The organism is Streptomyces flaveolus (assembly GCF_000716535.1).
In the GTDB taxonomy this organism is placed as follows: domain Bacteria; phylum Actinomycetota; class Actinomycetes; order Streptomycetales; family Streptomycetaceae; genus Streptomyces; species Streptomyces flaveolus_A.
Genome location: NZ_JNWV01000004.1, coordinates 55,249 through 409,792, shown reverse-complemented (window position 1 = coordinate 409,792; position 354,544 = coordinate 55,249). Strand labels below are relative to the sequence as shown.

The following is a 354,544-nucleotide window of genomic DNA, read 5'->3' as shown; positions in this document are numbered from 1 at the left end:
CGCCGTCGAGGAGGGCCAGGAGGTCAAGGAAGGCGACCTGGTCGTCGTCCTGGAAGCCATGAAGATGGAACAGCCCCTCAACGCCCACAAAGCCGGCACGATCAAGGGCCTGACCGCCGAGGTCGGCGCGTCCATCACGTCGGGCGCGGCGATCTGCGAGATCAAGGACTGACCCGCCCCGAGTCCCGTCCCCACGCCCGGCGAACCGCCCCGGTCCGCCGGGCGTGGCGTTTCCGCCCGCCCGTTAGGAGTAAGGGCGGGCCACGCACGGCCGCATGCTCCGGGCGGATGAACCAGCCGCCCGGCTGGTACGGGGCGGGTGATCGAGGGAACGATTCCCCGTCGGTTCGGTGAGGCTGTGGACCGGCTGCGGTCGCCGGTTACCGGTTGCCAGGGGCCGGCCGGGTCCCGGGGCCCCGTCAGCACTACCGGCGGCGCAGGTCGGCGACGCGGCCTCGGTCTGTGGTTGCCGGTTCGCCCAGGCCTGTGGTGGAGCGGAGGGCGGAAGAGCCCGGTACGTGGCCCCTGCGCGGTCCCGGCAGGGGAGCGCGGCGGCCCGCCGGGACCTGGTCACCCCCCGGGTTCCCGCTCGCCCCCGTGACGGCGATCTGCACGCCCTGGTCGGCGAGCGCCTGCAACTCCGTGGCGGCGCGGTCGTCGTGGGGCGGGGGTTCGTCGGTGACCAGCCGGGTGATGAGGTCCGTCGGCACGGTCTGGAACATGGTGTCCGTGCCGAGCTTGGTGTGGTCGGCGAGGACCACGACCTCCGCGGCGGCCTGGACGAGGGCGCGGTCGACGGATGCCGAGAGCATGTTGGAGGTGGACAGGCCGCGCTCGGCCGTCAGCCCGCTCCCGGAGAGGAAGGCCTTCGACACGCGCAGACCCTGGAGGGACTGCTCCGCGCCGGAGCCGACGAGGGCGTAGTTGGAGCCGCGCAGGGTGCCTCCGGTCATCACGACCTCCACCCGGTTGGCGTGGGCCAGCGCCTGGGCCACCAGGAGGGAGTTGGTGACGACCGTCAGGCCCGGCACGCGCGCGAGCCGGCGGGCCAGCTCCTGTGTGGTCGTACCGGCCCCGACCACGATGGCCTCGCCTTCTTCGACGAGGCCTGCGGCGAGGTCGGCGATGGCCGTCTTCTCGGCGGTCGCGAGGTGGGATTTCTGCGGAAAGCCGGACTCTCGCGTGAACCCGCCCGGCAGTACCGCACCGCCGTGCCGGCGGTCGAGGAGTCCTTCTGCCTCCAGTGCCCGCACGTCCCGCCGTACGGTCACTTCGGAGGTCTGGACGACGCGGGCGAGCTCACGGAGCGACACGGCACCGTTCGCTCGCACCATTTCAAGGATCAATTGGCGACGTTCAGCAGCGAACACGAAACTGACAGTAACCCCAGCGACCGTCTGCTTTCAGCAGTTTGCGCCGAATAACAGAAGTTGTTCGCATGGCAGGGCGGGAAGTGGTATAGCACCCTCCCGCCCCGACTATGCCGACCGCATGCGCCACAACACCCCCTGAACAGGGGGAAGTCGACACCGGCCGTCAGGCCTCCGCGCTCGCCTTGCGGGTGTGGAGCTGCCGGGCGACCTCCGCGATCGACCCCGAAAGGGAGGGGTACACCGTGAACGCGTTCGCGATCTGTTCGACCGTCAGATTGTTGTCGACGGCGATCGAGATGGGGTGGATCAGTTCCGAGGCGCGGGGCGCCACCACCACGCCGCCGACGACGATCCCGGTACCCGGCCGGCAGAAGATCTTCACGAAGCCGTCCCGGATGCCCTGCATCTTGGCGCGCGGGTTGCGCAGGAGCGGGAGCTTGACGACCCTCGCGTCGATCTTGCCCGCGTCCACGTCCGCCTGGGTGTAGCCGACGGTGGCGATCTCGGGGTCGGTGAAGACGTTGGACGACACCGTCTTCAGGTTCAGCGGGGCCACCGCGTCGCCCAGGAAGTGGTACATGGCGATACGTCCCTGCATGGCGGCGACCGACGCGAGAGCGAAGACCCCGGTCACGTCACCGGCCGCGTAGACGCCGGGAGCGGTCGTCCGGGACACCTTGTCCGTCCAGATGTGACCCGACTCGCGCAGCTTGACGCCGGCCTCCTCCAGACCGAGGCCCGCGCTGTTCGGGATGGCACCGACGGCCATCAGGCAGTGCGTGCCGCTGATGACCCGGCCGTCGGCCAGCGTCACCTCGACCCGGTCGCCGACGCGCTTGGCGGACTGCGCGCGGGAACGGGCCATGACGTTCATGCCACGGCGCCGGAAGACGTCCTCCAGGACGGCGGCGGCGTCCGGGTCCTCACCCGGCAGCACGCGGTCGCGGGACGACACGAGCGTGACCTTCGACCCCAGGGCCTGGTACGCGCCGGCGAACTCGGCACCGGTCACGCCCGACCCGACCACGATCAGCTCTTCCGGCAGCTCGGTGAGGTCGTAGACCTGGGTCCAGTTGAGGATGCGCTCGCCGTCGGGCCGGGCGTCGGGCAGCTCGCGCGGGTGGCCGCCGGTGGCGATGAGGACCGCGTCGGCGGTGAGGGTCTCCTCCGTGCCGTCGGCGGCGGTGACGACGACCTTCCGGGACCCGTCCAGGGCCTGCATGCCGTCCAGCCGTCCGCGCCCGCGCATGACCCGGGCGCCGGCGCGGGTGACGGAGGCGGTGATGTCGTGGGACTGGGCGAGGGCCAGCCGCTTCACCCGGCGGTTGACCTTCCCTAGGTCCACGCCGACCACCCGGGCCGCCTGCTCCAGCGGCGGGGTGTCGTCGGCGACGATGATGCCCAGCTCCTCGTAGGAGGAGTCGAAGGTGGTCATCACCTCGGCCGTAGCGATAAGGGTCTTCGACGGCACGCAGTCGGTCAGCACCGACGCTCCGCCCAGACCGTCGCAGTCGACGACGGTCACCTCCGCGCCGAGCTGAGCGGCCACCAGCGCCGCTTCGTATCCGCCGGGTCCGCCACCGATGATCACGATCCGAGTCACGTACTCCATTGTCCCGCACGCTTCAAGGTGCTACTGCCCGGGGGCGCCACCGGCTCGCTCGCGGGACGCCCGGGGCGCGCGGTGCGCCTGCCGTACCCTCTCCCCATGTCGCTCTATGCCGCGTACGCCGGCAACCTCGACGCGCGCCTGATGTCCCGCCGCGCCCCGCACTCGCCGCTGCGCGCCACCGGCTGGCTGAACGGCTGGCGGCTGACCTTCGGCGGCGAGCAGCTCGGCTGGGAGGGTGCGCTGGCGACGATCGTCGAGGACCCGCTGGCCGAGGTCTTCGTGGGGCTGTACGACATCGCACCCATGGACGAGGAGTCGCTCGACCGGTGGGAGGGCGTGGGCCTCGACATCTACCGCCGGGTGCGCGTGCGCGTGCACACCCTGGACGGGGAGGAGCCGGCCTGGGCGTACGTCCTCAACGCCTACGAGGGCGGCCTGCCGTCGGCGCGCTACCTGGGCGAGATCGCCGACGCGGCGGAGTCCGCGGGGGCCCCGCACGACTACGTGATGGAGCTGCGCAAGCGCCCCTGCTGATCCTTCGCGGAACGTTTTACCCCTGTTTTTCCTGGCGTTTGTGGAAAACGACAAGACAACGAAGGCAAACCCGTGGGCTCTGTCATCTACGCGCGTAGGCGAAGACCGGTTACCCTCATCGGCGTGAACGCATCTCTTCTTCCGGACGACATCCAGGGCGACCCCTACGCCGCCGCCGACGCCGCCGCCGCGCGCCTGCGCGCGCTCACGGGCGCCGAGACCCACGACGTCGCCCTCGTGATGGGCTCCGGCTGGGCTCCGGCCGTCGACGCCCTGGGGGCACCCGACGCCGAGTTCCAGGTCACCGAGCTGCCCGGCTTCCCGCCGCCGGCCGTCGAGGGCCACGGTGGAAAGATCCGCTCGTACTCCTTCGGTGACAAGCGCGCCCTGGTCTTCCTGGGCCGCACCCACTACTACGAGGGCCGCGGGGTGGCCGCGGTCGCGCACGGCGTCCGTACGGCCGTCGCCGCCGGATGCAAGACGATCGTGCTGACCAACGGCTGCGGCGGTCTGCGCGAGGGCATGCGGCCCGGCCAGCCGGTGCTGATCAGCGACCACATCAACCTGACGGCGACGTCCCCGATCGTCGGCGCGAACTTCGTCGACCTGACGGACCTGTACTCGCCGCGCCTGCGCGCCCTGTGCAAGGAGATCGACCCCACGCTGGAGGAGGGCGTCTACGCCCAGTTCCCCGGCCCGCACTACGAGACCCCGGCCGAGATCCGCATGGCCCGCGTCATCGGTGCGGACCTGGTGGGCATGTCCACGGTCCTGGAGGCCATCGCCGCCCGCGAGGCCGGCGCCGAGGTGCTCGGCATCTCGCTGGTCACCAACCTGGCCGCGGGCATGACCGGCGAACCCCTCAACCACGAGGAGGTCCTCCAGGCCGGCCGCGACTCGGCAGCCCGCATGGGCGAACTGCTGGCGCGGGTACTCGGCAGGATCTGACGCGGGTACCGGGCAGACTCCGAGAAGGCACCGCGCTCGGCTTCGTTCGGCCGGGGCGGTGTCGCTGCTGCGGCTTCGGCCGGGGCGGTGTCGCTGCTGCGGCTTCGGCCGGGGCGGTGCCGCTGCCGCGGCTTCGGCTGAGACGCTGTCGGGGCCGCGGCTTCGGGGCTGGCTTCGCCCGGGGCCGCTTCGGGGCCGGCTTGGGGTGGGGCGCTGCGCTCGGCTTCGAGCGGCGGCGGTGCTTGCGGCGTGGCTTCGAGGGGCGGTACTGCTGGCGGCTTCGCGCGGCCAGAGTGCTGCGGGTGGCTTCGAGCGGCGGCGGTACTGCTGGCGGCTTCAAGCGGCCAGAGTGCTCTGGGCGGCTTCAAGCGGCCAAAGTGCTCTGGGTGGCTTCAAGCGGCCAAGTGCTGCTGGCGGCTTCAAGGGCGCAGAGTGCTGCGGGTGGCTTCGAGCGGCGGCGGTACTGCCGGCGGCTTCAAGCGGCCAGAGTGCTGTGGCATGGCCGTGAGCGCGTGGTGCTGCCGGCGGCCGAACGCGGTGCCGGCCGTGGCTGTGCGCGGTGCTGCCGCGGCTGTGCGCGGTGCGCGGGCCCGAGTGGCGCGCGATGCCGCAAGCGCCCTACCCGGGGGCGGGCCGTTCGTCCGCTTTCCAGCCGACCGAGTCGGGTGGCGGGTAGGGCGGAGGACGGGGGCTGGGGGCGGACCCCCAGTTGGACCAGGCAAACACAGGAGAGGTTGATCCCAAGGTGCACGACGATCTCATCGCCCGGGCCAAGGCCTGGCTCGCCGAGGACCCGGACCAGGAGACCCGCGACGAACTGGCCGAACTGATCGACGCCGGTGCCGTCAAGGAGCTGTCGGCCCGCTTCTCCGGCACACTCCAGTTCGGCACCGCCGGCCTGCGGGGCGAGCTGGGCGCCGGCCCGATGCGCATGAACCGCAGCGTCGTCATCCGCGCCGCCGCCGGCCTCGCCGCGTACCTGAAGAAGAACGGCCACCCCGGCGGGCTCGTCGTCATCGGCTACGACGCCCGCCACAAGTCCGCCGACTTCGCCCGGGACACCGCCGCCGTGATGACCGGCGCCGGCCTGCGCGCCGCCGTACTCCCCCGCCCGCTGCCCACCCCCGTGCTGGCCTTCGCGATAAGGCACCTCGGCGCGGTCGCGGGCGTCGAGGTCACCGCCAGCCACAACCCGCCCCGGGACAACGGCTACAAGGTCTACCTCGGCGACGGCTCCCAGATCGTCCCGCCCGCCGACGCGGAGATCGCCGCCGAGATCGACGCGATCGCCTCCCTGCACGACGTACCCCGTCCGGAGAGCGGCTGGGAGACCCTGGACGAGTCGGTCCTGGACGCCTACCTCGCCCGCACGGACGCCGTACTGGACCCCGCCTCCCCCCGCACCGCCCGCACGGTCTACACGGCGATGCACGGCGTCGGCCGGGACGTCCTGCTGGCCGCGTTCGCCCGCGCCGGCTTCCCCGAGCCGGTGCTGGTCGCCGAGCAGGCCGACCCGGACCCTGACTTCCCGACGGTCGCCTTCCCGAACCCGGAGGAGCCGGGCGCGATGGACCTGGCGTTCGCGCGGGCCCGCGCCACCGACCCGGACCTGGTTATCGCCAACGACCCCGACGCGGACCGCTGCGCGGTGGCCGTGAAGGACGCCGGCGACTGGCGGATGCTGCGCGGCGACGAGGTCGGCGCCCTGCTCGCCGCCCACCTGGTCCGCCGTGGCGCCCAGGGCACCTTCGCCGAGTCGATCGTCTCCTCCTCCCTGCTCGGACGCATCGCCGAGAAGGCGGGGCTGCCGTACGAGGAGACCCTGACCGGCTTCAAGTGGATCGCCCGCGTCGACGGCCTGCGCTACGGCTACGAGGAGGCCCTCGGCTACTGCGTGGACCCGGAGGGCGTGCGCGACAAGGACGGCATCACCGCCGCGCTGCTGATCACCGAGCTGGCGTCCGTGCTGAAGGAGGAGGGCCGTACCCTCCTCGACCTGCTCGACGACCTCGCCGTGGAGCACGGCCTGCACGCCACCGACCAGCTCTCGGTGCGCGTCCAGGACCTGTCGCTGATCGCGGACGCGATGCGCCGCCTACGGGAGCAGCCGCCGACCGAGCTGGCGGGCCTGCCCGTCGTCCGCGCCGAGGACCTGACCCGGGGCACGGAGAAGCTGCCGCCCACGGACGGCCTGCGCTACACCCTCGACGGCGCCCGGGTCATCGTCCGCCCCAGCGGCACCGAGCCGAAGCTGAAGTGCTACCTGGAGGTCGTCGTACCGGTCTCCGCGCACGCCGACCTGCCGGCCGCCCGCGCCCGCGCGACCGAGCTGCTGACGGCCGTCAAGCGCGACCTGTCGGCGGCCGCCGGCATCTGATCCCCGGGGGCCCTGTTGTCCCTGCTGTCACCACAGGAACAGCAGGGCCGCCGTCCAGCCGGCCGCGAGCACCAGCGCCAGGGGCCACAGCGGCCGGCCCCGCCGGCCCGCGTCGGCGGGTACGGACGGGCGCAGCGAAGGGTCGCGCCACAGGGCGGTGATCTCGCTCGCGGCCCGCTCGTGCGGATGCAGAAGCCCGAACCGGCGCTCCAGCCAGGGCCAGCGGGGAGCGGTCGCCGACCAGGGTGTGAAGGAGGCCCGCCGGCTGTCCACCTTCAGCTCGCCGCCCGCGCACTCGACGGTCCTGATCTCGTCCCACGGGATGTGCCGGGGGCGGCGCAGCCCGTTGAACCACAGCCCCTCGCTGTCGGCCGTGATCCGCCAGGCGAGCCAGTGGGGCAGCCACAGCGCCCCGACGAGACCGGCGAGGGCACCGAGCACCAGACGCCACCCACCGGCCTCGCCCCAGAAGAAGCCGGTGCCCCACAGCACCAGCAGCAGCGCGCACAGCCGGTGCAGCAGCCCCGCCCCCCACTGCCGTGCGTCCGCCGGCCCCGAGCCGCCCGCCTGACCCGCGACCGCCTCTTCGGCCGACCGGCGCAGCTCCGCGTACGCCGCCTGCCGGGCCGCCCGGCGCTTCTCCTCGGACGTCAGCCGCCGTACCGACGCCTCGGACAGCGGCCGCACGGGCCCCGACGACCGTTCCGGCACCGGCGGCGTCCCCGCCTTCTCGGCGGCCGCGACCAGCAGGATCTCGGCACCGTCGCAGGGCACGCCGTACAGCAAGGCCTCCCGCAGCGGCCCCGGCCCCGCCCGCTCGACCCGCGCCAGCATTTCCCGCCACTCCTCCCGCTGCTCCTCGGCCTCCTCGCCATCCCCGTCGTCCCCGTCGTCCGCCCCGGTGTCCTGGACCTCCGTGACGGCGGCGCAGAACAGGGGACGGACCCCGGCAGTGTCGTCGGCGGCGAAGACCTCGGTGTCGCCGTCGGCGCCCTCCCGCACCAGCACCCGCAGCACGGGCGCCGCCGCCGCGCGCAGGACGGTGGCGCGGCGGCGGCCCAGCAGCCCGGAGACGAGCGCGGTCAGTCCGTGGCCCGCCACCAGCCAGGCGAGCGCCGGCAGCGCCCGCGCCCCCTCGCCCGTCTGCGGGCCGTGGGCGGGCAGGACGGCGACGGCACCGAGCCCGAGCGCGAGCAGGATCCCTCCGCACCCGATGAGGAACAGGCCACGGGGCAGGGACCGGCCGGCGTCCGGCAGCGGCGCGGTCACCCCACCGGCCGCTTCCCGGGCCCGCTCCCGCTGCCGGCGCCGTGCCACCAGCCGCAGTACGGCCACCGCCCAGACCGACGCCAGGACGACCACGGCGACCGGCCACAGCCTCCCGGGCCGCAGCACCGCCAGCAGCACCGCGAGGACGGGCGCCGACACCGGCACGATCTCCGGGCGCACGCACAGCCACAGCATGTGCAGCGCGAGCAGGGCCGCCGCCCACGGGCGCCATCCGGCGGGCAGCGCCAGCAGCAGCGTGGTCCCCGTGGCGACGGCGGACGCGATCATCAGGTGCCCGGTCAGGGAGGGCAGCGGCACCCAGCGCGGCGGCAGCGCGTCGAGCCAGCGGCGGGTGTGTGCACCGCTCCAGGAGGGGCAGCCGGCGGGCAGGGCGGAAGCGGGCAAGGGCAACGGCCGTCCAGGGGGCGCGCTCATTACATTCCAGACACTCGACAGCGGCGAACGGTTGGGGTCCCACGACTGCCGGCCGCCACGACGGCCACCCGCGCCGAACCTCCCGGTCCCGGCTATGAGCGAGCAGCGCGCCACCGTGGAAAACCCGAGCCACCCGGCCGGCAGATCACGCAGAGAGCACGCCCCTCAGCCCTAGGAACACCGAGCCCCCGCTGCTCCCCCACGAGCAGACGCCCCGGCACCGGGCAGCACCCGTCAGCCCGCCCTAGCCCTGACCCTGGCTGTGGCCCTGGCCCCTGATCTGGCCCTGACCGTGCCTGGCCTGGCGCTTACTCCGACCCTGGCCCGGCTCCGACCCCCGGCCCCTGGCCCCGCCCCCGGAACCAACCGCAAACGCCCCCGGCCCCCCGTACCCCTCAGCCCACCGCCAGCAGGATCGCCAGCAGCACCGCTCCGGCGACCGCGGGCGCGGCCACCTCGTAGGCCCAGCGCACGGTGATCTCGCCCTGCGCCGACTCGGTCTGCCCGCGCCGCTCCAGGATCTCGCCCAGGTCGGCCATGATCTGGTCGCTCTCCGCCCGGGCCGGCCCCGCCTCCGGGCCGCGCACGCTGAACCCGCCGAAGCCGAGGCCGCTCGGTGCGAGCGCCCCGCCCCGGCCGCCCCGGGCCGTGCCGCGGGCCGCGTCCGCCGCCGCCCGCTGCTGCCGGCGCACCGCCTTCTTGCGGGCCCGCAGCGAGACGGGGACCGCCCACAGCTGGTACTTGGCGCCGGACTTGGCGAGGACCTCGTTGGAGTAGCCGGAGCGCAGGCCGGCGATCTCGCCCCAGGGCAGGGTGATCACCCGGAACGGGTTGCGGACGCGCAGCCGGTCCTCGCCCGCGAACACCGCCGGGCGGAGCGTGAAGGCGAGGACCAGCGGCACGATGAGGATCATCCCGGCCAGCGCCAGCCACGGGGTGCGGCCGTGGCCCTTGAACAGGGCGTCGAAGCCCAGCCACAGGACGAGCAGGAGCAGCAGCGAGCCGCCCACCAGCCCCAGGGGCGAGCGGTAGACGCGGTCCTTGACGGCGGGTGCCGGAGGCGGTGACGCGGGTGACGGGTGGTCCGGGGTGGTCATGGCCCCGATTCTGCACGACGCCGTCCGTGGTGCGGCCACGCGCCCGTGAACCGGCGCTCATCCGTGATCTCGGCCTCGGGGCGAGCACCGGGGGTGTACAGCCGCTACGCGCGTAGATATGCTCGTCTGGTGACCATGCCCACTACCGCACCCACAGCTCACGCTCTGGCTGACGTCACCGCGTCCGACAGCACGCTGCGCCGCTTCCTCCACGGGCTGCCCGGCGTCGACGCGGTCGGCCTGGAGGCGCGCGCCGCGTCCCTCGGCACCCGATCCATCAAGACCACCGCGAAGGCGTACGCCATCGACCTCGCCATCTCGATGGTCGACCTGACGACGCTGGAAGGCGCGGACACCCCGGGCAAGGTCCGGGCGCTCGGCGCCAAGGCGGTCCGTCCCGACCCCACGGACCGCACGACCCCGGCGACGGCCGCGGTCTGCGTCTATCCCGACATGGTGGCCGTCGCCAAGGAGGCCGTCGCCGGCTCCGGCGTGAAGGTCGCCTCGGTGGCCACCGCCTTCCCGGCCGGCCGTGCCGCGCTCGACGTGAAGCTGGCCGACGTCCGTGACGCCGTCGCCGCCGGCGCCGACGAGATCGACATGGTCATCGACCGGGGCGCGTTCCTCGCCGGCAAGTTCCTGAAGGTGTACGACGAGATCGTCGCCGTGAAGGAGGCCTGCGGGACGAGCGCCCGCCTCAAGGTCATCTTCGAGACCGGCGAGCTGTCGACGTACGACAACATCCGCCGCGCCTCCTGGCTCGGCATGCTGGCCGGCGCCGACTTCATCAAGACGTCGACGGGCAAGGTCGCCGTCAACGCCACGCCCGCGAACACCCTCCTGATGCTGGAGGCGGTCCGCGACTTCCGGGCCCAGACCGGCGTCCAGGTCGGCGTGAAGCCGGCGGGCGGCATCCGCACCAGCAAGGACGCGATCAAGTTCCTGGTCCTGGTCAACGAGACCGTCGGCGAGGACTGGCTGGACAACCACTGGTTCCGCTTCGGCGCCTCCTCGCTCCTGAACGACCTGCTGATGCAGCGCCAGAAGCTGGCGACCGGCCGCTACTCCGGCCCCGACTACGTGACGGTGGACTGATCCCCATGGCATCCGCATTCGAGTACGCACCCGCGCCCGAGTCCCGCTCGGTCGTCGACATCGCCGCCTCGTACGGCCTGTTCATCGACGGCGAGTTCACCGAGGCCGCCGACGGCAAGGTCTTCAAGACGGTCTCCCCGTCGACCGAGGAGGTCCTCGCCGAGGTCGCCCAGGCCGGCGCCGAGGACGTCGACCGTGCCGTCAAGGCCGCCCGCAAGGCGTTCGAGAAGTGGTCCGCGCTGCCCGGCTCCGAGCGCGCCAAGTACCTGTTCCGCATCGCCCGGATCATCCAGGAGCGCAGCCGTGAGCTGGCGGTCCTGGAGACGCTGGACAACGGCAAGCCGATCAAGGAGACCCGCGACGCGGACCTCCCGCTGGTCGCCGCGCACTTCTTCTACTACGCGGGCTGGGCCGACAAGCTCGGCCACGCCGGCTTCGGCCCGGACCCGAGGCCGCTGGGCGTGGCCGGCCAGGTCATCCCGTGGAACTTCCCGCTGCTGATGCTGGCGTGGAAGATCGCCCCGGCCCTCGCGACCGGCAACACGGTCGTCCTGAAGCCCGCCGAGACCACCCCGCTGTCCGCCCTGTTCTTCGCGGACATCTGCCGCCAGGCGGGCCTGCCCAAGGGTGTCGTCAACATCCTCCCGGGCTACGGCGACACGGGCGCCGCGCTGGTCGCGCACCCGGACGTGAACAAGGTCGCCTTCACCGGTTCCACGGCCGTCGGCAAGGAGATCGCCCGCACGGTCGCCGGCACCCGCAAGAAGCTCACCCTCGAACTGGGCGGCAAGGGCGCCAACATCGTCTTCGACGACGCGCCGATCGACCAGGCCGTCGAGGGCATCGTCACCGGCATCTTCTTCAACCAGGGCCAGGTCTGCTGCGCGGGCTCCCGCCTCCTGGTGCAGGAGTCGATCCAGGACGAGCTGCTGGACTCCCTCAAGCGCCGCCTGTCCATGCTCCGCCTCGGCGACCCGCTGGACAAGAACACCGACATCGGCGCGATCAACTCCGCCGAACAGCTCGCGCGGATCACCGCGCTGGCCGAGCGGGGCGAGGCGGAGGGCGCCGAGCGCTGGTCCCCGGCCTGTGAACTGCCCTCCTCCGGTTACTGGTTCGCCCCGACGCTGTTCACGAACGTCACCCAGGCGCACACCATCGCCCGCGACGAGATCTTCGGCCCGGTGCTGTCGGTCCTCACCTTCCGCACGCCCGACGAGGCCGTCGCCAAGGCGAACAACACCCAGTACGGCCTCTCGGCCGGCATCTGGACCGAGAAGGGCTCGCGCATCCTGGCCGTCGCGAACAAGCTGCGCGCCGGTGTCGTCTGGTCCAACACGTTCAACAAGTTCGACCCGACCTCGCCGTTCGGCGGCTACAAGGAGTCGGGCTTCGGCCGCGAGGGCGGCCGCCACGGCCTGGAGGCGTACCTCGATGTCTGACCGACTCAGTGTGTTCAAGACCTACAAGCTGTACGTCGGCGGGAAGTTCCCGCGTTCCGAGAGCGGCCGGGTGTACGAGGTGCAGGACTCGAAGGGCAACTGGCTGGCCAACGCTCCGCTGTCCTCCCGCAAGGACGCCCGTGACGCGGTGGTCGCCGCGCGCAAGGCGTTCGGCGGCTGGTCCGGCGCGACCGCCTACAACCGCGGCCAGGTCCTCTACCGCGTCGCGGAGATGCTGGAGGGCCGCAGGGAGCAGTTCGTCCGGGAGGTCGCGGACGCGGAGGGCCTGTCGAAGTCGAAGGCGGCGGCCGTCGTGGAGGCGACGATCGACCGCTGGGTCTGGTACGCGGGCTGGACGGACAAGATCGCCCAGGTGATCGGCGGCGCCAACCCGGTCGCGGGCCCGTACTTCAACCTCTCCTCCCCGGAGCCGACCGGCGTCGTCGCCGTCCTGGCCCCGCAGGAGTCGTCCTTCCTCGGCCTGGTGTCCGTCGTGGCCCCGGTCATCGCCACCGGCAACACGGCGGTCGTGATCGCCTCCGAGAAGGCCCCGCTGCCGGCCCTGTCCCTGGGCGAGGTGCTGGCCACCTCCGACGTCCCCGGCGGTGTCGTCAACGTCCTGTCCGGCCGTACGGCGGAGATCGCGGCGCCGCTGGCCGCGCACCAGGACGTCAACGCGATCGACCTCGCGGGCGCGGACGGGGAACTGGCGAAGGAGCTGGAGATCGCCGCGGCCGACAACCTGAAGCGCGTACTCCGTCCACAGGCTGTGGATTACTTCGAGACGCCCGGCATCGATCACATGACGGCGTTCCTGGAGACGAAGACCGTGTGGCACCCGACGGGGTCGCTGGGCGCGGCGGGTTCTTCCTACTGACGGGGTCCCCGGTGGGGAACTGCGGCTGCCGGCCGGCCGCGGGCGCGTGGTGGCTCGTCGCGCAGTTCCCCCACCCCGTCCGGGGTGCCCTCAGCGGCCCGGGGCTCCGAGGACCTGCCCCAGCACCGGGACGCTGCCGAGCGAGGGCGCCTGGGCCAGCGGGCGCGTCAGCGCCTGGGAGCCGACCGGCTTGAAGTCGGCCACCTGCGTGCCCACGCCGTTGTCGAGCGGGTCCACGCCCGTGCCCGCGAGCGGGTTCGGCTTGAGGCCCGCGACCGGGCCGGTCACGTAACCCGCCATGCCGGTCAGGGCGCGTGCGCCCGCCTGGGGGTCGACGTTGCCGAGGTTCGCCGGGCGGTGGTTGAGGCCCACTCCGGGGATCGAGTCGGCGGACGCCGTCGCCGCCCCCGCGCCCAGGGCCGCTCCGGCGGTCGCGAGGACGATCAGGGCGCGCTGCGCGGTGGAGTGCAGGGGGGAGGTGTGTCGGGCCATCGCTGGTGCCACCTTCTGGTGCGCAGGGTAAGGGTGTCGACACGTAGGGTAGTTGAGGCGAGACTCACGCTCAAAAGCCGACCCGCGGGGTCGGCAGGGCGCCCCCCATGCGTCAAACTGGTGTTCCGTGAGCATTCATCCCCCGGCCCCCGCCCGTGTCGTGCTGCTGTGCGGCCCCTCGGGCTCGGGCAAGTCACTCGTCGCCGCCCGTTCCGGGCTCCCCGTGCTGCGCCTGGACGACTTCTACAAGGAGGGTGACGATCCGACTCTGCCCCTGGTGGAGGGGAGTTCGGACATCGACTGGGACCACCCGGAGTCGTGGGACGCGGACGTCGCCGTCGAGGCCATCGCCCGGCTGTGCGCCACGGGGTCGACGCCGGTGCCGGTGTACGACATCTCGCTGAGCGCCCGTACCGGCGAGGAGACGCTGCACATCGGCCGTACCCCGCTGTTCATCGCGGAGGGCATCTTCGCCGCGGAGATCGTCGAGCGCTGCCGGGAACTGGGCCTGCTCGCGGACGCGCTGTGCCTGTCCCGGGGCCCGGTCACCACCTTCCGGCGGCGCTTCCTGCGCGATCTGAAGGAGGGCCGCAAGTCGGTGCCGTTCCTGCTGCGCCGCGGCTGGCGGCTGATGCGCGCGGAGCGGTCGATCGTCACCCGCCAGGTGTCGCTCGGCGCGCATCCCTGCGACCGGGACGAGGCCCTGGGCCGGCTCGAGGCAGCGGCGGCGGGCCGTCAGGCACGGCAGCGGACGGCGGCGTAACGCTCGTACGCGCCTCGACCGCGCCTCGTGGCACAGAGAAAGGGGCTGGTAGGCCCCCCCGGCCCACCAGCCCCGCTCTCGTTGCTCCCCCGCTTTCCCCCGTGTTCCCCCGCAGGTCCACCCCCCAGTGGCCCCCCGGTTCTCCCCCGTTGTCCCCCCGGACCTCAGGCGACCAGTTCGCCGAAGGTGTCCTCCTCGTCACGGCCGAAGCTGAGGACCTCGTCCTCGCGCAGCCGGCGCAGCGAGCGCCAGATGCTGGACTTCACCGTGCCGACACTGATGCCGAGGATGTCCGCGATCTCCGGGTCCGTGCGGCCCTCGTAGTAGCGCAGGACCAGCATGGTGCGCTGGAGTTCGGGCAGCCGGGCCAGCGCCTGCCACAGGACCGCGCGCAGCTCGGTGCCGCGCATCGCGTCCGTCTCGCCGGGCGTCTCCGGCAGTTCCTCGGTCGGGTACTCGTTCAGCTTGCGGCGCCGCCAGGCGCTGATGTGCAGGTTGGTCATGGTGCGGCGGAGGTATCCGCCGACCGCGGCCTTGTCGCTGATCCGGTCCCACGCCTTGTACGTCGAGAACAGCGCGCTCTGCAGCAGGTCCTCGGCCTCGAAGCGGTCGCCGGTCAGGTGGTAGGCGGTGGCGTACAGGGAGGCGCGGCGCTCCTGGACGTAGGCGGTGAACGCCGCTTCGGCATCCACAGCCTCGGCCGGAGAACGACGCTCCCCCGAGTCCTCCCTGTACGCGGCTCCCCCGTGAGCCTCCCCCCGTGCGTCAACCACCGCCATGTACGCGGTGTGCTGACGCCCGGTGCCGCGAGCGCACCCCCGCCCGCTCACAGCACCGGACTTCTCGTTGCCCCGGTGCACGTCGTGCAGACGCGTGACCACTGCGCTGGTGCTGATGCTGTGCAGCGTGTTCATCTCGCGCTCCCCGTCGTGGACTTCCGGTGACTCTGTCCTGCCCCGGGCTGGTTCCGGCCGGCGGCCTTGCCCGTGCCCAAAAGACTGCCGGGGTGACTTCATGGCCATGTCTGCCGACTGTCACAGACCTGTCACAGGGGTCCCGCCCAGGGAGGTCACACACCGCGCACAGGTGGTGGCGCTATGGATGGCCTGGTACCGGCAGGTCGTACGGCGACCCCTCCATGGGCCAGAATGAGCCCGTGCCTTCCCTGTTGCTGATCGAGGACGACGACGCCATCCGTACGGCCCTGGAGCTCTCCCTGACGCGCCAGGGACACCGGGTGGCCACCGCTGCCAGCGGCGAGGACGGTCTGAAGCTGCTGCGCGAGCAGCGGCCGGACCTCATCGTGCTGGACGTGATGCTGCCCGGCATCGACGGGTTCGAGGTGTGCCGGCGCATCCGGCGCACGGACCAGCTGCCGATCATCCTGCTGACCGCGCGCAGCGACGACATCGACGTCGTGGTCGGACTGGAGTCCGGCGCCGACGACTATGTCGTCAAGCCGGTGCAGGGGCGGGTGCTGGACGCCCGGATCCGGGCCGTGCTGCGGCGCGGGGAGCGGGAGTCCAGCGACTCGGCGACCTTCGGCAGCCTCGTCATCGACCGGTCGGCGATGACCGTCACGAAGAACGGCGAGGACCTCCAGCTGACCCCGACCGAGCTGCGGCTGCTGCTGGAGCTGAGCCGGCGGCCCGGTCAGGCGCTGTCCCGGCAGCAGCTGCTGCGGCTGGTGTGGGAGCACGACTACCTCGGTGACTCGCGCCTGGTCGACGCGTGTGTGCAGCGGCTGCGCGCGAAGGTGGAGGACGTGCCGTCGTCGCCGACGCTCATCCGTACCGTCCGTGGTGTCGGCTACCGCCTGGACGCCCCTCAGTGACCGATACGCAAGGGGGGCTGCGCGGCTGGGCCGCGGGGCGCAAGGGAAGTCTGTCGCGGCTCAGGTTCACCAGCCTCAGGCTGCGACTGGTCGTCGTCTTCGGGCTGGTGGCCCTCACGGCCGCCGTGTCGGCGTCCGGCATCGCCTACTGGCTCAACCGGGAGGCCGTGCTCACCCGCGCCCAGGACGCGGTGCTGCGCGACTTCCGGCAGGAGATGCAGAACCGCGCGGGCGCGCTGCCGGAACACCCGACGCAGGACCAGTTGCAGCGCGCGGCCGGCCAGATGGCCGCCAGCAGCCAGCACTTCAGCGTGCTCCTGGTCGCCCGGGACGCCGACGGCAAGACCGTGTACGGCAACTCGGGCGGCATCAACGGCTTCTCGCTGGAGGACGTGCCCCGGTCGCTGCGGGCCGCCGTGACCAAGCGGCAGAAGGTGACCGACTCCAACAAGGAGCCGTACCACCTGTACTGGCAGCGGGTCGTGGACCACGGCACGCCCTACCTGGTGGCCGGTACGCGCGTGATCGGCGGCGGTCCGACCGGCTACATGGCGAAGTCCCTGGAGCCGGAGGCCAAGGACCTGAACTCGCTGGCCTGGTCGCTGGGCATCGCCACCGGGCTCGCGCTGATCGGCGCCGCGCTGCTCGCGCAGGCCGCCGCCACGACCGTGCTGAAGCCCGTGCACCGGCTCGGCGTGGCCGCGCGACGGCTCGGCGAGGGCAGGCTGGACACCCGGCTGCGGGTGTCCGGCACCGACGAACTCGCCGACCTGTCACGGACGTTCAACCTCGCGGCCGAGGCGCTGGAGCAGCGGGTCGCGGAGATGGCCGCGCGGGACGATGCCTCGCGCCGCTTCGTGGCCGACATGAGCCATGAGCTGCGGACGCCGCTCACCGCCATCACCGCCGTCACGGAGGTGCTGGAGGAGGAGCTGGAGGCGGAGACCGGCAGCATGGACCCGATGATCGAGCCCGCCGTCCGGCTGGTGGTCAGCGAGACCCGGCGGCTGAACGACCTCGTCGAGAACCTGATGGAGGTCACCCGCTTCGACGCGGGCACCGCCCGGCTGGTCCTGGACGACGTCGACATCGCCGACCAGATCACCGCGTGCATCGACGCCCGCGCCTGGCTGGACGCCGTCGAGCTGGACGCCGAGCGCGGCATCCACGCCCAGCTGGACCCGCGCCGGCTGGACGTCATCCTCGCCAACCTGATCGGCAACGCGCTCAAGCACGGCGGGTCGCCGGTGCGGGTGTCGGTCCGGGAGGCGGACGACTCGATCGAGATCCAGGTCCGCGACCACGGGCCCGGCATCCCGGAGGACGTCCTCCCGCACGTCTTCGACCGCTTCTACAAGGCGAGCGCCTCCCGGCCGCGCTCCGAGGGCAGCGGGCTAGGCCTGTCCATCGCCCTGGAGAACGCCCACATCCACGGCGGCGAGATCACCGCGGCCAACTCCCCGGAGGGCGGGGCGGTGTTCACGCTCCGGCTGCCACGGGACGCCTCCCGGCTGACCGAGGAGGACGGCGGGGACACCGAGGGCGGCGAGACCGGCCACGACGGTTCGGGGAAGGAGGGGTCATGACCGTACGACGCCTGCTGGCGCTGCCCCTCCTGGGCGTGCTGCTCACCGGCTGCGGCATCCGGGCCACCGAGGTGCCGACCGACTTCGGGCCGGCGCCGTCCCGGGTGCCGTGCTCGCTGGCCGGGCCCGATGTGTCCGCGCAGTCCTCGCGCGGGGTCCCGGTGCAGGTGTTCCTGCTGTGCGGGGCGTCCCTGGTGGCCGTCGACCGGACCGTGCGGGTCCCTGAGGGAACCCCGGACGCCCGGCGGCGGGTGATCGTGGCGCAGGGGCTGCTGGACCAGCTCGCCACGTCGCCGTCCGCCGCGGAGCGCTCCGCGGGCTATACGACGCACGTGCCGGGCGGCCTCCGGGTGAGCGGGCCCGGCCCGAAGGACCCCGAGGACACGCTCCGGCTGAGCACGGCTCCGTCGGGGCTCACCTCCTACGCACTGGCCCAGCTGGTGTGCACCCTGTCCGACTCGGCGGCGACGGAGGACGACGGCTCGGTCATCCTGGCCGGCCCCGCCCCGGACCCCCTGCGCCGCTACGCGTGCACGGACCAGGTCCGCGACCACCCGGGCACCACACAGCCGCCGTCCAGCGGGGTGCCGGGCGCCTAGCGCTGCGCTTGGCTGGGGCGGCGTAACGGTCGGCCTTCGCCGGGGGGCGTCGTGGCGACCTTGGCGGGGGCGTCGTGGCGGGGGCCCTTGGCGAGGCGGCGTGACAGTTGCCCTGCGCCGTGGCGAGGGGAGCGGGTTCCCGCCGTGGGGCCCGCGTCCGTCGCCCGGCTGCGGATCCGTGGTGGCCGCTCGCGCGGTTCCCCGCGCCCCTTCGGGGCGCTTCCCGGCTGCGGAGTGCCGTGCGGCCGCAGCTGCGGGCAGTCGTGCCGCCGGGGCGGCACGGGTGGGCGCAGCGGCACCTTGCCGGCGCCGGTGAGCGCCCCACCCCCGGCCCGCGGGAGCACCCCGCAGGTACCGGTACCGGGCAGGTGAGCCGAGCCCGCCGCCCAGCCGCCGCACACGGCACACAAGCCAAAACGTTTCCACGGCGGAACCAATCGGCCCCGCCCCCGCGTCTAGGGGGTCGTGCAGCGTCAAGGCTCCATCGGCGGCAGCGCCGCGATCCGCATCCGTGTGACAGGAGGTGTCCTCCTCGTCGCACATCTCGCCCTCGTCGCCTGGCTGATGCTGCGCCCCCTGGACGTCCCCTGGGTGATGCCCCCGAACCTGCGCCCACTGGCCGGCATCCGGGCCGACCTGGCGCTGGGCTGGCCCCAGGCGGTCAGACCCCTCGGTGAGGGTCTCGCGCTGCTCGCCCCGCTGGGCGTGCTGCTGCCGATGGCGCACGGCAGGCTCACCGTCTCCCCGGTCGCGTCCCTGATCCGTACGGCCGCGGCCGGCGCCCTCGTCTCCCTCGGCATCGCCCTGTTGCAGACCGGCGTGCCGGGCAGGGTCGTGGACGTCGACTCGCTGCTGCTGAACACGGCGGGAGTCGTCCTGGCCCACCTGGCCGTCGTACCGGCGGCCCGCGCCCGGCTGCGACGCCGGGACGTGCGGGAGTCCGGCGCGCCCGAGCCGGCGGTCACCGTCCAGGAGGAGCTGTCTCAGGGCCGTACCCCGACGATTCCCAGGGTCGGGATCGCCCCTTAGAGTGATGCTTCGTCCCCTTCGTCTCCGTACCGTAGAAGGCAGTTGAGGGGTCCCACACGGGGCCCGCCACCGGCTCGTGAGCGAGCCGACGACCACGGAGGAGCCGACATGACCGCCCTTGCCCGCCCCACCCACGGCCGCATGATCGGCGGAGTCTGCGCCGGACTGGCCCGGCGCTTCGGCACCTCGGCGACGACGATGCGGGTGATCTTCCTGGTGTCCTGCCTGCTGCCGGGCCCGCAGTTCCTGCTCTACATAGCGCTGTGGCTGCTGCTGCCGTCCGAGGACAAGGCCCGCACCGCCTGGTGAGCCCGGGCACCCGCGCGGGCGCGGGCACGCCACAGGGGCGCGTCCGGACCTACCGGAGCGCCCCCGCACGCGTCGGACAGGAGCCGGGCTCAGCCGACCGGGATCCCGTTGATCGGCACTCCGTGCGTGGGCAGACCCCGCACCGGCAGTCCGCCGAGCAGGCCGGCGGCCGGCTTGGTCGGCCCCCCGGCGCGGACGCCCTTGGCGACAGGCCGCCCGGCGGCCGCACCCTTGCCGACGGCCGGCAGAGCCGCGGCGACACCCCGCTTGGCCACGGGCTTCACCGTCTTCACGGCACCGCTGTCCGGCAGCGCCTCGACGATCTGCTCGGGCGGCAGGGCCCTGGTGACGGTGTTCAGCGCCTGGCCGGCGTCGGGGCTGGCCGGGGCCGCGTCGGCCGCGCCCGCACCGGCGGCGGCGAAAGCGGCGCCGAGGGCGGCGACACCGAGGGTCTTGGCAGCAGACTGCTTCATGGTGAATGCGTCCTTGCATGCGGAGACGGGAGATCACGAACGATCTGAGCGGTCCACGACCGTAAACATCCGCGGCCACCCGCCGCAAACACCGAAATGCGGACGCCTTGTGAAAGCGCGCCCGCATTCCGTTCCGGCGAGAACCCGGCCGCTACCCGTCAGAGCCGGAAGAACCGCTGGTGGACGCGGTCTGCCGGAACAGCCATTCGGATTTCAGCTCCGCGTATCCAGGCTTGATGACGTCATTGATCATCGCGAGTCGTTCATCGAAAGGAATGAACGCTGATTTCATCGCATTGACGGAGAACCACTGGAGATCGTCGAGCGTGTAACCGAACGCCTCGACGAGGTGCTCGAATTCCCGGCTCATCGTGGTGTGCGACATCAGCCGGTTGTCGGTGTTCACGGTGGCCCGGAAGTGCAGCCGGCGCAGCAGCCCGATGGGGTGCTCGGCGTAGGAGGGCGCGGCCCCGGTCTGGAGGTTGGAGCTGGGGCACAGCTCCAACGGGATCCGCTTGTCCCGCACGTAGGAGGCGAGCCGGCCCAGCTTCACCGAGCCGTCGTCGCGGACCTCGATGTCGTCGATGATCCGCACGCCGTGCCCGAGCCGGTCGGCACCGCACCACTGGAGCGCCTGCCAGATGGACGGCAGCCCGAAGGCCTCACCCGCGTGGATGGTGAAGTGGTTGTTCTCGCGCTTGAGGTATTCGAAGGCGTCCAGGTGCCGGGTGGGCGGGTAGCCGGCCTCGGCACCGGCGATGTCGAAGCCGACCACGCCCGAGTCCCGGTAGCGGTTGGCGAGTTCGGCGATCTCCAGGGAGCGGGCGGCGTGCCGCATGGCGGTCAGCAGGGCGCCGACCCGGATGCGGTGGCCGTTCTCGCGGGCGAGCCGCTCCCCCTGCCGGAACCCCTCGTTGACGGCTTCGACGACCTCCTCCAGGGACAGCCCCCCGTCGAGGTGCTGCTCGGGCGCGTAGCGCACCTCGGCGTAGACGACCCCGTCCTCGGCGAGGTCCTCGGCGCACTCCCGGGCGACCCGGACCAGTGCCTCCTTGGTCTGGAGCACGCCGACGGTGTGCCGGAAGGTCTCCAGATACCGTTCCAGCGAGCCGGAGTCGGCGGCCTCCTGGAACCAGATGCCCAGCTTGTCCGGGTCGGTCTCGGGAAGGTCGGCGTACCCGGTCTCCCGGGCGAGGTCGACGACGGTGCCCGGGCGGAGCCCGCCGTCGAGATGATCGTGCAGCAGTACCTTGGGCGCCCGGCGGACCTGGTCCGCCGTGGGGGCGTTCCCGGTCGGTGCGGTCTGGCTCGTCATTTCCGCACTCTAACTCCTACGCGCGTAGAGCGCCCGGTGCGTGACAGCGGTTTCCCGGCGCTTTTCCGTCGATACGCAACGGTGACCGGGCGCACGGGTTTAGTACACCGCCCCTTCTGACACTGTTCTGCCATGGGACAGCAAGCGACGCCGGTCCGAACGGCCGGGCTGGGGAAGGCAGTCGGCGCGGAGCCGACGTCGGTGAGCGGAGCGGTGCTGCTGCTCCCGGGCGGGGAGGAGGTCTCCGTCCGCCGGCCGTCCCCTGTCCGGGCGATGACCCTCGTCCGCTCCCTGGGCCGCGCGCTCGCCCGCGCGGGCCGGAGCGAGGGACTGGCCGTCCATGCCGTGCAGTACCGCTACCGGGGCTGGAACGGCAGCGAGGCCCATCTGGCGGCGGACGCCGAGTGGGCCGCCGACGAGGTCGTACGACGGTACGGGGACGTTCCCGTGTGCCTGGTCGGCGTGGACATGGGCGGACGCGCTGCGCTCCGGGCCGGCGGGCACGAGGCGGTCAACTCCGTGGTGGCGCTCGCCCCCTGGCTGCCGGAGGAGGACGTCGCCGCGCCGGCCGAGCCGGTGAAGCAGCTGGTCGGGCGGCGGGTGCTGATCGCCCACGGCACGAACGACGAACGGACCGATCCCGAGCTGTCGTTCCGGTTCGCGGCGCGGGCGAAGAAGGCGAACCGGGAGGTGTGCCGGTTCGAAGTGCACTCCGACGGGCACGGGTTGCACGGGCATCGGAACGAAGTGCTCTGTCTGGCGGTGGACTTCGTGATGGGCGCGTTGTTCGGGCACTCGGTGTCCCGCCCTGTGGAGGACGCGTTGGCCGCGCCGCCGCCGATCGGGCTTCGGATGCCGTTGGCCGCGGGGTTCGGCAAGTCGTTGAAGCGGTAGGGGCCGGGGGTCGGCTGTCTCCGGAACAGCCCGAACCCCTGGGCCGGCGGCCCTCAGGTGGGCAGCAGGTTGCCCCTCCGTGACAGCAGGAACTTCTTGAAGGCAGCCACCGGTGGGGTGTCCGGGCGGTCGGCCAGCCAGGCCACGCCGATTTCGCGGGCCGCCTTCGGGGCCGTGACCGTCAGTTCGACCACGCCCGGGCGCGGGACCGTCGGCGGGGGCAGGAGGGCGACACCCAGGCCCGCCGCGACCAGGCCCCGCAGCGTCTCCGCCTCCTCGCCCTCGAAGGCGACGCGGGGCTTGAAGCCGGCCTCGCGGCAGAGGTCGTCCGTGATGCGGCGGAGGCCGTAACCCGGTTCCAGGGTGACGAAGGTTTCCTCGGCCGCCTCTGCCAGGCGGATGCGGCGGCGGGCGACCAGGCGGTGGTCCGCGGGGACGACCAGGCGGAGTTTCTGCTCGTCCAGGCGGCGGGCGACCAGGTCGGGGGCGTCGGGGACGGGTGAGGTGAGGCAGAGGTCGAGTTCGCCGGCGCGGAGCCCCTCCAGCATGGCCTCGCCGTAGTTCTGGACGAGGCTGAAGCGGACGCGCGGGTGGTCGGCGCGGAAGGCGTGCAGCAGGCCGGGTACGGTCTCGGCACCCATGGTGTGCAGGAAGCCGAAGGCGACCTTGCCGGTGGCCGGGTCGGCGTCCGCGCGGACCTCCTCGGCGGCGCGCTCGATCTCGGCGAGGGCCCGCTCGACGGAGGCGAGGAAGGTGCGGCCTGCGGGGGTCAGGGAGACCGTGCGGCCGTGACGGGCGAAGAGGTCGACGCCCAGGTCCTGCTCCAGGCGGACCATCGCCCGGGACAGGGTGGACTGGGGGACGTTCAGCTCCCGCGCGGCCCGGGTGACGTGCTCGGTGCGGGCCACGCCGGCGAAGTACGCGAGGCGGGGCGCGAGCAACAGCGCCATGTCTTCTGTGTCACTGGACGGTGACAGTCGCGCCTGTGAGCTCTGCTGATGCACCATGGGAACGATTATGGCTTTTCCATGCATTGGACGCATGAGTTGGGCCGTATCTACGGTCGAGGCATGTCTCCCGCCAGTACCGGGGCGTCCACCAGCGTGGGCGCCGTTCCGCCCGTCCGTACCTCCGACTCCGACTCCCGGCTGACCCCGGGCGGCCCCGGCTACCGCCGGATGAGCCTCGCCCTGTTCCTCGCCGGAGTCGCGACCTTCGCCCTCCTCTACTCCACCCAGGCCCTGCTGCCGCTGATCTCCGGGGAGTTCGGGGTCGCCGCGAGCGAGGCGAGCTGGACCGTGGCCGCCGCGACCGGCGGGCTGGCGCTGTTCGTCCTGCCGATGAGCGCGCTGTCGGAGCGGTTCGGGCGCCGTACGGTGATGACCGCCTCGCTGGCCGTCGCCGTCACGGTCGGCATGCTGGTGCCCTTCGCGCCGTCGCTCGGCGCGCTGGTGGTGCTGCGCGCGGTGCAGGGCGCGGCGCTGGCCGGGCTGCCGGCCTCGGCGCAGGCGTACCTGGCGGAGGAGGTGCAGCCGAAGGCGCTGGTCACGGCGATCGGGCTGTTCGTCGCGGGCAACAGCGTGGGCGGCATGAGCGGCCGGGTGATCACCGGCTGGGTCGCGCAGGAGTGGGGCTGGCGGGTGTCGGTCGGGGTGATCGGCGCACTCGCGGTCGCGTGCGCGGTGGCGTTCCGGCTGCTGCTGCCGGCCCCGAAGCACTTCGCGGCAGGTTCGCTGCGCCCGCGGATCCTGCTCGGCACCGTCCGCGGCCACCTCTCCGACCCGCTGCTGCGCCGCCTGTACGCGATCGGCGCGCTGTTCATGACGGTGTTCGGCGGTGTGTACACGGTGATCGGCTACCGGCTGACGGCGGCGCCGTTCGGGCTGCCGCAGGGCATCGTGGGTTCGATCTTCCTGGTCTACCTCGTGGGCACGGTTTCCGCGTCGGCCGCGGGCCGGCTGGTGGGCCGGTTCGGCCGCCGGGGCGCGCTGTACCTGGCGGGCGGTACGACGGCGGCGGGGCTGCTGCTGTCCCTGACCGCCTCCCTGCTGCTGGTCCTGGCGGGCCTGGTGCTGATCACGGCCGGCTTCTTCGCCGGGCACGCGGTGGCCTCCTCGGCGGTCAGCAAGACGGCCACGCGGGGCCGGGCGCAGGCGTCGGCGCTGTACCAGTCCGCGTACTACATCGGCTCCAGCGTCGGCAGCACGGTCGGTGCGCTGGCCTTCCACGCGAACGGCTGGACGGGCACGGTCGGCGTCGGCCTCCTCGCGGTCCTCGGCGTCGTCTCGATCACCGTCCTCGGCTCGCGGGCGGCCCGGGCGACGGCCCGACGGGAGCCGGTGGGCGCGCACTGAGGCGGCGCACGCCGCCCAGCTCCCTTGAGCAACCACTTTGAGCTGGGCCTTTTCCCACTCCGGGGGCCATTGTCAGTGGGCTGCGGTAGCTTCCCAAGTGCTGGGGCGCGAAGGCGCGCTACAGGGACGGCCACAGGGGTGGGTGGACGATGGGCAACAGCACGGCGACGGTGGATCTGGACGTCGCACTGGAGAAGCACCGGACCGAGCTGACCGGGTACTGCTACCGGATGCTCGGTTCCTCCTTCGAGGCCGAGGACGCGGTGCAGGACACCCTGGTGCGGGCCTGGCGGAGCTACGACAAGTTCGAGGGCCGTTCCAGCCTGCGCTCGTGGCTGTACCGGATCGCGACGAACGTGTGCCTGGACATGCTGGCGGCGGGCAGCAAGCGGGCCCGGCCGATGGACCTGTCGGAGGCGACCCCGCTCGCGCAGGCGGCGCTCTCCCCGCGCCCGGACAACACCTGGCTGGAGCCGATGCCTGACGCGCGTGTGCTGCCGACCGTGGAGGACCCGGCGGAGGCGGCGGTCGCCAAGGAGTCGATCCGGCTCGCCTTCATGGCGGCCCTGCAGCAGTTGCCGCCCAAGCAGCGGGCGGTGCTGATCCTGCGCGAGGTGCTGGCCTGGCGGGCGAGCGAGGTGGCCGAGCTGCTGGACACCACGGTCGCCTCGGTGAACAGCGCCTTGCAGCGGGCCCGGGCCACGCTCGCGGAGCGCGGGCAGGCGGGTGCCGAGGGGGCGGTGTCCGATCCGCTGGACGAGGAGCAGCAGAAGCTGCTGGAGCGGTACGTCAAGGCGTTCGAGGGCTATGACATGACGGCGCTGACGGCGCTGCTGCACGAGGACGCCATCATGACGATGCCGCCGTTCGACCTGTGGCTGCGCGGCACCGCGGACATCACCGGTTTCATGACCACCCTGGGCGCCTCCTGCGCCGGTTCCCGGCTCCTGCCGGTCCAGGCCAACGGCCTGCCGGGCTTCGCGCACTACAAGCCGGACCCGGAGAACGGCGGGTTCAGCCCGTGGGCGGTGCAGGTGCTGGAGATCTCAGACGGCCGGATCACCGGATTCCACTGCTTCCTCGACACCCAGCGCTGGTTCCCGCTCTTCGGCCTGCCCCTCCACCTGGAAGCGGAGTCCGACGAGGCCGAGAAGGGCGCGTAGCGCGGGGTCGGGGTCCCGCAGCCGTATCCGCCCGCCGGCCCGGCGGGCGGTCAGCTCCAGCCGGGCCAGCAGGTCGACGACCGCCAGCCCCGGCGGCCCGAGCCCGCCCACGTCGCACACGACCACCCCGGTCCCGCCGGCCTCCAGCAGCGCCCGCACATCGGCACACAGCCCCGGCACGTCGTCCCGACGGACGGGCCCGGGCAGCACCAGCACGGCGGGAGTCTCGGCATCCACGTGCGGTAGACCGCCGGGCCGGGCGGAACTCATCGGGGGCGCGGGCTCACGCTGTGTCCCGGCCGGCGGAGATCACATTGACCCGTGCCCCCTCTTCCTCGCAGGGTTGGCCCTGTGGCGGGGGTGCTGAGCGGGTTCGCGGTGATCGCGGTCGTCATCGGGGTGGGCTACGTGCTCGGGCGGCGCGGGACGCTCGGCGGGCAGGGCGGCGAGGTGCTGACCCGGCTGGCCTTCACGGTGGCCGGTCCGGCGCTCCTCTTCACGACCCTCGCGCGGGCCGACCTGTCGGTCCTGTTCTCCGGCCGTCTGCTGGTGACGGCGCTCAGCACGGCCGTGGTCGCGGGGGTCTTCGTCGCGGTCGGTGCGGTACGCCGCTGGGGCGTGGGCCGCACCACGATCGGCGCGCTGTGCTCCGGTTACGTCAACTCGGGCAACCTCGGCATTCCGATCGCCGCGTACGTGCTGGGCGACGCGTCGCTGGTGGCGCCGGTGCTGCTGTTCCAGGTCGTCCTGGTCACCCCGGTCGCGCTCACGGTCCTGGACCTGTCGGGCGGCGGCGAGAAGGGCACGGTATGGCGGCGTCTGCTGACCCCGCTGCGCAATCCGGTCGCGGTGGGCTCGCTGTCGGGGGTGGTGGTGTCGGCGGCGGGCTGGCACCTGCCCGGTCCGCTGCTGAACCCCCTGACCCTGCTCGGCGACATGTCCGTCCCGGCGGCCCTGCTGGTCTTCGGCATGTCCCTGCACGGCAGCCCGGCGCCCGGCCGGGGACGGGACAGCCACCTGGTCCTGCTGTCCGTCGCGCTGAAGTCACTGGGCCAGCCGCTGGTGGCGTGGGTGCTGGCGCGGGGCGTCTTCGGCCTGCACGGCGCCCCTCTGCTGGACGTGGTGGTGACCGCGGCCCTCCCGGGCGCCCAGAACCTCTTCACCTACGCCGGCCGCTACCGGGTGGCCGAATCCCTGGCCCGCGAGTCGATCCTGCTGTCGACGGTGGTGTCCGTGCCGGTGCTGGTGGGGGTGGCGGCGGTGTTGGGGTGACGCCGGATCAGTCGACCGGGAACTCGCTCGTGTCGATGGTGAGGCCGAACGGCTCCGGCAACTCGATGAGGTCGCCGAACTTGACCGCCTTGAGGACCCGGTAGACGTCGCCTTTCGGTTCGCCGTAGAGCGTCGCGGTGGGGCCTCCGGGGGCCCAGCGGTCGACCAGGAGGTACAGCGGGATACCGGCGGTGGCGTAGGCGGCGGGCTTGCCGACGCGGTCGTGGCCGGCGTTGGACCTGGAGGTGACCTCGACGACGAGTTCGGCGAGGGCGGCGGGGATGTGGGAGTCCGACTCCGTATGTTCCGGCACCGGAGCCACCACCAGGTCCGGGATGAGCATGCCCAGTCGGGACGGCACGGCGATGGCCAGTGTCTGGAAGATTTCCCAGTCCTCGGGGATCACTGAGTAGAGGCGACGCTGGATGCGGGCCGCGATCACATTGTGGCGGAACGCGGGAGCAGGTGACACGGTGATGATCCCCTCGATGATCTCCACCTTGCTGCCCTCGGGCCATTCCATCTCCTCCCAGTACCGGACGAGGTCGTCCCAGTTCTGGTCGGAGTCCTGGCTGACGGTGAGTGCGCTCATGGCGGTCTCCTATCGGTGCGTCACCGATCCCAGCATGCCGAACGGGACCGGCGGAGGTCCACCGGTCCCGTTCACCCGAAAGGGGCGGGACATCAACTGCCTACGGCCGCTTGGCGCAGGTCAGGCGATACGTTCCCGCACCACCGGCGTGGCCTGGAAGGCCGTGCCCGGGGCCGCGATGTCGTAGGAGCCCGCCACCGCCTGGAGCGCGTACTCGAAGCGCTCGGGGGTGTCGGTGTGCAGGGTCAGCAGGGGCTGGCCCTCGGTCACCGTGTCGCCCGGCTTGGCGTGCAGCTCGATGCCCGCGCCCGCCTGCACCGGGTCCTCCTTGCGGGCCCGGCCGGCGCCGAGCCGCCAGGCGCCGACCCCGATGTCGTACGCGTCGAGGCGGGTCAGGACGCCGGAGGACGGGGCCTTCACGACGTGCCGCTCCTTCGCGGTGGGCAGCGGGGCGTCCGGGTCGCCGCCCTGGGCCGCGATCATGCGGCGCCAGACGTCCATCGCCGAGCCGTCGGCCAGGGCCTTCGCCGGGTCGGCGTCCTTGATGCCCGCCGCGTCCAGCATCTCCCGGGCCAGCGCCAGGGTCAGTTCCACCACGTCCGCCGGGCCGCCGCCCGCCAGGACCTCCACCGACTCGCGGACCTCCAGGGCGTTGCCCGCCGTGAGGCCGAGCGGAGTGGACATGTCGGTCAGGAGCGCGACCGTCTTCACGCCGTGGTCGGTGCCGAGGCCGACCATCGTGGAGGCCAGCTCGCGGGCGTCCTCGATCGTCTTCATGAAGGCGCCCGTGCCCACCTTCACGTCCAGGACCAGGGAGCCGGTGCCCTCGGCGATCTTCTTCGACATGATCGAGGAGGCGATCAGGGGGATCGCCTCGACCGTGCCGGTGACGTCGCGCAGGGCGTAGAGCTTCTTGTCGGCGGGGGCCAGGCCGTCGCCCGCCGCGCAGATCACCGCGCCCGTGGTGTCCAGGACGTTCAGCATCTCCTCGTTGGAGAGCAGCGCGCGCCAGCCGGGGATCGACTCCAGCTTGTCCAGGGTGCCGCCGGTGTGGCCGAGGCCCCGGCCGGAGAGCTGCGGGACGGCCGCGCCGCAGGCCGCGACGAGCGGGGCCAGCGGGAGGGTGATCTTGTCGCCGACGCCGCCCGTGGAGTGCTTGTCGGCCGTCGGGCGGGACAGCGAGGAGAAGTCCATGCGCTCGCCGGAGGCGATCATGGCAGCGGTCCAGCGGGCGATCTCGCGGCGGTTCATGCCGTTCAGCAGGATCGCCATGGCGAGCGCGGACATCTGCTCGTCGGCGACCTCGCCCCGGGTGTACGCGTCGATGACCCAGTCGATCTGCTCGTCGGTCAGCTCACCGCGGTCCCGCTTGGTGCGGATGACGGAGATGGCGTCCATGGCCATGGCGGGTGGGGTTCCTTCCGGGAGGTGCGAAGTGCGCGGCCCCCCTGCGAGCGGGGCAGGGGGGCCGTACGGCCTTACTGGGTGAGATGGTCCGGGCCGAAGGCCTGGGGCAGCATCTCGGAGAGCGGGAGGACGCCCGCCGGGGTGTCCAGCAGCAGGTCGGGGCCGCCGAACTCGTAGAGCAGCTGGCGGCAGCGGCCGCACGGGACCAGCAGCGCGCCGGTGCCGTCGACGCACGTGAAATGCGTCAGCCGGCCGCCGCCCGTGCGCTGGAGCTGGGAGACCAGGCCGCACTCGGCGCACAGCCCGAGGCCGTAGGAGGCGTTCTCGACGTTGCAGCCGGTGACCGTGCGGCCGTCGTCGACCAGGGCCGCCACACCGACCGGGTAGCCGGAGTAGGGGGCGTAGGCGTGGGTCATGGCCTCCCGCGCCTCCGCGCGCAGGGCCTCCCAGTCGAAGTCGGCGGCTCGCCCGGTCACTTGCCCTGGCCCTTCCGGTAGCGCATGCCGTCCGCCTTCGGCATCCGCAGGCGCTGCGCGGACAGCGACAGCACCAGCAGCGTGACGACGTACGGGGTGGCGCCGACGAAGTCGCTCGGGACCTCGTCGGTGAGCAGGTACCAGACCAGGACCAGCGCGGCCATGACGGCGCTGACCACACCCTGCACCAGGGCCTTCTTGTAGAGCTTCCAGCCGGCCAGCAGCGCGAGCAGGACGACCAGCAGCAGGAGCAGCGCGTGGACGGTCACACCGCCGTTGCGCAGCTGGAGCGCGTCGGAGTAGCCGAACAGGCCCGCGCCCATGGCGAGGCCGCCGGGGCGCCAGTTGCCGAAGATCATGGCGGCGAGACCGATGTAGCCGCGGCCGCCGGTCTGGCCCTCCAGGTAGGTGTGCGAGGTCACCAGCGCCAGGAAGGCGCCGCCGAGGCCGGCGAGACCGCCGGAGACGGCCACGGCCGCGTACTTGTACTGGTAGACGTTGACGCCGAGGGACTCGGCGGCGACCGGGTTCTCACCGCAGGAGCGCAGCCGCAGCCCGAACGGGGTGCGCCACAGCAGCCACCAGCTTCCGACGAACAGCAGCACGGCGATGATCGTCACCACGGACAGGTTGGTGATCAGACCGCCGATGATGCCGGCGAGGTCGGAGACCAGGAACCAGTGGTGCTTCTCGATCGACGCGAGGCCGTCCGAGAGGCCGGGGACGGTGACGTCGGGCAGCGTGTCCGCGGGCGGGGACTGCTTGGGGTTGCCGCCCGCCTCTGCCGCCTTGCCGTCGGCGAAGAACAGCTTGGCCAGGTACTGGGTGGCGCCGAGCGCGAGCAGGTTGACGGCGACACCGGAGACGATGTGGTCGACGCCGAAGGTGATGGTGGCGACGGCGTGCACCAGGCCGCCGAGGACGCCGAAGGCGATGCCGCAGAGCAGGCCGAGCCAGGGGCTGGACTGCCAGCCGATCCAGCCGGCGCCGAAGGTGCCGAGGATCATCATGCCCTCGAGGCCGATGTTGACCACGCCGGCCCGCTCCGACCACAGGCCGGCGAGTCCGGCGAGTCCGATGGGTACGGCGAGGCCGAGGGCGGCGGCGACCTGTCCGGCGGAGTCGAGCTGGTTGGCGCCGGTGATCACGCGGACGGCGGCCAGGAGCAGCAGCGCGCCCGCGACGATCATGAGGGTCAGGCCGAGGGAGCGGCCGGAGCGCTGGGGGGCGCCCGCCGCCTTGGGAGCCGCCGGCGGCGGCGCGTCGGTCATCGTGGCAGTCATCACGCCACCTCCTGCTTCTTCGTCGGGGCGGCGGCCTGGGCGGCGAGTTCGGCGCCGACGCGCTGCTGCTGGCGCTTCAGCCCGTAGCGGCGTACGACCTCGTAGGCGATGACGACGCACAGCACGATGACGCCCTGGATGACGCCGAGGATTTCCTTGTCGTAGCCCTGGAATTCCAGGTGGTTGGTGGTGCGCTCCAGGAAGCCCCAGAGCAGCGCGCCGAGCGCGATGCCGATCGGGTGGTTGCGGCCGAGCAGGGCGATGGCGATGCCGGTGAAGCCGATGCCGGCCGGGAAGTCGTTGCTGAACTGGTGGCTGTCGTTCAGCAGGGTCGGCATGCCGATCAGACCGGCCACCGCACCAGAGATGATCATGCTCGTGGCGACCATCTTCTTCACCCCGACGCCGCTCGCGGCGGCGGCGGTCTCGGACTGGCCGACGGTGCGCAGGTCGAAGCCGAACCGGGTGCGGCCGAGCACGAACCAGTACGCGACGCCGACGAGCACGGCGACGACGATGAAGCCCCACAGCTCACCGGCCGGGCCGGCGTCGAAGCTGAAGAAGTACGACGACGACGGCAGCGGCTTGGTGGAGACGAGGGTGCCGGCCTGGTCGAGCTGGCCGAGCTTGCCGGGCTGGAGCAGGTAGGCGATGACCGCGGTGGCGATCGAGTTCAGCATGATGGTCGCGATGACCTCGCTGACGCCCCGGGTCACCTTGAGGATGCCGGCGATGGCCGCCCACAGGGCGCCGGTCGCCATGGCGCAGATGATGATCAGCGGGATGGCGAGCCAGCCGGGCACGGTGAGCGCCCCGCCGAGGACGGCGGCGATGAACGCGGCGAGCCGGTACTGGCCGTCGACACCGATGTTGAACAGGTTCATGCGGAAGCCGATGGCCACCGCGACACCCGCGAGGTAGTACGTCGTCGCCTTGTTCAGGATGTAGACCTGGCTGTCGCTGGCGAAGCCGTAGGTCACCATGTCGCTGAAGGCGTCCCCGGGGTTCTTGCCGGTCGCGAGGATCACCACGGTGGTGACGACGAGCGCGGCGACGACCGCCAGCAGGGGCGCGGCGACGCCCAGGAGCAGCCGCTCCTTGTCGATCCGTGAGGTCAGCTTGTTCATCGCGCGTCGTCCTCTGTGTGCTCCAGGTGGCCGGTGGCCGCACCCGTCATGGCGGAGCCCAGCTCTTCGGGGGTGATCGTGGCGGGGTCGGCGTCGGCGACCAGACGGCCGCGGTACATCACCCGCAGGGTGTCGGAGAGCCCGATCAGCTCGTCCAGGTCCGCGGAGATCAGCAGCACGGCCAGGCCCTCGCGGCGGGCCTCGCGGATGTAGTCCCAGATGGCCGCCTGCGCGCCGACGTCCACACCGCGGGTGGGGTGGGCGGCGATGAGCAGCTTGGGGTTGTGGCTCATCTCCCGGCCGACGATCAGCTTCTGCTGGTTGCCGCCGGACAGGGACGCCGCGGTGACGTCGATACCGGGGGTGCGGACGTCGTAGGCCTCGACGATGCGCTGGGTGTCGGCGCGGGCCGCCTTGGGGTCGAGCAGTCCGCCGCGCGAGTTGGGCCGCTCGGTGACGTGGCCGAGGATGCGGTTCTCCCACAGCGGTGCTTCCAGCAGCAGGCCGTGGCGGTGGCGGTCCTCGGGGATGTAGCCGATGCCGGACTCGCGGCGCTCGCGGGTCGGGGCGTGGGAGATGTCGGTGCCGTCGAGGGTGACGACGCCGGCGTCGGGCCGGCGCATGCCCATGATCGCCTCGACCAGTTCGGACTGGCCGTTGCCCTCCACGCCGGCGATGCCGAGGACCTCGCCCTTGTGGATGGTGAAGGAGATCTCGTCCAGGATGACCCGCTCGATGCCGTCGAGGTCGGTCTGCGCGAGGTGCAGGCCGTCCACCGTGAGCAGCGGGACGTTGGTGACCGTGGACTCCTGGGTCTCCGGGGTGGGCAGCTCGCTGCCGACCATCAGCTCGGCGAGCTGCTTGGGAGTGGTGCCGCGCGGGTCGACGGTGCCGACGGTGGTGCCGCGCCGGATGACGGTGATCTCGTCGGCGACGGAGAGCACCTCGCCCAGCTTGTGCGAGATGAAGATGACGGTGAGGCCCTCGGCCTTGAGTTCGCGCAGGTTGTCGAAGAGCGCGTCGACCTCCTGCGGCACGAGGACGGCGGTGGGCTCGTCCAGGATGAGGGTCTTGGCGCCGCGGTAGAGGACCTTGAGGATCTCCACGCGCTGACGGTCGGCGACGCCGAGTTCCTCGACCAGGGCGTCGGGCCGGACGCCCAGGCCGTAGGCGTCGGAGATCTCCTTGATCCGGGCGCGGGCCTTGCCCCCGATGCCGTGCAGCTTCTCCGCGCCGAGGACGACGTTCTCCAGGACGGTGAGGTTGTCGGCGAGCATGAAGTGCTGGTGCACCATGCCGATGCCGCGGGCGATGGCGTCGCCGGGGTTGTGGAAGACGACCTGTTCGCCGTTCACGGTGATGGTGCCCTCGTCCGGCTGCTGCATGCCGTAGAGGATCTTCATCAGGGTGGACTTGCCGGCGCCGTTCTCACCGCACAGGGCGTGGACGGTGGGCGGGGGCTGCGAAAAAAGCCCCCGCCGAGCCGGGGTCCGACGGGACCCGTCAGGTCACGGGGTGGTCTTGACCTTGATCGAGCCGTCGACGATCTTCTTCTGCGCCGCGTCCAGCTTGGCCTTGATGTCGTCGATGAAGCCACCGCTGGTGGCCAGCGAGACGCCGTCCTTGGCGAGCGAGTAGGTGTTGGTGCCGTTCAGCGGCTTGCCGTCGTGGACCGACTTGACCAGGTCGTAGACGCCGACGTCGACGTTCTTGACGACCGAGGTCAGGATCGAGTTCTTGTACTTGGCCAGACCCGGGATGCTGTACTGGTCCGAGTCCACGCCGATCGCCCAGGCGCCCTTCTTGCCGGCCACGGCCTCGATGGCGCCGTTGCCGGAGGAGCCGGCCGCCGAGTAGACGACGTCCGCGCCGTTGTCGAGCATGCCCTGCGCGGCCTCCTTGCCCTTGTCGGGGCTGGCGAAGCCGGAGGTGTCCGAGCCGTGGGACAGGTACTGCGTGTCGACCTTGATCTTCGGGTTGGTGTCCTTGACGCCCTGGACGTAACCCGCCTCGAACTTCTTGATCAGCGGGACGTCCACACCACCGATGAAGCCGACGTGCTTCGTCTTGGTCTTCAGCGCGGCGGCGACACCGGCCAGGTAGGAGCCCTGCTCCTCGGTGAAGGTGATGCTGTCGACGTTGTTGCCCTGCACCACCGAGTCGACGATGCCGAACGTGGTCTTCGGGTACTTCTTGGCGACCTTGTCCATCGAGGCGGCGTAGGCGTAGCCGACACCGATGACGGGGTTGTAGCCGGCGTCGGCCAGGTCGGACAGGCGCTGCTCGCGGTCGGCCTCGGTGTCCGAGGTCTTCGCGGTCAGCTCCTTGACGTCGCCGCCGAACTCCTTCTCGGCCTTGTCGACACCGCGCGCGGCGGAGTCGTTGAACGAGCGGTCACCACGGCCGCCGACGTCGAAGGCGAGACCGACCTTGACGCCCTTGCCGCCGCCCGAGGCGGACGAGCCGGACGTGCCGGACTCCTTCTCGGAGGAGGTGCTGCCACAGGCAGTGGCAGTCAGTGCGAGAGCTGCGGACGCGATACACGCAGCGGAAAGCTTGGCTACCCGGCGCACGGGAAGGCTCCTTCACCTGACCTGAGCGCCTTGGCGGCGCTTGATGTGAGCACCATGGCAGTGCTCCGGCCGAGACGCCCCGGCGGCGTCGGCTTCGCGGCATCGTAACGCGCGTAGATGTCGCAAAAAACCCTCTCGCGAAGCCGTTATCGATTCGAGGCAAACACTGCCTGAACTCGGTGTCTTGGTCTTCTCACACCCTTGTTGCGGACAGTGCACGATTGGCTTGCATCCGTGTTGCGCCGGGCACGGCAGCGGCCCCCGGGCGGCCCGCGAAGGGGCCCCGAGGGGGCCGCCCGCTCAGCTCTTCGACCCGTTGACGTCGAGGAATGCGGCGGCCGTGAACATCTCCACACCCACCGTGATCGCGTGCTCGTCGGCGTCGAAGTCACCCTGGTGGAGATCGCGCACCGTGCGCTCGCCGGGCGGGCGCACCCCGAGCCGGGCCATCGCGCCCGGCACGTGCTCCAGGTACCAGGAGAAGTCCTCGCCGCCGAGGCTCTGCTCGGTGCTCTCCACGGACTTCATGCCGCGCCGGGCGACCATGGCCCGGCGCAGCAGCTCGGTCGACTCCCGGTCGTTGACGACCGGCGGCACCCCGCGCACATAGGTGATCTCGGACTTGGCCCGGTGCAGGGTGGCGACCTCGTCGATCGCCGCGTGCACGATGTCGGGGGCCTCCCGCCAGGCCTCCAGGTCCAGCAAGCGCACGGTCCCGGACAGCTCCGCGTGCTGCGGGATCACGTTCGGGGCGTGGCCGGACTCGATGCGGCCCCAGGTGAGGGCGAGACCGGCGCGGGTGTCGAGCCGGCGGGCGACCAGCGCGGGGACGTCGACGGCGACCCGGGCCACGGCGGTGACCAGGTCGGTGGTCAGGTGCGGGCGGGCGGTGTGCCCGCCGGGGCCGTCGAGCGCGACCTCCAGGCGGTCGCAGGCGCTGGTGATCGGCCCGTGCCGCAGCCCGACCTTCCCGACCTCCACCTTGGGGTCGCAGTGCACGGCGAGGATGCGGCCCACGCCGGTGAGCGCGCCGTCCTCGATGGCGCCCAGGGCGCCGCCGGGCAGCACCTCCTCGGCGGGCTGGAAGAGCAGCCGCACCGGCCGGGGCAGCAGGCCCTTGGCGTGCAGGTCGGCGAGGACCAGCCCGGTGCCGAGGACGACGGTGGTGTGCACGTCGTGACCGCAGGCGTGCGCCCGGTCCGGCACGGTCGACCGGTACGCGCAGTCACTCTTCGTGTCCGGGATGGGCAGGGCGTCGATGTCGGCGCGCAGGGCCAGAAGGGGTACGGACGGGTGCTCACCCTCCGCGAGGCCGATGTCACAGACGAGTCCCGTGCCCGTGCTCAGGACGCGGGGCTTCAGCCCGGCCTCCTCCAGCCGCTCCTTGATCGCGGCGGTCGTACGGAACTCCTGGTTGCCCAGCTCGGGGTGCATGTGCAAGTCGCGCCGGAAGGCGACGAGTTCGGCGTGCAGGGACTCGCTCAGCACGCCGGGGAGCACATCCCCCGGGAGGCCGGCCTCGGACTCTAGGGACATCAATTGCTTCACCCTCTGAAGGGTAGGACGCCCAGCCGGTCAACTACCCCACGATCAACAAAAGTTCAGTCCGTTAGGGGAATAAAATCTGACCGGCGGACGCATGGCGGCGAACTCTGATGGGTAAGACCTCTGTTTCCTCTTCCACGCATACCACGCCTCACCGGGGTCACGCGCGCCATGTCCACGAACCGGACCCCGCCGCGGCCCCCTCGCCGGTAGGGTCCGCCGACGTGAGCGACTCGACCGCGGACTTCCTCCGGACGACCCGTACCTCCTACGACACGATCGCCAAGGACTACGGCGCCTGCTTCCCTCCCGGGGACATCCACCCGCTGGACCGCACCCTGATCAGGACGTTCGCCGAGCTGGTCACGGCGAACGGCTCCGCCCCCGTCGCCGACCTGGGCAGCGGGCCCGGGCACGTCACCGCGCTGCTGCACGAGCAGGGGGTGCCGGTGTTCGGGGTGGACCTCTCCCCCTCGATGGTGTCGCTGGCCCGTGCGGCGTACCCCGCCCTGCGCTTCCACGTCGGTTCGATGACCGCACTGGACCTGCCCGACGCCACGCTGGGCGGTGTCCTCGCCCTGTACTCGATCATCCACCTGCCGGACGAGGAGCTGCCGACGGCCTTCGCGGAGTTCCACCGCACCCTGGTCCCCGGCGGGCACGCCCTGCTCGGCTTCCAGTCCGGCCCCGAGCCCGGCCGGCTGCACCTGACCGAGCGGTTCGGCCACGAGATCGACCTCGACTACTACTGGCGCACGCCGGAACAGGTCGCCGAGGCCCTGACGGGTGCCGGCCTCGAACTGGTCGCGACGGTGCTCCGGGAGCCGTCCGCGGAGGAGAGACGCCCACGGGGGTTCGTACTGGCCCGCCGGGGGTGAGGCGGGGCGGGCGCTAGAAGTGTTCGACCTCCTGGCCGTCGGGGACCTGGTAGCAACCGGAGACGACCATCAGGCTGAGCTTGGGCGGGTTCCTCTTCTTCATCTGGGTGATGTGCACGCCGGCCTTCTGCTCGTCGTTGTCGGCGATCAGGGTGAGGTTCTTGTTCCGGCTGGTGTCGGGGCCGTACTCGACGATCTTCCAGCCCTGCTTCGGCAGCCCTTCCCTGAGGTGCTCCATGGCGGCGTCGAGATCTGCCGCCGAAGCGGGGTAGAAGCTCCACGGGTGGAAGATCTGGAAGTACTTGTCCCTGTCCTTGCCCGGGCACTGCTGCACGCCCGGGCGGCTGTCGGACGCCTTCCCCTTGACCTTGATCAGGTCGTAGATGCCACTGGACACCGTCTCCATCGCATCCGACGCGTCCCGTGAGGTGCTCATACCGGCGGAGCGAATACCGCCGGAAGTGTTGCCGGAGCTGGTGGCAGAACTGTTGTCCGAGCCGCTGACAGCGCTGTTGTCGGTCATACCGCATCCAGTGAAGGTGGTGAGTACGAGGGGTACGGCGAGCACGAGTGCACTCATGGTCATCTTCATGGGCTTGAAGGCCTTCAGCGTCGCCAGATCCATGACCGCCGGTCACCGACCCTTCGCGGTGCCGCCGACCGCCTCGGTGTCCTTGTACTCGGCGCTGATCCTGTTCAACTCCGACTCGACGTCCGCGTCGGTCATCGCCAGGTCGAGGCCCGTACGCTCCAGCAATCCCCCCACTTTGTCGCATCGGCCGCTGACATCGGCGACGTACTTCTTCCAGGAGGCGAACAACTCCGCCTGCGCCGCCGCCGACTGGCATCCTGCGGTGTCGCCCAGCCCCGACTGCCCGTCGTCCAGCTTCCCCAGCGCCTTGGCGATGTCGTCCTTCAGGCCCGAGACGCCTTCACCGGCCGTCGACCAGGCCTTCTTGTCCGACTTCAGACGGTCGTAGCCCACCCCCACCGGGTCCGGGACGTGATTCAGCTGCATGCGAGCGGAACCACGCGCTGCCGCGTCCTCCTTCAGCTGCTCCCACTCGTCCCAAGCCATGCGTGAACGACCTCCCCGTTTCCCCGTTCCCCGTCTACCCGATGCCGGCAACCGGCCGCTGCCGCGCGCACGGTTCGTACATCGGGTGAACGACGGTATCGCTGTGTGATCACGCGGCGCCTGAGTACTCGTACTCATGTCCACGGTCAAGGAGTCCCGCGAACCACGGCTACGCCGGGCTCACCGCCGCCAACCGGTGGACGTCCCGTGCCGTGCCGGTCACGCCGGAGAGGAAGCCCTGGGCGCGGGGGGAGGCGGTGTCGGTGAGCCAGGTCGGGTCGATGTCGCAGACCGCCACGCGCACGCCCGTGCCGGCCAAGGCCAGCGGCAGGGTGTGGACGACCGTGGAGGGGAAGCTGAGGATCGTCCGGCCGATGGGGCCGCGGCGGGCGATCAGTTCCAGCGGGAGGTCCGGGCGGACTATCTCCAGGCCCGTCTCGACGGCCAGGCGGTGCAGTTTCTCGGCGCTCTCACGGCGGTGGGCGAAGTAGCGGGTGGCGCCGTGGGCCTTGGCCAGGCTCCGGACGGCCTCCAGGTAGCGGTCGCCGTCCACGACCCCCGTCTCCACCAGGGAGGTGCCGACCAGGTCGGCGCTCTGGGTGATGCGCGGCGGGCCGAAGCGGGCGCGGGTCCAGGCGAAGTCGTTGGCGGTGACGGTCACGCCGTCCGGGATCTCGGTCACCGGCATGGAGGAGAAGACCTCGACGCGCCTGCGGTCGCTCGGGGTGAGCCGGCGCCGGGCGGAGGAGGAGACCGGCGCGAAGAGCAGGTCGCGGGCGCCGGGCCGGCCGCCCTTGCGGTGCCAGCGGACCAGACGCTCGCCGCGGGCGAGCTGGGCGACGAACTCCATCGTCGCCGTGCCGTCGTCCACGACCACGAGGTCGCGGGCGCGGGTGATGGTCAGCAGCAGCTGTACGTAGCGGGAGAAGGGGTCTCCCATGACGATCCGGTCGGCCCTGCGGAGGGAACCGGCCAGGCCGCCGATGGTGTGGAAGGGCGCGGTCGTACCGCCCCGCGCCTCCTCCCAGCGCACCCGGTACCCCTCGTCCCGGGCCAGGTCCGCCATGCGGCGAAGCTGGCCCCGGGTCATGGGGTCGGTCGGGGACAGCACGACGACGGTGAGCTCCGCGCCTGCCGCCCCCGTCCCGCCCGCCGTCGCCCCCACCGCCGGGAGCCGCCTGGCCTGCGCGGGCACGGCCGCGGCGAGACCGGCGTGCGCGGGACCGGCGTGCGCCGCCCCGGGCTGCGTGGGCAGGGCCGGCGTGGGCACGGAGGCCGTGGCCGGCCCCGCGCCGCCGGCACCGGACGGCGCACCCGGGTCCCCGCGGTCGGAGCCGGACGGCGTGTCGGGGCGTGCGGTGCCGGAGCCCCACGGCCGGGCCGGGTCGGCCCCGCTCGGCGGGACGGTCGGGCCTCGGCCGTGCGGGGGCGGCGGCACGGCCGCGCCGGGAGGCCCGGCGTCGTGCAGGCCGTGCAGGTGTGCCCACTCCAGTACGTTCAGCAGCTGTACCGGGCTCTCCACGAAGGCGAGCGTGCGGGCGGGGTGGCCGGCCTGACCGGCGCGGGGGCTCATCGGCGTACGACCGTCCCGTCGTAAGTGACCTGGATTCACACCGAGACCGGCTCGCCCGCCGCCGCGGCGATCTCCGCCTCGGCGACGACACCGGTGACGCGGCGCAGCTTCTTCATCGGGCCCAGCTCGGAGTCGTAGACCTTCTTGACGCCGTCGCCGAGGGAGGCCTCGATGGTGCGGATGTCACGGACGAGGCGCTGGAGGCCCTGCGGCTCGACCGAGGCGGCCTGGTCGGAGCCCCACATCGCGCGGTCCAGGGTGATGTGGCGCTCGACGAACGTGGCGCCCAGCGCGACCGCCGCCAGCGTGGTCTGCAGGCCGGTCTCGTGGCCGGAGTAGCCGATCGGGACGTTCGGGTACTCCTTCTCCAGCGTGTTGATCACGCGGAGGTTCAGCTCCTCGGCCTTGGCCGGGTAGGTGGAGGTGGCGTGGCAGAGGAGGATGTTGTCCGAGCCCAGGACCTCCACCGCGTGGCGGATCTGGCGCGGGGTGGACATGCCCGTCGACAGGATGACGGAGCGGCCCGTGGCGCGCAGGGCGCGCAGCAGCTCGTCGTCCGTCAGGGAGGCGGAGGCCACCTTGTGGGCGGGCACGTCGAACTTCTCCAGGAAGGCGACGGCCTCGGTGTCCCACGGGGAGGCGAACCAGTCGATCCCCTTCTCCTTGCAGTACTCGTCGATCTGCCGGTACTCGTCCTCGCCGAACTCCACGCGGTGGCGGTAGTCGATGTAGGTCATCCGGCCCCAGGGGGTGTCGCGCTCGATGTCCCACTGATCGCGCGGGGTGCAGATCTCGGGGGTGCGCTTCTGGAACTTCACGGCGTCGCAGCCGGCCTCGGCGGCAACGTCGATCAGCTTGAAGGCGTTCTCCAGCTCACCGTTGTGGTTGATGCCGATCTCGCCGCAGATGTAGACGGGCTTGCCGGGGCCGACCTCGCGCGAACCGAAGGTGCGCAGACGGGAGTTGGTGCTCATCAGGGGGTGTCCTTACTTGGGGAGGGAATCGAGAGAGGGGCCGAGGATCCAGCTGGCGATCTCTCGGATCGCGCCGTCACCGCCGGGGACGGTGGTGACCGCGCGTGCGGCGCCGCGTACGACGTCGTGAGCGCTCGCGACCGCCACGGGCCAGCCCACGAGGGCGAAGCACGGCAGGTCGTTGACGTCGTTGCCGACGTAGAGCACGCGCTCCGGCGCGATGCCCTGCTCCTCGCACCACTGCTTCAGCGCGAGGTCTTTCCGGTCGATGCCGTGCAGCACGGGGATCCGCAGCTTCCGTGCGCGGGCGGCGACGACCGGGTTCTGTTCCGTGGACAGGATCAGCAGCTTCAGGCCGCTCCTGCGGAGGGCCGCGATGCCGAGGCCGTCGCCGCGGTGCACGGCGACGAACTCCCGTCCGTCGGAGTCGATCAGCACCCGGTCGTCGGTCTGGGTGCCGTCGAAGTCGAGTACGACCGCGTCCACGTCGTCGGCGGTCGGCAGCGAACCGGGCCGGTCCGCGTCGAAGAGGGGCGCGAGGGCGCGGGCGCGGGCCAGGTCGTGCGGGTCGTCGACCTCCAGCACCCGGGCCGGGTCGGTGCGGACCAGCTCGGTGTGGCCGAAGAAGCGGTGGTGGTGCTCGCGGAAGCCGGCCGCGTCCATCGCGTAGGCGGCGCCGGTCTCCAGGAAGTCCTGGGGGCGGTCCTGGCGGCGCGGGCGGTAGGACTTGTCGTGGTTGACGCCACGGCCGCCCTCGGTGGGCTCGTCGGCCTCGCGCCAGACGAAGCCGTGGAAGGGCGCCACGGTGACGGCGGTGTCGGCGCCGTTCTCGGCGACCGCGGCGGCGACCCCGTCGATGTCCTCGCGGACGAGGAACGGGCTGGTGCACTGCACGAGCAGGACCACGTCCACGGGGGCGCCGTGCAGCGTCTCGTGGGTGTCCATGGCGTGCAGGACCGCGGCCTCGGAGGTGGCGGTGTCCCCGGCGATGGCGGCGGGCCGCAGCACGACCTCGGCGCCGGCCTCCCGGGCGGCGGCGGCGATGGCCTGGTCGTCGGTGGAGACGACGACGTCGGTCACCAGCCGGCTCGCCCGGCACTCGCGCACCGCGCGGGCCACCAGCGGGACACCGCCCACCGGGGCGAGGTTCTTCGCGGGCACGCCCTTGGAGCCGCCGCGCGCGGGGATCACCGCGAGCACCCGGCGGATCGAAGCGCCTTGGCCCGCTGCCGAGTTGGACATGGGGTCTACTCCTTGGGGTGAGGTCACAGCTCGCCCATCCGCCGGATCACGGGGGCGACCCGCTGGACGCCGTGCCGGTAGGCGCCGCGCGCGGCCCGGCGCACGATCTGCCGGACGGGGCCGGGTGCCTTGTCGGCGGCGGGCGCTCCGGGCAGCGGTACGCCGTCGGGGCCGAGGTGGTGGCGGGCGAGGATGCCGGGCAGGTAGCCGGGCGCGGTCTCGGGGGTGTAGTAGGGCGTGAGGGGCGGCAGCCCGCCCGGCCGGTCCAGCAGCTCGGCGATGCGCTCGCGGGCGCCGTCGAACGCGGTGGCGTACGAGCCGTCGGCCGCGACGCCCTGGCGGGCCACCCACTCCTCGTCCGGCACCGGCCGGTGCCCGGCGTCGAGCTGGTCCCAGGAGGCCAGGCAGCCGGAGCCGGTGAAGTGGTGGTTGCCGAGCACCTCACGGACCCCGAGGTCGGTGAGGACGGCCGTCGGGATACGGCGGTGCAGGGCCTCCAGGGCGGCCGTGGAGCTGACCGTGACCAGCAGGTCGGTGCGGTCCAGCACCTCGCCCATGTGCCCGTACACCAGACGGAAGTTGGCCGGCAGGTCCTGGCCCTGGGCCAGCTTCTGGTACGGCAGCTCCTCGATGTGGGTGGTGTGCTCGCCGGGCTTGGAGCGCAGCTTGAGCAGCACCTCACGCTCGGGGTGCTTCCGGGCGTGCTCGACGAGGCGGTTCAGCAGGTAGGTGCGGTCCCGGCGGTTGTCCGGGACGGACGGCTGGACCGCGAACACCACGGTGTAGGGCTCGTGTTCGCCGGCGTACGGCTCACCGCCGAGGAAGGGCAGCGCGACCTCGGTGACCGAGGAGGCGTCGGCGCCCACGCCCTCGTACACGGCCCGGAACCGGTCCGCGTCGTGGCGGGAGTTGGCGAGGACGAGGTCCGCGCCGTGCCGCAGCAGCAGCCCGTCGGTGAGCTTCTCGTAGACGACGCCGACATAGCCGGTGACGACCACGGGACGCTTCCCGGAGCCCCAGGCGGCGCGCAGCCCGTGCAGCATCGCCTGCACTCCGCCGCCGACCAGCGCGAGCACGAGGACGTCGTACCGGTTGTCGGGGTCCTCGCTCATCGCGCGCAGGAACTCGACGCCGGTGACCTCGCGCAGGGAGTCGGCCTGGACGCCGACTTCCTTCAGCTGGCGGGCGGTGGGGGTGGCGCGTCCGCGCAGGAGGTAGCCGTCGAGCCGGACCTCGGCAGCCGCGGGAGTGAGGCGCTGCGCGGTGAGCGCGCCCCACTTCCACCGGGTGTCGGAGTCCGCGAGGACGGCGACCCGCAGGGACTTCGTTGCACTTGCTGGCACGTCGAAGACGCTAGGAAGCGATTCCGAGGTTCCGCCCAACCCGAATGCAACAAACGGTTAACAGCACATCGCCGAATGGCGAATCGGGCCGCGACGGGCGCTGGAAACAGCCTGGTTCACAGCTTCGCCACGTGCCGTTCACCCGGTATCAAGCAGGCCGTCAAGACGAATGACGGGCCGCGCCCTAACGTCCCTGACGTGGTCAAGCTCTCCGTCATCGTGCCGTTCTACAACGTGCAGCAATACGCGCCAGACACGCTCAGGAGTCTGAAGTCGAATGCGCGTGAGGACTTCGAATTCATTCTCGTCGACGACTGCTCCCGCGACGGGACACCAGAGATTCTCGCGCGTGCGGAGCGCGAGCTGCCGGGCGCCGTCCTGGTCCGGCACGAGCAGAACGGAGGGCTGGCGACCGCGCGCAACACCGGGATCGACCGGGCGCGCGGCGAGTACCTGACCTTCCTGGACGGCGACGACTGGCTCGCCCCCGGCTACTACCCCAGGCTGCTCGCCGCCGTCGAGGAGCTGGGCTGCGACTTCCTGCGCACCGATCATGTGCAGTGCACCGCCCGGGCGCGCAGCGTGCACCGGGTGCCGGTGGGCCGGCGGAACACGGTGATCAGCCCGCGGGAGGCGATCCTGCCCGCCGACCGGTCCACCTCGGTGGACTACGCGTACGCGTGGGCGGGCATCTACCACCGCCGGCTGGTGGACAAGGGGCTGCTGCACTTCACCGACGGGCTGCGCACGGCCGAGGACCGGCCGTGGATCTGGAAGCTGCACCGGGAGGCGGAGTCCTTCGCCGCGGTGAGCCTGCTCGGCGTGTTCTACCGGCGCGGGGTCGCCTCGTCGCTCACCCAGATCGGCGATGTGCGGCAGCTCGACTTCATCCGGGCGTTCGACCAGGTCATCGCGGAGACGGCGGCGGACCGGGAGGCCGACGTCCTGCTGCCGAAGGCCGTCCGTACCTATTGCGCGATCATCTCCCATCACCTGGGATCCATCGAAAGGTTCGAGCCGGCGGTGGCGAAGAAACTGAAATCCCTGAGTGCCGCCGCACTGCGGCGCATGCCGCAGGACGTCCTGGACGAGGCGCTGGACTCCATGGACCTCCAGCGCGCCACCCGGCTGCGCCGGCTGCGCCGCCGTCCCGCCCCCGCGGGGGCCGCCGCGTGACCACCCAGATCTTCCAGGCGTCGACGCTGTACGGCACGGCCACGCTCGCCGCCGCCCTGGACTCCGGCTGCTTCCGCCCGGCCGACCGGCGGATCCTGCTGGTCTGCAACAACGCGGCCACGCCCGAGACCTCGCCGGCGCTGGACGAGATGCCGGGCTTCGAGCGGCTGCGGGACCGGTTCGACGACGTGGTGTCGTACAACGAGGCGATCTTCCCGTTCCACCCGGGCGGCTGGGCGCCCCGCGGCGACGACCTGCCGCTCTGGGAGCGGTACTTGCGCCACGAGTGGCAGCTCGGCACCGACGACGTCGAGCTGGCCGTCGAGTCGATCCAGGTGAACCCGTCGCTGGCGCTCGCGCAGATCTTCACCGGCGCTCCGGTCACCGTGTACGCCGACGGCCTGATGAGCTACGGCCCCACCCGCAACAAGATCGACCCGCTGGTCGGCACCCGCGTGGACCGGGTCCTCCACCTGGACCTGGTGCCGGGTCTGAAGCCTTTGCTGCTCACCGAGTTCGGGGTGCCCGGCGAGGTCCTGCCGACGGCCGCCTTCACCAAGGTCCTCGCCGGACTCGCGTCGCTCGGCGACGAGTTGCCGGACATCCAGGAGCCCGCGCTGCTGCTGGGCCAGTACCTGTCCGCGCTGGACATCCTCACCGCCGAGCAGGAGGAGAACCTGCATGTGCGGATGCTGAAGGGCGCCGCCGCGCTCGGTCACACCACGGTGGTGTTCAAGCCGCACCCGTCGGCCCCGGCCCGCTTCACCCGCTCCCTGGAGCAGGAGGCGGAGAAGCTGAAGGTCGAACTGACCGTGCTGGACTCGCCGGTGCTCGCGGAGGTGCTGTACCAGCGGATGCGGCCGGCGCTGGTCGTCGGCTGCTTCTCCACCGCCCTGCTCACCGCGTCCGCGCTGTACGGCCTCCCGGTCGCCCGGGTCGGCACCGACCTGCTGCTGGAACGGCTGACGCCGTACGAGAACAGCAACCGCGTGCCGGTCACCCTCGTGGACGCGCTGCTGCCCGAGCTGACCGACAAGGCGGCCGTCACCGGGCAGCGGCAGGGCATGGACGTGGAGACGCTGGGCGCGCTGGTGCGCGCGGTGGGCTTCGCGATGCAGCCGAAGATCCTTCCGAGGCTGCGCGCGGAGACCGAGAGCTGGCTGGCGGGGAACCTGAACGAGCGGACCCTGCGCTACTTCAAGCGCAAGCGGCTGACCTCGCTGGCCCTGCCGGGCGGGGTGCCGTCCCAGCTGTCGTTCCTCCCGCGCAACGCGACGGTCCGCCGGGTGGCGCGCAAGGCGCGCGGTCTGCGCAAGGCCGTACGGCGCTGAGCGACCCGTGGGACAGGGCGGGCCCGGACCGGGCCCGCCCTGTCCGCTACCGGCGGAGGATGCCGCGGATGCGGGCCGCGTTCTCCTCGGTGACCTTCCACAGCAGCTCCTGCCGGTCGTGCACGTCGGCGACGGTCCGGCTGTGGTGGTCGAGGATGTGCAGGGCCCGCTCGGTGAGGACCGCGCCCAGCTCTCGCTCGTGCACCGACACGCCCCACTCGGGGCGCTCGATGTCGCTCAGGAAGTACGCCATCTTCGGGTGCGAGATCAGGCTGACGATGGGCGTGCCGACGCCGAAGGGGATCATCCCCGCGTGTCCGCGCATGCCGATGACCAGCCGGGTCCTGGCGTACGTCTCGCGGATCGCGTCGTTGTCGAAGTCGTACATCGGGATGACCGGCAGCGAGATGCCGTGCTCGCGGCGCAGGTCGAAGGCGATCCGCTCGTCGTCCAGGGAGTGGGCGACGCACCGCACCTCGGTGTGGGCGCCGATCGCGCGGACGGCCTTCGCGATCTCGGCGAGGAAGTGGCCGTAGTCGTGGCCGAAGCGCAGGCCCGCGCGGTCGTAGGCCGCGTTGAGCAGGACGGTGTCCTCGCGGTGTGACGGGTCGGTCCAGCCGGGCAGCAGCTGCCGCATGACCGTGGTCGGGCAGGGCTGGAAGACGACCTTGTCGTGCAGGTCGGCCGGGAGCAGCGAGCGGACCCTGGCGATGGAGCCGTGGTTGCGCAGGCCGAAGAACGCCGACTTCTCCACCAGCAGCCGGAGGCTCTCGTTGAACCGCCGGGCCCGGTAGGACTGTCCGTCGAAGGCGTTGAAACCGACCGCGAACACCATGATCGGCACGTCGATGGCGTCGAGGTGCGCGTCGGGGACGTTCCACTGCCAGGCGCTGTTGCCGTTGGGCATGGTGTCCGGGATGAACAGTCCGCCACCGCCGATGACCAGGCCGCGCCGGGCGTTGACCCGTTCCAGGGCGGCCTGGTCGAACAGTCGGTGGGCGTGGACGGAGTGCCAGCGCCGGGAGGTGGTGTCGGCGCCGAAGGCGAGCCGGACGCTCTCGGGCAGCAGCTTGTCGCCGGCGTTGCCCTGCCGGTCCATGTAGAAGGCGACGTGCGCGAGCTGGTCCTCGGCGCTGCCCTGCTCCTGGGAGGGCACGGCGGCGGCGCGCTGGGCCCACAGCCGGCTGGAGCGATGGGTGGGGTCGACGGTGAGGCCGGCGGTGGCGTACCGCAGTGCCTCGGTGTTGTCGCCGTGCACCCAGGCGATCTGCGCGAGGCGGGCGTAGGCGGTGGCGGCCCGGTTGGGGGCGGCGGTGGCCATGAGGAGCTGGGTCTTCGCCTCCTCGTAGCGGGAGACGCTCATCAGGGCGTGCCCGAGGATCTCGTGCGGCCAGGCCTCGTCCAGCGGGATGCGGACGCCGGACAGGATGTCGACGGCGTCCTGGTACTCGCCGGCCGCGATGTGCGCGGCGGCGACCTTGCGGGCGGCCTCGACGTCCCCGGTGCGCCGCACGTGCGGGGTGCCGTAGTGCACCAGCAGGTCGTGGTGGAGGCCGCCCTTGGCCACGCAGGCCGCCTGGAACTCGGCGTCGCCCAGGTCGAACTCGCGCCAGCGCTCCTCGGCCTGCGCGTACCCGGCCTCGCCGCCCTGCCAGGGCTTGTGCCGTCCGGTGAAGTGCAGGATCGCGGTGTCGTCCGGGACCGGCAGGTCGCCGGAGAGGCGCCGCTTGACGAAGTTGTAGCGGGCGTCGAGGCGCACGAAGTCGCCGTCCAGGACCGCGTTGAGGATGCCCTGGTCGTGCTTGTCGAGTTCGTAGGCGCCGCTGCGCCCGACCTGGTCCAGCCTGGCGCAGAACGCGTCGGACAGGTACTCGCGCTGGATGACCAGCAGCCCGGAGTTGAGCTTGTGCTGCCCGTAGAAGAACTGCGGCACGGCGGCCAGTCCCTCGCGCAGCTTCAGCAGTTCGCCCAGGTCGCCCAGGACGACCATGTCGGTGTCCAGGGTGATGACGGTGTCGTAGTCGCGGATCCTGAAGACGTCGAGGATGAAGTACGCCTTGCGGACCAGGTAGTTGTCCTGGTCGCCCTTGGCGTAGGAGTCGTAGCGGGCGGCGTCGACGCGGCGCAGCACGATCCGGGGGTGCAGGGCGCGGATGCGGCGATCGAGGCTGGTTTCAGGTCGTCGTGGAGGACGATGAAGTCCTCGCAGACGCCGGGGTTGGACAGGGCGAGGCTGCGCAGCAGGGCGAGGAAGCCGGGCAGGTAGTTCTCGTCCACGAAGCTCGCGAACGCGATGCGGCGCTTGCCGGTCAGGGCCTGCGCGGAGGTGTCCGGTACGACCGGGCTGGCGGTGGTGGTCATCGCAGGGAGATCCTCATGTCGGTGACGCTCTGGGCCCGGTCCATGACCCATGCCTTCTCGCTGGTGTATTCGTGCACGGAGGTGATGGCGAGCTTCATCGCCTCGGGCACCCGGTAGGCGCCGGACTCGTAGAAGTCGAAGCCGATCAGGTCGAGCCTGGGGCTGACGTCGAGGAAGTCCAGCAGCCAGAGCATGTTGAAGCCGGTGGTCGGGATGGCGGGCCAGGCGTCGGTGCCGAGGCGGCCGATGGTGCGGACGGGCCAGCGCAGCGACTCGTCGCCGAGGTTCTGCTGGGCGCCGGGCACCAGGCGGTTGCGCAGGCTGTGCTTCCAGTCGCCGGAGACCCCGCCGAAGACGAGCCGGGTGGTCACCGGCTTGTCCCAGTTGAAGCCGTGCTTGTGGATGGTGGCGTGGATGTCGGTACGGCCGCCGGTGTGCTTCGGGTCGATCCGGTACGAGTTGAAGCGCACGACGAGGTCGTAGCCGTCGATCTCGGCGCCCATGCCGCTCTCGCCGACGCGGCCGGAGTTCGCGACGAGGCAGATCGACTTGCCGGCGATCTGGTTGCGGAACTCGCCGAGGCTGATCCAGCGGACCCCGCCGATCGTGGGGTCGGCGACGGGGCCGCGCATGCGGACGCGGCGCTGCTCGGCGTAGAGGGCGATGACCTCGCCGAGGTCGTCGCCGGGGATGCCGGTGCGCAGGTCCAGGTACTGGCTGAGGAGTTCCTGCCGGTCGGCGACCGGGGCCTGATCGGCGGCGAGCGCGAGCAGCGCGCCGACCAGCCGGGGTTCGGCCGCCTCCCAGTCGCCGGCGGCGTGCAGGGCGAGGCCTTCGGCCCAGACGTCGGTGGCGGGCCCGGTGGCGAAGTCGGCGGCGCGCGGGCACCGGCGGCGCAGCAGGTCGAGCAGTTCGCGTTCGCGTTCCGCGGCCCGGCGCAGCCCGGTGACACGGGCGGCGACGCCGAATCCGTCCTCGGTGGTCAGCTCCAGGTAGCGCTCGTAGGCGGCGACCGCCTCGGGTTCCTCGCCGAGCGCCTCCAGGACGCGGGCGCGCAGCCGCCAGCCGGCGCGGGAGTTCTTGCGGTGGGCGAGGACGGTGTCGCCGATCCGCAGGGCGAGGTGCAGTTCGTCGTCGTAACCGCACTCCAGGGCCTTGTTGCCGGCGGCCAGCAGGGCGTCCAGCAGGTCGCCGGGGATCCCGCCGGACGGGGCGGGGGTGCCCTTCACGGCCCGCTTGAGCAGGGCGGTCGCCCCGCCGGACGAGGCGGGCGCGGGGGCGGTGACGCCGGTGGTGCCGACCACCACGAGCACCTTGCGCAATTGCTCGGCCAGTTCCGTGCGGCGGCGGTCGAGGCTGCCGACGAGTTTGCCGCTGTGCACGGCGCAGGCGCGCAGACAGTCGTCGAGCTCCCCTCCACGCACGGGTGCCCGGCGGGCTTGGACCCTTGTCATGACTCTCCTGTTTTTTCCCGGAAGCGTGGGGGGATGGAGAAACTAGGAAGGTAAATCAACGGACAGGTGAACGAACATGGTCCGGCAAGCGAATCGTTGGCTTGTCAACCAAGTCATTTCTGTGATTCGCCCAGGCACCGATGAAACGATTGCTCTCGGAGTCAGATCTTCACCAGAAAGACAAAGACGATTAACGCCAGTCGGGTTGGGTGCCGAGAACCATGCCTGTTTCCTCCTCCGTCCTCGCCGCCGTGCCCGCGCCCCCGGTCCGCGGAACGGCCCATGAACGCCAGAGCCGTCTGCACGCCTTGGACGGACTGCGACTGCTGGCCGCGCTGATGGTCTGCCTCTACCACTACGCCGGACGCGGCGGCCCGGTCTCCGCGTCCTGGCACCAGAGCCCGGCCCATGTCTTCCCGACCCTGTCCCAGATGGCCACCTACGGCTGTCTGGGCGTGCAGTTCTTCTTCGTCATCAGCGGTTTCGTGATCTGCATGAGCAGTTGGGGCCGCACCCTCGGCGACTTCTTCCGCTCCCGGGTCGCCCGCCTCTACCCCGCCTACTGGGTCGCGCTGGTGCTGGTCACCGCGGCGGCCGTGGCGCTGCCCGTGGTCGTCCACCCGGTCCGGCCGGACGAGTTCCTGGTCAACCTGACGATGCTGCAGCAGCCGATGGGCGCCACCCGCGTCCTCGGCGTCTGCTGGACGCTCTGGGTGGAGGTCCGCTTCTACGCCCTGTTCGCCCTGTTCGTCGTCCTACGGGGTGTCACCTACCGCCGGGTGGTGCTCTTCTGCTGCGTGTGGACGCTGGCGGCGGTGGTGTGCCGCACCTCCGGCAACGCGCTCACCGGCCAGTTGGTCATGCCCGAGTACGCCCCCTTCTTCGTCGGCGGACTGGCCCTGTACCTGATCCACCGCTTCGGCGGCGACCTGCTGCTGTGGGGCATCGTCGCGGTGTCCTGGCTGCTGGGACAGAGCACCGCCACCCGGAGCCTGTGGCACGCCGGCGCGCAGGGCGACTTCCACCGCAGCCCGTACGTCATCATCGCCGTCGTCACCCTCGCCTTCGCCGCCGTGGCCGCGGTGGCGGTGGGCTGGACGCGGTGGGCCTCCTGGCGCTGGCTGGTCACGGCCGGCGCGCTGACGTACCCGTTCTACCTGGTCCACGAGCACCTGGGCTGGTTCGTCATCCGGGTGCTGCACCGGGGGCTCGGGCTGTCGCCGTGGCCGACGCTCGCCGTGACCGTGCTGGGCATGCTGGCGCTGGCGTGGCTGATCCACCGGTTCGTGGAGAAGCCGTTCGGCCCCCGGCTGAAGCGGGCACTGAAGAAGGCCCGTACGCCAGCGGCGACCGCCCTCAGCTGATCCCGTACCGCGCCTCGATGCCGGCGACGACGAGCGCCAGCCCCTCCTCGAACCGCCGGTCGTAGTCGTCGAAGAGCAGCTTCCCGGCCTCGGCGGCGAGCGGGAAGCCGGCCAGGCGCCGGGCACGTTCCTCTATGTCGTACCCCTCCCGGCGCTCGCCCGGGAGGGGCCGTACGCCCTGCTCCTCGGTGACGAAGCCGATGGTGTACGCGTACATCGCCCGGCCCGCGTCGACCGCCTGCACGAGGCTGAGGCCGGCGTCCGTCAGCGCCCGCAGGTTCGCCTCCAGCTCCCGGGCGTGCTCGGTTCCCGTGAAGCGCGAGCCGCTGAACACCTTGGCCCCGTCGCGGTAGCCGAGCAGCGCGGCCCGCAGCCCGCGCTGGGACTTCAGCAGCCGCTCCCGCCAGGTGTCGGCGGGACCGAAGGCGGTCCCGGCCACCATCCGCCGGTACATCTCCGTCGCCATCTCGTCCAGCAGCGCCTGCTTGTCCTTGAAGTGCCAGTACAGGGCGGGCGCCTTGACGTCCAGCTCCCGGGCGATGGCACGCAGGGTCAGCCCGTCCAGGCCGACCTCGTTCAGCAGCCGCAGCGCGGTGTCGGCGACTCGTGCGCGGTCCAGGGGCGTGCGCTTCTCGGAACTCACGCTTGACAGCTTAACAACGTTAAGGGCACGCTCGTGGGCGACATCACTTAACGCTGTTAAGGGGATATGCCATGGATGTACTGATCGTGGGTGCGGGCCCGACGGGCCTGACACTGGCCCTCGACCTCGCCCGGCGCGGGGTGGACGCACTGGTGGTGGAGCGGGGGGAGGCGCTCTTCCCCGGTTCGCGCGGCAAGGGGATCCAGCCCCGCACCCAGGAAGTCTTCGCCGACCTGGGCGTCCTGGAGGCGATCCGGGCGGCCGGCGGCCCCTACCCGCCCCGGCTGATCTGGCGGGACGGCCAGCGGCTCGGCGACCAGCCGATGTTCGAGGAGATCCCGGCGGACGAGGGCACGCCGTACACCGATCCGCTGATGGTCGCGCAGTGGCGGACGCAGGAGGTGCTGTACACGCGGCTGACCGAACGGTACGGGGCAGGCCGGGTCGTCTTCGGCCGGGAGGTGACCGGTCTGACGCAGGACGCGGAGGGCGTGACGGTGTCGTGCGCCGACGGTACGACCCTCCGTGCGGCCTACGTGGTGGCGGCGGACGGCGGCCGCTCGGCGGTCCGGCGCGCACTGGGGGTGGGCATGACCGGGGAGACGGTCGATCCGGTGCCGTTCCTGGTGGCGGACGTACGGGTGCGGGGCCTGGACCGGGACCACTGGCACACGTTCCCGGGGACCGGCGGCAGCGGCCTCGCCCTGTGCCCGCTAGCCGGCACCGACTACTTCCAGCTCCTGGCACGCCTACCGGAAGCCGAGGAGGCCGACCTGTCCCTGGACGGCATCCGCAAGCTGGTCGCCACCTCCACGCACCTGGACGCCGACGCCGTCACGGAGCTGCGCTGGGCCTCCGACTTCCGCCCGCGCGCCGCCCTGGCGGACCGGTTCCGGGCGGGCCGGGTCTTCCTCGCCGGCGACGCGGCCCACGTCCACTCCCCGGCGGGCGGCCAAGGCCTGAACACCAGCGTCCAGGACGCCTACAACCTCGGCTGGAAGCTGGGCGCGGTGCTCCGGGGCGGAGCACCGGAAGCCCTGCTGGACACGTACGAGGAGGAGCGCCGCGCGAACGCCGCCGCCATGCTGGACCTGTCGACGGGGGTCCACCGGGGAGAGATCAAGCGGGGCCGGGCGACGGTCCAACTCGGCGTGGGCTACCGGGAGTCGTCCCTCAGCGTGGACACGCGCGGGACGACGGAGGGCCTCCGCGCGGGCGACCGCGCCCCGGACGGCACGGTGGCAGGCGTCCGCCTCTTCGACGCGTTCCAGGGCCCGCACTGGACTCTGTTGGGAGCGTCGCCGGCGGGGGTGCGCTCGCTCCCCACGGCCCCGCGGTCATACGGCGAGGGCGTCTTCCTGATCCGCCCGGACGGGTATGTGGGCTGGGCGGGAGAGACGACGGAGGGCCTGGCGGACTACGCGAAGAAGACGGGAGCTTTCACAACGCCGTAGGGGAAACCCCCGTCTCCGGCGATTCCAGCGAGCGATCAGGCGAGCGAAAGCTTCACCGCGAACCCCAGGAACAGCGCACCCGCCGCCGACGTGGCGGTGGCCGACAGCCCCTTGCGCCGCCGGAACGCCGCGGCCAGCCGCGTGCCGCCGAATATCAGGGCGCTGAGATAGAGCGCGCTGGCGAGCTGCGCGAAGGCGCCGAGGACGACGAAGGAGAGGGCCGGGTAGGCGTAGCCCGGGTCGACGAACTGCACGAAGAAGGCGACGAAGAAGAGGATCGCCTTGGGGTTGAACAGGCTGACGACGAGCGCGCGGCGGAAGGGCCGCTCGTCCGTGCCCCGGGCGGGCGCGGCCTCCTCGACGGCCCGCTCCCGCCGGGTCCGCCACATCTGCCGGGCGGCCCGCAGCATGCCGATCGCCAGCCAGCTCAGATATCCGGCACCGGCGTACTTCACGATCCCGAACAGCAGCGCGTTCCCCTGGAGCAGCGAAGCGACACCGGCCGCGGACAGCGTCATCAGCACGGTGTCCCCGCACCACACACCGGCGGCGGCCGTGTAACCGGCCCGCACACCGCGGCGGGCGGCCACGGAGAGGACGTAGAGGGAGTTGGGGCCGGGCAGCAGCACGATCAGGATCAGGCCCGCGAGATAGGTGGGGAGGTCGATGACGCCGAACATGGAGGGAGTGTCGCACGGGGCTGTGACACCCGGTCCTCCGCCTCCGGAAGGGCGCCCAGGGGCTCAGAAGGTGTCGCTCGGCACGTGGCTCCCCCAGACCTCGCGGAGCGCCCCGCAGACCTCCCCCACCGTCGCCCGCGCCCGCAGCGCCTCCTTCATCGGGTACAGGACGTTGTCCTCGCCCTCCGCCGCCTTCCGGAGCGCGTCCAGTGCCCCGGTCACCGCGGCCCCGTCGCGTCCGGCCCGCAGTCGGGCCAGGCGTTCGGCCTGGCGCGTCTCGATCGCCGGGTCCACCCGCAACGGCTCGTACGGTTCCTCCTCGTCCAGCCGGAAGCGGTTGACCCCGACCACCACCCGGTCACCGGAGTCGGTCTCCTGCGCGATGCGGTACGCGTTCTTCTCGATCTCCGCCTTCTGGAAGCCCCGCTCGATCGCGGCGACCGCCCCGCCCAGGTCCTCCACCCTGCGCATCAGGTCGACGGCCGCCTCCTCCACGTCGTCCGTCATCCGCTCGACCGCGTAGGAACCGGCGAACGGGTCCACCGTCGCCGGTACGTCCGTCTCGTGCGCCAGCACCTGCTGCGTCCGCAGGGCCAGCCGCGCGCTCTTGTCCGTGGGCAGCGCGATGGCCTCGTCGAAGGAGTTGGTGTGCAGGGACTGCGTGCCGCCGAGCACCGCCGCCAGGGCCTGGACGGTGACCCGGACCAGGTTCACCTCCGGCTGCTGGGCCGTCAGCTGGACCCCCGCCGTCTGGGTGTGGAAGCGCAGCATCAGCGACTTGGGGTCGCGGGCGCCGAACTCCTCCCTCATCACCCGCGCCCAGATCCTGCGCGCCGCCCGGAACTTGGCGACCTCCTCCAGCAGCGTCGTACGGGCCACGAAGAAGAACGACAGGCGCGGAGCGAAGTCGTCCACGTCCATGCCCGCCGCCACCGCCGTGCGGACGTACTCGATGCCGTCGGCGAGGGTGAACGCGATCTCCTGCACCGGGGACGCGCCCGCCTCGGCCATGTGGTAGCCGGAGATCGAGATCGTGTTCCACTTCGGGATCTCGGCGGTGCAGTACCGGAAGATGTCCGCGGTCAGCCGCAGGGACGGCTTCGGCGGGAAGATGTACGTGCCCCGGGCGATGTACTCCTTCAGGACGTCGTTCTGGATCGTGCCCGTCAGCCGGTCCGCGGTCACCCCCTGCTCCTCCGCCACGAGCTGGTACAGCAGCAGGAGCAGTGCGGCGGGCGCGTTGATCGTCATGGACGTCGAGACCTGGTCCAGCGGGATGCCGTCGAAGAGCACCCGCATGTCCTCGACGGAGTCGATCGCCACGCCCACCTTGCCGACCTCGCCGTGCGCGAGGGGCGCGTCGGAGTCGTGGCCCATCTGGGTGGGCAGGTCGAAGGCGACGGACAGGCCGGTGGTGCCGTGGGCGATCAGCTGCCGGTAGCGGGCGTTGGACTCCGCCGCCGTGCCGAAGCCCGCGTACTGGCGCATGGTCCAGGGCCGGCCGGTGTACATGGTCGGGTAGACCCCGCGGGTGAACGGGTACGCGCCCGGTTCGCCCAGTTTCCGGGCCGGGTCCCAGCCGGTCAGGTCGGCCGGCCCGTAGACCGGCTCGATCGGCAGGCCCGACTCGGACCGACGTGCCGACTGCTGTGCCATCGCTGCCTCCGCGCGGTAGGACGGGTACTCCTCACCATGCCCCGTAGTTCGGCGGCGGTCACGCGGGGAAGCATCCCGGGCATGAGGATCCCGGGGAGATCTGCCGCTCTGCTCGCCTCGGCCGCCGCACTCGCCGCGCTCTGCGGGTGCACCGTGCAGCCGGCGGGCGCCGATGGGAAACAAGGCCTGCCGGTCCATGTGGAAGTGCCGAGCGGTGCGCGTTCCGGCACCGCCCGGAGCAGTCCGGGGTCCGGCCCCGCCCGGACGGCACCGGCCGCCCCGCCGACGGCCACACCGGCCGCCCCGCCGAGCGTCACGCCCGCCGCGCCCGCCGTGCCCGCGCCGCGGGTGCTGTGGTCGCGCGGGGACGACGGGCCGGCCGTGCGGGAACTCCAGGCGCGGCTGCGCCAGGTGGCCTGGCTGGCCGTGGGGCCGACCGGGTCGTACGACGGCCCGACCGAGCAGGCCGTCAAGGGCTTCCAGGGCAAGCGCGGGCTGCCCCGGACCGGCGCGACGGACGCCGTCACCTGGCAGCGGCTGGTGGCGATGACGCGTCCGCCGGGCAGGGCGGAGCTGTATCCGGGGGCCGGTCAGCCGGCCGCCGCACCGGATCCGCGCTGTCTGACCGGGCGGGTGCTGTGCATCAGCAAGACCAGCCGGACCCTGCGCTGGATGGTCGACGGACGGACCCTGTCCACGATGGCGGTGCGGTTCGGCGCGCAGTACACCCCGACCCGCGAAGGTGTGTTCACCGTCTACTGGAAGTCACGGCACCATGTGTCGACCATCTATCACTCGCCGATGCCGTACGCCATGTTCTTCAGCGGTGGCCAGGCGGTCCACTACTCGTACGACTTCGCGGCGCGCGGCTACGCGGGCGGTTCCCACGGATGCGTCAACGTCCGGGACGAGACGGCGATCGCGCGGCTCTTCGCGCAGGTGAGGATCGGCGACAAGGTCGTCGTGTCCTGGTGAGAGGTCCTGCCGAGGGCGGTGGCTTGCGGGGCGCGGGCGGGACCGGGGGAACGTGTCCCGCCCGCGCCAGGTGCACGAGCCGCGGGTACGGGGGGAACCCCGGCTCCGTGCGACGGCCGATGACCAGTCGGCTCACTCATTACTGCGTCACGGGCTCCAGAAACGTCACACCTCGCGCCGAAATATTTTCGGTGCTCGCAAAAGCGCAGGTCAGACGGGGTGACGTGGATCAGAGCGCGGTGTACGTCGGAGTCGGTGACGCCGTCGTGGAGCCGTTGCCGGATGCGCCGGGGTGCGCGGGCGCGTAGGCCGAGGGAGCGGGGGCTGCGCCATCGCGGTGCAGGCCGCCGCCCTTGCCGCCGCCGCCCTTGCCTCCGCCCTTGCCGCTGTCCTTGCCACCGTCTTTGCCGCTGCCGCCCTTGCCGCCGCCCTTACCAGCGTCTTTGCCGTTGCCCTTGCCGCCGCCCGGGCCGGCCGGGCCGTCGTCGCCCTTGCCCTTGCCCCCGTCCTTTCCGCCGTCCTTGCCCTCGCCCTTGCCGTTGTCCGAGCCCTGGCCGGTGGTGTTCCCGCCGCTGCCGCCGCTGTTCGCGCCGCCCGTGCCGCCGGAGGCGGAGTCACCGGCGCCCAGCAGCACCTTGCAGTACGTGGTCACGCGGCCGGGGCCGCCCGCCAGGCGTTCCAGGGCGCGCTTGCGGCCGGCGTCCAGGTCCTTGCCGTCCCGCAGCGCACGACAGGCCGCGGGGGCGCCGAGCCACCCGGTGCCGGACGTCGCGGAGGGGGCTCCGGAGCCGGGTACGGCGTTCCGGCCGGCGCCGTCGTCCGTCCCCGCGGCCTCGTCGTCGGTGCCACCGCTCCGCCCACGCGTACCGCCGTCCGGTGCGCCCGTCCCGGTCCCGTCACCCGGTGCGGACGGTGAGGCGAGCGGCTGTCCGGTGGTCGTGTCGGGGGACACGGAAGTGGCGGGGCGGGGGTGCTCGTCGTCGAACGGCGTGGGCAGCACTCCGCTGCCGGCGGCCACGGCGACCCCGCCGAGCGTGCCCGCGGCCACCGCCGCGGCGAGGGCCAGGCGCACCGGTCGGCCCCGGCGGGAGCGCCGGGTGCGGATTCCGGTACGGGCCGGGGCGCCGATGCGGACCAGGCCGGCGTCGGTGCCGCGTGCGGGGGTGCGGGGGGCGGCGGGGGCGTGCGCGGCGGCGGTGCGCTCCGCCTCGGCGGCCTCGCGGACCTTGCGGAACGCGGCCAGGGCGGCCTGCTCGCCGGGCAGTTCACCGGGTGCGGGCGCCGCCTGCTCGGACAGCGCGCCGAGCGCCCGGGAGAGACGTTCGGCCTGGTCACGGGCGGAGGGGTCGACGGCTTCCAGTGGCTCACCGCGCAGCAGGCGTTCCGCCGTCTCCCGGTTCAGCCACTTGTACTGCTCGTCGGCCATCACATGTCCTTCTGCGTCCGCGCACGCGTATGCGTCACAGTTGCGGACGTCACCGCGCCCCGGCGCGGTTCTCTTTGTGGGGGGAGCGCGTCGAGTCCGCCCGCCGATTCCGGATCGGCGCCGATCAGCTCCGCGAGGCGCTTCAGACCACGGTGGGCGGCGGTCCGGACGGCGCCCGCGCGTTTGCCGAGGGTCTCGGCGGCGGTCTTGGCGTCGAGGCCCACGACCACGCGCAGGACGACCGCCTCGGCCTGGTCCTGCGGGAGCCGGGCGATCAGGGAGAGGGTGCTGTCGGTGGCCAGGGCCTCGATGGCCTCGCCGGCCGTGTCGGACTCGGCGGCGCGGCCGGTCAGCTCGGTCTCGTCGCCACCTATGGCGGGGCGGCGGCCCCGCATGCGTATGTGGTCCAGGGCGCGGTTTCGCGCGATCCGGGCGGCCCAGCCGCGGAACCGGTCGGCGTCACCGCTGAAGCGGTCCAGGTCGCGGGCGATCTGGAGCCAGGCCTCGGACGCGACGTCCTCAGCGTCCAGGTCGCCGACCAGGGTGCGGACGTATCCGAGCAGGCGCGGGTGCACCGCGCGGTACACCGTACGGAACGCGGTCTCGTCTCCGTCCTGTGCCGCACGCACCGCGGCGGTCAGCTCCGCGTCGTCCCCCAGCACCGTACTCCCTTTACGCCTGTCTTCGGTCGGCGCGAAAGGCACGTTACGGCGTGAACCGCTGCTCGTCCATGTCTGTAGAAGATGCAACTAACTCGTGACCGGGTTCGGATGTGCGCAGCGTGAGGCCGGGAGGGGGTCGCGATGTGGCCGCGGTGTGGCGGGGTGTGACAGAAACCGCACCCGCGGCGCTGAAGAGAGTACGGGCCGCGCGCGGCCCGTCCGCGCGACGGCCGGGGCCTCTCCTGTGGGGGGTGGCGGCCCCGGCCGTTGCCTTCGCGGGTCGGCCGATGCCTTACGGCTTGCCGCCGGAGGAGTCACCGCCGGCCGCCTTACCTCCGGCCGCTGCGCCGCCGGCCGAGTTCCCCGCGGCCGCGTTCCCCCGGCTGCCGCCACCCTTGCTCTCCCCGCTACCGCTGTCAGCGGTACTGCCGGTGGTGCCCGCATTGCCGGTGGTGCCGGTGTTGCCGGTGTTGCCGGACGTGCCCGCGTCGTCGGTGTTCTCGCCCTGCTTCCGCTCCGAGCGAGCGGCGCAGTAGGCGGCGACCTTCCCTGCTCCCCCCGCCGCCGTGACGAGCCGCTGCCAGGCCGCCGTGTCCAGCGCGCCGCCGCGTTCCCCGGCCCGCGTGTAGGCGCGGCAGCGGGCGAGGGTGTCCTGGGCGGCGGCCGACTGCCCGGGGCGATCCGCGGACGGGGTGTCCGCGGGCCCGGCTGCCGGGGCGTCGGCCGAGGCGGACGGAGTGCTCGCCGCCGGTGGCGTGGACCGTGGCGATCGGCTCCGGTCGTCGTCGTGCGTGCCGGACCCGGCGGAGCCGATGGCCGCGACGGCGACTCCGCCCAGCGTGAGGCTCGCCAGCGCGAGCGAGAGAGTGGTCCGCAGCGAGCGGCGGGCGGGTGCCGGCCGCCCGGGCCGCCAGTCGTCCCGGGCGCGGGTCCGCGCGTCGTGCGCCCCCGCGTCGCGCGCGGCGCGGAAGGCGGCGACGGCGCCGCGCTCGGCCTCGGCGTCGACGCGGTCGGCGCGCAGCGCGGCGGCGAACCGCGTCTCCAGCCCGGAGGCGTCCGCCGGGTCCGGCGCGGCGACGGCACCGCCGGGGTGCGCACGCCGACGACCGGCCGGTCCGCCGCCGCTGCGCCGTTCACCCATGCCCGTTCCCGCCCTCATCCGGTCCACCCGGAACTCCGTACGCCGATCCACCCGCGCCCACCCGCCGAAACCCCCGGCGCCCACACCTGTCGGCCGTCACGGCCGCGCACCCGCGCCCGCCGGTCGTCACAGCCCCGCGCCCGAACCGGCGGACCAGCGGAGCCGTACGCCCACCGCACCCGAGCCCCAGAGCCACCCCGGCCCAGAGGCCCCCGGCGCCGGAAGCCAGGCCCCGAACACCGCTTCCGCCGACGCCGGAGACGTCCGCGGAGCCGACTCTCCACGCCCGTACATACGTCCCGCACCCGTCGGCACGTTCACCCCGGCTCACTCCGCGCCGGCGGATCCGGGTCCGCCGTCCCGTCCGTGCCGAGCTGGCGGGCCAGGCGCCGCAGGCCCCGGTACGCGGCCGTACGGACGGCGCCGGGGCGTTTGCCGAGGACGCGGGCCGCGGCCGGGCCGTCGAGGCCGACGACCACCCGCAGCAGCACCGCCTCGGCCTGGTCCCGGGGCAGCGCGCGGACCAGTTCCAGCGCGCGTTCGGTGGAGAGCGACTCCAGGGCCTGGTCGTGGGTGCTGTGCCGGCCGGGCAGCTCCAGGGCGTCCTGCTCCAACTGCGCCGCCCGGGGCCGTACCCGCTGCCGACGCAGATGGTCCAGCGCGCGGTGCCGGGCGATGGTCGCGGTCCAGCCGCGGAAGCCCGCGCCGTCGCCCCGGAACCGGCCGAGGTCACGCGCGATCTCCAGCCAGGCGTCGGAGGCGACGTCCTCCGCGTCGTCGCCGACCAGACCCCGCAGATAGCCCAGCAGGCCGGGCTGCACGATCCGGTAGGCCACCGCGAACGCGGTCTCGTCGCCGTCCTGGGCCCGCGCGACGGCCGCGCCCAGTTCCCCGTCCCGCGGTTGCGGGCGGCGGGGTACCCCTCCCTGGCCCAAGACCGTCCTCGTTCGTGCCGAGTTCCTGGCCACTGCGTGGCGCTTGCCTCACGGTGCGACACGCTCCGGCCGTGTCCCCGCCCTCCACGATCATCAGCGTCGGCCCCGACGGAAGTGTCACAGCCGGGCCGTGACCGGTCAGCCGGGGGCGGTCGCGTCCCGGCACAGCAGCCGCAGCGAGCCGTGGCCGGCGTAGCAGCGGCGGGCCTCGTCGACGGGGTCCCACAGCCGGCCGTCGGGGGTGCGCACCCAGTGCTCGCCGCCGGTCGCCCACCACTCGGCGCCGGTCTGCCGGACGATCACCTCGCCGGCGTAGGCGCCGAAGCCGCGCAGCACGCTCTCGACGGCCGCGTACGGCGGCCCCTCGCGCCGTATCTCCTCGATCATCCGGTCCACCCGCCACAGGCTCTGCGCCGAGTAGTCGAGCCGTACGCGCGCGCCCTCGCGCATGGTCGCCACCGCGTCCGCCGCCCACCGCACGGGCTTGGTCGCGGCACTCGGCCTGGTCTCGTGCTGTGCTGCCTGGGACCGGGCGGCCGCCTGAGCTGTCACATGAGTCGTCACTTGGGCTGTCACATAGGAAAGAGCGAGCCGGGGCGGAGTTCCGTCACCGTGGTTCGAAACGTTTCTCCCGACGTTCGGCCAACCGTCGCAGGACCACCCCACGTCCGCCGCACGAGGGTCACAGACCCCCCTCACGCACCCGGTTCCGCGACGCTGCGCGCCCGGCGCGAGACCACTGCGCGCAACACCCGGCGGCCCTCCACCGACACCTCCAGCGCCCGGCGCAGCCCCTGCGCGCCGTGCCCCGCGAGGAGTTCCAGGACGGCGGCCTGACGGCGCAGCTCGGCGGCGACGAGCGGCGGCAGGCCCGCCGTGTCGCCCGCGCGCCCGGCGCCGAGGCCGTCCGGGGCCGGGTCGCCGTCCGCGGCGGGGTCGAGCAGCCGGTGGACGCGCAACGAGGCGACCGAGCAGGCGTCGGCCCAGGCCCGTACCGCGCCGGCGGTGCGCTCGGCCGGGGCCGACTCCAGCATGCGCCGGGTGAGCCGCGCGGCCTCGTCGTCGGCGGGGTCCGCGGGGCCGAGCGCGGTGCGGGCCAGGGCCAGGTCCGCGGACCAGTCGGAGTCGTCGGCGAGGCGGGCCCACAGCGGGCGCAGCAGCTCGTCGGCAGCGCCGAGCAGCGGCAGACACCGATCCGAACAAGCCAATCCACTGGCGGCCAGTGCGCGTTCGTCGGCCTGTGCGATCAGTTCCACCAGGCTCATGGATGCCTCCCTCGCCAGGGCGCCGACCGGTACGGAGCCCGCATTTCCCCTTACTGCGTGCGACGGCGCGGGAGTGTCACAGCGGAGGTATTCAGCCAAAGGCGACAGTGGCGGGCGGTCAGCCGAAGGCGGGGGCGGGCAGCTCGCCCGAGAACACCTTGCGCTCCTGCATACGGGTCAGCCGGACGACCACCACCATGGCGAGGACGGCCGCCGCGATGTCGATCCCGTCGGAGAACAGCATCACCCGGGCGGCGTCGCGCAGTTCGGCCGCCGTCTCGGCGTTCCGGGACGTGGTGTACGCGTACCGGCCCGCGACGAGGCTGATGATCCACAGCGTCCACCAGGCGTCGACCGGCGTGTGCCCGGACCGCGTGCCCCAGGGGGCGCTGGCGTCCCAGCTGTCGGCGACGATCCGGCGCGGGAACCAGAGGTTGACGACCGGGCAGAACCAGCCGCCGATCGTCCAGCCGCGCTTCATGCGGTGCCGGGAGGCGTCGAACACCTCGGCGTTCACCCGGACCCGCCACAGCCAGCACAGGTAGACGACCACCGTGGCGACCAGCGCGACCACCTGGGAGACGCCGGCCACCGCGTAGAGCGCGTCCGCGCGGTCGGCCCGGCCGACGACGCCGGCCCCGGCGGCGCCGTCGGCGATGTCGCCGGCGACGTCGAGTTCCAGCAGGTCCGCGCAGCAGGCGAACAGGTCGGTGGCGATGACGAGCCCGAGCAGTACGGCGGTGGCCCGGCCGAGCGCGACCGGCGAGCGCAGCCAGGCGCCGGGCGGCGTAGGGTACGGCGACGCGGGGTACGGCGGTGTGGGCATGGGCGAGGTCATGGCGGAGTCCCCCCGAGAGATGAGAGCCGGGCCGGTGCGTCGGCTCTCCCCGAAGCGACGCGCGGCCACCGGTGACGGACGCGCGCGTTCCGAGGACGCGCGCGGACACCGGAACATAGGGGCGGACGCCGCCGTGCGTCCACTCGGTTCTCAGCCCAGCCGGTCCGCCAGCTCGCGGAAGCCGGCCCAGGACAGCGGGGGCGTGCCCGGGTCCCACAGCTTCTGCGCGGTGGCCCGCAGCGGCATCCGGATGCCGGCGGCGACCTGTGCCTGCGTCTGCGCGTTCGGGAAGTCGGACCAGACCGCGAACGAGCCGCCCAGGATCTGCCCGTCGTAGCGCTCCGGCACGGCGGTGGTGCCGCGCAGCACGCGCGGGCTCCACTGCTCGTAGATCCGCTGTCCGGTCGGGTAGACGAAGGTCTGCGGCTGCCCGAGCACGTAGTAGAGGAACTCGTCGTTGTAGTTGAGCACCTTCCGCCCGGCGCTCAGGTACTCCACGGGCTGCCGGGCGCCGATCTCCTTGCCGGTCCAGTAGGCGACCCGGATGTCCGGGTCGGGCCGCACGGAGGTGTCGCGGTAGAAGCCGTCGTTCCACGCGCGGACGGTCCGGTCGTGGGCGCGGACGGTGGCCGCGCGGTCGTTCAGCCAGCCGGTGGCGAGGTCGGCGACGGTCGCGCCGGCGCCGAAGGCCTGCCGGGCGGCGGCGGCCAGCTGGGGATACGAGGCCTGCGGGTCCCTGACGGTCAGCGCCTGGTACTCGTCCCCGCCCAGGTGCCACTGGTCGCCGGTGAAGAGCCCGGCGTACTCGTCGAGCAGGTCGTCGACGATCCGCGCGGAGGCGTCCTTGGAGATGTCGACGGCGCCCCGCGTCGGCACCCCGCTCGCGTTGCGCAGCTGGAGGTCCGGGTGGGCGGCGATGACGGCGCCCAGGTGCCCCGGCGAGTCGATCTCCGGTACGACGGTGATGTGCCGGCTGTCCGCCAGCGCCACGATCTTCCTGACCTGGGCCTTGGTCAGATGGTCCTTGGAGACGATCTCGGGGTGGCTGCTGGACTCGATCCTGAAGGCCTGGTCGTCGGAGAAGTGCAGGCCCAGCTCGTTGAACTTGAGGTCCCCCAGCTCGCGTATCCGGTCCTCGATCCAGGTCTCGCCGTACGGCTTGCGGGCGATGTCCAGCATGAACCCGCGCACCGGCTTGGCGGGCTCGTCCTTCACGACGCCCTCGGGTGCCGTGCCGCCGCCGTGGACCTCCTGCTTCAGGGTGCGGGTGCCGTAGAACACGCCGGCCTCGCCGGGCCCGCTGATGTCGACCCGCCCGCCCCGGACGGTCATGGTGTACGACTCCTGGTTCCCGCCCCCGCTACCGAGCGCCAGCCGCAGATCGCCCGCCCGCACGTCGTCCTTCTCCCCCGCGTACCGCAGCCCCAGCTCGCCGGCTATGAGGCGCCCCTCGTCGGCCAGCCCGGGGTCGCTCACCACCACGCGGCCGCCCGGCCGCGGTGTCCAGCCGGGTCCGCGCGCGGGGGTGTGGGAGCGCACCGCGGGGATCGTGCGCGGTGCCCGCGACAGGGGATAGGACCGGCTCGGGCTGGGACTCGCCGACGGTGTGCCCGGATCGCCGGCACCGGTGCCGGCCGCCCGGCCGGACGACGACCGCGCCGCGCTTCCCTCCGGCTTTCCGCCGCTCCCGTCCGACGAGGCCCACACGCCGACGCCGGTGCCGAGCGCGATGGTCCCGACGAACGCGGCGGCCACCACCGCCCGCTTCCGTATCACCTGCCGCGCCGGGCCCCGGCGCCTGTGCCTGTGCTGGATCACCCTGCCAACGTACGACCGATCGCCCGCTCGGCTGTCATCCAGGCGTTCCGAAACTCTCCCGTCCGGGTGAATTTCAGGCATCCCTCGGACACAGCCTGACCACTCTCGATAACCTGAGGCCACACTTTTCACAGCATCCCCTGCCACACCACATGTGACGCGAGGACCCACGCTGCCCGCCCACCGCCTGCCGTATCTCCCCACACCCCTCGACGCCTTCAACACCGCACCCGCCGCCGAGGCCCGCACCCTTCTCCTGCACTGCCTGCACAGCCTGCGCTGGTCGCACCGGATCGCGGACCACCGCCCCTACCCGGACCTGGACGCCCTGCTGGCCGCGGCGGACGAGGCGACGTACGACCTCTCCCCCGGCGATCTGGCCGAGGCCCTGGCCGGCGAGTCCCTCCCCGAGCTGCCCGAGGGCACCTACTCGGCGGCCCACATGGCCCTGAGCGCCGCGCACGCCGCGTACGAGGCCCGATTCGGACACGCGTTCGTCATCTACCTGGGCGATGTCGCCCCGGACGAGGTCATCGACCACATCCTCGAAGCGATCCGGTCACGATTGGCGAACGATCCCGAAGAGGAACGGGTGGTGGCGGCGGACGAGCTCCGGCGCCTCGCGCGGGGACGGCTGCTGACCCTGCTCAGCGGCGTAGGGCTGTGTTCGATTTGTGGCTACCGCCACGTGGGCGCGACCAGCCCAAACGCCCCCGCACCCGGCAAATGACAGTCGAATCCGCCGCGGCGACCGCACCCGCTAGCCCAACCGCGTGCCACTTTGATCACACCGGTAGGCCCCCCGTAAGCACCACGGCGGCACGTGGATACCATGCAGAGGGCCGGTGGACCGTACCCGGCCGGGCCCGACCGACAGTGAAGCCGGCGCGGCCCTAGTCCCCGCTCCCGGAGGGTTCTTCCGTGCCGGCTGGAACGCTGTACCGCGGCCGGGAAGGAATGTGGTCCTGGGTGGCTCACCGAGTCACCGGCGTCCTCATCTTCTTCTTCCTGTTCGTTCACGTGCTGGACACCGCTCTCGTGCGTGTATCCCCCGAGGACTACGACAAGGTCGTAGCCACGTACAAGACGCCGATCGTCGCGCTGCTGGAGTACGGCCTCGTCGCCGCCATCCTCTTCCACGCGCTCAACGGCCTGCGCGTCATCGCCGTCGACTTCTGGTCGAAGGGCCCGCGCTACCAGAAGCAGATGTTCTGGACCGTGATGGGTGTCTGGATCGTGCTGATGCTCGGGGCGATCTACCCGGTCCTCGGCCACGCCTACCGTGTCCTGTTTGGGAGCTGACGCCGATGTCCACGACTGAAACCGCGGCCTCGGGAGTCGGCCCCGTCGAGGGCGCCCCCGTCTACACCGTCGACAACCCGGCCCCGCTGATCGAGGCCCCGCGCAGGCGCACCAAGAAGTCCCCGAAGTCGACCCGGGGCAACTTCGAGCTGGCGGCCTGGCTCTTCATGCGCCTGTCCGGCATCGTGCTGGTCGTCCTCGTCATCGGCCACCTGCTGATCCAGCTCGTGCTGGACGGCGGCGTCTCCAAGATCGGCTTCGCCTTCGTGGCCGGCCGCTGGGCGTCCCCGTTCTGGCAGGTCTGGGACCTGCTGATGCTGTGGCTGGCGATGCTGCACGGCGCCAACGGCCTGCGCACGATCATCAACGACTACGCGGAGCGCCCGAACAGCCGGCTGTGGCTGAAGGGCCTGCTCTACACCGCCACGGTGTTCACCATCCTGCTGGGCACGCTGGTGATCTTCACCTTCGACCCGAACATCCGCTAGGCACGGGGCTGCGAGAATCATGAAGATCCACAAGTACGACACCGTCATCGTCGGCGCCGGTGGCGCGGGCATGCGCGCCGCCATCGAGGCGACGAAGCGCAGCCGCACCGCGGTCCTGACCAAGCTCTACCCCACCCGCTCCCACACGGGCGCCGCGCAGGGCGGCATGGCCGCCGCGCTGGCCAACGTGGAGGAGGACAACTGGGAGTGGCACACCTTCGACACGGTCAAGGGCGGTGACTACCTGGTCGACCAGGACGCCGCCGAGATCCTGGCGAAGGAGGCCATCGACGCCGTCCTCGACCTGGAGAAGATGGGCCTGCCGTTCAACCGGACGCCGAACGGCACCATCGACCAGCGCCGCTTCGGCGGGCACAGCCGCAACCACGGCGAGGCCCCGGTCCGCCGGTCCTGCTACGCCGCGGACCGCACCGGCCACATGATCCTCCAGACGCTGTACCAGAACTGCGTCAAGGAGGGCGTGGAGTTCTTCAACGAGTTCTACGTCCTGGACCAGCTCATCACCGAGGTCGACGGCGTCAAGCGCTCCGCCGGTGTCGTCGCCTACGAGCTGGCGACCGGCGAGATCCACGTCTTCCAGGCGAAGGCCGTCATCTACGCCTCCGGCGGCACCGGCAAGTTCTTCAAGGTGACGTCGAACGCCCACACGCTGACCGGTGACGGCCAGGCGGCGGTCTACCGGCGCGGCCTGCCGCTGGAGGACATGGAGTTCTTCCAGTTCCACCCGACCGGCATCTGGCGCATGGGCATCCTGCTCACCGAGGGCGCCCGCGGTGAGGGCGGCATCCTGCGCAACAAGGACGGCGAGCGCTTCATGGAGAAGTACGCTCCCGTCATGAAGGACCTGGCGTCCCGTGACGTGGTGTCCCGCTCCATCTACACGGAGATCCGCGAGGGCCGTGGCTGCGGTCCCGAGGGCGACCACGTCTACCTGGACCTGACCCACCTGCCGCCGGAGCAGCTCGACGCCAAGCTCCCGGACATCACCGAGTTCGCGCGGACCTACCTCGGCATCGAGCCGTACACGGACCCGATCCCGATCCAGCCCACCGCGCACTACGCGATGGGCGGCATCCCGACGAACGTCATGGGCGAGGTCCTGGCGGACAACACCACGGTCGTCCCGGGCCTGTACGCGGCCGGCGAGGTCGCCTGCGTGTCCGTGCACGGCGCCAACCGGCTCGGCACCAACTCGCTGCTGGACATCAACGTCTTCGGCCGCCGCGCGGGCATCGCCGCCGCCGAGTACTCGGCGAAGGCCGACTACGTCGAGCTGCCGGACGCCCCGGAGTCCTTCGTCGTCGAGCAGATCGAGCGGCTGCGCACCTCCACCGGCAACGAGCGGGTGGCGACCCTGCGCCGCGAGCTGCAGGAGACCATGGACGCCAACGTCATGGTGTTCCGCACCGAGCAGACGATCAAGACGGCGGTCGAGAAGATCGCCGAGCTCAAGGAGCGCTACAAGAACGTGGCGATCCAGGACAAGGGCAAGCGTTTCAACACGGACCTGCTGGAGGCGATCGAGCTGGGCAACCTGCTCGACCTGGCCGAGGTCATGGCGGTGTCGGCCCTCGCCCGCAAGGAGTCCCGCGGCGGTCACTACCGCGAGGACTACCCGAACCGTGACGACGTCAACTTCATGCGCCACACCATGGCGTACCGCGAGGTCGGCGCCGACGGCTCGGAAACCGTCCGTCTCGACTACAAGCCGGTCGTCCAGACCCGCTACCAGCCGATGGAGCGTAAGTACTGATGGCTACCCCTGTTCTGGACAAGGCGGACGCGGCCGGCCAGCCCGAGCCCGGTTTCGCCGACTCCCCCTACATCACGGTCACCTTCCGCATCCGCCGGTTCAACCCGGAGGTCGCGGCGGAGGCCACCTGGGAAGACTTCCAGCTGGAGATCGACCCCAAGGAGCGGGTCCTCGACGGCCTCCACAAGATCAAGTGGGACGTCGACGGCACCCTCACCTTCCGCCGCTCGTGCGCGCACGGCATCTGCGGCTCGGACGCGATGCGGATCAACGGCAAGAACCGCCTTGCCTGCAAGACGCTGATCAAGGACATCAACCCCGAGAAGCCGATCACGGTCGAGCCCATCAAGGGCCTGACGGTCCTGAAGGACCTGGTCGTGGACATGGAGCCGTTCTTCCAGGCGTACCGGGACGTCATGCCGTTCCTGGTCGTCAAGGAGACGAACGAGCCCACCCGGGAGCGCTACCAGTCCCCGGAGGACCGCGAGCGCTTCGACGACACCACGAAGTGCATCCTCTGCGCGGCCTGCACCTCCTCCTGCCCGGTGTTCTGGAACGACGGCCAGTACTTCGGTCCGGCCGCGATCGTGAACGCCCACCGTTTCATCTTCGACTCGCGTGACGAGGCCGGGGAGCAGCGCCTGGAGATCCTCAACGACCGTGACGGCGTGTGGCGCTGCCGCACGACCTTCAACTGCACGGACGCCTGCCCGCGCGGCATCGAGGTCACGAAGGCGATCCAGGAAGTGAAGCGCGCCCTGATCACGCGCCGCTACTGATCCGCGGACACGCCTGGAGCACCTGGGCCCCGCCTCCGGTTCCGTACCGGGGGCGGGGCCCTTGTCGTCCAGGCGTAAGTGCCGTCCAGGGCGGTCGCAGTGGCGTGTCGGAGTCCCGACCTGGACCCGGGCTTCCCGCAGTGAACCACTGACGGGGTCCACCTCCAGAGCCCCACCGGAGTCCGCTCCGGTGGGGCTCCTCGCTTCCCGGGGGCAAGAATCCTAATGTGACGACATGTCAGACGAAGAGTCGTACGAACTGCTCGGTTTCGACAACGTGCTGCTCCCCGTCGGCGACCTCGGCGAGGCCGTCGCCTTCTACGAGCGGGCCGGATTCGCCGTGGGCTTCCGGTTCGACGAGGGCGGCATCGCACAACTGAAGGTCGGCGGGGAGACGCCCGGCATCCTGCTGCGCGCCGAGGAGGAGCTGCGGCAGCGGACGCCGCCCTGGCCCTCGCCGCGCGTCTGGCTGGAGGTGCCGGACGCGCGGGCGGCGGCGCGAGAGCTGGCCGCCGCCGGCATCGAACCCCTGGACGAGGTCTTCCCGGTGGCCACCGGCTGGACGGTGGAGATCGCCGATCCCTGGGGGAACATCCTCGGCTTCACGGACTACACCAAGCGCCCGGCACTGGGCCGCAGAGCCTGAGACCCCCGTCACCGCACCTTCAGTTGAACGTGTTCAAAAACAGGTCTACAGTCATGCCTGTCAGCGTTTTGAACGCGTTCAAGAAGGGGTGGGGCATGGACCGCACCGTCATCGCCTACGTCATCTACCTGGTCGTCAGCATCGCGTTGACCGTCTGGGTGGCCCGCACGCTCAGCCGCAACGGCCGGATCTTCCTGGCGGACGTGCTGCGCGGCAACGAGAAGCTCGCGGACGCCGTCAACCACCTCCTGGTGGTCGGCTTCTACCTGGTCAACCTCGGCTTCGTGGCGCTGTACCTGGGGGACGACGAGACGATCGAGGACACCCGCGGCATCTTCGAGGCCCTGTCGACCAAGCTGGGCGTGGTCCTGCTGGTGCTCGGCGTGATGCACCTGGGCAACGTGTACGTGCTCAACAAGATCCGCCGGCGCGGGGTCATGGAGCGGGAGCAGGTCCCCCCGGTCGCCCCGCAGGAGTGGATCGCCCCGACGGCCGGGGCGTGACGGCCGTGACCGGCACGACCGCCGTGACCGGGACGGAGGGCCGGGGTGCCGCGGACGCCCCGGTCCGGGGGCTGACCGTCCTGTACGACGCCGAGTGCGCCCTGTGCGCCCATCTGCGCGACTGGCTGGCCCGCCAGCCCCGGCTGGTCCGGCTGGAACTGCTGCCGGCCGGCTCGGCCGAGGCCCGCAGCCGCTTCCCCGGGCTCGACCACGCCGCCTCCCTCGACGAGGTCACCGTCGTCGGCGACTCCGGGCAGGTCTACCGGGGCTCGCGCGCCTGGATCGTCGTCCTGTGGGCGCTGCGCGAACACCGCCCGCTCGCACACAAGCTGGCCGGGCCGGCCGGCGCCGGACTGGCCCGGGGCGCGGTGCTCGCGGCCGCGAAGTGGCGGGAGGCGCAGGGGCGGGGGGCGCAGTGGGGCGGCCAGGTGTACCGGCGGGCGGACGGCTGGTCGTACCACCCGCGTACGGGCTGGACCCACTCCCCGCCGTCCTGCTCCGGCGCCGCCCCCGCCACTCGTTAGGCTCCTACCGTGCCCGCGAAGAACGACGGCCCCGAAGCGGCCGGCCCCCAGAGCAGCAAGTCCGAGCAGACCCGTGCGCTGATCCTGGAGACCGCGATGCGGTTGTTCCAGGAGCGCGGGTACGACAAGACGACGATGCGGGCCATCGCCAAGGAGGCCGGGGTCTCCGTCGGCAACGCCTACTACTACTTCGAGGGCAAGGAACACCTGATCCAGGGCTTCTACGACCGGATCGCCGCCGAGCACCAGGCGGCGGTCCGGGAGGTCCTGGACCGGGAGACCGACCTGGAGGCGCGGCTCGCGGGCGTGCTGACCGTGTGGCTGGACATCGCCCGCCCGTACCACGAGTTCGCCGTCCAGTTCTTCAAGAACGCCGCCGACCCCGACAGCCCGCTCAGCCCCTTCTCGCCGGAGAGCGAGCACGCGCGCGAGCAGGCCATCAGCGTGCACCGGGAGGTGCTGGCCGGCTCGAAGTCGAAGGTGGCCCCCGAACTGCGGGACGTCCTTCCGGAGCTGATGTGGCTGGCCCAGATGGGTCTGGTCCTGTACTGGATCTTCGACCGCACGGAGGGGCGGGAGCGCAGTTACCGGCTGGCGCGGCGGGGGGCCCGCCTGACCGCCCGCGGTGTCTCGCTGGCCCGGTTCCGGGTGTTGCGGCCCCTGGTCCTGGAGGTCCATGAGCTGTTCACGGACTTCCTGCCGGGGATGACGAAGGTCCTGCCGGACCCGGGGCGGGAGGGCGAGTGATCACTTGCGGGTCAACGCGCGGGAACAGGACGCCCGGGGTTCCGGCTGCCTACGATGATGCTCTCGACACCAGCCCCTAGGAGGCACGCGATGTCCGCTGCATCCGTCGAGCAGCCCTTCGACGCCGACGAGCCGTTCTCCCTCACGGCCATCGCCGACGAGATCATGGAGCGCCATCCGGGCTACCGCGTCGAGATCATCGGAGGCCATCTCCTCGTGACCCCTTCACCGGATGCCCCCCACGCCCGCGTTCTGACCGATCTCATGATCCCCTTCCTCGCCGCCGGACTGCACGGCGTGGAGACCGAGGTACTCCAGAGCGTCGCGATCAAGCTCCCTACCGGGGCCGAGGACTACTGCATCCCCGACCTGGTCGTCGTGGACGCCGACATCGACGACCACTTCATCGAGAACAACGCCTACGACCCGGTCTGCTTCCGCCTGGTGCTGGAGGTGACCTCCGGCAACTGGCGGGACGACCTGAAGACCAAGGTCGGCGCGTACGCCGAGGCCAAGGTGCCCGTCTATCTCGTGGTCGACCGCAAGCACCAGCGCCTCCACGTCCTCACGGAGCCCGCCGGGAGCGAGTACACGAACCACCGTGTCCACGCCCCCGGCGAGACGGTGACGCTGCCCGACTCGATCGGCGCCGAGGTCGCGCTCGACGTGGAGCAGATCATCAAGGCCGGGCAGAAGAAGGCCGACTGATCAGATCCAGGTCAGCCGCCACAGCCGGAACACGCCCGTGCCGTCCGACAGGTACTGGCCGCCGCCCACGTCCTCGGTGCTGACCACGTACTCCTTGCGCTGCCAGAGCGGGATCAGCGGGACGTCCTCGGCCACGTCCGTCTGGATGTCCTTGAAGTCCTTCGCGGCCCGGGTGCGGTCGGCGTACTGCCGGCTGTCCAGGATGAGGTGGTCGACCAGCTTGTTGCTGTACCCGGTGCTCATGGTGGAGCCGGTGCCGACGAGCGGGCCGCCGAAGGTGTCCGGGTCGGGGTAGTCGGCGACCCAGCCGACCGCCCAGGCGTCCATCTTCCCGGCGGCCCAGCGCTTCTGGAAGTCGGTCCACTCGTAGCCCTTGACGTCCACCTTGAACAGGCCGCCCGCCTCCAGCTGCTTCTTCAGCTCCGCGGACTCCTCCGCACCCGCGCCCCGGCCGATGCCGTAGCCGAGGGTGAAGCGGACCGGCAGGCTCACACCGGCCTCGGTGAGCAGCCGGCGCGCCTTGTCGGTGCTCTGGGTCGGGTAGGAGTCGAAGAACGACGTGGTGTGGCCGGTGATGCCCGTCGGGATCAGCGAGTACAGCGGGTCGACCGTGCCCTCGTACACCGTCGTGGCGAGCTGCTCACGGTTGACCAGCCAGGCCATCGCCCGGCGCACCCGCACGTCGTGCAGCGGGGAACCGGAGCGGGTGTTGAGGTACAGGTTGCGGGTCTCGGCGCTGTCGGACTCGGTGACCCGCTGCCCGGGATCGCTCGGGTTCAGCTCGGAGAGCACGCCCGGCGGCAGGGTCCGGGTGGCGACGTCGACCTTCCGGCCCTTCCACGCCTGGTCCAGCTTCGCGGAGTCGGCGTAGTACCGCAGCTCGATCGGACGGCCGACGCCGCTGAGATAGCCCTTGTAGTGCTCGTTCGGCGCGAGGTCGGCCTTCTGGTCCTTGGCGTACGCCGTCAGCGTGTACGGCCCGGTGCCGTCGACGGCGGTGCCCGTGCGCAGAGCGTCGGCGGGGTACTTGTCCTTGTCCACGATCGAGCCGGCGCCGGTGGCGACCTTCTGCGGGAAGGTGGCGTCCGCGGACGAGAGGTGGAAGGTGACGGTGTGTTCGTCGTCGGCGGTCACCGAGGCGAGCGTGTCGAACAGGGACGCCGGGCCGACATCGGAGTTGATCTTCTTGACGCGCTCGAAGGAGTACTTCACGTCCTCGGCCGTCATGGCGCGCCCGCTCGGGAAGGTGATCCCCGAGCGCAGGGTGCACCGGTACGTCCGGAGGCCGCTGCCCTCGAACGCGCAGCTCTGCGCGGCGTCCGGGACCGGTTCGACCCCGCCCGGCTCGAAGGTCAGCAACGACTGGAACACGTTGCTGAACAACGCCCACGAACCGGCGTCATAGGCGCCGGCCGGGTCGAGTGCGGTGACCGCGTCCGTCGTGCCGACGGTGATGGTCTTGTCCTTGTCCTCCTGCGACGGCAGCAGCTGCCGGCCGCCGATCCCCACGACGGCCAGCACAAGCAGCGTCACGAGAATCCGCATGCGAACAGATCGCATGGTGGTGCCCTCCCCAGGCCCGTCAAGGCCCTACCCCTGGCCCAGCATGAATCGGCCACTCCCCTAAGTGGCGCGGCTCACCTAATCACACCGGTTTCACTGCGGGGAAGGGCTTTCTGACCAGTTGTGAAAGAACTTACCGAGGCGTTGTTTTCCGCCGGGTTTCACAGCTCGTCCACAGGCGTGGGAGCCGGTCGAGCGGGTGGCGGCTCACGCGCGTGTGGCGGCCAGTTCGATCACCGTCACGTCCGACGGCGCCCCCACGCGCGTGGGCGGGCCCCAGGCACCCGCGCCTCTGCTGACGTACAACTGCGTGTCGCCGTAGCGGTCGAGACCGGCGACCGTCGGGTTGGCCGCGGCGGCGAGGAGGCTGCCGGGCCAGAGCTGGCCGCCGTGGGTGTGGCCGGAGAGCTGGAGGTCGACGCCGTGGCGGACGGCCTCGTGGATCTGCACCGGCTGGTGGGCGAGCAGCACGCACGCGCGTGCCGGGTCCCGGTCGTCGAGCGCCTTGGCGAAGTCGGGGCCCTGGCCCTCGCTCTCGCCCTGGACGTCGTTGACGCCGGCCAGGTCGAAGTACGGCAGCTCGGTGCGGGCGTTCTGGAGCGGGTGCAGGCCGAGGTCGCGGACCTCCGCGATCCACTGCTCGGCGCCGGAGAAGTACTCGTGGTTGCCCGTGACGAAGTACGCGCCGTGGCGGGCGCTGAGCCGGGCGAGGGGCGCGGCGGCCGGGCCGAGGTCCTTGACGCTGCCGTCGACCAGGTCACCGACGACCGCGATCAGGTCCGGCTGGGTGGCGTTGACCGTGTCGACGACCCGCTGGGCGAAGCCGCGGCCGAGGACGGGGCCGAGGTGGATGTCGCTGACGACGGCTATGCGGAAGCCGTTCGCTGCTCGCGGGAGTTTGGCCAGCGGGACGGTGACGCGTCTGACCCGGGGGCCCCGGAGGACTCCGTAGGTGCCGTGGCCCACTGTCGCCACGGCGGCGGTCGTGACGGCACCGGCGAGCAGGCGGGAGACGACGAGACGCCGGGTGGGTTCTTGGACGCCAGGTTCCGGTGCCCGTTCCGGTGCCGGTGCCTGTGCCGGTGGTGCCGGTGCCTGTGCCGGTGCCTCAGTGACCGCCCCAGGGGGCTCCGCCCCCTGGACCCCCGGCCCCTGCCCACCCACCACCCGACTCGGTCGGCCGAGAGGCGAAGCCACGGGGTCCGGACTCGGGCGGCCGGAAGGTGAAACCGCAGCGTCCGGACTCGGGCGGTCGGGAGCTGAAGCGACCCGGTCCCGGATCGGGCGGTCGGAAGCTGAAGCGACCGGGTCCGGGCTCGGGCGGTCGGAAGGTGAAACCGCAGCGTCCGGACTCGGGTGGTCGGGAGCTGAAGCAACCGGGTCCCGGCTCGGGCGGCCGGAAGGTGAAACCGCAGCGTCCGGACTCGGGCGGTCGGGAGCTGAAGCAACCGGGTCCCGGCTCGGGCGGCCGGGAGCTGAAGCAACCGGGTCCGGGCTCGGGCGGTCGGAAGGTGAACCCGCAGGGTCCGGACTCGGGCGGCCGGAAGGTGAACCCACAGCGTCCGAGCTCGGGCGGCCGGAAGGTGAAGCCACGGCGTCCCGGGGTGAGGGCGGGACGCGTCGGCTCAGGCGGTTGAGAAGGGGGCGTACGGCCTCGGCCGCCAGTACTCCCAGCAGTAGGTACAGCGCCAGCGCCAGCCACAGGAAGCCCGGCCAGGCCAGGGAGCGCTGGAGCCAGAAGGGCGCGCCCGTGCGTTCGGCCACCAGGGCTCCGGCCGTCAGGACCGGGCCGGTGACGAACAGTGCCGTGCCGGCGCGACGGGCCGGGCCCGGGCCGCGTGTGGTGTCGCGGACCAGGCGCCGCCACACGTACCGGTGCAGGCCCGCCACGACCGCCAGGACGGCCAGGGCGACGAGCGCGAAGACGATGACCACCCCGACCGGTCCCCCGCTATGAGTTCCGGCGCAGTGCGCGCAGACCGCGCAACCCGATGACCCCGATGACCGTCCCCAATACGAAGGAGACGACCGCCAGCAGCAGATGGACCCAGAAGTACGCGGTCGGGTGACCGTCGTCGAAGGCGAGCCCGCTGCTGTCCTTGACCAGGTTCTTGACGAAAGTGACCCAGATGACCCAGGACCACACCCCGAACGCGAGCAGGAACCAGGAGACCGGGCGGCTGAGCTTCATGAGTCCAGTATCGCCGTCCCGTGTCCGGTTCCGTGTCGGGGGTGGGGCGGGACGCGGGACTTCGCGGGCGGGTGCAGGTACTTTCTCGACCGTGTCCGCACCGAAGACGACCGTCAGGCGATCCCTGCTGGTCACCTCCGCCACCCTGCTGTCCCTGTCCGTCACCGCGCCCGCCGCCCTCGCCGCGCCGACCCCCTCCACGACCCCGACGGCCACGCCCCCGGCCCAGATGTCCACCGTGGGCGGCGCCCGGCTCGGCATGCCCGGCACGCAGGTCAACCTCGCCCCCGGCGTGCCGGTCCTGCCCAAGGACCTCACCGCCCGCTCCTGGATCGTCTCCGACGCCGAGTCCGGGGAGGTCCTCGCCGCGCACAACGCGCACTGGGCGCTGCCCCCGGCGAGCACGCTGAAGATGCTGTTCGCGGACACCGTGCTGCCCCGGTTTCCCAAGGGCACCCAGCACAAGGTGGCGCCCTCGGACCTCAAGGGCGTGGGCGTCGGCTCCAGCGTGGTCGGGATAAAGGAGGGCGCCACCTACTCCGTCCACGACCTGTGGCTCGGGGTCTTCCTGCGCTCGGGCAACGACGCCGTGCACGTGCTGTCCCAGATGAACGGCGGCATCAAGCAGACCGTCCAGGACATGCAGGACCACGCCGAGGAACTCCAGGCGCTGGACACGCACGTGGTCTCACCGGACGGCTACGACGCCCCGGGTCAGGTGTCGTCGGCGTACGACCTGACGCTGTTCGCCCGCTCCGGGCTCCAGAAGAAGGACTTCCGCGACTACTGCTCGACGGTGAGCGCGAAGTTCGGCTCCGCCGAGATCCGGAACACCAACCGGCTGCTGAGCGGCGACACCGACGTCCCGGTCTACCAGGGCATCGCGGGCGTGAAGAACGGCAACACCACGCACGCGGGCGCCACCTTCACCGGGGTCGCCGAGCGGAACGGCAAGGTGCTGCTGGTCACGGTGATGAACCCGGAGAAGCGCGAGCACAACGAGGTCTACAAGGAGACCGCGAAGCTGTTCGACTGGGGCTTCCAGGCCGTCGGCAAGGTCAACGCGGTGGGCGAGCTGGTGCCGCCGAAGAGCGCCGCGTCGGCCACCCCGCAGCCCGGCCCCAGCACGTCCGCCGCGCAGGACCCGGGGCAGGGGTCGGTGCAGGCGGCCGGGAGCGGCGGGCCGGGGGCGAAGCCCGTGGCGAGCGCCGCCGCCGGGTCCGGCTCCAGCGGGGTCGGCATCGCCCTGGCCGTCGCGGGCGGGCTGCTGGTGCTGCTCGGCGGCGGGGCGTTCCTGGTCAACCGCCGATGGCCGCTGCCGGACCTGATGCGCCGTCGGGCGCGTCCCTGAGGTCCGCCTCCTTGCTCGGCGTCGCCGTCCAGGCGGCGCAGAACAGGACCAGTTTGGCGGTGAAGTTGATCCACAGCAGCAGTGCCACGGGGACGCCGAACGCGCCGTACATGCTCTTCGCGGCGACCCCCTGGATGTAGCCGCTGAGGAGCAGCTTCAGCAGTTCGAAGCCGATCGCGCCGAGCAGCGCGGCGACCAGCAGGCGGCGGCGCGGCGGCTCGACCCCGGGCAGCAGGGTCAGGACGTAGAGCAGGACGAGGAAGTCGGCGAGCACGGCGACGGCGAACGCGGCGATCTGCAACAGGACGCTGCCCCAGCTGTGTTCGTCCAGGCCGATCCGCCGGGAGATCAGGCCGACGGCGGCCGAGGCGAGGGTGGACGCGGCGAGGGTGACCAGCAGGGCGCCGCCGAAGCCGAGCAGGATGCCCGCGTCCTTGGCCTTGGTGACGACCGGGTTCTCCTCGCGGTCGGGCAGCTCCCACACCGCGCGCAGGCAGTCCCGCACCTGGCCGACCCAGCCGATGCCGGTGAACAGCAGGACCGCGCCCGCGATGACGCCGACCGTGCCCGCGTTCTGCACCAGGGAGGTGAGGTCCAGTTGGTCGGACAGGCCCGGGAACTGGTCGGCGATCCGGTGCTCCACGGTCTTCTGGCTGGCCGGGCTGAGCGTGGCGGCGGCGATCGCGGCGGCCACGGTCAGCAGCGGGAACAGCGCCACGAAGCTGACGAACGTCATGGCGGCGGCCAGCCGGGCCCATTTGACCCGGTCCAGCCGCTCGTAGCACCGCCACGCGTGCGTGAGCATCAGCCGGGTGACGATCGGCCCGATGCCCGGGAGCCTCTTCAGCCAGTCCATGATCCGACTGTGCCCGCTGCGCATGGGCGTCAACACCGCGTTTCTTCAGCGGAACGGTCATATGTGAGCGATACGGTCGGCTGTCATGAAGGACGCCACCGATCTGCCCCAGTCCCTGCTCGTCCTCGGCGGCACGTCCGAGATCGCGCTGGCCACCGCGCGCCGGCTGATCGTCCGCCGCACCCGCACGGTGTGGCTGGCGGGCCGCCCCTCCCCGGCGCTGGAGAACGCCGCCGGGAGCCTGCGCGCGCTCGGCGCGGACGTGCACACCGTCGCCTTCGACGCGCTCGACCCCGAGTCCCACGAGGCCGCCCTCGGCAAGGTGTTCGCCGACGGACCCGTCGACATGGTGCTGCTCGCCTTCGGCATCCTCGGCGACCAGGCGCACGACGAGCGCGACCCGGTGCGGGCCGTGCGGGTCGCCCAGACCAACTACACCGGGGCCGTCTCGGCCGGCCTGGTCGCCGGGCGTGCCCTGCAAACCCAGGGCCACGGCTGCCTCGTCGTGCTGTCCTCCGCCGCCGCCGAACGCGCCCGCCGCGCCGACTTCATCTACGGCTCCAGCAAGGCCGGCCTCGACGTCTTCGCCCAGGGCCTCGGCGACGCCCTGCACGGCACCGGCGTCCGCGTCATGGTCGTACGCCCCGGGTCCGTCCGGACGGGAAAGACGGCCGGCGGGATGTGGACGCCGCTCACCAGCACACCGGAGGCGGTCGCCACGGCCATCGAACTGGGCCTGCGCCGCCGCTCGGAGACGGTGTGGGTGCCCGGTGCGCTCCGTCCGCTGATGGCGGCCCTGCGGCACGCGCCCCGTGTGGTGTACCGCCGGCTGATGGCCTAACGGCTGGCGATCGTGCCCCGTTCCACTTCCGTGTGGCCCGGCTGGGGCGGTACGACGGGCCCCCCGAAGGTGTACTCGCGCAGCTTGCGCCAGACGCCGTCGGCGCCTTGTTCGTACAGCGCGAAGCCGGTGCACGGCCATTCGGCCGCGAAGTCCGCCAGTTCCTCGAAGGCGCGGTCCATGGCCGCGTCCTCGATGCCGTGCGCGACGGTGACGTGCGGGTGGTACGGGAACTGCAGCTCGCGCGCCACCGGCCCGGAGTCCTCCCGGATGCGCTGCTGGAGCCAGGCGCACGCGTCGGCGCCCTGGACGACCCGCACGTAGACCACCGGCGACAGGGGCCGGAAGGTGCCGGTGCCGGACAGCCGCATCGGGAACGGCCGGCCGGCGGTGGCGACCTCGGCGAGGTGCGCGTCGATCGCCGGCAGGTCGGCCTCGTCCACCTCGGTCGGCGGCAGCAGCGTGACGTGCGTGGGGATGCCGTGAGCCGCGGCGTCGCCGAAGCCCGCGCGCCGCTCCTGGAGCAGGCTGCCGTGAGGCTCCGGGACCGCGATCGACACGCCGATCGTTACGGTCCCCACGTCGTCTCCTGTCGTCGCATCTGTCGTCTTCTCGGCCGTCTCGTCCCGGCCGTCGGCTATCGACTGTACGGCCACGGATGTCCTTCGGGCAGGCGCAGCGGAAGTGATGTGCAGCGCTCTGCCCGCGCGGACCCGTGCGGTCGTACGCCTCAGTGCTTGGCCGGGAGGAAGCCCACGCGGTCGTACGCCTGCGCGAGGGTCTCGGCGGCGACGGCACGCGCCTTCTCGGCGCCCTTGGCGAGGATCGCGTCGAGCGTCTCGGAGTCGTCCAGGTACTGCTGGGTCCGCTCGCGGAACGGCGTGACGAACTCGACCATGACGTCGGCGAGGTCGGTCTTGAGCGCGCCGTACATCTTGCCCTCGTACTCCTGCTCCAGTGCGGCGACGGTCTTGCCGGTGAGCGTGGAGTAGATGGTGAGGAGGTTGGAGACGCCCGGCTTGTTCTCGGCGTCGTAACGGATCACCGTGTCGGTGTCGGTGACGGCGCTCTTGACCTTCTTGGCCGTGGTCTTCGGCTCGTCGAGGAGGTTGATGAGGCCCTTCGGCGTGGACGCCGACTTGCTCATCTTGACCGTCGGGTCCTGGAGGTCGTAGATCTTCGCCGTCTCCTTGAGGATGTACGGCTTCGGGATCGTGAAGGTGTCGCCGAAGCGGCCGTTGAAGCGCTCGGCGAGGTCGCGGGTCAGCTCGATGTGCTGGCGCTGGTCCTCGCCGACGGGCACCTCGTTCGCCTGGTACAGCAGGATGTCCGCGACCTGGAGGATCGGGTACGTGAAGAGGCCGACGGACGCCCGGTCGGCGCCCTGCTTGGCGGACTTGTCCTTGAACTGGGTCATGCGGCTGGCCTCGCCGAAGCCGGTGAGGCAGTTCATGATCCAGGCGAGCTGGGCGTGCTCGGGGACGTGGCTCTGCACGAAGAGCGTGCAGCGGTCCGGGTCCAGCCCGGCGGCCAGGAGCTGGGCTGCGGCGAGCCGGGTGTTGGCGCGCAGTTCCCTCGGGTCCTGCGGGACCGTGATCGCGTGCAGGTCGACGACCATGTAGAAGGCGTCGTGGGACTCCTGGAGGGCCACCCACTGGCGGACGGCGCCGAGGTAGTTGCCGAGGTGGAACGAGCCGGCGGTGGGCTGGATGCCGGAGAGCACGCGAGGTCGGTCATTCGCCATGCCCCCATTCTCGCAGAGAGCCCGGGTGGCTCGGTGCGTGGGGAACTGCGGACCGTGACGGGCTGGTCGCGCAGTTCCCCGCGCCCCTTTCGGGGGCGCTTCAGCCGAGGTCGACCTCCGGGTACAGCGGGAAGCCCGCCACCAGGTCGGTGGCTCGCTGGGAGATCTCCTGGGCGACCTTCTCGTCCAGGACGTGGGCCGCCTTCGACGGGGCGCCGGACTTGGTGGTGCCCGGTTCGGTGGTGGTGAGGACGCGGTCGATCAGGCCCGCCACCTCGTCCATCTCCGCGGTGCCGAGGCCGCGGGTGGTGAGCGCCGGGGTGCCGATGCGGATGCCGGAGGTGTACCAGGCGCCGTTCGGGTCGGCCGGGATGGCGTTGCGGTTGGTGACGATGCCCGAGTCGAGCAGGGCGGCCTCGGCCTGGCGGCCGGTGAGGCCGTAGGAGGTGGCGACGTCGATCAGGCAGAGGTGGTTGTCGGTGCCGCCGGTGACGAGGGTGGCGCCGCGGCGCATCAGGCCCTCGGCGAGGGCACGGGAGTTGTCCACGATGCGCTGGGCGTAGTCCTGGAAGGCGGGCTGCCGGGCCTCGGCCAGGGCGACGGCCTTGGCGGCCATGACGTGCGGGAGCGGGCCGCCGAGGACCATCGGGCAGCCGCGGTCCACCTGGTCCTTGAGGGAGTCGTCGCACAGCACCATGCCGCCGCGCGGGCCGCGCAGCGACTTGTGGGTGGTCGTGGTGACGATCTGGGCGTGCGGGACCGGGTCGAAGTCGCCGGTGAGGACCTTGCCCGCGACCAGGCCGGCGAAGTGCGCCATGTCGACCATGAGGGTGGCGCCGACCTCGTCGGCGATCTCGCGCATGATCCGGAAGTTCACCAGCCGGGGGTACGCGGAGTAGCCCGCGACGATGATCAGCGGCTTGAACTCGCGGGCCTGGGCGCGCAGGGCCTCGTAGTCGATCAGGCCGGTGGCCGGGTCGGTGCCGTAGGAGCGCTGGTCGAACATCTTGCCGGAGATGTTCGGGCGGAAGCCGTGGGTGAGGTGGCCGCCGGCGTCCAGGGACATGCCGAGCATGCGCTGGTTGCCGAAGGCCTGGCGCAGCTCGGCCCAGTCGGCCTCGGTCAGGTCGTTGACCTGGCGGGCGCCGGTCTTCTCCAGGAAGGGCGCCTCGACGCGGTCGGCGAGGACGGCCCAGAAGGCGACGAGGTTGGCGTCGATGCCGGAGTGCGGCTGGACGTAGGCGTGGCGGGCGCCGAAGAGTTCGCGGGCGTGCTCGGCGGCGAGGGACTCGACGGTGTCGACGTTGCGGCAGCCGGCGTAGAAGCGGCGGCCGACGGTGCCCTCGGCGTACTTGTCGCTGAACCAGTTGCCCATCGCGAGCAGGGTCGCCGGGGAGGCGTAGTTCTCCGAGGCGATCAGCTTGAGCATCTCGCGCTGGTCGGTGACCTCCTGGCCGATGGCGTCGGCGACGCGCGGCTCGACGGCGCGGATCACGTCCAGGGCGGCACGGAAGGCGGTCGACTCGGTGGAGAGGGAGGCGGAATTCTCGGGCATCGGGGGACCTCCGGACGGTGTGCGTACAGCGTTCACGTTCGGCCCAGGCGCACGGCACTCTTCCCGCTCGGGCCGCTCCCTGATGGTCCGTCCCATCCCAGCGCGCCAGTCACGGCCCTCGCGTCAGCCTACCGGGCGCGCCGCGCGGGGCAGGTCCCGCGTCCACCATGCGAGCGAGGATAAGAAGGAGGTCACCGTCGAGTCCGCGTCGTCTCCGGGAGTGGCCGTGACCGCTGCAGAGGACCTCATCGCCGCCGCCGACGCGCACTGCGCGCCCACCTACGACCCGCTGCCGGTGGTGATCGCCACGGGCGAGGGGGCGTGGCTGACGGATGTGGCGGGGCGGCGCTATCTGGATCTGCTGGCCGGCTACTCGGCGCTGAACTTCGGGCACGGCAACCGGCGGCTGGCCGAGGCGGCCCGGCGGCAGCTCGACCGGGTGACGCTGACCTCCCGCGCCGTCCACCACGACCGGTTCGCCGCGTTCTGCACGGAGCTCGCCGAGCTGTGCGGGATGGAGATGGTGCTGCCCGTGAACACGGGCGCGGAGGCGGTGGAGAGCGCGGTGAAGACGGCCCGGAAGTGGGGCTACCGGGTGAAGGGGGTGCCCGGGGAGATGGCGAAGATCGTCGTGGCGGGCGGCAACTTCCACGGTCGTACGACCACGGTGATCAGCTTCTCCACCGATCCGGAGGCGCGGGCGGACTTCGGGCCGTACACGCCGGGGTTCGAGATCGTGCCGTACGGGGACCTGACCGCGATGCGGTCGGCGCTGACGGAGAACACGGTGGCCGTGCTGCTGGAGCCGATCCAGGGCGAGTCGGGGGTGATCGTGCCGCCGGCCGGTTATCTGGCCGGGGTGCGGGAGCTGACCCGTGAGCGGAACGTCCTCTTCGTCGCCGACGAGATCCAGTCGGGCCTGGGGCGCACCGGGCGGACCTTCGCGTGCGAGCACGAGGGGGTCGTGCCGGACGTGTATGTGCTGGGCAAGGCGCTGGGCGGCGGGATCCTGCCGGTGTCGGCGGTGGTGTCGAGCGCGGCGGTGCTCGGGGTGTACCGGCCGGGCGAGCACGGGTCGACGTTCGGCGGGAATCCGCTGGCCTGCGCGGTGGCGCTGGAGGTGATCGCGATGCTGCGGACCGGCGAGCACCAGGAAAGGGCGGCGCGGCTGGGCGAGCGGCTGCACGGGAAGCTGGGCGAGCTGCTCGGCGCGGGCGGGGTGACGGCGGTGCGGGGGCGGGGGCTGTGGGCCGGGGTGGACGTCTCCCCGGCGGTGGGCACCGGGCGGGAGGTCTCCGAGCGGCTGCTGGCCCGTGGGGTCCTGGTGAAGGACACCCACGGGCCGACCGTCCGGATCGCGCCGCCGCTGGTGATCGGCGAGGAGGACCTGGACTGGGGGGTGGAGCAGCTACGGGCGGTGCTGTCCGGGGGCTGATCAGTGGAGGGGGAAGTCGGCGCCGTGCTCGTCGGCGGGCCGGGGTCCGAAGATGCGCCGGTCGGACTCCTCGATGGCCACGTCGTTGATGCTGGCCTCGCGGCGGAGCATCAGGCCGTGCTCGTCGAACTCCCAGAGCTCGTTGCCGTAGGAGCGCCACCACTGGCCGTCGGCGTCGCGGCACTCGTACTGGAAGCGGACGGCGATGCGGTTGTCGTGGAAGCTCCACAGGCCCTTGCGCAGCGCGTAGTCCCGCTCGCGCTCCCACTTCTCGGTGAGGAAGGCGACGATCTCCTCGCGGCCGGTGACGAACCGGTCCCGGTTCCGCCAGACGGAGTCCGGGGTGTAGGCGAGGGCCACCCGGTGGGGGTCCCGGGTGTTCCAGGCGTCCTCGGCCGCCTGCACCTTCTGCAGAGCGGTCTCCAGGGTGAACGGCGGGTAGGGCGGGCGGTCTTCGGACACGGTGACCTCCTCGGTCGGAGCGACGTTGAGAACGACCGTTCTCCGTTGATGGGACTACGATAGAGAACGCCCGTTCTCGACGTCAAGGAGATCCGATGCCCGCCGCCGTCACCGAGGAACAGAACAGCCTGGACCGCGAAGCGCTCCTGGACGCGGCGGAGCGGCTCTTCTACGCGCACGGCATCCAGGCGGTCGGCATGGACCGGGTCCGCGAGGCCTCCGGCCTGCCCCTGAAGCGGATATACCGGCTCTTCGCGACCAAGGAGGACCTGGTCGTCGCCATGCTCAGGCACCGCGACCGGCGCTGGCGCGGGGACCTCGCCGCCCACGTGGAGAGCGTCCAGGACCCCCGCGAACGGGTGCTCGCGGTCTTCGACTGGCTCGCCGCGTGGTTCGCGGAGCCCGGCTTCCGCGGCTGCGCCTGGATCAACGCCCACGGCGAACTCGGCTCGTCGTCCGAGGCGGTCCTGGCGGAGGTCCGCGCCCACAAGCGCGCCTTCCACGACCAGCTGACGGCCTGGGTCCGCGCCACCGGCGCGCCGGTGGCCGAACCGGTCTTCCTGCTCGCCGAGGGAGCCGTCGTCACCGCGGCCGTCACCGGCGACCCGGCCCCGGCGGCGCACGCGCGGGCGGCGGTGGAGACGCTGCTGGGGCCCGCTGAGGCGACCGCCGGCTAGAGGATCACGTGGGGCAGGAAGCGGGCGTACTCGTCGGTGATCAGGCCCGTGGACTCGCGGATGCCGAGGCCCGCGGGTTCGTCCCGCACGACCCAGGCGCCCAGGACCACGTGGTTGCCGTCGAAGGCGGGGAGAGGGGCCAACTGCTGGTAGCAGCAGGGCTCTTCGCGGAGGACCGGCGGGGCGCCGGGCTCGTGGACGGTGACGCCCTCGCCCTCGCGGCCGAGCAGGGGCTTGGCCACGTAGCCGGTCGTGCCGGCCAGTTCGCGGGGGCCGTCCAGGTAGGCGGGGAGGAGGTTCGGGTGGCCGGGGTACAGCTCCCAGAGGATGGCGAGGAGCGCCTTGTTGCTCAGGAGCATCTTCCAGGCCGGTTCGATCCACAGGGTGCTGCCGGTGCCGCCGCCGTTGTCCAGGGTGTCCAGGACGTGCCCGCCGAACGCGTCCGTGGTGAGCCACTCCCAGGGGTAGAGCTTGAAGATGCCGCGGATGAAGCGGAGTTGGTTGTCGACGAAGCGGCCGGAGAGGCTGTCCCAGCCGATCTCCTCCATGGCCAGCCAGTCGGTGGTGAGGCCGGCCTGTTCGGCGGTCTCCTTCAGGTAGGCGACCGTCATCAGGTCCTCGCCGAGTTCATCGGCCGAGGAGTGCGCGAAGTGGAGCGGGCTGCCGGGAGGGAGCAGCGCGGACTGGGCGCGCCAGGCGTCGACCAGGCGTTCGTGCAGGGAGTTCCACTGGTCGGCGCCGGGGAAACGGTCCTCCATCCAGAACCACTGCGGGGAGGCGGCCTCCACCAGCGAGGTCGGGGTGTCGGCGTTGTACTCCAGGAGCTTCGCCGGTCCCGTGCCGTCGTAGCGCAGGTCGAAACGGCCGTAGACGGACGGGAGTTCGGCACGCCGGTGCCAGGCCTCGGTGACCGCGGCGGCCACCCGCGGGTCGGTGATGCCGAGGTCCGCGAGACGGTTCTCGGACACGATGTGCCCGGCCGCGGCCAGGCACATGCGGTGGAGTTCCTCGACGGTCTCCTCCAGCGTCTCCACCTCGTCCAGGGTGAAGACGTAGTAGGCGCTCTCGTCCCAGTACGGGCGCAGCGAGCCGTCGGGGTGGCGGGTGAGCGGGTAGACCAGGCCCTGCGCCTCCACGGTCTGCTGCCAGCCGGGGCGGGGTGTGGTGGTACGGCGTTCCATGTGCGTGTTGTCGTCAGCCGCCGGAGCTGCCCTTGCCGCCGCCGAAGCCGCCGCGGTGGACTCCGCCGCTGCCGCTGTGGTGGTCGTCGTCATCGCCGGAGGAGCCGCCGCCCGAGCCCTTGCCGGGCTTGGTGAAGGAGCCGCCGTCGACCCAGCCGTTCTTCTCGTCGCCCTCGTAGTACCAGGCGGCGTCGGCCTTCTTCCTGACGGTCGTCTTCCTGCCCGGCGTCTTCTTGCCCGCCGTCTTCCCGGACGCGCCCGTGGTCTTGCAGTTCTTGTCCGAGACGACCTTGTACCCCTTGGCGAGGTTGTAGCTGTCCCGGTCGACGCAGCGCTTGTCCGGTTCGGACGAGCAGGCGGTGAGCGCGGCGGCCAGCAGGCCGACGCCGCCGAGGACGACCGTGCCGGAGCGGAGTGGTCGGCGTGTGCGGTCCATGGTGGTGTCTCCCCCGTCGGATTCGGATGCCCGGATTCGGATGCCCGGATTCGGATGCCCGGATTCGAATGCCGTGTTCGGCGGCCAGCCTAGAGATCGGTGTGAGTATTCCCCTCGGTGGGGCCTCGATCTGCCGCTCCCCTAGAGTCACTTCGTGCTGTTTGGAATGGTGTGCGCCGTTGGCGCGGCGGTCTGCTTCGGTACGGCGACGGTGTTGCAGGCGGTGGCTGCGCGGGCGGCGGGCGCCGAGGGGGCCGGCGGCGGGGACGCGGCGCTGCTGCTGCGGGCCCTGCGGCAGTGGCGGTATCTCGCCGGTCTCGCGCTGGACGGGCTGGGCTTCCTGCTCCAGATCGCGGCCCTGCGGTCGGTGCCGATCTACGCGGTGGGCGCGGCGCTGGCGGCCAGCCTCGCGGTGACGGCGGTGGTGGCGGCGCGGCTGCTCCGGGTCCGGCTGAGCGGGGTGGAGTGGGCCGCCGTGGGGGTGGTGTGCGCGGGGCTGGCCATGCTGGGGCTGGCCTCGGGCACCGAGGGCGACCGGGGCGGACCGGACTGGCTGCGGTACGCGATGGTCGCGGCGGCGCTGGGCGTGCTGCTGCTCGGCGGTGTCGGCGGGCGCCTGTCCGGCCGGACCCGGGCACTGCTGCTGGGGCTCGGCGCCGGGTTCGGGTTCGGGGTGGTGGAGGTGGCGGTACGGCTGATCGACTCCCTGCGGGTGGGGGGTCTGCTGGCCAACCCGGCCGCCTACGCGCTGCTGCTCGGCGGCGGCGCCGCGTTCCTGCTGCTCACCTCGGCCCTCCAGCGGGGCTCGGTGACCACCGCGACGGCCGGGATGGTGCTCGGCGAGACGATCGGGCCGGCCGCGGTCGGGGTGGTCTGGCTCGGGGACCGTACGCGGGAGGGGCTGGGATGGCTCGCCGCGCTGGGGTTCGCGGTGGCGGTGGTGGGGGCGCTGGCACTGGCCCGGTTCGGGGAGGCACCGGTGGAGTAGGTCCGCCTCGGGTTCGTCCCGCCGGTGCGGGTCGTGTGGGACCGGGCGGGAGGTTTCCCGCGCCCCCGATCGCGCCGACCGTCTCTCATGGCAGTACCCGGCACAGTGCCTCCAGCGCCCCGGCCCACGCGCTGTCCGGTGGTGTGCCGTAGCCGACGACCAGGGCGTCCAGTGGGTCGGTGACCGCCTGTGGGTGGCGGTGGTAGGAAAGACCGTGCAGGGCCAGGCCCTGCCATGCCGCCGCCTGGACCACCGACCCCTCCGTGCCGGGCGGGAGCCGCAGCACCGCGTGCAGACCGGCCGCGATCCCCGTGACCCGCACCTCCGGTGCCCGCTCGGTGACGGCGGTGGCGAGCGCGTCGCGGCGGCGCCGGTAGCGCAGGCGGGAGGAGCGGACGTGGCGGTCGTACGCGCCGGAGGTGAGGAACTCCGCGAGGGTGAGCTGTTCCAGCACGCCGACGGTGTCGGCCTGTCCCTTGGCCGAGGCCGCCTCCGCCGCCAGCGCCGGCGGGAGCACCATCCAGCCCAGCCGCAGCCCGGGCGCGAGCGACTTGCTGGCCGTGCCGAGGTAGACGACCCGGTCGGGGGCGAGGCCCTGCAACGCGCCGACGGGCTGGCGGTCGTAGCGGAACTCACCGTCGTAGTCGTCCTCCAGGACCAGGCCGCCGGTGCGCCGGGCCCAGGCGACGACGGCGGCCCGCCGGTCGGGGTGCAGGGCCGTGCCCATGGGGAACTGGTGCGCCGGGGTCAGCAGCACCGCGCCGGCGTTCCCCGGCACGACGGGATCGGTGCCCAGTTCGTCGTACGGCAGCGCGGGCGTGGCCAGGCCCGCGTTCCGCAGCAGCGCCCAGTGGACGTCCAGGCCGTACGACTCCACGGCCACCGTCCGCACCCCACGGGCCCTCAGCACCTTGCCGAGGATGGTCAGGGCGTGCGAGAAGCCCGCGGTGATGAGGATGGTGTCGGGGTCGGTGCGCACGCCGCGGGCCCGGGCGAGGTAGCCGGCGAGGGCGGTGCGCAGTTCGGGGCGGCCGCGCGGGTCGCCGTAGCCGAAGGCGCGGAAGGGGGCCGTGGCCAGGGCCCGGCGGGTGGCCTTCAGCCACTCGGTGCGCGGGAAGGCGGCGAGGTCGGGGGTGCCGGGGACGAGGTCGTGGAGGGGCCGGGCGGGGGCCCGGTGCGAGGTCACCGGGGTGGTGCCGGGGGACGTTCCGGCGGCGGGGGCCGTGCGGGTGCGGGAGGGCGCGCCGGTGCCGGGCGTGCCGGGTGCCACTCGGGTGCCGGAGCCCTGGCGGGCCGTGAGCCAGCCCTCCGCGACCAGGTCGGCGTAGGCCTCGGCGACGGTGTTGCGGGCGATGCCGAGGTCGACGGCGAGGGAGCGGGAGGACGGCAGCCGGGTGCCGGGGGCGAGCCGGCCGGAGCGGACCGCGTCCCGCAGGGCGTCGGTCAGCCCCCGGCGCAGGCCGCCCGACCCGCTCGGTTCGAGGTGCAGGTCGACGCCCAGAGTGGCCCACGATTCCGCCATGGAAATGGACCATACTCCTGGGCTGCCCCGCTCCTAGGGTCGAGGCATGACCACTGCACAGGAAACCGTCGAATACGCCGCCGAAGAAGCCCCGCGCCTGCCCTGGACCGAGCACGCCCCGGACGTCTACAAGGCCATGATCCGCCTGGACAGCGTCGCCAAGCGGGGCCTTGACCCCAAGCTGTACGAGCTGGTGAAGATCCGCGCCTCGCAGCTCAACCACTGCGCGTTCTGCCTCGACATGCACACCAAGGACGCCCTCGCGGCCGGTGAGAGCGTCGAACGGGTCGTGCAGCTCAGCGCCTGGCAGGAGTCCCGGCACTTCTACACCGAGAAGGAGCTGGCCGCGATCGAGCTGACCGAGGCGGTCACCGTCCTCACGGACGGCTTCGTGCCGGAGGAGGTGTACGAGCGGGCCGCCAAGCACTTCGAGGAGGCCGAGCTGGCCCAGCTCGTCGCCGCGATCACGGTGATCAACGCCTGGAACCGGTTCGGCGTGACCTTCCGGATGACCCCGGGCCACTACCAGCCCGGTCAGCACGGGTGAGCCGTAGCCCGGCGCCGGACAAGGCCGAGCGGTTCCGCGCGCTCCACCGGGGGCGCGCCCCGGGGGACCCGCTGGTGCTGCCCGGTCCCTGGGACGCGGCGAGCGCGCGGGTGCTGGAGGCCGCCGGTTTCCCGGCGCTGGCCACGCCCAGCGCCGGGATCGCCGCGTCCCTCGGGTACGCGGACGGGACCACTCCGGCCGACGAGATGTTCGCGGCGGTCGCGCGGATCACGCGGGCCGTGGACGTGCCGGTGTCGGCGGACGTCGAGGGAGGGTACGGGCTCGGCGCGGAGGAGCTGGTGGAGCGGCTGCTGGAGGCCGGGGCCGTCGGATGCAACCTGGAGGACTCCGACGGTGGCGTGCTCAAAAACCCGCACGAGCACGCCCGGTTCCTCGCCGAGGTCTGTGCGGCGGCCGCCGGGCGGCTGTTCGTCAACGCCCGCGTGGACACCTTCGTCCGCGGCGACGGCGATCCGGAACGGGCCGTCGCGCGTGCCGCGTTGTACGTCGCGGCGGGCGCGGACTGTGTGTATCCGATCCTCGCCCCCGCCGACGTACTGCCCCTGCTGCGGGCCGGGATCCAGGGCCCGCTGAACGCCCTGGCCGCGCTGGACGGGGACGGCCCCGCGCCCGCCGTGCTCGGCGGACTCGGGGCCACCCGGATCACCTTCGGGCCGGGCCTCCAGCGGCGGGCCGGAGCCGCGCTGCGGGAGGTCGCCGGCGTCATCCTGGCCTGACGCCGGTCAGGACAGCCACTTCTTCCACACGGCGGGGTGGCTGTCCACCCACTTCTTCGCCGCCTCCCGCGGGTCCAGCTTCTGTTCGGCGATCATCAGGGAGACCTCGTTCTGGTCCTGTGTCGTCCACCGGAACTTCTTCAGGAAGGCCGCGGCCTTCCCGCCGGACTTGGCGAAGTCGGCGTTGAGGTACTTCTGGAGTGGGGTGTGCGGGTAGGCGCAGGCCACCTTCGCCGCGTCCGCGTCGCAGCCCTCCTTGTACGGCGGCAGCTTCACCTCCGTCATGGGCACCTTCTCGAACAGCCACTGGGGCGAGTACCAGTAGGTCAGGAAGGGCTTCTTCTCCTTGGCGAACTGCTTCATCTGGGTGATCTGCGCCGCCTCGGAACCGGCGAAGACCACCTGGTAGTCCAGCTTGAGGTTCTTCACCAGCGCCTTGTCGTTGGTGACGTAGGACGGGGAGCCGTCCATGAGCTGGCCCTTGCCGCCGCTCTCCGCGGTGCGGAAGAGCGAGGCGTACTTGTTCAGGTTGCGCCAGTCGGTGATGTCGGGATGCTCCTCGGCGAGGTACGTCGGCACGAACCAGCCGATGTGCCCGGTCACCCCGAGGTCGCCGCCGGGCGCGATCGTCTTCTTGTCCTGGACGTACCGCTTCTCCTGGTCCGGGTGGCCCCAGTCCTCCAGGAGGGCGTCGACCCGGCCCTGGCTGAGCGCGTCCCAGGCGGGCACCTCGTCGACCTGGACGGTGTCCACGCGGTAGCCGAGCTTGTGCTCCAGGATGTACTGGGCGACGGCCACGTTGGACTGCGCGCCCACCCAGGACTGCACGGACAGGGTGACCGACTTCGCGCCCCCGGCGTTCGCGAAGGGCGAGGCCTGCCTGGTCATGTCGGCGGCGCCGCAGCCGGTCGCGGTCAGCAGCACCAGCGAGCCCAGCAGGGCGGTCGTACGTCGTCGCATGTCAGGCTCCCTTCTTCGCGCGCCGCTCGGTCGGCTGGGTCACCCGGTCCAGCATCAGGCCCAGGCAGACGATGGCGGCACCGGCGACCAGGCCGGTCGCCAGGTCGCCCTGGGCGAGGCCGAACGCGACGTCGTAGCCGAGGGCGCCGCCGCCGACCAGGCCGCCGATGATGACGACGGCGAGGACCAGGACCACGCCCTGGTTGACGGCGAGCAGCAGGGCGCGACGGGCCAGCGGGAGCTGCACCTGCCACAGCTGCTGGCGGCCGGTCGCGCCCAGCGAGCGCGCGGACTCCAGCGCGGCCTGGTCGACCTGGCGCAGGCCCTGCGCGGTGATCCGGACCACGGCCGGCAGGGCGTAGACGACGGCCGCGGCGACGGCGGGCGCGCGGCCCACGCCGAACAGCGCGACGACCGGGATCAGGTACACGAACTGCGGCATGGTCTGGAACACGTCCAGGACCGGGCGCAGGGCGCGTTCGACGCGGTCGCTGCGGGCCGCGGCGATGCCGGTCGCGAAGCCCAGGACGAGGGTGACGGCGACGGCGGCCAGCACCTGGGAGAGGGTGTCGAGCGACGGCTCCCACACACCGAGGACACCGATCGCGGCCATGGCGAGGACGGCGGTCAGCGCGGTGCGCCAGGTGCCGATCAGCCAGGCCAGGGCGGCGACGACGAGCAGCACCGACCACCAGGGCAGCCACTGCAGGCCGTCGCGGACCGGGTCCAGGACCCAGGTGGTGAAGTGGCCCGCCCAGTCGGCGGTGCCGCCGACGACCGGGACGCCGGAGTACAGGTGGGCGGTCATCCAGTCGACGGCCCGGTTGACCGGCTCGGCGATGCCCAGCGTCCAGCCGGCGGGCCAGTCCGGCGCGCCGAGGAGGCGGGTGGCGAGGGCGACGGCCACGGTGACGGCGAGGGCGTACGGCCAGCCGATCGTACGGGGGCGGGTGGTGCCGTCCCCGGCGGCGGCGGTCACCCGGTCCAGGACCACCGCGAGCAGCACGATGGGGATGCCGGCCGCGAGGGCCGCGCCGACGTCGACGGAGGCGAGGGCCTGGTAGACGCGGTCACCGAGACCGCCCGCGCCGATGACGGCGGCGATCACGGCCATGGACAGCGCCATCATGATCGTCTGGTTGAGGCCGAGGAGGAGTTCCTTGCGGGCCAGCGGGACACGGGCGGTCAGCAGCCGCTGGCGACGGGTCGCGCCGAGCGACTCCACGGCCTCCAGGACTTCGGGGTCGGCGCCGCGCAGGCCGAGCGCGGTGAGGCGGGCCATCGGCGGGGCGGCGTAGACGACGGTGGCGAGCACGGCCGCGGGGACGCCGATGCCGAAGACCAGGACGACGGGGAGGAGGTAGGCGAAGGCCGGGAGCACCTGCATGGTGTCCAGGACCGGGCGCAGGGCGCGGTCCAGGCGGTCGGAGAGGCCGGCGCCGAGGCCGAGGAACGCGCCGACGACGACGGAGGCGAGCACCGCCACGACCATCAGCGCGAGGGTCTGCATGGTCGGCACCCACATGCCGAGGGCGCCGCAGGCGAGGAAGGCGACGGCCGTCCCGGCGGCCAGGCGGACACCGGCCACGCGCCAGGCGAGCAGGGCGGCGAAGGCCGTCACGCCTGCCCAGCCGGCGGCGAGGAGGGTGAGGTAGACGGCGCGGACGGCCCAGATGACGGCGTTGCTGACGTAGCCGAAGAAGTACAGGAACAGGGGGTGGCTGTCCCGGTTGTCGATGACCCAGTCGCTGGCGGTGGTGAGGGGTTTGTCGAGGTGGACCGTCAGCGCGTGCGGCCAGGAGCCGTTGCCCCAGTGGTTGAGGAGCGGCAGGAGGACCGCGGTGAGGAGGGCGAGCAGGAGGAGCTTGCCCGCGGCCCGGCTCTTGAGGACGCGGGGTGCGGCCGTGCCGGGGGTCGGGATGCTGAGCGTTGCCATCAGACGGCCTCCGGGGTGGTGCGGGGGCCGGGTGGGGTCGCTTGCCCGCGCGGGCCGGGTGCCGCCTTCTTCGGGACGGGCGCCGCCCCGGCGGCACGGCTGCCCGCGGCTACGGCGGCCTTGTCGTCCCTCGCCGGCGTGGGTGTCGTCGTGTCCACGCCTGCCACCACGCCGAGCAGTCGCTCCTGGTCGATCACGCCGAGGCAGCGGCCCTTGTCCATGACACGGGCCGGGGTGCCCGCGCGGGCCACCGCCTCGATGGCCTCGGCCACCGTGGCCTCGGGGCGTACCGCGGGGCCGCCGGCCGTCTCCGCGGCGGAGGCCGGGCGCATCGCCGTACGCGCCGTCATCACCTGCTCGCGCGGTACGTCCCGGACGAACTCGCGGACGTAGTCGTCGGCCGGGCTGCCGACGATCTCCTCGGGGGTGCCGAGCTGGACCACCTGGCCGTCGCGCATCAGGGCGATGCGGTCGCCGAGCCTGAGGGCCTCGGTGAGGTCGTGGGTGATGAAGACCATCGTGCGGCCCTCCTCGCGGTGCAGGCGGGCCACCTCGTCCTGCATGTCGCGGCGGATGAGGGGGTCCAGCGCGCTGAACGGCTCGTCGAAGAGCAGCACCTCGGGGTCCACCGCCAGCGCCCGGGCGAGACCCACCCGCTGGCGCTGGCCGCCGGAGAGCTGGCCGGGGCGGCGCTTCTCCATGCCCTCGAGGCCGACCTTGGCGATGAACTCGGCGGCGCACTCGCGGCGTTCGGACTTGCCGACGCCCTGGATCTCCAGGCCGTAGGCGACGTTGTCGAGGACCGTGCGGTGCGGGAGGAGGCCGAAGTGCTGGAAGACCATCGCGGCCCGGTGCCGGCGCAACTCGCGCAGGCGGGCCTTGTCCATCGCGCGGACGTCCTCGCCGTCGATGGCGATCGTGCCCGCCGTCGGCTCGATCAGGCGGGTCAGGCAGCGGACGAGGGTGGACTTGCCGGAGCCGGACAGGCCCATGACGACGAAGACCTCGCCCTTGCGGACGTCGAAGGAGACGTCTCGGACGGCGGCCGTGCAGCCGGTGCGGGAGCGGAGTTCGGCGGGGCTCAGCGTGCCGAGTTCCGGGTCCGCCGGGACGCGCTCGGGCTTGGGGCCGAACACCTTCCACAGTCCGGACACCGAGAAGACGGGCTCGGTCGTGGTGGGCGGCTTGCGGGTGGGGACGGTGAGACTCATCGGACACCTCCGATCAGGTCGACGGCCTTCTCCCCGACCATGAGCACCCCGATCATCGGGTTCACGGCGGTCATGGTCGGGAAGACGGACGCGTCGGCGATGCGAATGCCGTCGAGGCCCCGGATCTTCAGCTCCGGGTCCACTACGGCGAGTTCGTCGTCGGCGGCGCCCATCTTGCAGGTGCCGGCCGGGTGGTAGACGGTGTGCGCGACCTTGCGGGCGTACTCGCTCAGCTCGGCGTCGCCGAGGATCTCGGGGCCGGGGCAGACCTCGCGCTTGAGCCAGCCGGCCAGCGGTTCGGTCTTCGCGATCTCCCGGGCGATGCGGATGCCGTCGACGAGGGTCCGCGCGTCGTAGTCGTCCTCGTCGGTGAAGTAGCGGAAGTCGAGCGCCGGCTTGACGGCGGGGTCGGCGCTGGTCAGGTAGAGGCGGCCGCGGCTCTTCGGCTTGGGGATGTTGGGGGTCATCGAGACGCCGTACTGCGGGCGTTCGTAGCCCAGCCGCTCCGGGTTGTCCGTGAACGGGATCTGGTAGAAGTGGAACATCAGGTCCGGGCCCGCGTGTGCGGGGTCGCGGCGGACGAACAGGCCCGCGTCGGAGTCCATCGCGGAGTTCTCCGGGATCGGGCCGTGGGTCTCCCAGACGATGACCGACTCGGGGTGGTCGAGCAGGTTCTCGCCGACGCCCGGCAGGTCGTGCGCGACGGGGATGCCGAGCGCTTCGAGGTCCTTGGCGGGGCCGATGCCCGAGTGGAGCAGCAGGCGCGGGGAGTCGACGGCGCCCGCGCACAGCACGACCTCGCCCCGGGCGCGGATCAGCAGTTCCTCGCCGTCCTTGGTGCGCACGTGGACGCCCTCGGCCCGGGTGCCGTTCAGCTCCAGCTTGTACGCCCAGGTCTCCAGGAAGAGACGGAGGTTGGGGCGTTCGTCCATCACCGGGTGCAGGTACGCCACCGACGCCGAGGAGCGCTTGTTGTTCTCGGGGTGGTAGGCGAGGTCGAAGAAACCGACGCCCTCGGTGAACGGCTTGCGGTTGAAGCCCTCGACCCGGGGTACCCCGAGCGCCGACCGGGCCGCGTCGACGAAGTCGCGGGCGATGGCGTTCCGGTCCTTCTCGTCGACGGAGACGATGTTGTTCTTGAGGCGGGCGAAGTAGGCCTCCATGGGGACGGCGCCCCAGCCCTTGGCGCCGGCCTCTTCCCACTCGTCCCAGTCGGAGGGCAGGGGCTTGAACGAGATGAGGGTGTTGTGCGAGGAGCAGCCGCCGAGGACGCGGGCGCGGCTGTGCCGGATGTGGGAGTTGCCGCGGGGCTGTTCCACCGTCGGGTAGTCGTAGTCGAGTTCGCCGCCGAGCAGGCCCATCCAGCGGCGCAGGGTGAGGACGTCGTCGCGGCCGACGTCGCTCGGGCCGCCCTCGATGACGGCGACGGTGACGTCGGGGTTCTCGGTGAGGCGGGAGGCGATGACGGAGCCCGCCGTGCCGCCGCCGATGACGACGTAGTCGTAGACGTGGGGAGTGTGGGACATGGGGGTGCTGCTCCAGGTGGGGACGTACGGCCTACGGGGTGGGGCTCAGCCGGCGAACCAGCGCACCGGCCTCGGCGCGAGGTTCTGGTAGACGTGCTTGGTCTCGCGGTACTCGGCGAGGCCGGCGGGCCCCAGCTCGCGGCCGGTGCCACTCCTGCCGAAGCCGCCCCACTCCGCCTGCGGCAGGTAGGGGTGGAAGTCGTTGATCCACACGGTGCCGTGGCGCAGCCGGGCGGCGACCCTGCGGGCCCGGCCGGCGTCGGAGGTCCAGACGGCGCCCGCCAGGCCGTACTCGGTGTCGTTGGCGAGGAAGACGGCCTCCTCCTCGGTGCGGAAGGTCTCGACGGTGAGGACCGGGCCGAAGACCTCCTCGCGGACGACCTTCATCTCGCGGTGGCAGGCGTCGAGGACGGTCGGCTCGTAGAACCAGCCGGACTCGGGGCGTTCCGCTGACGGCTCCGGCCGCTTGCCGCCGCAGCGCAGTACGGCACCCTCGTCGAGCGCGGAGGCGACGTACGCCTCGACCTTGGCGCGCTGCTGCTCGGAGACGAGCGGACCGCACTCGACGCCGTCGGCCGTGCCGCGGCCGAGCCTGATCCGCTGGGCCCGGCGGGCGAGTTCGGCGACGAAGCGCTCGCGGACCGACTCCTCGACGATGAGGCGGGCGCCGGCCGAGCAGACCTGGCCGCTGTGGATGAAGGCCGCGTTGAGGGCCTGGTCCACGGCGGTGTCGAAGCCCTCCTCGGTGGCGCAGGCGTCGGCGAAGACGACGTTGGGGTTCTTGCCGCCGAGTTCGAGGGCCACCTTCTTGACGGTGGGCGCGGCGGCCTGGGCGACCTTGGTGCCGCTGGCCAGGCCGCCGGTGAAGGAGACCAGGTCGACGTCGGGGTGCTCGGCGAGCCGGGCGCCGACCGTGTGCCCGGGGCCGGTGACGAGGTTGGCCACGCCCGCGGGCAGGCCGGCCTCGGCCAGCAGGTCGATCAGGGCGATGGTGGTCATCGGGGTGATCTCGCTGGGCTTGATCACGAAGGTGTTGCCTGCGGCGAGCGCCGGGGCGATCTTCCAGCTCGCCTGGAGCAGCGGGTAGTTCCAGGGGGTGATCAGCGCGCAGACGCCGACCGGTTCGTGGACGACCACGCTGTGGATGTCGGGCGAGCCCGCGTCGACGACCCGGCCCTGGGCCTCGGCGGCGACCAGGTCGGCGAAGTAGCGGAAGGCGTCGGCGACGCAGGTGATGTCGACGCGGCCCTCCTCGACGGTCTTGCCCGCGTCCCGGCTCTCCAGCAGGCCGAGCTCCTCGCGGTCGCGCACCAGCAGGTCGGCCACGCGGCGCAGCAGGGCGGCGCGCTCGGCGACCGGGGTGCGCGGCCAGGGGCCGTGGTCGAACGCGTGCCGGGCGGCGGCCACCGCGCGTTCGGCGTCCTTCTCGTCGCCCTCGGCGACCACGGCGAACGGCCGGGCGTCCGCGGGGTCGAGGATCTCCCGGGTCGCGCCGGAGATCGCCGCCAGCCACTCGCCGCCCGCGTGGATGGTCGCCCGGGCGTGTCGTTCCGTTCTGTCCGCCATGATCGGTGTCGCCTTCCGTTTTCGATCCGTTCCCCTGCGTGACAGGGCTGTCTCGGCTGGGGACCGTCGCCGCCTGCCCAGGGCCTCCGCGTCGCATGCGCAATCGGTGGCCGAAAGTGCGCCGCGTCACTGAAAATGCGGCCGAAAAGGGACAAAAGTAGGGTGAAGAGGGGGGTCGGGAGGTGGCGCGATGGCTCGTCGATCGCGGCTCTGTGCGGGGGCAAGCATCACCGCGGCCCTGCTGACCCCGCTCGCCCTCCCCGGTACGGCCCCCGCCGCGCCCGTCACGGCCCCCGCTCCGGCCGCCACCGCACCCGCTCTCCCGGCCCCGGCCCGCTCCGACGGCGCCCCGAAGGCCCCCACCGACGACGGCCCCAGCGCCCGCGCCCTCGCGGAGGCGGCGCGCAGGAATCTGCTCAAGGCGCGCTCGGTGCACCTGAAGTTCACGGATCACCGCGCGGGCGCCGACCGGACCGCCCCGGCCTCGCTGGAACTGACGCTCGACCGCTCCGGCAACTGCGTGGGCAAGCTGGTCATGGGCGCGGACGGCGGCAGCGTCGCGCTGGTCAAGCGGGGCGACCAGGTGTGGATGAAGCCGGACACCGCCTTCTGGAAGGCGCAACTACCGGGCCGCCAGGGCGATGCCGTGGCCGCCCGACTGAAGAACCGCTATCTGCACGGCTCCACGAAGGACACCGTGCTCAGGGCCATGTCGGGCACCTGCGACCTGACCGCCTTCCAGAAGACGGCCGCCGCCGACTCCTCCCCGCACACCGCGCTGACCAAGGGCGAGGAGACGAAGGTCGACGGCACGAAGGTGATCCCGCTGACCGGCACCGAGCACGGCGGGAAGAAGATCACCCTCTACGTCACCTCTGCCACCCCCCACCGCCTGGTCCAGGCCACCCGGCAGGGCGCCGGCACCGACGAGGACCTGACCTTCACGGGCTACGACGAGCCGGTGCCGTCCGCCACCCCGGCCGCGGCGCAGTCCGTGGACATCTCCGAGCTCCAGCACGAACTAGAGCACACCTGACCCCTGGAGCATCAGTTCCCGTACGCAGCCGCGCAGCCAGGCGTGGGCCGGGTCGGCGTCGTGCCGCGGGTGCCAGGCGTAGCCGATGTCGACGGCGGGCAGCGGGAGCGGGATCTCGAAGGTGACCAGGCCGAGGGCGTCGGCCAGCGGGCGGCCCCACTGGCTGAACAGCCCGATCAGGTCGGTCTCGCGCAGCACGAACAGCGAGGCCGGGTAGGTGCCGACGCTGCCCACCACCCGGCGCTCCAGACCGAGTCCGGCGAGGGCGTCGTCGATCGGGCCGCGTTGTCTGCCGCGCCGGGAGACGATGAGGTGCCCCGCCGCGCCGGCGAACCGCTCGGGCGTCAACTCGCCCTCCAGCAGCGGGTGTCCGGCCCGTACGACACCCAGCATGCGGTCCTGGCGGACCGTCTCCACATGCACCTCGGGCGCGACCGAGTCGATCACCCCCACCTCCAGGTCGGCGGTGCCCTGGCGCAGGAACGGGGCGTCGACGTGGCTCTCGCTCAGGAAGCGCAGGCGGATGCCGGGGGCCTCGCGGGCGGCGCGGGCGAGGAGGGCGGCGCCGTGGACGGCGGCGATGGCGTCGTGGCCGAGGATCGTGAAAGTGCGGGTGACCTCGCGCAGGTCGGTGTCCCGGCCCGGCGTGAACAGGGCGCGGGCCCGTTCCACGACCGCGCTCACCTCGGCGCGCACGGCGAGCGCGTGCGGGGTCGGCACCATCCGGCGGCCGGCGCGGACCAGCACCGGATCGCCGAGCGCCTTGCGGATGCGGCCCAGGGTGCGGCTCATCGCCGGCTCGGACAGGTGCAGCCGACGGGCGGCGCCCTGCACGCTCTCCTCCTCCAGCAGCACGTCCAGCGCGACCAGGAGGTTCAAATCCAGGCCCGTGGATTGCGTCATGTGCAGGTATCCCTTGCGAAGGTTGCACTGGAAAGCAGGTATGGCACGAGCCTACGGTGAGAGCGCATCCCACACCACCCACCAGCTCCCGGGAGGAGCCGTGCCCGCGCACGCCCTGAAACGCTCGACCCTGCTGACCCTGTGCGCCTGCGTGCTGGTCGCGCAGAGCATGGTCGCCGCCATCAACCTGCTGATACCGCAACTGGGTTCGTCGGACCTGCACCCCACCCACACCGAGATCCTGTGGACGGTCGACGCCTACGTCATCGTCTTCGCGGGCCTGCTCATCCCGGCCGGCGCGCTCGGCGACCGGCACGGCCGCAAGGGCGCCCTGCTCGCCGGCCTCACCCTGTTCGCCGCGGGTGCCGCGACCAGCGCGCTCGCCCCCGGTCCCGCTCTGCTGATCGCCGGCCGGGGCATCTCCGGCGCGGGGGCCGCGCTGATCACCCCGGCGACGATGTCCATCCTGGTGCACCTCGCCGGGCCCGAGCGGCGCGCCCAGGCGATGGCGTCCTGGACGCTGGCCATCGGGCTGGGCGGCATGGCGGGCAACCTGGGCGGCGGCCTGGTCGGCCAGTACCTGTCCTGGCGGGCGCTGTTCGCCGCGATGGTGCCGTTGGCGGCCGTCCTCGCCGCCGCGGTCGCGGTCACCACCCCGCGCACGGCCCGCTCGGCGCAGGGCAGCCCGGACCCGGTCGGCACCCTGCTGCTCACCGCGGGCCTGGTCGCCGTGCTGTTCGGCATCATCGAGGGCCCCGGCCACGGCTGGGCCTCACCGCGCATCCTGACCGCGTTCGGCGTGGGGGCCCTGCTGGTGGCCGCCTTCACGGTCCACGCCCTGCGCTCCCGCGCCCCGCTGTTCGACCCGCGCGTCTTCCGCTCCGGCGGGCTGCGCGCGACCACGCTGGGCCTGGCGACCGGATTCTTCGGCCTGTTCGCGCTGTTCTTCGTCAACTCGCAGTATCTGCAGGAGGTCAAGGGCTTCGCACCCGCCGTGACCGGGATCGCGATCGCGCCGCTGATCGTCGGCATGGCCCTGGTCCCGAAGTTCGCCGCCCGCTGGTCGGCGCGTCCACGCCCGGTCGTCGGCACCGGGCTCGCCCTGATCGGCCTGGGCCTGCTCGCCGCGTCCACGGCGGACGCGCACACGCCCTACGCGCTCTACGCCTGCTGGCTGCTGGTCATCTCGGCGGGCACGGGGCTGGCCATGCCCGCCCTCACCCTGGGCGTCGTCCTGTCCCTCCCCCCGCACCAGGCGGGCCTCGGCTCCGGCCTCGGCACCTCGGCCCGCGAGATCGGCGCGGCCCTCGGCGTCGCCGTCGCCGGCACGGCCCTGGCGGGCCACGCCGACTTCGCGAGCGGGATGGGCCCGGCGCTGCGGACCGTCGGAGCGGTGGTCCTGCTGGCGACGGCCCTGGTCGTCATGGGCTACCGCCCGGCCGGACGCGCCTCCCGGACGGCCACGGGCACGTCGGCGGCGAAGGAGCCGGTGGCCTGAGCACACCGGGGTCGCCGCCTCGGCGAACGCAGCGAGGTCCCCTTCCGCCACCGCGGAAGGGGACCTCGTGTGTGGAGCGCCGGGCAGGCCTTGCACCTGCATCTCCCCGCAGGAAGCGGGGCGTCTTTCCTTGGACCACCAACGCATCACCTGGTGCCGGGTTTTCCGGCGGCCGGTGCGTGATCAACTATAGCGCACCGGCGCCGGGTGACACCACGTCGGATCAGATGAGGCCGAGGCCGCGGACCGCCTCGCGCTCCTCCTCCAGCTCCTTGACGGAGGCGTCGATGCGGGCGCGGGAGAACTCGTTGATGTCCAGGCCCTGGACGATCTCGTACTTGCCGTCCTTGCAGGTGACCGGGAAGGAGGAGATCAGGCCCTCCGGGACGCCGTAGGAGCCGTCCGACGGGATGCCCATGGAGGTCCAGTCGCCCTCGGCGGTGCCGTTGACCCAGGTGTGGACGTGGTCGATCGCGGCGTTGGCGGCGGAGGCGGCGGAGGACGCGCCACGGGCCTCGATGATCGCCGCACCGCGCTTGGCGACGGTCGGGATGAAGTCCTCGGCCAGCCACTTCTCGTCGTTCACGACCTCGGCGGCGTTCTTGCCGGCGACCGTGGCGTGGAAGATGTCCGGGTACTGCGTGGCGGAGTGGTTGCCCCAGATGGTGAGCCGCTTGATGTCGGAGACGCTGCTGCCCGTCTTCTTCGCGAGCTGGGTCAGCGCGCGGTTGTGGTCCAGGCGGGTCATCGCGGTGAAGCGCTCGGCCGGGACGTCCGGGGCGGCGGCCTGCGCGATGAGCGCGTTGGTGTTGGCCGGGTTGCCGACGACGAGGACCCTGATGTCGTCCGCCGCGTGGTCGTTGATGGCCTTGCCCTGCGGCTTGAAGATGCCGCCGTTGGCCTCCAGCAGGTCACCGCGCTCCATGCCCTTGGTGCGCGGGCGGGCGCCCACCAGCAGGGCTACGTTGGCACCGTCGAAGGCGACGTTCGGGTCGTCGGTGATGTCGATGCCCTGCAGCAGCGGGAAGGCGCAGTCGTCCAGCTCCATGGCCGTGCCCTCGGCGGCCTTCAGGGCCGGGGTGATCTCCAGGAGGCGCAAGCGGACCGGCACGTCCGCGCCGAGCAGCTGGCCCGAGGCGATGCGGAAGAGCAGGGCGTAACCGATCTGGCCGGCCGCGCCGGTGACGGTGACGTTCACGGGAGTGCGGGTCATGGCGTTCTCCGTATGACAGCTGGCGGTGGGGCGTCACTGCCCCGGGCGGATGATCGATCTCTTGGCGTCAAGAGAGATCCAGCGGTCAGGCTATCGCGCATCCGGCAGGTGAGACGTCCAGGGCCGTGTGGCTCACCCCACAAGGGGATCATGGGGGACGTATCGCCTGCCGGGCGTGCGCGGAGGGGTGTGAAGAGGCGGCCGTCCGTCCGGGAGAGGGGGGACGGAGACGGCCGCCGGTGGGGGTACCGGCGTACCGGACTCCCGTGGGGGGACACCGTTCGCGTGCCCAGGTTCCGGCTCCTTATGCGCCGCCTCCGGAAATTTCCCCTCCGTTTCTTCGGCCCCGCCGGCGCGCGACGGACGCGGCTACTCCGTGCAGCCGGTCTCGCCCGAGGCGAGCGTGGCGCAGGCCCTGGCCTGTGCCGGGTCGCGTACGGCGATCATCGGGGTGTAGCCGATGGTGTCCCCGGCGGCGGTGATGTCGCCCGTCTGCCGTACCTCGCCCACGGTGACCCGTACGGTGTCGCCCGGCGCGCCGCTGGTGATCCGGCCCCAGGCCGTGCCGCACGCCTTGCTGTAGCGGACCTCCAGGGTGGTGGTGCCCACGGTGGCGGTCTTGGCGGTGCTCACCAGGTCACCGCTGCACCCCATGGCCTCCGCGTCCTTGCCGGTGCAGGCGGCGCCGGCGCACTTGACGCCGGGGGGCGGGCTCGTCCGTGCCCGGGCGGACGGCGAAGGTGACGTGGCCGCACCCGCGTTCGGGTTCCCGTCCCCGCCCCGATGGGTGAGGAGGAAGACCCCGGCGATGAGCGCCCCGACACCGACCAACCCCGCGAGGAACATCACCACCTGCTGCCGGTGCGCGGACCACCGACCGGGGCCTCGGCCGGCGGGGGCGCCGGGGGCCGTGCCAGGGAGGCCCGGGGTGCGGGCGAGCGCGGTGGTCGGGGCTTCGGCGGGAACGCCCGGGGTCCGGGGGGAGGCAACCGGGGTCCCGACGGTGAGGCCCCGGGGCCAGGCAGAGGTGCCCGGGGCTCCGCCGGGGGCGTCGGGGAACCGGGCGGACCCGCCCGGGGCTCCGGCCGGGACGTCCGGGGTCCGGGCGGTGCCGGCGGGGGTGTCGGGGCTCGGGGCGGAGGAGGCCGGAGTCCGCGCCGGACCGGACGGACCGGGCCGGGTGCCCGGGCGGACGCTCGCCTTCGACGGACCCCGGTAACCGGCCAGCCCCCACGAGTTCTTGACGGGCGCGTCATCGTCACCGACGGCGGTACGGGAGTCGGCGCGGGACGCAGCACCGGACTTCCGACCGCCCGCTGACCCCGAGTCACCGCCCGCCGCCGCACCCCGGCCACTCACCCTCGCCGCGACCGAGCCGTCACCGGTACCGGTGCCGCTGCCACTGCCCGAATCGCCGCCGGAACCCGTGCCCGAGTCACCGCCGGTTCCCGTGCCGTTCGGTGCGCTGTCGCGGATGTCGGCGTCCGAGTTCGTCGGCTGGGCCGGGATCGTCGGCGAGACCCCGGCGGGGCCGGTGATCCCCAGCGCGGCCGCGAGGCCACCGCCCTCCCCGGCACGGGGTCCCGCACCCTTCTCGCCACCCTTGCGATCGGCCGCCCCCACGGACGTCCTCCCGGCCGCACCACCAGCCGGCCCCGCGGCACCGCCGGTCGCCCCCGTGGGCACTCGCCCGGCCTCTCGTGGCGGTCTGGCGAGGGCGCCCAAGGCCGCCCGGGACTCCGTCACGTTGATGGCCTGGATCATGTGGTCGTCGTCCGACTCCGCCCGGCTCCAGGATCGTTCGGCCCGTTCCCACAGGGTGGTCAGGGGTCCGGGGTCGGTGCCCGTGGCCTCGGCGAGGGCGATGACCGCGCCCTTGGGAGCGAGGAGCCGGCCGCCCAGGTAGCGCTCCCAGGACGTCCTGCCGTAGCCCGTGCGGTCGGCCAGCGTCGCGGTGCTCAGGCCACCGCGGTCGGCCAGTTGCCGCAACCGGACGGTGAGCTCCCGCATCTGCGGGTCCAGATCCTCCGGCAGCGCTTTCCACCGAGGCATCGCCTACCCCCTCTTCCCCTCTTCCCCCGTCTTCCTTGCAGGTCGCGCGGTACGCGCTGACCAAAGGATGCCAGGACGGCGGTCAACCGCCGGGGGTCACCAGCCCCGTCTCGTACGCCAGCACCACCGCCTGCGCCCGGCTGCCGAGGTCGAGCTTGGTCATGGTCCGGTTGAGATGGGTCTTGACGGTGGCCTCGCTGATGTAGAGGCGGTCGGCGATCTCCAGGTTGGACAGGCCCCGGGCGGTGAGTTTGAGGACCTCGACCTCGCGGGAGGTGAGCACGCCCAGGTCGGGCGGGGGCGCGGTGTCGGCGGGGGCCTGCTGGCGGGCGAAGGCCTCCACCAGGCGCCGGGTGACGCTGGGCGCGAACAGGGCGTCGCCGCCGTCGACTGCCGTGACCGCCGCCAGCAGCCGCTCGGGGCCGGAGTCCTTCAACAGGAAACCGGAGGCACCGGCCCGCAGCGCGCCGTACACGTACTCGTCCAGGTCGAAGGTGGTCAGCACCAGGACCCGGGGCGGCCGGTCGGTGGCCTCGGCGAGGATCCGCCCGGTGGCCTCGATGCCGTTGACGCCGGGCATCCGGATGTCCATGAGGACGACGTCGGGCCGGGTCTCGGCGGCCAGCCGCACGGCCTGCTCGCCGTCCCCCGCCTCGCCCACCACCTCGAAGCCGGACGCGGCGTCCAGCAGGCCGACGAGTCCGGCGCGGATGAGGAACTGGTCGTCCACGACGAGCACTTTGATCATTCCGTACGGTCGTCCCCCCGGCCGTGCGCCGTCCCTTACCGCTCCGCTTCTCGCGCACCCCCGCGGTCGCGTTCGGCGGCCGAGGTCGGCAAGGTCAGCAGGACCTCGTAGCCGCCCTCGGTGCGTGGGCCGACTCTGATCGTCCCGCCGTAGAGCGTGGCCCGCTCCCGCATGCCAATCAAGCCGTGACCGCCACTTGTGCGCATTCTGTCCGGATCTGCCCCCTCACCGTCGTCGGTGACGCGGACGGTCAGCTCCTGGGTGCCGTACCGGAGTTCGACGCGCGCCTGTGCGGGGCCGGCGTGTTTGAGCGCGTTGGTGAGGGCCTCCTGGACGACGCGGTAGGCGCACAGTTCGACGCCGGGCGGCAGCGGGCGGGCGGTGCCCTCGACCGTGAGGTTCACGGGCAGGCCGCCGGCCCGGACCCGGTCCACGAGTTCGCCGAGCCTGTCCAGGGTGGGCATGGGGGCCCGCTGCGGGGCCTCGGGGTCCTCCTCGCGCAGCACCTGGAGCATGCGGCGCAGTTCCTCCAGTGCCTCCCGGCTGGTGTCGGCTATGGTGCCGAGCGCGCCGCGCGCCTTGCCGGGGTCGGAGTCGAAGACGAACCGGGCGAGCCCTGCCTGCACGGAGATGACCGACATGTGGTGGGCGACGACGTCGTGCAGTTCACGGGCGATCCGGCCGCGTTCCTCGGCGACCGCGCGGCGGGCCCGCTCGGCGTGTTCGGCGCGCAGCCGCCGGGTGAGTTCGGCGCTGCGGCGGGCCAGGTACCCGAACCAGACGAGCACCGAGCTGTAGAGCAGGGCCTGGCCGACCACGGACGCCATGGAGGGGCTGTGGCTGACCACGCCGGCGTACACCCAGACCGCGGAGGTGCAGGCGGCGCAGGCCAGGGCGGTGCACGGCGGGCGGACGGAGGCCACGGTGTACAGGGCGAGCATGGCGCCGAAGGTGCACACCACCGGCCAGTGGCCGAGGCCGATGTAGACGCTCGCGGCGGCCTCGACGACCGCGAAGACGGCGACGGGGTGGAGGCCGCGCAGAGCGACGGGGAGGTGGGCGAGGGCGACGAGGGCGTAGGCGCGGGCGTCGAGTTCCGGCCATCCCTGCGCCCGGGACTCCTGCGCGACCAGGACGGCCACCACGGCCATGGCCACCGCGATCAACGTGTCCACGACGAGCGGGCGGGGGGTCCTCAGTCGCATCGCCGCAGGGTAACCCGCACGAGCGCGCCCGGGAGTCAACCGCGCGCGGTACCGCGGAAGTTGCAGCTGCCGCCCGCCGTACGCCCCCGCACACCACGGCGGTTCGGCCCCGGACACGGCGGTGGCCCGCGTCCCCCGGGGGAGGCGCGGGCCACCTGTCGTACCGGTCGCGCTACTTGTCGAGCGTGAAGTGCAGGATGTCCTTGAGGAAGGGGATCTGCAGCCACGGCTTGGGCTGGGCCATCATCGCGAGCAGCACGATGGCCAGGCCGAGGATGCCGTACGTGACGATGTCCGTGAAGCGGGAGCGGACGGCGAGCATGCCGACGCTGGGCAGCATCCAGCGCATGACCGCGCCGGCCAGCAGGGCGGCGCCGATCAGCAGGGTGCCGTAGCGGAACACGTCGAGCGCGGTCAGCAGCAGGCCGAGCGCCACCGTCGACAGCACGACGAGCATGGGCCACTGCCGGGCGGGCGCCGGGGCGTCGCCGGCCGCGGCCCGGCCGCCGCCCTCGGGGCGTGCGGTGTCCCTGGTGAACAGCGGGAAGCGGCGGGTGACGCGGCGCGGGCGCCCCTCGGCGTCAGGGGCGCTGATCGCGTCGCGCGCGGTCGGCTCCGCGGGTCCGCGGGTGTCCTCAGCCGGCACTGCGCTCCGCCGCCTCGACCACGTTGACCAGCAGCAGCGCCCGGGTCATCGGGCCGACACCGCCGGGGTTCGGGGAGATCCAGCCGGCCACCTCGGTCACGTCCGGGTGGACATCGCCGACGATCTTGCCCTCGGCGTTGCGGGAGACGCCGACGTCCAGGACGGCCGCGCCCGGCTTGACGTCCTCGGCGCGGATCAGGTGCGGGGAGCCGGCCGCGGCGATGATGATGTCGGCCCGCTTCAGGTGGGCGGAGAGGTCACGGGTGCCGGTGTGGCACTGGGTGACGGTGGCGTTCTCGCTGCGCCGGGTGAGCAGCAGCGGCATCGGGCGGCCGATGGTGACACCACGGCCGACGACCACGACCTCGGCGCCCTTGATCTCCACGCCGTGGCGGCGGAGCAGGGTGAGGATGCCGTTGGGGGTGCAGGGCAGCGGGGCCGGCTCGTTGAGGACGAGGCGGCCGAGGTTCATCGGGTGCAGGCCGTCGGCGTCCTTGGCCGGGTCCATCAGCTCCAGGACGCGGTTCTCGTCGATGCCCTTGGGCAGCGGGAGCTGGACGATGTAGCCGGTGCAGGCGGGGTCCTCGTTCAGCTCGCGGACGACCGCCTCGATCTCCTCCTGGGTGGCGGTGGCGGGCAGCTCGCGCTGGATGGAGGCGATGCCCACCTGGGCGCAGTCGCGGTGCTTGCCGGCGACGTACTTCTGGCTGCCGGGGTCGTCCCCGACCAGGATCGTGCCGAGGCCGGGCGTGACGCCCTTCTCCTTCAGGGCCGCCACGCGGGCGGTCAGATCGGACTTGATCTCGGCTGCGGTGGCCTTGCCATCGAGAATCTGGGCGGTCATGGTCCCATCCTCGCGGATGACCCGGCCCCGGTTCCAATCCGGGTGTCACGCCTTGATCAGTGATGTTGCACTTGCACAACACCTGACGCCTTTGGCTGGACAAGTAAGAGCCTGTTAAAGAACGATGAGCGGACAGTGCCGCGGGCAGTACCGGGGGGACGGACCGCATCTGTAGAACTTCCTCCGAACCGTGCCGCGCGTCGTCCCCGCACTTGAGCAAACGGAGGAAGACCGCCATGAGCTTTGGCGACCCCAACAACCCGTACGGCCCGCCGCAGGGCCAGCAGGGCGGCTATCCGCAGCAGGGCCAGCCCGGATACGGCTACCCGAGCGCCCCGCAGGGCCAGCCCGGATACGGCTACCCGGCCGCGCCGCCGGTGCAGCAGCCGTACGGCTACGGGGTGCCGATGGAGATGCCGGGCCTGATCAAGACGGCGCGGGTGCTGCTGTTCATCCTGGCGGGCTTCCAGTACCTGGCCGGTCTGTTCCTCGGCATCGCCGCCGGTGCCGCGCAGGACGTCTCCAACGGCATCGGCTCCGGTGACGACACGAGCATCGCCACCGGCGCGCTGATCGCGTTCGCGCTGCTGATGCTGGCGCTGGGCACCCTGTCGATCTTCCTGGGCGTGAAGTTCAAGAAGGGCGGCGGCGGCATCCGCGTCACGACGATCGTGTACGCGTCGCTGATGCTGCTCGGCAGCCTCGTGAACATCGTCAACGGCGGTGGCGGTTCGGCGACGTTCGGCGGGATCATCTCCCTGGCCTTCGCGGGCATCATCCTCGCGTCCATGGTCAACGGCTCCGCCTCGGCCTGGTTCAACCGCCCGCGGTACTGAGCTTCCCGGCACCACTCCTGGGCCGCGTCCCGTCCGCCGGACGGGGTGCGGCCCGGTGTCGTTTCCGGCGGCTCACTGGTCCAGGTAGGCCAGCACGGCCAGGACGCGGCGGTTGTCACCGTCCGTCGGGAGGAGGCCGAGCTTGGTGAAGATGTTGCTGATGTGCTTGGCGACGGCCTTCTCGGTGACGAACAGGGCCTGGGCGATGCCCGCGTTGGAGCGGCCCTGGGCGACGAGTTCGAGGACCTCGCGTTCGCGTTCGGAGAGGCTGCCGACGGACGCGTCGCGCTCCTTGCGGACCAGTAGCCGGGAGATGACCTCGGGGTCCATGGCGGTGCCGCCCGCGGCCACCCGCTGGATGGAGTCCAGGAACTGGCCGCCGTTGGTGACGCGGTCCTTGAGCATGTAGCCGACGCCCCGGCCGCCGCCGGCGAGCAGTTCGCGGGCGTAGAGCGGTTCGACGTACTGGGAGAGCAGGAGCACCGGAAGGTCCGGGTTCCGCTTGCGTGCGGCGAGGACGGCGCGCAGCCCCTCGTCGGTGAAGCTCGGCGGCAGCCGGACGTCGACGACGGCGACGTCCGGCTGTTCCCGGTCCAGCGCTTCGAGCAGGTCGGTGCCGTTGTCCACGGCGGCCACCACGTCGTGGCCGTAGGCCCCGAGCAGGCGGATCAGCCCGTCCCTCAGGAGGAAGTGGTCTTCGGCGAGGACAATACGCAAGGGATCTCCATCGTCGCCGTCGTCGGCCCGCCCACGGGACTGCTCACGGCCAGCACGCCGTCGAAGGTGGCGAGCCGGCGCTCGATGCCGCGCAGGCCGGTGCCGCGGGAGGCGTCGGCACCGCCGTGGCCGTCGTCGGTCACGGTGATGTGCAGCATCCCGCGATCGTAACGAAGGTCGATCCAGGCCCGGCCGGCACCCGCGTGCTTCGCGACATTGGTGAGGATCTCGGATACGGCGAAGTAGGCGGCGGACTCGACGGGCATCTCGGGGCGGGCGGGCAGGTCGACCCGGACCTCGGTGCGCACCGGGCAGGTCATCGCCAACGCCCGTATCGCGTCGGCGAGTCCGCGGTCGGCGAGGACCGGCGGGTGGATGCCGCGGACGAGGTTGCGCAGTTCCTCCAGCGCCGCCGAGGACGACTGCCGTGCCTCGATGAGCAGGGCGCGGACGGCCTCGGGGTTGCTCTCCAGCAGGTGCTCGGCCGCGTCCAGCGTCATGCCCATGGCAACCAGACGGGCCTGGGCGCCGTCGTGCAGATCGCGCTCGATCCGGCGGATCTCGGCCATCTGCGTGTCCACCGCGTCGGAGCGGGTGGCGGCCAGGTGCTGGATCCGGCTGGCCATCATCTCGCTCTCGCTCGGCGCCAGCATCGCCCTGGTGTAGAGCGCGTGCAGACGTACCACGCGCGGAGCCGCCCACAGGGCCAGCGGCAGTTGCAGCAGCCCGAGGACGCCGGCGAGCACCGCCGTGGCCTGGCCCTCGATCGGGATGAACTGGTACCACAGGCCGTCCCACTCCGCGGACAGCGGCACCCCGAAGAAGGCGAGGAAGACGCCCCAGGCGCCGCTGAGGAACAGCGCCGGCGGAAAGAAGGCGAGGAAACCGCCGGCGATCGGGTCCGTGAGCACCCAGACGTACTCCCGCCGGGTCTGCGGGTCGCTCATGATCCAGCGGTGGCGGGCGACGACACCGGAGGCTCCGGCGGGCGCGGGCGGCAGCGGTCCGGGCGGGCCGGGGATCTCCACGCCCGCCCAGCGCCGGGCGAGTTCCCGCTGCCGCGCGGCCAGGTCGCGCACGCCCTCCATGGCCCGCGGCACCATGCCGAGGCCGGGACCGACCAGGCTGATCGCGCCGGACACGGCGAGCGAGCGGCCGAGGGCCGCCAACGACATCCAGCCCAGGGTCACCACCCGGCGCAGACCCGTCAGTCCGGCCGGCACCGAGAATCCTCTGATCGCGTCCGGCGGGCGGGTCCCGCCGAGCTGCATCGTGCGGTCGTCCACGCGACTCGCTCCTTCCTGGCCTTGCTCCGCCGCGCGCGGCGCCGGTGCCGTACGTCTGTCGTGGTCCGAGGGGCGCACTCATTGTGGTGGCGGAGGGGCCGGGAAAGCGGTGGTGAAAACCCCCCTCTTGCGGCCCTTCCCGGCCAACTCCCGTCAGGGGGCGACGAACAGCGAGAGCGGGTCGGCCACGCAGGCGGCCCGGGGCTCCCCTCGGCCTCCACCGTCATGCGGACGGCGGCCAGGTGCGCGGGGGCGGGGCAGGCTTGGTGCGTGCCTGGAGCTCGAGACATCGCCGACCGTCGCGCGAGCGGTCGGCCGGGGCCGCTTCCGGACGGGTGGTGTCCGGATACGGCCGAGTCCCGCCCGTCGCGGACGGGCGGGACTCGGCGGGGGAAGCGGGTGCGGCTCAGTGGAAGAAGTGGCGCGTCCCCGTGAAGTACATGGTCACGCCCGCCTTCTTGGCGGCCTCCACGACCTGCTCGTCACGGATCGAACCGCCCGGCTGGACGATCGCCCGGACACCGGCGTCGATGAGGATCTGCGGACCGTCCGGGAAGGGGAAGAAGGCGTCGGAGGCCGCGTAGGCACCCCGGGCCCGCTCCTCGCCGGCCCGCTCGACGGCCAGCTTGCAGGAGTCGACGCGGTTGACCTGGCCCATGCCGACGCCGACCGAGGCGCCGTCCTTGGCCAGCAGGATCGCGTTGGACTTCACCGCACGGCACGCCTTCCAGGCGAAGGCGAGCTGGGCCAGCTCGTCCGCGTCCAGGGCCTCGCCGGAGGCCAGCGTCCAGTGGGCCGGGTCGTCGCCCTCGGCCTGGAGCCGGTCGGCGACCTGGAGGAGGGCGCCGCCGTCGATCGGCTTGACCTCGACCGGGTGCGCCGGGCCGTCGGGGCAGCGCAGCACGCGGATGTTCTTCTTCTTGGTGAGGGCCTCCAGGGCCCCCTCCTCGTAGTCCGGGGCGACGATGACCTCGGTGAAGATCTCCGCGACCTGCTCGGCCATCTCCTTGCTGACCGGCCGGTTCACGGCGATGACTCCGCCGAACGCGGACAGCGGGTCGCAGGCGTGCGCCTTGCGGTGCGCCTCGGCGACGTCCGCGCCGACCGCGATGCCGCACGGGTTGGCGTGCTTGATGATCGCGACACAGGGCTCGGCGTGGTCGTACGCGGCACGGCGGGCGGCGTCCGTGTCCGTGTAGTTGTTGTACGACATCTCCTTGCCGTGGAGCTGCTCGGCCGCCGCGAGCCCGCCCTCGCCGGAGGTGTAGAGGGCGGCCGGCTGGTGCGGGTTCTCGCCGTAGCGCAGGGTGTGCGCGCGCCCGAGGCTGGAGGCGATGAAGTCCGGGAACTGCGAGTCGTCCGCCGGCGCGTAGGACGAGGCGAACCAGGAGGAGACGGCGATGTCGTACTCGGCCGTGTGCCGGAAGGCCTCGGCCGCCAGCCGCTTGCGGGCGGCGAGGTCGAAGCCGCCGTCCTTCACCGCGGCGAGGACGTCGGCGTACCGCTCCGGGCTGGTGACCACGGCCACCGACGGGTGGTTCTTGGCGGCGGCGCGGACCATGGACGGGCCGCCGATGTCGATCTGCTCCACGCACTCGTCGGGCGAGGCACCGGAGGCGACCGTCTCACGGAACGGGTAGAGGTTGACGACGACCAGGTCGAACGGCTCCACGCCCAGCTCGGCGAGCTGCTCGCGGTGGCTGTCCAGACGCAGGTCGGCGAGGATGCCGGCGTGCACCTTCGGGTGCAGGGTCTTCACCCGGCCGTCCAGGCACTCGGGGAAGCCGGTCAGCTCCTCGACCTTGGTGACCGGGACGCCGGCGGCGGCGATCCGCCCGGCCGTCGACCCGGTGGAGACCAGCTCCACACCGGCCTCGTGCAGCCCGCGGGCCAGCTCCTCCAGGCCGGTCTTGTCATAGACGCTGACGAGCGCGCGACGGATGGCCCGCTTGTTGCTCTCGGCGGTCACTGGATAACTACCTTTCGTCCCTCGATGCGATAGCCGTTGCGGGCGAGCCGCCCCACGACCTCGACGAGCAGCCTTCGCTCGACTTCCTTGATGCGCTCGTGCAGCGCGCTCTCGTCGTCCTCGTCCCGCACCTCGACCACGCCCTGGGCGATGATCGGGCCGGTGTCGACGCCGTCGTCGACGAAGTGGACGGTGCAGCCGGTGACCTTGGCGCCGTACGCGAGCGCGTCACGGACTCCGTGGGCCCCCGGAAAACTGGGCAGCAGGGCCGGGTGGGTGTTCACGAACCGCCCGCCGAACCGCGCGAGGAACTCCTTGCCGACGATCTTCATGAACCCGGCGGAGACGACGAGGTCGGGCCGGTGGGCGGCCACGGCCTCGGCGAGGGCGGCGTCCCACTCCTCGCGGGATCCGTGGTCCTTGACCCTGCACACGAAGGTGGGGATGCCGGCGCGTTCGGCGCGGGCCAGCCCCTCGATGCCGGTGCGGTCCGCGCCGACGGCCACGACCCGGGCGCCGTACGCCTCGCCGACGGCGTCGATCTCGTCCAGCAGCGCCTGCAGATTGGTGCCGGAACCGGAGACCAGCACGACGAGGCGCTTGGCTGCCGGGTCGGCGGAGGTGGCGGCCACGATGGGGCCCTTTCTGGGGTTGCGATCCGTGTACGGCCGGTTTCGTACGGCCGGTTTGTACAGTCGTACGAATGCTTCACGCCCCCGGATACGGGGAAGTCTACGAAGCGGCCGACCGTCAGCAACGATACCGGCACTCGGGAAGGGGCCCCCGGGACGGGTGCGCGGCCGGAAGGTAGCGTTCGCAAGGAGACACGAAGGAGCAGCCTCGGGAACCGGGTCGTCGTGCGGTGCGTTCACGGGGTGGAAGCTCAAGTCGGACTGCCGTAGTCACCTAGGGGAAGACGCTCTTTTGATGCCCGATCGCAGCCTGCGACTCCTCACGTTCCCGCCGCGCCCGGCCCAGGGAGGCGAGCGTGGCGCCGCGCTGCTGCGGGAGCGCCCGACCTCGCCGCCCACGGAGTCGCCGCGGGGTGGTTCCGGCCAGGGGGGCGCCGGCCGGTCAGGCTCGGGGCACGGTGGCTCCGGACAGGGCGGCTCGGGGAACGGTGGTTCCGGGGCGGGTGGCGAGCGGCAGGACGACAACCCGTTCGCGCCGCCGCCGGAAGGCGCTCCGGACCAGCTGTGGTGGCCTCGTCACCACGGGGGTCCGTCCGGCCCGGGGCAGGGTCACGGCCAGGCTCCCGGCTCGGGGCACGGCGGTCACGGGCCGGGACACGGGTCCGGCCCGGGGCAGGGCCAGGCTCCCGGGCAGGGCCCTGGCGACGGTCAGGGGACCGGTGGCCACGCTCCTTGGGGCAGTCAGTGGAGTGACCGGCAGCCCGGCCGCTCCCCCGGCGGCTTCGGCGAACGCCCGGGCGGCGGCCCCCAGGGCCCCGGCGGACCAGCCGGCCCCGGCATGCGCTGGGACCCGACGGACCCGGCCCAGCGCCGCGCGCGGTACGCCCTGCTCTCGGGCATGTGGGCGGTCTTCTTCGCCCTGTTCAGCTGGCCCTACGTAGCCCTGCTGCTGGGCGCGCTCTCCCTGTACTGGGGCATCAGCGCCCTGCGCGCCAAGCCTCGCCGGCCGTCCCCGGACGCCCCGGCGACCCCGACCGCCCCCTCCGCTCCGGCCGGCCGGCCGCAGACGACGGCGGCCGTCGGCGGCCTGGTCACAGCGGGCCTGGCACTGGTCCTGGTGGCCTCCACCTTCACCGTCCAGCTCGTCTACCGCGACTACTACACCTGCGTCAACGACGCCCTCACCCACGAGGCCAAGCAGTCCTGCAACACCCTGCTGCCCCGCGAGCTGCGGGGCGTGCTGGGCACGGAGAACAGCTGAGGCCTCCCACGGGCGCCGGGCTCAATCGGAGGAGCCCGCGCGGGGGCCGGGGTCGGGGCCGGGGGCAGGGCTGAGACCGGGGCGGGACTCGGGGCGCCGGTCGGCGTCCGGCTGAGGCTCGGCGTGCGCCCCTGGGCGTACCTCGGCGTGTGTCTCCGGGTGCGGCCGGGGCGGGGTGTCGGGGGCGGCGCCCTCGGGGGCGTCCTCGCGGGCGTTCTCCGCAGTTCCTGTCGCCTGCTTCAGGGCAGCCCAGCGGGAGGCACGGGCGATGTCGTCGTGCCAGCCCGCAGTGAACGGCTCGGCGGCCGGCGCCGGGGTCGGGTACGAGGTCGGGAACGCGTCGTCGGCGGGAAGGACCTCGTACAGGTCCTCCTCGTCCTCTCCGGTGGCACCGGTGACCGGACCCGCCACCACCCGAGCGGCCGTGCCCCCCTTGTCCGCGTCCTTGCCGCGGCCCCACACCTTGAGCCGGCCCGCGGTCCCGCCCACGGAGTCCCCGCGCGCCGTACCGCCGTCGGTCACGGCGGGCCCGCCCGCGCCCCGCACCGCTTCGCCGGCGGCCTGACCCGCGTCCGGGCCCGTGGCCGCCGCCTCCCCGGCGTCCGCCGTGGTCCCCGCCTCCGCGCCCTCGCCCGGCTGCCCCGTCTTCGCCGCGGCCGTCGGTGTCCCACCCGCCGCACCGCCCTCCGTCGCCTCCGTCGACGCCACCGTCCCGGTACCGCCCTTCCCCGCGACCGCGGGCGTCCCCGCCCCCGTACCACCGTTCGCCTCGACCGCGAGCGCTCCCAGCCCCGTACCGCCCTTCCCTCCGGCCGCAGGAGTCACCGCCCCCTTGCCGCCCTGCACGCCCTGTGCGCCCTTCAGGGCCGTGGCCCCCGGCTCCGCGCCCTGGGCCGGGACGCCGTCGCGGCGCCGCAGCCAGGTGCGCAGCCGCCAGGCCCGGGCGATCAGGGCCACCGGCAGCGCGAACACCAGCGTCCAGGCCCCGGCCGCGCCCCCGGTCTGCCACCACAGCGGGCCGAGGCGGGACAGCGCGGCGACGCCCAGGGGGCCGCCCGCCAGCACGGCGAGCAGGGCGAGGACCGCCGCGCAGACCAGTGCCGTCAGCAGCACCACCCCGGCGGTACGGCCGGCCGACCAGCGGGCCCGCGCCGGCCCCCCGGCCTCCGGCCGGCGCACGGCCGCCCGCGCCACGAACCACCCCGCCGTCATCCCGGCCACCGCCGGCACCAGCGCCGCCGCCCAGTTCTCCGGCGTACCGGCGCCGGGCTCCGGCACCGCGGCCAGCAGGGGGAACGGCGGCAGCAGCGGCGCCGGGTCGGAGGCGAGCGGGTGGACCACGTGTCCGGCGCCGAGGAGGAAGCCGGGGCCGAGCGCGTAGGAGGCGGCCCAGACCGCCGCGTTGGGGATCAGCGCGATACCGAGCAGCAGTACGGCGAACCGTCCGGTCCAGCCCTCCGTCAACTGGAGGAAGGAGGCCCTCGCGGGCTCGCCGTGCCACACCAGTGACACGCCGACCAGCAGCGCACCGCCTCCGAACAGCACCGTCGTCGCGGCACCGGCGGCACGTACGGCCGCACCCAGCCGCGCCCGTTCGTCCGTGCCGAACACCAGGCGCCGCACCGGTCCCGGCACCACCACCAGCACGCTCAGCACCGGCTCGCGCGGGCGGCCGTACGCCGACCACACCCCGGCACCGGCCGCGCTCGCCGCGACGAGCGGCAGACACACCGTCACCCAGGTCCACTCGGGGTGGAGTTCACCCCGGGAGCAGTACAGCGCCGCGGCGGCGCCGACACCCAGATAGCCCAGGACCACGCCCGTCCACGCCGTACGCGCCCGCACCGGTGGCGGACCGTCCGGTTCGGTGGGCGCGTCGGTGGCGTCCCGCGCCGCCCGGTACAGCAGCCACAACGGCAGGGCGAGCAGCAGCAGCGGGGTGACGCCGACGGGCATGGGCGCGCCGGAGAGCGTGTCGGTGCGGGTCAGTTCCACGCCGTGCGCCAGCAGCCACAGGGCTGCGGCGATGTGCAGCGCGCCGTCCGGTCCGCTGTCCGGATAGGGCGAGCTGACCCACAGCATCATCACGAGCACGGCGAACGAGGCGAGGCCCAGTCCGGCCGCGACGGCACCGCCCAGCAGGCCCGCGGCGAGTCCGGGTGAGCGGTCGCGCATCCGGTTGGCCAGAGGCGACATCGAGGAGCGGCGAGCGGTCATCGGGATCACGCTCGCCATGCTCCCAACGACACGCGCTTTCCCGTCGTAACAGGCGAACCTCCGAAGTGTCGCTCAATATACGTTTATGTTCTTTTTCGTACAGAAGGGTGCATGGTGACGACACAGAGCCCCGAGCCGACGGCCCCTCAGAACCGTTCGCCCGAGGCGTGCCTGACGGCCGAACAGGCACCCTCCCTGACCCCCGCTCAGGCCTTCGACGCGCTGTACGCCTTCTGCGCCCCCGCCCTCGTACGCCAGACCTATCTGCTCACCGGGCGCCGGGAACTGGCCCGCGAGTCCGTGGAGCGGGCCTTCCAGCTCGCCTGGCAGCGCTGGCCCGAGGTGGCCCAGGACCGTGACCCGGCCGGCTGGGTGCGGGCGGTCGCGTACGACTGCGCGCTCTCCCCCTGGCACCGCTTCCGCCCCCGCTACCGCTCCCCGGAACCCCCGCCCGCCGACCCGGCCGACCAGGCCCTGCTGAACGCCCTGCTCAGGCTGCCGGCGTCGTACCGGCGCACGCTCGTCCTGTACGACGGTGTGGGCCTCGACCTGCCGGAGACCGCGGCGGAGACGGAGGCGAGCACACCGGCCGCCGCGAACCGGCTGATCCACGCCCGCGAGGCGGTGGCCGCGCTGCTGCCGGAACTGGCCGATCCGCAAACGCTGCACCGCCGCCTGCTCGAACTGGCCTCCAGGGAGCGGCTGCGCGCGGAGAAGTCGACGACGGTACGGACCGGCTGCGAACGCCGGAACGTCTTCTGGACCCGGGCGGCCATCGCCTTCACCGTGACGATCATCGGCGCGACGACCCTGACGCTCCGCACCGCACCGACGCGCTACGAAGCCCCGGTCGCCCCCGCCCAGGCGGTGCACGGCGTTCCGCCGCCGGCCGGCCTGGGCCCGCTGTCCCCGCAGGAGCAGAAGCTGCGGACGAACCTCCACCGAGCGGAGACGAGCGGACCGGAGAGACTGGCACCGGAGCCGAGGTGAGCGGTGGCGGTCCAGGAAACGTCGGTAGGCCCGCCCCGGGCGAGGGGACGGGCCTACCGACGTGTGGAGCGGGAAGCTCAGGCGCTCAGGATCTCCCGGGCCAGCTTCGCCGTCTCGGTCGGGGTCTTGCCGACCTTGACGCCCGCGGCCTCCAGGGCCTCCTTCTTCGCCTGGGCGGTGCCGGACGAACCGGAGACGATGGCGCCGGCGTGGCCCATGGTCTTGCCCTCGGGCGCGGTGAAGCCCGCGACGTAACCGACGACCGGCTTGGTCACGTTCTCCTTGATGAACGCGGCCGCGCGCTCCTCGGCGTCGCCACCGATCTCACCGATCATCACGATCAGGTCGGTGTCGGGGTCGTCCTGGAACGCGGCCAGGGCGTCGATGTGCGTGGTGCCGATGATCGGGTCGCCACCGATGCCGACGGCGGTGGAGAAGCCGATGTCCCGCAGCTCGTACATCATCTGGTACGTCAGCGTGCCGGACTTCGACACCAGACCGATGCGGCCCGGCTTGGTGATGTCGCCCGGGATGATGCCGACGTTCGACTGGCCCGGGGTGATGATGCCGGGGCAGTTCGGGCCGATGATCCGGGTCTTGTTGCCCTTCTTGCCTGCGTACGACCAGAAGGACGCCGTGTCGTGCACGGCGATGCCCTCGGTGATCACGACGGCCAGCGGGATCTCGGCGTCGATGGCCTCGACGACCGCGTCCTTGGTGAACTTCTCCGGCACGAAGATGACGGAGACGTTGGCGCCGGTCTTCTCGATGGCCTCCTTGACGGTGCCGAAGACGGGTACCTCGGTGCCGTCGAAGTCCACGGTCTGACCCGCCTTGCGCGGGTTCACGCCGCCCACGACGTTCGTGCCGTCACCGAGCATGAGCTTGGTGTGCTTCATGCCGGTGGCGCCGGTCATGCCCTGGACGATGACCTTGCTGTCCTTGTTGAGCCAGATAGCCATGGTGGTTTGAGTCCTCGTCCTCGTGCTTACTTGGCGGCGGCCAGCTCGGCGGCCTTGTCGGCCGCGCCGTCCATGGTGTCGACGCGCTGCACCAGTGGGTGGTTGGCGTCCGTGAGGATCTTCCGGCCCAGCTCGGCGTTGTTGCCGTCGAGGCGGACGACGAGCGGCTTCTCGACCTTCTCGCCGCGGTCCTCCAGGAGCTTCAGGGCCTGCACGATGCCGTTGGCGACCTCGTCGCAGGCGGTGATGCCACCGAAGACGTTCACGAAGACGGACTTGACGTCCGGGTCGCCCAGGATGATCTCCAGGCCGTTCGCCATCACCTGGGCGGAGGCGCCGCCGCCGATGTCCAGGAAGTTGGCGGGCTTGACGCCACCGTGCTTCTCACCGGCGTACGCGACGACGTCCAGGGTGCTCATGACGAGACCGGCGCCGTTGCCGATGATGCCGACCTCGCCGTCGAGCTTGACGTAGTTGAGGTTCTTCTCCTTGGCGGCGGCCTCCAGCGGGTTGGCCGCGGCCTTGTCGTGGAGCGCCTCGTACTCGGGGTGACGGAACTCGGCGTTGTCGTCGAGCGACACCTTGCCGTCGAGCGCGATGACCTCACCGGAGGCGACCTTCGCGAGCGGGTTGACCTCGACCAGGAGGGCGTCCGACTTGATGAAGGTGTCCCACAGCTTGACCAGGACGTTGACGACCTTGTCCGCGACCTCCGCCGGGAACTTGGCGGCCTCGACGATCTCGCGGGCCTTGGCCTCGTCCACACCGTCGATCGGGTCGATCGCGGTCTTGGCCACGGCCTCCGGACGGGTGGCCGCCACCTCCTCGATCTCCATGCCGCCCTCGACGGAGGCGATGGACAGGAAGGTGCGGTTGGCACGGTCGAGGAGGAAGGAGACGTAGTACTCCTCGAGGATCTCCGGAGCGGTCTCGGCGATCATGACCTTGTGGACCGTGTGGCCCTTGATGTCCATGCCGAGGATGTCCGTCGCGCGGGCGACGGCCTCGTCCGGGGAGGCGGCCAGCTTGACGCCACCGGCCTTGCCGCGACCACCGACCTTCACCTGCGCCTTGACGACGGACTTGCCGCCGAGCCGCTCGGTGATCTCGCGCGCCGCCTCAGGCGTGTCGATGACTTCACCGGCCAGCACCGGTACATCGTGCTTGGCGAAGAGGTCCCTCGCCTGGTACTCGAACAGGTCCACGCGCTTCCGTCCCTATCAGTGATCTCGCGGTTCGTTGGATGCGTGGGCGTGCCGCGAAGGGCAACGTGACGTCCGCTGTCACTAGGGAAGCGCACACGGTGTCCGAGCGCGCGGCATGTCCGTCTCGCAGGTTATCGCTGCTTGCGGGGGCCCTCTAAATCGCGGGTCACACCTGAGCGGTGATACCTGTCACATGATGCCGGTTTTCCTGGCACAGCGTGCCGCCTCCGCGTGCGGTACGGGCGTTGTGCGAGGCCTCACCGGGCTGGGGTGTACCCGGTGAGACCCCCCTGGCGGCCCCGGGGGGCCCGGGGCCGGGGCGCTTGATCCCCACCCCAATGGGGACCACCCGCCCCATCCGCGAGGCTCCGCCCGGACGAGCCGACGGCTTTCGACCCACCCGGGCCGGCCACCCCGCGGAGCTGTGCGCGGCGCAGTGCTGTGCGCACCGCCCACTCGGGATACCGGGTGCCCCCTCCGGCCCGGTGTCACGCCGCCCGGTCTCACGCCGTCCGGTCTCACCCCGTCTCCGGTATCGGCAGGGGTCGTTTCTCCAGCGCGGCGGCCATCACCTCGGGGAACAGGTCGGGCGTGCAGGCGAAGGCCGGTGCGCCGAGCGCGGCGAGCGCCGCCGCGTGATCGCGGTCGTACGCGGGCGCCCCCTCGTCCGACAGCGCGAGCAGCGCCACGAACTGCACGCCGGACGCCTTCATCGCCGCGACCCGCTTGAGCATCTCCTGGCGGATACCTCCCTCGAAGAGATCGCTGATCAGCACGACGACGGTCTCGGCCGGCCGGGTGATCTGCGCCTGGCAGTAGGCGAGCGCCCGGTTGATGTCCGTACCGCCGCCGAGCTGGGTGCCGAAGAGCACGTCGACCGGGTCGTCGAGCTGGTCGGTGAGATCGACGACCGCCGTGTCGAAGACGACCAGCCGGGTGCTGAGCGACCGCATGGAGGCGAGGACCGCCCCGAACACCGACGCGTACACCACGGACGACGCCATCGACCCGGACTGGTCGATGCAGAGCACGACCTCCTTCTTCACCGACCGCGCGGCCCGTCCGTAACCGATGAGCCGCTCCGGTACGACCGTGCGGTGCTCGGGCAGGTAGTGCTTGAGGTTGGCCGCGACGGTGCGGTTCCAGTCGATGTCGTGGTGGCGCGGGCGGGTGATCCGGGCGCTGCGGTCCAGGGCGCCGGTGAGGGTGGCCCGGGTGCGGGTGGCGAGCCGCTTCTCCAGGTCCTCCACCACCTTGCGCACGACCGCGCGGGCCGTCTCCCGGGTCGTCTCCGGCATCGCCTTGTGCAGCGAGAGCAGCGTGCCGACCAGGTGTACGTCGGCCTCCACGGCCTCCAGCATCTCCGGCTCCAGCAGCAGGGAGGCGAGGCCGAGCCGGTCGATGGCGTCGCGCTGCATGACCTGGACGACGGAGGACGGGAAGTAGCGGCGGATGTCCCCCAGCCAGCGCGCCACGGACGGTGCCGAGGCACCGAGCCCGGCCGACCGGTCCCGGCTCGTCCGCGGCTTGTCACCCCTGCCGTCGCTCCTGCCGTAGAGCGCGGCCAGCGTGCCGTCCATCGCCGCGTCCCGCCCGGACAGCGCGTACCCGGTGCCGTCGGCCTGGTCCCCGCCGAGCACGAGCCGCCACCGCCGCAGCCGCTCCCGCGCGGGGTCAACGGCCGCGGCCGACGCCGTCGGCTCGACCGCGGTGGGGGACGTGACCGAGCTGTCTGTCGAGGTGGCGGTGGTCGTGGTGACGATCGTGGCGGAGCTGTCCATCGTGGCGGTGGTGGCGGTGGTGACGATCGTGGCGGAGCTGTCCGTCATGGCGGTGGTGGCGACCGTGGCCGAGCTGTCCGCCATGGCGGTGGTGGCGACCGTGGCCGAGCTGTCCGTCGTGGCCGTCCTGTCTGTCCTGTCCGTCATGTGCCCACCCCCGTGAGGCAGTCGTCGTGCGTCGAATCGGATGCCGTCTCGTGTACCGCTTCGCGCGTAGCGCCGGGTGGCGGGGTGCGCGCCGGGGCGTGCGGCGAGCCGTGCGCCGGGGCGGGCACCGTGTCGACGCCCGCGTCCAGGCCGAGCAGCAGCCGCAGCACCGGGAGCACGGCGTCGGCGCGGTCGGTGTCCGGTTCGGCGGCGAAGCCGGGGATCGCGGCTCCCTGGGCGGTGGCTCCGCCGGGCCGGCCTCCCGGGCCACGCCGGACCAGTTCACCGAGGGTTCTGCGCACGCCCGGCTCGTACGCCGCGAAGGTGCGCCGCAGCAGCGGCAGTACGTCCGTGAAGGCGTCCGCCGGAACCCCGGTCAGCCAGGTGTCCAGCAGGGCGAGCAGCCGCTCGTCGTGCACGAGCAGCAGGCCGCCCCCACCACCGGCGAAGCCCTCCACCCAGGCGGCGGCAGCGGCGGGCGGCGTGCCCGGCGACAACGCGAGCCCCATCAGCCGGGCCGCCTCCTCGGGCGCCAGTGCCCCGTCGTCCAGCAACAGCCGCACGGCCCGGCCCCGGATGACACCGGGCGCGGTGTCCCGCAGGGACAGCACCCGCAACACGGCCCGCCAACGCTCCCGCAGCCCACCGCCGCCGGCAACCGCACCAGCACCATCGCCGGCCGCCCCCGCGGTCACACCGGCGCCGTTCCCGCCCTCACCGGCACCATCGCCGGTCGCACGCACAGCCGGGCCGGCGCCTTCCCCGCAGGCTCCCGCAGGACCAGCGGCGCCATCACCAGCCACCTCCGCAGCCGCACCAGTGCCTTCCCGTGCCCCTTCCGCAGCCGCACCGGCGCCCCCCGCGGCCACGACGTCAGACCCACGAGCGGCATCGCCGGTCAGCCCCGCCGTCGCACCGGCGCCTTCCCCTGCCACTCCCCCGGACGCGCCGCCGTCTTCCTCACCGTCTCCCGCAGGGCCAGCGGCGCCATCACCGTCCACGTCCACAGCCGCACCGGTGCCCCTCTCGTCCGCCCCAGTGGACACCCCGGCCAGGCTCTCCATGAGTAGCCCCACCGCCGTGTGCACGGCGTCCACGTGGCCGCGCATCTCCTCCGCCGCGTCGGTGTCGAGTGCGACGCAGGCCGGGGGCAGCCCGACGAAGACGCGTTCGGCGAGGCCCGCCGCGACCTCGGCCAACGCGCCGGTGTCGGTGCCGCGCACGTCGCCGTAGCGCAGCGAGCGGACCAGGGCGGGCAGGGCCTGGGCGAGGTGGCCGACGTCGGTGTCGAGGGCCGCCCGGTCGGCGAGCACCCGCATGACCACGGGCAGCGCGTCCGGCAGCCCGGCCAGCAGGCACTGCTCGGCGAGCGCGGCGACGTCGGCGAGTGCTTGCGCCGCCAACGCGTCCGCCTCCGCCTTGGCCCGTGCCGCCGCGTGGACGGTCGTCCCCCACACGCCCGCCTCGGCGACCCGTACCGACAGCTCGGGCTCCCAGCGCAGCCGCCAGGTCTCCCGGAACGTGCCCGTGCTGCCCCGGGACCGGGCCGGTTCGCCCCAGGCGACGCCGAGCAGCCGCAGCCGGTGCAGCAGCCTGCTGCGCGCGGCGTCGGTGTCCCCGCGCAGATCCAGCTCCAGCTCGCGCTCCAGCGCCTCCGGCTTCAGCCGCAGCGACCGCTGCTGCCGGGCCAGGTCCCGCTGCAACGGCACCGCGGGCGCCGACTCCGGGACCTCGCCCAGGACGTCCCCGACCACCAGCCGGTCGTGCACCAGCGCCAGCGGCACGTCCGAGCCGTCGCACAGCACCGCCCGTACCGCGTCGGTGGTCTCGCCCAGGCCGGGCAGCGGACGGCCCCGCAGCACGGCCAGGGTCTCCGCGAGCCGTACGGCCTCGATGACGTGCGCGGAGGACACGATCCGGTCCTCCTCGCGCAGCAGCCCGGCCGCCTTGGTCAACCACCGCTCGACCGGCCGGTCGGGGGCGTGGAACAGATGCCCGTACCAGCCGGGCGCGTCGATGCCGGCGCCATAGCCGCCGGACCGGGCCAGCCTGCGGTGCGTCCACGGCACCCAGGTCAGGTCGGTTCTGACCCTGGGCAGGCCCTTGAGCAGCGCCCGGTCGGCGGTGACGGTGGTCCTCTCGCCCAGCGCGGGCACGTGCCAGGCCCCGCAGACCACGGCCACGGCGTCACCGAACTCCTTGCGCGCGTCCCGCAGCCGGAGCCGCATGTGCGCCTCGCGGACCAGGTCCCGGGGGCGCCCGCCGGCGCCGTACCGCTCGCGCAGCGCTCCCATGGCCTCCGCCACCGCCGCGAACGGCGCGAACGGGTCGCGGGCGCCCGGCCCCCGGTGCTCGACGACGTCCTCCCACCAGCGCTCGGGATCGTCGTACCCGGCGGTCTCGGCGAGCACGGCGAGGGGGTCGACGCGGGGGTCGGCGCGGACCTGGTCGCCGTGACCGGAGCCGGGTGCGGGCCCGGGCTCTCCGGCGTCGTCCCCGTCCTCGTGACCGGACTCGTCCGCTTCCTTCTGCCACGCCAGCGTGTGCGTGGCCGGCAGGTCGATGAAGCGGGCCGGTACGCCCTGTTCCAGCGCCCATCGGATGGCCACCCACTCGGGGCTGAACTCGGCGAACGGCCAGAAGGCCGAGCGGCCGGGCTCGTCCACGGCGTGGGCGAGCAGGGCGACCGGGGGCCGCAGGCCGGGGTCGGCGGCCAGCGGGATGAGTGCGTCGGCCTCGGGCGGGCCCTCGATCAGCACGGCGGCCGGCCGGGCGGCGTCCAGCGCGGCCCGCACCGCGCGCGCGGATCCCGGCCCGTGGTGCCGCACCCCGAGCAGCAGCGGCCCGGAGGCGCGGGCCGTGCTCCCGCCGGGGCCGGTCACGCGCTCACCTCGCGGCAGGCGCGGTAGAAGTCGGTCCAGCCCTCGCGCTCGCGGACGACCGTCTCCAGGTACTCCTGCCAGACGACCCGGTCGGCCGCCGGGTCCCGGACGACGGCGCCGAGGATGCCGGCGGCGACGTCTCCCGGCCGCAGCACGCCGTCGCCGAAGTGGGTGGCGAGGGCGAGGCCGTTCGTGACGACGGAGATCGCCTCCGCCGTGGACAGGGTGCCGCTGGGCGACTTCACCTTCGTCCGGCCGTCGGCGGTGATGCCGTCGCGCAGCTCGCGGAAGACGGTGACCACCCGGCGGATCTCCTCGATGCCGTCGGGCGCGGCCGGCAGGTCGAGGGAGCGGCCGAGCTGCTCGACGCGCCGGGTGACGATGTCGACCTCGGCGTCCGCGCTCTCCGGCAGTGGCAGCACCACGGTGTTGAAGCGGCGGCGCAGGGCGCTGGAGAGGTCGTTGACCCCGCGGTCGCGGTCGTTGGCGGTGGCGATGAGGTTGAAGCCGCGGACCGCCTGGACCTCTTCGCCCAGCTCGGGGATGGGCAGGGTCTTCTCGGACAGGATCGTGATCAGTGTGTCCTGCACGTCGGCCGGGATGCGGGTCAGCTCCTCGACCCGTGCCGTCATGCCCTCGGCCATGGCCCGCATGACGGGGCTGGGCACGAGCGCGTCGCGGCTCGGCCCGTGCGCGAGGAGCCGCGCGTAGTTCCAGCCGTACCGGATCGCCTCCTCCGGAGTGCCGGCCGTTCCCTGTACCAGCAGCGTCGAGTCACCGCTCACGGCGGCGGCCAGGTGTTCCGACACCCAGGTCTTGGCGGTGCCGGGCACGCCGAGCAGGAGCAGGGCGCGGTCGGTGGCCAGCGTGGTGACGGCGACCTCGACGATGCGGCGCGGGCCCACGTACTTGGGTGTGATCACCGTGCCGTCCGGCAGGGTGCCGCCGAGCAGGTACGTCGCCACCGCCCACGGCGACAGCTTCCAGCGGGCCGGGCGCGGGCGGTCGTCCTGGGCGGCGAGCGCGGCGAGTTCGGCCGCGAAGGCCTGCTCGGCGTGCGGTCGCAGTGCCTGCGCGGTCTCGTCGCGGTCGGGTGCGGCGGTCGTCGGTTCCACGGACACAGACATGGCTGAGGCCCCCTCCAGCTCGGCCGGTTCGGATCTGGCATCCACCGTGCACCACGCCACTGACAATCGCTCTGACCAGCACAAACGTGCTCGCCGGGCCGATTGTCAGTGGCGGGACCTACCGTCGGAGACATGACTGAGCAGGGGGTGCGCTGGACCGCGGACCAGGTGCTGGCACTGGCGCCTGACGCCGCGTCACGCAAGGCGGGGAGCAAACTCGCCGCGGCCGGGCCGTGGTCCGGGGCGGGGAGCGGAGAGGGGACGGTGTGGGGGCTGTGCAAGGGCAGCGGCAGCAGGCCGTACCAGACGGTGGTGGACCTGGCCGACGCGGCGGGACCGGCGTACAAGTGCAGTTGCCCGAGCCGTAAGTTCCCGTGCAAGCACGCGCTCGGGCTGCTTCTGCTGTGGGCGGGCGACGACGGCGCGGTGCCGGCCGCCGCGCAGCCACCGGAGTGGGCTGGGCAGTGGCTCGCGGGCCGGCGCGGGCGTGCCGAGGCCAAGCGGGCGCGGGACGAGGAGGGCTCGGCCGCTCGGTCCGCCGATCCGGAGGCGGCCCGACGGCGGGCCGAGCGCCGGGCCGAGCGGGTCACGGCGGGCGCGAGCGAGCTGGAGCAGCGCCTGGCCGACCTGTTGCGCGGCGGCCTGGCTTCGGCCGAGCACGCGGGGTACGGCCTGTGGGACGAGACGGCGGCCCGCATGGTCGACGCCCAGGCGCCGGGACTGGCCGCGCATGTCCGGGAATTGGGGGCGATCCCGGCGTCCGGCGCGGGCTGGCCGGCGCGGCTGCTGGAGGAGTGCGCGCTGTTGCACCTGCTCGACCAGGGCTGGCTGCACCACGACCGGCTGCCGGACGGCCTCGCGGCCACGGTCCGCTCCCGGCTGGGCCTGCCCGCCACGCCGGACGGCCCGCCGGTGCGCGACCGCTGGCTGGTCCTCGCGCAGTACGACACGGTGGACCCGAAACTGACGACGCGCCGGATATGGCTGCACGGCGCCGAATCCGGCGGTACCCGGCTGCTGCTGTCCTACGGAGCGGCCGGCCGGGCACCGGAGCTGTCCCTGCCCGTGGGCCTCGCCCTGGAGGCGGAGCTGACGGCGTACCCGGGAGCCGGCCAGTCCCGGGCCGCCCTGGGCGAGCGGTTCGCCCCGCCGTCCCCGGCCGCGTTCCGCCCACCGGGCGTGACGACGGCCGAGGCGGTGGCCCGGTACGGCGAGGCCCTGCGCGGCGATCCGTGGCTGGACGCGGTGCCCGTGACCCTGGACCGGGTGACACCGGTCCCGGACGGCGAGGGATGGCAACTGGCCGACGCCGACACGGAGACGGCCCTGCCGGTGACCCGGGCCGCCCGCTCCCGGCCGGGCCTGTGGCGGCTGGTCGCCCTGTCCGGCGGCGCCCCCGTCACGGTCTTCGGCGAGTGCGGCCACCGCGGCTTCACCCCGCTCACGGCCTGGGCGGAGGAAGAGGGCGAGGCGGTGCCGCTGTGCTGACCCCGGCGGGCCAAAGCGGCAGTGAAGAAGGCGGAAGGAAAGAACGAGGGGAAGGGAACGCGATGAACGGGGCACCGCCCAGCGACGGGACACCGACCCACGGGGACGCGGGCAATGCGGGGAACTCCCGGGCGAGTTCGATGAACACCGCGAAGACCGCGAACACTGCGAGCACCGCGGATGACTCGATCGACTCCTCCGCGAACCCCTCACAGGCCCTGGCGGCAACCCCCTCACCGGACCCGGCGCCCTCCCGGCCGGCCCCAGCGGCCTACCGGCAGGCGCCGGCTCCCTCCTGGGAAGACCTGGTCACCACCGCGCTTCTCGGTACCGACCGGCGTGCCCCGGCACACGTCGAACCGGGTCGCCCGGCCCCGATGGCACTGCTCGACGCGGCGGCCGTGGCGACCGTACGGCGGCGGGCCGGGCTGCGGCCCGCGCGGGCGGCGCGGCGGCCCGACCCGGCGCCCGCCGACCCGCGCCCGGCCCTGCCCGCACCGGCGGTCCGCCGACTCACCACCCTGCTGGCCGACCGGTCCGGCGGCGCGGGCGGCGGCCGGCGGGGCAGCTCCCCGGACCTCATGGAACTGCTCCCACAGTGGCTCGCGGCGGCCAACGCCCACGGGTACGCGGCACCCCCGCAGCTGCTGCCCGCGCTGCTGAACGCGGCCCGGGGCCGCACGGACCTGCGTCCGGCGGCGCTGGCGTTCGCCGGTCCGCGCGCACTGTGGCTGGCCCGGCTGAACCCGGACTGGCGGTTCGCCCTGCGCGCGGCCCCCGGCGGCGGCGCGGCACTGCCCGACCCTCGGGACGCCGAGGCGGTGCGCCGGCTGTGGGAGGAGGGGCTGTTCGCCGAGCGGGCGGCGCTGCTGGGGGCCCTGCGCGCCCGCACGCCCGCACTGGGCCGCGAGCTGCTGGCGTCGACGTGGGCGACGGAGCGGGCGGAGGACCGGCTGATGTTCCTCGACTCGCTGCGCACGGGCCTGTCGGACGCGGACGAGCCGTTCCTGGAGCAGGCGTTGGGCGACCGCAGCCGCAATGTCCGGGCGACCGCGGCGGAACTGCTGTCGGCGCTGCCGGACTCGGCGCTCGCCGCCCGGATGGCCGTACGGGCCTCGGCGTGCGTGGCCCTGGACCGTACGGGGAGCACGCCGGCGATCGTGGTGGAGGCGCCGCTCGAATGCGACGCGGGCATGGAGCGGGACGGTCTCGTGGCCGCACCGCCCGCGGGCCGGGGGGAACGGTCGTGGTGGCTGGGCCAGTTGGTGGAGGCCGCCCCGCTCGGCACCTGGTCGCAGCGGCTCGGCGGGCGCACGCCCCAGGAGATCGTGGCCCTGCCGGTGACGGACGGCTGGCAGGGTGAGCTGCACGCTGCCTGGTGCCGGGCGGCGGTAAGGCAGCGGGACGCCGCGTGGTCGCGGGCGCTGCTCGGGTCGCCGTCGGCACCGGAGGCGGGCGGACCGGGCGCGGTGTCCCTGGCGGAGCGGGCGAAGCTGCTGGCCGCGCTGGGGCCGGCGGAACGGGCCGCGTGGGTCGCCGGGTTCATCGCCACGCACGGCCTGTCAGAGGCGTTCCAGTTGCTCGGGGTGTGCGCGGTCCCCTGGGCTCCGCCGCTGGGCCAGGCGGTCGTGGACGCCCTGAACATTGCCCGGGACGCGGGCAGTTACCCGTGGAGCTTCAGCGGGGTGATGGGCCTTGCGGAGCGCTGCCTGGACCCGGCGGAGGCCGTCCGGCTGGAGGCGTTGCTGGCGATACCCGACGAGCGGGAGGACGCCGCGCCGGGGGCCGGCGGGTACTGGGCGGAGGCGTTCCAGCGGCTGGTCACGACCCTGAGGCTGCGGGCGACGATGACCCGGGAGCTGACCCCGCCCACCCCGGCCACAACACCGCCGGAAACGCCCGCACAGCCACGGGAGGCGGCCGCGCAACCGGCGAAGAGAGACACCCAGCCCCCGGAAGCAGCCGCATGACGGCCCTCGGGCAGCCGCGAACCGGGCGGAAGCGCCCGCGTGAACAGCCGAAGGGCTGGTGGACCGGGCGGAAGCGCCCGCGTGAACAGCCGAAGGGCTGGTGGACCGGGCAGAAGCACCCCCCGCAAACAGCCGAAGGGCTGCCGCGGACCGGGCAGAAGCAGACCCGGAACCCCGGAAAACGGCCCCGCAGCCCACGGGAGCAGCCGCGTCAACCAGGCGAAGACAACCGCGCAACCGCCGAAACGCCGGCGCAACGGCCCCAGGACAACCGCAGACCGGACGGAAACGGACCACAACCTCGAAAACACCCGCCAGCCGCGGGAGGCAGTCGCAGTCGCGTCAACCAGGTGAAGACAACGACGCAACCGCCGAAAACACCCGCGCACCACGGGAGGGCAGCCACGTCAACCAAGCGAAGACAACCACGCACCCGCGTAACGGCCTTAGGACAGCCTCAGGCCGGGCGGAGCAACCGGCAGCCGCCGGAAGCGGACCGCGACCGCCGACGGCAGCCGTTCAGCCCCCCGAGGCCGCCGGCTGGCGGACGTTCTCCCGGACCCACTCCACGATCGACGCGGTCGTCGCCCCGGGGGTGAAGATCTCCGCGACGCCCTTCTCCTTCAGCGGCGGGATGTCCTCGTCCGGGATGATGCCGCCGCCGAAGACGAGGATGTCCTCGGCCTCCCGCTCCTTCAGCAGCTCGATGACCGCGGCGAACAGCGTGTTGTGGGCGCCGGAGAGGATGGACAGGCCGATCGCGTCGGCGTCCTCCTGGATGGCGGTGTCGACGATCTGTTCCGGCGTCTGGTGGAGCCCGGTGTAGATGACCTCCATACCGGCGTCGCGCAGGGCCCGCGCGATGACCTTGGCCCCACGATCGTGGCCGTCGAGCCCCGGCTTGGCGACCACCACGCGGATCGGACCGGCTGCCACACCCATCACTGCCTCCATCAAGCGACCACGGAAGCGATCGCTTCCGTCCGTATCGACAAGTACCGCACTTTTGGCGCGTTCCGCCACCGTCGCGAAGTGAACGAACGTTATCTCCAGCATCTCGCAAGCGGCAGTTTTACGGTGCGCGGCGAGGGGGAAATCACATGGTGGGACATGAGGGCACACGGGGGTCGAGCCGTCCCCCGGTGTGCCGACAGGAGGTCGGCCCATGAAGGTCACCGGGGTTTTGCCGCTCTTCCTCCCGCTCTGCCGCCGTCTGTGGCCCGGCAGACTGGCCGGACTGTCCATGACGCTGCTGCGGGCGACGGCCCTGGAGGCGGCGATCCTGGCGGGTCACCTCCTGCTGTATCCGACCGGCCTGGTCCAGGAACGGCGCTCCGGCGCCCTGCCCGCGCCGGACGGCGCCGCCCGGCTGCCGGTCCGCCCCACCACACCGGTCGTGCTGCTGCACGGCTTCATCGACAACCGTTCGGTGTTCGTCCTGCTCCGCCGCACCCTCGCCCAGCACGGCAGGCACCGCGTGGAGTCACTCAACTACTCCCCGCTGACGTGCGACATTCGCATAGCGGCCGAGCTGCTCGGCCGGCACATCGAGGAGATCTGCGAGCGCACCGGCAGTGCCCGGGTCGACATCGTCGGGCACAGCCTCGGGGGCCTGATAGCGCGCTACTACGCTCAGTGCCTGGGCGGTGACCTGCGGGTACGCACGCTGGTCACCCTCGGCACACCGCACTCCGGGACCCGGGTGGCGCCCCTGGCGGACGCGCACCCGATCGTGCGGCAGATGCGGCCCGGCTCCGCGGTGATCGAGGAGCTGGCCCGGCCCGCGCCCGGTTGCCGGACCCGCTTCGTGAGCTTCTGGAGTGACCTGGACTCCCTGATGGACCCGCTGGAGACGGCCTGCCTGGTCCACCCCGACCTGGACGCGCAGAACATCCGGGTGACCGGCATCGGCCATCTCGCCCTGCCCGTGCATCCCGCCGTGGCGGCCGGGATACGCGAGGCGCTGGACACCCCGCACTCCGGGGACCGGGCCGCCGACGGCCTGACGGTGGCCTGAGTCCGGCTGCGGGCCGGATCGCCGAGCCCGTACACAGCCGACGCATCGCCGACGCACAGCCCGTACCTCGCCGATCGACATCGAACATTCTTCGAACGCAAGGCCAAGCTCGCGCCCTGGGGCCCCGAAACACAGCCGAATGCCCCTTTCCGGCCCACGCGAAACAGGCCGAAGATTGTCGCGCCCAGGTACCGCCGGGTACAGTCGCCGCACTGCTCTGGCAGCCCCTGTTGTCGAGGCGAAAGAGAAGTTGGTGAACGATCGTCACCCGTCGGGGACCATGACCACCCCGGCCCCGGCTTCCGATGCCTCCACCGCGCACTACGCGCCGTACGGGGCACAGGAAGCTCCCTACGACGACCTCACCACGTACGGCGGTTACGACGCCACTGGTTTTGCCGGTGAGCCCGGAAGCACCTCGGCCTTCCACACCGACCCGCTCTTCGGCAGCCTTCCGGGCAGCGAGCAGACCACCGGCGCCTACGACACCACGCACTGGCAGACCGGCACCGCCCAGACCCCGGCCTACGACCCGTACGCGGCGCAGCAGTACGCCACGTACGACTCCGGTGTCTACGACAGCACCGCCTGGACCGTCCCCGCGCAGGCCACCGGGAACGACGTCAGCGGCCAGTGGGACTCCAGCGCCTGGGTGCAGCCGGACTCGACCGGCGGCGCCGACCCCACCCAGCAGTGGGAGTGGGGCACCCAGACCTTCGACACGGGCACGTACGACGCCACGCAGTGGAACTCCGTGGGCCAGAGCGTGCCGACGCAGTCCGAGCCGGGTGGCGAACCGTTCGATCAGCAGGCCACCGCGACCTTCGAGGCGGTCGGCGATCCGCAGACCACGTTCGAGCAGTCGGGCGACCCGCAGGCGACCGCGACCTTCGAGCACGTGTCGTACGAGGACACGGCCTTCGACGAACAGCCCCCCGCTGAGGGCGAGTCGGACTCCACCGGCGAACTGCCCGCCGTGACCGGCTTGCTGGACGAGCAGGAAGAGGTCACCCCGGCGCCGACGACCCGCGCGGGCTCGCGTGGCGGGGCGCGCTCACGGCGCCGTACGCCCGCCAAGCGCTCCGCGCTGCTGACCGTCGCCGTGCCGTCGGCCTGTGTGATGGGGGTGGCCGGGATCGCCGCCGCCTCGGTCGGCGCATTCACCGACGACTCCCAGGACACCGCCACCACCGCCTCGGACGCGCAGCCGGTCAAGCCGTCCGTCGCCAACAGCAAACTGGACAGCCAGCTCAAGACGCTCTCCGCCGGGGCCGACGACTTCGCCGACCGGGCGAGCCGTACGCAGGAGCGGATCGACCTCAAGGCGCAGCAGGAGCTGGAGAAGAAGAAGGCGGCGGCGGAGGCCGCGCTCAAGGAGCGGCTGCGGCCCAAGTTCGCGCTGCCGGTCGCGCAGCACGGACTCAGCGCCTACTTCGGCCAGGCGGGCATCAACTGGATGTCGGTGCACACCGGCATCGACTTCCCGGTCTCCTACGGCACCACGGTGATGGCCGCCACCGACGGCACCGTCACCACCAAGTGGAACAGTGCCTACGGCAACATGATGATCGTGACGGCGAAGGACGGCACGGAGACCTGGTACTGCCACCTCTCCAGCTACACAGTCGCCTCCGGTACGACCGTCAAGGCCGGCCAGCCGATCGGTCACTCCGGCAACTCCGGCAACTCCACCGGTCCCCACCTGCATTTCGAGGTGCGGCCGGCGGGCGGGGCGGCCATAGACCCGCTGCCGTGGCTGCGGAGCCACGGACTGAATCCCACGTAGACCCAGGGGCCCCGCTGCTCAGCGGGGCCCTTTTCAGTCCGCTACAGCTTCTCCACCGGCGCGTACCGCAGCAGCAGCCGCTTCGGTTTGGTGTCGCCGAAGTCGATCGTCGCCTCCGCGTTCGCGCCCGTCCCCTTCACCGCGACGACCGTGCCGAGCCCGAACTGGTCGTGCGTGACGCGGTCCCCGACCGCCAGCGCGACCACCGGCTTCTCCGCCGTGCGCCGTGTGGCGAAGCCGGGCGCGCCCGACGCCGAGGAGCGCGAACGGGTCGAGGACAGCGAGGCGGCGATCCCGGACGCCGGCCCGGAGGCCATGGGCGCCGTCGCCCCGGTCCGCTTCCACTCCACGTGGGCGGGCGGGATCTCCTCCAGGAACCGGGAGGGCGGGTTGTACGACGGCTGGCCCCAGGCGCTGCGCATCGCCGACCGCGTGAGGTAGAGCCGCTCCCGCGCACGCGTGATGCCGACGTACGCCAGGCGCCGCTCCTCCTCCAGTTCCTTGGTCTCGCCGAGGGCGCGCATGTGCGGGAAGACGCCGTCCTCCATGCCGGTCAGGAACACGACCGGAAACTCCAGGCCCTTGGCGGTGTGCAGGGTCATCAGCGTGATGACGCCGTCGCCGTCCTCCTCGTCCGGGATCTGGTCGGAGTCGGCGACCAGGGCGACCTGCTCCAGGAAGTCGGCCAGGGTCCCCTGCTCACCCTCGCCCCGCTCCTGCTCGAACTCCAGGGCCACAGCGGCGAGTTCCTGAAGGTTCTCGATCCGGGTCTCGTCCTGCGGGTCGGTGGAGGCCTGCAACTCGGCCAGGTAACCGGTGCGCTCGAGGACGGCCTCCAGCACGGTGGCCGGTCCGGCGCCGGACTCGACGATCGTCCGCAGGTCCTCCATCAGCGTGTTGAACCGCTTGACCGCGTTGGTGGACCGCGCGGCCATGCCGTAGGCCTCGTCCACCCGCTTCAGGGCCTGCGGGAAGCTGATCTTCTCGCGCTGGGCGAGGGCGTCGACCATCGCCTCCGCGCGCTCGCCGATGCCCCGCTTGGGCACGTTGAGGATGCGGCGCAGCGGCACCGAGTCCTCGGGGTTGGCGAGGACACGCAGGTAGGCGAGGACGTCCCGGACCTCCTTGCGCTCGTAGAAGCGGACACCGCCGACGACCTTGTAGGGCAGGCCGACGCGGATGAAGATCTCTTCGAAGACACGGGACTGGGCGTTGGTGCGGTAGAAGACGGCGACGTCTCCCGCGCGCGCGTGGCCCGCGTCGACCAGGCGGTCTATCTCCTCGGCGACGAACTGGGCCTCGTCGTGCTCGGTGTCGGCGACGTACCCGACGATCCGGGCGCCCTGGCCGGCGTTGGTCCACAGGTTCTTCGGGCGGCGGGACTCGTTGCGCTCGATGACCGCGTTGGCGGCGGACAGGATGGTCTGCGTGGAGCGGTAGTTCTGCTCCAGCAGGATCGTCGTCGCGTTCGGGTAGTCCTCCTCGAACTGGAGGATGTTGCGGATCGTCGCACCGCGGAAGGCGTAGATCGACTGGTCCGCGTCACCCACGACGCAGAGTTCGGCGGGCGGGGTGTCGTACTCGCTGGGCGGGGTGTCCTCATCGTGTTCCCCGGTGCCGACGAGTTCCCGCACGAGCGCGTACTGGGCGTGGTTGGTGTCCTGGTACTCGTCCACCAGGACGTGCCGGAAGCGGCGGCGGTAGTGCTCGGCGACGTCCGGGAAGGCGCGCAGCAGGTTGACCGTCGTCATGATCAGGTCGTCGAAGTCCAGCGCGTTCGCCTCGCGCAGCCGCGACTGGTACAGGGCGTAGGCTTGCGCCAGGGTCTTCTCGAAGCCGTCGGTGGCCTGGGCGGCGAAGTCCTCTTCGTCGATCAGCTCGTTCTTCAGGTTGCTGATCTTGGCGCTGAAGGACTTCGGCGGGAAGCGCTTGGGGTCGAGCTCCAGGTCGCGGCAGACCAGGGCCATCAGGCGCTTGCTGTCGGCGGCGTCGTAGATCGAGAACGACGAGGTGAAGCCGAGCTTCTTGCTCTCGCGCCGCAGGATGCGCACGCACGCGCTGTGGAAGGTCATCACCCACATCGCGTTCGCGCGCGGGCCGACGAGCTGCTCGACGCGCTCCTTCATCTCGCCCGCGGCCTTGTTGGTGAAGGTGATCGCGAGGATCTGGCCCGGGTGGACGTTTCGCTCGGCGAGCAGGTAGGCGATGCGGTGGGTCAGCACGCGGGTCTTGCCGGAGCCGGCGCCGGCGACGATGAGCAGCGGGGAGCCGGCGTGCACGACCGCGGCGCGCTGGTTCTCGTTCAGCCCCTCCAGCAGTGCCGCCGCGTCGAGGACGGAGCGGGGGGCGCCGTCGCGGTAGTAGCCTCCCCCGCTCTCGGCTTCGCTCGAGCGGGGGGACCCCCATCGCTCCGGTGGCACGTCGAACTTCCCGCCGAACAGATCGTCCGGAAGCGGCTCCGGACCGTGATCGTCCTCGGGCGGCGGCGGAGTTTCCTCCTCGTGCCCGCGAGGGGTCTGGAGGTCCGCCAGGAAGCTGTCGTCAAAGAGGCTGCTCATCGCTCTACGAGTCTAGGGCGCCCCACCGACAACCGGTCGCGGTCCCCGGAACATGGCGGCTCCGGACGAGAGTTGATCTTCGCGTCCATCAGGGGCGCCGACCACTCACGCACCGGAAGCACCTGGTCACCCGTACGTGAATGTCCTAGCACCCAGAGAAAAGGTCACGGAAATGTATCGGACAAACCGCGCACCAACCTTCACAGAAGACACACGAGTTGGCTAGGTTTCCGTCAGGCCGCACGACCCCACTCCGGCGAACGTCGCCGGGCCGCGCGGCCTCCGCCGAATCCGGCGCGCCCCGCACGGTGCCCGGAGCCGGGGACCCACCGATCCTGGGGTGAATCGGCCGACTCCCGCCCGGGACGACGCCGTAGGGCAACCCTTCCGAGCACCCGCCCGCACCCTCCCCCCTGAGGGAAGGCCTGGGTACCCCCACCGCTGACCCCGGTAGGCGGCAGTACGGAAGGAGTCGCCTCCCTTGGCGTCGCACCGCAAGCCGCGCCCCGGCGGAACCCAGGGAGCGGGCGCCCGCACCCCCGCTCTCGCCACCGCCGCCCTCACCTCCGTGGCCGTGCTCTCCCAGACGGCCGAGGCCACGCCGGCGTCCACCCCGGGCCGACCGAGCCAGGAGGAGATCGAACGCAAGATCGACTACTTCTACCGCCGAGCGGAATCGACGGCGGAGACGTCGACCACGGCGAGGGACGGGGGCCGGGGCGGCCGGGGGGCCGGGCGAGCCGACCGGGACGCTGGGCGGGCCGGCCGGGGGGCCGGGCGAGCCGACCGAGACGCTGGACGGGCCGACCGGGGGGCCGGGAGGACCGATCGGGACGCTGGACGGGCCCACCGGGGAGCCGGAGGTGCCGATCGGAGGGCCGAGAAGGCCGAGAAGGCCGACCGGGGGGCTTGGCAAACCGGACGAGGCGCTGGGAGTGCCGACTGGAGGAACGGAAGCGGCGACCAGGAAACCGGGCGGGTCGATCCAGGGGCCGAGTGGGCCGGTCAAGGGTCCCGGTGGGACGGCCAAGGGCCCGGGCGGGGTGGCCAAGGGCCCGGGTGGGACGGTCAAGGCCCCGGGTGGGACGACCAGGGCCCCGGGTGGGACGACCAGGGAACCGGCAGCGTCGACCGGGAAGCCGGGCGGGGCGGACGAGGCGCCGTGTGGGCCGGACGGGGAGGAGCCGGCCGGGCCGCGCGGGCCGGGTGGTCCAAGGGGGCTGAGGGAGGTGAGCCGGTCGAGTCGGCTGCGGTCCCACGACGACCGGCGGACAGCCTCCAGCGCCTCCGGGACGAGGTCGCCCGCCGCGCTCAGCACCGGGGGCTCGCCGGACAGCGGGCCATGATTCCGGGCCACGACGGCGGTGTGCCGACCGGGCGCGCCGTGGTGCCGGGCCAGGGCAGCACTGTTCCGAACGGGGGTGCTGTGAGCTCCGGCCAGGACGGCACCGGTCCGACCGGGGGCGCTGTGAACCCGGGCCGAGACGGCACTGTTCCGACCGCGCAGGCGATGCTGCGGGCCCAGGGCGGCACTGTCCCCACCGGGCACGCGGCGCTTCCGACCCAGAACGGCAGTGTGCCGACCCAGCGGGTCATGATCCCGGCCCAGCGCGGCACGATCCCGGCCCAGCGCGGCACCGTCGGCGCCGGGGGCTCGGCCATGACGCCGCCCGCCGGGGCCCCCGCCTTCGCCCACCCTGTAGGGGACACGACCGTTCCCGCGCCCCTTCAGGACACAGATGTCGCCGCGCCCACTCCGGGTACGGTCGCCGCCCCGTCCACCCCGTCCACCCCGGACACCACCGCCGTCCTGCCCACGTCGGACATCATCGCCGCGCCGCCCGTGAACCGTCAGGCGGAGGCGGCCGCGAGAGGCCCGAAGGCGGCCAAGGCAACCGTGCAGAAGAAGCTCGCCCACGCGCGCGTGCTGCTGTCCCAGCGGACGGCACCTACCACTGCCGGGACTTCCAACGCCACGGCTTCCACAGCCATGGCGCCCACGACCGCGACTTTCATGACTGCGCCTTCTCCCGCGGCACCTGCCACCCCCACGGCATCCATGGCCGCACCCTCCACCACCACAGCCTCCACTGCCGTGCCATCCAGCCCCACGGCTTTCGTGACCGCCACTCCCACGGCCACGGCTGCCACGCCCACCCCTCCCACGACCACGCCTGCCACCGCCACACCGGACGCCACCGCAACCTCAGGCGCCACCACGCCGTCCGGCACCTACGCGACCAAGGCCAAGAAGGCCATCGCCTTCGCCCGTGCCCAGGTCGGAAAGCCGTGCGTCTGGGGCGCCGCAGGCCCCGGCTCCTACGACTGCGCGGGGCTCACCCAGGCCGCCTGGAAGTCCGCCGGCGTCACCCTCCCGCGGACCGCGCGCGAGCAGGCCTACGCCGGCACCCCGGTCGCCCCGGCCGACGCCCGCCCCGGCGACCTCGTCTTCTTCCACGACGACGCCGGCCACGTCGGACTCTGCACAGGCGACGGCATGATGATCCACGCCCCCAGGCCGGGCGCGTACGTCCGCGAGGAACCGGTCTCCGGAATCGAGGCGGCCGTCCACAGCGTGGTGCGGCCGGGCTGACCCCGGCACGGACCGAGGGTCAGATCCAGGGGACAGTGATCAGGTCCAGAGAACGGCGCTCAGATCGAGAGGACAGCGATCAGGTCCAGAGGACGGCGATGAAGATGTTGGCCGTGGTCAGCAGGCCGACCAGCCCGAAGAGGCCCTTGTCGATCCGCTCCTCGTCGCGCTTCACATAGACCAGGCCGAGGATCACGATCAGCAGGGCGAGCTTCACGCCGATCTTGATGTTGTTGACGTGGTGGTCGTCGGCCTGGTTGAGGCCGACGAGGGCCACGCCGGTGACCAGCATGGTCAGCGCGCCGTGCAGCATCCCGGGCACGAACCGGGCCGTGCCCTGGCCCATCGCCTTCATCTGGGTGAGGAAACCGCCGAGCAGCGCGGCGATGCCGATGATGTGCAGGCCGACGAAGAGATGGATGAGTACGTCCATGGAGCCGGAGCCTAACCAGCCCCCCACGACCCACCTTCCACCGGGCCCGCCACCCCAGCCTTCACCGAGCCCCCCGTCCCACCCCGCACCAGGCCCTCATCCCGCCCCGCAGCAGGCCCTTAACCCACCCGTCACCACCTTCAGCGACTCAGCCCTCACCACCCCCAGCGACTCACCCGCACCACCCCAAGCAACCCTCTGTCACCGACCCCGGCGACCCTCCGTCACCAGGCCCGCCCAGTAACACGGCAGCCCGGCAGCCTGGCCCGCCTGACGTTGCATATATGCGCCCCATAGCACTTCACGTCCCCCGCCAGTCCCCCTTTCCGCTCTTCGGTCAGCACGCTCCGTAAAGGCGACGACACCAGTCGACCCGCACGGTCACATACGGTCACGTCCCGGTCCGTCCAAGCCAGTTCCGTACACCGCGTTACCTTCTCGTCACCGTCCGGCCTAGCGTCCTCCCCCAGGTGACCGGCTTCCCACCGCCGCCCGGACCAGGGGCGGCAGTCGGCCACCACCGCCGAGAAAGGCCCGGCGGCGGCCCGCTCCCCCTGTGCGGGCCGCCGCGGGGCGTATCGACCGCTCGGTCGTGCGAGTCGTACGGAAGGACGTGACGGTCCAGGTGGCAGCGCACCGCAAGCGCCCGCAACGCCCGCTCAGCGGCCATACGGCACGGACGGCCGCCACTCTCGCCCTGGCGGGCGCGGCCACCGCGACCGCCTTCGACGGGACGGGGCACGCCGAACCACAGCTGACGCCGGCGCAGGTGAAGGCCAAGGTGGAGACCTTGTACCGGGAGGCCGAGGCCGCCACCGAGAAGTACAACGGGGCGAAGGAGAAGGCGGACGCCGGCCAGCGGCGGCTGAGCGCGCTCCAGGACCAGACCGCCCGCAAGCAGACGCGGCTCAACTCGGCCAGGGAGGCGCTGGGTTCGTTCGCGGCGGCACAGTACCGGGACGGCGGCATCGACCCGGCCTGGCAACTGGCCCTCTCCAGCGACCCGGACCGGTACCTGGACGGCGCCGCGTTCGCGGAGCGGGCCGGTGACCGGCAGGCCGCCGCGGTCTCCCGGGTGCGTCAACAGCTACGGGAGATCGAGCGGTTGCGCGGTGCCGCGCGCATCGAGGTGAAGTCGCTGCGGTCGCGGCAGGCGGAGCTGAGGCGGCAGAAGAAGACCGTCACCGGCAAGCTGGACGAGGCCCGACGGCTGCTGGCGCGGCTGACCCCGCCGCAGCGGACCGAAGTCACCGGTGCCGGCGGCACGTACGCCCACGTGTCCCGGTCGGCCACCGACGCGCGGCAGCCGCTGGCGCGGCCCGGGTCCGCCCCCGCCCCGACCTCTCGCGCGGCGGCGGCCGTCGCCTACGCCTACAGCAAGCTCGGCAGCCCCTATGTGTGGGGTGCCACCGGCCCGAACGCCTTCGACTGCTCGGGGCTGGTGCAGGCCGCCTACCGCTCCGCCGGCATCTCCCTGCCCCGCACCACCTACGCCCAGATCGACGCGGGCCGGCGGGTCTCCCGCTCCGAACTCCAGCCGGGGGACCTGGTGTTCTTCTACTCCGGGATCAGTCACGTCGGCATCTATGTGGGCAACGGCCAGATGATCCACGCCCCCAACCCGTCGGCACCGGTCCGTCTCGCCCCGATCGACCAGATGCCGTTCGCCGGGGCGACCAGGGTGGAGTGAGGGGCGGCTGCGGGGCGAGCCCCGGGCGGGGCCGTAGGGGTCAGACCAGTCGGCGTGCGGTCGCCCAGCGTGTCAGTTCGTGCCGGTTGGACAGCTGGAGCTTGCGCAGGACCGCCGAGACATGGGACTCGACCGTCTTCACGGAGATGAAGAGCTGCTTGGCGATCTCCTTGTAGGCGTAGCCCCGGGCGATCAGGCGCAACACCTCGCGCTCCCGCTGGGTGAGGCGGTCCAGGTCCTCGTCCACCGGCGGGGCGTCGGTGGAGGCGAAGGCGTCCAGGACGAACCCGGCCAGCCGCGGGGAGAAGACGGCGTCGCCCTCCTGGACGCGGAAGATGGAGTCGACCAGGTCGGTGCCGGTGATGGTCTTGGTGACATAGCCGCGGGCGCCGCCACGGATCACCCCGATCACGTCCTCCGCCGCGTCCGACACGGACAGCGCGAGGAAGCGGACCGGCTGCTCGGCGTCCGCCATCAACGCCGCGCACCGGCGCAGCACTTCGACCCCGCCGCCGCCGGGCAGGTGGACGTCGAGCAGGACCACCTCGGGCCGGGTGGCGGTGATGACGGCGACCGCCTGGTCGACGTCCGCGGCCTCGCCGACCACCTCGACCCCGGTCTCGGCGGTCTGGCCGATCTCGGCCTGGACGCCGGTACGGAACATGCGGTGGTCGTCCACCAGCACCACCCGTACGTGCCGCCCGCCCGCGCCGCCGCCGGTCCGGCCGGACTCGGTCGGCTCCGCCGCTCCCGCCGTGCCGTTCGCCTCGGTCGCGTCGCTCATGACGTCTTCTCCGCCCTCTCCATCTCCAGCTCGACCTCGGTACCGCCGCCCGGCACCGCCCGCAGCCGGGCCGTGCCGCCGTTGCGCTCCATGCGGCCGATGATCGATTCTCTGACACCCATGCGGTCGGCGGGTATCGCGTCGGGGTCGAAACCGGGGCCGCGGTCCCGCACGGACACGAAGACCGTCCTTCCCTCGACTTCGGCGTAGACCTGTACGGCACCGCCCTCGCCACCGTACTTGGCGGCGTTCACCATCGCCTCGCGCGCGGCCTGCATCTGTGCGCCGGTCTTCTCGTCGAGCGGGCAGTCGCCGACTATCACGACCTCGATGGGCACGCCGTGCTTGTCCTCCACCTCGGCGGCGTTGCGGCGCACCGCCTCGGCGACCGTGTCCGGCTCGTCGGCCTCGTCCTTGCCGGTGCCCTCGGGCTTGTACAGCCAGGTGCGCAGGTCCCGCTCCTGGGCGCGGGCGAGGCGGCGCACCTCGCCCGCGTTGTCGGCGTTGCGCTGGATCAGGGTGAGGGTGTGCAGCACGGAGTCGTGGACATGGGCGGCGACCTCGGCGCGTTCCTGGGCGCGGATGCGCATCAGGCGCTCCTCGGACAGGTCCTGGGTCATGCGGACCAGATAGGGGCCGGCGAGCAGGGTGATGCCGACGAGGACGGCGAGCGCGGCCTGCAGGACGGCGCCGAGGTGAGCGGTCGAGCCCTGGAGGACGAAGATGGCGGAGACACCGGCCGTGACGAGCAGCACGCCGCCGGCCGCGCGGAGCAGGGTGAGGGTGCGGCGCCGGCGGCCGGCCTCGGCCCAGCGGGCCCGGCGGGCGTTGTCCGCCTGGCGCCAGACCAGGGCGACACCGGCGGCGACGAGCACGGCCGGCACCAGGTACGCCTTCGTGGCGCTGCCCAGGTTCACGCTGCCGACGAAGACCACGGACACGATGACCATGAGGAGCAGCGCGACGATCTGTCCCCGGTCCGGCTTGCGGGCCACCAGTTTGCGGCGGCCGTCCGGCGAGGTCTCCGTGCCCACCAGCGACGGCTTCTGGTCGCCGACGCCGCCGATGCCGAGCGGCACGAAGAACCAGAACGCGGCGTACAGCAGCGCTCCGAGTCCGTCGGCCATGAACAGGCCGACGAAGACGAGCCGCACCCACACGACGGGCAGCCCGAGATGCCCGGCGAGGCCTCGCGCCACTCCGCCGAGCCAGCGTCCGTCGCTGCTGCGGTAGAGCTTGCGCGGGGGCCGCGGGTCGTCGAGTGGCAGGCTTGCGGCTTCCGGCATGCCAACGATGGTCACACGAGCGGCGAGAGGGAGCATCAGGGTCGGCCCCCGAGACGCCCCTGATCTTCCGTCGGGGCCGGTCGGGGTGGGCGGTTCGGCGGGCGTTGCGCGGCGGTCCGTGCCGCTCGAACGCTTCCCCACTCCGTCTCAGGGCCGATTTCAGGGTTGGCCCAGGGTCGTCCCGGCTGCCGCCGCGGCGGCCGGGCCGTCACCATGGACGCATGACGGATCACGAGCACGCCGCGACGGGTCCGGGACCCGGCCCCGGCCCGCGCCCGGACCCGGGCACCGGGCCGACGGATGCCGCGCCCGCCGCGACGGAGGAGACGGGAGCGGCCGGCGCCGGCCCCCACTCCTCCCCGCACGAGCCGGAGCGGCAGGAGGGCAGCGAGGTGCCCGACCGGTTCCGGCGCGACCGCCGGCACAAGATGATCGCGGGCGTGTGCGCGGGGCTCGGCCGCCAGACGGACATGGACCCCGTCATCTTCCGGATCACGCTGGCCGTGCTCTCCGCGACCGGCGGTCTGGGCCTCATCTTCTACGGCTTCGTCTGGCTCCTGGTGCCGTACGAGGACGAGGAGGAGAACGAGCTGCGCAAGCTCTTCACGGGCCGGGTGGACGGCCAGGCGCTGGCCGCCGTGCTGTTCGCCCTGGTCGGCTGCGGGATCTTCCTGACGATGCTGCGGAACGGCGGGGTGCTGGCGTTCGCCACGGTGCTCTCGCTGCTGCTCGCCGGCGCGGGGTACTGGTCGCGGCGCCGCGGCGCCCCCGACCCCGATCCCCTGGCCGCCCAGGCCGCGGCCGACGCCCCGCCGGAGGCCCAGGCGCCGCCGGTCGTCACGACCTACCCCTCCTGGTGGCGGGACCCGATCGTCAAGGACGGCACCCACGTCGGCGGCACCGGCTATCTGTGGGGGCCCGGCGACGCCCGCGACCGTGATCTGACCTCGGTCGTGGACGTCGGCATACCCAACCCCTGGACCCACCCCGGGGCGATACGGACGCCGCACGCCGCGCCCCCGAGACCGCGCGGCCCGCGCTGGATCGGCGGCTGGGTGTTCCTGCTCGCCCTGCTGGCGGGCGGCCTGGGCACGGGGCTCGGCTGGGAGACGCACCCGCTGGGCACCAGCCTGCAGACCGGGCTGGCGTGCGCGCTCGCGGTGTTCGGGCTCGGCATCACGCTCAGCGCGTTCCTGGGCCGCACCGGGGCCGGCACGGTGTTCCTGGCGCTGGTCACCGCGGGGCTGCTCGCGGGAGCGGCGGCGCTGCCCCGGGACATCACCACCGACTGGCGGGAGACGTCCTGGAAGCCGGTCGCGGCGGCCCAGGTGCGGTCCGGGTACGACCTCGGCACCGGGCGGGGCACCTTGGACCTGTCCCGGGTGCACCCGGCCAAGGGCCGGACGGTCTCGACGGACGCCAGGGTGGGCGCGGGACAGTTGAAGGTGATCGTGCCGGCGGACGCGGCGGTGCGGCTGAGCATCGATGTGGGGGTGGGCGACATCCGGTTGCCCGGGGACAGCGGAAAGGACGTGGACGTGCAGCCCGGCAGGCACAGGGAGCTGACGCTGGCGCCGGCCAAGGGGGCCCGGACGGGCGGCACGCTCGATCTGACGCTCGGCGTCGGAGTGGGACAGGTGGAGGTCAGTCGTGCTGCGTCATGAGTTCCAGCCCGGGAAGCTGGTCGCCGGGCTGTTCCTGACCGCCACCGCTGTGGCCTTCGCGGGGGACGCCGGCGGTCTGTGGGAGACACCGTGGTTCGCGGTCGTCCCGCTGGTCGTGGGCGGGCTCTGCCTGGCCGGCGCCACGGCGGCGCTGACCCGGGGGATACGCAGACGGGGCGGCGCGGAGGACGGTCAGCGGTAGCCGCCGGTCGGTCGACGCCGGGCCCGCCAGGCGGCGTCGACGGAGAGGTAGGGGGTTCCGGCGAGGATCAGGGGGAGCCAGGCCATCAGGTAGGCGAGGTCGTTGCCGTAGTAGTAGGGGGTGGTCGCCCAGCTCACCGTCAGCCAGAGGCTGAGGGAGATCAGCGCGCCGCCGAGTGCGGCCAGCCGGCCGAACAGGCCGAGCAGGATGCCGATGCCGACGGCCAGTTCACCGAGGGCGATGGCGTAGCCGAAGCCGACCGGGCTCTTCAAGGCCAGGTCGACCAGGGCCGGGATGGCGGCGGAGTCGCGGGCCGCGCGCATGGTGTCGCCGACGGAGCCGGCGCCGCCGGACTTCATGAACGCGCTGTCGGTGAGCTTGTCCAGACCGGCGTAGACGAAGGTGATGCCCAGGAAGACGCGCAGGGGCAGCAGGGCGTAGTGCCGGGCGGTGTCCCGCCAGGTGTGGTGGTCTCCCAGCCGAGTGGTGTGCATGTCCGTCCGCATCCCGTGAGTCATCGCTGCCAGCCGCCTCTCGCCCGACGAAGCACCTCTCACGTGACCATACGTATGACGAAAGGAGCCCGTTCAATCCTGTCCTGAACGATTTTCCGGATTTTGGGCGTCCACGTGAACGGTGGGGGCGGTGTTCCCGTGAGCCTCTCACGGGCCTCACGTGGCCTTGCGGGCGATGCGGTTCAGGGCGAGACCCAGGCGGCGGTCGGGCGGCCCGTCGGTCGGTCCGGTCAGCCCGATCTCCTCCGCCAGTCGTCGCAGGTGGACGTCGACCGCGGACTCCACGTGCTCGGCCAGTGCCGCCGCGGCCTGCGGCACCCGCTGACGCGCCAGGAGACCCGTCACGACGGCAGCCACGGCGGCCGGCCACCAGAAGCACCCGAGCACGGCATAGCAGGCGGCCCAGGCGGAGCCCATGACGGCGGTGTCGAAGCGGGCCCGGACGGTGCGCAGCTCGGTCCGGACGTCCTCCGGCAGCACCATCCACAGCCGGGGCCAGCAGGCGGCGAGGTCGATGCCGTACTGGGCGTCCACGCGGACGACGGTGGCCGCGAGCCGGTCGCCGGTGTAGGTGGGGCGTGCCGGCCGCGCGAGCGCGATGTGGTCACGGCGGACGGTCAACGCGTCGATCTTCTGCCGGACGTCCGTTGTCCGGTCGCGGGCCGGACGGGTGGTGCGCAGCCGGTCGATGTCTTGCTGGAGGTCGTCCCAGTGGCGTGCCCGGCGGGCGGTCAGCCGGTGGGCCAGGGGGCGGAGCGGGCGGGGCCAGTCCCCCGTCCAGATCCGTACGGCGCCGTCGCCGCAGATCCGTACCAGCGTGCCGACGGCCACGGCGGCGAGGACGAGGACCGCCGCGGCGGCGAGCTGTTCGCCGGTGGGCCAGTGCCCCGCTGTGGTGGCCCAGTGGCCGACGCGCCTGCGGAGCAGGGACCAGTCGAGTGCGTGGGCGTGGCCGAGGACGGCGCCGGTGGCGGTGGCTCCCACGAACAGCAGGCCGGGGGCCGCCAGCGCGGTCAGCCACTTCTCGGCCAGCTTCTCGCCGAGTCCGTCGAGGACCGGGGCCACCGGTCATGCCTCCACGACGCGCAGCGGCAGGTCGTGCAACCAGCAGCGTCCGCCTGCCGGGATGGTGCCGCTCGGCCGCCGGGGCTCGTTCAGACCGCACCAGCCTTCGGGGCAGCGGTAGACCTCGCCACCGGCGCGGGGCACGGCACCGGGGAGGAGGGAGTCACCTGGTTCCCATCCGCGTACGGCGCTCTCGGGGCCGGTCAGGACGTGCTCCGGTACGCCCAGGGCGTCGATCGCCTGTCGCACCGTAGCCGTGCCGTCGAGCACGGACCGCACGGCGGCGCGCAGTGCGGCTCCTTCCTGCTCCTCGGGCAGCCATTCGAGCGCGGCGCAGAAGCCGGCGCGGAGTCTGCGTTCGTCGTCCACCGGGCAACTCCTCATACTCCGTGGTGAATGACCGAGCCCCAGAACAGCGGATCGCGGTAGCGGCGGTGGCCTCGCAGCACGCCGATGGCCCGGTGCAGGGCGACGGCGGCGGGCGGGGTGCCGGGGGCGGCGAGATGGCGGTAGACCTCTCCGGCGAGCAGGGGGCCCATCCGGTCGTCGACGGTCCACAGGCTTCCGATCACCTGCCGGTAGCCGCAGAGCTGGAAGGCGGAGGCCACCGAGATGACCTCGTCGGCCAGTTCCTCGCCGGGTGCGGCGCTGTGGCAGGCGGAGAGGTAGGCGAACCGGGCGTCCGTGAGCCGCTCCCCCGCCAGTTCGCGCAGGGTGAGTTCCCCGCCGTGCAGGAGCAGCCGGCTGCGCGCTGGGTCCCCGGGGTCCCGTACGCCGTGGCAGGCCAGGTGGGCGTGGGTGTGTCCGCGCAGCGCGGCCAGTACCGCCCGGGGTGTGGCCTCGGTGCCGCGCAGCACGTCCCGGCGGCCGGGCAGTTCACCGATGACGGCCAGCTCGTCGTCCAGGGCGGCCAGCGGGGGATGCGCCCCGCCGGCGTCCACGGCCACGGCCAGGAGGGAGGCGGGGTGCTCGCCGGTGGGCAGCGAGCGGGCGTGCAGCAGGGCACCCAGGGTGGGGGTGAACGAGGAGACGACCCGGTCGTGGGTGTACACCGGTCCGTCGGGCCCCTCCTCCAGCACGGCGGCGTGCAGCGGGAGGAGGGACAGCACCCCGGTCGGGCACCACCACAGCCGGGGCAGGGGCGTGCCGGGGTCCGCCGGTCCGGCCAGGCCCAGGTGGGCGAGGACGGGACGCACGAGGTGGGTCCCGAGCCAGCGCAGCGTGTCCTTCAGCTCCCTGTCCCCTCGCAGGCGCTCACGGCCCGTCGCCTCGCGGAGCCGGGTCACGGCGGTGCGGAAGACGCCGGCGCGCCGGCCGATCTCGTCCTGGGTGACGTCGAGCGGCAGCACGTCCACGCGGCCGGGTCCGCCGGGCGGCCGGGTCAGGAGCAGCACGAAGCAGCCCCACGCGGACACGTTGATCACGGCCACGGGTCCGTCCGCCGCGGCCTCGCTCAGCCGTTCCCAGCCGAGCGGCTCCTGGAAGTCCTCCCACTTGTCCAGGGCGCGGATGTCCCTGACGACCTGGTCGAACTCGGCCGCCGCCGCTTTGCGTTGCTCGGGGCCGCGCTGCCGTGCGACCAGCTCGGCACAGACCCGTTCGAAGCGTTCGGCGAGTGCGGGCGAGGCGGCGGCGAGGTCGTCGTGCCGGCCGCGCAGCCGCAGGGCCTGGGCCAGCAGGACACCGCGCCCCTGTTCCAGCCGGACGAGTGCTTCCTGGGGCCGTTCGGCCATGACGGAGGCGGTGGCCGCGACGGTGGCCAGGGAGGACACCTCGCGCAGCCGGGTCTCCTGCGACTCCCGGCCCAGCGCCGGACCGGTCAGCTTGGGCAGCAGTTCGGTCAGCGCCAGGCGGAAGCCCTCGCGGGCGAGGTCCAGGGCGCCCAGCGTGACCGCGTGGATGCCCCACCCGTAGGCGCAGCGCAGGCGGGTGCGGATGTCCTCGGTGGGCGTGAGGGCGGTGGCGCGGTACTGGTCGATGGCGTCGGCGATGTCCCGTTCGTCGCCGAAGAGCGCGCTCCACTCCGCCAGCAGGTGGGCCAGCTCCATGCGCGCGAGCTGCCGGGTGGGTCCGGTGCCCGGGGAGCCGTCCGCGATGCGGCGCAGGATGACCTCGGCGCGGCTCAGATCCGCGGGCCGCTGCCGGTGCGTGCCCCGTCTGCGCAGGGCGACGGCCAGCTTGACCGCCATCACGAGGTGGTCGTGCTGGGCCGGCGGCGTGGCGGTCACGGCGAAGGTCAGGTGCTCCACGGCCTCGTCGAGGTCGGCCTCGCGCTCGTACCGGTCGAACCGGGCGGTGAGGACGGCGGCCAGGTTGGTCAGCCGCTGGGGGTGGGCCGGCGAGGCGGCCAGGGCGGGGTCGCAGCCGTCCCGGACGGCGCTCGTGGCCGCGTCGAGGTCGGCGGGGTCGTGGGAGTGGACGTACCGGTCGAGCTGGGCGAGGCCGAGGAAGGAGGCGACCGACGCCCGGCTCTCGGCGTCCAGTGCCTCGCTCGCGAGCGCGGCCCGCAGTTCGGTGACCGAGGCGTCCAGGTCGGTCAGCTCGCCCGTGCTCTCGAACCGCATCCGCAGCACCTGCCCCAGTTCGGCACGGCGCAGGCTGCGCTCCGGTTCCCGGGTCGCGGACGTGGCCAGGGCCGTGCGCAGCCGGTCGATGGCCGCGTCGAGGCGTTCCGGGCCGCCGTCCCGCATGTACGCGGTCACCTCGGCCGCCGGGCTTCCCTCGTCCGGCGTCCGGGGCGGCGCCTTGGCCAGCGCCGACGCGAGGCCGGCCAGCATCGCGTCACGGAACTGGTCGTCGGCGGGCAGTTCGGCGAGGGCCAGGCGCATGAGGCCGATCCCGCGCGCTCGCGCGTCCTCCGGTCCGACGCCGAGGTCGGACATCGCGAGGAGGCCGGTGCCGAAGCCGTAGGCGATGTGCGGCCCGGACTCCCCGCCGCGGGCTTCTTCCCAGGCGTGCGCCAGGAGCGCGCCGGCCACCAGGACCGCGTCCGGGTCCTTCTCGCCGGTGCCGGCGGCGAGCAGCGCCCTGCCCACGGCGTGCACGGTCTCGTACGGCGGCACGTCCCCCGGCGGGTGCTCGGCGAAGGCGTCCCGCAGCGGCTGCGGGACGGCGGCGGGGCGCACCGCGTGCACGATCCGGAGGAGGAAGGTGCACGCGTGACCGTCCCAGCTCTCCCCTTCGGGCAGATGCCGCGCGCGTTCCAGGTAGTAGGCGGCCGCCAGGTACACGACGTCGAGGACGTCCGGGTCCGCGGCGGCGTGCGCCGGGGTGAGCCGGTCACGGTGGTCGAAGACGTGCGTCGCGATGTTGCGGTGGGTCTCCGGGGCCAGCACCTCCGCCGGTGCGACGAACGACCACAGCCTCAGCGCGTCCGGTTCGGACATCGCCGCACGGATGGCAGCGCGTATCCGCGCGCTCAGTTCCGGCATCCCCGTACCCCCCAACCGCTTCCGTGTCGCCGGGCGCGGTTGGCGGCAACTGTATCGAGGATCACGGCAGGAGCCGGGTGAAAGCCCGAAACCCCGTCCGCCGACGCGACGTTCACTCCCTCACCCGATCACTCCGTCACCCGTTCACTCCCCCACCCGTTGCGCTCCCCCACCCTTTCGCTCCCCCACCCGTTTCACTCCGTCACCTGCACGACGCACCGGTTCGTCGCCACCCCGGCCGCGGTCACCACCTGCACCTCCACCGCACCGGGCTCCACCTCGGCCGGCACGGGCACGGTCAGGGCGTTGTCCGTGGGGTTGCGGAAGCCGCCCGTGACCGGGACCAGGGGGACGTGGACGTCGACCGCGCCGATGCGGACGACCATGCGGGAGAGCCGGTCGGCGCTCTGGGCGCCGGGCGGGACGAATCCGCTGCCGCGGATCTCGATGTCGTCGCCGGTGCGGATCGGGCCGTCGAGGTCGCCGGGTTCGCGGGCGCGGACCACCGAGAGGATCACCGGCCGGCCGCCCTCGGCGTACTTGCCGGCCAGGTAGGTCGCGGCCGAGATCAGTACGATCACGCCCAGGCCCCAGGGCAGGTCGGGCAGTTGGTCGGGGCGGCGGGCCAGTCGTACGGCGGCGAACAGCAGGGCGACGGCGCTGATGACGACGTACTGGATGTCGGTGAAGGCGCCCCGGCCGGAGTCGTCGGTGAGCAGGTCGGCGGCGCGCGGACGGTGGGCGGGGATCTTCTGCAGCCGCTGGGCGAGGATGCGCACGCCCACGACCCGGCGGACGAGGACGGCGACGCCGCACACCACGGCGAGGACGGTCACCACGCCCGCGCCGCGCGCCAGGTCGAGGCCGGAGAGCAGCGCGTCGCGTTCGGCGTGGTCGGAGGCGGCGGCCAGGCGGGCGGCCAGCAGCAGAACGGCGTACGCGACGAACAGGACCCAGCAGGCGGCGACGGCGCGGGAGGTGGAGACGCGGTTGTCCTCGCCGATCACCGGTGCGAGCGCTCCGCCGCGCGCCCGGTGGAAGAAGCAGGCGGCGGTGAGCGCGGCGGCGACGGCGAGCGCGGCGAGCAGGGCCGCGGTGCGGGCGCCGGTCCAGCCCGCGCCGATCGCGGTGAGCGCCTCGACCAGCAGCAGCGCGGTGACCGCGCCCCACACCGCGTACACCGTCCGCAGCCACAGCCGGGCCAGCCGGACCGCGCCCTCGGCCCTGCTCTGTTCGGCGACGGCCTCGGCCCGCTGGGTCAGTTCCTCGGAGACCCACTGACGGGACGCGGAGGCCGAGTGGGCCACGGCCGCCGGCAGTCCCCGGCCGGCGGCGAACTCGTCGCGCCGGCGCAGGAACGCGGCGACGGCCCGCCGGTGTCCCTCGCGGGCGCCGTGCGGACAGTCCCCGCAGGCGCAGCCGCCCTCGTGGACGCCCTCGGCATCCGTGTGCCCTCTCGCCTCCTGCACCGCCACGTCCGACGCCCGCCTTCCCCGCGACCTGCCGATCCGGCCACCGGCACCCGTGGTGGGCATGACGGCCGGGCAACTCCCCCGTGATGACAGCGAATTGTGCCCTACGCCGGGCCCTGCGGGGCGCCGGGGCCGGGTCACCGGGGGTGAAGCCGGTACCGCCGTGTTGACCCGGCGGCGGACCGGCCCCGGACGGCACCGCCGCGGTACGTCAGCCGAGCAGGTCCGGCTCGCTGCGGCTGATGTGCTGCCACAGGGGCTGGTAGTTGATCCAGGCCACGAGGTCGCCGCCGAGCTGTTCGCGGGTGGCGACGGCGAGCTTGTGGTCGATGAGCACCGGCCGGCCCGCCGCCCTGGCCAGGAGCTGCACCTGGCAGGACCGGTCCAGGGACAGGAACCACCAGGCGGCCGCGTCCACCGAGTCGCCGACGGTGAGCAGCCCGTGGTTGCGCAGTACGAGGGCCTTGCGGGAGCCGAGCGCGGTGGCGATCCGGCGGCCCTCCTCGGCGTCCACGGTGACGCCGGTGTAGGCGTCGTACAGGGCGAGGTCCTCGTAGAAGGCGCAGCTCTCCTGGGTGATGGGGTCGATGAGGTCGCCGAGGGCGGCGAGGGCGCGGCCGTGCACGGAGTGGCAGTGGGCGACGGCGACGACGTCGGGGCGGGCGGCGTGCACCTGGGCGTGCACGGTGAACGCGGCCTGGTTGACGTGGTAGCGGCCCTCGACGACCTGCCCGTCCTGGTTGGCGAGGACGAGATCGCCGACGGTGACGTGCTTGAACGACATCCCGAAGGGGTTGACCCAGAAGCAGTCGGTGAACTCCGGGTCCCGAACGGTGATGTGGCCCGACACCCCGTCCTCGAACCCCGCCCGCCCGAAGATCCGCAGGGCGCCCGCGAGCCGCTCCTTGCGGTGTTGGCGTTCGTCCTCGGCCGAGTCGTGCATCGGCGGCATGGCGAACTGAAGCTGGTCGGTGGGCAGCGGCAGGGGCGGAGTGGGCCCGTGCATGGATCCTCCCGTTCGGGGTTGTGGTACGGCCGGAAGGTACCGTCGGGCAGCGCAAAAAGGCAGAGCTGTGCTGTAAAGATGCCGTGCGCTGCGCATACCGGACAGGAGATGTCGGGATTGCCGGGGAGGGTGCTCCGTATGACCCCTGTGAACTGGGCGGCCTTCACGACCGCCGCGCCCGCACTGGCGGCGACCGCGCAAGAGCGCTTCGGCGCCCACCGGCACCATGTCCTCGCGACCCTCCGCAAGGACGGCTCGCCCCGCACCTCCGGGATCGAGGTCCGTTTCCTGGGCGGTGAGCTGTGGCTCGGCATGATGCCGGGCTCGATGAAAGCCCTCGACCTGCGCCGCGACCCCCGGTTCACCCTCCAGGCCAACCCGGGCGCGGGAACGGACATGGGCGGCGGCGACGTCCGGATCGGCGGCCGGGCGTACGAGGTCGAGGACGGCGGGGCCAGGGCCGCGTACGTGAAAGAGGTGGAACCGCCGCAGCCGTTCCACCTCTTCCGCACCGAGCTGACGGAGGTCGTACGGACCTACGTCGAGGACGACACGTATCTGGTCACCCAGGTCTGGAAGCCCGGTGAGCCCCTGCGCACGCTCAAGCGCGCCTAGGGACTACTCCCACTCGATCGTGCCCGGCGGCTTGCTCGTCACGTCGAGGACGACTCGGTTGACGTCACGGACCTCGTTGGTGATGCGGGTGGAGATCCTCGCCAGCACGTCGTACGGCAGCCGCGACCAGTCGGCCGTCATCGCGTCCTCGGAGGAGACCGGGCGCAGGACGATCGGGTGGCCGTAGGTGCGGCCGTCGCCCTGGACGCCCACGCTGCGGACGTCGGCGAGCAGGACCACCGGGCACTGCCAGATGTCGCGGTCCAGGCCGGCCGCGGTCAGCTCCTCGCGGGCGATGGCGTCGGCCTCGCGCAGCAGGTCGAGGCGCTCCTTGGTGACCTCGCCGACGATGCGGATGCCGAGGCCCGGGCCCGGGAAGGGCTGGCGCTGGACGATCTCCTCGGGCAGGCCCAGCTCCTGGCCGACCATGCGGACCTCGTCCTTGAACAGCTTGCGCAGCGGCTCGATGAGCTTGAACTCGAGGTCCTCGGGCAGGCCGCCGACGTTGTGGTGCGACTTGATGTTCGCGGTGCCGGTGCCACCGCCGGACTCGACCACGTCCGGGTAGAGGGTGCCCTGGACCAGGAACTCCACGGCCGGGCCCTCGTCGGCGATGATCTCGGCCTGCGCCTGCTCGAAGACGCGGATGAACTCGCGGCCGATGATCTTCCGCTTCTCCTCGGGGTCGCTGACCCCGGCGAGCGCCTTGAGGAAGCGCTCCTCGGCGTCGACCACCTTGAGCTGCACGCCGGTGGCCGCGACGAAGTCCTTCTCGACCTGCTCGGTCTCGCCCTTGCGCATCAGGCCGTGGTCGACGTACACGCAGGTGAGCTGGGAGCCGATGGCCTTCTGGACGAGGGCGGCGGCGACGGCGGAGTCCACGCCGCCGGACAGGCCGCAGATCGCGCGCTTGTCGCCGACCAGCTCGCGGATGGCCGCGACCTGCTCATCGATGACGTTGCCGGTGGTCCAGTTCGGCTCCAGGCCGGCACCGCGGTAAAGGAAGTGCTCCAGCACCTGCTGGCCGTGCGTGGAGTGCATGACCTCGGGGTGGTACTGGACGCCGTAGAGCTTCTTCTCGTCGTTCTCGAACGCGGCGACCGGGACGACGTCCGTGGACGCGGTGACCGCGAAGCCCTCGGGGGCGGCGGAGCAGGCGTCACCGTGGGACATCCACACGTGCTGCTCGGCCGGGGTGCCCTCGAAGAGGGTGGAGGAGTTCTTGGCGACGTGCAGGTCCGTACGGCCGTACTCGCGGGCACCGGTGTTGTCGACCGTGCCGCCGAGGGCCTGCGCCATGAGCTGGAAGCCGTAGCACATGCCGAAGACGGGGACGCCGGCCTCGAAGATCTCGCGGTCGAGGGTGGGGGCGCCCTCCTCGTACACGGACGAGGGGCCGCCGGAGAGGATGATCGCCGCGGGGTTCTTGGCGAGGATCTCGGCGACCGGCATGGTGCTGGGCACGATCTCGCTGTAGACCCGCGCCTCGCGGACGCGTCGGGCGATGAGCTGGGCGTACTGCGCGCCGAAGTCGACGACCAGGACGGTGTCGGGAGTGGCGGCAGACTGGGTCGCTGATGACACGGGGTGCCTTCTGGTGGTCGGGCGGGGGCCTGTGCCTCCGATTCTAACGGGGTGGCCGGGGGACCTCCGAGGGAAGCCGCCGTGGCATACTGACCGCATGCGCAAGCACTCGACCTTCGTCTTTACCTATGGCACCCGGCCCGCCGGCTGCCATGGTCGTGCTGCTTGAGCTGACGCCAAGCGACTTCCCAGGCGCCCCGGGCCGACAAGGCCCGGGGCGTCTGTCGTTTCTCCGGGCCGTGTCGTTCCGGGGCACTCATCACAGCGAGGAGCCCGACATGACCACCACCGCACCGGACGCCGCCCCGGACGCGATCATCGCCGACGCCCGTGAGCGCATCGACGCGCTCGACGACCGGATCATCGGGCTCGTGCAGGAGCGGATGGCCGTCTCCGCCGTCGTCCAGCAGACCCGTATCGCCTCCGGCGGCCGGCGGGTGCACCTGTCCCGTGAGATGGAGATCCTCTCCCGCTACCGGGACGCGCTCGGCAAGCCGGGCACCAGCCTCGCCATGACCCTGCTGGAGCTGAGCCGGGGTCGTATCTGAGTTCGGTCCCGCTCTCACCCGTACGGCGCGTGACCGGCCCGCGCACCGCTTCGTTGAGGTGGGTGTCCGTGCCAGCCAGGGGCGGGCCCGAAAGAACCACGCGTGGCTCGCTGGAGCGATGAGGCGTACGGGTCGTGCCGTACGCCGTGGGACCTCGCTCCAGGAAGTGACCGGACGGCAGGGGACAGCAGCCCGGTCACACAAGAGAACGGCCGGCTCCGGGGACGCCCGGGGTCGGCCGGCGGAACACCGACAACTGCAGACAGGCCACAGGGCACAGGAACCAGCGGCGCAACCCCCGGCGCCGCTCCCCGGCACCGGCGCTGCCCTGACGCCGGTGCTGACTGGAAGAAGGGCCCCGCGGCCTCTCCGTCCCGCGGGGCCCTTCGTCATGCCCACACCCCCATGGCGTGACTCAGGTCACATGTAAATCCCGGTTCTCCTGAGCAACCCTTCACGCTTTTCGCTGATCAAACCTGCCGGATCAAGAAACGCTGAGAGGGACCTGCCTTCGGAGGGGGATGCAGGTCCCTCTTCGCCGTTCCGGTCACTTCTTCGGCGGTACCGCCGGCATCCCCAGGAACGGCAGCCGCAGCGCGCCGAACGCGTCCGCCGGGACCGCCGGGGACCGCGGCTCCACCGGCTTCAGCCGCTCGTACGCCGCTCCGGGCGCCGGCCGCGGGTCCTCCTCGCCCTTGTTCGGCCAGAACGACATCGCCCGCTCGGCCTGCGCGGTGATCGTCAGCGACGGGTTCACGCCCAGGTTCGCCGAGACCGCGGCGCCGTCCACGACCGAGATGCCGGGGTGGCCGTAGAGCCGGTGGTACGGGTCGATCACGCCCGTCTCCGGGGAGTCGCCGATGGGGCAGCCGCCGAGGAAGTGCGCGGTGAGCGGGGTGCCCATCAGCTCGCCGACGTTGCTGCCGGCGAAGCCGTTGATCTCGGCGGCGAGCGCGGAGGCGGCCTCGGTGGCGGCCTTGATCTGCTTGGGGTTCGGAGCGCCGTGCCCCTGCCGGGCGGTGAGCAGGCCCCTGCCGACGCCGCCGGGCTTGAGATATGTGGTCAGCGAGTTGTCCAGCGACTGCATGACCAGGCCGATGATGGTCCGCTCCGACCAGCGCCGGTTGGACAGGGACCGGGCGACCAGCAGCGGGTGCCGGGCCGCGTTCGCCAGCCAGGCGAGGACGCGCGAGGAGCCTTCGGCGTACGGCACCTGGAGGATCGACAGGCCGCCCATCGAGTTGGAGCCCTTGCCGTACCGGACCGGCTCGATGTGGGTGTTCTCGTCGGGGTGGATCGAGGACGTGATGGCGACGCCCCGCGTGAAGTCGGCGCGCGGCGCGCCGGTCGCCCTGCGGTAGCGGCGGTTGTCGGTCTGCGCGCCGACCAGGGCCTCGGAGTTGGTGCGGGTCAGGTCGCCGAGCCGGGCGGACAGGTGCGGCAGCTGACCGCCGGCCTTCATGCGGTGCAGCAGGGTCTGGGTGCCGTAGGTGCCGGCCGCGAGGACCACCTTGCGGGCGGTGAAGAGCCGGCCCTCGCCCTTCTTCTTCCGGTCCGTCGGCAGGGTCGCCACCGCGTAGCCGCCGCGCGAGTCGTCCGTGACGGACACCACCGTCGTCATGGGGTGCACGACCGCGCCGGCCTTCTCGGCGAGGTACAGGTAGTTCTCGTTGAGGGTGTTCTTCGCGCCGTGCCGGCAGCCGGTCATGCACTCGCCGCACTCGGTGCAGGCCTTGCGGTCGGGCCCGGCCCCGCCGAAGTACGGGTCGTTCACCTGCTCGCCGGGCCGGGCCTTCGCCTTGCCGTCCCCGTCCTTGCCGTCACCGAAGAACACGCCCACCGGGGCGAGATGGAAGGTGTCGCCGACGCCCATCCGCTCGGCCGCCGCCTTCAGGTGGACGTCGGAGGGGGTCATGGTGGGGTTGAGCCGCACGCCGAGCATGCGCCGGGCCTGGTCGTAGTACGGCTTCAGCTCCTCCTGCCAGTCGGTGATGTGCCGCCACTGCGGGTCCTCGAAGAAGGGCTTCGGCGGCACGTAGAGGGTGTTGGCGTAGTTGAGGGAACCGCCGCCGACGCCCGCGCCGGCCAGCACCATCACGTTGCCCAGCAGGTGGATGCGCTGGATGCCGAACATGCCGAGCTTCGGGGCCCAGAGGTAGTTCTTCAGGTCCCAGGAGTTCTTGGGCAGCGTGGCGCGGGTGAAGCGGCGTCCGGCTTCCAGTACCCCGACCTTGTACCCCTTCTCGGTGAGCCGGAGGGCGGACACCGAGCCGCCGAAGCCGGAGCCGACGATCAGGACGTCGTAGTCGTAGGCGTCTTGCGGCACGTGCACTCCTCGTTGAGTCGCGGCTGCGGGTCGTCCGTGGCAGGTCGCGCGGTTCCCCGCGCCCCGGGTAGGTCAGCGGAACCGGAATGCCTTCATGAGCTTCAGACTCGTGCTCATGAAGCGGGCGTAGGACTCGTCGTCCATCCCCAGCGAGGGCGCCATCGGCAGCAGCCGCTGCTGCGCCACCGTCTGGGCCTCCGTGTACTTGAGGATGCCCTCGGAGCCGTGGCGGCGGCCCAGGCCGGAGTCCTTCATGCCGCCCATCGGGGACTGGACGCTGCCGTAGGCCGGGGCGTAGCCCTCGTTGACGTTGACCGTGCCGGTGCGCAGGCGGGCGGCGACGTCCCGGCCGCGGCGGGCGTCGGTCGTCCACACGGAGGCGTTCAGGCCGTACGGCGTGGCGTTGGCGCGTTCGACGGCCTCGTCGTCGCTCTTGAACCGGTAGATCGAGACCACCGGGCCGAAGGTCTCCTCCTCGCAGACGGCCATGGAGGTCTCGACGCCGTCGAGGATGGTGGGCTCGAAGAAGTAGGGGCCGATGTCGGGGCGGGCCACCCCGCCGGCGATCACCTTCGCGCCCTTGGCGACGGCCTCCTCGACGTGCCGCTGCACGGTCTCCAGCTGGCGTTCGCCGACCAGCGAGCCCATGTCGGCACCGTAGGCGAGGGAGTTGCCGAGCCGCATGGCCCTGGTGCGGGCGGCGAACCGCTCCAGGAAAGCGTCGGCGACGGACTCGTGGACGTACAGCCGCTCGATGGAGATGCACAGCTGGCCGGCGGAGGAGAAGCAGGCGCGGACGGCTCCGGCGGCGGCCTTCTCGATGTCGGCGTCCTCCAGCACCAGCATGGCGTTCTTGCCGCCGAGTTCGAGGGAGACGCCGACCAGGCGGGAGGCGGCACCGACGGCGACCTCGCGGCCGGTGCGGGTGGAGCCGGTGAAGGAGACGTAGTCGGCGTGCTTGACCAGCTCCGGGCCGACGACCGGGCCCTCGCCGAGGACCACCTGGAAGACGCCCTCGGGCAGGCCCGCCTCGATGAGCAGGTCCCGGGCCCACAGGGCGGTGAGGCAGGTCTCCGTGTCCGGCTTCATCACCACGGCGTTGCCGGCGGCGAAGGCGGGCAGGGCGTCGCCGACGGACAGCTCCAGCGGGTAGTTCCAGGGAGCGATCTGGCCCACCACCCCGCGCGGGTGGCGCAGTTCGGTGACCTTCGTCAGCGTCGGCATGGCGCCCGCGTGCCGCTTGGGCTTCAGGTACGCGGCGGCCCGGCGGCCGTAGTGGCGGGCCGCGACGGCGACGGCCTGCACCTCCTCGTGCGCGTGCAGCCGGGCCTTGCCGGTCTCCAGCTGGATCAGGTCGAGGACCTCGGCCTGCCGCTCCAGCACCAGGTCGTGGAAGCGGAGCAGGACGGCGGCGCGCTGCCGGACCGGGACCTTCGCCCACACGGCCTGGGCGGCGCGGGCCGCCGCGAAGGCCTCGGCGACGTCCTGAGCGGTGGACTCCGGCAGGTCGGCCAGTTTCTCGCCGGTGAACGGGGTGTGGTTGGCGGTGCGGCCGGAGCCGGCCACGCCCTTGGTGAGCTGGGCCACCAACTCCGGGGTGACCACGTCGGCGGCGGTGCGGGCGCCTTCGGGCGCGGGCGCGAGCGGGTTGGTACCGGCGGTGTCCGGGGCCTGCGTGTCCGTCATGACGCGCAGGGTATGCCGCGGCGGAGGCTTTGTGTACCCGTCGGTAACGGGGATTCACCGAGTGCTCACACACTGCCAGTGGTCACTGGCAGCGAATGCGCTGATCAGCCCGTTGGGGCGGGAGCGCCGCGCGGTCAGTCGACCTCGGATTTTCTCGCGAGGAGGAGACCGAGGGCGGTGAGGGGGGTGCGGCGGGGGGCCGGTGCGGGCTCGGGTTCGGGCTCGGGTGCGGGTACCGGGTGGGAGGCCGGAACGGGCTCGGGTGACGGCCCGGCGGCCGGCGGGCCGGGTTCGCGCGCCGGTTCCGGTACGGCGGTGAGCCCCAGGAAGTCGCGGAGCGCGGCCTCCACCTCCGCCGCGTCCGGCCGGGCCACCGGATCGTCGGCGTGCAGCCGGTCCAGCAGCGGGCCCAGCGGGCCGGGGTCCGTGTCGCCCAGGGTCGCGCGGAGCAGGGCGCCGAGGGACCAGAGGTCGGAGGCCGGGCCGGCGCCGGGCCCCGCCGCCCGCTCGGGGGCGACGAAGCCGGCGGGCGCGTCCGCCGCGTGCCCGTCGCCGATGCCGAAGTCGGTGAGGACGACGCGCCCGGTGCCGGATTCCAGCAGCACGTTGGCCGGTTTGAGGTCCCGGTGCACGATGCCGACGGCGTGGGCGGCGCGCAGCGCGCCGAGCACGGCGAGCCCGATGCGCGCGGACTCTCCGGCGGGGAGCGGGCCGCGGCGCAGCACCTCGCGCAGCGACTCGCCGGCCACCAGCTCCATGACGATCCAGGGGATGCCGTCCTCGGTGACGACGTCGTACACCGTCACGGCCGAGGGGTGCCGCACCCGGGTGGCGGCGCGGGCCTCGTGGTGGAGCCGGTGCGCGATGCGCCGGATGTCCTCGTCGGTGGCCGGATCACCGGGCAGCAGGGGCTCCTTGACGGCGACGAGCGCCTCCCCCTGTTCGTCCCGGGCGCGCCACACGGTCCCGGCCGGCCCGGATCCGAGGCGCCCGGACAGCCGGTAACGACCGCCGATCAGACGTGCGTCGGGCGGGTGTTCGCCGTCTTCGGTCATGTCACATCAGTACCGTGCGCACGACGCCGTTGTCGAAGCGGGAGGTCGGAAACGGGTCCCGGGCACGGGGCCGGGCGGTCACGCGGCCCACCGGTGCAGGCTGAAGCCGTGTGCGGCCTCGCGCACCTCCACCGCCCCGGCCCCGCCGAAGTGCGCCGGAACCACCCACGCCCGTTCCTGCGCCGCCCGTCGCAGAAGCCGCTGCCGGGTGCGCGCCGCCTGCGCCGGGTCGAGGCAGAAGCAGCTGCTGCACTCGGGCCGCAGGATCTGCACCGGGCTGTGCAGCAGGTCGCCGGTGAACACCGCCCGTTCGCCCCGGGATTCGACGTGCAGGACGCAGGAGCCGGGGGTGTGACCGGGGGCCGCTTCGAGGACGAGGTGCCCGTCGATCCGGTGCCGGTCCTCCCACACCACGCTCTGCCCGGCCCGGTGCACGGGCGCGATGCTGTCCTCGTAGATCAGCCGGTCGTCGGGGCGCGTGCCGCCGCCGTATCCGCCGGCGGGCCCGAAGTGGTGGTCGTCGGGGGCGGGGATCAGGTACCGGGCGTGCGGGAAGGCCGGCACCCACTCGCCGGCGGCGTCCACGGTGTTCCAGCCGACGTGGTCGCCGTGCAGGTGGGTGTTGACGACGACGTCGACGTCCTGCGGACGCACCCCGATCCGCTCCAGGCGCTCCAGGAAGTCGCCCCGCCGCCGGTGGAAGAGCGGATTCCCGGGGCGCTCCCGCCCGTTGCCGACGCCGGTGTCGACCAGCACCGTCCGCCCGCCGGTGCGCAACACCCAGGTCTGGAGCGTCACCACGGCACGGTCGCCGCCGGGCTCCCGGTGGTCGGGGACGAGCTGCGCCTCGTGGGCGTCCCACACCTCGGGGCCGCAGTCCGGGACGAGGGCGGTGGCGGGCACGTACGGTCCCTGCCACTCGACCACACGGAACACCTCGACGTCGCCGATCGCGAAGCTCTGTGCGTTGTCAGCCATACCGATGACCCTAGGAACCCTGAGTGAGCGGACCAATGCTCCTCCGGCTCGATCGAATACGCAGGCGTCTCATACGCCGCCGTCTCCGGCACAGGGGTCTTCTACACTGTCGTCCCATGGATGTGGTGAGTGACGCGATCTCCGCCGTCCGCGTGGGCAGTCCGTCCTCGAACCGGCTCCGGGTGAGCGGCGACTGGTGCGTCCGGCTGACGCCGTACGAAGGGGCGGGCTTCCACGTCGTCCTGAGCGGCTCCTGCCTGCTCCTGCCGGACGGGGGCGGCGATCCGGTGGCCCTGGGTCCGGGGGACGTGGTGCTGCTCCCGCACGGAGCGGGGCACGTGCTGGCGGACGCGGCGGCGGGGGCGGCCGAGCTACGACGGGCGGTGCCCTTCGAGGAGATGCGGGACACGGACGTACCGCGTACCGGGCCCGGGCCCGAGGTGGAGCTGCTGTGCGGCAAGTACCGCCTCGACCGCAGCCGCACGCACCCGCTGATGGCCGAGCTGCCGCAGGTGGTCCATCTGCCCCACCGGGTCGGCGGTCACCCCGAACTGCGTACGGCGGTCGACCTGCTGGCCCGTGAGCTGGACGAACGCCGCCCGGGGGCCTGCCTCGCGCTGCCGAGCCTGCTGGACCTCCTGCTGATCTACCTGGTCCGGGCCTGGATGGCCGAGGCGGACACGGGCGCCTGGCCGGCGGTCCTGAACGACCCGGTCACGACGGCCGCGCTGCGCGCCCTGCACTCCGATCCGGCGGCACCCTGGACGGCCGGCCGGCTGGCCGCCGAGGCGGGCGTCTCGCGGGCCACGCTGGCGCGCCGCTTCACCAAGCTGGTCGGCCGGCCGCCGATGGCGTACCTCACCTGGTGGCGGCTGACCCTGGCGGCGACCCGGCTGCGCGACTCCGACGCCCCGCTCGCGACGGTGGCCCGGGAGACGGGGTACGGCAGCCCGTACGCGCTCTCGCACGCGTTCAGCCGGGAGTTCGGGACCACGCCGGGCAGATACCGGGAAGAGGTGACGGCCCGAGCCCGGTGGCGGAACCACCAGGGATGACCCGGTGGGGCGCGGCTCGGCCCCGCCGTGGCCGTCAGGGCTTCCTGATCTCCAGGTTGGCGATCGCCGCCTTCGCCACCTCTCGGCCCCGGGCGGCGAAGTCGCCCTTGGCCGGGTAGTCGACGGCCAGTTCGTACATGTCGCCGGACGTGCTGCGGTAGTAGAAGATCCGCATTTCGCGGGGGCGTCTGTACTGGTCGACGCCCGGATGGGTGACGGTGTTCCGGGCGGCCTGCCGGCCGTGGTACGTGGCCTCCGCGTCCGGGGCCGTCTTCGTGGCCTCGTTCATGCCCAGGCTGTAGTCGCCCTGGCTCTTGAACTTCTCGTTGTCGTCGTACATCTGGGCCCGCGCGCTGGACTTGATCCGGTCCAGGGAGTCGTCCGCCTTGCGGTCCAGGTGCAGCCGGATCCAGATGCCGCCGCTCCAGTCCCAGTACGTCACCCAGTTCCTGTCGCTGTCGTCCTTGTCCGGCCGGGCCACCTGATAGCCCGCGGGGACGGCGAGCGTGACGCCGAGTTCGCTCTCCGGTTTCTTCGTCCAGCCGTCGGGCAGCGGCCCCGTGGAGGGGTCGGCGAGGACGAGGTACCCGGCGGTGACGGCCGCCGCGACCGCCGCCGCACCGGCCGAGAGCCAGGCGGTACGGCGCCGGCGGCGGGGGCGCGGGCCGGCCGGGGGCGCCGCCGGAGCGGGGGGCGCCGGGGGCTCGGCCGCCGCCGTCAGCAGGACGCGCGCCCGGTCGGCGGACGGGCGGTGCGCGGGGTCCTTGTGGAGCAGCCCGTTGATGACCTCGGCCAGCGGGCCGGAGGCGGACGCGGGCGGGGCCGGGACGGCGTTGAGGACGGACTGCAGGGTGGCCGGCGTGTTGCTGCGGCGGAAGGGGGACACGCCCTCCGTCGCCGTGTACAGCACCACGCCCAGGGACCACAGGTCGCTCGCCGGGCCGGGCCGCTGCCCCAGCACCCGTTCCGGCGCGATGAACTCGGGCGAGCCGACGAAGCCGCCGGTGTCCGTGAGCCGCGGGTCGCCCTCGATCCGCGCGATGCCGAAGTCCGTGAGGACCACCCGGTCGTGCCGGCCGAACAGGATGTTCTCGGGCTTGACGTCCCGGTGCAGGACGCCCGCCGCGTGCGCCGCCTCCAATGCGCCGAGCACCTGGAGGCCGATCCGGGCCGCCTCCCGCGCGTCCAGCGTGCCGTCCCGCAGCACGCTGCCGAGGGTGCGGCCGTGCACCAGCTCCATCACGATCCACGGGCGGCCGTCGACGACCGCGACGTCGTGCACGTTCACCACGGCCGGGTGGTCGAGACGGGCCGCCGCGCGGGCCTCGCGGCGCATCCGCTCGAAAGCGTTGGCCTGTTCGCGCTCGGGCAGGTGGTCCGGTACCCGGGGCTCCTTGACGGCGACCTCGCGGTCCATCATCTCGTCCTTGGCCCGCCAGACGGTGCCCATCCCGCCGTGCCCCAGCTTGCCCAGCAACCGGTAACGGCCCGCGACGAGCCGGCCGGTGTCCGGGTCCGCGGGAGGCTCCCCGACCGGCCCCGGCCCCGGCAGCACGGGCACCGGCTGCTGCGGCTGCGGCTGCGGCTGCGGCTGCGCAGCGGTCCGGGGTCGGGGCGGTCGCAGAACAAAGCTCGTCGTGTCGTCGGCCGCGTGGCCGGTTCCCCCGTCACTGCTCATGCGTCATCTCTACCGTGCCCCGCCGCCCGCATCCACCGGGAGGCCGAACCGGTCACACACCCGTGACCGAGAACGTGTCGACCGCCACGTCGAAGTACTCCCGCGCCTCCCGCACCTTCCCGACCGGCGCCGACACCCACACGTCGTACAGCCGGCCGTTCTCCTCCCAGCACAGGTCGTAGGTGTGACGAGGGCCCTCCGCCGCGCTGAAGCCGTCCCAGGTGAATTCCCAGAGCGCAGCCGGGTGTCCGTGGTGCGTGGTGCGGACGACCCGGCCGTCGTGGTAACCGGGATTGGTGGAGGGGCCGTCGGCGGCGGAGCGGTTCATCGCCGCCTCGGGGCCGCCCGGCTGGGATCCGCCGACCCTGACGCCCAGGCGGAAGGTCTCGCCCGGCGAGAGGTAGAAGACGCGCTGACCCTGCGGGCTGCGGGTGAAGTCCTCCGGTACGGCGAGGGAGAAGCCGGCCGGGTCACGGGCCGTGCGGTAACCGGAGGGCGCGGTGCGCGAGTCGGCGCTGGGGGTGGGCGACGGCGTGCGGGGCGGTGCCGGCCGGGTTCCGGTGGGCGACGGGGGGACGGCCGTACCTCCCGGGCCCGTGCCGGTCGGTGACGGGGACACCGCCGTGCCTCCCGTGCCGGTCCGGGTCGCCGGACTCGTCGCCGTACCGCCCGGGGTGCCGCCGCCCCCGTCCCCGTTGCCGTGCAGCAGCAGTGTCGCGGCCGACACGCCGGCCCCGGCGAGCGCGGCGACGAGCAGTGCCGCGACCAGGAGCCCGCGCGGGGACGAGCGCGCCGGGGGCGGTTCGAGCGACGGCCGGACCGGGGTGGTCGGCAGCGGTCCGGCGTGGGGCAGGTCCCACTGCGTCGGCGTGTACGGCGCCGGGGACTTCGGCGTGAGGCTCCCACCGATCCGGTGGATGAGCCCACCGCCGTGCGCACCCGCCGGGCCCGGGTCGCCCGGCGCGGGCGGCGTCCGGCCGGTCTCCAGGTACGTCCACAGCATCCGCTCGGCGTCCGCCGCGCCCAGCCGCCGGTCCGGGTCGCGCTCCAGCAGCCCCAGCACGACGGGCAGCAGGGGCTCGGCCTCGGCCGGCGGGCGGATGTCGTCGGAGACGACGGCGTGCAGGATGCCGCCGAGCGAGTCGCGCCGGAACGGCGACTCGCCGCTGAGCACCGTGCACAGCAGCGCGCCCAGCGACCACAGATCGGACTCCGGCCCGGTGCGCAGCCCGGACATCCGCTCCGGCGCGGTGTACTCGGGCGAACCGACGAACGCGCCGGTCTCGGTGAGCGTGGTGGCGCCCTCGACCTGGGCGATGCCGAAGTCGGTGAGGACGACCCGGTCGGTGCCCGACTCGATCAGCACGTTCGCGGGCTTGATGTCCCGGTGCAGCACCCCCGCCTCGTGCGCGGTGCGCACCGCGCTCAGCAGGGCGATGCCGATCCGCGCGGCCTCGACGGCGCCGACCGGTCCGTCCCGGTCGATCCGGTCGGCGAGCGAACCGCCGTCGATCAACTCCATGACGAGATACGGCCGTTCGTCCTGCTCCACCACGTCGTGCACGACGATGATGTGCGGGTGCCGTAACTGGCAGACCGCGCGTGCCTCGCGGAACGTACGGTCACGGCGGCGGCGGGCGTCGTCGTCCGGGAGCGCGTCGTCGGGCAGGAGTTCCTTGACCGCCACCTGACGGCCCAGCACCTGGTCGCTCGCCCGCCACACGACGCCCATGCCGCCGCGCCCGATGCGTTCCTCCAGGCGGTAACGGCCCGCGATCAGCCGGAAGCCGGCTCCCTCGGTCCCCATGCGCCCATCATGCCGCACGGGACCCGTGCCCCCCGGGACGCCGACCGGCCAAGACACACCGGTCAGCCTGCCATTTTCGGCCGACTCGGCCGCCGCCGATGGCGGTTCAGCCCTCCTTCGGCTCCTGCCAGCCGCGCAGCACCCAGGTGAACTGCTCGCTGGTCGTGGCCCAGTCCTCGGCCGGCGAGGACATGTAGAGGGCGTACTCGGTGCCCTGGCGCGAGAAGTACGTCTCCTCGACCGCGTGCCGCGGCCCGGGGACGTACGGCGGGTCCTTCTTCAGCGCGGTCCAGGTGTACTCCCACCGGGCGCCCTTGCGGTCGCGGTAGATGTTCTCCTTCATCGTGACGCGCTGGTAGTCGACCAGCCGCTGGAGCTGCTGCTCCAGGTCCTGCTGGTGGGAGAGGGGGTCGGCGAAGTCCGGTGAGCCGTCGATGGCGATGCGGACGAAGTGCTTGCCGTCGTCGGGCGTGTAGTCGATCTGCTTGAGGTCGCCCTGGATGCCGTACACCTCGCGCTTCCAGCCCTTGGGCAGGGCGAGGCTGAAGCCCAGCGGGTCGTGGTACGTCCTCCAGCCTGCGGGGATCGTGCCGTCGGCCTGGGCCGTGTGGCTGTCGGCGGGCGCCGGGCTCACATCGCCGCCGGCCCCGGGGTTCTGGCCGCCCCAGTGCTGGAGCGCGACCGCTCCGGCACCGCCGAGCACCGCGGCCACGGCGACGACCAGCGCGAGGGTGCGCAGCCGCCGGCGGGGCCGGGCGGGCGCCGTCCCTCGGACCGGGAACGCGCCGACGGAACCCGCTTCGTGCGCGGATGCGGGGGTTCCGGGTTCGTACGCGGAGTTGGGTGGCCCGGATTCGTAGCCGGAGGTGTGCGACGCGGAACCGTACGCGGCCGTCGAGCCGCCGGAACGGTAGCCCTGGCCGGAGGAGTTCGCGCCGTAGCCCTCGCCCGACGCGCCCGGGCCGTAGCCGGGAGCCGCTGTCCCGGAGCCGTAGCCGGTGGCCCGCGTCCCGGAGCCGTAGCCCTCGCCGGACGTGCCCGAGCCGTAGGCGGTGGCCGCCGTACCCGAGCCGTAGCCTCCGCCCGTCGTGCCGCCGCCGTGGCCGGGCGGGGGCGTGCCCGGGCCCTGGTGGCGGCCGGTGGCTGAGGGTATGCCCGAGCCCTGGGTCGGGACGAAGGCCTGGGCAGCGCGCGGCGCGCGGCCCTCCGCCGCCTCGGCGAGCATCTGCTCGGCCTCTTCCGCGCCCGGCCGCCGGGCCGGATCCTTGCGCAGGAACGCGGCGATGACCGGAGCGAGCGGACCGGCGTGGCGCGGCTCGTCCGCCTCCTCCTCGACGACCGCCTGCATGGTGCTCAGCGGCGAGGTGCGCCGGAACGGCGAGCGCCCCTCGACCGCCGTGTACAGCGTGGCGCCCAGCGCCCACAGGTCGGAGGCCGGGCCGGGGTCGTGGCCGCGCACCCGCTCGGGGGCCAGGTAGTCGACCGAGCCGACGACTTCTCCGGTGCGGGTGATGGTGGTGTCGCCCTCGATCTGGGCGATGCCGAAGTCGGTGAGCAGGACCCTGCCGTCCGTACCGAGGAGGACGTTGCCGGGCTTGACGTCGCGGTGCAGCACCCCGGCGGAGTGCGCGGCGCGCAGCGCCCGCAGCACCCACAGCCCGATCCGCGCGGTCTCCGCCGGCTCCACGCGGCCCCGCTCCTTGACCGTGTCGGCCAGCGAGGCGCCCTCGACCAGCTCCATCACGATCCACGGGCGGCCGTCGTGTTCCAGGACGTCGTGCACGGTGACGACGGCGGAGTGGTTGATGCGCGCGGCGGCCCGGGCCTCGGCCCGGGTGCGGGCGAGCAGCACGGACCGGTCGCTGTCGGAGACGTAGAGCGCGGCGGTCAACTCCTTGACGGCGACCTTCCGGTGCAGCACCTCGTCGTGGGCGCGCCACACCCGGCCCATGCCGCCGCTGCCGATGGAGTCGGCGAGCCGGTAGCGGCCCGCTATGAGCAGGCCCTGCATCTGATTCACGTTGCCCCGCAATGCTCTTGACAGGGCCAGACTAAGGACCGGCCTGCCCCCAGGGAACCAGCGGGGTGCCAAGGAAACCGCACTGTGACGATGGTCATTTCCGCGCGAGACGGGAAACCGCACGGGCGGCGCCCGGCCCCGGATACACGCTGCTCAACCGGTGTAGCGATACGTCTCGGTAGCCTGCTCGTACAACCGCGTCACCTCGTCCCGCTGCGCCTCCGGACCGCGCACCTGGACGACGTGGTAGCGGCCGTTCAGCAACAGCGCCATGTTCCGCACGAACAGGTCGCGTCCCTGCCCGTCGGTCCAGGTGAACTGCCCCTCGGCCATGGTCCGTCCGCCCACCTCGATGGTCCGCAGCCCGGTGGCCGTGGCCCAGCTGGAGGCGCGGTACGGCTGGAGTTCGCGCTCCTTGTCCCGCTGATAGACCATCGGATCGCTGCCGTACGCGGACGTCCCGTCCCGCCCCGGTACGACGATCAGCTCGAAGTTCCCGTGCGCGTAGACCACCTGGCCGCTGCCGTTCTTCGGGGTGCGCGCCCAGCCCTTGGCGACGGCGACCTGGAAGCCGTCCGGGTCCTTGCGCAGGGTGAACCCGTCGGGAACGGCGGGGTCCCCGCCCGTCTGCGTCTCGGTCGCGGGCGCGGAGGCGGAGGGGGCACCGCCCGGCGCGCTCTGCCCGGTGGACGGCCGCTGGGTGTGTGACGGCGCGGGGCCGGTCTGCCCGGCGCTGCCGGTACGGTCGCCGCCCGCCGCGCCGCTCTCGCCCTGTTTCGGCATGAAGAGCATCGCGTACGCGATCGCGCCGGCCAGCAGGAGCAGGATCAGCAGGAGCAGGGTCCGGCCGAGGCTGCGCGGTGAACCCGTGCCCTCCCGGGCCCGCTTGTGCCGGCCGTGCGGATGGGCGGCGGGCAGCCCGGCGCGGCGCCGGCGCACCAACTCGCCACGGCGCCGGACGATCGGCAGCCGGCTCGGGTCGGCGGGCGGTGTGGGGACGACATGGGTGCCGGCGTCCGGCTCGGGCGCGGACCGCACCAACGACCGCAGCCAGCCGCTCAGCTCCTCGACGTCCGGCCGCTCGGTGGGGTCCTGGCGCAGCAACGACTCCACGACCGGCCGCAGCGGCCCGCACTCCTCGGCGAAGGCGGGCGGCTCGGCGCACACCAGCTGCACCAACTCGGCCGTGGACTCCTCCGGGTACGGCGCGTGCCCCTGCACGGCGCGGAACAGCAGCGCGCCCAGCGCCCACAGGTCCGTGGCCGGGCCGATCGGCGCAGCGAGCTGCCAGTTCTCGTGCACGGGCCCGGCCTGCTCCGGCGCCCAGCGCTCGGTCACCGGCCCCACCACGGTCATCCGCACCTGCCGCGCCCGCTCGGCGGCAAGCGCGGTCCCGGGGCCACGACGCACACCCCCGGGCTGATCCCAACCACCGCCCGGCGAACCGGGAAGACCGGCGCCGGAGGCAGGGGCGGGAACCGTGCCGGAGGCAGGGGCGGGGGCGGTGCCCGATGCCGGGGCGGGGGTGAGTTCGGAGTACGGCGGGGTGCCGTCCGGATAGCCGGAACCGGACGCTCCCCGCGCCTGCCGACCCCGCTCACCACCCGGCGCCGACACGGGTCCTGGACCGTAGCCCTGGCCAGGCGCCGATGGCTGCCGCCCCGGGCCGTATCCCTGAACCGGCACGGAGGCGTGCCTGGCACGGGGGTCCGCCGAAGACGCCCCCGGACCGTGTCCCTCGTCCGGCGCCTGACCCGGTGCGGACGACTGCCCGGTGCCGGGGTCCGCGGCCGGGGAGCCGGGGCGGGGTGCGGCGCCGTGCCACGGAGCGCCGCGCACCCCGTAGGGGTCCGCGATCCGGCCGGGCGGCGCCGTGCTGCCGGTGCCCTCGCCGGAGGCGTACGACGGTCCCGCGCCGGTGTCGGTGTCGTCGTCGGCGGGTGGCCGCGCGCCGGGCAGGGCGGCGCGTGCGTCCTGCTGGACCTCGTGCACCCGGGCGGCGGCTCGGGCGCCCGCCCGGTACGCGGCGATGGCCCCGGCCCGGGCGGCCCGGATGTCGGCACCGCTCTCCAGGGCCGGCCGGCCCACCGCACCCGCGACTCCGTTCGCTCCCGGCGCCGGGAGCCCCCCGGCCGCCCGCGCCTGGATGGCGGCCCGCCGCGCGGCCTCGGGATCGACGTCCGCGGCCGGCCCCCCGCCCGCCCCGCTCGTACGGCCACCGGAACCCGCGGAGACCTCGCCGGCTCCCGCGCCGGGGCCGAGGCCCATGGGTCCGCCGCCGACGGAGCCCGGCTCGGTGCCGAACCCCTCCCCCGTCCCGCCGTCCTGGCCCTCGGGAGCCGGCACCGGGTCGTACCCGCACAGCGCCTCCTCCGCCGCGCCGGCCGCGAGGCCGGTCAGCATCACGCGGCCGTCCTCGCAGACGAGGACCGTGCGGACGGTGATGTTGCGGTGCACCCAGCCATGGGCGTGCAGCACCCGGAGCGCCATGAGCACGTCGGAGGCGACCTCGGCCGCCCGGTACGGCGTCAGCGGCCGTTCGGTGAGCAGGGCGGCCAGCGGACGCGCGTTCACCAGCTCGCTGACGATCCACAGGGACCCGCCCTCGGCGAACACGTCGAAGACCTGGTCCAGCCGGGGATGGTCGGGGATGCCGGCCGCCGCCTGCGCGGCCTCGACGGCGCGGCGCACCGCCGGATCGGCGGGCTGCCGGGTGGCGGTCCTCGTCTCCGGTGCCCGGCGGGAGGCGCGCTCCCGTGCGGTGAACCCGGCGGGCAGCCCCTCCGCGTCGAGCACCTCGGCCTCGACGACCTCCGGCAACGGCACCTGCCGGACCAGGACTTCCTGACCGCTGTAGGTGTCGAAGGCACGGGTCTCGGTGAGTTCGTACTCGTCGGACGGCGGCAGTGGCAGGCGGTAGCGGTCGGCGAGCACCCGACCCGCGTAGTCGTCCACTTTGCCTCCCCCGGCCGCCCGGTTGGTCACATCCGTTCGCCTCACGACCCGTTTCGCACACGCATACGGCCGCGTACGGTCCGCGACCTTCACGATACGTGCCGGAGGCAACCCGCACTGAGAGGATGACGGATTCTCACGCACCAAACCGGCGCACGACGCCTACGACTTGGGCTTGAAGGACTTCGTCAACGTCTTCCAGGTGTCCTTGCGCAGTTCGCCGTGCCAGTCGGCGTCCTTCGCGGTGTACATCAGTGCGTAACCGAGGTGGTCGTTCACCACGAAACCCCGGTCGATCGTGCGGTACTCGGTGCCGCCCTCGACGTAGGTGAACTCCCAGTCGGCGGTGTTCCAGTCGCGGTAGTCCACCTGCTCGATGCGGATCCTGTGGTACTGGGAGCGCACCATGTAGCGCTCCTGGTTCCGCCAGTCCGCCACCGGGTCGTCCTTGGGCGTGCCGGTCCAGGCGACGAGCAGCTTCTGCCCGGCGGGCCCGGTGTAGCGGTCACCGGCGGCGCCGCTGGTCTGGTATTCCCATCCCTTGGGCAGCCCGATCGAGTAGCCCTGGCCGCCCTTGCGGGTGGAGACCACCGGAGCGCTCCCGTCGTCCTTCGAGCCGGAGGAGCCGGAGCCGTCGCCGGAGTCGGAGTCGGAGTCGGCGGACCGGCTCGCCCCGGCGTCCGGCGTCGACCCGGTGCTCGCGGAGGCCGAACTCCCTCCGTCCGTCCGGGGCCCGGTGTCCGTGCCGCCGCCCGTGCCCTTGTCCCGCTTGGCGGACGCGCCGGCGCTGGCCGCGGCCTTGGCCCCGCCGCTCTTGTCGCCCTTGCCGTCGTCGCCGTTCAGGACCAAGGCCAGCACGGTCCCGAGCACCGCGAGCACGACCACCACGGCGATGATCAGCAGCGTGCGCCGGGGCACCACATCGGTCAGCGGCGCCCTCGGCACCGGCCGCGTCGGCAGGTCAAGGTCCGGCGGCGGCACCACGGGCCAGCCGGAACTCTGCTTGTTCGCGCTGGAGTTCGGCACACCGGCGGCACTCGATGCCGGACCGCCCGGCCGCGCGGCGGAACCGGCCCCCGGCCCACCGGAGAACCCTGGCCGCGAGCCACCGGACGTCCCGGGCCGCGCACCACCGGGAACCGCGCCTCCGGCGCCCCCGGCGCCCTCCGTGCCGTCCGTCCCCGGCGCGGCCGGCTCGCTCCCGCTCCTGGTCCGCACGGAAGCCGCCGCCGTGGCCGCCCCGGCCGCCTTGCGCACCGACCGCAGGGCGCCGCGCAGCTTCTCCCCGGCCTCCTCGCCCCGCTTGCCCTCCGGCCCGCCGGACTGCGCCGGCAACGGCACCACCTGCGTGGCGTCCAACGGCTTCGGCTCGGGCGCGCGGATCACCGCGTTGAGCATGGCCCGGGCCCCGGCGTCGTCCAGCCGGTTGGCCGGATCCTTGGTCAGCAGGCCGTAGATGACGTCCCGCAGCGGGCCCGCGTTCTTCGGTTCCTCCAGGGGCTCGGTCATCACCGCGGTGAGCGTGGCGATCGCCGAGCCCTTGTCGTAGGGCGGGGTGCCCTCGACCGCCGCGTACAGCAGGCCGCCGAGCGACCAGAGGTCGGCGGCGGGGCCCGGCTTGTGGCCACGGGCCCGCTCGGGGGAGATGTAGGAGGGCGCGCCGACGAGCATGCCGGTGGAGGTGATGGACGGGTCGCCCTCGACCTGCGCGATGCCGAAGTCGGTGAGCACGACCCGGCCGTCCTCGGCGATGAGCACGTTGGACGGCTTCACGTCCCGGTGCAGGATGCCCTCCCGGTGCGCGGAGCGCAGCACGTCGAGGATGGCGAGCCCCACCTCCGCGGCGCGCTTCGGCTCCAGCACGCCGTCCTCGCGGATGACCTCGGCCAGGGACTTGCCCTCGACCAGCTCCATGACGATCCAGGGCCGGTCGTCCTCGTCGACCACGTCGAAGACCGTCACCGCGCTGTTGTTGCGGATCCGGGCGATCGCCTTGGCCTCGCGCAGGGTGCGCGTGATCAGGCGCCGCTTCTCCTCCTCGTCGATGTTCGACGGGAACCGCAGCTCCTTGACGGCGACCGTCCGGCCCAGGGTCTCGTCCTCGGCGCGCCAGACCGTGCCCATACCGCCACGGCCCAGCACGTCTCCCAGCCGGTACCGCCCCGCGAGGAGACGCCGCTCGTTCTTGTCCTGACGAGTCTCCTGACGAGATGTACCCGCCCGCTCCGCCTCCGACATGCGTCCCCTCATACAACCCGCCCTGACAGAGCCTCCATTGTCTCTCACCCGACAAGTGGCCGACGCCCAGGGTGCCCCTGGCCCGGACCCGCCCCCGCCGCGTCGGCAGCCCCTCTGAAGCGGACGTTCCGCTTACCGGGATGATGGGTCGTAAGAAGGGAGGAACCGGTATGCCGCCGCTTGGGACAGTCATGTCCATACCGGTGCCCCTGATCCTGCCGCTCACCCCTGCCGCCGTCCACAACCCTCCCAGAACGCCTTCCGGAGCATCTCCCCGGCGGCGGCCACGGACGCGGTCCTGCCGCTGCTCGTCAGCGACGGCAGGGCACCCGCCGCGGCCCTGCCGGCCCTGGACACCGACGCGGACGGGCACCGCTTCCGCCACGCCGCCGCCGGCGGCCGGGGCATCGCCCGCGCCGACCGCTTCCGGACCGGCAGCGTCACCCAGACCCTCGTCGCGACGGTCGTGCGCCGGCCGGTCGGGGAGCGCCGGCTCTCCCTGTCCGACACCGTGGAGCACCACCTGCCGGGACCGCTCCGCGGGCGCGGCACCGACGGCCGGCGCATCACCCTGCGGGCGCCGCTCACCCGCACCGGCCGACTGGCCGACTTCACCCAAGCCGCCCGGGGCGCCGTGCCCCTGACCTCGCTTCAGGCCGCACCCATCGCTCTCGCCCTCCCCGCCACTCCTACTCCAGGCACCAATTACGTCCTGCTCGGCCTGGCCGTCCGCCAGGTCACCGGTCACTCCTGCGCCGCCGACGGCTCCGACGTCACCGAGCTCGACCCGCGCGTGGCCGGCGCGACGGGTGAGCTGATGACCACACCGGCCGGCCCGGAACATCCGTGCCGCACACGGCTCGTACGGCATGGGGCTGTTTCCGGTGAAGCCGCCGTGCGGCACCACGGTGTGGGGGCACGACGGCCGGACATCCGGGAGCTACGTGCGCAGCGCAGCCACCGCCGACGGCCGCCGGGTCCTCACCTTCCGGGTGAACACGGACGCGATCGCAGACCCGCACCTCGAACCCGCGCTGCTCGCCGCCGAGTTCTGCCCTCGCACCTGGTAGAACGGCTCGGGTTCGAGCAGAGATCCCGGAAACGGCCACTCGTTCGAGTGAACGTCAGTCGCCGCTACAGCGGCACGATGTCGGGCGCGCCCAGCCTCGCGGCGTCCGCCGTCTGGTCGTCCGGCTGGAGCTGGGACTCCCGCTCGGCCTCCACCCGCTTCTCGTAGTGCTCGACCTCGCGGGCGATCTGGTCCTCGTCCCAGCCGAGGACGGGTGCCATCAGCTCGGCCGCCACGCGGGCGCTGCGGGTACCGCGGTCGAAGGTCTCGATGGAGATGCGGGTGCGGCGGGTGAGGACGTCGTCCAGGTGCCGGGCGCCCTCGTGCGAGGCGGCGTACACCACCTCGGCGCGCAGATAGTCGTCGGCGGCCGGCAGCGGCTCGCCGAGCGTGGGGTCGGCGGCGATGAGGTCCAGGACCTCCTCGGCCAGCGAGCCGTACCGGTTCAGCAGGTGCTCCACGCGGACCACGTGCAGTCCGGTGCGCGCGGCTATCCGCGCCCGCGCGTTCCACAGCGCTTGGTAGCCCTCCGCGCCGAGCAGCGGGGTCTCCTCCGTGACACAGTCGGCCACGCGCATGTCGAGCCCGTGCACGGCCTCGTCGACGGCGTCCTTGGCCATCACCCGGTAGGTCGTGTACTTGCCGCCCGCGACGACCACGAGTCCCGGCACCGGGTGGGCGACCGTGTGCTCGCGGGACAGCTTGCTGGTGGCGTCGGACTCGCCGGCCAGCAGCGGGCGCAGCCCCGCGTACACCCCCTGGACGTCGTCGCGGCTGAGCGGCACGGCCAGCACCGAGTTGACGTGCTCCAGCAGGTAGTCGATGTCGGCGCTGGACGCGGCCGGGTGGGCCTTGTCCAGGTCCCAGTCGGTGTCGGTGGTGCCGATGATCCAGTGCCGGCCCCAGGGGATGACGAAGAGGACGGATTTCTCGGTGCGCAGGATCAGGCCGGTGGTGGAGTGGACGCGGTCCTTGGGCACGACCAGGTGGATGCCCTTGGAGGCGCGGACGTGGAACCGGCCGCGCTCGCCGACCATGGCCTGCGTGTCGTCGGTCCACACACCGGTGGCGTTGACGACCTGCTGGGCATGGATCTCGTACTCCCCGCCGCCCTCCACGTCCTGCACCCGGGCGCCGACGACCCGCTCGCCCTCGCGCAGGAACCCGGTCACGCGCGCGCGGTTGGCCACCTTCGCGCCGTAGGAGGCAGCCGTGCGCACCAGCGTGGCCACGAAGCGCGCGTCGTCCATCTGGGCGTCGTAGTACTGCAGGGCGCCGACCAGGGCGTCCTTCTTCAGGCAGGGGGCGACGCGCAGGGCGTGACGGCGGGTGAGGTGGCGGTGCACGGGCAGGCCCCGGCCGTGGCCGCGGGCCATGGACATCGCGTCGTAGAGCGCGACGCCCGAACCCGCGTACAGCCGCTCCCAGCCCTTGTGCTGGAGCGGGTAGAGGAACGGGACCGGCTTGACCAGGTGCGGGGCGAGGCGCTCCAGCAGCAGACCGCGCTCCTTGAGGGCCTCGCGGACCAGGGCGAAGTCGAGCATCTCCAGATAGCGCAGGCCGCCGTGGATCAGCTTGCTGGACCGGCTGGAGGTGCCGGACGCCCAGTCGCGGGCCTCGACCAGGCCGGTGGACAGGCCACGGGTGGCGGCGTCGAGCGCGGTGCCGGCGCCCACCACTCCGGCGCCGACCACCAGCACGTCCAGTTCGCGCTCCGCCATCGCCGCCAGTGCCCCGGCGCGCTGCGCCGGTCCCAGAGTCGCTGTCCTCACCGCTGCCTCCCGCTGTCGCAGACTCGCTCGCGTCGGCCGCACCCGGTGGGCGAAGCCCGGTTCATCCCCTCCTCATGCCCAAATTCTGACCGGGCTGCCCGACTTCAGCCACCACGGGCTCCCGACCTGTGGACAACTTGCGCACAACCGTCGGAAGACACACAAACACAATCACACATAACGGTCATATATGTACCTAGTCTGACAGTGCACTCGCTCGTCTTCTCCACAGCGGTTGCGCACCTGTCCCGCTTCGGCTACTGGGAAGGACGGCCCACTCCATGCCCGCAGACCTCGCCGTCATCGGACTCGGTCCCTACGGCTTGCCGCTCGCCCAGGCCGCCGTCGCCGCCGGCATCCCCACCGTCGGCTATGCCACCGGCCCCGAGGCCGGCTCACTCAGCCCCGCGGAGCTGCGCCGGATGCACTCCGCCGGATTCCGCCCCGTCACCGACCCCGCCCAGCTCGGCCGGGTGCGCACCGCGGTGATCTGCGCGCCCACCCCGCGCGGCGCCGACGGCGGACTCGACCTCACGCAGGTCGAGGCGGCCGCCCGCACCCTGGCCGCACGGCTCCGCCCGCACACCACGGTCATCCTCGAGTCACCGGTGCTCCCGGGAACCACGGAGGAGTTCCTGCGCCCGCTGCTGGAGGAGGGCTCGGGGCTGCGCGCCGGCCGCGACTTCCACCTCGCCTACTCTCCCAGCCGGGTCGACCCCGGCAGCCGCGAGCACACCCCCGCGAGCACCCCCAAGGTGATCGGCGGCCTCACCCCCGCCTGCACCGAGTCGGCCGCCGCGTTCTACGGCCGGCTCACCGACAAGGTGGTACGCGCGCGTGGGCTGCGCGAGGCGGAGACCGTGCAGTTGCTGGAAACCAACTACCGGCACGTCAACATCGCGCTGGTCAACGAGATGGCCGTCCTCTGCCACGAGCTGGGCGTCGACCTGTGGGACGTCATCCGGTGCGCGGAGACCAAGCCCTTCGGCTTCCAGGCGTTCCGGCCCGGCCCGGGCGTCGGCGGGCACGGGGTCGCGCTGGACCTGACCGGGCACGCGACCCGCACCCTGCGCATGGTCGAGCTGGCCCAGCAGGTCAACAGCCGGATGCCCCGGTACGTCGTCCAGCGCGCGGCCACGCTCCTCAACGAACACGGCAAGTCCGCGCGCGGGGCCCGCGTGCTGCTCCTCGGCGTCACCTACAAACCCGACCTCGCCGACCAGCAGGGCACCCCGGCCCAGGAGATCGCCGTACGGCTGATGGGGCTGGGCGCGGCCGTCAGCTACCACGACCCGTACGTGCCCGAGTGGAGCGTCCTGGACCGGCCCGTGCCGCGCGCGGACTCCCTGTACGAGGCCGCCGCCGACGCCGACCTCACGATCCTGCTCCAGCAGCACCGCACGTACGACCTCCAGGGGCTCTCGGTGAAGGCCCAGTTGCTGCTGGACACCCGGGGAGCCACGCCCACGGGGGCGGCGCATCGGTTGTGAAGGGGGCGCGTGGGGGTCTGGGGGCGGCGGGTCGGTAGCGCGGGGGATGCGATCCCAGGGGGTGGGCTGCGGTGGCGTCCCATGGGCGCCCCCTTCCACGATCGCGGGGCCCGGCCCGTGTCCTTGGAAGGGGGCACCCAGCGGAACTGGGTCGCCGATCACGGACACTGCCGCCCCACTACGCCCAGGCATGCGAAAGGGCCGGTCACCCACCATGGATGACCGGCCCTTCCGGCGTCGTGGAGACCGCCCCGGCGACTACCGCCGGTGCTGGCTGTCCGCCACCGTCACCTCGACCCGCTGGAACTCCTTCAGCTCGCTGTAGCCGGTGGTGGCCATGGCGCGGCGCAGGGCGCCGAAGAAGTTCATCGAGCCGTCCGGGGTGTGGGACGGGCCGGTGAGGATCTCCTCGATGGTGCCGACCGTGCCGAGGTCGACCTTCTTGCCGCGCGGCAGCTCCTCGTTGACCGCCTCCATGCCCCAGTGGTGGCCCTTGCCGGGCGCGTCCGTGCCCCGGGCCAGCGGGGAGCCCATCATCACGGCGTCGGCGCCGCAGGCGATGGCCTTGGGCAGGTCGCCGGACCAGCCGACGCCGCCGTCCGCGATCACGTGCACGTACCGGCCGCCGGACTCGTCCATGTAGTCACGGCGGGCCGCGGCCACGTCGGCCACGGCCGTGGCCATCGGGACCTGGATGCCGAGGACGTTGCGCGTGGTGTGCGCGGCGCCGCCGCCGAAGCCGACGAGGACGCCGGCCGCACCGGTGCGCATCAGGTGCAGGGCCGCCGTGTACGTGGCGCAGCCGCCGACGATCACCGGGACGTCCAGCTCGTAGATGAACTGCTTCAGGTTCAGCGGCTCGTGCGAGGACGACACGTGCTCCGCCGAGACCGTCGTACCCCGGATGACGAAGATGTCCACGCCCGCGTCCACGACCGCCTTGGAGAACTGGGCGGTGCGCTGCGGGGAGAGCGCGGCGGCGGTGACCACGCCGGAGTCGCGCACCTCCTTGATGCGGGCGCCGATCAGCTCCTCCTTGATCGGTGCCGCGTAGATCTCCTGGAGGCGGCGGGTCGCCTGCTCGGCGGGCAGCTCGGCGATCTCGTCCAGCAGCGGCTGCGGGTCCTCGTGCCGCGTCCACAGGCCTTCCAGGTTGAGCACGCCGAGGCCGCCCAGCTCGCCGATGCGGATCGCGGTGGCCGGGGAGACCACGGAGTCCATGGGAGCGGCCAGGAACGGCAGCTCGAAGCGGTAGGCGTCGATCTGCCAGGCGATCGAGACCTCCTTCGGGTCCCGCGTACGGCGGCTGGGGACGACGGCGATGTCGTCGAAGGCGTACGCCCGGCGGCCGCGCTTGCCGCGCCCGATCTCGATCTCAGTCACGTTGGTGGCCTTTCCCTATGCGTTGCAGCGCCTTCCAGTATCGCCGACGGGTACGGCAACGGCGGCCCCGGATGCTCCGGGACCGCCGTGGCACGAGCCTCACGCGCGCGTGGGCGCCATGTCTCGCCGCTACTTCTTGCTGCTGTAGTTCGGCGCCTCGACCGTCATCTGGATGTCGTGCGGGTGCGACTCCTTCAGACCCGCCGAGGTGATCCGCACGAACCGGCCCTTGGACTCCATCTCCTCGATGGTGGCGGCGCCGACGTAGCCCATGGTCTGGCGCAGGCCGCCGACGAGCTGGTGCAGCACGTTGGCGAGCGGGCCGCGGTAGGGCACCTGGCCCTCGACGCCCTCGGGCACGAGCTTCTCGTCGGCTGTGACGTCGGCCTGGAAGTAGCGGTCCTTCGAGTACGACCTGCCCTGGCCGCGCGACTGCATGGCGCCGAGCGAGCCCATGCCCCGGTAGGACTTGAACTGCTTGCCGTTGATGAAGAGCAGCTCGCCCGGGGACTCCTCGCAGCCGGCGAGGAGGCTGCCCAGCATCACCGTGTCGGCACCGGCGGCCAGCGCCTTGCCGATGTCGCCGGAGTACTGCAGGCCGCCGTCGCCGATCAGCGGGATGCCGGCGGGACGGGCCGCGAGGGACGCCTCGTAGATGGCGGTGACCTGGGGGACACCGATACCGGCGACGACACGGGTGGTGCAGATGGAGCCCGGGCCCACGCCCACCTTGATGCCGTCCACACCGGCGTCGATCAGCGCCTGGGCGCCGTCGCGCGTGGCGACGTTGCCGCCGACCACGTCGACGTTCACGCTCGACTTGATCTTCGACATCCAGCTCAGGGCGTTGCTGTTGTGGCCGTGCGAGGTGTCGACGACCAGGAAGTCCACACCGGCGGCGGCGAGCGCCTGGGCGCGCTCCAGCGCCTCCGGGCTGGCGCCGACCGCGGCACCGACGAGCAGGCGGCCCTCGGCGTCCTTCGCGGCGTTGGGGTACTTCTCGGCCTTGACGAAGTCCTTGACCGTGATCAGGCCCTTGAGGACGCCCTCGTCGTCCACCAGCGGCAGCTTCTCGATCTTGTGCTTGCGCAGCAGCTCCATGGCCTCGGGGCCGGAGATGCCCACCTTCCCGGTGACCAGCGGCATCGGGGTCATGACCTCGTGCACGCGCCGGGTGCGGTCGCTCTCGAAGGCCATGTCCCGGTTGGTCACGATGCCGAGGAGCTTGCCGGCCGGATCGGTGACCGGGACGCCGCTGATGCGGAACTTCGCGCACAGCGCGTCCGCCTCGGCGAGCGTGGCCTCCGGGTGCACCGTGATCGGGTCGGTGACCATGCCGGACTCCGACCGCTTCACCAGGTCGACCTGGTTGACCTGGTCCTCGATGGAGAGGTTGCGGTGCAGCACGCCGACGCCGCCCAGCCGGGCCATCGCGATCGCCATGCGGGACTCGGTCACCTTGTCCATCGCCGCCGACAGCAGCGGGATGTTCACCCGCACGTTGCGGGAGATGCGGGACGAGGTGTCGACCGCGTTGGGGAGCACCTCGGATGCGCCCGGCAGCAGCAGCACGTCGTCGTAGGTCAGCCCGAGTGTCGCGAATTTACCGGGCACTCCGTCGACGTTCGCAGTCATGACACCTTCCCCAAATGGCCTTGATCGGTGCGGATGTCCATGCTAACGGGAAGCGTCGCTAGCAAATTCCACGGTACGGGGTCGCTTCAGGCTTCGTATGTTCGTACGGAAACGGCGACGCACCTGTTCAGCGCGGGAGCTACTGCGGGCTCCGCGCTGGGGGGTTCACTGTTCGGCGAGCGCCCTCAGGCGGCTCAGGGCCCGGTGCTGGGCCACACGGACCGCACCGGGTGACATTCCCAACATCTGCCCCGTCTCCTCCGCGGTCAAGCCCACGGCGATGCGCAGCAGGAGCAGTTCGCGCTGGTTCTCGGGGAGGTTGGCCAGCAGTTTCTTGGCCCACTCGGCGTCGCTGCTGAGCAGGGCGCGCTCCTCGGGGCCGAGGGAGTCGTCGGGCCGCTCGGGCATCTCGTCGGACGGCACCGCGGTCGATCCCGGGTGGCGCATCGCCGCCCGCTGGAGGTCGGCGACCTTGTGGGAGGCGATGGCGAAGACGAACGCCTCGAAGGGGCGGCCGGTGTCGCGGTAGCGGGGCAGGGCGAGGAGGACCGCCACGCAGACCTCCTGGGCGAGGTCCTCCACGAAGTGGCGCGCGTCGCCGGGCAGCCGGGACAGCCGGGTGCGGCAGTAGCGCAGCGCCAGGGGGTGGACATGGGCGAGCAGATCGTGCGTGGCCTGCTCGTCCCCGTCGACGGCACGATGCACGAGCGCACCGATCGCCCCGTGGGCCGTGCCCGCCTCGTCGTCGCGCATCGGTCCATGGTGCCTTGCGGCCGTCCGGTCCGTCGCATCGTGCTCGTGGTTGTGCACCGAAGCGTTATGAGCAGGTGCGCCGGCACTCATTCCCCGCGCCCTCCCCTTCCGCTCGACCGACTCGTCCCCGAGAGACTCCACACCTCAAGGATGCGGCATCCGCGCCGAAACGAGCAGCGCGCGTCCGGCGGGCCGCCCTGTCCGCGCCCCTCGGGGCGTTCGGCGAGGTGGTGCGCCGGAGTGGTCACGCACCGCGTTCGGCACCGGTGCGCGCCGGGGCGGTCGCCCGTCGACGCGTTCCACCGGATGCGAGCGCTGCTGCCGACTCCCGCGGTGTCCGCGCCGGCTGTACGACGGTTGGCCGCCTGCTTGTACGACGGCTCGCCGCCGGCCTCTGCGACGGTTCGCCCGCCGGTGCGGGACCCGGACGGCCGGGGTGACCAGGGTGGACCGGCACGACCGGAATCACCCGGACGGCCCCGTCCACCGAACGGCACGGCGGCCCGGCACACCGCCGCCCGCACGACCGCGCCCCGCACGGCGCCCGCCCGCAACCACCGGCGGGCACCACGCCCCGGAGACAAAGGAGACCGGATCGCAGGAGGGCGAACCGGGCCGCCCTCGACGAGCGCGGTCGGCCGGCCACCGCACAGGAGCCGCGGGCGCGGACGGCACCGGGACGCCCCGGCGCCGAGCGGCCCGCCCGGCCTCGCACTCGCTAGCGGACCAGTCCCCAGCGGAAGCCGAGGGCCACCGCGTGCGCCCGGTCCGAGGCGCCCAGCTTCTTGAACAGGCGCCGGGCGTGCGTCTTGACGGTGTCCTCGGAGAGGAACAGCTCGCGGCCGATCTCGGCGTTCGAGCGGCCGTGGCTCATGCCCTCCAGGACCTGGATCTCACGCGCGGTGAGCGTGGGCGCGGCGCCCATCTCGGCCGAGCGCAGCCGGCGCGGGGCGAGCCGCCAGGTGGGGTCGGCCAGCGCCTGGGTCACCGTGGCGCGCAGCTCGGCGCGCGAGGCGTCCTTGTGCAGGTATCCCCGCGCACCGGCGGCGACCGCGAGGGCCACCCCGTCGAGGTCCTCGGCGACGGTGAGCATGATGATGCGCGCGCCCGGGTCGGCGGACAGCAGCCGGCGCACGGTCTCGACGCCGCCCAGGCCGGGCATGCGCACATCCATGAGGATGAGGTCGGAGCGGTCGGCGCCCCAGCGGCGGAGGACTTCCTCGCCGTTGGCCGCCGTCGTCACACGCTCGACACCGGGCACGGTCGCGACCGCGCGGCGGAGCGCTTCTCGGGCAAGCGGGGAGTCGTCGCAGACGAGGACGGATGTCATGACCGCCCTCCGCAGCTGATGCGCGTCACCTTGAGCCTCCAGGCTGGTACGGAATCGTCACCTGTGCGGTCGACCGTCTCGGACGCCTGCCCGAGCGCTTGTGTTCTCAACCGCCTCCGCACTCTCAACGACGGTCACTCGAAAGAGTTACGGGCCCGCGTGCCGTCTTCGGCACTCTACGTGAGGGCGTCGACACGGTGCAGACATGCTCGACGGACCCACAACTTTTCATCACAACCTATGCCCCATTCAGCCCCTTTTCTTCCCGTTTCGCAGTGTCCGGGGCTAGATTCGCAATGAGTCATATTTTCATCTCCTTAGACCGGAGATGTACGGTCGTTGGCACCGTATCCGCCCAGAACGGCGACAAGGGGTCACGTAATGGCAGATTTCTCCCGCCTTCCCGGACCGAACGCGGACCTGTGGGACTGGCAGCTGCTGGCTGCCTGCCGCGGGGTGGACAGCTCGCTCTTCTTCCACCCGGAGGGCGAGCGCGGGGCGGCTCGGAGCGCTCGCGAGAACTCGGCCAAAGAGGTCTGCATGAGGTGCCCGGTCCGTGCGGAGTGTGCGGCGCACGCGCTGGCGGTGCGCGAGCCGTACGGCGTCTGGGGCGGCCTGACCGAGGACGAGCGTGAGGAGTTGATGGGGCGGGCACGCAACCGCCTGGTGGCGGCCTCCACCACCAGCGGGGACACCGCTTCGGATCACTGAGGGAAGCTTCGGATCACTGAAGGAACGTTTCTGCAACACCCATAGGCAAAGCATCCACTTCCTTACCGGGCACGCGCGCGCGTGCCCGTGGCCCGTCCGGGCGACCCGCCGTTCCCCAGGCGGTCACCCTTCTGCGAGCGACCCCCTGCGTCTTTGGGCTATCCCTGACCGCGCCCCGCCGCCCGCGCCGCCCGGGCCAGCTGCTCCAGCGTGGCGGACACCGCCGGCACCTGGGCCAGGTCGGGCAGGGTGAGGGCGACGATCTCGCGCCGTACCGCCGGTTCCAGCCGTACCGTGCGCACGCCCCGCGGCCGTACCGACTCCACGGCCAGCTGGGGCAGTACGGCGACGCCGAGACCGGCGCCGACCAGGCCGACCACGGCCGGATAGTCGTCGGTGGCGAAGTCGATGCGCGGGGTGAACCCGGCCCCCTCGCAGACCTCGACGAGCTGGCCGCGGCAGCGCGGGCAGCCCGCGATCCAGGGCTCGTGGGCCAGCTCGCCGATGGCGACGGTGTCCGCGCGCGCGAGCCGGTGCCGTTCGGGCACCAGGGCGACCAGGCGGTCCGTCAGCAGGGGGCGCACGACGAGGTCGTCCCAGTCCTCGGCGACCGCCGCACCCTCGTAGCGGAAGGCCAGGGCGAGGTCGCAGTCGCCTTCGCGGAGCAGTTCCACGGACCTCGGCGGCTCGGCCTCCTCCAGGGAGACGCGGGTGCCGGGGTGGGCCGCGCGCAGGGCGGCCAGGGCGGTCGGGACCAGGGTGGAGCTGCCGCTGGGGAAGGAGACCAGCCGGACCCGTCCCGCACGCAGGCCGGCGATGGCGGCGACCTCCTCCTCGGCCGCGGTGAGCCCGGCGAGGATGCCGGAGGCGTGCCGGACCAGGGCCTCGCCGGCCTGGGTGAGGCGCATCTCGCGCCCGGTGCGGACCAGCAGCGGGGTGCCGACCGAGGCTTCCAGGGCCTTCATCTGCTGGCTGACGGCGGGCTGGGTGCAGCCCAGCTGGCGTCCGGCCGCCGAGAAGGAACCGGTGGTCGCGACGGCGCGCAGGACGCGGAGATGACGGGCCTCGATCACCCGTCGAGCATAAGGCAGCCTTGGGCGGGGTGTCCGATAATGCGTCGACGCTTTGGGACCGGATCGCTTACCGTGCGGGGATGAAGCTTCTCTCGGTCAATCTGGGCAGGCCCCGGCAGGTGTCCTACACGAGTCAGGCGGACGGCCTGACCGGCATCGACAAGCGCCCTGCCGACGGCCCGGTGCGGGTGGCGGCGCCCGGCCCCAAGGGCGTCGGCGCGGGCGGGCTCGCCGGGGACGCGGTGTGCGACACGCGCCACCACGGCGGTGACGACCAGGCGGTGTACGCGTACGCCCGGGAGGACCTCGACGCCTGGGAGCGCGAGCTCGGCAGATCGTTGGCCAACGGTTGCTTCGGCGAGAACCTCACGACGGACGGTCTGGACGTGTCCGGGGCGGTGATCGGAGAGCGCTGGCGGATCGGCTCCACCGTCGTACTGGAGGTGACCTCCGGCCGCATTCCGTGCGCCACCTTCCAGGGCCATCTGGGCGAGCGCGGCTGGGTCAGGAGATTCACGCGGAAGGGCGCAACGGGCGCCTACCTCCGGGTGATCGAGCCGGGTGAGATCCGGGCGGGCGATCCGGTCGAGATCGTGCACCGGCCGGACCACGGGGTGACGGCGGCGATGCAGTTCCGCGCGGTCACCACCGAGCGGGAACTGCTGCCCCGGCTGCTCGCGGCGGGCACGGCGCTGCACTCCGAGACGCTGGCGAAGGCCCGGAAGTACGCGTCCGAACACGGAGCCTGAGACCCGCCGGCCGCGCACCGGGCGCAGCGCGCGGACCGCGGAGCCTGTCGGTCCGGGTCACTACGCTTGGGCCATGACAACGGCTCTGATTACGGGATCGACCGCGGGGATCGGTGCCGCGTTCGCGCGGCGGCTGGCGGCTGACGGGCATGACCTCGTCCTGGTCGCGCGGGACACCAAGCGGCTGCGTGAGCAGGCGACGGAACTGCACGACCGGCACGGCATCGAGGTGGAGGTGCTGACCGCCGACCTGGCGCAGGACAAGGGCATCGAGGCGGTGGCCGACCGGCTCGGCGACCGGAAGAACCCGGTCGACCTGCTGGTCAACAACGCCGGCTTCGGCAACAAGGGCCGCTATCTGGAGGTACCGATGGCGGACGAGCTGCGGATGCTCAAGGTGCACTGCGAGGCGGTGCTCCGGCTGACGTCGGCGGCGGCCGAGGCGATGCGCGAGCGCGGCCGGGGCGGGGTGGTGAACGTCGCCTCGGTGGCCGCGTTCGTCCCGCGCGGCACGTACGGCGCGTCCAAGGCGTGGGTCGTGCAGTTCACCCAGGGCGCGGCCAAGGACCTGGCCGGCAGCGGGGTCCGGCTGATGGCGCTGTGCCCGGGGTTCGTGCGCACCGAGTTCCACGAGCGGGCCGGCATGGGCACGGACAACATCCCGGGCTGGATGTGGCTGGACGCCGACAAACTGGTCGCGGCGGCCCTGAACGACCTCGCGCGCGGCAGGACGGTGTCCATCCCCGACCCCCGGTACAAGGCGCTGATGAGCCTGGTGAAGGTGACGCCGCGCGGGCTGCTGGGCGGGGTCAGCTCCCGGACCGGGCGCAAGTACGGGCCGCAGTAGCGGGCGGGTGGCGCCGCCGTCCCGGTGGGAAAATGGGCGGGACGGTACCGGACCAGGGGGGCCGGAGGCGGCGCATGACCTTCGTACAGCTCATCGAGTGCAGGACGAGCCGGCTGGACGAGATGAACCGGCTCATGGACGACTGGGTGCGGCAGACCAAGGGGAAGCGGACGGCGACGCACGCGGTGGTCGGCACCGACCGCTCGGACGCGTCGCACGTCGTCGAATTGGTGGAGTTCCCGTCGTACGAGGACGCGGTGCGGAACTCGAACCTCCCGGAGACCGACCGGATCTTCCGGGGGCTGGTCGCGCTGTGCGACGAGATGCCGACGTTCACCGACCTGGACGTCGTACGGGACGAGAGCCTGTCCGAGGGCATGGTGCGCGGGTTCTTCGAGGCGCTGTGCACCGAGGGCGAGCTGCCGCCGCTCAACGACCTGCTGGACGAGGACATCCACAGCCATGATCCGCTGAACCCGCAGGACACCATCGGGCTGGACAACGTCCGCGCCGAGTTCCGGATGTGGCGCGGCGCCTTCGACTTCGCGTTCACGGTCGAGGACGTGCTCGCCCAGGGCGACCGGGCCTGCGCGCGCTGGACCTGGTACGCCACGCACCAAGGGGATTTCCTGGGGATCGCGCCCACCGGCAGGCAGGTCACCGCGACCGGGATGACGCTGTTCCGGTTCGGCGACAACGGCAAGATCGCCGAGCTGTGGTGGCAGCACGACCAGCTCGGGCTGATGCAGCAGCTGGGCGCACTGGACACGTTGGAGCAGTAGCCGCGTCGGAGCAGTGGACAGGGCGAAGGCCCGGCCCCCTCGTCGGGGTGCCGGGCCTTCACTCGGAAGCGCTGGGCTCAGTGCGCGTGGCCGTGGCTGTGGCCGTGGCCCGCGGCCTCCGGCTCCTCTTCCTTCTTCTCGACGACCAGGGTCTCGGTCGTGAGCAGCAGGGAGGCGATGGAGGCGGCGTTCTCCAGGGCGGAGCGGGTGACCTTGACCGGGTCGATGACGCCGGCCTTGATCAGGTCGCCGTACTCGCCGGTGGCGGCGTTGTAGCCCTGACCCTTGTCCAGGTCCTTGACCTTGGACACGATGACGTAGCCCTCCTGGCCGGCGTTCTCGCCGATCCAGCGCAGCGGCTCGACCACGGCGTTGCGGACCACGGAGACACCGGTGGCCTCGTCGCCGGACTTGTCGAGGTTGCCGTCCAGCACCTTGGAGGCGTGGACCAGGGCGGAGCCACCACCGGAGACGATGCCCTCCTCGACCGCGGCGCGGGTCGCGGAGATGGCGTCCTCCAGACGGTGCTTCTTCTCCTTCAGCTCCACCTCGGTGGCGGCGCCGACCTTGATCACGCACACGCCGCCGGCCAGCTTGGCGAGGCGCTCCTGGAGCTTCTCGCGGTCCCAGTCGGAGTCGGTGTTCTCGATCTCGGCCTTGATCTGGGCGATGCGGCCCTGCACGTCCTCGGACTTGCCGGCGCCGTCGACGATCGTGGTGTCGTCCTTGGTGACGGTGACGCGGCGGGCGGAGCCGAGCACGTCGGTGCCGACCTGGTCGAGCTTGAGGCCGACCTCCTCGGAGATGACGGTGGCGCCGGTGAGGACGGCCATGTCCTGGAGCATCGCCTTGCGGCGGTCGCCGAAGCCGGGGGCCTTCACCGCGACGGCGTTGAAGGTGCCGCGGATCTTGTTGACGACCAGGGTCGACAGGGCCTCGCCCTCGACGTCCTCGGCGATGATCAGCAGCGGCTTGGAGGAGCCGGCCTGGATGACCTTCTCCAGCAGCGGCAGCAGGTCCGCGATGGCGGAGATCTTGCCCTGGTTGATGAGGATGTAGGGGTCCTCCAGGACAGCCTCCATGCGCTCCTGGTCCGTCACGAAGTACGGCGACAGGTAGCCCTTGTCGAAGGCCATGCCCTCGGTGAAGTCCAGCTCCAGGCCGAAGGTGTTGGACTCCTCGACGGTGATGACACCGTCCTTGCCGACCTTGTCCATCGCCTCGGCGATCAGCTCGCCGACCTGCTGGTCCTGGGCGGACAGCGCGGCGACGGCGGCGATGTCGGACTTCTCGTCGATCGGGCGGGCCGAGGCGAGCAGGTCCTCGGAGACGGCCTTGACCGCGGCGTCGATGCCCTTCTTCAGGGCGGCCGGGGAGGCACCGGCGGCGACGTTCTTCAGGCCCTCGCGGACCAGCGCCTGGGCGAGGACGGTGGCAGTGGTGGTGCCGTCACCAGCGATGTCGTTGGTCTTGGTCGCCACCTCCTTCACCAGCTGCGCGCCGAGGTTCTCGTACGGGTCCTCGATCTCGACCTCGCGGGCGATCGTGACACCGTCGTTGGTGATGGTGGGGGCGCCGAACTTCTTGTCGATGACGACGTTGCGGCCGCGGGGGCCGATCGTCACCTTGACGGTGTCGGCAAGCTTGTTGACGCCGCGCTCAAGGGCGCGACGGGCGTCCTCGTCGAACTTCAGGATCTTCGCCATGGCAGCGGGAGCCCTCTCGGAAATCTGTGGGTGAAAAACGCCGCGCCCCGGGCGCCCGGCTTCTTATCGATCGCGGGGGCCAGGGGCGCAGCTTCAAGCAGAGAGTCGCTTGAGGTGATTACTTCTCGATGATCGCGAGGACGTCGCGAGCCGAGAGGACGAGGTACTCGTCGCCGTTGTACTTCACCTCGGTGCCGCCGTACTTGCTGTAGAGGACGACGTCGCCGACCTTGACGTCGAGCGGCAGACGCTCGCCGTTCTCGAACCGGCCCGGGCCCACGGCGAGGACGGCGCCCTCCTGGGGCTTCTCCTTCGCGGTGTCCGGGATGACCAGGCCAGAGGCCGTGGTCTGCTCGGCGTCCAGCGGCTGGACCACGATGCGGTCCTCGAGCGGCTTGATGGCAACCTTGGAGCTGGCGGTCGTCACGATCCGACCTCCCCCTTCGGAGATCTCACGGGGTTAACTGTCTGAGGTGGCGACCAGGTCGATCCGTCGTCGCGGGTGCCGGACCTGCCCGTCGCGTTTGTCTGGCACTCTCCAGGGGGGAGTGCCAGAGCCGAGACTATGACCGTGGTTAGCACTCGGTCAAGCGGAGTGCCAATTGCCCGCGGCGCGTCGGCCGGATTCGCGGCATGCGGGTCACCGTCCCGGGGACCGCCGTCCCCGGATCCCCGCCGTGGGGCCCGGCGGCCCTCGCCCTCACGCGCCGGACAGGCCGGTTCTCACAGGTAGTCCTCCAGCAGGCCCACCGTGAGGCCTCTCCCCTGCGCCTCCGTCAGCACCCGTACCGTCCGCTCCCACAGGGCCGGGCCGGTCGACTCGTCGGGGCCCACCAGGACGATGTCGCCGGGGCGGAGGTGGTGGGGGCCGTGGGTGTAGGCGAGACCGGCCGGGGTCTGGGCGGCGCGCCACAGGACGAGCGCGGAGATGCCGCAGTCGGCCGCCGCGCGCAGGGTGGTGCGGTCGTAGGAGCCGTAGGGCGGGCGGAAGAGGCGGGGCCGGACGCCGAGGGCGGCGCGGAGGCGGTCCTGCTGGCCGCAGATCTCGGCGCGCTGGCCGGCGTACGGCAGTCCGGCCGGGGCCCGGTGGTCGACGGTGTGGTTCTGGATGCCGGCGCCGAGGGCGCGCAGGCGGGCGAAGTGGTGGTAGCCGGGGGCGGCGACGCTGTCGGTGAGGAACAGGGTGACCGGGAGCCTCAGTTCGCGGACCATGTCGACGAAGCGGGGGTCCCGCTCGGCGCCGTCGTCGTAGGTGAGGAAGACGACCGGGTCGCGGGTGGGGACGTGGTCGACCACGGGGGGCGGGGCGCCGGCCCCCTGGTGCTCGGCGAGCGGGCGGGCCGGGGGCACCGGGGAGCGGGCGAGGGGCCGGGTCAGGCCCCAGGCGCGGTAGCGGTGGTCGGGGGCGGTGGTGTGCGGGCGTACCCCTTCGGCGGCCTTCTTGCCGAGGCGTTCGATGGGGTCGACGGACTGGGCGCAGCCCGTCAGGAGCAGGGCCGCGGCGAGGGCCGCGGCCGGGCCCCGAGCCCGCATCACAGGTAGTCCTCCAGGCGGGCCACGGCGTAGCCCTCGCGCGTGACCTTGTTCAGGAAGCGGCGCATGTCGTCCACCATCGTGCCGTCCCAGTCGTCCCGGCCGCGGAAGTGGGTGAGGACGATGTCGCCGCTGCGCAGCCGCTTGTCGTCCTCGCGGTACTCCCAGTGGTCGACGAAGACCTCCTCGTTCCAGATCGGCGCGTACTTGATGCCGCACTCCTTGGCGGCGACCAGGGTGTCCTGGTTGTAGTTGCCGTAGGGCGGGCGGAAGACGGTGGGCGCCTTGCCGAACTGCTTCTTCATGACGGCCTGCATGCCGCAGATCTCGTCCTTCTGCTCCTCGTAGGACAGGCCCGGCAGGTAGGGGTGGTGCAGGGTGTGGTTGTTGAGGGTGTTGCCGTAGGACCGCATCTTCCGGAAGTAGGCGTAGTCGTCCTTCACCAGGTAGTCGCTGAGGAAGGCGGTGTACGGGATCTTGAGCTCGCGCATCATGGCGAGGAACCGCGGGTCCTTCTCGGCGCCGTCGTCGATCGTCAGGAACACGACCTTGTCCCGGGTGGGGACCGTGGTGAAGACGGGGGGCAGGTCCCAGTCCTCCTGGTGGTCCACCTCGAATCCGTCGCGGGCGGTGATCCTCGGCTTCACCGCGGGTGGCGGCGGAGGCGTGAGCGGGACCTGGTCCAGCCGCCAGCGCCGGGCGGCGGCGGCCAGCCGGGCGTGTTCGGCGGCCCGGCGCGCCGCCGGGTCCTGGGGCTGGGCGGGGCCGCCCTGGCCGGACGCGGTGCGCACGGACTCGGGCCCGGCGCATCCGGAGAGCAGGGTGGCGGCGGCCAGTGTGGCGGCTCCGCCGCAGAGGGCCAGCCGCCGGAGACGAGTCCGACTTTTGTCATTTTGTACTACTGCTCGCATGGTGCCGGATCCTCCCAGGCCCCGGCCCGCGACCCCGGACGACACCGCCGCGGGAGGCGCACCATCCACCGACTGGCCCACAATGACCCGGTGAACGACCTCGCTCTGCTCCTCACCCCCGAAGGCCGCGCCCTCCTCGACGAGGTGCGCGACACCGAGCCCGCGCGGGAGCTGGCCGTGGCCACCCGGCTGCGCCGCGAGCACCCGGCCGAGCTGGTCTCCGCCGCGCTCGGCCAGGCCCGGCTGCGGCAGCGGGCGGTGGCGAAGTTCGGGGCCGAGGACGCCGGGCGCATGTTCTTCACGCCCAACGGGGTCGAGCAGTCGACGCGGGCTTCCGTGGCGGCGTACCGGGCCGGGCGGCTGAAGGAGCTCGGCGTGACCTCCGTCGCCGACCTGTGCTGCGGGATCGGCGGGGACGCCATCGCGCTGGCGCGGGCCGGGATCCGGGTGCTGGCCGTGGACCGGGACCCGCTGACGGCGGCCGCGGCGCGGGCGAACGCCGAGGCGCTGGGGCTGGCCGGCCTGATCGAGGTGCGCGAGGCCGACGTCACGGAGGTGGACACCGCCGGGTACGACGCGGTGTTCGTGGACCCCGCGCGCAGGGGTGGGCGCGGCCGCGTGTTCGACCCGGAGGCGTACTCGCCGCCGCTGTCCTGGGCGGTCGAGACGGCCCTCAAGGCGCCCCGCGCCGCACTGAAGATCGCTCCGGGCATCCCGCACGAGGTGGTCCCGGCCGCGGCCGAGGCCGAGTGGGTCTCCGACGGCGGCGACGTGAAGGAGGCGGTGCTGTGGTTCGGGACCGGGACGCCGGGCGCGGTGCGGGCCACGCTGCTGCCGGGGCCGCGCACGCTGCTCGGCCGCGGACTGCCCGATCCCGGGGTGCGGCCGGTGGGGCGGTACCTGTACGAGCCGGACGGCGCCGTGATCCGCGCGCACCTGGTCGCGGAGGTGGCCGAGGAGGTCGGCGGCGGGCTCCTGGACCCGACCATCGCGTACGTCACCGCGGACGAGCCGCGGCCCACGCCGTACGCCACCGCCTACGAGATCACCGACCGGCTGCCGTTCAACGTGAAGAAGCTGAAGGCCCTGCTGCGCGAGCGCGAGGTCGGCACGCTGACCGTGAAGAAGCGCGGTTCGGCGGTCGAGCCGGAGGAGCTGCGCCGGAAGGTGAAGCCGCAGGGGCCGAACGCGGCCACCGTCTTCCTCACCCGCGTCGCCGGGGCGCCGACGATGCTGATCGGCCGTCCGCTGGGCTGACGCTCAGCCGCACTCACGCGCCCTGCGCAGCAGTAGCTGCCGTTCCCTCCCGTTGTGGGTCAGGGCCGCCGCCCGCAGGAACTCCTCGCGGGCCTCGGCGGTCCGGCCGAGGCGGGAGAGGAGGTCCCCGCGGACGCTGGGCAGCAGGTGGTAGCCGCGCAGCGCGGGCGCGGCGGCCAGGGCGTCCACCAGCTCCAGGGCCGCCTCCGGGCCGTCGGCCATCGACACGGCGACCGCGCGGTTCAGCTCGACCACCGGGGACGGCGCGCGGACGGCCAGCAGGCCGTACAGGGTGGCGATGGCGCGCCAGTCCGTCTCCTCGTACGTGTACGCGCGCGCGTGGCAGGCGGCGATCGCCGCCTGGAGGGTGTACGGGCCCGGGGGGCCGCTCGCGGTGGCCTCGGCGCGGTCGAGGGCCCGGACCCCGCGCGCGATGAGCATGCGGTTCCAGCGGCGGCGGTCCTGGTCCTTGAGCAGTACCGGCGTGCCGTCGGTGCCGGTGCGGGCGGCGGCGCGGGACGCCTGGAACTCCAGCAGCGCGGTCAGGCCGTGCACCTCGGGCTCCTTGGGCATCAGCGCGGACAGCACCCGGGCCAGCCGCAGCGCGTCCTCGCACAGGCCGGGGCGCAGCCAGTCGTCGCCGGCGGTGGCCGCGTACCCCTCGTTGAAGATCAGGTAGATGACGTCCAGCACGGAGCCGAGGCGGGCCTCGCGGTCGGGTCCGTACGGCACCTCGAAGGCGATGTTCCGCTTCGCCAGGGTGCGCTTGGCGCGGACGATCCGCTGGGCGACCGTCGGCTCCGGGACCAGGTAGGCACGGGCGATCTCGGCCGTGGTCAGACCGCCGAGCAGGCGCAGGGTGAGCGCGGTGCGGGCCTCCGGCGACAGCACCGGGTGGCAGGCGGTGAAGACCAGCCGGAGCAGGTCGTCGTCGATGTCGTCCGGGTCGGCCGGCGCGTCGTACGACGGCGGGGCCGTCTCCAGGTCGCGGCCGAGCTCGGCGAGTTTGCGGGCGTAGGTCTCGCGGCGCCGGACCAGGTCGACGGCCCGGTTCCGGGCGGTGGCCATGAGCCAGGCGCCGGGGTTGTCCGGCACCCCGTCCAGCGGCCACCGCTCCAGGGCGGCGACCAGTGCGTCCTGCGCCAGCTCCTCGGCGATGCCGACGTCCCGGACGATCCGGGCCACCCCGGCGATCACCCGGGGCGACTCCAGGCGGAAGACGGTCTCGATGGCGTGCGCCGTGGCGGGCTGTGTGTCCACAGCCCACCATGCAACACCCTGGACGGCGGCGGGCCAAACGGGCTCAGCCCTCGGCGATCTCCCGCAGCTCGCAGGCGAGCCGCCACTCCGGGCCGTGGACCTTCAGGAAGCGCTGGGTCCACTCCAGCGCCTCGGCCCGGTCCTTGCACTGCATGAGCGCGTAGCCGCCGACGACCTCCTTGGACTCGGTGAACGGGCCGTCGGTCACGGAGACCTTCTCCCCGTCCCACTCCGTCCGGACGGCCTCGGCGGACGGGGTGAGCCCGGCGGTGTCGAGCAGCACACCGGCCTTGGTCATCTCCTCGATCAGCTCGCCCATCCGCTGCATCAGCTCCGCGCTGGGCCCCCCGGCGGGGCCCGTGGACTCGTCGACGCGCACGAGCGACAGGTAGCGGGGCATGGTGACTCCTTCGGTCGGGGCGGCGGGTCCGTTCCCGCCGCTCACCCCTTGCGTCGAACGGGAGACACCCGGATCGACACGGTCGCGGAAAAAAGTTCCGGGACTTCCACGGCTCAGCGCAGGGAGGCCCAGAGGTCGTTCGCGGCCGGCTCCTGGGCGACGACCCGGTTGGGGTCGGAGGGTGCCGTGACGACCGGCATGGTCACCGTCCGCACCCGGTCGGCGGTCAGTCCCTTCAGGCTCCGGCCGAGGCTCACCAGCTCGTTCAGGGAGTTCAGGCCGGTGTCGGTGGTGACGCTGGTGGTGACGGCGTCGGCGACCTGGTACAGCCGGGCCGGGTCGGAGAGCAGACCGGCGCCGGACATCTGCTCCAGCAGGGCCTTGACCAGCGTCTGCTGGAGCCCTATCCGGCCCAGGTCGCTGCCGTCGCCTATGCCGTGCCGGGTGCGGGCGAGGGCGAGGGCCTGCTTGCCGTCGAGGTGGTGGGCGCCGGCCTCGAGGTGCAGGTGGCTCTTGTCGTCGTCGATGTCCTGGCCGGTGGTGACGTCGACCCCGCCGAGCGCGTCGACCAGCTTGGCGAAGCCGGAGAAGTCGATCTCCAGGTAGTGGTCCATGCGGACGCCGGTGAGGGTCTCGACGGTCTTCACCGCGCACACGGGGCCGCCCACCGCGTAGGCGCTGTTGAACATGGCGCCGTACGCCGGTGCCGTGCTGCCGCCCGAGGCGAGCGGGCAGGACGGGCGGGTGACCAGGGTGTCGCGCGGGATGCTGACGACGGTGGCCTTCGTCCGGCCCGCGTCGATGTGCACCACCATCGCGGTGTCGGACCGGGCTCCGCCGCTGTCGCCGCCGCCCAGCTCCTGGTTGTCCTCGCCGCTGCGCGAGTCCGAGCCGAGGACCAGGATGTTGAGGGAGCCGGTGGGCAGCGGGGAGGCGTCCGCCGAGGCGGTCGCGGACGGGGTGACCACCGCCCTGGCCGGACGGTCGTCGCCGAGTGCGCTGTCGATGTCGACGCTTCTGATGTTGTGGTCGAGATGCCAGTAGGCCCAGCCGGCCGCCGCCGCGCCCAGCACCAGGGTGCCCGTCAGAGTGAGGCCGACGATCTTCAGCGCTCTCGATCGCCGGCCCACCTGTCTGCCCGCGTCGCCTTGCTCCTCGTGTCGCGTCACGACAGGAACATAAGTCCGAATTATTAGGGGACTGTTAGCGGAAGCCGTCCGAGTCGGTTTTCTTGGGAAATTCTCATCCGAGCGTCACTGTGGGTACCCGATCGCTGCCGCTCCAGCACGCATTGGAACCGAAGGTCACCGAACCGCCGTCCGGCACCGATCCGTTGGAGGAGGCGTTGGCGCGGGAGACGGCCGCGCCCGACTGGGCTCAGGTGGCGTTCCAGGCCTGGGAGATGAACCGGTGCCGGCGGCGCCTCGCAGCCGACTACGTCAACTTCCGGCCACGGCCGGCGCGGTGGTGCTGGACCGCACCACCAGGCTCGTCGCCAGCTCCACCCGGGTCGCCGCCCGCTCCTCCCGCTCGCTCCCCAGCTCCAGCACCAGCCGGGCCGCGGCCTCGGCCATCTCGGTGAGCGGCTGCCGTACGGTCGTCAGCGGCGGGCCCACCCAGCGGGCCACCGGCAGATCGTCGAAGCCGACCACGCTGAGGTCCTCCGGGACGCGCAGGCCCAGCTCACGGGCGGCCTCGTACAGGCCGAGCGCCTGGAGGTCGTTGCCCGCGAAGACGGCGGTGGGCCGGTCCGGGCGGCGCAGCAGTTCCAGGCCCAGGCGGTAGCCCGCGTCGTGGTGGAAGTCGCCGGCCACGACGAGGGAGGGGTCGACGGGCAGCCCGGCCGTCTCCAGGGCGGCCCGGTAGCCGTCGACCCGGGCCCGGCTGCACATCATCCGGGACGGGCCGCTGATCGCGCCGATCCGGGTGTGGCCGAGTTCCACCAGGTGGCGGGTGGCGGCGAGACCGCCCTGCCAGTTGGTGGCACCGATGGAGGGCACGTCCGGGCCCGGGTCGCCGGCCGGGTCCATCACCACGAACGGGATGGAGCGGCTGGTCAGCAGCGCCCGCTGGGACTCGTCGAGCTCGGAGAGCACGAGCACCACGCCGTGCGGGCGGCGGGCGGCGACCTGGTCGGCCCAGGTGCGGCCGGGGGTGAGCCGGCCGGCCGACTCGGACAGGACCACGCTCAGCCCGGCGTCCCGGGCGACGTTCTCCACGCCCCGGATGACCTCCATCGCCCAGGCGCTCTCCAGCTCGTGGAAGACCACGTCGATCAGCGGCGAGCGGGAGGCCTCGGCACGACGGCGCCGGTAGCCGTAGGCGCGCAGCAGCTCCTCGACGCGCGTGCGGGTCGCGGGGGCGACATCGGCGCGGCCGTTGAGGACCTTCGAAACAGTCGGAGCGGAGACCCCCGCCTCACGGGCGATCTCGGCGAGGGTCGCCGTCTGCGTTTCTGCGGGCTTCGAGGGCTTCATGCCCGCGATCGTATCCCCGCGGGAGCGCTCGACGAAGCCCTCGGCATGCCCGGGCCCATCGGAACATTCGAGTGATCTAGCGAAACATTCGTGATCGGGTCCGTGAAACGCGAACACCCCGCCGCCGGGAACCCGGGGGCGGGGTGTCGAATGGAGCGCCGGGCAGGCCTTGCACCTGCATCTCCCCGCAGGAAGCGGGACGTCTTTCCTTGGACCACCAACGCACTGCGTCCGGACCGGTGTTCCGGCCGTTCGCTGTGTGATGATCATAGCGCAGTCGGGGCCGTTCCCCCAACTCAGTCCTCAGCCACCGCCTCGAACCGCCACCGGTGCACGGCCCGGGTCACCAACTCCGGGCCCGGCTCCGGCAGTTCCGGGAGCGGGGCGTCGTACGGCGCGTCCCACCACGTGACGACCAGCACCCGGTCCTGCGGCGCGCGGAAGGTCTCGCGGCGCAACGGCTCTGCGGCGAGGGCCTGTTCGCGCACCCAGGCCAGCAGGTCCGCGCCCCTGCCCTCGGCGGCCCGGGCCTCCCACATCAGGGCGACGGTCACGAGTAGAGATTCTCCTTGCTGACCTCGTGCACGTGGTCGTGGTCGTGACCGGGCACGTGCGGGTCGGTCACCGGCAGGGAGGAGTCGGCCGACAGGTCCCAGCTCGACGCGGACCGGCCCCGGGCGACCATCTCGGCGCCCAGCGCGGCCACCATCGCGCCGTTGTCCGTGCACAGCTTGGGGCGCGGCACGCGCAGCCGGATGCCGGCGGCCTCGCAGCGCTCCTGGGCGAGGGCGCGCAGCCGGGAGTTGGCCGCCACACCGCCGCCGATCATCAGGTGGTCCACGCCCTCGTCCTTGCAGGCGCGGACGGCCTTGCGGGTGAGCACGTCGACCACGGCCTCCTGGAAGGAGGCGGCCACGTCACGGACCGGGACCTCCTCGCCGGCCGCGCGCCTGGCCTCGATCCAGCGGGCCACGGCGGTCTTCAGGCCGGAGAAGGAGAAGTCGTACGCCGGGTCGCGCGGGCCGGTCAGGCCGCGCGGGAAGGCGATGGCCTCCGGGTCGCCCTCCCTGGCGTACCTGTCGATGACCGGGCCGCCGGGGAAGCCCAGGTCCAGCACCCGGGCGATCTTGTCGAAGGCCTCGCCGGCCGCGTCGTCGATGGTCTGGCCCATCGGGCGGACGTCGGAGGTGATGTCCGACGAGAGCAGCAGCGAGGAGTGGCCGCCGGAGACCAGCAGGGCCATCGTCGGCTCGGGCAGCGGGCCGTGCTCGAGCTGGTCCACGCAGATGTGCGAGGCGAGGTGGTTGACGCCGTACAGGGGCTTGCCGAGCGCGTAGGCGTACGCCTTGGCCGCCGAGACGCCGACGAGCAGGGCGCCCGCGAGGCCGGGGCCCGCGGTGACCGCGATGCCGTCCAGGTCCTTGGCGCTGACCCCCGCCTCCTTCAACGCGCGGTCGATGGTGGGGACCATCGCCTCCAGGTGCGCCCGGGACGCCACCTCCGGGACGACACCGCCGAAGCGGGCGTGCTCGTCGACGCTGGAGGCGACGGCGTCCGCCAGCAGGGTGGTGCCGCGGACGATGCCGACGCCGGTCTCGTCGCAGGAGGTCTCGATGCCGAGGACGAGAGGTTCGTCAGTCATTGATATCGGTTCCTTGTACTGAGGCGGAGCCCGCGGCCGAGCCGCTGCCGGGTTCCGTGGTCAGGCGCATCACCAGGGCGTCCACGTTGCCCGGCTGGTAGTAGCCGCGCCGGAAGCCGATGGGGGTGAAGCCGAAGCGCTCGTAGAGCTTCTGGGCGGGAAGGTTGTCCACCCGGCATTCGAGCATCACCTCGTGGCACTCGAACGCGGTCGCGGCGCGCAGCAGCTCGGTCAGCAGACGGGCACCGAGGCCGGTGCCCTGGTGGTCGCGGGCGACGGCGATGGTCTGTACGTCGGCCAGGTCGCCGGCGGCGGCCAGGCCCGCGTACCCGACGATCCGGCCGCCGGCGGACTCTGCGACGAGGTAGCAGCGGGTGGCCTCGGGGCCCCGGGAGTGGGCCAGCTCGGACCAGAACATGCCCCGGGACCAGGCGTCCTCGGGGAACAGGTCCCGTTCCAGCTCCAGGACCGGGTCGATGTCCCACCAGCGCATCTCGCGCAGTCGGGGAGGTGCCGGCTGTGTCACTTGGGGGTGACCACCTTGTAGTTCTTGGGGACCTGGGCGTCCGGCCGGCGCAGGTACAGCGGCCGGGGCGCCGTGAGTTCCTCGCCCGCGGCCAGCTTCTCCGCGGCGAGCGAGGCGAGGGCGGCGGCGGACACGTACTCGGGCTCGTGGGCGCGCGGGAACGTGTCCGGGTAGAGCAGCGCGCCCGCGCCGACCGCCGGAAGGCCCGCGACCTGCTCGGCGATGTCGGCCGGGCGGTCGACGGCCGGGCCGGTCAGCCGGGTCCGGGAGTCGGCGTAGGTGGCCCAGTAGACCTCCTTGCGCCGGGCGTCGGTCGCCACGACGAAGGGGCCCTTCTCGATGTCGGCGGCGTAGGCGAGGCCGTCGAGCGTGCAGAGGCCGTGCACGGGGACGCCGAGCGCCAGACCGAAGGTGTCCGCGGTCATCAGGCCGACGCGCAGGCCGGTGTAGGGGCCGGGCCCGGTGCCGACGACGATCCCGGTGACGGCCTCCAGTTTCAGTCCGGCCTCGGCGAGGACCCGGTCGACGGCCGGCAGCAGCAGCTCTCCGTGCCGGCGCGCGTCCACCTGGCTCGACGAGGCGATGACGTCGGTGCCGTCGTGCAGGGCGACGGTGACGGCGGGTGTTGCGGTATCCAGAGCGAGCAAGAGCACGCGAACAGCCTACGGCGCCCGCGCCGCCCGCAGGGTCGTCCGGGACGGACGGTCACCGACTGCTACGGTCTGTACGAAGTACGACATATGTACCGGATGACGGCACGAGCAGAGGTGGCGCAGGTGGCAGGGACCAGCTCGGGGATCGTGGCCGCCCTCACCGCGGCGGCGCTGGGAACGGTCGGTTTCCTCGCCTACCGGGCCCAGGCGACCGTCCCGGCGAGCCTGGGCGCGGGGCCGGCGGTGCACGCGACGCCCACGTCCAAGGCGCCCCGGGACCGGCACAACCCGACCGCGCTGCCGAGCGGTTCCGGAACGGGTGAACGGGTCGTGTACTCGGTGGACGACGACCGGGTCTGGCTGGTCACGCCCGGGAACCGGGTGCAGCGCACCTTCCCGGTGCGGCCGGGCAGCGTCGACCCGCCGGTCGGCACCTACTGGGTCACGTCCCGCTCCAACACGGCCACCGGCACCGACAGCATCCCCATCGAGCACGTGGTGCGGTTCACCACCGTGGACGGGGTGGCCATCGGGTTCAGCGCGGCGGTGGACGGCGGTGCGGAGGGCATGGCGGCCGACTCCGGCGTGAAGACGGGCGGCATCCGGGAGACGCGGGCGGACGGGAACGCGATGTGGAACTTCGCGACGATCGGCGTGAGGGTCGTCGTCATCCGCTAGGCGTCGTGGCGGGGTGCGCCGTCGGGCGTCCGCGGGTTCGTCGCGGCGGGTCGCGCGCACGCGGCGGCGGTCGCGTGATCGGCACGGCCCCGCGCCCCCTCGGGGCGCGCCTCCGGGGCCCGGGGTGGACGGGAGACCGCCTTCGCCGCCTCGCACGAGGCCAGCAGTTGGTGCATCGATACCGGTTGTACTGCGGCCATGGACGCCTCCTGACGTGCGGGGGCGGGTGTACTTAGGCATGCCTAAGTACGGGGTGGCTCCCATGTGACCACGCCCGGGGCGTCCTGCGCAATATGTTGCCGACGGCTTGTCGGAACGTGTCGGCGGTCTCAGCCGGACAACGGCTCCAGGTCCGCGTCGGACCAGCGTTCGCCCAGGCCGGTCACCGTCACGTGCCGTACCTCGTCCGTGGTGTCGCCGACCGCGCGGTGGATGACCACCTGGAGGCGGTCCTCGGTCAGCTCCTCGACCTTGCCCTCGCCCCATTCCACGACGATCACCGAGTCGGGCAGCGAGACGTCGAGGTCCAGGTCCTCCATCTCGTCCAGGCCGCCGGAGAGCCGGTAGGCGTCGACGTGCACCAGGGGCGGGCCGTCCCCGAGGGACGGGTGCACGCGGGCGATCACGAAGGTCGGCGAGGTGACCGCGCCGCGCACGCCCAGGCCCTCACCGAGCCCGCGGGTCAGCGTGGTCTTGCCCGCGCCCAGCTCGCCGGTGAGCATCACCAGGTCGCCCGCGCGCAGCAGCTTGGCCAGTCGGCGGCCCAGCTCCCGCATCTGTTCCGGGGAGGTGACGGTCAGCTGGGTCTCAGCGGGGTCGTACGGTGCTGCTGGTGCTTCCATAGCCACTTACGGTAGCCCCTGCGGGCACCGCACCCGCGCGGGTGAGCAGGTCGGCGAGGCGGTCGGTGACCACTTCCGGGTGCTCCAGCATCACCAGGTGTCCCGCGTCCGGCACGAGCACCAGCTCGGCGTCGGGCAGCAGGTCGGCGATGGCCTCGCTGTGCTCGCTGGGCGTGACCAGGTCCTGGACGCCGGCCAGCACGAGCACCGGTATGTCCCGGAAGCAGACCAGCGCCCCGGTCTTGTCGTGGTCGGTGAAGGCCGGGTAGAACTCGGCGACCACGTCGATCGGCGTCGACTCGATCATCCGCTCGGCGAAGCGCTCCACGGCCGGGTCGACGTCCCGGCCCGCGAACGAGTACCGCTTGATGATCCCCGCGAACAGGTCGGCGGTGGCCCGGCGCCCCTTTTCCACCCACTCCGCCTGCTGTCCGAGCGCCTTCAGCACCCCGGGGAGGATCCGGCGGACCGCGTTGACGCCGGCCACCGGCAGCCCGAAGTTGACCTCGCCGAGCCGCCCGGACGACGTCCCGACGAAGGCGGTGGCGACGACCCGGTCCCGGATCAGCTCGGGGTACTCCGCGGCGAGGGCCATCATGGTCATGCCGCCCATCGAGTGACCGACCAGCACCACCGGCCCGTCCGGTGCGGCGGCGTCGAGCACGGCCTTCAGATCGCGGCCGAGCTGGTCGATGGTGACGGGCACCCGGTCCCGGGTCTGGGCCACGCCCCGCCCGGAACGCCCGTGACTGCGCTGGTCCCAGTACACGGTCCGCACGACCCCGCGCAGGGCCGCCCGCTGGAAGTGCCAGGAGTCCAGGCTGAGGCAGTAGCCGTGGCAGAAGACGACGGTGACCGGGGCGGGCGCCTTGCGGCCGAAGAGCCGGCGCCGGCGCGGTGAGACGTTGGGACCGACGTCGGGCTCGGCCTCGTCGACCTCGTAGTACAGCTCGGTGCCGTCGTCGGCGTACGCCTTGCCGGGGGTGCCGCGCAGGGTGCCGTACGGGCCCGCCGCGTCGAGCGCCAGCCGGGCCCTGCGGCGCATCCCGCGCCCCACCGTCATCCGCTCGATGGCGACACCGGCCGCCGCTCCCGCGGCGAGCACGCCTATCGCGGCACCGGCGATGCCGGTCGCCCTGCGCCAGCTCCCGGCCGCCCCCGCGGCGGAGGCGGCGGCCGCGGAGGCGACGACTTCCGCCACGACCTCCGCGCTGCTCTCGCTCACGTACCGCTCCTCTTCGCCGTACTGCAGTTCGCCTGGGTGGGTGCCGCCGCGGAACGGGTTACCCGAGTTCTTGCACGTTCACGTGAATGCGCTCACATGGACGCGTTCACGTGGACGCGTCCACATAGACGCGCGGAACGCGCGTTCCGATGCGTGTGACGATCTCGTACGCGATCGTGCCGCAGGCCTGCGCCCAGTCCTCGGCCGTGGGCTCACCGCGGTCACCGGGCCCGAACAGCACGGCCTCGCTGCCCTCCGGGGGCTCGTCACCGCCCAGGTCCACCACGAACTGGTCCATGGCGACCCGACCGGCGATCGTCCGCCACTTGCCGCCGACCAGCACCGGGCCGGTGCCCGAGGCGTGCCGCGGGATGCCGTCCGCGTATCCGACCGGCACGAGGCCGAGCGTGGTCTCGCCGGGCGTGACGTAGTGATGGCCGTAGCTGACGCCGTGCCCGGCCGGGGTGCGCTTGACCAGGGCCAGCGAGGCGCTGAGCGTCATCACCGGGCGCAGCCCGAAGTCCGCCGGGGTGCCCAGCTCCGGGCTGGGCGAGATGCCGTACAGGGCGATGCCCGTGCGGACCAGGTCGAAGTGGGACTCGGGGAGGGTGAGGGTGGCCGGCGAGTTGGCGATGTGCCGCACCTCGGGCCGTACGCCCTGGCCCTCGGCGTACGCCAGCATCTCGCGGAACCGGGTGAGCTGGGCGGCGATGGACGGGTGCCCCGGCTCGTCGGCGCACGCGAAGTGCGACCACACTCCGGTGACGCGGACCAGCCCCTCGGCCTGCGCGCGCAGGGCGGCGCCGACCAGCTCGGACCAGTCCTCCCCCGGCTGGCAGCCGTTGCGGCCGAGTCCGGTGTCGGCCTTGAGCTGCACGCGCGCGGGGCGCCCCGCCGCACGGGCGGCCTCGACGACCTCCCGCAGGGCCCACATGCCGCTGAGCGAGACGTCGATGTCGGCCTCGATCGCCTGCCGCCAGGGCCCGCCCGGCACCCACAGCCAGCACAGGACGCGGCCGGGCAGCCCGGCCGCGCGCAGCGCGAAGGCCTCCTCGGGCGTGGCCGTGCCGAGCCAGCTCGCGCCCGCCGCGAGGGCGGCGCGGGCACACGGCACCGCGCCGTGACCGTATCCGTCGGACTTGACGACGGCCATCACGGCGGCGCCCCCGGCCCGGGCGCGCAGGGCCCGCACATTGGCGCGCAGGGCGCCCAGATCGATCTCGGCGCGGGCGCGCAGGGCGGCGGTCGGCACAGCTGCTGTCTCACTCATGGCACCCCCAGTCTCTCAGAGCCGCCTCCCGCGGGACGTGGGCCGGGTCCCGCCGTCGCGCCTCCGGCCGACCACGGGGCCCCCGGTACGCGGGCGCTGCACACGCAGTTCCCCACGCCCCCAGGGAGTTTCACCACCGCCGACCCCACCGCACCGCCCCACTGCCCCCCGCCCCAGGGGAGTTGCACCACCCCCGGCCACAGCAGCGAGACCACCCCGCCCCACCCCCGGAGGGAACCGGCTCCGGTCAGTTCTGTACGTCCCTCCACGCCTGCGGGATGTGTGACGCCACGTCATGCGCGCCCGTCGGCGCGCCCTCCGCGGCGAACCGTCCCGCCAGCCCGTGCAGGTACGCCGCCGCGCTCCCCGCGTCCGCCGCCCCCAGCCCCGCCGCCAGCAAGGACCCCGCCAGCCCGGACAGCACGTCCCCGCTCCCGGCCGTGGCCAGCCACGGCGTTCCCGTGGCGTTCACCCGCACCGGCCCGCCCGCGAAGTCGGCGACCAGTGTCGTCGACCCCTTCAGCAGCACGGTCGCCCGGTACACCGCCGCCAGCTCCCGCACCGCGGCCAGCCGGGCCGTCTCGACCTCCTCGCGCCGCACCCCCAGCAACGCGGCGGCCTCCCCCGCGTGCGGGGTCATCAGCGTCGGCGCCGTACGCCGACGTACCGCGTCCCGGTCGGCCAGCCGCAGCCCGTCCGCGTCCAGCAGCACCGGCACGTCCGCCTCCAGCACCTCGGCGACGGTGGCCGTGTCGTCCCCGGCGCCGGGCCCGACCACCCAGGCCTGCACCCGCCCGGCCTTCGCGGGCCCGGCGTCCGAGACGAGGGTCTCCGGGAAGCGGGCGATGACCGCGTCCCCGGCCGGTCCGACGTACCGCACGGCCCCGGCCCCGCCCCGCAGCGCGCCCGACACCGCCAGCACGGCCGCCCCGGGATAGCGAGCCGATCCGGCGGCGATCCCGACCACCCCGCGCCGGTACTTGTCGCTCTCCCCCGTCGGCAGCGGCAACAGCCGTGCCACGTCGGCGTGTTGCAGGGCCTCCAGTACGGCGTCGGCGGGCGGCGGTTCGAGACCGATGTCGACGAGCCGCACCACTCCCGCGTACTCCCGCGCGGGATCCACCAGCAGCCCCGGCTTGTACGCGCCGAAGGTGACGGTCAGGTCGGCCCGGAGCGCGGCCCCCCGCACTTCCCCGGTGTCCGCGTCGACGCCGCTGGGCAGGTCCACGGCGACGACGGCGGCCCGGGACCGCGCCACCACCCCGGCGAGCCGCTCGGCGTCCGGCCGCAGCCCGCCCTTGCCCCCGATCCCGACGATCCCGTCCACCACCAGGTCGGCCCGCAGGACCAGTTCGTCCGAAGAGGCGGCGCAGTCCGCGGTGACGACCGTGCCACCCGCCCGCCGCAAGGCCGCCAGACCGCCGCCATGGGCGCGTCCGGGCGTCAGCAGGACGGCCGTCACCCCGGCGCCGCGCCGGGCCAGCCGGGCCCCCGCGTACAGGGCGTCCCCGCCGTTGTCGCCGCTGCCGACGAGCAGCACCACCCGGCTGCCGTACACCCGCCCGAGCAGTTCGGCGCAGGCGGCGGCCAGCCCGGCGGCGGCCCGCTGCATCAGCGCGCCCTCCGGCAGCCGTGCCATCAACGCCCGCTCGGCGGCCCTTACCGTCTCCACGCTGTACGCAGTACGCATGGCACCGAGTCTGCCCCGTAACCCCCACCGCCCACACCCGGGCCGGGGGCCGGTCAGCCCTCGGCGACCACCACGGCCGAGGCCACGCCCGCGTCGTGACTGAGCGACACGTGCCAGGCCCGCACGCCCAGCTCGGCGGCCCGCGCGGCCACGGTCCCCTTCACCCGCAGCCGCGGCTGCCCGGTGTCCTCCACGTACACCTCGGCGTCGGTCCACTGCAGCCCCGGCGGCGCGCCCAGCGCCTTCGCCAGCGCCTCCTTCGCGGCGAACCGGGCCGCGAGCGAGGCGATGCCGCGCCTGTCCCCGCTGGGCAGCAGCAGCTCCCGCTCCACGAACAACCGGTCGGCCAGGCCCGGCGTCCGCTCCAGGGACGCCCGGAACCGGTCGATCTCGGCGACGTCGACGCCCACCCCGATGATGCTCATGCCGAGCACCCTACGACCCCGGTGACAGGCGACACGGCGACACCACGTCGGACCCCGGGCGCCGCGCGGCGGCCGGAACGCGCGCTCTACGCTTCCGGCATGACGTCGTCGCATGCCTATCTCTCCGACCTCTTCTCCCTGGACGGCCGTGTCGCCGTGGTGACCGGAGGCAGTTCCGGTATCGGGCGGGCCATCGCCGGGGCGCTGGCCCGGGCCGGGGCGAGCGTGGTGATCGTCGCGCGGAGGAAGACGGAACTGGTCGCCACCGTGGACGAGTTGGTGGCGGACGGCTGCCGGGCGGCCTGGGTCAGCGGTGACCTGGGCACCCGCGACGGCGTGCGCGCGGCGGCCGAGGAGGCCGCGGCCGTCTTCGGCGAGCCCGACATCCTGGTCAACTCCGCCGGGATCAACCTCCGGCCGCCGCTGGAGGAGTTGGGCGAGGACGTCTGGGACACCACCATGGCGGTGAACCTGGAGGCCCCGTTCCTGCTCGGGCAGCGGTTCGGCCCCGGCATGGCCGAGCGGGGCTTCGGGCGGATCATCCACATCACCTCCCAGCAGGCGCACCGCGCCTTCGTGCAGAGCGGCGCCTACGGTGTCTCCAAGGGGGGTCTGGAGTCCCTGGCCCGCTCCCAGGCCGAGGCCTGGTCACCGCACGGCGTCACCTGCAACACCCTGGTGCCGGGCTTCGTGCTGACCCCGCTCAACAGCCGGCTGCAGGCCGACCCCGGGAAGGTGGCGGCCCTGGCCGCACGCACGATGGTCGGCCGCAACGGCCTCGCCGAGGACTTCGCGGGCGCGGCCGTGTTCCTGGCCGGCCGCGCCTCCGCCTACATCACGGGCCAGTCGATCCACGTGGACGGCGGCTTCTCCGTCCACTGACGAAGTCGCGCGCGGAGAAACCCCGCTCGGCGAGGCCCCGTCCCCTCACTCCACCGTGACCGACTTGGCCAGGTTGCGCGGCTGGTCCACCTCGTTGCCCCGGGCCGTGGCCAGCTCGCAGGCGAAGACCTGGAGCGGGACCGTGGCCACGAGCGGCTGCAGCAGGGTGGGCGTGGCCGGGATGCGGATCAGGTGGTCGGCGTACGGGACGACCGCCTCGTCGCCCTCCTCCGCGATCACGATCGTCCGCGCTCCCCGCGCCCTGATCTCCTGGATGTTGGAGACGATCTTGTCGTGCAGGACCGACCGGCCGCGCGGGGACGGGACGACGACGACCACCGGCACGTCCTCCTCGATCAGCGCGATCGGGCCGTGCTTCAGCTCGCCGGCGGCGAAGCCCTCGGCGTGCATGTAGGCCAGTTCCTTCAGCTTGAGCGCGCCTTCGAGGGCCACCGGGTAGCCCACGTGCCGGCCGAGGAACAGCACCGTGTCCTTGTCGGCCAGCGTCCGCGCCAGCGCCCGCACCGGCTCCATGGTCTCCAGGACCCGCTCGACCTCCTCGGAGATGCGGGACAGGTCCTTGATCACCGCCTGGATCTCGTCGCCCCACTTGGTGCCCCGCACCTGGCCCAGGTACAGCGCGACCAGGTAGCAGGCGACCAACTGAGTCAGGAACGCCTTGGTGGAGGCGACGGCGACCTCGGGGCCCGCGTGCGTGTACAGCACCGCGTCCGACTCGCGGGGGATCGTCGAGCCGTTGGTGTTGCAGATCGCGAGCACCTTCGAACCCTGCTCGCGGGCGTGCCGCAGCGCCATCAGGGTGTCCATGGTCTCGCCGGACTGGGAGATGGCGATCACCAGCGACTGCGCGTCCAGGATCGGGTCCCGGTAGCGGAACTCGCTGGCCAGCTCCACCTCGCACGGGATCCGTGTCCAGTGCTCGATGGCGTACTTGGCGATCAGGCCCGCGTGGAAGGCCGTACCGCACGCGACGATGACGACCTTGTCGATCTCGCGCAGCTCGGAGGGGCTGATCCGCACCTCGTCCAGGGTCAGCGAGCCGGACGGATCGATGCGCCCGAGCAGCGTGTCGGCGACCGCCTTGGGCTGTTCGGCGATCTCCTTGAGCATGAAGTAGTCATAGCCCCCCTTTTCGGCCGCCGAGGCGTCCCAGTCCACGTGGTAGGAGTGGACCTCGGCCGGGCGGCCGTCGAAGCCCGTCACCGTGACGCCGTCGCGCCGCAGTTCCACCACCTGGTCCTGGCCCAGCTCGATCGCCGACCGCGTGTGGGCGATGAACGCGGCGACGTCGGAGGCCAGGAACGCCTCGCTCTCTCCGACGCCCACCACCAGCGGGGAGTTCCGGCGGGCGCCGACCACCACGTCCGGATCGTCGGCGTGCACCGCGACCAGCGTGAACGCGCCCTCCAGCCGCCGGCACACCAGCCGCATCGCCTCGGCGAGGTCGGCGGTCGCCGAGAACTCCTCGGCCAGCAGATGGGCGACGACCTCCGTGTCCGTCTCGGAGCTCAGCTCGTGGCCGCGCTCGGCCAGTTCGGCGCGCAGCACCGCGAAGTTCTCGATGATGCCGTTGTGGACCACCGCGACCCGGCCCGCGTTGTCCAGGTGCGGGTGCGCGTTGGCGTCCGTGGGGCCGCCGTGCGTGGCCCAGCGCGTGTGCCCGATGCCGGTCGAGCCGGCCGGCAGCGGCCGTTCGACCAGTTCCTTCTCCAGGTTGACCAGCTTCCCGGCCTTCTTCGCGGCGGCCAGCCCGCCGTCCGCGAGTACGGCGACACCCGCCGAGTCGTAACCCCGGTACTCCAGTCGCTTCAGCCCGGCCATCACGACATCGAGCGCCGACTGCGACCCTACGTATCCCACGATTCCGCACATGAGCGGCAGCCTACGGGCCGACAACGATCAAAAACGGGCTCGGCCTGCCCGAAATCGGAAATTCCCACCGTCGTACGAAGGCCCGTGACGGCCGGGACCGCGTGCGTGACGGACCCCACCCGCCGTGCCGTTCAAACTCCGTTAACAATGGACTGTGATCTCACCGGTCTCCTCGATGCCCCGGAGCGCCCACCGGCACAGGCCGGAGGCGACTCCCTACGTCGACCTCACCCGCGCCGAGTGGAGCGCGCTGCGCGACAAGACACCGCTGCCGCTCACCGCCGAGGAGGTGGAGAAGCTCCGCGGTCTCGGCGACGTCATCGACCTGGACGAGGTGCGGGACATCTACCTCCCGCTCTCCCGGCTCCTCAATCTCTACGTCGGCGCCACGGACGGCCTGCGGGGCGCGCTGAACACCTTCCTCGGGGAGAAGGGCTCCCAGTCCGGCACCCCGTTCGTCATAGGGGTCGCCGGCTCGGTCGCCGTGGGGAAGTCCACGGTCGCCCGCCTGCTCCAGGCCCTGCTCTCCCGCTGGCCCGAACACCCGCGCGTGGAACTCGTCACGACGGACGGCTTCCTGCTGCCCACCAGGGAGTTGGAGGCCCGCGGCCTGATGTCGCGCAAGGGCTTCCCCGAGTCCTACGACCGCCGGGCCCTCACCCGTTTCGTCGCCGACATCAAGGCCGGCAAGGGCGAGGTGTCCGCGCCGGTCTACTCGCACCTCATCTACGACATCGTGCCCGGCGAGAAGCTCACCGTCCGCCGCCCGGACATCCTCATCGTGGAGGGACTGAACGTCCTCCAGCCCGCGCTGCCCGGCAAGGACGGACGCACCCGGGTCGCTCTCGCCGACTACTTCGACTTCAGCGTGTACGTCGACGCGAGCGTCGACGACATCGAGAACTGGTACCTGAGCCGCTTCAAGAAGCTGCGCCAGACGGCGTTCCAGAACCCGGACTCGTACTTCCGCAAGTACACCCAGGTCTCCGAGGAGGAGGCCCTGGACTACGCCCGCACGCTCTGGCGGACCATCAACAAGCCCAACCTGGTCGAGAACATCGCCCCGACCCGCGGCCGGGCCACCCTCATCCTCCGCAAGGGCCAGGACCACAAGGTCCAGCGCCTCAGACTCCGCAAGCTGTAGCGGTACCGGTTGGATGGGCACCATGCTGCATCTGCGCCTGATCACCCCCGTGGAGCGGACCGACGAGGTGGTCCGTCTGATCGAGACGACGGTCGGCACCACCCATCTGGTGGTCCTGCCCGGCGCCGCCCGCGACCCCGCGGGAGACCTCGTCCTGTGCGACGTGGCCCGTGAGGCGGGCGACGAACTCATCGCCGGACTACGGCGCCTGGGCCTGGACGACACCGGCTCGATCGCCATGGAGACCATCGACCTCTCCCTGTCCCGGCGCGCCGACGAGGCCGAGGCCGAGGCGCCGGGAGAGGGCGCGGACGCGGTGCTGTGGGAGGGCCTGACCGAGGCCACCCACGAGGAGTCGACGCTGTCGGTCACCTACGTGGCCTTCATCACCCTGGCCACGATGATCGCCGCCTGCGGTGTCGTACTGGACAACGCGATCCTGATCGTGGGCGCGATGGCGGTGGGACCGGAGTTCGGCCCGCTGGCCGGTATCTGCACGGCCCTCGTGCGACGCCGTCCGCGCCTGGCGTGGCGCTCGCTGACCGCTCTGCTGGTGGGCTTCGCCGTGGCGATGGCCCTGACCGCGGGGTTCAGTCTGCTGATGGACGCGGTCGGCCTGTTCAGCAAGGCCCGGCTGGAGGCCGACCGCCCCAACACCGGCTTCATCTACGCGCCGGACTGGTTCTCGTTCGTCGTCGCCGTGCTCGCGGGGATCGCCGGCACGCTGTCGCTGACGTCCGCCAAGTCCGGCGCCCTGGTGGGCGTCGCCATCTCCGTGACGACCGTACCCGCGGCCGCCAACGCGGCCGTGGCGCTGATCTACGACGACACCCACCAGTCCGCACGCTCCTCGGAACAGCTCCTGCTGAACCTGCTGGGCATCGTCCTGGCCGGAACGCTCACCCTGCTCGCCCAGAAATCCTTCTGGAAGCGGCACCGGCAACGTCCCTAGGGGCGCGGCCCGCGACGCACGGCCGCCACGCCCCCGGACCCGGAACTATCCGAGCGCGGACTTCACCGCGTCGGCCAACCGCCCGGCGACGGACCGGGCCTGCTCGATGTCGGCGGCCTCGACCATCACCCGCACCAGCGGCTCGGTGCCCGAGGGACGCAGCAACACCCGTCCCGTCTCCCCGAGTTCCCGCTCGGCCTCGGACACGGCGGCGGCGAGGTCGGCCGACGTGCGCACCCGCGACTTGTCCACGTCGGGCACGTTGATCAGCACCTGCGGCAGCCGCTCCATGACGGAGGCCAGCTCCCGCAGCGTACGGCCGGTCTCCGCGACCCGGGCCGCCAGCAGCAGCCCGGTCAGCGTGCCGTCACCGGTGGTCGCGTGGTCGAGGACGATGACGTGCCCGGACTGCTCGCCGCCGAGGGCGTAGCCGTGCTCCTTCATCTCCTCCAGCACGTACCGGTCGCCGACGGCGGTCTGCACGAGCCGGATGCCCGCGCGTTCCATGGCCAGCTTGAAGCCGAGGTTGGACATCACGGTCGCGACGACGGTGTCGGAGCGCAGTGCGGAACGCTCCCGCATCGCCAGCGCGAGCACGGCGAGGATCTGGTCGCCGTCGACCTCGTCACCGGTGTGGTCCACGGCCAGGCAGCGGTCGGCGTCGCCGTCGTGTGCGATGCCGAGGTCCGCGCCGTGCTCGACGACCGCGGCCTTGAGCTTGTCCAGGTGGGTCGATCCGCAGCCGTCGTTGATGTTGAGGCCGTCCGGCTCGGCGCCGATCGTGACGACCTGGGCGCCGGCCCGGGCGAACGCCTCCGGCGAGACCCCCGAGGCCGCGCCGTGCGCTTCGTCCAGGACGATCTTGAGCCCGTCGAGCCGGTTGGGCAGCACCGCGAGCAGGTGGGCGACGTACTGCTCGAAGCCCTCCGCGTACGACCGCACGCGCCCGACGCCGGCGCCCGTCGGACGCTCCCACGGCTCGCCGTGCCGGTGCGCGTCGTAGACCGCCTCGATCCGGTCCTCCAGCTCGTCGGCGAGTTTGTGGCCGCCGCGCGCGAAGAACTTGATGCCGTTGTCCGGCATGGCGTTGTGACTGGCCGAGAGCATCACGCCGAGGTCGGCGCCGAGCGCTCCGGTCAGGTGTGCCACCGCGGGCGTCGGCAGCACGCCGACGCTCAGGACGTCCACGCCCGCGCTGGCCAGGCCGGCGACCACCGCCGCTTCCAGGAACTCCCCGGACGCGCGCGGGTCCCGCCCGACCACCGCCGTCGGCTTGTGGCCCTCGAAGGTGCCCGCCTCGGCCAGCACGTGCGCCGCGGCGACGGAGAGGCCGAGCGCCATCTCGGCCGTCAGATCCGCGTTGGCGACACCGCGCACGCCGTCCGTGCCGAAGAGTCGTCCCACTTGTCCTCCTGAGGAAGCGTCCTTGCTGCCGGGAATGATGGCAGACGCCATGCGATCCGATCACACAAGCCTTTGAGCGTCTTGTGTCGTTATACGCCCTTGGCGGGGATAAACGAACGCCCCGACGGCACAAGTGGCGTGCCGCCGGGGCGTTCGGAGTACGAGCAGGCAGCTGCTGGTTAGCGCTTGCTGTACTGCGGGGCCTTGCGGGCCTTCTTCAGACCGGCCTTCTTCCGCTCGACCGCGCGGTCGTCGCGGCGCAGGAAGCCGGCCTTCTTCAGCGGGCCACGGTTGTTGTCGACGTCGGCCTCGTTCAGCGCACGGGCGACACCGAGACGGAGCGCACCGGCCTGACCGGAGACACCGCCACCCGCGATGCGGGCGATGACGTCGTAACGGCCCTCGAGCTCCAGGACCTTGAACGGCTCGTTGACTTCCTGCTGGTGCACCTTGTTCGGGAAGTAGTCCTCGAGGGTGCGACCGTTGATCTTCCACTTGCCGGTGCCCGGGACGATCCGGACGCGGGCGATGGCGTTCTTGCGGCGGCCCAGGCCGGCGGCCGGCTGGGGCTCGCCGAAGCGGGAGGCCAGGGACTCCGAGGTGTACTCGCCCTCGACGGGGACCTCGGACTCGGTGGTGTAGCTGTCGATGTCAAGCTCTTCGAGCGGCTGCTCGGCAGTGGTCTCGGCCACGATTCTCCTCAGATTCTCTTCAGTCTTAGGGGGTGGCCGGACTTACTGCGCGACCTGGGTGATCTCGTACGGCTGCGGCTGCTGCGCGCCGTGCGGGTGCTGGTCACCCTTGTAGACCTTCAGCTTCGAGAGCATCTGACGGCCCAGGGAGTTCTTGGGGAGCATGCCCTTGACGGCCTTCTCGATGGCCTTCTCGGGGTTCTTGTCGAGCAGCTCGTCGTAGCGGACGGAGCGCAGACCACCCGGGTAACCGGAGTGGCGGTACGCCATCTTCTGGGTCCGCTTGTTGCCGGACAGGTGCACCTTGTCGGCGTTGATGATGATGACGAAGTCACCAGCGTCGACGTGCGGCGCGTAGATCGGCTTGTGCTTGCCCCGCAGGAGGGTCGCAGCGGTGGTGGCGAGACGGCCCAGGACAACGTCCTGAGCGTCGATGACGTGCCACTGGCGCGTCACATCGCCGGGCTTGGGGCTGTACGTACGCACGGTTCGTAGCCTTCGCTTCGAGTGAATGGTCCTAAACAAGGTCACCGAAACGATCACGACAGCCTTGACCCACGGCGGCGACGCAAACCGCGTGCGTGGGGTCGCTGGTCATCGGCCCGGTGGACCGGTGTAAGGGCCCGTCCCGTGAGAATGAGCAAGCCAATACACAACGAAGAAGTAGAGTACCGGGCCGCCCCCGGACGGGTCAAAACGAGGCAGGCCGCCACACGGACCCCGCACCACCCGCCCCCCGTCTAAGATGCGCCCCATGAGTAACGGGCAGGGGGGTCCCCAGTCTCAGTGGGATCCCTGGAAACCGCAATCCCAGCAGCCGTGGAACGGCGGAGCCGACGACGGGACCCCGGACTGGGCCGCGCTCGCCGAGGCCTCCGAGACGCGGAACAAGCGCCGCAAGCTGCTGTTCATAGCCGGCGGCGCGCTCGCCACCGTCGCGATAGGCACCGCGGTCGCCATGGCCGTCGTCTCCGCGAACGGCGGTGACCCGCAGGCCGGTCCCAGCAACCTGCCCGCCAGCGGATCGCTGCCCGGCACGGGCACCGCGACGCCGTCCTTCGCGCCCACCAGCGCGCCGCCGCCGCTGGACCCCACGGACTTCATATCCAGCGCCAAGAAGGACACCGCCCCGCTGAGCCCGGACACCCTGTTCCCGGGCAAGCAGCTGACCGTGGGCGGCACGGTGTACAAGAAGGGCCCGGCGGCCGACACCAAGAGCTGTGCCACCGCCACCGGCGGCACCCTCCCCAAGATCCTCACCGGCAACGGCTGCACCCGCCTGATGCGCGTGACCTACACGAACGGCGGCATCGCGGTCACCGTCGGCGTCGCCGTCTTCGACGACGCGGCCCAGGCCACCAAGGCCAAGGCCCAGACCGACGACCGGAGCATCGTGCGCTCGCTGTTCGGCAAGGCCGTCAAGCCCTTCTGCGACGGCGCGTTCTGCCGCTCGACCAGGAACGCCTACGGCCGCTACGCCTACTTCACGATCTCCGGCTTCACCAGCGGCAAGGACGTCACCACCAAGGACACCAAGGTCTTCGCCGCCGGCAACGACCTCGCCCAGTTCACCGCGAACCAGATCCACCGCCGCGGCCAGGTCCAGGCCTCGGCAGCCGCCCAGTAGGCGGGCGCGCGGCTACTGCCGCTTCAGCCGTAGCCGCAGCGGCACCACGGCCGACTCCAGCTGGGTGCGCAGGGTCATCTTGGAGGCACCCTCCGTGCGCTCGGCGAACCGGATCGGGACCTCCACGGCCGTGTGCCCGGCGCGCACGGCCTTGTACTTCAGCTCCACCTGGAAGCTGTAGCCCGCGCTGTCCAGGGACGACAGGTCCACGTCCCTGAGGGTCGCCGCCGACCACAGGTTGAAGCCGGCCGTGATGTCCTGGATCTCGGTGCCGAGGACGGCGCGCGCGTACCGGTTGGCGAAGCGGGACAGCAGCACCCGGTGCGCGCCCCACCGCTCGTCCAGGGAGCCGCCCTCGACGTACCGGCTGCCCACGACGAGGCCGGCGCCCGAGGCGAGAGCGGCCTCCAGCATGCGGGGCACGGCCTCCACCGGGTGGCTGCCGTCGGCGTCCATCTGGACGACGTACGCGGCGCCCTCCGCCAGCGCGGCGGACATCCCGGCGGTGTACGCCCGCCCCAGCCCGTCCTTCTCGGTGCGGTGCAGCACGCTCATCCGGCGCCGCCCGCCGCTGTTGTACTCCGCCGCCAGCTCCTCGGCGATCCGCCCGGTGCCGTCCGGGCTGGAGTCGTCGACGATCTTCAGATGCAGCCCTTCCAGCGGCAGCCCGAGCACCGCCTCGGCCATCCCCGGCAGGTTCGCCGCCTCGTTGTACGTCGGCATCACCACGGTGACCGGCAGCTCGTCCTGTGCCATCACTGTCCCTCCCCTGCGGGCGCCGGAGTGCCCAGCGCGCGGAACCGCCAGCCCGCCGCGGCCCAGCGGTCCGCGTCGAGCACCCCCCGCCCGTCCACGATCCGGGGACGGGCCACCAGCGCCGCCGCCCGCCGCGGGTCGATCTCCCGGAACTGCGGCCACTCGGTCAGATGCAGCACCAGGTCGGCCCCGCGCAGCGCGTCCTCCACGGTCAGCGCGTACCCGAGCAGCGGGAACGCCTTGCGGGCATTGTCCATCGCCTCGGGGTCGTGGACGGTGACGTCGGCGCCCTCCAGTCGCAGCCGGGCCGCCACGGCCAGCGCCGGCGAGTCCCGGATGTCGTCGGAGCCGGGCTTGAAGGCGGCACCGAGGACGGTGACCCGGGCGCCGAGCACGTCCGACCCGCACAGCTCGCGGGCCAGCTCCACCACCCGGTCCCGGCGCCGCATGTTGATCGCGTCGACCTCGCGCAGGAGGGTGAGCGGGACGCCCAGCTCGTCGGCGCGGTGCGCGAAGGCGCGGATGTCCTTCGGCAGGCAGCCGCCGCCGAAGCCGATCCCGGCGCGCAGGAACTTCGGGCCGATCCGGTCGTCGTGGCCCAGCGCCTCGGCGAGGGTGCGCACATCGCCGCCGGCCGCCTCGCAGACCTCGGCCATCGCGTTGATGAAGGAGATCTTGGTGGCGAGGAAGGCGTTGGCGGCCGTCTTGACCAGCTCGGCGGTCGGGAAGTCCGCGGTGACGAGCGGGGTGCCGGCGGCGAGGACCGGGGCGTACACCGCGCGCAGGATCGTCTCGGCGCGGGCGCTTTCCACGCCGAACACCAGCCGGTCCGGCCGCAGCGTGTCCTCGACCGCGAAGCCCTCGCGCAGGAACTCCGGGTTCCAGGCGACCTCGGTGGCCTGGGTGCGCGCCAGCCGCTCCGCCGTACCGACGGGCACGGTCGACTTGCCCACGACCAGCGCGTCCGGCGCCGCGTGCGCGGAGAGTGCGGCGAAGGCCGCGTCGACGTGGCTCAGGTCGGCGGCGCCGGAGTCCGCGCGCTGCGGGGTGCCGACGCACACGAAGTGCACCTCGCCGAAGGCACCGGCCTCGGCGAAGGAGGTGGTGAAGCGCAGCCGGCCGGTCGCGGTGTGCCGCGCGATCAGCTCGGGCAGGCCGGGCTCGTGGAAGGGCACGCGGCCGGCGCTCAGCGCGGCGACCTTCTCCGGGTCGACGTCGACGCCGAGCACGTCGTGGCCGAGTTCCGCCATGCAGGCGGCGTGGGTGGCACCGAGGTAGCCGGTGCCGATGACGGTGAGCCGCAAGGGAACGGCCTTTCTTGCTTCGGATGCTTCGGGTGCGTCAGGAGGTCTTGACCCAGATGCGGTAGTGACCGGTGCCGCTGGAGTTGCGGAAGGGCAGATCGGCGAGGAGCCGGTAGTGCGGATTGCCCTTGACCGCGTCCGCGACGACGGTGTCCACCCGTGGGTTGGTGAGACCGTCCAGGACGATCAGGTCGAACTCGCCGTCGCGCAGCGCCGCGCGGTAGGCGGCGTCGCCCTTGTGGTACGTGCCCTTCTTGTCCGTGTACTCCAGGGCGAAGACGCCCTGCCACTGCCGGTGGCTGGTCCTGTCGCGCAGGTAGTAGACGGGCACCTCGGGCGTCGAGGCGAGGTAGTGGCCCTTGCGGTCCACGTGGGAGTCGATGACCTGGATCATCTTCGAGGAGTCGGGCCAGACGCCGAAGCGCCAGTCCGCCTGCTGGATGCCGAGGCAGAGCGTCGCCGTCCACAGCATGATGCCGAGCTGGGGGTAGCGGAAGTGCGCCCCGATCAGCCGGGTCACGCCGACACCGGCCATCGGCGCGGCGAACAGCAGGCCGAAGCCGACGTGCTTGAACAGCGAGACCACGGTGCCCAGGTGCACCTGGTAGGCGGGTGCGAGCAGCGCGGTGCCGCACAGCACCAGCCCGAGCAGGGCCCGCCAGCGCCAGCCGGGGTTGCCGAGCCGCTGGGCGACCGGCGACTCGTTCATCCGGCTGCGCCGCACATAGGACAGGGCGCCGCCGACGGCGGTGAGGAACATCAGCCCGCCCCACTGGGCCGACCGCTGGAGCAGGAAGGCGGCGGTGTCGGAGCCGTGGTCGCGGTTGGTGGTGGTCTGCCGCACACCGGCGAGCAGATCGGTGCTGTACATGCCGGCCGCCAGCAGGGCGCCGATGCCGAGCGCGAGCAGCAGCATCCGCAGGAAGGCCTTGCCGCTCTTGTGCGGCCAGCCGGTGAGCAGCGCGAGCACGACGATCGTCGGCAGGTACAGGGCGGACGCGTACTTCACGCCGACGGCGAGGACGGCGACCGGCGCGGCGAGCAGCACGGCGGCCACGGGCGCCCGGTCGGTGCGGACGACGATCCAGGTGGCCAGGGCCAGCAGGAACACCGCGGCGGCGTCGTAGGTGGCGAAGTACCCCATGACGACGGTCGACTGCACCACGGCGAACAGCGCCGCGCCGGCCAGCGCGGCCCGCTCGTTGAACAGCCGCCGGGTGAAGGAGTACAGCAGCGCGGTGGTGCCCAGCATGAAGGCCAGGCTCAGGACGCGGGCCCCGGTGAGCCCGAAACGGTCGTCGACGACGGCGGCGAGCACCGGGTAGAGCTGCGGCGAGCCGGAGAAGTACGCCCCGTAGTCGATGGGCAGCGGGGTGCCGTGCAGCAGGTGCCGCAGTTCGGCGTGGCCGGCGGCCAGGTACAGGGCCTCGTCCTGGAACGCCGTGTTGGACAGGCGCAGCGGGAGCACCGCCTGGACGGCCAGGACGAACAGCAGCACGGCCCGGCTGACCCAGGCGCGCCGCCGGCTGGCGGCCATGTCCCAGCCGACCTCGGGCGTCTCGGGCACGGTGTACCCGGGCTCGGCGGGCGCCGGCGGCTCGGCCACCGGGTGCGGGGCGTGCGTCGGCTGGTCGTCCTGCTGCTGGTACGGATAGGTCCGGGGGTCGTAGTCGTACCCCTGGGGGACTTCGTAACCCTGTGGCTCGGCGTAGCCATGGGGCTCGGCGTAGCCCTGGGGTGTCTCGTGCCCCTGGGGCGTGGCGTAGCCCTGTGGTGCCTCGGGCCCCGGGGCCTGCTCGTGGCCCTGGGGCCGGCGCGGCGCGTACCCGTCGGAGTTGAACCAGCCGCCCTGCGGGTCGTCGTCCGCGTACGGGTCGTACGGCTGCGGGACGTAGTACTCGGGTCGTGAACTCATGACGGCTTCCGTACGTCGAAGCCGAACCGGTCGTCGGCGGCCAGGCGTCTGAACTCCTTCAGCGCCAGTGGGCTCGCCTCCAGCCGCCAGTCGGCGCGCTTCTTGTGGTTGAACCAGACGAAGCCGAGCATGTCGTCGTCCGCCGCGACGCCCGCGAACAGGTTGCGGATGTCGGCCCGCCGCCGTTCGCCGGGCATGGCGCCGGTCTCCAGGAGCAGGAGCGGCTTCTTGGTGAAGGTGCGGACCCGGTCGCGGGTGGTCCCGAAGACGCTGTCGAAGGAGTTGTCCTGGCCGGCGGTGAAGTAGCCGATCATTCCGACCCAGTCGACGTAGGCGTCGCCCGGGTAGTACGGCTTGAGCTTCACGTCCGGGACCGGGTTGACGATGTTGGGCGACCAGGCCCAGATGACGTTGGTGGCGCCCGCGTCCACGAAGGTCTGGTGGATGTGCCGCCAGGCGGCGACGTACTGGGCCGGGGTCACGTCGTTCGTGCCCCACTTCTCCCAGTGGCCGTTGAACTCGTCCGCGAAGTCGATCACCACGGGCAGGTTCAGCTTGCGGACCGCGGCCGCGTACTCCTTGATGTACGGGTCCGACTTGCCCGCCGCTATGTCGGCGACCGGGGTGTCGAAGGGCTCCCAGGACATCAGCGTCAGCGCGCCCTCGGCCCAGGCGTTGCGCACCCCGGTGGCGTCGAAGCCGTCGCCCCAGCCGGCGTAGTACTCGACCAGGTTCGGCTGCTTGCCGGTCATCTTCGTGTACGCGTCGACGTTCTTCATGGAGTTCGGCGCGCCGGGCACCGCGGCGCCGAAGTACTTCTTCGCCGGCTTCAGCAGGGGGGTGACGTCGTAGGGGACGTCCTGGCCGGAGCCGGCCGTGGCGTGCGGGGCGGACGTGCCGCCGCCGGACGCCGGCGAGTCGCCCGAGTCGTCGCCGAGCAGCGAGCAGCCGCTGAGCGCGAGGACGCCGACGAGGACGCCGGCCAGCGCGGCGCGGACCGGACGGCGGCTGCGGAGACGTGCCGCACGGACATTGCAAAATCGTTTCGTCAGTAGCATCAGGCGGCCTCCGCCCCCGAGCGCGGCTGGACCAGGACGCGACCCACGACCAGTGCGTAGAACAACCCGGAGGACAGGATCAGGGCGAAGTCCGGGGCGTTCATGGTGAACGTCCGGTACACCGCTGCGGTGACCCAGATCAGCGCCGTGCCTCCGCTCCAGGCCCACATGCCGATCCAGAAGCGCCGCGTCTTGTTCTTCTTCGCGCCGGAGGAACCGGTCGGCTGCCAGCCCATCCGGTTCTTGCGCAGGATGTCCCAGATGGCGAAGACGTGCGCCCAGCCGTACATCATGCGGGCCGCCCACGCCTCCAGGCGGTACGGCGCCCGGTGCCACATCGGGAAGACGATCGTGGTGTAGAGGATGCTGGGCAGCACCAGGAGCAGATGCTCCACCTTGAGCTTCTCCGGCATCATCAGCAGCAGCACGATCGGGATGACCGGCGCCGCGAAGGTGAACAGCGCGGTGTGGATGTAGTAGAAGAACCCGGACATGTAGCACAGCCGGCTGGAGAGCTTGATCTTCGCCCGCCAGAACTTGCGGCTGCCGAGCAGGCTCATCGAGCCCGAGCACCAGCGGTACTGCTGGTTGAAGAAGGCGCCCGCGGTGTCCGGGCACACGCCCGTGGAGACCGCGACCGGCACATAGCGCAGGTCCCAGCCGAGTCCCCGCAGATCGAAGCCGGTGTGCACGTCCTCGGAGTGCTCGATCAAGGTGGTGCCGCCGTTGGTCTCCAGGGCCGCCCGCCGGTAGATCGCGCAGGAACCGACGCAGATGGCGCCGTCGCTGCCCTGCCGCGACACCTGCACGGACCGGTAGAACAGCTCCTGCACCGCCCCCGCGCCGCGCTCGATCCAGTTCTGCGAGTCGAGCACCCGGAAGTACTGCGGGGACTGGACGATGCCGATCCGCGGATCGGCGTCCATGTACGGCAGCAGCTCCTCCAGCAGATCGGCGCGCGGGGTGAAGTCGGCGTCCAGGATCAGGATGTACTCGCCGTCGGACTGGGCGAAGCCGAAGTGGAGGTTGCCGGCCTTCTTGAACCAGCCCCGGTTCTCCCGGGTGCCGTAGCGGAACCCGAAGTCCCGGGCCATCGCCGCCAGCTCCGGACTCGCGCCGTCGTCCAGCACGAACGGCACACAGACCCCGGGGTACCGGTCGGCCATCGCCCGCACGTGCCGCCAGGTGTTGTGCAGCACCTCGATGGGCTCTCCGCACACCGGCAGGAACACGTCGACGGACGGGTAGACCTCGGGCCGCCAGTTCTGCACCAGCCGCCGGTGGTGGGCGATGTCGAAGTCCCGGGTGAATCCGTTCACCCGCAGCGACACCAGGTAGTAGATCACCGTGAACACCAGCAGCGGGGTGTAGATCCACAGCACCGGCGTGGACTGCGCCAGCTTGAACTGGCTCACCACCAGACAGCAGAAACTGACCAGCGAGCTGATGGTCAGGATCCACAGATGCCGGTGCGCGTAGGAGTACTTCTCCCGGTCCGTCGGCGGCAGCGGCAGCAGTCCGAGCGCGGGGTTCCCGCCCCGCGCGGCCCGTCGCCGCCCACCACTCTGGCGCGCCGCGCGACGCCCCCCGGTCCGCACGGGACCCACTGAAGTCATGCCTTGTCCAACCCCGGGCGTATCGGCCCGTCGACCCCCCAGCCAACCCCGGCCACCCCTGTCGAACATCTGGCCGGGAGGCGCAACTGTAACCGAGCGGTATGAAACGCGTAAGAGTTGGTAAGGGGGTTACGCCTGGTAAGTCCAGACATGAGGCATAAGATCAGCGAAATGCAACGTAACTAACAGGTTTCGCAGCCCGGCGCTCCGGGAAGCGACCGCTTGTTCCGGGCCTCCTTGCTCCGGGCCGCCAGCAGTTCGTCGGCCGGATAGCCGACCTCCTCCAGCGTCAGCCCGTGCGGACGTACGACATGCACGGCGGAGTCCCGCACTCCCGCGGCCAGCACCTTCCCGGGCCACTCGGGCCCCCGGTGCCCGTCCCCGACGAACAGCAGCGCGCCGATCAGCGACCGCACCATGTTGTGGCAGAAGGCGTCCGCGCGCACGGTGGCGGTGATGATCCCGTCATCCCCCCTGACCAGGCTCAGCTCCTGGAGCGTGCGGATCGTGGTCGCCCCTTCCCGCCTCTTGCAGTAGGCAGCGAAGTCGTGCTCCCCGAGCAGCGCCCGGGCGGCCTCGTTCATGGCGTCCACGTCGAGCGGCCAGTCGTGCCACAGCACGTGGTTGCGCAGCAGCGGGTCCACACCGCCCGGGTTGTCGGTCACCCGGTAGGCGTACCGCCGCCAGACGGCCGAGAACCGCGCGTTGAAACCGCTCGGCGCCTCCCTGAGCGCCCACACCCGCACGTCCCTCGGCAGCCGGCCGGCGAGCCGCTTGAGCAGCTTCTCGTGATGCTCACGCCAGACACCCTCGGGCAGATCCACGTGCGCCACCTGCCCGCGCGCGTGCACCCCGGCGTCGGTCCGCCCGGCGACCGTCAGCTCATAGGTCTCCCGGGACCGGGTCACCGTCCGCAGGGCGTCCTCGATCTCCCCCTGCACGGTCCGCCTGCCACCGGCCTGCTTGGCCCAGCCGTGGAAGTCGGTGCCGTCGTAGGACAGGTCGAGACGGAGACGGACATGGCCGGGCTGTACTTCGTCACTCACGTACAGATCCTCTCAAGTACGCGAAAGCGGGCCCGCCCCGAAGGGCGAACCCGCTTCCCGCGTCAGGCAGAGCCTCAGGCGTCCTTGGACTCCTCGGCGGGAGCCTCGGTCTCCTCGACCTTGGTCTCCTCGGCCTTGGCCTCCTCGGCCTCCTTGACCGCACGCTTGGTGGCGGCCTCGGCCTCACCGGTCGCCTGCTGGGCGACCGTCAGCGCCTCGACCAGCTCGATGACGGCCATGGGCGCGTTGTCGCCACGGCGGTTACCGATCTTGGTGATGCGGGTGTAGCCACCGGGACGGTTCTCGTACCGCGGGCCGATCTCGGTGAAGAGCGTGTGGACGACGCTCTTGTCCGTGATGACCTGAAGCACCTGGCGGCGGTTGTGAAGGTCGCCCTTCTTCGCCTTGGTGATCAGACGCTCGGCGTACGGACGCAGACGGCGCGCCTTCGCCTCGGTGGTGGTGATACGGCCGTGCTCGAAGAGGCTCTTCGCCAGGTTCGCGAGGAGCAGCTTCTCGTGCGCGGCGCTGCCGCCCAGACGGGCACCCTTGGTGGGCTTCGGCATGGTTCTTCTCCTGTGTGTCTGCCCCGGCCGTATCAGGTACCGGGGTCAGTATCCGAGCGAGCGGTTGCTCGTCGGAGATCCGGGGCGTCCCCGAAGGGGCGCCCCGGAAGGGGCGCGGGGAACTGCGCGGCCAGCCACAACCGGCCCGCAGAAACAGTACGGCCTCCCCGCGGAGCGCTCAGTACTGCTCGGTCTCCACGAAACCGGCGTCAGCGTCGTCATCGGCACCGAACGCGTCCGCGGCGGCGGTCGGGTCGAATCCGGGCGGGCTGTCCTTGAGGGCCAGGCCCATGCCGGCCAGCTTCGCCTTGACCTCGTCGATGGACTTCGCACCGAAGTTGCGGATGTCCAGCAGGTCGGCCTCGGAGCGCGCGACCAGCTCACCCACGGAGTGGATGCCCTCACGCTTGAGGCAGTTGTACGACCGAACGGTGAGCTCCAGCTCCTCGATCGGCAGCGCCAGGTCGGCGGCGAGCGCGGCGTCCGTCGGGGACGGACCCATGTCGATGCCCTCGGCGTCGATGTTCAGCTCGCGCGCGAGACCGAACAGCTCGACCAGCGTCTTACCGGCGGAGGCCATGGCGTCACGCGGACGCATCGCCTGCTTGGTCTCGACGTCGACGATCAGCTTGTCGAAGTCGGTGCGCTGCTCGACACGCGTGGCCTCGACCTTGTACGTGACCTTCAGAACCGGCGAGTAGATCGAGTCGACCGGGATACGGCCGATCTCCTGGCCCACCTGCTTGTTCTGCACGGCGGAGACGTAACCGCGGCCACGCTCGACCGTCAGCTCCATCTCCAGCTTGCCCTTGCCGTTGAGCGTGGCGAGGACGAGGTCGGGGTTGTGCACCTCGACACCGGCCGGGGGCGCGATGTCGGCGGCGGTGACCAGACCCGGGCCCTGCTTGCGCAGGTACATCACGACCGGCTCGTCGTGCTCCGAGGAGACGACCAGCTGCTTGATGTTGAGGATCAGGTCGGTGACGTCCTCCTTGACGCCCGGCACGGTGGTGAACTCGTGCAGCACGCCGTCGATCCGGATGCTGGTGACAGCGGCACCGGGGATCGAGGAGAGGAGGGTACGGCGGAGGGAGTTGCCGAGGGTGTAGCCGAAGCCCGGCTCCAGCGGCTCGATCACGAACCGGGAGCGGAACTCGTCGACGACCTCTTCGGTCAACGAGGGACGCTGAGCGATCAGCATGTGTGGATCAGATCCTTCTTTCGTGGACGCCCGCTATTTGACGTCCGACGGAAACCGCGCCCGAGAAAAGCGCGGGTACTGCAAGGGTACGGGCGGCACGACCCGAAAGAGCCGTACCGCCCGCGACCAGCGACCTGCGAAGCGTCAGACGCGACGACGCTTCGGCGGGCGGCAGCCGTTGTGCGGGGTCGGGGTGACGTCCTGGATGGAGCCGACCTCGAGGCCCGTGGCCTGCAGGGAGCGGATCGCGGTCTCACGACCGGAACCCGGGCCCTTGACGAACACGTCGACCTTGCGCATGCCGTGCTCCTGGGCGCGGCGGGCGGCCGACTCGGCGGCCATCTGCGCGGCGAACGGCGTGGACTTCCGGGAGCCCTTGAAGCCGACGTGGCCGGCGGAGGCCCAGGAGATCACGTTGCCGGACGGGTCCGTGATCGAGACGATCGTGTTGTTGAACGTGCTCTTGATGTGCGCGTGGCCGTGAGCGACGTTCTTCTTTTCCTTGCGGCGCACCTTCTTGGCAGCGCCCTGACGTCCCTTGGGGGGCATCTACAAACTCCTAGAGGGAGGTGGTCGGTCCTACAGCGAAGACCGTGGACAGGTGTCCGCTGCGGACTACTTCTTGCCCGGCTTCTTCTTGCCGGCGATGGCGCGACGCGGGCCCTTGCGGGTGCGGGCGTTGGTGCTGGTGCGCTGACCGCGGACGGGCAGACCGCGACGGTGACGGAGACCCTGGTAAGTGCCGATCTCGACCTTGCGGCGGATGTCGGCCTGGATCTCGCGACGGAGGTCACCCTCGGTCTTGATGTTGTTGTCGACGTACTCGCGGATCGCGACCAGCTGCTCTTCGGTCAGGTCACGAACGCGGGTGTTCGGGTCGACGCCGGTCGCAGCCAGCGTCTCCTTCGAGAGGGTCCGGCCGATGCCGAACACGTAGGTGAGGGCGATCTCCACGCGCTTGTCGCGCGGGATGTCGACACCGGAAACGCGTGCCATTCAATGGCTCCTGGTGAATCTTCGGAGGTCTTCCACAGAACCGGCTCCCGGCCGCCGTACTAGGTACGAACCGGGTCCCCGGCCTCCGAACCGGGGGTGTCGAGCTGGTTGGCTCGGGCTCTGCGTATGAACATATTCAGCTCGCGTCGCGCGAAAACTCTGCGATAGAGGTGCAGAGGGTGATGGTCGTGCGTCAGCCCTGGCGCTGCTTGTGGCGCGGGTTCTCGCAGATGACCATGACCCGGCCGTGACGGCGGATCACCCTGCACTTGTCGCAGATCTTCTTGACGCTCGGCTTGACCTTCATGGGGTGAGGTTCTCCGGGTCAGTGCCATCGCACCGGGCGGGCCCGGGGCGCGGGCAAGATCTACTTGTACCGGTAGACGATCCGGCCACGCGTCAGGTCGTACGGAGACAGCTCCACCACGACCCGGTCGTCAGGGAGGATGCGGATGTAGTGCATACGCATCTTGCCGCTGATGTGTGCCAGGACCTGGTGGCCGTTCTGGAGCTCGACCTTGAACATGGCGTTCGGCAGAGACTCGACGACAGTGCCCTCGATCTCGATGGCACCTTGCTTCTTGGCCACGCTTCGCCCTTCGAATCGACTACCTTGATCGACTCTCAGGCGATCCCTGGGATCCCCTGGCGGGAGCATGCGGACATGCGGGTGCACGAGAGCCGACGAGTCAGTCTACGTCGGCGCACCCGGAAAGGCGAATCGAGGAAGTCTGCCCCATGCGGGTGATCCCTATGCGAGCGGGTCGGGAGCAGCCGTGACGCCGTACTCGGCGAGCTTCGCCCTGCCGCCGTCGGGGGCCGTCAGGACCAGGGGGCCCTGGTCGGTGAGGGCGACGGAGTGCTCCCAGTGGGAGGACCAGGTGCCGTCGGTGGTGATCACCGTCCAGTCGTCCGACAGGACCTCGGTGCGCGGGGTGCCCAGCGACACCATCGGCTCGATCGCGAGGCAGAAGCCCGGGACCAGCTTGGGGCCCTTGCCGCGCCGGCGGTCGACGTAGTTCAGCAGGTGCGGGTCCATGTGCATCTCGGTGCCGATGCCGTGGCCGCCGTAGTCCTCGATGATCCCGTACCGGCCGCCGCCCGGCTTGGGCTGGCGGCGGATGTACGTCTCGATCGCCCGGGAGATGTCGACCAGGCGGTTGCCCTGCTTCATGGCCGCGATACCGGCCCACATCGACTCTTCCGTCACCCGGGACAGCTCGATCAGCTCCGGGGCGTGACCGGAGCCCACGAACGCGGTGTAGGCCGCGTCGCCGTGCCAGCCGTCGACGATCGCGCCGCAGTCGATGGAGATGATGTCGCCGTCCTTGAGGACGACGTCGTCGGAGGGGATGCCGTGGACGACCACGTCGTTCACCGAGGTGCAGATGGTCGCGGGGAAGCCGCCGTAGCCGAGGAAGTTCGACTTGGCGCCGTGCTCGGCGAGGACCTTGCGGGCGACCTCGTCCAGGTCCCTGGTGCTGGCGCCCGGCACCGCGGCCTCGCGCGTGGCCGCGTGGATGGCGGCTACGACCAGGCCCGCCGCCCGCATCTTCGCGATCTGCTCGGGGGTCTTGATCTGCACCATGAGGGGCCTGCGCTCTCCGTCACTCACATCGACTGGGGATACCTGTACAACAGTACGGCCGCGGCGCCCCGGGCAGGGCACCGCGGCCGGAAGGGCCGGGAGCTACTTGTCGGCCTTCTCGCGCTTGAGGGCCTCCAGCGCCCGCCGCGTGATCTCGTCGACCGGGCCCAGGGAGGAGATCGTCACGACCAGGCCCTGCGCCTTGTAGTAGTCGATGATCGGCTCGGTCTGCGTGTGGTAGACCTCCAGCCGCTTGCGGACGGTCTCCTCGGAGTCGTCGTCGCGCTGGTACAGCTCGCCGCCGCAGACGTCGCAGACGCCCTCCTGCTTCGGTGGGCTGTAGGTCACGTGGAAGACGTGGGAGGAGTCGTTCCGGCAGATGCGCCGGCCCGCGATGCGCTTGACGACCTCGTCCTCGGGGACCTCCAGGTCCAGGACGGCGTCCAGCGTGATGCCCTCGGTCTGCAGCAGCTCGTCCAGCGCCTCCGCCTGCGAGACGTTCCGCGGGAAGCCGTCCAGCAGGAAGCCGTTCTCCGCGTCCGGCTGCTCCATGCGGTCCTTGGCCATCGCGATCGTCACCTCGTCGGGAACGAGGTTGCCGGCGTCCATGTAGGACTTCGCGAGCTTGCCCAGCTCCGTCTGCCGACTGATGTTGGCCCGGAACAGGTCGCCCGTGGAGATGTGCGGGACGGCCAGCGTCTCAGCGAGCCGGACGGCCTGCGTTCCCTTACCGGCACCCGGCGGCCCGACGAGGACGATACGCATCAGCGGAGGAACCCTTCGTAATTGCGCTGCTGGAGCTGGCTCTCGATCTGCTTCACCGTCTCGAGACCGACACCCACGATGATCAGGATGCTGGTCCCGCCGAAGGGGAAGTTCTGGCTTGCTCCGAAGCCCACCAACGCCAGTGTCGGTACGAGAGCGATCAGACCCAGATACAGCGAACCCGGCCAGGTGATCCGGTTGAGCACGTAGCTCAGGTACTCAGCGGTCGGTCGGCCAGCCCGGATGCCCGGGATGAAGCCACCATACTTCTTCATGTTGTCGGCTACTTCCTCGGGGTTGAAGGAGATCGCCACATAGAAGAACGCGAAGAAAACGATGAGCAAGAAGTACGTAGTGATGTAAATCGGGTGGTCGCCCTTGGTGAGGTTCTGCTCGATCCAGGTCTTCCAGCCCGACTTGCCCCCCGCGAACTGCGCCACCAGCGCCGGGATGTAGAGCAGCGAGGAGGCGAAGATGACGGGAATCACACCCGCCTGGTTCACCTTGAGCGGGATGTAGGTGGACGTGCCGCCGTAGGAACGGCGTCCGATCATGCGCTTCGCGTACTGCACCGGGATGCGGCGCTGAGCCTGCTCGACGAAGACGACGAGCCCGACCATGACCAGGCCCACCGCGATGACGGTGGCGAACTCGATCCAGCCGCCGGCCAGGGTGCCCTGCTTCTTGATGGCCCACAGCGCGGACGGGAAGGTCGCGGCGATCGAGATGAACATCAGGATCGACATGCCGTTGCCGATGCCGCGGTCGGTGACCAGCTCGCCGAGCCACATCACGACGGCCGTACCCGCGGTCATGCAGATGACCATGGTGATCGTGGTGAAGATCGCCTGGTCCGGGACGATGCTCGTGGCGACCGAGCAGCCGCTGAAGAGCGCGCCGCTGCGGGCGGTGGCGACCAGGCCGGTGCCCTGGAGGATGGCGAGCGCCACGGTGAGGTAGCGGGTGTACTGCGTGATCTTCGCCGTGCCGGCCTGGCCCTCCTTCTTCAGGGCCTCCAGGCGCGGGATGACCACGGTCAGCAGCTGAAGGATGATGCTGGCCGTGATGTACGGCATGATGCCGAGCGCGAAGACCGTGATCTGCAGTAGCGCACCGCCACTGAACATGTTCACGAGGCCGAACAGGCCCTGGTTGCCCTGGGCCTCGTTCACACAGGTCTGGACTGCCTTGTAGTTCACGCCGGGGATCGGGATGTGGGTACCGACCCGGTAGACCACGATGATGCCCAGCGTGAAGAGCAGCTTCTTGCGCAGGTCGGGCGTCCTGAACGCCCGGGCGAACGCGGTGAGCACGGTGCCTCCTGCGACCCCCGCGCAACTGCGTCAAGGGTGACGGTCTGAGTTCGACGAATACGAAAAAGAACAGTGCAGGCCACCTTACCGGCGACACTGCCCCCCTAGGAACGACCAACCGGGGATACCTCATTGTGAGGTATCCCCGGTCGGGACCGTTTACGTCATCGAGGCGTCGTCCGAAGGACTCAGACGAGCTCGGTGACCGTGCCGCCGGCGGCGGTGATCTTCTCCTTGGCGGAGCCGGAGACGGCGTCGACCGTCACCTGCAGCGCCACGGAGATCTCGCCCTGGCCGAGGACCTTGACGAGGCTGTTCTTGCGAACGGCACCCTTGGCCACCAGACCCTCGACCGTGACCTCGCCACCCTCGGGGTAGAGCGCGGCCAGCTTGTCGAGGTTCACGACCTGGTACTCGGTCTTGAACGGGTTCTTGAAGCCCTTCAGCTTCGGGAGGCGCATGTGCAGCGGCATCTGGCCGCCCTCGAAGCGCTCCGGAACCTGGTAGCGGGCCTTGGTGCCCTTGGTACCACGACCGGCCGTCTTACCCTTCGACGCCTCACCACGACCGACACGGGTCTTGGCGGTCTTGGCGCCCGGGGCGGGACGGAGGTTGTGGATCTTCAGCGGGTTCTGCTCCGCCATGATCAGTCGACCTCCTCGACCGTCACGAGGTGGCGGACGGTGTGCACCATTCCGCGGAACTCGGGGCGGTCCTCCTTGACGACCACGGTGTTGATCCCCTTGAGACCAAGCGACCGCAGGGTGTCACGGTGGTTCTGCTTGCTGCCGATGTAGGACTTGACCTGCGTGATCTTGAGCTGCGCCATGATTACGCACCCGCCCCGGCACGCGCACGCAGCAGGGCCGCGGGAGCGACGTCCTCGAGCGGCAGACCACGGCGGGCCGCGATCTCCTCGGGACGCTGCAGACCCTTCAGGGCCTCCACGGTCGCGTGCACGATGTTGATCGCGTTGTCGGAGCCGAGCGACTTCGACAGCACGTCGTGGATACCGGCGCACTCCAGCACGGCACGCACCGGACCACCGGCGATAACACCGGTACCGGGGGACGCGGGCTTGAGCAGCACGACGCCGGCAGCCTTCTCACCCTGGATGGGGTGCGGGATGGTGCCCTGGATCCGGGGGACCTTGAAGAAGTGCTTCTTGGCCTCCTCAACGCCCTTGGCGATGGCGGCCGGCACCTCCTTGGCCTTGCCGTATCCGACACCCACGGTGCCGTCACCGTCGCCCACCACGACCAGCGCGGTGAAGCTGAAGCGACGACCACCCTTCACAACCTTGGCGACGCGGTTGATCGCGACGACGCGCTCGACGTACGCGGTCTTCTCGGCGGCAGCAGCGCCGCCGTCACGGCCCTTCCGGTCCCGCCGCTCGCCGCCACCGGCACCGCTTCCGCGGCGCTGGGGTCCAGCCATTGGATTACCTCTCTCTTTCCGCTAGCTACAAGCGGCTCAGAACTTGAGCCCGGCTTCGCGGGCGGCGTCCGCCAGGGCGGCGATGCGCCCGGCGTACTGGTTGCCACCACGGTCGAACACGACGGCCTCGACACCGGCGGCCTTGGCACGCTCGGCGACCAGGGCGCCGACCTGCTTGGCCTGCGCGGACTTGTCGGCCTCGCCGCCACGGATCGACGCGTCCAGGGTGGACGCCGACGCCAGGGTGTGGCCCTTCAGGTCGTCGATCACCTGCGCCACGATGTGGCGGTTGGAGCGGGTCACGACCAGACGGGGGCGCTCCGCCGTACCGGCGATCCGCTTGCGGATCCGGATGTGACGGCGCTTGATCGCGGCGCGCTTGTAGGCGTCGCCCTTGAGGATCTTCTGCCCGTATGCCATGGCTTACTTACCCGCCTTTCCGACCTTGCGGCGGATGACTTCGCCCTCGTACTTGACGCCCTTGGCCTTGTACGGGTCGGGCTTGCGCAGCTTGCGGATGTTGGCCGCAACCTCGCCGACCTTCTGCTTGTCGATGCCCTCGACCGAGAAACGGGTCGGGGACTCCACCTTGAAGGTGATGCCCTCGGGGGCCTCGACGACGATCGGGTGGCTGTAACCGAGAGCGAACTCCAGGTTCGAACCCTTGGCGGTCACTCGGTAACCGACACCGCTGATCTCGAGCTTCTTCACGTAACCCTGGGTCACGCCGGTGATCATGTTCGCCACCAGCGTGCGGGAGAGGCCGTGCAGGGCCTTGCTCTGACGCTCGTCGTTCGGGCGCAGCACCTGAAGGGTGCCGTCCTCGCCCTTAGCGATGTCGATCGGCGCGGCAACGGTGTGGGTCAGCGAGCCCTTGGGGCCCTTGACCGAGACCGTGCGGCCGTCGATGGTGACGTCCACGCCGGCGGGAACCGCGATGGGGAGCTTGCCGATGCGCGACATAGCTGTTTCCTCCGTTCCCTTCTGCTACCAGACGTAGGCGAGGACTTCCCCACCCACGCCCTTCTTGCCGGCCTGCTTGTCGGTGAGGAGCCCGTGCGACGTGGAGATGATCGCCACGCCGAGGCCGCCGAGCACCTTCGGCAGGTTGGTGGACTTCGCGTACACCCGGAGACCGGGCTTGGAGATCCGCTTGATGCCCGCGATGGAGCGCTCACGGTTGGGGCCGAACTTCAGCTCCAGGACGAGGTTCTTGCCGACCTCGGCGTCCTCGACCTTCCAGCCCGTGATGAAGCCCTCCTGCTGGAGGATCTCCGCGATGTGAGACTTGATCTTGGAGTGCGGCATCGACACCGAGTCGTGGTACGCCGAGTTCGCGTTCCGCAGACGCGTCAGCATGTCTGCGATCGGATCAGTCATGGTCATGAATTGGCCTGTGGCCTTTCTCGCCGGGGTTTCCTATATGCGCCATCCCTCTCCCCATACATGGACGGGACGGGTGCGGTGCGGGGACCTACGGCGTAGTAAGTCGTTCAGGGCGGCAGAGGCCCAACCCTCCTAGCCTAAGCCATGAGGGCAGGCGCCCCTGCCGTCCCGGTTGCTTACCGAGAGGTCCAGGAATCCCTAAAAGTGGGGATTACCAGGAGCTCTTGGTCACGCCCGGCAGCTCGCCACGGTGAGCCATCTCACGAAGGCACACGCGGCACAGGCCGAACTTGCGGTACACGGAGTGGGGACGGCCGCAGCGCTGGCAGCGGGTGTAGCCACGCACACCGAACTTGGGCTTGCGAGCAGCCTTCGCGATGAGAGCCTTCTTCGCCATCTCGCTCACGCCTCCTTGAACGGGAAGCCGAGGTGACGGAGAAGGGCACGGCCCTCTTCGTCGTTGGTCGCCGTGGTCACCACGGTGATGTCCATACCCCGGACGCGGTCGATCTTGTCCTGGTCGATCTCGTGGAACATGACCTGCTCCGTGAGACCGAAGGTGTAGTTGCCACGGCCGTCGAACTGCTTGGGGGACAGGCCGCGGAAGTCGCGGATGCGCGGCAGCGCGAGCGACAGGGTGCGGTCCAGGAACTCCCACATGCGGTCGCCACGGAGCGTGACGTGGGCACCGATCGGCTGGCCCTCACGCAGCTTGAACTGCGCGATGGACTTGCGGGCCTTGGTGACGGCCGGCTTCTGACCGGTGATCGTGGTGAGGTCGCGGATGGCGCCCTCGATCAGCTTGGAGTCGCGGGCGGCGTCGCCCACACCCATGTTGACCACGATCTTGACGAGGCCCGGGACCTGCATGACGTTCTCGTACTTGAACTCGTCACGCAGCTTGCCCGCGATCTCCTCGCGGTACTTCTGCTTCAGACGCGGAGTGGTGGTGGTAGCCATCAGATGTCCTCACCCGTCCGCTTGGCAACGCGGATCTTGTTGCCCTCTTCGTCGAAGCGGTAGCCGACACGCGTGACGACCTTCTGGCCGTCCTTCTCCACGACCAGCTGAACGTTGGACACGTGGATCGGGGCCTCGGTGGTCACGATGCCGCCGGCCTGCGAACCGCTGGCGGTCGGACCGGCCTTGGTGTGCTTCTTGACCCGGTTGACACCCTCGACCAGGACACGCTCCTCGCGCGGGTAAGCGGCAATGACCTTGCCCTGCTTGCCCTTGTCCTTGCCGGTGATGACCTGGACCAGGTCGCCCTTCTTGATCTTCATGCTTACAGCACCTCCGGAGCCAGCGAGATGATCTTCATGAACTTCTTCTCGCGCAGCTCACGCCCGACCGGGCCGAAGATGCGGGTGCCGCGAGGGTCGCCGTCGTTCTTCAGAATGACAGCGGCGTTCTCGTCGAAGCGGATGTACGAGCCGTCCGGACGGCGGCGCTCCTTGACGGTGCGAACGATGACCGCCTTGACGACGTCACCCTTCTTCACGTTGCCACCGGGGATCGCGTCCTTGACGGTGGCGACGATGACGTCACCGATGCCCGCGTAGCGGCGACCGGAGCCACCGAGCACACGGATGCAAAGGATCTCCTTCGCACCAGTGTTGTCGGCGACACGCAGTCGCGACTCCTGCTGGATCACGTCTATCTCCTGATCGTCTGCCGGTTCCCGGCAGGGGCTGCCCTTTCAGGGGGAGCCCCTGCCGAGCCTGGCGGAACTGACCTGCGGGGTCTGCCCCGCAGGAATTACTTGGCCTTCTCGAGGATCTCGACGACGCGCCAGCGCTTCGTCGCGGACAGCGGCCGGGTCTCCATGAGGAGGACGCGGTCGCCGACACCCGCAGCGTTCTGCTCGTCGTGGGCCTTGAGCTTGTTCGTACGGCGGATGACCTTGCCGTACAGCGCGTGCTTCACACGGTCCTCGACGGCGACGACGACGGTCTTGTCCATCTTGTCGCTGACGACCAGACCCTCACGGGTCTTGCGGAAGCCTCGGGCTTCGGTGTTCTGCTCAGTCACGTTGCTCTCGCTCATCAGGCGCTCTCCACCGTCTCGATGCCCAGCTCGCGCTCACGCATCAGGGTGTAGATCCGCGCGATGTCCTTGCGGACGGCCTTCAGCCGACCGTGGTTCTCGAGCTGACCCGTCGCCGCCTGGAAGCGGAGGTTGAACAGCTCTTCCTTGGCCTCGCGGAGCTTCGCCAGAAGCTCCTCGTTGCCCAGCTCGCGCAGCTCGGACGCCTTGGTACCGGCCGACATCACGCTTCACCTGCCTCGCGCTTGACGATCCGGCACTTCATCGGCAGCTTGTGGGCCGCACGCGTCAGCGCCTCACGGGCGATCTTCTCGTTGGGGTACGACAGCTCGAACATCACACGTCCGGGCTTGACGTTGGCGATCCACCACTCCGGAGAACCCTTACCGGAACCCATGCGGGTCTCGGCCGGCTTCTTGGTGAGGGGACGGTCCGGGTAGATGTTGATCCAGACCTTGCCGCCACGCTTGATGTGGCGGGTCATCGCGATACGAGCCGCCTCGATCTGGCGGTTCGTCACGTAGGCCGGGGTCAGCGCCTGGATGCCGTACTCGCCGAACGCAACCTGCGTTCCACCCTTGGACATACCGTTGCGCTTCGGGTGGTGCTGCTTGCGGTGCTTGACCCTACGGGGGATCAGCATGACGGTCAGGCCTCCGTTCCGGTGCTCTCAGCCGGAGCGGCGGCGGGAGCCTCGGCCTTGGGGGCCTCGGCACCGGCAGCCTGCTGCGGCTTGCGACCGCGCCGCTCGCCACCGCGGCCACCACGGGCCGGGCGGTCGGCGCCACCGCGGGCCGGGCGGTTACCCGCACGGGCGGCAGCGTTCTCGGCGCGGACCTCGGCGATGTTCTTGACGTCGCCCTTGTAGATCCAGACCTTCACACCGATGCGGCCGAAGGTCGTCTTGGCCTCGAAGAAGCCGTAGTCCACGTTCGCACGGAGCGTGTGCAGGGGCACGCGGCCCTCGCGGTAGAACTCCGAGCGGGACATCTCGGCGCCGCCGAGGCGGCCACCGCACTGGATCTTGATGCCCTTGGCGCCGGCCTTCATGGCGGACTGCATGCTCTTGCGCATGGCCCGACGGAAGGAGACGCGGGAGGAGAGCTGCTCGGCGACGGCCTGGGCCACGAGCTGAGCGTCGGTCTCGGGGTTCTTGACCTCGAGGATGTTCAGCTGGACCTGCTTGCCCGTGAGCTTCTCGAGGTCACCGCGGATGCGGTCGGCCTCGGCGCCACGGCGGCCGATGACGATGCCCGGACGAGCGGTGTGGATGTCCACACGCACGCGGTCACGGGTGCGCTCGATCTCGACCTTGGAGATGCCGGCGCGCTCCATGCCGGACGTCATCATCCGACGGATGGCGACGTCTTCCTTGACGTAGTCCTTGTACAGCTTGTCGGCGTACCAACGCGACTTGAAGTCGGTCGTGACACCGAGCCGGAACCCGTGCGGGTTTACCTTCTGGCCCATTACCGGGTTCCTTCCTTGCTGCTGACGACCACGGTGATGTGGCTGGTCCGCTTGCGGATCCGGTAGGCACGGCCCTGGGCACGCGGACGGAACCGCTTCAGGGTCGGGCCCTCGTCGACGTAGGCCTCGGAGATGAAGAGGCTGTCGACATCGGTGTGGTCGTAGTTGTGCGCGGCGTTGGCGATGGCGCTGTCCAGCACCTTGCCCACCGGCACCGAGGCGGCCTGCGGAGCGAATCGCAGGACGGCCTGGGCCTCCGTGGCGTCCATGCCACGGATGAGGTCCACCACGCGGCGGGCCTTCATGGGCGTGACGCGGATGTACCGCGCCTGGGCCCTGGCTTCCATGGTTGTCCCTTCAGTTACTTACGTGTCTGAATGCGATCCGCTACTAGCGGCGCTTCGACTTCCGGTCTTCCTTGACGTGGCCCCGGAAGGTGCGCGTCGGCGAGAACTCGCCGAGCTTGTGGCCGACCATCGACTCGGTGACGAACACCGGGATGTGGGTCTTGCCGTTGTGCACCGCGATCGTGTGGCCGAGCATGGCCGGGACGATCATCGAGCGACGGGACCAGGTCTTGATGACGTTCTTGGTGCCGGCTTCGTTCTGCGTGTCCACCTTCTTCATCAGGTGGTCGTCGACGAAGGGCCCCTTCTTCAAGCTACGAGGCATCTCAACCCGTCCTTAGCGCTTCTTGTTCGTCTTGCGGCGGCGGACGATGTACTTGTTCGACGCCTTCTTGGGCGAACGAGTACGGCCTTCCTTCTTGCCCCACGGGGACACAGGGTGGCGACCACCGGAGGTCCGGCCCTCACCACCACCGTGCGGGTGGTCAACCGGGTTCATGACCACACCACGGACGGTCGGGCGAACGCCCAGCCACCGCTTGCGGCCCGCCTTGCCCCAGTTGATGTTGCTCTGCTCGGCGTTGCCGACCTCGCCGACGGTGGCGCGGCAGCGCACGTCGACCAGGCGGATCTCACCGGACGGCATACGCAGGTGGGCGTAGGCGCCCTCCTTCGCGAGCAGCTGCACGGAGGCACCGGCGGAGCGGGCGAACTTGGCACCGCCACCGGGACGGAGCTCGATCGCGTGGATCGTGGTACCGACCGGGATGTTGCGGAGGGCCAGGTTGTTGCCCGGCTTGATGTCGGCCCCGGGACCGTTCTCGACGCGGTCACCCTGCTGCAGGTTGCGCGGGGCGAGGATGTAGCGCTTCTCGCCGTCGGCGTAGTGCAGCAGCGCGATGCGCGCGGTGCGGTTGGGGTCGTACTCGATGTGCGCGACCTTCGCCGGCACGCCGTCCTTGTCGTGACGACGGAAGTCGATCACACGGTAGGCGCGCTTGTGTCCGCCACCCTGGTGGCGAACGGTCACACGACCGGCGTTGTTACGGCCGCCCTTGCTGTGCAGGGGACGGACCAGCGACTTCTCCGGCGTGGACCGCGTGACCTCGACGAAGTCGGCGACGCTGGCGCCACGACGGCCCGGCGTAGTCGGCTTGTACTTGCGGATTCCCATTTCTCAGTCCTCGTCCGATATCGGACGATCCGACCCGCTTACGCGGTCGGACCGCCGAAGATGTCGATACGGTCGCCCTCGGCGAGGGTCACGATCGCGCGCTTGGTGGCCGCACGCTGGCCGAAGCCGGTGCGGGTCCGCTTGCGCTTGCCCTGGCGGTTGATCGTGTTGACCCCGGTGACCTTGACGTCGAAGACCGCCTGAACGGCCTGCTTGATCTGGGTCTTGTTGGCGTTCGGGTCGACGATGAACGTGTACTTGTTCTCGTCGAGGAGCGCGTAGCTCTTCTCGGAGACGACCGGCTTCAGCAGGACGTCACGGGGGTCCGTGTACGACTTGCTCAGCGGGGTCTCGACGGTGTTCTTGCCCTCGGTGGCGTGGCGACGCGCCTTGGCGACGCGCGCGGCCTTGGCGGCCTTGGCGGCCTTCGAGGCGATAGCGGGGTGACGGATGGCCATCAGACCTCGCTCCCTTCGGTGTCGTTGGCCTTCGGGCCGGCGACGAAGGACTCGAAAGCGGCCTGGGTGAAGACCACGTCGTCCGAGACGAGAACGTCGTACGTGTTCAGCTGGCCCGGCTCCAGGATGTGGACCTGGGGCAGGTTGCGGGCGGACAGCCACGCGGCCTCGTCGGCGCGGTCGACGACCAGGAGCAGGTTCTTGCGCTCCGAGATCTTGCCGAACAGCGACTTGGCGGCCTTGGTGCTGGGGGTCTCGCCCTCGACCACGCCGGAGACGACGTGGATGCGGTTGTGACGCGCCCGGTCGGTGAGGGCACCGCGCAGGGCGGCGGCCTTCATCTTCTTCGGGGTGCGCTGCGAGTAGTCACGCGGCACGGGACCGTGCACGACGCCACCACCGGCGAACTGCGGCGCGCGGGTCGAACCCTGACGGGCGCGACCGGTGCCCTTCTGGCGGTACGGCTTCTTGCCACCACCACGGACTTCGCCACGGGTCTTGGTCTTGTGCGTGCCCTGGCGGGCAGCGGCCAGCTGCGCGACGACGACCTGGTGGATCAGCGGAACGCTGACCTTGGCGTCGAAGATCTCCGCGGGGAGCTCGACGGAACCGGCCTTGTCGCCCGCCGGCGAAAGGATGTCAACAGTGCTCATCGGTTACCTCAGGCCCCCTTGGCCGCGGTGCGGACCAGGACGAGGCCGCCGTTCGGACCGGGAACCGCGCCCTTGATGAGCAGCAGACCCTTCTCCGCGTCAACGGCGTGGACGGTCAGGTTCTGGGTGGTGACCCGCTCGTTGCCCATGCGACCCGCCATGCGGAGGCCCTTGAACACACGGCCCGGGGTGGCGCAGCCACCGATGGAACCGGGGGAGCGGTGCTTGCGCTGGGTGCCGTGTCCGGCGCCGAGGCCACGGAAGTTGTGGCGCTTCATGACACCGGCGAAGCCCTTGCCCTTGCTCTTGCCGGTGACGTCGACCTTGGTACCGGCCTCGAACACCGCAGCGGTGATCTCCTGGCCGAGCGTGTACTCGGAGGCGTCCGCGGTGCGGATCTCGACGAGGTGACGACGCGGGGTGACGTCGGCCTTGGCGAAGTGGCCCTTGAGGGGCTTGTTCACCTTGCGCGGGTCGATCTCGCCGAAGGCGATCTGGACCGACTCGTAGCCGTCAGTGTCGTTCGTACGGACCTGGGTGACGACGTTGGGCCCGGCCTTGACGACGGTGACCGGAACAACGCGGTTGTTCTCGTCCCACACCTGCGTCATGCCGAGCTTCTCGCCCAGGATGCCCTTGATCTGCTTAGCCATTCTCAGCCCACCAGCCTCAGAGCTTGATCTCGATGTCGACACCGGCCGGCAGGTCGAGTCGCATCAGAGAGTCAACGGTCTTGGGGGTCGGGTCGAGGATGTCGATCAGGCGCTTGTGCGTGCGCATCTCGAAGTGCTCGCGCGAGTCCTTGTACTTGTGCGGCGACTTGATGACGCAGTACACGTTCTTCTCAGTGGGCAGCGGCACCGGGCCCGCGACCGACGCACCAGTGCGGGTCACCGTCTCGACGATCTTCTTCGCCGAGGAGTCGATGACCTCGTGGTCGTAGGCCTTGAGCCGGATGCGGATCTTCTGTCCCGCCATGGCTACTCAGTAGTCCTGTCTCTTCTCACGCTCTGGACCCGGTGTTTCCTGCATCCCTCGTTCTCCGACCCACGCGGTCGGGCGTGTCGCGCTCCCGCTGACACAGATGTCCCTTGTTCGAACATCCCTGCGGGATTGACACGGCCCTTCCGGAACCGCGGACCGGGGACCTCGGGCCCACCGGGCGCCTGGCCGGTGCCGCGCCCACGCTTCCCGGAAGATTCCCGTACGTCCGCCCCAGTGCTGCCCGAGGGCAGTTAGGACGACGAGTACTGTGGGACTCGCTTCCGGTCCTCCCGGCGGGAGGCGCGCAGCATCAACACTCGACCGAGCAACTCGGACAGTCTGCCATATGGGGCAGCTCCTCCGCCAATCGAGCCGAAGAGATTACCCCGGGAGTGATGTAGGTCAAACCCGGGTGCTGCCGCGTCGGGACCACAGCCCGGCGATCACAGTTTGAACAGGGCCCCGCGCCATATCCACCCCATGCGGAGGACCGCCTCCTGGAGGGGCGTCTTCAGCTCTGCGGAATCGAAGCGGAAGTCCTCCGTCATCCGGAGCCTGCCGTCGCTCCCCCGGTCGACCGTCCAGCGCCGCGAGACGGTCCTGACCTGCCCGCGGGACTGCTCCTTGGACAAGGCCAGCCTGGGCGTTTCGCCGACCCAGGTGACCTCCCACTCCCGGTCGAGAGCGCGGACCTCACGACGCTCCGGGACCAGACGCATCCGGATCTCAAGGGTCCGGCTCACCTGGGTCCGGGCGAAGAAGGTGTGCCAGGCGGGTTCCCGGACGCGCCATTCCGCCACCAGCTCGGCGCCGTCGGCGGCGCCCTCGCGCACGGTGTACGGCACGTCCGGCCCGCCGACCGCGAGCAGCGCCGCCCGCACCTCCCCGGGCGACCGTGCCGCGACCCCGCTGTCAGGGCGCCGGGTGCCGGTGAACAGATCGAAAAGCCCCATCAGAAGAACCGCCTGCGAATGGTCGACTACTGCTCGGTCCGGGCGGACCAGATACACCTGGGACTGCATGAGGTCACGGCGCACCCCGCCCACGAGGGCCGAGAACCTCAGCCTCTGCGTCAGGGCGGGGGCGTCGTCGGAGCCGACCTCGCTCCGGTTGACCACGGCCACCGACTCGGCGACTAGGTCATTAGCGTGCACCTGCCAGAGTAGCGACAGCCCATGAAGCTAGGAGACCGAGCCGGCCGAGGGCCCCGGAGCGGGACCGGAGGGCGGTGGGCCCCACTGCCGGGGCGGGGCCCACACGACGGCAAGCCGGGGGTCCCCACGGGTACGGATTCCACAGGCACCCCGCCCAGGCGGGGGCGCCGGGGTTCTCGGAGTCGCGGACGTGGATGGTGGCCAGGGACGCGGCGGCGACTTCCAGTTGCCGCTCTAGGTCGTCGGCGCGGCCCTCGCCGACCGCTGGGGCGTCGCCCACGGACGGCATCCGGCCAAGACCGTCTGGGCCGAGGTCGCTCTCACCGCACCGGAACCCGACACCTCGTGCTCCGGCGCCATGGGCGGCTTTCCCCAAGGAACAACGAGGTGAAAGAACCCCGCCAAGCCCCACCCCTCCCGCCCACGGCGCTGACTCACCCGCGAGGGTGAATACGTCCAACTCGGCTGGATTTCGGGCGGGTTGCCTGCCTTACGCTCGGCGCGACAGGACCGTACACATGCGTCGGCCCTCGCCGGGAGTAGCGATCCCGAGCGAGGGCCTGACCACCGAGGAAGGCTCCAACTTCCCGATGGATGTTGAAAACCCTAGCGCGCCCACATGCGCCGCGTCCCCCGTTACCGCCGACAACCACCCGAACCGGGCCCCTCACAGCGGCGGGCTCATCCACGACCACACCCGCCACACCACACGGTTCACGGTGATCGGCAACCACCTCGCCCAGCACCCGGACCTCTCGCTCCTCGCGATCGGTCTGGCCTGCCACATCCAGTCGCTGCCGCCCGGCGCCCGCGTCGACATCAAGACCCTCGCCGCCCGCTTCCCCGAGGGCGCGACCCGTATCGCCGCCGCGCTGCGCGAGCTGGAGGCCCACGGCTACCTGCGCCGCGAACGCACCCGCGTCCCCGGCGGCCGTATCGTCACCCGCACGATCTCCTGCAACCAGCCGGGCCACCGGCGTGAGGCGTCCGAGGCCCCGCGAACGCGCCGGGCGGCCACCGCGGCGCAGCACAAGCCCGCCCGCCGCGCGGCCCTCCCCGCCGTACCCGAGCCCGCGTACCCCTCCCCCGCCCTCCTGCGGGCGGCCACCGGCGTCCTCTCGGACCTGCGCCGCACGGACCCGCGCCTGCTCCTGTCCGCCACCGAGACCGAGCACCTCGCCCCCGGTGTCGCGGCCTGGCTGGAGCGGGACCTCACCCCCACCGCCGTACGCCACGCACTGACCACGGGCCTGCCGGAGGAACCCCTGATCCGTCCGGCCGCACTCCTGGCCCACCGCCTGGCGGCCGGACTCCCGCCCCTTCCCCCGTACCGCGCACCCGAACCGCCCCCGACCGTCCGGCACCCTCTCCAGACCTGCGACGGCTGCGACCGCGCCTTCCGCGCGCCACGACCGGGCCGCTGCCGCGGCTGCCGAACCCGCCTCCAGGAGTCCGCCTAGCATGAAAGCGACGATCCTTGCCCCTGGGCACAGACGAGGAGCGAGCGCCATGACCATCGCACCGGGCAACGCGCGGCGGGGCGCTTTCCACCGCTACCGAGCCATGCGGGATTTCGTGCAGTCCGCGGACGACATCCTGCCCGGCAAGTTCGAGATCACCCAGGAAGGGATCGTCCACGACACGACGGCGCCCGTCGGTCCGCATGAGCTGACCACTGTGCACCTGCGGAGGCGTCTGGAAAGGGTGATGCCAGAGGAGATCGTGGCTCACACCGGCGAACCGGATGTCGAGGACGAGTCCCAGGGCCTCATGCGCCGACCGGACATCATGGTGATCACCATGGAGGACATGGACGTCCCGGGTTGCTTCGATCCCCGCACGCTCATCGCCGCCATCGAGATCGTCTCCCGCTCCAACCCGGACAACGACTGGGTGGGCAAGGTCCGCGACTACCCCCTGATGGGTGTCCCGGTCTACGCGGTCTTCGACCCCCGCACCGGCACAGGCGCCGTCTTCACGGACATCCACCCCACTCCGGCCGGCCCCCGCTACGCCACACGCAAGGACTTCGTCTATGGCGAGGACGTGACGATCGCCGACTGGACGATCTCGACGGAGGGTCTGCCGCTCTACGGGTGACCCTCCCCCACCCGCGCGCTCTCCAGCGGCCCCAGATACAGCCGCGGCAGCCCGCCCGTGTCGATGAGCAGGCGTTGTACGACCACCGTCGGGTCCACCATCCAGAACTTCAGCCGGTGGACGCCCGGCTTCGTCACGGCGTGCGTGGTCGCCGTCGCGTTGACGTTGTCCGAGGTGTGGCGGGCCCACACCGTGTTCAGCGCGCCGTCGTCCGCACCCGTCGTGATGTCCACGGTCCGGATCGGGCCGTCGTCGAGGGAGATGCCGTAGCGCAGGCCCGCGACGCCGGGGACGGCCGGGTTGCGGGGGGACAGATGGGCCCAGACCGTCACCTCGCCGGGAGCGGACAGCAGCGTCACCTCGTACTCCAGGCGAGGTGAGTCGCCGCCCGGAGTACGGCTCGGGGACGTCACCGGCCACGGGGTCACACCCGCGCCGGTCCGGCCGATGCCGTCGATACGGCGCCACTGCCCGACCGCCCGGTCGTAGTGCCCGGCGTCGATCGCCACGTAGCCGCCGGCCTCCACGAAGCCCCGCACCCGCACCCCCGACGGGCGTTCCGCCACACAGCGGACCGGGACCGACGCACCCGCCCCGTGGACCGTCAAAGTCGCCTCCGCGCGCCCGGCCGGAGCCAGGGACCAGTCCACCTCCACCTCCAGGCGGACCTGCTGGTCCACCCGGCCGCGCGGGCGGGCCACCCGCAGCCAGGGCGCCGAGACCGAGACCTCGTACGGGAAGGGCGTACGGCCCCGGTTGAAGATCTCCACGTACTGCCGGGGGCGGGTCTGGTACGGGCTGAACGGTGGCAGCGACGCGGCCGAGGAGGAACCTCCCGGCCACCACTCCCCCGCGTCCTCGGCCCCGTCCACGGACACGCCCAGCTCCGCGCCCGAGGGCACCTCGATGCGCCTCACCGCGGGGAACAGCACATCCGGCAGCGCCACGTTGTCCTTCTCCGGCTGCTGCCACCCCGCATTGGGGCCGTAGCGCTCGACGTCCCCGTAGTCGATGTGCGGCTGGGTCTGGAAGCCCTGCCATTTCCCGTCGGCCACACGGGAGTTGAAGCGGTCGGCGAGGGCGAGGTCCTGGCCGAGGGCGGCCTCCGCCTGCGCCGCGCGGTCGTTGGTCGCGGCCCGGCCCTGCGCCGCGTACAGCAGGTTCGTGAACTCCGCTTCCCGCAGCGCGTACAGGTTCGCGGTCGCCGTGACCGCGTAACCCGCCAGTTCGAACCACGCGTCCCGCAGCTTCCCCGGCAGTCTGCGCTCGACGCGTTCCGCGCGGCGCCCCAGCGCGCGCCACTCCTCGGTGACCCGTTCCAGTTCCCGGTGCGCGAAGTAGTACGGGCTCTGCTGGTCGTCGTACACGACCTGATCGCCGGAGAGGGTGATCCGGCGGTTCAGCAGCTCCGGCTTGCGGCGGGCCTGGAGCCGTCCGTAGGTCGCCAGCAGGGACGCGATCTCCTTCGCCTGTGCCTCGCCGAAGTTCTGGCGGGCGTAGCGCTCCTCCCACGCGCCGAGGCGCTCCAGCGGCCAGGCGTCGGGATTCCAGGCGTAGCCGAGGAAGAACTCCGTCGGCAGTTCGTTGCCCTTCAGGTCGCCGACGTTGGCCACCCACAGGCCGTGGTTGCCGTAGGCGTGCGCCTGGTGGAGCTGGTCCCAGACGTTCCTGAGGTTGGCGGTGTCGACCCACTTGTAGTTGCGGCCGGCGCCGACGTAGTCGAAGTGGTAGTAGAGGCCGTAGCCGCCGGTGCGGGGGCTGTCCGGGTGCTTGCGGATGTTGCCCCAGTTGTCGTCGGTGAGGACCACGGTGACGTCGTCCGGGGCGCGCAGGCCGCGGTCCCAGTAGCGCTGCACCTCCTTGTAGAGGGTCCAGACCTGGGGGGTCTCGGCCGCCGGCCTGCCGGTCACCTCCTCGATGATGCGGCGCTGGTCGGCGATGATCTGCTGCATCAGTTCGATGCCGTCGCCGTCGGGCAGGCCGGTGTCGCCGTTGCCGCGCATGCCGAGGGTGACGACGCCCTCGAAGCCCTGGTCGACCATGCGCTGGATGCCCGCGCGCCAGTACGCGCGGATCGCCTCCGCGTTGCGGCGGTACGACCATTCGCCCGTGCCCCCGTAGGGGTCGGTCCCGGAGCCTGCGTGCCGGTTCCACTCCTCGATGCCCCGCATCATCGGCGCCTCGTGGGACGTGCCCATGACGATGCCGTACTCGGCCGCCCGCCGGTGGTTGTCCGGGTCGTCCTCCGCGAACGCCCGGCCCCACACCGCCGGCCACAGGTAGTTGCCCTTCAGGCGCAGCAGGACCTCGAAGACCTTCGTGTAGAAGTCGGCGGTGAAGCCGCCGGGGTAGCTAGGTGCCTTCCCCGGGCCGAAGTACGCCGGTGCCCAGGTGCCGAGCGCCGGGTTCTCGTCGTTGATGAAGACGCCCCGGTACTTCACCGCCGGGGTGCCCTGGGTGAAGCGGCCGGCCTTCACCCACACCGCGTCGCGCCGGGCCGGCGGCACGTCGGCCCACCAGTGCCAGGGCGAGACGCCGATGCCGTACGAGACGTCGTACGCCCCGAAGATCGTGCCCCGCGGGTCGCTGCCCGCGATGACGAACGCCCGCTCCACGCCGGGCATCGGGTGCTCCACGACCGTCTGCAGCGAGGTCTCCCACCTGCCCCGTACGCCCGTGACGTCGAGCCTTCCGGACCGGATCAGGCCGTCGATCAGCGGGCTGCGGCCGATCGTGCCGAGGAGCACCGGGAAGCGGCCGATCGTCGTGCCGGGGCGGACGCCGGTCACGCGCGCGAGGTCGTCCCGGAGGTCCCCGGCCACCCGCACGACCCCGGGGTGGTCCTCCGCGCTCACCACCACGGGCGCGCCGACCAGGGAGAACACCCCGCCCGTGAACGAGATGTACGCCCCCGGGTCCGTCACCCGGAGCCCGTCCCCCGTGGCGGCGGACGCGGTCCCCGAGGCCCCCACGGGCATCGCGGCCAGCCCGGCGCCCAGGACCGTCCCGCCGAGCACCGTCCTACGGCTGACGTGCGCAGACGACATACCTCACCCCTCCAGTACCTCCAGCACCTATTTGCTCACCGGCATGACAAATAGTGGAGGGAGGCAGGGGCGGGGGGAACGGGTCGTACGCGCCGAATAGTTTCGAAGCCGTCAGTACGCCGTGCTCGCGAGCATGGAGCCGTCCTCCGGCACCAGATTGTTCGCGCTGAGCAGGTTGCCGCCCGGCGGGAGGCCGATCGACCTGCGCTGCGTTCCGATGCCCGGGTCACGCACCGACACGGTCAGGGTGTAGGCCGGCTGCCCGGTGATGGTGTTGGAGGAGTCGATCGGCGGCTCGAGCCTCTTCCTCACGGTCTCCGCGTCCTGCCCGGGGCACAGTGCCTCCAGCGGCAGGGACACCTCGGCGCTGCCACCGGTGCCGGACTGCGTGGCGGAATCCCAGGTGACGGGCAGGCCGTGCGCTCCGCCGACCAGCCCGTCCGGGCCCTCGATCTCGACGGCGACGCCCTCGCCGCCCAGGGTCCGCGACAGCTTCAGCGATCCCTCGGGGCCCGGCGCGAAGAGCAGGCCGACGGTGAAGCGGCCGGGGGCGCGGGACAGCTTCTCGTAGCCGTAGGAGCCGAGCACGAGCTGCGGACCGGGCCGCGAGTCGGCGGACTGCGCCGCGGGGGGTGCGGACGCGTCCGCGGGCAGCGGGAAGTAGTGGTAGCCCTTGGCTCCGCACCGGCCGCCGTCGGAGAACCCGCCTCCCGGCAGCGCGATGGTGCGGGCCGGACCCGACGCGGCCGGGGCGCCCCGGTCGAACAGGCCCTGCTGCCAGGCCATGGCGATCACCACGGCCGCCACCGCCAGCCAGGGGACGACGGTCTGCAGCGCCGCGTGTATCAAGGTCCTCTTCCTCACCCGGAGAACCGTATGCGGTCGCGGGCGGGGAAAGACGAAGAGGCCCGTACGACCGGAGTCGTACGGGCCTCTCGCAGGTCGAGACCTTCGGGTCGGGAACTGACCCCCAGGCCGTCAAACCGCAAGCAAGCGGAACTTACTTGACGATCTTGGTGACCTGGCCGGCGCCCACGGTGCGGCCACCCTCACGGATGGCGAACTTCAGGCCCTCTTCCATGGCGACGGGCTGGATGAGCTCCACCTTCATCTCGGTGTTGTCACCCGGCATGACCATCTCGGTGCCCTCGGGGAGGGTCACCACGCCGGTCACGTCCGTCGTGCGGAAGTAGAACTGCGGACGGTAGTTGTTGAAGAACGGCGTGTGGCGGCCACCCTCGTCCTTGGAGAGGATGTAGGCCTGCGCCTCGAACTCGGTGTGCGGGGTGACCGAGCCCGGCTTGATGATGACCTGGCCGCGCTCGACGTCCTCGCGCTTGATGCCACGGAGGAGCAGACCGACGTTCTCACCGGCCTGGCCCTCGTCGAGCAGCTTGCGGAACATCTCGATGCCGGTGACCGTGGTGGTGGTCTTCTCGGTCTTGATGCCGATGATGTCGACGGTCTCGTTGACCTTCAGGACACCACGCTCGATACGGCCGGTGACGACCGTACCGCGACCGGTGATGGTGAAGACGTCCTCGATCGGCATGAGGAACGGCTTGTCGACGTCGCGCTCCGGCTGCGGGATCGACTCGTCGACGGCCTTCATCAGGTTGAGGACGGAGTCCACCCACTCCTGCTCGCCCTCGAGGGCCTTGAGCGCGGAGACCTTGACGACCGGAACGTCGTCGCCGGGGAACTCGTACTCGGAGAGGAGCTCACGGACCTCGAGCTCGACGAGCTCCAGGATCTCCTCGTCGTCCACCATGTCGGCCTTGTTCAGGGCGACGACGATGTACGGAACGCCGACCTGGCGGGCCAGGAGCACGTGCTCCTTGGTCTGCGGCATCGGGCCGTCGGTGGCGGCGACCACCAGGATCGCGCCGTCCATCTGCGCGGCACCGGTGATCATGTTCTTGATGTAGTCCGCGTGACCCGGGCAGTCGACGTGGGCGTAGTGACGCGCCTCGGTCTGGTACTCGACGTGCGCGATGGAGATGGTGATACCGCGCTGACGCTCCTCGGGCGCCTTGTCGATGTTGTCGAACGGGGTGGCCTCGTTCAGGTCCGGGTACGCGTCGTGCAGCACCTTGGTAATGGCGGCCGTGAGGGTCGTCTTACCGTGGTCGATGTGACCGATGGTGCCGATGTTGACGTGCGGCTTAGTCCGCTCGAACTTCGCCTTCGCCACTGGGGTCCTCCTGTGGAGTGGTTCTGTACGCCTTACTTCATCGGCGCCAGGTGATCTTTGCTGTAAAGGCCCGGAACCCGGGGCAAACACTCACGATTGCGGACGTTTGCCCCTGGAGGCTCCGGAGTCAAGCCTACGGCGTGTGAACGCGGTGCGTTACTCGCCCTTGGCCTTCGCGATGATCTCCTCGGCGACGTTCCGCGGAACCTCGGCGTAGGAGTCGAACTGCATCGAGTAGCTTGCGCGACCCGACGTCTTGCTGCGGAGGTCGCCGACGTAGCCGAACATCTCCGACAGGGGCACGAGGCCCTTCACGACGCGGGCACCAGCCCGCTCCTCCATGGCCTGGATCTGGCCACGGCGGGAGTTGATGTCGCCGATGACCTCGCCCATGTAGTCCTCGGGCGTGGTGACCTCGACGGCCATCATCGGCTCAAGGAGCACAGGGCTGGCCTTGCGCGCGGCCTCCTTGAAGGCCTGCGAACCGGCGATCTTGAACGCCAGCTCGGAGGAGTCCACCTCGTGGTAGGCACCGTCGAGCAGCGTGACGCGGACACCGGTCATCTCGTAACCGGCGAGGATGCCGAACTGCATGGCCTCCTGCGCACCGGCGTCGACCGAAGGGATGTACTCCTTCGGCACGCGGCCACCGGTCACCTTGTTGACGAACTCGTACGAGGCGTCGCCGCTCTCGATCGGCTCGATCGCGATGATGACGCGGGCGAACTGACCGGTACCACCCGTCTGCTTCTTGTGGGTGTACTCGACCTTCTCGACCGCCTTGCGGATGGTCTCGCGGTACGCGACCTGCGGCTTGCCGACGTTGGCCTCGACCTTGAACTCACGGCGCATACGGTCGACGAGCACCTCGAGGTGCAGCTCGCCCATACCGCCGATGATGGTCTGGCCGGTCTCCTCGTCCGAGTGGACCTGGAAGGACGGGTCCTCCTCGGCCAGGCGCTGGATCGCGACGCCCAGCTTCTCCTGGTCGCCCTTCGACTTGGGCTCGATGGCGACCTGGATGACCGGCGCCGGGAAGTCCATGGACTCCAGGATCACCGGGGCCTTGTCGTCCGACAGCGTCTCACCGGTGGTGGTCTGCTTCAGGCCCATGACGGCGACGATGTCGCCGGCGCCCACCGACTCGATCTCCTCACGCTTGTTGGCGTGCATGCGGTAGATCTTGCCGATGCGCTCCTTCTTGCCCTTGACGGAGTTCAGCACGGAGGTGCCGGACTCCAGGCGGCCGGAGTACACGCGGACGAAGGTCAGCTTGCCCAGGTGCGGGTCGCTCATGATCTTGAACGCCAGCGCGGACAGCGGCTCCTCGTCGGACGGCTTGCGCTTGATGACCGTCTCCGGGTCCTTGACGTCGTGGCCCTCGATGGCCTCGATGTCGACCGGGGACGGCAGGTAGCGCACGACCGCGTCGAGCAGGGGCTGGACGCCCTTGTTCTTGAACGCGGTGCCGCAGAACACCGGGGTGACGGTGGTGCCGGTGCCCTTGCCGGACGCGATGGTGATACGACGGATCGCGGCGTACAGCTGCTCCTCGGTGGGCTCCTCGCCCTCCAGGTACAGCTCCATGATCTCTTCGTCGTTCTCGGCGACGGCCTCGACCAGCTTGCCGCGCCACTCCTCGGCGGCCTCGGTGTGCGTGGCGGGGATGTCGACGGTGTCGTACATCTCGCCCTTGGTCGCCTCGGCCGACCAGACCAGGGCCTTCATCTTCACCAGGTCGACGACGCCCTTGAAGTCCGCCTCGGCACCGATCGGCAGCTGCATGACCAGCGGCTGCGCGCCCAGACGGTCGGAGATCATGTCGACACAGCGGTGGAACTCGGCACCGGTGCGGTCGAGCTTGTTGACGAAGCAGATCCGCGGAACGCCGTAGCGGTCCGCCTGACGCCACACCGTCTCGGACTGGGGCTCAACGCCGGCGACGCCGTCGAACACCGTGACAGCACCGTCGAGCACGCGCAGGGAACGCTCCACCTCGACGGTGAAGTCGACGTGACCCGGCGTGTCGATGATGTTGATGGTGTGGTCGACGTCTTCCAGCGACCAGTGACAGGTGGTGGCAGCAGAGGTGATCGTGATGCCACGCTCCTGCTCCTGCTCCATCCAGTCCATGGTGGCAGCGCCGTCGTGGACCTCACCGATCTTGTAAGACACACCGGTGTAGAACAGGATCCGCTCGGTGGTGGTCGTCTTGCCCGCGTCGATGTGGGCCATGATCCCGATGTTTCGGACCCTGGCCAGGTCAAGTGAAGTGGTAGCCATAAGGCTTCAGTCTTCTCTCGGTCTCGATGTGGGTAGCGACTACCAGCGGTAGTGCGCGAAGGCCTTGTTGGACTCGGCCATCTTGTGGGTGTCCTCGCGCTTCTTCACGGCCGCACCGAGGCCGTTGGAGGCGTCGAGAAGCTCGTTGAGGAGACGCTCGGTCATGGTCTTCTCGCGACGGGCGCGGGAGTAACCGACCAGCCAGCGCAGCGCCAGGGTGTTGGCACGGCCGGGCTTGACCTCGACCGGGACCTGGTAGGTGGCGCCACCGACACGGCGGGACTTGACCTCGAGGGTCGGCTTGATGTTCTCAAGAGCGCGCTTGAGCGTGATGACCGGGTCGTTGCCGGTCTTCTCGCGCAGGCCCTCCATGGCGCCGTAGACGATGCGCTCGGCGGTGGAGCGCTTGCCGTTCAGCAGCACCTTGTTGATCAGGGAGGTCACCAGAGGAGAGCCGTAGACCGGGTCGATGATGACCGGGCGCTTCGGGGCGGGGCCCTTACGAGGCATTCTTACTTCTCCTTCTTGGCGCCGTAACGGCTGCGAGCCTGCTTGCGGTTCTTGACACCCTGGGTGTCGAGCGAGCCGCGGATGATCTTGTAGCGAACACCCGGCAGGTCCTTCACACGGCCGCCGCGCACGAGCACGATGGAGTGCTCCTGCAGGTTGTGTCCCTCACCCGGAATGTAAGCGGTGACCTCGATGCCGCTGGTCAGACGCACACGCGCGACCTTGCGGAGGGCCGAGTTCGGCTTCTTCGGGGTGGTCGTGAACACACGCGTGCAGACGCCACGACGCTGAGGGGAACCCTCGAGTGCGGGCGTCTTGTTCTTCTCGACCTTGTCCTGCCGGCCCTTGCGGACCAGCTGCTGGATCGTAGGCACTACTTCTCCGGTTTCTGTGTGCCGATGGGTACAGCTAACCTGGAACGTCGCCGACCCACGCGGTCGGGTGTGTCGAATCCGCCAGACTCCCGCCGCAAGGCGAAAAGGGCGCAGATTACGGTGGCCGCTCGCGGCTCGCCATGCGGTTTGCAGGCACGCACAGGAGCCAGGGCACACCCCAGGCACAAGGTATGAGCGTACCTACCTCATTCGCTGCGGTCAAAACAAATGGGGTGAGCAGCGACACGCCAGGCCTTGACAGGGCCGGCATCCTCGATCATCCAAACTCCGGCCAGGGTACCGCTCCGTGGTAGTCCTTCCGCCGGCAGTACAGCCGGGCAAGGGCAGCGCCGCTCCCGGAGCGGCCGTAGCGAGCCGCCTCGGCGGAGCGGGGGCCCTCTCAGCCCTGCCGGAGCATCACCCCCCAAGAGCCACCAGGACGGCGGCGGAGAGCGCGATCCAGGGCCGCAAGCGGTCCACGCAGGGGAAGACGGTGCGAGCGCTCCAGCCGAACACCACGGCGGCCGCCGGACCGGGCCGCGTGCGCTGCCGGCCCAGGCCCGGGGGCACCACCAGGGGCGGCCGTCAAGTCGCGGAAGACACGGGTCGCTTCCCGCAGATGTTCCCCCAACATCCGTGTCACACCGACCGCTTGGCCCGCACGGAACACGTGTCCGAGCACGCCGAAGGGCGGCCACCCCGTAACGGAGTGGCCGCCCCTCAGTTCAGGCTGCTCGCTTACTGGTTGTACGGACCGTAGTCGTAGTCCTCCAGCGGCACGGCCTGGCCGGAGCCCGTGCCGAACGGCGAGTAGTCGATGTCGTCGTAGCCGACGGCCGAGTACATCGCGGCCTTGGCCTCCTCGGTCGGCTCGACCCGGATGTTGCGGTAGCGGGACAGACCCGTACCGGCCGGGATGAGCTTACCGATGATGACGTTCTCCTTGAGGCCGATGAGCGAGTCCGACTTGGCGTTGATCGCCGCGTCGGTGAGGACTCGCGTCGTCTCCTGGAAGGACGCCGCCGACAGCCAGGACTCCGTGGCCAGCGAGGCCTTGGTGATACCCATGAGCTGCGGACGACCGGAGGCCGGGTGACCGCCCTCCTGGACCACACGACGGTTCTCCTGCTCGAAGCGGGAGCGCTCGACCAGCTCGCCGGGCAGCAGCTCGGCGTCGCCGGACTCGATGATCGTCACGCGGCGCAACATCTGCCGGATGATGATCTCGATGTGCTTGTCGTGGATCGACACACCCTGCGAGTTGTAGACCTTCTGGACCTCGCCGACCAGGTGGACCTGGACGGCACGCTGACCCAGGATGCGCAGCACGTCGTGCGGGTTGGTGGCACCCACGGTGAGCTGCTGGCCCACCTCGACGTGGTCGCCCTCGCGGACCAGGACCTTGGCACGCTTCGAGATCGGGTACGCCGTCTCGTCACTGCCGTCGTCCGGGGTGACGACGATCTTCTTGGTCTTCTCGGTCTCCTCGATCCGCACGCGGCCGGAGGCCTCGGAGATCGGGGCGACACCCTTCGGGGTACGGGCCTCGAAGAGCTCGACGACACGCGGCAGACCCTGGGTGATGTCGTCACCGGCCACACCACCGGTGTGGAAGGTACGCATCGTCAGCTGGGTACCGGGCTCACCGATGGACTGGGCGGCGATGATGCCGACCGCCTCACCGATGTCGACCAGCTTGCCGGTGGCCAGCGAACGGCCGTAGCACATCGCGCAGGTACCGACGGCGGACTCGCAGGTCAGGACCGAACGGGTCTTGACCTCCTCGACGCCACGGCCGACGAGCTCCTCGATGAGGACGTCGCCCAGGTCGGTGCCGGCCGGGGCCAGCACCTGGCCGTCGACCACGATGTCCTCGGCGAGGCAGCGCGCGTACACGGACGTCTCGACGTTGTCCGTCTTGCGCAGCACGCCGTCGGCGCCGCGGTCGGCGATCCGCAGCTTGAGGCCACGGTCGGTGCCGCAGTCCTCCTCGCGGATGATGACGTCCTGCGAGACGTCGACCAGACGACGGGTGAGGTAACCCGAGTCGGCGGTACGAAGGGCGGTGTCCGCCAGACCCTTACGGGCACCGTGCGTGGAGATGAAGTACTCCAGCACGGACAGGCCCTCACGGAACGACGCCTTGATCGGACGCGGGATCGTCTCGTTCTTCGCGTTCGACACCAGACCACGCATACCGGCGATCTGACGCATCTGCATCATGTTGCCTCGTGCACCCGAGTTCACCATCATGAAGATCGGGTTGGTCTTCGGGAAGTTGTCGTTCATCGCCTCGGCGACCTCGTTGGTCGCCTTGGTCCAGATCGCGATGAGCTCCTGCGTGCGCTCGTCCTTGGTGATCAGACCGCGCTCGTACTGCTTCTGGACCTTCTCGTCCTGCGCCTCGTAGCCCTTGACGATCTCCTTCTTCGCCTCGGGAACGACGACGTCGGAGATGGCCACGGTGACGCCGGAGCGGGTCGCCCAGTAGAAGCCGGCCGCCTTCAGGTTGTCGAGCGTCGCCGCCACGATGACCTTCGGGTAGCGCTCGGCGAGGTCGTTGACGATCTCGGAGAGCTGCTTCTTGCCGACCTCGTAGTCGACGAACGGGTAGTCCTCGGGCAGCAGCTCGTTGAAGAGCGCGCGGCCCAGCGTGGTGTTCAGCCGGAAGCTGTCACCCTGCTGCCACTCCGGCTCGCCCTCCTCGCGCGCCGGCGGGGTCCAGCCGCGCGGCGGGATGGTGCCCACCGGGAAGCGGATGTCCACGCGCGACTGCAGCGACAGCTCGCCGGCGTCGAACGCCATGATCGCCTCGGCCACGGACGCGAACGAACGGCCCTCGCCCTTGACGTCACGCATCTCGCCGTCGGTGGTGAGGAAGAACAGACCGAGGACCATGTCCTGGGTCGGCATCGTCACCGGACGGCCGTCGGCCGGCTTGAGGATGTTGTTCGAGGACAGCATCAGGATGCGGGCCTCGGCCTGCGCCTCCGCGGACAGCGGCAGGTGCACGGCCATCTGGTCACCGTCGAAGTCCGCGTTGAACGCGGTGCAGACGAGCGGGTGGATCTGGATGGCCTTGCCCTCGACCAGCTGCGGCTCGAAGGCCTGGATGCCGAGGCGGTGCAGGGTGGGAGCACGGTTCAGCAGCACCGGGTGCTCGGCGATGACCTCTTCGAGGACGTCGTACACGACGGTGCGGCCGCGCTCCACCATGCGCTTGGCGCTCTTGATGTTCTGCGCGTGGTTCAGGTCGACCAGGCGCTTCATCACGAACGGCTTGAACAGCTCCAGCGCCATCGCCTTGGGCAGACCGCACTGGTGCAGCTTGAGCTGCGGGCCGACGACGATGACGGAACGCGCCGAGTAGTCGACTCGCTTACCGAGCAGGTTCTGACGGAAGCGGCCCTGCTTGCCCTTCAGCATGTCCGACAGCGACTTCAGCGGACGGTTGCCGGGGCCCGTGACCGGGCGGCCACGACGGCCGTTGTCGAAGAGCGCGTCGACGGCCTCCTGGAGCATGCGCTTCTCGTTGTTCACGATGATCTCGGGGGCACCGAGGTCGAGAAGGCGCTTCAGGCGGTTGTTGCGGTTGATGACACGGCGGTACAGGTCGTTCAGGTCGGAGGTCGCGAAGCGGCCACCGTCCAGCTGCACCATCGGACGCAGGTCCGGCGGGATGACCGGGACGCAGTCCAGGACCATGCCCTTGGGGCTGTTGGAGGTCTGGAGGAACGCGGAGACGACCTTCAGCCGCTTCAGGGCACGGGTCTTCTTCTGGCCCTTGCCGGTGCGGATGATCTCGCGGAGCCGCTCGGCCTCCTCCTCCAGGTCGAAGGACTCCAGGCGCTTCTGCAGCGCCGCGGCGCCCATCGAGCCGTCGAAGTACGTACCGAAGCGGTCACGCAGCTCGCGGTAGAGCAGCTCGTCGCCCTCCAGGTCCTGGACCTTGAGGTTCTTGAACCGGTTCCACACCTCGTCGAGGCGGTCGATCTCGCGCTGCGCGCGGTCGCGCAGCTGCTTCATCTCGCGCTCGGCACCCTCGCGCACCTTGCGGCGCACGTCGGCCTTGGCGCCCTCGGCCTCCAGCTCGGCCAGGTCGGACTCGAGCTTCTTGGCGCGGGCCTCCAGGTCGGCGTCCCGGCGGTTCTCGATCTGCTGGCGCTCGACCGAGACGTGCGCCTCCAGGGAGGGCAGGTCGCGGGTACGGCGCTCCTCGTCGACGTACGTGATCATGTACGCGGCGAAGTAGATGACCTTCTCGAGGTCCTTCGGCGCCAGGTCCAGCAGGTAGCCGAGGCGCGAGGGGACACCCTTGAAGTACCAGATGTGCGTGACGGGGGCGGCCAGCTCGATGTGGCCCATCCGCTCACGACGCACCTTGGCGCGCGTGACCTCGACGCCACAGCGCTCGCAGATGATGCCCTTGAAGCGGACGCGCTTGTACTTGCCGCAGTAGCACTCCCAGTCCCGGGTCGGACCGAAGATCTTCTCGCAGAAGAGTCCGTCCTTCTCGGGCTTGAGGGTGCGGTAGTTGATGGTCTCGGGCTTCTTGACCTCGCCGTGGCTCCACTGACGGATGTCGTCAGCGGTGGCCAGGCCGATCCGGAGCTCGTCGAAGAAGTTGACGTCGAGCACTATGCGTCAATCCCTCTCAGGGTCGTAAGTCTGTGGTCTGAAACGGGGGCCTGGGGGTCGGCGGGGCCCTTGTGGGTCAGGGCCCCGCCGGACTCCCGTCAGACCTCTTCGACGCTGCTCGGCTCGCGCCGGGACAGGTCGATACCGAGCTCCTCCGCAGCGCGGAAGACGTCCTCGTCGGTGTCGCGCATCTCGATGGACATGCCGTCCGAGGACAGCACCTCCACGTTGAGGCACAGGGACTGCATTTCCTTGATGAGCACCTTGAAGGACTCGGGAATGCCGGGCTCAGGGATGTTCTCGCCCTTGACGATGGCCTCGTAGACCTTCACACGGCCGGTGACGTCGTCGGACTTGATGGTCAGCAGCTCCTGGAGGGCGTACGCGGCGCCGTAGGCCTCGAGGGCCCACACCTCCATCTCACCGAACCGCTGGCCACCGAACTGGGCCTTACCACCCAGCGGCTGCTGGGTGATCATCGAGTACGGACCGGTCGAACGGGCGTGCAGCTTGTCGTCGACCAGGTGGTGCAGCTTCAGGATGTACATGTAGCCGACCGAGATCGGGTCCGGGAACGGCTCACCGCTACGGCCGTCGAACAGCCGCGCCTTACCGGTCGGGAGCACCATGCGCTCGCCGTCCCGGTTCGGGATGGTGTGCTGCAGCAGACCCGCGAGCTCGTCCTCACGCGCACCGTCGAAGACCGGGGTGGCGACGTTGGTGCCGGGCTCGACCTTGTCGGCGCCGATGACCTGCAGGCGCTGGGCCCACTCCTCCGCGAGGCCGGAGACGTCCCAGCCGCGGCTGGCGAGCCAGCCGAGGTGGATCTCCAGGACCTGTCCCGGGTTCATTCGGGACGGCACACCCAGCGGGTTGAGGATGATGTCGACCGGGGTGCCGTCCTCCAGGAACGGCATGTCCTCGATCGGCAGGATCTTGGAGATGACACCCTTGTTGCCGTGACGGCCGGCGAGCTTGTCACCGTCGGTGATCTTGCGCTTCTGCGCGACGTAGACGCGGACCAGCTGGTTCACGCCCGGCGGCAGCTCGTCGCCCTCCTCGCGGTCGAAGACGCGCACGCCGATGACCTTGCCGGTCTCGCCGTGCGGCACCTTCAGCGAGGTGTCACGGACCTCACGGGCCTTCTCACCGAAGATCGCGCGCAGCAGGCGCTCCTCGGGGGTCAGCTCGGTCTCACCCTTCGGGGTCACCTTGCCGACGAGGATGTCACCGGCGATGACCTCGGCACCGATGCGGATGATGCCGCGCTCGTCGAGGTCGGCGAGGACCTCCTCGGAGACGTTCGGGATGTCCCGGGTGATCTCCTCGGGGCCGAGCTTGGTGTCACGGGCGTCGACCTCGTGCTCCTCGATGTGGATCGAGGAGAGGACGTCGTCCTGCACGAGGCGCTGCGACAGGATGATCGCGTCCTCGTAGTTGTGACCCTCCCACGGCATGAACGCCACGAGCAGGTTCTTGCCGAGCGCCATCTCGCCGTTCTGGGTGGCCGGGCCGTCGGCGAGGACCTGGCCCTCGACGACACGGTCGCCCTCGTTGACGATGACCTTCTGGTTGACCGAGGTGCCCTGGTTCGAACGGGCGAACTTGGCCAGGCGGTACGTGATGTACGTGCCGTCGTCGTTGGCCGTGGTGATGTAGTCCGCGGAGACCTCCTGGACCACACCGGCCTTCTCGGCCTTGACGACGTCGCCGGCGTCGACGGCGGAGCGGTACTCCATGCCGGTGCCGACGAGCGGGGCCTCCGACTTAATCAGCGGAACGGCCTGGCGCATCATGTTCGCGCCCATGAGGGCACGGTTGGCGTCGTCGTGCTCCAGGAAGGGGATCATGGCGGTCGCGACCGACACCATCTGGCGCGGCGAGACGTCCATGTAGTCCACGTCCTCGGGGCCGACGTAGTCGACCTCGCCGCCACGGCGGCGGACGAGCACACGGCTCTCCTCGAAACGGAGGTCGTTCGTCAGCGGCGCGTTGGCCTGCGCGATGACGAAGCGGTCCTCCTCGTCGGCGGTCAGGTAGTCGACCTCGTCGGTGACCTGGCCGTCGATGACCTTGCGGTACGGGGTCTCGACGAAACCGAACGCGTTGACCCGGCCGTAGGAGGCGAGCGAGCCGATCAGACCGATGTTCGGGCCTTCAGGCGTCTCGATCGGGCACATGCGGCCGTAGTGCGACGGGTGCACGTCACGGACCTCGAAGCCGGCCCGCTCACGGGAGAGACCACCCGGGCCAAGAGCCGACAGACGGCGCTTGTGGGTGAGACCCGACAGCGGGTTGTTCTGGTCCATGAACTGGGACAGCTGGCTGGTGCCGAAGAACTCCTTGATGGAGGCGACGACCGGCCGGATGTTGATCAGGGTCTGCGGCGTGATCGCCTCGACGTCCTGGGTCGTCATCCGCTCGCGGACGACACGCTCCATACGCGCCAGACCCGTGCGGACCTGGTTCTGGATGAGCTCGCCGACGCTGCGCAGACGACGGTTGCCGAAGTGGTCGATGTCGTCGGTCTCGACGACGACCGTCTCGCCGTTGTCACCGGTGGTCTCGGTCTCGCCGGCGTGCAGCTTCACCAGGTACTTGATCGTCGCGATGATGTCCTCGACGGTCAGGATGCCCGCGTCCAGCGGGGTGTCCGTACCCAGCTTCTTGTTGACCTTGTAGCGGCCGACCTTGGCGAGGTCGTAGCGCTTGGGGTTGAAGTACAGGTTCTCCAGCAGCGTCTGCGCGGCCTCACGCGTGGGGGGCTCGCCCGGACGCAGCTTGCGGTAGATGTCGAGCAGCGCGTCGTCCTGGCCCTGGGTGTGGTCCTTCTCCAGGGTGGCGCGCATCGACTCGTAGTCGCCGAACTCCTCGAGGATCTGCTCGGTCGTCCAGCCGAGCGCCTTCAGCAGCACGGTGACCGACTGCTTGCGCTTGCGGTCGATACGGACACCGACCATGTCGCGCTTGTCGATCTCCATCTCCAGCCAGGCACCCCGGGACGGGATGATCTTGGCGGAGAAGATGTCCTTGTCGGACGTCTTGTCGATGGTGGAGTCGAAGTAGACACCGGGGGAACGGACCAGCTGCGACACCACGACACGCTCGGTGCCGTTGATGACGAAGGTGCCCTTGTTCGTCATGAGCGGGAAGTCGCCCATGAAGACGGTCTGGGACTTGATCTCGCCGGTCTCGTTGTTGGTGAACTCAGCGGTGACGAAGAGCGGGGCGGCGTACGTGAAGTCGCGCTCCTTGCACTCGTCGATCGAGTTCTTGGGCGGCTCGAAGCGGTGGTCCCGGAACGTCAGCGACATCGACCCGGAGAAGTCCTCGATCGGGGAGATCTCCTCGAAGATCTCCTCCAGACCGGACTTGGTGGGGACGTCCTGACCGTTCTCAAGAGCCTCCTCGACCCGAGTCTGCCAGGCGGTGTTGCCGAGCAGCCAGTCAAAGCTCTCGGTCTGCAGCGCGAGCAGGTTCGGAACCTCGAGGGGCTCCTTGATCTTTGCAAAGGAGATGCGCAGCGGGGCGGTGCTGGCGCCGTTGTTCGTATTCGCGGTCGAGGCAGTGCGCGAGGCGGCCAAGAGGGGGTCCTTCCGAGGGCTCGGACTCACTACGCGCGTACCGGTCCCTCTCCCGCATACAGGGACGGAAACCCCAGGTCAGGGGGGCTTCGGTCGACTGTGCTCGAGTGAGGGCAGACCCCTGGTGACGGGCAGGGGACAGCTAACAGGCAGCGCAAAGGGTCAGTGTAGCCACTTGGCACACTGATGTCCAGTGCGGGTTTTCGAAGACCCTCGTTGTCCTCAACGCCCTTGTCAACGCCCTCGGCATGCCGCCCTCAACGCACGTTGATACTGCCCTCTTCGTCGCCGATCCATGCCTCGGATTCGGATCCTTGTGACGACGCGTCCTGAGAATTGCGCGCTGCGTGCGGTTCGTCAAGGGTTCCTTGCCGGAACCGGAGCATCGGGAGACACGACGAAGATCACCTTACCCCCCGCGAACAGAGGTGCAAGGCAGCCCAGGCCGGACCCCGGGGAACGCCGAAGGGCGACCACCCGGATGGATGATCGCCCTTCGGTGCGTTCGCGTTACAGCCCTACGGGGCCGTTTCGGCGGTCGCGAAGGTCTTACTTGACCTCGACGGACGCGCCGGCGCCCTTGAGGGCCTCGGCGGCCTTGTCGGCCTGCTCCTTGTTGACCTTCTCGAGGACCGGCTTCGGGGTGCCGTCGACGAGGTCCTTGGCCTCCTTCAGACCCAGGGAGGTCAGCTCACGCACGACCTTGATGACCTGGATCTTCTTGTCGCCGGCGCCGGTGAGGATGACGTCGAACTCGTCCTTCTCCTCCTCGGCAGCGGCCTCGGCGCCACCAGCGGCACCGCCGGCGACGACGACCGGCGCGGCAGCGGCGGCGGTGACGTCGAACTTCTCCTCGAAGGCCTTCACGAACTCGGAGAGCTCGATGAGGGTCATCTCCTCGAACTGGGCGAGCAGGTCTTCCTGGCTGAGCTTCGCCATGATGGCGGTCCTTCCACTCAAATCGGCAGGTGCCGGATGTACTGGGTAAGGCGGGCGTACGTCGGCCCGCTGCGACCCGCGCCGTTGGTGCGGGTCAGAAAGCGAGCCGAATTACTCGGCACCGCCCTGCTCGGCCTGCTTGGCGCGCAGCGCGTCCACGGTGCGGACGAGCTTCGACGGCAGCGCCTGGAAGACGGAGGCAGCCTGGGACTGCTTCGCCTTGAAGGCACCGGCCAGCTTGCTGAGCAGAACCTCGCGGGACTCGAGGTCCGCAAGCTTCTTGATCTCGTCGGCGGACAGCGCCTTGCCGTCAAGGACACCGCCCTTGATGACGAGATTCGGGTTGTCCTTGGCGAAGTCACGGAGACCCTTCGCCGACTCCACCGGGTCACCGGTGACGAAGGCGACGGCCGTCGGACCAGCGAAGAGCTGGTCGTCCAGCGTGATCCCGGCCTCGTTGGCCGCAATCTTGGTCAGCGTGTTCTTCACCACGGCGTACTGGGCGTTCTCACCGAGCGACCGGCGCAGCGTCTTGAGCTGCGCCACGGTGAGACCGCGGTACTCGGTCAGCACGGCGGCGTTGGAGCTGCGGAACTTGTCCGTCAGCTCCGCAACCGCGGCAGCCTTGTCGGGCCTCGCCATAGAGCCTCGGCCTCCTTCCGGGTGATTCGGACCGCGCGGACCCGAAGGAGGACTGGGGAAAACGAAACGCCCCGGCGCAGGCGCACGGGGCGGACTCGACCGGCCGCACACGCGCTCGGCGCGCGTACTCCGGGAGTTCTTCCACTGTCACCTGCGCGGGTCGCCCACTTTTCAGCGGATCCTTCGGCCACCGCACCCTCGTTCGAGCGCGCGGCAACGACCAGCGGTCTTTGGCTTCTCGAAGAGAGTACGGGACGGGGGCTCCGTCGAGCAAATCGGCCGTTTGGGACCGGTCCGGCCGGGGCAGGGCAAGTCCTCCGCCCGCAACGGACCGGGCCCCCTGAGAGGCGCTGAGCGCGTCTCAGGGGGCCCGGAGGGCCGTCGGGCGGGTAGGTCAGGAGGCCGCGCCGGTGCCGCCCGTCAGCGTGCCGCTGGACTTCATCATGTCCGCGAAGTCCTTGGTGTCGCCGGCCGGGGGCGCCTCGGCGGTGACCTTCACGCCGTAGTCGGTGTAGAAGGACGTGTTGGTCATGGCGCCGTTGGCCGTGTCGGCCTTCTCGGTCTTCTTGACCAGGAGGTTCTCGTCGTTGATCCAGATGTCGACGGTGTCGGTGGTGACACCGGCCTGGCTGAGCTGCTTCTTCAGGGCCGTGAGCTGCTCGGCGCTGAGGTCGCTGGTCCGGCCGGCGAGGTCGGCGACGTTCAGCGTGCCGGAGTAGTGGGTGGTGTGGACGCCGGAGATCGTCTCCTCGCCGACCTTCTTGACGTCGCCGGAGGCCAGCAGCATCTTCACGGACTGGTTCGGCGTGGCGTTCTGGATCTGGTCCTTCATGTACGAACCGGAGGCGCCGCCGAGCTTGGCGAGGTCGTCGTAGGAGTACTTGATCCAGTGCTTGCCGCCGCCCGCCTGCTGGGCGAAGGCGTCGCTCATGTGCGCGTAGTAGGCGTCCGGCAGGTACCGGGCCTCCATGGACTGCGTGCCGGCCTTCTTCATCATCTCGGCCATCTGGCCGCCGGTGTAGGTGATGGTGAGGTTGCCCTTGAGGCCGTCGCCCCAGGTGAGGGCGCCGTTGGCGGTCATCGACATGAGGTCGCCGATGGACGTGGTGGAGCGCACCTTGGCGGAGTCGGCCTTGTCGGTGGACTTCTCGGCGGAGCGCAGGGCGGCGATGGGGCTGACGTGCGTCACGGTCTTGCCGGCCGCCTTGTCACCGCCGTCCTTGCCGGAGTCGGAGGAGCCGCACGCGGCCACTCCGGTCAGCGCGGCCACCACCGCTGTGGAAAGGGCCGCCCGGCGCACGGTCGTGCTCATCATCTGATCCCACCCCTAATGCCATGATGCGTGTCCTGTGCCTGCACCGTATGCCAGGCCACTGACAGTCGTGCGAAAGGTCGCACAAAGAAAGGACGGGCCCGGAACCTGCAAGGTTCCGGGGCCCGCCCTTTTCTTTACGCGTACCTGACGCGGCTACCGGGCTGAGCTGCGGGCTCAGACGGCGGCCGGGTCCTCCTCGACGAGGAGGTTACGGGTGCGGTTCGGGTCGACCGGGATGCCGGGGCCCATCGTGGTGGTGATGGCGGCCTTCTTGATGTAGCGACCCTTGGCGGCGGACGGCTTCAGACGGAGGATCTCCTCCAGCGCGGCGCCGTAGTTCTCCACCAGCTTGGCGTCGTCGAAGGACGCCTTGCCGATGATGAAGTGCAGGTTCGAGTGCTTGTCGACGCGGAACTCGATCTTGCCGCCCTTGATGTCGGTGACGGCCTTGGCGACGTCGGGGGTGACGGTGCCGGTCTTCGGGTTCGGCATCAGACCACGCGGGCCGAGGACGCGGCCGAGGCGGCCGACCTTGCCCATGAGGTCCGGGGTGGCGACGACGGCGTCGAAGTCCAGACGGCCCTTCGCCACCTCGTCGATCAGTTCGTCGGAGCCGACGATGTCGGCGCCGGCGGCCTCCGCGGCCGCAGCACGGTCACCGGTCGCGAAGACCAGGACCCGGGCGGTCTTGCCGGTGCCGTGCGGAAGGTTCACGGTGCCACGGACCATCTGGTCGGCCTTGCGCGGGTCGACACCCAGACGGAAGGCGACCTCGACGGTGGAGTCGAACTTGGTCGTGGAGGTCTCCTTGGCCAGACGGACGGCCTCGAGCGGGGCGTACAGCTTCTCCCGGTCGACCTTGGCGTCCGCAGCGCGGAGAGCCTTGCTGCGCTTGCTCACAACTTGCTCCTGTGGGTTCTGAAGGAGTCGTGGTCCCTGGGCCGAGCAGGCCCTGCCACGTGCGACCGGCTACGGCCGCATGACTGCTTGGGGGGTTGGGGTCAGCCCTCGACCGTGACGCCCATGGAACGCGCGGTACCGGCGATGATCTTCGCGGCGGCGTCCAGGTCGTTTGCGTTCAGGTCGGCCATCTTGGTCTGGGCGATCTCGCGGACCTGCGCCTCGGTGATCTTGGCGACCTTGGTCTTGTGCGGCTCGCCGGAGCCCTTCTCGATGCCCGCGGCCTTGAGGATCATCTTCGCGGCCGGCGGCGTCTTGGTGATGAAGGTGAAGGAGCGGTCCTCGTAGACCGTGATCTCCACCGGGATGACCCAACCGCGCTGCGACTCGGTCGCGGCGTTGTAGGCCTTGCAGAACTCCATGATGTTGACGCCGTGCTGACCCAGCGCCGGGCCGACCGGCGGGGCCGGGTTGGCGGCGCCGGCCTGGATCTGGAGCTTGATGAGCCCCGTGACCTTCTTCTTCTTGGGAGGCATAGCTCTCCGGGTCCTTTCGGTTCGGGTCCTGCCCGCTCCCGGGGACCACCCGGATGCAGGCATACCGCACAACGATAACGGGTATAGATGCGCGGCCAAAAACCGTGCAGGTCAGGAGGGCTTAACCAGCCCGCCTGACCTGCGCGGAAGCGGTACGTCCAGAAAAGATCTAGTTCTTCTGGATCTGGTCGAAGGAGAGCTCGACCGGCGTCTCGCGGCCGAAGATCTCCACCAGGCCCTTGACCTTCTTCGAGTCGGGGTTGATCTCGTTGATGGTCGCCTGCAGGGTGGCGAACGGGCCGTCGGTGACGGTGACCGAGTCGCCGACCTCGAAGTCCAGCACCTGGACCTCGACCTTGCGCTGCGGGGCGGGCTTGCCCTCGGCCTCGGCGGCCTCGCGAGCGGCCTTCTCCTCGGCCTCCGGGGCGAGCATCTTGACGATCTCGTCCAGCGTCAGCGGGTACGGGTCGTAGGCGTTGCCGACGAAGCCGGTGACGCCCGGGGTGTTGCGGACGACGCCCCAGGACTCGTTGGTCAGGTCCATGCGGACCAGGACGTAACCCGGCAGCTTGTTCTGCTTGATCGTCTTGCGGTCGCCGTTCTTGATCTGGACGACCTCTTCCTGCGGCACCTCGGCCTGGAAGATGTAGTCCTCGACGTTCAGCGAGACGGCGCGCTGCTCCAGGTTGGTCTTCACGCGGTTCTCGTAGCCGGCGTAGGTGTGGATGACGTACCACTCGCCGGGCAGGGTGCGCAGTTCCTCGCGCAGGGCCTCGACCGGGTCCACCGGAGCGGCGGGCTCTTCCTCGGCGGCCTCCGCGACAGCGGCCTCTTCGTCGGCCTCGTAGGCCTCGTCGGCCTCTTCGTCCTCGTCCTCGGCGTGCAGGGCGGCCTCCTCGGCCGGCTCACCCGCCTCGGCCTCGGCAGCCTCGAACTCGTCCTGCTCGTCCGCGCCCTCGACGATGTCGAGCTCGTCGTCCACCGTCTCGGCAGCCAGCCCGCGGGGCTCGGTGGCGTCGTCGTTCAGGTTCGGGTCAGACACGATGGCTGCTTCTTCCTGGATACATAGGGGTGGAACATGCGAAAACGGGCGCCGGTACCACGGCGCCCTTCGCTCTTGGCTCAGCCGAAGACGTACTTGGCCGCGTGGTTGAGCCCATAGTCAATCACGGTCACCAGGGCGATCATGATGGCGACGAAGAAGATCACCACGGTGGTGTACGAGGTCAACTGGTTGCGCGAGGGCCAGACGACCTTGCGGAGCTCCGCGATGATCTGGCGGTAGAAGGTGGCCAGTCGCTTGAGCGGGCCCTTCTTGGCGCGCTTGCCGCCCTTGCGAGTCCGCTTCTTGGACTCGGACACCTCGTCCTGGGCGTCAGGCGTGTCGATGGAGCCCACGGCGTCCGTCATAGTCCTCACCTGATCCCGGGTCGTGGCCGTGCCGCGCCCGGTTTCTGAGCCGCACGGCGGTGCATTGCAGTACGTACATGCGCACACATCCTGGCGGTGTGTGTAGCAGGGCCGGAGGGACTTGAACCCCCAACCGCCGGTTTTGGAGACCGGTGCTCTACCAATTGAGCTACGACCCTTTGTGTGTCCCCCAACGTACCGCATCCGACCGGGTGCCCGGTGTGCACCTGCTCGGTGGCGGCTGCTGAAGGCCAACGAGGTGAGAGTGTACGTGTTCCGGGGCCCGGCGTCGAACAGAAAGAGCCCGTCCGGGGCCACGTGGCCATAGATCGTCCTGGCCGGGGCCCGGATTCGGACCCGTGTTCACGCCTCGACCCTTCCTGTTCAGTCTGTGAAACCCGTGTGCCGGGCTCATTTCCGGTCTGGAACGATGGGCCGCATGAGCGCTGCAATCCCTCCCACCGAGCGCCGGGTCTCCGCCCGAGTCGGCGCGATCTCCGAGTCCGCCACCCTCGCCGTGGACGCCAAGGCCAAGGCCCTGAAGGCCGCCGGGCGTCCGGTGATCGGCTTCGGCGCCGGTGAGCCCGACTTCCCGACCCCGGACTACATCGTCGAGGCGGCCGTCGAGGCCTGCAAGAACCCCAAGTACCACCGCTACACCCCGGCCGGCGGCCTGCCCGAGCTGAAGGCGGCCATCGCGGCGAAGACGCTGCGCGACTCCGGCTGGGAGCCCGACGTCTCGCAGATCCTGGTCACCAACGGCGGCAAGCAGGCCATCTACGAGGCGTTCGCCGCCATCCTCGACCCGGGTGACGAGGTCATCGTCCCGGCGCCGTACTGGACGACCTACCCGGAGTCGATCCGCCTGGCCGGCGGTGTCCCGGTCGAGGTCGTCGCCGACGAGACGACCGGCTACCGGGTCTCGGTCGAGCAGCTGGAGGCGGCACGCACGGAGAAGACGAAGGTGGTGCTCTTCGTCTCCCCGTCCAACCCGACCGGCGCCGTGTACACCGAGGCCGAGACCGAGGCGATCGGCCGCTGGGCCGTCGAGCACGGCCTGTGGGTGCTCACCGACGAGATCTACGAGCACCTGGTCTACGGCGACGCCGCCGCCGTGTCCCTGCCGGGGCTCTTCCCGGAGCTGCGCGACAAGTGCATCGTGGTCAACGGTGTGGCGAAGACGTACGCCATGACCGGCTGGCGCGTGGGCTGGGTCATCGGCCCGAAGGACGTGGTCAAGGCCGCGACGAACCTCCAGTCGCACGCCACCTCGAACGTCTCCAACGTCGCCCAGGTGGCCGCGCTGGCCGCCGTCTCCGGTGACCTCGAGGCCGTGGCGAAGATGCGCGAGGCCTTCGACCGGCGCCGCAAGACCATCGTGCGGATGCTCAACGACATCGAGGGCGTGGTCTGCCCGGAGCCCGAGGGCGCGTTCTACGCCTACCCGTCGGTCAAGGCGCTGCTCGGCAAGGAGATCCGCGGCAAGCGCCCGCAGGACACCGTCGAGCTGGCCGCGCTGATCCTGGAGGAGGCCGAGGTCGCGGTCGTCCCGGGCGAGGCCTTCGGCACGCCGGGCTACGTGCGGCTGTCGTACGCGCTCGGTGACGAGGACCTCGTCGAGGGCGTGAGCCGCATCCAGAAGCTGCTGGCGGAGGCCAGGGACTGAGTCGTCCATTTCTGGACAGGGGCACCTCCGGATCTCCGGAGGTGCCCCTGTTCGTTTGTGCGAGCAAGACCACGTACGGGGAAACGGCTACCGGGACGGCGGGGACGTACGGCAGGATCTGGGAATGGAGCGTGTACGTGATCTCTCTGAGCTTCCGAAAGCCCATCTGCACCTGCACTTCACCGGCTCGATGCGACCGGGCACCGTCCTGGAACTGGCCGACAAGTACGGCGTCCGGCTGCCCGACGCGCTGACGGAGGCGCTGACGAGCGGGGAACCGCCGAAGCTGCGGGCCACGGACGAGCGGGGCTGGTTCCGCTTCCAGCGGCTGTACGACGCCGCGCGCTCCTGCCTGCGCGAGCCGGAGGACATCCAGCGCCTGGTCCGGGAGGCCGCCGAGGAGGACCTGAGGGACGGGTCGGGCTGGCTGGAGATCCAGGTGGACCCGACGTCGTACGCGCCCCGGCTGGGCGGTCTGATCCCGGCCCTGGAGATCATCCTGGACGCGGTGGACACGACCTCGCGGGAGACCGGGCTCGGCATGCGCGTTCTGGTCGCCGCGAACCGGATGAAGCACCCGCTGGACGCGCGCACGCTGGCCCGGCTGGCGGTGCGCTACGCGGACCGTGGCGTGGTCGGCTTCGGGCTCTCCAACGACGAGCGGCGGGGCATGGCGCGCGACTTCGACCGGGCCTTCCACATCGCGCGGGAGGGCGGTCTGCTGTCGGCCCCGCACGGTGGCGAGCTGACCGGCCCGGCGTCGGTCCGGGACTGCCTGGACGACCTGGACGCCACGCGGATCGGGCACGGGGTGCGGGCGGCCGAGGACCCCCGGCTGCTGAAGCGGCTGGCCGACCGGGGCGTGACCTGCGAGGTGTGCCCGGCGTCGAACGTGGCGCTCGGCGTGTACGAGAAGCCGGAGGACGTGCCGCTGCGCACGCTCTTCGAGGCGGGCGTGCCGATGGCGCTGGGCGCCGACGACCCGCTGCTGTTCGGCTCCCGGCTGGCCGCGCAGTACGAGATCGCCCGCCACTCCCATGACTTCACGGACGCCGAGCTGGCGGAGCTGGCCCGGCAGTCGGTGCGCGGTTCGGCCGCCCCGGAGGAGGTCAAGGCGCGGCTGCTGGCCGGCGTGGACGACTGGCTGGTGCGCCCGGCGGCCTGAAGTGGGCGTAGGGCGGATAGGGCTTGAAGCAGATCATCACCTCGACGGGGTGCCCGCCGCCGGGCGGATCGACCAGGTGCAGGAACGACCCCAGGTACGCCATGCGTCCTTCGGCGACACGGTCCTGATACGGCCCCCGGCCCGCCGCGTCCGCGAACAGGTGGCCGTCTCCGCGAACAGCTCCCGGTGGCCGAAGAGGAAGAGGGTACGCGCGTGCGTGACGTGCCTGAGGTCGCTCCGGCAGCCGGCCCGGTCGCGGCGCTCGCTCCAGGCGGCGGCGTCCCGTGCGGTGCGGGCCTCGTCGGTGCGGACGGTCAGCGGGGTGCCCTGCCGTAGTCGGCGGCGCAGGCCGGGCCACTGGCTGGGGCGCAGGCCGAGGCTGTCGTGGGCGAGGACGAGGTCGACCAGGTCGCCGACGCCCTCGTCGGGCGGGACGCCGTCGCGCAGCGGCACGTGGACGATGGTGTGCGGGGAGCGGGCGGCGAAGGAGAACAGACCGGCGAGCCGGTTCAGCCCGTCGTGGTCGCCGAGCAGCATGCCGACGGGGTCGGGGGCGCGCAGCGAGGTGTGGCGCAGGGTGTGCCGGGGCTGCACGATCCGGTACTCGTGCGGCCCGGTGCGGGGCCGGAACTCGCGCAGCCTCAACCGCATCGGCGGGGCCTCATGTGCGGTGCCTCATGGCGTCAGGGTCCCGGGTCGACCGGCGCGTCCGCAACGGAGATTCCGCCCAGCAGGGTGCTCGCCAGGCGGGCGGCGAACTCGTCCACGGGCGGGCGTTCGCCGGTCTCGGTGGCGTCGTAGGCGAACGCGCGCTGGGCGCAGGCGCCGAGGAGGAGGGAGGCGGCGGCGTAGGTGTCGGCGTCGGCGCGGACCCGGCCGGCGGCCTGTTCCGCGCGGAGGTAGGCGTCCAGGCCCTGGATGGGCAGGTGCGGGCCGGAGCCGATCGCGCGCAGCGCCTCGTCGTGGCGGCGCTTGAGCTGGGTTTCGGCGTAGAGGGAGGCGGCGATCGGGAAGCTCTGCTCGTAGAAGAGGGCGGCCTGGCGGGCGATCTCGGTGAGGTTCTGGGCGAGCGTGCCCTGGCCCGGTGCGGCGGCGAGGCCGCTGAGCAGCGGGGTGAGGCGGGGCAGGCGTTCGGTGAGGACCCGTACGAACAGCTCTTCCTTGCTGTCGAAGTACTTGTAGAGGGCCGCTTCGGAGCAGCCGGCCGCGCGGGCGATCTCCTTGGTGGTGGCGCGGGCGAGGCCGACGGTGAGCATCAGCTCGTGGGCCGCGTCGAGTATGCGGACACGCGCCGGCTTCGTCTCCATGGAGCTCCGATCGGGCTTGACGGGTGGGTGAGTGTTTACCCACTCTAGTCGGGGAGAGGGGTGAGTAAGTACTTACCCACCTGAGTAGGGGGAAGGTCGGCATGAAGCTCACTGTTTTCGGCGCCACGGGAGGGATCGGCCGGGAGCTGGTGCGCCAGGCCCTGGACGCCGGTCACGAGGTCACGGCCGTCGTACGGGACCCGGCCCGGCTCACTGTCACCGGCGACCGTCTGGAGGTCGTCCGCAGCGGCCTGGCCGACCCGGAGGAGCTGCGGCCCGCCGTCCGGGGCCGGGACGCCGTCCTGTCGGGCCTGGGCGCGCGCAGCCGCAAGGACGCCGGGGTGGCCACCCGGCTGACCCGTACGGTCCTGGGCGCCATGGAGGTGGAGGGCGTACGCCGGCTGCTCGTGGTCAGTGCCGGCCCGGTCGGTCCCGCCCCGGTGGACGACGGTCCCCTGGACCGCGGGGTGCGGGGCCTGGTGTCGGCGATCCTGAAGGACGTCTACGCCGATCTGCGCGAGATGGAGGCCGAGCTGGCCCGCAGCGGCACGGACTGGACGTCCGTGCGGCCGCCGCGGCTCCAGGACAAGCCGCTCACCGGCCGCTATCGCACCGTCGTCGGCGGCTTCCCGCCCAAGGGCCGCTTCATCGCGCGCGCGGACGTCGCGCACGCGATGCTGTCGATGATCGACGCGAGGGAGACCCTGAAGCAGGGGGTCGGGGTGGCTTACTGAGCGGGCACTGCCCGGAGCCGCCTCCGGAGGCTCCGCGAGCCACTCCCCGAGGCTCCCGGAGCCGCTCTCAGAGGCTGACGCCGACGGTCACCGGCTCGTTGACCAGGGTGATCCCGAAGGCCTCGCGGACGCCGGCGACCACTTCGCGAGCCAGCGCGAGCAGGTCCTCCGTGGTCGCGTCGCCCCGGTTGGTGAGCGCGAGGGTGTGCTTGGTGGAGATGCGGGCGGGGCCGCTGCCGTAGCCCTTGGTGAAGCCCGCCTTGTCGATCAGCCAGGCCGCGGAGGTCTTCGTGCGGCCCTCCCCCGCCGGGTAGGCGGGGGGCTCGACGCCCTCGCCGAGCCGTTCGCGCACGCGCGCGTGGAACGCGGTGAACTGCTCGTGGTCAAGGATCGGGTTGGTGAAGAAGGAGCCGGCCGACCAGGTGTCGTGGTCCTCGGGGTCGAGGACCATCCCCTTGCCGGCGCGCAGCTTCAGCACGGTCTCCCGGGCGGCGGCCAGCGGCACCCGCTCCCCCGGCTCCACACCGAGCGCGCGGGCCGCCTCGGCGTACTTGACCGGCGCGGACAGCCCGCCCGCGTCCTCCAGCTCGAAGCGGACCCGGAGCACGACATGGCGCTCCGGGTCGGCCTTGAAACGGCTGTGGCGGTACGAGAAGGCGCACTCCTCGTTCGTCAGCGTGACGGTCTCGCCGGCCCGGCGGTCGTACGCGATCACCTCGGTGATCGTCGAGGAGACCTCCTGGCCGTAGGCGCCCACGTTCTGGATCGGCGTGGCGCCCGCGGATCCGGGGATGCCGGCCAGGCACTCGATCCCGGCGAGCCCGGCCTCCACGGTGCGGGCGACGGCGTCGGTCCACACCTCGCCGGCCGCCAGCTCCAGGGTGGTGCCGCGCAGTTCGACCCCGCGCGTGGCGATGCGCAGCGCGGTGCCGTCGAAGCCCTTGTCGCCGATGACCAGGTTCGATCCGCCGCCGATGACCAGCAGCGGGGTGCCGCTGTCGTCGGCCTCGCGGACCGCGGCGATCACCTCGGCGTCGGTGGCGGCGGTCACCAGCCGCGTCGCGGGACCACCCAGCCGGAAGGTGGTGAGCGGGGCAAGGGGGGCGTCGTGGAGTACCTGCACGGGCCCAAGACTACGAGACGGGTCGGCGGGGGCCGTGCCGGCGGGAGCCGGGTCTCGCCGGACCGGTGCGGGGTGCGCCGGGCTCCGGAGCCCCGGTCCCGGGGGCGGCGCGCGCCGGGAACATCGGTGGCGCGCGCTGTCCTTGCGCCGGCCGCCGGGCCGCCGGCGAGCGTCGCGCCCGGAAAAGCACCACGCGCGCGTGGACCGCCCTGTGGGCTGGAGGTCCACGCGCGCGTGCGCGGTGCCGTCTCGGCGGCGGCTACGTCAGTCGCCGTGTCACTTCCTCCCAGCTCACCGGGAGTTCGTCGGCGGAGGTCTGCCAGGTGGCGAACCGGACGGCACGCATCTGGGCCGCCAGGGCGCGGGACGTCGGCCGGTGGGCTCCGGAGCGGGCGAACTCCTCGAGCGCGGCGGCCGACTCCCAGGCGGACAGGGTCCAGAAGGTCCGCCGCAGGGGCTGTGCCCTGAGGGTGGCCCCGTAGGCGCCGGGCGCGCGGCCGACCTGTCGCCAGACGGCCGGCGTGCGGACGAGGAAGCGGAGGGCGCCCCACAGGGTGTGGGTCTCGAAGCGCGAGGCGAAGACGTGCGCCTCGGCGCCGGCCGGTGGCGGGGTCGGCACGGTCCAGGGAAGCGTGGGCATCGCGGGCTCCTTGCGCGGGAGTGGCGGGTCAGCGGGCGGCGGTTTCGAGGACCGGCGCGGGCGCTTCCCCGGCCGCGGGTGCGGCGCTCCGGCGGCCGGGGATCACCAGGGCCGCGACCGCGGCGAGGGCGACCACCGCCGAGCCGGTGACCAGGGCCGGCCGCAGACCGTCCACGAAGCTCTGCGCGGACTCGTAACCGCCCTGCGCGGAGAAGATCGACGACATCACCGCGATGCCGAGCGCGCCGCCCACCTCGCGCAGCGCGTTGTTCGCGCCGGAGGCGATCCCCTGCTCGTGCGGGCGGACACTGCCCATGACCAGGCTGGCGGCCGGCGCGAAGTACAGGGCCATGCCGACGCCGCTGATGACGAGGGCGGGCAGCTGACTGGCGTAGGAGGCGTCCGTGGTGACCACCCGGGCCATGTAGCCGAGCCCGACGGCCTGGAGGAGCAGGCCCGCGGCGACGACCGGCCGGCCGCCGACCCGGTCGGAGAGGATCCCGGCGACGGGCGCGACGAGCATCGGCATGCCGGTCCACGGCAGCATCCTCAGCCCCGCCTCGGTGGGCGAGTAGCCGAGAACGCCCTGCATGTACTGGCTGAGCAGGAAGATCGAGCCGAACATCCCGACGAACATCAGCAGGCTGGCGGCGTTGATCCCGGAGAAGGCCCGGGAGCGGAACAGCCGCATGGGCAGCATGGGGTGCGCCGCGCGGGAGCTGTAGCCGACGAAGCCCGCCAGCAGCGCCCCGCCCGCGCCGAGCGCGGTCAGCACCACGGGGTCGCTCCAGCCGTCGGCGGGCCCGCGGACCAGGCCGTACACGATCCCGAAGAGCCCGCCGCTGGCGAGGAGCGTGCCGGGGAGGTCGAGGCGGGCGCCGGTGCCGTGGGACTCGGCGAGGCGCAGCCGGGCGAGCGGCAGCGCGGCGAGGCCCAGCGGGACGTTCAGCCAGAAGATCCAGTGCCAGGAGACGTGCTCGGTGAGGCTGCCGCCGATCAGCGGCCCGGAGGCGACGGCGAGTCCGTTCACGGCGCCCCAGATGCCGTACACCGTCCCCCGCCTGGCCGCGGGCACGGCCGCCGTGAGCAGGGTCAGGGTGAGCGGCAGCATCACGGCGGCGCCGACGCCCTGGACCGCGCGGGCGGCGATCAGGGAGCCGATGCCGGGCGCCATGGCCGCGGCGGCGGAAGCGCCGGTGAAGACGGTGAGTCCGGCGATGAACATCCGCCGGCGTCCGAAGCGGTCGCCGAGCGCGGCGCCGAACATCAGCAGGACGGCGAAGGTGAGCGTGTACGCGCTCACGGTCCACTCCAGGTCGTCCAGTGCCCCGCCGAGGTCCTTGCGGATGGAGGGCAGGGCGGTGGTGACGACGAGGTTGTCCAGGGACGCCATGAATCCGGCGACGCTGGTGATGACGAGGGCCCATACGGCGCTGCCGCGCGTCGGGGTGGTGCCGGGTGTTGCTGTCTGTGCCATCGCTCCCCCAGGAATCTTAGTTAGTTATTGCTGACTAACTTTCTCGGGCATGCCCATGCCCTCCGAGACGACGGGGCCAGGCCCCTACGCCTCCAGGCGACCCGTGAGCCGGGCCGACGGATAGAGCCCCTCCCACACCCGGTGCTCGGGCGGGAAACCCATGGCCACCAGGCAGTTGATGAGCATCCCGTGCGCCAGGAAGGCGGTCGTCCCGTCGACGTCCGCACCGAGCGCCAGCCGGACGGTGTCCCACAGCCGCATCCAGCCGGCCCGCACGCTCTCGCCGAACTCCCGGTCGCCCTCCTGCTCCGCGGCGGCCACGGCGATGTACATCTGCATCTGCATCATCAGCCACTCGGGCCGCTCAGCGATGACCTTGGTGTACGCGTTCGCCATGGCGTGCAGGGCATCTTCGCCCCGCAGCCCCTCCGAGGCCTCCTCGAAGGTCCGGATGGTGTCCTCCACGCAGCGTTCGGCCGCCGCCAGGAAGATCGCCTTCTTTCCCGGGAAGAGCCGGAAGAGGTACGGCTGCGAGACACCGACCCGCTTGGCGATGGCCTCCGTGGAGGTGCCGTGGTAGCCGCCGCGCGCGAACTCGGCGGTCGCCGCGCGGATGACGCTCTCGCGTCGCTCCTCTGCGCTCATCCTGGGCATGCGCCAAAGTTAGTACTCAATCACTAACTTCGTCAAGGACAGGTTCGCGGGGCTGTCCGTGAGGTGCGTGAGAACGCCACGGGTAAGGGGCGCCCCGCAGAGAGGGACGCCCCTTACACACCGCATGGGTCGTCAGGCGAGCCGTACGACCGCCCGGGACATGCCCAGCACCTTCTGGCCGGCGCTCATCGCCGTCAGGTCCACCCGTACGGTGTTGTCGTCCAGCTTGGCCGCGACCTTGGCGCTGACCTCGACCAGGGCGCCCTGGTCGTCGTTCGGGACGACGACGGGCTTGGTGAAGCGGACGCCGTACTCCACGACCGCGCCCGGGTCGCCGGTCCAGTCGGTCACCACGCGGATCGCCTCGGCCATGGTGAACATGCCGTGCGCGATGACGTCCGGCAGGCCCACCTCCTTGGCGAACTTCTCGTTCCAGTGGATCGGGTTGAAGTCCCCGGAGGCGCCCGCGTAGCGCACGAGCGTGGCACGGGTCACGGGGAAGGTCTGCGCCGGCAGCTCGGTGCCGACCTCGACCTCGTCGTAGGCGATCTTCGCCGTCATCGCGTCCTCACGCCTCCTCGGCCGCGCGGGCCACGAGCTTGGTCCAGGCGGTCACGACGTGCTCGCCGGCCTCGTCGTGCACCTCACCGCGGATGTCCAGGATGTCGTTGCCCGCGAGGGACTTGATCGCCTCGATCGTGGAGGTGACCGTGAGCCGGTCGCCGGCGCGCACCGGGCGGGCGTAGACGAACTTCTGGTCGCCGTGCACCACGCGGCTGTAGTCCAGCCCCAGCTGCGGGTCCTGGACGACCTGGCCGGCCGCGCGGAAGGTGATGGAGAACACGAAGGTCGGCGGGGCGATCACGTCGGAGTAGCCGAATGCCTTGGCGGCCTCGGGGTCCGTGTACACCGGGTTGGTCTCGCCCACCGCCTCGGCGAACTCGCGGATCTTCTCCCGGCCCACCTCATAGGGCGCGGTGGGCGGGTAGGTCCGTCCCACGAAGGACTGGTCGAGCGCCATGGCCCGGCACCTCCTGATGTCTGCTGTGCTGGCCCCAAATTAGCCGGAAACCGGCCGCGGAATGCGCACGGGGGCGGCGCGGCGGCCGGGTACGGCGGGCTGGGTGCCGAGCCGGTAAAACGCCGTGAGGCCGCCCCCTCGGAAGGGGGCGGCCTCACGGACGAGCCTGTTTATCGCGTCTCGCGGTGCGCGGTGTGCGCATTGCAACGCGGGCAGTGCTTCTTCATCTCAAGACGGTCCGGGTTGTTACGCCGGTTCTTCTTGGTGATGTAGTTCCGCTCCTTGCACTCCACGCAGGCCAGCGTGATCTTCGGGCGGACGTCGGTGGCAGCCACGTGAGTGCTCCTAAGACGAACGGGTGGACTGATTCAACGCAAGAAAGAGTAGCCGATCGAAGGACCGACCCCGCAATCGGCTACTGTCAGTAGCGGTGACCGGACTTGAACCGGTGACACAGCGATTATGAGCCGCTTGCTCTACCGACTGAGCTACACCGCTTTGATGAGATCAGCCCCCGCCTCGCGGCGGGAACCTCTCACACCAGAGCCCCAAAACGGAATCGAACCGTTGACCTTCTCCTTACCATGGAGACGCTCTGCCGACTGAGCTATTGGGGCGAGCGATGAAGACATTACACGGTCCGCCGCCGTTCGCCCAAATCCGTATCCGGCCGCCCGCCGGGACTCCCCCCACAGCCCGCACGGCAGCCCCTTGAACCCCGGGAGGCACGGCGCGATCACCGACGACACGCGCGCATGCGTGTGCGGGCGTCCGTGGCGCCTAACCGCTGGGCGTCTGCCCGGCCGCACGGCGTCTGCCCGCCCGCGCGCGTGGGTGACGCGTGTACCGCCTGGGGCGGACCACGCCGGTACGACTATTGCGCTCCTGCGCGTCCCGCGGGGCTCGTCGCCCTAGGCTCGACTCACTCTGCGTGATCTTGGGGCGGTGGACGGCCCCGATTCCCTCACGCCGGCCCGCCCGCCCCCCGGCCCCCACCCTGGAGCGCGATGCCCGACAGCCAGCCGCAGCCGCAACCGCCGTCGAACTCGTCGGGGTCCTCCGGACCGTCCGACCAGGCCGCGCTCCTGCTCTGCGGGGCACGGCTCACCGACGGCCGAACGGTGGACGTACGGCTGGGCGGCGGGCGCATCGAGGCCGTGGGCACCACCGGCAGTCTCGCGCCGGGCCCGGCCCGGACGGGCGCCGTGCGGGTGGACCTGACCGGTTATCTGCTCCTGCCGGCGCCGGCCGAACCGCACGCCCACGGCGACACCGCCCTGTCCGCCGAACGCCCCGGCCCCGCGTCGTACGCCCCCGAGGACGTCCAGCGCCGGGCCACGGAGGCGGCCCTGCTCCAGCTCGGGCACGGGGCGACGGCGGTACGCGCGCACGTACGCGTGGGCGACGTCCAGGGGCTCGGCGCGCTGGGCGCGGTCCTGCAGGCGCGGCGGTCGCTGCGGGGGCTGGCGGAACTGTCGGCGGTGGCGATGCCACGGCTGCTGACCGGGGTGGCCGGGGCCGACGGGCTCGCCATGCTGCGGGACGCGGTGAAGATGGGCGCCGGTGTGGTGGGCGGCTGCCCGGACCTGGACCCGGATCCCACCGGCTACGTGGAGGCGGTCCTGGAGGTGGCCTCCGAACACGGCTGCCCCGTGGACCTGCACACGGACGCCGCCGACCCGGCCCGGCTCTCCCGGCTCGCGGCCATGGCGGGGGGCCTGCGCCCCGGCGTGACGATCGGGCCGTGCGCCGGTCTCGCGCGCCTGCCCACCGATGCCGCCTCCCGCGTCGCCGACCAGCTCGCGGCGGCCGGTGTGACGGTCGTGTGCCTGCCCCAGGGCGGTTGCGGCGGCGCCGACCGGCGGGGCACGGCGCCGGTACGGCTGCTGCGCGCAGCCGGGGTGCGGGTGGCGGCCGGCAGCGGTGCCCTGCGCGACGTGTCGAACCCCGTCGGCCGCGGCGACCCGCTGGAGGCCGCCTACCTCCTCTCCTCCGCCCACGGCCTGCGCCCCGAGGACGCCTACGACGCCGTGTGCGCCTCGGCACGCGCGGTGCTGGGCCTGCCGGAGGTCCGCGTGGAAGCGGGCTTCCCGGCCGAACTGCTGGCCGTACGCGGCGACCACCTTCCCGGCGCGCTGTCCCTGGCCTACAGCCGGATCGTCGTGCACCGCGGCCGAGTGGTGGCCCGCACGAGCGCGGTCCGCGAGTACTGCAACTCGGCGGCGACAGCGGAACTGGGCCTGCCTCGGCAGGGGCGGGGGGAGCTGTCGTGAGCGACGGCCGGGGAGGGGGGCGGCAGGGGCGGCGCGGGAGCCGGCCGGGGCCGCGGTACCTCGCGGGGCGGTGCGGAGGGCTTCGTGGTGGCGGGGGCTTCGGGGCGAGGCGGCGGACTTCCGGGGCAGCGCAGCGGGCTTCGGCGGCACGGCGGGCTTCGGCGCAGCACGGGGGCTTCACGGCGCGGCGGGCTTCACGGTGGCAGTGGGCACTTCGGCGGCACGGAGTACTTCGGGGCGGCGGGGCGTGAAGTTGTGAGGTGGTGTCGGCGGGTGCGCGCTTGGGGCGCGAACCGGGACGCGTGCGCGCCGTGGAGCGGGGCCGGGAGGGGGCGTGATCGTTCCGCGTCCGCACCAAATGCGCCAGCGCGCCTGATCGTTTGCTGTGCGCCGAGCGGGCGTCGGGGAGAGCGGTGTCCACCGCACGGGCGGCCTTCTTCGGGCGCCGGCATCCGTCCGCGCTTACACGCCGAGCGCGCACTTGTGAGCATCCGGGCATGACCGGGCGCCGGGGCGCGAGCGCGTCTACGGGGCGCTTCGGCACGGCGGTTGACTCGTGCGGCGGATGCGGCTCTCCGGGCGTACGGTCGGTCTCATGCGCATTGTCATCGCTGGTGGTCATGGTCAGATCGCGCTGCGGCTGGAGCGCCTGCTCTCCGCGCGCGGGGACGAGGTGGCGGGCATCATCCGCAAAGCCGAGCAGGGCGACGATCTGCGCGCGGCCGGTGCCGAGCCGGTCCTGCTCGACCTGGAGTCCGCCTCGGTGGAGGAGGTCGCGGCGCACCTGCAGGGCGCGGGCGCGGCGGTGTTCGCGGCCGGCGCGGGCCCGGGCAGCGGCGCGGCCCGCAAGGACACGGTGGACAGGGGCGCGGCGGTGCTGTTCGCGGACGCGGCCCTACGCGCGCGCGTGCGCCGCTTCGTGGTGGTGTCCTCAATGGGCGCCGACCCCGCGCACCAAGGGGACGACGTCTTTGACGTGTACCTGCGTGCCAAAGGTGAGGCCGACGCCTACTTCACCCGGCAGGAGGCGCTGGACTGGACGATCCTGCGCCCGGGTGCGCTGACGGACGACGCGGGCACCGGCCTGGTCCGGCTGGAGGCGCACACGGGGCGCGGCTCGATCCCCCGGGACGACGTGGCGACCGTCCTCGCGGAGCTGGTGGACACGCCGGCGACGGCCGGTCTCACGCTGGAGCTGATCAGCGGTTCGACGCCGGTGTCGGTCGCGGTGAAGTCGGTGGCCGGGAACTGAGCCGGGACGCCGGCCGTTGACCGGTCAAGCGGCCTCGCCTCCCTCGCCCTCCTGCTCGCCCTCCCCGCCATCCCTCCTCGCGCGCCTTGCTGACGAGCCGTAGGAAGTCCCGCCCGCCCGCTGTCGGCCCGTCAGGACTCAGAACAGCGGCAGCTGCCCCGGGAAGTCGGGCACGGCGTAACCGTCCAAGGAAGGCTGCACCGCGCCGAGTTGCGCCGGTTGTCGCGACCCGGCGCAGGAGACGAGTTCCCCGTTCTCCCGCGCCCCGGGCGGGTCGTGCCGTGCGAAGCGGCCCGCGACGACGGCGATGTCGCGGTGGCACACGGGACAGGTTCTGCGTCGGGAGGACATGCCGCCAGTGTGCCCGAGCGGGTGGTCCACGCACCCCTCCCGGGCGACGACGGCGGCGCGATCATCGATCAGGTCCGGGTCTCCGCCTCCCACCGGTCGGGGCCCACTCCCCGCCAGTCGATCAGCGGCGAGTCGGCCACCTCCTCGGGTTCGATCTCCAGCCCCGCCCGGCGCAGGAACTCCACCAGGTCCCGCACGTTGTGCGCGAGGCCGAGGATCTCGCCGTCCACCCGCACCCGGCGACCGCCGGTCGGGGACGGCAGGTGCACGATGATGGGACGTTTCCCGGCCATGGCTCCAGCATCATCCGGACCGGCCGGGCCCGCACCCGGGCCGGTCATTCGAGAATCCCCAGCGCGGTGTCCGGTCGGCACAGCGGGCACGCGGGGACTCCTTCCTCGGTGAGGGCCCGTACCGCCTGCTCCCGGCCGACGCCCTTGGCCCGTCCGCCGGCGCCCGTACAGCCGCCGACGTGGACGTACACCGTGCTCCGGCCGTTGAGACCGCGCTCGATGGCCCACTCCGCGGCGGCGGCCTGCCGGGCGTCGAGACGGCGCTGCCGTTCGGTCTCCCGGCGTTCCTCGTCGGCGATCCACCGGTCCATCAGGGCGAGCTGCCTGGCGGCCTGGTGTTCGACGACGCGGCGGGCGAAGCGCAGCATGTCGAGACGCGTCAGCGGACGGTCCTCGTTCACACGTTCGATTCTAGTGAGGTACGGGGCCGCAGCGCGACCAGTGGTGCCCCTGCCCCGACGGCGGCGCCCCGAGACAACGACAAGAGCCCCGTGATCTGCTCTCGCAGATCACGGGGCTCTGTCCCATGTGGCGGCGCCAGGATTCGAACCTGGGAAGGCTGAGCCGGCAGATTTACAGCGGGCTCAGTTCATGCCCTGCAGCCTGCCACTTCCCTCTACCGCCTCGGCGCCGGGGGACACCTGGGGGAACAGGCGCAGATCCGACCCGTCGTGATCGGGTTTGGTCGCGGCCTACTGACGCCAGCGTTCCCGGTGGTGGCGGACGCAGTCCAGGTCGATCAAGTGCCGAGGGTCGGTTCGCAACGTGCCGGCAGGCTGGCCGCCGCGGATCACCGTCAGGTCGTCTTCGATGACGATGGCGCCGGCGTCGAGCATCACGTGGCAGTTCGGGCACAGGCAGAGGACGTTGCCGGTCGTGTCCGGGCCGTTGTGAGGAGCCCCGAGGGCTCGGATGTGAGCCCCTTCACTGTAGCTACCGCCGGGGACCTCGATGCGCAGGTCGCAGATCTGGCACCGATTGTCGTGCCACTCCTTGACCTGCCGCTTCACGGCGCTGCTCCGAACGATGCGCTGCACGGTCGAGGTGACGCGTTCGGGGGTCTCGTTCCCCGTGACGGCGGCCTCCCCCTCTCCAGGCGCACTCGGGAGCTCCGCCTGCTGCGTCGTCTGGGGCGTGGGCGTGTCGTCATAGGCTTCGAGGCGGAACTGCCAGATCAGGAAGCCATCGATGCCGAGCTTGCTGCCGTAGTTGGTGACCCGGTACAGACCGTCGTACCGGTACCCGGCCGCAGGGGCGTAGGGGGTGCCAGCCTGGTAGCCACGCAGGACGCGGACAGGCAGTCCTTCGAGGTAGCTAGTCACGAGCGCTGCGTTGCCGGAGTCGTCCAAAGTCTGATCGGTCACCTGGTTGCCGGCACCGTCCTGACCACCGTGGCCGGTGTAAACGATGACGTCTCCGTAGTCCTCATCGTCCTTGTAGCCGCCGGACACGACGATGGACTCTGCGCCAGTCTTCTTCGTCCCGCAGATGCCCGCCTGCAAGGGCCTGTGGACACCCGCCTCGTGCGCCTGCCGGCGCGTGCTGAACTCCTGGCCCGCTTCAACGTTGGGTACGTCACCGATCATGGCCACAGCCTGACACGCGACACTGACACTGCCGCAGCGGTTTTCAAGACCGGCCACCGATCAGAGGCGATGCGGCCCATGACCTGGCCGTCCTCCAGCAGTCAGAGGCTGGCCGGCAGGTTCTTGGCCAGAGGATGGCCGCACGCCATGCCGCTGCGAGATCGGGCCGCATCTTTATCAGGTCAATCATGCAGCGTCTTCAGGTCGGTGCTCCCGCTCTGCGCCGCGGTCCGCAGTCCGCTGCCATCCCTGGCTGACCGCTGCCGTTCGTTGCTGTTGGTGTCAGGCGTTGTGTCAGCTGCAACCAATGACCTTGACAAATGCCAGTTCTCCGGGTGTAGCCATAACACGTCCAGTGTGGCAAATCATCTGCGGGGGCCCAGGCCAGAGCGGGGTGGGGGTCATCACCCATGGGCATCGACTGTCAGCGTCGGACGGCCCAGGGACGGCCCAGAGGGCTTGCCCAACCGTCAGCTCACCTGCTTGGCGAAGAGGGCTGACCGGGAGCGAAAGCAGCTGGTCAATAGCCCATCTTGCCGGCACGGTCCTCTGGTTCTGGTGCCGTGGTGAGCTGCCACGTTCCCCAGCTACGTCGCCCGTCCATCCGCGCCAGCTGGACCGTCGACAGACAGTCGGCACAAACTATTTCGGCAAAACGGGCTGCAGGACCCCACTGCGAGTGCCAGCATTCTCCCATGGAGCTGCGTCGCGTCACACTTGAAAACTATCGAGCCTTCCAGAAAGCCGATTGGATACTTCCCACAAGCGGCCTGATCCTCGTATCAGGTACGAACAATAGCGGAAAGTCTTCCCTTCTGTCGGCACTGGATGTCATAGCCGGAACCATTGGATATGAACATGGAGTCGGATATCAAAATGCCGGCTCATTCTCCGCCCCACGCGTGACGGCCACCTTCCGACTGTCTGAAGCAACACGCTCTGACATCCTCAGCAGAATTCGCGGAATTCCGAGCGAGCTCCTTACGGCCGAGGAGATCTTTCAAGAGATCCAGATAGTGTTCGGAATTAGAGCAGGTGAAGGATTCTCCATCTTCGAGATCAAAGCAAGTTGGCCCTCATCCGATCTAGTATGTGTTGCGCGAATCACTTCAGATAAACGCCATGGATACAGTTTTCAGGCAGTCGCACCAGACCAGTCAGGTGCAACTGGAGGCGGCGTCACCCTTTCGGAGCGCTGGGCTTCGAGTAGTTACAGTCCTATGGAGTCGCTGCGGTCGCAGATGCAGGAACTTGTTCCCATTTGGGAGGAGCTAGACCTCTGGCGCTCTAATTTCTATCACTTCAAGGCCCTCCGAGGCGGTTCCCCTCGTTCAGCCAGCCTCGCAAGCGAGCCGCGCCTAGACCCAACGGGCAGCAATCTTCCGGCCGTACTTCTCGATTTGCAAACAAACCGCTTCCAGCTCATGGAGGAGCTCCGTGAGTTGATTTCCCAGATGGTTCCCGATGTTGGGAGGCTGGAAACACCCACGGTAAGTAATACGCTCGAAGTGGCGTTCTCTGATCCTTTTAATCATGGATTCCGGCACAACCTGACGGAGCTAGGAACAGGGGTAGAACAACTTCTGCTCACCCTTGTCGTGGGGCTAACACAGGAACCTCCATCGGTACTCGTAGTGGAGGAACCTGAGACGAATCTGCACCCAGCAGCGCAACGTGCATTGCTCGGCCTATTTAACTCGTGGGCCTCCGACAGGCTAATCATCGCCGCTACACACAGCCCCGTGATGCTCGACTGGACACCCGGAGGTAACCAGCTTTGGCAAGTAACCCGGACTGAAGGTGCCTCACAGCTATCGACGGTTGATGAAGCTCCGCTGGAGCTCCTGCGCTCCTTGGGGGTCCGCCTCTCAGACGTGTTGTCCGCTGATCGGATTCTCGTCGTAGAGGGGCCATCAGATGTAGATATCCTGACCGCCTGGTTTCCGGAGGTGATAAGGAATCCACGGGTATCAGTAATTTCGGGAGGCGGTGGCGATAACGCTAGGCTTGCCGATCTGTTTGCCAGTTGGCTAGCAGAGACTGATCGAATCGGGGCGCGTCGAGTCCTTTATTTGCGCGACCGGGACGAGCTTGCACCGGCAATCATGGATAGACTGTCCCGATCTGAAAGTGTTTACATTCTTGACTGTCGGGAAATTGAAAACTATTTGCTTCAACCACAAGGAATTACCTCCGTTCTGTCGCGTCACTCACCCGTCAAGGAAGTAACCGCCGATACCGTAAGACAAGCGATCCGTCGTAGCACCGAAAAGCTACGTCCAGCCATGGTGATCAATCGAGTTGCGCGGCGAATTGGGAATATTCGCCTCATGGATCACAAGACGCGCGGCGAACTGGCCAGTCGTGGCGTGAGCGAGGACGAGTTCTGGAATTTCATCGAGTCCCGATTGCCCAATCCCGCAACCATGCGGGCAACCGTAAAGGAATATTGGGATATCGCCGAGCAGGAAGTAGGAGAAATGTCAGCAGCACAACTGATTCGATGGGCTCCTGGAGAGGAGATACTCGATGAGATTTACCTTCACTTCCTTGGGCGGCACTTCAAAAAGCGGAGAGATGGGGTGGAATTGGCTTCCGCGATTGGCGGACCTCCTGAGGAATTGGTTGACGTGTTGCATAATTTCATGTCAGACCTGAGAGGCGGAGAAAGCTAACGTGTCACTTACCGTCATAGGTCGGCAGAGCGGCTTTGGGCTGGAGCTGCTTGGGGGGGGGAGTGATCATGGCCCCGTAAGCTGATGGTGAGTCGGGCAGTCTGTGAACCTGCCCGTAACTCACGACGTTGGGGCCGTGATCTTCCAGGCTCCCCAAAAGTGGCTGCATAAAGCCGCGGAGCCGACCGCCCCAGCCACAGAGGGTGTCTTCCACTTCATGCCCGCAGCCGCCGGGCGCGACCAGCCGGGGCGGAGACACGGTGCGGGCTCTTGACCCCGTGAGGAGGTTGCAACCCAGTCACCGACCCACCGCCGGCTGACAGCCTGGCAGCTGGACGGCGCGCCTGGCACGGCGTGTCTTGGCAGAGCTGCGGAGCCCTGCCGATGGATGCCGCAGTTGGCGTGCGGGTGGGGGGCTCTCGGTCGCAAATCGTAGGCCTCGTGTCAGTGGTGCCCCCTACGCTGGCGTCATGGTTAGGGGTGGAATCAATCGTGACGCCGTACTCCAGGCGATGAAGGAGTGCGACAGAGTAGGCCGCGAGGCCTTCCTATCTGATAACGGCTTTGATCAGCCGCGTCAGTTCTACGTTCAACACCAGGGCCGGCTGTATGACGCTAAGGCGATCGCCAACGTGGCCTACCGCCATCAGCACGGCAGCCTTCCTGAGCCTCGAATCAGCGGCGGTAAGGCGCATAGCAACAGAATCCTTGACAAGCTGGACTTTTCCATCATTGACGCCACTCCCGAAACGATCGAGGGGGAGCGAGCTTGGCGTCACGCTGTTTGGGCGCACCTCCGGGCCACAAACACGGATCTGAATAGAGTTGCTCCCAGGGCGCTCCGAGAGTTCGGCGCGTACGGAGGTGGCCAGGGCATCTGGGTGGACGTGGCGAGAACTGGCGCCATTCACGCGGGTGGCGTGGCGGTCGGTGTCCTGCACACCGGAGCTCACTACCCGGACGACCTCACTGAAGACGGCGCGCTCTACCGGTACCCAAAAACCGAGAGGGGTACAGGCCGTGATACGGCGGAGATCGACGCCATGAAGGCGGCTGCGAACCTGAGGCTCCCTATCTTTGTGCTGGCGAAGCCCACGCCTCGCTCAAAATGGCGCATCGTTCGGTTCGCATGGGTTGAGGGGTGGGACGACCAGAGCAGCACCTTCCTGCTGTCGTACGAGGAGGAACCGCCCTCGCAGATCCTCCGCGAGGATCACTCAGACGAGGAACCATTTGGTCTGACAGGTAACGGAAGCCGACAAGAGCGGCGAAACGTCCGCGTTAGGCCCGGGCAGTCACGCTTCAAGCTGCGCGTCTTCCAGCGTTACGCTCCTCGCTGCCCGCTCTCCGGCGTCAGCGTCCCAGAGATGCTGGAGGCAGCTCATTTGTGTCCTGTTGCGGAGGACGGCACGAATGATCCTCGTAACGGCATCCCTCTCAACGCCGCGCTCCACCGTGCCTTCGATGCCTACCTATTTGCCTTTGATCCGGAGACGCTCGATGTAGTCACCCGACCGGGTGGCCCAACGCTTGAGCAAATGGGCATCACGACTCCGCATCTCCGTGGCCTCGCTCGCCCCCCGCACCCCGATGCTCTGCGCTGGCGCTATGAAGAGTGGGTGAAGGAGACCGGTAGCGGTACCAGTTGGCCGGCTGCGGCGCCCTCTTCCGAAGGCACGTGATTCGTAGCCGGGTAGCCATGAAGGCCAGATACAGCCACCGCCCGCCGCAGCAACTAGCTTCGGCGGGCGTTCAGCGGGTGGCACCTCCGGACCCTTCACGCAGCAAGGCCGCGATGGCGTCTTCCGACCAGCGGTCCGATGCACCAGGGCAAGCAGCGACGTAAGAGGCGACCGCATCGGCATCCCAAGCGCCAGCCGTCAGAAGCCCGTGGGCCAGGAAGCGGATGTACGCAGCCGACGGGGCCACCCATCGCACGTCGTTGACCCCCCAAGGGGCGGTGAAAGTGAGAACGGGGAGCCCATCCAATTGGCCGGCGCACACGAGTGTTTCGTACCGTCCGTCTCCCAAGACTGCACGCCCCTCTGTGAGAACGGTGGATAGATCGATTTCTGCTCCAGGCTCCCGGTACATCTCCTGCGCTGCGATGTCTGAGAACTGACCAACCGACACAAGATGGGCTCTGGCCAGCACGCGACCTCGCGCTCCCGGGTCGTAGAAGGCTCGTCCACCACCCCAAACAGGGGACTCCGTAGCGAAGTACATCGCGCCCGTCAGTTCCACAGGGACAGACCGGGACGGCATTGTCGGATTCCGGCACCCGGGGTACTCCCTGTTTGCCCCCGGTGGCCGTCCTCCCTTGATGTACGCAGCCAGACGATCCAGGTGCATGTTGGAACCGTAGGACGTGTACCAGACCTTCTCAGGGTGCCGATCGTTCGGAAATGTCGGATCGATTCTCTTCAGCACTGTCACGCCGGAGGCCTCCTGGGCGACGTCATTCGGCTGCAACGTCGTATGCGATGACATGGCGGTCCCCCGGGAGAATCGTGATCATCACCCGTAGTGGACGGTCGTTCTTGTCGTAGCCGGTGCGCATGTGGACGGCTACAGGCGTTGCAGAGGGCAGGGACAGCTTCTCGATCTCTGCGCGGGTAGGCATTCGCACGGTGATCTCATCCCGATAGCGTGCCTGCACGAGACCGACACTCGCCAAGACGCCACCGGGAGCTGACACATCCTCAGGAAGCATCAGGGGTGTGCCCCGAACTAGTTCCTCGGGGAAGTACGAGTCAGCGAGGGCATAGGGGTCTTGGTCCACTATGCGAATGCGCTCTCGTACAACGGTGAGTGCAGTTTCAGGGTCCAGCTGCAAGCGTGCCGCCACGTCCGCGGGCGGGCGCCGGATCGATACTCGGACCTCCTGCCGAGGTTGACGGCCACTTTCGGCCACAATGCTGGCCCACTGGTCGCCCTGCTGGTCGGACTGATGCCTGGAGCGGGACTCCAGGACAGACCAGTCCCATACGGCCGGCTTGAGGCTACGACGCACGAAGCTTCCGCGCCCCTGACCAGCGATGATGAGGCCTTCCTCGGTCAAGCGCCGTAGTGCCAATCGGACAGTGTTCCGACTCGCGTCATATCGATCCACCAACTCGAACTCGGTGGGGAGTTGGGCACCTGGTTCGAGTTCGCCCCGCTCGATCTGTCCTCGCAGGTCATCAGCGATCCGGTGGTACCTCGGGCGTTGCTCCCTCACGGTTCCTCCCATCATTTGGCTGACTTGTGCCAACAACATACGCCCTTCGCCTTGACGTTCCCAACAACCCTGGGAAGACTCTGAGTTGTTGGTACAACACCACCAACGCTAATGAGTCGCTCCTTACTCCTGACGGGCTGTCACAGTCTGTCTTGGGTGGGACACAGCTCACGGACGCTTTGACCTGCAAGAAGCGCCACAAAGGGCCCCGATAGGGGTCATGAGGCCCCGTCTCGGCGGGGGCGAGGGACCCGGGGCCCTTGGCACTCCCGGAGGGCTTAGACCGAAAGGTCACGTCTCCATACGCCTGAAACGGGAGCCCGTGTTCCCGAAGGAGGACGTCGACCTGCTGGACGCGCAGATCATCACCCTGGACCGCACGCCGAGCGAGCTGGACGAACGCCGCATCCGCCGGGCCCGCCGCCGGGTGCTGACTGAGCGGGCCGCGCTGGCGAACCGCGCGGCCACGGCGAGCCTGCCCGGGGGTGCCGCATGAACCGCCCCACCACCGGCCGGGACCTGGTGGCCGCTCACGCCGAGGTGAAGGCGGAGATCGCGCGAACGGACGGCAAGACCAGCCTTCTGCTGGCGTTCGTCGGCGCGGTCCTCGCCGGGGCCTGGACCGTCGGTCACGACCTCACGCTGGCCTGGCCCGCCCGCATCGCCGGCGGCGTCGGTATGGCGGTGCTGCTCGCGGCGGCCGGTCTGCTGCTGCGCTCGGTCCGCCCGAACCTGAGCGGCCGGCACGGCTTCCCGCTATGGGCCACGCTCACCGCGCAGGAGATCGCCGACACCGTCTCGCGGGACCTGGCCACCGACATCGCCGGCCTGTCCCGCCTGGCGGTCGCCAAGTTCACCTGCCTGCGCCGCGCCGTCGACCTCACCCTGGCGGGCGGCGCCCTGCTCGTGCTCGCGGTCCTGCTGGCGATCGGGGGCGCGGCGTGAAGGCCAAGACCGTACTTCCGGCCGTCGCGATGACGGCCGTCTCGATGGTTCTCACGCTGGCCGTGGTCATGATGTGGCTCGGTGTCGCGATGCCGTGGCCGGTGGCCCTGGTGGTCGGTCTCGGTATCGACGGCGGATGGCTGGCCACCCTCGCCTACGAGCGGCGCCTTGCTGCGCAGGGCGACCACAGCCGGACCGTGACGGCGGTTGGCTGGTTCTTCGGGGCGATCGCGACCGGTGTCCTGGTCACCCATGCTCTGACCGCCGACCATGCGGTGGGCGCGTGGTTGGCCGTGGCGTGGTTGCCGATCGCCGCGAAGGCTCTGTGGCTGGTCCACGGACTGTGGGAGCGGACCGCGCTCACCCCGACCGCGCTCGATCAGATTCAGTCGATCCAGCAGGAAGCGCGGGACGAAGCGGCCGTGGCCCGTGCTCGCCTGCGGGCCGGCGCGGTGACCGAGGAGACCCGACTCACGGCCGTGACCACGGCCGGTGCCCGCGTCGCCCGCGTCCAGGCAAAGACCGCCGGCCACCTCGCCGGCGCGTGGTCGGAGCTGGAAGGGGCCCGGCAGGGTAACGGCACCGGGCAGGCCCTCGCCAGTGTCGCCACCGGGTGGGAGCTGCCCGCCTGGAACACGACACCGACTGCCGCCGCGAATGCGGAGGAATCGACTGGGAACGGCCGAGAACGGTCTATGGCTGACCAGCCGGAATCGACCCCGGCCACGGTCACCCTGACCCGGCTTGTGGTGCCCGATCCTGTGCCGGTCGATCTAGGCAAGCAGGCCACACCGAGCAAGCCGATCCCGGCGGTCGTTCCGGTCGTCCGGCCGGTGCCGATCGAGGCGCCCCCCGCCCGCACCACTCCGGCGGAATCGCCCCGCCCGCGTCGGGTGACCGGCCGGGTTCCGGCTGCTGCGAAGTCGCCCCGTACCCGCAGGACACCTGAGGAGCTGTTGGTTCAGGCGCGGAAGGCGACGGCCGGACTGGACGCCGGGCAGATCACCGCCGAGGGCATCCGCCGGGAACTGCGGACCTCGCCGGCCAACGCCCGCAAGCTGCGTGACGCCCTGCTCGCCGAGCGCGCCGCGTGATGGGTGCCCTGCCCGTCTACCGGTGGCGGCTCGCACCGGACGGCTACGCCACCCGCCGTCAGCTCCGCGCACGCGGGCTGCGGCCGGGTGGTCAGGAGGTGGCGGCGCAGCTCGAACGGCCGCGCCGCCGCCGGGGCCCGCTCATCGCCTACCTGTACCGCGTCGACCTCGCCAATCCGGTCCGCCCGATGACGCCGGCGCGGTGGGCGGCGCTGGCCAAGGCCAACCGTGCCCGCCGCACCTGCCCGAACTGCCGACAGGACGCCGGCTACGTCATCCCCACCTCGCTCGGCACCTGCGTGCCCTGCGCTTCCCCTTCGACCTCGCCGAGGAGTGCCTGACATGGGCAAGCCCGACACCCGCCGCCTGGACAAGGAAATCCAGCGCAACGAACGCAAGCTCGCAGCGGTGCAGAACCGGGAGCTGTGGCCGCTGGACGGTCGCGAGCGCCGCGCCGTGCTGGGCGCGGCCGTCTCCGGTGCGCGCAGCCTGCACCGGGGCAACGGCACCGCCCGTGCGGACCAGCGGATGGACACCGCCTGGCACAGCGCCGAGACCCGGCTGCTCACGGAGATCGCCGCGCTGAAGGCCGAGCGGCAGCGCATCGTCACCGAGGCCGCCACCGCCAAGGCCGCCAAGAAGTCGTCCGGCTGGTGGTGACCGCGCGCACCCTCCGCGCCGGCGCCTGATCGACCTTCACCGCTCGGGGTGGCCGCACCGCGCCACGACCCCGGCCACCCCGAGCGTTCCTCAACTTCCGCCCCCCGATCGGGGCAGTCAGGAGAGCACCGCATGAACGGCAACGTCGTCCACCTCTACAAGGACCCCGACCCCGACTCCCCCGCCGCCGGTGAGGGGTCGACCGTCACCATCGTCACCGACACCCCCACCGCGCCGGCTGCGCCGGTCCTGCCGCTGTGGGTGCGCTCCGGGCGGGCCGTCCGGACAGCCGTCACCCATGAGCAGACCCGAACGGCCGCCCGCGCGGTGGCCCGGCACTCCCTGTACGTGGCCGGCGGTGCCCGGATCGTGGTCCGCCGCGCGTGGGACGGCCGGACCGCCGCCCGCTACGAGCGGATGCTCCGTGCGGCGGAAGCCGCGGGGAACATGGAGGCGGCTGCCGAGTGGGAGGAACGCGGGCAGCGCTTCCGCGAGGCACGTCACCGCCGCCGCATGGACCTGCTGCACTCCCCGCTGGACGCGGCCAAGGGCGCCGCCGTGAGCGCCGGCATGGGCATCGGCGGCCTGGTCCTGCTCGGGATCGCGATGGCGGTGGCCACGAAGGACCCCGCCGACGTCGTCACGCCACTGATGGCCGTGGTCAAGTTCATCAACCTGATGATCACGATCGTGCGGGTGGTGTGGGGGCCGGCCCTGACGATCGGCCCGTTCCTGGCCCTGCTCGCCCTGTGGTCGGTCGGCGCCCACCAGAAGGCCGCACCGCAGTGGGCCCTGCCCGCCAGCGCGCGCAGCGGTGAGGGTGAGCCCATCACTCCGTCGATCGTGGTCAAGGCGCTGCGTGACCTGGGTATCCCGGCCCTGCGCAAGGCCATCACGGAGATGGGCGACGCCGGCGCGTCGATGCTGTCGCCGATCGTGATCGCCGGATGCGGTGTGGAAGTCGACGTGACCCTGCCATCCGGGGTGTCCACCAACGAGGTGCAGGGCAAGCGGCGCAAGCTCGCGGAGAACCTGTCCCGCCACGAGCACGAAGTGTTCATCACCATCCCGCAAGCCGCCCGCACCGTGCGGCTGTGGGTCGCGGACTCCGGCGCGCTGGACGAGCCGATCGGCCCGTCTCCGCTGGTCACCGACGAGACCCTGACCGCCGACTACAAGAAGGGCCGCGCCCCGTGGGGACAGGACCTGCGCGGGGACGCCGCGAGCTTGAGCCTGTACCAGCGGCACCTGCTCATCACCGGCCTGTCCAACCAGGGCAAGACCGCCTCCCTGCGCTCCCTCGCCCTGTGGGCGGCTCTGGACCGCACGGTGGAGTTTCGGATCGCCGACCTCAAGGGCGTGGGCGACTGGGCCATGTTCGACGGACTCGCCACGGTGCTCATCCAGGGCCCGGCGGATGAGCAGGTCATCCAGGCCACCGAGATGGTGGAGGGCCTGGTGGAGGAGATGAACCGTCGCATCGAGGCCCGCCGGACCGATCCGAACGCGGTGTTCCCGCCGCTGCTGGGCATCGTGGACGAAGCCCAGGTGGCGTTCATGTGCCCGGTCAAGGACGAGGACGGCCGGCCCTACGGCGGCAGCAAGGCCACGTCCCGGTACTTCATGGCCGTCCGTAAGGTCCACAACCAGGGCCGGGCCGTGGACGTGCTGATGTGGGAGGGCACCCAGGACCCCACCGACCAAAACCTGCCCAAGCTGGTCCGCGAGGGCGCCCACACCCGCGCGTCCCTCGCTCTGGGCACCGAGTCCCAGGCCCGGATGGCGCTGGGTGACAAGGCCGTGGACGGCGGCGCCGCCCCGCACCTGCTGCGCCAGGGCCTGGACAAGGGAACCCTCGTGGTCGCCTCCGACGGCATCGAGATCCCGGCCGGGCAGGCGTCCATCACCGTGCGCACCCACTACATCGGCGACGACGACGCCCACGCCATCGCCGAGCGGGCCAAGGCCCTGCGCGACGGCGTCACCACCCTGCACACCATCGAGCGTGACGACGCCGAGCGGGACCCGCTCGCGGACATCGCCTCCGTCATCGGTGACGCCGAACGGGTGTTCACGCAGGACATCGTCAAGCGGCTGTCCGTGCTCAACGCGGACGCCTACGGCGGCTGGACGTTCACCGATCTGAAGCGCGTGCTGGAGGCCGCCGGGGTGGAGCCGTACAAGTCGCACGGCCGCATGGTCGTCCGCCGCGACGACGTCACCCGCGCCCTCGCCGACCGCGACGACGAGGGTTCCGCTTCCGCCGCCTGACAACGGGGAGCCACCCCGCGACTGTCCGGGGAGGCGGGGAGAACTCCCCAACCGCCTCCCCGACCCTCATCCCACGCGCTGATCAGCGAAAACATCTTTTCGGGGAGGCGGGGAGGCGCCCAGGTCAGCACCCCTGAAACCCCCTCCACAGCCACCCCTACAGGGGGTGCGTCTGCCTCCCCGAGCGAGCACCGGAAGGGATTCCGCATGTACCCCGAGACCAGCTCCGCCCCGGCCCAGCCGCACGCCATGAGCGACGCCGAGGCAGCCGCCGAGGCCCGCCGGATCATCGCCGACGCCTACGGGCCCACCGCCTACCGCGACGACACCCCCGTGCCCGCCTTCGGCCACACCCCGCCCGTCGCGCAGCCCGGCCGGCCCCCGATGAGCCAGGGGGCCACGGACGCCAGCGTCATGATGCTCGCCGGCGGTGCCACCAGCGTCATGGTGGGTGGCACGGCGGCTGTGCTGATGTACGTCTCGCAGTTCGCCGACCCGGTCGTGTGCGGCCTCGTCTTCGGCGCCCCGACCGCGCTCCTGCTGGCCCTGGCCCGGCTGGTCAAGCGTGCCAAGCCGGCCCCGAACGTCCACCACCACTACGAGGGCCCCGTCTACCAGGACCAGCGCAACCTGCACACCACGACCCGTGGCGTGTGGGCCAAGACCACCAACCAGCAGTAGCAACGCCAAGGGCGGCCCCCGTCTCGCCAAAGTCCGGGGCCGCCCTTGCTTCCACCCATCCAACTGAACAGTGGAGGTCTCCCAGCATGACCCAACTGACCGACATCCGGCGAGTGTCCGGCAATTGGTCGCGCCCCACCCGTGACCTTTTGGGCGCCGCCCTGGACCTCACGGCGGCCGGCGTGCCGGTGCTGCCCCTGCGCAAGGGGAAAGTGCCGTTCGGGAACTGCCGTGCGTGCGCCAACAACGTCTGCGGCGGACGTCCGAACATGAAGACTTCCGGTCCCTGCCAGTGCCCGGCGCCCTGCCACGCGTGGGCTGCCGCCACGACCGACCCGCAGGTGATCACCTCGCCCGCGTGGGCGTCGCCATGGCGTGAGGCTGTCTGCATCGGCTACCACCCCGGCGGCGCCGGGCTGACCGTGGTCGACCTGGACGACGCGGCGGCCGTCGCCTGGGCCCGCAAGACGCTGCCCGCCACCCGGACCGTGCCGACCACGCGCGGGGAGCACTGGATCTACCGGGGCGCCATGGCCTCCCGCAACGCGGTCCGGCCCGGCATCGACATCAAGTCGTCCATGGCCTACGCCCGCTACCTCGGCCCCGGCACCGGCCACATGGCCGACCTCCCGGACGCCGTCCGCGCCCTGGTCGTCAAGGCGCCCTCCCCGGTCCGGCCCGCGCCACACGCCCTCTCAGCGCCTGTACCGGCCGGCGGGGCGCAGTGCCCGCACCGGACACCCACCTACCTGGAGCGCGGCATCTACATGGCCGAGCAGCGCATCGGTGAGGCGAGCAGCCAGGTGCACGCCACCGTCTACCGCACGTTCCTCGCGGTGCTGTCGACGCATGGCCGGTGCGGCTGCCTCACCGACGCCCACGTCGCACGGCTGTTCGCCGCAGCGCAGGCCAAGGGCGAGTCCCCGCGGCACTGCATCGACGCTTGGGCCAACGCCCGCACCCGGCTGGTGATGTAGCCGTGTCCGACGAGGAGAAGACTCCGGCCCGCGAGGTCATCGCGGACTATGCCCAGGCGCACTTCCGGTACTTCCGCACCGCCGACGGCACCGTCTACGCGCAGCGGAACGGGCACCCCGTGGCCCGCCCGATCCGCTCCCAGGGCACTTCGGGCAGCCACCGGCAGGAACTCATGGTCGGCCTGTTCAAGGACGGGATCGGCGTGTTCAACGGAACCGCACTCAAGGAGGCACTGGACTTGATCGAAGCCCTCGCAATGACGGAGGACGTGCAGCCCGTCCACATCCGCGTCGCGCCCGGATTCGACGGCGCGACCTGGCTGGACCTGGGCCGCAGCGACGGACAGTCCGTCCGCATCCACCCAACCGGCTGGGACATCGCCATCCCGGACCCGCGCGAGGTCTGCTGGCGGCGCACCCAGCTCACCGGCGAACTCCCCCTGCCGGCCAAGGACACTGACGGCAAGGGCATCGACCTGCTGCTGAGGCTGTGCAACTTCGCCAACGCGCAGACCGAATGCCTGGCCATCGCCTGGCTGATCGGCTGCCTCGGGCCGTCCGTACCCGTCCCTGCCCCGTTCCTCACCGGCCCGCAGGGCGCCGGCAAGTCCACCGGCGGGCGGATGCTCGTGCGGGTCATCGAGGGCATGAGCGGCGACCTTCGCCGCGCCCCCCGGGACGAGGAGAACCTGATCACCGCGGTGGCGGCCGGATGGGTCACGGCGCTGGACAACCTCTCCCACATGACCCCGGAGCTGTCGGACGCCATGTGCTGCATCGTCACCGGCGCCGAGAACGTCAAGCGGGCCCTGTTCACCGACGGCGATGTCTTCCGCGCCCGCTACCGCCGCCCCCTGCTCCTGACCGGTATCGACGTCGGGGTCATCCGCCCCGACCTCGCAGAACGGCTCCTGCCCCTGCGCCTGGAGCGTCCCAAGGTCCGACGCACCGAGGCGGAGCTCTGGGCGGAGTACGCGGAGGTACTGCCCGTCATCCTCGGGTCCCTGCTCGACGTCACGGTCAAGGTCCGAGCGATGGAGGCGGAGATCCCCACCGACCTGCGCATGGCCGACTTCGCCCACCTGTGCGCGCAGCTCGACGCCGCGACCGGCCTCGGAGCGCTCACCGCCTACCGGGCCAGCCTGGACGACCTCAACGACGACGTGATCGAAGGCGACCTGCTGGCGCAGACCGTACTCAAGCACGCCGAGGACATCGAGCCGGGCGCAGCGCAGCGGATGACCTCCACCGAGTGGCTGCACTGCCTCACCCGCCTCTACACCGGCGAGGACTTCCGCCCCCTGCCCAAGGGTTGGCCCACCACCGGAAAGGTCCTCTCCGACCGCCTCAAGCGCCTCCAGCCCACCCTCGCCGCCCGCGGCGTCCTCATCGACTCCGGCCGCACCAAAGACGGCCGCTACCTTGAAATGACCCGGACGCCGGCCACCCTGCCGCACGAGCAGGGACGGGCATTCTGACCGGCGACCGCCCCCGTACGAGCAAGAAGAGCACCCGCGCGCCCCGCCGAGGCGTGCTCTTCTTGCTGTTCGGCGGCAACGCCGCCCTGCGATTGACGTGCGCGAAGCGCTCCTTCTTCACGCCCTGAGCCGCGCAACACCCACCACAGACACCCCTCCCCTTTTTCCTAAGTGGGGAACGCTGCGTCACCTGCGTCACCCAGACACCGAAAACTGCGGGTGACCTGCACAGACAGGGGTGACGCAGACGGCCCGTCTCTGCGTCACCCCGCGTCACCTGCGTCACCGATGACGGACAGCCTGCGTCACCAATGACGCACACGCAACGCCCTGCGTCACCCAAAAACCGCAGGTCAGAAGCCCGAATGACGCAGATGACGCGGGTGACGCAGAAATCCCCACCTCGGACACACACCCCGCCCAAGGCCAAGCCAAGCGAGGAGTCACAACGATGGCCCGCCCCGAGACGCTGAAGCTCGCCGAAGTGCTGACCGAGATCAAGATGAGCCGCGCCGCCTTCTACCGCATGCGCGCCCGTGGCAAGGCCCCCAAGCTCATCAAGCTGCCCAACGGACAAATCCGTTGCCGCCGCAGCGACCTGGACGCCTGGTGGGTGGAGCACGAGACCGCAGCCTGACCTCCCCCGCACACGAGACATGAGGGGCCCGCATTCAGTGGGCCCCTTTGGAGTTTGCATGTCACTGACCTACGACGTTCGCCTCTACTCCATCGAGGTCCGCAAGGACCGCCCGAAGCGTTACCGTCTCCGCTGGCTGGTCGGGGCGAACAAGCACTCCAAGAGCTACGCCCTCAAGGTTCAAGCAGAGGGACGCCGCTCAGAACTCATGTCCGCCATTCGACGCGGCGACCAGTTCGACGAGGAGACGGGACTGCCCGTCTCCGAGTTGCGCGCCAAACAGGGCTCCATCACCTGGTACGAGCACTGCCGCGCCTACGTGGACCGCAAGTGGGCGCTGGCCCCAGCGAAGTCGCGGAAGAACTACGCCGATGCGCTGGCCACCATCACGCCGGCGCTCGTGAAGACGAAGACCGGCATGCCCGAAGCCGCGCTCATGCGGCGTGCGCTGTACGGCTGGGCATTCAACCGCAACCGTTGGGACGAGACCCCGCCGGACGACGTCGTCCGCGCCCTCGCCTGGATCGCCAAGCATTCGCTGTCGGTGTCTGCCCTGGAGGACCCAGCGACCGTGCGCCTCGCCCTTGATGCCCTGGCTCTGCGCATGGACGGGAAGCCGGCGGCGCCGCGTACCGCCAAGCGCAAGCGGGCATGCCTGAGCGATGTTCTCGGGCTGGCGGTGGAAGAGCAGTACTTCTCCCTCCCGGTCAATCCGCTCACGACCGTGAAGTGGACCGCTCCGAAGTCCGTGGAGGAGGTGGACCCCGAAAGCGTTGCGAACCCTCGCCAGGTGCGCGCGCTCCTGGCCGGGGTGCGCGAGCAGGGCCCCCGGGGACGGCATCTGGAAGCGTTCTTCGGGTGCCTGTACTACGCGGCCATGCGCCCGGCTGAGGCCGCCGGACTGCGAGCAAGCCAGTGTCACCTTCCTGAGACGGGCTGGGGCATGCTCACCCTGAGGCAAGGAGTCGTCCGGGCTGGACGGAGCTGGACGGACGACGGGGCGGCGCACGAGACCCGCCACCTCAAGGCCCGCGCCAAAAAGGACTCCCGGCCGGTGCCCATCCCCCCGCACTTCGTTCGCATGCTGCGGGAGCACATCGCCACCCAGGGCACGGCACCCGATGGCCGGCTCTTCCGGACCAACCGCAACGGCCTGCTGCAAGAGACCGGCTACGGGGAGGTATGGGCGAAAGCCCGTCGAGAGGTGCTGAGCGAGGCGGAGACAGCGTCTCTGCTCGCCCGCCGCCCCTACGACCTGCGGCACGCCGGGGTGTCGTTCTGGCTTAGTTCCGGAGTGGACGCGATGGAGTGCGCTCGTCGCGCCGGGCACAGCATCGCGGTCCTGCACAAGGTGTACGCCAAGGTGCTGGACCAGACACGGGAGCGGGCGAACAGCCGGATCGATGCGGCCCTTCGGGAATGGAACGAGCCGGAGTGATCAACCTCTCCTCCTTCTCACCTAGGAACGTTCCTAGGTGAGGGTCGCCCGGGGGACACCTGGGGGACACACACTGACTGACGTCGGGATACGAGCGGCACGGGGTGAGACACGGCCGCGCTCCGTCCACGGCGAGGCGAACTCAGTCCGACAACGAGAAACCCCCTCTGATCAGGTCAATGACCTGATCAGAGGGGGTTTCCCTCCGTGTGGCGGCGCCAGGATTCGAACCTGGGAAGGCTGAGCCGGCAGATTTACAGTCTGCTCCCTTTGGCCGCTCGGGCACACCGCCGGGTAATGCTGCCGTTTCGAACCCGCTTTCGGCGGTGTTCCCCGGCAACGACGTAAACAATACCCGATGCCTGGGGGTGCTTCGCCACCCGATTGATCTCCACCCGGCTGGGCGCGGGGTGGCTAGGCTGGTGCGGATGCGGACCGGTACCCCACCGGGCCCGGCGGTCGCCGCCGCGCACGCCGGCACGCACTCCATACGCACCCGATACGCACCCGATACGCACCCCGATACAAGGAGCCACAGGACATGGCCGACTCCAGTTTCGACATCGTCTCGAAGGTCGAGCGGCAGGAGGTCGACAACGCCCTCAACCAGGCCGCCAAGGAGATCTCGCAGCGCTACGACTTCAAGGGCGTGGGGGCCTCGATCTCGTGGTCCGGTGACAAGATCCTCATGGAGGCGAACTCCGAGGACCGGGTGAAGGCTGTCCTCGACGTCTTCCAGTCGAAGCTCATCAAGCGCGGCATCTCGCTGAAGGCCCTGGAAGCGGGCGAGCCGCAGCTCTCCGGCAAGGAGTACAAGATCTTCGCGTCCGTCCAGGAGGGCATCTCCCAGGAGAATGCCAAGAAGGTTGCGAAGATCATCCGTGACGAGGGCCCCAAGGGCGTGAAGGCCCAGGTCCAGGGCGACGAGCTGCGCGTCAGCTCCAAGAGCCGCGACGACCTCCAGACCGTCATCGCCCTCCTGAAGGGCAAGGACTTCGACTTCGCGCTGCAGTTCGTGAACTACCGGTAAGAGAGAGGGGTGGGCACCTTGCGCCCCGCAGTGCGGAACCGTGCGGTGCGGTGCCCACCCTCGCGTATTGCCGTGCCGCGCCTGTTGTCGCGCGGCCCGTGTTGCCGCGCCTCGCGTGCTGCCGTGCCCGTGCCCGTGCCGCGCGCTCAGTCGCGTGAGTTGCCGAACAGGATCCGGTAGACGATCAGCAGCACCAGGGAGCCGCCGACGGCCGCGGCCCAAGTGGCGCCGTCGTAGAAGTGCTTGCTGATCGGGTGGTCCAGCCAGCGGGCCGAGATCCAGCCCCCGATGAACGCGCCCGCGATGCCGATGAGGGTCGTACCGATGAAGCCGCCGGGGTCGCGTCCGGGCAGGAGGACCTTGGCGATGGCTCCAGCCAGCAGTCCCAGGATGATCCAACCGATGATGCTCATTCCGTGAACCTGCCCTTCCGCGCTGTGTCCGCACTGTCGGTCCCCTGAGCGTTCTCGCTCCCGGACCCGCGGTGCGCCGTGCGCGTGTTCGTTCCGTGTCGATGAAGAGGACGTCTCGGGTCCACCCGCCGGTTGCCGCGATCAGTAGGGTGCGGCGCATGACACGTACCGATGCCGGGCTGCGCCGGACACTGGGCGTGCGGGACGCCGTGGTCGTCGGCCTCGGCTCGATGATCGGCGCCGGCGTCTTCTCGGCCCTGGGACCGGCCGCGCGCGCGGCCGGGTCCGGGCTGCTGCCCGGGCTCGCCCTCGCCGCCGTGGTGGCCTACTGCAACGCCATGTCCTCGGCCCGGCTCGCCGCCCGCTACCCGGCCTCCGGCGGGACGTACGTGTACGGCAGGGAGCGGCTGGGCGCCTTCTGGGGATACCTGGCCGGCTGGTCCTTCGTGGTCGGCAAGACGGCCTCCTGCGCGGCGATGGCGCTGACCGTGGGCGCGTACGTGTGGCCGGTGCACGCGCACGCGGTGGCGGTCGCGGCGGTGGTGGCCCTGACCGCCGTGAACTACGGCGGCATCCAGAAGTCCGCGTGGCTGACGCGGGGGATCGTGGCCGTCGTCCTGGCCGTTCTCGCGGCCGTGGTCGTGGGGTGCCTGGCCTCGGGGCGGGCCGACGCGGGACGGCTGGACATCGGACTGTCGTCGGGTGCCGACGGGGTACTGCAGGCGGCCGGGCTGCTGTTCTTCGCGTTCGCCGGGTACGCGCGGATCGCCACCCTCGGGGAGGAGGTGCGCGATCCCGCGCGCACGATCCCGCGGGCGATCCCGCTGGCCCTGGGGATCACGCTGGTGGTGTACGCGTGCGTGGCCGTCGCCGTGCTCGGTGTCCTCGGCGCGGGCCGGCTCGGGCAGGCGGCGGCACCGCTGGCCGACGCGGTGCGGGCGGCCGGGGCGCCGGGGCTCGTGCCGGTGGTGCGGGCGGGAGCGGCCGTGGCCGCGCTGGGCTCGCTGCTCGCACTGATCCTCGGGGTTTCGCGCACGACGCTCGCCATGGCCCGGGACGGGCACCTGCCGGGCGCGCTGGCGGCCGTGCAGCCGCGCTTCCGGGTGCCGCACCGGGCGGAGCTGGCCGTGGGCGCGGTGGTCGCCGTGCTGGCCGCGACGGTGGACGTGCGCGGCGCGATCGGCTTCTCGTCCTTCGGTGTGCTGGCCTACTACGCCGTCGCCAACGCCTCGGCCTGGACGCTGAGCACGGCCCCGCGCTCGCGCGTAGTGCCCGCGGTGGGACTGCTGGGCTGCGCCACACTGGCGTTCGCACTGCCCGCGGCCTCGGTTGCCGTGGGCGCCGGCGTGCTCGTGGCGGGCGTGGCGGCCTACGGCGTACGGCGGTGGTGGGCGGGGCGGGAGTGACAGGGAGTGACACACGTCGGCATGCGCCCGGTTTCAGACGTCGGCTAGCGCGCACACCGCGCGAGGACCGGCCGAAGCTGCACGTCGCTTCCTGGCAGGGCGCTCCGGTTCCGCCCCTGCGCGTGATCCGCTGATACTGGCAACAGCGGGCATGCCGGCGGAGCTACCTGGAGAGGTGTCGATCATGAAGGTGTTCAACCTGCTGCTCAACATCCTGTGGCTCCTCTTCTCCGGACTCTGGATGGCGATCGGTTACCTGATCGCGGCCCTGATCTGCTTCGTCCTCATCGTCACCATCCCGTTCGGCATCGCGTCGCTGCGGATCGCCGGATTCGTCCTCTGGCCGTTCGGCCGTACCACTGTGGAGAAGCCGGGCGCCGGAGCGCCGTCTTGCGTCGGCAACGTCATCTGGGTGATCTTCGCGGGCTGGTGGCTTGCGCTGGCTCACCTGATCACGAGCATTCCTCTGTTCCTGTCGATCATCGGGATTCCCTTCGGCTGGGCGAACCTGAAGCTCATCCCGCTCTCGCTCATGCCGCTGGGACAGGAGGTCGTGACGACGGACGAGGCATTCGGCGGACGCTGACCTCGGAACGCCTTGTCGCCGGCACCAATGAATACACTCCCGATGGCGCTCGACAATTGAATTCCGCGGTGGCATTCACACCCGTTCACCGAATCCGGCGTTCCAGAAAACTCGAGACCATTTCCTTTTCCTTCGGCCCGTTCGGCGCGGCCACATTTCTGGCACTCTCCGCTGCGCGACCGGCGTATCGAAAGGCACGGCACATGAGTATGAGCACACAGCGCACCAAGCATGTCTTCGCGGTGACCGCACTCGGCGGCGTTCTCATGGTCGGCGCCGCGTTCAGCGTGGGGAAAGCCCCTTCGGCAGTCGCTCCGGCTCACGCTTCCTCGTACCTCTCTTACCTCTCCTCGTACTCCCAACGGTCGGACCGAGGCTGCGACGAGGTATGGGGGGATGGGGGTTGTGACATCCCCGACGGCCAAGGCGGGCCGGTAGGGGGCGGCGACCATGGTGACGGTCACGACGGGTACTGATCCGACCGGCCGGCTCCAGGAATTCCGGTAATGCAGATGCGGCAGGCCACCGCATCCCTAAGGCGAACGTGACAGTCCGGCGGCCAGGGAACGTTGACACCCGGCCGCCGGACTCTCAAGTTCAGCCGTTGTTGTTATTGTTGTTGTTCGCGCCCCCGCCGCCGCTGTTGTTATTGTTGTTGTTGTTCGCGCCCCCGCCGCCGTTGTTGTTGTTATTGTTGTTGTTCGCGCCCCCGCCGCCGTTGTTGTTGTTGTTATTGTTGTTGTTCGCGCCCCCGCGCCACCCCTGCCGTTGTTGTTGTTGTTATTGTTGTTGTTGTTCGCGCCACCCCTGCCGTTGTTGTTGTTGTTATTGTTGTTGTTGTTGTTCCCGCCCCTGCCGTTGTTGTTGTTATTGTTGTTGTTGTTCCCGCCCCTGCCGTTGTTGTTGTTATTGTTGTTGTTGTTCCCACCGCCGTCGTCGCTCGGCACCACCGCGTGGATGCCGGTAGGTGCCGGGGCGGCAAAGGCGCCCGACGGCGCCAGGGCGCCTCCTGCGGCCAGGGCTGCCGATGCGGCTATCAGGGCCGCGCGCTTGGCATACTTGTTCGCCATGATGATTCCTTTCCGATGGGTATGGACGTCGTAGATCCGCTGTCCATATCGATGCGGGAGGCGTTCGCCGAGGCAGTGCTCCGTCAACTCGGTTCCAGGGAGTTCCGGGTGCTGCTGCTCCGCCGGAGGCCAGGGCAGGCGACACGCTCAGCGCGGAACGGCCGGCGCCGCGGGCCCTGAGAGCCGGGCCTGAAACTCTCTGGCAAGCATGCTCGGCCGAGGTCGGCAGGCGCATCGGGTGAGCACCCCAAGTTCCGCCCGGCACACCCCACCGCACACCCCACCGCACCCCATGCCACGCCCCGGCATCCCACACCCCGACCCCACCAGCAGGCCGGTCTTGATCGGTCTGGATCTTTTGCGCGGCTCCGGCCACGGGGGGAAAATGGCTGGTGATGGACCTTCTAGAGCGAGAGGCCGTGCTCCGGGGCCTCGCCGGTCACCTGAAGGCCGCCGTGAGTGGCCCGGGACGGCTGACCCTGGTCCGCGGCGAGGCCGGTATCGGCAAGACCGCCGTCGTCCACCGTCTCGCCCAGGTGGCCGACCCCCACATCCGGGTCGTGACCGGCGCCTGCGACCCGCTCGCCACACCACGGCCCCTGGGCCCTCTGCTGGACGTGCTCCCGCGTCTGGGCCAGGAGATGCGCACCGCCCTGACGGGCACGCTGACCGGCACCTGCCGGTCCGACGAGGTCTACGACTGCCTGCTCGCCGACCTGAGCGCCTATCCCAGCCTGCTGGTCGTCGAGGACATCCACTGGGCCGATGAGGCCACGATGGACCTGCTGCGCTACCTGGCCCGCCGTCTGCCGAGCGTTCCGGCGCTGGTGCTGGCCACCTACCGCGACGACGAGATCGGCCGCACCCACGACCTGACCGCTCTCCTCGGAACCCTGGCCGGCTATCCGTGGGTGTACCGCTACGATCTGGCCCCCCTGAGCCGCCGGGCCGTCGCCCGGCTGGCCGCCGGACGCGCCGTGGACGCCGCGCAGGTGTATCAGGTCTCCGCCGGCAACCCGTTCATCGTCACCGAGATTCTGGCCGCCCCGGCCGAGCCCATTCCGGCCACCGTGCGCGAGGCCGTGGCAGGTCGCCTGGCGGGTCTGTCGGCCGCGGCGCGCGAGGTGGTGGACGTGCTGGCCGTCCTGGGTGTCCGGGTCTCGCTGCCCCTGCTGGCCGCCATCCTGCCAGCCCCGGAGGAGGCTCTCGACGAGGCCGTGGCCTGCGGAATAGTGCGCTCCCATGGTCAGCTGACCGAGTTCCGCCACGAGCTGACCCGGCTGGCGGTGCTGGATGCCGTGCCCGCCGCCTGCCGTCTGCGGGTGCACCGGCAGGTGCTGGCGGTGATGCGGTCCGGCCCGGTCGCCGAGGACGATCTGCCGATGCTGGCGGACCATGCCGACGGCGCCGGGGACCCGGCCGCCGTGTTGGAGTACGCGCCCGCAGCGGCCGTCCGCGCCGCCGCGCTGGGCGCGCACCGGGAAGCCGCAGCCCAGTACGCCCGTGCCCTGCGGTACGCCGACCGCTTGCCGCCCGAGCAGCAGATCACCCTGATGGAGGGCCATGCGCAGGCCTGTCTCCTGTCCGGCCGGCTGGACGAAGGGGTCGCCTCCTGCCGTACGGCGGTGAGGCTGCGCCGTGCGCTCGGCGACCGCTTGCGCGAGGGGGCGGATCTGCGCCGGCTGTCGTGCTGGCTGTGGCCGGCCGGGCGGGCCGCCGAGGCCAGGGAGACCGGTCTGGACGCGGTGCGGGTGCTCGAAGGGCTGACGCCCGGCCGGGAATTGGCGAGGGCTTACCTGAACCTCTGTCAGCTGGCCTGTCACGAGCACGAGGGCATGGCGGTGGTCGCCGGCTACGCCGAGAAGGCGATCGCACTGGGTGAGCGCTCGGGCGATGCGGGGGTGCTCGTCCAGGCGCGCTTCCATGCCGCCGCGGCGCGCATGCTGAGCGAAGGGCACGGCTGGGAGGACTGCGAGCAGGCGGTGTCCGACGCGATGACGCAGGACCTACCGCTGGACGCGGGCTTGATGACGCTCCTCATGTGCTGGCTGGCCGCGCTGCGGCGGGATGCCGCCCGGTCGGCCGCGGCGGTGAGCCGGGCGGAGACCTACTGCCTGGATCACGACCTGCCGGCCTACCTGCTGTGTGCACGGGCCTGGGGGTGTTGGGGGCTGCTGAACCGGGGCTCGTGGACCCAGGCCGCTGATGCCTCGCAGAAGGTCCTGTCCCACCCGGGCTCGCCACCGGTTGCCCGGACCCTGGCCCTCACCGTGCTGGGCCTGGTGCGGGCCCGCCAGGGCAAGCCCGACGTGTGGCCGCTGCTGGAAGAAGCGGGGAACCTGGTCGACTCGGGCTGCCTGCTGGACACGGGCCTGGGGTGGGAGGCCCGGGTCGAGGCGGCCTGGCTGGCCGGTGATCACGAGAAGGCGCAGACCGAGGGCCGACTCGGGCTGGCCGCGCTGGCGGACCGTACCCATCCCTGGCTGTCCGGTCCCCTGGCCTGTTGGATCCGCCGCGCCGGAGGAGAGCCGCCGCAGGTCCCGGCGGCCGAACCCCATGCGCTGGAACTGGCCGACGACTGGGCCGGCGCCGCGGCGCGATGGGACTGGCTCGGCTGTCCGTACGAGGCCGCGCTGGCCCGCCTGTCCGGCGACGCGCCCGCGCTGCGCCAGGCCCTGGCCGCCTTCGAGGCGCTCGGCGCCCGTCCGGCCGTGGCTCGCACCCGCTCGTTGATGCGGGTCCTCGGCGTCCGTCCGATCCGGCAGGGTCCGCGGCCGGCGACCCGAGCCAACCCTTACCGGCTGACCAACCGGGAGATGGACGTGCTGAAGCTGCTGCACGAGGGTCTTTCGGACGCCGAGATCGCCGCCCGCCTCTACATCAGCCGCAAGACCGCCGGCCATCACGTGGGCGCCGTACTGACCAAGCTGGGCGTCCACACCCGTCACGAAGCCGCGCGCAAACTCCACCACCCCGAGCGCGGATAGGGCTCCGCGACGGATCCGTCACGTCAGCTGAATTTGCAGTTGATGTTCTGGCTGCCGGTGAAGGTGTTGTTCCCCTGTGCGGCCTGCCCCGTCGGGTTGCAGATCTGCTGAAGTGGCGGGATACCCAGAAGCGAGAGGAGACCGCCGCCGCCTTGCCCCTGAGTGCCTGCGAGGATGTTGTTGTTATTGGTGTTGTTGTTCGTGTTCACACCCCCGTTGTTGTTGTTATTATTGTTGTTGTTCACTCCGCCGGCGTTGTTGTTGTTATTATTGTTGTTGTTATTGTTCGTGGTGTTCTGGGTCTCGGTGCCGCCCGTGCCTGCCTGGCCCAACCGGTAGGGGGCCTGGAGCAGAGAGGCAACGCCCAGGCGTGACAGGAGTCCGCTGTCGCCCTGAGCCTGTGCGCCACCGGCGCTGAAGAGCAGCACCGCGATCGCGGCGGTACTGATCGTGGTGAACCGCTTGGTGAGCTTCACTCGGCCAACCTTTCGTCGTCCCTGGTGCCGAATTCTCAGTGGACAGGATGACGACGGCGGCCTTGGAATATCACCAGGCGCGCGGCCTTGCCCCGCGATTTCCCCCGTACAGCCTCAGAGTTTCGCGCGGCTTGCCGGGCCGGAAAACAATGGCCCCCGCAAGGACGAATTCCAGAGTGCATGGTCGGCCGAGACGGTCTTCACCGGGAGCCGCCCGCCATCTTTTCGAGCCGGGCGATCCGCTCGGCCATCGGCGGGTGGGTGGAGAACATCCTGGACAGTCCCTGGCCCGGGCGGAAGGGGTTGGCGATCATCATGTGGCTCGCCGTCTCGATCCGGGGCTCGGGGGGCAGCGGCAGCTGCTGGGTGCCCGTCTCCAGCTTGCGCAGGGCGCCGGCCAGGGCGAGCGGGTCGCCGGTGAGCTGTGCGCCGGACGCGTCCGCCTCGTACTCCCGGGAGCGGCTGATCGCGAGCTGGATCAGGCTGGCGGCGAGCGGGCCGAGAATCATGATCAACAGCATGCCGAACAGGCCGGGGCCGTCGTCGTCGTCCGAGCGGCCGACCGGGATCAGCCAGGCGAAGTTGACCAGGAACATGATCACGGAGGCCAGCGCGCCGGCCACCGAGGAGATCAGGATGTCCCGGTTGTAGACATGGCTCAGTTCGTGGCCGATGACGCCGCGCAGCTCGCGCTCGTCCAGCAGGCGCAGGATGCCCTCGGTGCAGCACACGGCCGCGTTGCGCGGGTTGCGGCCCGTGGCGAAGGCGTTCGGTGCCTCCGTCGGCGAGATGTACAGCCGGGGCATGGGCTGGCGGGCCTGCGTGGACAGTTCACGCACCATCCGGTACAGCGCCGGCGCCTCGAACTCGCTGACCGGGCGGGCGCGCATCGCGCGCAGCGCCAGCTTGTCGCTGTTCCAGTACGCGTACGCGTTCGTGCCCAGAGCGACCAGGACCGCGACGACGAGCCCGGCGCGGCCGAAGAAGCTGCCGATGACGATGATGAGTGCGGACAGTCCCCCGAGGAGTACGGCGGTCCTGAGCCCGTTGTGCCGGCGGTGCACGGTGCGCCCTCCAAGTCGTGCTGCTGGGGAACACTCTGATCCAGTGGACCCTCCCGCTGATGACAACGCCAGGCGGCGGCCACGAGTTCCCCGGTGCGTACGGCGGTGCGCGACGGCCGTACGGGTGACGTGCGGGTTCGGCCACGCGCGCGTGCCGGCACGAGTGCCCCGCGCGCGCGTGACGACTCCTCAGAACAGTCCGCCGGCCGCGAAGCGGAGGACGAGCTGGGGTGCTCCGGAGAGGACGACGCCGATGACTCCCGTGACGGCGAGGGCGGCCGTGACGGGCGCCGGGACCCGGTGCCGGGCGGACTCGCCCTCGGGGGCGCGGAACAGCAGGGCCGTCCACTGGAGGTAGTAGAAGAGGGCGATCACGACGTTGACGGCCATGACGACGGCGAGCCAGCCGAGGCCCGCGTCGACGGCCGCCGAGAACACGGTGACCTTGGCGAACAGGCCGATGACGCCCGGCGGCAGCCCGGCCAGGCACAGCAGGAAGAAGGCCAGCAGGAGCGCGCTGAGCGGGTTGGTGGCGTACAGGCCCCGGTAGTCGCTGACGCGGTTCAGGGCGCGGCCGCGGCCCACCAGGGCGGCCACCGCGAAGGCGCCGAGGTTCACGGCGGCGTACATCAGGGCGTACGCGACCGTGGAGCCGATCGCCTTCTGGGCGTCCTTCGTGTATCCGGCGGCGGCGATCGGCACCAGCAGGTAGCCGGCCTGGCCGACGGAGGACCAGGCGAGCAGCCGTACGGCGCTGTACGCGCGCGTGGCCTGCTGGCGCAGGGCGGCGACGTTGCCGACGGTCATGGTGAGGGCGGCCAGGGCGGCGAGCGCGGGCCCCCAGACGTCGGCGTACGAGGGGAACGCGACGACCGTGACGAGGATCAGGCCGGAGAAGCCGACGGCCTTGCCGACGACGGACAGGTAGGCGGCGACGGGCAGGGGCGCGCCCACGTAGGTGTCGGGCACCCAGAAGTGGAAGGGCACGGCGGCCGTCTTGAAGGCGAAGCCGACGAGGGTGAGGACGACGCCCGCCTGGGCCAGGGTGTGCAGCTGTCCGTCGACGTGCGGGAGGCGCTGGGCGACCTGGGTGAGGTAGAGGGTGCCGGTGGAGGCGTAGACGAAGCTGACGCCCATCAGGCTGACCGCGGTGGCGGTGACCGAGGACAGGAAGAACTTCAGGGCGGCCTCGGAGGACCGCTTGTCGCCGTGCCGGATGCCGACGAGGGCGAAGGCCGGCAGGGAGGCGACCTCGAGGGCGACGATCAGGGTGGCCAGGTCCCGGGAGGCGGGCAGCAGGGCGGCGCCGGCCGCGGAGGACAGCAGCAGGAACCAGAACTCGCCCGCGGGGACGCGCCGCCGCTCGTCGTCCAGGTGGGTGACGGAGAGCAGGGCCGCGAGCAGGGCGCCGCCGAGGACCAGGAACTGGATGACGAGGGTGAAGTGGTCGGCGGTGTAGCTGCACGCGCGCGCGGGGCCGGTGAGGCAGAAGGTGCTGCGGTCGCCGTCCAGGAGGGGCAGGAGCAGCAGGGTGGCCGCGGCCAGGCCCGCGACCGAGATCCAGCCGAGCACGGCCTTGCGGGGCTCCGGCAGGAACAGGTCGGCGACGAGGACGACGAGTGCCACGACGGCCGCGAGGGTGGGCGGGGCGATCGCGAGCCAGTCGACGGACTGGACCAGCGACTCGGCAAGCGGCTGGGCGCTCATCGGGTGCCTCCTGCGAGGAGCTGCTGCACGGCCGGGTCGGTCAGGCCGAGCAGGGCCTTCGGCCACAGTCCGGCGAGGACGGTGAGGGTGACGAGCGGGGTCCAGGCCGCGAACTCGTACCCGTGGACGTCGGCGAGCTTCGGCACCTCCCGCTCGGCGCCGCCCATGCAGACGCGGCGGACCACGATCAGCATGTACGCGGCGGTGAGCAGGGTGCCGAACGCGCCGATGGCCATGAAGGTGAGGAAGGCGGGGCGGCTGAGGCCGGCGGCGGGGCTGAAGGAGCCGAACAGCGCCAGCATCTCGCCCCAGAACCCGGCGAGTCCGGGCAGGCCGAGGGAGGCGACGGCACCGAAGGCGAGCAGCCCGCCGAGGCGCGGGGCCCTGCCGTAGAGCGCGGCGCCGGTCTTCTCGGCGAGGGTGTCGAGGTCGGTGGTGCCGGTGCGGTCCTTGAGCGCGCCGACCAGGAAGAACAGCAGGCCGGTGATGAGGCCGTGGGCGATGTTGGCGAACAGGGCGCCGTTCACGCCGGTCGGGGTCATGGTGGCGATGCCGAGCAGGACGAAGCCCATGTGGCCGACGGAGGAGTACGCGATCAGGCGCTTGAGGTCGCCCTTCGCCCCCCGCTTGGCCAGGGCCAGGCAGGCCAGGGACCCGTAGATGATCCCGACGACGGCGAGCGCGGCGAGGTACGGCGCGAAGGTGCGGAAGCCGTCCGGCGCCACCGGCAGCAGGATGCGGACGAAACCGTACGTACCCATCTTGAGCAGGACACCGGCCAGCAGCACCGAGCCGACGGTCGGCGCGGCGGTGTGGGCGTCCGGCAGCCAACTGTGCAGCGGCCACATCGGCGCCTTCACCGCGAGCCCGATCCCGATCGCCAGAACGGCGATGACCTGCACGGACGTGGTCAGCGACCGGCCGTTGTCAGTGGCGAGTGCCACCATGTCGAACGTGCCCGCCTTGATTCCGATCAGGAGCAGGCCGAGCAGCATGACCACGGAGCCGAGCAGCGTGAACAGGATGAACTTCCACGCGGCCCGGGTCCGGCCCTCGCCGCCCCAGCGGGCGATGAGGAAGTACATCGGGACGAGCACCATCTCGAAGGCGAGGAAGAACAGCAGCAGGTCGAGGACGGCGAAGGTCGCGAGGGTGCCGGACTCCAGCAGGAGCAGCAGGGCGACGAACGCCTTCGGGGACGGGCCCGACGGCGGCTTGGAGTAGGAGTAGAGCGCACAGAGGAAGGTCAGCAGCGCGGTCAGGACCAGAAGGGGGAGGGAGATGCCGTCGATGCCGAGGTGGATCCGCACGTCGAGTGCGGGAATCCAGCTGATGTCGGTCGTGGCCTGCATCTTCGACGGGTGGTCGTGGTCGAAGCCGAGCGCGAGGACGATCGCGGCGACGAGGACCGCGCCGGTCACGGTCACGCCGTGGCGCAGCACGGCCTGCTCGGGCGACTTCCCCTTCAGTCCCGGCGGGGCCGGGAGGAGAGCGGCGGCGGCGCCGAGGAGCGGGCCGACGACGACGAATGCCAGAAGGAACTGCATCACGGACTCGTTGATATCGATCACGCCTGCTCACACTCCCGTGGCGACGAGGAGGACGGCGACCGCCAGGACGACGGTGCCGGCGAGCAGCGCGCTCACATAGGTCTGCACATTGCCGGTCTGCGCCCGCCGCACGGCGGCCCCGAGCAGCCGGGGCACGGCGGCGGCACCGTGTACGTAGGTGTCGACGACCTCGCGGTCGAGGAACCGGACGAGACTCGCCCCGGCCTGGACCGGACGGACGAACAGCGCCCTGTACACGGCGTCCAGGTGGAAGCCGGCGGCCGCGGGCCGGTGCAGTGGGCCGAGCAGCAGCCGTGACGGGTCCGCCGGGTCGGGGGCGTAGGCGATGTCGCCGTAGGCCGGCTCGTGGGTGGCGATGGCCTCGGCCTCGACCAGTCCGGCGTCCTCCTCGGGGTGGGCGGCGACCGCGCCCAGCGGGGTGCGGGCGGCGAGCTGGGTGGTGCGCTGCCAGCAGCCGTAGGTGAGCAGCCCGCCGACCAGGGCGAGGCCCGTGCCCAGGACGGAGGTGAGCAGGGTGGGGGTCAGGTCGCGGCCGTCGAACCAGCCGGGCAGTGCGCGGTAGGCGAGCCCGCCGAGAGCGAGGGAGGGGACCGCGAGCACCCAGAGCACCACGGTCATCGTCAGCGGCTGGCGGCCGTGGTCGGGGACCTCGGCACCCCGGCCGCGGAAGGCCAGCAGCCACAGCCGGGTGGCGTACGCGGCCGTCAGCAGGGCGGTGAGCAGTCCGGCGACGAGGACGATCCAGCCGGCGGCGCCGGGCGCGTGCTCGGTGTGGCCGGAGGTCACGTGCTCGGCGGCGCCGAGGACGGACTCCTTGGAGAAGAAGCCGCTGAAGGGCGGGATCGCGGCTAGGGCGAGCAGCGCCACGGTCATCGTCCAGTAGGCGTCCGGGATGCGGTCGCGCAGGCCGTGCATGCGGGACATGGCGGCAAGCGAGTTGGTGCCGGCGGCGTGGATGATCACGCCGGCCGCGAGGAACAGCAGCGCCTTGAAGGCGCCGTGCGACAGGAGGTGGAAGACGGCGGCACCGCGGTCGCCGACGGCGAGGGCGCCGGTCATGTAGCCGAGCTGGCCGATCGTCGAGTAGGCGAGGACGCGCTTGATGTCGTCCTGGGCGAGCGCGGCGAGACCGGAGCCCGCCATCGTGACGGCGGCCATGACGGCGAGGACCACCATCGCGGCCTGGGAGGCCTCGAAGAGCGGGAGGAGACGGGCGGTGAAGTAGACACCGGCGGCGACCATCGTCGCCGCGTGGATCAGCGCCGAGACGGGCGTCGGGCCCGCCATCGCGTCCGGGAGCCAGGTGTGCAGCGGGAACTGCGCCGACTTGCCCGCGACACCGGCGAGCAGCAGCAGCGCGATCACCGTCGGGTGGTCGATGCCGCCGCTCGCGACGGCGCCGAGGACGCGGGTGATGCGGAACGACCCTGCGTCGGTGGCCAGCGCGAACAGGCCGATGAGGAAGGGCACGTCGCCGAGCTTGGTGACCAGGAAGGCCTTCAGGGAGGCGGCCCGGGCCTCGGGGGTCTCCCAGTAGTGGCCGACCAGGAAGTAGGAGCAGATGCCCATGACTTCCCAGCCGACCAGCAGCACGATCAGGTCGCCGGAGTAGACGACCAGGAGCATCGCGGAGGTGAACAGGGAGACGAGAGCGGCGTACGAGGGGTAGCGCGGGTCGTCCCGCAGGTAGCCGGTGGAGTAGATCTGCACGCAGGCCGCGACGAACGCGACCAGGACGGCGACGAGCGCGGCGAAGCCGTCGATGTGCAGGGCCAGCTCGATCGGCACGGACCCGGTGGGCGTCAGCTCGGTGTGGGCGTCGACGGCCGCGTCGCCGCCCTGCCGTGCGGCGACCAGCGCGGCCAGCGCCAGGGAGGCCAGCGGCGGCAGCACGGCGAGCGGGCGGACGAACCCGGGCGCGGTGCGGCCGAGCAGCAGGCCGGCCGCGGCGCCCAGGAACGGCAGGAGGGGGACGAGGGCGGCGAGGGTGGTCGTGGTCACGCGGTGGCCTCAGCCTTCTCGGCCGCGGAGGTGCCGGGGCCCCCGGTGTCGGGGCCCGAGGCCTCGGGGCCCTCGGCGGTGTCGCGGAGCTTGTCGATGTCGGAGGTGCCGCGGTTGCGGTAGACGGCGAGCACGATCGCCAGGCCGATGCCGATCTCGGCGGCCGCGATGGCGATGGTGAACAGGGTCAGCGCCTGGCCGGAGTGCAGGGTGTCCTTCGCGGCGCGGCTCAGCCAGACGTCGAAGGCGACCAGGTTGAGGTTGACGGCGTTGAGCATGAGCTCGACCGACATCAGGACCAGGATCGCGTTGCGGCGGGCGAGGACGCCGTACAGGCCGGTGCAGAAGAGGAGGGCGGAGAGTACGGCGGGGTAGGCGAGGTGCATCAGCGGACGCCTTCCTTCCCGGGGACCGCGGGTGCGGCGGCCGTATCCGCCCTGGCCTTGCGGGACAGCACGATGGCGCCGACCAGCGCGGCGAGGAGCAGCACGGACAGGGCCTCGAAGGGCAGCACCCAGTGCCGGAACAGGCTGGCGCCGGTGACCTCGGTGGTGCCGGCGGCCGGGCCGTCCAGGTCGATCCAGGTGGTCCGGAAGGCGTCGGCGACCACCCACACCAGGGCGACGGCGGCGGCGCCCGCGACCGTGAGGGCGGCCCAGCGGTTGCCGGAGTCGGCGTCCGGGGAACGGCCGATGGGGGCCTTGGTGAGCATCAGGCCGAACAGCAGGAGGACGACGACGGAACCGACGTAGATCAGGACCTGCACCCAGGCGATGAACTCTGCCGTGAGCAGCAGGTACTCCACGGCGAGGCCGCCGAGCGCTACCACCAGCCACAGGGCGGCGTGCACCAGCTGCCGGGTGGTGACGGTGACCAGCGCGGCGCCGAGGGTGACCAGGCCGACGAGCAGGAACGCGATCTCGACGCCGGTCGGGGACAGGAAGCCGTGCGGGTCGGCGGCGGCCACGGTGGCCGTTGCGGCGGCGGGGGTCACGACTCCACCTCCCGCTGCTCCGCCGGCTCGGCCTGGGCGGCGGCCAGCTTCTCGGCGGTCTTGCGGGCGGCGGCGATCTCCTTGGGCTCCTCCGCGCCCGGGTCCAGGGCGGGCGGCGCCGGCACGGTCCACATCCACTCGCGGAGCTTGTCCCGCTCGTGGGTGAGGTCGCGGATGTCGGTCTCGGCGTACTCGAACTCCGGGGACCAGAACAGGGCGTCGAAAGGACAGACCTCGATGCAGATGCCGCAGTACATGCACAGGGAGAAGTCGATCGCGAACCGGTCGAGGACGTTGCGGCTGCGCTCGCGTCCGCCGGGGGCGGCGGGCGGGACCGTCTCCTTGTGGGAGTCGATGTAGATGCACCAGTCCGGGCACTCGCGGGCGCACAGCATGCAGACCGTGCAGTTCTCCTCGAACAGGCCGATCACGCCACGGGTACGGGGCGGGAGTTCGGGCAGGGCGTCCGGGTACTGCTCGGTGACGTGTTTCCTCGTCATCGTGCGGAGGGTGACGGCCAGGCCCTTGGCGAGGCCGCTGCCGGGGATGCGGGGACGGGAGGGTGGGGTCGGCACAGCCATGGTTAGCTGATCACCACCTTGACGATGCCGGTGAGGGCGATCTGGGCGAGGGAGAGGGGGACGAGAAGCGTCCAGGAGAGCTTCTGGAGCTGGTCCTCGCGCAGCCGCGGGTAGGTGACGCGGAGCCAGATGACCAGGAAGGCGAGGATCGCGGTCTTCAGCAGGGTCCAGACCCAGCCGAGGCCGTCGGCGCCCCACGGGCCGTGCCATCCGCCCAGGAAGAGGACGGTGGTCAGGCCGCACAGGACGACGATGCCGGCGTACTCGGCCAGCAGGAACAGGGCGAAGCGCAGGCCGGTGTACTCGGTGTACGCGCCGAAGATGATCTCCGAGTCGGCGACCGGCATGTCGAACGGCGGGCGTTGCAGCTCGGCGAGTCCGGCGACGAAGAAGACGATCGCGCCGACGATCTGCCAGGGCAGCCACCACCAGTGGAAGGCGTGCACGATGCCGGGCAGGGAGACGGTGCCCGCCGCCATCGCGACCGAGGCCACCGCCAGCAGCATCGGGAGTTCGTAGGCGAGGAGCTGGGCGGCCGTGCGCAGGCCGCCGAGCAGGGAGAACTTGTTGGCGCTGGCCCAGCCGGCCATCAGCGAGCCGAGCACGCCGACGCCCATCACGGCGAGCACGAAGAACACACCGGCGTCCAGGACCTGGCCGACGGCGCCCTCGCTCGGGCCGATGGGGATGGCGAGGAGGACGAGGAGGTACGGCAGCAGGGCCACGGCGGGGGCGAGTTGGAAGACGCGGCGGTCGGCGCCCGCCGGGACCACGTCCTCCTTCTGCGCGAACTTCACGCCGTCCGCGATGAGCTGGGCCCAGCCGTGGAAGCCGCCCGCGTACATCGGTCCGAGCCGGCCCTGCATGTGGGCCATCACCTTGTGCTCGGTCTGGCCCACGATCAGCGGGAACGTCAGGAAGACGACGAAGACGACCAGAAGTCGCAGGGCGACGTCCAACGCGCCGTTCACTGCGGGCCTCCTGCGGGGTCGTCGGGGGTGGTCGGGTCGTTTTCGGGGGCGTCGGGGCGCGGCTCCGGGGCGCGTGCTCCCTCCGGCTCCGGCTCGTTGCCCGGTGCCGGCTGCGGCTGCGGCTGCGGCTGTGCGGACTGCTCCGGTTCGGGTTCCGCAGACCGCTCCGGCCCGGCTGCCTTCCTCGGCTCCGGTTCAGCGGTGGGCTCCGGCTCGGCGAACGCCGGGCGGGCGTGGTGCCAGGGGGCGTCGGAGCTGCGCGGCGCGGTGCTCCTACGGGCGGGGCGAGCGCCACCGACCGGTCCGGCCGACTCCGCCGGTCCCGTCGGCTCTGTCGGTCCCGCCGACTCTTCCGGTCCCGTCCGCTCTGCCGGTTCCGTCCGCTCCGTCGGGGCCGGTTCCGGCGCCGCCTGGGCGCGCTGCGAGGCCGAGCCCTGCGAGGCGCTGCGGGCGCGGCGCGGCCGGGCGGACGCGGGCGGCGGGCCGGGCTGGTGCGCCACCGAGGCCTCGGCGGCCGGCCCTTCCGTGGGCCCTTCCGTCGCTGCCCGGGTGGCGTCGCCCTCGGTCGCGGCCTGCTTGCGCGTCGCCGCGTCCTCGTCCCGCGCCGCCACCTGGCTCACCGAGCCCTCGCCGGCACTCCGCGTCCGACGCGGCCGGCCAGGAGCACCGGCAGCGGCACCCGCACCAGCGGTCGCACCAGCCTCCCCGGCCCCGCCCGCGGCAGCGGCCTGGCTGGCCGAGCCCTCCGAGGCCGAGCGGGTGCGCCGCGCCGGACGCTCCCCCGCCGCACCTCCCGCGGTGCGGCCCGCCGCCCTGGCCGGGCGGGTCGGGGCGGGTGGGAGTTGGCCCTTCAGGGGGCCCCACTCGTTGGGGTCGGGTACGCCCGGGGGCAGCATCTGGCGGCGTTTCGGGCCGCCGTGTTCGGACTCGCCGGGTTCCTTCGCGCCCGGCCAGGCCTTGGCGACGCGGGCGGCGAGGACGAAGTCCTTGCGGAGGGGGTGGCCCTCGAAGGTCTCGGGCAGGAGGAGGTGCTCCAGCCCCGGGTGGCCCTCGAAGACGACGCCGAACATCTCGTGGGTCTCGCGCTCGTGCCAGGCGGCGCCCGCGTAGACGCCGACGGCGGAGGGCAGGGCCGGGGCGTCGTGCGGCACGGTCGTGCGGACGAGGAGCCGGCGGACCGGGTGCAGGGCGACGACGTGCGCGCAGACCCGGAAGCCGGTGCCCGGCTCGTCGACCGCGCTCAGCCAGTCGAAGTAGGTGCAGGACAGGGTCGTACGGGCCGTCTCCAGGGCGGTGAGCCAGGCGGACGGCGGTACGTCCACGGTCAGGACGTCGTAGGACTCCTCGGCCGTGGCGTCCGTACCGAAGAGTTCCTCCGCGGGGGCGGGCAGCCAGCCGGCGGCCGTGCTCATCGTGTGCCCCCTTCACCCGCCGGCGCCGGGGGCCGCACCAGGCCGCTCTGGAGGGCGGCGGCGGACGGCCGGGCGGGCCCGTTGCCGTACCGCTCCCCCAGCGACTCGCGGGCGATCTTCTCCTGGAGCTTGAGGATGCCCTGGAGCAGCGCCTCGGGGCGCGGCGGGCAGCCGGGGACGTAGACGTCGACGGGGATGATCTGGTCGACGCCCTTCGTCACCGAGTACGAGTCCCAGTAGGGCCCGCCACAGTTGGAGCAGGCGCCGAAGGAGATGACGTACTTCGGCTCCGGCATCTGCTCGTACAGGCGCTTGACCGCCGGGGCCATCTTGTCCGTCACCGTGCCCGAGACCACCATCAGGTCGGCCTGGCGGGGGCCCGGCGCGAACGGGATGACGCCGAGCCGGATGAAGTCGTGGCGGGCCATCGACGCGGCGATGAACTCGATCGCGCAGCAGGCGAGGCCGAAGTTGAACACCCAGAGCGAGTAGCGGCGGCCCCAGTTCAGGACGACCTTCATCGGCTCGGGGGCGAGGCGGGCGAGCGCGCCCAGCCGCTTCGGCTCCGGCAGGTAGACGGACTCGGTGGCCGAGGGGTTCACGTCCATGCCAGGACGCCCTTCTTGTATGCGTACAGCAGGCCGACGGCGAGGAAGCCGAGGAAGACGAACATCTCCACCAGGGTCGTCGCGCCGTAGCCGGGAGCGGCGAAGACCGTCGCCCAGGGGAACAGGAAGATCGAGTCGACCGCGAAGATCACGTACAGGAAGGCGTAGACGTAGTAGCGGACCTGCGTGTGGGCCCAGCCCTCGCCGACGGGGTCGACGCCGCACTCGTAGGTCAGGAGTTTCTCCGGTGTCGGCACGACCGGGCGCAGCAGGCGGCCCGCGCCGAAGGCGACCGCGACGAAGAGCACGCCGATGAGGGCGAGCAGTCCGACCACCGAGTAGGACCGGAAGTAGCCGGCCGCGACGACGTTCACCGCGGCGTACGACGAGTCCCCCAACGTCTCCCGCACCGTCCGTCCCTCGCTCCCTGACCTCATGACCTTTACGCACGGGAGTCTAGGCCCTGATAAAGAACCGGTAAGCAGCCCGTCAGGCCGTGAGACAGTCGGTACCCGGGCGTGAGACAGCCGGTACCCGGATGGGGTGGGGTTTTCCCCCGGCGGCGGAGGGCGGCGTACCGCATGGCGTGGACGGTGCCGCGCACGGCAGGCTGATCAGCATGACCGCTCCCAGCCCCGCCGCCGACCGGACCGGCGGCACCGACGAACGTGACGGCCGTGCCGGAAACGGCGGACACGACGGACACGACGGCCTGCACCGGCTGCCGCCGCCCCGGCCGGCCTATGAGGCCCACACCTGGAAGGAGATCGCGTATCTCCTGCTGAACCTGCCGGTGGCGCTGTTCGGGTTCACGTACGCGGTCACCGTGCTGGTGGCCGGCGGCACCCTCACCCTCACCGTGATCGGCCTCCCGCTGCTGGCGCTGTCCCTGCTGGGCGCCCGCCAGCTGGGCAAGCTGGAACGGGCCCGGGCCCGGAAACTGCTCGGGGTGCGGGTGGAGGAGCCGTCGCCGCTGCCGCTCGCCAAGGGCGGGGGCCCGGTGCAGCGGCTGTGGATGGCGCTGAAGGACCCGGTGGGCTGGCGGACGCTGCTGTACGACGCCATCCGGCTGCCCTGGGGCATCCTCACCTTCGTGACGGTGCTGACCTCGCTGTTCGTGCTGTGGCCGGTGCTGCCGTACCTCGCGCGGGGCATGACGAACCTGGACCGGGCGATGGTGCGGGGGCTGCTGTCACCCTCGGACGAGCTGGAGCGCCGGATCGCCGAGCTGGAGTCCGACCGCGGGATCGTGGTGGACACGGCGGCGGCGGATCTGCGCCGGATCGAACGGGACCTGCACGACGGGGCCCAGGCGCGGCTGGTCAACCTGGCCATGGGGCTGGGCCTCGCCAAGGAGAAGCTGCTGGAGGACCCCGACGCGGCGGCGGCGATGGTGGCGGAGGCGCACGGCGAGGTGAAGCTGGCCCTCCAGGAGCTGCGCGACCTCGCCCGGGGCATCCACCCGGCCGTGCTCACCGACCGCGGCCTGGACGCCGCCCTGTCGGCGGTGGCCTCGCGCTGCACGGTGCCGGTGACGGTGACCGTGGACCTGCCGGCCCGGCCTGCGGCGGCCATCGAGGGCATCGCCTACTTCACCGTCTCCGAGCTGCTCCAGAACATCAGCAAGCACAGCGGGGCCCGGTCCGCCACCGTCGACGTCTGGCGCACGGACGAGCGGCTGCTCATCCAGGTCCGCGACGACGGCCGCGGCGGCGCCCGGCTGGACGGGGGCAGCGGGATGCGGGGCCTGGCGGACCGGCTGGGCGCGGTGGACGGCCTGTTCGTGGTCGACTCCCCCGCGGGCGGCCCGACGGTGGTCACGGCGGAGCTGCCCTGGCGCGACCGGCAGGAGTAGCCCCCGCCCTCGTATGGCTCGGGAGTAGCCCCGCCCGCACAGGGCCGGCCGACGCCGCCACGCGCGCGTGAGACGCGGAAACGCCTCACGTGCGCGTGGCGGCGTTTCCGCACCGCGCGTCGATGGCGCCCACGGGCTGACCACGGCACTACGGCCGAGCGGAGCGCAGGGGTGGGGAAAACCCCCCGTCCAAGACGCCGACGGACTCCATACCCCGGGAACGCCCGGCGGACGACCCTGGATGTACGGCAGGACCGCCGCCGGAACGAGGAGAACGGGACGACACCGATGGTCACGGACTACGGACAGGGGTACGCCACCCGCAGCGAGCCGCGGCACCGGCTGCCCGCCGGGCTGCGGGCGCCCTTCGAGGCGCGGAGCCGGCGGGAGTTCGGCTACGTGCTGCTGAGCCTGCCGGTGGCGACCGTCCTGTTCAGCTGGACGGTGACGATGGTCACGCTCGGCGCGGGCCTGCTGGTGACCTTCCTCGGCATCCCGGTGCTGGCGGCGGCGCTCGCCGGCTGCCGGGGCTTCGGCGTGCTGGAGCGGGCGCGGGCGCGCGGCCTGCTCGGCCTGGAGGTGGCCGACCCGGAGCCGCTGCGGCCGCGCAAGCCGGGCGCGGCGGCCTGGATGGGCGCGCTGCTCAAGAGCGGTGCCTCCTGGCGGCACGCGCTGTACGCGCTGGTGCAGTTCCCGTGGGCGGTGTTCTCGTTCTCGGTGGCGGTGACCTTCTGGTCCTGCGGCTGGGCGCTGCTGACCTATCCGCTGTGGTTCTGGGTGTTCCCGGCGTACGCCGGCGAGGGCGGGATCCAGCTGTACGGCGACGCCCACCACAGCGTCTATCTCGACAACCCCTTCGAGATCACCGTCACCGCGCTGATCGGGCTGGTGTTCACGCTGGCGACGCCCTGGCTCGTACGGGCCCTGACGACCGTGGACGGGCTGCTCGTGCGCGGGCTGCTCGGGCCGTCGCCGCTGTCGGCCCGGGTGGTGGAGCTGGAGTCGGACCGGGGGGTCGTGGTCGACACGGCCGCCGCCGATCTGCGCCGCATCGAGCGGGACCTGCACGACGGCGCGCAGGCCCGGCTGGTGAACCTGGCGATGGATCTGGGGCTGGCGAAGGAGAAGCTGCGGGAGGACCCGCGGACGGCGGCGCGGATGGTGGAGGAGGCGCACGGCGAGGTGAAGACGGCCCTCCAGGAGCTGCGCGACCTGGCCCGGGGCATCCACCCGGCCGTGCTCACCGACCGCGGCCTGGACGCCGCCCTGTCGGCGGTCGCCTCCCGCTGTGCGGTGCCGGTGAGGGTCGAGGTCGACCTGCCGGCCCGGCCGGCGCCCGCCATCGAGGGCATCGCGTACTTCACCGTCTCCGAGCTGCTCCAGAACATCAGCAAGCACAGCGGGGCCCGGTCCGCCTCCGTCGACGTCTGGCGCACGGAGGACCGGCTGATGCTCCAGGTGACCGACGACGGCGTGGGCGGTGCCGACGCCTCCGGGGGCTCCGGGCTGGCCGGTCTCGCCGCCCGGCTGGACGCGGTGGACGGCATCCTCGTGGTGGACTCCCCGGCGGGCGGCCCCACCCGGGTGATCGCGGAACTGCCCTGGCGCGGCTGACGGCCGGAGCGGCGGGAACGCCGTACGCCCCTCGCGCCGTACGACGACCCCCGCCGCCGAGAACACCCCCGCACGGTCCGGCCGCGTCCCCGGTATTCCCCCGATATTCCCCTCGGTCCGGCGGCGGACCGGGGGGATTGCTGGAATGCTGGACCCCCGGAGGACGCCCCGGGCGGACGGCGTCGCGGGGGATCGGGCTTGGGGGGCCGTAAGAATCGTGGAGGACAGGGTGCGGGTGGTCATCGCCGAGGATTCAGTGCTGCTGCGGGAGGGCCTGACCCGGCTGCTGACCGACCGCGGGCACGATGTCGTGGCGGGCGTCGGCGACGCGGACGCGCTGGTGAAGACCATCTCCGAGCTGGACGAGCGGGGTGAGCTGCCCGACGTGGTGGTGGCGGACGTACGGATGCCGCCGACGCACACCGACGAGGGCGTCCGGGCGGCCGTACTGCTGCGCCGGCTGCACCCCGGGCTCGGGGTGCTGGTGCTGTCGCAGTACGTCGAGGAGCGCTATGCCACGGAACTGCTGGCCGGTTCCAGCCGGGGCGTCGGCTATCTGCTCAAGGACCGGGTGGCGGACGTCCGGGAGTTCGTGGACGCGGTGGTGCGGGTCGCCGAGGGCGGTACGGCGCTGGACCCGGAGGTGGTCGCGCAGCTGCTCGGCCGCAGCCGCAAGCAGGACGTGCTGGCGGGGCTGACGCCCCGGGAGCGCGAGGTGCTGGGGCTGATGGCGGAGGGGCGGACGAACTCGGCGATCGCCCGGCAGCTGGTGGTCAGCGACGGCGCCGTGGAGAAGCACGTCAGCAACATCTTCCTGAAGCTCGGCCTGGCCCCGAGCGACGGGGACCACCGGCGGGTTCTGGCCGTGTTGACCTACCTGAACTCCTAGCGGGCCGGTCCGGTGTCAGCCCCCCGTCAGCGGCGCGCCGGCCGCTCCCGGCTCGGTGTGCGGCGGGTACCCGGGAGGTGGGCCCCGAGCGATCCGTAGGGGGCGACCGGGGGTCCGGACGGGAGCCGGAGGAGAGAACCTGTACACGCGCGGGGAGCGCCTTGACCGGTGCTCAGGCGATGCGGGACATGATGTGCACACAGCGCGACAGGCCGTCTCGAAATGTCGTCCAATCCTCGGATGGCCTCGGGAAGGCGACCCTAACCGACGTAGGGTTGATCCTGGGATGGTCCGTGGGACGACCAGGCCCCGGACAGCCGCCTCGAAGGAGGTCCAGTTCAGTGACCAGCCAGGTCAGCAGCCCAGCGGAGCAGACCGACGGAACCGTCGTGGGAGAGCAGCGCAAACCGGGCGGCGCGAAGGACGTGCGGCGCCTGGACCGGGTGATCATCCGGTTCGCGGGGGACTCGGGTGACGGCATGCAGCTCACCGGGGACCGTTTCACCTCGGAGACCGCTTCCTTCGGCAACGACCTCTCCACCCTCCCGAACTTCCCCGCCGAGATCCGCGCCCCCGCCGGCACCCTGCCGGGTGTCTCGTCCTTCCAGCTCCACTTCGCCGACCACGACATCCTCACCCCCGGTGACGCGCCGAACGTCCTGGTCGCCATGAACCCCGCCGCCCTGAAGGCCAACATCGGCGACCTCCCGCGCGGAGCCGAGATCATCGTCAACACGGACGAGTTCACCAAGCGCGCCCTGCAGAAGGTCGGGTACGCCAGCGACCCGCTCCAGGACGGCTCGCTCGACGGCTACAGCCTCCATCCGGTGCCGCTGACCACGCTGACCGTGGAGGCGCTGAAGGAGTTCGACCTCTCCCGCAAGGAGGCCGAGCGCAGCAAGAACATGTTCGCGCTGGGCCTGCTGAGCTGGATGTACCACCGGCCCACCGAGGGCACCGAGAAGTTCCTTAAGTCGAAGTTCGCGAAGAAGCCGGACATCGCGGAGGCCAACATCGCGGCCTTCCGCGCGGGCTGGAACTTCGGCGAGACGACCGAGGACTTCGCGGTCTCCTACGAGGTCGCGCCGGCCACCAAGGCCTTCCCGGTCGGCACCTACCGGAACATCTCCGGCAACCTCGCCCTGGCCTACGGCCTGATCACCGCGTCCCGCCAGGCGGATCTGCCGCTGTTCCTGGGGTCGTACCCGATCACGCCGGCCTCGGACATCCTGCACGAGCTGAGCAAGCACAAGAACTTCGGCGTGCGCACCTTCCAGGCCGAGGACGAGATCGCGGGCATCGGCGCGGCGCTGGGCGCGGCGTTCGGCGGCTCGCTGGCGGTGACCACGACGAGCGGCCCCGGTGTCGCCCTGAAGAGCGAGACGATCGGTCTCGCGGTCTCGCTGGAGCTGCCCCTGCTGGTGGTGGACATCCAGCGCGGTGGCCCGTCGACGGGTCTGCCGACCAAGACCGAGCAGGCCGACCTGCTCCAGGCGATGTACGGCCGCAACGGCGAGGCGCCGGTGCCGGTGGTCGCGCCGAAGACCCCGGCCGACTGCTTCGACGCCGCCCTGGAGGCGACCCGGATCGCGCTGACGTACCGGACGCCGGTGATGCTGCTGTCGGACGGCTACCTGGCCAACGGCTCCGAGCCGTGGCGCATCCCCGACCTGGACGAACTGCCCGACCTGCGGGTGCGGTTCGCCTCCGGCCCGAACCACACGCTGGAGGACGGCACCGAGGTCTTCTGGCCGTACAAGCGGGACCCGCGGACCCTGGCCCGGCCGTGGGCGATCCCGGGCACCCCGGGCCTGGAGCACCGCGTCGGCGGCATCGAGAAGCAGGACGGCACGGGCAACATCTCCTACGACCCGGCCAACCACGACTTCATGGTCCGCACCCGGCAGGCCAAGGTCGACGGCATCGAGGTCCCCGACGTGGAGGTCGACGACCCGGACGGCGCGAGGACCCTGGTCCTCGGCTGGGGCTCGACCTACGGCCCGATCACGGCGGCGGTACGGCGGCTGCGCGCGGCCGGCGACTCGATCGCCCAGGCCCACCTGCGCCACCTCAACCCCTTCCCGCGCAACCTCGGCACGGTTCTGAAGGGCTACGACAAGGTCGTCGTCCCCGAGATGAACCTCGGGCAGCTCGCCACCCTGATCCGGGCGAAGTACCTGGTCGACGCCCACTCCTACAACCAGGTCAACGGCATGCCGTTCAAGGCGGAACAGCTCGCCGCGGCGCTGAAGGAGGCCATCGATGACTGACGCCACCAACGGGCTGCTGCAGCTGGTCCCCAAGGCCGAGGCCAAGCAGTCGATGAAGGACTTCAAGTCGGACCAGGAGGTGCGCTGGTGCCCGGGCTGCGGTGACTACGCGATCCTTGCGGCCGTCCAGGGCTTCATGCCGGAACTGGGCCTGGCGCGGGAGAACATCGTCTTCGTCTCCGGCATCGGCTGCTCCTCCCGCTTCCCGTACTACATGAACACCTACGGGATGCACTCCATCCACGGCCGTGCCCCGGCCATCGCGACGGGCCTGGCCTCCTCCCGCCGGGACCTGAGCGTGTGGGTCGTCACCGGTGACGGCGACGCGCTGTCCATCGGCGGCAACCACCTGATCCACGCCCTGCGCCGCAACGTCAACCTGAAGATCCTGCTGTTCAACAACCGGATCTACGGCCTGACGAAGGGCCAGTACTCGCCGACCTCCGAGGTCGGCAAGATCACCAAGTCGACGCCGATGGGCTCGCTGGACGCGCCGTTCAACCCGGTGTCGCTGGCGATCGGCGCGGAGGCGTCCTTCGTGGCGCGCACGATCGACTCGGACCGCAAGCACCTGACCGAGGTGCTGCGCGCCGCCGCCGAGCACCCGGGCACGGCGCTGATCGAGATCTACCAGAACTGCAACATCTTCAACGACGGCGCGTTCGACGCCCTGAAGGACAAGCAGCGGGCCGAGGAGGCGCTGATCCGGCTGGAGCACGGGCAGCCGATCCGGTTCGGTCCCGACGGCGCGAGAGGGGTCGTGCGCGACGGGCGGACCGGCGATCTGAAGGTGGTGACCGTGACCCCGGAGAACGAGGCGGAGGTCCTGGTGCACGACGCCCACGCCGCGTCCCCGACCACGGCGTTCGCCCTGTCCCGGCTGGCCGACCCGGACACCCTGCACCACACCCCGATCGGAGTCTTCCGCTCCGTCGAACGGCCGGTCTACGACACCCGGATGGCCGAGCAGCTCGACACCGCGATCGAGCAGCACGGCAAGGGTGACCTGGCCGCGCTGCTGGCGGGCGGGGACACCTGGACGGTCGTCGGCTGATCCGTCCTCCGGTTCAGGAGGCCCGGGACTGGTTCTCCCGGGCCTCTTCGTATGCGCGGCGGTCCTCTTCGTGTGCGCGACGGCTCTCGTCGTAGGCCCGGCGGGCCTTCTCCACCGCGTCCATGCGGTGGTGCGTCCACTGGGCGAGGGTCCGGACCTGCTCCGCCGCCTCGCGGCCGAGGTCGGTGAGCGAGTAGTCGACACGCGGCGGGATGACCGGCTTGGCGTCCCGGTGGACCAGGCCGTCGCGCTCCAGGGTCTGCAGGGTCTGGGTGAGCATCTTCTCGCTGACGCCCCGGCCGCCGTTGCCGCTGATCGCACGGCGCAGCTCGCTGAACCGGTACGGCCGCTCCAGCAGCTCGATGAGGACGAGGACGCCCCAGCGGCTGGTGACGTGCTCCAGGACCAGGCGGTGCGGGCACATCGCCTCGGCGTCCACCACGTTCTTGCTTACCGACATACCAGTACCTTACTTCAAAGTGGGTACTTTCGCTGAGTTAGTGCAGCTCCTAGGGTGAGTGACATACCCACCGAGAAGGAGCCACCCCCATGAGCATCGTCGTCACCGGAGCCACCGGACACCTCGGCCGCCACGTCGTGGAGCAACTGCTGGAGAAGGTCCCGGCCGCGCAGATCACCGCCGTCGTGCGCGACGAGGCGAAGGCCGCCGACCTCGCCGCCCGCGGCGTGAAGCTGGCCGTCGCCGACTACAACGTCCCCGAGACCTTCGACGGCTTGTTCGCCGCCGGCGACAAGGTCCTGCTGATCTCCGGCAACGAGTTCGACAAGGGCCGGGTGGGGCAGCACACGGTCGTCATCGAGGCGGCCGAGGCGGCCGGCGTGGCGCTGCTCGCCTACACCAGTGCCCCGGGCACCCTGACGGCCGCGCTGGCGGACGACCACCGGGCGACCGAGCAGGTCCTGCTCGCCTCCGGCCTGCCCTACAGCCTGCTGCGCAACGGCTGGTACCACGAGAACTACACCGAGAACCTGGCGCCGGTGCTGGAGCACGGTGCGGTCGTGGCCGCCGCCGGTGACGGCCGGGTCTCCTCGGCCGCCCGCGCCGACTACGCCGCCGCCGCGGTCGCGGTGCTGACCGGCGAGGGTCACGAGAACTCGACGTACGAACTGGGCGGCGACGAGGCGTGGAGCTTCGCCGAGTACGCGGCCGAGCTGAGCCGGCAGACCGGCAGGGAGATCGTCTACAACCCGGTCCCGGTGGACGCCCTCACCGGCATCCTGACCGGCGCCGGGGTGCCCGCGCCGGTGGCCGGGATCCTGGCCGGCGTGGACGCCTCGATCGAGAAGGGGGAGCTGGTCGTCTCCTCCGGCGATCTGTCCCGGCTGATCGGCCGCCCGGCCACGCCGCTCGCGCAGGCCGTCACCGCCGCGCTCAAGGGCTGACACGGACGAGCCGCCCCGGATGTCATGACCGTATGGCGATACGAGCATGACATCCGGGGGCGCCCGGCGTTACCTTCGTCCTCGTGCGTCCACGCCGGACGCGCGGGCGAGAAGGAGGGGACGTGGCCGGGACGTCCGAGGGTGAGCACCGCACAGGCCTGCTGAACGGCTTCGCCGCCTACGGGATGTGGGGCCTGGTGCCCCTGTTCTGGCCGCTGCTCAAACCGGCCGGCGCCCTGGAGATCCTGGCCCACCGCATGGTGTGGTCCCTGGTGTTCGTCGCCGCCGCGCTGCTCTTCGTGCGCCGCTGGGCCTGGGCCGGAGAGCTGCTGCGCCAGCCCCGGCGGCTCGGCCTCATAGCCGTGGCGGCCGCTGTCATCACCGTGAACTGGGGCGTCTACATCTGGGCGGTGAACGCCGGCCATGTCGTCGAGGCCTCGCTCGGCTACTTCATCAACCCGCTGGTCACCATCGCGATGGGCGTGCTGCTCCTCAAGGAGCGGCTGCGGCCCGTGCAGTGGGCTGCGGTCGGCGTGGGCCTCGCCGCCGTCGTCGTGCTGACCGTGGGCTACGGCCGCCCGCCGTGGATCTCCCTCTGCCTCGCCTTCTCCTTCGCCACCTACGGGCTGGTGAAGAAGAAGGTGGACCTCGGCGGTGTCGAGTCGCTGGCCGCCGAGACCGCCATCCAGTTCCTGCCGGCGCTCGGATACCTGCTGTGGCTGACCGCGCACGGCGAGGCCAGTTTCCTGAACGAGGGCGCCGGACACGCCGCCCTGCTCGCCTCCACGGGCATCGTCACCGCCCTCCCGCTGGTCTGCTTCGGCGCGGCGGCGATCCGCGTGCCCCTGTCCACGCTGGGCCTGTTGCAGTACCTGGCCCCGATCTTCCAGTTCCTGCTCGGCGTCCTCTACTTCCACGAGGCCATGCCGGCCGAGCGGTGGGCCGGGTTCGCGCTGGTCTGGCTGGCGCTGATCCTGCTCACGGGCGACGCGCTGCGGTGGGCGAGGCGACCGGCAAGGCTCACCGTGCCGGCGGCCCGCACGATCGGGACATCGACGTCGGCTTCGACTTCGACTTCCGCTCCGGCTCCGGCTCCGGCATCGACCCCGGCAGATGCCTGACCCGAGGGGCCCACGTCACCCGAGTGGGCGGAGTGATCCCCTCCGCCGGCGCGTCCGGCTATAAGTGGGAGCCATGACCACTCAGGCGCCCGCCCCCCTGCACTGGAAGCTCGTCATCGACGCGGCCGACCCGCACGCACAGGCCGACTTCTGGGCCGCCGCGCTGCACTACACCCCCGAGGACAACAGCGCCCTCGTCGAACGGCTGCTGTCCGTCGGCGCGCTGTCCGGGGAGGCCACCGTCGAGTACCACGGGCGGGCCGCGTTCCGTGACCTGATCGCCGTACGACACCCCGACGACCCGTACGACCCCGAGACCGGCACTGGGCTCGGACGGCGGCTGCTGTTCCAGCGGGTACCGGAACCGAAGACCGGGAAGAACCGGCTCCACCTCGACGTCCACGCCGGACCGGAGCGGCGCGCGGACGAGGTGACACGGCTTCAGGCGCTGGGCGCCCGGGTGGTGCGGGAGGTGAAGGAGCCCGCGGGCCAGTGGGTGCTGATGGCCGACCCTGAGGACAACGAGTTCTGCGTGCAGTGACCCCGGGCGCGCCTGCTCGGCGCGCAGCCGGTCACGCCTGCGCCGCCGCCTTCGCCGCGCGGTCGCTCAGGCGGACCATGCGGGCGCGGGCGGACTCCAGCAGGCCCGTGTCGTCCGCGGCGGGGCCCGGCTCGGCGGCGAGGTCCGTCCACAGGTCGATCAGGTCGCGCCCCAGCCGCAGGCCCTCCTCGGGGTCGCGCACCGCGCGCCAGGCGGTGGCCGCGCTGCGCACGTTGTCGTAAGCGGCCTCCCCGTCCCGTGCCTGCCGGCGCAGCCCGGCGACGTCCAGGGACAGCCGGAAGGCGCGGACCGGGTCACCGGCCAGATAGGCGATGTAGGCGGACAGCTCGCGCAGGTGCAGCGCCTCGGCGTGGCGCGGGCCGAACACGGCGGACGCCTCGGCGAGCGTCCGGTCGGCCAGTTCCGCCGCCGTGTCGATACGGCCCGACCGCACGGCCTCGTTGATCCGGCGCAGCGGCTCGGTGAGCAGCTCCGCACCCTCTGCGGTCTCGGTCAGCGGCCCGTCCCCGAGCACCTCCTCGGCGACCGCGTCGAACCCGCGGGCCGGGGTGGGGGTGGGGGCGGAGGGCTCCGGCGGTACGGCGGCGAGGGGGCTGTGGGCCGCGGGGCTCCGCGTGTCCGTGTCGGACTCGTTCATCACCGGCGCCGGTCCGAACTGCCCGGTCGGGGCCTGCCCGGTGCCCGGCGTCCCGGCCGCCGCCGGCCGCGGGGCCACCCGGACCGCCTGCCCCGTCACCCGGCTGGAGCCGTCCGCCGAGACCTCCAGGGGGACCACGCAGCCCGCGAGGTCGTCGTGGACCGTGGCGCGTATGGGCGCGCCGACGCTGATGGCCAGGCGCTGGAGGTGGTTGAGCACGGCCTGCTGGATCTCCTCGCCCGGTGCCGGCACGACGGACGCCCCGTCCACCGACGCACGTCCCGCGCCGGAGACCCGGACGGACACCGTCGCCGCGGACCCCACGGGCTGCCGCGGCCGCTTCTTCTCGAAGCTGACTCCAGCCATCGGTGTCCCTCACTCCCCCGGCGTCGCGATCCGGTCGTACGTGTCCTGCCCACCAGTGTGTCCGCTCCCCCGCGGTTTCCACGTCACCGCGACGTCACAGCCTCGCACCAGCCGCACCCTGGCGCAGGCTGAATGCATGTGCATAGAATGCACGCGCATTCAATCGCGGTACGACATGACGCATCTGGGGGACCCATGAGCCGCCGCTTCCTCTTCGTCCTGGGCAGCGCCCGAGAGGCGGGCAACACCGAACAGCTGGCCCGGGAGGCCGCCGCACAGCTACCCGGCGACGTCGAACAGCACTGGATCCGCCTCGCCGACCACCCCCTGCCCGACTTCGTCGACCTGCGGCACGACAGCGACCACGTCCGGCCGTCCTCGGACACCCCGGCCGGCCTGCTGCTGGACGCCACGCTGGCGGCCACGGACATCGTGATCGCCTCGCCGCTGTACTGGTACTCGGTGTCCAGCCTGACCAAGCGCTACCTGGACTACTGGTCGGCCTGGCTGCGCACCCCGGGCGTCGACTTCAAGGCGGCGATGGCCGGCCGGACCCTCTGGGGCATCGCCGCGCTGGCGGACGACGAGCCGTCGGTCGCCGACCCGTACGCCGGCACGCTCAACAACTCGGCCGCCTACCTGCGGATGCGCTTCGGCGGGGTGCTGCTCGGCAACGGCAGCGCGCCCGGCGACGTACGCAAGGACACCGAGGCGCTGGCACGCGCGAAGACGTTCTTCGCGCAGGACGCGCCCCTCGCGCGCTTCCCGTACGAGACCGCCGGCGCCCCGCTCCGGTGAGCGGGCGCTAGGCGTTGATGTCCTTCGCCGTGAACCGCGCCCAGGCCGCCGCGCCGAACACGGCCGCGTACAGCCCCTGGAGACCCAGGTTCTTCACCAGGTCGTCCCAGTAGACGGGGTCGCGCATCAGATCGGCGAAGGACAGCCAGTAGTGCGAGAACAGGTACGGCTGGAGCGCGTGCAACTGGGGTATCTGGTCGACGATCTGCACGGTGATGAGCAGGCCCACCGTGGTCGCCATCGCCGCGATGCCGCTGTTGGTGAGCGTCGACACGAACAGGCCGAGGGCGGCCACGCCGACCAGTGAGGCCGCGACGACCAGGGCGATCAGCAGGGCGCGGCCGAGCCCCTCGGCGAAGCTGATCCGGGTGCCGGAGATCGTCGTCAGCTCGCCGAGCGGGAAGAGCAGCGCGCCGACGAGCAGCGCCGAGACGGCGACGACCAGCGTGGCCAGCAGACAGAAGGCCAGCACGGTCGCGTACTTGGTGAGCAGCAGCCTGGTGCGGCCGGCCGGGGCGACCAGCAGATAGCGCAGGGTGCCCGCGCCGGCCTCCCCGGCGATCGCGTCGCCCGCGACGACGCCGACCGCCATCGGCAGGAAGAACGGCAGGGTCGCGGCCAGCGCGGTGAAGACCAGGAACAGGCCGTTGTTGGTGATCTGCGAGATGAACGCCGGGCCCTCGCCGCCGCCTCCGCCCGCCGGCCCGCCGCCCCGCGTCTCGATCTTCACGGCGATCCCGACCAGCACCGGCACCGCGGCCAGCACCCCCAGCAGGGCGAGCGTGCGCCAGCGGCGGACGGTGGTGACCAGCTCGCTGCGCAACAGCCCGAGGGTCCACAGCGGGTTCGGCCGGCGCCCGGCGCCCGCCTGGAGCACATCAGCCCGCGACATCGAAGCCCTCCCCGGTCAGCGCCACGAACGCGTCCTCCAGCGAGGCCCGTTCGACGGTGAGGCCCCGGACCCGGACGCCCGCCGTGACCAGGGCCGCGGTCACCTCGGCCAGATCCCGCGCGGGCGGCTCACCGGTGACCCGGTCGCCGTCGGCCGCCACATCCCCGACGCCCAGTTCCTTCAGCACCCGCGCCGCCTCGGCCGGGTCCGGGGTGGTCACCACCAGCCGGCCGCGCGCCCCGGCGGCCAGATCGGCCACCGCGCCCTGGGTGACGAGCCGGCCCTGGGCCATGACCGCCGCATGGGTGCACACCTGCTCGATCTCGTCGAGGAGGTGGGAGGAGAGGAAGACGGTCGTGCCGTCGGCGGCCAAGTCCCTGATCAGGGTGCGGATCTCGCGCATGCCCTGCGGGTCGAGGCCGTTGGTGGGCTCGTCCAGGACGAGCAGTCTGCGCGGCTGGAGCAGCGCGGCGGCCAGCCCCAGGCGCTGTTTCATGCCGAGCGAGTACGCCTTCGCCTTCTTGCCGGCGGCGGCCGCGAGACCGACCCGGTCCAGTGCCGCGGCGACGCGGGCGCGCCGGGTGCGCGGGTCGGCGGTCGGATCGGCGGCGTCGTAGCGCAGCAGGTTGTCCCGGCCGGAGAGGAAGCCGTACAGGGCGGGGCCCTCGATGAGGGCGCCGACCTGCGGAAGGACCGTACGGGCCGCGCGCGGCATCGGCCGGCCGAGCACCCGGGCGGTGCCCGCGGTGGGCTCGATGAGCCCCATCAGCATGCGGATCGTGGTGGTCTTGCCGGAGCCGTTCGGGCCGAGGAAGCCGAAGACGCTGCCCGCCGGGACGGTCAGGTCCAGACCGTCCACGGCGAGCTGTCCGCCGCGGTAGCGCTTGGTGAGGCCGCGCGTGGCGATCACGCTCGCCGTCGCGTCGTCCGGGTCCCGCTGCGTGGCGGACGGTTCGTCCATCGGCTCCCCTCGGTTCATCCGGTGCGTCTCATCCGGTGCGGTGTGCCCGGGCGGTCACTTCCCCGCGTCGGCCGCCTTCACCAGGGCCTCCTTGGTCACCGCGCCGGCGTACACCTTGCCGTCGTCGGTGATCAGGGCGTTGACCAGGCGGGTGGAGAAGACCGTGCCCTTGCCGAACTTCCCGGAGACCGGTTCGCCGAGCGAGCCGAGGAAGCCGCCGAGGTCACCGCCCTGGGAGCCGGTCGGCAGGCCGCCCTTGGCCCCGGTGTCGAAGGTGGCGACGGACGTCCAGCCCTTGCCCAGCACGTTCAGCCCGTCCATGCCCTCCAGGCCCCCGGCGAAGTCCTCGCCGTGCTTCGGGGCCTGCTCCCGGGCCTCGGCCGCGTCCTTCCCCTCGGTGACCTTCGCGCCCTTGGGCGGCGTGAAGTCGAAGGTGGAGGCGGCCGGCCGGGCGAAGGAGACCTGGGTGAAGCCCGCGTCGAGCACGGCGGCGCCGCCGCTCCTCGGGGTCAGCGTGAACTTCAGCGGCATGCCGGTCTTCGCGTCCACGGCGATGCTGATCGCACCGACCGTGGTGCCGGACTGCTTGGGCCGGATCAGCAGCTTGTAGGCGTCGCGCCCGGCGACGTGGGCGGTGCCGTCGACGGTGACGGACGTGGTGTCGTCCACCGACTTCAGGGCCTCGTCGGCGAAGTCCTTGGGCGTGGCCGGCGGCTCGGCCTCACGGTCCTTGCCGGAAGCGGCCCCCGTGGAGTGGTAGACCTCGTTGCTCTTGCTGTCGTAGCCCCAGACGTCCTTGCCGTCGTGGATCAGGCTGTACTCGGCGCCGCTCTCCAGCAGCGACAGCTTCTGCCGGTCCGGGCCGTCGGCGGCGACGCGCAGGGTGTGCGTGCCGGAGACCAGCTCGGTGAGCTTGGCCTGCGGGTCGGCGGAGGAGCCGTCGTCCGAGCCGCCCCGGCCCGCGCCGGACATCAGGCCGTCCTCCAGGCCGCCGAGGTCGGGCAGGCCGAGGTCGGTGCTGACCTTCACCGTGCCGGACAGCTGCTGCACGTCCGACTTGGCGATCTTCTCGATGAGCTGCTGTGCGCTGATCTTCGGCAGGTCGGGGTCACCGGAGTCGGCGAGCGCCGGGACCAGCCCGATCGTGGCCGCCGCCACCCCCACCACCGCGACCGGCACGGCGTACCGGGCGGCCTTGCGCCGGCCGGAGCGCGGCTGCTCGTCCCGTGCGGCGCCCACTGCGTCGTCGGATTCGTACGGTGCCATGTGTGCCTTACCTCCGTCGTCGGCGGCGGCTGTCCTCACGCTGGTCCGCTGGTCCACCCTGAGCCGCCATTCTCACCCGAATCGGTGAGGAGTGGTGATTTCCGTGGTGTCCATCTGACCAAATCGCCCGTGAACAAGCGTCAGACCTCGGAGCCAACTCCGTCTACACCTGCGGTATGACACCCGGCGGCGGATTCTCCACCCGACCCGTAGGGGTCGTGCCGGACACCGGCGCCCGTACGGGTGACCGGCACGGTCAGCCGGCGCGGTGCACGACCGCGTCGCACAGCTGGAGCAGCGCCGCCTTGGCGTCGCACTCGCGCAGCGGGGCAAGCGCGGACCGCGCCTCCTCCGCGTACCGCACGGTGTCCCGGCGGGCCTGCTCCAGCGCGGGGTGCGCGCGCAGCGCGGCCAGCGCCTCGGCGTGCCGGGCGTCGTCGCTGAGGTCGGAGTCCAGCAGCTCGCACAGCGCGACGTCCTCGGCCAGCCCCAGCCGGGCGGCCCGCTCGCGCAGCCGGAGCACCGGCAGGGTCGGGATGCCCTCGCGCAGGTCGGTGCCCGGGGTCTTGCCGGACTCGTGGGAGTCGGAGGCGATGTCCAGGACGTCGTCGGCGAGCTGGAAGGCGACCCCGAGCCGTTCGCCGTACTGGGTGAGCACGTCGACGATCCTCTCGTCGGCGCCGGACATCATCGCGCCGAACCGGCAGGACACCGCCACCAGGGAGCCCGTCTTGCCGGCGAGCACGTCCAGATAGTGCTCGACCGGGTCTCGGCCGTCCGAGGGACCCGCCGTCTCCAGGATCTGGCCGGTGACGAGCCGTTCGAACGCGAGGGCCTGCACCCGGACCGCCTCGGGACCGAGGTCGGCGAGGATCTGGGAGGCGCGGGCGAAGAGGAAGTCGCCGGTGAGGACCGCGACGGAGTTGCCCCAGCGCGTGTTGGCGCTGTCCACGCCACGCCGTACGGCCGCCTCGTCCATGACGTCGTCGTGGTACAGCGTGGCCAGGTGGGTCAGCTCCACGACGACGGCCGACGGCACCACGCCCGGCGCGTAGGGGTCGCCGAACTGGGCGGCGAGCATCACGAGGAGTGGCCGGAACCGCTTCCCGCCCGCACGCACGAGGTGCTGCGCGGCCTCCGTGATGAACGGGACCTCGCTCTTGGTGGCTTCGAGCAAGCCTTCCTCGACAGCCGCCAATCCGGCCTGGACATCGGCTTCCAGAGCCTGGTCCCGCACGCTCAGCCCGAACGGCCCGACGACGGTCACGAGGGGTCTCCTGTCTGCTGGTGTCTGCTGGCGGTTACACGGTTTGTCGATAGGTCGCTGCCATCACTCAAGTCAGCGTATCCGGTCCTCTTTCGATCACCGATAGCGCCCACCGGTCCAGCCCGGGCGATACCGGATCATGACCGGCATGGTTTTGATCACACGGTGTGAACGGATATTTATCCATATAAGAGTAATCCGGACACTCTGCCCTCACCTGGACAACGACGCGCCCCGCATGCCGGGTTCCACCATCAGCCCGACTTCAGGCGTGAATCCCCCTAATCCCCCATGTCCGACTTAAAGCTGTTTGCTATTTCGTGAATTGGGTCACGCGTCCGGCTGACCCGGCCCCCTGGCCGGACCCCTCGTGACCCCTTGCGCCGTCGGCGAGTTGAGGATTGGCAACCGCAAAGGATCAAGCACCTCATACACCGTCGATCAAGGTCAAATCGCACGTTGTGCGAATCCAGCCCTTGTTCCCGACATGTGCTCTCGCATACGTTCCGGGCCGTCGGGCGGACGCCGAATCCTGCCGCCGCCCGCATACCCATCGACGAACTCATTCGCACGGCAGGAGCGGGGGACCCAGGTAAGCCGCCGGTCCGCACGGCACACGCCGTGCCGGGACGGCTCGGGGTGAAGCCATGCCTCCGTCAGGGGCACGGCCGGGCACCTCCCCGCCCGAACCCGACAGCTCACCTCGCAGGCGCCGGAGAGGAACGACCCCATGTCTGCTGTCGCTCAGCCCCGCCGTACCCGGAACAGCCGCCTCGTCCGCGCGCTCACCGCCGCCGGCACCGGCGCCGCCGTCCTCGTGCTGCCGCTCATCGGCGCGACCAGCGCCTCCGCGGCCCCGGCCACCGCCACCACCGCCGCCACCACCCCCGCCGGCTACCCGAACAACCTCGACGGCTGGATCCGCGAGTCGCTCGCGATCATGGCCGAGAAGCGGATCCCTGGCACCTACAACGGCATCTACCGCAACATCATCCGCGAGTCGTCGGGCAACCCGAAGGCCATCAACCTCTGGGACTCCAACGCCGCCAAGGGCATCCCGTCCAAGGGCCTGCTCCAGGTCATCGACCCGACGTTCAACGCCTACCACGTGGCCGGAACGTCCTTCGACATCTACGACCCGGTCGCCAACATCACCGCCGCCTGCAACTACGCGGCCGCGCGGTACGGGTCCATCGACAACGTGTTCGGCGCGTACTGACCGACACCGCCACCGGCGGCCGGGCCCGGGCCGGGGCGCCACTGACATTCCGGTCAGTCGGTCGGGAACAGTCCTTCGAGGACGACGGCGATGCCGTCGTCCTCGTTCGACAAGGTGATCTCGTCGGCCACCGCCTTGAGTTCGGGATGCGCGTTGGCCATGGCGACACCGCGCCCGGCCCAGTCGAACATCGGGATGTCGTTGGGCATGTCACCGAACGCGAGAGCCCGGTCGGCGGCGATCCCGAGCCGTTCGGCGGCCAGCGCCAGCCCGGTCGCCTTCGTCACCCCGCACGGCTGGAGCTCCACCGTGCCCGGCCCCGACATGGTGACCGACGCGAGCGAGCCCACCGCCGCCCGGGCCACGGCCGCCAACTCGTCGTCGGACAGGGTGGCGTGCCGCAGCAGCACCTTGCTGATGGGCGCGGACCACAGGTCGTCCCGCCGGGCGACCCGCACCGCGGGCAGCGTCGGGTGGGGCATCCGGTAGCCGGGCTCGATGAGCGTGAGCCCGTCCACGCCATCCTGGTCGACCGCCGCGTAGACCTGCCCCACCTCCGCCTCGATCTTGCCGAGCGCGGTCTCGGCCAGCTCCCGGTCCAGCCGGACCGACCACAGCAGGCGGTCGGTCCCGGCGTCGTAGACCTGGGCCCCCTGCCCGCACACCGCGAGCCCGGCGCAGCCGAGGTCCGTGAGCAGCGGCCTTACCCGCGGGGCCGGGCGGCCCGTCACCACCAGGTGCCGGGCGCCGGCCCGCGCCACCCGCGCGAGCGCGGCGAGGGACCGGTCCGAGACGGTGTCGTCGCCGCGCAGCAGCGTCCCGTCCAGGTCAGTGGCGATCAGTGCATATGCCGGGGTGGGTGCCATGATCAGAGAATACGGACAGGTCGGCCCGCCGACTCACCTGTCATTCCCCGCACTTACGTGCCGCTCCCGCCCAACCCCTCGCCGTGGACGGCGCGGTGGGCGGCGCCCGGCCGTGGGCAGGCGGAGCTCCCGGCCGAAGCGGGCGCGCTGGTGCGGCACTGCCCAAGACACGCAGCTCAGCCGTAACGTGTGGCCCGACCACATGGAACGCATCGCCATGCATGGCCCGGATGAGAGCGAGGCAGCACCCCATGCCCCCCTTCGACGTCCCCGAGGGCGACCCCTTCGGTCCGCACAACCTCCCCTACGGCGTGTTCTCGCCCTCCGGCAGCACCGAGCGGAGGATCGGCGTCCGGCTCGGGAACCACGCCCTCGACGCGGGCGCCGCGGCCGCCGCGCTCGGCTCGCCCCACCAGCCGCTGCTCGCCCGGCCCACCCTCAACCCGCTGCTGGCCGCCGGCCGCTCCACCTGGTCGGACGTACGGCGCGCCCTCACGTCCTGGGTCACGGACCCGGCGCACCACGCCACCGTCGAGCCGCTGTTCCACCCCCTCTCCGAGGTGACCCTGCACCTGCCCTTCGAGGTCGCGGACTACGTCGACTTCTACTCCTCGGAGAACCACGCCCGGAACGTCGGCCAGATCTTCCGCCCCGACGCCGAGGACTCCCTCACCCCCAACTGGAAACACCTCCCGATCGGTTACCACGGCCGCTCCGGCACCGTGGTCGTCTCCGGCACGGACGTCGTACGGCCGTCCGGGCAGCGCAAGGCCCCGGCCGACCCCGCGCCCGTCTTCGGCCCCTCGATCCGGCTGGACATCGAGGCCGAGGTCGGCTTCGTCGTGGGCGTGCCGTCGCGGCTCGGCAGCCCCGTCGCGCTCGGCGACTTCCGGGAGCACGTCTTCGGGCTGTGCCTGCTGAACGACTGGTCCGCGCGGGACATCCAGGCCTGGGAGTACGTCCCTCTCGGCCCCTTCCTCGGCAAGTCCTTCGCCACCTCGGTGTCGGCGTGGATCACCCCGCTGGACGCGCTGGAGCACGCGCGCGTGGCGCCTCCGGAGCGCACGCACCCGCTGCTGCCCTACCTGGACGACTCGGCGCCCGGCGCCGAACCCGGCGGTTACGACCTCCGCATCTCGGTCGCGGTCAACGGCCACGTGGTCTCCGAACCGCCCTTCTCCACCATGTACTGGACCGCCGCCCAGCAGCTCGCCCACATGACCGTGAACGGCGCCTCGCTGCGCACGGGCGACCTGTACGGCTCCGGCACGGTGAGCGGTCCCACCGAACGCCAGCGCGGCTCCCTGCTGGAACTGACCTGGAACGGCCGCGACCCCCTCGAACTCCCGGACGGCAAGCGGACCTTCCTGGAGGACGGCGACGTGGTCACCCTGTCGGCGTGGGCCCCGGGCGCGGACGGCCACCGGGTGGGGCTGGGCGAGGTCAGCGGGCGAGTGGTATCGGGCTGACGTCCCGGGGGTTGCGGAGCGAGGAAGTCGGGCGGGTACGCCGAGCGAGCCGGGTGACCCGCCCGACGACCGGGTAGCTCGCCCGACGGACCGCTCGGATGCGGTGACGGTCACGGACCTGCACCGGTCAGACACGGCGGGAGTCACGGGCCTTGGCCGGTCCGGCTGATCGGTGTCGACACCTGACTCCGGCCGCCCGTCTTCGTCATACTGACGGGGACACGCACCACGCGCGAGCCGCCGTCGCGTGACGCGTGCCCGGCACCACCGTCACCCGCACACCTCTCCGACCAGAACCGGAGCCCCGGCATGACTGTCTGCCTGCTCCTGCTGAGCGTCGTCGCCCTGACGGCCGCCGTACCGGCGCCGCGCGCGCTGACCCGTGCCGCCTGGACCGAGCGGGAACCCGTGGTCGCACTGTGGGTGTGGCAGTGCCTCGTCGCCACCGTCCTGCTGTGCTGCCTGACCGCGCTGGTCCTGGGCGCGGCGGCCGTCTTCCACACCGTCCGCGACCGCGTGTTCGCACCCGCCCCGCCCGCCGTCACCGCCGCGTACGACCTGTCCACCGCGCCGGTGTGGGCCGCCGCGCTCACCGTGCTGCTGGCCTGTGGGGCCGCCTGGACGACGGCGATGCTGGCCCGCGAACTCGTCGAAGCCCGCCGCAGCCGGGTCCAGGCCCGGGCGCACCTGCGCGAGCGCGCCCCCGAGCTACCGGCCGGGCTGCCGGCGGCGCGCGGCCCGATGCTGGTGCTGGAGGACGAGTACCCGGACGCCTGGTGGATGCCGGGGCACCCGCCGCAACTGGTCGTCACCACAGGGGCGTTGCACCGCCTCACCGACCTTCAGCTCGACGCCGTCCTCACCCATGAGCGCGGGCACGCGCGCGCCCACCACGACTGGCTGCTGCACCTGTCCACCGCCCTCGCCACGGGCTTCCCCCGCGTGCCGCTCTTCGCCCACTTCTGCGACCAGACGCACCGCCTGGTCGAACTGGCCGCCGACGACACGGCCTCCCGGCGCTGCGGGCACCTCACCACGGCCCTCGCCCTGATCGAGCTGAACCAGCACCGGGGTGTCCTGTCCTGCGACTCCAGCCGTCGTCTCCTGGGCGAGCGCGTGGACCGCCTGCTGGAGCCGCCGCCACGGCTGCTGCGCCGGCACCGGGCGCTGACGACGACGGTGGCCGCGCTGGTACCGCTGCTCCCGCTGCTGATCACCTTCGCCCCGGGTTTGACGGCACTGTCCTGAGGGGCTGGTACGCCGTCCCGAGGGTCTGGCGGCACTGCGCTGGCCCGTCCCGGTCGTCCCCGGTCACCCGGTCATCACCGGCTACATCCAGTCGTCCGGTTCCGGCTCGTCCGACGGCTCGGGCCAGTCGGCGTCCTCGATGTCGGCGGTGTCGGCGGTGTCGGCGGTGGCCGGGGCGTCGGCGGCAGCCGGGGCAGCCCCGTCGAGGGAGGCCAGCACCTGGAGCACCCCTTCGCCGTACGTGGCCAGCTTCTTCTCGCCGACGCCGTTCACCGTGCCCAGCTCCCGCACCGAGCCGGGCCGCCGGGTCACGATCTCGCGCAGGGTGGCGTCGTGGAAGATCACGTACGCCGGGACGCCCTGTTCGCGGGCCTGTTCGGCGCGCCAGGCCCGCAGGGCCTCGAAGGCGGGGAGCAGCGCCTCGGGCAGCTCGTCCGCGACGGCCTTGGCCTTGCGGTCGCCCCCGGAGGAGCCGGTGGACCGCGACCGGGAGGCGGTCGGCTTCTTCGGCTCCTTGCGCAGCGGCACCTCGCGCTCGCGCCGCAGCACCGAGCCGCTCGCCTCGGTGAGCACCAGCGTGCCGTACTCCCCCTCGACCGCGAGGAGCCCCTGGGCCAGCAGCTGCCGGACGACCCCGCGCCACTCGCCCTCGGAGAGATCCTGGCCGATGCCGAAGACGGACAACTGGTCGTGGTCGAACTGGATCACCTTGCCGGTGCGCTTGCCGAGCAGGATGTCGACGATCTGCATCGCGCCGAACTTCTGCCCGCGCTCCCGCTGCAGCCGCACCACCGTGGAGAGCACCTTCTGCGCGGCGATGGTGCCGTCCCAGGTCTCGGGCGGGGTGAGGCAGGTGTCGCAGTTGCCGCAGGCCGCGGCCTCGGGGTCCTGACCGAAGTAGGCGAGCAGCTGGCCACGGCGGCACTGGGCGGTCTCGCACAGGGCGAGCATCGCGTCGAGGTGGGCGGCGGCCCGGCGGCGGAACGCCTCGTCGCCCTCGCCGGACTGGATCAGCTTGCGCTGCTGTATGACGTCGTTCAGGCCGTACGCCATCCAGGCCGTGGACGGCAGACCGTCGCGGCCCGCCCGGCCGGTCTCCTGGTAGTACCCCTCGATCGACTTGGGCAGGTCCAGGTGGGCGACGAAGCGTACGTCCGGCTTGTCGATGCCCATGCCGAAGGCGATGGTCGCGACCACCACCAGACCGTCCTCGCGCAGGAACCGGGCCTGGTGCGCCGCGCGCGTGGCCGCGTCCAGGCCCGCGTGGTACGGCACCGCCGCGATGCCGTTGGTGTCGAGGAACTCCGCCGTGCGCTCCACCGAGTTGCGCGAGAGGCAGTACACGATGCCGGCGTCGCCCGCGTGCTCCTCGCGGAGGAAGGCGAGGAGCTGCTTCCTGGGGTCGGCCTTGGGCACGATCCGGTACGAGATGTTGGGCCGGTCGAAGCTGGCGACGAAGTGCCGGGCCGTCGGCAGGTTCAGCCGCTGGGTGATCTCCTGGTGGGTGGCGCGGGTGGCCGTGGCGGTGAGGGCGATCCGCGGGACGTCCGGCCAGCGCTCGCCGAGCAGGGAGAGGGAGAGGTAGTCGGGGCGGAAGTCGTGGCCCCACTGGGACACGCAGTGGGCCTCGTCGATCGCGAAGACGGAGATCTTGCCGCGGGAGAGCAGGTCCAGCGTGGCGTCCACGCGCAGCCGCTCCGGCGCCAGGTACAGCAGGTCCAGCTCGCCGGCCAGGAACTCGGCCTCGACCATGCGCCGCTCGTCGAAGTCCTGGGTGGAGTTGATGAAACCGGCGCGCACGCCGAGGGCGCGCAGGGCGTCCACCTGGTCCTGCATGAGGGCGATCAGCGGCGAGACGACCACGCCGGTGCCGGGCCGGACCAGGGCCGGGATCTGGTAGCAGAGCGATTTGCCGCCGCCCGTCGGCATGAGGACGACGGCGTCGCCGCCCGCCACCACATGCTCGATGATCGCCTGCTGCTCGCCCCGGAAGGCGTCGTAGCCGAAGACCCGGTGCAGCGTGGCCAGCGCCTCGCTGTCGGCCGCGCCCGGCCCCTCGGTCACCTGTGCCATCTCGCTGATCCCGCCCGTCACGCCCATCGTCCTGTCCCCCGTCGGTCCCCCGTGTGTCGTCTCTCGACCGCTGCCTCCACCATAGGGGTCCGGACCGACAGCCCCGGAGTTATCCACAGGCTCGGTCGTTTCCGTACGGCATCGGTCAGCCGCGGCCGACGTGCCCCAGAGAACGCCGCTGCCCGGCGCCCTCCTGCGAGGGTGCCGGGCGGCGGCTCGGGTGACGCGGGCGTCAGCGCACGAAGACTCCCGCCTGGTTCGCCAGGTCCAGGAAGTACTGCGGCGCCACGCCGAGGACCAGCGTGACGGCCACGCCCAGGCCGATCGCGAGCATGGTCAGCGGGGACGGGACCGCGACGGTCGGGCCCTCCGGTCGCGGCTCGCTGAAGAACATCAGCACGATGACACGGATGTAGAAGAACGCGGCGATGGCCGAGGAGATCACACCGATCACGACCAGCGGGGCCGCGCCGCCGTCCGCCGCCGCCTTGAACACGGCGAACTTCCCGGCGAACCCGGAGGTCAGCGGGATGCCGGCGAAGGCCAGCAGGAACACCGCGAACACGGCCGCCACCAGCGGCGAGCGACGGCCGAGGCCCGCCCACTTCGACAGGTGGGTCGCCTCGCCGCCCGCGTCGCGCACCAGCGTGACCACGGCGAACGCGCCGATCGTGACGAAGGAGTAGCCCGCCAGGTAGAAGAGCACCGACGACACGCCGTCCTTCGATGTGGCGATCACACCCGCGAGGATGAAACCGGCGTGCGCGATGGACGAGTACGCCAGCAGCCGCTTGATGTCGGTCTGGGTGATGGCCACGACCGCACCGCCCAGCATGGTGATGATCGCCACGGCCCACATGACCGGCCGCCAGTCCCAGCGCAGGCCGGGCAGGACGACGTACAGCAGGCGCAACAGCGCGCCGAATGCGGCCACCTTCGTCGCCGCCGCCATGAAGCCCGTCACCGGCGTGGGCGCCCCCTGGTAGACGTCGGGCGTCCACATGTGGAACGGCACCGCGCCCACCTTGAACAGCAGGCCCATCAGGAGCATGGCGCCGCCGATCAGCAGCAGCGCGTCGTTGCCCATGGTGTTGGCGAGGGCCGGGTCGACGTCGGTGACGGTGCCGTCGACGACCTGGGCGATGCGCCCGTACGACATCGAGCCCGCGTAGCCGTACAGCAGCGCGATGCCGAACAGGGTGAACGCGGAGGCGAACGCGCCCAGCAGGAAGTACTTGACCGCGGCCTCCTGCGACATCAGCCGCTTGCGGCGGGCCAGCGCGCACAGCAGGTACAGCGGAAGGGAGAAGACCTCCAGGGCCACGAACAGGGTCACCAGGTCGTTCGCCGCCGGGAAGATCAGCATGCCGCCGACCGCGAAGAGCAGCAGCGGGAAGACCTCCGTGGTGGTGAAGCCCGCCTTCACGGCGGCCTGCTCGCTGTCGCTGCCGGGCACGGAGGCGGCCTGCGCCGCGAAGGAGTCGACCCGGTTGCCGTGCGCGGCCGGGTCCAGGCGCCGCTCGGCGAAGGTGAACAGGCCGACCAGGCCCGCCAGCAGGATCGTGCCCTGCAGGAAGAGGGCCGGGCCGTCGACCGCGATGGCGCCCATCGCCGCGATGTGCGCCTTCGTGGTGCCGTACCCGTCGGCCGCCAGCGCGACGACCGCGGCGAACGCGGCGCACAGGGCGACGACGGACACGAACACCTGCGCGTAGTAGCGGGACCGGCGCGGCACGAACGCCTCGATGAGCACCCCGACCAGCGCCGCGCCGATGACGATCAGCGTCGGCGACAATTGTCCGTATTCGATCTTCGGCGCGTCGATCTTCGAGATCGGTTCGGCCGCGGTTGTCCACAGGCTGTGGACGGCTGCTGCGCTCACTTGGCCGCCTCCACCTCGGGCTTGGGGTCCTTCTTCTGGACGTCGGACATGGTCTGCTTGACCGCCGGGTTGACGATGTCCGTCACGGGCTTCGGATAGACGCCCAGGAAGATCAGCAGCACGATCAGCGGGGCCACGACCACCAGTTCACGCACGCGGAGGTCGGGCATCGCCGAGACCTCCGGCTTCACCGGGCCCGTCATGGTCCGCTGGTACAGCACGAGCGTGTACAGCGCGGCGAGGACGATGCCGAAGGTGGCGATGATGCCGATCACCGGGTAGCGCGTGAACGTGCCGACCAGGACCAGGAACTCGCTGACGAACGGCGCCAGTCCGGGCAGCGACAGGGTGGCGAGGCCGCCGATCAGGAAGGTGCCGGCGAGCACCGGGGCGACCTTCTGCACGCCGCCGTAGTCCGCGATGAGCCGGGAGCCGCGCCGGGAGATGAGGAAGCCGGCGACCAGCATCAGGGCGGCCGTGGAGATGCCGTGGTTGACCATGTAGAGCGTGGCGCCGGACTGGCCCTGGCTGGTCATCGCGAAGATGCCCATGATGATGAAGCCGAAGTGCGAGATCGACGCGTAGGCCACCAGGCGCTTGATGTCCCGCTGGCCGACGGCGAGCAGCGCGCCGTAGACGATGCTGATGAGCGCCAGGACGAGGATGACCGGCGTCGCCCACTTCGACGCCTCCGGGAAGAGCTGGAGGCAGAAGCGGAGCATCGCGAAGGTGCCCACCTTGTCGACGACCGCGGTGATGAGGACGGCGACCGGGGCGGTGGACTCCTGCATGGCGTTGGGCAGCCAGGTGTGCAGCGGCCACAGCGGCGCCTTCACCGCGAAGGCGAAGAAGAAGCCGAGGAACAGCCAGCGTTCGGTGCTGGTCGCCATGTGCAGCGAGCCGTTCGCGCGGGCCTCGGCGATCTCCGTGAGCGAGAAGTTCCCGGCGACCACGTACAGGCCGATCACCGCGGCCAGCATGATCAGACCGCCGGCCAGGTTGTAGAGCAGGAACTTCACCGCCGCGTACGACCGCTGGGTGGCGGCCGTCTCCTCGCCGTGCTCGTGGGCACGGTCCCCGAAGCCGCCGATGAGGAAGTACATCGGGATGAGCATGGCTTCGAAGAAGATGTAGAAGAGGAAGACGTCGGTGGCCTCGAAGGAGATGATCACCATCGCCTCCACGGCCAGGATCAGCGCGAAGAAGCCCTGGGTGGGCCGCCAGCGGCGGCTGCCGGTCTCCAGCGGATCGGCGTCGTGCCAGCCGGCGAGGATGATGAACGGGATCAGTACGGCGGTCAGCGCGATCAGCGCCACCGCGATGCCGTCGACGCCCAGCTCGTACCTGACCCCGAAGTCCTTGATCCAGGCGTGGGACTCGGTGAGCTGGTAGCGGGAGCCGCCCGGGTCGAAACGGACCAGGACGGTGACCGCCAGGGCGAGCGTGGCGAGCGAGACGACCAGCGCCAGCCACTTGGCGGCGGTGCGCCGGGCGGCCGGTACGGCGGCCGTGGCGACCGCCCCGAGGGCCGGGAGCGCCGCCGTCGCTGTCAGCAGGGGAAAGGACATCGGTATCAGACCGCCCTCATCAGCAGGGTCGCGGCGACCAGGAGTGCCGCGCCGCCGAACATCGAGACCGCGTAGGAGCGGGCGAAGCCGTTCTGGAGCCGGCGCAGCCGTCCGGACAGGCCGCCGAAGCCGGCCGCCGTGCCGTTGACGACGCCGTCGACCAGGGTGTGGTCGAGGTACACCAGGGAGCGCGTCAGGTGCTCGCCGCCGCGCACCAGGACCACGTGGTTGAAGTCGTCCTGGAGCAGGTCGCGGCGGGCCGCGCGGGTGAGCAGGGAGCCGCGCGGGGCGACGGCCGGGACGGGCTTGCGGCCGTACTGGGCCCAGGCGATGGCGACGCCGATGACCAGGCAGACCATGGTGGCTCCGGTGATCACCCCGGCACTGAGCGGCGAGTCGCCGTGGTCGTGACCGGTGACCGGCTCCAGCCAGTGGAGGAAGCGGTCGCCGATGCTGAAGAAGGCACCGCCGAAGACCGAACCGACGGCGAGGACGATCATCGGGATCGTCATGACCTTCGGGGACTCGTGCGGGTGCGGCTCGGCGTGCTCGCCCCGGATCTCGGCGGCGGGCTCCACGCTGGGCTCCGCCGGGGACGGGGTCGGGGCGTTGCGCCACCGCTCTTCTCCGAAGAACGTCATCAGCATCACGCGCGTCATGTAGAAGGCGGTGATGGCCGCGCCCAGCAGGGCCGCGCCGCCGAGGATCCAGCCCTCGGTGCCGCCCTTGGCGAACGCCGCCTCGATGATCTTGTCCTTGGAGAAGAAGCCGGACAGGCCGGGGAAGCCGATGATGGCGAGGTAGCCGAGGCCGAAGGTGATGAACGTGACCGGCATGTACTTGCGCAGGCCGCCGTAGCGGCGCATGTCGACCTCGTCGTTCATGCCGTGCATCACGGAACCCGCGCCGAGGAACAGCCCGGCCTTGAAGAAGCCGTGCGTCACCAGGTGCATGATCGCGAAGACGTAGCCGATGGGGCCGAGGCCCGCCGCGAGGACCATGTAGCCGATCTGCGACATGGTCGAGCCGGCCAGTGCCTTCTTGATGTCGTCCTTGGCGCAACCGACGATCGCACCGAACAGGAGCGTGACCGCGCCGACGACCGTGACGGCCAGCTGCGCGTCGGGGGCGGCGTTGAAGATGGCCCCGGAGCGGACGATCAGGTAGACGCCCGCGGTCACCATCGTCGCCGCGTGGATGAGGGCGGAGACCGGGGTCGGGCCCTCCATGGCGTCCCCGAGCCAGGACTGCAGCGGCACCTGGGCGGACTTGCCGCAGGCGGCGAGCAGCAGCATCAGGCCGATCGCCGTGAGCTTGCCCTCGGAGGTGTCACCGGTGTGGCTGAGGACCGGGCCGAAGGCGAAGCTGCCGAAAGTGGTGAACATCAGCATGATCGCGATCGACAGGCCCATGTCGCCGACGCGGTTGACCAGGAAGGCCTTCTTCGCGGCCGTGGCGGCGCTGGGCTTGTGCTGCCAGAAGCCGATCAGCAGGTACGAGGCGAGACCGACGCCCTCCCAGCCGACGTACAGCAGCAGGTAGTTGTCGGCGAGCACGAGCAGCAGCATCGCCGCGAGGAACAGGTTCAGGTAGCCGAAGAAGCGGCGGCGCCGCTCGTCGTGCTCCATGTACCCGACCGAGTACAGGTGGATCAGCGAGCCGACGCCCGTGATCAGCAGGACGAACGTCATGGACAGTTGGTCCAGGCGGAAGGTCACGTCCGCCTGGAAGCCGGCCACCGGGACCCAGCTGAACAGGTGCTGCGTCAGGGTCCGCTGCTCCACGCCCTTGCCGAGCAGGTCGGCGAAGAGGACGAGGCCGAACACGAAGGAGGCGGCCGACAGGAGCGTGCCGATCCAGTGGCCGACGCGGTCGAGGCGCCGGCCGCCGACCAGGAGGACGGCCGCTCCGAGCAGGGGCGCCGCGATGAGCAGCGCGATCAGGTTCTCCACGATTCTTCCGACCCCTTACAGCTTCATCAGGCTGGCGTCGTCGACCGAGGCCGAGTGGCGGGCACGGAACAGCGACACGATGATCGCGAGACCCACCACGACCTCCGCGGCGGCGACGACCATCGTGAAGAAGGCGATGATCTGGCCGTCGAGGTTGCCGTGCATCCGGGAGAAGGTGACGAACGCGAGGTTGCAGGCGTTCAGCATCAGCTCGATGCACATGAAGACCACGATGGCGTTGCGCCGGATCAGGACGCCGGTCGCGCCGATCGTGAACAACAGGGCGGCGAGGTAGAGGTAGTTCACCGGGTTCACTTCGACGCCTCCTCGGGCCGCTTGAACGTCTCCGGCTCGACCGCCCGGCGCTCCAGGCGCTCCTCCGCGCGCTGCTCCAGCGCCCGCAGGTCGTTGAGGGCCTCCGCGGACACGTCACGGATCTGCCCGCGTGCGCGCAGCGTCTTGTTGACGGTCAGCTCGGACGGGGTGCCGTCGGGCAGCAGGCCCGCGATGTCCACGGCGTTGTGCCGGGCGTAGACACCGGGGGCGGGCAGCGGCGGGAGGTGCTTCCCCTCGCGGACGCGCTGTTCGGACAGCTCGCGCTGCGTCTTGGCGCGTTCGGTGCGCTCCCGGTGGGTGAGCACCATGGCGCCGACCGCGGCCGTGATGAGCAGCGCGCCGGTGATCTCGAAGGCGAAGACGTACTTGGTGAAGATGAGGGACGCCAGCCCCTCCACATTGCCGTTGGCGTTCGCCCTGCCGGTGCCGTTGAACTCCTTCAGGGAGGCGTTGCCGATGCCGGCGAACAGCAGGACCCCGAAGCCGACCCCGCACAGCAGGGCCAGCCAGCGCTGGCCCTTGATGGTCTCCTTCAGGGAGTCCGCGGCCGTGACGCCGACGAGCATCACCACGAACAGGAACAGCATCATGATCGCGCCGGTGTAGACGACGATCTGCACGATCCCGAGGAAGTAGGCGCCGTTGGCGAGGTAGAACACCGCCAGGACGATCATGGTGCCGGCGAGGCAGAGCGCGCTGTGCACGGCCTTCTTCATGAAGACGGTGCACAGGGCGCCGATCACCGCGATCGTGCCGAGGACCCAGAACTGGAAGGCCTCACCGGTGGAGGTGGCGTAGGCGGCGAGATGCTGCGTGCTCATCGGCCGATCACCTTCTCCGAGGCCGGCTCGTCCTCGCCGAAGGTGGAGGCGGCCTCCTGCGGGACCTCGCCCTTGGAGGCGGCCACCTGGCGGACCGTACCGGGCGCGGCCTGCGTCACCAGACCGCGGTAGTAGTCCTGTTCGTCCGTCCCCGGGAAGATCGCGTGCGGCGTGTCGACCATGCCCTCTTCCAGACCGGCGAGCAGCTGCTCCTTGGTGTAGATGAGGTTGGCGCGGCTGGAGTCGGCCAGTTCGAACTCGTTCGTCATCGTCAGCGCGCGCGTGGGGCACGCCTCGATGCACAGCCCGCACAGGATGCAGCGGGCGTAGTTGATCTGGTAGACGCGGCCGTACCGCTCGCCCGGCGAGTAGCGCTCCTCGTCGGTGTTGTCGGCGCCTTCCACGTAGATGGCGTCGGCGGGGCAGGCCCAGGCGCACAGCTCGCAGCCGACGCACTTCTCCAGGCCGTCCGGATGGCGGTTGAGCTGGTGCCGTCCGTGGAACCGCGGAGCCGTGGTCTTCTTCTGCTCCGGGTACTGCTCGGTCAGCCGCTTCTTGAACATGGCCTTGAAGGTCACGCCGAAGCCGGCCACGGGGTTCTGGAAGCCGGGCTTGGTCTGCCCGGACTCCTGAGGCTCCTCAGCCATCGGACGCCTCCTTTCCATCCGAAGATCCGTCACTGACAGTGTCCGGTCCACCACTGACAATCAGCTCCCGCTCACCCCACCGGGGGCGGCGCCTCGGCACCGACGGCAGCTCCTGTCCGGGCAGCGGCGGCACGGGGAACCCGCCCGCCATCGGGTCGAAGGCCGGCTGCTCGTCGGCGGGTTGTCCGGCCGGCTTCGCCTTCTCGCGGAACATGTCGGCGACGAAGGAGATCAGCAGCAGGGCGAGGACACCGCCGCCGACGTAGAGGGCGATGTCGGCGAAGTCGTAGTTCTCGTTGCGCAGGGCGCGGACCGTCGCGACCAGCATCAGCCAGGTCACGGAGACCGGGATGAGGACCTTCCAGCCGAGCTTCATCAGCTGGTCGTAGCGCACGCGCGGGAGCGTGCCGCGCAGCCAGATGAAGAAGAACAGCAGCAGCTGGACCTTGATGACGAACCAGAGCAGCGGCCACCAGCCGTGGTTCGCGCCCTCCCAGAAGGAGCTGACCGGCCAGGGGGCGCGCCAGCCGCCGAGGAACAGGGTGGTCGAGACGGCCGAGACCGTCACCATGTTCACGTACTCGGCGAGCATGAACATCGCGAACTTGATCGACGAGTACTCGGTGTTGAAGCCGCCGACCAGGTCGCCCTCGGACTCCGGCATGTCGAAGGGGGCGCGGTTGGTCTCGCCGACCATCGTGACGATGTACAGGATGAAGGAGACCGGCAGCAGCAGGATGTACCAGCGGTCGTGCTGCTGCTCCACGATCGTGGACGTCGACATCGACCCCGAGTAGAGGAACACGGAGGCGAACGCGGCGCCCATGGCGATCTCGTACGAGATCATCTGCGCGCAGGAGCGCAGGCCGCCGAGGAGCGGGTAGGTGGAACCGGAACTCCAGCCCGCGAGCACGATGCCGTAGATGCCGACCGAGGCGATGGCGAGGATGTAGAGCATCGCGATCGGCAGGTCGGTGAGCTGCATCGTGGTGCGGTGGCCGAAGATCGAGATCTCGTTCCCGGCCGGTCCGAAGGGGATCACCGCGATCGCCATGAAGGCCGGGATGGCCGCGACGATCGGCGCGAGGACGTAGACCACCTTGTCCGCGCGCTTGACGATGAGGTCTTCCTTGAGCATCAGCTTCACGCCGTCGGCGAGCGACTGGAGCATGCCCCAGGGGCCGTGCCGGTTGGGGCCGATGCGCAACTGCATCCAGGCGACGACCTTGCGCTCCCAGACGATGGAGAACAGCACGGTCACCATCAGGAACGCGAAGCAGAAGACGGCCTTGACGACGACCAGCCACCAGGGGTCGCGGCCGAACATCGAGAGGTCTTCAGCGGCGAGGTACGGGCTCATGCCTCCACCTCCTTGGGGGCCACTTCGGCGACTGCCGCCGGGCCGATGCGGACGAGGGAGCCGGGCCGTGCCCCGGTGTCGGAGGCGACGCCGGCACCGACGGAGTTCAGCGGGAGCCAGACCACCCGGTCGGGCATCTCGGTGATCTGCACGGGCAGCCCGACCGTGCCGGCGGGGCCGGTGACGGTGAGGACGTCGCCGTCCGCGACGCCCGCCTCGGCGGCCGTCGCGGCGGACACGCGCGCGCGTGCGGCGTGCCGGGTTCCGGCGAGCGCCTCGTCGCCCTCCTGGAGGACGCCCTGGTCGAGCAGCAGCCGGTGCCCGGCGAGCACGGCCTCGCCGGCGGCCGGGCGGGGCAGCGCGCCCGCGATCTCCATGGGTCCGGAGGCGCGGGGGCCGTCCCAGGGGCCGAGCCGGTCGATCTCCGCGCGCGTGGTGCGCAGATCCGGCAGGCCGAGCTGCCGGCGCCCGTCGGCGCCTTCGACACCGTCCATGGCGTCGGCGAGCATGTGCAGCACGCGCGTGTCGGTCGGCGCGAGCGGACGGGTCATCTGGTCGGGCTTGAGCGCGGCCTCGAAGAAGCGCACGCGGCCCTCCCAGTTGAGGAAGGTGCCCGCCTTCTCGGCGACCGCGGCGACCGGCAGGACGACGTCGGCGTGGGCGGTGACCTCGCTGGGCCGCAGCTCCAGCGAGACCAGGAAGCCCACGTTCGCCAGCGCCTCACGCGCGCGTGCCGGGTCGGGCAGGTCGGCGACCTCCACACCGGCGACCAGGAGCGCAGAGAGTTCGCCGGTGGCGGCGGCCTCGACGATCTGGTGGGTGTCGCGGCCGTGGCGCGCCGGGAGTTCGGCCAGGCCCCAGACCGCGGCGACCTCCTCCCGCGCGCGCGGGTCGGTCGCCGGGCGGCCGCCCGGCAGCAGCGACGGCAGCGCGCCCACCTCGACGGCGCCGCGCTCACCGGCCCGCCGCGGGATCCACACCAGCTCGGCGCCGGTCGCGGTCGCGGCGCGCAGGGCGGCGGTGAGTCCGCCCGCGACACCGGCCAGCCGCTCCCCCACGACGATGACGGCGCCCTCGGTGCGCAGGGCCTCGGCGGCGAGCGTGCCGGGCTCCTCCAGGCCGACGCCGCTCGCGAGCGCGTCCAGCCACTCCGTCTCGGTGCCCGGAGCGGCCGGCAGCAGCGTGCCGCCCGCCTTCTCCAGTCCCCGGGTGGCGTGCGTGGCCAGCGCGAACACCCGCTGCTTGCGCTTGCGCCAGGCCTTGCGCAGCCGCAGGAAGACGCCGGGTGCCTCCTCCTCCGACTCGAAGCCGACCAGCAGGACGGCGGGCGCCTTCTCCAGGGAGGTGTACGTGACGCCCGTACCGTCGAGGTCCCGGCCGCGGCCGGCCACCCGGGCCGCCAGGAAGTCGGCCTCCTCGGCGCTGTGCACGCGCGCGCGGAAGTCGATGTCGTTGGTGTCGAGCGCCACGCGCGCGAACTTGCTGTACGCGTAGGCGTCCTCGACGGTCAGCCGGCCGCCGATGAGGACACCGGCCCGGGAGCGGGCGGCGCCCAGGCCCCGCGCGGCCGCTTCCAGGGCCTCCGGCCAGGAGGCGGGCTCCAGGACACCGTCGGCGTTGCGCACCAGCGGCGTGTCGAGGCGGTCCTTCATCTGCGCGTACCGGAACGCGAAGCGTCCCTTGTCGCAGACCCACTCCTCGTTGACCTCGGGGTCGTAGGCGGCGAGCCGCCGCATGACCTTGCCGCGCCGGTGGTCGGTGCGGGTGGCGCAGCCGCCGGAGCAGTGCTCGCACACCGACGGGGAGGAGACGAGGTCGAAGGGGCGGGAGCGGAACCGGTAGGCGGCCGAGGTGAGCGCGCCGACCGGGCAGATCTGGATGGTGTTGCCGGAGAAGTACGACTCGAACGGGTCGCCCTCGCCGGTGCCGACCTGCTGGAGCGCACCCCGTTCGAGCAGCTCGATCATGGGGTCGCCCGCGATCTGGTTGGAGAAGCGGGTGCAGCGGGCGCACAGCACGCACCGCTCGCGGTCGAGCAGCACCTGGGTGGAGATCGGTACGGGCTTCTCGTAGGTCCGCTTCTTGCCGTCGAAGCGGGACTCGGCGCTGCCGTGCGACATCGCCTGGTTCTGCAGCGGGCACTCGCCGCCCTTGTCGCAGACCGGGCAGTCCAGCGGGTGGTTGATGAGCAGCAGTTCCATCACACCGTGCTGGGCCTTCTCGGCGACCGGCGAGGTCAGGTGGGTCTTCACGACCATGCCGTCCGTGCACGTGATCGTGCAGGACGCCATCGGCTTGCGCTGGCCCTCGACCTCGACGATGCACTGGCGGCAGGCGCCGGCCGGGTCGAGCAGGGGGTGGTCGCAGAAGCGCGGGATCTCGATGCCGAGCTGCTCGGCGGCCCGGATGACCAGGGTGCCCTTGGGCACGCTGATCTCGATGCCGTCGATCGTCAGCGTGACGAGGTCCTCCGGCGGGACCGCCGCCTCTCCCCCACCCGCGGGAGCACTGGTGGTCACGGTCATGCGTTCACCTCCGGGCGATCCGCCCAGGCCGTCGACTTGGCCGGGTCGAAGGGGCAGCCCCGGCCCGTGATGTGCTGCTCGTACTCCTCGCGGAAGTACTTCAGCGAGGAGAAGATCGGGGACGCGGCGCCGTCGCCGAGGGCGCAGAAGGACTTGCCGTTGATGTTGTCGGCGATGTCGGCGAGCTTGTCGAGGTCGGACATCACGCCCTTGCCGGCCTCGATGTCCCGCAGCAGCTGCACCAGCCAGTACGTCCCTTCGCGGCAGGGTGTGCACTTGCCGCAGGACTCGTGGGCGTAGAACTCGGTCCAGCGGGTCACCGCCCGCACCACGCAGGTCGTCTCGTCGAAGCACTGCAGCGCCTTGGTGCCGAGCATGGAGCCGGCGGCGCCGACGCCCTCGTAGTCGAGGGGGACGTCGAGGTGCTCGTCGGTGAACATCGGCGTGGAGGAGCCGCCCGGCGTCCAGAACTTCAGGCGGTGGCCCGGCCGCATGCCGCCGCTCATGTCGAGGAGCTGGCGCAGCGTGATGCCGAGCGGGGCCTCGTACTGGCCGGGGCTCGCGACGTGGCCGCTGAGCGAGTAGAGCGTGAAGCCCGGGGACTTCTCGCTGCCCATCGACCTGAACCAGTCCTTGCCGTTTTGCAGGATGGCGGGAACCGACGCGATCGACTCGACGTTGTTCACCACAGTGGGACAGGCGTAGAGGCCTTCCACCGCAGGGAAGGGGGGACGGAGCCGCGGTTGACCACGGCGGCCTTCGAGCGAGTCGAGCAGTGCGGTCTCCTCACCGCAGATGTACGCGCCGGCGCCGGCGTGCACGGTGAGCTGGAGGTCGAGTCCGCTGCCCAGGATGTTCTCGCCGAGGTAGCCCGCCGCGTAGGCCTCGCGCACGGCCTCGTGCAACCGCCGCAGAACGGGGACGACTTCACCCCGCAGATAGATGAAGGCATGCGACGACCTGATGGCGTAGCACGCGATCACGATGCCCTCGATGAGGCTGTGCGGGTTCGCGAAGAGGAGCGGGATGTCCTTGCAGGTGCCCGGCTCCGACTCGTCGGCGTTGACAACTAGATAGTGCGGTTTTCCATCACCTTGCGGGATGAACTGCCACTTCATCCCGGTCGGGAATCCCGCGCCGCCGCGGCCCCGCAGCCCGGAGTCCTTGACGTACGCGATCAGGTCGTCCGGTGACATGGCGAGGGCCTTGCGGAGCCCCTCGTACCCCTCGTGCCTCCGGTAGACGTCCAGAGTCCAGGACCGGTCCTCGTCCCAGAAGGCCGACAGCACGGGTGCGAGCAGCTTCTCCGGGCTCGGGTCCTTGACCTCGGATACCACGGTCATCACTCACCCTCCTCGGCGGTAGGCCCCGCGGGGTGGGCGGGGTCGGAGGCCGATGTGTCCTGCGGCGCGTCGTGGGAGCTGAGGTGCTCGGCCGGCGACGGCTCGTGCACCTTGTCCTGCGGTTCCTCGTGCGGACCTCCGCGCGGATGGACCACGCGCGCGGGTGCGGTCTCTCCCTTCGCCAGGCGGAGGCCCACCAGCGACGCGGGTCCCGCACTGCCGCCCTCCTCGACGGCCCCGGGCCGCTCGTCGGGGAAGCCGGCCAGAATCCGCGCGGTCTCCTTGAAGGTGCACAGGCGTGCCCCGCGCGTGGGCTGCACCGGGCGTCCCGCCCGCAGATCGTCGACCAGGCGCTTGGCGCTCGCCGGGCTCTGGTTGTCGAAGAACTCCCAGTTGACCATCACGACCGGTGCGTAGTCGCAGGCCGCGTTGCACTCGATGTGCTCCAGGGTGACCTTGCCGTCGTCGGTGGTCTCGCCGTTGCCGACGCCCAGGTGCTCCTGGAGGGTCTCGAAGATCGCGTCGCCGCCCATGACCGCGCACAGCGTGTTGGTGCAGACGCCGACCTGGTAGTCACCGGACGGCTTGCGCCGGTACATCGTGTAGAAGGTGGCGACGGCGGTCACCTCGGCCGTGGTCAGGCCCAGCATGTCCGCGCAGAACCGCATGCCGGTGCGCGTGACATGGCCCTCCTCCGCCTGCACGAGGTGGAGCAGCGGCAGCAGGGCGGACCGGGAGTCCGGGTAGCGCGCGATCACCTCGCGCGCGTCCGCCTCCAGCCGGGCCCGGACGTCGTCCGGGTAGGCGGGCGCGGGCAGTTCGGGCATGCCCAGGCTGACGCCCCGCTCGGAAGAAGAGGTGGTCACCGGTCGACGCCTCCCATCACGGGGTCGATGGACGCGACGGCGACGATGACGTCGGCGACCTGGCCGCCCTCGCACATCGCCGCCATGGCCTGCAGGTTGGTGAAGGACGGGTCGCGGAAGTGGACCCGGTAGGGGCGGGTGCCGCCGTCGGAGACCGCGTGCACCCCGAGTTCGCCCTTGGGCGACTCGACGGCCGCGTACGCCTGTCCCGGCGGGACCCGGAAGCCCTCGGTGACCAGCTTGAAGTGGTGGATCAGGGCCTCCATGGAGGTGCCCATGATCTTCTTGATGTGGTCGAGGGAGTTGCCGAGTCCGTCCGGCCCCAGGGCGAGCTGGGCGGGCCAGGCGATCTTCTTGTCGGCGACCATGACCGGGCCGGGCTGGAGCCGGTCCAGGCACTGCTCGACGATGCCGAGCGACTGACGCATCTCCTCCAGGCGGATGAGGAAGCGGCCGTAGGCGTCGCAGGTGTCGGCGGTCGGGACGTCGAAGTCGTACGTCTCGTAGTCGCAGTACGGCTGGGTCTTGCGCAGGTCGTGCGGCAGGCCGGTGGCGCGCAGGATCGGGCCGGTCGCGCCGAGGGCCATGCAGCCGGCCAGGTCGAGGTAGCCGATGTCCTGCATGCGGGCCTTGAAGATGGGGTTCCCGGTGGCGAGCTTGTCGTACTCCGGGAGGTTCTTCTTCATCTTCTTCACGAACTCGCGGATCTGGTCCACCGCGCCGGGCGGCAGGTCCTGGGCGAGTCCGCCGGGCCGGATGTACGCGTGGTTCATGCGCAGGCCCGTGACCAGCTCGTAGATGTCGAGAATCATTTCACGATCACGGAATCCGTAGATCATGATCGTGGTGGCGCCCAGCTCCATGCCGCCGGTGGCGATGCACACCAGGTGGGAGGACAGCCGGTTCAGCTCCATCAGGAGCACCCGGATGATCTTGGCGCGCTCGGTGATCTGGTCCTCGACGCCGAGCAGCTTCTCGACGGCGAGGCAGTAGGCGGTCTCGTTGAAGAAGGACGTCAGGTAGTCCATGCGGGTCACGAACGTGGTGCCCTGCGTCCATGTGCGGTATTCGAGGTTCTTCTCGATGCCGGTGTGGAGGTAGCCGATGCCGCAGCGGGCCTCGGTGACCGTCTCCCCCTCGATCTCCAGGATCAGGCGGAGCACTCCATGGGTGGACGGGTGCTGGGGACCCATGTTGACGACGATGCGCTCGTCGTCGGCGCGGGCCGCGGACTGGACGACCTCGTCCCAGTCGCCACCGGTGACCGTGTAGACGGTGCCCTCGGTGGTCTCGCGTGCGGACGCGGCCGACGCGGCGGATGCTGACTGCGTGCTCACGAGTACGACCTCCGCTGGTCCGGAGCCGGGATCTGGGCGCCCTTGTACTCGACGGGGATGCCGCCGAGGGGGTAGTCCTTGCGCTGCGGGTGGCCCTGCCAGTCGTCCGGCATCATGATCCGCGTCAGGGCCGGGTGACCTTCGAAGACGATGCCGAAGAAGTCGTACGTCTCCCGCTCGTGCCAGTCGTTCGTCGGGTAGACGGGGACGAGCGACGGGATGCGCGGGTCGCTGTCGGGGGCGCTGACTTCGAGGCGGATCAGCCGGTTGTGGGTGATCGAGCGCAGGTGGTAGACGGCGTGCAGCTCGCGGCCCTTGTCGTTCGGGTAGTGGACGCCGCTGACGCCGGTGCACAGCTCGAAGCGCAGGGCCGGGTCGTCGCGCAGGGTGCGGGCGACGCGGACCAGGTGCTCGCGTTCGATGTGGAAGGTCAGCTCGTCGCGGTCGACGACCGTCTTCTCGATGGCGTTGCCGGGGAGGAGTCCCTGTTCCTCCAGGGCGCCCTCCAGCTCGTCGGCGACCTCGTCGAACCAGCCGCCGTAGGGCCGGGTCGCCGGTCCCGGGAGTCGGACCGAGCGGACCAGGCCGCCGTAGCCGGAGGTGTCGCCGCCGTTGTTGGCGCCGAACATGCCGCGCTGGACGCGGATCTCCTCGCCGCCCTGGCCGCGCTGGCCGGGGAGGTTGGAGGCGGAGAGGTCCTTCTCGGGGTTCACCCCGTTCGCGGAGCCGTTCGCCCCGTGGTTCCCCTGGGTGCCGTTCGCGTCGCTCACCGCAGCAGCCCCTTCATCTCGATCGTGGGCAGGGCCTTGAGCGCCGCCTCCTCCGCCTCGCGGGCCGCCTCCTCGGCGTTCACGCCGAGCTTGGAGGACTGGATCTTCTGGTGGAGCTTGAGGATCGCGTCCATCAGCATCTCGGGGCGGGGCGGGCAGCCGGGCAGGTAGATGTCGACCGGGACGATGTGGTCGACGCCCTGGACGATCGCGTAGTTGTTGAACATGCCGCCGGACGAGGCGCAGACGCCCATGGAGATCACCCACTTGGGGTTGGGCATCTGGTCGTAGACCTGCCTCAGGACGGGCGCCATCTTCTGGCTGACCCGGCCGGCGACGATCATCAGGTCCGCCTGGCGCGGTGAGCCGCGGAAGACCTCCATGCCGAAGCGGGCCAGGTCGTAACGGCCGGCGCCGGTGGTCATCATCTCGATGGCACAGCACGCGAGGCCGAAGGTGGCCGGGAAGACGGACGCCTTGCGCACCCAGCCCGCGGCCTGCTCGACGGTGGTCAGCAGGAAGCCGCTCGGCAGCTTTTCTTCGAGTCCCATGTCGTTAAAGGCCCCTCAGTCCCATTCCAGGCCGCCGCGCCGCCATACGTACGCGTACGCGACGAAGACGGTGAGCACGAAGAGCAGCATCTCCACGAGCCCGAAAATCCCCAGGGCGTCGAAGGTGACGGCCCAGGGGTAGAGGAAGACGATCTCGATGTCGAAGACGATGAAGAGCATCGCCGTCAGGTAGTACTTGATGGGGAAACGCCCGCCGCCGGCCGGCGTGGGGGTCGGCTCGATGCCGCACTCGTAGGCCTCGAGCTTCGCGCGGTTGTACCGCTTCGGACCGATCAGCGTGGCCATGACCACGGAGAAGATCGCAAAGCCTGCCCCGAGGGCTCCCAGTACGAGGATGGGCGCATACGCGTTCACCGCTCCTCGCTCCTCTCAGTCGGCACTGACTGCTGGCGGTTGCACTGGGCTCACATCCGCCCCACCGGTCCCACGAACCCCGCTCGCCCCGGCGAAGATCGCGAACATGTGAAGCAGGTCACAAGCCCAACTGCCTCGCATCTTATGCCCGCCGCTCTGTGATCTGCGACACGGGGTATTACACAAGCTTTGTGATCTCCACCACCTGACGAAGGATCATGAAGTCGGATGATGGGTGATCTTCATACCCGAAGCGTTCAGTTGATCACCAGAAGTGACAATCTCGCACGTCACCGCAGGCCGGAGGGGGCGTCTCCATATCAAGAGACTTCCGACGCATGCAAATTGGCGATGGACGCGGAGGGCTGATAGTGGGGCGCGTTCATACCTCGGAGGGAGTCCGTAGCGGGGTGTGGACGCGGTCCGGGGCACGTGCACGCGTTCACGAGCCGAGCAGGCGTCGGACGCCGCTATTCCGGTAATCGTTCCGTGACCTCCGCCACATTCATGAGAGGTCCATGAGAACCGGGCTTGGCCAACGAACCCAACCAGTGGTAGGCGGAGGGCAATTCGGACGTAATGATCAAAGACCGTGATCAAGGGCTTGATCACGGGCGTCCACAATGTCCGTTACGGCGTCAATAAAGAGCGACACGCCCGGGATTCCGGGTCTCGATTGAACAACTGTGGCGCAGCACACGTTTCTTGAAGATATGAAGGAGCCCCTGGTACCGGTTGTTCCCATGTCCCACACCGCTCACATACGCAGCCACCGGAAGCCCCGCCGCAGCGCGTCGACCCTCGCGATGCGGGCCGGAGTTGCCGGTGGCGTCCTCGGCACCCTGGCAGTCGCCGGGGCGTCCGGCTCGGCGAACGCGGCCGAGCCGGTGACGCAGACCCTCGAACTGCCCACCCTGACGGCCGACCTGGCCGCTCAGGCGGCCCAGTCCGCGGACGCCACCGAACAGGCCGCCGCGAACTACCAGCTCCAAGCCGAGCGTGACGCGGCTGCCGCGAAGGCCGCGAAGCAGGCCAAGGCGGACCTCGCCGACGCCAAGAAGAAGGCGGCGGAGGCCAAGCAGAAGGCCCAGGAGGCCGCACGCAAGGAGGCCGCCGCCCGCGCCTCCCGCACCGCGGAGCGGACCACTCTCTCCACCACGGCGGACGTCGGCTCCACCACCACGTCCACCTCCACCTCCACCAGCACGTCCACGGCCACCGGTTCGGCGGCGGCCGTCATCAGCTTCGTCAAGGCGCAGGTCGGCAAGGCGTACGTCTCCGGCGCCACCGGCCCCTCCGCCTACGACTGCTCCGGCCTGGTGCAGACGGCCTTCAAGCAGGTCGGCATCAGCCTGCCGCGCGTCTCCCAGGACCAGTCGACGGCCGGCACCCAGGTCTCGCTGAGCAACCTCCAGCCGGGCGACATCCTGTACTGGGGCAGTGCGGGCAGCGCGTACCACGTCGCCGTGTACGTCGGCGACGGCATGTTCGTGGGCGCGCAGAACCCCTCCAGCGGCGTCGTGGAGCGCCCGCTGTCGTACGACCCGCCCACCGGGGCCGTGCGGGTGCTCTGAGCGCACTCCGCACCTCTCGCACGCGTAGGGCCGCAGCCGCTCGGGGGCAGCGGCCCTCGTGTCGTCCCTGACATGCTCTGCTCGGGCCGCCGC

At 71.5% G+C, this 354,544-nt stretch carries 321 protein-coding genes, 4 tRNA genes, 7 pseudogenes and 2 riboswitches; of the genes and pseudogenes, 106 read left to right on the top strand and 226 right to left on the bottom strand.

Annotated elements, in window-relative coordinates:
- A partial coding sequence (locus tag OO52_RS46895; protein ID WP_283936497.1) for an acetyl-CoA carboxylase biotin carboxyl carrier protein subunit occupies positions 1-172 on the top strand: 172 nt, incomplete at its 5' end.
- Between the two features lie 253 nt (positions 173-425).
- Here the strand turns inward: OO52_RS46895 and OO52_RS05620 are convergent.
- Both OO52_RS05620 and OO52_RS05615 read right to left on the bottom strand, forming a co-directional pair.
- Complete coding sequence (locus OO52_RS05620; RefSeq protein ID WP_267881457.1) at positions 426-1,346, bottom strand: DeoR/GlpR family DNA-binding transcription regulator; 921 nt, start codon at positions 1,344-1,346, stop codon at positions 426-428.
- A 190-nt stretch (positions 1,347-1,536) separates the two neighbouring features.
- Positions 1,537-2,985, bottom strand: a complete 1,449-nt coding sequence (locus OO52_RS05615) for an NAD(P)H-quinone dehydrogenase (protein ID WP_030659166.1) — start codon at positions 2,983-2,985, stop codon at positions 1,537-1,539.
- A 96-nt stretch (positions 2,986-3,081) separates the two neighbouring features.
- On the opposite strand from OO52_RS05615, the gene OO52_RS05610 reads away from it, so the two are divergent.
- The 3 genes from OO52_RS05610 (at position 3,082) to OO52_RS05600 (ending at position 6,844) form a co-directional block, all read left to right on the top strand.
- Positions 3,082-3,519 carry a gamma-glutamylcyclotransferase gene (locus OO52_RS05610; RefSeq protein ID WP_014674593.1) on the top strand — a complete coding sequence of 146 codons (438 nt, stop codon included), beginning with the start codon at positions 3,082-3,084 and terminating at the stop codon, positions 3,517-3,519.
- Positions 3,520-3,642: 123 nt separating this feature from the next.
- On the top strand, positions 3,643-4,467 hold the full coding sequence (locus OO52_RS05605; protein ID WP_014674592.1) for a purine-nucleoside phosphorylase: 825 nt from the start codon (positions 3,643-3,645) through the stop codon (positions 4,465-4,467).
- Positions 4,468-5,212: 745 nt separating this feature from the next.
- Entirely contained in the window at positions 5,213-6,844 is a 1,632-nt protein-coding gene (locus OO52_RS05600; RefSeq protein WP_030659163.1) for a phospho-sugar mutase, read from the top strand.
- 27 nt (positions 6,845-6,871) lie between these two features.
- Here the strand turns inward: OO52_RS05600 and OO52_RS05595 are convergent, their stop codons facing one another.
- Both OO52_RS05595 and OO52_RS05590 read right to left on the bottom strand, forming a co-directional pair.
- Positions 6,872-8,518, bottom strand: a complete 1,647-nt coding sequence (locus tag OO52_RS05595) for a hypothetical protein (RefSeq protein ID WP_234339484.1) — start codon at positions 8,516-8,518, stop codon at positions 6,872-6,874.
- A 425-nt stretch (positions 8,519-8,943) separates the two neighbouring features.
- Positions 8,944-9,645 (bottom strand): PH domain-containing protein, encoded by a 702-nt coding sequence (locus tag OO52_RS05590; RefSeq protein WP_030641537.1) that lies wholly within the window; start codon positions 9,643-9,645, stop codon positions 8,944-8,946.
- A gap of 135 nt (positions 9,646-9,780) precedes the next feature.
- Here OO52_RS05590 and deoC point away from each other — a divergent pair, with 135 nt between their 5' ends.
- Genes deoC through OO52_RS05575 form a run of 3 tightly spaced genes read left to right on the top strand, consistent with a single transcriptional unit; the run spans position 9,781 to position 13,059 of the window.
- Positions 9,781-10,740: a deoxyribose-phosphate aldolase gene (gene deoC, locus OO52_RS05585; RefSeq protein ID WP_030641535.1), complete on the top strand. Its 960-nt coding sequence runs from the start codon at positions 9,781-9,783 to the stop codon at positions 10,738-10,740.
- Positions 10,741-10,745: 5 nt separating this feature from the next.
- Positions 10,746-12,182 (top strand): aldehyde dehydrogenase family protein, encoded by a 1,437-nt coding sequence (locus OO52_RS05580; RefSeq protein WP_030641533.1) that lies wholly within the window; start codon positions 10,746-10,748, stop codon positions 12,180-12,182.
- Positions 12,175-13,059, top strand: coding sequence for an aldehyde dehydrogenase family protein (locus tag OO52_RS05575; RefSeq protein ID WP_030641531.1), 885 nt, complete (start codon positions 12,175-12,177; stop codon positions 13,057-13,059). Before OO52_RS05580 ends, OO52_RS05575 begins: the two co-directional genes overlap by 8 nt.
- Positions 13,060-13,149: 90 nt before the next feature.
- Here the strand turns inward: OO52_RS05575 and OO52_RS05570 are convergent, their stop codons facing one another.
- A complete protein-coding gene (locus tag OO52_RS05570) occupies positions 13,150-13,551 on the bottom strand; it encodes a hypothetical protein (RefSeq protein WP_030641529.1) in 402 nt (133 codons plus the stop codon).
- Positions 13,552-13,711: 160 nt separating this feature from the next.
- Here OO52_RS05570 and OO52_RS05565 point away from each other — a divergent pair, with 160 nt between their 5' ends.
- Positions 13,712-14,314 (top strand): uridine kinase family protein, encoded by a 603-nt coding sequence (locus tag OO52_RS05565; protein WP_030641527.1) that lies wholly within the window; start codon positions 13,712-13,714, stop codon positions 14,312-14,314.
- A 164-nt stretch (positions 14,315-14,478) separates the two neighbouring features.
- Here OO52_RS05565 and OO52_RS05560 read toward each other — a convergent pair whose 3' ends face one another.
- Positions 14,479-15,228, bottom strand: coding sequence for a SigE family RNA polymerase sigma factor (locus OO52_RS05560; RefSeq protein ID WP_030937188.1), 750 nt, complete (start codon positions 15,226-15,228; stop codon positions 14,479-14,481).
- 242 nt (positions 15,229-15,470) lie between these two features.
- Here OO52_RS05560 and afsQ1 point away from each other — a divergent pair, with 242 nt between their 5' ends.
- The 5 genes from afsQ1 to OO52_RS05535 all read left to right on the top strand — a co-directional run bounded on the left by afsQ1 (position 15,471) and on the right by OO52_RS05535 (position 19,671).
- Complete coding sequence (afsQ1, locus tag OO52_RS05555) at positions 15,471-16,148, top strand: two-component system response regulator AfsQ1 (protein ID WP_031024517.1); 678 nt, start codon at positions 15,471-15,473, stop codon at positions 16,146-16,148.
- Entirely contained in the window at positions 16,145-17,734 is a 1,590-nt protein-coding gene (locus tag OO52_RS05550) for a sensor histidine kinase (RefSeq protein WP_030641522.1), read from the top strand. The genes afsQ1 and OO52_RS05550 overlap by 4 nt, the downstream gene beginning before the upstream one ends.
- On the top strand, positions 17,731-18,333 hold the full coding sequence (locus tag OO52_RS05545) for a hypothetical protein (protein WP_030641521.1): 603 nt from the start codon (positions 17,731-17,733) through the stop codon (positions 18,331-18,333). Before OO52_RS05550 ends, OO52_RS05545 begins: the two co-directional genes overlap by 4 nt.
- Positions 18,334-18,798: 465 nt before the next feature.
- On the top strand, positions 18,799-19,362 hold the full coding sequence (locus OO52_RS05540; RefSeq protein WP_030641520.1) for a VanZ family protein: 564 nt from the start codon (positions 18,799-18,801) through the stop codon (positions 19,360-19,362).
- A gap of 108 nt (positions 19,363-19,470) precedes the next feature.
- Positions 19,471-19,671: a PspC domain-containing protein gene (locus OO52_RS05535; protein WP_030641519.1), complete on the top strand. Its 201-nt coding sequence runs from the start codon at positions 19,471-19,473 to the stop codon at positions 19,669-19,671.
- Between the two features lie 89 nt (positions 19,672-19,760).
- Here the strand turns inward: OO52_RS05535 and OO52_RS05530 are convergent, their stop codons facing one another.
- Positions 19,761-20,144 (bottom strand): hypothetical protein, encoded by a 384-nt coding sequence (locus OO52_RS05530; protein ID WP_030641518.1) that lies wholly within the window; start codon positions 20,142-20,144, stop codon positions 19,761-19,763.
- A 151-nt stretch (positions 20,145-20,295) separates the two neighbouring features.
- The gene (locus OO52_RS05525; protein WP_030641517.1) at positions 20,296-21,459 is read right to left on the bottom strand and encodes an adenosine deaminase; all 1,164 of its coding nucleotides are present in this window, start codon (positions 21,457-21,459) and stop codon (positions 20,296-20,298) included.
- 132 nt (positions 21,460-21,591) lie between these two features.
- Here OO52_RS05525 and OO52_RS05520 point away from each other — a divergent pair, with 132 nt between their 5' ends.
- The gene (locus OO52_RS05520) at positions 21,592-22,353 is read left to right on the top strand and encodes an alpha/beta fold hydrolase (protein WP_030641516.1); all 762 of its coding nucleotides are present in this window, start codon (positions 21,592-21,594) and stop codon (positions 22,351-22,353) included.
- Positions 22,354-22,406: 53 nt separating this feature from the next.
- Here the strand turns inward: OO52_RS05520 and OO52_RS05515 are convergent, their stop codons facing one another.
- On the bottom strand, positions 22,407-23,360 hold the full coding sequence (locus OO52_RS05515) for a LysR family transcriptional regulator (RefSeq protein WP_037628647.1): 954 nt from the start codon (positions 23,358-23,360) through the stop codon (positions 22,407-22,409).
- Positions 23,361-23,423: 63 nt separating this feature from the next.
- Here OO52_RS05515 and OO52_RS05510 point away from each other — a divergent pair, with 63 nt between their 5' ends.
- Positions 23,424-24,707, top strand: a complete 1,284-nt coding sequence (locus OO52_RS05510; RefSeq protein ID WP_030641514.1) for an MFS transporter — start codon at positions 23,424-23,426, stop codon at positions 24,705-24,707.
- Positions 24,708-24,856: 149 nt separating this feature from the next.
- Positions 24,857-25,870 carry a sigma-70 family RNA polymerase sigma factor gene (locus tag OO52_RS05505; protein WP_030641513.1) on the top strand — a complete coding sequence of 338 codons (1,014 nt, stop codon included), beginning with the start codon at positions 24,857-24,859 and terminating at the stop codon, positions 25,868-25,870.
- Here OO52_RS05505 and OO52_RS46885 read toward each other — a convergent pair.
- On the bottom strand, positions 25,754-26,140 hold the full coding sequence (locus tag OO52_RS46885) for an STAS domain-containing protein (RefSeq protein WP_158712473.1): 387 nt from the start codon (positions 26,138-26,140) through the stop codon (positions 25,754-25,756). The genes OO52_RS05505 and OO52_RS46885 overlap by 117 nt on opposite strands.
- 81 nt (positions 26,141-26,221) lie before the next feature.
- Here OO52_RS46885 and OO52_RS05500 point away from each other — a divergent pair, with 81 nt between their 5' ends.
- Positions 26,222-27,142: an AEC family transporter gene (locus OO52_RS05500; protein ID WP_030641512.1), complete on the top strand. Its 921-nt coding sequence runs from the start codon at positions 26,222-26,224 to the stop codon at positions 27,140-27,142.
- Positions 27,143-27,149: 7 nt separating this feature from the next.
- On the opposite strand, the gene OO52_RS05495 is transcribed toward OO52_RS05500, so the two are convergent.
- From OO52_RS05495 to OO52_RS05460, 8 genes and pseudogenes are all read right to left on the bottom strand, one after another.
- On the bottom strand, positions 27,150-27,734 hold the full coding sequence (locus OO52_RS05495) for a Uma2 family endonuclease (RefSeq protein WP_030641511.1): 585 nt from the start codon (positions 27,732-27,734) through the stop codon (positions 27,150-27,152).
- A gap of 120 nt (positions 27,735-27,854) precedes the next feature.
- Entirely contained in the window at positions 27,855-29,132 is a 1,278-nt protein-coding gene (locus tag OO52_RS05490) for a thymidine phosphorylase (protein WP_030641510.1), read from the bottom strand.
- An 80-nt stretch (positions 29,133-29,212) separates the two neighbouring features.
- The gene (locus OO52_RS05485; RefSeq protein WP_030641509.1) at positions 29,213-29,617 is read right to left on the bottom strand and encodes a cytidine deaminase; all 405 of its coding nucleotides are present in this window, start codon (positions 29,615-29,617) and stop codon (positions 29,213-29,215) included.
- The gene (locus tag OO52_RS05480) at positions 29,614-30,900 is read right to left on the bottom strand and encodes an ABC transporter permease (protein WP_030641508.1); all 1,287 of its coding nucleotides are present in this window, start codon (positions 30,898-30,900) and stop codon (positions 29,614-29,616) included. The genes OO52_RS05485 and OO52_RS05480 overlap by 4 nt, the downstream gene beginning before the upstream one ends.
- On the bottom strand, positions 30,900-32,027 hold the full coding sequence (locus tag OO52_RS05475) for an ABC transporter permease (protein ID WP_030641507.1): 1,128 nt from the start codon (positions 32,025-32,027) through the stop codon (positions 30,900-30,902). Before OO52_RS05475 ends, OO52_RS05480 begins: the two co-directional genes overlap by 1 nt.
- Positions 32,024-33,475, bottom strand: a pseudogene (locus OO52_RS05470) (ABC transporter ATP-binding protein); the annotation flags it as partial. The gene OO52_RS05475 and the pseudogene OO52_RS05470, both read right to left, overlap by 4 nt.
- Before the next feature lie 60 nt (positions 33,476-33,535).
- A complete protein-coding gene (locus tag OO52_RS05465) occupies positions 33,536-34,600 on the bottom strand; it encodes a BMP family lipoprotein (protein WP_030641504.1) in 1,065 nt (354 codons plus the stop codon).
- A 300-nt stretch (positions 34,601-34,900) separates the two neighbouring features.
- Complete coding sequence (locus OO52_RS05460) at positions 34,901-36,136, bottom strand: amidohydrolase (RefSeq protein ID WP_106971942.1); 1,236 nt, start codon at positions 36,134-36,136, stop codon at positions 34,901-34,903.
- A 233-nt stretch (positions 36,137-36,369) separates the two neighbouring features.
- Between OO52_RS05460 and OO52_RS05455 the strand changes: the two genes are divergently transcribed.
- Positions 36,370-37,023, top strand: a complete 654-nt coding sequence (locus OO52_RS05455; protein ID WP_030641500.1) for a class I SAM-dependent methyltransferase — start codon at positions 36,370-36,372, stop codon at positions 37,021-37,023.
- A 13-nt stretch (positions 37,024-37,036) separates the two neighbouring features.
- On the opposite strand, the gene OO52_RS05450 is transcribed toward OO52_RS05455, so the two are convergent.
- From OO52_RS05450 to OO52_RS05425, 6 genes are all read right to left on the bottom strand, one after another.
- Positions 37,037-37,603, bottom strand: coding sequence for a hypothetical protein (locus OO52_RS05450; protein ID WP_231406438.1), 567 nt, complete (start codon positions 37,601-37,603; stop codon positions 37,037-37,039).
- A gap of 54 nt (positions 37,604-37,657) precedes the next feature.
- Complete coding sequence (locus OO52_RS05445; RefSeq protein ID WP_030641497.1) at positions 37,658-38,101, bottom strand: hypothetical protein; 444 nt, start codon at positions 38,099-38,101, stop codon at positions 37,658-37,660.
- A gap of 169 nt (positions 38,102-38,270) precedes the next feature.
- On the bottom strand, positions 38,271-39,296 hold the full coding sequence (locus OO52_RS05440; protein WP_244211486.1) for a hypothetical protein: 1,026 nt from the start codon (positions 39,294-39,296) through the stop codon (positions 38,271-38,273).
- A gap of 413 nt (positions 39,297-39,709) precedes the next feature.
- Positions 39,710-40,648, bottom strand: a complete 939-nt coding sequence (locus OO52_RS05435) for an N-acetylneuraminate synthase family protein (RefSeq protein WP_014674560.1) — start codon at positions 40,646-40,648, stop codon at positions 39,710-39,712.
- Between the two features lie 12 nt (positions 40,649-40,660).
- On the bottom strand, positions 40,661-41,890 hold the full coding sequence (locus OO52_RS05430; RefSeq protein WP_030641495.1) for an N-acylneuraminate cytidylyltransferase: 1,230 nt from the start codon (positions 41,888-41,890) through the stop codon (positions 40,661-40,663).
- A 23-nt stretch (positions 41,891-41,913) separates the two neighbouring features.
- Entirely contained in the window at positions 41,914-43,233 is a 1,320-nt protein-coding gene (locus OO52_RS05425; protein ID WP_030641494.1) for a DUF6716 putative glycosyltransferase, read from the bottom strand.
- Positions 43,234-43,431: 198 nt separating this feature from the next.
- On the opposite strand from OO52_RS05425, the gene OO52_RS05420 reads away from it, so the two are divergent.
- Together OO52_RS05420 and OO52_RS05415 are read left to right on the top strand one after the other, a co-directional pair.
- Positions 43,432-44,409: a glycosyltransferase family 2 protein gene (locus OO52_RS05420; protein WP_030641493.1), complete on the top strand. Its 978-nt coding sequence runs from the start codon at positions 43,432-43,434 to the stop codon at positions 44,407-44,409.
- The gene (locus OO52_RS05415; RefSeq protein ID WP_030641491.1) at positions 44,406-45,740 is read left to right on the top strand and encodes a polysialyltransferase family glycosyltransferase; all 1,335 of its coding nucleotides are present in this window, start codon (positions 44,406-44,408) and stop codon (positions 45,738-45,740) included. The genes OO52_RS05420 and OO52_RS05415 overlap by 4 nt, the downstream gene beginning before the upstream one ends.
- Before the next feature lie 46 nt (positions 45,741-45,786).
- Here OO52_RS05415 and OO52_RS05410 read toward each other — a convergent pair.
- Positions 45,787-48,101 (bottom strand): annotated as a pseudogene (locus tag OO52_RS05410) (glycosyltransferase).
- On the bottom strand, positions 48,098-49,555 hold the full coding sequence (locus OO52_RS05405; protein ID WP_030641489.1) for a glycosyltransferase family 29 protein: 1,458 nt from the start codon (positions 49,553-49,555) through the stop codon (positions 48,098-48,100). The pseudogene OO52_RS05410 and the gene OO52_RS05405 overlap by 4 nt, the downstream one beginning before the upstream one ends.
- A gap of 221 nt (positions 49,556-49,776) precedes the next feature.
- Here OO52_RS05405 and OO52_RS05400 point away from each other — a divergent pair, with 221 nt between their 5' ends.
- Positions 49,777-50,919 carry an acyltransferase family protein gene (locus OO52_RS05400; RefSeq protein WP_234339480.1) on the top strand — a complete coding sequence of 381 codons (1,143 nt, stop codon included), beginning with the start codon at positions 49,777-49,779 and terminating at the stop codon, positions 50,917-50,919.
- Here the strand turns inward: OO52_RS05400 and OO52_RS05395 are convergent.
- A complete protein-coding gene (locus tag OO52_RS05395) occupies positions 50,912-51,562 on the bottom strand; it encodes a TetR/AcrR family transcriptional regulator C-terminal domain-containing protein (RefSeq protein WP_030641485.1) in 651 nt (216 codons plus the stop codon). The two genes, OO52_RS05400 and OO52_RS05395, sit on opposite strands and share 8 nt — an antisense overlap.
- Before the next feature lie 71 nt (positions 51,563-51,633).
- Between OO52_RS05395 and OO52_RS05390 the strand changes: the two genes are divergently transcribed.
- A complete protein-coding gene (locus tag OO52_RS05390; RefSeq protein WP_030641483.1) occupies positions 51,634-53,016 on the top strand; it encodes an FAD-dependent oxidoreductase in 1,383 nt (460 codons plus the stop codon).
- Positions 53,017-53,051: 35 nt separating this feature from the next.
- Here OO52_RS05390 and leuE read toward each other — a convergent pair whose 3' ends face one another.
- Both leuE and OO52_RS05380 read right to left on the bottom strand, forming a co-directional pair.
- Positions 53,052-53,696 (bottom strand): leucine efflux protein LeuE, encoded by a 645-nt coding sequence (gene leuE, locus OO52_RS05385; protein WP_030641482.1) that lies wholly within the window; start codon positions 53,694-53,696, stop codon positions 53,052-53,054.
- 63 nt (positions 53,697-53,759) lie between these two features.
- The gene (locus tag OO52_RS05380) at positions 53,760-55,352 is read right to left on the bottom strand and encodes an acyl-CoA mutase large subunit family protein (protein ID WP_030641481.1); all 1,593 of its coding nucleotides are present in this window, start codon (positions 55,350-55,352) and stop codon (positions 53,760-53,762) included.
- Positions 55,353-55,433: 81 nt separating this feature from the next.
- On the opposite strand from OO52_RS05380, the gene OO52_RS05375 reads away from it, so the two are divergent.
- The gene (locus OO52_RS05375) at positions 55,434-56,327 is read left to right on the top strand and encodes a L,D-transpeptidase family protein (protein WP_030641479.1); all 894 of its coding nucleotides are present in this window, start codon (positions 55,434-55,436) and stop codon (positions 56,325-56,327) included.
- A 229-nt stretch (positions 56,328-56,556) separates the two neighbouring features.
- Here the strand turns inward: OO52_RS05375 and OO52_RS05370 are convergent, their stop codons facing one another.
- The 8 genes from OO52_RS05370 to OO52_RS05335 all read right to left on the bottom strand — a co-directional run bounded on the left by OO52_RS05370 (position 56,557) and on the right by OO52_RS05335 (position 64,352).
- Positions 56,557-57,753, bottom strand: a complete 1,197-nt coding sequence (locus OO52_RS05370) for a hypothetical protein (RefSeq protein WP_030937172.1) — start codon at positions 57,751-57,753, stop codon at positions 56,557-56,559.
- On the bottom strand, positions 57,753-58,415 hold the full coding sequence (locus OO52_RS05365; RefSeq protein ID WP_030641475.1) for an RNA polymerase sigma factor: 663 nt from the start codon (positions 58,413-58,415) through the stop codon (positions 57,753-57,755). Before OO52_RS05365 ends, OO52_RS05370 begins: the two co-directional genes overlap by 1 nt.
- A 292-nt stretch (positions 58,416-58,707) precedes the next feature.
- Positions 58,708-59,556, bottom strand: a complete 849-nt coding sequence (locus tag OO52_RS05360) for a hypothetical protein (RefSeq protein ID WP_030641472.1) — start codon at positions 59,554-59,556, stop codon at positions 58,708-58,710.
- A 317-nt stretch (positions 59,557-59,873) separates the two neighbouring features.
- Entirely contained in the window at positions 59,874-60,491 is a 618-nt protein-coding gene (locus OO52_RS05355) for an RNA polymerase sigma factor (RefSeq protein WP_030641470.1), read from the bottom strand.
- Between the two features lie 138 nt (positions 60,492-60,629).
- Positions 60,630-61,043: a hypothetical protein gene (locus OO52_RS05350; RefSeq protein ID WP_234317044.1), complete on the bottom strand. Its 414-nt coding sequence runs from the start codon at positions 61,041-61,043 to the stop codon at positions 60,630-60,632.
- A 143-nt stretch (positions 61,044-61,186) separates the two neighbouring features.
- Positions 61,187-61,756 (bottom strand): hypothetical protein, encoded by a 570-nt coding sequence (locus OO52_RS05345; RefSeq protein ID WP_030641466.1) that lies wholly within the window; start codon positions 61,754-61,756, stop codon positions 61,187-61,189.
- Between the two features lie 118 nt (positions 61,757-61,874).
- The gene (locus OO52_RS05340) at positions 61,875-62,582 is read right to left on the bottom strand and encodes a DUF4328 domain-containing protein (protein WP_245240315.1); all 708 of its coding nucleotides are present in this window, start codon (positions 62,580-62,582) and stop codon (positions 61,875-61,877) included.
- Between the two features lie 162 nt (positions 62,583-62,744).
- Complete coding sequence (locus OO52_RS05335; protein ID WP_420711381.1) at positions 62,745-64,352, bottom strand: beta-N-acetylhexosaminidase; 1,608 nt, start codon at positions 64,350-64,352, stop codon at positions 62,745-62,747.
- Between the two features lie 214 nt (positions 64,353-64,566).
- Between OO52_RS05335 and OO52_RS05330 the strand changes: the two genes are divergently transcribed.
- From OO52_RS05330 to OO52_RS05285, 10 genes are all read left to right on the top strand, one after another.
- The gene (locus tag OO52_RS05330) at positions 64,567-65,142 is read left to right on the top strand and encodes a 2-oxo-4-hydroxy-4-carboxy-5-ureidoimidazoline decarboxylase (RefSeq protein WP_030641460.1); all 576 of its coding nucleotides are present in this window, start codon (positions 64,567-64,569) and stop codon (positions 65,140-65,142) included.
- A 191-nt stretch (positions 65,143-65,333) separates the two neighbouring features.
- Positions 65,334-65,714 (top strand): succinate dehydrogenase, cytochrome b556 subunit, encoded by a 381-nt coding sequence (gene sdhC, locus OO52_RS05325; RefSeq protein ID WP_043195476.1) that lies wholly within the window; start codon positions 65,334-65,336, stop codon positions 65,712-65,714.
- Positions 65,715-65,719: 5 nt separating this feature from the next.
- Positions 65,720-66,202 (top strand): succinate dehydrogenase hydrophobic membrane anchor subunit, encoded by a 483-nt coding sequence (locus OO52_RS05320; RefSeq protein WP_030641458.1) that lies wholly within the window; start codon positions 65,720-65,722, stop codon positions 66,200-66,202.
- Between the two features lie 19 nt (positions 66,203-66,221).
- Positions 66,222-67,976, top strand: a complete 1,755-nt coding sequence (sdhA, locus tag OO52_RS05315) for a succinate dehydrogenase flavoprotein subunit (protein WP_030641457.1) — start codon at positions 66,222-66,224, stop codon at positions 67,974-67,976.
- Entirely contained in the window at positions 67,976-68,755 is a 780-nt protein-coding gene (locus tag OO52_RS05310) for a succinate dehydrogenase iron-sulfur subunit (RefSeq protein WP_030641455.1), read from the top strand. The genes sdhA and OO52_RS05310 overlap by 1 nt, the downstream gene beginning before the upstream one ends.
- A gap of 235 nt (positions 68,756-68,990) precedes the next feature.
- Entirely contained in the window at positions 68,991-69,401 is a 411-nt protein-coding gene (locus OO52_RS05305) for a VOC family protein (RefSeq protein ID WP_030641453.1), read from the top strand.
- Between the two features lie 95 nt (positions 69,402-69,496).
- Positions 69,497-69,904, top strand: a complete 408-nt coding sequence (locus OO52_RS05300; RefSeq protein WP_030641451.1) for a hypothetical protein — start codon at positions 69,497-69,499, stop codon at positions 69,902-69,904.
- A 5-nt stretch (positions 69,905-69,909) separates the two neighbouring features.
- Positions 69,910-70,428 (top strand): thiol-disulfide oxidoreductase DCC family protein, encoded by a 519-nt coding sequence (locus tag OO52_RS05295; protein ID WP_051818235.1) that lies wholly within the window; start codon positions 69,910-69,912, stop codon positions 70,426-70,428.
- 9 nt (positions 70,429-70,437) lie between these two features.
- A complete protein-coding gene (locus tag OO52_RS05290; RefSeq protein ID WP_030641446.1) occupies positions 70,438-71,175 on the top strand; it encodes a TetR/AcrR family transcriptional regulator in 738 nt (245 codons plus the stop codon).
- A gap of 90 nt (positions 71,176-71,265) precedes the next feature.
- Positions 71,266-71,883 (top strand): Uma2 family endonuclease, encoded by a 618-nt coding sequence (locus OO52_RS05285; RefSeq protein ID WP_030641444.1) that lies wholly within the window; start codon positions 71,266-71,268, stop codon positions 71,881-71,883.
- Here OO52_RS05285 and OO52_RS05280 read toward each other — a convergent pair whose 3' ends face one another.
- The 3 genes from OO52_RS05280 to OO52_RS05270 form a co-directional block, all read right to left on the bottom strand.
- The gene (locus OO52_RS05280) at positions 71,884-73,428 is read right to left on the bottom strand and encodes an ABC transporter substrate-binding protein (RefSeq protein WP_030641442.1); all 1,545 of its coding nucleotides are present in this window, start codon (positions 73,426-73,428) and stop codon (positions 71,884-71,886) included.
- Between the two features lie 225 nt (positions 73,429-73,653).
- Entirely contained in the window at positions 73,654-75,381 is a 1,728-nt protein-coding gene (locus tag OO52_RS05275; RefSeq protein ID WP_078961080.1) for a metallophosphoesterase, read from the bottom strand.
- A gap of 16 nt (positions 75,382-75,397) precedes the next feature.
- Positions 75,398-75,637, bottom strand: a complete 240-nt coding sequence (locus OO52_RS05270; RefSeq protein ID WP_030641438.1) for an SCO4848 family membrane protein — start codon at positions 75,635-75,637, stop codon at positions 75,398-75,400.
- A 91-nt stretch (positions 75,638-75,728) separates the two neighbouring features.
- On the opposite strand from OO52_RS05270, the gene OO52_RS05265 reads away from it, so the two are divergent.
- Positions 75,729-76,988, top strand: a complete 1,260-nt coding sequence (locus OO52_RS05265) for a D-alanyl-D-alanine carboxypeptidase family protein (RefSeq protein WP_030641435.1) — start codon at positions 75,729-75,731, stop codon at positions 76,986-76,988.
- On the opposite strand, the gene OO52_RS05260 is transcribed toward OO52_RS05265, so the two are convergent.
- Positions 76,936-77,844 (bottom strand): YihY/virulence factor BrkB family protein, encoded by a 909-nt coding sequence (locus tag OO52_RS05260; RefSeq protein ID WP_030641433.1) that lies wholly within the window; start codon positions 77,842-77,844, stop codon positions 76,936-76,938. The two genes, OO52_RS05265 and OO52_RS05260, sit on opposite strands and share 53 nt — an antisense overlap.
- A gap of 85 nt (positions 77,845-77,929) precedes the next feature.
- Here OO52_RS05260 and OO52_RS05255 point away from each other — a divergent pair, with 85 nt between their 5' ends.
- A complete protein-coding gene (locus OO52_RS05255) occupies positions 77,930-78,685 on the top strand; it encodes a decaprenylphospho-beta-D-erythro-pentofuranosid-2-ulose 2-reductase (RefSeq protein ID WP_030641432.1) in 756 nt (251 codons plus the stop codon).
- Here OO52_RS05255 and OO52_RS05250 read toward each other — a convergent pair.
- The 3 genes from OO52_RS05250 to OO52_RS05240 form a co-directional block, all read right to left on the bottom strand.
- On the bottom strand, positions 78,682-79,266 hold the full coding sequence (locus OO52_RS05250) for a 2'-5' RNA ligase family protein (protein WP_030641429.1): 585 nt from the start codon (positions 79,264-79,266) through the stop codon (positions 78,682-78,684). The genes OO52_RS05255 and OO52_RS05250 overlap by 4 nt on opposite strands.
- Positions 79,267-79,415: 149 nt before the next feature.
- On the bottom strand, positions 79,416-80,429 hold the full coding sequence (gene trpS / locus OO52_RS05245; RefSeq protein ID WP_030641427.1) for a tryptophan--tRNA ligase: 1,014 nt from the start codon (positions 80,427-80,429) through the stop codon (positions 79,416-79,418).
- Between the two features lie 100 nt (positions 80,430-80,529).
- Positions 80,530-81,984 (bottom strand): glycine hydroxymethyltransferase, encoded by a 1,455-nt coding sequence (locus OO52_RS05240; protein WP_030641425.1) that lies wholly within the window; start codon positions 81,982-81,984, stop codon positions 80,530-80,532.
- A gap of 34 nt (positions 81,985-82,018) precedes the next feature.
- Positions 82,019-82,107, bottom strand: a riboswitch (ZMP/ZTP riboswitch).
- Positions 82,108-82,210: 103 nt separating this feature from the next.
- Between OO52_RS05240 and rocD the strand changes: the two genes are divergently transcribed.
- Entirely contained in the window at positions 82,211-83,419 is a 1,209-nt protein-coding gene (rocD, locus tag OO52_RS05235; protein ID WP_030641423.1) for an ornithine--oxo-acid transaminase, read from the top strand.
- Here the strand turns inward: rocD and OO52_RS05230 are convergent, their stop codons facing one another.
- The gene (locus OO52_RS05230) at positions 83,420-83,881 is read right to left on the bottom strand and encodes a nuclear transport factor 2 family protein (RefSeq protein WP_030641421.1); all 462 of its coding nucleotides are present in this window, start codon (positions 83,879-83,881) and stop codon (positions 83,420-83,422) included. It abuts the gene before it with no gap.
- Positions 83,882-83,976: 95 nt separating this feature from the next.
- Here OO52_RS05230 and OO52_RS05225 point away from each other — a divergent pair, with 95 nt between their 5' ends.
- Positions 83,977-84,558 (top strand): TetR/AcrR family transcriptional regulator, encoded by a 582-nt coding sequence (locus OO52_RS05225; RefSeq protein ID WP_030641419.1) that lies wholly within the window; start codon positions 83,977-83,979, stop codon positions 84,556-84,558.
- Here OO52_RS05225 and OO52_RS05220 read toward each other — a convergent pair.
- Positions 84,555-85,739, bottom strand: a complete 1,185-nt coding sequence (locus OO52_RS05220; protein WP_030641417.1) for a glutathionylspermidine synthase family protein — start codon at positions 85,737-85,739, stop codon at positions 84,555-84,557. The genes OO52_RS05225 and OO52_RS05220 overlap by 4 nt on opposite strands.
- Positions 85,740-85,752: 13 nt before the next feature.
- Entirely contained in the window at positions 85,753-86,175 is a 423-nt protein-coding gene (locus tag OO52_RS05215; protein ID WP_030641415.1) for a hypothetical protein, read from the bottom strand.
- A 166-nt stretch (positions 86,176-86,341) separates the two neighbouring features.
- On the opposite strand from OO52_RS05215, the gene OO52_RS05210 reads away from it, so the two are divergent.
- Positions 86,342-87,163, top strand: a complete 822-nt coding sequence (locus OO52_RS05210; RefSeq protein WP_030641413.1) for a hypothetical protein — start codon at positions 86,342-86,344, stop codon at positions 87,161-87,163.
- 85 nt (positions 87,164-87,248) lie between these two features.
- Here OO52_RS05210 and OO52_RS05205 read toward each other — a convergent pair whose 3' ends face one another.
- Positions 87,249-88,685, bottom strand: coding sequence for a PLP-dependent aminotransferase family protein (locus tag OO52_RS05205; protein WP_030641412.1), 1,437 nt, complete (start codon positions 88,683-88,685; stop codon positions 87,249-87,251).
- A gap of 46 nt (positions 88,686-88,731) precedes the next feature.
- On the opposite strand from OO52_RS05205, the gene OO52_RS05200 reads away from it, so the two are divergent.
- Both OO52_RS05200 and OO52_RS05195 read left to right on the top strand, forming a co-directional pair.
- Positions 88,732-89,232, top strand: a complete 501-nt coding sequence (locus OO52_RS05200) for a carboxymuconolactone decarboxylase family protein (protein WP_030641410.1) — start codon at positions 88,732-88,734, stop codon at positions 89,230-89,232.
- On the top strand, positions 89,229-89,969 hold the full coding sequence (locus tag OO52_RS05195) for an isocitrate lyase/PEP mutase family protein (protein ID WP_030641408.1): 741 nt from the start codon (positions 89,229-89,231) through the stop codon (positions 89,967-89,969). The genes OO52_RS05200 and OO52_RS05195 overlap by 4 nt, the downstream gene beginning before the upstream one ends.
- A gap of 6 nt (positions 89,970-89,975) precedes the next feature.
- Here OO52_RS05195 and OO52_RS05190 read toward each other — a convergent pair whose 3' ends face one another.
- Genes OO52_RS05190 through OO52_RS05170 form a run of 5 tightly spaced genes read right to left on the bottom strand, consistent with a single transcriptional unit; the run spans position 89,976 to position 97,168 of the window.
- Complete coding sequence (locus tag OO52_RS05190; RefSeq protein ID WP_030641406.1) at positions 89,976-90,929, bottom strand: ABC transporter substrate-binding protein; 954 nt, start codon at positions 90,927-90,929, stop codon at positions 89,976-89,978.
- A gap of 1 nt (position 90,930) precedes the next feature.
- On the bottom strand, positions 90,931-92,865 hold the full coding sequence (locus OO52_RS05185; protein WP_030641405.1) for an ABC transporter permease: 1,935 nt from the start codon (positions 92,863-92,865) through the stop codon (positions 90,931-90,933).
- Positions 92,865-94,076 carry a quaternary amine ABC transporter ATP-binding protein gene (locus OO52_RS05180; RefSeq protein ID WP_030641402.1) on the bottom strand — a complete coding sequence of 404 codons (1,212 nt, stop codon included), beginning with the start codon at positions 94,074-94,076 and terminating at the stop codon, positions 92,865-92,867. The genes OO52_RS05185 and OO52_RS05180 overlap by 1 nt, the downstream gene beginning before the upstream one ends.
- A complete protein-coding gene (locus tag OO52_RS05175; RefSeq protein WP_030641400.1) occupies positions 94,073-95,602 on the bottom strand; it encodes a GMC family oxidoreductase in 1,530 nt (509 codons plus the stop codon). Before OO52_RS05175 ends, OO52_RS05180 begins: the two co-directional genes overlap by 4 nt.
- Before the next feature lie 45 nt (positions 95,603-95,647).
- Positions 95,648-97,168, bottom strand: coding sequence for an aldehyde dehydrogenase family protein (locus tag OO52_RS05170; protein ID WP_030641398.1), 1,521 nt, complete (start codon positions 97,166-97,168; stop codon positions 95,648-95,650).
- A gap of 190 nt (positions 97,169-97,358) precedes the next feature.
- On the opposite strand from OO52_RS05170, the gene OO52_RS05165 reads away from it, so the two are divergent.
- Positions 97,359-98,204, top strand: coding sequence for a lipoprotein (locus tag OO52_RS05165; RefSeq protein ID WP_030641396.1), 846 nt, complete (start codon positions 97,359-97,361; stop codon positions 98,202-98,204).
- Here OO52_RS05165 and OO52_RS05160 read toward each other — a convergent pair.
- Positions 98,190-99,107: a LysR family transcriptional regulator gene (locus tag OO52_RS05160; protein ID WP_030641394.1), complete on the bottom strand. Its 918-nt coding sequence runs from the start codon at positions 99,105-99,107 to the stop codon at positions 98,190-98,192. The genes OO52_RS05165 and OO52_RS05160 overlap by 15 nt on opposite strands.
- A 100-nt stretch (positions 99,108-99,207) precedes the next feature.
- Between OO52_RS05160 and OO52_RS05155 the strand changes: the two genes are divergently transcribed.
- Positions 99,208-100,605, top strand: a complete 1,398-nt coding sequence (locus OO52_RS05155) for an MFS transporter (RefSeq protein ID WP_030641391.1) — start codon at positions 99,208-99,210, stop codon at positions 100,603-100,605.
- 223 nt (positions 100,606-100,828) lie between these two features.
- Here OO52_RS05155 and OO52_RS05145 read toward each other — a convergent pair whose 3' ends face one another.
- The 6 genes from OO52_RS05145 to OO52_RS05120 all read right to left on the bottom strand — a co-directional run bounded on the left by OO52_RS05145 (position 100,829) and on the right by OO52_RS05120 (position 107,313).
- On the bottom strand, positions 100,829-101,818 hold the full coding sequence (locus tag OO52_RS05145) for a malate dehydrogenase (protein WP_030641389.1): 990 nt from the start codon (positions 101,816-101,818) through the stop codon (positions 100,829-100,831).
- Between the two features lie 369 nt (positions 101,819-102,187).
- Positions 102,188-103,870, bottom strand: a complete 1,683-nt coding sequence (locus OO52_RS53915) for an XRE family transcriptional regulator (protein ID WP_030641387.1) — start codon at positions 103,868-103,870, stop codon at positions 102,188-102,190.
- A gap of 82 nt (positions 103,871-103,952) precedes the next feature.
- Positions 103,953-104,618: a response regulator gene (locus OO52_RS05135; RefSeq protein ID WP_030641385.1), complete on the bottom strand. Its 666-nt coding sequence runs from the start codon at positions 104,616-104,618 to the stop codon at positions 103,953-103,955.
- A gap of 35 nt (positions 104,619-104,653) precedes the next feature.
- Positions 104,654-105,823, bottom strand: a complete 1,170-nt coding sequence (locus OO52_RS05130) for a sensor histidine kinase (protein ID WP_051818207.1) — start codon at positions 105,821-105,823, stop codon at positions 104,654-104,656.
- A 172-nt stretch (positions 105,824-105,995) separates the two neighbouring features.
- Entirely contained in the window at positions 105,996-106,469 is a 474-nt protein-coding gene (locus OO52_RS05125; protein ID WP_030641381.1) for a DUF3017 domain-containing protein, read from the bottom strand.
- On the bottom strand, positions 106,459-107,313 hold the full coding sequence (locus OO52_RS05120; RefSeq protein ID WP_014674506.1) for a bifunctional methylenetetrahydrofolate dehydrogenase/methenyltetrahydrofolate cyclohydrolase: 855 nt from the start codon (positions 107,311-107,313) through the stop codon (positions 106,459-106,461). Before OO52_RS05120 ends, OO52_RS05125 begins: the two co-directional genes overlap by 11 nt.
- 236 nt (positions 107,314-107,549) lie before the next feature.
- Between OO52_RS05120 and OO52_RS05115 the strand changes: the two genes are divergently transcribed.
- On the top strand, positions 107,550-108,149 hold the full coding sequence (locus tag OO52_RS05115; protein WP_030641379.1) for a hypothetical protein: 600 nt from the start codon (positions 107,550-107,552) through the stop codon (positions 108,147-108,149).
- A 72-nt stretch (positions 108,150-108,221) separates the two neighbouring features.
- On the opposite strand, the gene OO52_RS05110 is transcribed toward OO52_RS05115, so the two are convergent.
- The 4 genes from OO52_RS05110 to purN all read right to left on the bottom strand — a co-directional run bounded on the left by OO52_RS05110 (position 108,222) and on the right by purN (position 112,753).
- Positions 108,222-108,866, bottom strand: a complete 645-nt coding sequence (locus OO52_RS05110) for a LuxR C-terminal-related transcriptional regulator (protein ID WP_030641377.1) — start codon at positions 108,864-108,866, stop codon at positions 108,222-108,224.
- Positions 108,830-110,152 carry a sensor histidine kinase gene (locus OO52_RS05105; RefSeq protein ID WP_030641376.1) on the bottom strand — a complete coding sequence of 441 codons (1,323 nt, stop codon included), beginning with the start codon at positions 110,150-110,152 and terminating at the stop codon, positions 108,830-108,832. The genes OO52_RS05110 and OO52_RS05105 overlap by 37 nt, the downstream gene beginning before the upstream one ends.
- 406 nt (positions 110,153-110,558) lie before the next feature.
- Positions 110,559-112,121: a bifunctional phosphoribosylaminoimidazolecarboxamide formyltransferase/IMP cyclohydrolase gene (purH, locus tag OO52_RS05100; RefSeq protein ID WP_030641373.1), complete on the bottom strand. Its 1,563-nt coding sequence runs from the start codon at positions 112,119-112,121 to the stop codon at positions 110,559-110,561.
- Positions 112,118-112,753: a phosphoribosylglycinamide formyltransferase gene (purN, locus tag OO52_RS05095; RefSeq protein ID WP_030641372.1), complete on the bottom strand. Its 636-nt coding sequence runs from the start codon at positions 112,751-112,753 to the stop codon at positions 112,118-112,120. The genes purH and purN overlap by 4 nt, the downstream gene beginning before the upstream one ends.
- 295 nt (positions 112,754-113,048) lie before the next feature.
- Here purN and OO52_RS51980 point away from each other — a divergent pair, with 295 nt between their 5' ends.
- Positions 113,049-114,014: a hypothetical protein gene (locus OO52_RS51980; RefSeq protein WP_078876787.1), complete on the top strand. Its 966-nt coding sequence runs from the start codon at positions 113,049-113,051 to the stop codon at positions 114,012-114,014.
- 21 nt (positions 114,015-114,035) lie between these two features.
- Here the strand turns inward: OO52_RS51980 and OO52_RS54175 are convergent, their stop codons facing one another.
- Positions 114,036-116,249 (bottom strand): cell division protein PerM, encoded by a 2,214-nt coding sequence (locus OO52_RS54175; protein ID WP_324608276.1) that lies wholly within the window; start codon positions 116,247-116,249, stop codon positions 114,036-114,038.
- A 96-nt stretch (positions 116,250-116,345) separates the two neighbouring features.
- Between OO52_RS54175 and OO52_RS05075 the strand changes: the two genes are divergently transcribed.
- Complete coding sequence (locus OO52_RS05075) at positions 116,346-117,221, top strand: hypothetical protein (protein WP_030641364.1); 876 nt, start codon at positions 116,346-116,348, stop codon at positions 117,219-117,221.
- Between the two features lie 77 nt (positions 117,222-117,298).
- Here OO52_RS05075 and sucD read toward each other — a convergent pair whose 3' ends face one another.
- From sucD to OO52_RS05050, 5 genes are all read right to left on the bottom strand, one after another.
- Positions 117,299-118,183, bottom strand: coding sequence for a succinate--CoA ligase subunit alpha (gene sucD / locus OO52_RS05070; protein WP_030641362.1), 885 nt, complete (start codon positions 118,181-118,183; stop codon positions 117,299-117,301).
- Positions 118,184-118,209: 26 nt separating this feature from the next.
- Positions 118,210-119,388 carry an ADP-forming succinate--CoA ligase subunit beta gene (sucC, locus tag OO52_RS05065; protein ID WP_030641359.1) on the bottom strand — a complete coding sequence of 393 codons (1,179 nt, stop codon included), beginning with the start codon at positions 119,386-119,388 and terminating at the stop codon, positions 118,210-118,212.
- Positions 119,389-119,906: 518 nt separating this feature from the next.
- The gene (locus OO52_RS05060; protein WP_420711379.1) at positions 119,907-121,316 is read right to left on the bottom strand and encodes a VWA domain-containing protein; all 1,410 of its coding nucleotides are present in this window, start codon (positions 121,314-121,316) and stop codon (positions 119,907-119,909) included.
- On the bottom strand, positions 121,313-124,198 hold the full coding sequence (locus OO52_RS52470) for a DUF5682 family protein (protein ID WP_037628636.1): 2,886 nt from the start codon (positions 124,196-124,198) through the stop codon (positions 121,313-121,315). Before OO52_RS52470 ends, OO52_RS05060 begins: the two co-directional genes overlap by 4 nt.
- A complete protein-coding gene (locus tag OO52_RS05050; RefSeq protein WP_030641353.1) occupies positions 124,195-125,325 on the bottom strand; it encodes an ATP-binding protein in 1,131 nt (376 codons plus the stop codon). Before OO52_RS05050 ends, OO52_RS52470 begins: the two co-directional genes overlap by 4 nt.
- A gap of 132 nt (positions 125,326-125,457) precedes the next feature.
- Between OO52_RS05050 and OO52_RS05045 the strand changes: the two genes are divergently transcribed.
- A complete protein-coding gene (locus OO52_RS05045) occupies positions 125,458-126,813 on the top strand; it encodes an SWIM zinc finger family protein (protein ID WP_030641351.1) in 1,356 nt (451 codons plus the stop codon).
- A 140-nt stretch (positions 126,814-126,953) separates the two neighbouring features.
- Positions 126,954-128,783 carry a DUF5691 domain-containing protein gene (locus OO52_RS05040; protein WP_420711378.1) on the top strand — a complete coding sequence of 610 codons (1,830 nt, stop codon included), beginning with the start codon at positions 126,954-126,956 and terminating at the stop codon, positions 128,781-128,783.
- Between the two features lie 519 nt (positions 128,784-129,302).
- Here OO52_RS05040 and OO52_RS05035 read toward each other — a convergent pair.
- Positions 129,303-129,725 (bottom strand): cobalamin B12-binding domain-containing protein, encoded by a 423-nt coding sequence (locus tag OO52_RS05035; protein WP_030641347.1) that lies wholly within the window; start codon positions 129,723-129,725, stop codon positions 129,303-129,305.
- Positions 129,726-129,948: 223 nt separating this feature from the next.
- Between OO52_RS05035 and OO52_RS05030 the strand changes: the two genes are divergently transcribed.
- Both OO52_RS05030 and OO52_RS05025 read left to right on the top strand, forming a co-directional pair.
- Positions 129,949-130,800, top strand: coding sequence for an esterase/lipase family protein (locus OO52_RS05030; RefSeq protein WP_030641344.1), 852 nt, complete (start codon positions 129,949-129,951; stop codon positions 130,798-130,800).
- A 253-nt stretch (positions 130,801-131,053) separates the two neighbouring features.
- Entirely contained in the window at positions 131,054-132,586 is a 1,533-nt protein-coding gene (locus OO52_RS05025) for a M23 family metallopeptidase (protein ID WP_030641342.1), read from the top strand.
- A gap of 41 nt (positions 132,587-132,627) precedes the next feature.
- On the opposite strand, the gene pcrA is transcribed toward OO52_RS05025, so the two are convergent.
- Positions 132,628-135,144: a DNA helicase PcrA gene (gene pcrA / locus OO52_RS05020; RefSeq protein WP_030641340.1), complete on the bottom strand. Its 2,517-nt coding sequence runs from the start codon at positions 135,142-135,144 to the stop codon at positions 132,628-132,630.
- 481 nt (positions 135,145-135,625) lie between these two features.
- Here pcrA and OO52_RS52465 point away from each other — a divergent pair.
- Together OO52_RS52465 and OO52_RS05015 are read left to right on the top strand one after the other, a co-directional pair.
- Positions 135,626-135,853: pseudogene (locus tag OO52_RS52465) on the top strand (glycoside hydrolase); the annotation flags it as partial.
- Between the two features lie 801 nt (positions 135,854-136,654).
- On the top strand, positions 136,655-137,737 hold the full coding sequence (locus OO52_RS05015) for a C40 family peptidase (RefSeq protein WP_199819917.1): 1,083 nt from the start codon (positions 136,655-136,657) through the stop codon (positions 137,735-137,737).
- Positions 137,738-137,816: 79 nt separating this feature from the next.
- On the opposite strand, the gene OO52_RS05010 is transcribed toward OO52_RS05015, so the two are convergent.
- The gene (locus OO52_RS05010; RefSeq protein ID WP_014674457.1) at positions 137,817-138,170 is read right to left on the bottom strand and encodes a hypothetical protein; all 354 of its coding nucleotides are present in this window, start codon (positions 138,168-138,170) and stop codon (positions 137,817-137,819) included.
- A 625-nt stretch (positions 138,171-138,795) separates the two neighbouring features.
- Between OO52_RS05010 and OO52_RS05005 the strand changes: the two genes are divergently transcribed.
- Positions 138,796-139,860, top strand: a complete 1,065-nt coding sequence (locus OO52_RS05005; protein WP_030641336.1) for a C40 family peptidase — start codon at positions 138,796-138,798, stop codon at positions 139,858-139,860.
- Between the two features lie 40 nt (positions 139,861-139,900).
- Here OO52_RS05005 and OO52_RS05000 read toward each other — a convergent pair whose 3' ends face one another.
- The gene (locus OO52_RS05000; RefSeq protein ID WP_030641334.1) at positions 139,901-140,644 is read right to left on the bottom strand and encodes a LuxR C-terminal-related transcriptional regulator; all 744 of its coding nucleotides are present in this window, start codon (positions 140,642-140,644) and stop codon (positions 139,901-139,903) included.
- Positions 140,641-141,930, bottom strand: a complete 1,290-nt coding sequence (locus OO52_RS04995; RefSeq protein ID WP_037628632.1) for an ATP-binding protein — start codon at positions 141,928-141,930, stop codon at positions 140,641-140,643. Before OO52_RS04995 ends, OO52_RS05000 begins: the two co-directional genes overlap by 4 nt.
- A 221-nt stretch (positions 141,931-142,151) precedes the next feature.
- Between OO52_RS04995 and OO52_RS04990 the strand changes: the two genes are divergently transcribed.
- Both OO52_RS04990 and OO52_RS04985 read left to right on the top strand, forming a co-directional pair.
- The gene (locus OO52_RS04990; protein WP_030641330.1) at positions 142,152-143,594 is read left to right on the top strand and encodes a PspC domain-containing protein; all 1,443 of its coding nucleotides are present in this window, start codon (positions 142,152-142,154) and stop codon (positions 143,592-143,594) included.
- Complete coding sequence (locus OO52_RS04985) at positions 143,581-143,796, top strand: hypothetical protein (protein WP_030641328.1); 216 nt, start codon at positions 143,581-143,583, stop codon at positions 143,794-143,796. The genes OO52_RS04990 and OO52_RS04985 overlap by 14 nt, the downstream gene beginning before the upstream one ends.
- Here the strand turns inward: OO52_RS04985 and OO52_RS04980 are convergent.
- The 6 genes from OO52_RS04980 to OO52_RS04950 all read right to left on the bottom strand — a co-directional run bounded on the left by OO52_RS04980 (position 143,787) and on the right by OO52_RS04950 (position 151,285).
- Positions 143,787-144,314 carry a DoxX family protein gene (locus tag OO52_RS04980; protein WP_030641326.1) on the bottom strand — a complete coding sequence of 176 codons (528 nt, stop codon included), beginning with the start codon at positions 144,312-144,314 and terminating at the stop codon, positions 143,787-143,789. The two genes, OO52_RS04985 and OO52_RS04980, sit on opposite strands and share 10 nt — an antisense overlap.
- Positions 144,315-144,467: 153 nt before the next feature.
- On the bottom strand, positions 144,468-145,376 hold the full coding sequence (locus OO52_RS04975) for a hypothetical protein (RefSeq protein WP_030641324.1): 909 nt from the start codon (positions 145,374-145,376) through the stop codon (positions 144,468-144,470).
- 3 nt (positions 145,377-145,379) lie between these two features.
- Positions 145,380-145,745 (bottom strand): hypothetical protein, encoded by a 366-nt coding sequence (locus tag OO52_RS04970; protein WP_030641321.1) that lies wholly within the window; start codon positions 145,743-145,745, stop codon positions 145,380-145,382.
- Between the two features lie 11 nt (positions 145,746-145,756).
- Positions 145,757-148,762: a CHAT domain-containing protein gene (locus OO52_RS04965; RefSeq protein WP_234339479.1), complete on the bottom strand. Its 3,006-nt coding sequence runs from the start codon at positions 148,760-148,762 to the stop codon at positions 145,757-145,759.
- Between the two features lie 239 nt (positions 148,763-149,001).
- The gene (locus OO52_RS04960; RefSeq protein ID WP_030641317.1) at positions 149,002-150,282 is read right to left on the bottom strand and encodes a membrane protein; all 1,281 of its coding nucleotides are present in this window, start codon (positions 150,280-150,282) and stop codon (positions 149,002-149,004) included.
- A gap of 208 nt (positions 150,283-150,490) precedes the next feature.
- A complete protein-coding gene (locus OO52_RS04950; RefSeq protein WP_030641315.1) occupies positions 150,491-151,285 on the bottom strand; it encodes a class II aldolase/adducin family protein in 795 nt (264 codons plus the stop codon).
- A 138-nt stretch (positions 151,286-151,423) separates the two neighbouring features.
- Here OO52_RS04950 and OO52_RS04945 point away from each other — a divergent pair, with 138 nt between their 5' ends.
- On the top strand, positions 151,424-151,900 hold the full coding sequence (locus OO52_RS04945) for a pyridoxamine 5'-phosphate oxidase family protein (protein ID WP_030641314.1): 477 nt from the start codon (positions 151,424-151,426) through the stop codon (positions 151,898-151,900).
- A 3-nt stretch (positions 151,901-151,903) separates the two neighbouring features.
- Here the strand turns inward: OO52_RS04945 and guaA are convergent, their stop codons facing one another.
- Complete coding sequence (gene guaA, locus OO52_RS04940) at positions 151,904-153,484, bottom strand: glutamine-hydrolyzing GMP synthase (RefSeq protein ID WP_030641312.1); 1,581 nt, start codon at positions 153,482-153,484, stop codon at positions 151,904-151,906.
- A 278-nt stretch (positions 153,485-153,762) separates the two neighbouring features.
- On the opposite strand from guaA, the gene OO52_RS04935 reads away from it, so the two are divergent.
- On the top strand, positions 153,763-154,032 hold the full coding sequence (locus OO52_RS04935) for a chorismate mutase (RefSeq protein ID WP_030641310.1): 270 nt from the start codon (positions 153,763-153,765) through the stop codon (positions 154,030-154,032).
- A 547-nt stretch (positions 154,033-154,579) separates the two neighbouring features.
- Here the strand turns inward: OO52_RS04935 and OO52_RS04930 are convergent.
- The 4 genes from OO52_RS04930 to OO52_RS04915 form a co-directional block, all read right to left on the bottom strand.
- Positions 154,580-156,358 carry a GMC family oxidoreductase N-terminal domain-containing protein gene (locus tag OO52_RS04930; protein WP_030641308.1) on the bottom strand — a complete coding sequence of 593 codons (1,779 nt, stop codon included), beginning with the start codon at positions 156,356-156,358 and terminating at the stop codon, positions 154,580-154,582.
- 72 nt (positions 156,359-156,430) lie between these two features.
- A complete protein-coding gene (locus tag OO52_RS04925) occupies positions 156,431-158,044 on the bottom strand; it encodes a succinic semialdehyde dehydrogenase (RefSeq protein ID WP_030641306.1) in 1,614 nt (537 codons plus the stop codon).
- A gap of 134 nt (positions 158,045-158,178) precedes the next feature.
- The gene (locus tag OO52_RS04920) at positions 158,179-159,099 is read right to left on the bottom strand and encodes a serine/threonine-protein kinase (RefSeq protein ID WP_030641304.1); all 921 of its coding nucleotides are present in this window, start codon (positions 159,097-159,099) and stop codon (positions 158,179-158,181) included.
- Between the two features lie 78 nt (positions 159,100-159,177).
- Positions 159,178-160,077, bottom strand: a complete 900-nt coding sequence (locus OO52_RS04915) for an MBL fold metallo-hydrolase (protein ID WP_030641302.1) — start codon at positions 160,075-160,077, stop codon at positions 159,178-159,180.
- A 116-nt stretch (positions 160,078-160,193) separates the two neighbouring features.
- On the opposite strand from OO52_RS04915, the gene OO52_RS04910 reads away from it, so the two are divergent.
- Positions 160,194-161,132, top strand: a complete 939-nt coding sequence (locus OO52_RS04910; RefSeq protein ID WP_030641300.1) for an AraC family transcriptional regulator — start codon at positions 160,194-160,196, stop codon at positions 161,130-161,132.
- Positions 161,133-161,166: 34 nt separating this feature from the next.
- Here OO52_RS04910 and OO52_RS04905 read toward each other — a convergent pair whose 3' ends face one another.
- The 5 genes from OO52_RS04905 to OO52_RS04885 form a co-directional block, all read right to left on the bottom strand.
- A complete protein-coding gene (locus OO52_RS04905; protein ID WP_030641298.1) occupies positions 161,167-162,810 on the bottom strand; it encodes a serine/threonine-protein kinase in 1,644 nt (547 codons plus the stop codon).
- A 52-nt stretch (positions 162,811-162,862) separates the two neighbouring features.
- On the bottom strand, positions 162,863-164,617 hold the full coding sequence (locus OO52_RS04900) for a protein kinase domain-containing protein (protein ID WP_030641296.1): 1,755 nt from the start codon (positions 164,615-164,617) through the stop codon (positions 162,863-162,865).
- Positions 164,618-164,723: 106 nt separating this feature from the next.
- Positions 164,724-166,628 carry a serine/threonine-protein kinase gene (locus OO52_RS04895; RefSeq protein ID WP_030641294.1) on the bottom strand — a complete coding sequence of 635 codons (1,905 nt, stop codon included), beginning with the start codon at positions 166,626-166,628 and terminating at the stop codon, positions 164,724-164,726.
- 162 nt (positions 166,629-166,790) lie between these two features.
- Positions 166,791-169,592: a protein kinase gene (locus OO52_RS04890; protein ID WP_030641293.1), complete on the bottom strand. Its 2,802-nt coding sequence runs from the start codon at positions 169,590-169,592 to the stop codon at positions 166,791-166,793.
- Positions 169,593-169,754: 162 nt separating this feature from the next.
- Positions 169,755-171,830, bottom strand: coding sequence for a serine/threonine-protein kinase (locus OO52_RS04885; protein WP_030641291.1), 2,076 nt, complete (start codon positions 171,828-171,830; stop codon positions 169,755-169,757).
- A gap of 268 nt (positions 171,831-172,098) precedes the next feature.
- Here OO52_RS04885 and OO52_RS54515 point away from each other — a divergent pair.
- Positions 172,099-172,900: pseudogene (locus OO52_RS54515) on the top strand (serine hydrolase).
- 64 nt (positions 172,901-172,964) lie between these two features.
- On the opposite strand, the gene OO52_RS04875 reads toward OO52_RS54515, so the two are convergent.
- Positions 172,965-174,671, bottom strand: a complete 1,707-nt coding sequence (locus OO52_RS04875) for a glycerol-3-phosphate dehydrogenase/oxidase (RefSeq protein WP_030641287.1) — start codon at positions 174,669-174,671, stop codon at positions 172,965-172,967.
- 281 nt (positions 174,672-174,952) lie between these two features.
- On the opposite strand from OO52_RS04875, the gene OO52_RS04870 reads away from it, so the two are divergent.
- Positions 174,953-176,161, top strand: a complete 1,209-nt coding sequence (locus tag OO52_RS04870) for a nucleotide sugar dehydrogenase (protein WP_030641285.1) — start codon at positions 174,953-174,955, stop codon at positions 176,159-176,161.
- A gap of 258 nt (positions 176,162-176,419) precedes the next feature.
- On the opposite strand, the gene OO52_RS04865 is transcribed toward OO52_RS04870, so the two are convergent.
- The 4 genes from OO52_RS04865 to OO52_RS04850 form a co-directional block, all read right to left on the bottom strand.
- Positions 176,420-177,544 carry a GuaB3 family IMP dehydrogenase-related protein gene (locus OO52_RS04865; RefSeq protein WP_030641283.1) on the bottom strand — a complete coding sequence of 375 codons (1,125 nt, stop codon included), beginning with the start codon at positions 177,542-177,544 and terminating at the stop codon, positions 176,420-176,422.
- 129 nt (positions 177,545-177,673) lie between these two features.
- Positions 177,674-179,179: an IMP dehydrogenase gene (guaB, locus tag OO52_RS04860; RefSeq protein ID WP_030641280.1), complete on the bottom strand. Its 1,506-nt coding sequence runs from the start codon at positions 179,177-179,179 to the stop codon at positions 177,674-177,676.
- A 165-nt stretch (positions 179,180-179,344) separates the two neighbouring features.
- The gene (locus tag OO52_RS04855; RefSeq protein WP_030641278.1) at positions 179,345-179,932 is read right to left on the bottom strand and encodes a sigma-70 family RNA polymerase sigma factor; all 588 of its coding nucleotides are present in this window, start codon (positions 179,930-179,932) and stop codon (positions 179,345-179,347) included.
- Between the two features lie 718 nt (positions 179,933-180,650).
- On the bottom strand, positions 180,651-181,262 hold the full coding sequence (locus OO52_RS04850) for a response regulator transcription factor (protein ID WP_003948568.1): 612 nt from the start codon (positions 181,260-181,262) through the stop codon (positions 180,651-180,653).
- A gap of 381 nt (positions 181,263-181,643) precedes the next feature.
- Here OO52_RS04850 and OO52_RS04845 point away from each other — a divergent pair, with 381 nt between their 5' ends.
- Entirely contained in the window at positions 181,644-181,973 is a 330-nt protein-coding gene (locus OO52_RS04845) for a WhiB family transcriptional regulator (protein ID WP_030641276.1), read from the top strand.
- A 158-nt stretch (positions 181,974-182,131) separates the two neighbouring features.
- On the opposite strand, the gene OO52_RS04840 is transcribed toward OO52_RS04845, so the two are convergent.
- Positions 182,132-183,046, bottom strand: a complete 915-nt coding sequence (locus OO52_RS04840; protein ID WP_030641274.1) for a LysR family transcriptional regulator — start codon at positions 183,044-183,046, stop codon at positions 182,132-182,134.
- Positions 183,047-183,126: 80 nt separating this feature from the next.
- On the opposite strand from OO52_RS04840, the gene OO52_RS04835 reads away from it, so the two are divergent.
- From OO52_RS04835 to OO52_RS04825, 3 genes are all read left to right on the top strand, one after another.
- Positions 183,127-183,795 (top strand): MOSC domain-containing protein, encoded by a 669-nt coding sequence (locus OO52_RS04835; protein ID WP_030641273.1) that lies wholly within the window; start codon positions 183,127-183,129, stop codon positions 183,793-183,795.
- Positions 183,796-183,868: 73 nt separating this feature from the next.
- A complete protein-coding gene (locus tag OO52_RS04830; RefSeq protein WP_030641271.1) occupies positions 183,869-184,642 on the top strand; it encodes an SDR family NAD(P)-dependent oxidoreductase in 774 nt (257 codons plus the stop codon).
- A 74-nt stretch (positions 184,643-184,716) separates the two neighbouring features.
- On the top strand, positions 184,717-185,424 hold the full coding sequence (locus OO52_RS04825; protein ID WP_030641269.1) for an ester cyclase: 708 nt from the start codon (positions 184,717-184,719) through the stop codon (positions 185,422-185,424).
- Between the two features lie 77 nt (positions 185,425-185,501).
- On the opposite strand, the gene groL is transcribed toward OO52_RS04825, so the two are convergent.
- From groL to OO52_RS04805, 4 genes are all read right to left on the bottom strand, one after another.
- A complete protein-coding gene (gene groL, locus OO52_RS04820) occupies positions 185,502-187,130 on the bottom strand; it encodes a chaperonin GroEL (protein ID WP_030641267.1) in 1,629 nt (542 codons plus the stop codon).
- Positions 187,131-187,248: 118 nt separating this feature from the next.
- Positions 187,249-187,557, bottom strand: a complete 309-nt coding sequence (groES, locus tag OO52_RS04815) for a co-chaperone GroES (RefSeq protein ID WP_004955293.1) — start codon at positions 187,555-187,557, stop codon at positions 187,249-187,251.
- Between the two features lie 296 nt (positions 187,558-187,853).
- On the bottom strand, positions 187,854-188,663 hold the full coding sequence (locus tag OO52_RS04810; RefSeq protein ID WP_030641264.1) for a polysaccharide deacetylase family protein: 810 nt from the start codon (positions 188,661-188,663) through the stop codon (positions 187,854-187,856).
- Positions 188,663-189,574 carry a polysaccharide deacetylase family protein gene (locus tag OO52_RS04805; protein ID WP_196944441.1) on the bottom strand — a complete coding sequence of 304 codons (912 nt, stop codon included), beginning with the start codon at positions 189,572-189,574 and terminating at the stop codon, positions 188,663-188,665. The genes OO52_RS04810 and OO52_RS04805 overlap by 1 nt, the downstream gene beginning before the upstream one ends.
- 90 nt (positions 189,575-189,664) lie before the next feature.
- On the opposite strand from OO52_RS04805, the gene OO52_RS04800 reads away from it, so the two are divergent.
- Positions 189,665-190,831: a THUMP-like domain-containing protein gene (locus tag OO52_RS04800; protein ID WP_030641259.1), complete on the top strand. Its 1,167-nt coding sequence runs from the start codon at positions 189,665-189,667 to the stop codon at positions 190,829-190,831.
- Positions 190,832-190,834: 3 nt separating this feature from the next.
- Here the strand turns inward: OO52_RS04800 and OO52_RS04795 are convergent, their stop codons facing one another.
- The 9 genes and pseudogenes from OO52_RS04795 to tsaB all read right to left on the bottom strand — a co-directional run bounded on the left by OO52_RS04795 (position 190,835) and on the right by tsaB (position 197,789).
- Complete coding sequence (locus OO52_RS04795; RefSeq protein ID WP_030641257.1) at positions 190,835-192,091, bottom strand: RNA polymerase sigma factor; 1,257 nt, start codon at positions 192,089-192,091, stop codon at positions 190,835-190,837.
- Positions 192,092-192,134: 43 nt separating this feature from the next.
- A complete protein-coding gene (locus OO52_RS04790) occupies positions 192,135-192,491 on the bottom strand; it encodes a YciI family protein (RefSeq protein ID WP_030641255.1) in 357 nt (118 codons plus the stop codon).
- Positions 192,492-192,604: 113 nt separating this feature from the next.
- Positions 192,605-193,660, bottom strand: a complete 1,056-nt coding sequence (locus OO52_RS04785) for an LCP family protein (protein WP_030641253.1) — start codon at positions 193,658-193,660, stop codon at positions 192,605-192,607.
- Between the two features lie 73 nt (positions 193,661-193,733).
- Positions 193,734-193,895, bottom strand: a pseudogene (locus OO52_RS52460) (cellulose binding domain-containing protein); the annotation flags it as partial.
- A 35-nt stretch (positions 193,896-193,930) separates the two neighbouring features.
- Positions 193,931-194,968, bottom strand: a complete 1,038-nt coding sequence (locus OO52_RS04780; RefSeq protein WP_030641251.1) for a LacI family DNA-binding transcriptional regulator — start codon at positions 194,966-194,968, stop codon at positions 193,931-193,933.
- 296 nt (positions 194,969-195,264) lie between these two features.
- Positions 195,265-195,522 (bottom strand): hypothetical protein, encoded by a 258-nt coding sequence (locus OO52_RS04770; RefSeq protein ID WP_030641250.1) that lies wholly within the window; start codon positions 195,520-195,522, stop codon positions 195,265-195,267.
- The gene (gene tsaD, locus OO52_RS04765) at positions 195,519-196,610 is read right to left on the bottom strand and encodes a tRNA (adenosine(37)-N6)-threonylcarbamoyltransferase complex transferase subunit TsaD (protein WP_030641249.1); all 1,092 of its coding nucleotides are present in this window, start codon (positions 196,608-196,610) and stop codon (positions 195,519-195,521) included. The genes OO52_RS04770 and tsaD overlap by 4 nt, the downstream gene beginning before the upstream one ends.
- Positions 196,603-197,103 carry a ribosomal protein S18-alanine N-acetyltransferase gene (rimI, locus tag OO52_RS04760; protein ID WP_030641247.1) on the bottom strand — a complete coding sequence of 167 codons (501 nt, stop codon included), beginning with the start codon at positions 197,101-197,103 and terminating at the stop codon, positions 196,603-196,605. Before rimI ends, tsaD begins: the two co-directional genes overlap by 8 nt.
- Before the next feature lie 29 nt (positions 197,104-197,132).
- Positions 197,133-197,789 (bottom strand): tRNA (adenosine(37)-N6)-threonylcarbamoyltransferase complex dimerization subunit type 1 TsaB, encoded by a 657-nt coding sequence (gene tsaB, locus OO52_RS04755; protein WP_030641244.1) that lies wholly within the window; start codon positions 197,787-197,789, stop codon positions 197,133-197,135.
- Positions 197,790-197,912: 123 nt separating this feature from the next.
- Here tsaB and OO52_RS04750 point away from each other — a divergent pair, with 123 nt between their 5' ends.
- The gene (locus OO52_RS04750; protein WP_030641242.1) at positions 197,913-198,467 is read left to right on the top strand and encodes a hypothetical protein; all 555 of its coding nucleotides are present in this window, start codon (positions 197,913-197,915) and stop codon (positions 198,465-198,467) included.
- Here the strand turns inward: OO52_RS04750 and OO52_RS04745 are convergent.
- The 6 genes from OO52_RS04745 to OO52_RS04720 all read right to left on the bottom strand — a co-directional run bounded on the left by OO52_RS04745 (position 198,464) and on the right by OO52_RS04720 (position 203,919).
- Entirely contained in the window at positions 198,464-198,667 is a 204-nt protein-coding gene (locus OO52_RS04745; RefSeq protein WP_030937119.1) for a hypothetical protein, read from the bottom strand. The genes OO52_RS04750 and OO52_RS04745 overlap by 4 nt on opposite strands.
- A gap of 129 nt (positions 198,668-198,796) precedes the next feature.
- Positions 198,797-199,309 (bottom strand): tRNA (adenosine(37)-N6)-threonylcarbamoyltransferase complex ATPase subunit type 1 TsaE, encoded by a 513-nt coding sequence (tsaE, locus tag OO52_RS04740; protein ID WP_030641240.1) that lies wholly within the window; start codon positions 199,307-199,309, stop codon positions 198,797-198,799.
- On the bottom strand, positions 199,275-200,534 hold the full coding sequence (locus OO52_RS04735; protein ID WP_030641238.1) for an alpha/beta fold hydrolase: 1,260 nt from the start codon (positions 200,532-200,534) through the stop codon (positions 199,275-199,277). Before OO52_RS04735 ends, tsaE begins: the two co-directional genes overlap by 35 nt.
- A 106-nt stretch (positions 200,535-200,640) precedes the next feature.
- On the bottom strand, positions 200,641-201,804 hold the full coding sequence (gene alr / locus OO52_RS04730) for an alanine racemase (RefSeq protein ID WP_030641236.1): 1,164 nt from the start codon (positions 201,802-201,804) through the stop codon (positions 200,641-200,643).
- Positions 201,805-202,051: 247 nt separating this feature from the next.
- Entirely contained in the window at positions 202,052-203,494 is a 1,443-nt protein-coding gene (locus OO52_RS04725) for a bifunctional ADP-dependent NAD(P)H-hydrate dehydratase/NAD(P)H-hydrate epimerase (protein ID WP_030641234.1), read from the bottom strand.
- A gap of 53 nt (positions 203,495-203,547) precedes the next feature.
- Positions 203,548-203,919, bottom strand: coding sequence for a holo-ACP synthase (locus OO52_RS04720; RefSeq protein WP_030641232.1), 372 nt, complete (start codon positions 203,917-203,919; stop codon positions 203,548-203,550).
- Between the two features lie 99 nt (positions 203,920-204,018).
- Between OO52_RS04720 and OO52_RS04715 the strand changes: the two genes are divergently transcribed.
- Positions 204,019-204,801 carry an SDR family NAD(P)-dependent oxidoreductase gene (locus tag OO52_RS04715; protein ID WP_030641230.1) on the top strand — a complete coding sequence of 261 codons (783 nt, stop codon included), beginning with the start codon at positions 204,019-204,021 and terminating at the stop codon, positions 204,799-204,801.
- Between the two features lie 45 nt (positions 204,802-204,846).
- Here OO52_RS04715 and glmS read toward each other — a convergent pair whose 3' ends face one another.
- Positions 204,847-206,694, bottom strand: a complete 1,848-nt coding sequence (gene glmS / locus OO52_RS04710; protein ID WP_030641228.1) for a glutamine--fructose-6-phosphate transaminase (isomerizing) — start codon at positions 206,692-206,694, stop codon at positions 204,847-204,849.
- A 175-nt stretch (positions 206,695-206,869) separates the two neighbouring features.
- On the opposite strand from glmS, the gene coaA reads away from it, so the two are divergent.
- Together coaA and OO52_RS04700 are read left to right on the top strand one after the other, a co-directional pair.
- Positions 206,870-207,838, top strand: coding sequence for a type I pantothenate kinase (coaA, locus tag OO52_RS04705; protein ID WP_051818232.1), 969 nt, complete (start codon positions 206,870-206,872; stop codon positions 207,836-207,838).
- Between the two features lie 22 nt (positions 207,839-207,860).
- Positions 207,861-208,790: a DUF389 domain-containing protein gene (locus tag OO52_RS04700; protein ID WP_030641225.1), complete on the top strand. Its 930-nt coding sequence runs from the start codon at positions 207,861-207,863 to the stop codon at positions 208,788-208,790.
- A gap of 45 nt (positions 208,791-208,835) precedes the next feature.
- On the opposite strand, the gene glmM is transcribed toward OO52_RS04700, so the two are convergent.
- The 3 genes from glmM to rplM form a co-directional block, all read right to left on the bottom strand.
- On the bottom strand, positions 208,836-210,194 hold the full coding sequence (gene glmM / locus OO52_RS04695; protein ID WP_030641223.1) for a phosphoglucosamine mutase: 1,359 nt from the start codon (positions 210,192-210,194) through the stop codon (positions 208,836-208,838).
- 179 nt (positions 210,195-210,373) lie between these two features.
- Positions 210,374-210,886, bottom strand: coding sequence for a 30S ribosomal protein S9 (gene rpsI, locus OO52_RS04690; RefSeq protein WP_003998795.1), 513 nt, complete (start codon positions 210,884-210,886; stop codon positions 210,374-210,376).
- Between the two features lie 42 nt (positions 210,887-210,928).
- The gene (rplM, locus tag OO52_RS04685) at positions 210,929-211,372 is read right to left on the bottom strand and encodes a 50S ribosomal protein L13 (protein ID WP_003998796.1); all 444 of its coding nucleotides are present in this window, start codon (positions 211,370-211,372) and stop codon (positions 210,929-210,931) included.
- A 268-nt stretch (positions 211,373-211,640) separates the two neighbouring features.
- On the opposite strand from rplM, the gene OO52_RS04680 reads away from it, so the two are divergent.
- Positions 211,641-212,513, top strand: a complete 873-nt coding sequence (locus OO52_RS04680) for a hypothetical protein (protein ID WP_030641221.1) — start codon at positions 211,641-211,643, stop codon at positions 212,511-212,513.
- Positions 212,514-212,525: 12 nt separating this feature from the next.
- Here the strand turns inward: OO52_RS04680 and OO52_RS04675 are convergent, their stop codons facing one another.
- From OO52_RS04675 to OO52_RS04495, 37 genes are all read right to left on the bottom strand, one after another.
- The gene (locus OO52_RS04675; RefSeq protein ID WP_030641219.1) at positions 212,526-213,269 is read right to left on the bottom strand and encodes a polyprenol monophosphomannose synthase; all 744 of its coding nucleotides are present in this window, start codon (positions 213,267-213,269) and stop codon (positions 212,526-212,528) included.
- Complete coding sequence (locus tag OO52_RS04670; protein WP_030641217.1) at positions 213,269-214,573, bottom strand: UDP-glucose dehydrogenase family protein; 1,305 nt, start codon at positions 214,571-214,573, stop codon at positions 213,269-213,271. The genes OO52_RS04675 and OO52_RS04670 overlap by 1 nt, the downstream gene beginning before the upstream one ends.
- 37 nt (positions 214,574-214,610) lie before the next feature.
- A complete protein-coding gene (locus OO52_RS04665) occupies positions 214,611-216,488 on the bottom strand; it encodes a glycosyltransferase family 39 protein (RefSeq protein WP_030641215.1) in 1,878 nt (625 codons plus the stop codon).
- Complete coding sequence (locus OO52_RS04660; protein ID WP_030641213.1) at positions 216,485-217,546, bottom strand: glycoside hydrolase family 26 protein; 1,062 nt, start codon at positions 217,544-217,546, stop codon at positions 216,485-216,487. Before OO52_RS04660 ends, OO52_RS04665 begins: the two co-directional genes overlap by 4 nt.
- Positions 217,546-218,964, bottom strand: a complete 1,419-nt coding sequence (locus OO52_RS04655; protein ID WP_030641211.1) for a glycosyltransferase family 2 protein — start codon at positions 218,962-218,964, stop codon at positions 217,546-217,548. The genes OO52_RS04660 and OO52_RS04655 overlap by 1 nt, the downstream gene beginning before the upstream one ends.
- Before the next feature lie 380 nt (positions 218,965-219,344).
- Positions 219,345-220,208, bottom strand: a complete 864-nt coding sequence (gene truA, locus OO52_RS04650) for a tRNA pseudouridine(38-40) synthase TruA (protein WP_030641209.1) — start codon at positions 220,206-220,208, stop codon at positions 219,345-219,347.
- A gap of 74 nt (positions 220,209-220,282) precedes the next feature.
- On the bottom strand, positions 220,283-220,774 hold the full coding sequence (gene rplQ, locus OO52_RS04645) for a 50S ribosomal protein L17 (protein WP_030641207.1): 492 nt from the start codon (positions 220,772-220,774) through the stop codon (positions 220,283-220,285).
- A gap of 178 nt (positions 220,775-220,952) precedes the next feature.
- Entirely contained in the window at positions 220,953-221,975 is a 1,023-nt protein-coding gene (locus tag OO52_RS04640; RefSeq protein ID WP_003966937.1) for a DNA-directed RNA polymerase subunit alpha, read from the bottom strand.
- Between the two features lie 144 nt (positions 221,976-222,119).
- The gene (gene rpsK, locus OO52_RS04635; protein WP_003956432.1) at positions 222,120-222,524 is read right to left on the bottom strand and encodes a 30S ribosomal protein S11; all 405 of its coding nucleotides are present in this window, start codon (positions 222,522-222,524) and stop codon (positions 222,120-222,122) included.
- 66 nt (positions 222,525-222,590) lie between these two features.
- Entirely contained in the window at positions 222,591-222,971 is a 381-nt protein-coding gene (gene rpsM / locus OO52_RS04630) for a 30S ribosomal protein S13 (protein ID WP_030641206.1), read from the bottom strand.
- A gap of 193 nt (positions 222,972-223,164) precedes the next feature.
- The gene (rpmJ, locus tag OO52_RS04625) at positions 223,165-223,278 is read right to left on the bottom strand and encodes a 50S ribosomal protein L36 (protein WP_003998809.1); all 114 of its coding nucleotides are present in this window, start codon (positions 223,276-223,278) and stop codon (positions 223,165-223,167) included.
- 60 nt (positions 223,279-223,338) lie between these two features.
- Complete coding sequence (gene infA / locus OO52_RS04620) at positions 223,339-223,560, bottom strand: translation initiation factor IF-1 (protein WP_003948620.1); 222 nt, start codon at positions 223,558-223,560, stop codon at positions 223,339-223,341.
- 162 nt (positions 223,561-223,722) lie between these two features.
- Positions 223,723-224,559: a type I methionyl aminopeptidase gene (gene map / locus OO52_RS04615; RefSeq protein ID WP_030641204.1), complete on the bottom strand. Its 837-nt coding sequence runs from the start codon at positions 224,557-224,559 to the stop codon at positions 223,723-223,725.
- 102 nt (positions 224,560-224,661) lie between these two features.
- Positions 224,662-225,324: an adenylate kinase gene (locus OO52_RS04610; protein WP_030641202.1), complete on the bottom strand. Its 663-nt coding sequence runs from the start codon at positions 225,322-225,324 to the stop codon at positions 224,662-224,664.
- Positions 225,324-226,637, bottom strand: a complete 1,314-nt coding sequence (secY, locus tag OO52_RS04605; RefSeq protein ID WP_030641200.1) for a preprotein translocase subunit SecY — start codon at positions 226,635-226,637, stop codon at positions 225,324-225,326. Before secY ends, OO52_RS04610 begins: the two co-directional genes overlap by 1 nt.
- 188 nt (positions 226,638-226,825) lie before the next feature.
- Positions 226,826-227,281, bottom strand: a complete 456-nt coding sequence (rplO, locus tag OO52_RS04600; protein ID WP_014674382.1) for a 50S ribosomal protein L15 — start codon at positions 227,279-227,281, stop codon at positions 226,826-226,828.
- A 2-nt stretch (positions 227,282-227,283) separates the two neighbouring features.
- Positions 227,284-227,466 carry a 50S ribosomal protein L30 gene (gene rpmD / locus OO52_RS04595; protein ID WP_003998814.1) on the bottom strand — a complete coding sequence of 61 codons (183 nt, stop codon included), beginning with the start codon at positions 227,464-227,466 and terminating at the stop codon, positions 227,284-227,286.
- A gap of 2 nt (positions 227,467-227,468) precedes the next feature.
- A complete protein-coding gene (rpsE, locus tag OO52_RS04590) occupies positions 227,469-228,074 on the bottom strand; it encodes a 30S ribosomal protein S5 (RefSeq protein ID WP_019753099.1) in 606 nt (201 codons plus the stop codon).
- A 36-nt stretch (positions 228,075-228,110) separates the two neighbouring features.
- Positions 228,111-228,494 carry a 50S ribosomal protein L18 gene (rplR, locus tag OO52_RS04585; RefSeq protein ID WP_030641198.1) on the bottom strand — a complete coding sequence of 128 codons (384 nt, stop codon included), beginning with the start codon at positions 228,492-228,494 and terminating at the stop codon, positions 228,111-228,113.
- A gap of 3 nt (positions 228,495-228,497) precedes the next feature.
- Positions 228,498-229,037, bottom strand: coding sequence for a 50S ribosomal protein L6 (gene rplF, locus OO52_RS04580; RefSeq protein WP_030641195.1), 540 nt, complete (start codon positions 229,035-229,037; stop codon positions 228,498-228,500).
- 24 nt (positions 229,038-229,061) lie between these two features.
- Positions 229,062-229,460, bottom strand: a complete 399-nt coding sequence (gene rpsH / locus OO52_RS04575) for a 30S ribosomal protein S8 (protein WP_014674378.1) — start codon at positions 229,458-229,460, stop codon at positions 229,062-229,064.
- A gap of 211 nt (positions 229,461-229,671) precedes the next feature.
- Complete coding sequence (locus tag OO52_RS04570; RefSeq protein ID WP_003948630.1) at positions 229,672-229,857, bottom strand: type Z 30S ribosomal protein S14; 186 nt, start codon at positions 229,855-229,857, stop codon at positions 229,672-229,674.
- Between the two features lie 5 nt (positions 229,858-229,862).
- Complete coding sequence (gene rplE / locus OO52_RS04565; RefSeq protein ID WP_030345436.1) at positions 229,863-230,420, bottom strand: 50S ribosomal protein L5; 558 nt, start codon at positions 230,418-230,420, stop codon at positions 229,863-229,865.
- On the bottom strand, positions 230,420-230,743 hold the full coding sequence (rplX, locus tag OO52_RS04560) for a 50S ribosomal protein L24 (RefSeq protein ID WP_014674376.1): 324 nt from the start codon (positions 230,741-230,743) through the stop codon (positions 230,420-230,422). Before rplX ends, rplE begins: the two co-directional genes overlap by 1 nt.
- 2 nt (positions 230,744-230,745) lie before the next feature.
- Positions 230,746-231,114: a 50S ribosomal protein L14 gene (gene rplN, locus OO52_RS04555; protein ID WP_003998823.1), complete on the bottom strand. Its 369-nt coding sequence runs from the start codon at positions 231,112-231,114 to the stop codon at positions 230,746-230,748.
- Positions 231,115-231,218: 104 nt separating this feature from the next.
- Positions 231,219-231,506, bottom strand: a complete 288-nt coding sequence (gene rpsQ, locus OO52_RS04550; RefSeq protein ID WP_030641193.1) for a 30S ribosomal protein S17 — start codon at positions 231,504-231,506, stop codon at positions 231,219-231,221.
- Entirely contained in the window at positions 231,506-231,730 is a 225-nt protein-coding gene (gene rpmC, locus OO52_RS04545; RefSeq protein WP_003974259.1) for a 50S ribosomal protein L29, read from the bottom strand. The genes rpsQ and rpmC overlap by 1 nt, the downstream gene beginning before the upstream one ends.
- Complete coding sequence (rplP, locus tag OO52_RS04540) at positions 231,730-232,149, bottom strand: 50S ribosomal protein L16 (protein WP_009190136.1); 420 nt, start codon at positions 232,147-232,149, stop codon at positions 231,730-231,732. The genes rpmC and rplP overlap by 1 nt, the downstream gene beginning before the upstream one ends.
- Positions 232,150-232,154: 5 nt before the next feature.
- Positions 232,155-232,976: a 30S ribosomal protein S3 gene (gene rpsC, locus OO52_RS04535; RefSeq protein WP_014674374.1), complete on the bottom strand. Its 822-nt coding sequence runs from the start codon at positions 232,974-232,976 to the stop codon at positions 232,155-232,157.
- Positions 232,976-233,323, bottom strand: a complete 348-nt coding sequence (gene rplV / locus OO52_RS04530) for a 50S ribosomal protein L22 (RefSeq protein WP_006130776.1) — start codon at positions 233,321-233,323, stop codon at positions 232,976-232,978. Before rplV ends, rpsC begins: the two co-directional genes overlap by 1 nt.
- A 43-nt stretch (positions 233,324-233,366) precedes the next feature.
- Positions 233,367-233,648 (bottom strand): 30S ribosomal protein S19, encoded by a 282-nt coding sequence (rpsS, locus tag OO52_RS04525; RefSeq protein ID WP_030641188.1) that lies wholly within the window; start codon positions 233,646-233,648, stop codon positions 233,367-233,369.
- A 12-nt stretch (positions 233,649-233,660) separates the two neighbouring features.
- Positions 233,661-234,497 carry a 50S ribosomal protein L2 gene (rplB, locus tag OO52_RS04520; RefSeq protein ID WP_018543909.1) on the bottom strand — a complete coding sequence of 279 codons (837 nt, stop codon included), beginning with the start codon at positions 234,495-234,497 and terminating at the stop codon, positions 233,661-233,663.
- Positions 234,498-234,535: 38 nt separating this feature from the next.
- Entirely contained in the window at positions 234,536-234,955 is a 420-nt protein-coding gene (gene rplW / locus OO52_RS04515; protein ID WP_030345427.1) for a 50S ribosomal protein L23, read from the bottom strand.
- Positions 234,955-235,608 (bottom strand): 50S ribosomal protein L4, encoded by a 654-nt coding sequence (gene rplD / locus OO52_RS04510; protein ID WP_030641187.1) that lies wholly within the window; start codon positions 235,606-235,608, stop codon positions 234,955-234,957. Before rplD ends, rplW begins: the two co-directional genes overlap by 1 nt.
- 8 nt (positions 235,609-235,616) lie before the next feature.
- Complete coding sequence (rplC, locus tag OO52_RS04505) at positions 235,617-236,261, bottom strand: 50S ribosomal protein L3 (RefSeq protein WP_030641186.1); 645 nt, start codon at positions 236,259-236,261, stop codon at positions 235,617-235,619.
- 16 nt (positions 236,262-236,277) lie between these two features.
- Positions 236,278-236,586, bottom strand: coding sequence for a 30S ribosomal protein S10 (gene rpsJ, locus OO52_RS04500; protein ID WP_003948644.1), 309 nt, complete (start codon positions 236,584-236,586; stop codon positions 236,278-236,280).
- 449 nt (positions 236,587-237,035) lie between these two features.
- Positions 237,036-237,746: a hypothetical protein gene (locus tag OO52_RS04495; protein ID WP_324608275.1), complete on the bottom strand. Its 711-nt coding sequence runs from the start codon at positions 237,744-237,746 to the stop codon at positions 237,036-237,038.
- Between the two features lie 590 nt (positions 237,747-238,336).
- Here OO52_RS04495 and OO52_RS04490 point away from each other — a divergent pair.
- Together OO52_RS04490 and OO52_RS04485 are read left to right on the top strand one after the other, a co-directional pair.
- A complete protein-coding gene (locus OO52_RS04490; RefSeq protein WP_030937100.1) occupies positions 238,337-239,206 on the top strand; it encodes a DNA-binding protein in 870 nt (289 codons plus the stop codon).
- A gap of 49 nt (positions 239,207-239,255) precedes the next feature.
- The gene (locus OO52_RS04485; protein WP_030641184.1) at positions 239,256-239,846 is read left to right on the top strand and encodes a Uma2 family endonuclease; all 591 of its coding nucleotides are present in this window, start codon (positions 239,256-239,258) and stop codon (positions 239,844-239,846) included.
- Here the strand turns inward: OO52_RS04485 and OO52_RS04480 are convergent.
- The 16 genes from OO52_RS04480 to OO52_RS04405 all read right to left on the bottom strand — a co-directional run bounded on the left by OO52_RS04480 (position 239,837) and on the right by OO52_RS04405 (position 262,397).
- The gene (locus OO52_RS04480) at positions 239,837-242,893 is read right to left on the bottom strand and encodes a glycosyl hydrolase 115 family protein (protein ID WP_030641183.1); all 3,057 of its coding nucleotides are present in this window, start codon (positions 242,891-242,893) and stop codon (positions 239,837-239,839) included. The two genes, OO52_RS04485 and OO52_RS04480, sit on opposite strands and share 10 nt — an antisense overlap.
- A 111-nt stretch (positions 242,894-243,004) precedes the next feature.
- Positions 243,005-243,757, bottom strand: a complete 753-nt coding sequence (locus OO52_RS04475) for a hypothetical protein (RefSeq protein WP_234339477.1) — start codon at positions 243,755-243,757, stop codon at positions 243,005-243,007.
- A gap of 136 nt (positions 243,758-243,893) precedes the next feature.
- The gene (gene tuf / locus OO52_RS04470) at positions 243,894-245,087 is read right to left on the bottom strand and encodes an elongation factor Tu (RefSeq protein ID WP_014674366.1); all 1,194 of its coding nucleotides are present in this window, start codon (positions 245,085-245,087) and stop codon (positions 243,894-243,896) included.
- Positions 245,088-245,243: 156 nt separating this feature from the next.
- The gene (gene fusA / locus OO52_RS04465) at positions 245,244-247,370 is read right to left on the bottom strand and encodes an elongation factor G (protein WP_030641181.1); all 2,127 of its coding nucleotides are present in this window, start codon (positions 247,368-247,370) and stop codon (positions 245,244-245,246) included.
- A 39-nt stretch (positions 247,371-247,409) separates the two neighbouring features.
- A complete protein-coding gene (gene rpsG, locus OO52_RS04460) occupies positions 247,410-247,880 on the bottom strand; it encodes a 30S ribosomal protein S7 (protein ID WP_003998848.1) in 471 nt (156 codons plus the stop codon).
- Positions 247,881-247,882: 2 nt separating this feature from the next.
- The gene (gene rpsL / locus OO52_RS04455; RefSeq protein ID WP_003948652.1) at positions 247,883-248,254 is read right to left on the bottom strand and encodes a 30S ribosomal protein S12; all 372 of its coding nucleotides are present in this window, start codon (positions 248,252-248,254) and stop codon (positions 247,883-247,885) included.
- A 738-nt stretch (positions 248,255-248,992) separates the two neighbouring features.
- On the bottom strand, positions 248,993-252,892 hold the full coding sequence (locus OO52_RS04450) for a DNA-directed RNA polymerase subunit beta' (RefSeq protein ID WP_030641179.1): 3,900 nt from the start codon (positions 252,890-252,892) through the stop codon (positions 248,993-248,995).
- A gap of 98 nt (positions 252,893-252,990) precedes the next feature.
- Entirely contained in the window at positions 252,991-256,476 is a 3,486-nt protein-coding gene (gene rpoB, locus OO52_RS04445) for a DNA-directed RNA polymerase subunit beta (RefSeq protein WP_030641175.1), read from the bottom strand.
- A 549-nt stretch (positions 256,477-257,025) separates the two neighbouring features.
- Entirely contained in the window at positions 257,026-257,415 is a 390-nt protein-coding gene (gene rplL / locus OO52_RS04440; protein WP_030641172.1) for a 50S ribosomal protein L7/L12, read from the bottom strand.
- Between the two features lie 111 nt (positions 257,416-257,526).
- Positions 257,527-258,057 carry a 50S ribosomal protein L10 gene (gene rplJ, locus OO52_RS04435; RefSeq protein WP_030641169.1) on the bottom strand — a complete coding sequence of 177 codons (531 nt, stop codon included), beginning with the start codon at positions 258,055-258,057 and terminating at the stop codon, positions 257,527-257,529.
- Positions 258,058-258,451: 394 nt separating this feature from the next.
- Positions 258,452-259,372: a hypothetical protein gene (locus tag OO52_RS04430; protein ID WP_030641167.1), complete on the bottom strand. Its 921-nt coding sequence runs from the start codon at positions 259,370-259,372 to the stop codon at positions 258,452-258,454.
- Positions 259,373-259,546: 174 nt separating this feature from the next.
- The gene (rplA, locus tag OO52_RS04425) at positions 259,547-260,272 is read right to left on the bottom strand and encodes a 50S ribosomal protein L1 (protein ID WP_030641165.1); all 726 of its coding nucleotides are present in this window, start codon (positions 260,270-260,272) and stop codon (positions 259,547-259,549) included.
- A gap of 101 nt (positions 260,273-260,373) precedes the next feature.
- Positions 260,374-260,808, bottom strand: coding sequence for a 50S ribosomal protein L11 (gene rplK / locus OO52_RS04420; RefSeq protein WP_014674351.1), 435 nt, complete (start codon positions 260,806-260,808; stop codon positions 260,374-260,376).
- Between the two features lie 169 nt (positions 260,809-260,977).
- Complete coding sequence (gene nusG, locus OO52_RS04415; RefSeq protein WP_030641156.1) at positions 260,978-261,850, bottom strand: transcription termination/antitermination protein NusG; 873 nt, start codon at positions 261,848-261,850, stop codon at positions 260,978-260,980.
- 80 nt (positions 261,851-261,930) lie between these two features.
- The gene (secE, locus tag OO52_RS04410; protein WP_030641154.1) at positions 261,931-262,218 is read right to left on the bottom strand and encodes a preprotein translocase subunit SecE; all 288 of its coding nucleotides are present in this window, start codon (positions 262,216-262,218) and stop codon (positions 261,931-261,933) included.
- A gap of 106 nt (positions 262,219-262,324) precedes the next feature.
- Positions 262,325-262,397: transfer RNA gene (locus tag OO52_RS04405), tRNA-Trp, on the bottom strand.
- A gap of 260 nt (positions 262,398-262,657) precedes the next feature.
- Here OO52_RS04405 and OO52_RS04400 point away from each other — a divergent pair.
- Positions 262,658-263,884, top strand: coding sequence for a pyridoxal phosphate-dependent aminotransferase (locus OO52_RS04400; protein ID WP_030641152.1), 1,227 nt, complete (start codon positions 262,658-262,660; stop codon positions 263,882-263,884).
- A gap of 124 nt (positions 263,885-264,008) precedes the next feature.
- A complete protein-coding gene (locus OO52_RS04395) occupies positions 264,009-265,049 on the top strand; it encodes an adenosine deaminase (protein WP_030641150.1) in 1,041 nt (346 codons plus the stop codon).
- On the opposite strand, the pseudogene OO52_RS04390 reads toward OO52_RS04395, so the two are convergent.
- Positions 264,994-265,700: pseudogene (locus OO52_RS04390) on the bottom strand (hypothetical protein). The gene OO52_RS04395 and the pseudogene OO52_RS04390 sit on opposite strands and share 56 nt — an antisense overlap.
- 32 nt (positions 265,701-265,732) lie before the next feature.
- A complete protein-coding gene (locus OO52_RS04385; protein WP_030641148.1) occupies positions 265,733-266,356 on the bottom strand; it encodes a TetR/AcrR family transcriptional regulator in 624 nt (207 codons plus the stop codon).
- A 101-nt stretch (positions 266,357-266,457) separates the two neighbouring features.
- On the opposite strand from OO52_RS04385, the gene OO52_RS04380 reads away from it, so the two are divergent.
- On the top strand, positions 266,458-267,090 hold the full coding sequence (locus OO52_RS04380; protein WP_030641146.1) for an NAD(P)-dependent oxidoreductase: 633 nt from the start codon (positions 266,458-266,460) through the stop codon (positions 267,088-267,090).
- A gap of 67 nt (positions 267,091-267,157) precedes the next feature.
- Here the strand turns inward: OO52_RS04380 and OO52_RS04375 are convergent, their stop codons facing one another.
- The 9 genes from OO52_RS04375 to OO52_RS04335 form a co-directional block, all read right to left on the bottom strand.
- A complete protein-coding gene (locus OO52_RS04375; protein ID WP_030641145.1) occupies positions 267,158-268,213 on the bottom strand; it encodes a UDP-N-acetylmuramate dehydrogenase in 1,056 nt (351 codons plus the stop codon).
- 259 nt (positions 268,214-268,472) lie between these two features.
- Positions 268,473-268,853 carry a hypothetical protein gene (locus OO52_RS04370; protein WP_030641143.1) on the bottom strand — a complete coding sequence of 127 codons (381 nt, stop codon included), beginning with the start codon at positions 268,851-268,853 and terminating at the stop codon, positions 268,473-268,475.
- Positions 268,854-268,881: 28 nt separating this feature from the next.
- Positions 268,882-270,330, bottom strand: coding sequence for an MFS transporter (locus OO52_RS04365; RefSeq protein ID WP_030641141.1), 1,449 nt, complete (start codon positions 270,328-270,330; stop codon positions 268,882-268,884).
- A gap of 84 nt (positions 270,331-270,414) precedes the next feature.
- Positions 270,415-270,984 carry a TetR/AcrR family transcriptional regulator gene (locus OO52_RS04360; protein WP_030641139.1) on the bottom strand — a complete coding sequence of 190 codons (570 nt, stop codon included), beginning with the start codon at positions 270,982-270,984 and terminating at the stop codon, positions 270,415-270,417.
- A gap of 132 nt (positions 270,985-271,116) precedes the next feature.
- Positions 271,117-271,545 carry a MaoC family dehydratase gene (locus OO52_RS04355; protein WP_030641136.1) on the bottom strand — a complete coding sequence of 143 codons (429 nt, stop codon included), beginning with the start codon at positions 271,543-271,545 and terminating at the stop codon, positions 271,117-271,119.
- A gap of 7 nt (positions 271,546-271,552) precedes the next feature.
- A complete protein-coding gene (locus OO52_RS04350; RefSeq protein ID WP_030641134.1) occupies positions 271,553-272,005 on the bottom strand; it encodes a MaoC family dehydratase N-terminal domain-containing protein in 453 nt (150 codons plus the stop codon).
- Between the two features lie 170 nt (positions 272,006-272,175).
- The gene (gene rpmG, locus OO52_RS04345) at positions 272,176-272,340 is read right to left on the bottom strand and encodes a 50S ribosomal protein L33 (RefSeq protein WP_003948671.1); all 165 of its coding nucleotides are present in this window, start codon (positions 272,338-272,340) and stop codon (positions 272,176-272,178) included.
- A gap of 90 nt (positions 272,341-272,430) precedes the next feature.
- Positions 272,431-272,503 (bottom strand) — tRNA-Met (locus OO52_RS04340).
- Positions 272,504-272,549: 46 nt separating this feature from the next.
- Positions 272,550-272,622 (bottom strand) — tRNA-Thr (locus OO52_RS04335).
- A 390-nt stretch (positions 272,623-273,012) separates the two neighbouring features.
- Between OO52_RS04335 and OO52_RS04330 the strand changes: the two genes are divergently transcribed.
- Together OO52_RS04330 and OO52_RS04325 are read left to right on the top strand one after the other, a co-directional pair.
- Positions 273,013-274,278 carry an amidohydrolase family protein gene (locus tag OO52_RS04330; protein WP_030641132.1) on the top strand — a complete coding sequence of 422 codons (1,266 nt, stop codon included), beginning with the start codon at positions 273,013-273,015 and terminating at the stop codon, positions 274,276-274,278.
- Positions 274,279-274,873: 595 nt separating this feature from the next.
- Positions 274,874-275,530 (top strand): NAD(P)H-binding protein, encoded by a 657-nt coding sequence (locus tag OO52_RS04325; protein ID WP_030641130.1) that lies wholly within the window; start codon positions 274,874-274,876, stop codon positions 275,528-275,530.
- Positions 275,531-275,668: 138 nt separating this feature from the next.
- Here OO52_RS04325 and OO52_RS04320 read toward each other — a convergent pair whose 3' ends face one another.
- The 4 genes from OO52_RS04320 to OO52_RS04305 form a co-directional block, all read right to left on the bottom strand.
- Positions 275,669-275,881, bottom strand: a complete 213-nt coding sequence (locus tag OO52_RS04320; protein ID WP_030641127.1) for a hypothetical protein — start codon at positions 275,879-275,881, stop codon at positions 275,669-275,671.
- 68 nt (positions 275,882-275,949) lie between these two features.
- Positions 275,950-276,174, bottom strand: coding sequence for a hypothetical protein (locus tag OO52_RS04315; protein WP_030641125.1), 225 nt, complete (start codon positions 276,172-276,174; stop codon positions 275,950-275,952).
- 44 nt (positions 276,175-276,218) lie between these two features.
- A complete protein-coding gene (locus OO52_RS04310; protein ID WP_030641123.1) occupies positions 276,219-276,575 on the bottom strand; it encodes a DUF6233 domain-containing protein in 357 nt (118 codons plus the stop codon).
- A 291-nt stretch (positions 276,576-276,866) separates the two neighbouring features.
- A complete protein-coding gene (locus OO52_RS04305) occupies positions 276,867-277,760 on the bottom strand; it encodes a YDG/SRA domain-containing protein (RefSeq protein ID WP_030641121.1) in 894 nt (297 codons plus the stop codon).
- A gap of 695 nt (positions 277,761-278,455) precedes the next feature.
- On the opposite strand from OO52_RS04305, the gene OO52_RS46850 reads away from it, so the two are divergent.
- Positions 278,456-280,435 carry an AAA family ATPase gene (locus OO52_RS46850; RefSeq protein WP_078876785.1) on the top strand — a complete coding sequence of 660 codons (1,980 nt, stop codon included), beginning with the start codon at positions 278,456-278,458 and terminating at the stop codon, positions 280,433-280,435.
- Between the two features lie 512 nt (positions 280,436-280,947).
- Positions 280,948-282,117, top strand: coding sequence for an HNH endonuclease (locus OO52_RS04300; RefSeq protein ID WP_234339475.1), 1,170 nt, complete (start codon positions 280,948-280,950; stop codon positions 282,115-282,117).
- A gap of 776 nt (positions 282,118-282,893) precedes the next feature.
- On the opposite strand, the gene OO52_RS04295 is transcribed toward OO52_RS04300, so the two are convergent.
- On the bottom strand, positions 282,894-283,667 hold the full coding sequence (locus tag OO52_RS04295; RefSeq protein ID WP_030641120.1) for a GntR family transcriptional regulator: 774 nt from the start codon (positions 283,665-283,667) through the stop codon (positions 282,894-282,896).
- A gap of 289 nt (positions 283,668-283,956) precedes the next feature.
- Between OO52_RS04295 and OO52_RS04290 the strand changes: the two genes are divergently transcribed.
- The 11 genes and pseudogenes from OO52_RS04290 to OO52_RS04240 all read left to right on the top strand — a co-directional run bounded on the left by OO52_RS04290 (position 283,957) and on the right by OO52_RS04240 (position 293,836).
- Positions 283,957-284,151 carry a DUF6284 family protein gene (locus OO52_RS04290; protein WP_037670652.1) on the top strand — a complete coding sequence of 65 codons (195 nt, stop codon included), beginning with the start codon at positions 283,957-283,959 and terminating at the stop codon, positions 284,149-284,151.
- Positions 284,148-284,600, top strand: a complete 453-nt coding sequence (locus OO52_RS04285) for a Pycsar system effector family protein (protein ID WP_030641119.1) — start codon at positions 284,148-284,150, stop codon at positions 284,598-284,600. Before OO52_RS04290 ends, OO52_RS04285 begins: the two co-directional genes overlap by 4 nt.
- Positions 284,597-285,235, top strand: a pseudogene (locus tag OO52_RS54510) (hypothetical protein); the annotation flags it as partial. The gene OO52_RS04285 and the pseudogene OO52_RS54510, both read left to right, overlap by 4 nt.
- A gap of 458 nt (positions 285,236-285,693) precedes the next feature.
- Positions 285,694-286,035, top strand: coding sequence for an RRQRL motif-containing zinc-binding protein (locus OO52_RS04275; protein WP_030641118.1), 342 nt, complete (start codon positions 285,694-285,696; stop codon positions 286,033-286,035).
- A gap of 1 nt (position 286,036) precedes the next feature.
- Positions 286,037-286,354 carry a hypothetical protein gene (locus tag OO52_RS04270; protein ID WP_030641117.1) on the top strand — a complete coding sequence of 106 codons (318 nt, stop codon included), beginning with the start codon at positions 286,037-286,039 and terminating at the stop codon, positions 286,352-286,354.
- A 132-nt stretch (positions 286,355-286,486) separates the two neighbouring features.
- The gene (locus OO52_RS04265; RefSeq protein ID WP_030641116.1) at positions 286,487-288,625 is read left to right on the top strand and encodes an FtsK/SpoIIIE domain-containing protein; all 2,139 of its coding nucleotides are present in this window, start codon (positions 286,487-286,489) and stop codon (positions 288,623-288,625) included.
- Positions 288,626-288,832: 207 nt separating this feature from the next.
- Positions 288,833-289,306, top strand: a complete 474-nt coding sequence (locus OO52_RS04260; protein WP_030641109.1) for a hypothetical protein — start codon at positions 288,833-288,835, stop codon at positions 289,304-289,306.
- 86 nt (positions 289,307-289,392) lie between these two features.
- Positions 289,393-290,283, top strand: coding sequence for a bifunctional DNA primase/polymerase (locus tag OO52_RS04255; RefSeq protein WP_030641107.1), 891 nt, complete (start codon positions 289,393-289,395; stop codon positions 290,281-290,283).
- Positions 290,284-290,285: 2 nt separating this feature from the next.
- Complete coding sequence (locus tag OO52_RS04250) at positions 290,286-291,761, top strand: hypothetical protein (protein ID WP_030641105.1); 1,476 nt, start codon at positions 290,286-290,288, stop codon at positions 291,759-291,761.
- Positions 291,762-292,212: 451 nt separating this feature from the next.
- Positions 292,213-292,398, top strand: a complete 186-nt coding sequence (locus tag OO52_RS04245; protein WP_030641103.1) for a helix-turn-helix transcriptional regulator — start codon at positions 292,213-292,215, stop codon at positions 292,396-292,398.
- Between the two features lie 58 nt (positions 292,399-292,456).
- On the top strand, positions 292,457-293,836 hold the full coding sequence (locus tag OO52_RS04240) for a tyrosine-type recombinase/integrase (RefSeq protein WP_030641101.1): 1,380 nt from the start codon (positions 292,457-292,459) through the stop codon (positions 293,834-293,836).
- 210 nt (positions 293,837-294,046) lie between these two features.
- On the opposite strand, the gene OO52_RS04235 is transcribed toward OO52_RS04240, so the two are convergent.
- Positions 294,047-294,128 (bottom strand) — tRNA-Tyr (locus OO52_RS04235).
- Positions 294,129-294,377: 249 nt separating this feature from the next.
- On the opposite strand from OO52_RS04235, the gene OO52_RS04230 reads away from it, so the two are divergent.
- A complete protein-coding gene (locus OO52_RS04230; RefSeq protein ID WP_030641099.1) occupies positions 294,378-294,866 on the top strand; it encodes a YajQ family cyclic di-GMP-binding protein in 489 nt (162 codons plus the stop codon).
- A 146-nt stretch (positions 294,867-295,012) separates the two neighbouring features.
- On the opposite strand, the gene OO52_RS04225 is transcribed toward OO52_RS04230, so the two are convergent.
- Positions 295,013-295,279 carry a GlsB/YeaQ/YmgE family stress response membrane protein gene (locus OO52_RS04225; RefSeq protein ID WP_014674331.1) on the bottom strand — a complete coding sequence of 89 codons (267 nt, stop codon included), beginning with the start codon at positions 295,277-295,279 and terminating at the stop codon, positions 295,013-295,015.
- Positions 295,280-295,437: 158 nt separating this feature from the next.
- Between OO52_RS04225 and OO52_RS04220 the strand changes: the two genes are divergently transcribed.
- Positions 295,438-296,685: an APC family permease gene (locus OO52_RS04220; RefSeq protein WP_030641097.1), complete on the top strand. Its 1,248-nt coding sequence runs from the start codon at positions 295,438-295,440 to the stop codon at positions 296,683-296,685.
- A gap of 184 nt (positions 296,686-296,869) precedes the next feature.
- Complete coding sequence (locus tag OO52_RS04215; protein WP_030641095.1) at positions 296,870-297,271, top strand: YccF domain-containing protein; 402 nt, start codon at positions 296,870-296,872, stop codon at positions 297,269-297,271.
- A 533-nt stretch (positions 297,272-297,804) separates the two neighbouring features.
- On the opposite strand, the gene OO52_RS51965 is transcribed toward OO52_RS04215, so the two are convergent.
- Positions 297,805-298,341, bottom strand: a complete 537-nt coding sequence (locus OO52_RS51965) for a hypothetical protein (RefSeq protein ID WP_158712471.1) — start codon at positions 298,339-298,341, stop codon at positions 297,805-297,807.
- Positions 298,342-298,736: 395 nt separating this feature from the next.
- On the opposite strand from OO52_RS51965, the gene OO52_RS04205 reads away from it, so the two are divergent.
- Entirely contained in the window at positions 298,737-301,328 is a 2,592-nt protein-coding gene (locus tag OO52_RS04205; RefSeq protein ID WP_078877156.1) for an ATP-binding protein, read from the top strand.
- A 23-nt stretch (positions 301,329-301,351) separates the two neighbouring features.
- Here the strand turns inward: OO52_RS04205 and OO52_RS51960 are convergent, their stop codons facing one another.
- The 12 genes from OO52_RS51960 to OO52_RS04150 all read right to left on the bottom strand — a co-directional run bounded on the left by OO52_RS51960 (position 301,352) and on the right by OO52_RS04150 (position 313,150).
- Positions 301,352-301,804 carry a hypothetical protein gene (locus tag OO52_RS51960; RefSeq protein ID WP_078877153.1) on the bottom strand — a complete coding sequence of 151 codons (453 nt, stop codon included), beginning with the start codon at positions 301,802-301,804 and terminating at the stop codon, positions 301,352-301,354.
- A gap of 200 nt (positions 301,805-302,004) precedes the next feature.
- Positions 302,005-302,868, bottom strand: a complete 864-nt coding sequence (htpX, locus tag OO52_RS04200) for a zinc metalloprotease HtpX (protein ID WP_030641089.1) — start codon at positions 302,866-302,868, stop codon at positions 302,005-302,007.
- Positions 302,869-303,057: 189 nt separating this feature from the next.
- The gene (locus OO52_RS04195; RefSeq protein ID WP_030641087.1) at positions 303,058-304,575 is read right to left on the bottom strand and encodes an NADH-quinone oxidoreductase subunit N; all 1,518 of its coding nucleotides are present in this window, start codon (positions 304,573-304,575) and stop codon (positions 303,058-303,060) included.
- A complete protein-coding gene (locus OO52_RS04190; RefSeq protein ID WP_030641085.1) occupies positions 304,572-306,146 on the bottom strand; it encodes an NADH-quinone oxidoreductase subunit M in 1,575 nt (524 codons plus the stop codon). The genes OO52_RS04195 and OO52_RS04190 overlap by 4 nt, the downstream gene beginning before the upstream one ends.
- Before the next feature lie 6 nt (positions 306,147-306,152).
- The gene (locus OO52_RS04185) at positions 306,153-308,147 is read right to left on the bottom strand and encodes an NADH-quinone oxidoreductase subunit 5 family protein (protein WP_030641083.1); all 1,995 of its coding nucleotides are present in this window, start codon (positions 308,145-308,147) and stop codon (positions 306,153-306,155) included.
- Entirely contained in the window at positions 308,144-308,533 is a 390-nt protein-coding gene (gene nuoK / locus OO52_RS04180) for an NADH-quinone oxidoreductase subunit NuoK (RefSeq protein ID WP_030641081.1), read from the bottom strand. The genes OO52_RS04185 and nuoK (OO52_RS04180) overlap by 4 nt, the downstream gene beginning before the upstream one ends.
- Positions 308,533-309,141 (bottom strand): NADH-quinone oxidoreductase subunit J family protein, encoded by a 609-nt coding sequence (locus OO52_RS04175; RefSeq protein WP_030641079.1) that lies wholly within the window; start codon positions 309,139-309,141, stop codon positions 308,533-308,535. Before OO52_RS04175 ends, nuoK (OO52_RS04180) begins: the two co-directional genes overlap by 1 nt.
- Positions 309,138-309,722, bottom strand: coding sequence for a NuoI/complex I 23 kDa subunit family protein (locus OO52_RS04170; RefSeq protein ID WP_030641077.1), 585 nt, complete (start codon positions 309,720-309,722; stop codon positions 309,138-309,140). The genes OO52_RS04175 and OO52_RS04170 overlap by 4 nt, the downstream gene beginning before the upstream one ends.
- Positions 309,723-309,724: 2 nt before the next feature.
- On the bottom strand, positions 309,725-310,693 hold the full coding sequence (locus tag OO52_RS04165) for a complex I subunit 1/NuoH family protein (protein ID WP_030939161.1): 969 nt from the start codon (positions 310,691-310,693) through the stop codon (positions 309,725-309,727).
- Positions 310,690-312,105 carry an NADH-quinone oxidoreductase subunit C gene (locus OO52_RS04160; protein WP_037670648.1) on the bottom strand — a complete coding sequence of 472 codons (1,416 nt, stop codon included), beginning with the start codon at positions 312,103-312,105 and terminating at the stop codon, positions 310,690-310,692. The genes OO52_RS04165 and OO52_RS04160 overlap by 4 nt, the downstream gene beginning before the upstream one ends.
- Positions 312,102-312,713, bottom strand: a complete 612-nt coding sequence (locus tag OO52_RS04155; RefSeq protein WP_030641074.1) for an NADH-quinone oxidoreductase subunit B — start codon at positions 312,711-312,713, stop codon at positions 312,102-312,104. The genes OO52_RS04160 and OO52_RS04155 overlap by 4 nt, the downstream gene beginning before the upstream one ends.
- Positions 312,704-313,150 carry an NADH-quinone oxidoreductase subunit A gene (locus OO52_RS04150; protein WP_231406522.1) on the bottom strand — a complete coding sequence of 149 codons (447 nt, stop codon included), beginning with the start codon at positions 313,148-313,150 and terminating at the stop codon, positions 312,704-312,706. Before OO52_RS04150 ends, OO52_RS04155 begins: the two co-directional genes overlap by 10 nt.
- Positions 313,151-313,332: 182 nt before the next feature.
- Between OO52_RS04150 and OO52_RS04145 the strand changes: the two genes are divergently transcribed.
- The 5 genes from OO52_RS04145 to OO52_RS04125 all read left to right on the top strand — a co-directional run bounded on the left by OO52_RS04145 (position 313,333) and on the right by OO52_RS04125 (position 320,395).
- On the top strand, positions 313,333-314,568 hold the full coding sequence (locus tag OO52_RS04145) for a sensor histidine kinase (protein ID WP_234337884.1): 1,236 nt from the start codon (positions 313,333-313,335) through the stop codon (positions 314,566-314,568).
- 288 nt (positions 314,569-314,856) lie between these two features.
- The gene (locus tag OO52_RS04140) at positions 314,857-316,182 is read left to right on the top strand and encodes a sensor histidine kinase (RefSeq protein WP_030641072.1); all 1,326 of its coding nucleotides are present in this window, start codon (positions 314,857-314,859) and stop codon (positions 316,180-316,182) included.
- Positions 316,183-316,399: 217 nt separating this feature from the next.
- On the top strand, positions 316,400-317,071 hold the full coding sequence (locus tag OO52_RS04135; RefSeq protein WP_030641071.1) for a response regulator transcription factor: 672 nt from the start codon (positions 316,400-316,402) through the stop codon (positions 317,069-317,071).
- Positions 317,072-317,412: 341 nt separating this feature from the next.
- The gene (locus OO52_RS04130; RefSeq protein ID WP_030641070.1) at positions 317,413-319,341 is read left to right on the top strand and encodes a 2-oxoacid:acceptor oxidoreductase subunit alpha; all 1,929 of its coding nucleotides are present in this window, start codon (positions 317,413-317,415) and stop codon (positions 319,339-319,341) included.
- Entirely contained in the window at positions 319,334-320,395 is a 1,062-nt protein-coding gene (locus tag OO52_RS04125) for a 2-oxoacid:ferredoxin oxidoreductase subunit beta (protein WP_030641068.1), read from the top strand. The genes OO52_RS04130 and OO52_RS04125 overlap by 8 nt, the downstream gene beginning before the upstream one ends.
- 13 nt (positions 320,396-320,408) lie before the next feature.
- Here OO52_RS04125 and OO52_RS04120 read toward each other — a convergent pair whose 3' ends face one another.
- A complete protein-coding gene (locus OO52_RS04120; RefSeq protein WP_030641066.1) occupies positions 320,409-320,855 on the bottom strand; it encodes a winged helix-turn-helix transcriptional regulator in 447 nt (148 codons plus the stop codon).
- An 89-nt stretch (positions 320,856-320,944) separates the two neighbouring features.
- On the opposite strand from OO52_RS04120, the gene OO52_RS04115 reads away from it, so the two are divergent.
- The 3 genes from OO52_RS04115 to OO52_RS04105 all read left to right on the top strand — a co-directional run bounded on the left by OO52_RS04115 (position 320,945) and on the right by OO52_RS04105 (position 323,461).
- Positions 320,945-321,799 (top strand): SDR family oxidoreductase, encoded by an 855-nt coding sequence (locus OO52_RS04115; protein ID WP_030641064.1) that lies wholly within the window; start codon positions 320,945-320,947, stop codon positions 321,797-321,799.
- A gap of 122 nt (positions 321,800-321,921) precedes the next feature.
- Positions 321,922-322,920, top strand: a complete 999-nt coding sequence (gene rarD, locus OO52_RS04110) for an EamA family transporter RarD (protein WP_030641062.1) — start codon at positions 321,922-321,924, stop codon at positions 322,918-322,920.
- Positions 322,921-322,993: 73 nt separating this feature from the next.
- A complete protein-coding gene (locus tag OO52_RS04105; RefSeq protein ID WP_030641060.1) occupies positions 322,994-323,461 on the top strand; it encodes a VOC family protein in 468 nt (155 codons plus the stop codon).
- A 31-nt stretch (positions 323,462-323,492) separates the two neighbouring features.
- Here the strand turns inward: OO52_RS04105 and OO52_RS04100 are convergent, their stop codons facing one another.
- The gene (locus OO52_RS04100; RefSeq protein WP_234337883.1) at positions 323,493-324,485 is read right to left on the bottom strand and encodes a hypothetical protein; all 993 of its coding nucleotides are present in this window, start codon (positions 324,483-324,485) and stop codon (positions 323,493-323,495) included.
- Between the two features lie 195 nt (positions 324,486-324,680).
- Here OO52_RS04100 and OO52_RS04095 point away from each other — a divergent pair, with 195 nt between their 5' ends.
- Complete coding sequence (locus OO52_RS04095; RefSeq protein WP_030641056.1) at positions 324,681-325,283, top strand: flavodoxin family protein; 603 nt, start codon at positions 324,681-324,683, stop codon at positions 325,281-325,283.
- Positions 325,284-325,290: 7 nt separating this feature from the next.
- Here OO52_RS04095 and OO52_RS04090 read toward each other — a convergent pair whose 3' ends face one another.
- The 4 genes from OO52_RS04090 to OO52_RS04075 form a co-directional block, all read right to left on the bottom strand.
- Positions 325,291-326,175, bottom strand: a complete 885-nt coding sequence (locus tag OO52_RS04090) for an ABC transporter permease (protein WP_030641054.1) — start codon at positions 326,173-326,175, stop codon at positions 325,291-325,293.
- Positions 326,162-327,136, bottom strand: coding sequence for an ABC transporter ATP-binding protein (locus OO52_RS04085; protein WP_030641052.1), 975 nt, complete (start codon positions 327,134-327,136; stop codon positions 326,162-326,164). The genes OO52_RS04090 and OO52_RS04085 overlap by 14 nt, the downstream gene beginning before the upstream one ends.
- Positions 327,137-327,190: 54 nt before the next feature.
- A complete protein-coding gene (locus OO52_RS04080; RefSeq protein ID WP_030641050.1) occupies positions 327,191-328,402 on the bottom strand; it encodes a LolA family protein in 1,212 nt (403 codons plus the stop codon).
- A 256-nt stretch (positions 328,403-328,658) separates the two neighbouring features.
- A complete protein-coding gene (locus tag OO52_RS04075) occupies positions 328,659-329,669 on the bottom strand; it encodes a polyprenyl synthetase family protein (RefSeq protein ID WP_030641048.1) in 1,011 nt (336 codons plus the stop codon).
- Positions 329,670-330,213: 544 nt separating this feature from the next.
- Positions 330,214-330,396, top strand: a riboswitch (cyclic di-AMP (ydaO/yuaA leader).
- 3 nt (positions 330,397-330,399) lie between these two features.
- Between OO52_RS04075 and OO52_RS04070 the strand changes: the two genes are divergently transcribed.
- Positions 330,400-330,888 (top strand): transglycosylase SLT domain-containing protein, encoded by a 489-nt coding sequence (locus OO52_RS04070; RefSeq protein WP_030641047.1) that lies wholly within the window; start codon positions 330,400-330,402, stop codon positions 330,886-330,888.
- 53 nt (positions 330,889-330,941) lie between these two features.
- On the opposite strand, the gene OO52_RS04065 is transcribed toward OO52_RS04070, so the two are convergent.
- Positions 330,942-331,754: a Cof-type HAD-IIB family hydrolase gene (locus OO52_RS04065; RefSeq protein WP_030641037.1), complete on the bottom strand. Its 813-nt coding sequence runs from the start codon at positions 331,752-331,754 to the stop codon at positions 330,942-330,944.
- 251 nt (positions 331,755-332,005) lie between these two features.
- Here OO52_RS04065 and fahA point away from each other — a divergent pair, with 251 nt between their 5' ends.
- The gene (fahA, locus tag OO52_RS04060; protein ID WP_030641035.1) at positions 332,006-333,223 is read left to right on the top strand and encodes a fumarylacetoacetase; all 1,218 of its coding nucleotides are present in this window, start codon (positions 332,006-332,008) and stop codon (positions 333,221-333,223) included.
- Positions 333,224-333,532: 309 nt separating this feature from the next.
- Positions 333,533-334,471 carry a M56 family metallopeptidase gene (locus OO52_RS04055; protein WP_030641033.1) on the top strand — a complete coding sequence of 313 codons (939 nt, stop codon included), beginning with the start codon at positions 333,533-333,535 and terminating at the stop codon, positions 334,469-334,471.
- 81 nt (positions 334,472-334,552) lie between these two features.
- Here the strand turns inward: OO52_RS04055 and recQ are convergent, their stop codons facing one another.
- From recQ to OO52_RS03980, 15 genes are all read right to left on the bottom strand, one after another.
- Positions 334,553-336,571 (bottom strand): DNA helicase RecQ, encoded by a 2,019-nt coding sequence (recQ, locus tag OO52_RS04050; protein WP_030641031.1) that lies wholly within the window; start codon positions 336,569-336,571, stop codon positions 334,553-334,555.
- 205 nt (positions 336,572-336,776) lie between these two features.
- On the bottom strand, positions 336,777-338,426 hold the full coding sequence (gene nuoN / locus OO52_RS04045) for an NADH-quinone oxidoreductase subunit NuoN (protein ID WP_030641029.1): 1,650 nt from the start codon (positions 338,424-338,426) through the stop codon (positions 336,777-336,779).
- Positions 338,423-339,994: an NADH-quinone oxidoreductase subunit M gene (locus tag OO52_RS04040; protein WP_030641027.1), complete on the bottom strand. Its 1,572-nt coding sequence runs from the start codon at positions 339,992-339,994 to the stop codon at positions 338,423-338,425. Before OO52_RS04040 ends, nuoN begins: the two co-directional genes overlap by 4 nt.
- A 5-nt stretch (positions 339,995-339,999) precedes the next feature.
- Complete coding sequence (gene nuoL, locus OO52_RS04035) at positions 340,000-341,946, bottom strand: NADH-quinone oxidoreductase subunit L (RefSeq protein WP_030641025.1); 1,947 nt, start codon at positions 341,944-341,946, stop codon at positions 340,000-340,002.
- A gap of 15 nt (positions 341,947-341,961) precedes the next feature.
- Positions 341,962-342,261, bottom strand: a complete 300-nt coding sequence (nuoK, locus tag OO52_RS04030) for an NADH-quinone oxidoreductase subunit NuoK (RefSeq protein WP_030641022.1) — start codon at positions 342,259-342,261, stop codon at positions 341,962-341,964.
- Positions 342,258-343,103: an NADH-quinone oxidoreductase subunit J gene (locus OO52_RS04025; RefSeq protein WP_030641019.1), complete on the bottom strand. Its 846-nt coding sequence runs from the start codon at positions 343,101-343,103 to the stop codon at positions 342,258-342,260. The genes nuoK (OO52_RS04030) and OO52_RS04025 overlap by 4 nt, the downstream gene beginning before the upstream one ends.
- A complete protein-coding gene (gene nuoI, locus OO52_RS04020; RefSeq protein ID WP_030641017.1) occupies positions 343,100-343,750 on the bottom strand; it encodes an NADH-quinone oxidoreductase subunit NuoI in 651 nt (216 codons plus the stop codon). The genes OO52_RS04025 and nuoI overlap by 4 nt, the downstream gene beginning before the upstream one ends.
- Positions 343,743-345,110, bottom strand: a complete 1,368-nt coding sequence (nuoH, locus tag OO52_RS04015; RefSeq protein WP_030641015.1) for an NADH-quinone oxidoreductase subunit NuoH — start codon at positions 345,108-345,110, stop codon at positions 343,743-343,745. Before nuoH ends, nuoI begins: the two co-directional genes overlap by 8 nt.
- Entirely contained in the window at positions 345,107-347,635 is a 2,529-nt protein-coding gene (locus OO52_RS04010; protein ID WP_030641012.1) for an NADH-quinone oxidoreductase subunit G, read from the bottom strand. The genes nuoH and OO52_RS04010 overlap by 4 nt, the downstream gene beginning before the upstream one ends.
- The gene (gene nuoF / locus OO52_RS04005; protein WP_030641010.1) at positions 347,632-348,978 is read right to left on the bottom strand and encodes an NADH-quinone oxidoreductase subunit NuoF; all 1,347 of its coding nucleotides are present in this window, start codon (positions 348,976-348,978) and stop codon (positions 347,632-347,634) included. The genes OO52_RS04010 and nuoF overlap by 4 nt, the downstream gene beginning before the upstream one ends.
- On the bottom strand, positions 348,978-349,844 hold the full coding sequence (gene nuoE / locus OO52_RS04000; RefSeq protein ID WP_030641009.1) for an NADH-quinone oxidoreductase subunit NuoE: 867 nt from the start codon (positions 349,842-349,844) through the stop codon (positions 348,978-348,980). Before nuoE ends, nuoF begins: the two co-directional genes overlap by 1 nt.
- Entirely contained in the window at positions 349,841-351,181 is a 1,341-nt protein-coding gene (locus tag OO52_RS03995) for an NADH-quinone oxidoreductase subunit D (RefSeq protein WP_030641007.1), read from the bottom strand. The genes nuoE and OO52_RS03995 overlap by 4 nt, the downstream gene beginning before the upstream one ends.
- Positions 351,178-351,951 carry an NADH-quinone oxidoreductase subunit C gene (locus tag OO52_RS03990; RefSeq protein ID WP_030641005.1) on the bottom strand — a complete coding sequence of 258 codons (774 nt, stop codon included), beginning with the start codon at positions 351,949-351,951 and terminating at the stop codon, positions 351,178-351,180. Before OO52_RS03990 ends, OO52_RS03995 begins: the two co-directional genes overlap by 4 nt.
- The gene (locus OO52_RS03985; protein WP_007383964.1) at positions 351,948-352,502 is read right to left on the bottom strand and encodes a NuoB/complex I 20 kDa subunit family protein; all 555 of its coding nucleotides are present in this window, start codon (positions 352,500-352,502) and stop codon (positions 351,948-351,950) included. The genes OO52_RS03990 and OO52_RS03985 overlap by 4 nt, the downstream gene beginning before the upstream one ends.
- A gap of 15 nt (positions 352,503-352,517) precedes the next feature.
- Entirely contained in the window at positions 352,518-352,877 is a 360-nt protein-coding gene (locus OO52_RS03980) for an NADH-quinone oxidoreductase subunit A (RefSeq protein ID WP_003992243.1), read from the bottom strand.
- A gap of 743 nt (positions 352,878-353,620) precedes the next feature.
- Between OO52_RS03980 and OO52_RS03975 the strand changes: the two genes are divergently transcribed.
- Positions 353,621-354,451 carry a C40 family peptidase gene (locus OO52_RS03975; protein ID WP_030641003.1) on the top strand — a complete coding sequence of 277 codons (831 nt, stop codon included), beginning with the start codon at positions 353,621-353,623 and terminating at the stop codon, positions 354,449-354,451.
- The last annotated feature ends 93 nt before the right edge of the window (positions 354,452-354,544 follow it).

Bases quoted from the DNA above. Each gene is read 5' to 3' on its own strand.
- rpsM (WP_030641206.1), bottom strand. From the start codon at position 222,971: ATGGCACGCGTTTCCGGTGTCGACATCCCGCGCGACAAGCGCGTGGAG.
- rplF (WP_030641195.1), bottom strand. From the start codon at position 229,037: ATGTCGCGCATCGGCAAGCTCCCCATCGCGGTTCCCGCCGGCGTGGAC.
- OO52_RS05560 (WP_030937188.1), bottom strand. From the start codon at position 15,228: ATGAACACGCTGCACAGCATCAGCACCAGCGCAGTGGTCACGCGTCTG.
- OO52_RS04070 (WP_030641047.1), top strand. From the start codon at position 330,400: ATGTCTGCTGTCGCTCAGCCCCGCCGTACCCGGAACAGCCGCCTCGTC.
- OO52_RS05040 (WP_420711378.1), top strand. From the start codon at position 126,954: ATGAACACCGCGAAGACCGCGAACACTGCGAGCACCGCGGATGACTCG.
- rpsG (WP_003998848.1), bottom strand. From the start codon at position 247,880: ATGCCTCGTAAGGGCCCCGCCCCGAAGCGCCCGGTCATCATCGACCCG.
- OO52_RS04610 (WP_030641202.1), bottom strand. From the start codon at position 225,324: ATGCGTATCGTCCTCGTCGGGCCGCCGGGTGCCGGTAAGGGAACGCAG.
- OO52_RS05115 (WP_030641379.1), top strand. From the start codon at position 107,550: ATGAGCTTTGGCGACCCCAACAACCCGTACGGCCCGCCGCAGGGCCAG.
- OO52_RS04105 (WP_030641060.1), top strand. From the start codon at position 322,994: ATGACCACTCAGGCGCCCGCCCCCCTGCACTGGAAGCTCGTCATCGAC.
- rpsC (WP_014674374.1), bottom strand. From the start codon at position 232,976: ATGGGCCAGAAGGTAAACCCGCACGGGTTCCGGCTCGGTGTCACGACC.
- OO52_RS04245 (WP_030641103.1), top strand. From the start codon at position 292,213: ATGGCCCGCCCCGAGACGCTGAAGCTCGCCGAAGTGCTGACCGAGATC.
- fusA (WP_030641181.1), bottom strand. From the start codon at position 247,370: ATGGCTACCACTTCACTTGACCTGGCCAGGGTCCGAAACATCGGGATC.
- rplE (WP_030345436.1), bottom strand. From the start codon at position 230,420: ATGGCTACCACCACCACTCCGCGTCTGAAGCAGAAGTACCGCGAGGAG.
- OO52_RS05575 (WP_030641531.1), top strand. From the start codon at position 12,175: ATGTCTGACCGACTCAGTGTGTTCAAGACCTACAAGCTGTACGTCGGC.
- OO52_RS05495 (WP_030641511.1), bottom strand. From the start codon at position 27,734: ATGAGCGCACTCACCGTCAGCCAGGACTCCGACCAGAACTGGGACGAC.
- rplC (WP_030641186.1), bottom strand. From the start codon at position 236,261: ATGGCTAAGCAGATCAAGGGCATCCTGGGCGAGAAGCTCGGCATGACG.
- rpmJ (WP_003998809.1), bottom strand. From the start codon at position 223,278: ATGAAGGTCAAGCCGAGCGTCAAGAAGATCTGCGACAAGTGCAGGGTG.
- map (WP_030641204.1), bottom strand. From the start codon at position 224,559: ATGGTGCAGATCAAGACCCCCGAGCAGATCGCGAAGATGCGGGCGGCG.
- rpmD (WP_003998814.1), bottom strand. From the start codon at position 227,466: ATGGCGCAGCTCAAGATCACGCAGGTCAAGTCCTACATCGGCAGCAAG.
- OO52_RS04910 (WP_030641300.1), top strand. From the start codon at position 160,194: ATGGATGTGGTGAGTGACGCGATCTCCGCCGTCCGCGTGGGCAGTCCG.
- OO52_RS04980 (WP_030641326.1), bottom strand. From the start codon at position 144,314: ATGACTCACGGGATGCGGACGGACATGCACACCACTCGGCTGGGAGAC.
- OO52_RS05015 (WP_199819917.1), top strand. From the start codon at position 136,655: ATGCTGCGGGCCCAGGGCGGCACTGTCCCCACCGGGCACGCGGCGCTT.
- OO52_RS05300 (WP_030641451.1), top strand. From the start codon at position 69,497: ATGGACCGCACCGTCATCGCCTACGTCATCTACCTGGTCGTCAGCATC.
- OO52_RS04675 (WP_030641219.1), bottom strand. From the start codon at position 213,269: ATGGCACAGGACGAGCTGCCGGTCACCGTGGTGATGCCGACGTACAAC.
- OO52_RS05360 (WP_030641472.1), bottom strand. From the start codon at position 59,556: ATGGGTGAACGGCGCAGCGGCGGCGGACCGGCCGGTCGTCGGCGTGCG.
- OO52_RS04490 (WP_030937100.1), top strand. From the start codon at position 238,337: ATGGATGTTGAAAACCCTAGCGCGCCCACATGCGCCGCGTCCCCCGTT.
- leuE (WP_030641482.1), bottom strand. From the start codon at position 53,696: ATGTTCGGCGTCATCGACCTCCCCACCTATCTCGCGGGCCTGATCCTG.
- OO52_RS04950 (WP_030641315.1), bottom strand. From the start codon at position 151,285: ATGCACGGGCCCACTCCGCCCCTGCCGCTGCCCACCGACCAGCTTCAG.
- OO52_RS04925 (WP_030641306.1), bottom strand. From the start codon at position 158,044: ATGACGGACACGCAGGCCCCGGACACCGCCGGTACCAACCCGCTCGCG.
- OO52_RS05375 (WP_030641479.1), top strand. From the start codon at position 55,434: ATGAGGATCCCGGGGAGATCTGCCGCTCTGCTCGCCTCGGCCGCCGCA.
- OO52_RS04150 (WP_231406522.1), bottom strand. From the start codon at position 313,150: ATGAGGTCAGGGAGCGAGGGACGGACGGTGCGGGAGACGTTGGGGGAC.
- pcrA (WP_030641340.1), bottom strand. From the start codon at position 135,144: ATGAGCAGCCTCTTTGACGACAGCTTCCTGGCGGACCTCCAGACCCCT.
- OO52_RS04700 (WP_030641225.1), top strand. From the start codon at position 207,861: ATGCTGCATCTGCGCCTGATCACCCCCGTGGAGCGGACCGACGAGGTG.
- OO52_RS04065 (WP_030641037.1), bottom strand. From the start codon at position 331,754: ATGGCACCCACCCCGGCATATGCACTGATCGCCACTGACCTGGACGGG.
- OO52_RS05345 (WP_030641466.1), bottom strand. From the start codon at position 61,756: ATGAGCCTGGTGGAACTGATCGCACAGGCCGACGAACGCGCACTGGCC.
- OO52_RS05370 (WP_030937172.1), bottom strand. From the start codon at position 57,753: ATGGCCGACGAGCAGTACAAGTGGCTGAACCGGGAGACGGCGGAACGC.
- OO52_RS04385 (WP_030641148.1), bottom strand. From the start codon at position 266,356: ATGGAGACGAAGCCGGCGCGTGTCCGCATACTCGACGCGGCCCACGAG.
- OO52_RS04025 (WP_030641019.1), bottom strand. From the start codon at position 343,103: ATGAGCACGCAGCATCTCGCCGCCTACGCCACCTCCACCGGTGAGGCC.
- OO52_RS04715 (WP_030641230.1), top strand. From the start codon at position 204,019: ATGACGTCGTCGCATGCCTATCTCTCCGACCTCTTCTCCCTGGACGGC.
- OO52_RS05185 (WP_030641405.1), bottom strand. From the start codon at position 92,865: ATGGCAACGCTCAGCATCCCGACCCCCGGCACGGCCGCACCCCGCGTC.
- OO52_RS04380 (WP_030641146.1), top strand. From the start codon at position 266,458: ATGAAGCTCACTGTTTTCGGCGCCACGGGAGGGATCGGCCGGGAGCTG.
- OO52_RS04090 (WP_030641054.1), bottom strand. From the start codon at position 326,175: ATGTCGCGGGCTGATGTGCTCCAGGCGGGCGCCGGGCGCCGGCCGAAC.
- OO52_RS04745 (WP_030937119.1), bottom strand. From the start codon at position 198,667: ATGGCCGCAGTACAACCGGTATCGATGCACCAACTGCTGGCCTCGTGC.
- OO52_RS03985 (WP_007383964.1), bottom strand. From the start codon at position 352,502: ATGGGACTCGAAGAAAAGCTGCCGAGCGGCTTCCTGCTGACCACCGTC.
- OO52_RS04915 (WP_030641302.1), bottom strand. From the start codon at position 160,077: ATGGCTGACAACGCACAGAGCTTCGCGATCGGCGACGTCGAGGTGTTC.
- OO52_RS04230 (WP_030641099.1), top strand. From the start codon at position 294,378: ATGGCCGACTCCAGTTTCGACATCGTCTCGAAGGTCGAGCGGCAGGAG.
- OO52_RS05380 (WP_030641481.1), bottom strand. From the start codon at position 55,352: ATGGCACAGCAGTCGGCACGTCGGTCCGAGTCGGGCCTGCCGATCGAG.
- glmS (WP_030641228.1), bottom strand. From the start codon at position 206,694: ATGTGCGGAATCGTGGGATACGTAGGGTCGCAGTCGGCGCTCGATGTC.
- OO52_RS54175 (WP_324608276.1), bottom strand. From the start codon at position 116,249: ATGGCGAGCGTGATCCCGATGACCGCTCGCCGCTCCTCGATGTCGCCT.
- OO52_RS04215 (WP_030641095.1), top strand. From the start codon at position 296,870: ATGAAGGTGTTCAACCTGCTGCTCAACATCCTGTGGCTCCTCTTCTCC.
- OO52_RS04195 (WP_030641087.1), bottom strand. From the start codon at position 304,575: ATGAGCGCCCAGCCGCTTGCCGAGTCGCTGGTCCAGTCCGTCGACTGG.
- OO52_RS04990 (WP_030641330.1), top strand. From the start codon at position 142,152: ATGACGGATCACGAGCACGCCGCGACGGGTCCGGGACCCGGCCCCGGC.
- OO52_RS04315 (WP_030641125.1), bottom strand. From the start codon at position 276,174: ATGGCCGGGAAACGTCCCATCATCGTGCACCTGCCGTCCCCGACCGGC.
- OO52_RS04160 (WP_037670648.1), bottom strand. From the start codon at position 312,105: ATGAGCACGGCCGCCGGCTGGCTGCCCGCCCCCGCGGAGGAACTCTTC.
- OO52_RS05160 (WP_030641394.1), bottom strand. From the start codon at position 99,107: ATGACGCAATCCACGGGCCTGGATTTGAACCTCCTGGTCGCGCTGGAC.
- OO52_RS04370 (WP_030641143.1), bottom strand. From the start codon at position 268,853: ATGCCCACGCTTCCCTGGACCGTGCCGACCCCGCCACCGGCCGGCGCC.
- OO52_RS04300 (WP_234339475.1), top strand. From the start codon at position 280,948: ATGAAGGAGTGCGACAGAGTAGGCCGCGAGGCCTTCCTATCTGATAAC.
- rplV (WP_006130776.1), bottom strand. From the start codon at position 233,323: ATGGAAGCCAGGGCCCAGGCGCGGTACATCCGCGTCACGCCCATGAAG.
- OO52_RS04855 (WP_030641278.1), bottom strand. From the start codon at position 179,932: ATGCGCGACGACGAGGCGGGCACGGCCCACGGGGCGATCGGTGCGCTC.
- OO52_RS03975 (WP_030641003.1), top strand. From the start codon at position 353,621: ATGTCCCACACCGCTCACATACGCAGCCACCGGAAGCCCCGCCGCAGC.
- OO52_RS05175 (WP_030641400.1), bottom strand. From the start codon at position 95,602: ATGTCCCACACTCCCCACGTCTACGACTACGTCGTCATCGGCGGCGGC.
- OO52_RS04155 (WP_030641074.1), bottom strand. From the start codon at position 312,713: ATGGACGTGAACCCCTCGGCCACCGAGTCCGTCTACCTGCCGGAGCCG.
- OO52_RS04295 (WP_030641120.1), bottom strand. From the start codon at position 283,667: ATGGGAGGAACCGTGAGGGAGCAACGCCCGAGGTACCACCGGATCGCT.
- OO52_RS04305 (WP_030641121.1), bottom strand. From the start codon at position 277,760: ATGATCGGTGACGTACCCAACGTTGAAGCGGGCCAGGAGTTCAGCACG.
- rplX (WP_014674376.1), bottom strand. From the start codon at position 230,743: ATGAAGATCAAGAAGGGCGACCTGGTCCAGGTCATCACCGGCAAGGAC.
- deoC (WP_030641535.1), top strand. From the start codon at position 9,781: ATGCCCACTACCGCACCCACAGCTCACGCTCTGGCTGACGTCACCGCG.
- rplB (WP_018543909.1), bottom strand. From the start codon at position 234,497: ATGGGAATCCGCAAGTACAAGCCGACTACGCCGGGCCGTCGTGGCGCC.
- OO52_RS04320 (WP_030641127.1), bottom strand. From the start codon at position 275,881: ATGTCCTCCCGACGCAGAACCTGTCCCGTGTGCCACCGCGACATCGCC.
- nuoK (WP_030641081.1), bottom strand. From the start codon at position 308,533: ATGCACCTCGCCTACCCCGCCGTACTCTCCGCCCTCCTCTTCTGCACC.
- OO52_RS05610 (WP_014674593.1), top strand. From the start codon at position 3,082: ATGTCGCTCTATGCCGCGTACGCCGGCAACCTCGACGCGCGCCTGATG.
- OO52_RS04325 (WP_030641130.1), top strand. From the start codon at position 274,874: ATGCGCATTGTCATCGCTGGTGGTCATGGTCAGATCGCGCTGCGGCTG.
- OO52_RS04905 (WP_030641298.1), bottom strand. From the start codon at position 162,810: ATGAGCAGTGACGGGGGAACCGGCCACGCGGCCGACGACACGACGAGC.
- OO52_RS05050 (WP_030641353.1), bottom strand. From the start codon at position 125,325: ATGTCTGTGTCCGTGGAACCGACGACCGCCGCACCCGACCGCGACGAG.
- OO52_RS04665 (WP_030641215.1), bottom strand. From the start codon at position 216,488: ATGAGTTCACGACCCGAGTACTACGTCCCGCAGCCGTACGACCCGTAC.
- OO52_RS05580 (WP_030641533.1), top strand. From the start codon at position 10,746: ATGGCATCCGCATTCGAGTACGCACCCGCGCCCGAGTCCCGCTCGGTC.
- sucD (WP_030641362.1), bottom strand. From the start codon at position 118,183: ATGGCTATCTGGCTCAACAAGGACAGCAAGGTCATCGTCCAGGGCATG.
- OO52_RS04895 (WP_030641294.1), bottom strand. From the start codon at position 166,628: ATGCAGGGCCTGCTCATAGCGGGCCGCTACCGGCTCGCCGACTCCATC.
- OO52_RS04265 (WP_030641116.1), top strand. From the start codon at position 286,487: ATGAACGGCAACGTCGTCCACCTCTACAAGGACCCCGACCCCGACTCC.
- rplD (WP_030641187.1), bottom strand. From the start codon at position 235,608: ATGAGCACTGTTGACATCCTTTCGCCGGCGGGCGACAAGGCCGGTTCC.
- OO52_RS04010 (WP_030641012.1), bottom strand. From the start codon at position 347,635: ATGACCGTGACCACCAGTGCTCCCGCGGGTGGGGGAGAGGCGGCGGTC.
- OO52_RS05215 (WP_030641415.1), bottom strand. From the start codon at position 86,175: ATGGACCGCACACGCCGACCACTCCGCTCCGGCACGGTCGTCCTCGGC.
- OO52_RS05285 (WP_030641444.1), top strand. From the start codon at position 71,266: ATGTCCGCTGCATCCGTCGAGCAGCCCTTCGACGCCGACGAGCCGTTC.
- OO52_RS05255 (WP_030641432.1), top strand. From the start codon at position 77,930: ATGAAGGACGCCACCGATCTGCCCCAGTCCCTGCTCGTCCTCGGCGGC.
- OO52_RS05165 (WP_030641396.1), top strand. From the start codon at position 97,359: ATGGCTCGTCGATCGCGGCTCTGTGCGGGGGCAAGCATCACCGCGGCC.
- OO52_RS05200 (WP_030641410.1), top strand. From the start codon at position 88,732: ATGACCACTGCACAGGAAACCGTCGAATACGCCGCCGAAGAAGCCCCG.
- OO52_RS04680 (WP_030641221.1), top strand. From the start codon at position 211,641: ATGAGTAACGGGCAGGGGGGTCCCCAGTCTCAGTGGGATCCCTGGAAA.
- OO52_RS04995 (WP_037628632.1), bottom strand. From the start codon at position 141,930: ATGCCGGAAGCCGCAAGCCTGCCACTCGACGACCCGCGGCCCCCGCGC.
- OO52_RS05460 (WP_106971942.1), bottom strand. From the start codon at position 36,136: ATGTCCCTAGAGTCCGAGGCCGGCCTCCCGGGGGATGTGCTCCCCGGC.
- rpsK (WP_003956432.1), bottom strand. From the start codon at position 222,524: ATGCCCCCCAAGGGACGTCAGGGCGCTGCCAAGAAGGTGCGCCGCAAG.
- OO52_RS05180 (WP_030641402.1), bottom strand. From the start codon at position 94,076: ATGAGTCTCACCGTCCCCACCCGCAAGCCGCCCACCACGACCGAGCCC.
- OO52_RS04920 (WP_030641304.1), bottom strand. From the start codon at position 159,099: ATGACCGAAGACGGCGAACACCCGCCCGACGCACGTCTGATCGGCGGT.
- fahA (WP_030641035.1), top strand. From the start codon at position 332,006: ATGCCCCCCTTCGACGTCCCCGAGGGCGACCCCTTCGGTCCGCACAAC.
- OO52_RS04355 (WP_030641136.1), bottom strand. From the start codon at position 271,545: ATGACGGCGAAGATCGCCTACGACGAGGTCGAGGTCGGCACCGAGCTG.
- OO52_RS05170 (WP_030641398.1), bottom strand. From the start codon at position 97,168: ATGGCGGACAGAACGGAACGACACGCCCGGGCGACCATCCACGCGGGC.
- OO52_RS05240 (WP_030641425.1), bottom strand. From the start codon at position 81,984: ATGCCCGAGAATTCCGCCTCCCTCTCCACCGAGTCGACCGCCTTCCGT.
- OO52_RS04965 (WP_234339479.1), bottom strand. From the start codon at position 148,762: ATGTCCGAACCGGACGCGCTGAGGCTGTGGTCGTTCGTCGCACCGGCG.
- OO52_RS04780 (WP_030641251.1), bottom strand. From the start codon at position 194,968: ATGAAGCCCTCGAAGCCCGCAGAAACGCAGACGGCGACCCTCGCCGAG.
- OO52_RS51980 (WP_078876787.1), top strand. From the start codon at position 113,049: ATGCCCGATCGCAGCCTGCGACTCCTCACGTTCCCGCCGCGCCCGGCC.
- OO52_RS04240 (WP_030641101.1), top strand. From the start codon at position 292,457: ATGTCACTGACCTACGACGTTCGCCTCTACTCCATCGAGGTCCGCAAG.
- OO52_RS05475 (WP_030641507.1), bottom strand. From the start codon at position 32,027: ATGAACAAGCTGACCTCACGGATCGACAAGGAGCGGCTGCTCCTGGGC.
- OO52_RS05205 (WP_030641412.1), bottom strand. From the start codon at position 88,685: ATGGCGGAATCGTGGGCCACTCTGGGCGTCGACCTGCACCTCGAACCG.
- OO52_RS05400 (WP_234339480.1), top strand. From the start codon at position 49,777: ATGCCTGTTTCCTCCTCCGTCCTCGCCGCCGTGCCCGCGCCCCCGGTC.
- OO52_RS05000 (WP_030641334.1), bottom strand. From the start codon at position 140,644: ATGAGCGACGCGACCGAGGCGAACGGCACGGCGGGAGCGGCGGAGCCG.
- rimI (WP_030641247.1), bottom strand. From the start codon at position 197,103: ATGCGCTGGTGGGACATCGACCCGGTCCTGGAGCTGGAACGGGACCTG.
- OO52_RS05530 (WP_030641518.1), bottom strand. From the start codon at position 20,144: ATGAAGCAGTCTGCTGCCAAGACCCTCGGTGTCGCCGCCCTCGGCGCC.
- OO52_RS46850 (WP_078876785.1), top strand. From the start codon at position 278,456: ATGGAGCTGCGTCGCGTCACACTTGAAAACTATCGAGCCTTCCAGAAA.
- OO52_RS04055 (WP_030641033.1), top strand. From the start codon at position 333,533: ATGACTGTCTGCCTGCTCCTGCTGAGCGTCGTCGCCCTGACGGCCGCC.
- nuoI (WP_030641017.1), bottom strand. From the start codon at position 343,750: ATGGCTGAGGAGCCTCAGGAGTCCGGGCAGACCAAGCCCGGCTTCCAG.
- OO52_RS04640 (WP_003966937.1), bottom strand. From the start codon at position 221,975: ATGCTGATCGCTCAGCGTCCCTCGTTGACCGAAGAGGTCGTCGACGAG.
- trpS (WP_030641427.1), bottom strand. From the start codon at position 80,429: ATGGCGAATGACCGACCTCGCGTGCTCTCCGGCATCCAGCCCACCGCC.
- OO52_RS04720 (WP_030641232.1), bottom strand. From the start codon at position 203,919: ATGAGCATCATCGGGGTGGGCGTCGACGTCGCCGAGATCGACCGGTTC.
- OO52_RS04275 (WP_030641118.1), top strand. From the start codon at position 285,694: ATGGGTGCCCTGCCCGTCTACCGGTGGCGGCTCGCACCGGACGGCTAC.
- OO52_RS05130 (WP_051818207.1), bottom strand. From the start codon at position 105,823: ATGCGACTGAGGACCCCCCGCCCGCTCGTCGTGGACACGTTGATCGCG.
- guaB (WP_030641280.1), bottom strand. From the start codon at position 179,179: ATGACTGCGAACGTCGACGGAGTGCCCGGTAAATTCGCGACACTCGGG.
- OO52_RS04145 (WP_234337884.1), top strand. From the start codon at position 313,333: ATGACCGCTCCCAGCCCCGCCGCCGACCGGACCGGCGGCACCGACGAA.
- OO52_RS05135 (WP_030641385.1), bottom strand. From the start codon at position 104,618: ATGATCAAAGTGCTCGTCGTGGACGACCAGTTCCTCATCCGCGCCGGA.
- OO52_RS04845 (WP_030641276.1), top strand. From the start codon at position 181,644: ATGGCAGATTTCTCCCGCCTTCCCGGACCGAACGCGGACCTGTGGGAC.
- OO52_RS05480 (WP_030641508.1), bottom strand. From the start codon at position 30,900: ATGACTGCCACGATGACCGACGCGCCGCCGCCGGCGGCTCCCAAGGCG.
- OO52_RS05570 (WP_030641529.1), bottom strand. From the start codon at position 13,551: ATGGCCCGACACACCTCCCCCCTGCACTCCACCGCGCAGCGCGCCCTG.
- OO52_RS05035 (WP_030641347.1), bottom strand. From the start codon at position 129,725: ATGGGTGTGGCAGCCGGTCCGATCCGCGTGGTGGTCGCCAAGCCGGGG.
- OO52_RS05260 (WP_030641433.1), bottom strand. From the start codon at position 77,844: ATGGACTGGCTGAAGAGGCTCCCGGGCATCGGGCCGATCGTCACCCGG.
- rplJ (WP_030641169.1), bottom strand. From the start codon at position 258,057: ATGGCGAGGCCCGACAAGGCTGCCGCGGTTGCGGAGCTGACGGACAAG.
- OO52_RS05515 (WP_037628647.1), bottom strand. From the start codon at position 23,360: ATGGTGCATCAGCAGAGCTCACAGGCGCGACTGTCACCGTCCAGTGAC.
- coaA (WP_051818232.1), top strand. From the start codon at position 206,870: ATGCCCCGGAGCGCCCACCGGCACAGGCCGGAGGCGACTCCCTACGTC.
- OO52_RS04080 (WP_030641050.1), bottom strand. From the start codon at position 328,402: ATGGCACCGTACGAATCCGACGACGCAGTGGGCGCCGCACGGGACGAG.
- groL (WP_030641267.1), bottom strand. From the start codon at position 187,130: ATGGCGAAGATCCTGAAGTTCGACGAGGACGCCCGTCGCGCCCTTGAG.
- OO52_RS05190 (WP_030641406.1), bottom strand. From the start codon at position 90,929: ATGCGACGACGTACGACCGCCCTGCTGGGCTCGCTGGTGCTGCTGACC.
- OO52_RS04935 (WP_030641310.1), top strand. From the start codon at position 153,763: ATGACCACCACCGCACCGGACGCCGCCCCGGACGCGATCATCGCCGAC.
- OO52_RS04805 (WP_196944441.1), bottom strand. From the start codon at position 189,574: ATGCGAGCAGTAGTACAAAATGACAAAAGTCGGACTCGTCTCCGGCGG.
- OO52_RS05505 (WP_030641513.1), top strand. From the start codon at position 24,857: ATGGGCAACAGCACGGCGACGGTGGATCTGGACGTCGCACTGGAGAAG.
- secE (WP_030641154.1), bottom strand. From the start codon at position 262,218: ATGACGGACGCCGTGGGCTCCATCGACACGCCTGACGCCCAGGACGAG.
- OO52_RS04830 (WP_030641271.1), top strand. From the start codon at position 183,869: ATGACAACGGCTCTGATTACGGGATCGACCGCGGGGATCGGTGCCGCG.
- OO52_RS05280 (WP_030641442.1), bottom strand. From the start codon at position 73,428: ATGCGGATTCTCGTGACGCTGCTTGTGCTGGCCGTCGTGGGGATCGGC.
- OO52_RS04115 (WP_030641064.1), top strand. From the start codon at position 320,945: ATGAGCATCGTCGTCACCGGAGCCACCGGACACCTCGGCCGCCACGTC.
- OO52_RS04945 (WP_030641314.1), top strand. From the start codon at position 151,424: ATGACCCCTGTGAACTGGGCGGCCTTCACGACCGCCGCGCCCGCACTG.
- OO52_RS04870 (WP_030641285.1), top strand. From the start codon at position 174,953: ATGCCCGCAGACCTCGCCGTCATCGGACTCGGTCCCTACGGCTTGCCG.
- rplL (WP_030641172.1), bottom strand. From the start codon at position 257,415: ATGGCGAAGCTCAGCCAGGAAGACCTGCTCGCCCAGTTCGAGGAGATG.
- OO52_RS04900 (WP_030641296.1), bottom strand. From the start codon at position 164,617: ATGGGGACCGAGGGAGCCGGCTTCCGGCTGATCGCGGGCCGTTACCGC.
- OO52_RS05310 (WP_030641455.1), top strand. From the start codon at position 67,976: ATGGCTACCCCTGTTCTGGACAAGGCGGACGCGGCCGGCCAGCCCGAG.
- OO52_RS05030 (WP_030641344.1), top strand. From the start codon at position 129,949: ATGAAGGTCACCGGGGTTTTGCCGCTCTTCCTCCCGCTCTGCCGCCGT.
- sdhA (WP_030641457.1), top strand. From the start codon at position 66,222: ATGAAGATCCACAAGTACGACACCGTCATCGTCGGCGCCGGTGGCGCG.
- OO52_RS04285 (WP_030641119.1), top strand. From the start codon at position 284,148: ATGAACCGCCCCACCACCGGCCGGGACCTGGTGGCCGCTCACGCCGAG.
- rpsJ (WP_003948644.1), bottom strand. From the start codon at position 236,586: ATGGCGGGACAGAAGATCCGCATCCGGCTCAAGGCCTACGACCACGAG.
- OO52_RS04365 (WP_030641141.1), bottom strand. From the start codon at position 270,330: ATGGCACAGACAGCAACACCCGGCACCACCCCGACGCGCGGCAGCGCC.
- OO52_RS04095 (WP_030641056.1), top strand. From the start codon at position 324,681: ATGAGCCGCCGCTTCCTCTTCGTCCTGGGCAGCGCCCGAGAGGCGGGC.
- OO52_RS04270 (WP_030641117.1), top strand. From the start codon at position 286,037: ATGGGCAAGCCCGACACCCGCCGCCTGGACAAGGAAATCCAGCGCAAC.
- tsaD (WP_030641249.1), bottom strand. From the start codon at position 196,610: ATGACTGACGAACCTCTCGTCCTCGGCATCGAGACCTCCTGCGACGAG.
- OO52_RS05450 (WP_231406438.1), bottom strand. From the start codon at position 37,603: ATGAGTGCACTCGTGCTCGCCGTACCCCTCGTACTCACCACCTTCACT.
- OO52_RS05590 (WP_030641537.1), bottom strand. From the start codon at position 9,645: ATGACCACCCCGGACCACCCGTCACCCGCGTCACCGCCTCCGGCACCC.
- OO52_RS05220 (WP_030641417.1), bottom strand. From the start codon at position 85,739: ATGGAACGCCGTACCACCACACCCCGCCCCGGCTGGCAGCAGACCGTG.
- OO52_RS05060 (WP_420711379.1), bottom strand. From the start codon at position 121,316: ATGACGGACAGGACAGACAGGACGGCCACGACGGACAGCTCGGCCACG.
- OO52_RS04725 (WP_030641234.1), bottom strand. From the start codon at position 203,494: ATGCGTACTGCGTACAGCGTGGAGACGGTAAGGGCCGCCGAGCGGGCG.
- OO52_RS04885 (WP_030641291.1), bottom strand. From the start codon at position 171,830: ATGTCGGAGGCGGAGCGGGCGGGTACATCTCGTCAGGAGACTCGTCAG.
- rpmC (WP_003974259.1), bottom strand. From the start codon at position 231,730: ATGTCGGCCGGTACCAAGGCGTCCGAGCTGCGCGAGCTGGGCAACGAG.
- OO52_RS04360 (WP_030641139.1), bottom strand. From the start codon at position 270,984: ATGCCCAGGATGAGCGCAGAGGAGCGACGCGAGAGCGTCATCCGCGCG.
- OO52_RS04085 (WP_030641052.1), bottom strand. From the start codon at position 327,136: ATGGACGAACCGTCCGCCACGCAGCGGGACCCGGACGACGCGACGGCG.
- OO52_RS04570 (WP_003948630.1), bottom strand. From the start codon at position 229,857: ATGGCGAAGAAGGCTCTCATCGCGAAGGCTGCTCGCAAGCCCAAGTTC.
- OO52_RS05225 (WP_030641419.1), top strand. From the start codon at position 83,977: ATGCCCGCCGCCGTCACCGAGGAACAGAACAGCCTGGACCGCGAAGCG.
- rpsH (WP_014674378.1), bottom strand. From the start codon at position 229,460: ATGACCATGACTGATCCGATCGCAGACATGCTGACGCGTCTGCGGAAC.
- OO52_RS05305 (WP_030641453.1), top strand. From the start codon at position 68,991: ATGTCAGACGAAGAGTCGTACGAACTGCTCGGTTTCGACAACGTGCTG.
- recQ (WP_030641031.1), bottom strand. From the start codon at position 336,571: ATGGGCGTGACGGGCGGGATCAGCGAGATGGCACAGGTGACCGAGGGG.
- rplK (WP_014674351.1), bottom strand. From the start codon at position 260,808: ATGCCTCCCAAGAAGAAGAAGGTCACGGGGCTCATCAAGCTCCAGATC.
- OO52_RS05045 (WP_030641351.1), top strand. From the start codon at position 125,458: ATGACTGAGCAGGGGGTGCGCTGGACCGCGGACCAGGTGCTGGCACTG.
- rplR (WP_030641198.1), bottom strand. From the start codon at position 228,494: ATGGCATACGGGCAGAAGATCCTCAAGGGCGACGCCTACAAGCGCGCC.
- nuoF (WP_030641010.1), bottom strand. From the start codon at position 348,978: ATGACCGTGGTATCCGAGGTCAAGGACCCGAGCCCGGAGAAGCTGCTC.
- OO52_RS04825 (WP_030641269.1), top strand. From the start codon at position 184,717: ATGACCTTCGTACAGCTCATCGAGTGCAGGACGAGCCGGCTGGACGAG.
- OO52_RS04790 (WP_030641255.1), bottom strand. From the start codon at position 192,491: ATGCCCCGCTACCTGTCGCTCGTGCGCGTCGACGAGTCCACGGGCCCC.
- OO52_RS04430 (WP_030641167.1), bottom strand. From the start codon at position 259,372: ATGATGAGCACGACCGTGCGCCGGGCGGCCCTTTCCACAGCGGTGGTG.
- OO52_RS04350 (WP_030641134.1), bottom strand. From the start codon at position 272,005: ATGGCGCTCGACCAGTCCTTCGTGGGACGGACCTACCCGCCCACCGCG.
- rpsE (WP_019753099.1), bottom strand. From the start codon at position 228,074: ATGGCTGGACCCCAGCGCCGCGGAAGCGGTGCCGGTGGCGGCGAGCGG.
- OO52_RS05535 (WP_030641519.1), top strand. From the start codon at position 19,471: ATGACCGCCCTTGCCCGCCCCACCCACGGCCGCATGATCGGCGGAGTC.
- OO52_RS04835 (WP_030641273.1), top strand. From the start codon at position 183,127: ATGAAGCTTCTCTCGGTCAATCTGGGCAGGCCCCGGCAGGTGTCCTAC.
- OO52_RS04480 (WP_030641183.1), bottom strand. From the start codon at position 242,893: ATGTCGTCTGCGCACGTCAGCCGTAGGACGGTGCTCGGCGGGACGGTC.
- OO52_RS51965 (WP_158712471.1), bottom strand. From the start codon at position 298,341: ATGGCGAACAAGTATGCCAAGCGCGCGGCCCTGATAGCCGCATCGGCA.
- OO52_RS53915 (WP_030641387.1), bottom strand. From the start codon at position 103,870: ATGCCTCGGTGGAAAGCGCTGCCGGAGGATCTGGACCCGCAGATGCGG.
- OO52_RS04260 (WP_030641109.1), top strand. From the start codon at position 288,833: ATGTACCCCGAGACCAGCTCCGCCCCGGCCCAGCCGCACGCCATGAGC.
- rplO (WP_014674382.1), bottom strand. From the start codon at position 227,281: ATGGCGGAGCAGAACCCGCTGAAGATCCACAACCTCCGTCCCGCCCCG.
- OO52_RS04400 (WP_030641152.1), top strand. From the start codon at position 262,658: ATGAGCGCTGCAATCCCTCCCACCGAGCGCCGGGTCTCCGCCCGAGTC.
- OO52_RS05520 (WP_030641516.1), top strand. From the start codon at position 21,592: ATGGGACAGCAAGCGACGCCGGTCCGAACGGCCGGGCTGGGGAAGGCA.
- OO52_RS04395 (WP_030641150.1), top strand. From the start codon at position 264,009: ATGGAGCGTGTACGTGATCTCTCTGAGCTTCCGAAAGCCCATCTGCAC.
- OO52_RS04140 (WP_030641072.1), top strand. From the start codon at position 314,857: ATGGTCACGGACTACGGACAGGGGTACGCCACCCGCAGCGAGCCGCGG.
- OO52_RS05615 (WP_030659166.1), bottom strand. From the start codon at position 2,985: ATGGAGTACGTGACTCGGATCGTGATCATCGGTGGCGGACCCGGCGGA.
- OO52_RS05390 (WP_030641483.1), top strand. From the start codon at position 51,634: ATGGATGTACTGATCGTGGGTGCGGGCCCGACGGGCCTGACACTGGCC.
- OO52_RS04125 (WP_030641068.1), top strand. From the start codon at position 319,334: ATGACTGACGCCACCAACGGGCTGCTGCAGCTGGTCCCCAAGGCCGAG.
- OO52_RS05510 (WP_030641514.1), top strand. From the start codon at position 23,424: ATGTCTCCCGCCAGTACCGGGGCGTCCACCAGCGTGGGCGCCGTTCCG.
- OO52_RS04660 (WP_030641213.1), bottom strand. From the start codon at position 217,546: ATGCTACTGACGAAACGATTTTGCAATGTCCGTGCGGCACGTCTCCGC.
- OO52_RS04220 (WP_030641097.1), top strand. From the start codon at position 295,438: ATGACACGTACCGATGCCGGGCTGCGCCGGACACTGGGCGTGCGGGAC.
- OO52_RS04100 (WP_234337883.1), bottom strand. From the start codon at position 324,485: ATGGCTGGAGTCAGCTTCGAGAAGAAGCGGCCGCGGCAGCCCGTGGGG.
- OO52_RS04255 (WP_030641107.1), top strand. From the start codon at position 289,393: ATGACCCAACTGACCGACATCCGGCGAGTGTCCGGCAATTGGTCGCGC.
- OO52_RS05405 (WP_030641489.1), bottom strand. From the start codon at position 49,555: ATGACAAGGGTCCAAGCCCGCCGGGCACCCGTGCGTGGAGGGGAGCTC.
- alr (WP_030641236.1), bottom strand. From the start codon at position 201,804: ATGAGTGAGACAGCAGCTGTGCCGACCGCCGCCCTGCGCGCCCGCGCC.
- OO52_RS05210 (WP_030641413.1), top strand. From the start codon at position 86,342: ATGGTGTGCGCCGTTGGCGCGGCGGTCTGCTTCGGTACGGCGACGGTG.
- OO52_RS05270 (WP_030641438.1), bottom strand. From the start codon at position 75,637: ATGAAGCTCAGCCGCCCGGTCTCCTGGTTCCTGCTCGCGTTCGGGGTG.
- OO52_RS05525 (WP_030641517.1), bottom strand. From the start codon at position 21,459: ATGACGAGCCAGACCGCACCGACCGGGAACGCCCCCACGGCGGACCAG.
- OO52_RS04330 (WP_030641132.1), top strand. From the start codon at position 273,013: ATGCCCGACAGCCAGCCGCAGCCGCAACCGCCGTCGAACTCGTCGGGG.
- OO52_RS04170 (WP_030641077.1), bottom strand. From the start codon at position 309,722: ATGGCTGTGCCGACCCCACCCTCCCGTCCCCGCATCCCCGGCAGCGGC.
- OO52_RS04850 (WP_003948568.1), bottom strand. From the start codon at position 181,262: ATGACATCCGTCCTCGTCTGCGACGACTCCCCGCTTGCCCGAGAAGCG.
- OO52_RS04120 (WP_030641066.1), bottom strand. From the start codon at position 320,855: ATGTCGGTAAGCAAGAACGTGGTGGACGCCGAGGCGATGTGCCCGCAC.
- OO52_RS05445 (WP_030641497.1), bottom strand. From the start codon at position 38,101: ATGGCTTGGGACGAGTGGGAGCAGCTGAAGGAGGACGCGGCAGCGCGT.
- OO52_RS04040 (WP_030641027.1), bottom strand. From the start codon at position 339,994: ATGTCCTTTCCCCTGCTGACAGCGACGGCGGCGCTCCCGGCCCTCGGG.
- OO52_RS05545 (WP_030641521.1), top strand. From the start codon at position 17,731: ATGACCGTACGACGCCTGCTGGCGCTGCCCCTCCTGGGCGTGCTGCTC.
- OO52_RS04485 (WP_030641184.1), top strand. From the start codon at position 239,256: ATGACCATCGCACCGGGCAACGCGCGGCGGGGCGCTTTCCACCGCTAC.
- OO52_RS05010 (WP_014674457.1), bottom strand. From the start codon at position 138,170: ATGGACGTACTCATCCATCTCTTCGTCGGCCTGCACATCATCGGCATC.
- OO52_RS05435 (WP_014674560.1), bottom strand. From the start codon at position 40,648: ATGAGCACCAACTCCCGTCTGCGCACCTTCGGTTCGCGCGAGGTCGGC.
- rplW (WP_030345427.1), bottom strand. From the start codon at position 234,955: ATGGCCATCCGTCACCCCGCTATCGCCTCGAAGGCCGCCAAGGCCGCC.
- OO52_RS05320 (WP_030641458.1), top strand. From the start codon at position 65,720: ATGTCCACGACTGAAACCGCGGCCTCGGGAGTCGGCCCCGTCGAGGGC.
- tsaE (WP_030641240.1), bottom strand. From the start codon at position 199,309: ATGGAAGCACCAGCAGCACCGTACGACCCCGCTGAGACCCAGCTGACC.
- rplP (WP_009190136.1), bottom strand. From the start codon at position 232,149: ATGCTGATCCCCCGTAGGGTCAAGCACCGCAAGCAGCACCACCCGAAG.
- OO52_RS46885 (WP_158712473.1), bottom strand. From the start codon at position 26,140: ATGAGTTCCGCCCGGCCCGGCGGTCTACCGCACGTGGATGCCGAGACT.
- OO52_RS04225 (WP_014674331.1), bottom strand. From the start codon at position 295,279: ATGAGCATCATCGGTTGGATCATCCTGGGACTGCTGGCTGGAGCCATC.
- OO52_RS05145 (WP_030641389.1), bottom strand. From the start codon at position 101,818: ATGACCCGCACTCCCGTGAACGTCACCGTCACCGGCGCGGCCGGCCAG.
- rplQ (WP_030641207.1), bottom strand. From the start codon at position 220,774: ATGCCGAAGCCCACCAAGGGTGCCCGTCTGGGCGGCAGCGCCGCGCAC.
- OO52_RS05120 (WP_014674506.1), bottom strand. From the start codon at position 107,313: ATGACCGCCCAGATTCTCGATGGCAAGGCCACCGCAGCCGAGATCAAG.
- OO52_RS05430 (WP_030641495.1), bottom strand. From the start codon at position 41,890: ATGTCCAACTCGGCAGCGGGCCAAGGCGCTTCGATCCGCCGGGTGCTC.
- OO52_RS04205 (WP_078877156.1), top strand. From the start codon at position 298,737: ATGGACCTTCTAGAGCGAGAGGCCGTGCTCCGGGGCCTCGCCGGTCAC.
- OO52_RS05340 (WP_245240315.1), bottom strand. From the start codon at position 62,582: ATGCCCACACCGCCGTACCCCGCGTCGCCGTACCCTACGCCGCCCGGC.
- OO52_RS05490 (WP_030641510.1), bottom strand. From the start codon at position 29,132: ATGGACGCCATCTCCGTCATCCGCACCAAGCGGGACCGCGGTGAGCTG.
- OO52_RS04810 (WP_030641264.1), bottom strand. From the start codon at position 188,663: ATGCGGGCTCGGGGCCCGGCCGCGGCCCTCGCCGCGGCCCTGCTCCTG.
- rpsS (WP_030641188.1), bottom strand. From the start codon at position 233,648: ATGCCTCGTAGCTTGAAGAAGGGGCCCTTCGTCGACGACCACCTGATG.
- rpsQ (WP_030641193.1), bottom strand. From the start codon at position 231,506: ATGAGCGAGAGCAACGTGACTGAGCAGAACACCGAAGCCCGAGGCTTC.
- nuoH (WP_030641015.1), bottom strand. From the start codon at position 345,110: ATGAGCCCGTACCTCGCCGCTGAAGACCTCTCGATGTTCGGCCGCGAC.